Origin of the sequence: Streptomyces sp. NPDC050534 (assembly GCF_044457745.1) — a bacterium.
Lineage (GTDB): Bacteria > Actinomycetota > Actinomycetes > Streptomycetales > Streptomycetaceae > Streptomyces.
On the sequence record NZ_JBITHF010000009.1, the window covers coordinates 110,962 to 486,614 of the forward strand.

Consider the following 375,653-nt stretch of genomic DNA (forward strand, 5'->3'; position numbering starts at 1 on the left):
GTGCTTCCTGCGGGTGCTTTGATGCCGGATCGCTACAGGTGGTGCCATGCATGCCCGGTGCCGGGCGGGGGACTCGGGGGGCAAGCCGGGCCGGCGGCTTGCCCTAGGGGGCCGGCCCGGCCAGGTTCCCCAGGTTCGGACTATGAGCCCGGGGAGCCGCACCCTCATGGGCCAGGGCAGATTGCCGTACTCGCAAAGGTGCCGGGCGACCGCGCGCAGCTTGATGTTCCCTTCCCGCCAAAAACGGCGCGGCACGTCGAGGGCCTGCTCCTCGGTGAGGCGGCGCGTGCCCATGAGGATGCCCACGGCCTTGCCGATCACGTGCCGGGGGCGACGACGTCTTGCATCTGGGCGTGGGGGCCTCGGGGCGCAGCGGGCCGGCGCTGCCGCTCGGCGGTGAGGGTGCCGATGCGGCAGACCCCGTCGCCCTCCTGGGTCCGGGCGGCATCGAAACACGCTCCGCGGCCCAGCCGCTTCCGCAACGGGCCGCTGTCGACAACCAGTTGGCCGGCCGGGGGGCGAGGGTCTGCACCCTGCCGTCGCGGAGCACCAGGATGCCGACCGCGCTGCATCCCCTGGAACGCCTCACCGCCTCACCGCTCGGCGACCCGGCTGGCGCAGGGCGTCAGCGACCGTCTCCCGGGCCGGAAGATCTCGCGCCACCGACGCCGTCTGCCGCGCGAACCGGCACCGCTCCGTGCCCCTCTGCGGCCGGCTGCGCTGCCGCCGTTCAGGTCAGCCGTCGTGCTCCGCGGTGACCGCCGCGGGATGCCCGGCCTCGTGACTCACCAGCACCGACAGCAGCTCCGCGACGGTGGCCGGGGCATCGGCGGGATGGCGCAGGACCCGGTCGGGGGCGATCCGGTAGACGTTCGAGCGGCCCTCCCGGACATGGGTGAGGTACCCGCCCTCCTCCAGGTCCGCGATGATCTTCTGCACGGCCCGCTCGGTGAGCCGGCAGCGGGCGGCGATGTCGCGGACGCGGGTGGTGCGGTCCTCGGCGATGGCCGCCAGCACCCGGGAGTGATTGGTCAGAAAGGTCCAGCCTGCATGCGGTTCCGGCGCTCGATCCATCCCCCCACCATACGGCCCCTGATTCACGCATTCAAAAGGACGTACTGCATTTCATGTGTTTGTTGACGTGAACGGACAGTGGGGTGATCCTGGAGACAGCCAACCAGACCACTGCGCCGGGAGCACCCATGTTTCCTCTTACGGCTGCCTCCCCCGGGGAGGGACCCTGCTCCGACTGCGGCGCCGCGCTGCGGCAGCCGACGGCACCGGCGGCCGTACCGGCACCGGTCACCTTCAGCGTCGGTACAGTCGGCGACCGGCTGGTGGTCGTCGTCTGCGGCGAACTCGACCTGGAGAGCAACTTGATCCTGCAGCAGACGCTGGGCGAGGCACTGGCCCGCACCACCGGCGGCCTGGAACTGGACCTCTCAGGCGTCGGATTCTGCGACTGCTCCGCCCTCAACGTCCTGCTCCACATGCACCACCGCGCCCACACCACGGCCAAGTCCTTCATCGTGCGCGCCACCAGCCCGGCCGTTCACCGCCTGCTCACCCTCACCGGCACCCTCCCCCTGTTCACGCAAGGGCGGACGGAACCGGGCGGACAGCCGGCCACCCCTCCCCCGCCGGCCGCGCACCACGCCACCGGCCAAGGGGCCCGCGCCGGCCTGCCCGCAGCACGCGAGGTGTGCGAGCCCTCCCCGACCGGGCACACAGGTCCGGCCGGCCACCACCTCGCCGTGGAGAATGCGCAGCTGCGCCGGGCACTGCACACACGCGCGCCGGTCGACCTGGCCCGGGGCATGCTCATGGCCTCCTTCCACCTGAACGCCGAGCAGGCCCGGCAGGTCCTCGTGACCGCCTCCCAGCACAGCAACACCAAACTGCGCGAGATAGCGGACACCCTGCTGCAGAGCGCCGACAGCCACACACCCGTGCCCGAGCCCCTCGCCGGCCACCTGGCCGGCGCCGTACGCCTGCACACCGACCCGGCAAGCTGACACCAGCCGCCCGAGGCGCACCAGGCGGGACGAGCGGCAAGCGCCTGGCCGCGCCAGAAGACCGCTCGCGCCCAGCTCGACAGCGGGGAGCGGCATGCCGACCGGAAGGGCAGTTACCGGGGCGGGTGCCCGCCAGAGCCGTCAGGGCCGTCCGGGCCGTCGGTCAGGGCGATGCGGGCGCTGATCCGCTTGCCGACCGGCTCCCGCTGCATCTCGAAGCCCTGGGCGATGGCCATCACGATCTCCAGGCCGTGCTGGCCCACCCGGTCGGCGTTGACGGCCCGGGCCTGCGGCAGCACCGGATCGGTGTCCCACACCACGATCTCCACCGCCCCGTCCGCGATGCGAAGGTCCATCAGCAGCGGACCGGGCGCGTACTTGCAGGCGTTGGTGACCAGCTCGCTGACCACCAGCTGGGTCAGGTCCAGGGCACGCTGCGAGACGGGTACGGCATGCACCGTCCGCGCATGCTGGAGAAAGTCCGCGGCCAGATGGCGGGCCCGGGCGATGCAGGTGCCGTCCCCCTCCAGCGCCACGGAGAACCGCACGGCCCGGCCGCCCGGCACGATGCCGTCTTCCCCCGCCGGACCTCGTTCCATCACAGCCGCCATTCACTCCCCCACGTCGCCTGGCACATACCCCCACTTTCGCTGATCACGCGCTGCCCTGCTGTCGCATCCGCCACACCACAAACCCGCTCATACCCCGCGGAGCAGCCGTGCGGACCGGGGACCGGTTGTGCCAGGATCACCGGCATGGCTCAGGCAGAAACGACAGGCGGCCAACCCGCCGCCCAGGCCGGCACGTTGTCCGTGGCGGTCACCACCACCGACGGCAACCGTGTGGTGACACCCGCCGGAGAGATCGACCACGAGAGCGGCGACTCGCTTCGCCGCGCCCTGGATGCCTCCGACGGCGCCCACCCCCGCATCGTGGTCGACCTCCACCAGGTCACCTTCATGGACTCCACGGGCATCAACATCCTCATCAACGCCCACCACACCCTCAGCGAGGCCGGTGGTCGGCTGCGCCTGGCCGCACCCACCACCGCCGTCCGGCGCACCCTGCAGATCGTCGGCGTCGACGCCGTCATCGACTGCCACACCACCCTCCACGACGCCCTCACCCGCTGACCGAACGGCACCGCGGGCGCCGCTCACGGGCCCCTGCGGCGGCCGCGCGAATCCCCTCACACCCCGTCCCTGTGCGGGCGCGCCCGTCGCCGACGGCCGTCAGAGCCGTCCCACCCGCAGCATCCTGCGCGACCGCCTGCCCGTTGACGCCCCACCGCCACGCACGAAGGACCAGGAAACCGACCACGCCCCGGGCCATGACAACGCGGGTCCGCCGCCTGCAGCAACGCTTCACACCGCACACCGCACGAAACGTCACCGGTCACGGGATGCCGCACAGCCCCTCTCACACCGCCAAGCCCCAGGCGTCGTTGAGGCGCTCGCCGATGCTCTACCGTCCGGGGCCGGCCCGCCACCGGGGACGATCCACACCCCCCGGCACAAGACCGCCGCCGTGCACACCACACGCGAAGGACCCGCCGCCAAGTCCCAGGCCCAGGCCCAGGCCCAGCGCACCAAGCAGGGTGCGCCCGTCCTCAACACCGCCCGGAAATCGCCGCATCCCCCCTGAGACGAGCCGGCCGACCCTGCAACCAAGCGAGTTCGTGCAGCGCCGCCGTCTGCCGCCGGGCCCGCGTCAGGCGAGCCGGGCCAGGGCCGCCTCGGCGGAGCTTCCCGGTGCCGCCTGGTAGACGATGATCACCTGCTGCTCGGCGCCGCCCACGGTCAGTGCCTGGCGCCGCAGGGACAGCTCCCCGACGACCGGATGCATGAAGCGTTTGAGCTCGTCGCGGGAGGGCTGCGCATCGTGCCGCGCCCACAGGCGGCGAAAGTCCGCATCCGCCTCCAACTCGGCGACGAGCAGCGCCGTGCGCGGATCGCGCGGGTCGGCCTCGGCGCGCAGGGCCGCGGCGGTCTGCGCGGCGATCTCGGGCCAGTTCGGGAACAGTTGACGGGCCCCGGGGTCCAGGAACATGTCCCGGGCCAGGTTGTGCCCGGGTTCATACATCGGGGCCAGGGCGCGGGCCCGCTTGTTCGCGGCCAGCACGTCGAACCGCCGGTTGCGCACATACGCCGCGGCGTCCACCCAGGCGTCGAGCAACCGATGCACGTCCGGGCTGACCTCGCTCTCCAAAGGCGCTACGGGATCCGGGGCGGCGAGCGCCGACAGGTGCGCCGCGGCGTCGGCGTCCAACTCCAGCGCCCGCGCGAGCGCCCGCAGCACCTGCGGTGACGGATGCCGGTCCACGCCCTGTTCCAGCCGGGTCAGGTACGGCTCGCTGATCCCGGCCAGTTGGGCCAGCTCCTCCCGGCGCAGCCCCGCAACCCGGCGCCGGCCCGGGCCGGCCAGGCCCGCCGCGGGCGCCACCCGCCCCCGGCGGGCTTTGAGGAACTCCCCCAGCACGTTGTCGGCCGCCATGGCCGCAGGGTAACCCCGGCGGGGTTCTGGCTGCAGGCCGGCGACTCGCGCAGGGTCGAGGCATGAAGAAGACCTGGTTCATCACCGGCGCGTCCCGCGGCTTCGGCAGGATCTGGGCGGAGGCCGCGCTCGCCCGCGGCGACCGCGTCGCCGCCACGGCCCGCCGCCCCGAGTCCCTGCAGCCCCTCCTCGACACCTACGGCGACAGCATCCTCGCGCTCCGCCTCGACGTCACCGACCGGGTGGCGGTCACCGCCGCCGTGCAAAAGGCCGTGGACGCCTTCGGCCACCTCGACGTCGTCGTCAACAACGCCGGCTACGGCCTCTTCGGCATGATCGAGGAGAGCACCGAGGAGCAGGCCCGCGCCCAGCTCGACACCAATCTGCTCGGCCCCCTGTGGGTGGTGCAGGCCGCGCTGCCCTTCCTGCGGGCCCGCGGCAGCGGGCACATCCTGCAGGTGTCCAGCATCGGCGGGCTCGCCGCCTTCCCCACGCTCGGCCTCTACAACGCCTCCAAGTGGGCCCTCGAAGGGATGAGCGAAGCCCTCGCCCAGGAAGTCGGCCCGCTGGGCATCCACGTCACGATCGTCGAACCCGGCCCCTACGGCACCGACTGGTCCGGCACCTCCGCGGTGCACACCGACCCCATCGCGGCGTACGAGCCGATCCGCGCGGCACGCCGGGCCGGCGCCGCCGCCCGCGCACCACACGATCCCCAGGCCACGGCCGACGTCATCCTGGAACTGGCCGACACCGACGAACCACCCATGCGGCTCTTCCTCGGCGACTACCCCTACCCCGTCGTCGAGGCCGCCTACCGACAGCGCCTGGACACCTGGAACGCGTGGCGCCCCCTCGCCACGAAGGCGTGATCGACGGCCGGTGCGGTCAGGCGTCGCCGACGCCGGCCGGTTCCGCCTCACCGAGCATGGCGAGGGTCAGCACGTCGCCGCCGATGCCCCAGCCGCCGTCGGCGACCTCTTCGATCAGAACCATGGTGTTGTCGCGGGCACGCTCGCCGTAGATCTCGACGTACAGCTCGGTGGTGCGGGTGACGATCTCCTCCTTCTGCTTCACGGTGAGGGTCTTCTCGGGGACTTTGAAGTTCGCGAAAGGCATGGCCGGTCGTTCCTTTTCTCAGTAGGACGGGGCAATAGAAGCCACGGAGGAGGGGGTTGCCTGCGGGCGAGCAGGATGCCGGTGCGGCTTCGCTTCCTACGATGCGGCGCCGCCCGCGCGCGTACCAGGGGATGTCATCCCCAGGGTCGGCGGCGCCCCCGCAGACCGATCTCCCGCAGACTGGGAGGCATGGGCTCCCCGAAATACACCGAACTCGGCGCCTTCCTGCGCTCGCGCCGCGAGCGCATCCGCCCCGAGGACGTCGGCCTCGTCGCCGGCCCGCGCCGCCGGGTACCGGGGCTGCGACGCGACGAGGTGGCGCAGCTCGCGGGTGCCTCGGTCGACTACTACAACGAGATCGAGCGGGGCGCGGGATCGCAGCCTTCGCAGCAGATGCTCGCCGCCCTGGCGCGGGCGCTGCGGCTCACGTCGGATGAGCGCGACTACCTCTACCGCCTGGCCGACCGCCCCGTGCCGGCCCACGGCGGCCCCCACTCGCACGTGCACCCCGGGATGACGGACCTGCTCACCCGGCTGACGTCGACCCCGGCGCAGGTCATCACCGACCTGCACGTCACGCTCGTACAAAACCCCCTCGCCGTCGCCCTGCTCGGCGACCAGTCAGCCTTCCGCGGTCACCACGCGAGCCTTGTCTACCGCTGGTTCACCGACCCCGCCGCGCGCCGCCTCTACCCCGAAGCCGATCACGACACGCAATCCCGCACGTTCGTCGCCGACCTGCGGGCCGCCGCGGCACGCCGCGACGCGAAAGACCTCCAGGCCCGCACCCTGATCGCCGACCTGAACACCCGCTCACCCGAATTCGCCGCCCTGTGGGAGCAGCACGAGGTCGCGGTCCGCCGGGGCGACCGCAAACGCATCAACCACCCCACACTCGGGCTGCTGGAGGTCAACTGCCTCACCCTCTTCAGCGAGGACGGCCGCCAGCGCCTGCTCTGGTTCACCCCCGCGCCGGGCACCGACAGCGCCGACAAACTGGAACTGCTCGCCGTCATCGGAACCCAGCTCTCCGACACCCCGCCCTGACCAACACGGCCACCGCAGAATCGAGTGGGAACCCGGAAACCCAGTCCCGCCCGTTACGAGTACACGTGCCATGCCTTCATGGCCGGCAGCCGGACCGCCGCGTTGCAGATTTCGCCGACACCCGTACACCGCACACCCTGCCCCTGATCGCCCCGGCCACAAATCCACTTGCCGGGGAACGTTTTGACGCGGTGCTGCCTCCTGGCATGCCGAAGCGGGTCCGCTGAAGACCCGCCGAAGGCGAGAGGTGTTTTTCATGGCATCGAGGACAACCCCGGTCACGGCCGCCGTCGACAGGCCACTTCCGCACGCCGAAGGGGCGAAGCACAACTGGCTGGAGGTGCGCGGCATCCGGCTGCACATCGCCGAGTACGGGACCGGGGCGCCGGTCCTGCTGCTGCACGGCTTCCCGCAGCACTGGTTCGCCTGGCACCAGGTCGCCACCCTGTCGGCCGCCGGACACCGGCTGATCTGCCCTGATCTTCGGGGCTTCGGTTGGTCGGAGCAGACCCGGCGCGGCTACGACGTCGACGGCTTGTCCGACGACCTGCTCGCGCTGCTGGACGTACTCGGGCTTGAGCGCGTGTACCTGGTCGGGCACGACTGGGGTGCCCACGTCGGCTTCCGGCTGTGTCTGCGGGCACCGGAGCGGTTCGGTGGTTATCTGGCGCTCAACATGGCGCACCCGTGGGCCCGGCAGCGGGCCATCCTGCCGAACCTGTGGCGGCAGTGGTACACCGCCTTCATCGAGTATCCGGTGATCGGCCGGGCCGTGCTGCGCCGCTGGCCGGCGTTCACGCGTTTCCTGCTGCGTCACCAGGTCGCCGACCCATCGGTCTGGCAGGCCGACGAGCTCGCGGAGTTCAGCGCCGCGGCCCAGACCGGCGCGCATGCCGGGCAGGCCATGTTCTGGCAGTACGTGGTCCGGGAGATCCCGGCGCTGCTGCGCGGCAAGTGGCGCGGGCAGCAACTGACCGTCCCGACCGTGCTGCTGGGAGGTGAGCGGGACAACGTGTTCCCGCCGTCCATGCTGGCAGGAGGCGAGAGCCACGCGGACGATCTCACCGTACGGATCGTGCCGGGCGTCGGACACTTTCTGCTCCAGGAGAGTCCCCAGGCGGTCGCCGGGGCGATGAGAGAACTGTTCGCCACGGGTCGTTGAACGACTACGGGAACGACCACAGGAACGTCTACGGGCGCACAGCAGCCCGCAGTTCGACTTTCCGGATGAAAGCCCGGCTGCGGTGGGCCCCGAGCGCGTACACCCACTGAACCGGCCGCAGGGCGGCGGGACGCGCCGCGCCGAGCATGGCGAAGCGCGTCCCGTCGCCCTCCGGTACGGCGGCCATCCCCCCCACCACGAGTCGCGACTGCATCAGGCACCAGCCGGGAGCCAGCCGCACCTCGAAGGCGCTGCGGCTGCCCAGCGGGCCCACCGCCACCGCGCGCTTGCGATCGGCGTCGCCGGGCGGCACGCGGAACTCACGCAACAGAGGCACAAGATGTGGCAGCTCGCCTGCCAGATCCGAGGCGACCGCCCATACCTTGTCGTACGGCAGCTCCAGGCACTCCTCCGCGTACAACGTGGTGTGCAGGCCCGCGGCCAGCAGCCGCAGCCGGGTCACGGCGTCAACGCTCATTGCTGCCATGCCTTCCGGAACGCCGAACGGGCGCGGTGCAGCCGGGACTTGACCGTGCCCGGCGCAATACCGAGTATTTCGGCCGCAGTTCGTTCATCAAGGTCCTCCAGCTCACGCAGGACGAGCACGGCGCGATGATGTACGGGCATCCGAGCAAGCACGTCCCGTACCTGTGCCGACAGTTCGCCGTCACCGAGGCCGACGAGACCCCGCAAGCGGGCGACTTCGTCGGGATCGACGGCCCGCTCGGCAGCGGTTCGCCGCGCCACCCGCACCGCCTCGCGCACGGTGACGGTGCGTACCCAGCCGTAGAACGCCTGCGGATCGCGCAGTCGCCGCATCCCGACGAAGACCGCGGTGAGCGCCTCCTGGACCGCATCCTCACTGTCCGACAGCGCGATCGGCCGGCACAGCCGGTTCACATACGGCGTCACCGCCGTCAGCACCTCGTCCATCGCCAGCGCGTCGCCTGCCCGCGCCGCCCGCACCAGCGCGGCCACGGCCTCCCACGGCGGCTGAGGTACTCCTGCTGAGCCGTCCATCACCGCGGACACTACAGCTTCGAGGATGAACGCAGGACACGTGGACGTCCGCGCCGGCAGGACTTCCGAAGGCGGCGACGGCGATGAGCCAGGCCGCTCACACGCCTTCGCATCCACCCACCATCCAGCCTCACTTGGCGCGTTGTCCGACACGGAGGACGCTCAGGTAACGGCGTGATGCTCGGTCGCCCATTCGCGTGCGGATGCGCTCGGCGATGGCGTCGAGCAGGGGCTCACGGACGTCGCGGTCGAGCCTCCGGTACAGCGACAGCGAACGAAGGTGATCGGCAAAGCCGTTCCCGTCGAACCACTGAACGGTGGGATACCAGCGCACGGTCGTCGGGCCGAACTGTCCTCCGGGATCGTCGACCAGGCCCCAGCCCTCGTCGGTGGCGCGCACATCGTCCTCCAGCGGAGGATGCCCCCAGGCGGGGTTCCCAGGGCAGAACTGCTCGTGGAGATCGGCGGTCTCGGCGTAGACCTCCGGCTCTCCCGGTCGGCGGACAACGACGTTGCCGAGCAGCGCCGCCCAGCCTGCGGGACGGAGCACGTCGTGCGCTCGCTGCCAGCCAATCGACGGGTCGACCCAGTGCCAGGACGACGCCGCCACGAGTACGTCGAAGTGCCGACCGCGGTCGTCCCACTCCTCAAACGTCGACGCCTCGACTTCGACGTTGCGGAAGGCGGCGAGCCGCCGGCGAGCGAGTGCGGCCATGTCTGCGCCCGGCTCGATGGCGGTCACCGCGCATCCGAGCGCTGCCAGCGAGCGCGTCGCCTGACCGGTACCGCAGCCCACCTCCACCACCGACGACCCTTCGTCCGTGCCCGTGATGGCGCCAAGGTCCGCGAACAGCTCGTCGGGGTATCCCGGGCGGACACGGTCGTAGAGCTCCGGCACCTCGTTGAACACTCGGCCGAGGTCGTGTCGATTCAGGGGCATCTTCGGATCGTCGGTCACGAACGCACAAGCTATGGGGCTCGACCACGAAGACGCCACTGGGTTCTCCGGCGGCAGCTGACGCGCCGACGACGGCAGTTCTGACGCCGGCGGTTCTGACACCGATAGCTCGGAGAAACTTGCGTCAGATGCTCGCTCCTTCGACTTGACCCGGCCCAACTCCGCCGGCTCGATCAGGGTCACGTGCGGCATGCGGCCGTGGACCTTCGCATTCCCACGGCGCGCGGTGATCGATGAACCTCAACCAGGATCGAGAACAAGTTCAACGAAGCGCGCATCAAACGCCCTTCAGAACACGATCGAGTGCCGCCCGGCCCGCAGGTCCCCAGTTCGGCTTGCCGCCGGGAAGGCCCCGATCTCCGTTCTGCCCCATGAGCATCAGGAAGAGGCTCTTCATCGCGGCCAGCCCGCGGGCGCGCCGGATCGCTGCCTCGTCGGCATGCGCGTACCTGTCGAAGAACCGTGAGGCCGTGCCCGCGGGTAGCAGCACCCATGCGGCGGCGAGGTCCCACGCCGGGTCGCCGGCGAACATGTCGCCGAAGTCGACGATGCCCGAGAGCGTTCCGTCCGAGACGACGACGTTCGCGGGATGGAGGTCGCCATGAACCCATACCGGCGGGCCCTCCCACGCGTCGGCTGCAGCGGCGTCGTCCCAGACGGCCCGGACCTCGGCAGCGATGTCGTCGGGGGCAACGGCCCGGAAGAAGTTCTCGAAGCCGTCCGTGCAGTTCCTGGGATGCGCACCGCGGTCCCTGGCGATCGGCGCCTCGGCGGGCGCCTCCACGTGGAGCGCCCGGAGGAAGCCCGCCAACGTGTCGGACGCGTGAGCGCCGCGGCTGATCGAGCTGTGGTCCAGCGGCTCGCCGGGAACCCACGTCATCACGGTCCAGTGCTTGGGGAAGCGCTCGGACGGTTCACCGAACCGCACGGGGAGCGGCACCGGGAGCGGCAGGCGCGGAGCCAGCACGGGGAGCCACCGCCGCTCCTTGAGCTGGAGCTCCGGGGTCGGGTCCATGCGCTGCATACGCACGGCCAACTCGTCCCCGAGACGCCACATTTGGTTGCCCCAGCCTCCCGCCACCTCGCGGATGGCCAGCCCTGCAAGGTCTGGATGTTGCTCCAGCAGCAGGTCGCGCACCAGGTCTGCGGTGATCTCGATCTCGGTGTCGGTCATGCGAAGTCACAGTACCGAGCGGCAGAGGGGGGGCGGCTCTCGCCCTCCGGAACAAATGGCTGCGATGCCTCTGGCATCACCGATCCGGCCTGGATCACTTCTTCACGGAGTACGAATGCGCGCCAGCTCCGGCCAGGGCGCCACCGTCCACGATCAGGTATTCGTCGCGGATCGGCCGACCGGCCAGCCATGACTCCAGGATCTCCCGCGTGCCCGCCGCATAGCGGGCCTGAGCGGACAGCGACGACCCGGAGATGTGCGGGGTCATGCCGTGGTGCGGCATGGACCGCCAGGGGTGATCGGCGGGGGCGGGTGGCGGAACGCCGCCAGGCCCGCGGCCACACCGGCCCCAACTGGCTCTTCTTCGGCCAGCAATGCCCTATCAGGCATCCGGCCACCTCGACCTCGCCTTCGCAGACGGGGGCCGTGCGTGCGCATGCGGTCCTGGACGTAGATCTCGTTGTGCTGGTCGCGGGAGAGCGATGGCTCCAGGACGGCGCCCACTGCTACGGGCGCATGGCCAAAGACGTCGACCAAGACGTAAGGAGATCATCGCCACCCACGGCAACATGGACGCCGGGGTATTGTCCGGACCTTCTGTTACGTCTCCGCAGGCGAGAAGGGCCTTCCTCAGCGTGGCGGCACCTGACGTTCTCGGGGGACGCCTGGGGGAAGGAGCGTCTCCGGATGACCGCCTGCCCGAGTCGCGTCAGCCAGGCGCTCGGGGCGCGGTTGAAGTCTCAGGGTTTGTCGGGGCTGATCGCCTTGGCTACCTCGCTCAGGTCGTTGTTCAACTGGTGATCGCGCCCGGGCAGCCGGTGCACCTGCGCCTGCGCAATCACGCCGGCGTAGAGGTCGGCATGCGCCGGCAGGGCGGTCTCGTCCTCGAGCCCGTGGAACACATGCACCCGCACGCCGGGCGGCAGCCTCGCGCCGAGGTCGCCGGACAGCTCGAACTCCTCGCCCGGCCAGCCGCCTTGGCCGACGAAGGGGGCGGCGATCAGCACGATCGCCGCAAGCCTGCACGCCGGCGGCTGCTCGGCGAGTGTCTGGATGAGGATCGTCCCGCCCACCGAATGGCCGGCCAGGACCGCGCCGTCGTCCAGATCCGCCATCTCGCGCCGGATTGCCGGGCTCCACCGGGTGTAACTCGGGTCGCCCTCGTCGGGCATACGCGGGTAACGGACCTCATACTTCTCCCCGAGCTCCCGGCTCAGGCTGTCGACCAGCTTGTCGTCCCATTCGTCGTGCGCGCCCGCGCCGCCGCCCTGGATGAACAAGATCTGCTGAATCCCCGTCATGGCGATCGTCCTTCGCACCCGCGTAACGACCCTGTCTGCTACCCGCTGCCGGCCGGCGTCACCCCCGGCGAACAGGGATACGGCCGGTCGAGCTTCACGACAGCCTCGCCACGTCCAGCCCAGGAACCCAGTCAACACCTACGCGGATATCCAAGGGACCGGATTCGGGGGCGAGTCTGGTGTGGGTCATCGGGAATCTCACACCGAACGCGAAGTCGTCAGCGCCCGCGAGCCCATGAAATCGGGTCCGTACATAGCCCACGAGGCTGCGTACAGGAGTGAGTGTCCTGTCTCGGTGAAGGCTGGGACAGTCTCCGGCTTCTCTGGCCCCGGGCCAGCAGGGATTGCTGGTCATAAGGTGCTCACGCTGCACGGTAGGAGGGATTGGAGCCGGCCGACGCCACTGGCGCTGATGGTGCCGTACGACCGCGCCCTCGACATCGTTGTCGAAGACGCGGCCTGCAGAGGTCGCGGCCTACGGAATGCGGCAAGCCCCGAGGGAACAGCGCGCGCCCAAGTGTGCGGTCGCCTTACGGCGTGTAGACGGCGTCACTGCCGTACAACTCCCGGGTGAACGCGGAGACATCGGAGCTGCGATCGGCGCCGTCGAGGTTGTACGTCAGGTAGACGCCGTACCCTTCGCTGACGGTGCGGCGGGCGAGGTCGGCTGCCGTGCTCTGCGAGGTCCGGCCGATCTCGACGGCCGCCGGCGACAGCTTCGCCTTGGGCAGTGCGATGCCGGGGACCTGCCAGGTGCCGTAGTACGGGTTCCAGGCGTAGTCGAACTTGGACGAGACGTCGACGCCGCCGTAGGAGAGGCGGGAGGCGGCCGGGCCGATGTTGTACAGGCTGATGATCTTGTCCGGCATGTTCGCGCGCAGCGCCGTCACCAGCTGCACGAACGAACTGTCGTTGGGCTGGCCGGTGCCGTTGTTGCCGTACTCGGCGTACTCGTCGTCGAAGTCGACACCATCGAGTCCGTATGTGGCCACGGTGTCCGACAGTTGGGTGGCGAACGCAGAAGCCGCCTGCTGGGACGGGAAGTTGGCGAAGCCGGCGCCCTGATGGTTGCCGAGCACGGACAGGACGACCTTGATGCCCTTCTGCTGCAACGGCCGTATCTCCGTGGCGGCGTTGTCGAGGACGCGCTGCACGTTCTCGTTGAAGTACAGGTACGCCGCCTTCGTACCCGTGTCGTAGTTGATGTTCGCTGCGAAGATCACGGCGACGTCGAAGACGTTGCCGCCGCCGTTGGCGAGGGTGTACTTGCCGACGTTCTGCATGCTGTTGTTGTTCACCTCGATGTACGCCACCGAGGTCGGCCCCTGTTTCGCAGGAGCGGGTGCCGCTGCCGCGCCGGTCGTCGCGGTCGTACCGAAAGCGAGGGCCGCGACGGCCGAGAGCGCGCACGCGGCCGTCCGCACTCTGCTCCGTACCAGAGTTAACATCGTTGATCGGTCTCCCATCGCATGGGTCGGCGCCCGACCTGTTTCGAAAGCGCCGAGTGAGCCCTCCGAGTTTTCCGCTCCCGTGACCGAATCCCGAGAACCGTGCGCGAACTCTTCACGACTCCCACCAACGGCGCGCCGCGAGCCGGTCCTTGGGCAGACGGGCGCGCTCGCCGGCCCCTGCGGTGCGTCTCAACATCTAAGCGGCAACATGCTCGCCGGGCAGCACGGTGTGCCGAGTATGGGCCCCACGGCCGCCGTAGCCACCCATCCTCGACCACGCACCAGGCCAGACGCAGTCTGCTGGTCGGCGTCAGCGGGCGTTACGGTGGCAGATGAGGGCCTCCTGGGCTCGGCGGAGGACGTCGCAATCCCCACCGAAACCAGAAGGCCCTCGCCCATGCAAGGTCTCCGCGCCGTCACCAACGTGCCCGAACAGCACAGCAGGCGCCTACTCACGCCAGTTGCTGCGGCCATGCCCGTCGAACGCCGTCCAGCCGGACGCGATGGTCCTCGATCCAACCCTCGGCCGGCTCAAGCAGGACCTGCGCAGTCGTCATGGCCCCCTGACGGTCTGCGACAGAGACGCGGACCTGTCCTGGGTGCAAGTCCGGCGAAGCAACTTCAACGTGCAACTCGGTCGCTCGTTTGTCCTTCCTCCAAGAGGCGTTCTCGCCTCGGGTGAGCGCGTCCAGGACCGCCTCCCACACCGTGAGGTCCTGCGGGAAGATCCAGGTCCGCTGGGTCCCTTTGAGGGACTTGGTGTCCACGACGAACTCACCCACCAGCACCTGCGCGTCTCCTACGGCATCGCGGACCGTCGACCGGCCAGTCACGGGCCCTCTTCCATGTCTGCTCCAGCCCCCTAGACGTGCGCCGGCACTTTAGCCCACCGCCCCGGGACTGCCTCAGCACAGTTTGACGGGTTGTCAGACAGTCCCGTAGCCGGCCGGGGTGAACACATCGCTGCAGTCGTATCCCGATGACATCGGGTTGCCCTTGAAGACGTTGCCGCACTACCGGTGGATGAGGCCCAGCACGTGGGCCGCGCGCTCCGCGTCGAGGCGGCCGTCCCGCAGCAGCGCGGCCACCAACCGCTGATCCGTGTGGCTCAGTACGGAATCCGCCGATACACGTGCCATGAAGGCAAGTTTCGCCCATTCACTCGCCGCGCTGAGCCCATCTCGCGGCCCTCGCCCCCAGCATGGATGGCATCCACTTCGCCCCTTCCCTGACGCGCGCCAGCGTCGGCGGACTCGCGCTACGGGAGGAGCACCCGATGATCCTCGACCCGCATCTGGTTCCCCGGCCTGATCGACTGACCGTCGGTACCTCCAGAGCCGCCAACGGCGGCCCTGGAGGGGCCTGTCGGATTCGCACTCACACAGGAGTCAGGATGAAGATCTCTCGGCTGGCCCCAGCAACCACTGCAACCATTGTCGTTGCCACCATTGCTGCTACGCCGGCAGTCGCCGCGGTGAACCAGTACCAGGACCGCATCGCGGCGGTCACCCCCGCCAACTGGCACACCGACGACGTACTGGCCGCCACTCCGGCGAACTTCCACAACGACGGCACTACGGCCGTCTCACCGTCCAACTGTTTCCCGAACACCCCCGACAACTGGATATGCAACGTCTGAAACCGGCACTGAAGGCGTTGCGTACAGCCTTCCTGGTCACCGGCTTGCTTCGCCTCGGGAGCGCGGTGTCAGTCCGGATTCAGAGGCGTCGTCGTTGGTTACAACCATCCCCCGCGTTCACCCCGGTCGACGACGTCGCGCGCCAGCCCGGGCCGCTCCTCACATCACACTAGGCCGCCGGATACGGCAGGCATCAGGGAGAAGCCATGATCCGACGCACCATGTCCCTTACGGCCGCGGCGGGAGCCGCTGCGGCCGTCATCGCGATGGCCGGACCGGCCTCAGCAGCACCCGCCGCAGGAACGCCGGGCCGCATCGGGTATGCCGTAGTCCCGGCACCAGGCTGCCAGATCCTCCAAGAGATCGAAGTGCAGGCAGACGGGCACGAATACATGAGATGGGAGACCAACCCCAGCTCCGCAGGCTGCTCCGTCTCCTTGAGGGACAACGGTGCCGGAAAAGCGAGTTGGACCATACCGGACAGCCGCCACTACGTAAGCACCTGGTACTACGACGGGCCGGGCCACTCTGAGCAAATCTGCGCAGTCTCGACGCGCCGCACCAGACCAGTTACGGGCTGCGGCTCGCTCAACTGAAACATACGCCCGTCAGAGATCCGGTACTGATTCGCGTCTCATGCCCCCTCAGAACGGGGCCGCCGCGCGGCAAGTGAAGTCCTGGGCCAGCAGACCGTGACCTGTTGCCCCGCAACCTTTTGTGAACGCGGGGCAACAGGCCGTCTGGGTACGGCGCCTCGTCAGTGCGGAAGATCCGTCACCCCATAACCCGCTTTCCGTCGCTGTCCCGTTATTAGTTCGAGATGCCGACAACGCCCGGCCAGCGTCTTGGACACCGGCGGGTCCGGTATCGCCGACGTGCCCACGGGTTGAGGGCCCCTGCGAAGACGTCGCGCGCAGAGGGCATCAGATCTCTCGCTCCGGCGGGGAGTACGGACTGGAGCGAAACTCGGCAACCGTTGCGTCGGCGCCCTCGTTCACCCTGACCGGATCTTGGCAATGCCGAAGTCAGCGAGCTTCGGAACTCCGTCCCGTGTGAGCAGCACATTGCTGGGTTTGAGATCCTGCGGCTGGCACAACGCCAGGACCTCTTCCATCGACAACGCCCTCACGGGGCCGTCGCCGCACGCTTCTGCGGGGTAGCTCCGTTCCTCCTTCTCCACACATGCCCTTGACCTACGCCCACGGGAGTACGCGTCATGACGACTCTCGGTGGATGATCTCGGTTCCGGACAGGGGGATGCTGTGGGCAGGGGCGATGAGCGCTGTGTCTTGCTCGCCGCCTCCGCCTCCGCCTCCGCCTCATCCGTGACCGTGCCGGCCGTCTGGGTTGCCGGCCAGTAACAGAACGGGACCTCGCGTGGATGCCGACCCCCAGGCCGGGCCGACCGAACCGGCATCGGCGGATTCCGACGCCGGACCGCGCACACCCCCACTGCGCCGCCCGCGGCCCAGGCGGTGGTTGCGACGCGTGGCGCTGATCTGCTCCGTCCTGCTGATGGTCGTCACCACGGCATCCTTGACCTACAACGCGTTCACCGCAGGTCGTGCCCAGCCCCCCAAAGGGCTGCGCTACGTGCAGGCGGCCGATATCCGCACCCGATACCGGACGTGGGGCACGAGCGGCTCGCCCGTCGTCCTCGTCCATGGTGCCTTCGAGCAGGTCGACACCTGGTCACGCCTCGCACCGCTGCTCGCCCGCGATCACCGGGTCTACGCGCTGGACCTGACGGGAGACGGCTACAGCGAACGCCGCGGCCCCTACACCGTCGATCACTTCACCCGGCAGCTCTTGGGCTTCCTCCAGGCCATGCACCTCGGCGGGCCGGGCGAGCGCCCCCTGCTGGTGGGTCACTCCAGCGGAGCCGCGGTCGTCGCGGACGCGGCCCTGCGCGCTCCGGAACGGATCGGGAGCGTGATGCTGCTCGACGGAGACGCCCTGAACACCGGCGCTGGTCCACCCCCGGTCCTCAAGTACGTGCTGATCGATCCGTACCGCACCAGCCTGCTGCGCCTTGGTCTCGGCGTCGACGGGCTGATCCGCTCCGTGTACGACGCCCAGTGCGGGCCGGCCTGCCCGCCCCTGAACGCCGCGGGTGTGGATCAGTGGCGTCGACCACTGCAGGTTCCCGGCGCCGAGGCCGCACTGTGGAGCATGCTCGGCGAGGGCGTACCCGGCCTCCCCGCCAACCAGGTGGCCCAGCTCGCCGCCCTGCACATCCCCAAGTCAGTCGTGTTCGGCGCCCAGGACGACGTGTTCAGCAAACAGACCCCGCAGCAAACCGCCCGACGCATCGGCGCACCACCCCCCACCCTCATCCCCGGCGCCCGCCACCTGACCATGATCTCCAGCCCTCGACAGGTCGCGGCAGCCGTGGAAGCCGTAGCACGCGTCTCCTGATCGACCGCCTACAGCCGTCCCACACGCCGTTCGGCGCTCAGACTCGATGCGGGTCGCGTCCCCTGTTTCAGCGGCGCCCCACGTACTCGTCGTCGGAGGGATCTGCCCCGTGGAGTTCATGAACCTGCCGGAGCACTGCGCGGGCCATTCTGACGGCGATGGCTCCCTCGCGGGCGGTGTTCTACCGGCGGACCGCCGAGATCAGTCCGCCGGGCCGTTCCTCGCGCTGCGGCGGGGTGCTGATCGGGCGGCCATAGGCGGCAGCGCGCTCGCGCAGGGTGTGGCTGTCGGCCTGCCAGCCGTGCCCGGCCAGCCAGCCCACCGGGTCGTCGGGCATCTCCGAGACCCACATGGACGCCGCCGATCCCGGCGCGGCGTCCGCGGCGAAGCGCTCGATCACGCCGCGCGAGCCCAACGTCAGCCCCATCCGACTGCCGGCCGCCGACTGCGCGCTGATCCGGGCCAGCAGCAGCTCCACCGCGTCCTCGGGCAGATAGATCAGCAGTCCTTCGGCGATCCACGCCGTCGGCTCGGCCGGGTCGTGCCCTGCGGCGGCAAGCGCGCCCGGCCAGTCCTCACGCAGATCCACCGGGACGGTGATCCGCTCGCAGCGTGCGACGGCCCGCTCCTGGCGCAGCACCGAAGCCTTGAAGTCCAGTGGCGCGGCGGTGTCGACCTCGAACAGCCGGGTGCCTTCGGGCCAGTTGATCCGGAAAGCCCGGCTGTCCATGCCGGCGCCGAGCAGCACGACCTGCCGGACCCCGGACGCGGAGGCCTCCTGCAACAGGTCGTCGAGGAACTTCGTCCTGATGACGATGGAGAACGCAACGGCCAGTCGGCGGCGTCGCGCGGCCTCGTCCCCGGGCAGCGGCGGCGAGGAGGGCCACAGGCCGCCGGCGGCGGCGAAGGCCTGTGCCAGTGGGTCGCGGAACAGCGCGCTCTCCCGCTCGGTCTCCAGCGCCCGCACCCTGGCCACCCCCACCGCAGTGGCCCACACTCCCGACGGCTGCACCCGCTCCTGCTCATCAGTCACCGCGCCAGCCTAGATGATCGATTCCAAGGGGCGGGGGCTCTGACGAGTGGAGTGCGGTTCATGCGCGGCCGGCCGGTCATGCGAGACAAGTGAATAGCTGAGGCAGCAGACCCTCGCTGACCTGAGATGCCTCAACTTGGCTGCGGCGAAGTTCCCCTGGGGCGTTCACTCTCGGGTCAGCGTGCTGCCGTCCGCAGGCGAAGAATGCCAGAGCCGCACCCGGCAGGAGGCTTGCTGCATTGCCGAGCCAGAGGAACGACCCACCCTCAGGCCCCCTTCGCCTCATCCATGGCTCGGGGCCGTCCGGGCGACGGTCGCCCGGACGGCCCCGTGAGCGCAGGGCACTCAGCCGTTGGCACCGGCGGGGGCCGTGGTGGTGGTGAACCCCTCCTTCTTGTTGGCGTTGCGGGCGAACTCGTTGGTGAACGTCTTGCCGAGGTCCACCGACGAGGTCACGCTCCCGACCAACTGCTCTGTGGCCAGCGCGGTCTTGGGGCCGCCGGCCGGCATGATGCCGTCCGGCAGGAACTGGCCCTTGTCCTCGGTCAGCGCCTTGACGTAGTCGGCCTTGGTGACCAGTTGGTTCTGCACGAAGGACGCGGGCAGCTTGTCGGCGATGTCGGCCGCGCTGTGCGTGTTGATCCAGTGCATGGTGGCCACGAGCGCGTCGACGACCTTCTGCACCGCCTCCTTGTGCGAGTTCACCCAGTCGGTGCGGGCAAGGACGCTCGCGCCCGGGAACGCGCCGCCCAGCGCGGACTTGGTGCCGTCGGTGGTGGCGAGGTCGATCGCGGAGGTGCCGACGCCCTTCTTCTCCATCGCGGCGACCGTCGGCTGCGTCGTCATGACGCAGTCGGCCTTTCCGTTCTGCAGCGCGGCGACGGCCGTGGAGCCCGCCCCGACCGCGAGCCGGTGGTACTGCCCGGCCTTGACGCCCTTCTTCGCTGCCATGAACTGGGTGAGGGTGTCGGTGCCCGAACCCAGGTCGGTCACGCCGAGGGTCTTGCCCTTGAAGTCGGCGGCCGTTTTCACGCCGCTCTTCGAGGTGCACATCTCCCGCTCACCCGGCGCGCCGGACAACTGGACGATGTCCTCGACCGACTTGCCTTTCGCCTGGAACTCGATCGTGTGGTTGTACCAGGCGCCCGCCATGTCCACCTGGCCGGAGGCCATGGCCTCCTCGGCGCCGACCCCGCCGTTCTGCTCGGTGCTCAGCTCGACCTTGACGCCGTACTTCTTGTAGAAGCCGAGGTTCTGGGCGAGTTGGTAGGGCAGGTAGATCTGCTTGTCGATGCCGCCGACCATGAGCTTGACCGTCGGTGTGCCGCCGGAGCCGCCGGAACCCGATGACACGGAACTTCCGGAGTTGCCGGAACACGCGGTGGCGGCGCCGAGAGCGAGGACGGTGATGATCGATGCGGTGAGGGTTCTCTTGAGCATGGCGGGGCCTGCACCTTTCGGGAGTTCGGGAAGTTGGTGGTGAGGGGGAGGCGGGAGTCAGAGGGTGTTCGCCTCGGAGGGGGCCGGCGGTCGCCAGGCGAGCAGCCGGTGTTCGAGCTTGCCGATCAGCCACTCCGCGCCGAGCACGATCACCGCGATGACGAGCATCGTGGCGAACACGCCGTTGGGGTCGAAGTTGTTCTGCGCGGTCTTGATGACCAGGCCCAGTCCGCTCTGTGCCCCGAGCACCTCGCCGACGAGCGCACCGACGATGGCGAACCCGAAGGCGCTGTGCAGGCTGGCGATGATCCAGGTCAGCGCGGAGGGCACGATGACGTGCCGGGTGATCTGCATCCGGGAGGCGCCGAGCACCCGGACGTTGGCGAGGACGTTGCGGTCGACCTCGCGCACACCCTGGAAGGCGTTGAAGAAGACGATGAAGAACACCAGCACCGCGGCGAGCAGGATCTTCGGGGTCACGCCGATGCCGAAGGCCACGATGAAGATCGAGCCGAGGACGATGCGCGGGATCGCGTTGACCATCTTGATGTAGGGGCCGAGCACGTCGGACAGATAGCGGCTCTGTCCGAGCGCGACGCCGAAGACGATGCCGGCGAGGGAGCCCACGACGAAGCCGACCAGCGCCTCCTGGATGGTGGTCCAGATGTTGGAGTAGAAGGAGCCGAACTGGGTGCCGTGCTGGAAGAGATCGATCAGCCGCTGCCAGATGCCCGAGGGCTGCCCGAAGAAGAACGGGTCGACGATGCCCCAGGTGGTGAACGCCTGCCAGCCGCCGATCACGAAGACCGCAAGGCCGACACGGCCCGCCCACAGGCGCACCAGGCGGCGCCGGACGGCACGCCGCGCGGCGCTGGTGGCGGGGCTTTTGCCGCTGTCGGAGACGGGGACGACGGAAACGGTGGGCGTCGTACTCATTCCTTGCCTCCTGCGGTGAGTGCGTAGGCGCGCTCCACCTCTTCGCGCAGCGTGTCCCAGATCTGGTGCTGGATCTCGATGAAGCGGGGCTGGAAGCGGATCTCCTGGACCGAGCCGCGCGGGCGGGGCAGGTCGATGTCGAAGACCGCCTTGACGGAGCCGGGGCCGGAGGTCATGACGACCACCCGGTCGGCGAGCGCCACCGCTTCGTCCAGGTCGTGGGTGATGAAGACGACGGAGGGGCGGATCTGCTCCCACAGGGTCAGCAGTTCGGTCGACATGATCGCCTTGGTCTGCACGTCCAGGGCGCCGAACGGCTCGTCCATGATCAGGATCTTGGGTTCGTTGATCAGGGCCGCGGCCATCGCCACGCGCTTGCGCATGCCGCCGGACAGCTGGTGCGGGTAGCGGTCCTCGAATCCGGCGAGGCCGACCCGGCGCAGCCAGTCTCGCGCCGATGCCTGGGCCTGCTGCTTGGGCACCCTGCGGAAGACGGGGCCCATCAGCACGTTGCCGAGGACGGTCTTCCAGGGCAGCAGGGCGTCGCTCTGGAACATGAAGCTGACGCCGTCGGTGATGCCGTCCACCTCACGGCCGCCGACCTTGACGGAGCCCTCGGTGGGCCGGTCGAGGCCGGACACCATGCTCAGGGTCGTCGACTTGCCGCAGCCGGTGGGACCCACCACGGCGCAGAACTGGCCCGGCTCCACGGTGAACGACACGCCTTGCAGCGCCGTGAACACCTCACCGGCCGGGGTCAGGAATCGCTTGGTGAGCCCGGAGATCTCGATGCGCGCGCTGTCGCTGCCGGTCCGGCCGGCGTTCGGGCTCGTCGCGACATCGTTTCGCGAAGCCATAGGGGCTGTCTCCTTCCGTCCTCGGAGGTCGAGGAAGGCAGACGCTAGAGGCAGCCGGGTGTGACGTCGCTGTTTCCGAGCTATCTCGCGATAGTTGCGTAAAGCGCGCTTCTGCTCGTTTTGCTCACTGGACGGAGGGTGGGCAGCGGCCCGGCTCTGAGGCACAATCGCGCCACCCAGGCACCCCGACCCAGGCCGTGCCGGCACGTCGCACCACCGGAACGAAGAGGAACCCGTGACACCCATCCGTTTGCGGACAGGCCGCGGCGGAAAGCGGAGGCTTTCCACGCGGATCCTCGCCAACCAGCTGCTCATCCTCGCGCTCACCGGCCTGATCGGCTTCATCCTGTTCGCCTTCGCGCAGCGCGCCGAACTCGACCGCTCCTACGAGCAGCGGGCCCTGGCGATCTCCCGAACCACGGCCGCCGACCCGCAGATCAAGCAGGCCATGGAGCACGAGGGCCGCGGCGATGTGGTGCAGAACGTCGCCGAACGGATCCGCCGGGCGTCCAGGGCGTCGTACGTGGTCGTGATCGACCTGCACGGCGTCCGGCACTCGCATCCCATCCCGGCCCTGATCGGCGAACCGGTGGCCGAGCCGATCGTGGTCAAGGACGGCCGCGCGCACGTCGGCACCGACCAGGGCGCGACCGGCCGGTCCGCCAACGCCAAGGCCCCTCTGTACGGGCCCTCCGGCGCTCTGGCCGGCGAGGTGTCGGTGGGCATGCCGGAACGCGACGTGCTCGGCGAGCTGTGGCGCGAACTGCCCACCTTCGCGCTGTACGCCACGATCGCCACCGCGATCGGCGCGGCGGCGGCCTCGCTACTGGCACGGCGGCTGAAGCGGACCACGTTCGGCCTGGAACTCGAGGAGATCGCCGGTCTGCTGCAGGACCGCGAGGCGATGCTGCACGGCATCCGCGAAGGCGTGGTCGCCTTCGCCCCCGACGGCAGGATCACCCTCGTCAACGACGAGGCCCGGCAACTGCTCGGCTTCGGCAACGCGCTGGGCCGCCGGCTGGAGGAGGTGATGCCCGACGGCCGGCTGCGCCACGCGCTGGACGGCACCCTGACCGGCACCGACGTCAGCGTACTGACCGACGACCACTGTCTCGTCGTCAACCGCATGCCGGTCACCCTGCACGGCCGTGAGCTGGGCGCCGTGGTCACCGTACGCGACCGCACCGAGCTGATCGGCCTGCTGCGCGAACTGGACTCCGTGCGCGGACTGACCGACGCGCTGCGGGCCCAGCAGCACGAGTTCACCAACCGGATGCACACACTGGCCGGCCTGCTGGACATCGGCGAGCACGCGTCGGCGTACGAGTACGCCATCGAGACCGCCCGTTCCGGGCAGGCCCTGACCGAGGCCGTGCGCCGGCACATCGGAAACCCGCTGCTGGTCGGGCTCATCGTGGCCAAGACCACCGTCGCCGCCGAACGCGGGGTGCGCATCGTCCTCACCGACGACTCCGCGCTCGGCGACGACCCACCGCACCTGCGCCGGCTCCTGACCATCGTCGGCAACCTGCTCGACAACGCCATCGACGCGACCGCCGAGGCACCGCCCTGCGACGACGCCCGCCAGATCCGGCTGACACTCGTGGAGAGCGACGAGTTGATCTTCGTACGTGTCGCGGACAGCGGCCCGGGCATCGCCCCGGGCTCCTCCCAGTCGATCTTCGAGGACGGCTGGTCCACCCGCCCCGAGCGGGACACCGCGCGCCGCGGCCTGGGGCTGGCCCTGGTGCACCGGTTGGTGCAGCGGGACGGCGGCACCATCACGGTCAGCGAAGGCCCGGGAGCGGTGTTCACGGTCGTACTGCCACATCCCGATACGGCGCCGGCACCACAGGATGCGCTGATCACGACGGCTTTGCCGATGGTGGGTGACCGCTGATGATCCGGATCCTCGTGGTGGACGACGACTTCCGGGTCGGGCAGATCCACAGCGACTACGCGCGCCGGGTCCCGGGTTTCGAGGTGGTCGGCGAAGCGGCGAGCGTGGCCCAGGCGCTGACCGCCGTCCGCACGCTGCAGCCGGACCTGCTGCTGCTGGACATCTTCCTGCCCGACGGCAGCGGACTCGACGTCCTGCGCAGGCTCAGCCAGGACCAGGGCGACAGCCGCCCCGACGCCCTCGTGATCACCGCGGATCACGACATCTCTTCCGTCCGCGCCGCGATGAAACTCGGCGCGGTCGGCTACCTGGTGAAGCCTTTCGGCTCCGCCGACCTCGCCGAACGGCTCGACGCCTACCGCCACCTCCGCGAGCGCGTGGACGCGCTCAGCCGGACCGCCACGGCCGACCAGGCGGACGTGGACGCCCTGTTCAGCGCGGCCCGCCCACCCGCCGTCCCCCGCATCCCGGCCAAGGGCCACTCCGCGCCCACGCTCAGCGCGATCCATCAGGCCCTGCGCTCCGCGCGCAGCGCCCTGTCTGCCGCCGAGGCCGCCGAGGCGACCGGCGTCTCCCGCGCCACGGCCCAGCGGTACCTGTCCTACCTGGTCAAGGAAGGCATGGTCCGCCTGGAACTGCGCTACGGCACCAACGGTCGCCCCGAGCACCGCTACCGCGTCGGTCGCTGAATCCGGCCGGGACCACTTCCCAGCGCCGACGCGGAGCCTCATTCATAGCCGGCCCAGCCGGCCCAGCCCGGACGCTGATTCCACGCTTCACGACTCGTCAGCGTGCGTCGATCAGTTGACCTAGTCGTTCACCGACGGCGACGGCGACACAGTCGTCATCGAGGGGGTGGGGGCGCCGGAACTCGGTTCGGCCGAGCCGCCGTTCGCGACGGGTGGCGGCGAGGAACTCGTTGCCGCCGTACTCGGCGCGGCCGAGGGGGCGTCCGTGACGGGTGATGAGGCGCTCGGGGTCACGGACGGGGATGCGCCGTTCGTGGGGCCGCTGGACGGGGGTGGCGTCCGGCCGAGCCGTGTGAGCACCGCGTCGACGACCAGGCCGTTGCCGTCGGTCGTGAGGATGACCGGGTCACCGACGTGCAGGAGCCGATCGCAGCCGAGGTTGGTGAACGTCTGGTTCGCACGTGCGGCCAGGAAGCCGAAGAGGTTGGGTGCCGTCCCCGGGTCCGGCGAGGGCGCGGTCTTGAGAAGGGCCTTGTCCCTGAAGACCCGCTGGACTCCGGCGCCGTCGCCGAAGAGGGTCCTGCAGAACGCCGCTCCGTTCCCGTCGCTGCCCGCACCGACCCGGGGCATGTCGACGCCCGCGCGATAAGCGTTCGTCTTGCGGACGCTGGTGCGGCCGTCGACGAGCGTCATCGGGTCGTTCTGCGGGACCAGCGCGATCGGGGCCCGCTGGCGCGCCGCGGCGGACAACTCGTCCAGCGGCAGGGCCGAGGAAGACAGGTTGTCGCTGGACTGGTTGGGCACGGTGAACGGCTTGCAGCCCAGGGCCGGGTCGATGAAGTGGGTCAGCAGCAGGTTGTCGCTGCCGTTGGTGAGAACCTTGGGCTGCGCGCCGGCCGACGGCCCGGCCTTGCCGCCGTGCCGGTGATGACCGTAGCGGGGGGTGTCCACGCGCACGCCGTTGCGCAGGGACGCCCTGCTCGCGGCGTTGTCCTGGGCGATACGGCCGTTGGCGTCGGCGAGGTACCGGGTGACCACGTTGTCGCTTCCGTCCTGGTCCACGACGGAGAAGTCCCGCGTGGTCGGACAGGGCGAGCCGTCCTTGGCGGTGCCCAGTGCCGGGATTTTGAGGTGCTTCTTGGCCGTCCCGGTCTTGGCGGCGCGGAAGAGGGCAGGTGCGTTGCAGTACGCGAACTGGCCGAAGACCGATCCCGGCACACCGTTGACACACTTGCCCTGCGCCAGGCTGTCGTAGTGCCCGCTCGACTTCAGCCTGAGCTCGGCGCTGTTGAAGCCGAACCATATGCCGACCGTCGAGCCCGTCGGCACCTTGGGGCGGACGGTAGGGGCGGCAGGTCTCGTCCCCTTGTCGATCACCAGCGGGTCGTACACGCTGAGGCGGCCGTCCTTGGTCAGAATCGCCGCTTCGACGAACGCCGCCTGGTCGGGATTGGCCTCATGGCAAGGCCCCTTCGCGGGGTCGGTCGCGACGAGTTTGTAGGGCGTGGCCAGTCCCCGGGCGGAGAGAGGGTGTTCGGGAACCACCAGGGTGCAGTTCGGATCGGGCGTGGCGGCCTGTGCGGCTCCGCCGCCGTTTCCCTGTCCGCGATCATGGTGTCGGGCGCCCGCCGCGAACACCGATCCGGCGACGACGGCCAGGATCACCGGCCCGCCGATCACTGCGAACGACCACTTCGACCGCCTACGGCGGGCATGATCTCCCCGTCCACCGTGCGGTGCCTGCGTCGAGTTCTTCCGAGGCACTGGTTTTGCTCCTCACTGTGCTTCCCTCCCGGTGGGGCGGCCCACGTTGGGCCGGACGCGCGTTGGTCATCGCGCTGCTCAGCCCGCTCACCGGAGGGGTACATCTCCGCTCCATCCGACACGGTGGGCTCACGCGGCCCACGTACCGGATTCGGCGTCCAGCGACGTTAACAGCGCCCGCCTGGACACCACACAGCGCTTTGCCAACGAAACGAATGCTCCGCAAGGCGGCAAAGGAGTCCCCCGCCGGCACAGAGGAACCGCTGAGCACCAGGGCTCAGTTGTTCGGACGGGAAGCCGTAGCCGGCGAGCACGGCGGAAGACCGTGAGAAAAATTGCGATAGCGACACTGAATGGTCACGGAAAGGTCAAGCTGCCTGGGTGCACCCGGGGAAACCGGTCCCTGGAACATTGCACGCAGCGCTGGCACATTGCACGCTGAGCGAGCCGACGTGGCGTCAACTGGCCCTGTTCGCAGGGGCGGCGGCAGGACAGGATGGGCGTGAAGCCCCGCCGCCGGACGGTGCACCGGTATCCCGGACGCCGACGCCCCGGTAACTCCGGCGACGAGAACGAAAGCAGGCGGATGACTCACGCGGACACCACGCATACCGCGCCCACCGCGACCACCCCGATCGATCTCGCCGCCCTGGGCGAGGACTTCACCCGCGATCCGTACCCCGTCTACGCGCGGTTGCGGTCCCGCGGCCCGGTGCACCGGATCCGGATGCCCGGAGGGGCGGAGGCGTGGCTGGTCGTCGGCTACGAGGCCGCGCGGGCGGCCCTGGCCGACCCACGGCTGTCGAAGGACTGGGACCTGGCATCGCCCGCGCTGGGCATGACCACGGTCGCCGCAGGCCGGCACATGCTCTCCTCCGACCCGCCCCACCACACCCGGCTGCGCAGGCTGGTCGCCAAGGAGTTCACCCCCCGCCGGGTGCAGGACCTGGAGCCATGGGTGCGCCGGATCACCCACCGGCTGCTGGACGCCATGCTGGCCTCCCCGGACGGGAGGGCCGACCTCGTGCGCACCCTGTCGGTTCCGCTGCCGATGTCGGTGATCTGCGAACTCCTCGGAGTGCCGGCGCTGGACCGCGACGACTTCGCGGCGGCGTCGAACACCGCCCTGGCCTCCCCCGACCCCGCCGAGCAGCGCGAAGCGGCGAGGACCACGTCCCGCTTCATCGGCCAACTGCTGGCGGACAAGAAGCAGCGCCCGGGCGATGACCTGCTCAGCGCGCTGATCCGTACCTCGGACGAGGAGGGGGACCGCCTCACCGCCGACGAACTGACCGGCACCGTCTGGCTGCTGATGGTGGCCGGATTCGAGACCACCGCGAACCTGATTTCGAACGGCGTGCTCGCGCTGCTGAGCCATCCCGACCAGCTGGCCTTGCTCCGAGCCGACCCCTCGCTGATGGAGAACGCGGTCGAGGAGATGCTCCGCTACGACGGCCCGGTCGAGACGCCGACGTACCGGTTCACCACCGAAGCCGTCGACATCGCCGGCACCACCATTCCCGGTGGCGGACAGCTCGTCCTGGCCGCCATCGCCGACGCCGACCGCGATCCGGCGCGCTTCCCCGACCCGGACCGATTCGACATCCGCAGGACCGCCCACGGGCACGTCGCCTTCGGCCATGGCATCCACTACTGCCTGGGGGCTCCGCTTGCCCGCCTGGAGGCACGCGTCGCGATCGGCGCCCTGCTCGAACGCTGCCCTGATCTCGCCCTCGATGCCCACCCGGCGGCTCTGACGTGGCGGGGCGGCGTGCTCATCCGGGGGCCACTCCACCTGCCCGTGCGATATCGCTGACGCCCGGTTCCTCACCCGCGGTTCCGGTCCGCCACCGCCGGAGAACGGATCAACTGCTTCCGGGCCGGCGAGAGTACGACCTCGGCCACGTACAGGGCCCACGCGAAGAGCGCCAGAAGCAGATCCGGCCGATTGAAGCCGTCGGCGGGCTTGCGGAGGCTGAGGACCCTCGTGACAAATCAGGTTGAGGTAGGCCAAGGCGCCCGCGTGCCGTGCGTGAGGTCACCATGGCAGCATCCGGGGTGCGCGAGTCCGCGCGTCGCCGCAGCGGTACGGTGTGCGGCAGTCGATCGCGCGTTCTGCGGTCGCTGACCGATCAGGGGGTTCCATGAAGCACCGCCGCCCGCGCCCACGCAGCAGAGCGATCGCCAGAGCGGTCGGTTCGGCGGGTGCGCTGGCCGTCACGCTGGGTGTGGGGATGACCCCGGCGATGGCCGCCGGGAAGACGTCGGACAGGCCTACGGCCACCGGGTTCTCTCCCGACGATCCCGAACCGAACACGAACTGGGCGCCCGAGAACGACGAGGGGCCGCTGGCCCAGAAGTCAGTGCACCCTGAGGCGTTCGCGGCTGGCCGCACGGCCGCGTCCCCTCTGCAGCTCAACATGCCCGCGCCGACCGGGCCGTACAGCGTGGGCATGGTCGGCCTGCACCTCGTCGACTCGTCCCGTACGGATCCGTATGTGGGCGGCAAGCGCGAGGTGATGGTGTCGCTCTGGTATCCGGCCACCTCCACGTCGGGGCACTATCAGGCGCCGTGGCAGCCGTCGATCTCCGGGGCCCATTTCCTCGCCTCGCGCGGGCTCTCCCCGCAGCAGGTGACCCTGCCGAGGACCGCGGGCCATGTCCTCGCCCCGGTGAAGACCTCGCTCGGCAAGCTGCCCGTCCTGCTGTACTCGACCGGGCTGCACTCGGACCGCTCCATGGGCACCGCGCTCGCCCAGGATCTCGCCAGCCGCGGCTACCTCGTCGTCACCGTGGACCACACCCACGACGCCAACGAGGTGCAGTTCCCCGGCAGCCGGCTCGAGGTCAACAGGATGCCGTCGGGCACGCACTCCTCCGACACGCTCAAGGTGCGCGCGGCCGACATCAAGTTCGTCATCAACGCCCTCGGCAAGATCAGCAGTGGCGGCAATCCGGACGCCGGCCACGCGACGCTCCCCGCCGGGCTGGCGCAGTCGGTGGACACGTCCCGTATCGGGATGTTCGGCTGGTCCCTGGGCGGCGCGGCGGTCGACACCGCCATGCAGCTCGACAAGCGCATCGATGCCGGTGCCAACCTGGACGGCCAGTTCTTCGGGACGGCGCCGAGCAAGGACCTGGACCGTCCCTTCATGCTCTTCAGCTCGGGCAGCCACAACCGCAACAACGACGGTTCGTGGCGCACGCTGTGGTCGCATCTGAAGGGGTACCGGGTCGACGTCCAGCTCCATGGCGCGGCGCATCTGTCGTTCAGCGACCAGGAGTGGATGGTGCCGCAGGAGGCGGGCCTGCTCGGGCTCTCCAAGGCTCAGCTCCAGCAGCAGTACGGCACGATCGACCCGAACCGGGCGGTCCAGGTCCAGCGTGTCTACCTCGCCGCCTTCTTCGACCAGGAGCTGCGTCACAAGCACAGCACCCTGCTCGACGGGCCCGCCGACAAGTACCCGGAGATCTCGTTCGTCCGTTGACCGGACAAACAGACCGGAGAAACCGGCCGGACAGCTGCTCGGACGCCGGAAGGGACGGGCCCGTACGCGGGCCCGGTCCTCGGCGTGTCGACGGTCCGGGCCGGTCACGCATGCCCCGGCGCCCAGGGGGTCCCGTTAACTTGTACGACACGTGGGGCGAACACGTGATGGTTATGTGACAGTCGGGGGCTAGGATGTTCGTTCCATCGAACATTCGGGCGCTCGGCGCCAGTTGAGGAAGGATCCCCTCCCCTGCCCTCCGCACCCCGGGCGCCGCGCCGACACCGCAACCGTCGCCGCGCCGATATGCCGATGCTTGGCGGGGTGCGCCCGCCTATAGCCTCACTTGTCGTACTCCTCCTCGTGGTCGCCGCCCTGACCGTGATCGGCATCGACGGCGTCCGCGCCGGAGCCATCCCGCAGGCCGTGCTGAACGGGGAGCAGCAGATCGCCGCGGACACCGCGCAGTCGCTGCGCACCGCGATCGACGCCGAGGCGAGCACCGTACGCCGCACGGCGAGCGCGTACTCGGCGACGAGTACATCGACCCCCGCGACCACGCTCAAGGCGCTGACCTCTGCCAGGAAGGCGGTCCTCGGCGGTGCGCTGCTCGACCGGCGCACCGGCAAACTGCTGGCGGCCGGCGGCCGGACGGTGCCGCTGGCCGGGGTCAACGCCAGAACGGCAGCCGGGCACGGGGCCGTCCCGCCCCGGCTGGTGACCTCCGGCGGCCCACCGCAACTGCTCTACTTCGCCAGGGTCACCCTGCCCGCGCAGCAGGAGGACCCCGACCAGGACCAGTACCAGGCCCCGAACCGGCCCGAGCGGCAGTGGCTGCTGGTGGTCACCGAGACGCTCCCCACCCTCACGGCGTACGGCGACGGACGCACCGCCGAGGTCCTGGACCAGACCGGCACGGCGCTCGCCACCGCGGTCCATGGCAAGGCGTCGCCGGCTGCCTCCGGCGGCGGTCTGCCCGCGAAGGCGGCCCGCGCGGCGCACGGATCCGGGAGTGACACCGACGCCTCCGGAAGCCTGCTGGGCGCCAGCAATGGCAGCCGGCGCACCGTGGCCGGCTGGGCCCAGGTCGCCTCGGCGACCGGTCCGGGCGACACCGACGGCCTCGGCCTGGTGGTGCTCACCTCCCATGCGACACCGGCCACGACCACCGCCGCCGACTACTCGCGCTTCGCGCTCGAGGCCGCCGGAGCACTGGCCGCACTCGCGCTGCTGCTCGGGCTGGCGCTGTACTTCTCCGTGCAGCAGCCACTGCTGCGGCTGTTCCTGTCCGCCGGCCGTCTGGCCCGGGGTGCGGCCCAGGACTGGCCGACCGCCTCGGCGGAGCTGTCCCGGCCGGTTCCGGTGCACGGCTTCGGGGAACTGGCCCGGATCGGGCGGGCGCTGGACTCACTGCGCCGGCAACTGCTCGGCGAGAGCGGCCCGCAGGATTTCCCGGCCCGGCGTGGGCCGGGCTACCGGGCACTGGCCGTGATCGGCGTGCTGGTGGTCGGCTGCTGGGCGGCGCCGATGGTCTTCCTGCTGAACCGGGCGGACACCGTGAGCGCGGTTCCGTCCCCGGTCCTGGCCGACCAGCAGGCGCGCGCCGAGATCGCGTCGGGCCGCATCCGCCAGTCCCTCGACCACTCGTACACCGACCTGAGCGCCGCGGCCTCGAGCCTGCCGGGCAAGAGCCGGGCCGCCCAGACCGCGGTGCTGCGGCAGTCCCTCGCCGACCACAAGCAGTACCGCTCGCTGTATCTCCTGGACCGCTCTGGCGGCATCACGCTGAGGGTGGGCGGCACCCCGCTGCGTACCCTCGTCCACGTGCCCGAGGGCGGCGGGATCACCACCGTCAACACCTCGGGCCGGATCCCGGCGATCGCCGCCTACGCCCAGGTCCAGGCCGTCAAGGGCAAGACCAAGGCGGCCGGGGTGGTGCTGTTCGGCGAGATCGACGTGAAGGCGCTCAATTCCATCCTGCCCAGGCCGAAGCTGGGCAGCGTGTGGGTGACGGACGGCCATGAGAAGGTGCTGGCGGCAAGCGTGGGCTACCGCGCCTTCCAGTCACTGCCCGATTCCGGCCTGACCCGTCTGGCCCGGTCCACCCAGAGCGCCCCGGGGACCGCGGGCACCGCGACCTCCGCGGTGCACCTCACGTCGTCCGGCCCCTCGGTCGACGCCGCCGCGCCGCTGGCGCAGAGCGGCCCGACGGCACGCCTGGGCTGGCACGTGGTGACCGCGGAGCCCGCGGCAGCGCTCCAGATCCCCGCGGTGCAGGCCGAACAGCGCACCATGCTCGCCGGCATCCTTGGCCTCGCCGTCGGTGCGGCCTGCCTGGGCTGGCTGCACGTCGTGGTGATCCGGCCGCTGCGCGCGGTCGCCGTACTCGTCGAGCGGCTCGCCGGCGGAGACCGCCGTACCGTGCTGCATCCGGTCAACCACGACGAGATCGGCTCGGTCACGCGCAGCCTGGAGCTGATCCGCCAGGCCCTGGCGGAACGCGACCGGGCGGCCAGATCCAGTCACGCCGTCGGGCCCTCCCGGTCCCTGCGTGAGAACACCCTCCAGCGGTAGAAGGACGGAATCGGCGTGCTTTTTCTCTATGTCATCGTCCTGATGTGCTGCACCGGGTTGTGGATCGCCGGAATCGTGGAGCAGCGACGGCACTTCGCCTCGCTGGAGCAGATACCGACGCGGGTGCTGGTCAACGGCATCCGCGGCAAGAGTTCGATCACCCGGCTGTGCGCGGGCGCGCTGCGCGGCGGCGGCCTGGTCACGGTGGCCAAGACCACCGGCACCGCGGCCCGGTTCATCCATCCGGATGCCACCGAGGAACCGGTGTACCGCAAGTTCGGTATCTCCAACATCGTCGAGCAGATCGGCATCGTGCGGCGGGCGGCGACCTACCGGCCGGACGCGCTGGTGATCGAGTGCATGGCGGTGATGCCCGCGCTGCAGGAGACCAATCAGGAGAAGCTGATCCGTTCCACGATCGGCGTGCTGTGCAATGTCCGCGAGGACCATCTGGAGGAGATGGGGCCGACGTTGGACGACGTCGCCCGCTCGCTCTCCCGCTCGATGCCGGTGGGAGGGGTGTGCGTGACGGCGGAGAAGGATCGGCTGCACATCCTCCAGGAGGAGGCCGACAAGCGGAACTGCCGGCTGATCGCTGTCGATCCCGAGTCGGTGAGCGACGCCGAACTGCGCGGCTTCAGCTGGTTCACCTTCAAGGAGAACGTGGCGATCGCGCTCGCCGTCGCCGAACTGCTCGGCGTGGAGCGGCAGACCGCGATGCAGGGCATGTGGGACGCGCCGCCCGACCCGGGCGTGCTCTCGGTGGAGCGCTACGTCACCCCCGAGGGCAAGAAGCTGCGGTTCGCCAACGTCTTCGCGGCCAACGATCCCGAGTCGACGCTGATGAACGTGAAGCAGCTGGAGGATCTGGGCGCGATCAGACGGCCGATCAACGTGGTCATCAACTGCCGCCCGGACCGGGTGGAGCGCAACGGCCAGATGGGCGCCATCATCCCCGACCTCGCCGCCGAGACGGTGTTCCTGATCGGCCATCCGACCAAAAGCGCCCGCGATGCGATCCCTGCCGGCTTCACCGGGCGCGTCGTGGACCTCGGGGGCGATCGCCGGGACCCCGAGGAGCTGACCGCGGCGATGCTCGCGGAACTCGGCCCGGCCTCCTCGCTGGTGGCGATCGGCAACATCCACGGTCAGGGCGAGCTGTTCCTCGAATGCCTCGCCGAGCTGCCCCTGGACGAGTCCGAGGACCTGCTCGACGCCGTTCTCGACGGCGACGGCCTGGACCAGGAGACCATGCAGATCGCCATACCCCGGCCGCGGGTCTCGGTGGCCCGGCCGCCCGAGCCGGAGCCCTACAGCTGGGTGGCACCGCTGGAGACACCGACGTACGCCTTCCGCATCCCCGAACAGCGCGACCTCGCCCGCCGGTTCGCCGCCCGCCATGGCCGGTCCGACGAGCAGAGCTCCGCAGACGACCCGCACCACTCCCCCGACCGGCACCACTCCTACGATCCGCCCCAGTCCACGAGGAACCAGTGATCCCCGCCAACCTCACCGCACAGACCGCCGCACTCGGGATCGCCCTCGGGCTGGTCTTCTCGCTCGTCTGCTACCTGACCACCAACCTCTCCCCCGGGGGGATGATCACCCCTGGCTGGATCGCCCTCACCCTCGTCACCGACGTGCGGATGGCCGGGCTGATGGTCGGGGTGGCCGCGCTCTCGTACTTCACGACCAAGCTGATGCAGCGCACGGTGATTCTCTACGGCAAGCGGCTGTTCGCCGCCGTGGTGCTGTGCGCGGTACTGATGCAGACCACCGTGATGCTCGCCCTCAGTCACGAGTTCCCACTGCTGTACACGTCACAGACCCTTGGCTTCATCGTCCCCGGCCTGGTCTCCTACCAGATGGTCCGGCAGCCGCTGGCGGCCACGGTCATCTCGACCACGGCGGTGACGCTGGCCACCTACGTGGTGCTGGTCTCCGGTCTGTTGATGGGCGCCCTGCCCACCGCCTGACCAGTCCACCGCCCCTTCACCTCACACACTTGCAGGAGGATCGCCATGCACTCCCAACCCGCCGGCAGAGGCAGCCGCCCGACGCGCCGCGCCGTGCTCGGGACGATCGCGGGCGTCGCGGCCGCCGGGGTGGTGGGCGGTTACGCCTGGGACCACCGCGGGCACGGCAGCGACAACGGCGAAGCTACGGCCGCCGACGGAGCGGGCAGCGGCTCGAGCGCCCAGGACACCGGGGGCCACACCTTCGAGCGTCTGTCCGCCCCCGCCCGCACCGTGGTCCGCGCCGCCGACGGCGGCACGCTCGCCACGTTCACCGACGGTGCCCGTACGGCCGTCCTCACCGGGCCCACCCGCCACTTCAGCGAGCCGCGGACCACCGAGGCCAAGGTGACCACGGACGCCTGGGTGCGGGTGCTGCCGCACGAATGGCAGCGCGGCATGGAGAAGTCCGCCTCGTTCAAGACCTGGTTCCGCAAGGCACTCGGCGACACCAGCCCGGACGTCTTCGCGGTGGCGTTCCAATACAGCAGCGCGGGGGCGCCCGACAAGCACAACGCCGCCGGCGTGCGCTACGCGGGCACCGCGCACTTCGGCCCGCGCAACGCCGCGGTCAACAACCCGCTGGACTTCGCCTACCACGACGAACAGTCCGACTTCTACGACTATCTGGGCACGCCCTGGACCTTCCCGGACGGCACACGCGTGCAGCCGGACCAGGCCCGGTACGGCGACGCCGACTGCTCCGGCTTCCAACGGCTGGTGTGGGGCTACCGGATGGGCATTCCCCTGCACAGCACCAACACCAAGGGCCCCGGCCTGCCGCGCCGCGCGTACGCCATCGCCGCCGACGGTCCCGGCCGCCTCGTGATCCCCCACACCGGCAAGCAGCAGGCCACCGACCTGAGCGTCCTGCAACCCGGCGATCTGGTCTTCTTCGCCATCATCAAGGACCGGCCGGACTTCATCGACCACTGCGGCATGTACATGGGCCTCGACGACCAGGGCCGGCACCGCTTCTACTCCAGCCGCTCCGCAGCCAACGGCCCGACCATGGGCGACATGTCGGGCCACGCGCTGCTCGACGGCACCGACTTCTACGCCCGCGGCTTCCGGGCGGCCCGCCGCCTGTGATCCCGCCGCCTGTGCACCGCCGCCTGACCTGACCTGCTGATCCGAGGACCCCCGCCATGACCGCCATCCCCGCCGCCCGGCCCACCGGAGCGCACCGAGGCCGCCGGACGGCCGGCCGCCGCTCCGACCTGCCGGAAGACGCCCCGCGCTGGGAGCGCCCGGCGCTCGCCGCGGTGCTGGTCGTCGCCACCGTGCTGTACTCCTGGGGCATCGGGCACGCCGCTGTCCACCCCTTCTACGGTGCGGCGATACGGTCGATGGCCTGCAGCTGGCGCGCCTTCTTCTTCGGCGGGCTCGACGCGGGCGGGTCGATCAGCATCGACAAGCTGCCCGGCGCGTTCTGGCCCGACGCCGTCTCCGTCTGGCTCTTCGGTCCGCACACCTGGGCAGCCGCGCTTCCGCAGGTCGTCGAGGGCGTGATCACCGTATGGCTGTTGCACCGGATCGTACGGGCCTGGGCCGGTCCCTTCGCCGCGCTGATCGCCGCGCTGACGCTCACCCTCACCCCGGTGACCGTGGCGCTCAACCGCGCCACCATCCCGGACACCGCGCTCACCCTGCTCCTCGTGGCGGCTGCCGGGGCGCTGCAGAAAGCGGTGCGCACCGAGCGGCTGCTGCCGCTGATCACCTGCGGTGTCTGGGTCGGCCTCGCCTTCCAGGCGAAGATGCTGCAGGCGTGGCTGGTGCTGCCGGTCTTCGCCGCGGTCTACCAACTCGCGGCACCCGGAACCCGGCTGAACAGGGCCCTGCGTGTCCTGCTGGCCGGAGCGGTCTCCCTGGCGGTCTCCTGCTCCTGGGCGCTGATCGCCTGGGCGACACCGGCCGGGAGCCGCCCGTACCTCGACGGCACGTCCAACAACGATCCGTTCACCCTGGTCTTCGGCTACAACGGCCTGAGCCGCTTCAGCAGCGACTCGACCGCGTTCGGCGCCGTCGCGGGCACCGCCGCCAGCCGCACCACCGGCAACACCGGCTGGGACATGCTGATCAACGACACGGTCGGCCCGCAGGTCGCCTGGTTCCTGCCGCTCGCCGTGCTCGCCACGGTCCTGGGCGTTCTCTGGCGCGCCGGGCAACCGCGAACCGACCTGCCGCGCGCGGGATTTGTGCTGTGGGGTGGCTGGCTCGCCGTGCACACCCTGGTGTTCAGCGCCTCCAACGGCAACCACGCCTACTACACGGCCGTCATCGCCCCGGCCCTCGCCGCACTGGCCGGCGGCGGGCTCGCGCTCTTCCGGTCGGAGTACGAGGCGAAGTACGAGCCGAAGCTGGAGGCGGCGTACGAACCGGAGGCGGAGCATGAGGCGGCCGCCCGGCGGCACCTGGCGCTACCGGCGGCGATCGTACTGACGGCGGCGTGGGCGCTGGTGCTCGACTGGCCGACCCGATTCGTCTCCTGGCTGCTGCCGGTCGCGGTGATGCTCGCGCTGTGCGGCGTGGTCGGCCTGTGGAGCCGCGGGCCGCGGACCTCCCCGCGGATGGCCCACGCCGCCCTCGCCGCCGGGATCGCGGCGACCCTGGTCGTACCGGCCGGTTGGGCCGTCTCCGGCCTCAACCCGCTCTACGCGGGTGCCGCCACCTCGCCGATGGCCGGTCCGGTGGGCAAGTCGTACTACGAGCATCCCCGCCACGCTCCGCGCAGGAGAGGGCTCGACCATCCCAACGCCCGCGACACCGCCCTGCTCGACTACCTCACCACGCACCGCCACGGCGAGAAGTATCTGCTCGCCACCCAGGCCGCCTACACCGCCGAGCCCCTGCTGCGCGCGAAGTCCGAGCCCATCCTCGTCATGGGCGGCTTCACCGGCAGCACCCCCTTCCCCACCACCCAGCAGCTGAGCAGCTTCATCGCCACCGACCAGCTGCGCTATGCGCTGCTCACCGCCCAGCGCCCCACCACTCCCGCCACCGCATGGGTGAAGTCCAAGTGCACCCGCATCCGGCCCACCGCCTACGGCCGCCGCACCGACGGCAGCTTCACGCTCTACGACTGCAACCCGCAGCGGTGAGGCGACTCCCCCGAAGCCAGGGACAGTGGTCGACGGCCGAGTGCCGACTGCCCAACACAGCTACCGCGCCGCCCGCAAGGCTCCACCGAGACCGGCTCCCTGATCGACGACATCGTTCGCGAGGGCGCGAGCGCCGGGGGCGCTACGCTGCTGTGCCGTGCAGGAGACGCGTCTCGACACTGCTCGGATCCGGGCGGCTCGCCGGGTGATCGACCCGGTCTTTCTCGACACTCCGCTGTACCGCTGCGATGCGCTGGAGTCCGACCTCGGGTGCACGGTGAGCATCAAGCTCGAGACGGCGAACCCGGTCCGCAGCTTCAAGGCCCGCGGCACCGAGGTGGTCGCGAGCCTGCTCGCCGACCATGGCCCGCGAGCCGTGGTGTGCGCCAGCGCGGGCAACCTTGGCCAGGCCCTTGCTTGGTCCGGTCGCGGCCGGGGGCTCGACGTCACCGTCGTGGCATCCCGCTTTGCGACTGTGGCCAAGCTTGATCGCATCCGTGCGTTGGAGGCCAGGCTGGAACTGGTGGACGGCGACCACGAGTTGGCTCGCGAGCGGGCGGCGGCCATCGCGCGGCACGACGGCATCCGGCTGCTCGAAGACAGCCTGGACATCGAGACCTGCGAGGGCGCGGCGACCATCGGCCTGGAACTGGTGGACAGCGCGCCGTCGTTCGACACCGTCCTCATTGCCCTCGGCGGCGGGGCGCTGGCCACCGGCGTGGGTCACGTGGTGAAAACCTTGGCACCCGAAGTCGAGGTGATCTGCGTCCAGCCGCTGGGCGCACCGGCGATGACACGATCGTGGCGCCAACGACGTGTCGTCACCACCGACTCGACCAACACCATCGCTGACGGCGTCGCCGGCCGGCGTCCCATCCCGGCCGTCCTGGACGACCTGCTCCTGGTCGCTGACGACGCCGTCCTGGTTCGGGAGGCGTCGATCATCGCAGGCATGCGTATGCTCCTCGACCGCGCCGGCCTCGTCGTCGAACCATCGGCCGCGCTCGGCATCGCGGCAGTCCTCGAAGACCGTGACCGCTTCGTCGGCCGACACGTGGCCACCATCGTGTGCGGCAGCAACGTCGACGTAGACGCCTATCACCGCTGGGTCGGTGCGGCTTCCGTCCACAGTTGGCGATAATGCGTGCTACCTGCCAGTGCCCATCACTTGGGGGGTCTTGTGAGTCTGAGTCCGCGCGAGGTATTTCTACGCCTTGTTCATGGGGTCGCCGACGGGAACTCAAACGAGTTGCCGGACCTGTATGGCGAAGTCACCGATGTTCGCCATCCGATGGCGACGCCGGAATCCAAGCCGTTGACCAGTCGGCGTGCCCTCCAGGGGCACTTCACGGTGCCGCCGGAAGTCCGGGAGTCCTTGCCGAAGAGACGGGTCGCCGATGTCGTCGTTCACGAGACCACCGATCCTGAAGTGATCGTCGCCGAGTTCGCCTACGAGTTCACGTTGCCGGACGACTCCATGGCCAAGGTGCCCTGTGTCTTCGTCATGCGCGTCCGGGACGGTCAGATCATTGAGTCACGCGACTACATCGACCCGATCCGTACGTACTCGGCACGCGGGGAGCTGGACCAACTCATCACGTTGTTGCGCGCGAATCGTTCCTGACGGCTCGTCACACGACCTTGGTTGCACGGCGGTCCAGGCGGTCCATCCATTGTTGGGGAGTCAACGCGGAGGGCTCGGACGTCGTCCGTAGTAGGGCCTCACCGTGCTGGCAAGTTTGCGCTGAATTGACCGCAGCGTCCTGATCGTGGCCTCGTCGGTGAACCTGCTTGACCAGTGCCGCGTGCTGGATCTTGCCCTCGGTGAAGATGCGCCACTCAAGGCAGTGGATTGGGCACGAACTCTCCTGGCAACAGAGATCGTCTTTGTCAGCGATCTTGCTGGCATCCTGAGCGTCCGCAAACCCCATGCCGACGGCGAGGGGGTCACTGCACCGAGCTGGCCCGCCCCATTCGAGGAGGGAACGCCGAAGCAGTTCGACCTCGTGCTCCGCCAAGAGTTCGCTCGCCCGCACCAAGTCTTGTGGCAACAGCTCGCCCCTCCCGTATGAGCCGAAGAATGATCACGCTACCTCTTCTTCAGGCCTCTCCAGCGGATAAGGCCGCAGGCGTGCGCCGAGATGAGAGAGGAGGCCTGCTCACGTCATGCGCCACAGGTGGTCGTCGGTGCCGTTGTCGTCGAACTGGACCACCTGCGCGCTGTTCTGAGTCGACATCCCGTCCACGCCCAGGACCTTGCCGCTATGCCGGTTGCGGACCAGGAACCAGCCGTCGCCCTTGTCGATCAGAGTCCACAGGTGGTCGTCGGTCCCGTTGTCCTCGTACTGGACGACGTGCGCGCTGTTCTGGGTCGACATCCCATCGACGCCCAGGACCTTGCCGCTCTGGCCGTTGCGCACCAAGTACCAGCCGTCTCCCCTGTCGATCAGTTGCCACGCATGGTCCCCTGTTCCGGTGTTGTCGAACTGCACGACGCTCGCGCTGTTCGCCGTGGACATCCCGTCGACGGCCAGCACCTTTCCGCTGTGCTTGTTGAGGATGCGCCGGTAGGGCGCCTCCGGCAGCCACGTCCTGCCGTTCGGGGATGCTGTCGGGAACGAGGTGATCCTTAGCCGGGCCGCGCCCATCGGGACGAGCGTGACGTGCTCCACGGCGCCCGTGGCCCGCGCCGGGTTCTGCTGGAGCGGGGCGATCACGTGCTCGTCGTCGGCGATCCACTCCGGGACGCGCCGCGCCTGGGCGGTGAGCGTGAGCGGGGTGGCATCGTGGGTGAAGGGATTTGCGGCGACGGGACCTTCGGCCCGGGTCAATGCAAAGGTCGTGTCCGGTACCAGGCCGTAGTTCCACGGTGTCGTGGCGTGCACCTCGTACTCGGGGAAGGTGTCGTCGCCGGCGTAGCGGACGTACTGCTCGCCGATGCGCAGTGCGTAGGTCAGCGGCCCGTGGGTCACGCTGACGGCGTCGTGGTTGGCGGGCCAGGTTCGGACGGCGGTGCGTTGGGGGAGGGTGAGGGTGACACGGTCGCCGTCCTTCCAGGTCCGCTCCACGCGGACGAACGCGGGTCCGCCCTGTGCCGGGACCGGCTGCCCGTTGACGCGCAGCTGAGGGCCTGTGCACCAGCCCGGCACACGCAGGAGCAGCGGGAACGAGACCGGTCGCGGCGTGGACAGGGTCAGCGTGACGGTCTCGTCGAACGGGTAGTCCGTGTCCTCGGTGATGGTGATCGTGGTACCGGAGGCGACGGTGGCGCGGACGCTGCTCGGCGCGTACATCGCGGCCGCGAGTCCGCCGTCCGGGGTGGCCAGCCACAACTCCTCACTGAAGTACGGCCATCCCATTCCGTAGTTGTGGGGGCAACAGCGGTACTGGTCGACACCGGGCTGGTAGGACTGCATGGCGAAGCCGTTCTGGAACTGCCCCTGGGTCTTGCGGACGTCGTCCAGGTCCACGCTGTTGGCGCTGGTGACGTAGTGCACGCTCTTTCCGTCGGGATCCAGAGCGGCGGGCAGCATGTTGAACGCCAGGTCCTCGCAGCGGTCCGCCCATACGGGGTCGCCGGTGATCCGGGTCAGCAGCTCGTGGCTGGCCATGAACTCGACGATGCCGCAGGTCTCGAATCCCTGCCGAGGGTCTCCGAAGCCGGGTCTGATGTTCTCGTCTCCGGCGATCCCGCCCCCGGGGAACTGGCCGTACCCGCCCAGGACTTGGTCATAGGTCTGGTAGGTGGCCCGGGTCAGGTCCGCGGAGCCGGTGCGCTGGGCGTACTGCGCCGGTTCGCGGAAGCCTTGTGCGATGTTGACGTTGTGCGCCGTGGGCAGGGGGCCGGTCCAGTCGGCGCCCCAAGCGTGCATCTTGTCGACGAGGTCGAGCAGAAACGCCTCCTCCGTGCGGCGGTACAGCCACACGGCGACATCCATGCCGTCGCCCCAGCGCAGCGAGACCCAGCTCGTATCGAAGGCGCCCCTCACCTGGGCGTTCATGAAGCGAAGGAACCGGACGAGGAAGGGCACGATCCGCGGATCACCCGTGTGTTCCTCATAGGTACGCAGCGCCTGGAGCAGCGGCAGGAAGGGCCAGAAGTCGGGGCCGCCGTTCAGAGAGCTGCGCAGGGCCCGAGGTCCGAAGAAGCCGTCGCCCTGCTGCGTGGCGAGGACCGCGTCGATCCAGCGGCGGGCCTGGTCAAGGGCGGCGGTGTCGCCGGTGGCGATGGCGAGAGGGACGTACCCCCGCAGCCAGTACGGGAGTTCCTCCCAGCCGTCATGGTCGGGGCGCGCCCAGCCGCTGGTCGTGACGTCGAGGAAATGGGAGCGCGCGGCGTAGCGGCCGCACAAGCCCTCAAGCTGCAGACGCAGTTGGCCGGCGAGCCAGCCGCGGGCGGTGACGCTCCCGGACGGCAGCCGGATCAGGGCATCGGCAGCGAGGCCGCTCGCCGCGGCAGCAGGCGCCGCCGGGAGTGCGGCGCCGACGGCGAGGCATCCGGTTTGCAGGAAGTGGCGTCGGGCGAGGGGCATACGGCTTCTCCTGTGGGGGGTCTCCTAGGGGGGCATGATCTGGCTGCCGGGCGCTGGCGTGGAGGGGTTGCCCGTCAGCGGGGCGGCGGTCGGCCCTGCCGTCGGCCGGCAATCGACGCTCCTGGGGAGGGGCCCACCGAGGCCATCGTGGGTTCACGCGCAGTGGGCCGGCTTCGCGCCGCTGCCCGTACCGGAGCCGACAACGTTGTCGTACACCCAGGGAGGCGTCGCCCGAGATGCCTGATGCGCACGAATCCTCCTTGGCCGAGGAAGGGTGGTGGCTCACCGTGTTCGCTCTGTACAACGTTGTAAGGAACGGCAGTTGGCATGACAGCACGACTTCCGGGCCCTGTCCAGGGACATGACAAACCGGGTGAGCGGGACACCCGTCGAGGCATGCGCGGGCAGTCGGTGGCGAGTGTCGACCTGCGAACATCATGGACAGCTGTCCATGTATTGTGGACAGCTGTCCATGAAGCTCGATGACGGAGATGCCTCGATGGAGACGACTGCCAATGTGCTGGTCGGACTGGTGGCCGCGCTGCACGCGTACTTCCTGGTCCTGGAGATGTTTCTGTGGGAGAGGCCGCCGGGCCGCAAGCTCTCCGGCTTTGATGCGGCCCTGGCTCGTGACACCGCCCGTCTCGCCGCGAATCAGGGCCTCTACAACGGATTCCTGGCCGCCGGGTTGATCTGGGCTCTGGCCGCCGGGGATCCGACCGGGTTCCAGGCCCGGGTCTTCTTCCTCGTCTGCGTGCTCGTCGCCGGTCTTTATGGCGGGCTCACCACAAACCGGCGGATCCTCGCAGCCCAGGCCCTGCCCGGGGCCCTGGCGCTCACCGCCGTTCTGCTTGCCAGGTGACCGCCGTGCAAGCAGATCCCCGCACGGCGCGGACGCGGGCCAAGCTGGGCCGAGCACTGCTGGAGGAGTGCGCTCACCGCCCGCTGGCGGAGGTCAGCGTCGCTGCTCTGGTGCGTCGGGCGGGAGTCGGCCGCGCCACGTTCTACCTCCACTACGCCGACCTGGAGGCGCTCGCCGTCGACGTCTGCGCCGATATCGTCCGTGAAGCCGTGGACGCCCTGCACGCGTGGCGCGGCACACCCGATCCCGAGACCCCTCCACCCGCCCTGCTTGAGTTCTTCGACCGTCTCGCTTCACATGCCGAGCTCTACCGGGAGCTGTTGAGCCCCGGCGGCAGCGGTCCTCTCGGCCAAGTACTCCACCAGGATCTGCGCGCCCGCAGCCGCACCGAGCGCGCCCTGGCCGGTGCGCCCGAACCCGACCTGGTCGCCTCGGCCGTGGCCGCGACCTTCGCCGGGGTTCTCGCCGACTGGCTGCACGGCCTCATCGAGGCCACTCCCGCCGAGATTGCGGACCGGGTCTGGCGCCTGCTCGTCAATCTGCACCGCGCCCGCCTGCCCTGACGAACCATCCCCGCCAGGTCACAGCTCCATTAACGTTCCTTCACATCACCTCCACACAACGGATGATGCTCCCCCAGCACCCGAACATCCCTGGGGGGAGACCATGTTCAAACGAGACCCGGAACAGGCCGCACAGCGCCAGACGCAGCATGACGAGCAGCGTCGCGAACGCGAGGAGTGGGCGGCCAGACAGAAGGCCGAGACAGAGGCCCTGACCGCCTGGCGCACCACCCACCCGGCCGAGAAGACCCTCAACGCCGCCTGCATGCTGCGCCCCTGGCCGGGCTCCAAGTTCGGTGAAACCCCACGGGGACCCATCCTCGGCGGTCACGCCGAGCTCGTTGACGCCGGCGCCCACAAGGCCTGGACGGCGGCCCGTCTCGTCGGAGGCGTCGCCACCGAAGGCGCCCCCCTCGCCGCCGGCCGGAAGGACAAGGGCGCTGCCGTCATCAACGTCACGTTCGGCAACGGGTCCGCGCACACCTACGACGTCACCCCGGAGAACACCACGCTGCGCATGGCCGACCAGTACGTCACCGCCTTCAACGCGCTCGCCACCCAACTCGCCAACGAGGCCGCACAGCAATAGACGTGGCGGCAGCACCACGAGCCGGGCCACCCCTGCCGGCGTGCAAGGTGGCCGTCCGCTGCTCGCGCTTGGGAGGGTGCGCTCAGCACCAGCCTCCGCCGAGGTTGGCGAATGCCTTCCAGGCGGCCCGGGTCTTGGTTCCGGCGACGCCGTCGATGCCGCCGGTGTCGTAGCCGATCGCGACGAGGAAGCGCTGGAGGCCGCGGATGGTGTTGGGGCCGACGTCGCCGTCCACGGTTCCGGCGTTGTATCCGCGGTCGTTGAGGAAACGCTGCCAGGCCTTCCAGCTGTTGGTGCCGAGTTGGCCGTCGATCGTGCCGGGGTTGTACTTCCCGACGGGTACGGCGTCGCGGACGTAGCACTGAACGCTCTTGCCCTCGGCGGTGTTCAGTCCGAGGTTGTTGACTGCCTGGATGGTGACGGTCCGGGTGGCAGCCTGCTGGGCGGGAGCGGCGGTGGCTGCCGTCGCTCCGGCGAGGGTGCCGATGCCAAGTGCGGCCGCGGTGAGGGTTCCTAGCAGGGTTTTCGTGAGCCTGGTCAGGGCCATGTGTGAGTTCCCCGGTGGGTGAGTGGAAGTGAAGGGGGCAGGTGGAGCACTACCGGATTCGCGCATCCGCTCGGTGAGCGTCTTGCGTTTGAATCTGGTGGTGGAGGGAGCGACTCAGAAGGCGCTTTCACGTCAAACAGAACACTCAACTGCCCATGCGCACAGTGGAGTTGTCGTGCATCCATCCGGCCATGTGATCCACCCGCGGGGGGCACTTGGGCAGAGCGACTGGTAACTCCGGGAGCACGGCAGAGCGGCCCGCGTCAGACGCCGCTGCTGTCGAGCAATCCGCGGGCCAGGGCGGTGGCCAAGTGCAGTACGTACTTGCCGTCGCGGCGGCTGATGATCAGGCCTCCGTCGCGTAGTACGCCGATCTGGTAGCTGGCGCTGGGTGGGGCGATGCCGAGGGACTGGGCGACCTCTGTGGTGGTGCGGCCGCTGTGCCGGGCCACGTCCATGAGGACGGCGCTTCGCGTGCGTCCCAGGAGCCGTTCGAGCCGCTCGTCGCTCGCGCGGACGAGGCCGAGCGGGGGTTTCGCCACCGGGTAGACCAGCACGGGGTCGAGGCTCGAGTCCGCGAGCGAGGTCGGCCTGCGCCAGCAGAAGTAGGACGGCACGAGCAGCAGCCCGCGCCCTTCCAGATGGAGATCGCGTTCGCAGGGGTAGTCCACCTCGAGCACGGGAGCGCGCCAGCGGGCCCAGGGGCGTAGTCCGTCGAGGAGCGCGCCCGTGCCGCCTTCGAGGAGATCGTGCGAGCGCAGTGCGACATCGTTTCCCACCGCCGATTGCACATGCGCCCAGTGGGGCGCGAGCAGAGCACGGAAGGACGATTCGAGAGCCGTGACGAGGGAGTTGGTGAATGCTCCGGCCGACACGCCGGGGCGGGTGACCCAGCCGGGCACCGAACGGACCTCGGCGAACAGGCGTAGATCGTTCAGCAGTCGTTCGCGTGGCGTGGCGTGAACCTGGTCCAGGGCCGCGGACAGACCCTGGCCCATCACAGGGGGCGTGAGAAAGTCCGGAATGTAGCCGGTGGTGGGGATGAGGGCCTGCGTGAACCGCACGGCGAAGCCGGTCCGTTCATCGCTGAGGAGCCGTTCGGAGATCGATCTTCGCCAGCGGCCGAAGACGAGTGGTCCTTGACCGGTGCTCAGTCGGCAGACGGCGCAGACGAGTTCCCATAAGGGGTCCGGTTGCTGGGCTATGCGGATGCGTTCCATGTCGTGCGCGGTGAAGTGGATACGAAGCATCGAGTCGGTCACTCACAATGCGGTGGGGGGGTTGGCACGCCCGCTGCCGGGCCGTTGAGGTAGACGAGCGACTACTGCACAAGGTTGCCGACACGGAAATGCCGCGGCGCAAATGCGCCGCGGCGGTGGCTCCTGGTGTCCCGTTGCGTCAGTCGAGTCCTAGAACGGTGCGCACAGGCCCGGATTGGCGTCGCAGGAGCGGAGGTTGGGGTCCCAGCTGGTGTTGGAGCTGGAGAAGTACACCTCCGGCACCCAGCCCCAGTTGCCGTTGTCCGCCTCGGTGAAGGCCCAGGCGTTGTTGCAGTAGCTGCCGGAACAGAACTGCGAGCTCAGCGTGTCGCCGCGGAACCAGTTGATGTTGGCGCTGTTGACGGTGCCCACGAGGGTGCTGGACCCGGGCGACGAACGCACCCCGATGCTGCCGCCCCACAGACGGCAGTAGTTCACGTCGCCGGCGCCGTGGTGGGCCCCGGCCGAGATGTAGGAGTAGGTGACGTTGCAGGCCGTGTCGTACTGCGCGCCGGACGGGGCGGCGGAGGCCGGGGCGGCGGTGACGCCCAGGGCCGTGGCGACGGCCGCCGCCATGACGGCGAACGCCGCGGCCGACGACTTCACTGTGTTCCTCACTGGTGTCTCCTCGTGTTCATGGTCGGTCCCGCGGCCGGTGGCGCGCCGCGGGTGGTACGGGTGGACGTCTCAGCCGCGCAGGGCGAGCGTTCCCGGGCCCTGCCCGAGCGTCAGGTTGCGGCGTCCTATCCGCTCGGCGAGCCGTGCGAGGCGGTCGTCGGAGGGAGGGACGTCGATCTGGAAGTGCGCCTCGTAAGGGGTGTTGAAGGTGCCGCCCCAACGCACCACGCCCGCACAGTCGGCAACGATGTCGGCGATGGCCGCGCGCTGCGCGGGAAAGAGCGAGCCCGTCACGCCCGGCGGATGGGCGCCCGGACGGATGGCGACGGCGGTACCGGAGGCGTAGTTGGTCCAGAAGCCGGTCAGGCCCCGGGGCGCCTTGAAGCCCTGGACGTCGTCCGGTTCGAGTGCTGCGATCTCGTAGTGGTAGCGGCTGATCACATGGACGAGCACGGCGGAGGCGGCACCGAGCCGCGTCGCGACGGTGGCGCCGGTGCCCGGTATGGCTCTGGTCCATACGGCGCCTCCGATGTCGGCGCCCTTCTCCATGGGCCAGCCGTTCGCGCTGTTGCTGCCGGTGCGCGGATGGCCCCGGGAGGGCCGGCTGTCCGCGAGAGCCGGCCTCGACGGGCCGGGCGAGTTCGCCGCCGCGGCGGCGGTGGCGAGTGCGGGCACTGCCGCTGCGGCGCAGGCGACTCCGGTGGCCGTGCGCAGCAGCACGCGCCGGGTCGGGGCAGGGCTGGGTAGGGACATGGCGTGGCTCCGGGAGAGTGGGAAATACGTGAGGGGGCGCGGTCAGTCGCGGAAGAGGCTGTTGTACTTCTCGAAGACGGCGTAGAGACCGATCATCGCGGTCCCGTAGCGCACGGCACCCGCGCCGGTTCCGTTGTACCGGCCCATGATCCCTCGGCTGTCGTCGTCGCTGCTCGTGACGGAGGGACGCGCGACGCCGATGAGGGCGGCTCCCTGGACGAGGACGGCCGGAATGGTGCTGACGTTGTAGACGTCGTCGTCGTGGAGGTTGTGCCACATGGTGGAGAGGTCGTCGGGGTTGTCGGCGTTCATGATGCGGCCGGTGATGATGCCCGCGTCCACGCAGTAGTTGCGGGCGGCGATGCCGGTGTGCGCCCGGATCTGGCCGAGGCCGGTGCTGCTCTCGTCACTGAGGCCGGCCTCCACCGCGTCGTCCGCGGCCTTGTCGGCGATGTTGTAGGCCCTGATCTCCCACAGCAGCGGGCACTGGATGAGGGCCTTGCGCATGCCGTAGGTGCGCGAGAGGGAGGTGATCAGCCAGTCGAGGTCCATCACCGCCTGGAACGACTGGGTGGTGGTGCGGGTGCTGTAGGCCATGGTGCCCTCACCACCCTGCTCGGGCACTCCCATGGCGTTGACGAAGTAGTTCTGCACGTCGGCCAGCAGCGCGTCCCGGAAGAACGTGTCGAAGCGGCCGTCCAGATGGCTGTCGTCGTCCTCCTCCAGGAAGCTGCTCTGGCCCTCGTCACGGCCGGAGGCGATGTCGTTGTCGATGGAGATCGCGCCGTCACCGCTGCCCGCGGAGATCGTGGCGATCTGGTCGAACGACCAGTCGGCGGGATGGGGGTAGCCGAGGTTTCCCGAGAAGCCCGTCGACATGTCGCACAGGAAGCTTGCCGACGTCAGTCCCTCCGCCGCGACCCTGCTGCACACGTTGCGCGGGGCGTAGATGCCGATGCGGTACTCGGGCCCGTACTCGTCGACCGTGGCCTTGATGCCGCGGAAGTGGGGCAGGACGCTGTCGGTCACCTCGTAGTCGAGGGCGTCGAAGTCGACGGCGAAATAGATGCGGGTGCCGGCTTTGAAGCCGTAGTGGCGGGCACGCTCGATCGCGGCATGGGCGTCGGCGATGCCCTGTTCACGACGGAAATACGCCGCCTCGCCGCCGTAGGTCTGGTAGATCGGGAAGACGTTGAGGCCGTGCGCGGCGATGACCTTCAACTCGCCGGGCTGGAGCTGCTTGTTGAGGGTGCTGCCCGGAACGTTGGAGAGGTAGCGGCCGACGTAACGGTATCCGGCCGTGTACAGAGCCGCGGCGCGGGCAGGGGTGAGTTCGGTGACGGTGTCGCAGGCGGTGCCGACCCGGGTGTTGTCACCCGTGGACACCAACAGGGAGGCCCAGGTGGGGAAGTCGCCCTGACCGTTCACGGCGAGCCGTACGAAGCTCTGGAAGTCCCGCACCCTGGAGGCGAGGTCGGCGTCGAAGGCGGTGGTGAAGGAGACTCCCGGTCTCCGGTTGAAGAGCATCGCCGCGCTGAACAGGCCGACCCAGGTGCCGGTGGAGCCCTGGGCCACGGTGTGCTCGCGCAGTCCCTGTTTCGTGGCGGGGCCGAGCGCGCCGGTGGCTACGTCGTCGCTCATGCCGATCTCGTACTGGATGGCGTAGATGAGCGCCTTCTGCACGTCCCTGGAGAAGTTGCCGTCGCAGGGGATCACGAAGAAGTCCCGGCGGGCGATGTAGCGGCTGTTGAGCCATTGCTCGACGCTGCGTATGGCGTCCGTGCCGCCCTCGACCAGCACGTACGCGTCCATGGTCAGCAGGGCCTTGAAGACCTTGGGGGTCAGGCTGTCCCCCGGGTAGGCGCCGTCGACGCCCATGTTCCGCTTGAGGGTGGTGACGGACGCCGAGACGCGCTCCGTGTAGTCGCCGTTGATCTGGTCGCCGTCGTATCCCTTGCAGTACAGGGCGGACTGCACGATCCGGTAGATGTTGCCGTTGCGGGTGTTGGCGTCGATGACCGGGAAACGGGACTGCAGGGCTGCCAGAGTCGCCGGTCCGAAACTGTCGGCCAGGGTGGTCATGCCCAGCTCGTGCTGGAGCGCCCGGGTGAGGGCGAACATGACCGTCCAGCTGGTCTTGCCGTTGACCTCCACCTTCGGAATGCCGTCGACGTTGTAGCTGTTGATGAATCTCTGGGCCTGCTCCACCATCTCGTCGGCCACGGCCGGCTCTCCCCCTGCACCGGGCTCGGTCGGTTGACCGGTGCGCCGACAGCCTCCGCGACGAGCGGCGCGCCCGCAATCAATTCGAACAGGGCCTAAGCGTCGGCCAGTTCGTCTGGCATGCGGGTGCGCAGCGGGCCGCTTGCGCGGGACATCGACGTGGAAGGACTGCGACGAAACGATCTCGAGCTCGGTCGCCGGTCATCGAGTGCCAGGTCGCCGAGCCGGGTTCACCGATTGGCGGCCAGCACTGCCGCGAGACCTTCTTGCAGATCTTTGACGAAATACTCGGGGACCTCCAGCGACGGGAAATGTCCCCCGCTTTCGGGCGACCTCCATCGGGCGATCTGCCGGTACCGCTCCTGTGCCCAGGGGCGCGGACATTTCTCGATGTCGCGGGGATACATACTGATTGCTGACGGGACGTCGACCCGGAGTTCGGGATCGAGCGAGTTGTGGCTTTCGTAGTAAATGCGGGCCGCCGATGCGCCGGTCCGCGTCAGCCAATACAGAGTGACGTCGTCAAGAATGCGGTCTCTGGAAATCGTCTCGAACGGGCTGTCTTCGGTGTCCGACCACTCGGCGAACTTGTCGAGGATCCAGGCCAGAAGCCCGACCGGTGAGTCGACGAGGGAGTAGCCGATGGTCTGCGGTCGGGTCGCCTGCTGCTTCGCGTACGCCGCTCGTTGGCGCCAGAAATCGCGGGTCTCCTCGGCCCACTTGCGCTCGGTCGCCGTCAGCCCGTCCTTTGTCAGGCCGGGCGGGCCCTCCGCGAACGTGGTGTGGATGCCGAGAACGTGTGCCGGAAACCTGCCGCCGAGAACCGTGGTGATATTGCCTCCCCAGTCGCCGCCGTGGGCTGCGAACTTGGCGTAGCCGAGCCTTCCCATCAGTTCCACCCATGCGGCCGCGATCTTTTCGGTTCCCCACCCGGTGGTGGCCGGCTTGTCGCTGTAACCGAATCCGGGAAGCGACGGGGCCACGACGTGGAACGCCGGCGCGTCGGCATCCTTGGGATCTGCCAGCTCGCCCACTACATCGACGAACTCGGCGATGCTGCCCGGCCAACCGTGCGTCATGATCAGAGGAGTGGCGTCCGCCCGCGCGGATCGGCGGTGCAGGAAGTGGATTCCCAGACCATCAATGGTCGTGCGGAACTGGCCGATCCGGTTGAGGCGCGCTTCGAACGACCGCCAGTTGTACCCGGTGCGCCAGTAGTTCACGACCTCGACGAGGTCGGCGAGAGGTACGCCCTGCCCCCATCGGCGAGGGCCGGGCGCGGCGCGATGGACCGTCTCGGCCTCCGGTAGTCGCGCCGCGGCCAGGCGCGCGCGCAGATCGTCGAGGTCAGCGTCAGTTGCGTGGGCTTCAAATGCTTGCACGTCGCTGGTCGGACGGGGCATGAGACCTCCTGGCCGTCGCGGAACCGGCCCCCACCCGTCGCGAACCGGCTAAGACGGTTCTAGCAGGCCTCCGACTCACGCCGCAACCGGCTAAGGTGGTTCCATGCGTGCTGGATTCCCTGACTTCCGCCTCGGTACCGTGCTGGCGACGAGCTTCACGGGGACGCTGTCGGAACGTCATGGCGACGCTGTGGAGCGCATTCCCACGCCGCAGCGACTCGTCGACTGGCTGGCAGTGAGCGGCCTCGCCGTGGACTCCTGCACTGCTGCCCAGCTCGACCTCGCCCGGGTACTGAGGGAGTCGATTCACGCCGCCGCGACGGCGGCCGCGATCCAGGACGCTCTCCCTGCATCTGCTGTCCAGGTCATCAACGACTGCAGCGCTCAGGGTCGGGCCGCAGCGATCCTGACGGCCGAGGGCAAGCGGCAATGGCGGCTCAGCTCGGCTACCTGCGTGGAAGATGCCCTCAGCGTGATCGCCGCCGACGCGATCAGCATCATCGCAGGCGAACGAGACGGAAAATTGGCCTTGTGCGCATCACCAACCTGCCGAGCCGCCTTCTTCGACACCAGCCAAAGTCGCACCCGCAAGTGGTGCGACATGAACACGTGCGGGAATCGTCAGAAGAAGGCGCGCTTCAATGCCAACCAGCGCAAGAACTCCACAACATCGGAGTGATCGTCGCCTCGGTACATCGAAGTAAGGCCCACGCCTCCGACACATCTGTGGCATTGGGTGCGTTCAGCATCCGACCAGGACGGCCGCCTGCCCGTCGTCGCTGCGAGCGTCGGTAAGGGAGGTCAGTTCGCGCGCCCCCTGTCCTCCAGATACCGGGTGTGCGACTCCTGCCGCCGCGCTTCCGTCTCCCGCAGCGCCACAGCCAACCGCTCCCCCTCCTCCTGGAGCAGGGTCAGTTGTCGTTCCAGGTGTCGTTCCGGTGGTTCGGAGCCCGGGGTCATCCGGGTCCACCAACGGGTGCGTACGAAGCTGTCGACGGCCTCGGGGATGTCCTGCCGTACGGCCCGCGAGAGCGTGTGTACGCCCTCCGGGTCCTGGGCCAGGACCTCGGAGACCCAACCGGGGGCCAGCAACGCGGCCAGCAGGTCCGTCAGTTCGGTAAGGCGGCCCGCGGAGGCCGGCGGCAGGTCGACCTCCGCCAGGTATTCGCCCAGCTTCGCGAAGTCGCCGCGCAGTTCGTCCAGTTGGGCCGAGGGGTCTGGGAAGTCCGGCAGCGGGGGCCGCTCCGGCGGGGCGATCAACGCGCCCGCGCCGTACAGTCCGGCCACCACGACGGGCCAGTACGGTCCGGCCACCCCCGTGAAGGTGAGCCCGAGCCCGAGGAGCCCGCATGCGCTGCCCGCGATGTTCTTGCGGGACTCCAGGTATCTACTGATAGCCACGGATCTCCTCGAAGGCGCCGTCCAGCGAACCCTGTTGGGCGTCGAAAAGGCGGCCGCCGGACAGTTCGGCGATGTGTGCCAGCTCCCGCCGGTCGGAGTCGCCGAAGAGGATCGGGAAGACGGGGATCTCCTTCTGATCACTGCCGAGCGAGCGGTGGAAGGCGTCGAACTCACCGGCCTTCGCACCGGTGGTGTTCTCGCCGTCGGTCATCAGCACGATCGACGTGAACGTGTCGCGGTCGGCGCGGAGTTGCTCGTACGCCGTCTCCAGCGAGGTGTAGATCGCGGTGTCGCCGTCGGCGGAGAGCCCCTTGGTGTCGGCGCGGATGGCGTCGAGCCCGGCCTTCGGGTCCGCCGGTTCGACCACGTGCGTCCGTACGCTCTTCACGTGCGACGCGAACGGCATCAGCGTCACCTCCTCGCGGTCGCGGAAGTCCCCGGTGAGGCCGGTGAGTGCCTTCTTGAGCCGGTCGAGGCGGTCGCCCCGCATCGAGCCCGAGGTGTCGAGGACGTAGACCGTCCGGGAGGGGCGGCGCAGCTTGTTCTCGTACGAGTCGAGCAGGCCGTCGGCGACGGAAAGGCTGCCGGGAAAGGGGAGTTCGCGGCGCCGCGTGGTGTCGAGGCCGGCTGCCGGCGGCACCGACGGGATCACCGGGCGGCGGTGCGTGCGAGCGGTTATCTCCTTCTGGATCTTCGGTGTGCGCAGGGCCTCGGTCAGGCGGCGGACGTCCTCGCGGGTCGCGGCGGGTGTGCCGGCGAGGGAGGAGAGCGGGTAGTCGGCGGTGACCACGCCGTCCTTGGGGCGGATCACGGTCAGGCCCGGGATGCCCTTGAGGACGGACTCGTAGTTGAGGAGCGCGTCGACGTTCCCGCGCCGTTTGTACGCCGTCGCCAGCCAGCCCGACGAACCCGACGTCAGCTGTTGCCCCTTGAAGAACTCCTTCAGCCGGGGCGTGGCCTTCGCGACGTCCGCGTCGGTGAGCGCGGACTGGGCGCCGGAGAGCGCGGAGGCAACCGAAACGAGCGTGGCGAAACCGGAGTTGGAGCGGGCGGGGTCGGTCATGCCGTACGTCAGTTTCCCGTCCTGTACGGCCTTCTCGACCTGGGACCAGGTGACGTCGTCCGGCTTCCAGCCGAGGGCGTGCGCGGTGGCCGTCCTGATCCCCACGGCGACCGGGCTCGACATGATCGGTGTCTCGGAGAGGATCGTCTTCGCGGCTGTGGGGCGCAGTCGGAGGTAGTCGTCCGAGGAGAGCCACACGGCGTCGAAGGTCCCGGCCGCTTTCCCTGATGCCAGCAGATTCACGGCGTCGAGAGTGCCCATGTAGGTGGGTCGGACCGTGATGCCGGTGTCCTTGCGGACCTGGTGGAGCACCGGTGCCATGTCGGCGAGTTCGCTGGAGGCGAGGACGCGGAGGGTGCCGGGTTCGGGGGTGGTGGCGGGGTCGGCCTTCTTGGCCGTACTGCAGGCGGTCAGCAGGGCGGCTGCAGAGGCGACGACAGCCAGGGTGCGTCTCACGCGGGCCCCCCTTCCAGCGCGCCCCGCGACCGGCTGCGGTCCAAGTACGCGCTGGCGCTTTGCAGTTCGGCCGTCAGGTTCTCCACGGTCGTCGCCATCGCCTCGGTCGCCTGGACCTTGTAGGTGTCGATCGCGTCGAGGGTGCGATAGATCTGCCGGAACGCGGACCGCAGGGTCTCGGCGCCCACGGCCGGGTCGGCGGCGATCCGCTGGATCTCACCGCTTTGGGTGACGAGCATCTCGGCGTTGCCCCTGATGAGGTCCTCGGTCGTGCCGCGCAGGGCGTTGACCTGCTCCACGACCTTCTTCTGGTTGTCGAGCGCGGAGGCCAGCATCACGGAGATCCGCAGCGCGGACACGGTCGTGGTCGCCGCCCGGTCGACGCCCTTGATCAGTTCGTCGTTGTTGCGGCGCACGACGTCCATGGCGAGGTAGCCCTGGGCGCACACGGCGAGTTGGGTGAGCAGGTCCTGGTGCTTCTGCCGGACGGGGAAGAGCACGTCGGCGCGGAGCGAGTCGGCCGCCTGGGGGTCCGCGGTGCCGGCGATGTGCTGCTCGACGGCCGTGTCCAGGGCCTCGGTCAGCACAACGTACTCCTGCAGCTTGCCCATGGTCTCCCACAGGCGCACCCGTTCGGTCCGCAATGCGGCGTTGTCGCGCCGCAGTTCGTCCTGACCGCCGCGCAGCGAGCCGACGATCTTGTTCAACGTGCCCTGTGCGGAGGCGTACTTGGCGACGTGGTCGCGCAGCTTGTTCCCGCCGGGCAGCCGGGAGAGGAACTTGCGTCCCTTGCCGACGGGCAGCTCTCGCGGATCCAGGTCCTCGACGACCCGCCGCAGTTCGACGAGCGAGCCCGCGACCTGCGACTGGGCGTCCCCGCCCTTGCTCGGCAGACTGCGCACGGTCCGTTCCAGCATCCGATTGGACTGCGCGGCCGCGGTGCGCATCTCACCGGCGCCGAGTGCGGTGACCTCGCCGACCTTGCCGGCGAACTCGGGCGAGCGGGCGTCGAGGGCGGCGAGACCGGCGACGTACGCGGAGGCCTTCTCCGCCATGTCCGTACGGACGCTGTCGTCGACGGGAACGAGCCCGCCCGCCTTCTCCCGTGGGACGGCCGCGACGGCCTCGGGCGGGGTGAGCGTGAAGACGTCGTCTCCGCTCAGGGTGTTCTGATGACTGTTCTGACTGGTGTTGAAGCTGGTCATGCCGTTCCCCCGTTCATCCGCGCGCCCGGCGCGCCAACTCGTGCAGCACCGCAGAGGTGGGCACGGGCGCTTGCCGGACGCCGGTCAGTTCCTGCTTGAGATAGGTGGTGTCCGAGGCGAACTCGCCGGCCTCGCCCTGCGGCCGAAAACCGTGCCGGACGGCGAGCCGCCGCAACTCCCCGTCCGTGGACAGGAGTTCGGCGAGCGCCTGCCCCCTGTCCGTCAGAGGTACGACGGTGTGGTCGCTGTTGACCGTGGTGTCCGGGTAGAGCACGACCAGGTCGTCAGGCTGCTGCCCGCCCGCGAGAAGCGAGGCGACCTGCGACTCGTAGACCCAGACCAGCGGATTGCCGGCGCCGCTGACGAAATCCCGGAACACCGCGTCCGAACTGGACTGCTGGGCACCCTGCACGGTGACGAGCTTCTTCAGCAGCGGATCGGTGCGGTCGAGACCCCCCTTGTCGGCCACCACCCGTCCGCCGTTCGCCACGTAGGAGGCGGCGGCCAGATAGAGGGCACCGGAGTTGGAGGACTCCGGATCGGTGCTGGAGATGAAGAGAGTCCCGCTCAACTCGCCGTACTTGTCCGCCCCCTTGAGCTGCTGCCAGGTGCGGTCATGCCGGGCGGCGTCGAGGTAGGCGGCCATCTTCAGGGTGCCGCGGTGCCCTTTGTCGATGGTCGCCAGGCCGTTCGCCGTGAGCACCTGGGCGGCGCTGCGGTGGGCCACGACGACGAGGGGCGAGTAGAAAGGCCTGGGAAGCGTCCCGTGCACCTTGTACCGCTTCGCCAGCTCTACGGCGGGCGCCTGGCTGGACGGGAACGTGAGGTCGTACCCCTTGAGGTCGAGCCCCTCCATGGCCCAGGACCCGGAGGTCTCGGCCTTCACGGTGTAGCCCTTGGTGGCGAGGGCCTTCACCACATCCGGATCGGCGAAGTACTCGGCCTTCTCCGATCCGATCACCATCCGCACGGTCTTCGTTGCCGTGCCCTTGTCCCCGTCATACCGGCCTGCGACGACAGCGGCCACCACGCCACCGATCAGCAGCACCGCAAGGACGATCCCTGCAATTCGTTTCACGCCACGGAGAGTGCTCGCGGAACTCAACATTCCCCGCTGCGGGGCATGAACGGCAGGTGTCACCCCGGTCCCGGTACGACACGGGATCCGCGAGGCCGTTCACGGGGCGCGGGGCTTCGGCGTCGCCGCGCGCATGTGCATCTCCTCTGATCTGCGGTGTGGATCGCCGCCGCAGGGCCTGCTGGCCGGCGTAATCAGGTCACACCTCGTCGGTGGCGAACAGTTCGAGATGCCCGCACTTGGGGCAGCGGTAAGCCTCTATCCGCCGGCGGGGCCCATCCGTTTGGCACCGCCGAAGATGTCCCGCTCCAACGCGCCGTCGATCCAGCGCGCGTACCCGCGCGCGTGCTCACCGGCATCCTCGATGAAGCCCTCCGCCAGACCGGCGGTACCGCAGTGCGTGCACGTCAGGTTGGTCGCCGTTCCCGGCGTCACTCCCGTTCTGTGGCCCCAGCATGGCGCACAAGCGATGCCATTCTGAGCCATCTTCCATCAAGCCGTTTCGAAAGGAGACCCACCGCCCGGCGAATCCGAGCGGAAAGGCAGGTCAACAGGTCCCCCTCCGGGGACGGCCTGGTTGCGCGTCACGGTGGAGCCGGATCAGGAACCGCGGCAGCGTGCATGGTTGTTGGCGGTTCGGCCTGCCCATTTGCGCCCCCCGCCCCCACCACGGAGCCACAAGCGACATCCGCGGCGCCGATAAGGGCTACGCATGGCACCTTATGTGTGCCATAGTGGTGCCATCGAGAGGGAGCGATCACAAAGGGGCGGGTCATGGAGACAGCACAGAGCCAGCAGGCGGCACCCGGTGCCGTCATGGCCTTCGTCCGCTTCGTGCTCTTCGGCGGCGGCGTGGGGCTCGCCTCAAGCTTCGCCGTGGCGGCCGCCGCCGCCTGGATGCCCTGGGTCCTGGCCAACGCCGTGATCACCGTGGTGTCCACCGTCCTCGCCACCGAGCTGCACGCCCGCTTCACGTTCGGAGCGGGCGGGCACGCGACCTGGCGCCAGCATGCGCAGTCGGCCGGCTCTGCGGCGGCCGCGTATGCGGTGACCTGCATAGCGATGTTCGCCCTGCAGCTGCTGGTGGCCGCGCCCGGTGCGGTCCTTGCACAGGTCGTCTACCTCAGTGCCTCCGCTCTCGCCGGTGTCGCCCGGTTCGCGGTGCTGCGCGTCGTGGTCTTCGCCCGCAGCCGCACGCAGGCCTCGGCCCCCGCCCCCGTCTCCGCCGCTGCCACTGCCGGTGGCCGGACCGTGTCCGTGGCCCACGCCGCGGCGCCGGCCCGCCCCACCGCGCTCTGCCCCGCAGCCTGACGTTCGAAAGCCGTCAAGGAACCTCGTGCCGCCGCTGGTCACATGGTCTCGGCCGGAGTTCTGCTCATGCCGGCGTGCCCCGCGTGCCTTTTGACCGGCCGCGGGGCGTCAGCCGTCCTCATCCAGCGTGAGCTGGCGGTGGTGGAAGTCGAAGTGCCGGGTGGGGTAGCGGTAGATGTCCGCCAGCGTCATGAAGTCCTGGAAGAAGGGATCCCAGCGCTCGGGGTAGTGCATGCCACGGGCGAGAGCGGACTCGGGCTCGGCTGCGAGCTTGCGGCGCAGGGAGTCGATGACACGGTCGAACTTGGCGCCCATCCGCTGCGGTCCGTAGATCTTCGCGGCGCCGACCGGGCCGAGGTAGTTGACGACGTCGAACGGGGCCGTCGCGGCGTTCAGCAGCCGGGCGAATTGCCTGCCGACACGGTCGGGAAGGCGTCCGAAGACGCGCACCAGGACGAGCAGCCTCAGGACGATCATGTAGCCGAAGAGCATGTGCCACAGCAACTGCCTGTTGGTCCAGCGGGTGCCGTCGGCGCCCCGGGCGAGGTCGGTTTCGGTGGCCCCGTCGAGGAGTTGGTGGAAGGTGTTCCGAGCACGGTCGTAGTCGTCGTAGACCGACTGCCGGTCCATCGGATGCGCGTTCGCCATGGTCTTCTGCTCTCGCCGCGGGCCGGGATTGGTCCCGGGCCATCGATGATGCCCGCCTCATGGGGCAGCACCAAGTGGTACGACAGGCAGGCAGAGGATCAGCGGCACGGGTGCCGGGCAGACAGTGGGAGCTGTTGCGGCCCGTCATCCGCGCCGACCTGCGCAGCAGCGAGACTTGGTGTACGCCGCCGCTCACCGCGCCGGTGCCGCTGTCGGTGTCGGTGTCGGTGTTCGGCGGCATGCGCGACCACGACACTTCACACGGCCCGAACACGTCGCCTCATTCCCCAGGGCGGCCCGGGACAGAGGCGTCGACCTTGAGGTCTTCCGCTACCCGGGCACAGGCCCCTTCCACACCGACCGCGACCTTCCCGACCAAGACCCGGCTGAGGCCGAACTGACCTGGCGCCGGGTGCTGGACTTCCTCGGCGGAGACACCTCACGTTGCTGGGCCGTCAAGTGGAGATGCACCTGCCGGAGTTGCGTGAGCGCGCGGGCTCGTCGTCCCCGCGTGAGCACGACACGAACGGCCGTGGCCCCTGCCGCGGCCGTCTCGGAGTGGGAGGGGTCGCGGCAGGGGCCGGGCCGGCGGGCAGGCGCCCGCACGGTTCATCGCGCCTACTTGGGGCCGGTGTTGAACTTCGCGGCCGACCAGAAGTAGCCGAGGACGGCGAGGCCGGCGCACCAGGCGAGGGCGAGCCAGCCGTTGTGGCCGATCGCGGTGCCCAGAAGGAGGCCTCGCAGGGTCTCGATGGCGGGCGTGAAGGGCTGGTACTCGGCGATCGGCTGGAACCAGCCCGGCATGGAGTGCAGCGGGACGAAGGTGCTGGAGATCAGCGGCAGGAAGATCAGCGGCATCGCGTTGTTGCTGGCGGCCTCCGCGCTCGGGCTCACCAGGCCCATCCCGACCGCGATCCAGGTCAGGGCCAGCGCGAACAGCGTGATCAGCCCGAAGGCCGCCAGCCATTCCAGGACGGTGGCGTCGGTGGAGCGGAAGCCGATCGCCACGGCGACCGCGCCGACCAGGACCACGCTCAGCACGCACTGCAGCACGCTGCCGACGACATGCCCGATGATCACCGAGCCGCGGTGGATCGCCATGGTGCGGAAGCGGGCGATGATGCCCTCGGTCATGTCGTTGGAGACGGAGACCGCGGTACCGATCGTGGTGGAGCCGACGGTCATCAGCAGCAGGCCCGGCACCAGGTAGGCGACGTAGTCGGAGCGGCTGGCGCCGCCGCCCAGGCCCGCGCTCATCGCGTTGCCGAAGATGTACACGAAGAGCAGCAGCAACATGACGGGCGTCAGCAGCAGGTTCAGCGTCAGGGACGGGTAGCGGCGGGCGTGCAGCAGGTTGCGGCGCAGCATCGTGGACGAGTCGCGCACGGCGAGGGGCAGGGAGCTCATCGCAGGGCCTCCTTGGCCTGGTGGGGCTGACCGGCGTTTTCCGCCTGGCCTTGTGCGGTGGTGGTGCTGTCGGTCAGGGCGAAGAACACGTCGTCGAGGTCGGGGGTGTGCACGGTCAGTTCGTCCGCCTCGATGCCGGCCGCCTCCAGCCAGTCGAGGATGGAACGCAGTTCGCGCTGGCTGCCGTCGCTGGGCAGTTGCAGGGCGAGCGCCTCGTCGTCGCGGGCGGCCTCGCCCAGCGCGGTGGCGGCGGAGCGGTAGGCGGCCGGGTCGGTGAAGCGCAGCCGTACGTGCCCGCCCGGGATCATCCGCTTCAGCTCCTCGGCGCTGCCCTCGGCGGCGATCCTGCCGTCGTGCAGGACCGCGATACGGTCGGCGAGTTGGTCGGCCTCGTCCAGGTACTGCGTGGTGAGGAAGACGGTGACGCCACCCGTGACCAGCTCGCGGATGATGCCCCACATGGTGTGCCGGGACCGGGGGTCCAGGCCGGTGGTCGGCTCGTCGAGGAAGATGATCCGCGGGTCTCCGACCAGGGTCATGGCGATGTCGAGGCGGCGCTTCATGCCGCCGGAGTAGGTGGCGGCGGGCTTCTTCGCGGCCTCGGTGAGGTCGAAGCGCTCCAGCAGCTCGGCCGCCACCCGCCGCCCCTCGCGGCGGGAGAGATGGTGCAGGTCCGCCATGAGGAGCATGTTCTCCTCGCCGGTGATCAGGCCGTCGACGGCGGAGAACTGCCCGGTGACGCCGATCGCGGCGCGTACGGCCTGCGGGTCGGCGGCGAGGTCGTGGCCGCCGACGCGGACCGGGCCGGAGTCGTCGTCGGCGCAGATGAGGGTGGACAGGATCTGCACGGTGGTGGTCTTGCCGGCACCGTTCGGGCCGAGCAGCGCGAACACGGAGCCGGCCGGGATGTGCAGGTCGATGCCGTCGAGGACCCTCTTGTCGCCGTAGGACTTGCGCAGGTCGGTGACGGAGATGGCGGCGGGCGGCTGCGGGCGGCCGCCCTCCTGGTTGGACGTGAGCATGACAGAGAAGGGCATGGTGGTTTCCCTTTCGAAGGGTGGGGCGATCTGGGTGAACGCTCGAGACGAGGGGAAAGTGGGGCGCTGGCTGCTGCGCGTGCGGAGGGCAAGGTGAAGGGTCAGGGGCTGGGCGGCGAGGGGCCGAGGGCTTGAGCCTGGGCCTGGGCCCGAGCCGGGGGGCAAGGTCGAATGTCGGGGCCTGGCACGACGGCCACCGGCCGGGGGCCCGGTCGGGTGGCTCTGAAGCCGGGCGGCCGGCACTGGAGTTGAGCCGGAGACCCAGGAGCCGGGCGGCCGGCACGGAAGTCGGAGCCAGGAATCCGGAAGCCGGTCCGAGAGACACCCGGGGAGCGTCGGGACAACCTGCCCCGAAGCCGCGGCAGATGACAGATGGCAGAGCGCCAGGAAGCGAACTGGCCGAAGCCGACGGGCGCGAGGCTCAAGGGGCCGCGCGACCGGCCCTGGAGTTAGGACGAGTGGCCAGGCCCCAGGACGCGAACTGGCGGGCCAGGGCCAACGGACGAGTGACTGTGGCCGGGGATGACATGGCCGCCAAGACCGACGGGCGCGTGGCCGTCGGCCGAGGCCGGGGCTCAGGCCTTGGCGCGGCGGACGTCGATGTTGCCGTACCGGGTGCGGGCGCGGATGTTGACGGTCTCCTCACTTGCGTCCGGGCTCTGCGACGCGGTGAGCGTGTTGCGCACCTGGCCGGAGCCCGCGCTGACGTCGAGCCAGGCGGCGGTGCCCTCGCGGACTCCGACCTCGATGGCGCCGTAGGAGGTCTCCAACTGCACGGTGCCACGGGCGACTTCGGCGACGCGCAAGGTGCCGTGGGCGGTTGTGGCGGTGACCGAGCTCTCGGCGCGCGCGATGTCGATGTCGCCGTTGGCGCCGCTCACCCGCAGCTCGCCGATCGCGGCGGCGACGGTCGTGGTGCCGTGCGAGTTCTTCAGCACGGCCGGCCCGTCGACGAGGCCGACGCGCATGCTGCCGGAGCTGGTGGTGATCTCGGCCATGCCCTCGACGCGGTCGACGGTGATCGAGCCGTGCGAGGCGGTCAGCTGCAGCGGGCCGGTGACATCGAGGCGGACGTCGCCGGAGGAGGTCTTCACGCGGACCTCGCCGAGCCGGCCCTCGCCGAGCACCTGGGCCCAGGCGCCGGTCATGTCGATGCGCGAGCCGACGGGCAGCTCGACACTCACGTCGACGGTGCCGGTGCGCCCCAACAGGTAGCGCTGCTTGGGGGTGCGCAAGGTCAACGCCCCGCCTGCGTACGTGACTTCGGTCTGCTCGGCGGTGCGGACGTCCTGGTCCTTCTTCGGATCGCGGGGCCGCACCTCGACGACGGTGTCGGCGCGGTCGCTCGCGGTGAACTGGATGGAACCGGCCTCCACGCGGGCGGTGACCGAGATGGGTTCGGGAGTGTCGAAAACAGGCATGGCTGTACCGTCCTCATGGGTCCTTGGGGCGTCCCCGCAGGTGGGACGTGGTGTGGATGACGTGGTCGTGCGGGCGGGGCGCGGCTAGCGCACCCAGCCCGTGAAGCTCTGCCCGACGGTCTGGGTCTTCTCCGTCGTACGCGGCCTACTGCCTCCGTCGACCGCGGCCGACACGGCGCGCACCAGCCAGGCGTTGAGCGACAGGCCCTCACGGCCCGCCGCCTCCTCGGCGCGCGCCTTGAGGTTGGCCGGCAGGCGCAGGTTGACGCGTGCTGTGCCGCTGTCGTCCCCGTCGGCGGGCAGCGGGGCGCTCAGCATTTCAGCGGGCTCCGGCTGCTGTGCGGCGCTGCCACTGTCGGCGGGCGGCGGCGTCACCACGAAGTCGGGGTCGAGGCCGCGCAGCCGCACGTCCACCGAACCGGGGGCGAGGTCTCGGGTGATCTCGTCCATCGCGGCGGAGAGCACGTTGAGCAGGGTCAGACGGGTCGCCGACTCCAGCGGGGCGGTGAGCCGCTCGGCCAGCTCGCGGGCGTCCTCCCCGCCGGCCTCGGCGGCCACCGCGAGTTCGCGGCGGAGGGTGTCGACATACGGCGTGAGATCCATGACGCCATCATTGCACCACGATGGCACCATGCGCAAGCACCTATGGTGCCATAGCGCAGCCAATCCCCCCGATGGCCGCTCCACCTGCAAAAACACGAGCCCCGTGAACCGAAGCACCCTGTCGCCATGCCTTCCGGGGCCGTGACGAGGGCGGGGAATGGCACCACGTGGCGCCGTGCGACGCCATCGACGACGAAGGAGAAGTCGGGGTAGCGCCATCTGGGGCGATCCGACGTCGGCACGGCCGGCTCCGCATGGTGCGCCAGCAGGGCGAGCACCTCACGCGGCTTGGGTGCGATGCACGCGAAGGGCTTCCCCTGACTCGCGACTGACTCGCGAGCGTGCCGAGCACATCGATCTCCATGCCCTCTCCCCCACCTAAGGGCTGCCGCCCGCGTGCATCGCTGCCACCCGAGTAAAAAACAGCACGCGCGGTATGTCAATGCCGTACTGGCCACCCTGTTTACACCCACCACGAAGCCGGAACAGGCGCGAGATGAGGCAGGAAATCCCACCATTCCCGAACAAAGAACGCCCATGCGTCGGACCGGAGTTCAACGACAGGCGTTCACTTGCCCAATGCACGAGAAGACCTCATGGACGGTTTCGCTCGCCCGAGAAGACTTCCGTGCCGCCACCCGGTGACTCCCGGACGAGGATCGGACTTCTCGTGATCGGCGCCGTGCGGCAGCATCGGGAAGGTCGCACATGTCCCCGGCCTGCCAGGCATTTCCCGGGCCGCCGCCCGATTCCCTTCCGCACGTTCCCATGTAATATACGAACTGGACGGTTTTTTCTGACCCTTCAGAAACAGACCGGCCAGAATGAGGCTGGCACACGAGACCGGTACGACGCGACCGGCCGTACGCCGGCGGCGCACCGGACGGAGTGACCCCATGCCCATGCAGGACCGTGCGATCCGCACCCGCCGCAAGATCCTCTCAGCGGCCGCCGAAGTCTTCGAAACCCGCGGTTACCAGTCCGCCACCATCAGCGAGGTCCTCAAGGCCGCCGGTGTCACCAAAGGCGCCCTCTACTTCCACTTCCAGTCCAAGGAAGAGCTCGCCCAGGGTGTGCTCCACGCTCAGGAGCAAGGCATCACCCTCCCCCCACGCGCCAGCAAGATCCAAGAACTCGTCGACGTCGTCATGCTCCACGCCCATCGCCTGCAGACCGACCCCATGGTCCGTGCCGGCGTCCGCCTCTCCATGGACCAGACCTCACACGGCCTCGACCGCAAAGGCCCCTTCCGTATCTGGGCCGCCCTCGCCCGGGACCTCCTCGACGACGCCCGCACCCAGGGCGAACTCCTCCCCCACGTCAACACCGAGGACACCGCCGACGTCCTCACCGGCTCCTTCGCGGGCATCCAGTCCATGTCCCATGCCCTTACCGACTACAACGACCTCATGCAACGCGCCAGCATCCTCCTCCGTCACATCCTCCCCAGCGTCGTCAATCCCTCCCTCATCGCCCACCTCGACCTGACCCCCACCCGCGGCACCGCCGTCCATGCCGAAGTCCACGCCCAACTCGCCACCGACGCCGGCCACGACAACGACACCTGACGGTGAGTCAACCGGCAACCCCGGCTCGTCCACCGTCCCGCCAAGAACGCGGCGCTCAACGGCCGACATGAATGTGCCCCGCCCACAGGGATGGGCTGGCCGGGTAGCGGTCGCGCAGCGACCGTAGGGCCTGGTGCAGGGCGTGCGCCGACAGGTCCGTGCGTGGGGCGGTGTTGCCGCCCTGGGTCAGCTTCTCGTACGTCGTCCGTGCGATGTCCGCCGAGGTGGCGTCGTTGACCGGCCAGAGGGTGCCCACGACGCTGCGGTAGCCGGCGAGCTGGAACGCCCCCGTGATGTGCACCGCCTCATCAACCGTGTTGAGGTGGGTGAACGACGTGCTGCACGCCGAGAGGTAGGCGAGCTCCGCCCAGGGCAGTTCCATGGCCGAGATCTCTTCCACGGTCAGCGGCCGGGTGAGGTGGTCGTGCAGCACCAGCGTGCCGGCGGCGGGGCTCTCCCAGTAAGTGACGCCGTGGCAGGACAGGTGCGCGATGGCATGGGAGGGCAGCGCCCGGACGACGTTCTCGTACGTGGCCTGCGCGCCGGACAGGACCACCGCGTTCGGCAGGAGTTCGGCCAGAGCCGCCGCCTCCGCCGACGCACCCGGCAGCGAAGGAGCTCCCTCGGCGTGCGGCACCGCGACGACCAGCGCACCCGGCGTTCCGCCCGGGGCCGGCCTGGTCCGGTGTGCCAGGGCGCGCACGGTGGTGGTGTAGGAGGAGACGGCCCGGTCCATCACCGTCACCCCGCCGCCGTCGTGGTGTCCGGCGGCATGCAGCGGGAAGTAGGCCATCACCCCCACGGGGCACCACCAGATGCGGGGCGGGAGTCGCGTACCGTACGGGCCGGTGATACCCAGCGCGTCCAGCACGGGCGACGTGACCTTGTCCCACAGCCAGCGCAGCACGCCGTCCAGGTCGCGCTGGGCCTGCCGCCGCGCACGCAGAGACCTGGCGTCGGTGGCCGCGCGCAGGCCCCCGGCCAGCAGCCCGAGCGGGCCGCTCACGTCGGCCCGGGTCAGTCCGTTCAGCGGGACGACCTGCACCGGCCGTTCGCCGTCCGCCCGCAGGATGAGCGCGTCGCCGCGCTGCTCCCCCGCGTTCACTATCACCACGGGACCCTGCCCGGCGTACTGCCGCAGAGAGTCGACGGACGGCGGCAGCAGAAAGCCCTCCAGGCCGGCGAGGCCGCGGATCCGGCCCAGCAGCTCCTCCCAGGTTCCGTCGTGGGCACCGGCGTTGAGGTCGGCGCGCAGCCGCGTGAACTCGGCGTGCAGCTGCGGAGACCGGTGCCGCAGCTCTCGTAGATCACGGTCCTCGAGGGTGCGCCCCTGCAGGAGGCCGCGCGACAACTCGAGCAGTTCCACGGCTCGTTCCGGCCTGCCCAGCCCAACTGCCGCGGCAGCGGCGGCGGCCGGCAGTCCCTCGACGTTCCTGACCTCGGAGAGCCTGCCGGCGTAGGTCAACCAGTCCGGGGTGAGTCGCGGCAGGAGGGCGACGGCGCTCTCGTACGCGGACAGGGCGGCCCCGGCGTCGCCCAGGGCCGTCTCCATGGCACCCAGGTTGTGCAGGCTCCTGACGCGTATGTGCACCGGTCCGGCACTGGACGCGGCCTCGGCGAAGACGTCGCGGGCCAGGCGCCGCTGCCCGGTGCCGTCACCCCGGTCCGCCAGGTCACCCCGGTCCGCCAGGTTGCGCAGGGCGATGCCCAGGTGCCACAGGCGGTCACCGCGTTCCTGATGATCGCGTGGCGTAGCGGCGGCTACTTCCTGGAGCAATCGGAGCGCCTCCTGCAACGCCGTGGCGTCCGCGCCGTCCGCGTTCACGCCGCTGCCGTCCGCGTTCACGCCGCCGCCGTCCGGGCTGCTGCCGTACAACAGCACCTGCGCCAAGTTGAACTGGGCCTCTGTGCGCCCGTTGCCGGAGGCGGCGGCCACGGCGAGCCGGGCCGTCTCTTCCGCGTCCCGCAGCACGTGCTGCTCCCCGGTCATGATGTGCAGGGAGGTCAACGCCTGGACGATGTCGATGAGAGTCCCGCCGCCGTCCTCATCGGCCCGCCTCTGTGCTTCGAAGGTCGTCCGCATCAATTCGACGGCCTGGCGCATCAGGTCGGGGTCCCGCCGGTCCTCGGCGAGCATCCTGATGACGGATGCGGACAGGGCCCCGCGCAGGGTGAGTTCGGGATGGCGTCGGGACGTGGCCCGCACGCACTGATCGCACATCTCGACCGCCTCGTCCAGGAGTCGAGTGTCTCTGGTGCCGGCGTGCAGGGCCTTGAGCGCGCGGGCGAGATCGAACTGCGCCTGGGCACGATCGGCACCCCTCGCCTCCGAAACGGCGTCGCGTGCGATGCCGACGGCCTCGTGCAGCGGTTCGACATGTGCCGTGGCATCGGCCAGCAACCGCAGCGAGGTGACCAGAAGCGTCCGGAATCGGCCGCGCTCCTCACTGCGAGGCGGGGCGGCGGCGTAGCCCTCGTGTGCCACCTGCACGGCCTCGACCACCGCGTCGAGGTCCCCGCTCCGCTCGAAGTACGTGCCGAGCTGGAGGGCCAGGAAGAACCGGTACGGCCAGGGGATACTGCTGCCGTGCGGGGTCGCGGCCACGGCTTCGCGGAACGCGTGCACGGACTCGGCGGCCGCGTCGGGGGACGACGTGTCCGCCGTGGCCCAGAACAACGCCTCACCCAGACCGTAGAAGACTGCGCCGCGCATGCCGTGGCCCGGGGGCGCCAGCGCTACGCACCGCTGGAACAGCTCGGCCGCTGCCGCTCGATCCGCTTCCCGGTCGCTGCCGGACCGGAGCTGGGCACGTGTGGTGAACATTTTCGCCGCGCCGAGCAGCACCCGTAGGTCCTGCGGATCGGCGGCCGTCAGCTCCAGCAGCCCCTCCAGAACCCGGGACGGGTCGGTGTCCCCGTCGTCGAGGCGGGCGGCCGCGCGCAGCAGCCTGGTCCGCTTCCACTGCCCCAAAACACCCTCCCGCCACCGCGTCCGGCACACGCGCCCCTACCGTAGTGAGGTGCGCGGGGTCCCGTCGCCCCGTAGAGTCCCCAAGTCCCTTGCCGGGCAGGGGACAAGGCACTGGCCGGCGATACGGGGATCAGGAAGGCAGGGGCCACTCGGTGGACGAACTCGCAGAACGGCTCGGCCGGGTGTGCACCTTCATGGAGGAGGGCGAGCTGGAGGAGGCGGCCCGCGAGGCGGGCGCGCAGGATCTCGTCGCGGCGATCCTGGCGGCGCTGCGCGCGGGAGAGCCGGCGTCGCACCTCGCGCTGGAACGCTGGCTCGACAGCCTGGACGACCGGATGGCCGCGGCCGGGTTCGGCGTCGTGACCAGGGACACGAAAAGCTATCAACCCCTGCCCGGGGCCGGCGGCGGCCACCACGTGGCCCAACGGTGGAACTGCCCGGCCGCCCACCCCTGCGAGCGGGTGGCGAGCAGGGAACGGCGACCCGAAGCCCCGATGTGCGCGATGACGGATCGGCCCTTCGTCTACGGCCCGGCCCGGCTGTGAGCACCTTCCTCTTCGCCCTCGCCGGGAAGGCGGCCGAGAAGTGGCTCGTCCTGCTCGTTCTGCCGGGGGCGGGCTATCTCGCCTGCGTGGCGGCCGCCGTGGTCCTGGGGCACAGCTACGCACTGGACGTGGCCGCACTCCAGCGTTCCGTCGACCGGTTGGCCGCCCACCCGGGTGCCTCGAGCGCCGGCGTGATCCTGCTGGTGGCCGCCGGTGTGCTGGCGGCGGCAGCGCTGGCCGGCCTGTGCGCCAGGACGGCGGCCGTCGTCGTAGAACGTGCGTGGACCGCGCGCGGAGACCGGTGGCCCGCCCGCGTGCTCGTCCGGCGCAGGGTGCGGCGCTGGCGGCAGGCCGACGCGGCGTGCGAGGCGGCGGAGACCCGCTCCGACCTCGCCCGGGCCCTCGAGCGGCGCGACGCCATCGCGCTGCTGCGACCGCGACGACCCACCTGGATCGGCGACCGCTTCCACGCGGTCGACCAACGGGTCTACGACGCCTACGACGTGGACCTCGGCTCCGCGTGGCCCCGGCTCTGGCTGGTGGTGCCCGATGCCGTGCGCGCCGAACTCGTCACCGCCCGCGAGGCATACGGCGCCGCCTTCGGGCTCGCCGGGTGGGCCGCGCTCTACCTGGTCCTGGGCGCCTGGTGGTGGCCCGCGCTGCCGGCCGCCGCCGTCCTCGCGGCCACGGCTTGGGTGCGGGGCCGCGCGGCGACAGCGGTGCTGGCCGATCTCGTGGAGGCCACCGTCGACCTCCACGCCACCACCCTGGCCCAGGAACTCGGCCTGACCGGCGAACGGCCACCCCTCACCAGAGACATCGGCGCCGCGGTCACCGCCACCCTGCGCAAGGATCCGCCTCCGGTGCCGCCCAGCCCCGGCCCCTGACGGGCGTCGTCGGCCGTCGGCAAGGAGCACAAGTGACCGTGCAGCCCGACGACACCCAACGTCCCGGCCGTGACACAGTCCTCGACCAGGGCCGTTGGCCCTGATTTCGTTCGGCTACCTGCACCTCGGGCACGGGCCACGACCAACGGCACGCGCGCGTACGTGAGTTATCCGGAGATGGTGCTGAGGTCGACGCCGGTCAGATCGCAGCTGGCATCCCACAACTGCTCCGCGACGCCGGGGTCGGCGAGGTGCTTCCACACCGGTTCACGTCGGGGCTCGCCGCGCAGGCCGAAGACGCGCGGTCCCCACAGCTGGCCTCCGCTCACGGCCGGATCGAGCACCGCCCGGACCGCGGGCCATGCACCCGCGTGCTTGCCCTGGACGAGAAGGGCCGCAGGTGCCGCGCCCAGCCGCGCGCCGGTACTCCGCACATGAACCGGCGGCCGTGACGGGGTGAGGGAGTCCAGCGCGCCGCCGGGATGGACCACCACGCTCGCCACCGTGCTGCCGGCAGCCCGCAGGCGGCGGTCGAGTTCGACGCCGAAGTACATCTGCGCCAACTTGGAGCGACCGTAGGTGCGCTTGGGCTGGTAGTCCCTCCGGGACTGCAGGTCCTCCAGGTCGAGCCGCTCGGACTTTGCCGCGAAGCTGCCCATGGTCACAACGCGGGCCGCCGGCGCAGCCGACAGCAGCGGCATCAGCCGATGGGTCAAGGCGAAGTGCCCGAGGTGGTTCGTGCCGAACATGAGCTCGTGACCGTCCCCGGTCTCCTGGCGCGGTGGATCGTCCAGCGCCACGCCGGCGTTGTGAACCACGGCGTCAAGGCGCTCCACCTCCCGTTCCAGCGATTCCACCGCTTTCCTCAGCGACGAGAGGTCGGCCAGGTCCAGCCGTACGGCCCGCACCCGCGCACCGGACACACGCGCACGGATCGAGGCCGTGGCGACCTCGGCCCTGGCGGGATTCCGGCTGCCGAGCACGACGGTGGCTCCCGTTGCCGACAACTGCTCCGCGACGAAGTACCCGATGCCGGCGTTGCCGCCGGTGACCAAGAAGACGCGGCCGTCGGCGCCGGGGGGCCGTTGGACATTCCAGCGCGGGGTGGCGGGTGTGGACGACATGGCGAGGGGGCTCCCTTGCTGTTGAAGGCGGCTGCGGCCGCTCCCTTGGCAACGCGACAGCCACGCTTCCAGCGGCCACCGACACATCGCCTACGGATCACCGACAGCCCCACCGGACGGCCGACAACCCGCCGACACAGTGCCGGCACATCGCCGCACCACATCGCTGAGCATCACGTTTCCAACCGGAGGGCGCCGCACGCTCTTGCCAAGACAAATTCCATCGAGTCGCCCTGCTCACCGTCCGGCTGCGGACCAAGGTCAACGGCGGGCGCCGGCTCCGCTCCGCCGCCCTGGCCATGGTCTTCAAGCTCGTCGAGTCCGCCCAGCAGCGGTGGCGGGCCGTGACCTCAACGGTTCCTGAGTCTGTGCCGACGATTAGTGTTCGCCAGCATGCACGCGTCAGGAGGGGCAGTCATGGCTGAGGATCCGATCGACCTGATCCGGCTGGAGGGGGATGGCAACAGCGTCATCCTCCGGATCACCGGGAAGGAGCAGCGAAAGCGGCCCAACGAGGCCGATGTCTTGATCGGAGAGTTCGTGGTCGACACGCCGTTCGTCTGCGGCACCCTCAAGACCTGGCTCGTTCCCGAGGACCTGCGGCAGTGGCAGGTGGCCCTGGACTCGCTCGACGCGGGACAGGACATCGCGTGGCGCGAGGGAAAACGCGCCCCGTGTCTGTTCATCGAACTCGGCGAGAGCGACGACCGATGCCAGGTCACGATCAAGGACCGCTCAATGTCCCTGACGACGGTGACAGTCACCGTCCCACTGGCCGACGCCTGGTTCGATGCCGCGTACCAACGCCTGGACTCGGTCTGGGAGACCTGGCCCCTGACCGAAGACTGAACCACGGCCAACGAACGAGATCGCCGATCTCGTCGGGCCGGGGACTCGCCACGGGGTTGATCCACTGGCCTTGACCATTGCTGGCGGCGGCCTGGTGGAGACGTCTCCAGCGCAACCGGCAGAGCCCGCGTTCACGGCCGGCTCGTCAGGGTCGGGAGCTGGGGAGTCAGGGCTCGCGGTACATTCCGCTGCGGCAGCGGCCCACACGTCGCCGTGCCGTAGTCAACGCCACGGCGACGTGGGTGGAGCTGGCTCGATCCCGGGATTCCCCCCGGGGTCAGGCCGTGGGTCAGGCAGGCGTGATGTTCTCCGCCTGAGGACCCTTCTGCCCCTGGGTGATGTCGAACGTGACGGCCTGGCCCTCGGTCAGCTCACGAAAGCCGGAAGCGTTGATGTTGGAGTAGTGGGCGAAGACGTCCGGTCCGCCGCCGTCCTGAGCGATGAAGCCAAAACCCTTTTCGGCGTTGAACCACTTGACGGTTCCGCTGGCCATGCTGATGCCTCTCAATCGATGTCAGGAACCACTCTGCGCGGTCCCGGAGGTGATCGTCCTGGTTCCACACTGCACAGCAAAACGCCCGCGCCATAGCGCGGGCAGATACTGCGAACCACGACATCTGAGAGCGACGCTACACGGCAAATGTTGCCCTCGCCAGAGAACAACTACTGTGAGTCGCACGGGATGTCGCCGAGGACGTAGGCGGACGTGCGACCAGGTGGACCAGCGCGGCCCGGACATCGGCACCATCCGGGACATCACGGCACGCCGGCCGAAGACGCAGGCACCACCACCGCGACGGACGGCGCTCAGAACAACGGAATGTGGATCAATGCCCCAACCCGGCCCACAACACCGAACAGCACCCACGCGGTGCCGACTGGTCCCGGCGCGCTCACCTGTACCGCCCTCGTTCCGCGCGTTGCGCCGCGAACCGGGGAACCAGACGTGTCGCGGCGGCGACCAGGATCAGCAGGACGCTGACGGCCAGGGCTGTGACCACCGTGATCACATCCCTACGGCGTGCTGCTGGTCCCGGCCGCGTGACGCGAAGACGCCACCGCTCCCGTCCTTTCCGGTCTCCCGGCTTGCACAGCGGGCTGCCGTCATGAGCGCGGTCGCGGTCATCGGCGGGGCGGCGTCCGCGCTCGCGGCGGCCATCAGCCGGGCGGCCGAGGCGGCGCCGGTCTCGGGGGGAATCACCAGGAGGTTCCAGGGTCCCGTGGTGAAGGACAGCAGAAAGATTGCGTGCGGATCCAGCGCCGCCGTGAACCAACCGACCCTCACCACATGGCCGTTGACGAAGATCGTCGGCGGGAGGTTCGGCCAGGGGTGGGGGTTGACAGCCATTCGGGTGATCCGCCCCCACAGCGGATCCAGCACGTCTGCCAGCGCGCAGAGCTCGCTCGGCAGATCATGTGAACGAGGCCACCAGGCGCCGTCCAGTTCGGCGGACCCTCGGGAAGCACCCTCGGACTTCAGTGCGAGGCGCGCGGTCGGGGCGCTGAAGGGAACGGCCCGCAGCGGAGGAGGAGAGATGGTCGCGGACATCACGCGGAACCCGTCTCGGACCCCTGCGCCGGCACAGCCGTCCGGTGTCGTCGCTCACCAGGAACGGCACCGGCTTCGAAGCCGGTGTGCGAAGTGCTCCCGATGACCCCACGCTACTCCCCCGACGGGCCGAGCGGACCGTCCCGGACCCCGGCTGACTTCCTGGGCGGGCGGTCTCCACGGACCGGCTGGTCTCCAGCCGCCACCATGCCGGTTCTGCCGCGCGGGCGGCGTCCACGGTGAGGTCGAGGCGCGTCTCCCGTCGGCACCCGGGAGTTCGATGTCCCGGTGGAAGACGGGCCGGTTGTCTCACGCCAACCCGGTGCGTCACACGGCCCTCGGGGATGACCGCGTGCTGCCCGTCCATGGCCGACCGGGGAGTAGCGTGAAGCCAGGAAGTCACACCGTCCCCCCATTCCTGGCAGGCAGGCGAGTACGATGCCCGACTCCCACTCCCCGCATGTGACCAGGCTCCTGCCGGACGCCGTCCACAAGGCCGTGAAACCCGGGACGGCCGTCGTACGGCTGGAGACGACACCCGACCGCCAGGGAGTGCTCGACGGAGCATGGTGGCCACGCTCCCGTGACATCGCCGCCGAACTTCCCGCACTCGTCACCGCACTCACCGAGTACCTCGGGCCCATCACGCGCGTCGGCCTGGACACCGAAGCCTGGGAGGACCTGCCGACGCGGATGACCGTCGACGGCCGTGTCGTCCGCATCGACTCGTCTCCGGTCGGCGACGACACGGTCCTCATCACCCGGGGCTCGCAGGATCTCTTCTCCCTCCTCGTGGTCCCGCCACACGCGTCACCCGACGCGGCGCGCGCAGCCATGGCCGAAGCGATCCGCGCCGACAACGTCACGCAGGCCGCACAGATCCTCATCGACACCGGAAGCAGGGCCTGAGAAAGGGTCGGCCACGGAAACTCTCAGGCCGCTCCGGCGCCCGTGACGGCAGCCCTCAGGCCCGTCCGGCGCCGGTGCGCGGACGTCCGCAGTTCCGCGGTGTCGAAGCCACCCGCGATGATCAGCCGGAGCCGTCTACGGCGCAGCACGGCCCCCGCCGTACGAGCCGGCAGCCGACCCCCGGTTCGGCCGTACGCGGGATCCGGTCATGTACCGCAGGGCGTGGGGTTCGGGTCGCGGCCCAGACCGCGCAGCCCGGGGCCGGTGTCCGGCTCCGGCCGCACCACGGGTATCGAGTGAGGGGAGGTGGGACGGCAGGGCCGGTTGGCGGGAACAGGCCGGGGTGTGTCCCCACGGATGCACCCGGCGTGGTTCTCTGACGGACACGGGCTCCCCTCCCGCGAACCGTGAACTGCGAACCGTGACCGTGAACTGTGGGAAGGGGGTCGTGGACGTGCCGTGTCCGCAGTGGTCGCCCGTGGCCACCCGACCTGCTCGTCTCGGTACCGGTACGGGTATCCGCGTCGTGCGAAGAGGTCTCCGCCCATGCCCGCTCCCCTGCTGTCCTCGCTCACCGGCATGCTCATCGGTCCGGCCGACAGCCCCGCCGCCCGTCCGGTGCTGGCCACCTTGGGCCGGCTGACCACTCCGCTCGCGCCCGACGACTACCTCGGCCTGATCGACCCGCTGCTGTCCGCGCGCCACCCCGCCGGCCGTGTGACGGCCGTGCGGTCCGAGGGACCGCGGGCGGTCACCCTGGTGATCCGGCCAGGGAGGGGGTGGTCGGGTCACCGGGCCGGCCAGTACCTACCTGTCGGAGTCGAACTGGACGGCGTTCGGCACTGGCGGCCGTACTCACTGACCTGCCCACCGGGCGGCGGGCAGGACGGAGCCCTCACCATCACGGTCCAGGAGGAACCACGGGGCACGGTCTCCCCGCACCTGGTGCGTCACACGCCGCCGGGTGCGGTGCTGCGACTCGGGCCCGCGCAGGGGGAGTTCGTGCTGCCGCAGCCCCCACCCGCCCGCATGCTGATGGTGACGGCGGGCAGCGGCATCACGCCGGTGATGGGGATGCTGCGCACGCTCGCCCTCCGCTCACCGGCGCCCGGCGACGTCCTCCTGCTGCACAGCGCGCCCGGTCCCGAGGATTGTCTCTTCCGCGCCGAACTGGAGGACCTGGCAGCCCGGTTGCCGTGGCTGTGTCTCCAGGTGCGCCACACGCGCGAGGCCGGCCGGATCACCGCCCGACACATCATCGCGGCCTGCCCGGACTGGCGATCGCGTGAGACCTGGGCCTGCGGCCCGGCCGGGCTCCTCGACACGTTGGAGGAGCAGTGGGCCGCGGCCGGGGTGGCGGAGCGGTTGCACGTGGAGCGGTTCCGACTCGCTTCTTTGGACGCGCCGGACGCCGGCGCGCCCGGCGGGAGGGTGCGGTTCCGGCGCAGCGCCGTGGAGGCGCATGCGGCCGTGTCCACTCCCCTGCTGCACGTCGGTGAAGCGCTGGGGGTCGTGATGCCGTACGGCTGCCGCATGGGAATCTGCCACAGCTGCCTGGTCCCGCTCCTCGACGGCCGGATCCGCGATCTGCGCACCGGTGAACTGCACGGCGAACCGGGCGAGTTGATCCAGACCTGCGTCAACGGAGCCGCGGGTCCGCTCGTCCTCGACATCTAGGACTTCCCGAGGAGACCGCGCCATGACCGCAGCAACTACGTTGCCGAACCAGCAAGTTGACCTGAGCGACGAACTGGGCCGCGAACTCGACCGCATCCGGTCCGAGACCATCGCGGCGCGAGGTGCGACCGACGCCCGCTACATCCGCACCGTCCTCGCCGTGCAGCGCTCCCTGGAAGCGGGCGGCCGTCTCGCGCTCGCCGTCTCGCTCCTGCCACCGGCCTGGTGCGCGGGCACGGCCATGCTCACCGTGTCCAAGACGCTGGAGAACATGGAGCTGGGCCACAACATCCTGCACGGCCAGTGGGACTGGATGGGCGACCCGACGATCCACTCGACGACGTGGGAGTGGGACTTCCTCACCCCGGCCGACGCCTGGCAGCGGACCCACAACCACCTGCACCACACCTACACCAACGTCGTCGGACGCGACCGCGACCTCGGCTACACCATCCTGCGCATGAGCCCCGACCAGCCCTGGCATCCGGTCCACCTGCTCCAGCCGCTGTACGCGGCCCTGCTCGCGCCGGTCTTCGAGTGGGGCATCGCCCTCTACGACCTGGAGGCGGAAGCGGTCACGGACGGCCGCAAGAGTGTGCGTGCCTTGCTCGGCAGCATCACGGGCCTGGCCCGCAAGGCGTCGGCGCAGTCCGCAAAGGACTACCTCCTCTTCCCGCTCCTGGCCGGCCCCTCCGCCGTGCCCTGCCTCCTCGGCAATCTCACGGCGAACACCCTGCGCAACATCTGGGCCCACACTGTCATCTTCTGCGGTCACTTCCCGGACGACGTACAGACCTTCACCGAGGACCAGATCGAGGGCGAGACCCGAGGTCAGTGGTATCTCCGCCAGATCCAGGGCTCGGCGAACATCGAGGGCGGCCTCCTCTTCCACATCCTGAGCGGCAACCTCGGCCACCAGATCGAGCACCACCTCTTCCCCGACCTGCCCAGCAACCGCTACGCGGAGATCGCGCCCCGGGTACGGCAGATCTGCGCCCGATACGGTCTGCCCTACGTCACGGGGCCACTGCACAGGCAGTACGCGTCGATGTGGGGGCGCGTACTGCGCCACGCCCTGCCCTGGGGCTTCCGACGGTGAAAAGACCACGCCCCCAAGGGCGGACGACGGCGAGCACGGCGCATCCGCCGAGTGTATGTTCTTGCTGATATGTGCCGATTCACCATTCGGTGTTCAAGCTGACGCGACCACACGGCGCGGCGCCGAACTCGGGAGGATCCATCGCCGGAACCACGTCGGAGAGCGGCTCGGGGCCGGCGGCGCGCAGTCAGCCTCCGGAAGCCGATCTGCTGAGGACGATGCTGGGCAGGCCGGAGTACCGCAGGGCCCTGGTGTTCTGCGGGCTCATCGGCATTCCTGTGGCACTCATCGCCTTCTGGTTCCTCGTGGCGATCCACCAGCTGGAACAGCTGCTCTGGACGGACTGGCCCAAGGACCTGGGCTGGCAGCACGCACCCTGGTGGTGGGCGCTTCCCCTGTTCGCGGTGGCCGGGCTGGTCGTCGGCCTGGTGGTCACGCACCTACCGGGCCGGGGCGGTCACGTTCCAGCCGGCGGTCTGCACTCGGGCGGGATCACCAGGCAGGCTCTGCCGGGCGTCCTCATCGCCGCTCTGGTGGGCCTGCCCCTCGGTGTCGTGCTGGGTCCCGAGGCGCCGCTGATCGCGATGGGCGGCGGACTGGCGCTGCTCTTCGCGAACCTGGCCAGGGCGCCGGAGACCGATGCGAGCAAGGCCCTGCTCGGTGCGGCCGGGGCCGCCGCCGCCGTCTCCGCGCTCTTCGGAAACCCCGTCGTGGGTGCGGTTTTGCTGATGGAAGTGGCCGGGGTGGGCGGGCCGCAGCTGTTCGCGGTGATGCTGCCGGTCCTGCTGGCCAGCGGGGTGGGAGACCTGATCTTCACCGGGTTCGTCCACTGGACCGGCTACGAGACCGGGAGCCTGAACATCGGTCTGCCCAAACCGCCTCCCCTCGACGGGGCCGACGTGCTGTGGGCGCTCCTGCTGGCACCGGTCGTCGGCTTCGTCGTCCACTGGCTCTTCGTGGGCGGGCGCTATACCGCCCGCTTCGTGACGACCCGGACGGTGCGGAACACCACCCTGTGCGCGCTGGGGGCGGCCGCCTTCGTCACCCTCTACGCGGTGTCCACCGGGCGTTCGCCCGCCGACGCCGCCCTGTCCGGGGAGTCCGCCCTGGCCGACCTGGCGCAGAACCCGCACGCGTGGCCGGTGGGCGCCCTCGTGGCGGTGCTGGTCTTCAAGAGCCTCGCGTACACCCTGTGCCTGGGCAGCCTGCGCGGCGGCCCCGTCTTCCCTGCCCTGTTCCTGGGCGGGGCGGCCGGTGTGCTGCTGGCGCCGCTGCCCGGTCTCGGGCTGGTGCCGGCGATGGCGGTCGGAATGGCAGCCTCGGTGACGGCAGCCCTGCGGCTGCCCGTGAGCAGCGTGATCCTGGTCGTGCTCCTGTTGGGCAATGTGGACACCGTGGCCTTGGTGGTGCTGGCCGCCGTGACGTCCTTCGTCCTCGCCCAGGTGTTGCCGCAGGGCCCGGAGATCCCCGCGTTCGGCGAGCAGCCAAGCCGGTCGGGCACGGCGCCCGGGCCCACCACGGCTCGGCGGAACCCCCGCTCGGCGCCGCGGGACGACGGCTAGACCGGCGTCGCGCCGGCGGGCGGCGGCTCGTCTTCCGGCACGTCGACGGACGGCGTACCGAGGTGGCGGGCCGCCCACGGCTCCTTGGCGACGACCGCGCCGGTGGTGATGCACAGCGCCGCGACCACGCAGAGCGCGATCAACCAGGACAGCAGGGTGAAGACCGCGCCCAGCGAACCGTACTTCTCCAGGCTGTGGTTGAGGGCGCGGGGGACGTACAGCGGCACTGAGGCGGTGAGCACGCTCAGAGCCACGCCTGTCAGCAGCGCACCCGGCAGCAGCGGCAGCCACGGCACCCGGGCGGCCGGCAACAGGTGCTGCGACCACCACCACAGGCCGATCTCCGCGATCAGCAGCAGCGGGACGCCCAGCCACAGCCCGAGGCCGGTGCGCAGGCTCCCCTGCAGACCGATCATGACCAGCCACGCAGCGAGCCAGGCGATCCAGCGCCAGGCGGCCACCCGTGCGCTCGATCGGCAGGCCCCAGGCCCGTTCGCAGAGCCGTTGCATGGCGCGGCTGCAGAGCCATGGACAGTTGGGCGTTCGCGTCTCCGGACAGTCCGAAGGCGTCGTGCACCGATCTGGCGAACTGGTCGCGCAACTCGTGCGGGGCGATGGCGGCCACCACGAACAACAGAGGGACGGCCGTGAGGAGGTGCGTGATCAGCGGACACCAGGTCTCGCTCCGGGCCCGCAGTTGGCGCAGCCGGGAACTCGTCGAGAGCCTCCGCCTCCACCAGGGTGCCCGGCGTGACGGGCGGTCCGGGCGGTCGTCTCCGGCGCCTGTCCCTGGCTGCATGCTGTCAGCGTGCCGCCGCTGCCACCGCGCGGCTCGCGGTTGCCCCACGGTGTGAGGCAACCGGGTGAATACGTGCGAGCACTTCCGTCAGGACTCCCGCGGCACGACGCACAGCGCCCAGATGACGAAGCCGTACAGCGCGATCAGCGTGAGCGACCAGACGGGGTAGTACGGCACCGACAGGAAGTTGGCGATGACCAGCAGTCCGGCGATGCCGACTCCGGCGACCCGGGCCCACATGGCGCGCGAGAACAGGCCGGCGCCGACGCCCATGGCGATCACTCCGAGGACCAGCTGGATCCAGCCCCAGCTGGTGAGGTCGAACTGGAAGACGTAGTTCGGGGTGGACAAGTAGACATTGTCGTTGGCGATCGCCATGATGCCCCGAAAAAGGTCCAGGATTCCGGCGATGAACAACATGACTGCGGCGAACATCACCAGTCCGCCGGCCGCCGCCTCGGACGTTTCCGAGCGGTGGTGGCGCGTGATCGTTGTCATGGCCGACTCCTCACATCGTTGGTGGACGCAGCACCCATCACTGCAATTCCGAGCATGTGGGGTGATGCAGGGGGCGTGATCACCCGTGGCGGGTGAGGCTCGTGATTCCGATCGTTGGTGCGCTGAAAGCCCAGACGGGAGGGCTCGCACATGAGCAGCGAAGCCTGGACCGGCCTGGCGGTGGCGGGCGTCCTCTGCGCCTACGCGCTGGGATCACGGCGCCTGGCGTCGACACCGGTGTCGTCGGCGATGGTGTTCGTAGGCTGCGGAGTGCTCCTGGGGCCGGCCGCGCTCGACATCCTCGACCTCAAACGCGACACCGGGCCGATCCTCACGCTGCTCGAGGCGGCCCTGACCCTGGTGCTGTTCACCGATGCCATGGCCGTGGGCCCCAGGGACCTGCGGACGGGAGGTTTTCTGCCGGGCCGGCTGCTCGGCATCGGGCTGCCGTTGAGCATCGGAGCGGGCTGGCTCCTGGCGTGGCCGCTGCTGCCCGGGCTGACGGGCTGGGAACTCGCACTGGTCGGCGCGATCCTCGCTCCCACTGACGCGGCCCTCGGCAAGACGGCCATGACCAGTCCGCGAGTCCCCACCCTCGTCCGGCACGGACTCAACGTGGAGAGCGGCCTGAACGACGGCATGGCGCTGCCGTTCTTCGTGCTCTTCCTGGCCGGTATTCCGGGCACGTCCGCCGCCGCGGAGGGGACGGCCGGCGTCTTCTGGCGCGCGCTCGTGCTGAGCGCGACGCTGGGCCTCCTGGTCGGCACGGGCGGCGGCTGGCTGCTGCGGCGGGCGCAGGCGCGCGGATGGGTCTCGCGCGAGTGGGCGCAACTCTTCGTCCCGGCGGCCGCCGCGGCATCGTACGCACTCGGTGTCCTGGTGGACGGCAGCGGATTCATCGCCGCGTGGGTCGCCGGTTTCGCCTTCGGTCTCGCCCTGCGCCGGTTCGGGACCACCGACGCGGCCACCGGACCGCAGGAGGGACCCGACGGTGTCGCCGAGTTCACCGAGACCCTGGGCGGGCTCCTGGCCTCCGTCAGCCTGTTCGTCTTCGGCGCGGTACTGCTGGGGCCGGCGCTGGAGCACCTGAGCTGGCGGACCGTCGGTTACGCGGTCCTCAGTCTCACCGTCGTCCGGATGCTGCCGGTGGCGGTCGCGCTCGCCCGCAGCGGGCTTCGCCCGCCCACGGTGGCGTACATCGGATGGTTCGGGCCACGGGGGCTCGCGTCCGTGGTGCTCGGGCTGCTCGTCCTGGAGGAGCACGTACCCGGTACGGAGCTGCTGGAGCGGGCGGTCGCGGTCACCGTCGGCCTGAGCGTCCTCCTGCACGGTGTCTCGGCCGTTGCCCTCGCGGACAGGTACGGCCGCTGGCACGAGGAGACCACGGCCACGGGCAGGGAGCTGTGCGAGGGGACCCCCGTCTCCGTGCCCACCACCCGGCGCGGGACCGCCGTGCGATGACGCCGTACGCCGCTGCGGGGCGGGGGCGTACGGGGCCGGTGCTCCGTCACCCACCAAGGGTGAGGCAGGAGGGCCGTACGTTTCCCATGGTGAAAGTACAACCGGTCGGATTCGGGGCACCGAGGAGACGCGTCACGGCCGAGCCCTTCCAGGGCAGGATCGGATCGCGACATGGGCGTCCGCCACGCGAACTTCCGCACAACGGCACTGTGCTCACCGACCAGGAGGGAGCCGGAAGATGGCCGAGAAAACGATCGGGGCAGAGGGCGTCGGCGCCCCCGCCGAGGCGGATACCCCCGTGTTCGACACCCTTGTCCAGATGACGCTCAACGCGTTCGAGCGATCCGGTCTGGACCCCGAGACCTACCTGCTGACCCGCATCGCGGCGCTCGTCGCCATGGACGCCTCCCCCGCCTCGTATCTGCTCAACATCGGCACCGCAGAGGAGATCGGCGTGACCCCCGAGAGGATCAGGGGCACCCTCGTGGCCATCGCCCCCGTGGTCGGCAGCGCCCGCGTCGTGTCCGCCGCTCGCGGCATCGGAGAGGCCTTCGGGCTCCCGCTGCTGCCCGGCGGAGTGGAGGAGCAAGAAGGAGCGGTGACATGAATCTGGCCTACGACTACCCGGTCCTCGGAGCGTTCTGGACGGCCATGTGGATCTTCCTGTGGGTCCTGTGGATCGTGCTGCTCTTCCGGATCATCGGCGACATCTTCCGGGACGACACGCTCGGCGGAGGAGGCAAGACGGGGTGGCTCATCTTCGTGATCCTGCTCCCCTTCCTCGGCGTGTTCGTCTACGTCCTGGCACGCGGCAAGGGCATGGGCGATCGCGAGGCGCGGCATGCCCGAGCCCGGCAGCGGGCTTTCGACGACTACGTCCGCGAGACCGCCGGCACCGGTGCGGGGTCCGCAAGCGAGGCGGATCAACTCGCCAAGCTCTCCGAGGTCCGCTCCAGGGGTGACATCTCCGACGCCGAGTTCCAGCGGGCCAAGGAGAAGATCCTCCACTGAACGCGGGGTGAAGCCGCCGTGCCGGCCGCTCACAGCGGCTGGCACGGCTGTCTGTCGCGCCTCCTCAGCCGGACTCGGCCGGCAGTCTGCCGGCGCCGACGGCGTCGACGAGGGCCTGGTGGTCCTGCTCGTTCTGGTCGGCGTAGCGCTCGGCGAACGTCTCGAGGGCCCGGTCGAAGACGTCCCCGCCCCCCAGATACGCCGCGATGGCGATACGGTCGCCGGACCTGGCGTGGGCGCGGGCAAGCGTCGCACCGCACAGGGCGCCGAACGTACGCATGCCCCGCGGCACCATGTCCTCGGCCACGGGGACCCCTTTCCAGTCCCGCAACTGCCGTACGTAGAAGTCCCGCTGCCGGCCGTCGATCCCCTCGACGCGCTCCCAGCCCAGGAGGATGTCGCTGGTGGCCTGCATCAGCCGCTGCCCGGAGACGACCCGCTCGCCCTGTGTGGGATACGCGGTGCCTCCGACGTGGGCCGCCAGCACCGATTCGTCGGCTTCTTTGGCCTGCAGGAACAGGGGATCCTCGTCGTCCCGCCCCAGCAGGAGGACGATCCAGCAGCGGGTGCCCACGCTGCCGACGCCGACGACCTTGCGGGCCATGTCGGCCAGCCGGTACTGCTCCAGCAGGAAGCGCCGGTCCGACTGCAGCGTTTTGCCGTAGCGCTCGATCAGCCGCCTGATCTGCTGCTCCAGTTCGTCTCGCCGGTCGTCCGGCAGCAGGTCCTGCAGGGGCGTGACGAGCGGCGGATCAGGGGTGATGCGACGCTCGCCGTCGATGACACTGGTGAGCTTGGCGAAGGCCTGGAGGGTGTCGCGCGAACGCGCCTTGGCCACGGCCTGCCCCCAGCGATCCCGCTGCCGGGTGGACAGTTCCCCTCCGAACCGGGCCCGTACCCACTCCTCATCGAACTGGGCATACCAGACGGCCATGTTGCCAAGGCCCGCGAAAGCGCGCATGTTCTCGCGATAGGACCGAACGGTGGCCCGTACGATCGCGGCCCGCTCTGTGGTGCTGAAGCCGTTCAACCGGCCCGCGATGACGAGACTGGCGGCCAGCCGCTTGACGTCCCACTCCCAGGGCCCCGGCAGCGTCTCGTCGAAGTCGTTGATGTCGAACATGAGACGGCGCTCGGGCGACGCGAGCATCCGGAAGTTCAACATATGGGCATCGCCGCACAGTTGGGTCCGAAACCCCGTCCTCGGTGTGTCCGCGAGGTCCGATGCCATGATGGCGGCGGCTCCCCGGTAGAACCGGAACGGCGATTCGGACATCCTTCCGTAGCGGATCGGGACGAGGTCGGGCAGGCGCGACGCCGACTGCTTTTCGATGATCTCCAACGGGTCCGGCCGCTTCGGTCCTGGCGCGAACTCGGCATGACTGGAGCGGGGCACGGCTGCTCGTGCCGCCCTGCCGAGCGCGAGCCGCTCCTGCGGTGTGCGGTGCCGCAACTCGCGGCCGTCCAGATGGTTGTCGGTCATGACAGCGGCTCCAGAGGATGGTCGCCTCCGCGAACGACGGCGGCGACAGGCCGTCGGTGGTCGATCGACCGCTCCGTATCGCCTGCCGGCCCTCGACCGTGCTGCCGCGATCGCCGCGGTCCGGGCACCGCACTCAGTGCGTGCTCCGCCCTGACCTGGTGAACGCTCGCGCCGTCGCAGCGACAGCCCCCAGGCTTCCTCACTCAACGTATCCCCGAAGGGAGCACGCAGCGAGCCGAGTCAGTGAGCGGCCGCGGCACCGGTCCGGGAGCCGTCGGCCGGGGTGGAGCCGTCGTAGTCCAGGAATTCGCGGATGGCGAAGGCCACCAAGGTGATCACCACGGTCCACACCACGACGGCCGTGGTCGGGTAGGTCCAGGTGAACAGCACGATCGCCGCGACCACCAGGATGACCACCCCGATCCAGCGCTTGAAGCGGTGGACGAACCGCCCGACCGCGCCGAGACGAAGGCCCGCCGACGTCGTCACGTCGCGCAGCGCGCCGATACTCCTCCGGCAGCCGGTGCGCGTGGCGACGGCGATCCGGGACGGGCCGGCGAGGAAGGCTCCGGCGGCGGTGAACAGGGCGACCGCGGCGAGGGCACGTACACCGGCCCGCAGGAACTTGACGAGGGCGTCGTACACGGATCCCGCGGCTGCCTGGGAGGCGCCGGGCGGCAGATGATTGAGGTAGACGTCCCGGCCCACGGTGAGGCCGATGCCCAGGACCAGCATGGCTACGAACACCGCCAGCGCGGCCCCGATCAGTGCGTGCCGGCGATTGAACGCCACGTACACCCCCGCGGCCGCGATCAGGAGCGCGATGACGGGCAGCCAGCCGCCGAGGAGTTGCAGCACTCTCATATAGGTTCTGATCTTGCCGATGTCCTTGGACGCGAACACCACGAAGTTCGTGTGGACGGCCGGGATCTTCGCGGCGGGTGCGAAGCCGGCGTCGACGAGCCGGGTCTTGACGTCGGCGACGATCGGCCCGAGGTCGATGACAACCTGGTTGTTCTCCAGTTTGACCGCGCCGTTTGCCTGGCCCGTCAGGGCCTTGTCCAGCGCCGCGTGCGCCCTGCGGTTGGCGTTCACCCAGACCGTCTTGAAGGCGCTGCTGGTGACCACCCGCTCCACCGAGCTGCTGACGACCTGCTTGAGCCCGTTCTCGATCGGGCCCTGCAGGTTGCCCAGAAGCTTGGCCGTCTGCGGCGGAACCCCCTTCTGCGCGGCCGCGTCCGTCAGCTGCTTGACCAGCGCCTGCACGTCGACCTGCGCCAGTACGGCGTTGGTGACCCGTTTGGTGACCGCCTGCTGCACGTCGGGATCGCTCGCCAGCGGTCCGACGGTCGCGACGTAACGGTCCGTGTCCCGCACGATGCTGTTCGCCCACACCGCTACGACGGACAACAACGACAGCAGCGCGGCGAAAAGGATCAGCAGGACCGAGCCGAGCGAGCGGAACGGGTGATGCCGTGCCTGCCGGGGCGGCCCGGCGCTCTCCAGGGCATTGACCCGCTGCCGCAGCTGGGCCAGTTCGCCCCGCTCCTCGGCCGAGAGCTGTTCGTCGCCGCTGTCGCTCATGGTCACCAGCACACCGGTACCGGGCGGCGCGCGCGATCCAGGTGAACCAGGCGGGTGAACGGCCCACCCGGCGGCCGCTACTCCTGGCTGCGACTCGGGGCGCTGAGCGCCTCCCCTTCTTCTGCTCCCGGTTCTCCCGCCAATGGCCGATGGCCGATGAGGCATCACCCCGAGGCCGATACGTCTCGCCCCGCTGCTTCCGCAGCAACGTCTACCGATCCCGTCCCGGCGGCCCTGGGCGGCTGCCACGCGCCGTCCGGTGCGGCCATCTCCCGGCCGGTGGGCAGCGCCGCAGGTAGCCGCGCGTCCCAGGGCGCGACGAACGTCGTGGGAAGGGCCGGCGGGCGTTCCCGGCCGGCGTTGGCGATCACCACCGCGACGTACGGGAGCAACAGGCCCAGCACCAGCGCGGCCATGGCGATGTAACGCTCCACGTCCCACAGCACTATCGCGAGGACCACCGAGAGGGTACGGACGGACATCGCGATCACATAGCGCCGCTGCCGTGCCCGTACATCCTCGGCAAGTCCGGTCCGGGCGCCGGTGATCCGGAACACCTGACCCCTGCCACCGTGCTGTTCGTACATCGCATCCACCATCCGTCCGCATCGGACACCTGGTCCCGACCCTCCACGGAGGCCGGTGCGGTCACACCGACCTGAGGTCGGCTACCGAGACCTCACCAAAGAGACACGACAGGGGGCCTCGTTGTGACACTGCAGGCCGTATTCACCTCGCGGTTACAGGCCGCCGGCGCACGTGGATGGGCGAGTACTCCCTGGCGGTTCCGTCACGAACTCAACCGGACGGCCGGAGCGGGGACCGCATGCCGAGCCACTGCTCGGCGCCCCATGCCTCGAACCGCTCCACCTCGGTGAACCCCAACTTCGCCGCGAGGCGCATCGAGCCGACGTTGGCGGACTGGGTGGTGAGCACCACCGGCTCACCGGGAAGCGCGCCGGCGAGCCAGCCGAGCGCCGCCGTACACGCCTCTGCGGCATACCCGAATCCCCACGCCCGCGGCAGGAACAGGTAGCCGAGATCGGCCTTCCCCGCGGCAGCCGGACGACGGTGCCCCGTAGCTCTCCTGAGCAGGATCTGGCCGATCATCGACCCGTCGAGATCAACGACGAAACTCCCGGGCCACCGCTCGGGCACCTCAGGCGTCTCGCGCTCAAGCTCGTCACGCGGGCGGGGCCCGCCGAGGTAGGTATGCACCTCTGGCGAGGCGAGCAGCTCGATGAACGCCGCACGGTCCCGCGCCTCGGGCTCACGGAGCACGAGCCGCTCGGTTCTGATCGGCTCCGGCGGCCAGGCCACGGGTCCAAGATCTTCCATCCGCGCACGCTAACAGGTGGTCGGAGCAACCGAACCGGATGCGTTCAACTTCAAGGCCGGCGGACAGCCAGCGCTGCCGCGGTGGGGCGGCCCCCCGGGCAGGTGCAGCGGCGTGATCGGCCGCATACCTTGCACGTTCTTGACAGAACCGCGGGACTGGCTCGCCGGTCCGGGGCAAGGAGCGAGGGGTGAAACGCTTCGCGATCGTCGCCCTCATTCTGGCCACCGGCATGGTGGCGGCCGCAGCCGCGGTCGTCCTCTCGCCCTGGTGGTGCTCGGCCGCCGTACCGCTCGTCCTGCTGGGCCTGTTGGGTATGGCGGACCTGCTGCAGCGCAGGCATTCGGTACTGCGCAACTATCCCGTTCTGGGGCATGCCCGCTTCCTCATGGAACGCATCCGTCCTGAGCTGCAGCAGTACTTCATCGAGCGGAACTTCGATGGCCGTCCCTTCGACCGGGACGTGCGCAGCATCGTCTACGAGCGTGCGAAGGGCACCGACGCGGAGCAGCCGTACGGCACCGAACGGGACGTCTACCAGCCGGGTTACGAGTTCCTGGTTCCTTCGATGGCGCCCTGCCCGGTGCCCGAATCACCGCCGCGGGTGCGGATCGGCGGACCCGAGTGCCGCCTTCCCTACGACATGGCACTGCTCAACGTGTCGGCCATGAGCTTCGGTTCGCTGTCGGCCAACGCGATCCTCGCTCTCAACGGCGGTGCGGCAGCCGGGGGTTTCGCTCACGACACGGGTGAAGGCGGCCTGTCGGAGTACCACCTCAGGCCGGGCGGGGATCTGGTCTGGGAAATAGGCACCGGGTACTTCGGCTGCCGGACCGGGGACGGCGACTTCGACCCCGCCGAGTTCGCCGACAAGGCCGCGCACGACCACGTCAAGTGCGTGTCCCTGAAGCTTTCGCAGGGCGCCAAACCGGGCATCGGCGGGGTGCTGCCGGGCGCGAAGGTCAATGCCGAGATCGCGAAGGTACGGGATGTGCCCGAGGGGCAGACGGTGATCTCGCCGCCGTACCACAAGGTGTTCTCCACCCCGCGTGAACTCGTCCGCTTCATCGCCCGGATGCGGGAGCTGTCCGGTGGCAAGCCGACCGGATTCAAACTGTGCGTAGGTTCGCGCCGGCAGTTTCTCGCCGTGTGCAAGGCCATGCTGGCGGAGGGCACGGCCCCCGACTTCATCGTCGTCGACGGAGGCGAAGGCGGCACCGGGGCCGCGCCCCTGGAGTTCGCCGACCACGTGGGAACTCCACTGACCGAGGGACTGCACATCGTGCACAACTCCCTCGTCGGCGCGGGCCTGCGCGACCGGGTCAGAATCGGGGCGAGCGGCAAGATCGCCACGGGCACCGATCTGGTCAAACGCCTGGCGCAGGGCGCCGATTACGGCAACGCGGCGCGGGCGATGATGTTCGCCGTCGGCTGCATTCAGGCCCAGCGGTGCCACACGAACACCTGCCCCACCGGTGTGACGACGCAGGACCCCCGGCGCGCCCGCGCCCTGGACGTCCGCGACAAGACACCGCGTGTCCAACGTTTCCAGGAAGCGACCGTGGCCAGCGCCGTGCAGATCATGGCATCGATGGGCGTCACCGACCCCGCCGAGCTGCGCCCGCACATGCTCCGCCGACGCATCGATCCCTGCACCGAGCGCTCCTACGAAGAGCTGTACGAGTGGCTCGAGCCGGGGCAGTTGACCGCCGAGCCTCCCTCTTCCTGGGCGGCGGACTGGAAGGCCGCCGATCCCGACCGATTTACTGTTTGACCTGGAGGGATCACGTGGCGCACAGCGCTACACCCCCTCGGACGTAACCTCCTTGGATGGCGGGAGTGTCTGATCAACGGCCCTGGCTCACATTCGGTGGTAGCGAAGCGTGAGGTCATGCGAGGAGGACGCGGTGGGGTAGGGAGGCTGTCTTCGGCGTCCGCGCGGCCCCGGTTGATGTACCCGTGCAGGAGGTTGAGGCAGCCGGTGAGAGCGCGGGCCTCGATCTCTTCGACGAGGTGCCGGACGGGGACGGCGGGGCTTCGAGCCGGCGTTTGCGCAGGTGCTGGCAATAGGGATCGACCAGGCTGGCGCGGTATTTGGCAACGTGGGGTGCCGGCGTTCCAATGAGGTTTGTGCGCGGGGCCCGTCGTAAAGAAGCGCGTCCACCACGGTGGCCCAGCTCTGCTGTGCGGCTTCACCTCGCCCGGGGCGCCTTCGCACAGGTTGCGCCACAAATGCCAGCGATCAGCAACCTGCACCGCCTTACTGGCTCTAACACAAGCAGGTGATCATGTGACTGTCGGCTTGATCGCTCGTTGATGAGGGCATGGGGAAGCGTCAGTCGCGGCCGTGGATCGTGTCGGACGAACTGTGGTCGCTGATCGAGCCGTTGCTGCCCGAACCACCTCCCAAGCAGGTCGAGGGACGGCCGCGAGTACCCGACCGGCAGGCCCTGTGCGGGATCTTGTTCGTGCTGCACACCCGCATCCAGTGGGAGTACCTTCCGCAGGAGCTCGGCTTTGGTTCGGGTATGACGTGCTGGCGCCGCCTGGCGGCTTGGAACGAAGCTGGTGTCCGGGATCAGCTGCATCAGCTGCTGCTGAACAAGCTGCGCTCGAAGAACCAGCTGGACTGGTCTCGGGCGGTGATCGATTCCTCTCACGTCCGGGCCGCACGCAAGGGCCCAAAAGCGGACCCAGCCCGGCCGATCGCGCACACCCGGGCAGCAAACACCACGTCATCACCGACGGCCAGGGCATCCCGCTCGCAGTGTCGCTGACCGCCGGCAACCGCAACGACGTCACCCAACTCCTGCCCTTGCTGGACAAGATCCCGGCCGTGGCCGGCGTCGTCGGCCGGCCGCGCAGACGGCCCGACATGCTCTTCGCCGACCGCGGCTACGACCACGACAAGTACCGCCGGCTCCTGCGGCAGCGCGGCATCCGGCCGGCGATCGCCGAACGGGGCCAGCCGCACGGCACCGGCCTGGGCAGCTTCCGCTGGGTCATCGAGCGGACGATCTCCTGGCTGCACGGCTTCCGCCGCCTGCGCATCCGCTGGGAACGACGCGACGACATCCACGAAGCGTTCCTCGGACTCGCGGTCTGCCTGATCACCCACCGCCACGTCCGGAGGCTTTGTTAGGCCCACTAAGGCACGGCTCGGCGAATGGCCTCGGCATACGTTGCGGGGCCGTCACGGAACACGACCTCGACGCCCGGATGCTGAGGTCATCATCAGGCCGCCGAAGATCATCAGGACGCGGCGATGACCCACCAGCCACTCGCGATACCGGTCCTCTCCGAACTCCGTACCGCCGCACCCGAGGCGGCTCCGCTCACGTGACTCCCCATCGCCGGCTCCTTCGTGTCGTGCTGCCCCGCACAACGCGCGATCGCGTTCAGCCGGTCGGCCTGCTTCCAAAGTCGGACCACCGAGGGCACTCCGCACCTCAGGATGTCCGACCAGCCCTTGTGAGCGGTTCACAGTCCATTCGCACTGCACAGGACAGCGCAACGCCATCACGGCGCTTTCGACGGGAAGCAGCGCGCCATCTCCATCCGCCGGTTATGCGATCGGAAGGGCATCTCCGGTCGCGCTTTCGGCCAGACATCGATGGAGAGACGGGTCAGAAGCGCGAGCAAAGGCATCCGATGCGGTGGCGTCCGCGGCCTCGTTCCGAGTCGACGAGCGCGTCCGCGGGCTTATGAGGCAGCCCCCTGATCTCTCTCACGCCATGAGGAGGCTAGCTCAAGTAACTCCGCCAACCGGTCGACCTCCGGGGCGGGTCGGGGTCCGCGCTCCGGGGCGGCTGGAACGATACACGCATGGCACCCGGGACAAACACTGCCGAGAGTTCGGCAAAGGCTCGAACCGTGCTGCTGACGCTCGCGGCAGGTCAGTTCCTGATGGCGCTGGACAGCTCGGTCATGAACGTCTCGATCGCGACGGTGGCCGAAGACGTGGGCACCACGGTGACGGGTATCCAGGGCGCCATCACGGCCTACACCCTCGTGATGGCGATGTTCATGATCCCCGGCGGCAAGGTGGGGGCGCTGATCGGCCGCAAACGCGCGTTCCTGATCGGCTGCGTCATCTACGGCTGCGGCTCCCTCACCACGGCCCTGGCACCGAACCTGACCGTGCTGCTGATCGGCTGGTCGTTCCTCGAGGGAATCGGGGCGGCACTCATCCTGCCCGCGATCGTCGCGCTCGTGGCCGGCAACTTCGCCACTGAACGCCGCCCCGCCGCCTACGGTCTCGTCGCGGCCGCGGGGGCCGTGGCAATCGCGGTCGGGCCGCTCATCGGGGGTGTCGCGACAACATACTTCTCCTGGCGTTGGGTCTTCGCCGGAGAGGTCCTGGTGGTGCTCGGCATCCTCGTGCTCGGCCGCCGCATCGCAGACGCGCCGGTCGGTGAAGGCGCTCGCATCGATCTCGTCGGCGCCGTCCTGTCCGCGCTCGGGCTCGGGATCTTCGTCTACGGCGTGCTGCGCTCCGACGAATGGGGCTGGTTCCAGCCGAAGCCCGACGCGCCCTCGTGGCTCGGGATCTCGCTAGTCGTGTGGCTGATGCTGGCCGGTCTGCTGCTGGTCTGGCTCTTCCTCCGCTGGGAGGCCCGCATGGTGGAGCGGCACAGGGAGCCACTCGTCGACCCAGCCTTGCTGCAGAACAAGCAGCTCACCGGCGGCCTGACGATGTTCTTCTTCCAGTACCTCGTTCAGATGGGTGTCTTCTTCGTCGTACCGCTCTATCTGTCGGTCGCTCTGGGCCTGTCCGCACTCAAGACCGGTGCTCGCCTCCTACCGCTCTCCGTGACACTGCTGGCGGCCGCCATCCTGATCCCCCGCTACCTCCCGCACGTCTCGCCCCGGCGGGTGGTGCGGCTCGGGGTTCTCGCGTTGCTCGCGGGCGCGGTGGTCCTGATGGCCGCGCTCGACACTGATGCCAGTGCGGAGATCGTCACCATCCCCCTGCTGTTGATCGGGCTGGGCATGGGCGCTCTGGCGTCCCAGCTCGGATCGGTCACCGTGTCCGCGGTGCCAGAAGCACAGAGCGCGGAAGTCGGCGGCGTCCAGAACTCCGTCACCAACCTGGGTGCCTCGATCGGTACGGCCCTCGCCGGGTCGATCCTGATCGCCGCGATGACGACCTCCTTCCTCACCAGCGTTGAGGACAATCCGGCGATCCCGGCCGAGGTCAAGAGCCAGGCAACGGTCGAACTCCAAAGCGGCGTACCGTTCCTGTCGGACGCCGAGCTCAAGTCCGCGCTCGACGAAGCGGGCACGAGCGAGAAGGTGACTCAGGCGGCACTCGACGCGAACACCGAGGCCAGGATCGACGGTCTGCGCGCCGCAGTCGCCATCCTCGCCTTCGCCGCGCTCCTCGCCATGTTCTTCACCTCACGCATCCCTAAGACCCAGCCCGGTTCGACGAAGTCGTAGCTGCAGAGCGGCTGGATCCAGCCTGGGTAGCCCGGCGATGCGACCGGAGGCGGCGCGAGGAGGGCGAGCAGAATGACGACCAGCAGCAGGATGGTCAAGGCCTTGGAGTGGTTCCACAGGGCAAAGACCAGGGCCACGATCAGCAGGGCGGCCAGGGCGATCCACCGGTGGTACGCCTCGGCCCAGGTGCCCACCCGGCCGGTGCGGACCTGGTGGCCGTACGCCCACTGCGCCGCGGAGTCCGCGGTGCCCTCGGATGTGCCCGGATGGCGCGCGGCAGACGTACGAGGATGATCAGGCAAGCGCCGAGCACGAACGCCGTGCGCAGGCTGACCTACAGGAAGTGCAGGAGGGTGTCGAACACGGCCGCCGCGGCGGCTCCGACTGAACTCGGGGCGGCAGGTGGTCCAGGTAGTAGCAGCAGGCGATGACCGGGACGATGGCCGTAGGTTCTGTGCGCTGTCTATTCGCTTCGAAGGCCGCGGCGGCTCCGCCCGGACGCATGGCTCCGTGAGGCCGTCGCGCCGCTGCGGTAGCGGAAGGCTCGGAGCGTCAGCCGCGGGTTGAGTCACATGTTCTCGGGGTCCCGTCGGCGCCGGCCGGCCTCGACGGCCCTGACCACCACCCGGGCCGCGATCCCGACGAGCAGGATCCCGCCGACAATCTGGATGTGGAGCCGGCGTCTGCGGAAACACCGGTGTTCTGACGCGATTCGGGCATGGCGGTACTCCGGTCCGAGATGGGGTGAGGAAGTCAATGGGGCGCGATCCGTGCTGTGCGGCGCCCGCATCTCGAAGGTAGGACGAACATTAACTTCAAGTACATGTAAAGCACGGCTAGAGTTACTGCCATGCAATTGGACTTGAATCTACTCGCCGCGCTCGACGCTCTTCTGGAGGAAGGCAGCGTGGCCGGAGCGGCCGAGCGCCTGCACGTCACCGCGCCCGCGATGAGTCGAAGCCTCGGCCGGATCCGGCGCACGACGGGAGATCAGATCCTGGTCCGCACAGGGCGCACGATGACGCCGACGCCGTACGCGATCGCCGTCCGGGAACAGGTGCATGACCTGCTGCAGCAGGTCCAGGGCGTGCTGGCACCGAGCCGTGAACTCGACCTCGCGACGCTCGAGCGCACCTTCACCCTCCGCTGGCACGACGCACTCGTCGCCCTCAGCGGCCCCGCGCTGCTCGCGGCCGTGCGCCGCCAGGCGCCGGGCGTGCGTCTGCGCTTCATCGCGGAATCGAGCGTGGACACCCCCGAGCTGCGTCGCGGCGAGGTCGACCTGGCCGCGAACGCCGACCGCCCCACCGCACCCGAGATCCACGCCGACCGCGTCACCGAGACCCATCACGTCATCGTCGTGCGCCGGGGCCACCCCCTGACCCGCGTCAAGACCGTCACCGCCGCGCGGTACGCCGCCGCCGAACACATCACCGTCTCGCGGCGCGGAAGGCTCGGCAACGCCCTCGATGACGCGCTCTCACGACTCGGCCACACCCGACGCGTGGTGGCGACCGCGCCCACCGAAGGCGCCGCGTTCGAGTTCGTGCGTAATTCCGACCTCCTCGTCACAGTCCCCGAGTCCACGACGCGCTCGGCGGCCGCGCATCTCGGCCTGGTTCTGCTCCCCCTGCCCTTCGACCTGCCGCCGGCCTCCGTGTACCTGTCATGGCATCAGCGCTACGACACCGACCCCGCACACCTGTGGCTACGCGATCTGGCACGGTCCGCGCTGGCCGACCCGACGAATGGACGGGCTCTGGCCTCGCGTTGACCGCTTCCGGACTCGCACCTTCGCCTGGCTCCACCGTGCTCACCGCACGTCGGACCTACGGGTTTCGGAGTCACGCGCGGAAGGATCGAGCACGTAGTCGAGCCAGACCCGATCCCGGAGTTCCACGCCGTCGATGAGGAAGCCGGGCCGGTAACCGGTACGGGCGGTGAAGGCGTCCCGCTCGATGCTCCGCATACGGAATCCCTGCCGCTGGTAGAAGCCCAGGTTGCCGATGTCGGCTGCGGCGGTCGCGACCAGCAGACGTCGGCCGGATGCGCCGGCGACCAGTTCGACGGCCCGGGAGACCAGACGGCCGCCCACCCCGGTGCGCCTAAGGTCTTCCCGCACGGCCATGTTCTTGATCTCGAACGCGTCGGCCCGGTCCGTCGCCACCAGTTGCAGATGACCGACCACGTCCGCTCCCCGCACCGCGACGAGCACCCGTCCGTCCTCGATGTAGGAGGCGAGTTGAACCGGCGAGTCCTCGGCCAGTTCGAAGAGCGGCCTGATCCTTTCCCGTACGCCGTCGTACTCCACGACGCGCACATCGGACGCCGCCCTCCCGCCCGTCGGGACGTCCTTCACGAATACGGAACGTGTGTACAGAAGGTCGAATCCCCGGCGCTGTACGTTCTGCTGAGACCTGGAGCCCGGTTGTGTGGTCACGACGGCGATGTCGCAGCCGGCGGCGGCAGCGTCGGCGAGCCGGGCCGAGAGCAGGGCCGTCTGAACGCCGCGTCTGCGGTGCGCCGGGGCCGTCGCCGCGCCCGTCAGCTGGGCGATACCGCCCGCGATGTGCAGGCTGCCGCCTCCGGCCACGACGCCGTCGCGCAGCGCGACATAGTGCACCACACCGGCCGCGGCGAAGTCCCGCTCGGCATTGGCCAGCACCTCACGCGGAAAAGCCTCGTGCGAGGGCACGCCTTGGCCGTCGAGGTGGGCGAAACCGTCCGCGACGACGTCCAGCCACACATCGAACTCCTCGACGCGGCTGACTCGGACTTCGATGGCAGCCGGCGCCACCCCCTCGTGACCGTTTCGCAGGTCAAGTCCGAGCACGTTCTCGAACGACACCGGCCGGTATCCGCGATCCGTCAGCAGAGCACCGACCGCCGGGTCGGCCAGATTCGCCACTTCGGCCTGCACGGGAGCATGGCGATCGGCGAAGGCCCGTTCGATGTTGTCGAGCGTGGCCGTGTCGGGCAACGGGCCGAATCCAAGCCCCGCGATCTTGTTGAAGGGCGAGTCGTCCTCTGCGAACGTGGCCACTCCGCCGGCCACCTGTCTCACGAAAGCGGAGCCGTCGCCCCGCCGCTGCCGGCCGGCCTCGACGGCCGCGGCCATGAGCCGGCCCTCGGCCTGCTCGATGCGCTGCGCCAAGGCGACATCACAGAAGAGCGGCACATGATTCATCGACGATCGCACCCCGTCTCGCTGCTCATGGTCCGAGGCTAACCACAGCTCGGTGAGCTGGGGCGCGCACAATGCTTACGGTCTCGGGACCGGCCGGACCGCCCTCGCCTCCGGTGACGGGAGGGAAGGGACGGGGGGACGGGCAACTCGTACGCCAGTTGTCGCACGCGGTACGCAGTTTCAGCATGATCTAGCGCGGAGCCCCGGGCGTTCGCGCCCGGGAGGAAGCGCTTCTCGAGATGGGGGTGACCCGTACGGGTGCACGGGCCGTCCTGTTGGCGTCAGCCGGGATGCTTCTGGTTCCCGATGTACTCCTTGATGATCGCCAGCGGTGCGCCGCCGCAGGATGCGGCGAAGTAGGACGGGGACCAGAAGTGGTCGCCCCACAGGTACGTGCGGATGTGGCCGGGGAACTCCTGGCGGAGCCTGCGGGCGGAGACGCCCTTGAGGCTGCCGACGAGTCTGGAGATGGCGATCTTGGGCGGGTAGTGCACGAGCAGGTGGACGTGATCGCGTTCGCCGTTGAACTGCACCAGCTCGGTTTCGAAGTCGGCGCATACGGCCCGCATGATCTCTTCGCAGCGCGCAAGGATCTCGTCGGTGAACGGGCCGCGCCGGTACTTGGGGGTGAAGACCAAGTGGGCATGGAGGGTGTAGACGACCGTACGGCGCGGATGTTGGGGTTTGGCTCCCAGCGTGGTGACATAGATCAACTGTCGTACGATGCCCGGTATGAAGATCGTGACGCAGGTGAAGCTGATGCCGGAGGCCGACCAGGCCGCCGCGCTGTCGGCGACCCTGCGCACGGTCAACGATCTGGCATGCTGGGTATCCGACGTGGCGTTCGCCCACGGGGTGCCGCGTGAGTACGAGCTGCGCAAGCACACCTACCCGCGCCTGAAGGCCGAAGGGCTCGGGGCGCAGGCCGCCCAGCACACCATCAAGAAGGTGCGCGACGCCTACACCACCTTGAAGGCGAACATCCGGGCCGGGAATCTCGGCAAGGAGGGCTCCAAGCGCCGCTGCAAGGCGCAGTCCAAGCCGATCACGTTCCGGCCCGAGGCCGCGCAGCCGTATGACGACCGGTGTTTGAGCTGGCAGTACGACCAGCAGACCGTGTCGATCTGGACCACGTCCGGACGGCTCAAGCATGTCCGCTTCGTCTGCTCCGCCGGCGCGCTCAAGGTGCTCCAGCAGTACCGCAAGGGCGAGTCCGACCTGATCGAGCGTGACGGCGTCTTCTACCTGATCGCCACGTGCGAGGTTCCCGAGGCCGAGCCCTACGAGCCGGACCGCTTCCTCGGCGTGGACCTGGGCATCGTCAACATCGCCACCACATCCACCGGCTACCAGGCCGCCGGACGGCAGCTCAACCGGTACCGCAAGCGGCAGCGTGCCCTGCGGGCCAAGCTCCAGACCAAGCGCACCAAGTCCGCCAAGCGCCGGTTGAAGGAGCGCTCCCGTCGCGAGCAGCGGCACGTCAGGAACACCAACCACATCATCGCCAAGACGATCGTGACCGAGGCTGAACGCACCTCGGCCGGGATCTCCCTGGAAGAGCTCAAGGGAATCCGGCAAAGGGTACGGCTTCGCAAGCCCCAACGGGTCGCACTCCACTCCTGGGCCTTCGCCCAGCTCGGAGAATTCATCGTCTACAAGGCCAAGCGGGCGGGCGTGCCCCTGGTCTTCGTTGATCCCGCGTACACGTCGCAGACGTGCGCCGAGTGCGGTCACGTCGACAAGCGCAACCGTGTCGACCAGGGGCTTTTCATCTGCCGGGGGTGCGGGGTCGTTGCCCACGCCGACCGGAACGCTTCCCACGTCCTCGCCCGCAGGGGCGAGCACGCGTGGACTGCGGGGCGTGAGTCACGCGTCCCTGCCACCCCATAGGGGTGTCTAGACGGAGGAGCCCACCCAGCAGCCAGTTGGGCGCTACCTCCAAACCCGGTCCCTCAACGCCGGGCCATGTTGACTACTGCTGCTCGTACTGAAGGTTCTCCCAGCGCCCGGCGGCGATGTCATCGCGGGTGCCCACGATCAGGTTCAGGGTGAACAAGCTGTGATCGACGCCGTTTCCGGCTATCTGGGCCAGGAGAACAAGGCCGTCCTGGTCGGGCGGCACCTGCCACTGGTTGGAGAATCCGCCGATCTGCGCAACGGCGTTGGGCAGGGGCCCGTCCTGGACGCTGTTCACGACGGCTTCCACGAAGCGGTCCAGCACCTCATGGTGGTCCGTGCTGCCGTCGGCGAACTGCGCGGTCGCGGGCGCGCTGTACCAGTCGTGGTCGATGCTCAAACCGGGCAGGGGGTACAGCGTGCGCGGCTCGTAGGGCTCAGCCTCGTGGTCGTCCAGGTCCTTCGACGGCGGGTCGTCCGTGGTCGGGACACCAGGGGGGACATGGAGAACAGCCGAGTTCTCCGGCTCGTACTTGAAAGTGGTGAAGAACAACAGCTGCCCGTCCAGGGGCAGTTCGATGTCGATGGAGTCGCGCGGCAGGGCCGCGCAGTCGACGGTCAGCACGAAGGGCGCGCCGTTGGGCCATTCGACGCCCTCCGGGAGCGCGGGCAGTCCACCGGTCCGCCCGGCCGGGCGGACATCCGCCCGGCGTGTCTCAGGCAGGCCGTCGTACGTCACCAGGAAGACACACGGCCGCAGCAGCCCCGCCAGTTCCGCTGCCACGTCGGCGGGAACGCCATGCTCGCCGGCCAGTTTCGCGATGGCGTGCTCATCACTGAATGCCACACCTGTGATCGTGCCACGGGCCACTGACAACGAACGTCTCCTCGTCGGGGCGTTGCAGAGGCGGCAGCCGAACTCGGCGCCCCATTCCCGCCCGCGCGCCCGCCCACAACCCGTTGCGCGGCCAACTACGCTGGGCGCAACAGCAGTTGATCAACACGCTCGGTTAAAGCGGGCAACAACGCGGAACCGCTCAAGAACGACCGGGGTCGCGTCGTCCACCGTGAAACCAGGATCGCCGAGCGCTTGGCGCATCTCCTCGCTGTGCCAGAACTCCTCGTGGCCGGCCCGCCATTCGGCCACGGTCGTGTGACCCTCGCCTTCGTCCCGCGCATGGGTGATGTCGACATCCCCCAGCGGCACGACGCGCACGCCGGTCACCTCGATGACTGCCACCGCACGGTCGTCCGAGCCGACCACCACCGAACGCCGGCCGACGGACGGCAACGGCTCCCCCTCGCGCTCGTACTCCGTCAGCAGTCCGGTGGTCGCGGTCTTGGACACGTCGAGGATCGCAGCAACCAGCCGGTCGCGCAGCGGACCCGGGAAGGCGAATTCAGCCTTCGGCAGCAACGTGGGATCCATGCCCGGACCAGGTGCGACGCTCATACGACGACCCTAACGCCGGCGCATGCCACGACCGACCTGGTGGACCGCACAACAGTCCAGGGGCACCGCCTACGGTTCGACGATGTGGCGTAGATAGGCGTACGGGTCGGCAAGATAGCGGCGCCAGTGATCAACGATGCCGAGTTCCCGCCAGGCAACCCTCCGCATGCCGTGCTCCCCCACCTCGACGATGTCCGCGCCCGGCAGGGCGGTCAGCAAAGGAGAGTGCGTGGCACAGATGACCTGGCCGCCTTCCTTGGCCAGCCGGTCGAGGTGCCCGATCAGCTCGAGGCAGGACGAGAAGGAGAGCGCCGCCTCCGGCTCGTCGAGAACGTAGAGCCCGGTGTGCAGGAACTTCCCGCGAAACGCCGCGAGGAAGCCCTCACCATGGCTGACCGAATCCGGCGAGAAACCCTCCCTGCCCAGGGCGTCCAGCGCGGTCTCGGCGCGCAGGAAGAACCCCTTGCGGGCCGACCAGCTGGTGAGCATCCGGCGCCCGCGTGAGGTCGCGTCGAACCTCATCCGCTCGCCGAGCGCGGACTTGCCGCGCGAGGAGGCGTAGCGCCAGTCGTGGGAGCCGCCGTAGGAATCCAGGCCGAACCCCTCGGCCAGAGCCTCGACCAGGGTCGACTTCCCCGAGCCGTTCTCACCGACGAGGAAGGTTACCGGCGCGGTGAAGCGCAGCCCTTCGCCGAGCAGTTGACGCACGCAGGGCACCGACCACGGCCAGGTGTCCTCGTCGTATGAGGAGAGATGGACATACGCCCGTTCGACGATCACTCGACCAGTGTCACCCGGGACGCGCTCTGGACTCGCTGCGCGCGCTGACGGCGCGGGAAGCAAGGGCCGCATGCGCCGAACCTCTCGCCGACGCAGGCGGATTTCGCGCCCCAAGTGCTTCGGATGTCAGGCCAGGCCCGCGGCGAGGGCGCGGCGGACGGCGTCAGCGCGGTCTCGGATGTCGGCTTTGGCGAACAGGTTGTTGATGTGTGTCTTGACTGTGGCCTCGCTGATGAAGAGCTGCTGGGCGATGGCCCGGTTCGGCAGACCTTGGCCGATGAGGGTGAGCACTTCACGTTCGCGGGGGGTGAGGTCTGCGGGCAACGCCTGTCCGGGCGCCGGCGGGCGGGTGCGCACGGTGGCCAGCAGACGGTCCTGGACCTCACGGTCGAGGACGGACTGTCCCGCGGCGGCGGCCCGGATCGCGCGGAGGATGTCCTGGCGTCCCGCGTTCTTCGTCAGATAGCCGCGGGCGCCGGCGCTCAGGGCGGCCAGGATCGAGTCGTCGTCGGCGAAGGTGGTGAGTACCACCACGGCGGTGTCCGGATGCTCCTCGCTCAGCCGGCGCGTCGTCTCGATGCCGTCCATCACGGGCATGCGCAGGTCCATCAGGACGACGTCCACCGCTGCGGCGGCGACGGCGGCCAGGACCTCGCTCCCGTCCGCCGCGGCGGCGACGACCTCGATGTCCTCGGACATGCCGAGCACGGCGGCCAAGGGCTCGCGGACGGCAGCCTGGTCGTCGGCGACGATCACCTTCAACTGCTGCGGTTTCTCTGTCGGTTCACTCATCCCGGGATCACTGCCTCCACCTGCCAGCCGCCGCGGTCCGGTCCCTCGGTGACAGGGCCGGCGGTGAGTGTGCCGCCCAGCAGGGCGACCCGTTCGCGCATTCCTATCAGGCCCATTCCGCTGCCGACGCCCGCGGTCACCTCGCGGATCGCGGGAGTGTTACGCACCCTCAGCGTCGTTGACGCGTCATCGAAGGCCAGCTCCACCCTGACGCCGCCGCCCGGAGCATGGCGGGCGGCGTTGGTCAGCGCTTCCTGCGCGATCCGCAGCAGGTTCTGGGTGACCCGCGTGGGCAGTTCGCGCACGGTTCCGGTGACCGTGAGGGCGTCACGGTGACCCGAGGATTCGGCCATAGCCGTCAGGCTCTCGAGAAGCGGGAGGGCGTCCTCGCGCAGCGCGTGCACGGTCCACTGGGCCTGCTTCAGGCTCTCTTTGACCATGCTGTGCGCCTTGCTGTTCGCCTCGCGGACCTTCTCCAGATCTCCGGTGTCGATCAAGGCGTCCGCCAGTTCCAGCTGCATGTTGATCCCGGCCAGCGAGTGCGCCAGCACGTCGTGGACGTCTCTGGCGATACGGCTGCGCTCGGTGAGCACGGCGGCCTGGGCCTCCGCGCGGGCGGCCCGCTCGGACGACTCGGCGGACTGGATCATCGCCTCCACTGCGCGCTGCCTGCTGCGGCTGAGGATTCCCGCCACGACCGGGATGCCGGTGGTCAGGCCCAGTGTCCAGGTGAGCTGATCGTGGCCGGGACCGAGACGGAAGTACAGGACCGCACCGCACAACAGGCTGCACAGGGCCGCGAGGGAAAGGGCCTGCTTGAGCGGGAGCCGGTAGCCGACGTGGCCGACCAGGAAGTACGCGAACAGGTAGACAGGGCCGCTGCGGCCGACACCGATCAGGGCTGCGGCCGCCGCGACGCCGCCGGTCAGCCAGACAAGGGCGGCGCGGGGCGGGAGCCTGACCTCGGACAGATGCCGGGCCATCAGGGCGACGGAGTTGACCGCGAGCAGGACGACCACTGCCAGGCCGCGGCCCTCCACTCCCAGCGGCCGGACGGTCGCGAAGGTGATGGCGATGATGCCCAGGGTGATGGCGCCGTGCAGACGGGGGTCCTGGCGGGGCACGCCCCTCGGGCCGGACCCCGTTTCCGGGGGCGGGCCGAGGGCGGTGACACTCTCGGATGCGGACACGGCGCGACCATAGCCCACGGTCAGGCGGTGCGGTCGAATGCCGTCACGGGGCGCGGGCCCGCGGGGAGTTGGTCCTCGCGGACGACCATGCGGCTCCGGATGAAGATCGTGGCCAGGCGGGTGATCACCTCGGTGAGCGCCATGAGCACGAACGCGGCCACCCAGGCGTCGCCGGTGGTGATGTGGTGGGTCAGGCTGAAGCGGGCCACGTCGTCGGCGCCGCCGTGGTCGACCCACACCTGGAAGACCATGCGCGCGCCCATGCCGAGCACCCACAGGAGGGCGGAGACGGCGCCCGCCTTGATCAGGAGGTGTCCGCCTGCCGCTCGGATCCTGGTGAAGATGCCGCCGGCGATGCCGAGCGCCGCCCCGGCGGCGACCAGGGCGCCGATCAGCACCGGGTCGTTGCCTGCGGTGGGCACGCTGTGCAGGTAGTGCGAGGCCACGAAGGCCACGATCCCCAGCGGAATCAGGTAGGACTTGAGGTCCAGTCGGGCTTCCCGCAGTTGCCGGAAGACGATGAGGACGAGGGCGATGTCGGTGATCCAGTCGGTCGTGGTCATGTCTCCATCGTGCTGACACGAGGTCTCGCACACCTGGACCCATGGGTGGAGGTACAGGTGGAGATCAGCGAGCGCCCGTCTACGACCGCCGACAGCCCGCCGCTCAACCGTGCGTCCCCCGCGAGCCCACCACTCGCATGGCCCACCCGAGGCTGTGCAGGAAGCTCTCCTCGACCTGATCATCGGGGATGCCATGCCCTACGTGGTCCGCGCCGGGCACCTCCATCACTTCGACCGGCGCTCCTGCCGTCTCCAGGTTCGCGGCCCGCCCGTGTCGTCGAGCCACCTGCAGCTCTTTGCCGTCCTCGACGTGGACGGCACACAACTGCGGTCCGTACCCCGCTCGGCCGCCCAACTGCCCGTCTTCTACAACGGAAAGGACCACCGCTACCGCGGTTACGTCGACCAGAGCGCCCTGCCACGCCACGCCTTCGGCCACGGGCTGTCGTACACGAGTGTCGAGTAGGGACCTCCACGCCTGTCGAGCCGCCAAGTCGGCGCCGACGCACCGGATCTGACGTGCCGGGTCACCGTCCGCAACACGGGGTCGCGGCCGGCGCATGAAACGGTCCAGCTCTACGTCCGCCGTCTGTCGGGCGGCACGTCCTGGCCGCGCGTCCGTGAACTGCGCGGCTTCGCCCGCCTCGACATCGCTCCCGGCGGTGAGGTGGAGGCGGTGTTCGCGATTGACCACGACACGCTGGCCTCCGTCGACCGGGACCTCTGCCGCACGGTGGAACCCGGGGAGATCGAAGTGGAGGCAGGCCCGGCATCCGACCGAACTCAGGGGGCACGACTGGAGATCACGGCTCCCGTTGGGCAGAGGGGTTGACGGCTCTGCGGTGGCCGCCTACTGGTAGCAGGGGTTTCCGCACAGAATGGTGACCGTGCCGCTGCCGCCGGCCGGTGTGGCAGCGCTGTCGTGGGTGGTGACCGTGGGCGTCCTGCTGGTCTCCCACGGCATCGGGGCCGCCATCGCCGGTGCGCCGAGGGCGCCGAACGCGGCCGCTGCCACGAATGCCACGGCGATCGCGCGCTTGCGCAGACTCATCTCTTCTCCTCCTTGGTCATGGCCGTTTCCTGCTCCATCGTGCGGGCGTGCCGGCTGGGCGAACAGCTCACGAACCGTTCATCCATGGCCGGTTCGGCCAAAGCGGGCTGGTTCCGGGCATGATGCCCGGAACCAGCCCGCGGGTGGCTAGGGCCGTGCCTCAGTGGCCGTAGCCGTAGGCGAACAGGTGGCCCGTACCCGTGGAGCCTGTCACCGGAAGGGTGATCGACGCGATCTGCTTGGAGGCGTCGAGGGCGACCTTCGTGGCGAAGACGTAGGTCTTGACGCCGTCCCGGCTTCCGCTCGCGGTGTTGCGGTAGGCCGTGGTGACAGCGGTCGTGTCATCCGGAAGCGGCTTGCTCCCTCCTCCGTTGAGTGTCCAGTCCGAGAAGCCCACCGTGGCCTTGGTGGTGGTGCCGTCGGTGTAGGTGACGGTGAGCGTGCCCGAGACCCCGCTGCCGTCGGTCGGTGCGTTGGCCGCCGCGCCCAGCAGGCCCAGCGACGCACCGGAGGTGCCGGCCGGCATGGGGATGGTCTGGCCGGCCATCTCCAGGTTGTCGGGCTGACCGGAGGTCACTGTCGGCCAGGTGTAGGAGATGCCGTCGGCCGTGATGGTGGAGCCGCTCGTGACGCCTGCCGTCGACAGCGCGTTCTGCGAGTACGCCCAGCCGCCGCCGTCGAACCCGGACGAGAAGCCGGCGCCGTCAGGGAAGATGCCCTCGTTGGTGTCGTACGGCCACAGCGCACCGGCCTTGGCCACGGCCACGCGGAGGGTCGCACTGCCCAGTGCCGCGCCGGTCGAGTGGTCGGTCAGGGCGAAGGTGGCCGGGAAGGTTCCTTCGTTCGAGCCCGCCGTCACATGGACCTTCGTCTCGGCGCTGCCCGAGGCGGCCACGGTCAGTGAGCCGGACGCCGTGTCGAGCGTGACGCCGTCGGGTGCGGTCGCCTTCCAGTCGGCCGTGACGGACTTGCTGCCGAGGTTGGTCAGCTTCAGCGTGGCGTCACCGGACGCGCCCGGCTCGAGGACCAGGCCGTCGCTGGTGGGACCGGTCGCGGCCAGTACCCGGTCACCGCCCGTGGTGTCCGACGGCGGCGCCGCGGACGGGCCGGACGCCCAGGAGGTGTTGGGCTGGGTGCCGAGCGTGAAGTCGAGCGTGCCCGCGCCCGCGAACTGCTGGTACGTCAGCCAGGAGGTCTTCCACGCCTTGCCCTTGACGTCGAGCGACTGCACGTACGGCGCGTCGGGCGCGGCCTGCGGCGCCTTGATCTGCACCGCCTTGCCGCTGCCGAGGGTCACCTTGGCCACCGGGAACGCCGGGCTGCCGAGCACCAGGGTGTCCGCGCCGGGGGTCTCGGGATACATGCCGAGCTCGGACCAGACGTACCAGGAACTCATCGCGCCGAGGTCGTCGTTGCCGAAGGAGCCGACCGGGGCGTTGAAGTACAGCTTCTGCTGGGCGTCACGTACGGCCGCCTGGGTCTTCCACGGCTCGCCCGTGTAGGCGTACTCCCAAGGGATCTCGACGCTGGGCTCGTTGCTCAGGTCCGCATCGGTGCCGCCGGGGTGGGCAACGTTGTCCAGCAGGCTGTCCAGGTAGGACGAGTACGCCTTCGTGCCGCCCCGTGCCTGGATCAGCTGCCGCAGGTTGAAGGGGACCATCGGCGTGTACTGGGCCGACGTGCCCTCCACGAAACCGTTGGAGGTGCCCGGGGTGAAACCGCCCGCGAACTGGCCGTTCTTGTTCTTGCCCTGCATGTAGCCGGTCTGCGGGTTGAAGACGTTCATCCAGTCCTGAGCGCGGGTGGCGAACTTCGTGTAGACGGACGTCTTGCCCAGCGACTTGGCGAACGCGGCGATGGCGTAGTCCGCGGAGTCGTACTCCAACTGCGTGGAGACCGGGCCGTAGAAGTTGCAGCAGCCGTAGTCGTTCTCGTCCAGCGGGAGGTAGCCCTTGGCGTCCCGCACCGACTCGCCGGGGCGGTCGTTGTTCGGGACGGTGGCCTCGTGCTGCAGGGCGGCGAGCGCCTTGCTCGTGTCGAAGCCGCGGGCACCGAAGGCGTACGCGTCGGCGATGATGCCGGCGGCCGGGTCACCGACCATCACGTAGCTCTCGCCGTTGTTCGAGGCCCACTTGGGCAGCAGACCCGTCTGGTCGTACCCGTTGAGCATCGAGGTGACGACGTCGCTGGTGACCTTGGGCTCGACCATCGCCATCAGCTGGGTCTGGGAGCGGTAGGTGTCCCAGCCCGAGTAGTTGGCGTACTGGGCCTGTTGCCCCTTGGCCAGCTTGTGGACCTGGTTGTCCATGCCCATGTACTTGCCGTCGGCGTCCGAGAAGACGTTGGGGTGCAGCAGCGCGTGGTAGAGGGCGGTGTAGAACTGCACCTGCTGGTCCGTGGAGCCGCCGCCGACCTGGACCTTCTTCAGTACCGCGTTCCAGGCGTCGTGGTTGGCCTGGGCGACGGCGTCGAGGTTCCAGTTCTTGATCTCGCGGGAGAGGTTGAGCGCGGCGCCCGTGTCGGTCGTGTACGAGACGCCGACCTTCGCGCGCACCGTCGTGTTGGAGGAGGTGTCGAAGGTCAGGTACATCCCGTTGGCGCCGGTCGTGGGCGGTTCGGCCGCACTGCTCGCCGCGTTGTTGCCGGCGGACGTCCGGGGTGTGCTGCCGGCGCTCGGTGCCGGGGACGGGCTGCCGGTGTGCGTGCCACCGCTGGTGCCGTGCACGGTCGGGGACGGCGCCGCGGGAACGGTGAAGTGCTTCTCCTTCAGCGGTGCCGACGGGTGCGTCTGCAGGTTCTGCCGTACCTTGCCCGCCTTCAGCGAGGTCGCGCTCGGGTTGATCGTGCCGCCGACCCAGGTGCCGCTCGTGGTGAACGGCTGGTCGAACTTGATGTCGAAGTGCAGCGTGTACCTGTTGCTCGCGCCGCAGAAGTGACCGCTGTCGACCGAGCCGCTGATCTCCTTCTTGTTCACCACCTGGACACGGGTGCCGTCCACTTGCGTGGCGCCACCGCTGAGCTTGAACAGCAGGTTCGCCTGCTGCCCCGCGGGGAAGGTGAAGGCGCCCAGGCCGGCGCGGGTGGTGTCGGTCAGCCGGGTCGTGACGCCGTTGGCGTCGGTCACCTTGTAGGAGCCGATGCCCGCCTTCTCGTCGTCGTGGCTGAAGCCGACGGACGTGCTGCCGAGGCTGCCGGACAGCGCGCCCGTGACCGGCAGGATGGGCAGGTCTCCCGCGACGCCGCAGCCGGGGCCCGAGACGTGGGTGAGGCTGAAGCCGGAGAGTTTCTTGTCGTCGTACTCGTAACCGCCGCCCGAGGGGCGGTCGGGCGTCGTGTCGGGACCCCACTGCACCATGCCGGCCGGCATGTCGGGGCCGGGGAAGGTGTCCACCGCGCCGGACGTCCCGATGAGAGGGTTGACCAGGGACGCGGGGTCCCCGACAAGCGCCGGCGCCGCGGCGCTCGCGGCATGCGCGCCTCCGATCGCGGGGAGCGGAAGCACGACGATGCCCAGGACGGACACCACGGCCAGGCGCCGGCGGAATCTTTTGCGGTTACGTGGCTCAGCTGAACGTCGGGGTCTGACCATCTGTTGCCTCCGCAGCGTTTCCCACTTCGCACATGAGGAGCCGGCGTGCCGAAAAGGGCGCACGCCGACGACAGGCAACAGTGCCGGTCACCCGAACCACCTGACAACGTTGCCATGCACGAGAGTTGAGTGAAACGCCTGAGCTTGCGGCATGTCAACGAGGCCAACAGAACTTTCTGAGAACGGAGTTCACAGGCGCGCGGTCTGAACGCTGCCGTTCACCTGGATGCGCGAGCCCGGAGGCGCAGGCGGGAGTTGGGACTCAAGTGTGGTTCCGCTCATAGGATGTGACGCATAGTCGCCCGGGACGTCATCGGGCATGAGCTCGCCCGCCGCAAACCGCAACGTGGTCGGTTCCACGTCTCCCGGGCGCCCGAATGGATGGCCAACTCCCGCAATAGCGTGGACACATCTACGACGATGGTGTGCCCGCCCCCGCGCCGAGGCGGGCCGTGTGATGCGTCGGCCCGCCTCGTGTGTGGCCGTGCTGGACGACCTTGTCGGCGTCGGAACCACTCCGCTCCGCACGCCGCCAAGCCGTTCAGGCCGCCTGCCGGGTCACGCTCGCACGGTCGGCGACGTCCTTGCGCGTGATCGACAGGTACACCACCAGGCCGAGGATGACCGCAAGGAACAGCACGCTGGTGACGACGGTGCCGAAGCCGAGGCCGCCGTCGCCGGTCGGCTGGGAGAGGTAGTCGCCGATCGAGGCGCCGAGGGGGCGGGTGAGGATGTAGGCGATCCAGAAGCTCCACACCGCGTCCAGGCCGAGGGCGAAGTGGGCGACCCCCACGGCCGCGATGGCCAGGGCGAAGAGGATGGCCGACAGCCAGTAGCCGAGGTCCATCCGCTCGGAGACCAGGTCACCGGCCGCGGTGCCCAGGGCGAAGGTGAACAGGACCGCGAGCCAGTAGAAGGACTCCCTGCTCCGGGTGTCGATGCTGTGGATGGACAGGGTTCGCTCCCGCCGGTACCAGACGACGAACACGACGGCGAGGACGACCGCGAACACCGTTGTGCTGGTCTCCAGCGGCACCCCCATGTTGTCGGTCAGGTTGTCGCTGATCAGGGTGCCGACGACGCTGATCAGGGCGACGGCCAGCCAGTACACGCCCGCCCGGTAGGTCGCGGTGCGGAACTGGACCACCAGCACGACCGCCAGCAGGGCGCTCATCAGCACCGAGACGCCGGTCAGGCCGAGACCGGCCTTCTCGTTGAGCAGGTCGGCCGCAGTCTCGCCGACCGTCGTGCACAGGACCTTGATGATCCAGAAGTAGACGGTGACTTCGGGCACCTTGTTCCAGCCCAGGCGGCGTGCGTGGCGCACGGGGCCATTCGCGTCCAGTGAGGCTTCCGGTGTGTCGGACAGTTCGTAGGTCATGAGGCACGACCGTGCCAGCGGTTACCTGAACGCTTCCTGACTACGCACGGGTGATCACCTTCCCCACAGGTCCCGTCCCGCTCACCCGCACGGCGGCCCCGGCCTGTTACTCACTTTCGGGTGAACACCCTCATCGAGGTGGGGTGGCGGAAGCCGGCGCACAGACGCGGCGCACCAGTATTGCCAAGGAATATGCGCCTGACACTTCGTCAACACAGAACATTCAGCCATTAAATGGGCAATACATCCGAGAGTCACAGAAACCTGTGAGATCTGCAATACCCTTCGCAATTCCCCCATACACCCGGTGCACAAGTTGCACGATGCGGTTGTGCGGCCGACCGGCCTCACGCTCAGCACAACGCACCCCACCCGCCTGCGTTTTCGATGCCGCTCCGGGCTGGGGTGTGCGCTCCTCATGAAGGAGGACCTAGTGTCCGCTGCTTCTTCCGTCCGTCGTATGACCGCGGCCGCCGCCATCGCCGCCGGCATCGTGGGCGCGGTCGCGCTGCCGGCCACAGCCGCCGACCACGACCACGACCACGGCCGCCGGCACGCCGAGGTCGTCATCAGCGACGTGCAGCACGTCTCCCCCGACCGGGAAACCCGCTCCAACCGCTCCCTGAACAGGGAGTGGGTGGAGATCACCAACAACTCCCGCCGGACGGTGAACCTCGACGGCTGGACCCTCGCGGACAGGGAGGGCCACACCTACACCTTCCACCACTACCGCCTGGACGGCCGCTCCACCGTCCGCGTGCACACCGGCATGGGCCGCGACACCAGGACCGACCTCTACCAGGACCGGCGCATGTACGTGTGGGACCGCTTCGCCGACACCGCGACCCTGCGCAACGACCATGGGCGCTTCGTCGACGACGCCTCCTGGGGCCGCCACCACCGCGACGAAGACCGCGGCGAACACCGGGGCGACCACCGCGACGGAGACCGCGGCGAACACCGGGGCGACCACCGCGACGGAGACCGTGACGGACACCGCGACGGAGACCGCGACGGAGACCGCCACTGACGATCCGGTAGACGGCGCCGCTCACTGAACCGACGCCGCCAGGTGGGCCACCTCCCGGGGTGGCCCACCTCTTCGCATGCGTGCGCACCCGACTCCGCCCGCGGCGGTTCAGGGCTGTGCCGGAAGCCGCAGATTGCGGTCGCGGACGCAGTCATCGCCTCCCACGCTCGGCGCCCTCAACAGCCCTCCGTCCGGCTCCCGTTCGCACGTGCCGACGGGGCCGCGTATTCATACCGACGCGAGAGGAGCCGGGCGGTCGGATGCGGAGTACCGTCGAGGGACGTCACTTCTGAACGTCGGCTGCCGAGTGACCCTCGGGAGCAGGAAAGGCCATGGGCCGGCCGCCCCAGCAGGTGCGGTGGCCGCCGCCGACGCGAGGAACGAGGCTCCCCTCCCCTCTTCCTCGCGCACGGTCCTCCGCGCCTGCGAGACGCGGGAGTATCCACCGTCAACGCGCCCGGAGGACCGGGGTTGGAGCCGCCGTGTCGGCGCGGCGGCTCCAACCAAGCCCGTAGAACGGCACGGGCACAGGCCCCCGTGCCGCCTTACGTCACCTGCGCCTGGTGGCAGGCTTCGACGGCTCGGCGCCCGAGGCGCGCACCGTGGTGTGGCCCGGCTTGTGGAGGTGCCGCGGCACGACGTCCTGGGGGAAGGTCAGCTGCTGGTTCATCCACTTCAGGGTGGCCGGCATCTCCCGTACCCAGGTCGGGAAGTTGTGGCTGCCCTGGTTGGGCAGGATCGAGACGACACGCATGGGTGCTTTGACGGCCTTGATGAAGGCCAGGGTCTGGGTGTATCCCCGCTCACCGTGCTTGCTGTCGGCGACCAGGACGGAGACCTGGGGCACGGGAAGGTGCTTGAGCCGCCACATGAGGTCGTGCCCGTTGACCCGGTTCACGCGGCCCAGCCCGCTGCCGAAGAGATTGCCGGTCGTCGGGTCGTCCTTGACCTTGTAGTCGGGCGAAAGGGCACCGGCCGTCGTGTACACGTGGGGATTGCGCATCGTCAGCTGCAGGGCACAGCTGCCGCCGGAGGAGTAGCCCATGACACCCCAGGAACTGGCGTCGTGCCCCACCCTGTAGACGGACTTCAGGGCTTGCGGGAGGTCCTTCGCCAGGAAGGTCTCGGTCTGCGGTCCGCCCGGGACGTTCACACACTCGGTGTCACGCGGCGGAGCGATCGTCGGCCGGATCATCACCATGATGGTCGGCTGCATCTGGCCGCTCTTCTGCAGCTCTCCGGCGGTCTGTGACACCCGCAGGTACTGCGCAAGGTTGAAGATGCTGCCCGGGTAGCCGCTGAGCGCGACGATCACCGGGAAGCGCTGCCTGTGGTACGCCTTCTGGAAGTACTGCGGCGGCAGGTAGACGTAGGCCGGGTCGACGACACCCGTGCGGCGGCCGATGACCTTCACCGACTCGACCCGCCCGTTCACCGCTGCGGGGCCGGTGGGCAGCCCGCTGACCTTGCTCAACCGCCCGTCGCCGGAGGGCTGCACCAATGCCCCCTTCACGGAGACGCCGGTCAGTGACCCGTCGCCGTTGTTCCCGGCCGCCTGTGTGACACCGACGGGAGCGGTGTCGACGTTGCCGAAGAGCTCGCCCCACGAGCCGAAGAACTGGTACGACGAGTTCAGCCAGCAGGCGAAGGCGGCGATGATCGCCACCTGGGTCACTCCGACGGCCGCCAGCCGTCCGAGCACCTGCCACAGACCCTGCTTGGCAAGCCGTGGCCAGAGCCAGACCAACAGCGCCACACAAATGACGGACACCGCCGCCATCACGTACACGGTCGTCTCGCTGGTCAAGCCCATGCCACTCAATCCCCGGTTTCCTTGCCCGTGGTCTTTCCGACACCCAGGAGGAGGGCTACGGGCCCTTCCACGTTCCCCAAGAAACGCTAATGGGACAAAGACCTCGGCCCTTCCGTGTGTCATCGGAAGGGCCCGTCCTGCACCTGAGCAGCTGTCAGTCGACGCGGAGGGTCCTGCGGTATGTGACGCAGTCCTCATACAAGGGGAGCAGTCCCTGTGCCTCCGCGTCGGCCAGCGTCGGGGCCTGTTCGTCCTTCGGGGACAACAGGGGGTCGATGCCGGCCGGCCACTCGATGGCGAGGTCCGGGTCCAGCGGGTTAATACCGTGCTCACGCTCGGGGGCGTAACCCTCGGTACAGAGGTAGACGACCGTCGCGTCGTCCGTCAGGGCGAAGAAGGCGTGGCCGAGGCCCTCGGACAGGTAGACGGCGTGGTGGGTCTGGTCGTCGAGGCGGACGGCCTCCCACCGCTTGTACGTCGGTGAACCGACGCGGATGTCGACGATGACGTCGATGACCGCGCCGAGCACGCACGTGACGTACTTGGCCTGGCTCGGCGGAACATCGGCGAAATGGATGCCGCGCAGGGTGCCACGCTTGGAGATGGAGCAGTTGGCCTGGGCCAGATTGAGGTTCTGGCCGGTCACCTCACGGAACTCGGCGCCGCGGAACCATTCGTGGAAGCTGCCGCGGTCGTCGGGGAAGACCTTGGGTTCCAGTACCCAAGCGCCCTCGATGCCCAGTGGTCGCACGTATTGATCCTTGCTCGCGTGGTGTCGGTTACTTCTTCAGAGCCCGGCGGAGTTTGCCGGCCGCGCGGCGCAGGAACGTCAGCCCCGCACGGCGCGAGGCGGGCCTGCGACGCCCGGGATCCTTGGCTGCCAGGTCGGCGGCCGCGGCAGCGAGATGCCTGACCGCTGCCCCACCACTCGCCGGGACGTCGAGGGCCAGCGGGAGTGCCACCGGCTCGCCGGCTCCGCTCGACGGCATGATCAGCTCCAGCCGCCACTGACCGTCGCCCAGCTCACCGAGCGGTAGACCGGCACGCAGCTCGGCGCCTCCGGTCAGGCGGGCGCTCACGGTGGCGGAGAGGTCGGCCGAACGGCCGGTGGCGACGTTCGTCAGCTTCAGGGTCGCCTCGCTCTCGCCCTGGATGTGGAGCGGAAGGGCGACGGTGAGACGGTCGGGGCCGGTGGCCACGGTGACGTCGGCAGGGGTGAGGCCGGCGAACTCGTACGAGATCCTGTCGGTCCTCTGGTCGACGTCGAGCGAGAGGTTGCCGTGCGGGTCGGTCCAGTACGGCAGGACCAGGCGGGCCGGCGAGCCGACGACGGCGGCGCGGCGTCCGCGGCCGGCCTCCTCGCTGCGCACGGAACCGAGGCGGGTGTCCTTGGTCCAGCCGCAGGCGGTGATGCGGACGAAGACGTCCCAGATACCCGCGTCCAGTGCGACGCCGTTGGCCGCCGTCAGCGGGTCGAGCCGTGCGGTGGCGCGCAAGATGTGCCGGAAGTATCCCTGCCGCCCCTTCACGGCGGCCTTCTCCCGGGTGAACTCGACAGGCTGGAAGAACTCCGCGGCCGACACGCGCTCACGCACGACGACGTCCACCTTGGACTTGGCCAGCGGGGCGGAGGTGTCCGCGCCGAGCTGGGCGATGGCGTCCAGGCTGGCCCGTGGCAAGGGCGGAACGAGCAGGTCCTTGTCGCCGTCGGCACGGAAGGTGATGGGCTCACCGCCCGACTTGTACTCGGCGGTGAGGCCGATCGTCAGCTTGCCGCCCTCCCAGCCGAGGCTTTCGAGGACGCCGGAGGCCTTGATCCCCGACTCCCACCGGGCGAACTCCTCGAGGTCGGCGAGCCGGTCGGCCACGATCAGGTCGGCGACGATCCGCTGCGTGGTCTGCAGACCGGCCGCGACTCCAGGTCCGAAGCGTTCGACGACCACCTTGTGGATCTCGTCGAACAGCTCCCGGCGGTAGTCGGCGGGCAGCTTGAGCAGCCGCTGCCCGCGCATCCTCTCGACCATCTCGTTGCGCAGCCAGCGGCGGAAGAGCCGGTCGCGCAAAGGGCCGGGCTCGGTGAGCTCCTCCACGACGTCGAGGGCTTCACGGAGGTTCTTGAAATAGCCGACCGGATCGAATCGCTGGAAGCCCGCGTTCGAGGCGTCGTCGCGCTTGACGTGGTAGTAGCACAGGTAGTCACTGAGAACGGCGACGTTCTCCGCCCGCAGGTATGCCTCGGTGACGAAGACGTGGTCCTCCAGACGGCGGCGCCCCTCCATGTAGCGGAGGTTGTGCTTGTCCAGGAACGCCTTGCGGAACATCTTGTGCGGGGTGAGGCTGTCGATCAGCGGGGCGTTCTCGACGTTCGCGTACGGGCGGTTCTTTCGGAACAGCTCCCGCGGCACCGGGCGGCCCTTGCCGACCATCTTGCCCACGATCACGTCGGCGTTGTGCTCCACGCCGTAGTTGTACATACGTTCAAGAGCTTCGTCGCCCAGCCAGTCGTCGTTGTCCACGAACTGGATGAACTCACCCTTGGCAGCCTCGATGCCGACGTTGCGGGGCTTGCCCGACCAACCCGAGGGCTCTTGGTGAACGACGTGCATGTGGGGGTGCTCGGCGGCGAGCCGGTCCAGCCGCTCGGGCGTCTCGTCGGTGGAGCCGTCGTCGACGAAGATCGCTTCGTACTCGTCGCCCGGCAGGCTCTGGCGCAGTAGAGAGGCGATGCAGTCCTCGATGTATGGGCCCGGGTTGTAGACCGGGATCACGACGCTCACCTTGATCGGCACGTGTCTTTTCCGTCTCCGTTGCTGAGTGACTTCGTGAGGGCCGTCTCGGCCCGCACGGGCTCGCGGGCATGGCCGCGGCCGACCGGGCGCCCTGCCGGCACGCCCGTGTCGTACAGGCGGGACAGGACCATGGACGGCCGCCACCGGATCTACTACGTCCTGTGCGGCTTAACCTACTACATGTCGTAGAGTGCGGCCATCGACGCACACCACCAAGGGCAGCAGCTCAAAGGCCCAGCTCCCCACCGAGGCGGACGGCGTCCCGAGCCGTGAAAGGCTCTCGAGATGGACCGTCGGCGCAGCGTTGTCAGTGCCGGCTGAGACCATCCGATCATGAGTAGAGGACCTTTTGACTGGCACACATTCTTAAGACGCTGGCAGGAGGAATGGGTTCCACGCGCGGGCGACCAATTGGACGGAGGGCGGACCGCCGCCACTCCGAGCAGGCCCGGGGCGGACGAGGCGGCGATCGCCGCGGCCGAGGAGCGGCTGGGGCGCCGGCTGCCGCCCTCCTACCGGGAGTTCCTGGCCGTGAGCGACGGGTGGCACGTCGACCAGATGGCCGGTGTCTATCAGCTCGGCGGTGCCGCGGACATCGACTGGTTCCGGGATCCATACGACCTGACCTCGCAGTACGAGGAGGATCTCGGCGACGACCCGTCCTACGAGGACGTCCTGCTGGCCGGGATGTGGCGGCGCGCGCTGCGACTGGAGACGGACTCCGACGCGTCGTACGCCCTGCTCGACCCGGGCGACAGCGACCAGGACGGCGAGTGGGCGCTCTACGTCTACAAGGCCTGGGGCGGTGAACTGCCCGACCGGTACCCGTCGTTCCGCGCGTACATGGAGGCCATGTACCGCGGCTTCCACGCCGACCGGGCGGCTCGAGCCGACTTCGTGAACGCGACCACGCGCGCCCAGGACGCCCATGTCGACGAGGCCCGCCTGCTGGCCCTGCGCGGACGGCACGAGGAGGCTCTGGCCCTGCTCGTGGAGGCAGCGTCCTACGGGCGGCCGGGCAGCGCCGCCCTGCTGAACCAGCTCCGGCAGCTGCCGGAGCCGCGTACCTCCCCGGGCTACGGCAATCTGGTGGCCGACTCGCGCTACCTGCCCGAGATTCTGCCCCTGGAGGCGTTGACGCCGGCTCGTGGCGGCTCAGGGAGGCCGGGCGAGGACGACCACTGGCTGGGGATGATGGCCGCTCGCGGCGTCGATCGGAAGACCGCTGAGGCGGTGCTGGGCGCGATGCGCGGCGGCACCCATCGATACGCGCCCGAGGGTCCATGGGGCCAGGCCGTGGCCGAGGCACGGGAGTTGGCCCGTTGGGGAGGAAATGACGCCGCGTGGCGGGTCCTGCGGGACGCGCTTCCGCACTGGGAGGCTCCCGGGCCCTTGCTGATCGCGCCCATCGGCCTGCTCGCCGATCCGGTCCTGGGTCCGCTGATCACCCCCGAGCGTGGGCGGGAGATCCTCGCCACACCACGGGCCGGACATAAGGGAGTTGCTCCCGAACCGGTGCCCGATCTCGACCCGCCGGGGCTGGCCTGGCTCACGGAGCATGAGGCGAACCGGTGGGGGATCGACGGGTACCGCTGTGTCTGGGCCGAGGGGCTCGACCCCGCCTGCCTGCCCACCCTGATCGGCGAGGAAGGCGCGGAACTGAGCGCGCCCACCGATCCGCGCATGGCCTCCCGGCGGGCCCCCCAACCCCACGAGCGGGAGGGCGTGGAACTCTGGGAGGACCGCGCCGTGGTCGCCGCCGGGCGCACGGCCGAGAGGTGGGCCTTCGCCTTCGACGGCTACTCCCACCACCACCTGAACAACAGGCTGTTGTCCCCCGCACCCGCCGCCTCCTCCTCCGGACGCGCGGTGGTGGTCTGGCGCGAGCCGAGGTCCTCGTCCCCGCAGGGCCCCCCGGCCGCGTTCCACCTGTCGGTGGCCGAACAGGGCGTGGAGCTCTACGCGTTCACCGTGCAGGGCCGGGAGATCGACCGATCCGGCGCGATACCCGAAGCCCTCGACCCCGCACGGCTGTTCCGCCCAGGAGACACCGAACTGGACTGCGAAGTACGAGTGTTGCAGGCCCTGCACACCGAACTCGGCCTCTCACTCCCCCGCTTCGCCCTCACCAGAGGCAGACTCCCCACCTTCACCACCCGGTCCTGGACCCGGGCACCACGCGACGGCGAGGCGTTCGCCTACCTCGCCGTCGTACGGCGCAGGCCCTGAGCTCGGCAGGGCCCGCCCTCGCGCAGGGCCGTCTCAGTTGGGCAGTTCGACGTTCCACGTGCGGTTGCCCGCCGGGTCCGCGGTGATCGGCGCCGGCGCGTCCGGGTTCTGGGGGTCGAACACCGACTCCACACGGTGGACCATTTCGTCGCTGGTCCAGAACGGCTCGTTCTTGGTGAACCGGCCACCCAGCTTGCGACGGACCTTCCAGCGGAACCTGACCTCGTAGGAGGAGAGCCAGTAGCCGTTCGTCATCCTCATGTTGCCCGAGAACCCGGGGCTGTCGTGGAAGGAGATGCGATCGGCCGCGTTGACGATGGTTCCGTCCTCGGAGTTGTAGGGCGGGCGGAAGGGGCCGTCCACGACCCACGGGCGCTTGGACTTCTTGGGACGGTAGTTCACGGCGTCCGGAGCGATCTGACGGTTCTCGTCTGTGACCTCCTGCCAGAAGTCGTACGCGTCCTCCGCCGGCGTCGTCATCCCGTCCGCCCGCCGCAGCGTCGCCTCCTGCTCGAAGCCGATCTCCTGGTTGCCGGCCAGCGACTGCGTCCGGGGGCCGACGTAACGGGAGGTGAACTGAAGCGTGGGATTGCCGATCTCCTCCGGCTCCTCCGCCTTCTCCTTGCCCTTCACCGACGTCCCGGCCCTGCCGCTGCGCGTGGTCCTGGTCGCCTGCTGCTCCTTGTCGACCCGCTGCTGCTGATGCGGCGGGCTCTCGCCCCGCTCGATGCCGACGTCGTCCTGGGTCCGCTTCGAGCTCGTGGTTCGCGCAGCCCAGGGGATCTTCGCCGCCCCGCTGCCCTCCCCGACCACCCGGCTCACCGCCGTGTTGCCCGCGGTGCGCTGGAGGGCGATCGCCTGGGCAGGCGTCATCGAGCCGTGGCCCGGGGCGAAATGACGCTCGTGTGCGCCGTCCTCGGACGGCCGTATCCGGTACCCGGCGGCCTCGGTCTCCTCCCGCCCTTCACGCATACGCACAGCGGACACTCCCCTCGGTTCGGCGGCATACCTCCGCCCGGCGGCCCAGCAGCGCACCGGAACACAATCCACGCAACGCTAAACGGCCGAGGAACGGCACTTCAAGAACGCCCGTACATTCGGCGGGGCAACGGAAATTGCCGCCGAGGGCAACCGCGCCCCGCTCCTTCAGGCGGCGAGGACCGGAACGCGGGTGCCGCAGCCCCGGCCCTCGTCACACCTCAGCGGCAGACCCGCCCCCGTGGCTCGTGCGCAAGCGCTCCTCGGCGCGCTCGGTCAGGACAGGATCTCGACGTACCCGTCGGTTCCGTGCACGCGGATGCGCTGCCCGTCCCGGATCAGCCGGGTGGCCCGCTCCACGCCGACGACAGCAGGCAGACCGTACTCCCGGGCGATCACCGCGCCATGGGTCATCAGACCGCCAACCTCCGTCACCAGACCCGAGATTCCGACGAACAAGGGCGACCAGCTGGGATCGGTGAAGGACGTGACCAGAATGTCGCCCGCCTCCAGATCGGCCTCCGCCATGTCGAGGATGACGCGGGCCCTGCCCTCGACGGTCCCGGCCGAGACCGGCAGCCCGACCAGGGCACCGGCCGGTACGCCATCACGACGGTAGGCCCCGGTGACGGCCTCGCCGTCCGACGTGAGAACGCGCGGTGGTGTGAGCGCCTGGCACGAGCGGAACGCGTCTTTGCGCTGCTGGATGAGCTGTTCATCCACCTGGTTCGAGCGTACGGAGTCGTGGAACTCCTGGAACGTGAGGTAGAAGACGTCCTCCTTCTCGCGCAGCAGGTTGGCCTGCACGAGGCGTTCGGCCTCCTCCAACAGGGCCTGCTTGTAGACGAAGTAGCGGCTGACGATGCCGTACTTCGGGTATTCCCGGTACCCGATGAAGGTCCGGACCCGGTCGATCATCCGCTTGGCCTCATCGGCCTTCCGCTCCCCGTCCGGCAGGGCCCGCAGGCGTGACAACACGTCCTGTTCCTTCTGCTGCGCGGCCTGGCGCCCTTGCTCGAAGCGCCGCTGGGCCGCGCCCGGTTCGAAGTTCCTCACGTTGTCGAGGATCACCGGCACGAGCGAGCTGGGACGCTCGCGCCAACGCGGCCTGGTGATGTCGATCTCGCCGACGCAGCGCACACCGTACCGGTCGAGATATGCCTCGATGGCGTCGCGCGCTTCGGCCCCGCCCGCCACCTTCGCCAACTCGTCGAGGAAGCCCTCGTCCTCGACGCCCTGCAGGAAACCGACCACCTCCGGATGCGGGCGGATCACATCCGCGACGTCGAGCAGCGCCAGCCCCATCTCCGAGGTGACGTTGCCAGGGGCGGACAGGGTGAGCGTGTCAGCCGCGCTCTTCTCGCCGAGCCACTCCTGCAGGTTGTCGTTGAGCCACCACGTGGCCTCCATCCCCGCCATGATCGCCTGAATGTTCAGCGGATCGCCGAGCGCTCTCTTGTGCTCCTCGAATGCCTCCAGGAGGAAGTCGAACAGCGCCGGTCCGGTCTTCGTCCGGATGTCTCGCTGCAGCGTGGCGATGGCCGCCTGACTGCGCTCGATCAGCTCGGTGACGATGGCCGGATCGGTCTCGATCGGGGCGGGCGCACCACGGGCCTGCGGCCCGCCGGGACCCTCGTCCGGGAGCGACGGGACGAAGTCCTCGCGGTCGAGGACGGTCTCCAACGCGTCCCTGATCAGCGGGTCGCCTCTCCCGATGACGTCCAGCAGGGCGGCCCGGCTCGCGGGAGACGCCAGGCGCCGGGTGACGTCGACGAACAGCCTCCCGCCCGCCTCGTGCATCGGCACCATCGCCGTCAGCTGCCACATGGAGAGCCCGAGGGGCTTCATGGGGTCGGTCATCATCTGCTGATGGCCGACGGAGACGTAGACGTGATTCTCCTGGTCGCTGTCGGGGATGGGGAACAGCGTCGTGATCGGTCGGCTCTGAACGATGTGGAAGCCGCCGTCGACCAGGCACCATTCGATGTCCTGAGGCCGGCCGAAGTGCGCTTCGATCCGCCGCCCGAGCTGCACGAGCTGCACGACCTGCGCGTCTGTCAGTGCCGGGTGCTCCTGCCGCCGGGCGTCGACCGCCGTTTCCCGCGTGCCGCCGGCCGGTAGCGCCTCAACGGCAAGCTGTTTGGCGGCGATCGTCTTTTCGACGACCTCACCGTGTCGCACCGTGAAGACGTCCGGGGTCACCAGGCCGGAGACGAGGGCCTCGCCGAGCCCGAAGCCGGCGTCCACGGTGGCGACCGTCCGATTGCCCGTGACGGGGTCGGCCGTGAACAGGATGCCGGACGCCTGCGGGAAGACCATCTGCTGCACGACCACGGCCATATGGACCGCACGGTGGTCGATGCCGTTCCGCCGGCGGTAGATCACGGCCCGCTCGGTGAACAGCGAGGCCCAGCATCGGCTGACGTGCTGAAGGATCGCCGTCGGCCCCACGATGTTCAGGTACGTGTCCTGCTGGCCGGCGAAGGAGGCCGTCGGCAGGTCCTCCGCCGTGGCGCTGGATCGAACGGCGCAGGCGGTGTGTTCGTCGAGCCGAGAGAGCGCGCGAGTGATCGCGGCAGCGACATCGGCCGGAATGGCGACATCTTCGACGGCCGAGCGAATCTGCGCGCTGAGCCTGCGGACCGCCTCCCCGTCGTCCGGGTTCACGTTCGACAGCTCATCGATCCGGTCCTGGATGGACGGCGCTTCGGCCAAGATCCGACGGAAGGCGTCGGTGGTCACGCAAAATCCACCCGGCACCCGGATGCCGTCGATCCGGGACAGCGCGCCCAGCTGTGCGCCCTTGCCGCCGACGACCTCGACCTGCGTCTCGTCGACCTCTTCGAGATCCAGCACGTACCGCCCGTTCATCGCGACACCTCCGAGGCAGCCGTGTTCCGTTGTCCCGCATTGGCCGATCGAATTTCCGGCACCTTCAGCTCTGTCGCACTTCCTACCGCGCACGTTTTCATTTCCTGAGTGCGTCTCCCCGCGGCGTCGGGCGGCGCGCCGTTTCGCGCCTTCGTCCGGCATCCACGCAACCGCACTGCCCGTCCCACCGCAGGTTCGTCGTCACCGAGTCCCCCGTACGTCTCACGCACGTCGTGCCCTCATTCCCGCAGGTTGTGGCGTCGGTCGACGATTCTGCGCCGAGACCCGGGCCTTGCCGCAAGCCCCCCGGTGCGCTATACGTTGAAAAGGGCAAGGAGAGATCTCCTTGCCCTTTGTCGTTGCGATCCGCAGAAACCCGTGTTGACGGCCCGTCATCGGCCGCAGACGACCGGCCGTCGCTCCGCTCCGGCATATGGCCGCGACGCCGAAATCCGCGGCCCCTGAGCACTCATCCCTTTGCGGCCCCGCGAGGCCCGCCGTCCTTCGCCAGGACCGCGGTGGCCCGGCTCCGATGCGCCCGGAAACGGCGCAGGTACGAACGCGCCATGGGCCCCGGCGGGACGCCTCGGGCGAACGCCCGCATGTTGCGTTCGCCCGCGTTATAGCCCATGGCCAGCAACTCGTCGCGGGTGTAGCGGCGATGGTGCCGCTCGGGGAGGCTCCGGTCGAGGTCCTTCAAATACAAGGCCGCGGCTTGGATGGCGAAGGCGGGATCGTCGCGCAGGTCGTGCCACCGCTTGGGCAGGTCGTACGTGCGCCGGACCTGCTCGAACGTCGCACGATGCATGTTGGCCACGCCGAACGACGCCCCGGGCTTCCACCACTGCCACAGCCGTTCCAGCAGTGGGTGGTGCGGCTTGTACGCCTCGTTGTGCAGCACCGTCATCACGAGCAGGGGCGACACGCCGGCCGCCTCGGCGCTGCGCACCACGCACTCGGCGTATTCGGCCGGATCGTAGCGACCGGGCCGCAACGGCGGCGTCCGGACGTCATCACCACCCGGCCCGTCGGGCCCCGGCCGCGATACCGCCGTTGACGGATCAGCCATCTCCACCCACCGCTCCCCTGCCGACCGCCCTCGCCCGGACGGCGAACTCACCACGATGTAGTACTGCACGTGCCCAGGCGGCCCGACCTCATACCCGGCGTTCATCGCCTGCCGCCTGGACGGCGCAACAGCGTGGTCCCGCATCCCGGATGCCTGTCGCGGACGGGCTGCGGACTGGGCAAGATGGGTAGCAACGTCTTGTCGGACCGGTCGTGCCGGTGCTGGACGCCGTGGTGGAGGGGGCATGAGAACGAGCATGTGGCCGTGGTTCTGCGCATGGTTCCTCGTGGGCGCCCTGGCCTCGTTGGCACTGCTGACCGTGCTCACGGTCGGCGTCTTCCTGCTGCCCATCGCCCTCGTGGCGGCCGTCTTCCTCGCCACCCGGCGCGGCCGCAGGGCGGGGCTTGCGGGTCTGGTCTCCGGGTTCGGTGTGCCGCTGCTGTACGTGGCCTTCCTCAACCGCGGGGGCCCGGGGAACGTCTGCACCACGACGGCGACCGGTCAGTCGTGCGTGGACGAGTACAGTCCCTGGGGGTGGCTGGCCGCCGGGGTGGTGTTCCTCATCGCCGGGATCGTGCTCGGTATGGTTCTGCAGCGCAGGACGCCTCTCCGCTGACGCCACGCCGCCAGACAGGCGCAGAGACACACCCTCAACCACGCCACGTCAGAGCTGGTTGGCCGCGGGTGCGCTGCTGTCAGAGGTGCGAGGTGGCGGCCGGTCCTCGACCGGCGCCCACCCCATACCCCTGCGGCTGCCCAGGTCGCTGTCAGCCGCCCACGTACCAGCCGAATCCGCCGTTGTTGGCAGCGACGAGCAGGAGCACCAGCCACAGGACGACGTCGACGATGCCGAGGATGATGCCGGCCTTCGCCATTCCGGCGCCGTTCTTCACCGATGCCTGACGGCGGGCGACGGCACCGAAGATGACGGCCAAGGGGCCAAGGACTATGTTCAGGAAGAACAACCCGACGATGCCGCAGCACAGGCTGGCAATCGCCAGGCCGTTGGTACGCGATCCGGACGACGTGGCAGAGGAACCACCGTAACTCGCCATGGAATACTCCCAGTTGTCGGGGCACGGACCCAAGAGGCCGCGCGCTGCTCTCCTTTGACTTGTGTGTCCGAATGCCCCTTCATGGCGGTCCCATGTCCATGGGTCCACAGAACCTCGACCTTGCCCGTCCGTGTGTGCAGGATCTGCGCGCCCCGGCACGCGAGGTCAGCTGCGGTCGGGACGTTGAACACAGGTTCCCGGCACATATGTAGGGTCGCCTCGCCGCAGCGCCACGCTTCCCAAACGTAGAAATATCCATCATGGTGAATATGCCAAGGGCGCGCACTTCCCAGGCAAGGCCGGTCTTCCGGGAGCATAAGGACGACCACGCGCGCGAGGAAGCGCGAAGCAGGCCACGGAATGGCTGTCCGCTGCCGCAAATCCACCCTCAACTCACAAGCGGCAGAGGGACGTGGCGTTCACGCAGCCTCGTGCCCGCGACCGCGCGGGATCCGTTACGGCTCGCCCCCGACGCTCGACCTTCAGATCAACGTGCCGTCATACGGAGCAGGAGTGAGGTTTTCGGGTGCACCCCTACGGTCACGAGAACCAAGAGCTGGACGCCCTTGTCGCCGGCCGGATGAGCCTTGGTGAAGGCGGCTTGCACATGTGCGATGTTCAGATGCGATACAGCGCCCGTGATCCTCTGGTGGTCCGTCTGTCGGCGTCTCGCACGGACCCCTTCAACTCCGGCCTGTACTGCGGCTTGTGCGTGGTCTCGCGTGATCTGCTGCGCGCCGGGCTGAACGGCCCCGCCGGGATCTGCAAGGTGCACGTCGTGCCGGTGGCCTTGCCCGACCGGCGCCTGCAAGTCGCCATCCTGATCCGCGGCCAGGGGCAGGACCTGAAGGTGGTGCTCGACCATCAAGCGGTTCTGCTGTATTTGAAACGCACGTACGCGATTGTGCCGTTGGGGATGGAAACCGCAGGAATCGACATCGACCGGGAGATCGACCAACTCCTCGAGGACGACACCTGATTCAATAACACCTGGTTCCCCGACGCGACGCGTGCCGGCTCCACTCGCCCACGTCCGGTGGCACGGCGGATGTCACGACGCCACGTCCCGGGTCCGGTGGGTCGACACCGCCGCTTCATGACGTCCGTAGTCACGGCTTATGACCTTCAAATACCCTTCCGTGAGCCGAGGTTGACGCCGGTTCGCCCGGAGGAGGATCATCCACATTCGACGTGGCGAGGGCTTGTTCTCGCCGGGCCCGCAGCCGTGCGTGCACCGGCCGGCCCATCCCACTCATTTGATTCTCTTCAGCTTCGGGGACTATTTCATGACCACTAGACATGCCGGACACGCGGACGCGTCACGGCGCCGCCGCCGGGCTCTGCTGGCCGCGGGTGCCACACTGGTCGTCGCGGGGGCGATGGCCGTTCCGGTGACAGCACTGGCGACCGATGACACCGGTTCGGCGGCGACCGGACTGGAACAGGACTTCGCAACCGCCGCCACCCAGTACCACGTCCCGCGCCAGATACTGATGGCGGTGGCGTACCAGGAGTCCGCCTGGGACACCCATGCCGGGCAGCACAGCACGGACGGCGGCTACGGGCCGATGCACCTCACGGACGTCACCCCCGCCATGCTGGCCGGCGGCGACGCGGGCGCGGCGGGCCGCGGTGATCTGGCCACGATGGCCGCGGACCCGGCCCTGCACACCCTCCAGGCCGCCGCGAAACTCACCGGTCTGTCCGCCGAGGAGCTGCGTAGCGACCCGTCCGCCAACGTCCGCGGCGGCGCGGCGCTGATCGCCTCGTACCAGAAGAAGGCCACCGGCAGCACCTCCACCGAACCCGGCAACTGGTATGCGGCTGTGGCCCGATACAGCCAGTCCACTCAGCGCCAGGGTGCCGCGGCCTTCGCCGACCGGGTCTTCGCCACCCTGAAGAAGGGCGTCGACCGCACCACGCCGGACGGCACGCACCTGACACTGAAGGCCGACAGCGAAGTCCGCCCGGCCACCGGCCAGTTGGCCGCCCTGCGCCTGAAGTCCGCGGCGGCCACGGACGTCGAATGCCCCGCCACCGTCGACTGCTCCTTCGTCCCGGCGTCACCGTCCAACGGCCAGGTCTCCAACCGCCCCGCCGACGGCATCCGCATCGACACCATCGTCATCCACGACACGGAGAGCTCCTACGACGCCGCCATCTCCACCTTCCAGACGGCGGGCGGCAGCTCCGCGCACTACGTCATGCGCTCGTCCGACGGCGCGGTGACGCAGATGGTGCCCACGAAGGACCTCGCCTTCCACGCGGGCAACTACTCCACCAACATGCACTCGATCGGCATCGAGCACGAAGGCTACGCGGCGCACGGTGCCACCTGGTACACCGAGGCGCAGTACGAGGCCACGGCCGACCTGGTGAAGTACCTCGCCGACCGCTACGACATCCCGCTGGACCGCCAGCACATCATCGGCCACGACAACGTTGCCGGGCCCAAATCCTCACTCGTCGCGGGCATGCACTGGGACCCGGGCCCGTACTGGGACTGGAACCACTTCATGAACCTGCTCGGGGTGCACACCGGACCGCATGGAGTCGGTCCCGTCGGCTCCGCCGTCACCATCGCGCCCCGCTTCGACGACAACCAGCAGACGGTCCAGATCTGCCCCTCCGACGACCCCACCGGCGCCATCACCGCGTGCACCGAGACCACTCAGGCGTCCGACTTCGTCTACCTGCGCACCGCTCCCAGCGACACCGCCCCGCTCTTCGGGGACCAGGCGATCCACCCGGGCGCGGCCGGCACGGACCGGATCAACGACTGGGGCAGCACCGCCCAGGCGGGCCAGCAGTTCGTCGTGGCCGACCAGGACGGCGACTGGACCGCCATCTGGTACAGCGGCGCGAAGGTGTGGTTCCACAACCCGCACGGCTGCAACACGGCCCCGGCCCACGGCGTGCAGGTGATCAAGGCCGCCGGCATCTCCCCGGTGGCGGTCTACGGATCCAGCTACCCCGACGCCTCCGAATACCCGTCGGGCCTGTCCCCCTCGGCCCAGTCCCCGCTGAGCATGTACGACGTCCCGGCCGGCCAGGCCTACGTCGCCACCCGGCCCCCGGCCCTCACGGACGACTTCTTCCCCTCCAGCGGCACGGTCGTGACCGGCGCCAAGCCGATGTACACCATCCAGTACAACCACCGGGTCGTCCTGGTGTACGCCTCGGCGGTCACGGCCGAGGACATGTGACGGTCCACTGACCGCACACCGGCAACGGAGACCGGGGATCACGGAACGCGCCGGGCACATCAGTGCCCGGCGCGGATCTTCTTCGGACGGCGGTCACGGTGCGTGCTGCGCGACCTTCGGGGGCTCGGCGGTCAGCAGGGGGCGGAGCGCGCCGTGGTTCAGGGACGCGACCAGCGGCGTGCCCCAGCGGCGCAGCGCGAGGCTGGTGAGGTAGGCGATGGGCAGGGCGAGGATCACGGAGGCCAGGACGTCATGCGGGTAGTGGTCGCCGACGTAGACCCGGGAGAAGCCCTCTATCAGGCCGAACACCGCGGCGATGGCGCTCAGCCGGCGGTCCAGCAGGAACAGGGCGGCCACGGTGGCGGCGGCCACGGTGGCGTGCCCACTGGGCAGCGAGTAGTCGGAAGGCGCCGGACAGGCGTCGACCAGGTACGCGTGGGGCATCGACCGGCACGGCCGTGCCTCGGTCACGAGCTTCTTGACCACCTCGGCAGCGGCGAAGGCCACCACGACCGCGACCGGCGCGGCCAGAGCGACGGTCATCGCCTCGGTGCCGCGGCGACGGGCCTTCCACCACCCCATCACCATGAGCACTGCGAACACACCCAGGCCGAGGTTGGTCCACACCTCCATGGGGGTGTTCAGCCACTTGGTGTCGCGGGCGAAGTCGGTGATGGAGGTGAACAACGAGCCGTCCATACCGGACCCGTCGAAGGCCAGTTGCGCGGTGGCGGCCGCGGTCATGGGCATGTCCTTCCGTGTCGGCGAGGCGCCGCTGAACGACGCGGCGCCGCCGGCCGATCCCCACACCCGCGATGACATGCTGATGACTTCGTGGCAAACCGGAGGTGGCCGTCAGCCCAATCTACTACATGTAGTAGAAATGAGCTGACGGCCCCCCGCGCCTCCCGCAGGGGTTCACAGAACGCCGCTGCGGTGAATGGAGGTCCCGGAGCCGGTCAGTGGAACGCCGCTGCCGCCTCGCCGGGTTGCCACGACCTCCGCCGCGATCGACAACGCCGTCTCCTCCGGGGTACGGCCCCCGAGGTCGAGGCCGATCGGCGATCGCAGGCTGGCCAATGCGGCCTCCGTCACACCCGCTTCGCGCAGGCGCCTTAGACGGTCGACGTGGGTGCGCTGCGAGCCCATCGCGCCCACGAACGCCACCGGCAGCCGCAGCGCGACCTCCAGCAGGGGAATGTCGAACTTGGCGTCATGGGTGAGCACGCACAGCACGGTACGTGCGTCGGTCGTGGTACCCCGCAGGTAGCGGTGCGGCCAGTCGACGACGACGTCGTCGGCCTCCGGAAAGCGCGCCCGGGTGGTGAAGACGGGCCGCGCGTCGCACACGGTGACGTGGAAGCCGAGGAACTTGCCGGCCCGCACCAGCGCCGCGGCGAAGTCGACCGCGCCGAAGATGATCATCCGGGGTGGCGGCACGCTCGATTCGACCAGCACGGTGAGTCCACCGGGGCAGTTCGAACCGTCCTCCGACACCTCGAACGTACCGGTGCGGCCCGCATCGAGGGCGGCCTGTGCCTCGGCGGCGGCCGTGCGGTCGAGATCCGTGTGACCGCCGAGTGTGCCGTCGAACGAGCCGTCGGCATGCACGAGCAGGCCGGCGCCCAGGTAGGGTGCCGGGCCGCGCACGACGCGGGCGAGGGCGACCGCCTCGCCCTTGGCCGCGTGGTCCATGGCCATGCGCAGCAAGGTCCTGAGGGGTGCGCCCACGGGCAGCGGCGTGACGACGACGTCGAGGACCCCGCCGCAGGTCAGCCCGACGGCAAAGGCGTCCTCATCGCTGTAGCCGAATCGCTCGAGCACGCTCTGGCCGCTCTGGAGTGCCTGCTCACACAGGTCGTAGACCGCCCCCTCGACACAGCCGCCGGACACCGACCCGATGACCTCGCCCTCGTCGTCGACGGCGAGTGAGGCGCCGGGGCCGCGTGGAGCGCTGCCGCCGACGGCAACGACGGTGGCGACGGCCAGGTCGCGCTCCTGCCCGAGCCAGCGGTTCAGATCCGGTACGAGATCAAGCACCGTGACCGGCCGTCAGGACGCGATCCGGGCGGATGGGCAGACTGCGGTGCCGTACACCGGTCGCGTGCCAGACGGCGTTGGCGACGGCGGCCGCGGCACCGACGATCCCGATCTCGCCGATGCCCTTGATGCCGACGGGGTCCTCGGGATCGGGATCGTCCACCCAGCCGGCCTCGATGTGCGGGACGTCGGCGTGCGTGGCCACGTGATAACCCGCCAGGTCGGCACCGACCGGACCGCCGAAGTACCCGTCACGGGAGGCCTCTTCGTGCAGGGCCATGGAGATGCCCCAGATCATGCCGCCGGTGAACTGCCCACGCGCGGTGAGGGGGTTGACGATGCGGCCCGCGGCGAAGATGCCGAGCATGCGCCGCACCCGTACCTCGCCCGTTGCCGGGTCGACGGCGACCTCGGCGAACTGGGCGCCGAAGGAGTGGCGTTCCTTTCGGGCGAGGGCGGCGATGGCCTCGGTGGTGTCGGAGCGCACGGTGATGCCCTGCGCGGGGATCTCCATGCCGGGCACCAGCCGGTCGCGCAGTTCGCTCGCGGCCGCGGTGACCGCCCAGGACCAGGAGCGGGTGCCCATGGAACCGCCGGCGATCATCGCCGGTCCGAACGCGCTGTCGCCGATCCGCACCCGGATCCGTTCGGTCGGGACGTCAAGGGCGTCGGCGGCGACGAGAGTGAGCGCGGTGCGGGCGCCGGTGCCGATGTCCGCGGCGGCGATGCGGACGGTGAAGCTGCCATCGGCCTCGGCGGTGATCGTCGCGGTCGACGGAGCGGCGCCGGCCCCGAAGGACGCGCCTGCGGTACCCGTGCCCAGCAGCCAGCGCCCGTCGCGGCGCACGCCGGGCCGCGGATCGCGCTGGGCCCAGCCGAAGCGGCGGGCGCCTTCTTCGAAGCAGGCCCGCAGATTGCGGCTGGCGAACGGCAGGCCGGAGACCGGGCCCTTGTCCGGTTCGTTGCGCAGGCGCAGCTCGATGGGGTCGACGCCGCATTTCTCGGCGAGTTCGTCGAGCGCGGCCTCCAGGGCGAAGGACCCCGGTGCCTCGCCCGGGGCGCGCATCCAGGTGGGGCTCGGCACGTCGAGCCGTACGACCCTGTTCTCGGTGTGATGGGCATCCGCGTCGTACATCACCCGGGCGACGCCTGCGCTCGGTTCGACGAACTCGTACACGGTGGAGGTGCGGCTGAGGGAGCGGTGGTCCAGGGCGCGCAGGCGTCCGTCGGCGTCGGCGCCGAGGCGGACTCTTTGGATGGTGGGACTGCGGTGACCGGCCAGCGTGAACATCTGACGGCGCGTCAGGACTACGCGTACCGGGCGCTGCAGGACGGTGGCGGCCATGACGGCTGCCACCTGGTGGGCGCGGACCCCCTTGCTGCCGAAGCCACCGCCGACGTGTTCCGAACGCACCCGCACGGACGCCGGGTCGATGGCGAAGAGGTTCGCGAGCTCGCCGACGACCCAGGTGGCGCCCTGGTTGGAGTCGATCAGCTCCAGACGGCCGTCGTCCCAACGGGCCATGGCCGCATGCGGTTCCATCGGATGGTGGTGCTCTTCCGGAGTGGTGTACTCGGCGTCCAGCACGACCTCGGAGGCGGCGAGTTCAGCCTCCAGGTCCCCCTTGTCCGTGACGGCGGGCATGTGGCCGTCCACGGCGTACGCCCTCGTGTCCTCGCCGGTGAACTCGACGTCGTGCGGCTGCTGTTCATAGTGGACGACGAGGGCTTCCGCCGCCTCCCGCGCCTGTTCGGATGTCTCGGCGACGACCAGCGCCACCGGCCAACCCGCGTGCGGTACCCGGTCGTTCTGGAAGAGGGCGCACGTCGGATCGGGTCGTGTTCCCAGCAGGCCGACGAAGTCGGTCTCCAGCCGCGGGGCGTTGCCGTGGTGAAGGACGGCGAGCACGCCGGGCATCTCCAGGACGGGGCCGGTGACGATCTCCTGGACGCGGCCGCGGGCGACGGTGGACAGCACCAGCCAGCCGTGGGCGAGGTGGGCGAAGGGGACCTCCCCCGCGTAGCGGGCCGCCCCGGTGACCTTGTCCCGGCCTTCGACACGGACGTGCTCCCTGCCGACGGCGCGGATCGCCGCGGCGGTCACGGTGGTGGTCATCGGTTGGCCTCCTCGGCGAGTTCGCTCAGAACGGCCACCGTCAGGTTCCGCATCAAGGTCACCTTGTACTCGTTGTGTGCCAGCGGCCGGGCTGCGGCCAGTTCGGCGTCGGCGGCGGCCGCGAAGGCCTCCGCGTCGGCGCTCGCTCCGGTGAGGACTCGTTCGGCCGCGCGTGCCCGCCAGGGACGGGAGGCGACCGCTCCGTACGCGAGGCGGACGTCGTGCACCACACCGTCGCGGACGTCCAGCGCTGCCGCGACCGAGCCGATGGCGAAGGCGTAGGAGGCACGCTCGCGCACCTTGCGGTAGCGGGAGAGCGCGGCGACCGGGACCGGCGGCAGGCTGACGTGCGTGATCAACGCCCCTGGCGGCAGGGCTGTTTCGCGGTGCGGGGTCTCGCCTACGGGCAGATAGAACCATCCGATCGGCAACGCGTCCGGCCCGTCGGCGGTCTCGAAGTGCACCACACCGTCGAGGGCCGCCAGGGCGACGCCCATGTCCGAAGGGTGTACGGCCACGCAGTGTTCGGAGGCGCCCAGGACGGCGTGGTTTCGGTGCTCACCCCTGATGGCGGCGCAACCGCTGCCGGGGGCACGCTTGTTGCACGGTTTGGACAGGTCGGTGAAGTAGGCGCACCGCGTGCGCTGCAGGAGATTGCCGCCGACGGTGGCCATGTTGCGCAGCTGGCCGGAGGCTCCGGCCAGCACCGCCTGCGCGAGCATCGGGTATCGCCGTCGCACCTCGGGGTGGGCGGCGAGGTCGCTGTTGGTGACGGTCGCGCCGATGCGCAGTCCGCCGTCCGGTGCCGTCTCGATGCGGTCCAAGGGCAGTTCGCGTACGTCCACGAGCCGGGTGGGCCGCTCGACGCCGCTCTTCATCAAGTCGACCAGGTTGGTGCCACCGGCCAGGAAACGGGCTTCGGGATCGGCCTCGAGGAGCGCAATGGCGCCCGGCACGTCGGTGGCCTTCTGGTAGGCGAACTCCCTCATGCCGCCTGCTCCTTCGCGTTCGGCTCGGCGCCGGCCGGCGGCGCGGCGGGTGCTTCGGCGGCTTGGGCGACGGCTTCCACGATCGAGGCGTAGGCGGCGCACCGGCACAGGTTGCCGCTCATCCGCTCACGGATCTCGTCGACGGTGAGCGGCGGCGGTCCGGCCTCCGGTCGCACGTCGTCCGTCGCGGCGCTCGGCCACCCGGCGGCATGTTCCGCGAGCACTCCGATCGCCGAGCAGATCTGTCCCGGCGTGCAGTAGCCGCACTGGTAGCCGTCCCGCTCGAGGAAGGCCTGCTGGACGGGGTGCAGCCGCTCGCCGTCCGCCACGCCTTCGATGGTGGTGATGTCACGCCCCTCGGCCGCGACCGCGAACTGCAGACAGGCCACGGTGCGCCGGCCGTCGACCAGCACGGTGCAGGCACCGCACTGGCCCTGGTCGCAGCCCTTCTTGGTACCGGTCAGGTCGAGCCGCTCGCGCAGGGCGTCGAGGAGGGTGGTGCGGTGGTCGACGGGCAGTGTGAACTTCTCACCGTTGATGTGCAGGGTGATGACGCTGGACGTCGATAGGACCATGAGCCACTTCTTTCGCAGTTCTCTCGCAGCGGAGCAGAGCAAGGGCCGGGAGGGCCCGCTCGGGGTCACGCGTGCGCGGTCGAGTGACGGCACACGCGGGCTGCCGTACGGTCGCGGGCAGGACTATGGTGGAACACAATCGGACAACTGTCCGTTACACAGCAACGTAGCGGACGACTGTCCGCTTAGCAAGGACGGGTTTCGGTCGCCGGGCCCGCAAGGAGTGACGAGTGCGGCACAACAACAACCCACCCCTGCGCTCGGACGCGCAGCGCAACCGTGAGCGCATTCTCGACGTCGCCCTGGCCGAGCTGACGCGATGCCCGGACGTTCCCCTGAGCGCGATCGCCAAGAAGGCGGGCGTCGGGCAGGGCACGTTCTACCGCAACTTCCCCAACCGCGAGGCACTCGTCCTGGAGATCTACCGCCACGAGATGCAGCAGGTGGCCGACAACGCGGCCCAGCTCCTCGCACAGCTGCCACCGCAACAGGCCCTGCGCACCTGGATGGACCGGCTGGCCGAGTTCGCCATGACCAAGGCCGGCCTCGCCGACGCGATCCGCCTGGCCACCAGCGCTCCGGGCAGCCCTGCCAAACCCACCCACACACCCGTCACCGATGCGGCCGAACTCCTCCTTCGGGCCAACGAGGACGCGGGCACCATCCGCCCGGGGCTGACCCCCGAAGACTTCATGCTCGCCATCGCCGGCCTGTGGCAGATGACCCCGGCCGACGACTGGCGGCCACGCGCCACGCGCCTCCTCGACCTCGTGATGGACGGCATGACGGCCGGCGCCACACGCCCCTGAACACATCACCGACGACACGGGGTGGGTGCTCCGCAAGGCGGAGGGCGGGCCGTTCCAGCGGCGGAGCAGGGTGCGCCCGCAGGCTGACGTGGAGGGGGTGCGGACGCCGGAGCATGGGGACTCCGGCGGAGGGAGACGTGGTGGAGCGATGGGACCGGATCGGGCGTACGGCGGCGTACGGGGCGGCGGCGGCCCTCGTGCCGTATCTGGTGATCAAGGTGTCGTGGGTCGTCGGTTCGCTGCTGGGCCTGCTGCCCGTCGGGCGGGGGTTCAGCCTGGGCGGGTGGCTGGTGCTCAACACCGTCACGATCGGTATGGCCGCGGCCGGGATCACGCTGGCGCTGGCGCTGGTGCGGCCGTGGGGGATGCGGATTCCCGGCCGGCTGGTGGGATTCGTCGCCTGGGTCGGGTCCGGATTCCTGGTGTCGATCCTGCCGTTCGTGGTCTTCAGCGCGCTGTTCGACTCCGGGACGGGGACTTCGGGAGGCTCGGGGAGTCCGGGAGGCTCGGGAAGTGCGGCAGGTGACGCGGCGATGCCGGGCTGGGAAGCGGTGCTGCTGCAGTGCAGCTTCGTGGGAACCGGGATCGGGCTGGCCATCGCGCTGCCCGCCTACCTGTGGCGGCGCCGGCCGCACACGCTGTTCCGGCCGGAGCACCCCCGCGCCTCCTCGGGGTCCCTGTGGCCCGTCGTGACCGGCGCCGTGACCGGCCTGGTCTGGCTTTACTGGGCGGCCGGCGGCTCCCTGGGTATCGCGCACCGCGACGAACGGCCGGCCGACTGGCACGTCCTGGTCGGGGTCGGCGCGTGCTGGGCGCTCGCCGCGTCCGCCGCCGTACCGGCACTCCTCCGGTGCCGGTCGACCCGGCTGCCGTATCCGCTCCTGCTCGCCGTGGCGTGGCTGGGCTCGGGCTCGATGTTCGCGTGGAGCGGCTGGAGGCTGCCGGCCACGGTGTACGTGGCCCTGGCGCACCCGAGCGACGTCAGGTACCCGGAGAACGTCGCGGTCGCCGTGACACTGCACGTCACGGCCGTGTTGACGGGGGCGGGAATCATGCGGACCCTGGTGCGCGGCGGCCGCGAGCGGGCGGGCGTCCCCGGCAGCGCTCACCGGTCCGCCGAGCGGGTGGGCCGCCGCGCGTGAACCTGGCGGCCGAGGAGTGCTCGACGCCGCCTTACGTGTCGGGTGCCGATCGGGTGTCGCGCACGGCGTCGGGGGTACTCACCACCCAGGAACCATTGCACAGGGCAACACTGCAGAATAAGGCCGCCGGGACTCTCGAAGGGGTGTCGGCCGATGGCGACAATGGGACGCTCGACCGCGCGGCTGTGGAGATGGCGGAGCAATCCGCTGCGACGACGTGTCGACGTCGTGGAGGCGTGGATCATTCTCGCGGCATGGCTGTGCGCCATCGCGGGCGGTCTTGTCGCGGCCTGGGTGACGGGGAGCAGAGCCGACGAGGGCTACGACCGGATGCGCGCCGAACACCGGCCGGTCCCCGCGGTCGTCGTGAAACGAGCCAACTCCCAGCCCACCACGGGTCCGACGAGCAATCGGCGGGTACAGGCGACGGTGCGCTGGACCGGCGCCGACGGACACACGCACACCGGCACCACCCAGGTGAAGGCGGTCCTCTCCCCGGGCGACCGGATCAGGGTGTGGACCGACTCGCAGAACCACCTCACGGCCGAACCCCTGTCCCCCACGAATGCGATGTTCCAGTCCGCCATGGTGGGACTCACGGCCGCGGGTGGAGCGGGCGTGGTGGTGCTGATCGGCCTCCAGGGCGTGCAGGCGGGTCTGAGCCGACGCCGCATGCACCTGTGGGCCGACGACTGGGAGCGAGCCGACAGGCGGTGGGGCGGGACCATTGTGTGAGCCGTCCGCAAGATCCTTGGGGCGCGAGGGCCCGGGCAGGTCACTGCACGAACCTGTGCCGCCGGGCCGGCCCTGGACTAGGCTGTTGCAGACTGCAATAGCCGACGTGGATGCCGCGGCCGTACCGCCAAGCCCAGTCTCACGCCCGGCTGCGAACGAGCTGCGCCGAGGTCGGCCGCGGCACCGGCTGGAAGCCCGTTCAACTTGTCGCAACCCTCCAGCAGCGTTATGACGGGAGTAACCGCGCTTCGGCGTGGCGCACAACCGCACATCGGGAGGATCACATGGCCGTAGAGATCCAGCCCCTGCTCAAGCCCTCCCGGCTCAGGCGCCGGGGTGGGTTGTGGGGTGAGTGCCTGGCGGAGTTCCTCGGAACCTTCGTCCTGATCGCCTTTGGTTGCGGTGTGGTGGCGATGGCAGTCGCCGCCCTGCCAGGGTCGGGCCGCACATCCGGGCCGACGACGTTCTTCATCAGCGCCGGGGACTGGCTGCTGATCACCTGGGGCTGGGCGATGGCTGTCGTCTTCGGCGTGTACGTGGCCGGCGGCGTCAGCGGCGCACACATCAACCCCGCGGTGACGCTGGCGTTCGCCGTACGCCGCAAGTTCCCCTGGGTCAAGGTCGTGCCCTACTGGATCTCCCAACTGATCGGGGCATTCACCGGGGCCGCGCTCGTCTTCGGCGTCTACCACAACGCGATCAGCACCTTCGACCACGCCATGAAGGGCCCCAAGACCAACGGACACACCCTCGCCTCGTTCTCCATCTTCGGCACCTTCCCAGCGCCCTACTTCCACGGCGGCATCTGGGGACCGCTGATCGACCAAGTCGTCGGCACCGCCTTCCTGGTAATGCTCGTGGTCGCGCTCATCGACCTGCGCAACACCGCGGTGAAGGCGAACCTGGGCCCGTTGCTGATCGGCTTCGCCGTGGCGGCGATCGGCATGTCCTTCGGCGCGAACGCCGGATACGCCATCAACCCCGCGCGCGACTTCGGCCCACGTCTGTTCACCTGGGCCGCCGGCTGGCAGGACCTGGCCATGCCGGGCACCTTGTCCGGCGCCTTCAGCAACTACTTCTGGATACCCATCGTCGGACCACTGGTCGGCGGGGTGATCGGAGTGCTGGTGTACGACCTGTTCATCGGCGACGTCCTCCATATCCGCGCCCAGGAGGGCGAACTACCGGAACCCGGCCGCACTAGGCCGACAACAACGGCGGACGAGGAGTAACCACGCGGCCGACCGCCGAAAGGCGGCCCCGGCGAGTCTCCGACCGACCGCTCACTGCAGTGCCTGTCAGGGCCGGCCATGCCGCCGGCCCTGGCAGAGGCACGTGGTCAAGGACCCGCGTGGGCCGCAGGAGAAACGGCAGGCCGGCCGGAGTTGTTCTTCGACCTCCTCGCGGGCGCCGGCGTGGCACAGATCGCGCACCCGCCGCACGGACTGGGTCGCGTCCGGCGCCGCACCTGCCTGCCGGATGCGATCAGGTCGTGGCCGCCCAGCCCGGAATGGTCGGAAGGATCTTGTCCGCGATGCACAGGAGCACCGCGTCGTCCGGCACTCCGCCGTCGTCGCGCCACAACGTCACCTCGAAGGAGCCACCATGGTCCTCGGCGTCCTGAGCGATGACGAGAGCGCGAGCAGGGACACCCGGCCCGCTTTCGGAGTCTTTGCCGTCGAGGCGGAAGCGGATGCTGATGGTGCGGTCGGAGTAGAGCACGGCTTGACGGCCGAGGACCTGTCGCTGTTGTGCGCCGCCGCCGAGAAGGGCGGCCGTGTCCGTCGTAAGTGGCCGACAGCGACACGGTGTAGGTCGCGAACTCGACCTGGGCCGAGGGCGTGGCGACCTCCTTGCCGCCCGCGACCTTGAACGAACCGCCGCTGCCGCTCGCCGACTTGGCGCTCTCCTGCGGCGTACCCAGCAGCTCGGCGAGATCGCGGCGGTTGAGCGCCTCGCACAGTTGCGCCCCGGAGACGCGCGACGGCGCCTTGCTGCTCGCGGGGCTCGTGTCGGGCTCTCCGCCTGCGCACTTGGCAGGCCCGGAGCCCGTGGAGGAGGCCGAGTTCTGGCTCACAGCCCACAGGCCCAGGCTCACCGCCCCCACCAGCGCGAAGGCGGCAATGGCCTGCCCCCACGCGCCAACTCCCTTGCCGGGCGCACCGCCAGGGCCTTTGCCGGGCCCTTCGCCGACGCCCGTGTCATGCGCTTCGTCGACGCCCTTGACCGGCGCCGCATCGACGCCCTTGTCAGGCGCGTCGTTGTCGTCTGTCATGCCCCCACCCGACATGTTCCCCCCACACGTGCGGGGTGACCTTAGCCTCTGATCACCGAGGGGGACAAGGCAATTGGCCACCCGGCACACCGCGCGGCACGTGACCCCGGAATCAACGCTCGAATGTGGCGTGGCCTGGGCATAGGCTTCGCTCGGCACGGACACGTCGGGGGCGGAGTGTATGAAGTCTGAGGAAGCGCAGCGATGGGCGTCGTCGCTGGACGCTGTTGTGGTGTACGCGCAGGGTGCGCTCTGCACGAGGGTGGCCCGGGGCACCTTGCCGGCAAGCGGACGGGTGCGGGTGACGGGACTGCCCCGTTCGATGGACCCGGACTCCCTGCGCGCCAAAGTCGTCGGCGGCACAGGCGTCCGCGTCATCGAGGTGCGCGTGGAGGTGGACGCCGAGCCGTCCGGCACCGACGCGGCCGGCTCCTTGCGGCAGGAGATGGAACGGCTGCGTGACGTGTACGACGCGGCACAGGCGCGCCGTGACCGGCAACTGAGCAGGATCGCCGGAGTGGCGGAGCTGCGCCCGGTACCGCCGACCCGGAAGCGCGAGGACCCGCCCCGCCGCACGCCCGCCGACGCGTGGCTGCAACTCGCCGACTTCGTCGACGAGCGGCTACGTGGTCTGCACGGCCAACTCGTCGAGCTGGAGGAGGAGTTGAGCCGCGTCGAGCACGAGCTGTCGATGGCCACGGACCGCTGGGCCCGCGCCTCCACCGACGTACAGCCGGGGCAGGTGGCGACGACGGTCGGCGCGATGCTGACTCTCGACGGGTCCGGAGCCGTGGAACTGGAGCTGGAGTACGGGGTGCCGGGCGCCGTCTGGGTTCCGGCATACCGCCTCACACATCGTCAGGGCGACGACAGCGGGACCCTGGTGCTGCGTGCCTCGGTCGCCCAGCGCACCGGTGAGGACTGGGCCGGGGTGCGCATCGCCCTCGCCACCGCGGATCTGCGGCGCCGGACCGAACTGCCGAAGCTGCGCTCGATACGGGTCGGGCGCCGGCAGCCCGCCCTCGCGCCTTCCGGCTGGCGGGAGCCGCCAGCGGGGCTTGCCGACCTGTTCTCGGCGTACGACGCGGCGGGCCCCCGGCCTGCCGCGGGCGCAGGACCTGCTGCTGGCGCAGGACCTGGTGCGGGCGCAGGACCTGCTGCTGGCGCAGGACCTGCTGCTGGCGCAGGACCTGCTGCTGGCGCAGGGCCTGGTGCGGGCGCAGGACCCATGGCCGTAGCCGGGTCTGCGGGTGGTGCGGCCCTGCCGCCGCCGGCACCTGGCGGGTACGGCATGGCGCCCGCCGAGCCGTCCGGTTTCGCCACACCGGCGGCGGAGTTCGACGGCGCGATGCCGCACATGCCGCCGCCGACGCGTTCGGGACGGCCGGCGGGGGGCGGGTCCCCGGCCGCTGCCAAGCGCGCCGCTGCTCCCGCGGCCATGGCCCCCATGGTGCCTGCGGCTCCGGGCCAGGCGGCCCCGCCCCCCGCGCCGCCGGTCGAGGCGGGCCCGCCGCAGCCGAGCGGCACAGAGCTGGACTACGCCTCGCTCGTGCTGTCCGGCGCGGACGAGCCCGAGGGCCGTAGGGGCAGGCTGTTTCCGCACACGCCCTACGACCCGGTGGCAATCGAGTACCGTCGCCGCGCCGACGCGGTGTCCGCGCTGCCGCTGCCCGGTCACGCCGTACGGCCCCGGGAGTCGGCGGGGTCCTTCGACCACCGCTTCGACGCCGTCGCCCGCGCCGACATCCCGTCCGACGGCACTTGGCACACCGTCACCGTCACGGAGATCCCGGTCGGACTGCGCACCGAGTACCTGTGTGTGCCGTCCGAGGAGCAGACGGTCTACGCCACGCTCGTGCTCTCCAACGCCACCGGCCAGGCCCTCCTCGCCGGGCCGGTGGAGGTCACCGTGGACGACGACTTCCTGCTGACGGCCGCGCTGCCGACGCTCGCCCCCGGTGGTGTGCGCCGGATGGGGCTGGGACCGGCGGAGGGCATCAAGGTCACCCGCCGGACCAACCTGCGCGAGTCGACGGCCGGACTGCGCAACAACACCACCGTGCTGGCCCACCAGGTCCATGTGGAACTGGCCAACCGGCTCGCCAAGGCCGTCACCGTCGAGGTCCACGAACAGGTTCCGGTCACCTCCGAACCGGACGTCCGGATCGAGGAACGGGCCGACTGGACCACACCCGAGCAGGACAGCGGACCTGACCGCCACGCCCCGGGCACCCGCCTCTGGCGGGTGAACCTGCCCGCCGGCAGCACCGCCGCCCTCGACGGCGGCTACGAGATCCGCGTCCCGGCCGCCAAGGCCCTGGTCGGCGGCAACCGCAGGAGCTGACACCATGGCCACGGAAAACCAGCCGATCCCCCTGCCCGTGACAGCTGTCACCTGCCTGGAAGACCGCGCCCACATCGAGCGGAGCGCCGAGATCGACCTGACCGCCGGTGTTCAGCGGTTGCGCCTCGGGCCGATCAGCGCGCTCGCGGTCGACCGCACCCTCCATGCGGAACTGACGGGCGAGCAGCAGGCGACCGTCCTCGACTGCCGCATCGTCCGCACCTGGACACCGCGGGGCCCCCTGCCCTCCGCCGACGACTCCGCCCTTCGTCTGGAGATACGCGCCCTCGAGGAGGAACGCCTCTCCCTCAGCCACCGGCGCGACCGGCTGATCGCCCGCCTCGACCTGCTCGGCCGGCTCGCCACCGATCTGCTGCGCGACATCGCCGAAGGGACCGGCAACGGAGAGACGGACGAGCCCCGTTGGACCCGCGAACTGGACCGGATCGACTCCGAGCGTGACGCGTACGGCGAGCAACTACGCGCGGCCGAAGCGCGGTTGACGGCCCTCTCCGGTGAACTCATGGAGGCCCGGCAGGCGATCGAGCTCTCCGAGGAGCAGCCCGCCGAACTGATCGGCCATGTCGAGCTGACCGTGCAGGCCGCGGACGCCGGGCCGGTCCGGCTTCGCCTGACGCACCTCACCTCGTGCGCACTGTGGCGCCCCGCCTACCGGGCCGTACTCGACGAGGACGCGCTGACACTGGAAACCGACGCGATGGTCTGGCAGCGCACCGGCGAGGACTGGTCGGACGTACGCCTCACCTTGTCGACGGCCCGCTCGGCGCTGAGCACGGACCCGCCACGGCTGGCGGAGGACCGTCTCACCCTCAGGGACCGCTCCACCGCCGAGCGCCGCACCGTCGACGTGGAGCTGCGGGAGGAGGAGATCGCGAGCCTCGGCCCGGCCCCCGTGCTCGGCCTGCCCGGAGTGGACGACGGTGGCGAGGCGCGTGTGCTGCACTCCGCCGTGCCCGTCTCCGTCCCCACGGACGGCCGCGCCCACCGGGTGCCGCTCACCGCCGTCACCACCGTCGCGAGCAGCGAGTACGCCTCCTCCCCCGAACTGTCGCCGCTGGTCACCCAGGTGGTGCGGTTCGACAACACGTCCGGTCACGCGCTGCTCGCCGGGCCCGTGGACCTCGTCCGGGGCAGCGGGTTCACCGGCCGCGGCACGCTGGACTTCACCGCTCCGGGCGCCCCTGTCGAGCTCGCCTTCGGCAGCCACGACGACTACCGGGTGACCCGGCACGCCGAAGAGTCCCGGGACACCACGACACTGACCCAGCGAACCCTGATCACCCGCACGGTCCGCCTTCACCTCTCGCGCTTCTCGGCCCCCGGAGAACAGGGCGAGCAGCTCGTCGCCGTTCGGGAACGCATCCCGGTCTCCGAGGTCTCGGCGGTGGAGGTACGCCTGCGCAAGGAAGCCTGCGCACCGGAGCCCGACACGGTCGACGCCGACGGCATCGCCCGCTGGGCCCTGCGCCTGCCACCCGGCGGACAGCGCACGGTCACTCTGGTCTACGAGATCTCGGCGAGCGGCAAGGTCGCCGGCCTCTGAGCGTCCCCACCACCCCGAGCCGGGCGAGGGCCTCCGCACCGGTCTCGGGGGGTCACGGAGCGGAGGCCCTCGCTGGTACTTCCAGGGGGACCGGCCCTGCGGATGCACTCACTACGGCGACGTGGCCCTGCCAAGCAGGCCCGGAGCTGGTGTGATTTAAGGCCCGTTCAGGCGGTCGTGGAGGCTTGGCAGGCCGTTTTGCAGGTGCCGGCAGGAGGCGTTGGTGTGCAGTAGTCCCACATGAAGGTGACCGCGTCGCAAGGGCACGCATGCGGAGAAACTGTGGGACGAAGGGATGCCAGGTGGGAACGGTGGCGGATGTGCGGGTACGGCGCGGTACGCGCCTGCCGGCAGTGCTTGCACTGATGCTGGTTTCACTGTCGGGTTGCGGGATGCTGCCCAAGCCCTACCGGCCTCCAGGCGGCCTGTACGGCTCCGCGGGCGGCCGTACCTTCTACGTCAGCCCGCAGGGGGACGACAGCGCCGACGGTCTGCGTCCTGGCTCAGCGTGGCGCACCTTGCACCAGGCGGATCAGGTCCGCTACCGCCCCGGCGACAGACTGCTGTTGCAGGGCGGGGAGACGTTCAAGGGCTCGTTGCGACTGGGCAAGGGGGAGGCCGGCCGGCCCCGGCAGCCGGTGATCGTGAGCTCCTACGGGCGCGGCCGGGCCGTCGTCGTGCCGCGCAAGGGTCCGGCCATCGAGGTGGTGGACACCGCGGGTGTGGAGGTGCGCGACCTGATCGTGCGGGGTGGATCGGCCAAGGCCCGCAAGGAAGGGGGCATCGGCTTCTACAGCGACCTGCACAGCCCCGGGCGGCTGGCGCACATCGTGGTGTCGGACGTGGACGTTTCCGGCTTCCGGCACGGTGTCCAGGTGGGCGGCATGCGCTGGGGGTTTCGTGACGTGCGCGTGGCGCACAGCGACCTGCACGACAACACGGATGCCGGACTGATCACCTACCGGCTGGCGCCGGAGGCGACCGGGGCCCAAGAGGGTTTCGCGCACGCGGACGTCGTCGTCGACGCGGTGGAGGCGCATGGCAACGCGGGCAATCCGGCCAGCGACGACCGCAACACGGGCAGCGGCATCGTCCTGGGATCGGTGGACGGGGGCAGCATCCGCAACTCCTCGACGCACGACAACGGGGCTCGTTCCTCGGCTGTCGCCAAGGAGGGGCCGGAGGGCATGTGGGCCCACGACAGCCGGAAGCTCGTCATCGAGCACAACGAGTCGTACCGCAACCACTCCAACAGCGAGGCCGACGGCGACGGCTTCGGGCTCGACCTCGGCACCAGCGATTCGGTGCTCCAGTACAACCTGTCCTACGACAACGACGGTGCGGGTTACCTGCTCTACTCCGCCGACACCGCGCGACCGTCCCATGGGAACGTGGTCCGGTTCAACGTGAGCACCCGCGATGCCCGCAGGCTCGAGCCGTACGGCGGGTTCTACATCGGCGGCTATGTGCACGACGCGCGGTTCGTGCACAACACTGTGGTGGCGGCCCTGAACGGACCCCTGCACACTCCCGCCGTCATGATCACTCCGGGGCCGCGGTCGGTGGCGTTGTGGAACAACCAGTTCGTCACGGACGGGGCGCCGCTCGTGGTGGCCGTCGGCCCGCTCAAAGGGGTGGAGTTCCGGGGCAATCACTATTACGCGCCGGGCGCCGAACGCGCCGTGGAGTGGCAGGGGTCCTTCTACTCCTCACCGGGTGATTGGTGGGCGGCCACGGGCCAGGAGACCATCGGGGACGAGCTTGTCGGGGTCGACGCCAACCCCTGCTTCACGGCCGGCCTGCCGGTCCGCTCCCTGGCGGCGGCCAAGGGGCTGGCTCCGGGGTGCGACGCGGCACGGGGACCCGCCGTGGATCTGCGGGCCCGGTTCGGTGTCGATCCCGGACCCGTCGACCTGCTGGGCCACCGGCTCGGCCGGCGGCCCGTCGCGGGTGCCGTTCAGCCCGAGGCGGACACCGGAGCATCGGACGAAGGGTGACTCAGGGCGCCGAGCCTGCCCAGGGCCGCATACTGCCAGCCGGCCCGCGTCCAGACGTCGGGGTTGAGGCTGTTGCGGGCGTCGAGCAGACGCGGCCGGCACACCAGCGGGGTCAGGGCGTCCGGGTCCAGGGCACGGTATTCGGCCCAGTCCGTCAGGTGCAGGACCACGTCTGCGCCCTCGCACGCCTTGTCGACACGTGAGGCGTAGTCCAGCTGCGGCCACGCGGCACGCGCGTTTTCCAGGGCCTGTGGATCGTGGACGCGGACCAGCGCTCCTTCGCGGTGCAGTTGGGCGGCCACTGCGAGGGCCGGGGAGTCCCGGATGTCGTCGCTGTCGGGCTTGAAGGCCGCGCCGAGCACGGCGATGCGCCGACCCGTCACGCTGCCGCCCGCCAGCCGCGAGGTGAGGTCCACCGTGCGGCGGCGCTGGCGGAGGTTGATCTCGTCGATCTCGGAGAGGAAGGCGACGGCGGAACCGACTTCGAGTTCGGTGGCCCGGGCGCGGAAGGCCCGGATGTCCTTGGGCAGACAGCCCCCGCCGAAGCCCAGACCGGCGTTCAGGAAGGGACGGCCGATGCGGTTGTCGTATCCGATGGCGTGGGCGAGGACCGTGACGTCGGCGCCTGCCGCGTCGCACACCTCGGCCATCGCGTTGATGAAGGAGATCTTCGTGGCGAGGAAGGAGTTGGCCGCCATCTTCACCAGTTCCGCGGTCGCGGTGTCGGTGGCCACGCAGGGGATGCCGGAGCGGATCAGCGGGGCGTAGACCTCGCTCAGGACTTTCTCGGCGTCGGCGGAGGCCGTGCCGAAGACCAGCCGGTCGGGTTGCAGCGTGTCGGCGACGGCGTGGCCCTCGCGGAGGAACTCCGGGTTCCAGGCCAGGTGGGCCGTTGGTGCTCCGGCTGCTCGCAGCCGGGCGGTGAGCCGCTCGGCGGTGCCTACGGGCACGGTCGACTTGCCGACGATGAGTGCGCCGGGGAGCAGGTGCGGCGCCAGGCCGTCGACGACCGCGTCCACTTGCCGCAGGTCGGCACCGGGCCCGTCGGGACACTGCGGTGTGCCGACGCACAGGAAGTGCAGGCCGGCGAATCGGGCTGCCTGCTCAAGGGAGGTGGTGAAGCGCAGTCTGCCCGAGTCGATGCCGCGGGTGATGAGTTCTTGCAGGCCGGGTTCGAAGAACGGGGTCCGGCCGGAGGCGAGCGCGGCGGTCTTCGCCTCGTCGTTGTCGACGCCCAGGACCTCGTGTCCGATCTCGGCCATGCAGGCGGCGTGAACAGCACCGAGGTAGCCGGTGCCGATGACGGTCATTTTCATGCGTTGCTCCGGAAGGCGGCGCGGTGGTGTTGTGGCGGGGCGGTGGCGTCGGGTTCACGGACGGCACGGTCGGAGAGGCTCTGCGGTCGGTAACCGCGGGGGTTGTGCAGTTGGAAGCGCCAGGAGTCCTGGCACATCCGGGCGAGGTCCCGCGTGGGCCGCCAGTTCCAGACGGCCTCGGCGGCGGAGCCGTCGGCGACCAGTTCCGGGACGTCGCCGGGGCGCCGGGGGCCGATGCGGTACGGGACGGGGCGGCCGGAGGCCCGGTGGTAGGCCTCGATCAGCTGCAGGACCGAGGTGCCTTGCCCGCTGCCGAGGTTGAGCAGGTGCATACCGGTCGGCGCGGGACGCTCCAGTGCGATCCGATGTCCTTCGGCCACGTCCATGACGTGGATGTAGTCGCGCACACCCGTGCGGTCGGGGGTGGGCCAGTCGTCGCCGAAGACCGTGACGTGTTCCCGCAGACCCGCGGCGACCTGGGCGATGTACGGCATGACGTTGTCCGGCACGCCGCAGGGGTCCTCGCCGAGGTTCCCGGAGGGGTGGGCACCGACGGGGTTGAAGTAGCGCAGCGCGTGCACGGTGAACTCGGGCCGGTGGGCGCAGACATCGGCGAGGATCTGTTCACACGTCCACTTCGAGCGGGCGTAGGGATTGACGGGGGCCGCCGGGTCGTTTTCGTTCAGGGGCATGCGCTCGGCCACGCCGTAGACGGAACAGGAGGAGGAGAAGACCAGGCGGTGCACGCCGTGTCGGCTCATCACCTCCAGCAGCGCCGTGGTGCCGCCGACGTTGGTGTCGTAGTACTCCACGGGCATCCGTACCGACTCCCCCACCGCTTTGCGGCCGGCGAAGTGGACCACGGCGTCCACGGGGTGGGTGGCGAAGACACCGGACAGGGCGTCGCGGTCGCGTACGTCGAGGACGTAGGAGGCGGTCAGGGAGCGGCCGGCCACCTTCTCGACGCGGTGGAGCGCCTCGGGGACGCTGTTCTGGTGGTTGTCTACGACGACCACGTCGTGACCGTGCGAGAGCAACTCCACGCAGGTATGGCTGCCGATGAATCCGGCACCGCCGGTCACCAGGATCGTGCGCGGCTGGGACATGGAGGGGTACCTCCGTTGGGCATCGGGGAGCGGTGATTGGTCAGGCGAGCATCCCCGCGATGTACGCGGGGAAGATCAGCACAGCGAGGACCAGTGGTGACGCGGTCAGAGCGGTCAGCGCGAGCGGAGCGCGGACCGTGGCCAGGGCCCGCCGGCGACCGCTGTGTGTGGCGCCGGCGCTCTCGACGACGTGCAGCAGGCAGATCCAGCAGGCCACCACGGTGTAGGTGGCGGCGCCCATCAGGCACAAGAAGACGTAGCCGAAAGCGGGACCGTTGAGTTCGCCGAAGAGGCCGGCTCCGCCGAGGGCGGCGGCAATGGCGACATAGGGCGCAACGAGCCGCAGGGGCAGGGGGGCGAGGGGTTGTTGCGCCTTGGGGGTGACTTTGAAAGTGAGGCTGCGCGGTCGGAGCGTGACCCACACGGCCGCCAGGGTTCCCCAGGCGACGAACGGCCAGCGGGCCAGGGCGAACAGCCAGTTCTCCCAGCTGACCAGGGGCACCTTGCGCGGGCGGAGCAGTCCACGGCGGCGCAGGAACCAGGTCAGCGCCATCAGCCACATGGACATCGACCAGTAGTGGAGCAGGAAGGAGAGGTAGTTCACCCGGACCCACGGCACCCCGGTCATGGCGGCGATGGGGGCCAGGACAAGGGCCGCTGCCGTCGACAGACCGAGCAGCGGGTAGTAGCTGAACGCGAAGGCGAAGCGCAGCCGCAGTTTCCAGGGCAGCCGGCCCACGTGGCGGGGGAAGAGGTTCAGCATCAGCACCACCAGGCTGCGCGACCACTGGAACTCCTGGGTGATCATCGCGGTGAAGGTGGCGGGACCGTCGCCGTGCGCATGCGCGTCGATGGCGAAGGCGCCGTGCCAGCCGGCGGAGTTGAGGAGGAAGGTGGTGGAGAAGTCCTCGGCCAGTTCGGGGCCGAGCCCGCCGACCTCGCGCAGGGCGGCCGTGCGGACCGCGTAGTGGGAGCCGATGCAGGACGGGGCCAGGCCGTCGTTGTGGCCCAGCTGGAAGGGGCCGTGGAAGACCCCTTCGCGGTGCAGCCTGCCGCGCGCCGCCCACGACGCCTCCGCGTTGGCATCGCAGACGCTGGGGGCGGCCACGTATCCGATGGCCGGGTCGGCGAACGGCCGCACCACTTCCGCCAGATAGGTCGGCTCGGGCACATGGTCGCAGTCGAGCTGGACGACCACCTCGTAGTCGTCGTAGCCGTGGCGGTCGTAGAACCAGGCCAGGTTGCCTTCCTTGCAGCGGGTGCGTCGCGGCCAGCTCGCGCGGTGGTAGCCCGTGACGCCGCGCCGGCTGGAGATGCGTACGCCATGTGCCCGGCACCAGTCCTCGACCTGCGGGGTCGGGTCCTCGTCGCAGAGCCAGACGTCGTAGGAGTGGGGGAAGCGCTGGGCGAGCATGGCGGCCAGCGTTCTGCGGGCCACCGGCCACGGCTCCGACGGTGCCTTGGTCACCACGAACGCCACGGTCAGCGCGGGCACGGGCAGGTCGGGGTTGACGCGCCGCAGTCGCAGGACCGCGATGACGAAGGCGAGGGGCAGCAGCGTCAGATAGCACAGGAGGCCGCTGTTCACGGTCAGCGCGGTGAGCGAAGTGCGGTGGTTGGGCTGGAGCCACCACTGCCAGAAGGCGAGCGCGCACAGGGCCCAGCCCGTTACGAGGACAACGACCAGGCGTTGATCCGAGGGCTTCAGCGCGGGCCGGAAGGTGTCGGGTCCGATGCGGCGTACGGAGCGGCGGCCGGAGAACCAAGGGCCGTTCGGAGTGACCCGGTTCAGCGTGCCGCCGGACAGCGTTTGCAGCTCGCGGGTGAGTTGTTGACGCTCCGAGGCCTCACACACGGCGAGGCCGGCGCGGGTGAGGGGTCGAGGCGAGGATGCGCGACGTTTCATACCGGCTCTCCACGGCGCTGCGGCCGTGTCACCGCGCCTCGGCGGCAGGAACCGGCTCCACGGCGCAGGACCGGAACCAGGACACCGTGGTCCGCAGACCTTCTTCGAGATCGGTCTGCGGCTTCCACCCCAGCTGCTGAAGGGCCCGGGTGACGACCGGGCAACGGCGCACGGGATCGTCCGCGGGAAGCGGAAGACGCTCCACGGGCGAGCCGGATCCGGTCATGCTCAGCACGAGTTCGGCGAGCTCCATGACGGTGCGTTCATCGGGATTGCCGAGGTTGACCGGTCCTGGCTCGCGGCAGTCGAGCATCGCCACGATGCCGGCGACCAGGTCGTCGACGAAGCAGAAGCTACGGGTCTGCGTCCCGTCGCCGTAGATCGTCAAAGGCTCTCCGGCCAGTGCCTGCCGGATGAAGCTGGAGACGACCCGGCCGTCGTGAGGGCGCAGACGGGGCCCGTAGGTGTTGAAGATGCGGACGATCCCGGTGTTCACGCCGTAGTGCCTCGCGTAGGCGACGGTGACGGCTTCCGCATAGCGCTTGGCCTCGTCGTACACGCTGCGCGGGCCGATCGGGTTGACGTGTCCCCAGTAGTCCTCGTGCTGCGGGTGGACCAGCGGGTCGCCGTAGACCTCGCTGGTCGAGGCGAGAACGAAACGAGCCTCGTGCCGGCGGGCGAGGTCCAGTGCGTGCTCGCTGCCGCGGCTGCCCACGGCGAGGGTCTGCAGCGGAAGGCGGAGGTAGTCCGCCGGGGAAGCCGGGCTCGCGAGGTGGGCCACGGCATCCACGGGGCCCTGCACGTCCACACCGCGGCTCACGTCGGCCTGCACGAATGTGAAGCCCGGCCGGCCGCGCAGAGCGGCGATGTTCGCGATGGTGCCGGTGGACAGGTTGTCCACGCAGACCACTTCGTCCCCCCTGCGCATCAGGGTCTCGCACAGATGAGACCCGACGAATCCCGCGCCCCCGGTCACCACGACACGCATGTTGCTCCCATCAATGCCCCAACAGGTCGTCAAGATCAGACACAGACAGCAACAAAAGATAGGAAACCAGTCGATATGATGATCGACGCTGAGCGCGCGGATACCGCCGTCCGGCCCAATCAGCGCGGTTGTGCGGTGGCCCAGCACCTGCTTGGCCAAACGCCCGCACCACTCTCCTGGCACTTGAAAGAGTGAACGACGCACCGGTGCCCGGCATCGGCGCGTCGAAGGGCCCGAGGAAGCGCTGCACCTCCGGGCGGACCGGGCCCTGCGGATGCACTGTCGCGTTCCGGTCACGCGGACGGATCATCCCTGCCAGGCTGTGGGGATGGTGGTGGAGAGCCTGGTGTTTCATGTTCTGACGGATGCTGGGGACGTTCGGGGCAGCAGTTTCACGTTGCCTGACACCTGGCTCGCCAAGGGCGGCAGCGGGCACGTCGACGTGCACGTGACCACGCTGATGCCCGGGGCTGTGCGCGGCAACCACTTCCATGTGCGGCGGCGGGAGTTGCTCCTCGTCCTGCACGAGGAGGCCTGGTCCGGCCATTGGGACGAGGCGGGCGACGGCACGCCGCTGCACAGCCGGACGTTCGGCGGGCGGGGCGCCGTGCTCATCGAGGTTCCGCGACTCGTCTCGCACGCCGTGCGTAACGACGGTTCCGTCCCGCTCCACATCACAGGGTTCAGCGACGGCGAATACGACCCCGCGTCACCCGACGCGTTTCCCAGGAGCGTGGTGGCCGGATGAGTGCACCGCCGGTGCGATTCGCGACGTTCTGCCACATCAGCGAACTCGGCGTGCCCGGGTACCGGGAGCTGCACCGGATGGTCGCGGCCAGCAGACCGCTCACCCTGTGGGCGCCCTCCAGCGCGCTGCTGAACGACCCCGAGTGCCGCATCGGGCCCGAGCAGTTCGTGAAGCACGTCGAGGACGGGCACATCCGGATCGTCGCCCGCCGAAAATGGCTGATCGACCGCGAGGCACGGGACACGCACCCTTGGGCGGGGGCGCGATGGGACCCGGCGGTCGACGGCGCGATCCGCGACATCATGGAAGAGGACCTCGGGATCGCGGACCGCAGCCTGCGCCGTGTGGTGGCGGCCGAGGACGAGCAGGGCTGGCAGTTCGCCGAAGAGGCCGTCGAGCAGGATCCGGAGGGTACGCGCGCCTGGGAGGCACTCCTTGCCTCCGACGAGGCCGAACGGGTCATCCCGCCCGGCACGCTGGAGACCGCCCGCCGCCACGGTGGCGACGACCCTCGCCGGCAGGTCGTGGCGATCCTCCGGGACGCGTTCAACCACGGCAACGCGGTGCGGGAGTCGGACGCCGAGATCCCGTTCCTGATGCGCAGGACGGACCGGGCCTTCGTCCACCGGATCGCGGCGATGCCCGATCCGGCCCTCACCGCCCGGGTGCCGCGGCCCACGCCGTCCACGGAAGACACGGCGGCCCCCGTCGATCTCGCCGAGGTCACCGGGCAATTACTGGACGTACTGCGCAGCATCGAGACGCGGCGGACCGATGTCGGCAAGTTCGTCGGCACCCCCGGCCATGCGGCGCTCGTGGCCTGGGTGGCCGCGGTCTGCGAGCGCATCAGGTCCGACGGTGTCGGCGCCGCGAACGTGGACGTCGCCCGGGAGCTGGCCGCACAGCTCGCGCAGGGCGGCTTCCCCGGGCTCAGGCTGTCCGAGCTGGGACGCCGCTGGACGGCGGGTGAGTCACTGGCAGCGGCGGTCGGGACCCTGGACCTCTGGGTCACCGTCGGCCCCTTCGCCACCGGGAGTCCGGGCGTCAACGACGTCCTCGGTCTGCTCACCGCGGCGTTCCCCGCAGGACGTGGGCTGTGCCGACGCGTGGGCCTGATCCCCGGGCACTTCGACGGCGAGCAGTGGCCCTTCCTGTATGCCGGCAGACCCGCAACCAGACGCTCGGTGCCGGCACTGCTGGAGCAGTTGGAGCAGCGCTCCGAGTGAGCGACGCTTCCGTACGACCGCACGGGGCCGCCCCCGCGGAGGGCGGCCCCGTGCCCTTCCGTGTCGCTTTCTGGGCTACTCGATGTTGATCTTGAAGGTGCTGGTCGTGTTGCGGACGTCCTGGGCGTTGCCGCTCATTCGCAGGTTGCGGAAGGTGGCTTCGCCGACGGCGGGGCCCTGACCGGGTTCCGGCAGCTCGTTGGCCCAGATGCCGAAGCCGGACTTGGCGTCGAACGCGTCCCCGCTCTTCTTGGAGTTGGTGATGGAGATGTCGGTGAAGATGGTGTCCTTCACCGGGAACTGGGGCTGGCCTCCTACGTAGTTGGTCTGGAACATCACGCCTCCGTAGGTGGAGTCGTCGATGTCCACGTAGTTGACGCGGATCCCCTGGAACACCTTCGAGGCGGAGAACGCCCAGATCGCCGGGAAGACCTGGGAGCCCCAGAAGTGGCCGCCCGTCCTGTCCAGTGAGACGTTCTCGATCGTCGTGGGTTCGGTGCCGAAGCCGTTCATCGGGTAGCCGAAGTCCAGCGAGGAGATCGTGATGCCGGAGTAGACCAGGGTGTCGGCGACGCGGATGTTGCGGAAGGTGTTGTTGTAGCCGCCGTAGACGGCGATGCCGGCCGCGCGCCAGGTGAGTGTCGACGTCAGGTTCTCGTAGAGGTTGTTCTTCTCGTCGGCGCCGCCGGCGTCGATCGCGGAGAACAGGGCGAAGCTGTCGTCGCCCGTGGCGCGGGCGTCGTTGTTGACGACATGGTTGTCCGTGGAGCCGTTCGTCATGTTGATGCCGTCGGCGAACATGTCACGGATGCGCGAGTTCTTGATGGTCATGTTGTCGGTGTTGGCGCCCCAGTAGAGGCACACCATGTGCTCGACCCAGATGTCGTCGATGGTGATGTTGGAGACGCCTGAGAAGTCGAACACCTTGCCCGGGCCGTCGATCCGGGACGTGTAGTTGCCGGAGTAGGAGAAGCCGGCGAACGTCGAGCCGTTGGCGGTGGCGTCGGCCCGGAAGCCGACGTCGGTGTTCTCCTGCGAGGAGGGGGCGTGGAAGCGGGTGAACCACGGCCCGGCTCCGACGACCTTGACGGCCTTGCCGTAGACCTGGAACTTGCTGGAGGTCTCGTAGTCACCGGCGGGCAGGTAGACGCCGACGAGCTTGCCGGTGGTGTCCATGCGGACCTGGTCGAGCGCGTTCTGCACGTCCTGGTGCGAGAAGCCGGCCGGGACCGCGTAGGCGGCGGGGTCCGGGTTCGGATCGGCCGTCGCCTGCTCGGTGTTGACGAAGTCGATGGCGTACGTGGAGGTGTTGGCCGCGTCCTTCTGCAGCCTGATCCTGGAACCGGCCGGGACGGTCTTGCCGAGCAGCAGGTTCGCCTCGTCGTAGATGTGGCGCGGGGCGCCGGAGCCGGGGGCGTTGCCGGGTGACGTCTCGTTGCCGTAGAGCCAGGCGTACTTGGAGGTGAGGTCGATGGCCTTGAGGAACTGGCCGTCGACGTAGACGTCGAGCGTGGTGTCGGTGCCGTCGGGGATCGAGAAGCGGGTGACGAGGGTGTTGGTCGCCGCGCGGGTGGTCCACTCGACGTACTGGCTGGTCCCGGTGAGGGTCACCGCCTTGCGGCCGCTCGCTTCGCCCGCGACGTCGCCGATGGTCCGGTTCGGGCCGACGACCTTGGCGCCGCCGCCGAGCGTGCCGTCCTCGGCCTCGTACATGTCGTAGGGCATGTCCGCGCCGCGGCCGATGAACAGGGGTTGTGTGGTGGTGTTGTTGGCGCGCTTGACCGGCAGTTCGTTGGTGTCGTCGGCGATGACGGTCTTCACGGTGTACTTGCCGTTGGCGGCCGTCCACGAGCCGAGGCCGACCGGTGCGGTCGTCTGGCCCGCGGCGATGGCGCCGTTGTAAGTGCCTGTGAGCGTCTTGACGGTGGCGCCCTTGGAGTCCTGGACGGTCAGCGTGACGTCGTGGGCTCCGGAGGCGGAGGCCACCGTCCCCTGGTTCTTGATCGCTACGGTGAACTTGACGTCGTCACCGGCCGAGGCGCTGGACGGGCTCCAGGAGACCGGCGCGGCGAGCAGGTCGGAGCTGGAAACCGGTTTGACGACGAGGGCGTCGGAGCGGGTGAAGGTGTTGTTCGCCTCGTTCTGCTCGATGACCTTGTTCGACGGGTCCACCTCGGCGCCGACCGGGTAACTGCCCGCGTCCTGGGCGCCGATGCTCGCCGTGACCGTCGTCGACTGACCGGCGTCGAGGGCCGGTACGTCCGCCGTCGCGGCCTTCGTGCCGCCGAGCGTGAAGTTCAGGTCGGTGGCCTTGGACGCCTTGCTCCCGCTGTTGGTGACGGTTGCCGTGAGGCTGATGGCGTCCGATTCGACCGGAGCCGCGGGCGAGTTGGTGATGCCGGTGACCTTGAGGTCAGGGTTGGCGGCCGGGGTGCCGATCACCTGGATCTCGGCGACCTGTGCGCCCGGGGCGCCGGTGTTGGAGGCGAACTTGAGCTGGATGTCGGCGGCGGAGGCGGAGACCGGGATGGTCACGGTGTTGCCGCTCGACGGGTTGAACGTGTAGTCCTTCGCCGCGACGAGGCTGGTGAAGGACGTCGCGTCCTGGTCGCGGCCGAGCACCTGGATGTTCTGCGTGCGCGTGGACCAGGCTGCGTCCGGATTGAGCCTGACGACGACCTGGCTGAGGTCCGCATCGGCGCCGAGCTTCGTGGTGAGCGTGGCCGGGTAGGCGCCGCCCGCGCTTTCCCAATAGGTGCTGGTGAGACCGTCGTTGGCGTTGGTGGCGACGTAGGTGAAGGTGTACGAGGAAGCCTCGATGGGCTTGCCCTGCGCGAGGTCGGAACCGCTACCGGCCGAGCCCGGCCGGGTGACGCTGTTGCTCGCCGCCGACACGTTCCCGGCGGCGTCCTTCGCCTTCACGTAGTAGGTGACCGCGGCGGACGCCGAGGGGGTGTCGGTGTACGTCGTGACGTCACCCGCAACGGACTTGACCAGCTTGTCGTTCGCGTAGACGTCGTAGCCGGTGACCTTGGTGTCGTCGCTCGACGCCTGCCAGAACAGTTTCACGTCGCCGCCGGACTGCGTGTAGGCGAGATTGCCGGGTGCCGTGGGGGCCTGGGTGTCGCCGCCCGATCCCTTACGCGTGACGCTGTTGCTGTTGGCGGAGACGTTGCCCGCGGCGTCCTTGGCCCGTACGAAGTAGGTGATGTCGCTGCCGGCCGGCTGGGTGTCGGTGTAGGTCAGGACGCTCCCGGCGACACTCGCCCGCAACTGGCCATTGGCGTAGATGTCGTAGCCGGTCACGGCGGTGTCGTCGGTGGCCGCGCTCCAGGTCAGCTTGATCTGCCCGGTAGCCGGCTCGGTGTAGTCGAGGTTCGACGGCGCAGTGGGGGCCTGGGTGTCGCCGGTCGCGGGTCCGTAGACCTCCAGCTCGGACAACTGCCCTGCGGGCCAGCCGGTGTTGGCGGTGAACAGCACGCGCACGTAGCGCGTCGTGGTCGTGTCGAGGCTGATGGTCGTCGACTGGTCGTCGGAGCTGTCGAAGGTGTACGCCTTCGAGGCCGTCAGATCCGTGAAGTTCTGGTTGTCGGTGGAGCCCTGGACCTTCAGGGTCTGGCTGCGGCCGGGCCAGCCGCCGGGCAGCCGCAGCGTCACCTGGTTCACCTTGACCGATGAGCCGAGGTCGACCTGGAGCCACTGCGGGAAGGCGTTGTTCTTGCTCTCCCAGTAGGTGTCGCGGTTGCCGTCACCGGCGTTGGCCGCGCCGTAGACGTCGGCGTGCCCGCTCTCGGTGAAGGTCTTGCCCTGGGCGAGGTTGGGGGTCGAGGCGGCGGTCGTGAGGACCTGCATCTCGGCGAGCTGGGCGGTGGAGGCGACCGAGTTCCTGGTGAAGTCGGCCCGTACGTACCGGGCCAGGGTCGCCGGGAAGGAGACTTTCACCGTGTTGCCGTTGCCGGGGCTGAAGACGTACTGCGCCGACGACTTGAGGGTGGCGAAGCTCTTTCCGTCGGCGCTGCCCTGAAGCGCGAGCGTCTGCTTGCGGGTCTGCCACTGCTGGGGCAGCCGCAGCACGACCTGACGGACGCGCCTGGTCCGCCCGAGGTCGGTCTGCACCCACTGGGCCGACTTCTTCCCGGCCTGCCAGTAGGTGTCGGCGTCGCCGTCGGTGACGTTGGCCGCCGAGTGTGCGCGAAGGGCGCTGCCGGCCTTGGTGGCGGCGTCCGCGGCGGCGTTGGGGCCGCCCGCCGCGTGTGCGCCGACGGCGGGCATGCCTAGAGCCAGGACGGCGGAGGCGAGCGCGGCGGTTGCCGCGCGCCGTCTCCAGGATCTGGGCTTGGGTCGAATCATGCGGAGTCACTCCCTGCGGAGGTACGCGCGCCCAGAGGGCGGCGAGGGGGGCTCGTTCCTGGGCCGGGCGGTGGCGCGGGTGCGACAGGACGGCGGATGCCGTTCATGCGCGGGCGCACGGTCTCCAAGGGGAGAATATGCGCGTGTTCTTGCAGTGATTCATCGCAATATTGCAGAGGCGTGCGAGTTCGTCTACACCTCGGGCGACGCAATTTTCACCGACGCCAATTGCGCTTCAGCGGGCGCCGGTTGAGGCGCGTCGCCTCCAAGTCAGGGAACTACGCGATGACCGTTTGCATGGAGTCGACTTCGACACTTGCACCGCACTTCGCAAGCGAACGCAAGTGACGCAAGAATTTGCGTACTTCTGCGTCATCACACGACTGGGAATTGCGCAGGACCCTGACAGCTGATTCCCGAGCACCGCAGGGGAAAATGTGGAGCTTGCGCAGTCGGCAGTTCGGCCACCCGAGAGGACCTTCCGTGAACCACCAGCCTGAACGCGTCACCCTCGTCACGCTTCCCACCCCGGTCGAGCCCGCTCCGCGCCTTGCGGAAGCCATCGGCTTGCGACCGGAGGACCTCTGGATCAAGCGCGACGATCTGGTAGGCGTCGGAGGCGGCGGCAACAAGGTCCGCAAGCTCGAGTACACCGCGGGTCTCGCACAACGCGACGGCGCCGACACCCTGGTCACGACCGGCGCCGCACAGAGCAACCACGCCCGGCTCACCGCAGCCGTCGCGGCCAAGCTCGGGATGAAGGCCGTGCTCGTCTTCCCCGGCGCTCCCGGTGCGTCGGCGTCGGGCAACCTGGTCCTCGACGGCCTGCTCGGTGCCCGCATCGTCTGGAGCGGCGACGTCGAGACCCACGCTCTGGCCGAGGCCGCCGAGAATGTCGTCGCCGAACTACGCGCCGACGGGGCCCGTCCGGCACTCATCCCCTTCGGAGGGTCCAGCGCCGTCGGCGCCCAGGGGTACGTCGACTGTGCGGAGGAGTTGCTCGGGCAGGTGCCTGATCTGGAGCATGTCGTTGTCGCACTCGGATCGGGCGGGACGATGGCAGGACTCGTCGCCCGTCTGGGCGTGGAACGCGTCCTCGGGGTCGACGTCGGGGCGCGCGCGAATCCCGCCGAGGCCGTCGCCGCCTTCGCCCGCCCGCTGTCACGGACACCGATCACGGCCAAGGAACTGCGGGTCCGCGACCAGATCGGCGCCGGCTACGGAACCTATACGACTGAGGTTGCCGAAGCGATGGTCACGACGGCACGCAGCGAGGGCGTCATCCTCGATCCCACCTACACGGGCCGGGCCATGGCAGGGCTGATCGCGGCGGTCGAGGACGGTGACATTCGCCGCGGGCAGATCACGGTCTTCGTCCACACGGGCGGGCTGCCCGGACTGTTCGGGCACGCCGCGGCCGTCGCCCACGCCGAAAGTCTTCTCTGAACCGAGCTCCAGGACAGGTGAGTTGTCGCCGCCGCCCGGCCAACTCTCGTACGCGGCAACCCATTGACGCTCCCCTTCCCCTTCACTACCTTCTGAGAGCGCTCTCTCCCATCATCCGCAGCTTTCGTCGACTGGGAGACCCCATGACTCCCGTACGAAGACACCGAAGAGCCGACCCCCTCACTCCGAGTCCCCTCACCGCGAGACCCCCCACCACGAGACCCCTCGCCCTCGCGCAGTCGGCCGCGGCGTTCGCCCTCGCCCTTCTCGCGGGCCTCGCCCCGCAGCCGGCGTCCGCGGCCGACGCTTCCACCTCCGCCGTTACGGCGACCATCTGCAACAAGTACTGCGATGCGCGCGACCCGGCCCTCTCCTCCGGCGACCGGCAACCGGTCACCGCGACCCTCTACGGGCGGTCGATGGCCCTCCATTTCGACGACGCCGACGCGATGGGCTGGGCGTCCGTAGACAACGGCAGCCCGGGCGACGAGGTGTGGCTCGACCGCTCCTTCGACGGCGGCCGCACCTGGAGTTCAGGAAGCAAGCTCGGCGACACCACCGTCCCCTCGGGGCAACGGGGTTGGCGCACCCTCATGTACAACGTCGACGACTGGAACAACCAGGGTGTCGGCGCCCTGCGCGCCTGCGGCAAGGCCGGCGACCGCGCCGAGATCGCCTGCACCCCCTGGGCCCGCACCACCTGGAACGCCGGCGACCGGCGCACCGCGGCGGCGACCGGGCTGATGACCTTCTACAACAACTCGACCGGCCTGTTCGACACCACCGGCTGGTGGAACTCCGCCAACGCCCTCACCGCCGTCATCGACAACATCCGCGTGACGGGTATGGGCAGTTACTCGTACGCGATCTCCCGCACGTACGACCTGAACGTCAACGCACAGGGCGGCCAGTTCCGCAACGACTACATCGACGACACCGGCTGGTGGGGGCTCGCCTGGGTCGCCGCCTACGACCTGACGGGCGACAGCCGCTACCTCGACACCGCCCGCGCCGACGCCGATCACATGGCCGCCTACTGGGACAACACCTGCGGCGGCGGAGTGTGGTGGAGCACGGCGAAGACGTACAAGAACGCCATCGCCAACTCCCTCTACATCCAGCTCAACGCGGCCCTGCACAACCGGATTCCGGGCGAGACGGCCTATCTGCAGCGGGCCCGCGCCGGCTGGTCCTGGTTCCAGACCACCGGCATGATCAACGGCTCGAACCTGGTAAACGACGGCATCGACCTGTCCACCTGCCGCAACAACGGCCAGGCGGTCTGGTCCTACAACCAGGGCGTCCTGCTGGGTGCCCTCACCGAACTGAACCGGGCCACAGGTGACGGCGCGCTGCTCACCCGTGCACGGCAGATCGCCGACGCCGCGACCACGACGTCCTCCCTCCACACCGCGGACGGCATCCTCCGCGACCCGTGCGAGACCGGCGACTGCGGCGGCGACGGGCCGTCCTTCAAGGGTGCGGACGTGCGCGGTCTGGGCAAGCTCAACGCGGCACTGCCGGACCATCCCTACACCGCCTATCTGCAACGCCAGGCGGACCGGGCCCACGCAGGCGACCGCAACGCCCTGGACCAGTACGGACTGCGCTGGTCCGGCCCGCTCGACAAGGTGGACGCGGCGCGGCAGCAGAGCGCCCTCGATCTGCTCAACGCAACGCCCTGAAGCAGAAGTTGTGGGCCAACTGGCCCACGCCCCGTTCGACAACGTTGTCCGCGTGGGCTCCCTGATCACGGCCGCTGAACAACAACCGCTCCCCCGGCGGCCGCCCTCCTCCCCGGGCGGCCGCCAACTCCCCTTCCACGTACGGCCCTCACAGACAGGCGGTACGTCATGCCTGCTCGGACCCACCCCGTCGCCGGCGGCCTGCTGGCCCTCCTCCTGGCCCTGACCGGCCTCGTCGCCCTCCCCACGCCCTCCCGTGCCGCGACGTCGGTCTGCGCCCTGGCCTGCGACACGCTGGACCCCTCGAAGGCGCAACAGGAGACATTCCCGGTGCCCGGCAAGAACATCAACGGCCGTACCCTGCGGCTGCACGTCTCCGACCCGGACGACATGGCCTGGGCGAGCATCGACGACGGCGTGGGGGGCGACTCGGTCTGGCTGGACCGCTCCTGGGACCGGGGTGCGAGCTGGGAACCGCTGCTCGGAAAAGCGAGCATCCCCAGCACGTGGACCGGCACCCGCACCCTCATGTACAACATCACCGACCCGGTCGGGCACCGGCGCGGCTGGGTGCGCGCCTGCGGTGACGCCGGCGGCGTCGCCTGCACCGACTGGGTGTACCCGAAGGTGTGCGACGGCACGTCCTGCGACGGCGCCGACCCCACCACCGCGGCGGGCGACGCCACCCCCGTCCCGTCGACAACCCTCTACGGACGCACCATCAGCCTGCACGTCGACCAGCGGAACGGCATGGCCTGGGGCGTCATCGCGGGCGGCGGCCCGGGCGACGAGATCTGGCTCGACCGCTCCTGGGACGGCGGCGCGAGCTGGCCCGAGGGGTCGTCACTCGGCCGTACGAGCGTGCCGTCGGAGGCCGCCTCGACCCGGACCGTCATGTTCGCCACCCGGGACCCGCGCGGCCTGCTGTACGGCGGAGCGGTCCGCGCCTGTGGCCGCGAAGCCTCCCACCAGGAGGGCAGTTGCACGGCCTGGGTCCGGCCCGCGCCGACCCGGGCACGTGCGGCGGCGGACGCACTGATGGCGTCGTACCAGACCAACGAAGGCTGGTGGCAGAGCAGTTGGTGGAACTCCGCCGCCGCTCTCACGGCGCTGATCGACTTCGCGAAGCGCAGCGGACGGCACGACTACGACTGGGCGATCGCCCGCACCTTCGAGCAGAACCGCGGCATCTTCCCTGCGGGCGGCCGCAGTTCGGACCCGATCGAGGGCCACTTCATCAGCCGCGCGATCGACGACGCGGCGTGGTGGGCGGTGGCGTGGGTCTCGGCCTACGACTACACGGGCGAACGGCGCTATCTGGACGAGGCGGTCACGATCACCGACTACGTCCACCAGTTCTGGGACACCGGCACCTGCGGCGGCGGTGTCTGGTGGAACCGCGAGCGCACCTACAAGAACGCCGTCACCAACGGCCTCTACCTGTGGCTCGCCACCGCCCTCCACCAGCGGATCGCGGGCGACACCGAGTGGGGCGGCCGGGCGACCACGGCGGCCGACTGGTATCTGGCCTCCGGGCTGATCAACTCCTCGGGCCTGGTCAACGACGGACTGACCGCGGGCTGCGCCAACAACGGCCAGACGGTGTGGAGTTACAACCAGGGCCTGGCCATCGGCGCGTTCACGCAGCTGTGGCGGTCGACCGGCACCGGGCGGTACCTGGACACGGCGAAGCGCCTGGCCGACGCGGCGATGTCGTCGACCGCACTGACCCGCAGCGGCGTACTGACCGAGTCCTGCGACATCGATGCAAGCACCTGCGACGACAACCAGAAGCAGTTCAAGGGGATCTTCATCCGCCACTTCGCCGACCTCGCGAACGCCACCGGGTCCGCGACCTACCAGGCATACGTCAGCAAGCAAGGCGACTCGATCTGGGCCGCCGACCGGGACTCCCTCAACCGCCTGGGCGAACGCTGGTCGGGCACGAGCCCCAACGTGTCGGACTGGCGTACCCAGGCGAGCGCGCTGGAGGCGTTGACGGCTGCGGAGTGACTCTAGGACCTACCTCGGACCTGGACCTGGGAACTGGGACCTGGGGCAAGCCCAGGACCGTTGTGCGGCCGCGTCACGAGACGCGCGGCAGCGCGAGCCAGTCCTGCCACGTGATGTCGCGGCCCACATAACGAGGTTGCTGGAAGGGCCAGTCGGCAGCGATCCACTTCGGTACCAGCGCGTCGAGGGCGCGCTCCACCTCGCCGTCCACGAGGTCGTCCACCACCCACCAGGAGATGTCCGCGTCGGCGCCGGTGCGCTCGGGCGGATCGATGTAGACGCAACCGAGGATCGCCGTCTCCCCCTCGTCCAGCAGCGCGTAGTTGAACGACTGGTGGGCGGCGATCTCCTGCTCGTGCCGCAGCAGGTCGACGCGGTCCTGCTCGTAGGTCATCGTCTCCGGGGGCCAGCCCCAGGCCGGGCCGTAGATCTTCCACAGTCGCTCACGGGAGCCCATGACGGCGGGGTGGTCGATCGGGGTGTCCGCCTCCCGGATCGGCCGCAGGTGAACCGCGGTGCCGGGCACGGGCACGTGGACGGGGTGGACGAAGTCGTCGGGCAGCCAGCTCATGGGGCCTGACGTTACCTGCGGGCGGCGCGCGACGAACTGGCATTTCCTTGCGCGCTGGGCCGGACGACACCAAGAAGCTGGCTGTCGGCAACTGCCTCACGAACAAGGGAACCCACAGCAAGCCGGAGATCGATCAGTTGGACTGCAGCGACTCTGCGCAACGTCGTACCGTCAAGGGCGCCTCCGGAGATCCGGCGACCGGGCTCACCCGATACGCCGGGAGTGAGTCCGTGACCTCCGGGCATCCGCTCTCTTGGCTCATCCGGCGGCCCTCAACGCCCGGTCCTCATGGTTCAACGGGAGATTCGCGTGATCGTCGACGGCATACCGGCACCCGCCGCTCGTGGCGCCCTACCTGACGCGGAGCTGCGCAAGCAACGTCTGCGCCGCCGTCTCGAGCGGCTGATCGGCGTGGCCGCCACCGAGGGAAACGAGCTGGTGCCGCTCCGCAACGGGCACAAGATCTTCCCGGCGATGCTCGAAGCGATCCACTCCGCGCAGCACACGATCGACATGATGACGTTCGTCTACTGGCGCGGTCAGATCGCCCGCGACTTCGCCGCCGCTCTCGCCGACCGGGCCCGCGCGGGGGTGCGGGTGCGGCTGCTGCTCGACGGTTTCGGTGCCAAGGAGATCGAAGGGGACCTGCTGGACCTCATGGACTCCGCCGGTGTGCAGGTGGCCTGGTTCCGCAAGCCGGTCTGGCTGTCGCCGTTCAAACAGAATCACCGGTGCCACCGCAAGGCCCTCATCGTCGACGAGCACACGGCGTTCACCGGCGGCGTCGGCATCGCGGAGGAATGGTGCGGCGATGCCCGCAACCCCGGCGAGTGGCGTGACACGCATGTCCAGGTGCGCGGTCCGGCCGTCGACGGCATAGCCGCCGCGTTCGCGCAGAACTGGGCCGAGTGCCACGACGAACTCTTCGACGAGCGCGACCGGTTCACCGAGCACAGCCAGCCCGGTTCGTCGGTCGTCCAGGTGGTGCGCGGCTCCGCCAGCATCGGCTGGCAGGACATGCAGACCCTCATCCGGGTCATGCTCACCTCCGCCGAGGAACGCTTCCGCCTCACCACCGCCTACTTCGCGCCCGACCGGTACTTCATCGACCTGCTGTGCCGGACCGCGCGCCGCGGGGTGCGTGTGGAGATCCTGCTCCCCGGACCCCACACCGACCAGCGCGCCTGCCAGCTCGCCGGCCAGCACCACTACACCCGCCTGCTGGCGGCGGGGGTGCACATCCGGCAGTACCAGCCGACGATGATGCACGCAAAGATCATGACGGTCGACTCGGTCGCCTCGCTCATCGGCTCCACCAACTTCAACCGCCGCTCGATGAACCACGACGAAGAGGTCATGCTCGCCGTCCTGGACGAGAGGCTCACCGCCTCGCTCGACCGTGACTTCGAGGAGGACATGAAGCACAGCGTCGACATCGACCTCGCCCGGTGGAAACGACGGGCGGCTCTCCAACTGGCCAAGGAGGCCGCCGTCACGCCGATCCGGCGCTTCCTGTAGACGGGCGGCCGGGCGGGGCGGCGGCCGGCGGGCCGCGCGGCCTCAGCGGCGGGACATGTACAGGTCCAGCGCCTTGTGCAGGACCTTGTTGAGCGGGTAGTCCCACTCACCCAGGTACTCGACCGCGTGGCCGCCGCTGCCGGACTTGAAGCGGAGCAGGCCCAGCAGGTGGTTGCCCTCGTCCAGGGTGTCGGTGATTCCGCGGAAGTCGTAGACGGCGGCGCCGAGTTCGTGGGCGTCGCACATCATGCGCCACTGGATGGCGTTGTTCGGCTGGACCTCGCGCTTACGGCTGGTGGAGGCGCCGTAGGAGTACCAGACGTGCTCGCCCACGGTCAGCATGGTGGCGGCCGCGAGCACGTCTCCCTCGTGGTGGGCGAGGTAGAGCCGCATGCGGTCGGCGTCCTCGGCCCGCAGCGCGGTCCACATCCGCTGGAAGTAGGCAAGCGGGCGCGGGATGAACTTGTCGCGTTGGGCGGTCTCCACGTAGAGGTCGTAGAAGGCGGGCAGATCCTCGTAACCGCCCTGGACGACTTTGACGCCGGCCTTCTCCGCCTTCTTGATGTTGCGGCGCCACTGCTGGTTGAGGCTGCGGTGGATGTCCTCCAACGACCGTCCGGCGAAGGGGACTTGGAAGACGTAGCGCGGCTGTCCGGGGGCGAATCCGTCCTCGCTGCCGGGCTCGGTCCGCTGCCAGCCCATCCGGCGCAGCCGGTCGGCGAGGTCGACGGCCTGCGGTTCCTGCTCGGTGGCCTCGGCGTCACCCAGCCGCCGGGCCTGCGGATCGGCGATCGCCGCCTTGACCGCCTCGGCACTCCAGCGGCGGACGACGACGGGCGGCCCCATCTTCACCGTGAAGGCGCCCCGTTGCTTCAGATACGCGAGCATCGGCCGAAGCCACTGCTCCAGATCCGCCGCCGCCCAGTCGATCACCGGGCCCTCCGGCAGATAGGCGAGGTACCGCTTCAGCTTCGGCAACGGCCGCAGCAGCACCAGCCCCACGCCCACCAGGCGTCCGTTCCCGTCGATCCAGCCCAGACTCTCCGCCCGCCAGTCCGGCTTCACGTCTCCCCACGAGGGAACCTGCATATGACTCACCGAGGAACGGGCCGTCACGAACGCCAGATGCTCCTCGCGGGTGATCGCCTTCAGGCAGTAGCTCATGCGCACTGCTCCTTTGTGATCACGGTTCATGCCGATCACATCTTTACCGCTCATGGGCCGCTACGGCGACGTCCTCCATCGTGGCGCCGTTCGTGCCCACTCGGTGTTCCACGCGGCGAGGTTGCGGCGCTGGATGATGTGGTGGGCGGTGCCGTAGGCGGCGGCCGCGACCGCGTGCACGGCGAGGGCTGCGACGAGGGCCGAGCCCGTGGCCCGGTTGCGGACCTGGTCGGGGCTCAGGGGCGGCTCGGTGATCCTTCCCTCGGTGTCGGCCCAGACGCGGATGGTGCTGCCCTTGGGCATGGCGGGTGCTACGTCGGTGGTGGCGGTGTGGGCGCGGCCGTGTGGGTCGGGGAAGCGGACCTTGGTCGGGTAGCGGGTCTCTCTCGCCTCGGCGGAGCCCGGTTCGGGGTGGCGCCGGGCGTTCTCCATGAGGGTGGCGGTGGTGTGGTGGCGCGTTGCGGCCTGCTGCTGGGCGATGCGGCTGTAGTGGCCGTGGGCGGTGTCACCGACGTGGAACATGACCGGCGTCGTGGCCGCCGGGGCGGCCAGCAGCAGGCCGACGCCGATCCACGCCTGGGTCAGGTCGCTGCGCCTGCGTAGAGGGTTGCGCCGCAGCCGCCAGAACATCAGTCGTGGCAGCTCCGTGGGAGGTGACGGCGGGGGCAGGCGGGCGGGCATGGTCTCCTCCTTCCGGTGACACGGACCGCGACCGACACGGACCGCGCGGGCACTCACTCGGCTTGCGGCCGCGGCTGGTTGAGGTGAGCCGGCGGTGGCTGGGGCCCGCAGGCGGAGGGGTGGGCGTGGGCCGCATGCAGCAGCTTCGCGGCGCCGCGGACCGCCGCGGTGTGCGGGGCGGGGACGACCCGCAGCGGCGCATGCAGTCGGCCGGTCAGGTGGGAAGTGATCTCGGGTCGCAGAGCGCCGCCACCGGCCACGAGGATGCCGCGGTGCAGCGCGTCGACGGTGACGGAGCTGCGGTCCTGGCGGAGCATCGCGCTGAGCATCCGGGCCACCGCCTCGGTCAGGTGCTCCGGCGTACCGTCCTCGTCCAGGTCGCCGGTGCCCAGCGCGGTGGTGCGCGCGTCCGTGACCGCGCCGTCGCAGAGCAGCACCACCTCCGTCAGGTGTGCACCGATGTCCAGCACCAGCAGCGGAAGTGACGTGTCGGCCCCTGCGGCCAGGGCGATGCCCCGGGCGCCGGGCACGGTCAGGACGCTGCGCGGCCGCAGCACGCCGACCGCGGTGCGGGCCTCCGCCCGGTAGGCGAGGCCGTCCAGAACCGGTGCGGCAACGATCACCATCGGGCGCACGCGCTGGGGCAGACGGTCGGTGAGCAGGCGCTGCAGCATCCGGGCGCAGCCCTCGGTGTCGACGATCGTGCCGCGCTGGATGGGGCGGACCGCTCCACTGCCCGGGGAGGTCACCGTCGGCACGTCGACCACCACGCCCCGGCCGCCGATCCACGCGCGCGTGCGGGCGCCTCCCATGTCCAGGGCGATGCCGCAGCAGCGCCGGCACGGGGGCCAGGGCCGGTGCCGGGCGACGGGGGCGTGCGGGTGGGGGGCGCCGGTCACCGGAGGGCCTCCTTGACCTGCTGGCAGCGGGCGCAGTAGCGGGCCTGCGGCACGATCGTCAGCCGGTCGAGGGCGATGACGTGCCGGCACAGGTGGCAGGTGCCGTACGTGCCCTGGTCCATGCGGCGCAGCGCCTCCTCGACGTCGGCGAGGACCATGCGCGCGGAGGCGGCCAGCTGGACGCGGACCTCGATCTGCGCGGCGGCCTGCTGCGCGCGCCGCTCCTCGGCGCGCGAGCCGGCCGGCCCGGCGAGCCGGCACAGCTGCTCCCGGCGGAACAGTCGCTGTTCGTGCAGGTTCTCCCGCAGCGCGGCAAGATCCTCGGCGGACAGGTGCGTCCTACGGCGTCCGATGGTCCGGTGGTTCACCACGTCACCCCCTTTCGTGGGGCAGGGCCTTTCCTGGGGCAGGGCGGAGACGGCTGGTACGGGCGGTGGTGGTCAGGTGGCGTGGCGCCGGCACGGGACGCAGTGGCGGGTGTAGGGGAGGATCTCCAGCCGTTCCGCGGGGACGGGTTTGGCGCAGCCCAGGCAGATGCCGTAGGTGCCGTCCTCGATACGGGCGAAGGCCTCGTCGATCTCTTTGAGGACCCGTCGCATCGCCGTCCTCTGCTCGGACAGCAGGTGATCGTCCGCGCTCTGCGCGGTCTCGCCGAGGGCCTGCAGCTGCGCCAGCCGTGAGGTGCGTGCGTGCTCTAGGCGCTGTCGCGCTTCATGCAGGTGGAGCTCGGCCCGGGTGACATCGAGCGACATGGTCGTTTCCTTCGTCTCGGCGGCGTACGGCAGGCGGTGTCTTCCACCCTGGCCGCGCCGGCGGCGGATCCCTATCGGGCGCAGGCCCCATTTCCGCCGGGGCGGGGGTTCCATGCGGCCGTGCCGCGGGCGCGGGATTCGTGCGGCGCCGCCATGGGTGCACGCGGCCGGCGCAAATGGGGGTCAGTGCCCATGGACGACCCGCTCGGGCCGAGGGCAGGCTGGCCGCAGGCTCACCCGAGCACCCGGGCACCGTCGACACGCTCGACGTCGAGCGGTGCCCGACAGGCGGGGTGGCCCTTGGTGAGTCGAACCGGAGGCGCGAGACCGGTGTCGTTGTTCTGGCGGATCTTCGCCCTCAACGCCGTGGTGCTGGGCATGGCCACGGCACTGCTGTTGTGGGCTCCGGTGACGGTCTCCGTGCCGGTGGTGCTCACCGAGGCGATCATCCTGGTCGGCGGCCTGGCCGTCATGCTGGTCGCCAATGCCGCGCTGCTGCGGCTGGGCCTGGCCCCGCTGGACAGGCTCGCCAAGCTGATGGCGGGCGTGGACCTGCTGCGCCCCGGCCAGCGTCTGCCCGCGCGAGGGGGCGGCGAGGTCGCCAAAGTGATCCACACGTGCAACGCCATGCTGGAGCGGCTGGAGCAGGAACGGGCCGCGAGCAGTGCCCGGGTGCTGCTGGCCCAGGAGGCCGAACGCCGCCGTATCGCACAGGAGTTGCACGACGAGGTCGGGCAGAGCATGACCGCGATCCTGCTGGGCCTCAAGCGAGCCGCCGACGACGCACCGCAGCCGCTGCTCAAGGAGCTGCACGAGGTGCAGGAGATCACCCGGGAGAGTCTGGATGAGATCCGCCGTCTGGTACGTCGGCTGCGGCCGGGCGTGCTGGAGGACCTCGGGCTGGTCAGCGCACTGACCTCGCTCACGGAGGACTTCGCCGCCCACACCGGACTGCGGGTCACCCGCCGCTTCGACGCCGAACTGCCCGTGCTGGGGCCGGAGATGGAACTCGTCCTCTACCGCGTCGCTCAGGAATCGCTGACCAACGCCGCCCGCCACGCGGACGCCGAGCGCGTCGTCGTGGCCCTGCGGCGCACCGAGGACGGCGTGGTGCTGGCCGTCACCGACGACGGCTGCGGCATCGGCGCCCCACGCGAAGGCGCCGGCATGCGCGGCATGCGCGAACGGGCCCTGCTCATCGAGGCCGAACTCGACATCACTCCGGCCCTCACGAGCGCCGACACCGGCACGGACACGGGCACAAGCACCGGCACCGGCACCGGCACCGGCACCGGCACCCAGGTCAAGCTCACCGCACCCGTCCCGAGGATGCAGCCGTGACGATGCGCGAAACGCCTCCCACCGCCGCCGCCAGGACGATCCGCATCCTCCTCGCCGACGACCACGCCCTGGTCCGCCGCGGTGTCCGCCTCATCCTCGACCGGGAAGCGGACCTCGACGTGGTCGCCGAAGCGGGCGACGGCGCCGAGGCCATCGAACTGGCCCGCACCCACGACGTCGACCTGGCCGTCCTCGACATCGCCATGCCCCGTCTGACCGGCCTTCAGGCCGCCCGCGAACTGGCCGCCCTCCGGCCGGGTCTGCGGATCCTGATGCTCACCATGCACGACAACGAGCAGTACTTCTTCCAGGCCCTCAAGGCCGGTGCCAGCGGCTACGTACTGAAGTCCGTCGCCGACCAGGACCTGGTCGCCGCCTGCCGGTCCGCCATGCGCAACGAGCCCTTCCTGTACCCCGGCGCGGTCACCGCCCTGATCCGCAACTACCTCAATCGGGTCCGCCACGGCGAGGAGGCCCCCGACCAGATCCTCACCCCGCGCGAGGAAGAGGTCCTCAAGCTGGTCGCCGAGGGCCACTCCTCCAAGGAGATCGCCGACCTGCTGTTCATCAGTGTCAAGACCGTTCAGCGCCACCGCGCCAACCTCCTCCAGAAGCTGGGCCTGCGCGACCGCCTGGAGCTCACCCGCTACGCCATCCGCGCGGGCCTGATCGAACCCTGACCTGCCGCCATCGGCGTACCGGACGCCTGAGGGGCCCTGCCCCGCACATCACGACGGAGAGAAGGGGATCGTGCATGCACCACCCGCGCCGCACCTTCCCCGCCACCAGCCGCACCCTCCCCGCCCTCAGCCGCACCTCCCCCGTGACCGCCCGTGCCCGGTCCCGCATCGCCACGGTGGTGACAGCCGCCGTACTGGCGCTGCTGGCCGCCCTCTGCGTCGCCGGGCCGGCCGGTACGGCGAACGGTCAGGTCACCGACGCGACGGCGACGACCGGCGGCCTCCGGGACGCCGGACCGCGCGCCGACGACGGGTGCGGTGCCACGTGCACCCTCTCGGCGGCCACCCGCCACACACCCCACGGCGAGCACCCCGCCCCGCGCAACCACCTCGCCCCCGGCCCCGACGACAGCACGGCCATCACGCCGCCCCGGCCGGCAGCCCACCCGGCGACGACCCGGCGCGTCCCCTCCCCGGAGCCGTCCCCGACGCCTGACCGCGACCGGGCACCCCCTCCCTCCTCCGGCATCTGACACCCCCTTCTCCTCTCTCCTCCGCACCGCCCGGCCGCACCCACACGCCGCGGTCTGGCGGTGCCACTCTGCCGGAGGCTTCCCTTGACCCGTTCCGCCCGCGTGAGGGCGCTGCTCGCCCTCACCGTGATCGCCGTGTCGCTGTACATCGCCGTCGCCGTGCCGGTCCGCCTCGGACTCGACCTGCGCGGCGGCACCCAGATCGTGCTGGAGACCCGCCCCACGTCCACCACCGACGCAGGCCGCGAGGCCACCGACCGTGCCCTGGAGGTGCTGCGCGGCCGTATCGACGCACTCGGTGTCGCCGAACCCACCCTCGTCCGGTCCGGCGACGACCGGATCATCGTCGAACTCCCCGGCGTGCAGGACCCCAAGAAGGCCGCCGACGTCCTGGGCCGCACCGCGCAGCTCACCTTCCACCCTGTGCTCGGCACCGACGGCGGCGCCCTGAACAGCTCACACCCGCTGCCGAAACGGCCTCACGACCGGGTTCTGCCGGACGAGTCGGGCACGCCGATGCGCCTCGGCGCCCCCGCCCTGACAGGCGAACACGTCAAACATGCCGCTGCCCGGTTCGACCAGCAGGGCGGCGCCGGCTGGCACGTCACCGTCGACTTCGCGGGCGCCGGCCGCGACGGCTGGGCCCGGCTCACCGGCGACGCCGCCTGCCACCCGGCAGGCGACCCGGCCCGGCGAATCGCCATCGTCCTCGACGACAAGGTCATCTCCTCCCCGCAGGTCGTCCCCTCCATCGGGTGCGAGGCGGGCATCCGCGACGGCGCCACGCAGATCACCGGCTCCTTCGGCCCGGAGGAGGCACGCGAGTTGGCCCTGCTCATCAACGGCGGCGCGCTGCCCGTACCCGTCGAGACGGTGGAACAGCGCACCGTCGGACCGACCCTGGGCGCCGAGGCCATCACCGCCGGCGTCTGGGCCGCGGTCATCGGCACCCTCCTGACCTCGCTGTTCATCATCGTCGTGTACCGGCTGATGGGCGCGCTCGCCACCATCGCCCTGGCCTGCTACGGCCTCCTCTCCTACGCCGCCCTGGCCGCCCTCGGCGCCACGCTGACCCTGCCGGGACTGGCCGGATTCGTCCTGGCGATCGGCATGGCCGTGGACGCCAACGTGCTCGTCTTCGAACGGGCCCGCGAGGAGTACACGACCCGTCGCCGCCCCAGCACCCGCTCGGCGCTCGCCGCCGGATTCCGCAACGCCCTCAGCGCGATCGCCGACTCCAACATCACCACACTGATAGCGGCCGGCCTGCTGTTCTTCCTCGCCTCCGGGCCCGTGCGCGGCTTCGCCGTCACCCTCGGACTGGGCGTGCTCGCCTCCATGTTCAGCGCCCTGGTGATCACACGCGTGCTGGCGGAATCCGCCGCGAGCCGCCCCTTCTTGCGCCGTCGCCCCCGCCTCACCGGCATCGCGGCCCCGGGCGCCGTCCGCGACCGTCTCACCCGCCGCAATCCCCACCTGATGCGCCACCCGCGCCGCTGGCTGGCGACCGCGGCCGCCGCGCTGATCCTGGCCGGCTCCGGAATCGCGGTCCGAGGCATCGACCTCGGCGTGGAGTTCACGGGTGGCCGCCTCATCGAGTACGCCACCGCCACTCCCGTCGACCCCGACGGGGCCCGTGCCGCGCTCACCGACGCAGGATTCCCCCGAGCCGTGGTGCAGTCCTCGGGCGGTACAGGGCTGACGGTACGCACCGAAGCGCTGACCAACGCACAGGAGGCCGAGGTCACCGCGGCGGTGCGCGGCCTCGCTGACGGTGCGGACAAGGTCCGCGACGAACTGATCGGCCCCAGCCTCGGTGAGGAGCTGCGCCGCGGCGCCCTCATCGCGCTCGCCGTGGCCCTCGGCGCCCAGCTCGTCTACCTCGCGGCGCGCTTCCGCTGGCTGTTCGGCACCGCCGCCGTCACAGCCCTCGCCCACGACGTGCTCATCCTGATCGGCGTGTTCGCCTGGCTCGGCAAGCCCGTCGACGCGGTCTTCGTGGCCGCCCTGCTCACCGTCATCGGCTACTCGGTCAACGACTCCGTGGTCCTCTTCGACCGCATCCGAGAACTGACCCGCAAGGTGCCCAGGACGCCGCTGCCCGACCTCGCGAACCAGGCGATCCTGCAGACCCTGCCCCGTACCGTGAACACCGGCATGGGCGCCGCCTTCATCCTCACCGCCCTCGCCGTACTCGGCGGATCCACGCTCACCGACTTCGCCCTGGCCCTGCTCGTCGGCCTCGCCGTCGGCACGTACTCCTCCGTCTTCACGGCCGTCCCCCTCGCCCTTCAGCTCCGGGCCCGGCGGCGCGAACCCCGGCGCTGAGCAGGCGAGTTGCCATCACTCAGACTAGCTGCTGCCATCTCCCGGTCTAGCTGAGAATGTCACCGATCGCCATCAGCGTGCGCTCCTCCAGCTGGTGACGGTCGGCCTCGGGCACCTCACGCAACGGCCCCTGCCCGGACAGGACCGCCATGCCGTGCACGGTGGACCAGATGGGGTATTCGAGCCCGGGGCGGCGCTGTGGGTCGAGCACGCCGGCGTCGACCAATTCATCCAGCGCGGACCGGAGTTGGCCCAAGGGCGAGCGATCCGTCCCCGACGCGTCGCCCTGCGCCGGGTATGCGTGCTGCTGCGGCAGCGCGAACGCCGTGGCGAACCAACCCGGTTCCTCGCGCGCGAACGCGAAGTAGGCCATGCCGACGGCCCGCAACCGCTCGCCCGCCGCAGCGGGATCGCCGCGCCGGCCGGGCACGCTCGCCACGCCGTCGGCCATCCGGTCGGCGAGCTCGCCGATCGCCGCCGCGCACACCGCGGCGAGGAGTTCGTCCCGGTCGGCGAAGTGACGGTAGGCGGCATTGGGCACCACGCCCACGATCCGCGTCGCCTCGCGCAGCACCACGGCGTCCGGGCCACCGCTGCGGGCGAGTTCGAGCCCGGCGGCGACGAGCCCGTCCCGTACCGCGCCGCGTGGCCGCCGCTTCCGTGCTTGTGCCGCAGATGCTTCCTCTGCCGCTCGATCAGGTGTCACGAGCGCCAGAATAGCAATAGTGGACGGTGTCCACTTACTTCGCTAAAGTGGACAGCGTCCACTAACGCGCCGCGGGTTCTCGCCACCCGGCGGTCCGACCGTCAGCAGGACGGAGAAGCACTATGACCAGGCTGGCTCCCCTCCTCCACCACAACGAGCAGTTCGCCCGTGATCACACCCCGGTCCCGCTCGGCCTGCCCACCGCGCGGCTCGTTCTCGTCACCTGCGTCGACCACCGCATCGATCCCGCCGCCGTCCTCGGACTCCGGCCCGGCGACGCACCCGTCATCCGCAACGCGGGCGGACGCGTCACCCCGTCGGTGATCAACGACATCGCCTATCTGGCCTTCCTGGCCGAGTCGTTGCTCGGCGCGACCGGTCCGCTCTTCGAGGTCGCGGTCCTGCATCACACCCAGTGCGGCACCGGATTCCTGGCCGACCCCGAGTTCCTGCGTCAGGCCGCGCGGACGACCGGCGTCGCGGAGGCGGTGCTGAGCGCGACCGAGGTGGCCGATCCGGACAGGACGGTCCGGGAGGACGTCGAGCGCCTGCTCATCTCGCCGCTCACGCCTGCCGCGGTGTCCGTCTCAGGCCACGTCTACGACCTCGAGACCGGACGCGTGACGACCGCGACCGATGCCCGGTATCCCGAGCCGGCCGGCACAACAGGCGTCCGTACGGAGTGAGTTCAGTTCACCGGCACCGGCTCGCCGACCGGCCGGGGCGGGCGTTGACCGGCGGCGGCCCTGCGCGCGACCGGACCCATGGCGTACGCCGCCACCACCATCAGCAGGCCCAGCACCAACCAGCCTGACGCTCCCCAGCCCAGCAGCAGCGTCGTCACCACCAGAGGGCCCGCCGTGCGGGCGACGGTCACGCCGGTACCGAAGAAGCCCTGGTACTCCCCCATCCGGTCGGCAGGCGCCAGGCCGAAGGAGAGCTGCCACGATCCCGCCGACTGCTGCATCTCCGCGACGACTTGGAGCACCGCACCCACGACCATGATCACTGCCGCGGGCCAGGCCGAGCGCCCCGTCGACAGCGCGAACACCGCGCAGGACGCCAGCATCACCAGCCCGGACCGGCGAATCACCTTCAGTGCGCTGCCGAGCCCGGTCACGGCCCTGGCCGTGCGCACCTGGAACAGCGTCACCGCAAGGGTGTTGAGCACGAACAGCCCCGAGGCCAGCCAGGCCGGTGCCCCGGTCCGCTCGGTGATCCACAACGGAAGGGCCAGGCTGAGCAGCGGCAGCCGCAGCAAGAGCACGGCGTTGAGAAGGGCGAGCAGGGCGTACGGCCGGTCGGTGAGGACCGCGAACCGCCTGCCGCCGCCGGCCGCCGCGACAGCGGTCGTGACGTTCACGGCGGGAAGGCGCAGCAGAAGCAGCGCGCAGACCAGGAAGCACAGGGCATCCAGGGCGAGCACGCCCCGGTACGCCGCCGCCGTCCCGGCGCTCAGCGCGCCACCGCCCAGCGCCGCACCCACCGCCAGACCGCCGTTGAGCGTCGACTGCAGGCGGGCCAGCACACCCGTGCGCTCCCCGGCCGGTACCAGTGCCGCCAGCAGGGCCTGGCGAGCCGCCGCGAGCCCCGACTGGGCGGCGGCGTACAGACTGGCCGTGACGACGAAGGCCACGAATCCGGAGACCAGCAGGAACGTCGCGATCGACGCCGCGGTGGCCAGCGCCAGCAGCACCGACGTGCCGCGTGGCCCGCGCCGGTCCGCGAGACGCCCGAGCGGCACTCCGACCAGCGAACCGACCCCCCAGGCGAGGGTCAGCCCGAGCCCGACGCGTGCGGGAGCGAGATGGGCGACCTGCGTGAAGTACAGCGCCGAGGTCACGTAATAGGCGCCGTCGCCAACGGAGTTGGCGAGCTGAGCGAGGGCCAGCAGGCGTCCTGGTCGATTGGTCATGACGATGACGGTATTGCTTCAGTGGATCAACTATCAGGCCCAATCATGAGCTGAATTCCTGACCCAATTCCGACTTCCGTACCCTTGCGGCATGCGCATGCGCCCCACCCTGAGCTGGACCCCCACCGAGGACCTGCCTGCGGGCACCACGGATCTGGGGCCGGTCGCCGATGTGCTGGGCACCGGCGGTGTGCTGGTCCTCAGCGGGGCCGGCATCTCCACGGAGTCGGGCATCCCCGACTACCGGGGCGAGGGCGGGAGCCTGAGCCGGCACACCCCGATGACGTACCAGGACTTCACGGCGGGCGATCACGCGCGGCGCCGGTACTGGGCACGCAGCCACCTCGGCCGGCGCACGTTCGGCCGTGCCCGTCCCAATGCCGGGCACCAGGCCGTGGCCGCGTTCGGCCGGCACGGACTGCTCTCGGGTGTGATCACCCAGAACGTCGACGGGCTGCACCAGGCCGCCGGCAGCGAGGGCGTCGTGGAACTCCACGGAAGCCTGGACCGGGTGCGCTGCCTGTCGTGCGGTGTCTTCAGCCCACGGAGCGAACTCGCCCTCCGGCTGGAGGAGGCCAACCCGGGCTTCGATCCGGTGGCCTCCGCCATCAACCCGGACGGCGACGCCGACCTCACCGACGACCAGGTCGGCGACTTCCGGGTCCTGCCCTGCACGTCGTGCGGCGGCATCCTCAAACCGGACGTGGTGTTCTTCGGCGAGAACGTTCCGCCGCAGCGGGTGGAGCACTGTCGCGCGCTGGTCCGCGAGGCGGCGGCGCTGCTGGTGCTGGGCTCCTCGCTGACGGTGATGTCCGGGCTCCGGTTCGTCCGGCAGGCCGCCCAGGCCGGGACGCCGGTACTGATCGTCAACCGGGATCCCACCCGAGGCGACAAGCACGCCCGCAGCCGGGTCGCGCTCCCGCTGGGAGAGGCCCTCACCGCCGTGGCCGACCGGCTGGGCATCGCCGTCGACGGCCAGGCGGTGGCCTGACCCGCCGAACGGGGCGCCCAGCCGGGCCGGGGTGCTCAGTCCGTGGTCAGCAGGCCCTCGCGCAGGCGGCCCAGGAGACGGTTGAGCAGGCGTGAGACGTGCATCTGCGAGATGCCCAGGCGTTCGCCGATCTCGGCCTGCGTGCGCTCCTCCACGAAGCGCAGGTGCAGGATCAGGCGGTCGCGTTCGCCGAGGTCCTGGATCAGCGGTGCCAACGCGTGGTAGTCCTCCACGAGTTCCAGCGCCGCGTCCTCGTTGCCGAGGAAGTCCGCGAGGACGCTCTCACCGTCCTCGCTGCCGGAGATGGCGGCGTCGAGGGAGGAGGAGTTGTAGCCGTTGGAGGCCACGCGCGCCTCGATGACCTCTTCCTGGGACAGGCTCATCAGCTGCGACAGCTCCGCGACCGTCGGCGTCCGGCCCAGGCGGCTGCTCAGCTCCTCCGTGGCCTGGGCCAGCTGGACCCTGGCCTCCTGGAGCCGGCGCGGCACGTGGACGGCCCATGAGGTGTCACGGAAGAACCGCTTGATCTCGCCGACGATGTAGGGGATCGAGAAGGAGGTGAACTCGACCTCGCGCGCCACCTCGAACCGGTCGATCGCCTTGATCAGCCCGATCACACCGACCTGGACGATGTCCTCCATCTCCTGCGGTCCGCGGCTGCGGAACCGGGACGCGGCGTAACGCACCAGCGAGATGTTCATCTCGATCAGCGTGTTGCGGGCGTACTGGTGCTCCTCCGTGCCCTCTTCCAGCACGGCCAGTCGCGCCAGGAAGTGGCGGGTCAGCTCGCGGGCGTCCTTCGGAGCGACGTGAGTGGCATCGGCGACCTCCGACAGCTGTTCCGCCCGGGCTTCAGTCGTCAACACCGGAGTCATCATGGATGCCTTTCCCTATGTATGCGAAGCGGCTGGTCAGCCACTCGCTGCCGATTACCCCTGATTCTCGTTTTCATAGGTCCTTCACGCACTTCAGCGAACACCTGGCCGAATCCGATCGCCGGCCAGAGCTCGCAGCAGGCGGTTCCGCCCCCGGTCGGGCACGGTCCACAGCGGGTGGCCCCGTACGCCCCACGCCGTCAGGAGGGCGTTGGCGGCGAGGAATCCGCTGGTGGCCGCCCGCTCCATCAGGGCCACGGGGAGGTCCGTGCGCACGAGGTCGCCCGCGAGTACGAGGCCGGAATGCGGCGTGTGGACGGCGGGTCGGTCGCCGTAACCGCCGACCGGGAACAGCGGGCAGTCCTGGCGCCACTCGTGCCGCACGTCGAGGATCTTCGCCTCGCGTGTCTCCGGGTAGACGCGCCGCAGTTGGCGGATCAGACGGTCTGTCTCCGCTTCGCGGTCGGCGTCCTCGGGCAGCGCGTACCCGTGCAGTTCGACGACGGATCCTCCGGTCCGGGACGCCCAGCGGGCGGCCTCTCCCTCCCAGCGTTCCAGGACACTGACGTTGTCCAGGGAGCCGTATCCGGCCGTCCCCAGGAAGCCGGGCCGTCCGGCCGCGACCGGGCGGTCCAGCCAGAGGCGGGAGACGAGAAAGGGCGGGGCGCTGCGCAGGCGACCGATGCATTCACGCCAAGCGGCGTCGCCGAGTTGGGGCGACCGGGCGACCAGGGTGCGCAGACCGGGGGTGTCGAGGGCCAGGACCACCGTGTCGTGCCGCTTCTCCCGGCGGTCGGTGACGACCGTGAAGGCGCCGTCCGCGGTCGGCGCCACGCGCTCGACGGGCGTCGCGGTGCGCACGGTGGCTCCGTGCCGGCCCAGGTGGGTGCGCAGGGGTTCCCACAGGGCCGTCGGGAAGGGGTCGCGGGGCACGTCGAAGAGCAGGCCCTCGGCGGAACCGAGGAAGTAGATGTGGAACATCAGGACCATCTCGGCGGCCGACAGCTGCCGGGGGTCGGCGAAGAAGCTGCGTGAGAAGACCTCGAAGGCCAGGTGGCGTGCGGCCTGCGGGAAGCGCAGTGAGGCGAGGAGGTCGTGGGCGCTGACGCCGTCCAGCTGCTGGTAGACCTGCGGGACGCGGACGTCGAGCAGAGGCAGTGCGGCGGCGGGGTTCATACGGATCAGGTCCCGCGGACGGAAGGACGGGCTGAGCGCCGCGAAGCCCAGTGCGCTCAGCGGCGGTGTGCGCGGGACCCTGCGGAAGCTGTCGTGCAGGCCGCCGCTGTGCCGCAGGGGGTAGTCCGGCAGGCCGGTCAGCCGTCCCAGGTGGGTATCGGTGCGGCTCAGCAGGCTGCGCAGGTTGTAGTACTGGCGGAAGAAGGCGTGAAAGCCGCGGCTCATGGTCGCGGTGGTGCCGTCGTACAACTCGACCGGCCAGCCGCCCACCCGGCCGCCCAGATACGCCTCGCGTTCGTACAGCACGACGTCGACGCCGCGTTCGGCCAGTGCCGTCGCGGCGGCCAGGCCCGCGATGCCCCCGCCGACGACGGCGGTGCTGCGCGGCGCTCCGCTCACCCGGGGCGAGCCGGGCGGCGGGGGCAGGAAGACGGCGCGCCGGTCCCGGCCGGGGCGGGCGGACCCGGTCACCACGGCATCCGACGGGCCGAGCCGGCGCGCCGGCCGACCACGGTGTGGGTGATACCCGTCTGCCAGCCCGGCAGCGGCAGGGCACGCACCCGCTCGAAACCGCGGGCACGGACGCGGGCGCTGAACGCGTCGACGGTGTCGAAGTCGACGACGCTGCGCCACAGATGCCGGTACAGGTCGCCGTCCCCCAGTGCGGCGCCGACAGGCAGCACCAGACCTCGGCACACGGCCGTCCACACCGCGCGATGCACCGGGCGCCCGCTGAGGGTGTACTCGTGCACGGCGAGCCTGCCGTGGGGGGCGAGCAGTTCGTGGACGGTGGCGAGCACGGCGTCGGGATCCGCAACGTTCCGGAAGAGATACGCGGCGAACACCGCGTCGAAGGGCCCCTCGACGCCCGCCTGCTCCAGGGCTTCCGCCGGGGCGCACAGGAACCTGACCGTCCCGGGCCAGCGCTTGGCCCGGGCCCGCTCCAGCATCCCGGGAGACGCGTCCACAGCCGTGATGTCGGCGCCCGGCAGTACCGCGCAGAGCGCGGCGGTGGACGCGCCGGTACCGCAGCCGAGGTCGAGCACGCGCAGCCCGGCGCCGGGGGAAGGCAGGCCGAGTCTGCGGGCCGAGCGGCGCAGATGGGCGTGGTAGCCGGGGTTGGCGGCCACCAGCCTGTCGTAGGAGTGCGCCGCATGATCGAAGGCGGCGGCCAGATCCGCGTCACGCAGCACGGTCATACCGTCTCCTTCGGAAGGGGGCAGGGTGCATCGAGCGTCATAGGTCGGGAAAGGGTCGCCGGGGCAGCCGTGGGACCTGCGCCGCCGCGCGGAGCATGGGCAGGACGGGGGTGCGCAGGCCGATGAAGAGGTCTTCGTGCGGGCGGGTCCTGCCGTCCAGGAAGCGCAGCAGCCGGGTCATGGGCACGCGCGCGAACAGGGTCGAAAAGAACGCGGGACCGTCCACCAGGCCGCTGTCGAGCGCGTGCAGCAGTACGGCGTCCATGGCGCGCGAGCGGGCCGAGTGGGGCGGCGGAGGCAGCGGCCGCCGTCCTTGCCGCAGGGCGGCCGCCACGGCCGCGGTCTGCCGCTGCACGCCGGCGAAGGTGTAGCCGGTCGAGGGCCGGGTGGCCCCTCCCGCGGCGCCGATACGGAAGACGGACGGCGCCGTCTGCCGCGCGAACGGGGCGTCGGTCATCGGGATGACCCCGGTCTCGGTCCTGACGACCTCGATGTCCTTCAGGCCGAGCACGGCGCCGGTGTAGTGGTCCAGTGCCGCGTCGTAGGCCTCCTCGGACAGTACGGCCGGGGAGAACTCCGTGTACTCCACCAGGGCCTGCCGGGAACCGGTCGGCAGCACGTAGCCGAAGGACAGGCCATTGGCGGGCTGGGGCGTGCGGAAATCCATGAGGTCGGCCCGCGACGGATCGAAGACCGGCCGGGTGGTCTGCACGAACCAGCCGCGGAAGTGCTGGAGCAAGGTCGTCCGGGCGGCGGGCAGGCTGCCCGCCGGACGGGAGTCGAACACCCAGCGGGCCCGCACCGAACGGGCTCGTCCGTCTGCCGCACGGGCGTAAATCACCGCGCCTTCCTGGAGCGCTTCCACACTGTCGACCGTCGCCTCCATCCGCCGCACCCCCGCGCTTTGTGCGAGGTCGCGCGCGATGAGGAACTCGTAGTCCTCGGAACGGATCATCTTGTAGCGCAGCGGCGAGATGTCGTCCTCGATCGGCCGTCCCGCGGGTGGGTGCACGCGCAGGCGGCGCCAGGACGCGGTGACGGCGGCGTCGTAGCGGCCGCGGCCCGCCTCCCAGAAGCACCAGGTCCGCCGGGGAGGGCGCAGCGGGCCGGGCGGGGCGTCCACCAGGACCGCCGACAGCGGGCGGGTGCCGGGCACGGGGCGGGACAGCCGGTGGGCCAGGGACAGCCCGGCCGCTCCGGCCCCGATGATGGCGACGTCCGCCTCCAGCACGATCACCTCACCCCTTCCGGGCCTTGCCCGCATAGATGCCCGCCTGCCGACACCATTCCCGGTGCGGTACCCCTTCGGATGCGTTCGTCACCCGCTCGTGGCCGCGAACCCGCCAAGGGCCACGGTCGTTTGGGTGCGACCCGCGTGGGCACCCCGTCTCGCCGGGTGCCCGTTCGAAGCGACGGCGGCTCCCCGGCCGTGCGCACCGGCCGCCGTGCGGACGCCTCGGATCGTCCGCACGCGAAAACGGCTCCGGCGCCGGCGAAAGCGTGCGCGCCGCTCACGCCTCCGCCGCTTTTCGTACCGCACCGCATCCGTCACCACGGCCCGTACCGAAGCAGCAACGACAGATTCAGCTCTGATGGCGAGGAACTCGATGACGGGATCCGGCACGAGCCCCACCGCGGCCAAGGATCACTGCCCGGCACCCTGTCCGGGCGGAGAACCGACCTCCGAGCAGGGCTTTCCCCCTCTCCCGCAGGGCCCTGCCGAGCAGTGGGACCCCGCCCGGACCGACCACTCGCACGACACCGCGCACGGCGCGCACCGGCACGGTCCCGACGATCCCCGTGCCGTGGACGCGAACGTCGCCGGCGCCGTGCGCGGTGTGCTCGCCGAGTCGCTCGACCGGCGGATGAGCGCGGCCGAATCCATCGACCCGCTCTTCGCCAAGGACTTGGCCGCACGGGTCGCGGACTTCACGCAGGACGGCGGCAAACTCACCCGCTCCCGCTTCGTGTGGTGGTCGATGCGTGCCTGCGGCGGCGGCTCGTCCGTCTCCCGGGCGACCCTTCGGATCGCCTCCGCCCTGGAGCTGATCCAGACCTGCGCCCTCGTGCACGACGACGTGATGGACGCCGCGCCGGTGCGCCGCGGACGGCCCTCGCTCCATGCCGGCGTCGCGGTCCAGTACGGCGACGCGGTCCCCGCATCGCGCAGCGCACGCCTCGGGCAGGCGGCCGCGATCCTGGCCGGCGATCTGGCCCTGGTGTGGGCCGACGACATGGTGGCCGACACCGAACTGCCCTCCGCCACCGCGGCGCGGGTCAAGGACCTGTGGAGCTCCATGCGCATGGAGATGGTGGCCGGGCAGTACCTGGACGTCCAGGGCGAGGCCACCTCGGCGCGGTCCCTCGCCCGCGCCGTCCGCGCCGCCTGCCTCAAGAGTGCCCTGTACTCCGTGGAGCGCCCGCTCTCGCTGGGGGCCGCGCTGGCCGGCGCCCCTCTCGGCACGACCCGGGCCCTGTCCTCGGTCGGCCGTAACATCGGCCTCGCCTTCCAGCTGCGCGACGACCTCCTCGACGCCTTCGGCGACCCGCGCGGCACCGGCAAGCCCTCGGGCGGCGACATCCGCAGCGGCAAGCCCACCTACCTCGCCGCCGTCGCACAGGCGCGAGCCGAGAGCGCGGGCGACCGGCGTGCCCTCGCCGTTCTGCAGGACACGCTCGGCCGGGCCGACGCCTCCGACGCGGAACTGGCCACGGTGCGCGACGTGTTCGAGGCCACCGGCGCACGCGCCACCGTCGAGACCAAGATCGAACGGCTGGTGGTCCAGGGTCTGCAGCGCCTCGACGGCGTCCCGCTCGCACCGCATGCCGGGAGCCGGCTGCGCGAGCTGCTGCGCGCCGCGGCCGGCGCGCCGGCGGACGCCGAGCGCCCAGCGCCCGACGACCCCGTCGCCGTATCCATGCTGCCGACCGCAGCGGAGGAAGGGGGACGCCGATGACCCGCACCGTTCCCGGGCGCACCGACCACGTCGTGGTCGTCGGCGCCGGCCTGTCCGGGCTGGCCGCAGCCCTGCACCTGCTCGGCGCGGGACGCCGGGTCACCGTCGTCGAGCGCGACGACGCACCCGGAGGGCGCGCCGGACGCCTGACGCGCCGCGGCTACCACATCGACACCGGCCCCACCGTGCTGACCATGCCTCACCTGGCCGACGAGGCCTTCGCCGCCGTCGGCGAGAGCCTGCGCGAACGGGTCGACCTCGTGCCGCTGCACCCGGCGTACCGGGCGCAGTTCGCCGACGGAAGTCTCCTGGACGTCCACACCGACGCGGAGACGATGGAGGCGGAGATCGAGATCTTCGCCGGGGCGCGGGAGGCCGCCGGCTACCGCAGACTGCGCGTCTGGCTCGAGAAGCTCTACCGGGCGCAGATGCGGCACTTCATCGACGTCAACTTCGACTCCCCCGTGCAACTGCTGGCCCCCGACCTCGCGCGGCTGGCCGCGCTCGGCGGATTCGGCCGGCTGGACGCGCGCATCGGCCGCTTCCTGCACGACGAACGGCTGCGGCGGATCTTCTCCTTCCAGTCCCTGTACGCGGGCGTGGCGCCGGCCCGCGCGCTGGCCGCGTACGCCGTCATCGCCTACATGGACACCGTCGCGGGCGTGTTCTTCCCGCGCGGCGGCATGCACGCCCTGCCCCGGGCCATGGCGGACGCCGCGGCGGGCGCAGGCGCCGACCTGCGCTTCTCGGAGCCGGTCACCCGGCTGGAGCGCTCCGGCGACCGGATCACGGCCGTCGTCACCGCGCACGACCAGATCCCCTGCGACGCCGTGGTCCTCACGCCCGACCTGCCCGTCGCCTACCGCCTGCTCGGCCACGTCCCCAGGCGCCCGGTGCCGCTGCGCTTCTCCCCCTCGGCCGTGATCCTGCACGCCGGCACCGACCGCACCTGGCCCTGGCTCGCCCACCACACCCTCTCCTTCGGCGCGGAGTGGCAGCGCACCTTCCGTGAACTCACCGAAACCGGCCGCCTGATGAGCGACCCGTCACTGCTCGTCACCCGCCCGACCACGACCGACCCCACGCTCGCCCCGCCCGGCCGCCACCTGCACTACGTCCTCGCGCCCTGCCCCAACACCGGTCTCGGCCCCAGCGCGGCGGAGTGGGGCGACCTGGCCCCCCGCTACCGGCACACTCTCCTCGCCGAACTCGACCGGCGCGGCCTCGACGGCATCGCGTCCGCCATCGAGGAACAGTGCCTGGTCACCCCGGCCGACTGGCAGGCACAGGGACACGCGGCCGGCTCCCCCTTCTCCGCCGCCCACACCTTCGCGCAGACGGGGCCGTTCAGGCCGCGCAACCTGCCGCGCGGGACGGCCAACGCGGTCCTCGCCGGCTGCGGCACCACGCCCGGCGTCGGCGTACCGACCGTCCTGCTGTCCGGCAAGCTGGCGGCGGCCCGGATCACGGGCGGCGCGCGCCCCCGCCGGGCCGGAGCACGTTCGCGATCGCGCTCCTCCGGGGAAAGGAGGCCGGCGTGACCGACCGCGAGCTCGACGCCGCCGGCATCACCGACCCCGGCCTGCGCCGGGCGTACGCCCGTTGCCGGCAGCTCAACGCCCGGCACGGCAGGACGTACTTCCTCGCCACCCGCCTGCTGCCGGTGGAGCGCAGGCCCGCCGTGCACGCCCTGTACGGATTCGCCCGCTGGGCCGACGACATCGTCGACACGCTCGACCCGACGACGAGCGCCCTGGAGCGCTCCGCCCGGCTGGCCCGGCTCCAACGGGACCTGCGGACCGGCCTGCGCGACGGCGACAGCGCCGAGCCGGTCGTCCGGGCCCTGGCCGACACCGCCCACCGCTACGGCATCGACCACCGGTACTTCACCGACTTCATGACCGCGATGCGCGCCGACCTCGACATCACCGACTACGCCACCTACTCGGATCTGCGCCGCTACACCTACGGCTCGGCGGAGGTGATCGGCCTGCAGATGCTGCCCGTGCTCGGCACGGTCGTTCCGCGCGCGGAGGCGGCACCGCACGCCGCGGCACTGGGCGTGGCCTTTCAACTCACCAACTTCCTGCGGGACGTCGGCGAGGACCTCGGCCGCGGCCGCGTGTATCTGCCCGCGGACCTGCTGGCCGCGCACGGCGTGGACCGGCAACTGCTGTGCTGGAGCCGGGAGTCCGCACGCCCCGACCGCCGCATCACCTCCGCGCTCCGGGACTTCGAGGGGCTGACCCGCGCGCTCTACCGCGAGGCGGCTCCGGGCCTCGCCATGCTCGAAGCGGCGTCACGCCCCTGCATCCGCACGGCCTTCGTCCTCTACGGCGGAATCCTGGACGCCGTCGCCGAGGACGGCTACCGCTCGCTGCAGCACCGCGCCGTGGTCCCGCGCCGTCGCCGCGCGGCGGTGGCTCTCGACGGCCTGACGCGCGTCGTAGCGGCCCGGCTCCGCAGCCAAACACCCGTGCGGCAGCGGGAGTTGACGGCTAGCGCGCCGAAGGAACCTCCCCACACGTCCACCCCCGAGTCGATGCACCGGAGGCTCGCATGACACCTCGCCGGCGGTCCGGCCGCCACGCACTCTCGCTGCGCCGGCACCCGGTGCGCTGGGAGAAGCAGCAACCCACCTGGCGTCAGGCCCGGCCGGGCACCATCGCCGAGGCGCTGAAGCGGGCCCAGTCACGTCCGTCCGGCAACTGGTACGTCGTCGGCGCGACCCGTGACGTACGCGACGACCGGCCCCTGTCGGCCACGGTGGCGGGCCAGGAGATCGTGGTGTGGCGCACCGTCGAAGGGCGGCTCGCGGCAGGTCCCGGCGTCTGCCCGCACCTGGGGGCGCCACTCGCTGACAGCCCGGTCCGCTGCGGCACCCTCGTGTGTCACTGGCACGGACTGGCCCTGGACGGCGCGCCGTTCGCCGACTGGGACCCGGTGCCCGTACACGACGACGGCGTCCTCGTCTGGGTGCGCCTGGACGAGGTGGGCGGTGAACCGCCCTTCAAGGCACCGGTCGTCCCGCTCCGCCCGCGGCTGCCGCGCTCGGTCGCCGCCGTCTACCAGGGCGTTGGGACCTGCGAACCCGAGGACGTCCTGGCCAACCGGCTGGACCCCTGGCACGGCGCCTGGTTCCATCCGTACTCCTTCGTGGACCTGACCGTCGTCGGCACGCCGGACGCGGACGGGCCGGACGGGCCACACGGGCCGGACGCCGACGGGTTCACCGTCGATGTCTCCTTCAAGGTCGCCGGGCGGCTCGTGGTGCCGGTCCGGGCGGTGTTCACCAGCCCCGAACCGCGCACCGTCGTCATGCATATCACCGAGGGCGAGGGCCGCGGTTCCGTCGTCGAGACGCACGCCACTCCCCTCGGGACGGACGAGCGGGGCCGGCCCCGCACCGCCGTCGTGGAAGCGGTCGTGGCCTCTTCGGAGCGTCCCGGCTTCGCCGCGGCCCGCACGGCGGCACCGCTGCTGCGCCGGCTCATGGCCTCGACGGCCGGCCGTCTGTGGCGCGACGACCTGGCCTACGCGGAACGCCGCTGGCAGCTGCGGTCCACAGGCCGCTTCCCCGGCTGACCGTCCCGGTCCCGGGCGCAGACCGTTGAAGCGGCCGTTCGGGGGCAGTCGGAACAGGCACACGCCGGGGAGGCGACCCGGTCCGCTGAAGGGAGCCTGTCCGCGATGGGAACGGCCGTGCACGTCCCGCAGACCAGGGACATGATCGGGGAGGAACTCTCCGGAGACGAGGCACTGACCGCACTGCGGCGCTACGGCGGCCTACCCCTGCTGGTCGACTCCTTCACCCGGTTCCGCTACGCCGACGGCTTCTCCCACGCGCGGGCCCTCGGATTCCAGATCGTGGTCGGCCTGGTGCCGCTGACCCTCGCCCTCGTCGGCCTCGCCACCTCCGTGCACACCGACGCGGTGGGCCGGATCGTCGAACGGTCCCTCGGCGACATCGTGCCCGGTACCGGTGCCGAGGTGGTCAGGGAGGCGTTCGCCCGCTCGCGCCAGAGCGCACACGGCGACGTCTGGAGCACCCTCGCCCTGTGGCTCGGCCTCGCCTTCGCCCTGCTCAACCTCGCCTCGGCGATGGGCCAGATCGAGCGCGGCGCCAACCGCATCTACGGTATCGAGCGAGACCGCCCCTTCACTCACAAGTACGGCCGCGCGCTGCTGCTGGCGATGGCGGCCGGCCTGCCGATGGTGCTCGGTTTCGTGGTCCTCGTGGCCGGCGAGCCGGTCGGCGACGCCATCGCCACGACACTGGGCTCGCCCGAAGACGCGGACCACTGGTGGGCGGCGCTCGAGATCCCGGTCGGACTGACCCTCGCGTGGATCGCCTCCGCCGTGATCTTCCGGTGGTCACCGCGCCGCAGGCAGCCGGGCTACACCTGGCTCGCCTTCGGCAGCGCGGTCCACCTCGTCCTGTGGGTCGCGGCCACGTGGCTGCTGGCGCTGTACGTCGGCAAGAGCAGCTCGTTCGGAGCCGTCTACGGGCCGCTCACCGCCTTCGTCGCGCTGATGCTGTGGGCCAACGTCACCGGTGTCGCCCTCTTCCTGGGCATCGCCTTCGCCGCCCAGCTGGAAGCGGCGCGCGCCGGCATCACGTCGGCCGTGCGGCCGGATCCGGGGCCGGGCCGCTGAGGGTCGCAGGGCTCACGGTCGGCGAACCTTCCCGACGGCGCCTCCCCCGTTCCCGCATCGGCGCCCGGCGTCGACCTGCGCCCGCACTACGCGAGGTTCGCCTTCCTGGCGCGTTCCCAGGCTTCGGGCAGCTGACGTGCGCGTGCCTCCCCCGTGGCCTTCTCCTCGCCGTACAGGACACCCCAGGTGAAACCGGGCTCGCCTGCGGCGTGGGCCGCGATGGCCAGGTGGCGCAGAAGGTCGCGGGCCACGACGCCGTCGTGGTGGTCGCCGCTGATCTGCTGCACGTTCTTCATGCGCTTGCCGAGGCGCTTCGCGGGCTTGCCGAGGGCCGGACGGGCCGCCTCGGTCGCGTAGCGGACCCGCTTGGCCGTCTTGCGGGCGTGGTGGATGGCGGCGTCGCGTTCGGAGCCCGCGGCCAGCGCCAGCGCGCGATCCATGCGCCTGCGCAGCCGCACGTGTTCCTTGCCGATCGCCTTGGCCAGGACCTTCTCGGGCCTGCCCGACGCCTTGGCACGCAGGGGCGGATCCTCGAGCAGCCGGGTCAGCGACTCCAGCAGCTCCAGATAGCGGGGCGAGGCCAGCGCCGCGAGCGTGCGACGGCGGGCTTCCGCCTGCTCCGCCGCGTCCCATGCCTGCAACCGCGCACTCACCGGACCGAGGACGATCTCGCCGGGCAGTTCCTTCACACCTGCCGTCAGCCGGTCCCGCAGCACCTCGTGGTCGCGTTCGAGAGCCAGCTCTCCGGCCAGCCACTTCAGCTCCGCGCGGACCGGATCGGTGACCTCGCGGTCGAGGACGGAACGGTAGGACCGCAGACAGCTGCGCAGCCGGCGGATCGTGGTGCGCATCTTGTGCACCGCGTCCGGCCGGTCGCGCCGTACCGCCGGATCGAGGTCGGACAGGGCTCGCACCAGCCGTTCGACGTAGGCCTGCACGTACGCGCCGGCCGAACCGGGCTCGATGCCGGCGCCCGTTTCCCCGTCGGGGGCCGGTGTCGTCTCCTGCAGTGCCCGGGCGACCTTGGACGGGCTGGACGCCCGCTCGATGCCGTTCTTCGTCAGCACCTTCTCGATGCGCTTCAGGAGCTTGGGGTCCCCGCCCTCGGCGAGTTCGACCTCCATCTCCGTCCACATGGCATGCAGCCCCGGCACGAGCCGGGAGTCCGCCCGGACCGAGTCGAGACTGAGCTCGGCCACGGCGACGCCCTGCGCGTCCAGCAGGTCGCGTACGGAACGGGTGGAGCGGATCCGCACCACCGGTCGCAGCGGTGCGCCACGGGTGCGGGACAGCGTCAGTTCCCCGAGTTCCTCCGGAACGTCCTCGGACAGCGGGAGGCGGACCTCCTCCCGGCTGTCGCCGGACAGCGGGAGTTTGAGGTGCCATCCCTCGTCCGTACCGCCGGTCCTGCGCCGCAGGCTCGCACCACCGCTGGTCAGGCGCAGGTCCTCGGTGTCGTAATAGACGGCGTCCAGCTCATGAATTCCCCGGTCGGCCAGCGACACGACCGGTCCCACGCCGGCCAGCTCGGTCAGCCAGGAGATGTCATCGGCTGCAGGCGCCGCGTACTTGCGTTCTGTTTCCTGTATCGACTGGGCCATACTCTCCGGCTGTACCGGATCGCGGGGATCAAACCGGCTGAAGGGCGAAATACCCACGCATCGGCGCAACTGAGGTCCGGCCGCGCCACGCCTGGTCTTCCGGCCGCGTGTCACATTCGGCGCGCGGCGATCGTCGTAGACATGTGAGCTCACAGCCCGACGGCAAGGGAGGCGGAGGCCACCGTGGCGGACGACGACAAGCGGGCGGCGCACCAGGCGCTGGTGCATCGCGTGCTGAGCGGTGACGGCAAGACGTCCGCGGAGCAGCGGGCGCTGGCCTTCGGCAACGACGGCGGGCTCGGGCCGGCGCTCGACGCGCTGATCGACAAGGTCGTGACCACACCTGCGCAGGTCAGCGAGGCGGACCTGGCTGCGGCGAAGGCGTCCGGCTGCACCGAGGACGAGCTGTTCGAGCTGGTGGTCTGCGCCGCGGTCGGCACGTCCGCCCGGCTGTATGACGCGGGGCTGGCGGCGCTCGCCGAAGCGACCGCCGAGGAGGCCTGATCATGAGACTTGACGTCCTCGATCACGGCTACGCCCCCGGAACCAAGCTGCTGTTCGCGATCATCCGGCTGTTCTCCCGGCAGCCGGTGCCTGACGCCGCCAAGCTCGTCTTCTACCGGCCCGACTTCTACGGCACGCGCGCCAAAGCGTTCACGCACGAAGCGATGCGCGGACCGTCCGACTGGTCGGTGGGCGACCGGGAGCTGATGGCGGCCTATGTGTCCAAGGTGAACGGGTCCGCCTTCTGCGTCGGCGCGCACACCGCGACCGCCGGGCGGGCCTACGGGGACCCCGAACGGGTCGCGGCGGTGCTGGACGACCTGGAGACGGCGCCCGTCGCGGAGCCTCTGCGGGCCACGCTGCGCATGCTCGGCAAGCTGACCCGGGAGGGGAGGGCCGGCGCCGAGGACATGCGGGACGTGCTCGCCGCCGGTGTCTCACCCCAGCAGGTCAAGGACGCGCTCGCGGTCTGCGCCGCCTTCAGCGTCACCGACCGGCTCGCCGACGCCTTCGGGTTCGAACTGCTCAGCCCTGAAGGCTTCGAGGCAGGCGCCAAGTACCTGCTCAAGCGGGGCTATCAGTAGGTGGCGCCATGAACCCCGCCGACATGGGAACCCGGCGGCCATGCGAACGGGAGAGTGGGGTGAACGGAGCGTGCCCGAAAGGCACGAGCACTCGCAGACCGCTCGGGACGTCGCCGCGGAGCTGGTGACGACTGCGCGCGAGCTGGTGCTGCGGCAGCGTCAGCTCATGGAGGACAACCTGCGGCTCGTCGAAGAGCGCCGGCGCATCAGTGAGAGGCGGACTCGGCTTCGCGGATCGCGCAGCGCAGGACGAGCTGAGTGATCCGCGGAGGCCGGGGCCGGTGGTGCCTCGCGTGTGGTCACCATGAGTGTCAGTCGTGGTCGATGCGCTCTCCCAGGTCGAGCGCTTCCGGCAGGCCGACCGTCGTGAAGAAGTCGTCGAGGCCGGGCAGGTGCCGTACGGCGTCGACGGGCGTGCCCGCCGCCGCGACCTCGGCGAGGACGTCCCGCACGGCTGTCGTCGCCGCGAGGAGCGTCGAGGGAAGATGACGAGGCGTTGACTAGCTCCTCGGGCTGAAGCCCGAGGATTCTGGCCTTCTCGATCGTTGCTGTGCCGCTACACGGCACGGGGTTCGGTCGGGAATCCGTGGCTTCCTGTTTCTACGCACTGTGCCAGGATTACTCCTGGTCTTACCGATGCTCCGCAGGCCGATACCGCCAGTCCGGCGGCCTCTTTGATGTTGAGTGCGGCATTGTGGTCCCGGTCGTGGACGGTGCCGCAGGCGTTGCAGGTCCATTCCCGCACATTCAGGGGTTTGGGTCCGTCCACGGCGCCGCAGGTGGAGCAGGTCTGGGAGGTCGGTTCGAAGCGGCCGATCTTGATTAGGGTGCGGCCGTACCGTTCTGCTTTGTACTCCAGCATGCTGATGAACGATGACCAGCCCGCGTCATGCACGGACTTGGCCAGTTTCGTGCGGGCCAGTCCCGCCACCGACAGGTCCTCCACGGCGATCCCTTGGTTCTCGGAGATCAGCTTCGTAGAGAGCTGATGGTGGAACTCGCGCCGTGCGTCAGCGACCTTGGCGTGGGCGTGGGCGACCTTCAGGCGGGCATTGGCCCGGTTCTTCGATCCCTTCTGCTTGCGGGACAGCTCCTTTTGGGCCTTCTTCAGCTTCTTCTCCGCGCGCCGCAAAAAGCGGGGAGTCGATCTTCGTGCCGTCGGACAGGACGGCGAAGTGGGTGAGACCGAGGTCGATGCCGATGGTGCGGTCGGTGTCGGGCATGCGGGCCTGGTCGGCGGTGGGGTCGGTGTCGATGACGAAGGAGGCGAAGAATCTGCCCGCCGCGTCCTTGATGACGGTGACGGAGGTGGGGGTGGCGGGCAGGGTGCGGGACCACTTCACCTTGACCGCGCCGATCTTCGGCAGGTTCAGACGGCCATGGCCGGTGATGGTCCAGCGGGCGTTGGCGGTGAATCGGATCGACTGCCGCTTGTCCTTGCGGGACTTGAAGCGGGTGGCCCCCAGTTTCGGACCCTTCCGGGTGCCCTTGAGGGAGGCGAAGAAGTTGCGGTACGCGGTTTCGGCGTCCCGCAGGGACTGTTGGAGCACCACCGCGGAGACCTCGCCCAGCCAGGACCGCTCCTTCGTCTGCTTCGCCTCAGTGATCAGCTTCCGGGACAGCTGTCCGGCCGTCGGGAACGGCTGCTTGGCCTTCCGGGCGTCTTCACGGGCGCGGACCGCGTCGTTGAACACGACGCGGGCGCACCCGAACGCCTTCGCCAACGCGGTCTGCTGGGCGGAGTCCGGGTACAGGCGGAAGCTGTACCTGAGCTGCATGACCGTCACCCTACTTACTTGGGTTATGGGTGAGATGCAGGAGATCAGAACTGGTCGGCACTGTGCTTTCGTGATGCATGTGCACTTGGTCTTCGTGACCAAGTTCCGGCACCAGGGAAACCCGCCTGTTCGCTCATCGAGTCGTACGCTCCCGGCGCGAGAACAGGGTCGGGCCGGCGCAGCAGCTCTCGTAGCCGCCGCGGCCCGCTCGTACGCGATTCCAGCAGTCCGGCCATGGTCGCTCCTCGTGATGTGCGGGTCGCGCGGGCAGCGGGTCGACGGACGGCGTACCCAGGGGGCGGCGGTCCTGCACATGGGCCGATCTCCGGGTCGCCGAGCCCGGCGATACCCTGCCCCCGTATGGTGTGATGGCCGGCGTCAAGTGAGACCGAGCGAGAAGGACGGGTACGGCTTTGGACAGCGCACGCACAGACAGGCGGGGCACGTCCCGGCTGCTGGCCGTGTGCGCGGTGCTGTTCGGCCTGTTCCTCATGCACGGCACCCCGGCCACGGCGGCGGAAGGCTGCCACGGCGCCATGCCCACTGCCGCGCATCCGCCGATGACTGCGATCGCAGGCTCGCCGATGACCGCGGTAGCGGACTCGGCGATGACCGTGGCTGCGGACGCGCGCATGACCGTGGCTGCGGACGTGCCCATGACCGGCGGTCGCCACGCCGCCATGACGTCCTCGGCCTGGGCCCCGCCGGTCGTACACGCTTCCGGCTTTCTGGTGCGAAGTGCCGACGCGTCCGGGATGCCCGGGACGCTGTGCGTGTCGACGCCGGCTCACGACCGGACCCCTCTGCCCGCCCCCGGCCTGCTCGCCCTTGCGGGCGTTGCGGCCCTGGTCCTGTGGGGGCTCGCCCGACTGCGGGCGGCAGCCGGCGGGGCAGGGTGGCGCGGGCCACCCGCCGGCGGACGAGATCTCTTGCTTCAGGTGTGCGTCGCGCGGACGTGACGGGCGCTCCGGATCCGGCGCACAGCCAGGTCCGGGACCGCGTCCTGCTCGTCTCCGCGCGCCACCGGTGTGGTGCGCCCACCCGGAAAGACCCACGTCAATGCTTTCTTCCCGGCCCACCGACCGGCCCTCGTCCCGCTCCACCACGCGCCGCCGCAGCCTCGCCGCGGCCGGCGCGGCCACCGCTCTCGCACTGACCCTGGCCGCCTGCGGCTCCTCCAGCGACTCCTCGTCGTCCATGCCCGGCATGGACCATGGGGCCAAGTCCTCCGCGCCCTCCTCCCCCAGCACCTCCAACGCGATGGGTGACATGCCGGGCATGGGGCACACGGCCACCGGCAACGGCCTGGCCGCCGCCAAGGACGGATACCGTCTCGCCTCCAGGAACACGACCCTGCCGTCGGGCGAGCGGGCCGTCTACCGCTTCACGGTGACGGGCCCCGACGGCAAGCCGGTCACCGGCTTCGCCCTCGACCAGACCAAGCGGATGCATTTCTACGCCGTCCGATCCGACCTGACCGGCTTCCAGCACCTGCACCCCACCATGGCCGCCGACGGCACCTGGACGGCCGATCTGGCCTCGCTCGCGTCGGGCTCCTGGCGCGTGTTCGCCTCCTTCACGCCCGCCGCCGGGTCCGGCAAGGGCCAGGACTTCGTGCTCTCCCGGACGGTCTCCGTGCCCGGCAACGCCACGAAGACCCCGCTGCCCGCCCCCGCCGGAAGCACGCGGGTCGACGGGTACACCGTCACCGTCAAGGGCCAGCCCATGGCGGGGATGGCCCACCCGCTGACCGTCAGCATCGCCAAGGACGGCAAGCCCGTCACCGATCTCCAGCCCTACCTGGACACCTACGCCCACCTCACCGCCTTCCACGAGGGCGACGCCGCGTTCGCCCATCTCCACCCGACCACCAAGGTGACCGGCGACCACGGCGGCCCGGACCTGTCCTTCCACGCCGAGCTGCCCACCCCCGGCAACTGGCGGCTGTTCCTGCAGTTCCGGACCGGCGGCACGCTGCACACCGCCGCGCTGACCCTGCGCGTCGGCTGATCCTGTGGGGGCCGCCGGCGACGGCGGCCCCCACCCCGGCGGGCGGACGAGCCGCGGGCACGAGTGTGGTATCACCAGCCGTACGTACGCCCCACGTTGAAGGGAACGCTTCACAGATGGACGCCGTACTGCACGCACTGTCGATCACCGGATCGATGACCTGGGAGATCACCTGGGCCCTCATCCTGGGCTTCACGCTGTCGGCCGTCGTGCAGGCCGTGGTCCGCAAGTCCACCGTCGTCTCACTGCTCGGCGACGACCGGCCCCGCACCCTCGCCGTCTCCGCGGGCCTGGGCGCCGCCTCCTCGTCCTGCTCCTACGCCGCGGTCGCGCTGGCCCGTTCGCTGTTCCGCAAGGGCGCCGACTTCACCGCGGCGATGGCCTTCGAGATCGCCTCCACCAACCTGGTCGTGGAGCTCGGCGTCATCCTGGCGCTGCTGATGGGCTGGCAGTTCGCCCTCGCCGAGTACGTGGGCGGACCCATCATGATCATGCTGCTGGCGGTCATGTTCCGGCTCTTCCTCCGCGAGCGGCTGCTGCGCCAGGCCCGCGAACAGGCCGAACGCGGCGTTGCCGGGTCCATGGAGGGCCATGCCGCGATGGACATGTCCGTCCGGCGAGAGGGCTCGTTCGCGCGGCGGCTGCTCTCGCGCGAGGGCTTCACGTCCACCAGCCACGTGTTCGTCATGGAATGGGCGGCGATCCTGCGTGATCTGGTCGTCGGCCTGCTGATCGCCGGCGCCATCGCCGCATGGGTACCGGACTCGTTCTGGCAGGCGCTCTTCTTCGACGGCCACCCCCTCGCCGCGAAGCTGTGGGGCCCCCTCATCGGCCCGCTGGTGGCGATCGCCTCGTTCGTCTGCTCCATCGGCAACGTGCCGCTCGCGGTGGTCCTCTGGAAAGGCGGAATCAGCTTCGGCGGAGTGGTGGCCTTCATCTTCGCCGACCTGCTGATCCTGCCCATCCTCAACATCTACCGGAAGTACTACGGCGCCCGGATGGCCGTCTTCCTCCTGGGCACCTTCTACGTCGCGATGGTCGTCGCCGGGTACGTCGTGGAGTTCGTCTTCGGCGGGCTCGGCCTGATCCCCGACCAGGCCGACGCCAAGCTCCCCATGGAGGGCGTCAGTTGGAACTACACCACCTGGCTCAACATCGCCTTCCTGATCCTCGGCGCGGTGCTCGTCGTGCGGTTCCTGCGGACCGGCGGGCTGCCCATGCTCCGCATGATGGGCGGATCACCGGAAAGCGATCACCACTGAGAGGGACGCCCCGCCCGCGGGGAGAGAGCGCCGGAGCTACTTCACGAACCGCGCGGGCCGCGTCGTGACGTGGAGCAGGTACTCGAAGGGGCCCCGGCGGAAGTGGCGGGTCCATACGAGCGCCAGCAGCACGGCGGCCGCGATGAAGCCCAGCAGCACCGGCAGCGCAGACATCGTGTCGGCGTCGACGACCGCCAGGTGCCAGACGTCGACCAGGAGCCAGAGCGCGAGGATGTGCAGGACGTAGGCGGTCAGCCCCATCGTGCCGACCGCGGAGACCGGGGTGGCCAGGCGGGTGAGGCGCGGCAGCCGGGCAGCGACGGTCAGGCAGGCGGCCACCACGGCGAGGGCCACGCCCGTGTTGCCGAGGATGGAGAAGGTGGTCTGGCTGTGTGGTGCGGCGACCAGCAGCCAGTCGAGGGGTGTGCCGTTCTGCGGTTCGCCCACGATGTCGGACCACCAGGCCGACGACGCCGAACCGCCGTCCGTGGCCGCCGAGATGGTGGTGAGCGCGTGCGGGACGAGGCGCAGGGCCAGCCAGGAGCCGCCGTAGCCGAGGACCGCGAGCGCTCCGCCGGTCAGGGCGAGGCGGGAGCGGATGCCGGGCCGGGTGAGGTCGAGCCGGGCCACCGCCATGCCCGCGATGAGGAACGGAGCCCAGGTCAGGACCGGGTACGCGCCGGTGAACAGCAGCTCCACGACGCCGTCCGTGCCGGTGATCCGGGCCAGCGGATCACGGGCGATGAAGGTGTCCGCCCACGATCCGTCCTCGATCGAGATCCGTACGGCGTAGAGGACCTGGGGAAGGATCAGTGCGCCGGCGGCGGCGATGAGGGCGAGCGTCGCGGCGCGCAGGCGGTACAGCGGGAGGCCGGCCAGGAAGAGGACGCCGTAGAAGCTGAGGATCACCTCGACCTCGGTGTCCAGGGCCGTGAGGGCGTAGCCGAGGACGATGAGGACCGTCGCCCTGAGCACGATCCTCGCCACCGCCTGCCGCCCGGCGCGTCCGGTCCGGGGCCGCGGCCGGCCCGTGATGATGATCAGCGAGAAGCCCGCCAGCAGCGCGAACAGGGCGGAGGAGCGGCCGCGCGCCGTCTCCAGCAGGAAGCCGACGGGACCGCCGACCGTGACATCGGGGCCGACGTGCGCGGAGTACATGCCGAGGACCGCGAGTCCGCGGGCCAGGTCGATGCCGATCAGCCGGCCGGTGGTCGGGGCGTGCGGTGGCCGCTCGGACTTCACGGCTGGGGGCGCAACCGGGGACGCGTCGTTGGTCATGGCTCCAGGGTTCGCCGCTCGTACGGCACAGCCCACCCGGCAGGCTTCCGAACCCCACCCGCCGACCGGACGGAACCGAACCGGCCGACCGGCCGGTCCCTCTCGACGACCGTCCGGAGCCGGACCGCACCCGGCAGACGGGCACGCCTGTGCGTGATACCCATCGAAGGGCGGGCAACCGACGAGCGGAGCGCGCGTGATCCGTGTACTGGTGGTCGACGACGAGGCCCTCGTCCGCACGGGCTTCACCCACATCCTGAACGCCTCGGACGACATCCGAGCCGTGGCGGCGGTACCCGGCGGCCAAGCCGTCCATGCCGTACGGGAGTTGTGTCCCGATGTCGTCCTGCTCGACATCCGGATGCCCGACGTGGACGGGCTGACCGTCCTGGCCGAGCTCCGCCGATTGCCGGATCCACCGGTGGTGGCCATGCTGACGACGTTCGACACCGACGAGTACGTCGAGGCGGCGCTGCGTTCGGGCGCCGCCGGCTTCCTGCTCAAGGACACCGATCCCGAACAACTTCCGTTCCTGCTCCGCACATTGGCGGAGGGCGGCACCGTACTGTCGTCGCAGGTCACCCGCACGGTGGTGGACGGCTTCCTCAGCCATGGCGTACGCGAGACCTACGCCGTCCGTCTCGTGGCGCGACTGAGCGCGCGTGAGTGTGCCGTCCTCGCGCTGATGGCCGAGGGGCTGTCCAACACCGACATCGGTGACCGGATGCACCTGAGTACGGGCACGGTGAAGGGCCATGTCAGCGCCGTCTTCGAGAAGTTGCACGTCGACAACCGCGTCCAGGCCGCGCTGGTCGCCGAGCGCGCCGGACTGCTCAGGCCGCCGTCCGAGGGCGGAGGCGCGCGGTGAACCCCCGACGGCCGCCCGCCCTGCTGATGGACGCGGTGCTGGTCATCGCCTCCCTGATGGACCTGTGGGTCAACGCCGAGGGCGAGGACCGTCTGGCCATCGCCTTGGGCCTTCTCGCCGCCCTGGCCCTCGTCCTGCGCCGCCACCTGCCGCTGACGACCTTCGTCCTTACGCTCCCCACCGCCCTGGTCGGCGACGCGGCTCTCGCCACGCTGATCGCGCTGTACACGCTCTCCTCGTTCAACCGCCGCCGAGGCGTACTGGCCGGCTGCGCCGTGACCTTCGCCGTCTGCGACTTCCTGCCCTGGCCGTGGAGCGAACTGAAGGTCGGCGAACTCTCCGACACCTACAGCCTCGTCCACCTCACCTACACCTTCGCCACCGCCGCCGCGCCCGTCTTCCTCGGCCAGCTCGTCCAGGCCCGGCGTGAACTGTCCCTCCGGCTCGCAGAGATCTCCGAGGCACGCGAGCAGGGAGAACTCCTCACCGCGCAGGCCGCCTTGGCCAAGGAACGTGCGCAACTCGCCCGGGAGATGCACGACGTCGTCTCCCACAAGGTCAGCCTCATCGCCGTGCAGGCAGGAGCGCTCCAGGTGGGCAGCCCCGACGCGGAAGCGAGATCGACCGGGGCCACGATCCGCCGGCTCAGCGTGCAGACACTGGAGGAACTGCGGCACATGGTCGGGGTGTTGCGCGACTCGGGAAGCCGCCCCACCGAGCTCACGCCCCAGCCCTCGCTCGCCGACCTGGACCAACTCGTCGCGTCCAGCGGCATCGAGACCCAGCTGGAGACGGTCCTGCCGGACAACCTTCCGCCCACCTTGCAGCGCGCGGTCTACCGCACGGTCCAGGAGGCGCTGACCAACGTCCGCAAACACGCGCCCGGCGCCACCGCCACCGTCCGCATCCACCACCGCGACGGCACCCTCAGGACCACCGTCACCAACACCGCACCCACCCGCCCCGCGCTCCGACTGCCCGGCGCGCAGCACGGCCTCGTCGGCCTGCGGCAGCGCGCCGAACTGCACGGCGGCACGGTGACCTCCGGTCCGACCACCGACGGCGGCTACGAGCTCCGCCTGGACCTGCCCGCCGGCACCCCGCCGTGAGCGGAGCCGCGTTCGAAGCAGCGCCGGTCCGGTTCGACACGGACACCCTGGCACGAGGACAGCACACGAGAACCGATGGCCTCACAATGGGTCTCGTGGCCCAGGTACCGATCGCCCGTCATCTGCTCCGCGCCAAGGATCTCGCGGACGCCCGCTACGGCGACGCACTCACCGTGGCCGACATGGCCGCGGCCGCAGCGCTGTCCCCGGCCCATTTCAGCCGGAGCTTCAAGGCCGCGTTCGGCGAGTCCCCGCACCAGTACCTGCTGACCCGCCGCCTGGAGCGGGCCGCGTCCCTGCTGCTGGCGACCGACTGGACGGTGGCCGCGATCGGGGTCGCCGTCGGTGCACGGAGCATCGGCTCGTTCACCACGAGTTTCCGGCGGATGTACGGGATGACCCCGCAGGCCTACCGGGCGGCCCATCCGCCCGCCGCACGCCATGTGCGCGTCCCCCGCTGTGTGGCGATGGCCTACGCGCGGCCGCAGAACCGCACGTTTCGAGAAGACACGACCTCGCCGGCTGCCTAGCGTCGTTCCCAGGCAACCGAGCAAGGAGCGGCCATGACCACCATCAAGATCGCCAACGCACAGTTCTGGGTGCACGACCAGGACGAGGCACTCGCCTTCTACACCACCAAGCTCGGCTGGGAGGTCAGGGCGGACGTGACGATGGAGGCATGGAGCTTCCGCTGGCTGTGCGTCGCCCCGCCCGGGGACGGCCCGGCACTGGTCCTGATGCCCGTGCCGGGCCGGCCGATGCTGGATGAGGCGGGCAGCGCCCAGCTCTCGGACCTCGTGGCCAAGGGTGCGGGCGGCACCCTTTTCCTGGAGACCGACGACTGCAAGGCCGCCTACGACGAGTTGTCCGCCCGCGGCGTCGAGTTCAACGACCCGCCCACGACGCAGCCGTACGGCATCGACACGTCCTTCCGGGACCCGTCGGGCAACAACATCCGGCTCACGCAGGTGCTGGAGTTCGATCCGGAGCGGCACTGACCGGAGGGCCGCCGTCGATGTGCGGTCGTGGGCGTCGAAGCGGATGTCGCGGAGCAGGGAGTCGGTACCGAACAGGTTCGACCGACCGAGGAGATGCCCACCAACTTGCGCTGACTGGCTGCCTGTTGGATACCTGGACGGCCGCACACCTTCGAATCCCACTGTCTTGAGCCACTTTTGACGGCGAATGTGCTTACGGCCCGATCCCTGGGAAGGCTTAACAGCGGCCGCCGCCTGATGTCGGCGATGGCGGCGGCCGCTGTGCGCGAGGGCTCGCGCCGTCCCCTGGCGCGAGGACCCCGCGCGGGAACGTCCTTACGGCTCCGGGGCCTGCGGGAGTAGGCCCCAGCTCGAAAGCAGCCGCGGGGACGAAGGCCGGGGCCCGCTGAAGGCTCAAGCGCGGGACGAGGTGGGCTCCGGCCACCCGAAGATGCGGGTCACTGCTGGCTGCCCGAGGACTGGGGGCAAGGAAGGCGTGGTCCCTCCCTTCCGGCAGCCTAGAACGATGCGGCTGTCCGGCGACACCCCGCGATTCGGCCCTCGGCGGCCGAGACGGCCCTGGCGGGCGCGTCGGACGGGGCTCGGGCGCAGGCCAGACGGGATTCTCCGCACCCGGCGTCGAGTTCTGCCGTGGACAAGAACAGTGCGGCGAAGCAGATGATGTGGTCACGCTCCCTCTGCCGCGCGGGCGCGCTGCCGCCGGGAGACCCGGGGACGCGGAGCTCCTGGCCCAGGTGAGCGGCGCCGCGCGGGCGGGGCAGGTCTGGGCGCGGTGCCGGCCGCCATCACACCACGGCACCCTCGACCGGTGGCCGGTCCTGCTCAGCCGGTCAGGGGCCAGGACCGCATCAGGGCGGCGATCCTCGCGGCGGTGCACGAGGCATCCCGCAGCAGGTCGCGGAGGGTGACGGCGTCGTCGCGGGTGGGCTTGACCGGGATTCCGGACGCTTCCAGGTACATCACGCCGGTCGCGGCGGCCACGGCCATGTTGGATCGCTCGAGCCAGCGGCAGCGCCCGAGGATGTGCACCAGCGCGGCCGCCCGCGCGTAGGCGCCGTCGTAGACGGGGGTTTCGAGCAGTTCGGCACGGTGGCAGGCGATCGCGGCCACCGGCACGCCGTAGTCGTCGGGCGCCGGATCCCCCGCCCCTGCCGCCTCCGCGACCTGAAGGATCCACGGAACGTCGATGTACAGATCCATTACGCGGCGTGCGCCCCCGAGGAGCGGCGGTCGGCCTCCTCGGCCTCGTCGAAGACGTCCTGGTGCTCGTCCAGGAACCGCCGTGCCGCATCCAGGCCGCGCTTCCGCAGTCCGTCGACGTCCTCGCGCACGAGAGCGGCGATGTAGTCGCTGACGCTCATGCCACGGTCCTTGGCCCGGGCCGTCGCCAGCTCGGCGATCTCGTCGTCGACGCGCCAGCCCCTCTGAGTCTTCGCCATGCCTGGATGGTACCAGCTGGTACCAACGGCGCCCCGGCCTCGTTCACCGAGCCGGCTCCCGGTCAGGGCTCACGTTCGCGGCCAAGAGGTGCAGCATGCTCCTGACCTGGAACGGAGCGAGACCCGGGTAGCGGGAGAGGATCAGTGCGCACAGGCCCGTCAGGTGCGCCGCCGCGAAACTGTTGCCGCTGCAGAGGCGGGTGCCGCCACCCGGCCAGGGGGCGGGCACGTCCGTGCCGCGGGCGTAGAACTCGACCGGAGGCCGGGGGTTGTAGAGCAGGTGTCGCGGGTCGGACAGGGCGTGGCTGCCGGCCGACATGACCGAGGCGAACCGCCAGGGAAAGCTCTCGATACGGCGGTTGTTGGCCGCGGCGACCAGCAGGGTGCCGCCGAAGCAGGCCCGGTCCGCGAGATCGTGCAGTTCGTCCCGCAGCTCCCGTTTGGTCGTGGACAAGCTGATGTTGACGATGTCGAAGCCCTGGTCCACCGCCCAGCGCAGCCCGGTGAGCAGGGTCTGTCCGGTGCAGGAGAAGCCGGCGCCGAGCACCCGCAGGCTCACCAGGGAGCATTCGGGCGCCAGCGACCGGATGACACCGGCGCACGCGGTGCCGTGGCCGTAGGCGTCGCCCGACTCGTCGGTGACGACGCGGAGTCGGCCGTCCGGACCGGGAGTCACGGCATGCGCGGCGGAGAGCGGGCCCACCAGCGGATGGTCCGGCTCGACCCCGCTGTCCATGACGCAGACGCGCACGCCCGCCCCCGTACCCCCCTCTTCCCAGGGCGGCCGGATCGTGTGGGGCCATGTGCTCGGCAGGGACTGCTCCGCCTCGGTGAGATCGGTGGCTCGCCAGGACAGGCCGGGCCGCGCCGCCGTGTGGGCGGCGCGGCTTACGGCGGATGCGTTCGCCTCCACTACCAGACGATCACACCGGTGGCGACGCCCTCCACGTGGGCGGTGACCTCGCCCTCGATGCGGTCCTTGACGGAGTTGAGGACGGCCACCTCGGCCTCGGACAGCGTCGCGATCACGCTCAGCTGCGCCTCGGTGGCGTGGTCGAGGTCGTGTCCCTTGGCGGTGAGTGCCTGAACGGCGTTGAACGACATGATGGTTTCCTCCTGGATGCGTGGTGCATGCGGACTGGATGAGTTGTGCCTACGGAGCCGCACCGGGCGGCGCGGCCCAGGTCGCGCGGGGAGGGCGCCTTCTACCAGACGATGACTCCGGTGGGCTCCTCCACATGGGCGGTGACCTCGCCCTCGATGCGCTCCTTGACGGAGTTGAGGACGGCCACCTCGGCCTCGGACAGCGTCGCGATCACGCTCAGCTGCGCCTCGGTGGCGTGTCCGAGGTCGTGCCCCTTCTCCGTCAGTGCCTGAACAGCGTTGAACGACATGGTGGTTCGCCTTTCTCGACGGGACTGTTCTGCTCCGGAGCCGTGCCGGCCGGCACGGCCCAGGTCATGAGGGGGAGCCCTCGGACGCGGGCTCCGCGGGGGCGGGCACTCGGCCCTGGGGACGGGGTTCCTCGCTCGGCTCGTCCTCGGGGTGGCGCCACAGGCAGGCCGCGCCGAGCAGGGCGAGCCCGGCACCGGCGCCGGTCAGGACCCAGCCGATGCCGACCCGTGCGGCCACTGCGGCACCGGCGAGCGGGGCGGCGAGCTGGAGGGCCGTGGGAACGACGAGGGCCACGGTGCCGACCCGGCCGATGAGTTCCTGAGGTGTGGCGCGCTGGACGAGGTAGCCGAAGACCACGAGGATCCCGGCCGAGCACAGCCCGATTCCCACGGTGACCGGGAGCCAGGACAGTGCCGGGGCCCTTACGCCGCTGGTGGCCGCCGCCCCGACGGCGGCCACCAGCGTCCCGGTCGCCGCCTGTGAGGCGCCCAGGATCACGAAGGGGTTGTGGTCGCGCCCGAGCCGGGCGACGAGCACGCTTCCCACCGCCGCGCCCACGGCGACCGAGGCGACGACAACGCCGTAGAACGAGCGCGGAATGCCCAGGTCGAGCAGGAGCAGCGGGGAGAGCGTGTCGAACATCAGGACAAGGAAGACGGTGGCGGACAGGCCGGCGACGGCGATCCGCAGGGTGCGGCTGGCGCGTACGAAGGCGAGACCTTCGCGGAGTTCCCGGAGCAACCGCCCGTACCAGGTGCCCGCCGGCTGTGAACTCGCTTGTGCCGTACGGGCCTTCAACCTCAGCCGGGACAGGATGAGCGCGGAGAGGACGAAGGTCGCCGCGTCGGCGGCGAAGGCGCCGTGCGGACCGGACAGCGCCAGGACGACGCCGCCCAGGGCAGGTCCGGCGATCTTGGTGGTCTGGGTCGCGAACGTGTTCAGGGAGATGGCGGCCAGCAATGACTCTTCGGGCACCGTGCTCTTGAGCGCCGACTGCTGGGCCGGGGTGAACAGGGTGCCGACGGCGGTCTTCGCGGCGAGCAGGGCGAGCAGCACCGGCAGGTTGGGTGCGACGAGGTAGCAGGCCACCAGGCCGGCCCGGACCAGGTCGCATCCGATCATCGTGGCCTTCTGCGGCAGCCGGTCCGCCCAGACCCCGGCGATCGGGGCGACCACCAGCCACGGCACGGCGGCGGCGACCGCGACCGCGGCGAGTCCGCCGGCGCCGTCCCGCCACTGGTAGGCGACGAGCGAGACCAGGGCCACGTAGTCGATCCAGTCCCCGAATCCGGACAGTGTCTGTCCGCCGAAGAGCAGCCGGAACTGACGGTGCGTCAGCACGGCGAGGGCTCCGGTGCTCCGCATGACCACCTCCGGGCCGCTCGGCGGTTCAGGCCGGCTGGGACGCAGGGACGGGGGCGAGGATGTCCTCGAACAGCTCGGCTGTCGCGCGCAGCGTGTGCAGGGCGCTCACGCCGAGGGCCGAACGGTGCTCGGCGGTCAGCGGCAACCGGTCGATGGTGCACATCAGTTCGTCCCGATGCCGTACGTCGAGCGCGGCGTGCCGGTGCAGGGTGCGGAAACCGTCCGCGGGGAACCCGGTGCGCTCCGCCAGCATGTCGGTGAGGCCGGGCGAGGGCGGATAGCCCTCCAGTACGGCGATGTGGCCGAGCAGGCAGACCGGGTGGTGATGGCGGATCCAGTAGTACTGGGCGCCGACCAGGTTGGCCACCGCGGTGCCCGGCATGCTGCGCAGCGGTGCGTCCGGGTCGCTGCCGATCGCGGCAAGGTCCTGACGCAGCCATTCGTCGTGCCCGCGTTCCTCACGGATGTGCCGGATGAGGTACTCGGCGGTGCCGGCCGCCACCGGGTCGCTCTCGGCGAGCAGTTGGGAGCGTTCCAGGGCGAGTTCCATGAGCGGGACGGTCGCGCGGATCGCGGTGTGCAGGGCGCACAGATAGCGCGGATAGAGCTCACGGAGGTCCGGGGAGTTCCACAGCCGGGCGGAGAGGGAGTACAGGTTCGGCATCAACAGCTCGATCTTCGCTCGCAGTTGTGCGCTGTTGCCGGACGCGTTCTGGCTCATGCGGGTGTCCCCTTCGCGAGCAGCGGGATCGTACGCAGCAGCGGGTCCGCCTCGTCCGGGCGGACCCGGCGCGCCATGGCCCAGCACAGGCCGCAGATGTCGGAGAAGCCGCGGTCCGCGAGGTCTCGGAACTTCGGGTGCAAGGTGAGCGGGCCGCCTCCCGCCTCCGCCAGGGCCCGGTAGAACGGGTGCTGCCGGAAGTCCTCCACGGCTGTCGCGACCTCGTCGCCGGAGCCGCAGTCGCGGCGCAGCAGCGCGGGACCCGCACCCATGACGACGGACTCGTTGCAGCAGACGGTGACGCGTCCGTCATAGCGGACGACCGGCGAGATGACGGAGTCGCAGGTGCCCAGGGTGCGGCCGGGCCGGCGGGTGCCGGGGTGGAAGATCCCGCCGCCGCGGCCGTGTGCGAGGCCCTGGGTGGGCACCACCTCGGCATGCCGGCGCCAGGTGTCGCCGAAGGCGAGCGTGAGCAGTTCCCGGGCGCGGTCGGCGCCGCCGTCCTCGTCCACGACCTGGACGACGACGGGGAGTTGGTGGGCGCCGGCGGTGCGTGCGGCGTTGACGAACCGTTCGGGGCCGGTGCCTGCCTCGTGGTAGGCGTCGGTGCTGAGGTACACGCATCGGCAGCGGTCCAGCACGTCGTGGATCCAGCGGGGCGGGTCGGGCGCGGCGGCCCAGATGCCGCTGGTGTAGACGACGACGTCCTTGCCGGCCTCGGCGAGGCGACGGGTGGCGAGGGTCAGGCCCCGGCGTTCGACGAAGGGTTCACCCCCGGAGATGCCGACCATGGTGCGGTCCGGGTCCCGGCAGAGCTGGTCGACGATCGACTCGAACAGGGCGAAGTCGGTGATGCGGGGGCTGTCGGGACGCGAGTCCACCGAGCAGTGGGCGCAGCCCACCGGGCACCGGTCGGTGATGAACAGCAGGGCGCTGGCGCCCGGGGTGGTGCGGATGCGGCTGATCTCGTCGTGGCTCAACCGGTGCATGCGAGCCCCTCCTGACCGGTCCGGTGGCCGAGGGCGACCAGGTCGGCGTAGCCCTCGACGGTGAAGTGGCGGGCGAAGGACATCGCCCCGGCGTCGGCCACCGACCGGGTGACCAGTTCTTCCACGACCGCGGTCGACGGCCGCCGGACGAGTTCACGCACGCCGGGCCGGATGTCGGGACTCTTGGAGAGCGTGTAGCAGGTCTCGCAGTAACCGGCGTCGCCGCAGCCCGCGCCCACCCGGTCGGCCAGATAGCGCGGGCCGAAGGTCCGCAGGGACCGCACCATCGGCGATTCGAGGGTGCGCCGCCTGATGGTGGCCCAGTCGTCGCGGGCGATGTGACCGAGGTAGAGGTGGGCGGGCAGCGGCACCTTGCCGTCCATGACGTCCTGGTTGCCGCAGGCGGTCACCTGCCCGTTGAAGCCGACGACTGGCCAGCCCGCCAGGGTGCACGGCTCGGCCGTGACCGGCAGGGGCATCCCGGGGTGGCTCGCGAACCACTCGCGGGCGCGCCCCACCGAGGCGAGCGGTACGACGAGCATCGGCACGTGGTCCTCGAACTCACGCCGCACGGCGCCCGTGATGTCGGCCAGGTAGGGGTCGTCCGGCCCGAGCCCGACGAGTTGCAGGCTCACGTCCTTGCCCGCGTCCAGGAGTTCGTGCAGCACCCGGAACACGGCCGCCCGGGAGACCTCCTCCTCGTGGAAGACGTCCAGGCTGGCGGAGAAGTGGTCCACCGTGTCGATGGCCCTCCTCACCGCTGCGGGGATGCGCGACCCGCGTGCGAAGAACAGTCCCGACAGCAGGTGGGTACGCGCGCCGACGGCGCGTGCCCGATCGGCGACGGCCCGCACGAGAGTGGGGCGCAGCAGCGCCTCGCCGCCCGAAAGGAGCACGAAGTCGGGGTGACTCTCCGGGGTGAACGTGTCGGCGAACCGTGTGAACATCTCCGCCGGATACTCCTCGCTGTCCATCAGCGACTCGGTGGAGCAGTGCCGGCAGTGCAGGGGGCAGCGCCGGGTGAGCCCGATCGACACCGCGGCCGCCGGCACGGACCTGTACTCGAGGATCTCCATCAGATGCACGTGGTCGCCCCTTCCGAAGGACATCGGGCGGCGGCCGTGTCCCGGCCGTGCCCGCACCGTCAGGAAGGAGCCTGGTGTCGCCGACGGGGGCGTGTCGCGTGCCGTTCCGCTCAGCGGACCGGAGCCGGTAGCGGCGCCCTCCGATCAGGCCACGGTGTCGCCGTGCCGCCGGCGCACCATCTCGGTGATCCAGACGGGTGCGAACGGCGACGTGCAGCCCGGGGACGCCGGGTAGTCCTTGAGCACCTCCAGGCGCTCACCGATGCCGATCGCGCGGTCCCGGTGGGCGGCGTGCTCGATACCGATCTGCGCCAGGCAGTGGTTCATCGCCCACTGCAGGCGGTCCGGGGCATCCTTCATCTCCGTCTCGATGACGTCGAGCAGCGCCGGGAGGTCGAGTCCCTCGGGCTTCTTCGCCACGCGTTCCGTGGTGAGCGCCCAGCCGGCGCTCCCGACCACCGGATCCGCATCCGCCGACCAGGCGAGCCGCAGTTCTTCGGCGTACGGGCTCTTCTTCACCACGTAGTTGACGAGCCAGTCGTGCACCTTGGGCGAGCGCGCCTCGCGCAGCATGGCGTCCAGCTCGTCCCGCCCGAACGCCTTAGGGCGGCAGATCAGGAGTGCCAGCAGCTGCGCCGCGGTGTCGTCCGCCGTCCAGAGCCCGAGCGCGAGGTCCTGCTGCGTCTTCAGCCGCTTCGCGAGCGCTCGCAGCCTGGTGAGGTTCACGCCGTGATCGTCACCGTGCTTCTCGTTCACGGCGCGTGCCTTCGGGTCCTCGAGCGCGGCCAGCTCGGCCAGCACCTCGGCAACTGTCGTCCCGGCCGGCGTCGTCGTCTCGGCCACCTCGGCCTCCCGTCCGTCACGTGCGGGACTCACCCTACGACGGGCCGCCGGACGCCGGACGTCCACGCCGGGGCGGCCTCTCCCTGACATCAGTAACGTGATCAGGGGGTACCCCTCTTGTGGAGGTTACTGATGTTCGAGGCTGGCGACATCCGTGAGTGGCGTGGTCACGCCGTGGTCGACGACCGCGGTCACAAGATCGGCGTGCTGGAGGCGATCTACGTCGACACCGCGACCGACCAGCCCTTCTTCGCGACGGTGACCGTGGGTCTTCCCACCCGCCGGCGTCTGGTCTTCGCGCCGCTCACCGGGGCGACCGTCGGACCGGGTTATCTCAAGATCACCCAGCCCAAGGACCTGGTCAAGAAGGCGCCCTCGATCGACGTCGACGGCGAGTTGCCCGCCACGGACGAGCCGGGAATCTTCGCGCACTACGAACTCGACTACGCGCCGGGAGCCGGTGGTGAACGCCGTCTCGGCCGACGCTGAACCGCCGCACCCGCCGAAACCGCCGACGCGGCGAAGCCGCTGGGAGAGCCGATGAGCCTGTTCCTGTTCCTGGTCCTCGTGGCCGTCATCCTGGGCATCATCGGGGTCGCCGCGCACGGCCTGTTCTACCTGCTGATCATCGGCGCCCTCGTGCTGCTCATCGCCCTCGCCTACGCCGCCATGCGTTTCCGCCGCGGCGGACGCAAACACCGCGTGGTGCGCTGACCCCTGCGGCCCCCGGACGAAGGTAGAGAGGGCGCCGGCCGTGGCCGGCGCCCTCTCTACGTTCGTGCGGGCTCAGACCTCGTCGTCCAGCCGCCGGACGTCCTCCTCATCCCACTTCCGGGTGTCCCTGGGCTGGGTGTAGGGCTCGGCCTCGGGCGGCAGCCCGCCCGCGATGGCCCGCTGCCGCACGGTCTCCGCGTCGAACTCCAGGCCCAGCAGGATCGCCAGGTTGCTGATCCACAGCCAGACGAGGAAGACGATGACGCCGGCCATGGTGCCGTAGGTCTTGTTGTACGAGGCGAAGTTGGCGACGTAGAGCGCGAACCCGGCGGACGCGGCGAGCCAGATCAGCAGGGCCAGCAGGCTGCCCGGGGTGATCCACCTGAAGCCCTTGACCTTGGCGTTCGGGGTGGCCCAGTACAGGATCGCGATCATCACCGTGACCAGCAGCACCAGAACCGGCCACTTGGCGATGGCCCACACGGTCAGCGCGGTGTCCCCGATCCCGAGCGTCTGCCCGGCCTGACGGGCCAGCCCACCGGTGAAGACGACGATCAGCGAGCTGACGATCGCCATCACCATGAGCACCACCGTCACGCCGACGCGCACCGGCAGGATCTTCCACACCGGCCGGCCCTCCGGCATGTCGTAGACGGCGTTCGCGGCGCGGATGAAGGCGGCCACATATCCGGATGCCGACCACACCGCCAGCACGATGCCCACGATGGCCATGATGGAGCCGGTCCCGGAGTTGTTCTGCAGTTGTTCGACGGCGCGCGTGATGATGTCACGGGCCGATCCGGGGGCCAGTTTCTGGACGTTCTCCATCACCTTGTCGGTGGCCGACTTGCCGGTGATGCCCAGCAGGGAGACCAGCACCAGCAGGGCCGGGAACAGGGACAGCACCGAGTAGTAGGTCAGCGCCGCGGCCCGGTCCGTCAGCTCGTCGTCCTGGAACTCCTTCAGACTGCCTTTGAATACGGCGACCCAGGCGCCCTTCGGCAGTTTCGTCGGGGTGTCCGGAGCGGCCTCTTCGACCTGCTGGTCCGGCCCCGCCTCATCCGGTGACGGCGCCCGGTAGGCCGGGTCCTCGTCACGGTCGTCCTGAACTTTCCGCCCTGGAAGATGCAGCTTCGCCATACCTGCCGGGTAACCCCGCGGCGCTCACTCAAGCCACCGTCCGCCCGAGCACTCTGCTGACCAGCGGGTCGCGCAAGAGCAGCAGGCGGGGCTGACCCGAGCGGCTACGGCCGACGGTACGGGCGGTGCTGTGGCGCCGTCTTGCACAGCTGTCCGCAGCCCGCCCATAGGCGAAGGTGACCGGTTACGCCCGATCCCCCGGCGTCGCCGAGGATGGTGCGGATTCGGCGACCTGGCCCGTGACCTGGTCCGACGTGGCGTGCGCCGCGCCCTCCGCGGCGGACGAAGTGATCACCTCGGAGCGCCGGCCGCCCCGGTCCATGAGGCCCCCCGTGAACGCGAGGCCGAGGCCGGCCACGGCGAGGGCGGCGCCGACGAGGTTGGGCGAAGCCCAGCCCCAGCCCGCGGAGATGGCCAGTCCGCCCAGCCAGGCACCGCCCGCGTTGGCCAGGTTGAAGGCCGAGTGGTTGGAGGCCGCGGCCATGGTCGGGGCGTTCTTGGCCTTGGCCATCAGCAGCATCTGCACGGGCGTGGTGATGAGGGCGCCCATCGCGCCGATGAAGGTGATCGTCAGCAGGGCCGGGACGGTGCTGTGGACCGCGAAGTAGAACGTGACCAGTCCCGCCGCGAGCAGGGCGAGGCCCGCGTACATCGTGGGGCGCAGGGCGCGGTCCGTGAGGGGGCCCGCGATCAGCGTGCCGAGCGTCATGCCGACGCCGTAGAGCGCGAGGACCAGGGTGGTCGAGGAGTCGGAGATGCCCGTCAGGTGCGTCAGCATCGGCACCAGGTAGCTGTAGACGGCGAAGAAGCCGCCGAAGCCCACCACCGCCGTGGCGAGGCCGATCGCGACCTGCTTGTTGCCCATGGCGCGCAGCTCGTGCCGGATGCCCGACTGACTGCCCCGCGGCTGGTGAGGGACGAAAAGGGCGAGCGCGGCGAGAGCCACGACGCCGATGACGGCGACGGCGCCGTAGGCGGACCGCCAGCCCAGTTGCTGACCGAGGGCGGTACCGGCGGGGACGCCGATGATGTTCGCGACGGTCAGTCCGAGGAACATCCTCGAAACGGCGCGCGCCGCCCGCTCGGGCGCGACCAGCCGGGAGGCGACGACGGCGCCGACGCCGAACAGCGCGCCGTGCGGCAGCCCCGCCAGGAAGCGTGCGGCGAACAGCAGGCCGAAGGTCGGCGCGAACGCGGACGCGATGTTGCCGACCACGAACAGACCGGACAGGAGCAGCAGCAGCTTCTTGTGCGGTACGCGCGCACCGATTCCGGTCAGGACGGGCGCACCGACCACCACACCGAGCGCATACGCCGACACGAGGTTGCCGGCATGGGGCACCGACACACCGACCCCGTCGGCGATCTGGGGCAGCAGCCCCATCGTGGCGAATTCGGTCGTGCCGATGCCGAAGGCGACGACAGCCAGGGCCAACAGAGCCAGAGGCATGGTGCGGGGGAACCTTTCAACGCAAGCGGTCCAAGGACAACGGAGCAACAAGGGAGCAGAGGCCGAAGTCGTCCAGTTCCCACTCGACACCACGGCCGGCCGCGACGAGCACCATTGCCCAGCGCACCCCCGAACAGGGCAAGCCCACCAACGGTGCAGCAGCGCCGGGAGACCACACATTCCAAGATCGCGCCCCGCTTCGGCGTGACCTGTGTCACGAGCCGCTCGGCGCAGGCCCGTTGAACCGCCCCTGCCGCCTCACACCATCCTGCGGCGCGCCAGAACCGCCAGTACCACGAGCCCGGGTACCAGCGGCAGCCAGGTCGTCAGCAGCCGGTAGCCGAGGACGACCGAGACGGCCATGGAACCGGGGGCTCCCACGCCGACCAGGGCGAAGGCGAGTGCGGCGTCGAGGGAGCCGAGGCCGCCCGGTGTGGGCAGCAGTACGGCGGCGCTGCTCGCCGCGAGGTAGGCCAGCGCGATCTTGGCCGCGGGGAGCGGCAGTTCCAGGGCGTGCGCGACGGCGTAGACGGTCAGCGCGTGCGCGGCCGCGAACGCGATCGAGCCGCCCCACAGGGCCCATGCCCGCCCGGGGAGGGCGTGCACCGCGCGCACTTCCGCGACCGCCCCGCGCACCAGCGTGCCGACGCGCCTGCGCAGTGGCGGCAGCAGGAGTACACCGGGCAGCAGCGCGAGGAGGGCGGTGGCCGCCGGGAGGTGCGGGAGGTGGATCAGGCCGGGGCCGGCCAGTACGAGAGCGCCGATCAGCGCGACCCTGGTGACGGTGCTCGCGGTCGCCTTGAGCGCGAGGGCGGTCGCCGTGGCGGTCGGGGTGAGGCCGCAGCGGGTCAGGAAGCGCCAGTTGACCGTGCCGGCTCCAAGGCCGGCGGGCATGAGGTGGTTGGCGGCGGAGGCCGAGAACTGCGCCGCCAGCAGCCGGGCCCTGGGCAGCGCCACGGCCACCGCACCCTGCTGGGTCAGCGCCGCGCACACCCACGTCGCGCACGCGGCTGTGACGGCCAGCAACAACCAGCCGCGGTCCGCGACGACCAGATGGTCCGTCCCGTTGTCGAGGACCTGCCGGTGGCGCACGGCCAGCACCGCGCCGACGAGCAGGACCAGCAGAGAGACGCCGGTGTGCAGGTAGGTGCGGCCCGTCCGCCGGGGCGCCAGCGAGGGCGCGCTCATGCGCCTCGCCCGTTCCGCGGGCCGGGGGCGATGTAGGCGTCCACCCGTCCGGCCAGGTGGACCGGGTGCCAACTCCGGGCGTAGGACGGCGGTTTGCCGCCTGCGGTGGTCAGGACGGCGACCGGCTCCACGCGGGCGGTGCGCACGAGGGCGGCGGCGGTGGTGTTCTGGTTGTGGCCACCGGTGTTGGCGGACGCGCAGCCCGCGTAGAAGGCGATCGGGACCGGAGGCGCGGTCGCGTCGTCTCCGGTGATCAGGCATGGCGCCCGTACGCCGTTGCGGTGCAGGCCGTCGGCGATGCGCGCCCAGCGCTCGTGGCTCGCGGCCGTGCGGTCGACCACGTGTCCCAGCACGACTGCCTGGATCGCCAGGTGACCGAGGAGGCCGACGGCGACCGCCGCGACGACGAGAGGGCGCAGGCGTCCGCGCGGCACGGTCACCAGGTGTACCAGCGCGACGGCGACCGGCAGCGACAGCAGCGCGTAGACGGGAAGCAGGAAGCGGGGCGCCGCGTAGCCGATCATGAACAGGTACGGGACGGCTGCCGACACGGCACAGGCGCCGGGCAGTGCGACCGGCGCGGCGTGGCGCGCCCGGACGGCGACCACCAGGCCGAACACGGCCAGGACGGGCAGTACGAACCACCACAGGGTCACGGCCGGGTGGGGCATCGCCCCCGTGCACGGGCGGCACAGGGTGCGGCCGCCCAGGCTGCGCAGCTGATCACCGACGGCGTAGTTCCAGCCGAGGCCGCCCTGGATGCTCGAGCCCTCGGACAGCCTCTGGCCAAGGCCGCCGAAGCTGACGTACGCCTCCACCACCCATTCGGTCGCGCCCGCCGCCAGCCCTCCGGCCAGGGCGAGCAGCAGCCGTCCATGCCGCCACCGCCGTACGGCGACGAGGGCCACCAGCAGCGGAAGGCTCACCCACAGCGCGTCCGTCGGCCGCATCAGCGCCATCAGGGCCGCGCTTGCCGCGAGCCCCCACACCGGGGCGGACCGGGTGCGGTCGGCCTGCGCGCGCAGGAAGCAGGCCACCGCCGCGAGCGCGGCGAGTGCGACCCAGAGGTTGGGCATCGCCTGCGGGCCGTAGAACAGCGTCACCCACAGCGAGGCGAACAGCGCCCCGGCCAACGCCAGTACGCGGACCGGGAGAAGCCCGCGCCAGGCGCGCAGTGCCAGATACATGCCCAGGCCGGACAGCAGGGCGAGATACACCCGAAGCACGGTCGTGGACGACGACCACGAGGTGATCGGAGCCACCAGCAGGGAGACGCCGCGCGCTCGCGGGGCGCTGAAGAACGCGGCCGGGGCGTGCCCGCTGACCTGGCTGATGTAGACCGTCTCGTCCCAGCCGAGCCCCAACGTCGGCCTCACCAGGACCAGTTGGGCAACCGTGAAGGCGACGGCCACGGCCGCCAGCCAAGGCTCGTCTCCCCACTTCCACCGCGCGGCGGCGCCCGACGGCCGGACGGAGCGCGGTGGCGCCACGTACCGGGTTCCGGTCATCGACCCAACCTCACCTACTACAAGACGTAGAGACGTTGCCACTCTACATGCCGTAGGAGATGGGCCGCGGCTGGAGCAGGGCCATTGGTGTCGAAGGGTCAGCGAGCCGGCCGGCCGGTCAGTTGAGCGAGCGGGCGGCGTCGGTCCGGTGAAGGTCCATCGACAGCGTGCCCGCCGTGGCGGTGTGCGTCGCGAAGTGCGCCGACTGGGCCCGGTCCAGCATCTGGTCGCTGTCGGAGGCGGCGTTGACCAGGCTCGCGCAGCACACCGCCAGCAGCACGGCACCCGCCACGAACGGCAGGCTGCGGCGGGCCGGCGGCGGACCCAGCAGGGCTCGTACCCGCTGCGGTACCGATCCGCCGTTGACAGCCAGTACCGGACGGCGGGAGGCAGCGGAGGCGAGAGCGGCACGCCCGACGGCGTGAGCGACGGCCTTGCGGTCGCCGACGCGCTGCGCGGCCTCCTCGTCGGCCCAGCGCTCCAGCACGAAGCCGCCCGCGGTGGCCAGCGGCCGGAGCAGCGGGTTCAGCGCCGCCGTGAGCCGCCACAGCGCCTGGAAGAGGTGGTGGCGGCCGCGCAGATGCGCCCGCTCGTGCGCGAACAGGGCGTCGCGTTCGACGTCGCCGAGACAGCGCAGCATGCCCCGCGAGACGACGACGCGTCCCGGCGCCCCGGGAAGCGCGAAGGCCATCGGGTCGCCGTGGTCGACCACGGCCAACTCGAGGTCACCCGGCAGCCGAGCACACTCCCGCCGCGCCCAGAGCAGGTGCCGGACCTGCCGTACGGCGGCCACGACCAGGGAGACGACACCTGTGGCCAGCACCAGGGCGCTGCCGGCCGCGACGACGAGGTAGACCGGGTCCTCGGCCTGCAGCACGGCCACGGACCAGCGGCCCTCCTGAGCGATCTCCGGAATCTGGGCCACCCCGGTGAACGCCAGCAGAGCGAGCGCGCCCGCCCAGCCGACCGCTGTCACGACAGCGACGCAGGCCAGGGCCCAGGCAGCCGCGCGGGGCGGCAGCCGGCGCGCCACGGCGGGCACGACGACCGCGACGACAGCCGTGACGATGAAGGGGATGTAGACGCTGATCAGCACTGGTTCACCGCTTCCTGCGGTCGCGCTCACTCTCGTCCGGTGCACCGTGCCCGGTCAGCAACTGCTGGAGCACGTGCTCATCCCGCTCGGACAGTTCGGAGACGAACCGGGCCAGCACCGCCTCGCGGTCGGAGCCGCCCTGCAACAGGGAGTGCATGCGCTGGGCGGTGTGGGAAGCCTCGTCCCTTATCGGTTCGTAGGCGTATCCGCGGCCCTCGCGGCGCCTGACGAGCAGGCCCTTGTCGTGCAGCCGGGACAGGATGGTCAGGACGGTCGTGTAGGCGAGATCACCAGGCAGCCGGTCCCGGACGTCACGTGCGGTCAGCGGCCCGCCGACCGCCCAGAGCGCGGCGAGCACATCGCCCTCGAGTTCGCCGCGCGCTCTTCTGCCGGACGCCCCGCGGACTTCCTCGTCCTCTCGGTATTCCACCGTCCGCCTTCCTTTTCAGCCTCTCCGCACAGGTTACCTCGCACTTTCTACTGGTTGTAGGAGGTATGTTTCGGGCTTCGGGCAACGAACCACCGCATCTCGCGGAGTTCCGCCGCTCCCCCTCGGGAACATCCCTCACTTCTCGATCGTCTACAGTTCTGTAGACCGTCTGCTCCGCTGCAGATCTCGAGGAAGGGGCCTGGGCCGCATGAACCGGCGTGACACCGCACACCTGGCCGCCGGCGTGGCCCTGGGCGCCTGGGTGGCCTTCGCGGTGCTCGCCGCGGTGGTGGTGGGCAAGCAGGGCGTTCCGCTGTGGCCGGACCGCGGCCTCCTGGACTGGTCGGTCGGCCACCGCCCGGTGGTGGCCCAGGCCGTGGCCCGCGGGGTGACCGACACCGGGACCGGAGTCGTCCCCTACGTGCTGGTCCTGCTGTGCGCTCTGGCGGTGGGACGCACCGCCAGACACCGCCTCACCCTCGCCCTTCTCGGCCTGGGCTGTCTGGCGATGGGGCAGGCGCTGCGCTACGGGGTGATGACCCTCGTCCACCGGCACCGTCCCGCGGGCGCCGACTGGGCCGCGCACGCGAGCGGCTGGGCGTTCCCCTCGGGGCACGCCACCACCTCCGCCATGACCGCCGGACTGCTGATCGCCGCGGTCTCGCTGCGCGCCCCGCGCGGCACCCCCTTGCTGCGGATCACCATCGGATGCTGGGCCCTCGCGGTCGGTCTCTCCCGCGTCTACCTCGGCGTGCACTGGCTCACCGACGTCCTCGGGGGCTGGCTGCTGGCCACCGGCTGGCTGGCCGTATGCCTGTGGGCGGCGACCCGGTGGCTGCCCGCCACGATGCTCTCGGGCACGGCCCCCACGACCCTCGATCCGGCGGAGGACCATGCGTCACAAGATCCTGGTCGTTGAGGACGATCACGCTCTGCGTGACGTGCTGCGCCGCAGCCTGTCGGACGAGGGGTTCGAGCCCGTGCTCGCCGTGGACGGCGCCACCGCTCTGCGGCTGGGCACCGGCGGCATCGCCGCGGTCGTCCTGGACATCGGGCTGCCCGACGCGGACGGTCGCGACGTCTGCCAGGCGCTGCGCGCCAACGGTTTCGCCGCGCCGGTCATCTTCCTGACCGCCCGCCACCACCTCACCGACCGGCTGTCCGGGTTCTCCGCGGGCGGCGACGACTATCTGCCCAAGCCGTTCCACCTCGCCGAACTCATCGCCCGGCTGCGGGCCACACTCAAACGCACCGCGCCCTCGGCCGTCGCGAGGAGCGGAGATTTGGTCCTGGACGCGACCCGCCACCGGGCCAGTGTCGGCGAGGCCCACGTCGACCTCTCCCCCACCGAGTTCCGGCTGCTGGCCACGCTGGTGGCGGCGAACGGCGGCCTGGTGCGCCGCCGCGACCTGGTCCGGGCCGCCTGGCCGGACGGCGCACAGGTCAGCGACAACACGCTGGACCAGTACCTGAGCAGGCTGCGCCGCAAGCTGCGCGAGGCGCACAGCGAGCTGCGCCTGTACACGACGCGCGGGATCGGACACCGGCTCTCGTGAACCGTCTGCTGCGCGGCCTCGCGCCCCGCACGCTGCGGGGCAGGCTCTCGCTCGTGGCGCTGACCACCGCCGCGCTGGTGATGGCCGCCCTGACCCTCATATTCAACATCGTGATGAACCGTCATCTGCAGCATCAGGCGGACGACGAGCTGCACAACCGCGCGGCCGCGGTCGCCACCACCGTCGACACGAGGGGCCCCCGGGTACGGGTCGTGGAGTCCGACAACGACCGTCTTCTGGACGCGAACGTGTGGATCTACGCCGGAACACGCCTCCTGGAGAGGCCGCCCGCGACGGCCGACGACAGCCGGTTGACCCGGGCCGCCGGCCGGCTCGCGGCGCAGAGCCACGGGGCGTGCACGACCATCGAGACCCGGAGCCCCGATTTCGTACGGCTCTGCTCCCAGCCGGTGCCCGGTCACACCGGAGGCGGGGCCACGGTCGTCACGGCCCTGGATCTCGCCCCCTACCGCAATTCCGCTGAAAGCCTGCTGCTGGGCTCGCTGATCCTCGACGCCGTCATGCTGGCGTGCACGTACGCGCTGACCCGCCTGGCCGTCGGGCGGGCGCTGCGGCCCGTGCGCACCATGACCGACCAGGCGACCCAGTGGAGCGCCGTCGGCTCGGACGAGCGTTTCGGCGCCGCCGAGCATCCGGCCGAACTCGCCCGTCTGGGCGGCTCGCTGGACGCCCTCCTGGACCGTATCCGCGCGGTGCTGCGCCACGAACAGCAGCTGACGGGCGAGTTGTCCCACGAGCTGCGCACCCCGCTCACCCGGATCATCATCGAGCTCGACTGGTGGCGTTCCCGCCCCCGCTCCGCCGCCGAGACCCGCGCCACCCACGACGCGATCACCGAGGCCGCCCAGTCCATGCGCACCATCTGCGACACGTTGCTCGACGACGCCCGTGAATCGGCGCAGAACGCCGGCGCGGCCCCCGGCGCCGCCGCCGTGGCGCCCGTCCTGTGCCGACTTGTCGACAGCATCGGGCCACAGGGACAGGTGAGGACGGTCGTCGACGTGCCGGATCCGGACCTGGAGGCGGGCGTCGCACCCGCGCTGCTCGAACGGATCGTCAGCCCGCTGCTGACCAATGCCGTCCGCTACGCCCGCTCCAGGGTGACCGTGGCCGCGCGGCACGTTCCCGGCGGCGTACGCATCGACGTCACGGACGACGGTCCCGGTGTGCCTCAGGCGTTCGTCGCCGACCTCTTCCAGCCCGGGCGCCGCGCCGACCTCGACGACGGGCACGACGGCGCGGGCCTCGGGCTGCCGCTTGCGCGACGCCTGGCCCGCGCCGTCGGGGGTGAGGTGTCCCATGATCCCGGCCACACCTCGGGAGCGCACTTCATCGCCGATCTGCCTGCCGGGTGAGCGCAGGCGCAGGCCCGCTCTCAGTCGGCCCGTCGGGTGACCGGCTCACGCTCCGTCATGTACTCGGCGGCGGCCTTGCGTTCCCGGACCTGCGCGTGGGCCATCAGGCCGAGGAGGACGGCGAGCAGGACGGCCGAAGAGCCCGCCGTGCCGAGGTTCATGCCGCCCTTGTCGACCGGCTTGGTCAGGAAGTCGCCGGCCGTGGCGCCCAGCGGGCGGGTCAGGACGAAGCCGATCCAGAACAGCAGTACGTTCGGCACCGCGGGCGCCTTCATCAGCGCGACCAGTACGGCGAGCGCCGCCGTCACGAGCAGCGCGCCGCCCGCGTACCCGAGGCCGGAACTGTCGGACAGGAAGTCACCCATGGAGGTGCCGAGCGTGTTGGAGACGAGGATGGCCGACCAGAACAGCGCCTCGCCGCGGAAGGTGACGATGTCGCGGATCTGGAAGGTCATCCCGCTCAGCTTCCACAAGGTGAAGATGATCAGCAGGATCGAGATCAGGATCGCCGCGCCGACCGGATAGCCGAGGCCCAGTCCCTGCGGTCCCCAGCCGAGCGAAGTGGCGCTGCCCGAAAGGTACTTGGAGCTGGCGTCGCGGTTCATGAAGTCGGACGTCGTGGTGCCGGCCATGCTGGTCGACAGGATCACGGTCCAGTAGAAGAACGGGTTGTAGTGACGGGAGCGGAGTTGGACGACCAGTGTCACCACGAAGATCAGGAACAGGGCGATCGTGGTGAGGAAGTAGCCCAGTTGGAGGGTCTGGGAGAAGAGGTCTCCGGCGGTCTCGCCCAGCGTCGTCGCGGCGATCTTCATGATCCAGAAGACCAGTGTGACTTCGGGCAGTTTCTTCATCACCGACGTCCGCGTGCTCGCGGCGTCGAGGTCGGTGAGGACTTCCGGCTGTCGCAAGGTGTGGGGCTCCTTGTGAGGTCGTACAGCAGGGCGCCCGGCCCCCGCGGCGGGGGTGAGCGCCCCGAGCTGGGCGACCGCGGACCGGCGATCGCCGCACAAGACCTTGGCAGCAGTTGCCTGAACGCATCCTGAACGCCCGGGCCTTCCACTCGACCGGCCCTCACTCGCTCGTGGTGTCCCCCAGGGTCTCCAGCACCTGCCGGAGTCCGTGCGCCGTCCGCTCGACCAGATCGCGGTCGACGCCGGCGAGCAGCCGGGCGTAGTCGGCGAGGTGGTCGGCGAAGGCGGCCCGGGCGACCTCGTGCCCGTGCTCGGTGAGACGGATCTTGACGGTGCGCCGGTCGTCGCCCTCACGCACCCGCTCGACCAGGCCCTTGGCCTCCATCCTGTCGATGCGGTTGGTGATGGCGCCGGAGGTGACCATGGACGCCTTGAGGAAGGTGCCCGCAGTGAGGGCGTAGGGAGGCCCGGAGCGCTGGAGCGTGGTGAGCACGTCGAACTCGCCGTGCTCCACTCCGTGCGCGGCCGCCGAGGCCCGGGCAGATCTGTCGACGACCCGGGCCAGCCGCTGGATCCGGGCCAGGAGCTCCACCGGCCAGAGGTCCGCCGCCAGGTCGGGGCGCTCCTCGGTCCACTGGCCGACGATCGCGTCGACGACATCGCTCATCTCCACCACTTCCCTCGAACAGGCATCATCTCAACGTTAAGACACTTGACGTTGAGAGACCCGGGCTGCTTTTATCTCAATGTTGAGATTATCAAGGCTGAGGGAAATCGAGGGGTACCCAGCATGTCCGCATCCAACCTGCCGCCCGCCGCCGTTCTGACCCGCAAGGCCGAGGCCGAGACCTGTGCCGATCCGAGCAGCGTCATGACCTTGCTCGCCGACTCGGACGGCACCGCGGGCGGCTTCACGACCTACCGGTCCACTTTCGCGAAGGGGGCCGTGGGGGCTCCGGCCCACTTCCACACCCGGGCGTCGGAACTGTTCTTCGTGATCGGCGGGGCACTCAAGGTCCTGGTGGGCGAAGAGGTCACCGTCCTCGAGGAAGGCGACTTCCTCGCGGTTCCGCCCCACACCCCGCACGCCTTCGCGGCAGCGCCGGACCGCGAGGCGGACGTCCTGTTCGTCTTCACCCCCGGCATGGGCAGGTTCGACTACCTGCGTCTGCTCGGCCGGGTGATGCGGGGCGAGGCGGACCCGAAGGAGATCGCCGAGTCCTCCGAGCGCTTCGACAACCACTATGTCGACAGCCCGGTGTGGCGCGCGGCCCTGGAGGGATCCGCCTGATCGACCCCGCGGCCGCTAGACGCCCGCCGCGCGGCGCCCGAGGACCGGCTCGGCGACGGTCCTCGCCGTCGGGCAGAGCGTCTGTCCGTGCCGGGCGAAGAGTGCGTCGCGCGAGTCGAAGTGGCCCAGGTCGGCCAGGACGTACGCCGAGAGGTCGCACGCCGCGCCGGAGGCCGGGCAGAGGGTCGACCCGTCCCAGTCGATCGCCGTCCTGGACAACGCCTCGAACAGCGTCTCCGCGCCGGAGTTGGTGAAGCCACCGCCGGCGCCCTCGCTCAACTCACCCAGATCGCCGAAGAGTTCCGACACGGGCAGCCAGGGCGCCGTGGAGTGGTCCGCCGCCGACAGGCCCTCGAGGCGGAATTCCGGCCAGGCGAGCACCACTTGGTGCGGGACGAGCCGCCGCAACCGGGGGAACCGCGGATACCAGAACGTCCCGTCCACCAGCAGCCCGCGCACCCGCGTGGGCACCCCCGAAGCCCGCGCCACGGATTCCAGCACGGCCAGCCGCTGGCTGCACGACCCGCGGCCGCGGCGCAGCACCTGGGACACGGGCCGCGCGTCATCCACCGAGTACACCGGACGTACGGTCGCGGCGATACACCGGTGGGCCTGGCGCAGAGCGGCCATCCGGTGGGCCGGATCCGCGGCGCCTCCCGGGCCGGCCGTCATGTCGATCATGTCGATGCGCCGCAGCAGCGAAGCGACCTGCGGATGCCGCCAGTCGAGGATCCGTGTCGGGGCCGTGCCCCCCGCGACCGTCTCACCCTCGGCCGAGGCCGCGCGGACGCGGCCTCGCGTCATGAGCAGTGAACTCGTCATGGCGTGGCCCCCTCGACCGGCGATCCCAGCGACACGACGCATCATGACAGAGGTTTTGAACACGTTCAACTACTGCCCGGGCGGGCAGCCGCACCTCAGGAGTCGTAGTCGACGGTCAGGGTGTCCGAGCAGGGGAAGGTCTGGCAGGTCAGCACATAGCCGGCGTCAACCTCGGCGGGCTCCAGCGCGTAGTTGCGCCGCATGTCCGCCTCGCCCTCGGTCACCCGGGCGCGGCAGGTGCCGCAGACTCCGCCCTTGCAGGCGAACGGCAGGTCGGAGCGTACGCGGGAGGCCGAGTCCAGGATGGAGGACTCCCGGGAGAGCGCGGAGGTGGTGCTACGGCCGTCCAGGACGATGGTGACCTCGCTGACCGGGCCGTCGGCCTTGGTCTCCTCGTGCCGCACCGGAGAGAACGGCTCCTCGCCCGCGAAGAAGAGCTCCTGGTGGATCCGGCTCTCGGGCACCCCCAGTTCCGTGAGGACCTTCTGGGCTTCGAGGACCATGCCGTGGGGGCCGCACAACCACCAGTGGTCCGCCTCGGAGACGTCGACCAGGCCGTCGACGAGCGCGGCGAGACGGTCCGCGTCGAGGCGGCCGGTCAGCAGGTCGGCCTCGCGCGGCTCCCGGGACAGCACGTGCGCGAGCTGGAAGCGGGCGGGGTAGAGGTCCTTGAGGTCGGCCAGTTCGTCGGCGAACATCACCGAGTCCGTACGGCGGTTGCCGTAGAACAGGGTGACGCGTGAGCCGTCGTCGGCGGCGAGGACGGACTCGGCGATGGAGACCATGGGCGTGATGCCCGAGCCGGCCGCGATGAGCACGTGGTGTCCGGGCGTGGTCAGGTCGGGGGTGAACACACCCACCGGACCCATCACCTCGACGGTGTCGCCGGGCTTGATCTCGCTCACCAGCCAGGAGGAGAACAGACCGCCGGGTACCACGCGGACACCGATGCGGGGCCGGGAACCCGCCGGGGAGCAGATGGAGTACGAGCGCCGCTCGTCCCGTCCCTCGACCTCACGGCGCAGGGTGAGCGACTGGCCCGGCTCGAAGGCGAACTCCTGCGCCAGTTCCTCGGGCACGTCGAAGCTCACCGCGACGGCGTCCTCGCACAGGTGCTGCACGTCCGCGACCCGCAGCGGGTGGAAGGCCGGACGCCGGCGGGCCCGTCGCACCGGCGAGGGGGCGGCGGCGTCGGTGGCCAACAGGTCCTCCATCAGATCTCCTTGACGTACTCGAACGGTTCCTGGCAGGCGCGGCAGCGCCACAACGCCTTGCAGGAGGTGGCGCCGAAGCGGGAGGTCTCCTCCGTGTCCGTCGCGCCGCAGCGCGGGCAGGGCACCACACGCCGGGTCGGGGACAGCAGGAGCGGCACCGGGCCCGCCGAGGGGCGCGGCGCCGGTCCGGGCGGCGCGATCCCGTGCTCGGCGAGCTTGCGGCGGCCCTCGGCGGTGATCCAGTCACTGGACCACGGCGGGTCCAGGACCGTGCGGACCTCCACCTGCTCGTAGCCGGCACCCTTGAGGCTCGCCGCGACACCGGCACGCATCTCGGCCATGGCCGGGCACCCCGAGTACGTCGGCGTGAGGGAGGCGACGACCGTGCCGTCCGCATCGACCGTCACGTCCCGCAGCACGCCGAGGTCGGCGAGGGTGAGCATGGGCAGCTCGGGGTCGGGCACCTGCTCGGCGATGTGCCGGGCGCGCCGGTCGGCGGTGAGCGTGGTCACCATGTCGCCTCCGGGTGGGCGCGGGCCACAGCCTGCAGTTCCGCCAGCAGCGGGGCGAGGTGCTCGGTGTGGGCGCCCTCGCGTCCGCCGGCGGCGGCCGGCTGCGGCATGTCGGGCAGGTTCAGGCCCGCGGCCCCGGTGACCTGCTCCAGCACCGCGAGCACCGCGGTCCGGGCATCGTGGGCGGCGAACAACTCGCCCAGGTGCGCGGACACTTGGTCGAGGCCGTCCTGCATGCGCCGGTGGGACTCGTCCGTTCCGTCGCCCAGCCGGACGACCCATTCGGCCGCGTACTGCCGGTGGTAGGTCAGTTCCTTCACGCCCTTGGCGGCGATGGCGGCGAGCACCGGGTCGGCGGAGCCGGCGAGCCGCTCGAAGTGGGCCAGGCGCCAGCTGGAGAGGACCAGCAGCCGGGCGACGGAGAACGCGAAGTCCCCGTTGGGCAGTTCGGCCAGGCGTACGTTGCGGAACTCGTCCGCGTCACGGAAGTAGGCGTACGCGTCCTCGCCGCGCTCCGTGCCGTCGACCTGGCCGCAGCGGGCGTAGAGCAGCCGGGCCTGGCCGAGGAAGTCGAGGCCGAGGTTGGCGAGGGCGACCTCCTCCTCCAACTCCGGTGCGCGCGTGGTCCATTCGGCCAGCCGCTGGGCGGTGACGAGGGCGTCGTCGCCCAGCGCCAGGCAGATCGCGGCCAGTTCGTCCCGGTCGACGTTCTCGGGAACGGCCGTGCTGACGCCGTGCAGCGGGTCCTCGAAACCCGTGCCGAAGGCCCAGCGGGCGTCGCCGTCGTCGTGTCCCTCGGCGAGGGTCATGTAGACGTGGTCGTCACTCATGCCCTGCTCCTAGATGTGGGGGACGTCGTCGGGAATGTCGTAGAAGGTGGGGTGGCGGTACACCTTGTCCGCGCTGGGGGCGAAGAACGGGTCCTTCTCGTCGCGGGTGGAGGCGGCGATGTGCTCGGAGCGCACCACCCAGATGCTCACGCCCTCGTTGCGGCGGGTATAGAGGTCCCGCGCGTGCGTCAGCGCCATCGCGTCGTCGGCGGCGTGCAGCGAGCCGACATGGACGTGGTTGAGGCCGCGCTTGCCGCGCACAAACACCTCGTACAGGGGCCAACCGTGCTTGCCGGAGGTCATGCCACCGCTCCCTTCGCAGCGCGGGCCGCCTGCTTGGCAGCGTGCGCACTGGCCGCTTCGCGCACCCAGGCGCCGTCTTCGTGAGCGGCTCGTCGCCGCTCGATCCGTTCGGTGTTGCAGGGGCCGTCTCCCTTGATGACCCGCATGAGCTCGTCCCAGTCCGGCGTGCCGAAGTCGTGGCGGCCGCGCTCCTCGTTCCAGCGCAGCTCCGGGTCGGGCAGGGTGACGCCGAGCTTCTCGGCCTGCGGGACGGTCATGTCGACGAAGCGCTGACGGAGTTCGTCGTTGCTGTGCCGCTTGATCTTCCAGGCCATGGACTGCGCCGAGTTGGGCGAGGCTTCGTCGGGCGGGCCGAACATCATCAGGGACGGCCACCACCAGCGGTTCACCGCGTCCCGCACCATCTCCCGCTGGGCCTCGGTGCCGCGCATCATCGTCATCAGCAGTTCGTAGCCCTGCCGCTGGTGGAAGGACTCCTCCTTGCAGATCCGCACCATGGCGCGTGCGTACGGGCCGTAGGACGAACGGCACAGCGGCACCTGGTTGCAGATGGCGGCGCCGTCCACGAACCAGCCGATCACGCCGACGTCCGCGAAGCTCAGCGTCGGGTAGTTGAAGATCGACGAGTACTTCTGGCGCCCCTCGATCAGCCGCTCGGTGAGCTCGGCACGGTCGGCGCCGAGGGTCTCGGCCGCCGAGTACAGGTAGAGGCCGTGTCCCGCCTCGTCCTGGACCTTGGCGAACAGGATCGCCTTGCGGCGCAGTGACGGCGCGCGCGTGATCCACTCACCCTCCGGCTGCATGCCGATGATCTCCGAGTGCGCGTGCTGCGCGACCTGCCGGATCAGCGTCCTGCGGTATCCCTCGGGCATCCAGTCGCGCGGCTCGATGCGCTGATCGCGCTCGATCGTCGCCTCGAAGTGCTCCTGCAGCGCGGGCGGAGCGCCGTCGGGGGCCGACGCGTCGGCCTGCTGTGCCGTCATCCGTATCACCAATCCCAACCGACCGTTCGTTCGGTCCATGATATGCCGAGAATCCTGGGTTTCTGCAAGTGCCGCAGCGTGATCAGTTCCCGGTGAAGTCCGGCTGCCGTCCGTCGAGGAAGGCGCGCACGGCGCCACGGTGGTCCTCCGTCCGCCCGAGCCGCTCCTGCGCCACGGCCTCCGCCTCCAGCAGTCCGGGCAGGTCGGCGTCCGCCGCGGTGCGCAGCAGTGCCTTCACCTCGCCGTACGCGGCCCCGGGGCCGCCGGCCAGACGCCGGGCCAGGCCCAGCCCCTCCTCGGCCGCCGTGCCGTCCGCCACGACGCGGTGGACGAGACCCCACCGCTCGGCCTCCCCGCCGTCGAAGCGATCGCCGAGGAGCATGAGCGCGGCCGCCCGCGAGGGGCCGACCGCCTGCGCCAGTGAGCCGCTGAGCCCGCTGTCGGCCGCCAGGCCGATGCCCGTGAACGCGGTGGCGAAGCGCGCCCCCTGGGCGGCCACCCGGACGTCGGCGCACAGCACGAGGCCGAGCCCGGCGCCGACGCAGGCGCCCTCGACGGCCGCGACGACCGGCTGCGGCAGGGCGCGCAACTCCGTCACCAGCGGGTTGTACTCCTCCCGCACGACGTCGAAGGCCGACTCCGGGCGGGTCTCGAGGGCGTGCGCGTGCTCCTTGAGGTCCTGGCCGACGCAGAAGTGCCGGCCCCGCGCGGCCAGGAGGACCGAGCGCACCCGGTCGCCGTCCGCGCGGACCTGCCGCACGGCGGCCAGCAGCCCGCGGCGCAGGGCCGCGTCGAGGGCGTTGCCCGCCGACGGACGGCGCAGCTCGACGACCGCCACGCCGTCGCCCAGGGTGTAGCCGACGGTGCCCTCGCCGGCCTGGGTCACCGCCATGCGTAGAACCCCTGTCCGCTCTTGCGGCCGAGTTCGCCGCGGGCGACCTTGTCGCGCAGCAGCTGCGGTGGGGCGAAGCGCTCGCCGAGGGTGGCGTGGAGGTGTTCCGCGATGGCCAGGCGCACGTCCAGGCCGACCAGGTCGGTCAGGCGGAGCGGGCCCATGGGGTGCTTGTAGCCGAGGCGCATCGCGTCGTCGATGGCCTCGGGTTCCGCCACGCCCTCCTCGACCATGCGGATGGCCTCCAGCCCCAGGGCGAGGCCGAGGCGGCTGCTGGCGAAGCCGGGCGAGTCCTTGACGACGACGTCCTTCTTGCCGAGGCAGTGCGTCCAGGCCAGGGCGGCGTCCACGGTCGCGGACTCGGTGCCGGGCGCCGGCACGATCTCGACCAGTTCCGAGGCGGGCACCGGGTTGAAGAAGTGCATGCCCAGGAACCGGCCGGGCCGGGTGAGAGCGGCGGACAGTTCGGTGACGGACAGCGAGCTGGTGTTGCTGGCCAGCACGGTCGTCCCGCTCACCGCCGCTTCGGCCGCGGCGAGGACCCGGGCCTTGAGCGCGGGGTCCTCGGGCACGGCCTCGACGACCAGGTCGGCGTCCGCGGGCAGGGCGTCCACCGACTCCACGGTGCCGACCCTGGCGAGGATCCGGTCGGCGGGCTCGGGCAGCCGGTCGCGTTCGGCGGCCCGCTTCAGTCCCGTCGCCACCCGGTCCAGTGCGGCGGCGGCCGCCTCGGCGCCGCTCTCGACGATCGTGACGGCCGAGCCGGCGGTCGCGTAGGACTGGGCTATGCCCGCGCCCATCCGGCCGCCGCCGATCACCGCGACGACTGCGGGTGCGCTGCTCATGCTCGGCTCCTCTTCTCCAGGAAGCGGGTCATCCGCTCCCTCTTGTCCTCGCCCTCGAACAGCACGGCCTGCGCCAGGTCGTCGGCGACCGGATGCGCGCCGGGCGAGTCGACGACCAGCTTGGTCAGGCGCAGTGCGGTGGCCGAGGAACGGCCCATCCGGTCGAGCAACGCGTGGGCCGCGTCGAGCAGTTCGTCCGCCGGTACGACGTCGATGACCAGGCCGGCCGCGAGCGCCGCGCGTGCGTCGAGGTTCCGGCCCGCGAGCAGCACCTGCTTGGCGACGGACTCCCCCACCAGCTCGGGCAGGCGCCAGCAGGCGCCCGCGGCGGCGAGGATGCCCAGGCCCGGCTCCGGGTTGCCGAAGACGGCGTCGGGTCCGGCGATGCGGATGTCGCACGCGTACGACAGCTCCGCGCCGCCGCCCAGGGCCCAGCCGTCGACGGCGGCGACGGTGGGCAGGGGCAGCCGCCGTACCCGCTCGAACAGGCGGCTGTTGATGCCCCGAAGCGCTTCGTCCCGGCCGCGCCGGAGCAGCTCGGCGATGTCGGCGCCGCCCGCGAACACCCGGCCGTGGCCCGTGAGGAGCAGCAGACGCGGTTCGCGCTCCAACAGGGCGCAGACGTCGTGCAGTTCGTCGATCATGCGGCCGCTGATGGCGTTGCGGGCCTCGGGGCGGTGGAGGGTGACGATCACCCGGTCGTCGCGCTCCTCGACCAGCAGCGTGTCGTAGTCCGTGTCGCTCATACCCGCTCCACCAGCATCGCCATGCCCTGCCCGACGCCGACGCACAGGGTGGCGAGGCCCCGCGCCGCGTCCTCGCGCTCCAGACGTCCGAGCAGGGTCAGCAGGATGCGGGCGCCGGAGCAGCCCAGCGGGTGGCCGAGCGCGATGGCGCCGCCGTCGGCGTTGACCTTGTCCTCGTCGAGCTTCAGTCGGCGCATCACAGCCAGGGCCTGCGCGGCGAAGGCTTCGTTGAGTTCGACTGCGTCCAGGTCGGCCGTCTGCCAGCCGGCCCGGGCGAGGGCCTTCTCGGTGGCGGGCACCGGTCCGAGGCCCATCACGTTGGGCTGGACGCCGGCCGAGGCGGAGGTGACGATCCGGGCCCGCGGGGTGAGCCCGTACCGCTCGACGGCCGACGCGCTCGCCACGATCAGGGCCGCGGCGCCGTCGGAGAGGGGCGAGGACGAGCCGGCGGTGACGATGCCGTCCTTGCGGAAGATGGTCCGCAGGCCGCCGAGCTTCTCCAGGGTGGTGGCAGGGCGCGGCCCTTCGTCCCGGGTGACTTCGCCGTCCCGTACGGGAACCGCCACGATCTCGCGGTCGAAGCGGCCGGCTTCCTGGGCGGCGACCGCCCGCTGGTGGCTGCGCAGCGCGAAGGCGTCGGAGTCGGCGCGGGTGATGCCGTCCAGCGCCGCGACCTCCTCGGCCGTCTCCCCCATCGACAGCGTGACCTTGACCGTCTCGGGCCCGGCGCCCGCGGGCACGGCACGGTCGGCGGCCGCGAAGCGCGGGTTGGTGAAGCGCCAGCCGAGCGAGGTGTCGTGCACCTCTCCGGGCTTGGCCCAGGGGGTTCCGGGCTTCGCCATCACCCAGGGGGCGCGGGTCATCGACTCCACGCCGCCCGCCACGACCAGGTCGGCCTCGCCGGAGCGGATCGTGTGGGCGGCGGAGGCGACGGCGGTCAGCCCGGAGGCGCACAGCCGGTTGACCGTGTAGCCGGGGACGGTGTGCGGCAGCCCGGACAGGAGCACCGCCATGCGGGCCACGTCGCGGTTGTCCTCGCCGGCCTGGTTCGCGGCGCCCAGGATCACCTCGTCCACGGCTTCGGCGGGGATGCCCGAGCGGCGTACGGCCTCACCGACGACGAGGGCCGCCAGGTCGTCGGGGCGCACCGAGGCCAGGACGCCGCCGTAGCGGCCCTGCGGGGTGCGGGCTCCGTCGATCAGATAGACGTCTTCGGGCATCAGGCGGACTCCTCGATGGGGGCGGTCACGGGGCGACGGGACTGCAGAACGGCGAAGCGGCCGGTGACGAAGGCGGCGTCGGACAGGGTGGCGCTGGCCGCGGGGTTGGCCGCGCTGCCGTGGAAGTCGCTGAAGGCGGCGGACTGGTTGACGAAGACCTGCCCGGTGAGGTTCTCGGACAGGTGCACGCCCGCGTCCAGGGCGGCTTCTTCGGCGGCGGCCAGCACCTCGTCGTCGGTGGAGTGGACGGCGGCGGTCAGGGCTCCGTGCGTGCGCACGGTGTCGCGGAACAGGTCCAGGCTGTGCCCGGTGGAGTCGGTGCCGATCACGAAGGACACCGGGCCGAACCACTCCCTGGTGAAGACCTCGCGATCGGTGTCCGCGTCCAGTCGGGCGACCAGCGGCGTGCGGACGTCCGCCTCGGCGTACTCGGGGTGCTCGACGGTCGCCGAGGCACGCACCGTACGGCCGACGCCGGCCGCCTCCTTCAGCCGGTCGCGCACACCGTCGTTGACGATGGCGCCCAGCGTCCCGGCGGCGCGCGCGGGGTCGGCGTGCAGCCGGTCCAGGGCGGCGGCGAGGTCGTCGGCGAACTCGTCGGCCGTCCGCGGGCCCTGGTCGGTGGTGATGCCGTCGCGCGGGATCAGCAGGTTCTGCGGGGTGGTGCACATCTGCCCGCTGTAGAGCGACAGGGAGAAGGCGAGGTTGCCGAGCAGACCGCGGTAGTCGTCGGTCGAGTCCAGGACGACGGTGTTGAGGCCGGCCTTCTCCGTATACACGGCGGCCTGGCGGGCGTTGGTCTCCAGCCAGTCGCCGAACGCGGTGGAACCGGTGAAGTCGACGATCCGTACGTCCGGGTCGAGGGCGAGCGTGGCCGCGGCCCTGCCTCCCGGGGCCTCGGTCACCAGGAGCACGAGGTCGGGGTCGAAGCCGGCCTCGCTCAGCACCTCGCGGGCGATGCGCACGGTGACGGCCAGGGGGAGCACGGCTCCCGGGTGCGGCTTGACGAGGACCGGGTTGCCGGTGACCAGGGACGCGAACAGTCCCGGGTAGCCGTTCCAGGTCGGAAAGGTGTTGCACGCGATGAGCAGCGACACACCGCGGCCGACCGGGGTGAACTTCTTGTCCAGGACGTGGGCGTCGCCCTTGCGCTGCGGCTTGCTCCAGCGAGCGGTGGCCGGGTGCTTCTTCTGCTCCGCCCAGGCGTAGGCGACGGCTTCCAGACCGCGGTCCTGCGCGTGCGGGCCACCTGCCTGGAAGGCCATGACGAACGCCTGGCCGGTGGTGTGCTGGACGGCGTGGGCGATCTCGAAGCTCGCCGCGTTCAGGCGGGCGAGTATCTCCGCCGCGACCCCGGCCCTGGTGTCCGGTCCGGCCGCGCGCCAGGCCGACGTGGCTCCCTTCGCCGCGGCCACCGCCGCGTCCGGCGTCACACGGGGATAGCTGATCCCGAGGGGGAAGCCGTAAGGGGAGTACTCCTCGGGCGCCACGCGCCCCTCCCCCGGGTGTCCGGGCAGGTCGAAGGGCCTGCCTAGCTGCTCGCGGAACGTGGCCTCACCGAGCTTGGCGGCGTCCTCGCCGTACACCGTCCTGCTGGGTGATTCGGGATAGGGCGTCCAGTGCTCCCGGGACTCGGTCGCGGTCACGGCCTGTTCCAGCATGTCACGGTGGCGGGTGAAGAAGTCGGGCACCTCGGGGACTCCGTTCGGCATCTGGATCGCCTCTTGACAGGCGACAGGGCGGCTTGATTACTTGGCCATGCCGCACGCTAACCGAATGTTCGGTCGGGAGACAAGGTGGTGCAGAACATGACGGAAGCCGCGCAATCGGCTCCGGCACCCGCAGAGCGCATGTTCGCCGCGGACGAGGCCTCGCAACGGCTCGGGATCGAACTGCTCGAGCAGGGCGAAGGCACCGCCGTGCTGCGCATGACGGTGACGAAGGCAATGGTGAACGGCCACGGGATCGCCCACGGCGGGTATGTGTTCCTGCTCGCCGACTCCGCCTTCGCCTGCGCCTGCAACAGCCACGGCCCCGTCACCGTCGCGTCCGGGGCGGACGTCACCTTCGTCGCCCCGGCGTACGAGGGCGACGTCCTGACGGCCACCGCCGAGGAGGTCACCCGCTTCGGTCGCAGCGGCATCTACGACGTGAGCGTGAGGCGCGGGGACGCGGTGGTCGCGGTCTTCCGCGGCCGCAGCCGCACCATCCGCGACACGCAACCTGAGGAGCCGCAATGATCAGCGACACGAAGACGCCGGCGAGCGCCCCGGCCCGCCGCGGTGAGCCCCTTCCGTCCGGCTTGCTGGACGAAGCCGAGCGCATGACCCGGCAGGAGGTGAGAGACCTCCAGCTGAAGCGCCTGCGGCAGACGCTCCACCACGCCTACGACAACGTGGAGCTGTACCGCAGGAAATTCGACCAGGCCGGCGTGCGGCCCGAGGACTGCCGGACGCTGGAGGACCTGGCGCGGTTCCCCTTCACCACCAAGGCGGACCTGCGCGAGACCTACCCCTTCGGGATGTTCGCCGTCCCCATGTCCGAGGTGCGGCGCATCCACGCCTCCAGCGGCACGACCGGACGCCCGACGGTGGTCGGTTACACCGAGAACGACCTGTCGAACTGGGCGGACCTCATCGCCCGCTCCATCCGCGCGGCCGGCGGGCGCCCGGGCCACAAGGTCCACATCAGCTACGGCTACGGCCTGTTCACCGGTGGCCTCGGCGCGCACTACGGCGCCGAGCGGGCCGGCTGCACGGTGATTCCCGCCTCGGGCGGCATGACGGCCCGGCAGGTGCAGATCATCCAGGACTTCGAGCCCGACATCATCATGGTGACGCCGTCCTACATGCTCACGCTGCTCGACGAGTTCGAGCGCCAGGGCGTCGATCCGCGCTCGACCTCCCTGAAGGTGGGCATCTTCGGCGCCGAACCGTGGACGGAGGAGATGCGCCGCGAGATCGAGGAGCGCTTGGACATCCACGCGGTGGACATCTACGGCCTGTCCGAGGTGATGGGTCCCGGTGTCGCGCAGGAGTGCGTGGAGACCAAGGACGGACTGCACGTGTGGGAGGACCACTTCGTGCCCGAGATCGTCGACCCCATCACGGACGACGTCCTCGCCGACGGCGAGAGCGGCGAGCTCGTCTTCACCTCGCTCACCAAGGAAGCACTGCCCGTCATCCGGTACCGCACAAGGGACTTGACCCGGCTGCTGCCCGGCACGGCACGGGCCGGACTCCGCCGTATCGAGAAGATCACCGGCCGCTGCGACGACATGATCATTCTGCGTGGGGTCAACGTCTTCCCCACCCAGATCGAGGAAGTCGTGCTGCGCACGCCCGGCGTCGCCCCGCACTTCCAGATCCAGCTCAGCACGCGCGGCCGGATGGACCACATGACCGTCCGCGTCGAAGCACGGCCGGACGCCGGTCCGGAACAGCGCGCGACGGCCGCCAAGGCCATCACCAAGGGCGTCAAGGACGGCGTCGGCGTGAGCGTGGAGGTCGTCGTCGTGGAGCCCGAGACCCTGGAGCGCTCCCTCGGCAAACTCCGCAGGATCAAGGACGAACGCCGGTCGTGACACGATCTCGTGCCGCAATGGCGCAGTAAGCACCACGCCCCCCTGGGGGCATCCTTCACGACGCCGGCAACGACCCGCTGGGGCCTCGTCCTTCGCCGGCGGTGGCATGCTGCCGGGCGAGGTGCAGGAATGCCTCGGTGGCCGGGTGGGTCGGGACCGCGGGCCAGGCCAGGTGGACGGTGACGAAGTCCGCGTCGGTGAGCGGGAGGTAGCGGACGCCGGGGTGGGGATGGTGGTGGACCGTGCCTTCGGCCGTGACGCCGACGGCTTCCCCGGTCGCGATGACCGTGAGCCACTCGTCCACCCCCGGAACCTCGATGGTGCGGGGGGCTCGGCCCTCGGGCCAGAGCTCCACGCCGGAGGTGGCCGCCGTGGAGCACAACGCGACCAGTTCCCCGGTCATCTCGCCCAGGCGGACGCTGTCGCGCCCGGCGAGGGGGTGCCCCTCGGGCACGGCCACCATCCGCCGCTCGTGCGCCAGCACCGTGTGCGCCAGGCCGGATTCACCGGCGGGCCGGGTGCGCAGGACGGCCAGGTCCGCCACCCCCCGGCGGACGGCGGCCTCGGGGTCGTCCAGACGGCGTACCTGAACCGGGGTGTCGGGGTGCCGTTCGCGCCAGGTACGCAGCAGCGGTACGGTGTGCCGCCCCAGCGCGGCCCAGGCGAAGGCGAGATGCAGCGGCCGGGACTCCGCCCGGGCGGCCGCTTCGGCCAGGGCGTCGTCGAGTTGGGCGAGGATGCGCCGGGCCTGCTCCCACAGACGCTGCCCGGACTCGGTCAGTGCGAGCCGGCGCGTGGTCCGCTCCACCAGACGTACGCCCAGACGGCGCTCCAACTGCTCCAGGGTGCGGGAGAGCGCGGGCTGGCTGATGCGCAGGGCGAGCGCGGCGTCCGTGATGGTCCCCTCCTCGCCGATCGCGACGAGGGCCCGCAAGTGCCGCACCTCCACATTCATAACCGTGAAGCATAAGTGCTCCACCAACGGCATTACCCTCGCCCGCCGGGCCCGCCGTAGCGTCACAGGCATGAAGATTCTGCTGATCGGGGCCACCGGCAAGCTCGGGACCGCCGTCAACAAGGAACTGGCCGTCCGCGGCCATGACGTGATCACCGTCGGGCGCACCGCGGGCGACGTGCGCTGCGACATCACGGACCCGTCCCGGACCGCCGAGCTCTACCGGCAGGTCGGCCGCGTGGACGCGGTGGTCAGCGCCGCAGGCGACGTGCCCTACAGGCCGATCGCCGCCATGACGGCCGACGACTACCAGGCCGCCTTCACCGGCAAGGTGTCCGCCCAGATCGAACTCGTCCGCCAGGGACTCCCCCACGTCGCCGAGCGCGGCTCGTTCACCCTCATCACCGGCGTCCTCGCCCGCGAGCCCATCCCCACCGGCACCGCCGCCTCGATGGCCAACGGCGCCCTGGAGGCCTTCGTCCGCGCCGCCGCCATCGAGATCGCCCCGCAACGCATCAACGCCGTCAGCCCCAACGTCTTCACGGAAAGCCTCGCCGACTACGCCGCCTACTTCCCGGGTATGGGCTCGGTCGACCTCGCCCAGGTCGCCCAGGCCTACGTCCGCTCCGTGGAGGGCGGCCAGACGGGGCAGATCTACGCCCTTTGACCCGTCCGCCTGCCCCATCCGGCTCCGTGCCTCAGGCGCGGGTGGCGACGTCGCTGTCGGGGTGCAGGGGGAAGAGCTGGTCGAGGCCGACCATGCGCAGGACGCGCAGTGTGTTGGCGGGGACGGCGGCGAGCGCGATGTCCGCCCCGGCGGCGTGGGCGTGGTTGCGGGCGGCGATGAAGGCGGTGATGCCGCTGGAGTCGCAGAAGGTCAGTCCGGCCAGGTCCAGCACGAGACGCCGGCCCGGCTTCAGGTCGGTCCCGGCGATCAGTTCACGCAGCTCGCCTGCGCTGGTGTAGTCGAGCTCGCCGACGATCTCGAGCACTGGGCCGGTCGCGGCGTCTCGGGTGGTGATCTGCAGAGGGCTCATCGTCCGTTTTCCGTGGGAGAGTCGGGGGCCGGTAGGCCGAGGGCGAGCAGGGCGGTGTCGTCGTCGAGGCCGTCCCCGAAGCTGTCCAGCAGGCCGGTCAGGGCGTCGATCAAGGTCTGCGGGGGCTTGCCGGCGTGCTCGGTGGCGAAGGCGAGCAGGGACTCCTCGCCGTACATGGTGCGGTCCTCGTCGATACGGGCTTCGGTGAGGCCGTCGGTGTAGAGCAGGAGGGTGTCTCCGGGTGCCAGGACGGTCGTGGCGGTGCTGAAGCGCGCGTCGGGCAGCACGCCGACGAGGAGGCCACCGGGGGTGGGCAGGTAGTCGGCGGAGCCGTCGGCGCGCAGGATCAGCACCGGTGGGTGGCCGCCCGAGGCGAGGTGGACGGCGAACTGCCCGGTCGCGCAGTCCGGTTCGAGCGTGCCGAAGACGGCGGTGCAGTGGCGGGGGTCGCCGCTGCCGGTGTAGCGCTCGTGGAGCACCGTGTTCAGGGTGGTGAGGGCGGACACCGGGTCGGGGTCGTGCAGGGCGGCCGCGCGCAGGGTGTAGCGGGTCAGGGAGGTGACCGCGGCTGCCTGGGGCCCCTTGCCGCACACGTCACCGAGGAAGAAGGCGAAGCGCTTGCCGTCGATCGGGAAGAGGTCGTAGAAGTCGCCGCCGAGCCGGTCCGGGGAGGCGGTGTGGTAGTGGGCCGCCGTCTCCAGCCCGGGTACGGACGGCAGAATGTCCGGAAGCAGCGAGCGCTGGAGCACGGCGAGGGCGTCCTGCAGCCGCGCCCGGTCGGCCTCCGCCTGCCGGCGCGCTTCCTCGGCCGCCTTCCGGCCGCGCAGGAGTTCCTCCTCGTACGCGCGCCGCTCCCGGGCGTCGAAGACGGTGGTGCGGATCAGCAGGGGCTCGCCGGAGCTCCCCTGCTTGACCGCTGACGAGACCAGCACGGGCATCCGCCGGCCGTCGCTCTGCTTGAGCTCCAGGGCGATGCCGCTGATGTGGCCCTGCATCCGCAGCAGTGGCGCGAAGTGCGTCTCGTGGTACAGCTTTCCGCCCACGGTCAGCATGTCGGTGAACCGCATCCGGCCCACCACCGCCTCGGGCTCCAGACCGAGCCAGTCCAGCAGCGTGGCGTTGATCTTCGCGACGGTGCCGTCCATCAACGTCGAGAGATATCCGCACGGGGCACACTCGTACAGCTCGTCGGCGCTGTCCTCGAGGAGCGCCGCGAACGCCGCGTCCGCGGTCCTGTTGTCGTCGGCCTCCGGCGGGTCGGGCTGGTCGGAGCGGCACATCATCGCAGGCCCGCCAGGAAGGTCCGGAGGGCCTCGTTGGTGGCCTCGGGCGCGGACAGGTGCGGGCAGTGCCCCGTCGCGTCGAGAGTGACCAGCGTCGAGCCGGGTATCGCCTCGTGGACGAAGGCGCCGACCTCCCGGGGAGCGATGACATCGTGCGTGCAGTCCAGCACCAGCGTCGGGACCCGCACGTTTTTCAGGTCGTCCCGTGAATCCGACAGGAAGGTGGTCCGCGCGAAGACGCGCGCCATGTCGGGGTCGGTGGCACAGAAGCTGTTCGTCAGCTCGTCGCCGAGTTCGGGCCGCTCCGCGTTGCGCATGATCACCGGCGCCATCGCCGCCGACCAGCCCAGGTAGTTGGATTCCAGCGACCCGAGCAGTTCGTCGATGTCCTCGGCGCTGAAGCCGCCGCGGTAGCCGTCGTCGTCGATGTACCGGGGAGAGGGGGCGATCATCACCAGGGCCCCGATCCGGTCCGGCGCCATGTCCGCGGCCAGCAAGCCGATCATCGCGCTGACCGAGTGGCCCACGAACACCGCCTCGCGCAGATCGAGCGCCTCGCAGACCTCCACGACGTCCCGGGCGTACCCGTCGAGCGAGGAGTACCGCTCCGGCGAGAACGCGGACGCGTCCGAGCGGCCCGAGCCCACGTGGTCGAACAGCACGACCCGGTGGTCCTCGGCCAGAGCGGGCACCGTCAGCCGCCACATGTTCTGGTCACATCCGAACCCGTGGGCCAGAACCACGGTCGGTCCCTGCGGGTCGCCCGTGACGGTGACGCTGTTCCTGCGAACGATGTCCATGCCATCCAGTCTCTCAACGCCCACAAGCAACTCCGCACGCGCCCTCCATCAGCCAATATCTTGGCGGTCAGGGAAGCTGCACCTCCATACGAAAGGGCACCCCGTTGCACTCACATTCATCCCATGCCGAGAGCGGCCGCATCACGACCCGGCCCCGCACCACCCGCCCTCCGACGCCGCAGTCGGCGGTGGGGGTCGGCGTGATCGTGGTCCGGGAGGAGGGTCTGCTGCTGGGGCGGCATCGGCTCGGGACGCTGGAGTTGCCGGGTGGGACCGTGGAGCCGTACGACAGGTCGTTCGAGGAGACCGTCGTGCGTGAACTGGCCGAGGAGACCGGCCTGGTGGCCCGGACCGAGGACGTCGCGCTGCTGGGGACGCTTGTCGACCACGTGGGCGACGTCGTGCGGATCACCGTCGGCGCGGTCGTCAGGTCATGTCAGGGGCAGCCCTCGACGCAACCGGACGAGAGCGTGGGCGGATGGGAGTGGTGGCCGCTGGACCGGCTTCCCCGGCAGGATCTCTTCGAGTGCAGCGCTCAGATCCTCGCGCACTGGCGTCCCGACCTGCCCATCGACCATCCGCCCGCGCACTTCACGCCCTACGCGATGGGCTGAGGCCGTGCGCCGGCCCTCCGCTCACCCGCCGTTGCCGGCACCGGGGCCGTAGACCGCGGCGATGTCCTTCGACGACGCCCAGCGGCTGTATGTGGGCGACTGGGGCCAGCCCTCGGGTGAGTCCTGCCATTCCTCCTGGCGGCCGTACGGCAGCAGGTCGATGAGGGCGAAGGAGTGGCCGAGCTGCTCGGTGCCCCGGCCGGTGGTGTGCCAGGTGCGGTAGACGGTGTCGCCGTCGCGCAGGAACACGTTGACCGCGAATCCGCCGTCGGGCGGTGCGCCGACGTCGGACCCGAAGGAGCTGCCGGCGGTCGAGTACCAGGTCATCTTGTTGCCGGCGCGCCGCTTGTAGGCGAGCGCCTCCTGGATCGGGCCCTGGGTGACGATGACGAACCGCGCGTCGTAGCTGTCCAGGAACTCCAGCCGGGTGTACTGCGAGGTGAACCCGGTGCAGCCCGGGCACTGCCATTCCTTGCCGGCGAACCACATGTGGTTGTAGACGATCAACTGCGACTTGCCTTCGAAGACGTCCGCCAGCCGGACGGGGCCGTCCTCTCCCTCGAGGACGTAGTCGGGCACCTCCACCATGGGCAGTCGGCGACGTTCCGCGGCGATGGCGTCGAGTTCCCGCGTGGCGGCCTTCTCGCGCGCTCGTAGCGCTTCGAGGCTGCGCTCCCAGGTTGCGGCGTCGACGACGGGGGGCAGGGCGTGGGTGGTCATGGTCCCTCACAGAGCTCGTACGCAGTTCGGGTTGTCCAGAGGTGGACCCCGGCCGTCACCCAAACTCATCGGTCGCGCTCGGATCCGTTGCGGTAGCGGCCGGGTGTGGTGCCGATGATCTGGGTGAAGGCCGCGATGAAGCTGCTGGGGTTCGCCCAGCCGCAGGCATGGGCGACGCGGGTCGTGTCGTGGCCGTCGGCGAGGAGGACGAGCGCGTGGTAGATGCGCAGTTGCGTGCGCCATTCGTAGAAGGTCATGCCGAGTTCGTCGTGGAACAGCCGGCTGAGGGTGCGGCCGCCGGCCCCGATCGTCCGGCCGAGTTCGGCGAGTGAGGTGTTGTCGGAGGGCTCTGCGCGCAGGATCCGCGCGACGGCCCGCAGGCGGTCGTCCCGTGGTTCCGGCAGGTGCAGGGACTGCTCGCGCGCTTCGTGGAGTTCGTCGACGAGGACGCGGCGGAGGCGTGCGTGCGCCGCGCGGTCGTAGCCGCTCTCGGCGCCGTCGCGGAAGCGCGCGCCGGTGAGGGTGAGCAGCAGTTCGCGGACGAGGCCGGAAGCCGTGAAGACCGCGGGACGGCCGGGTACGAGCCGGGTCAGGGACGCGGGCAGGAAGAGGATCCGCATGTCGGTGCTGCTGTGCGCGCGGTGGTGGTGGGAGAAGCCGGCCGGGATCCATGCGACCCGGTTGGCGGGAACGATCGACGTTCCGCGTTCGGTGTGGACGGACAGGACGCCCCGGGCCGCGTACACCAGGTGCCCACGAGGATGGGAGTGCACCGAGCTCGTCCCGCCCGACGGCCACAGGTGCGCCCCGCCGGACGGCCATATCTGTGACGTCCAACCGGATTCGGGAAGTTGGCGGCCTACGGGCATGACATGGCATCGTACCGGTGGCAGGCCACGCCGTCGGCCGGTGACAGTGGACGCATGACGACGACGATGCGCGTGGCGGTCTGTGTCGGGGCGGGCGGCCCCGAGGTGCTGGAGATCCAGGAGCGGCCCGTGCCCGCGGTGCGGGAGGGCTGGAGCCTGGTGCGGGTGAAGGCCGCGGGCCTGAACCGGTCCGAACTGCGGACCCGCCAGGGGCACTCCCCCGGCGTGCGGTTCCCGCGTGTGCTCGGGATCGAATGCGTGGGAGTCGTGGCGGCCTCGACCGATCCGCTGCTGCCGGAGGGGACGACCGTGGCGGCGGTGATGGGCGAGATGGGCCGGGAGTTCGACGGCGGCTACGCCGAGTACGCGTTGCTGCCGAACTCGCTGCTGATGCCGATCACCACCACCTTGCCGTGGGACGTCCTGGCCGCGCTCCCCGAGACCTACCTGACCGCGCAGGGCTCGCTGGACGCGTCGGGGATCGGGCCCGGTGGCAAGGGGCGGCTGCTCATCCGTGGCGGGACGTCGTCGGTGGGGATGGCGGCCGCGTCGATCGCGCGGGGCTACGGTCTCGAGACCGCGGCCACGACCCGGCAGCCGGGCAAGGTCGCCGCGCTGACCGCGGCAGGTGTCGACCACGTGCTCCTCGACGACGGTGGGTCGCTGGTGACTCCCGTGCGCGCGATCTGGCCCGAGGGTCCCGATCATGTGCTGGATCTCGTGGGGGCGAACACGGCGGTGGACTCGCTGCGCCTGGTCCGTCGTGGCGGGACGGTGTGCGTGTCGGGCTCGCTCAGCGGGTGGGTGATCCCGGACTTCGAGCCGATCGCGATGATCCCGTCCGGCACCGGGCTCACGGCGTTCCACAGCGACGACCTCAAGGGCGGTGCGGGCGCGGCCGTGCTGCAGCGGATCGTGCGGGAGGTCGAGGCGGGCCTTCACCGGCCGAACGTGGACCGGGTGTTCGGCCTGGACGAGATCGTCGCGGCCCACCGGTACATGGAGAACGACGAAGCCACCGGGAAGCTGGTCCTGATCACCGAATAACACGTCAAGACGACCGACTGGCACGGCAAGTACCGACTAGCACGGCAAGTAAAGAGCCGGCTATGAGCGACGTTAACTTTCGGAGATATCTCGTACAACCTTTCGTCACATGCGCGGGTCTCGTTAACGCAAGTGTGTGTTGAGGTTGGTGAAGAGGAGCTCAGAAGGTGACCGTGCGCTCTTTTGCCCGGCGGATGCGGCCCCGAGTCGAGCGGAAGGCCGCCGAGCGGGTATGGCAGTTGCGCACCATGCGAAGACGCCGGCAGGCCGCGGTCACGGACCCGGTCCTGCGCCCGGTGGCGGTGCGCGGCCAGCAGCTCTACGGCCGGGTCGTGTCCGCCTTCACCGCGGCCGGGGCCGCCGCCTCCAACCTCGGTCTGGTCGTGGCCGCGCTGGAGCAGGAAGGTATCCCCTACTTCCTGCTGCCGGCCGCGCGTACGCGTTACACGGTCGGCGTGAACGCCGTCGACCGGGAGCGGTTCCTCGCCGCCCTCGAGACGCAGAACGCGGGCAAGGCCGTCTTCATCGGCAGGCCGCTGCCCGGCGGCAAGCTCCGCCACCCTGCCCTGTTCATGGACGGCGTGCTGCCGACCCCGCTGCGCACCGCGCCCGCGCTGCGGATCGGCGAGAACCACCTGGGGCCCAAGGGCCAGTTGCTCTCCGGGCCGGAACTCGCCTGCGACGTCGAGTTCTGGGAGGACGGGGCGCAGCTCCTCGCCTCCGCCGACGGCCCCCGGCGCCTCGCCAAGGTCCAGCCGCAGGCGTCCGAGGACGTCTTCGCCGAGTCCCTGATCGCGCCCCGCAGCAACGGCATCGCCGACGTACTGCCGGTGTCCGAGCAGAAGCCGGCCACCGTGCAGGTCGGCGACCGCGAGCTGCCGAGCTTCGTCCCGTTCACCCGGCCGACCGTGAACGACGTGACCTTCCCCGTCGACGTCGTCTACACCTGGGTCGACGGCGAGGAGCCGGAGATGCGGGCGAAGCGGGCCCGCTTCCAGGGCCGGGGCACCGCCGAGATCCTGGACAAGGAGACCAACGCCTCCCGCTACACCAGCCATGACGAACTGAAGTACTCGCTGCGCTCGCTCGCGATGTACGCGGACTTCGTGCGCCACATCTACATCGTCACCGACGGCCAGAAGCCGCACTGGCTCGACGACCGGGCCGAGGGCATCACCGTCGTCGACCACCGCGACATCTTCCCGCCGGACGTCCTGCCGGTGTTCAACTCCCACGCCATCGAGACCCGGTTGCACCACATCGAGGGCCTGTCGGACCACTACCTGTACTTCAACGACGACGTGTTCGTCGGCCGCCGGGTCACCGCGGAGCACTTCTTCCACGGCAGCGGGCTCATGAAGGTCCCGGTCTCCCCGCTCAAGATCGGCATCGGCAAACCGCACGCCGAGGAGACGGCCACCAACTCCGCCAGCAAGAACGTCCGGCGGCTGCTGATGGAGAAGTTCGGGCGGATGACGACGAACAACTTCATGCACACCCCGCTGCCGCAGCAGCGCGAGACCCTGCAGACGCTCGAGGAGCTCTTCGCCGAGGACATCCGCCGCACCACCGCGACCCGTTTCCGCTCCCCGCAGGACATCGCCATGACGGCGCCGCTGCTCTACCAGTACGCGCTGATGACCGGCCGCGGTGTACCGGGCACCTTCAGCTTCCGGTACGTCAACATCAGCCGCCCGGACGCCGAGGCGCGCCTCGACGATCTGCGCCGCAACCGCCGCTTCGACTTCTTCTGCCTCAACGACGTCGACGTGCCGCCGGAGGAGCGCGAGCAGGTCGGCGTCCGCATGGGCGAGTTCCTCGACCATTACTTCCCCTTCCCCAGCCCCTTCGAGAAGCGGAACTGACGGGGTCGCGGCATGGAAATCCGCCACCACTTCGCCGGGCCCGCGGGCCTGCGAGCCGTCTGGGAGCTGCTGGTCCTGCTCCGGCTCCAGCTCTCGGCCCGGCTGTGGACACTGCGCAGGGCACGGGCCCGACGGCGCCTGCGGGCCACCCTCCCCGGACTGCGCCGGACCACCCTCGGACCGGTGCGGCTGTACGGGCCCACGGTCGCCGCCTATACGGCCGCGGACGCCGCCGAAGCCGACCTCGAGCGGGTGTGCACCCTGCTGGACTCGATCGGGGTCCCGTACTTCCTCGTCCCCTCCGACCCCGACGGCAGGGCGCCTCGGCCGGTGATCGGCGTCGAGGAGACGTACCGCGACGCGGTCCTCGCCCGCGCGGCGCAGCGCTTCGCGCACACCGCGGAGTACGTCGGCGCCTTAGGGCGGGACGGAACGGTGACGCATGCGGTCCTCTGGGCCGACGGCAAGCTGCCCCGGGCCATGAGGCGGGCGGCCGTGCTCCGCACCGGCGTGCTGCGCCTCGGCCCCGAGGGGCAGGTGCTCAGCGGTCTTGAGGCGGGCTGTGACATCGAGTTCTGGCGCCGCGGCCGGGACCTGGCCACGGCACCGGGCTCCGACCCCTCCTGGCTCACCGTGCCCGGCCGCCAGCTGGCCGACGTCTACGGCCCGGCGCTCGTCGCGCCGCGCCGCAACGCCGTCTCGGAGGTCCTGCCCGTGGCGGCGCAGCAGCCGGCCACCGTGACGGGCCCACGCCGCAGCGTGCCGACGTTCGCGGCCTTCGCCGAGACGGGCATCGACGAGGTCCGCTTCCCCGTGGACGTCGTCTACACCTGGGTCGACGGGGACGACCCCACGATGGCCGCGAAGCGCCGCGCGTACCAGGAGCTCTCCGGCAATGTCATCGCCCCGCGCGAGACCGGTGCGTCCCGCTACACCAGTCATGACGAACTGCGGTACGCGCTGCGGTCGTTGGACATGTACGCCGGGTTCGTCCGGCACGTCTACCTCGTGACCGACGCGCAGATCCCCGACTGGCTGGACCCCGACGCGCAGGGCCTGACGGTCGTCGACCACCGGGACATCCTCCCGGCCGAGGCGCTCCCCGTGTTCAACTCCCATGCGATAGAGAGCAGGCTGCACCACATTCCGGGCCTGTCGGACCACTACCTCTACTTCAACGACGACGTCTTCATCAACCGTCCGGTGCGGGCGGAGCACTTCTTCCACGGCAACGGGATCGCCCGCATCCCCCTGTCCCCGCTGAAACTCGGACTGGGTTCCCCGCACCCGCTCGAACCGGCGCCCAACTCCGCCGGCAAGAACGCGCGCGAGGTGATCAGTCGGTTCCACGGCAGATACGTCACCCACAAGTCGCTGCACACCCCGCACCCCCAACTGCTGTCCGTCATGCGGGAGATGGAGGATCTCGGCATCGAGGAGCTCGAGCACACCGCGTTCTCGCGCTTTCGCTCGACCTCCGACGTCGCCCCGGCGTCCACACTCCACCATCACTGGGCGATCGCGACGGGACGGGCCGTCCCGGCCCAGTACCGCTTCCGCTACGTCCAGTTGGGCACCCCGGACATGCGGCGCCGCTTGGCCCGTCTCGCGGCCGGCGAGGACATCGACTTCTTCTGCCTCAACGACGTGGACACGCCTCCGGCAGCCCGGGCGGCGGCCCGGTCCGCCATCCACAGTTTCCTGGAGCGCAAGTTCCCCTTCCCGAGCCGCTTCGAGGGGGCCTCCCGACCCCTCGCCCATGCGATGGCACCACGCATGACGAAGCTTCCGCGCCAGGTGAGTCCTGAGGAGGCGCGGCGTCATGACGGGGGTTTCCAGCGCGAAGGTCAGAACCAGTAGCGTGGTGGCCTGGGCCGATTACGGGGGACGATGGTGTACATGGCAATCGCAGGTGCGGCCCTGGTGGCCGTGCTGACTCTGGCGATCACGGTACTGGTACGGCGCGACCGCCGTCGGATGCCGCTCGATCCCGACGGACATCGGATCGAGGCCGCAGCCTCCCGGGGCCTTCGGGACGCACGCCGGCAGGCTCATGCGTATCACCATTTCGCCGATACCAACGGGGTCAGCGCACTCAGGGACCGGGACTCGCGGTCGCAGTGATCGGCGATTCGCCGGAAGCCGTCAAAAACACCGTTCCCGGGAGGAACAGGCCGGGTCAGGCGTCCGTAAAATTTCTACGCCGCACTCGTTCGGCGTGAGGGGGTGCGGTCCACGGCGCCGGCTGCGTCGGCCGTGGCGTCGAGAAAGGTCAACTCCATGTCCCAGCCCCCCGCCTCCAGTGAACTGACCTCACAGTATGCCGCCCAGGTGATCGGCGACCTCGAACGCAATGTCAAGGAGCAAGATCGCGTCGGCGCCGAAATCGCCGAACTGCAAGGGCAGTTGGCCGCGCTGCAACACGACCACACCGTACTCCTGAACATGCAGCAGGCCCTCGGTATCACTCCCGGACCCGCCGAGCCGGCCGCCGTGCCCGCCGCCCCGGGCACCAAGACCCGGGCCAAGAAGGCAGGCACCTCGCCCCGCCGCGCCACATCCCGCAAGTCAGCCGCCAAGAAGACCCGCCCCGCGACCGAGACATCCGCTCGGCCCACGCTGGTCGACCTGGTCCGCGGTCACCTCGCCGAGGAGGGCGAGCCGCGTTCCACCGCCGAGATCACCGCCGCCCTCAACGAGACCCAACCCGGCCGGACCATCAAGAAGACCGTCGTACGCACCACGGTCGAAGGTCTCGTGGCCAAGGGGCTTGTGCAGCGGTCCAAGCAGGGCAGCTCCGTGTACTACACCACCCCTGAAGCGGACCGGTCCGCCGGTACCCAGCCTGAGCACGACACCGAATAGCCACCGAAGAACCACCTGACAGGCACCGAGCGGCGGCACCCCTGCTCCGCTCCGCCCAGCGCGGTCAGCCGGACAGCCCCGCCCTCATCGCCTGCGCTGTCGCCGTCGCGTCGTAGTCCTCCCCCACGCCCGGCACCAGGATGATGTCCCCGGCGATGTGCCGTGAACGAAGCGGCGCGATCTCCTGGTAGGCGGCCGAGTCCCACCAGGCCCGCGCCTCCCCCATCGACGGAAAGCCGATCACCACCACGTGCCCGGGCCACGACCCCTCCTTCACGTCGTGCTGCGCCCCGTGCACCAGGAAGCGGCCGCCGTACGGGGCGAAGGTGGCCGTGATGCGCTCGATGTACTCGGCGATCTCCGGATGCGGCGCGGCTTCCCGCAGGTGAGCTATCGCGTAGGCAGACATGACGTCCCTTCCGGCGGTTCCGACTGGTTACACCGAGGATCGTCACACCCCGCGTGCTCAGGGTCGATGACCCCAGAGGTAATGAGCCCCGCGTGCGTCGCAGGTGTTCTCAACAGGCCGGGACACCCGCGAGGATCGGGACAGTGGCAGCACCGGAGTATCACCTGGGGTAGGAGGAGTCGATCCATGCCCGCTCGCCCGCACGGCCCGCGGATCGCCATCGTCGGGGGCGGCATCGGCGGTCTGGCCGCCGCCGCCTTCCTGCGCCGCGCGGGGATGACCGCCACCGTCCACGAGCAGGCACCCGAGCTCACCGAGGTCGGCGCCGGGCTCGTCGTGGCTCCCAATGCCGTACGGCTGCTGCGGCGCCTCGACGTGATGGACGCGTTCCTCCGCCGGGCCGTGGCACTGGAGTGGGGGTGGGAATTCCGTCGCTGGGCGGACGGCGGCGTGCTGTCGGTGGAGAAGCTGACCGATGTGTGCGAGCAGCTCTACGGCGAACGCACCTACGTCATCCACCGGTCCGACCTGCTGGACACCGTCAGATCCGCGGTGCCCAGCGCTTGGATTCGGCTGGGCGAGCGGTGCACCTCGGTCGAGGCGGCCCCGGACGACGTGCTGCTGAACTTCGCGGACGGCAGCCACGCCCAGGCCGACGTGGTCATCGGCGCCGACGGCGTGCACTCCGTCGTCCGCGGCGCACTGGCCCGCCGTACGCGCCCGCAGTACTCCGGCGTCTGCGCCTTCCGCACCCTCGTGCCCGCTCATGCCGCACCGGCCTTCGCCCTGCGGCCGGCGCAGACGATCTGGCTCGGGCCCGGCCGGCACTTCGTGCACTACCCGATCGGCGGCGGCAGCGCCGTCAACGTGGTCGCCTTCGCGCCCGCAGGGGACTACACCGACGAGTCCTGGAGTGCGACGGCCACCACCGAGGAGTTCCACGCCGAGTTCGCCGACTGGGACCCCCGGGTGACCGACCTGATCGCGGCGGGCGCAGTGCCGGGACGCTGGGCGCTGCTGGACCGTTCGCCCCTGCGGCAATGGAGCCGGGGGCGGGTCACGCTGCTCGGTGACGCGGCGCACCCCATGTTCCCCTTCTTCGCGCAGGGCGCGGCCCAGTCCATCGAGGACGCCGCCGTACTGGCACGCTGCCTCGCCGCGTCCCCGGACGACCCCGAACAGGCCCTGAGACGCTACGAGTCGGCGCGTATCCCGCGCACCACGCGCCTGCAGGAGATCAGTCACGCCCGACGGGACGTGAACCATCTGCCGGACGGACCCGAGCAGGAGACGCGCGACACGGCGCTCGCCGCATCCGACCCCCTCGTCACGGCCGGCTGGATCTACGGCCACGACGCCGAGGCCGCGCTCACCACGTGAGCGGCGCTCACGCGACCGGTTGGACGCGCAGGGGCAGTGAAGTCCACGACCGCAGGGTGTTGTTGGGGTGGCGGCGTGGAGTGCCGGTGAGTTCGAATCGGTCGACGCGCCTCACCAGTGCGGTCAGCAGCGCCTCCGCCTCCAGGCGGGCCACATGCTGGCCGACGCACTGATGGATGCCCATGCCGAAGCCGACGTGCCCCGACGGGTCACGGGTGAGGTCGAAGCGGTCGGGGTCGGTCCAGCGGGCCGGATCGCGGTTGGCCGCACCCAGGAACATGAGGATCTTCGCGTCCTTGGGGACGATGGTCCCGGCGACGGCGACGTCGGTGGCGGCGGTACGGAAGAAGGTCTGCACCGGCGACTGCCAGCGGACCGCCTCATCGAACGCAACGCGCGCCAACTCCGGTCGCTCGCACAGCCGTTGCCACTCCTCGGGGTGTGTGGCGAAGGCGTACAGACACGCCGCCAGGCCGTGCACCGTCGTGTCGACGCCGGCGGTGAGGAGCGATCGCACCACCAACGGCGCCTGCTCGTGCGTGAGATCGCCGCGGTCGGCGGCCTCCCAGATCCGTGCGCCGAAGCCGTCCTCGCTCAACGCGTCACGGTCGCACCGAGCGTTCACCCACGCCGACAGCTCGGCCACCCGGTGGGCGTCGGCGGCGACAAGCTCGTTGCGCGGGCCGAAGGCGTTGAAGGCCATGGTGCCGTAGGGCAGGAGCTTCTCCCGGCCCTGTGGACCGAGGCCCACCGCGTCCGGGAAGGCCCGCAGCGGGAAGGCTTCCGCGAGCATCGTGAAGCCGTCGAACTCGGCCGACTCCGCGAGGACTTGGTCGACCAGCTCCTCGGCCACGAGGTGCCACCTCTCGCGCAGACGGCGCAGTGCGGGCGGGGCGAGGATCTCGCGCAGCACCCGGCGTGGGGCGTCGTGCCGGGGCGGGTCGGCCTCCAGGAGCACGCTCGGTGGCCGCCAGGGCTTTTCGCGGCGGAAGTCGGAGAGGCCCACGCCCGCACCCGACTCGAAGCGCTGCCAGTCCACCAGCGCCGCGTGCACCTGCTCGTAGCGGGCCAGCGCGTACACGTCGTAGCGCGAGAGGTACACGACCGGACCCGTCTCGCGCAGGGCTCGGTGCAGCGGTTCGGGGTCCAGCAGGGTCTCGGGGGCGAACGGGTCGGCGTCGCTGACGGGCGGCACGACGGCACGCTCCAAAGCCTCGGTCATCGCGGCTCCTTGAAGGTCTCGAAGGAAGGGACGTGGTCTCAGAGATCGAGCACGAGGCGGTCGCCCCGGGAACGCGACACGCACGGGAGCATGCAGTCGTTCGCCGAGCGTTCGTGGTCGGCGAGCACCGAGTCCCGGTGCTCGGGCTCTCCCTCCAGTACGGGCGTGAGACAGGTGCCGCAGGTGCCCTGTTCGCAGGAGGACAGCACGTCCGCGCCGGCGCGGCGCACCGCCTCCAGCACCGAGACATCCGGGGTGACGGTGGTGGTGCGTCCGGTGCGCCGCAGTTCGACCTCGAAGGGAACGCTGCGTACGGGAGCGCTCTGCGCGTCGGCGGTGAAGCGCTCGACCCGCAGGGTGTACGGCGGCCAGGCGGCGCAGGCCGCTTCGACGGCGGCGAGCAGCGGTGCGGGGCCGCAGCAGTACACCTTGGTGCCGGTGCGCGGCGTGCCCAGCCGGGCCGCCAGGTCCAGCAGGCCGAACTCGTCCTGGGGGACGAGCCGCACCCGCTCGCCGTGGGTGGCCGTCAGCTCCTCGCGGAACGCCATCGAGGACCGTGTGCGGCCGCCGTACAGCAACTGCCAGCCGGTGCCCAGCAGTTCGGCCTGGTGCACCATGGGCAGCAGCGGGGTGATGCCGATGCCGCCCGCGATGAAGAGGTACGTCCGCGACGGCACGAGGGGGAAGTGGTTGCGCGGGCCGCCCACGCCCACGCGGTCGCCCGGACTCAACTGGTCGTGCACGTAGGCGGATCCGCCCCGGCCCGCCGGCTCTCGCAGTACGGCGATCCGGTAGGTGTGCGCGTCCCAGCGGTCACCGCACAGGGAGTACTGCCGGGTCGTGCCGTCCGGCAGGCTCAGGTCGATGTGCGAGCCCGGCGTCCAGTCCGGCAGCCGGGAGCCGTCCGGGTGCGCGAGGGTGAGGGACACCACGCCGTCGGCGACCGGTTCCTTGGCGGTGACGGTGAGGGTGGCCGCGTTCGCGACGCCCCTCGGCACCGGCAGCTCGACACTGTTCGCGACCACGTCGTCGCCTCCCGTCTCTGGCTTGCCAGGCAGGATGCGCGGCGGGGACACACCGTCGCGACGGCCTTCTCATTCAATGAGAGACGAATCATTCCGCGAAGGCCGCATCATCGAGTGAGGGACGACCTTCCGCCTGAACCCAGCGCACGGGAGACACCGCGGGCCGCGGTACGCACCACCGGTACGACGGAGGCGGCGCCGGCCTCGTTCGGGACGATCACGGCCAGCGCGGCCACCACCTCACCGCGGGCGTCGCGCACCGGCGCCGCGATGCCCAGGGCCTCCTCATGCACATAGCCCGGGCAGTAGGCGTATCCCTGGCGGCGGACCTCCGCGAGCACGGCCCGCAGTTGCGCGCCGGTGGCGGGGGTGTTCGGGGTGTAGCGCGGCAAGGGCCCGTCGAGCACCCGTTCCCGCAGGTCGGCGGGGCCGTGAGCGAGCAGGACCAGGCCGCTTGAGGAGGCGTGCAGCGGCAGGCGTCCGGCGATGCGGGTGTAGTTGATGACCGCGCCCGGTGCCGACAGCCGCTCCAGGAACAGCACTTCGTGGCCGTCGAGCACGCCGAGCTGGACGTGGTGGCCCACGACGTCGTGCACGCCCTCCATGAACGGCATCGCCGTGTCACGCAGCGACAGGGCGGGCGAGGCCCGGGTGGCCAGCTCCCACATGCGCACGCCGATGCGGACCCGGCGATCGGCGTCACGCGCCAGGAATCCGTACGAGACCAGCTCGGCCACCAGGCGCGACGCGGTCGCCACGTGCAGCCCCGTACGCCGGGAGATCTCCGAGACGGTCAGGGCGGACTCCTCCGCCGTGAACGCCTCGAAGATCCGCACGACCCTCGCCAGCACCGACTCGCCGTTCCGTGTCCTCACCCGGCCATCATCGCGGTGTTCCGTTCACCCCTAAGCGCTCGGGCGGCCCCGGCAGGTGAGCGCTCATTCCCGGCGTGCGGCCACGTCTCCGTTGACCGTGGTGAGCGTCATCGCGGGTCCGCGGGAGGCGTCCCGCGTGGGCACGGTCACCGTGGTGCGGCCGTTGACGGTCGACGCGGTGACCGCGTAGGCGGGGGCGTCGTCCGCGACGGTCACGTCGACCGAGCCGTTGGTGGTCGTCGCGGTGACGTGCGGCGGCGCGTCGTCACACGCGGCGACCACGTCCCCGTTCGTGGTGGTCGCGACCAGACGGCCCGCCTCGAGAGCCGTCGTGCGCACCGAGCCGTTGCGGGTGGACAGGCGTACCGCGCCGTCCCCGCGTCCCGAATCGGTCGCCGCCACATCGCCGTTGACGGTCGTGATGTCCAGTGCGGCCGCGATCCCGGCCACGTCGACGCCCGCGTTGCGGGCCCGGGCCGTCACATCCATGCCGTCCGGCACCCTGACGGAGGGCATGCGCGGGCATCCGCCGTCCTTCCCGGCCCCGTCCGCGCACGTGAGGTCGAGGACCCAGGTGTGGCCGCGATGGGACCAGTTCGCCTTGACCCCGTCGTCCACGGTCACGCGGTGGCCGTCGGTGGGGCGCAGCCGCAGCCCGTTGTCGGTCGTGACGACCAGCCGGCTTCCCGAGGACGCGACGGCCGGGCCGCCCGCCGACGCCGGCGCGTCCGCTCCCTGCCCGTGGTGATGCGCGCACGCCACACCTGCGGGGAGGACCGCCAGCACAACGGTCAACGTGAGCATGTGCCTTGCCGGCATCGCCTTCATGCCCGTACGGGTGCCCGGCCCGACCACCGTCATGACTCCCGGCGTCACGGCTCCTTCGTCTCGCCTTCCAGCGACGCCCGGGTCGCCGCGCCGTAGACGCCCGCCGGGTCGTTGAGGATGACGCGGGCGAGCTGGTAGGTGCGGACCGCGTTCTCGACCTGGCGGTCGAAGTCACCGTCGGCGTCCCCGTCGTAGAAGCCGATCTGCTTCAGCCGGAGCTGGAGTTCGACGACCTCGGGGCCCTTGTCGCCGTAGCGGAGGACGGGGTCCTCGCCGCCCGGCCCGGTCGGTGCGGGCGCGCCCGTCGCCGTGGCGGTGGTGGCGGCCGTGGGCACGCTCGCGCTCGGGTCGCCGGGGGCGGCCGGGATGCCCCGGCCCGCGGACGAGGTGGCGCTCGGTGAGGGGGTCGTCGAGGTCACGGACGCGGACGCCGAAGGCGCCGTCCGGGAGGGGTCCGCCGACGAAGAAGCATCCCCGGAGGAGCGCTGGGCGGGCAGGCCCGCCCGGACACCGCTCGACGCGGAGTCGTCCCGCGCCGGGCTGTCGTACCAGAAGACGCCCCCTATGACTCCCCCGGTCACCAGGACGGCAACGGCGGCTCCGCCACCGGCGACCAGCAGCGACCGCGGGCGTCGTCTGCGGCTCGGGACACCGTCGGAAGGGGGCTGCGCGGGGAGTTCGTCGAGGGCATCGGGAGCGCCCGGTATGTGCGTGCCGTCCAACAGCCCTGTGCTGCCGACCTGTTGTGTCTCCTCGGCGGCTGTCTCGGCGGGCCCGGAGTCGACGTCGATGGCCACGAACGGCCGTATGCGCACGAGGTCGAAGTCCTCCGCCGCCGCCACCTCGGCCGAACGTGTCTCGCGGCGGGCTTCGGCGGCGCGGTGGGTGCACGAGCAGGTGGGGGTCCCGTCCGCTGCCCGGAGTTGGCCGCATTCCGGACAGTTCGGGCCTGCTAAATCGCTCACACGTTTCCCCTCTCCGTACGAGCTCCAGATCTTAGACAGGTTTCCCCCACGAAACCTTCATGATCCGGCGGAGAGTGGAATCCACGCGTCCTGGCAGCACAGCGGGCTGACGGGCCGCTACGGACAGCGAAAGAACGGAGCCTTCAGGCCGTCCCGGCCGGCAGCGGCGAGGACCGTCGCCGCCGCGGCGGTTCCGAGTACGGCACCGGCGATGACGTCGCCCGGATAGTGCACGCCCGTGTGGATGCGCGAGTAGCCGACGGCGCAGGCCAGCAGGCCCAGCGGCACCGTGGCGACCGGGAACGCGGGGCCGACGGCGGCGGCGAAGGCGACGGCCGAGGCCGTGTGCCCCGAGGGGAACGAGGCGGACGCGGGCATCGGCACATGGCGTCCCGGGAACGGCGAATCCTCCGCGCGGTGCGGCCGGGACCGGCGGACGAGGCGTTTGCCGAGCAGATTGGCGGTGGCCGACGCGACGCCGATCGCCGCGACGCCGAGGGCGGCGGCGCGGCGTGAGCTGCCGGGACGCACCGCAAGCGCCCCGGCGATCAGGAAGGAGATCTTGGAGTGGTCCGCGGCGGCGGACAGCTTGCGCAACGCGGCGTCCAGTGTGGGGGTGCTGGTGACCGTCACGGCCTCGTAGAGCGCCTGGTCGAGGGCGGCGAGGTCGCGCATCAGGCCTTGCGGTACCTGCTGTTCGGGCGGGCGGCGGTCAGCCATCGCTCTGCTCCTGGTTCTTCTCGTGCGGACGGGGTGCTCGGCCGAAGGCGAGACGGACGATGCGGCGCCAGTCGACCGAAGGGGCGACGTACGGGGCTCCGGGACGGTGCCTGGGCACCCGGACCCGGAGCACGCCGGGCCGCACGGTGCACACGACCGGCGTGGGCAGGGTGAGTGCCTCGCCGTCCAGGGCCACCGGGATGACCTCCTCGTCGGCCTCGACCACCACGCGGCGGGGCTTCAGGGTCGTGATGCCGCTCGCCCTTTCCCCGAGCAGCGCCAGTTCGGCGGCCTGGGCCGCGCCCCCGACCCGGACCGAGATCACACCGAGCCTGCCCGTGTCGAGCCTCGGTCTGCGTCCGCCGGTCAGGGGATCGGCGCGCGCGTAGGGGTTGTTGCTGACCAGTACGGCCTGCGGGGAGTCCAGCACCTCGTCGTCGGCGCGGGCCGTCAGGGTGGCGCCGGCCTCGCCCGTCAGCAGTTCGGGCAGTTGGTCGAGCGCCGTGATCGCCTTGGCGTCGCGGTAGTCGGGGCTCTGCACGATGTGCGCGTACGTGCCGAAGGAAGCCGTGTTGACGAAGGGCCGGCCGGCCACGTCTCCCAGGTCGACGCGGAGTTCCACGCCGTCCGACAGGGCGTCCAGGCTCTTCGACGGGTCGTCGCGGTCCAGGCCGAGGTCCATGGCGAAGTGGTTGCGGGTGCCGGCGGCCACGACCATGAAGGGCAGACGGTGCTCGGCGGCCACGGCCGCCACCAGGGCCTGGGTGCCGTCGCCGCCGGCCACACCGAGCAGGTCGGCGCCCTCGGCGACGGCCTGCCGGGCCAGCGCCACCGGGTCCGGGTCCTTGTCGAGGTCGAGCAGGATCACCCGGGCGCCCAGGGCCTCGGCCCGTTCCACCAGCCCGAAGCGGCCGACCTTTCCGCCGCCCGACCTGGGGTTCATGATCACCACGGCGCGGCGGGGTGCGCGGACGCTGCGGTGGTGCATGCCGCGCGGCTTACGCAGATGGCGCAGCGCGCTCCTCGCGCAGGCCAGCGCGACGGCCCAGCATGCGAGGGCCGCTGCCGCCACCACCCACAGACCCGAGATCGCGTACAGCACCAGGACGCCCACGGGGGCGGCGATCGCCAGCAGTGCGCCGAACAGACGGGCGATGCCACGGTGTGCCAGGGCCCACCAGAGACCGGCGCCGGCCAGGGCGAGTCCGGCGAGGCCGAGCAGCAGGATCAGCCACTGGCCGGCTCCGGCCACCACGGAGGCCACGGCTCCGGCGACGCACAGGAGCGCGAGCCGGGCCAGGGCGCGCGCCGACCGCACTGCTGCGCCGGTGGCGTCGGGCTGCGCCTCACTCGTCGTACGGGTTGCGTTCAATGTCGTAGGTCCCCGGTCGCGGCTGGATCGGACGGTGGTCGCGTGCTCCGCCTGTCCGGAGCGCCTGCCGTGCTGCTCCCGCGCCAAGGGCAGGATCTCGTAACCGGCGGAACTCTCACGCCGCGAATCCGATGTTGGTGACGTACTCGTACTCGCCCCACTGGCTGCCGAGGTCCACGGTGACGTCGTTGACCCAGGCGTCGTCGAGCGCCGCGTCGTCGTCCTCGGCCCAGGCCCGCACGATGCGGTCCCAGTGACGGACGTTGAGGGTGCGGTACTCGACCACACGCTGGCGGGGCCGGGGCACCTGGCTCTGGTTGAGCGGATGGAACTCGACACGGGTGCCGCGGCCTTCGCGGTTGAGGCGGGCGAGCAGGTACCGGGAGACGTTGTGGCGGCGCACGGTGCGGTACGCGGTCTCCACGCTCTGCAGGTTCTTCCGCGACGGGCTGCGGCGGCCGTCCAGCCATGCCTTGAGGGTGCGGTCGGTGACGGTGAGGCCCGCCTCCCGGGCCGCCTCACGCGCATGCTTGGTCCGTGTGAGGTAGTGCAGCCGCGCGATCAGGCCGCGATGCGTCGTCACCGGGGTGGCGACGAACCCGGCGAGCGCGTCGAGCCGCCGGCCCACGGCCTCATGCCCCTTGATGCCGCGAGCCCCGTACTGCCCGAACTCGAGATTCCTCTCCGGCACCTTCGTCTCCTCGCCCGACGGTGATGGACGGACCTGCACAAGTGTCCAATCCGACGCAGGCAGATGCTACAGGTGACGGCCGCGCATCGTGGCCCGGGCGACGCCGTGCCGGTGCACTTGCCTGCCCCATGCGGCTTCCCCGAGTCAGAACGCCCGGAACTCCCCGAAGGGCGGCTCGACGGCAGGGTCCGGCAGGCGGAGCGCCTTGCAGCGCGGGGTTTCGGCATGCACCGTCCACCCCAGGTTCCGTTCGTAGTAGCGCGCGGCGGCCCGTACCGGCGGGGCCAAGGCGTCGTCGAGGACGAGCAGGCCGCCGGGACGGACGATCTTGCGGAGGAAGTAGAGGTCGACGAAGACCTCGTGGAAGCGGTGACTGCCGTCCACGAAGGCCGCGTCGGCCACGAGTCCTTCGGTGAGGAGCTGCGGGAGCGCGATCGACGACGGGGTCCGGAGGAGCGAGACGATCGGCTTCAGGCCGGCCGAGTACAGCAGGTCGCGGCCGACGTTCGACCATTCGCTCTCCTGGAACGGATCGATGATGACGTGCCGGGGGTGCGGTGGATCGACCGTCGTCAGCGCCTCCCCGATCGCGAGCGCCGAGCTGCCGTACGCGAGGCCGATCTCGACGACCGTCTGCGCGCGCTCGGCGATCAGCAGGTCGCGCAGCCCGTCGCACTCGAGCCGCGGCAGCGTCACCGTCTCGAAGTCCGTCTCACGATGTCGTGTCCACGGAGGGCCCTCGTCCGCGAGGCGACGGCGCACCTCGCGGACCCGGGTCCTGCGTTCATGCATCGCCGCCATCTGCCCACAATCCCCCACCTGCGGATCAAATCACCCTGGAACAAGGAGAGTCGGGGCGGTCAAGCATGCGGTTCCGCGGTCGTGCTCTGCGGCGTCTGGGCCGGTGTGCGGCCCGCTTCCCGTGGGAGCCGTGCCGCGGCCGCGAGGCCGATGAGACCCGTCACGGCGATCGTGATCATCGCCGCGGCGTAGGCGCCCTTGGTCAGGCCGGACACCAGGATGGTGCCGGCGATGGCCGTGCCGAAGGAGGAGCCGAGGTTCGACACGCTGCGGGACAGTCCCGAGATCTCCCCCTGCTGTTCCTCCGGGAAGCTCGACTGCACGACGTTGACCGACGGGGTCAGCATGACGCCCAGGCCGAGCCCGATGAGCAGCAGCCCGGGGACGAAGGCCCAGGCGGTCGAGTAGGCACCGGCCAGGACGATCAGGACGACGATCCCGACGATGCTGACGGCGAATCCGCTCGTGATGAGCAGGCGCTGGGAGCGCCGTTTGGCCATGCGCTCTGCGCCCAGCGACGTGAGCAGCAGTCCCAGGGTGGCCGCGGTGAAGATGACCCCGGTCTGGATGGCGTCGTAATGCCGGACGACCTGGAGGTAGGCCGCGACCGTGAACGAGGTGCCCATGAGCATCAGCCACTGGACGTTCTGGGTGACGAGCCCGAGGTTGGAGACGCGGTCGCGGAACAGGGCGAGCGGCAGCAGCGGTTCCTCGCCGGCCGCCTCCTTGGCGCGGACGGACCGGAAGAACCACCAGAGCACGAGGGCGCCGAGAGCCACCAGGCCGATCATGAGCCAGATGTTGTTGTCGGTGGCCAGGATGCCCAGGACGACGAGGACGAGTCCGACGGCGACGAGCACCGCGCCCAACACGTCGAAGGAGGCGTCCGGATCGGGCGGCAGCGGATCGCTCATGCGCAGACTGAGCAGGACGATCACGGCGATGACCAGCGCCTGGAACACGAACGCCGCGCGCCAGCTGATGGCCGAGGTGATCAGGCCGCCGATCAGCGGCCCCGCCGCGGCGCCGATGCCGCCGAGCGCCATGATGACGCCGAAGGCGCGGGCACGGGAGGTCACTTCGGGGTACAGCAGCGTCGCGAGGATGTACACGGGCGGGATGAGCAGGGCGGTGCCGACGCCTTCGAAGAGGGAGTTGCCGAGGATCAGCACCCCGAGCCCCGGAGCGGCCGCGCTGAGCAGGGCGCCCACGGCGTAGATGACGAGGCCGGTCAGGAAGCAGCGCTTGCGCCCGTAACGTTCGGTCAGCTTGCCACCGGGGATCATCAACGCCGCCATCACCAGCAGGAATACGGTGATCGCCACCTGCACGCCCTGGACGGTGGTGTCCAGGTCCTTGCTGATGTCGTTGATCATCACGTTCATGTTGGAGCCGGCGAAGCTGCAGATGAACTGCGCGAGGGCCAGGGCGGCCAGCACACGCCGCTTGGCCGCCGTCCGCGTCGGCGCGATTGCCTCAGCCACTGCTGCCGCCCCCCTGGAGTCCTCCAACTCGACCACGTCCGGCAGGGATCGGTCATCGCCTGCCCAACCAAGAATTCAGCAGCCACCCCTGACACTGCCTCACCCACCGGGGGTGAAGCCGTCACCCTGCGGCGTTGCGAGGTTGGGCACACGTGAGCGGCGCGGTGCCGTGGCGCGAAGGTGCCCGGATCGCGCAGCGGGAGGGAGAGTGGCTCATGCGACGCTATGCCCCGATCGAGAATCACGGGCTGGTGGGAGACCTGCAGACGGCGGCGCTGGTCTCGTCCGAGGGAACGGTCGACTGGATGTGTGCGCCCAGGTTCGACTCGCCCAGCGTGTTCGCCTCGATCCTCGATCACGAGCACGGCGGGTACTTCAGCGTCACCGCCGACAGCCGGCGGCCTCCGGTCCAGCTGTACCTCCAGGACACAGCCGTGCTGGTGACCCGCTTCCTGGCCGAGGACGGGGTCGGCGAGGTGATCGACTTCATGCCGGTGGAACACCCCGAACGCCCTTCGGACACGCACCGCCTGGTCAGGATCTTCCGGGTGGCACGCGGACGGGTGCGCTTCTCACTCGAGTGCCGCCCCCGCTTCGACTACGGCCGCTCCGCGCACCGCCTGGAGACGGGTGAGGACGCCGTCAGGTTCCGGGGCAACGGGGTCCAGGCCGCGCTGCAGAGCGTCGGACCGGTGCGGTGGACCAGGGACGGCGACGACATTCTCGGTGAACTCACCATCGGACAGGGGGAGTTGGCCGCCGTCGTGCTGACAGTGGGGGGCACGCAGGACGTGCGGCTCGCTCCCGTCGGGCAGCCGGAGATCAGGGCGCTGTTCGCGCGGACCCGGGACTTCTGGCACGGCTGGATGCGCCGCAGCACCTACCACGGGCGCTGGCAGGACATGGTGAACCGGTCCGCCATCACCCTGAAGCTGCTCACCTACGCGCCCACCGGGGCGCCCGTCGCGGCGGCCACCATGGGGCTGCCCGAGCAGATCGGCGGCGGGCGCAACTGGGACTACCGCTACACCTGGGTCCGCGACGGCTCGCTGTCGGTCAGCGCCCTGCTGGGCCTCGGCTACGTCGAGGAGGCCGTGGCGTTCCGCCGCTGGCTGGGCGACCGGCTGCGGGCGGGCCGCACGGTCAGCGGTGAACCCCTCCAGATCATGTACCGGGTCGACGGCGATCCGGAACTGACGGAGGAGGTTCTCGACCACTTCGAGGGCTATCGCCAGTCGGCGCCGGTACGGGTCGGCAACGGCGCGGCCGGACAGCTCCAGCTCGACATCTACGGAGAGGCGGCGCTCGCCCTGGCCCAGTCCGTGGAGGACGTCGACGACGTGCCGCCGTACGACGGCTGGCAGGCCCTGGCGGGCGTGCTGGACTGGCTGGTGAAGGAGTGGGACCGGCCCGACGAGGGGATCTGGGAGACCCGGGGCGGCCAGAAGGACTTCACCTACAGCCGGCTGATGTGCTGGACCGCCTTCGACCGGGGGGTCCGGATGGCCCAGCACTACGCGCGGCCCGGCGACATCGCGCAGTGGACCACGGCCAGGGACGACATCCTGCGCCAGGTGATGGAGCGGGGCTGGAGCAGCCGGCGCCAGGCCTTCGTCCAGCAGTACGAGGACTCCACCCTGGACGCCTCCCTCCTGCTCATGCCCCGGGTCGGATTCATCTCGCCGACGGACCCGCGCTGGCTGTCCACCCTGGAGGCGATGGAGCGCGAGCTCGTCTCGGACAGCCTCGTGTACCGCTACGACCCGGCGGCCTCTCCGGACGGCCTGCGCGGCAGCGAGGGCACGTTCTCCCTGTGCAGCTTCCTCTACGTCGACGCGCTCGCGCGGTCGGGGAAGCTCGGCCCGGCCCGGTACGCCTTCGACAAAATGTTGACGTACGCCAACCATGCCGGTCTCTTCGCCGAGGAGGTCGGGCCGACGGGAGAGCAGCTCGGCAACTTCCCGCAGGCGTTCACCCACCTCGCGCTGATCACCGCCGCCCTCTCCCTCGACCACCACATGGACCGGGCCGGCCGGGTCGGCGCGTAGGGCCCGTGGTCCACGCCCTGTCCCTCGAGGAGGGCCGTTCGGCCAGGTGAAGGGACCTTCGGACCACGCTTGCCAGGCGTGTTCGCGAGAAGAATGCAACTCTGAGCGAAGGGGAGCGCCGCCCATGACCTGACCCACAGTGGTGGTGATTGCCGTGACTGATCGCGAGGGGCATCCGGCACCGGTCGAGCACCGTGCCGATCCGCTCGGGGACCCGTTTCTGCGGACGCGCTTCGCCCTGCCGACAAGACCCGCGACTTTCCTGTCGCGGCCACGGCTGACGAAGCACCTGGACCAGGCTCTGCGGACCCCTCTGACGATGGTCAACGGCTCGGCCGGAGCCGGGAAGACCCTGCTGGTCGCCGAATGGGCCGCCGATCTGGCGCGGCCGCTCGCCTGGCTCACCGTCGAGCCGGAGGAGGAGCGGCCCGGGATGTTCTGGGCGTACTTCCTCCATGCCCTGAGCGCGTCCGGCAACCCGCTGTCCGACCAGGTCGGCTGGCCGGCCGACGCGAACCATGTGAACCGCAGGGTGCTCTCGGCGATCGCGGAGGAGCTGGACGGGCGCAGCCCGGCGGTGACCGTCGTGCTCGACGAGTACGACCGCGTGACCGAGCCGGAGGTCGCGGAGCAGCTGGACTTCGTTCTGCAGCACGCCGGGCGGGGGCTGCACCTGGTGGTGGTCACCCGTACCGAGCCGATGCTGTCGCTGCACCGGTATCGGGCCGCCGGTGTCCTCACGGAGATCCGTGGCGCCGAGCTGGCCTTCACGCCCGAGGAGGCCGCGGCGCTGCTGGAGCGGCACGGGCTGCGGCTGCCCGTGGACACCGCGCGCTCCCTCGTGAACCGCACCCGTGGCTGGGCCGCCGGTCTGCGGCTGTGTGCCCTGGCCGCGCGGGAGAGCCCGGACCCGGAGACCTACCTGAAGGAGTTCGAGGCGGGCCGGAGCACCGTCGCGGACTTCCTGCTGGCCGAGGTGCTCAAGCGGCAGGCCCCGCAGACCCAGGACCTGCTGCTGCGCGTCAGCGTGCTGGAGCGTTTCTGCCCCGAGCTGGTGAACGCGCTGACCGGCCGGACCGACGCCGCACGCATCCTGGGCGAGCTGTGCCGGGAGAACGCGTTCGTCGAGCAGCTCGGGCACTCCTGGTACCGGCTGCACCCGCTGTTCGGCGAGATACTCCGGGCCCATCTGCGGGTGCGCTGCCCCAGTCTGGAGCCCGAGCTGCACCGGCGGGCCGCGCGGTGGCTGCAGCAGGCCGGATCGCTCCCGGAGACGCTCAGCCATGGCGCCGCCGCGGGTGACTGGGACTTCACCGCCGGTGCCCTCGTCGACGACCTGGCGATCGGGCAGTTCTTCACGGGCCTGCGCTCGGACGACCTGACCGAGCTGTTCTCCCGGATGGGGCCCGAGGCCACCGGCGCCGCGACCGATCTCGTACGGGCGGCGTGCGACCTCTCCCAGAGCGACCTCGATCGTGGGATGGCCCATCTGCAGCAGGCCGAGGAGCGGCTGGCCACGGACGCGGTCGATCCGGCGGCCGCGCAGCTGAGCTGTGCGCTGCTGGAGGCGCTGGCCGCCCGCCTGACCGGTTCCCCCGCGCGGGCCGAACGGGCCGCCGAGACTGCCGACGAGGTGCAGCCGGTGGTGCCCGCGCGTCTCCTGGCCAAGCATCCGGAACTCCCCGCCCTGCTGCTGACCCACCTGGGCTCCACGCGGGTGTGGGCGGGGCGGTTCGAGGACGCGCGCGCTCCCCTGTCCAAGGTGACCGGCAGTCCCGGCCGAGCCGCGACCGTACTCGCCCGTGAGGAGTCCATGGGCCACCTCGCGCTGATCGACTACCTCAACGGCTGGACGGGGCAGGCGGAGCACAAGGCCCAGGAGTCGGTGTCCGAGACGGAGCGGTTCAGCCTCTCCGGGCCGTCGGGCTCCGGGCTCGGGCGGGTCGTGCTGGCCGCCGTGGCGGTGGACCGCGATGAACTGGCCCGGGCGCAGGCTCTCCTCGACGAGGCGGCCGAGCTCCCGGCCTTGCTTCAGGACCCGGTGGTGGCCGCCCTGCGGGCCATCGTGACGGCCCGGCTCGAGCTGGCCCGGGGCAATCCGCGAGCCGCGGCCGAGGCGGCCGACCCGGACATCGCCGCCGCGGTGGCCTCTCCGTGGGCGGACAGCCACGAGACGCTGGTGACGTCGGCCGCCCACCTGGCCGAGGGCCGGTCCGAGACCGCCGTCGAGGGGCTGGCCATGCTGAGCGGCGACCAGCCCGCATGTGCCGTGGAGGCCGCCCGGATACAGCTCGCCGCCGGCCACGCGGATGTGGCGATCGAGCTCCTCGACAGCGTGACCGCCGCGGATTCCGCCGGTCCGGCGGTGACCGTCCGGGCGACGCTGGTGCGGGCCCAGGCCGCGTTCGCCGCCGCGGACACCCCGACCGCCCGCAGGCTGGTCGCGCAGGCCCTCCTCGACGCGCGGCACGACCTGCTGCGGCGCCCCTTCCTGGACGCCGGACGGTGGATCCGGCCCCTGCTGATCGCGCAGCCGCTGAGCCAGCTGGCGTCGGGATGGCTCGCGCCCCCTTCGTCGGCGTTCGGCGCCCTGAGCGGCCTCGGGACACCTCAGTGGCCGATCGTCGTGGAGGAACTGAGCGCCCGCGAGCTCGACGTTCTTCAGCGCCTGGCCCAGATGATGTCGACGCAGGAAATCGCCGCGGATCTGTTCGTGTCGGTGAACACGGTGAAGACGCACCTCAAGAGCCTGTACCGGAAGCTCGGGGTGAACCGTCGCAGCGACGCGGTGCATCGCGCGCGGGACATGCGGCTGCTCTGATCGCGGCGGCCCCGCCCGCGACGGGTGAGCCGCCGGTCTGCCGCCTCCGGTGCGATGGGAGTGGCTGACCGCGAGGAGCCCGATGTCCAGAACCGACCGGACCACCGTCCGTACCCGTGCGGCCGAGCGACGGGCCCACGCGGACTACACCGGGGGCGTGTACGGTTCCATGCTCGCCGCCTCGGTGGTGATCGGCGCCGGCACCCTGGGGTCGTTCCCGCGGCTGCAACTGGTGCTGCTGTTGCTGCTCACCAGCGGGGTGTTCTGGATCGGGCACGTGCACGCCCAGCTCTTCGGGGCGCGGCTGGCGCAGCAGCCCCTGGACCGCCACACGGTGCTCCACGTGTGCCGCGACGAGTGGCCCATCGTCAAGGCCGCCGTGCCGCCGGCCGTCGCGGTGGCGATCAGCCCGCTGCTGGCTCTGGACGAGCAGGGTGCCGTCTGGCTGGCGCTCTCCGTCGCGGTGGCGGGGCAGGTGGGGTGGTCCGTGGCCGCGGCACGGCGTGCCGGTGCCGCCTGGCGCCTCCTGACGGCCACCGCCTTGGTCAACCTGCTCCTGGGTCTGCTGATCCTCTCCTTCAAGATCATCCTGACGCATTGACCCGGGTCACACGTGCGGGGTGAGGCAAAGGTGGGCCGTCCGGGCGGACGATCGCAGAACGGGGCGCAGACCGCTTCCCCCAGCCCCCGTGGGAGTAGAGCTCATGCGCTACGAGATCCGAGTCGACGGACATATGTCGGAGACGCTGGCCAAGGCCTTCCCGGAGCTCGAGCACGTGTTGATGTCCGGTCAGACGGTCCTGTACGGGCCCGTCGTCGACGAGGCCCACCTGTACGGACTGCTGAGCCGCTTCCAGTCCCTGGGCCTGCACGTTCTGGAGATGAGGCAGCTGCCGGAGACGTGACGTCAGCGCGCTCACATGTCGTGGACGCTGACCCGGCCGGAGCTGGAGGCCGCTGCCAGTGCCTCGAAGTCGCGCTCGTTCAGATCGGCGTAGGACTGCGCGAACTCGGTGAGGGCGCGGTCGAAGCGGTCGGTGCCGCCCAGGTAGGCGGCGATGGCGATGGGGTCGCCGGAGCGGGCGTGGGCCCGGGCCAGGGAGGCGCCGCAGAGTTGGGCGAAGAGGCTCAGCAGGTCCGGCCCCATGGTCTCCGGCCGGGCGATGCCCTTCCAGTCGCGCAGCTGCCGTACGTAGAAGTCGCGCTCGTTCCCGTCGATGCCCAGCACATGGGTCCAGCCCAGGAAGATGTCGCTGGTGGTCTGGATCAGGCGCTGCCCGGTGACGACGCGGCGGCCCTGGTTGTCGTAGCGGTCGCCGCCCGTCTGGGCGGACAGCACCGACTCCTGGGCCTCCTTGGCCTGCAGCAGCAGCGGGTCCTCGTCGTCCCGGCCGCGCAGGAGCACGATCCAGCAGCGGGTGCCGACGCTGCCGACGCCCACCACCTTCCGGGCCATGTCGACCACGTGGTAGTGGCGCAGCAGATGCCGGCGTTCGGACGACAGGGTCGGCGCGTACCCCTCCAGGACGGTCTGGAGCGCCTTCTCCTCGTCCGCCGAACCGGACATCAGGTCCCTGAGAGGGGTGATCAGCGGCGGGTCCGGCGTGATCCGCCGGCCCTCGGCCGTGATGCGGGTGAGCTTCTCGAACGCCTGCATGCCGGTGCGGGTGCGGGCCTGTGCCGTGGCGCGAGCGGTACGGCGCTTGGCCTCCTTGTCCATCGACGAGGCCATCAGTTCCCGCAGCCGTTCGACGTCGTCCTGGGCGTACCAGATGTCCAGGGTGCGCATGCCCGCGAACTCGCGCATCCGCTCCCGGTAGGCCCGCACGCAGGCCCGTACGGCGGCGTTCTGCTGCTTGACGGAGAACCCGTTCGCCCGGCCCGCGATGGCGAAGCTGGTCGTCAGCCGCTTGACGTCCCACTCGAACGGCCCGGGCAGGGTTTCGTCGAAGTCGTTGATGTCGAAGACGAGATGCCGTTCCGGAGAGGCCAGCAGCCGGAAGTTCAGCAGGTGGGCGTCCCCGCAAAGCTGCACGCGCAGCCCGGAGTTGGGAGTGGGACCGAGGTCCGCGGCCATGATCGCCGCGGCACCGCGGTAGAAGCGGAACGGCGACTCGAGCATGCGGCTGTAGCGGATGGGCACGAGTTCGGTCACTCGAGTCGCCGACTGACGCTCTATCACCTCGATGGGGTCGAACCGGTCCGGGCCGGCCTCGAACCACCCGTGACACGAACGCGATGCACGGGACCGGGCGTTGCGGCCGATCGTCACGCGATCGGCGGGCGACAGGGCCGCGGTGAAGGAGTTCGGTACGGTCATGGCACAACCTCCTGGTCCGGTGCGGCAGTGGCCTGGAGATCGCTCATTCCGCCTCGCGCCTCGCAACGTCTCCGGTAACAGCCCACCGGTACGGCGTAGCAGGCGGATCACCCGGGACGGGTGACCCCGCCACCGGTACCACGGGGGACGCTGACTCCTGCGGTCCCCGCCCACCGCCCAGCCGGCGGTCCGGATCCGAACCGCTCGTCAAGCGAGGAGGAGCCATGACCATTCCCCGTGGTCCGGCACCGCGTACCGGGCCGGAGCACAGCCCCGACGGGGTGTCCGGCGGCCGGACACCTGGCCAGGCCGACGGTGCCGCGAAGGCGCTGGAACAGCTCGGCCGCTCCTGGACCTGGGTGCTGGCCTCCGCGATCATGACGCTCGTGCCGGGTGTCCTGGTGCTGGTCTGGCCGGACGAGACCCTGCACGTACTGGCCGTCCTGATCGGCCTGTACCTGCTGGTGAACGGGGCGTTCCGGTTCGTCGCGGTCTTCGCCGGCACCGGTCTCGTCGAGCGCATCGTCTCGCTGGCGATGTCCATCCTGTTCGTCCTGGCCGGTGTGCTGTGCCTGCGCAACCCGCTTCAGACCATCGCCGCGGTCTCGCTGATCGTCGGTGTGACCTGGCTCGTGACCGGGATCCTCACCCTCTATACGGCGATCGCCACCGAGGACATGCCGCACCGTGGCTTCGTGCTGGGGGTCGCCGTGATCGGCATCGTCGCCGGGATCGTCGTTCTGGCCATGCCGACCGAGTCGGCCCGCGCGCTGACCCGGCTGCTCGGCCTCTGGCTCGTGCTGCTCGGCATGGCCGAGTTGGTGCTCGCCTTCGCCTGGCGGGCCGCGCTGCGCAGGTCGGGACTCAAGGGCGGCATGGACCCCTCCGCGACCGACGGCGCGACGTCCCTCGGCAGTTGACCGAGACCGCAGGTGCGGAAACGACGACGGAGACCAGATGAATCCCCCTTCGACCTCTGTGACGCCGGATCCCGGTGCGGCCGCCGAGGCCCCACACGTGATGTCCGCCGCGGAACACGAGGAGTACGTGCGACTGCGGCGCGCCGCGACGGTACGCCACCGGCGGGCCCGCCGTGCGGGCGCCGTCGTCCTGCTGGTGCTGACGCTGGTGCTCGCGCCGCTCGCGCTCGTCGCGGCCTGGGTGCACGACGAGGTCGCCGACACCGGCCGGTACGTGCAGACCGTCAGGCCGCTGGCCTCGGATCCGGCCGTGCAGAAGGTCCTGATCAACCGGCTCACCGACCGGGTCGTGGCCAACATCGACGTCCAGGCGGTGACGAACGCCATCACGGACACGCTGCAGAAGAACGGGGCGCCGCCACGCGTGGTGCAGGGTTCCGAGTCCCTCACCGGGCCACTGCGCTCCGCGGTGCGCACCGTCGTGCAGCGCAATGTGAGTCGCGTGATCACCAGCGAGGCGTTCCAGGAAGCCTGGGTGGGTGCCAACCGGCGGGCACACGCCGCGGTGGTGAACATGCTCACCGGATCGCGTTCGGGCGCACTGCAGGCCAACGGCGACGCGATACAGCTCGACGTCGGAAACGTCGTGGACCAGGTGCGCCAGCGCCTCGTCGACGCGGGCTTCCAGAAGGCATCCGCCATCCCCAATGTCGACCGCACCATCACGCTGTTCAAGACCCAGCAGCTGGCCAAGGCGCAGAACGGCATGCGGCTGCTGGACATCGTCGGCACCTGGCTTCCGATACTGACCCTGGTGTTCGCGGCCCTCACCGTGTGGACCGCCCCGAACCACCGGCTGATGGTGATCATCGTCGGCATCGGTGTCGCCGTGATGGCGGTGCTCCTGCTGGTCGCCCTGGCCGTCGCACGACGGGTCTACCTCGACTCCGTCCCCTCGGCCACCCTGCCTCCCGATGCCGCCGCGGTCATCTTCGACACCTTCATCCGCTTCCTGCGCGCGAGCAGCCGCACGCTGCTCGTCGTCTCCCTGCTCGCGGCCCTCACCGCCTACCTCTACGGCCCCGGCCGGGTGGCTCGCGGTGTGCGGGGCGGGGCCGGGCGGGGAGCCACGGCCGCCGGACAGGGGCTGCGCCGCATCGGGATGAACACCGGTCTCACAGGGCGCTGGCTGTCCGCACACGAGGCGTGGACCGTCGGCGTCACCATCGGGGCGGGCGCCCTGGCCCTCGTCCTCTGGAACCGGCCCACCGTCGGCGCCGTGGTCCTCGTACTCGTCCTGGTCCTCGTCGCGCTGGCGATCGCGGCCGTGCTCGCGGCCGCGGGTCCCGCCCCCGACGCCGCCGACGAACCGGGGCACGCGGTCACGTGAGCCATGGCCAGGGACACCGCACCGGCCACCCGCAGGGAGCGCGCGGTCCAGGCGGTGGCGCGCCTCAGGGCCGGGCCGCTGGGCCGGCTGCTGCCCCGGCTGGCCGCGCTCAATCTCGTAGAAGGCGCCATGAGGCTGGCCGCGCAGGCATTCCTGGCGGCGCTCCCCCTGCTGATGACCGTGGGCGCGTTCGCGCCTCCCGGCCTGAAGCACCTGCTGGCCGACTCCCTGAGTTCGGTGCTGGGCGTGCGAGGCGAGACGCTCGACGAGGTGAGACACACCTACACCGCGGGCGGCTCGACGCGGCAGTCCGTCGGTGCCCTGGGCGCGCTCCTGACCCTCGCGTCGGCCACCGCGTTCAGCCGGGCCCTGCAGGCGGTGTGCGAGCGCTGCTGGCACCTGCCCCGGGCGCCGATGCGGGCGGTGGCCTGGCGCTGGCTCATCTGGTTGGTGGTGTGGCTGGCCTTCATGTTCGTCCAGGCCCCTCTGCGGCGGGGCTTCGGGATCGGCCCGGCCACCGGTCTTGCGCTGTCCCTGGTGGGGTCCGTCCTGCTGTGGTGGTGGTCCCAGCATCTGCTGCTGAGCGGCAGGATCAGCTGGTCGAGCCTGCTGCCGGGGGCGGTCCTGGCGGGGGTGGGCACGATCACCCTGAGCTGGGCCGGCCATCTGCTCCTGTCCAACGCCATGCAGCGCAGCCTCGACGAGTTCGGGCCGCTCGGCCCGGTCTTCACGCTTCTGTCCTGGCTGATCAGCGTCTTCCTCGTCGCCATCTCGGGCATGGCCCTCGGCGAGGCCGTCGCCACCAGCGCCTGGTACCGGCACACCGCGGCCTTCCACGCCCGCGCGGAGGCCGAGGGGTGACCCTGTCCGGCGCCGCTCACCCGTGCCGGGTGAGGCCGCCCGGGGCTTGCCGTGGGCACGCTGAGAAGCGCAGAAGCAGGTCGCCGGGCGCATGCCCGGGACGGAGGGAGAGACATGAGCACGCCCACGTACCTCGCGTACGACTATCCGATGCTGAGCATCTTCTGGTCCATGCTGGTGTTCTTCCTGTGGATCATGTGGTTCATCCTGCTCTTCCGGATCATCGTCGACATCTTCCGTGACGACACCATGAGCGGCTGGGGCAAGGCCGGGTGGCTGGTGTTCGTCATCGTGCTGCCCTTCCTGGGTGTCTTCGTCTACGTGATCGCACGCGGCAAGAACATGGGTCGCCGGGAGGTGGCGGAGCACCAGGCTCAGCAGCACGCCTTCGACTCCTACGTCCGCGAGACGGCCAAGGGCGCAGGCTCTCCCAGCAGCGCCGACGAGCTCGCCAAGCTCTCCGAGATCCGCGCCCGCGGCGACATCACCGACGAGGAGTTCGCAAGGGCGAAGGACCTGGTCCTGAGTGGTCACGGCAGCGGGAACCGTCCCGGCGCGGCCACCACGTCCGGGCACTGAGCACGCCGGGCCGAACGAAACGAGGTATTGAGGATGACCGCCACACACCCCACACAGCCCACGCACCGGGATTCAGCGAAGCAGCAGTGGGCCGCCGGCCTGGTGACCTTCGGCGCCGTCATGCTGACGATCGTCGGACTGCTCGGCGTCTTCCGCGGCATCATGGCGATCGCCAAGGACGACGTCTTCGTCAACACGCCCAACTACGTCTTCCAGTTCAACCTGACCAGCTGGGGCTGGATCCACCTCGTCCTCGGCGTGATCGCCGTGGGCGTCAGCTTCGGACTGTTCACGGCGGCCACGTGGGCGCGCGTCTCCGGCGTGGCGATCGCAGGACTGATCATCATCGGCAACTTCCTCTCGCTGCCGTACTACCCGGTCTGGTCCATCGTGATGATCGCCTTCTCGGGATTCATCATCTGGGCCCTGTGCGTGGTCAAGCGCGACGAGTACTAGTCCCTCCGGTGAACGGTGCGCGCACCGCATGAGACGGGGGACGGGGCCCGTCGGGTCCCGTGGGGGCGAGGGGATGGGAGGACGCCGCGGCGGGGGTTCGCGCGGGACGCGGGCGGCGGCCGGGGTGCAGGGCCCGCACGACGTGAGCGTCGTGCGGGCCCGGCTTGCGCCGCTCCCCGCCGCCGGTCCGCGCGGCGCGTCGTGGGCGTCAGCCGGCATGGCCGGTCCCCCGACCGTCCTCGGCCTCTGCGACGCCTTCGGCATGCCGGGGCCTGCCGTCAATCGCCACGGCACAGCACCGTCGTCAGCGCCTCCCTGAGCAGGCGGGTGGCCTCGGACACGTCCGCGGCGCCGCCGGGCCGGCGCCAGGCCACGTAGCCGTCGGGGCGGACCAGCAGGACCCCTTCCTCGTCGATCTCCGCGCGCCGGCTCCACTCGCCGTACGCGTCGTGGGCGTCGCGGTCGACGACGACTCCGCGCAGGCCGAGACCGAGTTCGGTGGCCAACGCTTCGGCGGCGTCGGCCCATCGGGTTCCGGCGAGGCCGGTGACGACCGAGAAGGCGCCCTTGCCGACAAGGTCCAGCGTCGAGATCCGCCTGCCGTGCCGGTCGACGAGCCAGGCGTGCGGGAGCTTCGCGCCGGGGCGGGAGGACGGGCGGCCGAAGAGTTCGTGGTCGCGGGTGATCGTCTCGACGGTGCCGTCGGGAATGACGGCGGCCGACTCGTAACGCTGGTTGTGCTCGACGCCGTGGGCGTTGAACTCGTAGTGCTTCAGCTCGATCGCCTCGCGGACGGCCCGCCGCCTCTTCGCCCCCTCCGCGTCCGGCTGCCGCACCGCGTACAGGGCTTTGGCGATGCCCTCCTCGTCCCCGCCCACGACACCGACGGCCTCGAAGAGCGGCAGGAACTGGTCGCGGGAGAGGTTCGCCCGCTCGACGATCTGCCGTGCGACAGGGGCCCGTTCGTCGGTGTAGGTGTCCAGCAGCCCAGGTCCGGCCTGTCCGTTGACGACGGCCGCCAGCTTCCACGCCAGGTTGAACGCGTCCTGTACGGAGGTGTTGGAGCCGAGTCCGTTGGACGGCGGATGGCGGTGGACGGCGTCCCCGGCGCAGAAGACGCGGCCCGCGTGCAGCCGCGTCGCGTAGGCGTGGTTGACCGTCCACAGGGAGGCGCTGTCGATCTCGACGTCGAGTTCGCCGTCCCCGACGAGGTCGCGGACGATCGCCGTCGCCGCCTCGTCGGTGACCTGCGGTGCGGGGCCGTCGATGTCGTAGCCCCACACGATCAGCCACTCGTTCCAGGGCCGGACCATGCGCAGCAGGCCCATGCCGATGCCGCCCACGTCGGCGCCCGGGCGCATGATCCAGTACAGGACGCTGGGCCGGTGCTCCACGTACCGCGCGAGGTCGGCCCTGAAGACGATGTTCATGCTGCCGGCCTTGCCCATCCGCCCTTCCATGGGCAGCCCGAGCTTGTCCGCGACAAGACTGCGGCCGCCGTCGGCGCCGATCAAGTACCGTGCGCGCACGGTGTGTTCGCGTCCGCTGGGCCGGTCGCGCAGGCGCGCCGTCACGCCGTCCGCGTCCTGCTCGAAGTCGACGAGCTCGGTGTTCAGCCGCACCACGGCGCCCCGCTCGGCGGCCTTGGACAGCAGGATCGGCTCAAGATAGGTCTGCGGAAGGTCGATCATTGCGCACGGGCTCTGTGCCGCGTACTCGGTCAGGCTCTCGTCGCCGGTGCCCCAGGTGCGGATGCGGCCGATCTCCTCCCCCAGCAGCGCGGTGGCGAAGACGGTGTCGCCCATCAGCCGGCTCGGTGTGCCCTTCTGCAGGGCCTGCTCCTCGATGCCGAGGTCCCGGAAGACCTCCATGGCGCGCTGGTTGGTGATGTGGGCGCGCGGGGTGTCCGCGAGCCAGCCGTACTTGGTGACCAGTTGGGTCCGCACACCGTAGGTGGCCAGCAGCAGCGCCGCGGTGCCGCCGGCGGGCCCGCTGCCCACGACCAGGACGTCGGTGTCGTAGCTCTGGGGGGTGCTCATGCTGTCTCCGTGGAACTCGTCGGGGCGCGTTCGCCGTCCGAGGGGGCGATGCGGAAGGTGAAGTCGAGCAGGCGCCACTCGCCTTGGACCGGCCGGCCGTCGGGCGTCGGGCCGGTGTGCGGGGTGAAGTGGGTGACCAGGTCGTCCTTGACGCCGAAGACCGCGTCGCGCTGACCCGGGGCGCCGTCCAGGTAGGCCCCGCCCCGTACGAAGAGCTGGGTGATCAGGGGCTGGTGACCGGGGGCGTTGATCAGGAAGTGCACGTGCGGGGCGCGGTAGGGGTGACGGCCCACGGCGGAAAGCATCCTGCCGACCGGGCCGTCGTCCGGGATCGGGTACTCGGACGGCAGGATCGACCAGAACGTGAACCGTCCGTCCTCTCCGGTGGTGAACCGGGCGCGCAGCACCGGCCCGTCCAGGTCCGGGAGCTGGACGTCGTAGAAGCCGTCCTCGTTGGACTGCCACACGTCCACTACGGCCCCGCCGACCGGTGTGCCCTCCGGGTCGGTGACCTTGATGTCCGCCCACATAGGCGTCCCTTCGAGGCCGCCCGCGATGTCGGCGCCGTGCTCGGCGGCGGGCGGCCCGGCCACGTAGAAGGGACCGAGGATCGCGGAGGAAGTGGTCTCAGGTGTACGGGAGTTGGTGAGGGCGTCGACGACGCTGGAGATGCCGAGCGTGTCGGAGAGGAGGATGAACTCCTGCCGGGTCCCGGTGGTGATGTGGCCGGCCTGGGTGAGGAAGTCGATGGCGCGCTGCCACTCCTGAGGGGTCAGGTCGTTGCGGACGGCGTAGCCGTGCAGGGTGCGCGCGAGGTCGCTGAGCAGCTGCCGCAGGCGCGGGTTCGCGCAGCCGTCGAAGCTCGCCACCACCTCGTCAGTCAGCGGGCGCAGGTCGGGGGCCGAGCCGGCCGCGGGCTGCGGGCGCCTCCCCTGCCATGCCTCGCTCAGCAGGTCCGCGATGCCGGTGCGGGTCACCTCGCGCGGGTTCGGGTACGGCTGTGCGGTGGCGAGTTCGGCCGCGCGGTCCAAGTCTGCCTCGGTGAGGCCGAGTTCGCGCAGGGACGTAGGGCCGCCGGCCTGGCGGACGAGGTCGAAGACGCCCGTGGCGGCGTCGGGCACCCCCAGCGCGTGTGCGACACGTGCCATCGCGTCCGGAGCGGCGGAAGCGTTGTAGGCCATGGCGTGCGGGAGGACCACGGTGTGGGTCTCGGCGTGCGGGAGGCCGAAGGCGCCGCCCAGCGTGTGGCAGAGCTTGTGGTGCAGCCCCATGCGGACGCTGCCCAGGCAGCTGCCCGCGAGCCATGCGGACTGGAGCAGGTTCGCCCGCGCCTCCATGTCGGACGGGTCCTCGTACAGGGCGGGGAGGGCCCGGCCGATCGCGGCGACCGCCTCCAGGGCCAGGGCGTCGGTGACGGGAGTGGCGTCCGGTGCGTAGAGGGCCTCCACGGCGTGCGCCAGCGCGTTGACACCGCTGGTGACGGACATGGGAACCGGCAGGCCGAGGGTGAGCTCCACGTCGTAGACGACGGTCTCCGGCAAGATCTCGGGCGCGGACCGGGTGGTCTTCCGGCCCTCCACGGTCTCGCCCAGCACAGGGGTGACCTCGGAGCCGGCGTACGTGGTCGACACGACGATCTGGGGCAGATCCGTGCGGACCGCGAGCGCCTTGGCGAGGCCGGTCGCCGAGCCGCCGCCGATCGCCACCAGACAGTCCACCCGCCGCTCGCGCACCAGGCTGAGGGCCCGCTCGGTCACCTCGACGGGGGTGTGCATGACCGCCCCGTCGAACTCGGCCGCCACCAGGTCGCCCAGACCCTCACGGAGCCGTTCGACGTCCTTGCGCAGGGCGGGTGATCCACCGGACAGCAGCATCACCCGCGCCCCGCCGAGCCGCTCCACCTCCTCACGCACCCGCTCGATGGTGCCCGCGCCGAAGATCACCCTGCTCGGGCCGGTCGTGTGTACGAAACTCCGCATGAAGCCGCTCTCCAGGCTGTGCCGTGTGGGGGTCGGGGCGTTTGCCGCAGTATCGGGGCCCCGGCGCGGATTCCTCCTGCACGATCACCGCGTCCTTCTGCACGAAAAGAGCGACCGTCCGCGTCCCTCCGCACGCGAAGGGCGTACGGCACTCCCGCTTGCCCACCGGTCGGCCCGGCGGGGAGACTGGCCGTGGCGCGAAGGAGGGCCGCATGAGCGAGATGGGGCTCGGTGACACGCACGGCATCCTGGCCCTGCCGGGCGTGCGCCCCCTTCGCAGCAGTGCCGGACTGGGCTGGGACCGGCTGTACGTGTCGACCCAGCGGGAACTGCCCTATCGGGAGGCGTTCCAGGGGGCCGGCAGCCACCTGCTGATCCTGCACCTGGACGGCCCCGTCACCGTTCGCCGGGGGCGCCGGGGACTGACGTCGGCCCGGCAGGTACCTCCCGGCGGCCTGTTCCTGCACCCGGCGGCCACGGAGCTGGACGTGGAACTCGGCGGGCACCTCAACACGGTGCACGTCTACCTGGCGGACGCCGCGCTCCAGGCGCCGGCGGACGAGGGACGGCCCGTGCGGCTGAGGGAGGAGTTCGGCAGCACGGACCCGCTGCTGGAACAGCTCGTCCTGGCCCTCGACGGTGTCGTACGGCGCTGGGAACCCAGCGGCACCGCCTACACCGACCAGCTCGCCCTGATGATCGCGGCGCAGCTGGCCCGGCGGCACAGCGTCCGGCGACGCGACACCGAACCTGCGGGGCGGCAAGCAGGGCTCGGCGACCGGCAGTTCGCGGCCGTACGGGAACTTCTCGCCGCCCGGATCTCCGAGCCGCTGTCGCTGGAGGACCTGGCCTCGGCCACCGGTTTGAGCGTCAGCCAGTTCGCCCGGCAGTTCAAGGCCCGCACCGGGTCTCCCCCGCACCGGTACCTCGTGCGACTGCGCGTGGAGCAGGCGGCCCGGCTGCTGCGGGCGGGAGCCATGCCCATCGCCCAGGTGGCGGCCGCCTGCGGGTTCTCGCACCAGGAGCATCTGACCCGGGTGCTGCGCTCCCATCTCGGCACGACGCCTGCGGCGCTGCGCCGCGAGGGCTGACCCGGTCGCGGTGCGAAAGCCGGGTGCGGCGGTCCGCCGATTCCTTTCGCGGCCACGGCGGTCCGCCGATTCCTCTTGCGGCCACCACGGTCCGCCGATTCCTTTCATGGCCGCGGCGGTCTGTATTGCCGAAGGCTTCGCGGCCGAGCACGGACGAGGACCGCCGTGCACGCACGGATGGCGCGGAGCGAGGCGATGCACGATGTCGAGGAGACCGTCATGACCAGCGACAACACGTGGAGCGACGCCGACCGCGCGGTACGCGCGGTGCTGGACTCGATCTACGCGGCCTGGGCCGACAACGACGCGGACGCCTTCGTGGCGCCTTACGCCGAGAACGCGACCGCCGTGCTGCCCGGCACCTACCTGCCCGGCAGGAAGGCGATCAAGGACACGATGGCGACCCTCTTCGCCGGCGAGCTGAAGGGCTCTTCCGCCCGGCACGAGGTGCAGGACGTACGGTTCGTCGGCGCCGACGCGGCCGTGGTGATCAGCAAGGGGGCGGTGCTCCTGGCCGATCAGAGCACACCCGACCGCGCGAACCGCGCTCTGGAGACATGGGTGCTGGCCCGGCAGGACGGCGACTGGCGGGTGCAGGCGTTCCACAACTGCCCCGAGCAGGCCGCCATGGCGGACGAGGAGGCGTGATCATGCCGAGCAAGCAGGCCGAGGCGGTCCGCAGGCACTGGACGGCGGCGCGCCGCGCCATGGTGGATGCGGACGCCGAGCCGCTGGACGACGAGTCCTGGGGTGATCTGACGGCCGAACCGCGGGAGGTCGACTACATCGAGACCGAGGCGGGCGGTGTGCCCGCGATGTGGGTCACGCCGAAGCGCAGCGCGGCCGACCGGGTACTGCTGTGCATGCACGGCGGCGGATACCTCAGCGGTTCGATCTACACCCACCGCAAGATGTTCGGCCATCTGGCCAAGGCGACCGGGGCTCGGGCACTCGTCTTCGGCTACCGGCTCGCCCCCGCGCACCCCCATCCCGCCCAGGTGGACGACGCGACCGCCGTGTACCGGTGGCTGCTGGACCAGGGGATACGCGCGAACCGGATCGCGTTCACGGGCGACTCCGCCGGCGGCGGCCTGTCACTCACGACCCAACTACGGGCACGGCAGCGGGGTTTGCCCCTGCCTGCCGCGTCACTCCTGATCTCCCCCTGGGTGGACATGGAGGCGAACGGCGAGTCGTACGCCACCAACCGGGACAGGGACCCCTTCTTCCTCCGTGAGTCGGTGCGCCGGTTCGCGGGCGTCTTCCTGGGCCCGGACGGCGACCCGCACGACCCGCTGGCCGGTCCGCTCCACGCGGACCTGTCTGGACTCGGGCCGATCTACATCCAGGTGGGCGGGGACGAGACGCTGCTCGACGACGCGCGGCGTCTGGACGAGTACGCCCGCAAGGCCGGCGTCGACGTACAACTGGACGTCTTTCCCGGCATGTTGCACACCTTCCAGATGGCCGCGGGGCGGGCGCCGGAAGCGGACGAGGCCGTCCGGAGGATGGCCTCGTGGGTACGTCCCAGGCTGGGGCTCCAGCCATTGACCGGTCCCGTTACCGACTGAAAGGAGCGACCATGACGGGCAGGACGGGCGTGGTGGCCGACGCGGACGAGTTCGCCCGCCGCACCGAGCCGTTGCGGCGGGAGTTGCTGGCGCACTGTTACCGCATGCTGGGTTCGGCCGATGAGGCCGAGGACCTCGTGCAGGAGACCTATCTGCGGGCGTGGCGGAGCTACGGCGGCTTCGAAGGCCGGTCGTCGCTGCGGGTCTGGCTGTATCGCATCGCCACCAACGCCTGCCTGACCGCGCTCGATCACCGCGGCCGTCGTGCCCTGCCGTCCGGCCTGGGCGCTCCCTCCGCCGACGCCGGGACCCGGCCCGAAGCTGCGGGCCCCGACGCCGACTGGGTGCAGCCCATGCCGGACGCGCTGGTTGCTCCCCAGCCGGCGGACCCCGCCACGATCGTCACGAGCCGCGAGAGCCTGCGGCTCGCGCTCATCGCGGGACTGCAGTATCTGCCCCCGCGGCAGCGGGCCGTGCTCCTGCTGCGTGAGGTGCTGGCCTTCCCCGCCTCGGAGGTCGCCGCCATGCTCGGCACCACCACCCCGGCGGTCAAGAGCACGCTGCAGCGGGCCCGTGCCCGCCTCCACGAGGTGGCACCGCAGCCCGAGCACCTCGTCGAGCCCACCGACCCCCGGGCCCTGCGCCTGCTCGAGAAGTACGTCGCCGGCTTCCAGAACGCCGACACCGAAGCCCTGGAACAGGCGCTTCGCACCGACGCGGCGATCGAAATGGTCGGCACCCGCACGTGGTTCTCCGGCAGGAAGACCTGCCTGGACTATCTCGCGCGTGTCATCGGCCCTCCCGGGAACTGGCGGATGATTCCCACCTCCGCCAACGGGCAACCCGCCGCGGCCGCCTACTACCGTGCTGCTGACGGGAGTTACCGCGCGTTCGGACTCGGGGTGCTCACCGCGACCGGCACCGGCATCAGCCACATCCACGTCTTCGGGGGCGGACCCGATCTGCTGGCCGCGTTCGGTCTGCCGGGCCATCTTGGTTCACATACAGGAACATGACTCACGTGGGTGTACGTAGTGCGCTGCGATGTGCGACGCTCGTCCAACTCCGCTTTTCCCGCGTCCAGTTGGAGGCACAGGCATGACCATTTCCCGGCGTACGGTGCTGTCCACGGCGGCCGGTGCGGCGGCCGCCTGTGTGACCGCGGCACCGGCCGCAGGTGCGGCCGAGGGCGGGACGTCCGCGGCGACGCTGCGCACGCTCGGCGCGGCGGTCGACTACGCCGTCGAGAAGGTCCGTTCCGTGGCGCCGGGGGTGACCGGTTTCCCCGTCGGGACGAAGTTCGAGAAGTGGGCGTACTCCCAGAACGGCGACTGGGTCGGCGGGTTCTGGCCGGGGACACTGTGGATGGCGTACCTGCGCAGCAAGGACGAGTCCTTCCGCACCTGGGCCCTGGCCTCGGCCCAGAAGCTGGCGCCCCGTCAGAGCGACACCAGCACACACGACTTGGGCTTCCTGTTCTATCCGTCGTGGGTCACGGCGTGGAGGCTGACGGGCGACGAGGCATGGCGTGCGGGTGCGGTGCGCGCCGCCGACTCCCTCATCCAGCGCTACAACCCGCGCGGGCACTTCATCCGGGCGTGGGGCGCGCTGACCGATCAGGCGAACGCGGGCCGGGTCATCATGGACACCATCATGAACCTCGATCTGCTGGCGTTCGCGAGCCGGCAGACCGGTGACAGCAGGTATCTGGACATCGCGGTCGAGCACGCGAAGACCGCGCAGAAGGTCTTTCCGCGCGCCGACGGGTCCACCCCTCACGTCTACGACTTCGATCCGGACAGCGGCGCCCCCATCGGCCCCGGCACCGTGCAGGGTTACAGCCCCACCTCCTGCTGGTCCCGCGGACAGGCCTGGGGCATCTACGGCTTCACCACCATGTACCGCAGGACGGGGAACAACGAGTTCCTGGTCACCGCCTGCAGACTCGCGGACTTCGCGGTGGGTGCGCTGAGCCCGGACCACGTTCCCGTGTGGGACTACCGCGCGCCACAGCACCCGTACGACGTCAAGGACGCGTCCGCCGGTGCCGTCATGGCGTGCGGGCTGCTCGATCTGGCCAGTGCCACCGGCCGGCAGTCCTATCGTGACGTGGCACTGCGCATGCTCACGGCGCTGTCGACGACCTGTCTGACGAAGAACTCGGCGCGCGCGGAAGCGGTGGTGGCCCGCTGCACCCGCAACCGGCCGGCCGAGGACGGTGTCGAGATCTCCCTCCCGTACGCCGACTACTACCTGATGGAAGGCATCCTGCGGGTGCTCCAGCCGCAGGACGTCGACCGGGCGGTCGATCTGTCGGCCCGGTGACCGCCGGCGCCATGCCAAGACCCCCGGCCGGCGGTGTCGCCGGCCAGGGGCTTGTTGACGCCACTCGGGGCTGCGTCAGCCGTCGTTCTCCGGCGACGGGAGGTAGGCGCCCGGTACGTCGTCGGGCGCGTACACCTTGCTGTCACCGGGGTACGGCTTGGTCCAGTTGTGCGTCTCGTACCAGGTGAGGCGGTTCATCTGGGCGGGGTTGGCGTAGTCGGGCACGGCGTGGGGGCCGGTCAGCCGCTGGTGCGACTCCCACGTCTTCCACTGCGCCGCGAGCTTCTGCTTGTCCGCCGGCACCTTCGCCGCCGTCGGCGCCGGCGACGCCTTGGCGTCCTGCGGTGCCGGGGTGTCCGCGCCGCAGGGGGGCAGGGTGGACAGACCGTCGGTCAGCGAGGTCCGGTTGGCCTGCGCCGTGAACGGCGTGCTGTCCGGCTTGCGGCTGAACGCCCCGTACATCGGGGTCGCCGCGCTGTCCTTCTGGTTCATCGGGTGGATACCGAGGATCTGCTCGACGGTGCGGATCATCGTGATCTGCGAGTAGAAGTGGTTGTCGACCTTGCCGTGCTGGGACCAGGGACTGATGATCTGGACCGGCGCACGGTGGCCGTCGACGTGGTCGAGGCCGGCCTGCGAGTCGTCCTCGACGACGAAGATCGCCGAGTCCTTCCAGTACTTGCTGTGCGAGATCTCGTCGACCATCCTGCCGACCGCGAGGTCGTTGTCCGCGACCTCGGCGGCGGGGCTCGGCGGGCCACCGGTGTGGTCGTTGGAGAACCAGAACATGTTCAGGTTCGCCGGACCGTTCTTCTCGAAGTCCTGCTTCCAGATCTGGTACTTGTAGACGTCCGGCACGTCGAGGTCGAAGAGCGGGAAGCCGGGCACCGACACCTTGTTGAGCGACGGGATCGCCGAACCGGTCTGGATCGGGTACGCGGTCTGCGCCCCGGTCGCGTCCATGTTCTTGGCGTCGCAGTACAGGTTCTGCCACGTCGCCCCGGCCGGCTTGCTCTCGACCGACTGGAACTCGCCGTAGTCCTTCACGGACTTGCCGGCCGCCTGCGCGCCCGACCAGATGAAGCCGCTCTTCTGGTGGCCGAGGACGTCGTTCTCGGTGTCGTAGCTGCGTGCGTACTCGCCGGCCGAGGACTCGGTGTACTCCGGATTGTCGGACTGCATGAGCCAGTTGTGGCCCTCGGCGGAGTTCGTGCCGATGTCGTAGAAGTTGTCGTAGAGCCCGAACTGCTCCGCCATCGCGTGCTGGTTGGGCGTGACGTTCTCGCCGAACTGGGTGAACGCCGGGTTGCCGTCGCCCTGTGCCATGTCGCCGAAGACCTGGTCGTAGGTCCGGTTCTCCTTGACGAGCAGGAAGACGTGCTTGATCGTCGAGGGGTCGCCGAGCCGCACCGGGACCGGCACGGGCCTGGCGTGGCCCTTGCCCTTGGACGTCGTGACCGAGCCGGGGGTCCAGCCGTTCTGCTTGAAGACCTTGGCCGTCTGGGACCGGACGGTCCGGTCGTCCGGCAGCGTGAACTGCGTCAGGCTCGACGTGGTGTCGTGGGTGCCGTGGCCGCCGGTGGTGGAGGGCCGAAGGGCGTCGATGCCACGGGTGTTGGAGACGACCACGTTCCTGCCCACGGTGGTGATCTCCGAGGGGAAGTAGTCCGTGGGCAGCAGGCCGACGTAACTGGCGGGCGCCTGCGGGGACTTGTAGCGGTAGACGGCGACCGCGTTCGCGCGGCCGAGCGTCACCAGCAGACGGCCGTCGTCGGTGAGGGTCACGGCGTTGGGCTCGTAGCCGACGGACGCCTCGGGCCACGGCTGGGTCGAGATGGTCTGGACGACCTTGTCCTTGCGGCTGTCGATGACCGACACGTTGTTGTCGGCGGTGTTGGTGACGAACACCGCGCCGTTCTTCGCGTACACCGCGGTCGGGTGCAGACCGACGTCGATGCTCCCGACGGCGGCGGACGGGTCCGCCGTGTCGATGACGCTGACCGTGCCGGTGGTGCCGGCGCCGGTGTCCGGGTTCGCCACGACCTGGGTGCCGTAGGAGTTGATCGTGGTGTCACCGGCCTTCGCCGGGCGCCCGCCCTCGTTGCTGACGTACAACTTGCCGCCGACCAGGGCGAGTCCACGGGGCGCGTTGCCGACGGCCCAGCTCTGCTTGATGGTTCCGGTCGCCGCGTCGATGGCGACCACCTTGTTCTGGCCGTTGACCGCGGAGTACACGGTGGAGCCGTCGGCGGAGAAGACAGCGGCGCCCACGAGCGCGTGCTTGGAGCCGTCGGCCGGGATCGAGACGGTGGTCGGGCTCGCGAGGGTGCCGTCCGCGTTGACGGTGAACTTGGTGTAGCCGTCGCTCTGGCCCAGCCACAGCTGCGTGCCGTCGGGCGAGTACGACGGGCCCTCCTGGCCGACGGAGCCGCTCTTGATGCGCAGGTCGTCCGCCGCGTTGGTGCCGACCTTCTGCTTCACCTGCCCGGTCTTCAGATCCATGACGACGAGCGACGCGTCGCCGTCGGCCACCGCGGCCGCGAGGTGGGTGCCGTCCGGGCTGACCGAGGACGACATGATCTTGCCGTCGTTGATGACGGTACGGTCGCCGTACGGCGCGATGTACTGGTCGGCGGAGACGACCTGGCCGTCGGCGGTGACCTGGCCGACCTGCTGGGTACCGAACTGGTGCGTCGAGGCCACCGCGGTGCCCGTGATGGCGAGGGCGACGGCGATGCCCGACGTCACCAGCAAGGTCCGGCGACCGACACGTCTACCAAAGAGGCTGACGTGCTCCCTTTCGTTCACCCGGCGCTGCCGTGTTACCTGCATGGAGTTATCCCTTCAGGGTGGTGTCGAGCAGCTCGACGTTGCCGTCGAACTGCCAGAGCGGGTTCGGCGCGTCACCGGTGGGGGTTCGCACGAGGAAGTAGCCGTTCACTTCCTTCGGTCCGTCGCCGTCGGCGACGTACCTTCCGTCCGCGGTGAAGTCGAGTTGGTAGATGGCCGATCCGGTGGCCTTGACGCCCGGCAGGTGCCAAGTGACCACGCAGCGCCAGTCGTTGCCCGGTCCCTCGGCGGCGAGCTGGCCGGCGCCCTTGTTGCACGCCGCCGACGCCCGCAGCTGCGCCTCGGTGACGGCGGGGCGGTTGAGCTGTTCGGTCTGCAGGCGGTAGAGGCGGGCGAAGGCCGTGGCGACGGACCGCTGCACCTTGGACTGCCGGATTCCCGAACCCGTGGACGGGGTCGCCACGGCGACGGCCGCGACCGTGAGGGCGAGCAGTCCGGCCAGCGGCAGGAGCCCGGCGGTGACCGCGCGGCGCCCGGAGCCGTCGTAGGTCGGATTGGTGAAGTCGCGCCGCAGGAACAGCACATGGGCCAGCGCGGTCGCGAGTACGGCCCACAGCAGGCTGACGGCGATGCCGATCAGGAGCGGGCCCAGCTGCATGGGGCTGGTGAACAGGCCGTTCCAGGCGATGAAGGCGTAGCCCGGCAGGGCGAGGCGCACCGCTACGGGCAGCGGCAGCATCTGGGCGAGCTGCATCACGAGCGCCACGAGCGCGGGCAGGAGCAGCCCCATCGGCGAGCGTCCCAGCGCGATCGACCCGAGCAGTCCGATCGCGGCGAGGGCCAGCGTCGGCGCGAGCACGCAGGCCCAGGCGAGGAAGACCTTTGCGGCCGCGTCGGACGGCGCCAGCAGATGGCCGTCGAGTCCGACCAGCGGCTGGTTGCCGACCGCCAGGAGCCCGCCCACCACGCTCGAACAGGCCAGCCCGGCGACGAGCAGGAGGATGACGGTGAGGCTCGCGAGCGACTTCGCCACGAAGATGCGGCGCGGTGAGCGCACCGCCACGAGCAGGTGGCGCCAGGTGCCGAGCCGGTCCTCGGAGGCGAACACGTCGCCGGCGACCACCGAGGTCAGCAGCGGGAGCGCCCAGGTGCCCGCGAATCCGAGCATCACCAGTGGCGCGGCCCAGCCCGTGGCGAGCATCCAGCGGCCGAAGAGGGTGTCGGTGGGAAGCGTGCTCTGCTGGCCCACCCCGACGACGAAGACCGCCGGCACGATCCAGCAGGCGAGGACCAGCAGCCGGATCCGCCACTGCGAGACGAGCTTGACCAGCTCGAAGCGGTAGCCGCGCGACACCGTGACGGGGCCGGCGGCCGGGGCCGGGGCGCTGACGGTGGTCGCGGTCATCTGGAGGCCTCCTGCTGCTCGGTGAGGGCGAGGAACGCGGCCTCGAGGGGGGACACGACGGGGGTGAGTTCGCGCAACGCGACGCCCGCGTGGACGAGTTGGACCACCAGTTCGTCGAGGGCGGGCACCAGCGCGCGCACCACGAGCACGTCGGCGTCCCGGCGGGCCTGGGTGTCGTCGACGACGCGGACCCCGCTCGTGCCGTCGGCCACCTGGCGGGCGGCCTGCGGGTCGGAGGTGACCAGCCGGTAGTCGAGATCGCGGTTTTCGGCCGCCAGCTTGCCGGGCGGGCCGGAGAACACGACCCGTCCGGTGGCGAGGATGGTGACCTCCGAGCAGAGCGCCTCGAGGTCGTCCATACGGTGGCTCGAAAGCACCACGCCGGTGCCGTTCGCGGCGAGCCGGTTCAGCACACCGTGCACGTGCTTCTTGCCGGCCGGGTCGAGTCCGTTGGAGGGCTCGTCGAGGACGAGCAGCCGGGGCTTGGTCAGCAACGCGGCGGCGAGCCCGAGCCGTTGGCGCATCCCGAGGGAGAAGCCACGCGCCTTGTCGTCGGCGACATCGGTGAGCCCGACCTGGTCGAGTGCCTCGTCGACACCCGCCGTCCGCGCGTCGTGGCCGCGCAGGGCCGCCAATGCGGAGAGGTTCTGCCTGGCGGTGAGGGAGGGGTAGAGCCCGGGCCCGTCCACGAAGCCGGCGACACCGTCGGGAGCGGCGAGCGACGGTCCGACCGGGGTGCCCAGGATCTCGAGCCGACCGCCGTCGGCGACGGCGAGACCCAGCAACAGGCCGAGCAGTGTCGTCTTGCCGGCGCCGTTCGGCCCGACCAGGCCATGTATCTGACCAGGCGTCACATCCAGATCGATGCCGTCGAGTGCGACGACCTCACCGAAGCTCTTGGTGATCCCCCGAGCCCTCACCGCGTGGAGTGTGTCCATAGCCCCTTCTTTCGAAATCCGCAGGGACCATAAGGACGGCACACAACCCGGACACAGACGAGTGGCTTAACGGTCAAGGAACGGATCGTCAAAGAGTGGGCAAGTCGCGTGCGAAACGTCCGCACGGCAGGTGTGTCCGCCTCACCACAACTGACTTACGGGACAACACCATTGAGGCGCGACAATTGGCGCCCTACGGGGCTTCCCACCCCGGAACATGACGAAGCCCGGGCGCGCGGCCCGGCCCGATACCGATGCAGCACGGACGGCGGGCCGCTGCGCCGGAGCAGCCCGCCCCGGCACTGCGCCGCGCAGCCGGCCGGACCTGGCGGCAGCGGGTGAGCTGCCGCCCTGGCCGGGGGACGACGCGTTGGCACGGCTGTTCACTGCGCTGCGGCCCGGAAGCCGCGCAGCCGCGCGCTGTTGCCGACCACGAAGACCGAGGAGAACGCCATGGCCGCCCCCGCGATCATCGGGTTGAGCAGGCCGGACGCGGCGAGTGGCAGTGCGGCGATGTTGTAGGCGAAGGCCCAGAACAGGTTGGACCGGATCGTGCCCAGGGTCCTGCGGGCGAGGCGGATCGCGTCGGCGGCGACACGGAGGTCTCCGCGTACGAGCGTCAGGTCGCTCGCCTCGATCGCGGCATCCGTGCCGGTGCCCATCGCCAGGCCCAGGTCGGCCTGGGCAAGCGCCGCGGCGTCGTTGACGCCGTCGCCGACCATGGCGACCGAACGTCCCTCGCCCTGCAGGCGCTTGATGACGTCGACCTTGTCCTGCGGCAGGACCTCGGCGATCACGTGCTCGGGACCGATGCCCACCTCGGCGGCCACGGCCTGGGCGGCGGCCTTGTTGTCACCGGTGAGCAGCACGGGAGTCAGGCCCAGATCTCGCAGCCGGCGGATGGCCTCGGGGCTGGTCTCCTTCACCGTGTCGGCGACCTCGAGCACCGCGCGGCTCTCGCCGTCCCAGGCGACCGCGATCGCCGTACGGCCGGCGGATTCCGCCGCGGCCTTGGCGCGCTGGAGGGCGGGCGGCAGCAACAGGGCCCACTCCGCGAGCAGTTGCTCGCGGCCGACGAGGACGGCGTGTCCGTCGACGACGCCCTGGACGCCGAGGCCGGGCACGTTCGCGAAGTCCTCCACTGTGGGCAGGGGGCCGGTCCGGGCGGCGGCTCCGGCTGCGACGGCCTGGGCGATGGGGTGTTCGGACGCGTGCTCCAGCGCACCGGCCAGTTGCAGCACCTCCGTCTCGTCCGTGCCCTCGGCCGTGTGCACGGCCAGCAGGCTCATCCGGCCGGTCGTGACGGTGCCGGTCTTGTCCAGGACGACGGTGTCGACCTTGCGCGTGCTCTCCAGCACCTCGGGACCCTTGATGAGGATGCCGAGCTGGGCGCCGCGTCCGGTGCCGACCATCAGCGCGGTGGGGGTGGCCAGGCCCAGGGCGCACGGGCAGGCGATGATCAGGACGGCGACCGCGGCGGTGAAGGCCGCGGTCAGGCCGGCACCGTTGCCGAGCCAGAAGCCGAGGGTGGCGAGTGCCAGGGCGATGACGACGGGGACGAAGACGCCGGAGATCCTGTCGGCCAGCCGCTGGGCGGCGGCCTTGCCGTTCTGGGCGTCCTCCACCAGCTTGGCCATACGGGCGAGTTGGGTGTCGGCGCCGACCCGGCCGGCCTCGACGACGAGACGTCCGCCGGCATTCAGGGTGGCACCGGTGACGGCATCCCCGACCGCGACCTCGACCGGGACGGACTCGCCGGTGAGCATGGAGGCGTCCACGGCGGACGACCCCTCGACGACCGTGCCGTCGGTGGCGATCTTCTCACCGGGGCGAACCAGGAAGCGGTCGCCGACCTTCAACTCCCCCACGGCTATGCGCTCTTCGCGGTGACCGCGCAGGACGGTGACGTCCTTGGCGCCCAGCTCCAGCAGCGACCTGAGCGCCGCGCCCGCCTTCCGCTTGGACCGCGCTTCGAAGTACCGGCCCGCCAGGATGAACGCGGTCACTCCGGCGGCGGCCTCCAGGTAGATGTTCCCGGCGCCGTCGCTGCGCGCGATGGTCACCTCGAAGGGGTGCTTCATGCCGGGCATGCCGGCCGTTCCGAGGAACAGGGCCCAAACGGACCACAGGAACGCGGCCGACGTACCGACCGAGATCAGCGTGTCCATGGTGGCGGCACCGTGCCGGGCGTTGGTCCAGGCGGCCCGGTGGAAGGGCCAGGCGGCGTACGTCACCACGGGCGCCGCGAGCGTCAAAGACAGCCACTGCCAGTACTCGAACTGCAGCGCCGGCGCCATCGCCATGGCGATCACCGGCACCGCGAGCACCACCGCCGTGGTCAGCCGCTGCCGTAGCGAACGGAGTTCCTCCGGCTCGGAGGCTTCCCCGGGATCGTTCCCGGGCGGCGCGGCGGGTATGGGCTCCTGCGCCGTGTAGCCGGTGGCCTCGACGGTGGCGATCAGGTCCGCGACGGCGATGTCCTCGCGGAAGGTGACCTTGGCCTTCTCCGTGGCGTAGTTGACGGTGGCCTCGACGCCGTCCATGCGGTTGAGCTTCTTCTCGACACGGGCGGCGCAGGAGGCGCAGGTCATGCCGCCGATGGCGAGTTCCACCTCGGCGGCACCGGGTGTGGTGGTGGTCATGTCTGCTCCTCGTACCTCAGGAGTGTCGGGTGACTCGAACGGGGCGGGGGCCGGGTGGCCCCCGCCATGAGCCGGGTGATCAGGTGTCGGCGCGACCCGCGTAGCCGTAACCGGCCTCGTCGACGGCCTCGGCGATCAGCGCGTCGAAGGCGTCGTCGGGCGCGCCGGCGGTGGTGACCGTCACGAGTCCCGTGCCGATCTCAACCTCCACGGCGACGACGTCGTCCAGGGCGCCCACCGCGTCGGTGACAACGCCCTGGCAGTGGGCACTGCCCACGCCGCCGACCTTGTAGCGGGTCCTGGCCCGGGTGTCGGTATGGCAGCTTCCCTCAGGCGTGCAGCAGCCGGACATCGGTTCCTCCTAGGATCTTCCCAGTACCCCCTGGGGGTACCTGACAGCGAGTCCATGTATACCCCCTACCCGTATACGGGGCAAGGAGAATCACCCCTTGACTTAATACCCCCTGGGGGTACCTTGAAGTGCATCGAGTCGCCCACAGGCCGCCAGAGACGAGGAACGACCAATGAACACCGGATTGCGGATCACCGTCTTCGCCGCCGCGCTCGCCGCCACATTCGGCACCGCCTACGGCGTGGGCAGCGGCGTCGGCGAGATCTCTCCCGAGCCCAAGCCGGCCGCCGCCCACGGGGAGCACGAGCCCGCGGCACACGGCGGACACGAGGGGAGCCACGCGTCAGCGGCGCCGCCCGGCGGACTGCAGATATCCGACGGGGGTTACACCCTCGATCTCAGGACGCCGGCGCTCGAGACGGGCCGGAGCACGACCCTGCGGTTCGCGGTCGTCCAGGACGCGACCGGGCGTGCGCTCACCGCCTACCAGCAGGAGCACACCAAGGAACTGCACCTGATCATCGCGTCGCGCGACCTGACCACCTACCGCCACCTGCACCCGATCCGCGCCGCGGACGGCACCTGGTCCACACCCGTCAGCTTGCCCGAGGCCGGCGCCTACCGCGTGTTCGCGGACTTCACGCCGCGCGGCGGCGACGGCCTCACCCTGGGAGCCGACCTCACCGCGTCCCGCACGTACCGGCCCGCCCCGCTCCCCGCACCAGGCAGCACGGCCACGGTCGACGGGTACAAGGTGAGCCTGAAGGGCCGCCCGGCGCCCGCGAAGAGCAGCCGGCTGACGTTCACCGTCACCAGGAACGGCAAGCCCGTGCACGACCTCCAGCCCTACCTCGGCGCGTACGGGCACCTGGTGGCCCTGCGCTCCGGAGACCTGGCGTACCTGCACGTGCACCCTAACGGCGAACCCGGCGACGGCACGACCCGCCCGGGACCGGACATCTCCTTCACCGCTGCCGCGCCCAGCCCCGGCACCTACCGGCTGTTCCTGGACTTCAAGCACGCGGGCGAGGTGCACACCGCGGCGTTCACGGTCCGTACGGACGGCGCGGTGAAGCAGCCGGAGGCCACCACGACGGCCTCCGCGGACCGCGAGGACTCCGCACACACGCACTGATCGCGCATCGCGGACACACACCGCCGGTGCCGCTCGTGGATCCGGCGTGCGGCCCGGTTACACCTCGATCTGCGAGCCCATGATGACGGTGCGCTCGCGGGGCAGGCCGAAGTGTTCGGCGGCGTCGGCCGTGATGTAGGAGGTGGCGATGAACAGCCGTTTGCGCCAAGGGGCCATGGTCGGCTCGTCGCCACGCTGGAGCTCGATCTTCGACAGGAAGTAGGACGCCTGGTCGAGCTCCAACTGCCCTTCCGTCACGGCGGGATCGAGCATCGCGAGCGTGCCGGGCACGTCCGGCGTCTCCATGTAGCCGATCCGGGCGGTGACGTGGATGATGCCGTCGTCGGCGTAGCCGAGGCTGTCGACGACAACCCTGTCGGCTGCCGCGACGCGGGGCACGGGTTCGGTCTCGATGGACATGATCACGATGTGTTCGTGCCGTACGTGGTTGTGTTCCACGTTGGCCCGCATGGCCAGCGGCGCGGTCTGCTTGCCCCGGTTGAGGAACACGGCCGTGCCGGGGACGCGGAGCTCCGACAGCTCCCCGGTGCGGAGCTGGTCGACGAACTCGCGCAGCGATCCTTCGTTGCGGACGCGGGACGCGGTGACGATCTCGCGGCCGCGCTGCCAGGTCACCATGATGGTGAACATGGTGAGGCCGATCAGCAGCGGCAGCCACGCGCCGTGGACGAACTTGGTCAGGTTGGCGGCCACGAACAGCAGGTCCGCGAAGAGCAGCACCGCCGCTCCGCCCGCGACCAGCCAGAGAGGCGTGCCCCATTTCGCGCGGGCGACGTAGAAGAACAACAGGGTGGTGATGGTGATGGTGCCGGTGACCGCCATACCGAAGGCGAACGCGAGCGCCGTGGAGCTGCGGAAGGCGAAGACCAGGGTGAGGACCGAGACCATCAACAGCCAGTTGATCCAAGGGACGTAGATCTGCCCGATGGTGGTCTCGGAGGTGTGCGCGATGCGCAGCCGCGGCAGGTAGCCGAGCTGGGCGGCCTGGGAGGTGACGGAGTACGCACCGGTGATCACCGCCTGGGCGGCGATCACCGTGGCCGCCGTGGCCAGCAGGATCATCGGCCAGCGCCCCCAGTGCGGCACGAGCAGGAAGAACGGGCTGCTGATGTTGCGTGGATCGTTGAGGATCAGCGCGCCCTGGCCGAGGTAGCTCAGGATGCAGGCGGGAAAGACGAGGAACAGCCAAGCTCGGGTGATGGCGGGCCGACCGAAGTGGCCCATGTCCGCGTAGAGCGCCTCGGCGCCGGTGACCGCGAGCACGACCGCGGCCAGGGCGAAGAAGCCCGTGCTGAAATGTCCGAAGAGAAAGCCCACGGCATAACTCGGCGACAACGCCTTGAGGATGTCCGGGTGGTCGGTGATACCGCCGATGCCGCACGCGCCGATGGCCGTGAACCAGGCGATCATGACCGGTCCGAACACCCGGCCCACCGCGGCGGTTCCATGGCGCTGCACCAGGAAGAGGATCACGATGATCACGGCGGTGACGGGCACGACCGCGCCGCCGAGCGACGGCTCGACGACCTTGACGCCCTCGACGGCCGACAGCACCGAGATGGCCGGGGTGATCATGCTGTCGCCGAAGAACAGCGACGCGCCGAAGATACCCAGCCCGGCCAGCACGACGGCGGTTCGCCGGCTCCGCCGTGAACTCAGCTGCCGCACCAGCGTGATGAGGGCCATGATGCCGCCCTCACCCTCGTTGTCGGCGCGCATCGCCAGCAGCACATAGGTGACGGTGACGATGATCATCACCGACCAGAAGACGAGTGAGACCACGCCGTACACGTTCTCCGTACTGACCGGGACGGGGTGCGGGTCGCCCGGGTCGAACACCGTCTGGAGGGTGTAGATCGGGCTGGTCCCGATGTCGCCGAAGACCACGCCCAGGGCGCCGATCACCACCGCGAGCCGCGCCGTCTGCCGCACACCCGAAGGACGCGTCTTCGGCTCCTGCGTCTCCGGCTCCTGTCCGGACGAGGTCTCGTGTGGACGCCCAGCCATCGCGCTCCTCCTCCTTGCGAACCGCTCCGCCGCAGGCCCGCCGAATCGGAGCGGACACTACCGGGGCGCAGGTGAGATGGACGGCAGGGGGCACCCTTCCGCCCCGGATGGCGCCCGGATCCATAATTGAACGTGTTCAATTCTGGCGTTAGGATGGGCCGCCTGAAACTGAGGGGGCCCGATGAAGGTAGTGCTGCCCGGTGGGACCGGACAGGTGGGCGCGGTTCTGGACCGCGCGCTGACGGCGGCCGGTCATGAGGTGGTGGTGCTGACCAGGTCCCCGAAGCGGGAGCGTGAGGTCGGCTGGGACGGGGTGACGCTCGGCCCGTGGGCCGAGGCTGTCGACGGCTGCGACGCGGTGATCAACCTCGCCGGACGCAGCGTCTCCTGCCGCTACACCCCCGAGAACCTGCGGGCCATGATGGATTCCCGGGTGGACTCGGCGAGGATCGTCGGCGAGGCGATCGCCGCCGCCGCGCGGCCACCGCGGGTCTGGCTGCAGATGAGCACCGCCACGATCTACGCCCATCGCTACGACGCCGCACACGACGAGGCGACCGGCGTCATCGGCGGTTCGGAGGCGGGAGTGCCGGACTACTGGGCGTACAGCGTGGAGATCGCGAGGAACTGGGAGCAGGCCCAGGCCGACTCGCGCACTCCGGCCACCCGCAAGGTGGCCCTTCGCTCGGCGATGGTCATGAGCCCGGACCGAGGCGGCGTCTTCGACGTACTGCTGCGACTCACGCGGCTGGGACTCGGCGGACCGGTCGCCGGTGGAGCACAGTACGTCTCCTGGATCCACGACGAGGACTTCGTACGCGCCGTGGAGTTCCTGATCGCCCGGGACGACGTCGAAGGGCCGGTGAACCTCGCCTCACCCCACCCTCTCCCCCAGCGGCAGTTCATGCGGACCCTTCGTGCGGCCTGGGGCGTCCCGGTCGGGCTGCCGGCGACACGGTGGATGGCGGAGCTCGGAGCGTTCGCGATGCGCTCGGACACGGAACTGCTGCTCAAGAGCCGACGGGTGGCGCCGGGCCGGCTGAGCGCGGCCGGATTCACCTTCGCCCATTCCGAGTGGGAGCAGGCCGCCGCCGACCTCGTCCGCCGGTTCAGGCAGGCCGCGGGCGTACGGCGCCCGTTCCAACTCCCTTCTCGCTCAGCCGACATCACCACCCGAGTACGATGATCGCGTACTTGGCCTGTCCCTGATTCAGTCCCTGATTCACCGGCGCGATGGAGTTGCGATGACGACCGGCCCGGAGCCGTCCCTTCGGATCGACACCAGCAAGGCGCATCCCGCGCGGGTCTACGACTACCTGCTCGGCGGCAAGGACAACTACCCGATCGACGAGGCCGTGGGCGAGCAGTTGCCGCCCGAGGCACGGGATGCCGCGCGGCAGAACCGGGAGTTCATGAACCGTGCCGTGGCCTGGCTCGCCGCCCAGGGCGTCGACCAGTTCCTGGACATCGGCACGGGCATTCCCACGGAACCCAATCTCCACCAGATCGTCCAGGGTGTCGTGCCGACCGCCAAGGTCGTCTACGCCGACAACGACCCGATCGTGCTGCGCCACGCCGAGGCGCTGCTGGTCAGCAGCCCCGAGGGAGCCACCGACTACATCGAGGCCGATGTACGCCGGCCGGACGGCATCGTCGAGCACGCACGGCACATCCTGGACTTCGAGCGTCCGATCGCCCTGTCGCTGATCGCGCTGATGCACTTCATCCCCGATGCGCAGGACGCCCACGGCATAGTCCGCGGCCTGGTCGCCACGCTGCCCAAGGGCAGCTACCTGGTGCTGTCGCACGCCTCGTCCGACCTGTTCCCGGAGCTCTCCGCCCAGGTGACCGCCGAGTACGCGAAGGGCGGCATCGAGCTGGGCTTCCGCGCCCGCCCGGAAGTCGAGCGCTTCTTCGACGGCCTGGAACTCGTCCCGCCCGGCCTGGTGACGGCGACGGAGTGGGGCGTACCCGGCGGGCTGCCCGAGCGCGAGGACAGCGGCATCTACGCGGGAGTGGCCCGCGTCGTCTGAACCCGTGGCCCGCGCACTCAGTCGGTGAGGGTGGAGGCGAGGGTCTCGGTGGCGTGGACGAGTTCGGTGTCCTGCTCGGCCAGCAGCCGCGCGAGGGCACCGCGCTGGGCGCGCACCGCATGGCGGGCGGCTGATTCCCACTCGACGTAAGCCCCGTGGCGCCGGCGGATCTTCGGGTACGCGGCGGCCGTGATCTCCCACTGCCGGGCGTCGGCGATGTCCCGCAGCAGGTGGAGGATCTGCACCCGGCAGGTGGTCTTGGGGCGTTGGGCGAGGTCCCACAGGAAGGGGACCGTGACGGCCGTCGCCTGGCCGACGACGAAGCCGTACTGGCAGATGCGGTTCCGCAGCCGGTCCAGGGCGTTCCGAGCGGCGGCCGTGTCTCCCGAGGCGATGGCGGCGAGCAGGAACGGGATGGCCGCGGCGGATCCCGAGGAGTCCTCGATGTCGTGCCAGGCGACCAGTCCGACATCCTGGAGCGCGGTGGCCGGCTTCTTGTCCGTCACCGGACGCTCCCCGCTGAGGACTTCGGGCTTGGGTCGTGACGTCATCGTCAGGTGCGCGCCTCGGCGAGCAGCATGGCCCAGACGGTCTTGCCGACCGGATTGCAGCGGGTCCAGCCCCAGTGCTGGGACAGCGCCTCGACGATGATCAGGCCGCGGCCGCCCTCCTCGAGCGAGGCGCCCAAGTGCCCCGGGCTGGGGAGTGTCTCGCCCCGGTCGGTGACGGCACACATCAGGTGAGCCGGACGGCGCTTGAGCCTCAGCAGCACCTCGGACTCGACTCCCCCGCCTGCGTCGCCCCCCGGACCGTGCAGGACCGCGTTGGCGACCAGCTCGGACACGACGGTCAGGGCGTCGTCACGTAGCTGATCCAATTCCCAGTCGCCGAGGACACGTTCGGTGAACTCCCGTGCCACGCCGCAGGCCGTACGGCCGCTGGTCAGACGCAGGCCGGCGGCCCTGGCGCGAGCGCGCAGGGAGTCCCCGGCCGAAGTGGTGGGGCCTGGGAGCGGACTCGGGCCGGACCAGGGTGCTGGTTGCACGGGCAGCGACACGGCATCTCCTGCGGTGGCGTCAGGACGAAGCGCTGACACGGACGTTGGTGCCTTGGCTATTATCCACGTCGACAGCCAGTCCGTGCAATTTCACGAGAAATTGCGCGTGCAGTTCGAGCCAGTCATGCGCAAGGAGAGTGCAGTGCCATCAGTTTCGAACGGGGTCCGAGCGAGTTCACTGGGCGTCCGCTGGATCAAGAGCCGGCACAGCAACGCCGAAGGCAACTGCGTGGAGGTCGCCGCCCTGGCCGAGGGAGGAGTGGCGATGCGCAACTCCCGCGACCCGCACGGCCCCGCGCTGATCTACACGTCCGCCGAGGTCGCCGCCTTCCTGGCCGCCGCCAAGGAGGGTGCGTTCGACCACCTGTTGTGACGCTCCGCCGGAACCCCGCCGCGCCGCCTGACCGCACACCCGCCGGACGACCGCACTCCGCTTCGGTCCACGCATGCACCGGGGCGCCAATAGGTGGAATAATGCGGCCTGTTGCCCTCTGCCCACCGGGAGTCAGGATGCCCTCCGAGTCGCCGCGCGTCTCCCGCCTGGAACCGTATCTGCATCGCACCGAGCCCGCGCCGACTTTGCTGAAGATGCTGGTCGGGGTGCAGCTGGCGGGTATCCGCGAGGACGCGGGCCTCGCCCAGGAACAGGCCGCGCGCGCCGTCGGGTTCAGCCCGGCGAAGCTCTCCCGCATCGAGGCGGGAAAGGGCCGTCGGCCGCCCACCGAGAGCGACGTCCGGTCCCTCCTGGAGTTCTACAAGACGGAGGACTACGAGACGTCCGTCCTGCTGCAACTGCTGCGGCGGGCCGGGGAACCCGGATGGTGGCAGCGCTTCGACAAGCGGCTGATCCCGGAGTGGTTCGATCGGCTGGTCGGGCTCCAGGAAGCGGCCAACTCCATCCGTACGTTCGAGATCCAGTACGTTCCCGGGCTGCTGCAGACTCCGGCCTACACCCGCGCCGTGGTGGAACGCGGCCTGCCCTCGGCGCCGGAACGAGAGGTCGGCCGCCGCGTCGAGCTGCGCTCCAAGCGCGGGCAGTTGCTGCAGCGCGCGGACGCGCCGCAGCTCTGGGCGATCGTCGACGAGTCGGTGCTGCTGCGCGTGCTGGGCAGCCGCGAGATCATGCGTGAGCAACTGGAGCACCTGATCGCGATGGCCCAACTGCCGCATGTGACCGTGCAGGTCGTCCCGCTGGACGTGACCGACGCCTCGGCGCCGGCCATTCCCGTCACGTACCTGCGCTTCGGCGGCCTGGACCTGCCCGATGTCGTCTACCTGGAGCACATGAGGAGCGCCACGTTCCTGGAGGATCGCGACGAGACGGAGCAGTACCGGGTGGCCCTGGACCAGCTGGCCGACGACGCCCTCAGTCCGCGCGACTCCCTGAACCTCCTCCGCGAGACGGCCCGGCAGCGGTACGCGGCCGAGTGACCGCACTTCCCGCTACGGAAGCCGGCCGACTCCGCCGAACTCGATCCACTCCTGGGTGAGCTGACGCGGCGCCACGTCGTTGTCGGGCCGCCAGGTGGAGACCTCCACCAGGCCCGGATCGAGGATCTCCAGCCCGTCGAAGAGCTGCGCCACGTCCTTCTCCTGGCGCACCCGACCCCAGTGCCCCTGTGTCGCCTTGTCCATGAAGTCGGTCACGAAGGCCCGCACCTCCGGGTCCTCGCTGACCAGCTGGCACATCAGCAGGCAACTGCCGGGCGCGAGCCGCTCGACCACGCGCTCCACGACGGCGGGCGGACCGTCGCTCTCGCTGTCCGGAATGCAGTGGAACACGGAGTTGAACAGCACGGCCACCGGCTGCGAGAAGTCGATCAGCCGCTGGGTGTCGGGGTGGGAGAAGATCGTGTCGGTGTCGCGCAGGTCGGCCTGGATGACCGCGGTGCGGTCGTTCTGGTCCAGCAGGGCCCGGCCGTGCACCAGGACCATCGGGTCGTTGTCGACGTACACCACACGCGAGTCCGGATCGATCCGCTGCGCCACCTGATGCACGTTGTCCTGCGTGGGCAGCCCTGATCCGTGGTCGAGGAACTGCCGCACGCCGAACTCCTGGGCGAGCGTGGCGACCACCCGCTGGAGGAAGCGCCGGTTGTTCAGCGCCAGCGCCCGGGTGCTGGGCACGACCTTGTCCAGCTCCTCGCAGGCGGCCCGGTCGACGGCGTAGTTGTCCTTGCCGCCGAGGTAGTGGTCGTACATGCGCGCGGCCGTGGGGACCGTGGCATCGATCTTGGTGGACAGCCGCTTCCCGGACTCCATCGTCTCCCCCAGCTCCAAGCCGCGCCGGGCCAACCGGACCGGCAGACAACACATCCTAGGGAAAAGCCACTTGGACCTGCCACTCCTTCCACCCGAACGGTTCGGACAGGGCCCGGGAGAGTTTCCCCCTCCACCTCTTGACGGCGCTGGTGCAGACCTTTAGGTTCTGCCACACCCTTCGGGTTCACGGACAAGCACTATGTTCACCCACATGAACGTCTGCGAACTCCGAGCCAGGAAACGAGCTCCGGCACGTGCTCACCCCCCACTCCAGAAAGCAGGGCACGCCATGATTCGTTCGAAAGTCCTGACCGGCGTCAGTGTCACGGCCGTCGTCGGCGCCCTCGCGGTGATGAGCACCGGCAACGCCACCGCCGCCGACCCGGGCAAGGCGCCCGGCGGCAACTTCGACCTGTCCGTATGGCAGCTCCAGGAGCCCGTCGGCTCGCCCGGCTCCCCGACCACCATTCCGTCCTCACGCCTCCAGGGCGCGAACGGGTACCAGGACTCGCACTTCTACACGGACCAGCGCGACGGGGCGATGACCTTCTGGGCGCCGGAGAAGGGTGTCACGACGCCCAACTCCAACTACGCCCGCTCCGAGTTGCGGGAGATGAACCGCAGCGGCAGCGCCGCCGACTGGTCGCTGGGCGGGAGCCACAAGCTGAACGCCACGCTGCGGGTCGTGTCGGTGACGAAGAACGTGTGCGTCGGGCAGATCCACCTCGGCAGCGGCGGCTCCTCCACCAAGCCCCTGCTGGAGCTCTACTACCACTCGAACGGCGACATCGTCCTCGGCACCGAGAACTCCCCCTCCGGCGGCCAGACTTCGCACACGGTCGGTCATGTCTCCATCGGCAAGACCTGGACGTACACGATCGCCGTATCCGGCGGCGACACCATCGACCTGACGGTCAACGGCAGCACCACCCACTACCCGATCCCGTCGTCCTTCTTCTCCTACAAGCAGTACTTCAAGGCCGGTTCGTACAACCAGTCGTCCTCCGACAGCACCACCAACGGCGCACGGGTCGCGTTCTACGGACTGACCGTCTCCCACAGCGGCTGAGCGAGGGGCGGTCGGCCCGGTGTTCTGCTGTCGGCCGAGAATGTCGCGGCATCACCGGCACGGGCGGCAGGATCGTCGCATGGAGCCGATCTTCGTTCTGGTGCACAGTCCGTCCGTGGGCCCCTCGACCTGGCGTCCCGTGGCCGATGACCTGGCAGCCGCGGGACACCGGGTCCGGGTGCCGTCCCTGCTGCACGTCGGCGCCGGCGCCCCGCCCTTCTGGCCCCGCGTCGTCGAGGCCGTACGGGACGATCTGCGGCAGGTGCCGGCCGACAGCCCCGTCGTGCTGGTGGCGCACAGCAACGCGGGGTTGTTCATACCTGTGATCCGCTCCGGCCTCGTCCACCCTGTCACCGGCTCGGTCTTCGTGGACGCCGCACTGCCGGCCCGGTCCGGATCCACGCCCGTCGCCGCACCCGAACTCCTGGAATTTCTACGGCCGATGACCGTGAACGGCAGGCTGCCGCGCTGGACCGACTGGTGGGACGAGGCGGACGTCGCCCCCATGTTCCCGGATCCGGCGGTGCGCCGCTCCGTCGCGGAGGAGCAGCCCACCCTGCCGCTGTCCTACTACGAGCAGCACATCCCGGTCCCCGGCGGATGGGACGACCACCCTTGCTCCTACGTGCTGTTCGGGCCTCCGTACGACGACCTCGCCGCCGAGGCGGGCGAGCGCGGCTGGCGTGTGGCACATCTGCCCGGCGAGCACCTCCACCAGATCGTGGACCCGGCGGGCACCGCCCGGCTGCTCGTCGAGCTCGCCGGCCGGGACCCCGAAACGCCCTGAGCGGCGCCTACTTGGCAGGGCGAACACGCGCCGCAGAGGAGCGTGGCGCCCACCGCTGCCCCGTTGGTCACAGTGGTCCCCTCGGTGATGTTGACGGCTGTCACCGCGCTCGCGGTCGCACTCGCCGTGCCCGCCGACGCCCTTGCGGCCAAGGCATCGTCCAGCACTGCAGCCGCGCCCGGCTCGCCCTGCCGGGCTCGATCCTGACCATGGCCGGGCTGCCCATGCCGAACCTCGACCCCGGCCCGGCGCTGCTCCTCGAACTGCGACGGGCCGGGGCCGGAGAGCCGTGTTCGCGGCTACGCCGATTCACGCAGCCGCAGTTCGGCCCTGACCGCCGCCTCGTCGCGGCTGAGCGGGCCGCTTCTGGTGAGCAGCCGGGCGGCCTGCTCCACGGTGAGCGCGCCGAGTTCCCGCGTGTCCAGGGCCACGGTGGTCAGCGGCGGTTCCACGAGGGTGCCGAGCTGCAGGCCGTCGAAGCCGATCACGGCGAGGTCTTCGGGGATGCGCCGTCCGAGCTTGCGTGCGGCACGCAGGGCTCCGATGGCGATGATGTCGTTGAAGGTGAACACGGCGGTGACGTCCGGGTGTTCGGCGAGGAGTGCACGCAGTGCGCCCTCCCCGCCCTCGATGCTCTGGTCGGCACGGCTCACCGTGCCGGAGTCCAGTCCGCAGGCGGACATGGCGGCGTCGAACCAGCGGTGGCGGATGCTCGGCTCGGACCGGGTCGCATGGTCGATCATGCCGATGCGCCGGTGCCCGGAGTCCACCAGGTGCCTGATCGCGTCGCGGACGCCCGCCTCGCCGTCGATCCGGATCGCGCTGAACCGCTCGGCGCGGTGCTCCCGGTCGATGAGCACCACGGGCAGTCCCCGGGTCAGCTTGTCGATCTCCTCCTCCGGCAGGGTCAGATACCCCACGACGGCGTCCACCTGCGAGGCGATGACCTCCAGCGTGCCGCGCTCCTCCTCGAAGCGGTCCCCGGTGTCGTAGACGACGACGTGCCAGCCCCGCGAGCGCGCCGCCTCCAGCGCGGCGGCGGCGACCTCGGTGAAGAAGGGGTTGAGCAGATCGGGGATCACCAGGCCGACGCTTATCGTGTCCTGCCGCACGAGTCCCCGGGCGAACCGGCTCGGCCGGTATCCCAGTTCCTGGGCGGCGTCGAGGACGCGCTGCTTGGTGGCGGCGTCGATCTCGCCCTTGTCGTTGAGCGCGCGCGACACGGTCTGCCGGGACACCCCGACGGCCCGTGCCACATCGTCGATCGTCACCCGGCGCGGGCCTGTCCCCGACGACGCCATCGTCCACCTCCGTCTGTGGGGTGCGCCCCCGGTCGGCATGATTCCAGAGCCTTGACACTTGTCCGCACGTCGGCGCAGACTCCGAATCGCTTGCTCCCGTGAGCGCTCACGTTACCGCTCACGGCCCTTGGTTCCAACCCACCCAGCTACCGCCTCCAGTCGTTCTCTGGGAACGGAAAACATGAGTTACACAGTCACCCGCACCCGCCTCGCCGCCATCGTCGCGGCCACCGGTATCGCCGTGCTCTCCGGCTGCTCCTCGTCCGGTCCGTCGGACAAGGCGGCCGCAGCTTCCTGCGACCCCGCGAAGGGCAAGGTCACGCTCCAGTACTGGAACACCGTTCCGGGCATGGACAAGGTCGTGGCCCTCTGGAACAAGAAGAACCCGGACATCCAGGTGGAGACGAAGAACATCTCCAACGACCAGTACGGCGTCCTCGGCAACGCCCTCAAGGCGGGCAAGGCGCCGGACCTCGCCCAGGTCGGCTACGACGAGCTGCCCAACCTGCGCACCCAGAACGCCTTCGTGGACGCCTCGGCCTGCTCGGCGGCCACCGCCGCCAAGTCGAAGTTCGTGCCGTGGACCTGGTCGCAGACCAGCTTCGCGAACACCGGCGTGTTCGCGCTCCCGCAGGACACCGGCCCGATGGCCCTCTTCGTGCGCAGCGACCTCTTCAAGAAGTACGGCATCGCCGTGCCGAAGACCTGGGACGAGTACGCGGCCGCCGCGCAGAAGCTGCACAAGGCGGACTCCAAGCTCACGATCACGTTCTTCGACCCGAACAACGCCGAGTGGTTCAACGGACTCCTCTGGCAGAACAGCGCCAAGATGTACGGCTACTCCGGCGACAAGTGGCAGGTCACCGTCGAGTCCGCGCAGAGCAGGCAGGTCGCCGACTACTGGCAGAAGCTGATCTCCGGCAAGCTCGTGCGCACCGACCTCGCCAACGGCTCGACGCAGATGTACGTCGCGTACCAGAAGGACCAGATCGCCAGCTACGTCGGCGCCGCCTGGGGCTACAGCATGTTCCGCGACAACCTGCCCAAGCAGGCCGGCAAGTGGAGCGTCGTGCCGATGCCGACCTGGGGCACGAACGGCTCCTCCGGTGACTGGGGCGGGTCGACGGTGGCGTTCATGAAGGGCAGCAAGCACCTGTACGAGTCGGCCAAGTTCAACACCTGGCTGAACACCGACCCCGAGGCCCTGGCGATGGAGAACAAGCTGGGCGGTCTCTACCCGGCCGCCGACGCCGGGCTCCGACTGCCCGCCCTGTCCAAGGGTGTTCCGTACTACAACAACGAGAAGGTCTTCGACGTCTTCGCCGACTCCTCCAGGAAGATCGACACCAGCTTCGCCTGGGGCCCCACCCAGAAGACGGTGAACCTGGCGCTTCAGGACGCGATGGCCAAGGCGGCCGCCGGCGACGGCACGCTCGGCGACGCCCTCGCCAAGGCCCAGGCCACCGCGCTGAAGTCCATGAAGGACCAGGCGATCCCGGCCGCGGCGGGCAAGTGACCCCAGCATGACCGACATCGCGACCCGCACGCCCCACGCGATCCGCGTGGCGGAGCCGCCCACGGGCCGTCGCCGTCAGAGCGGCGGCGGCCCCCGGGCGGGCACGATCCTCGCCTTCGTGACCCCGTTCTTCCTGCCGTTCGTGCTGTTCTACCTGGTGCCCGTCGGCTACGCCCTCTGGCAGAGCTTCCGCGTCGTACGGCGCACCGGGGGTCAGTACGGCAGCTCGTACACCGCCTTCGGCGGCTTCCACCAGTACGCGCAGGTGTTCCAGAACGACGAGTTCTGGTCCAGCATCGGGCGCATCGGCCTGTTCGGCGTCGTGCAGGTGCCGGTCATGCTGTTCGTCGCCCTGATCATGGCGCTGCTGCTCGACACACCGCTGCTGCGGCTCAAGCCGTTCTTCCGCATCACCGCGTTCATGCCGTACGCCGTGCCCGGTGTCATCGCCGCGATCATGTGGTCGTACCTGTACTCGCCCCAACTCAGCCCGGTCGTCGACCTGTTGAACGGCATCGGCCTGAAGCCCGACTTCCTCGGCCCGGGCGCCGTGCTGTGGTCGGCCGCGAACGTCTCGACCTGGCTGTGGACCGGCTACAACATGCTGATCATGTACTCGGCCCTCCAGTCGATCCCGCAGGACCTGTACGAGGCGGCGCGGATCGACGGCGCGGGCAACTGGACCATCGCATGGCGGATCAAGGTGCCGATCATCGCCCCCTCGATCGTCCTGACCACGGTCTTCTCGATCATCGGGACGCTGCAGCTCTACGCCGAGCCGGCCGTGCTGCGGCAGATCTCCTCGAACATCTCCAGCACGTTCACGCCCAACATGCTCGCGTACGCGGTGGCTTCGGGGAACAACTACCAGCAGGCGGCGGCGATCTCCGTGGTCATCGCCGTCATCACCTTCGTCCTGAGCTTCGGGTTCATGCGACTGACGTCGAGGAGGGCCGGACTGTGAGCCGTCCACCCGCCGTCCGCGAAAGCGGCTTCAGCCGTACGGCCGTCATGGCGCTGATGCTCCTCCTGGCCGTCTACTTCATGCTGCCGGTCTACTTCCTGATCGTGGCGGCGACTAAGCCGCAGGGCGACCTCGCCTCCACCAACGGCCTCGCGTTCTCACACTTCAACCTGTTCGAGAACCTGCGCATCCTGTTCACCCGCAGCGACGGCATCTTCGGGCGGTGGGCGGTCAACACCGTGATCTACGCGGTGCTGGGCGCGGCCGTGGGCACGCTGATCTCAGCGCTGTGCGGCTACGCCCTCGCCAAGTTCCCGTTCCGCGGGCGGGAGTTCCTGTTCTCCGTCATCCTCGGCGGAGTGCTGGTGCCGACCACCGCGCTCGCACTGCCGCTGTTCCTGCTGTTCTCGGCGACCGGGATCGTCAACACCTACTTCGCGGTCTTCCTGCCCAGCATCGTCAGCCCGTTCGGCGTCTATCTCGCGCGCATCTTCGCGGGCGCCGCCGTACCGCAGGAGCTGATCGAGTCGGCGCGGCTCGACGGCGCGGGCGAGTTCCGCACGTTCTTCTCGGTGGCGTTCAAGCTGATGACACCGGCGCTGGTGACCATCTTCCTGTTCCAGTTCGTGGCCATCTGGAACAACTTCTTCCTGCCGATGGTGATGCTCCAGAAGGAGTCGCTGTTCCCCATCACGCTCGGGCTCTTCGAATGGAACGGCCAGACGGCCCGAGCCCCGCTGCTCCAGGAGTCCGTGATCACCGGCTCGCTGGTGTCGATCGTGCCCGTGATCGTCGTGTTCATGCTGCTCCAGCGATTCTGGCGCACGGGGCTCGCCGCGGGGTCCCTCAAGTGACGCCCGCACGCACTCAGAAGGTGTCTCACGCCATGCCCAACTCCGCCGTGTTCGTGCCCCACTTCCACTGGGACCGCGAGTGGTACGAGCCGTTCCAGGTCTTCCGGCACCGGCTCGTCAGCGCCCTCGACACCGTGCTGGAGACGGCCGAGGCGGACCCGGACTTCCGCTTCACCGTCGACGGGCAGATGGCCGCGGTCGAGGACTACCTGGAGATGCGGCCCGAGAACCGCGACCGCGTCGCCGCCCTGGTCCGCGAGGGCCGGCTCGCCGTCGGGCCCTGGCTGATCCTGCTCGACGAGTTCCTCTGCTCCGGCGAGACCATCGTGCGCAATCTGCGGATGGGCTGGGCGGCCGCGGAGCGCCTCGGCGGCGCGATGCCGATCGGCTATCTGCCGGACATGTTCGGCCACATCGCGCAGATGCCGCAGATCCTGGCCCGCGCGGGAATCGACCACGCGGCCCTGTGGCGCGGCGTGCCGGGCTCCGTGGACGGTCACGCCTTCCGCTGGCGCGCTCCCGACGGCTCCGAGGTGCGCACCGAGTTCCTCTTCGACGGCTACGACAACGGCCTCGACGTCCTGCTGGTACCCGACCGGATCGGCAGTGCGCTCGGCGAGTACGACCGGATGACCGCCGAACGGTGGGGCGGCGACCCGGTATTGGCGATGGCCGGCACCGACCACAACGCGCCGGACCCGCAGTTGGCGGCCTGGCTGCGGCGCGCGTCCGGCGAGGAGCGCCCGATCACCATCGCGACACTCGACGAGTACGTGCGCGGACATGTACGGGACGAGGTGCACTCCGTCGTCACCGGCGAGCTGCGCAGCCATGTGCGCGGCAACATCCTGCCGGGTGTGCTGTCCGTACGGCTCGGGCTCAAGCAGCGCATGGCCGTGGCCGAGCGCACCGTCGACCACGCGGAGCGCATGAACGCGCTGTGGTCGCGGCGCGACGACTCGGCGTTCCTCTCCCTCGCCTGGCACAAGATCATCGAGTCGACCGCGCACGATTCGGTGGTCGGCTCCGGCACCGACGAGACCTGCGACCAGGTCGCGGCACGCCTCGAAGAGGCCGCGCAGACGGCCCGGGCCGTACGGGACGCGGCGCTCGCCGAGCCGGCCGCCCTGGTGCCGGGCGACGGCCATCTGGTCGCCAACCCGCTGCCGTGGGCACGTACGGCGCTGGTCGAGGTGGATGTCGCAGCACCGGCCGCCGGATCCGCGCTGATCGCGAACACCGCCGACGGATCGTCCCATCCGGTGCAGCTGGTCTCCGAGGCCCCGACCGTGCTCAGCGACGAGCGCCTGGACGCCTCACAGCTGGAGCGCGTGCTGCGCCGTATCCACCGCCGCGAACTGTTCGGCCGGCAGATCGACCGCTACGAACTCACCCCGAACTTGCTGGTGTTCCATCTAGCCGAGGTGCCGGCCGGCGGGCCGTTCGATCTGATGGTCCTGCGCGGCGAGGTGGCCGCCGCGGCGGCCGCGCATCCGGGCAGGTGGCGGGTACGGACGCTGACGGAGGCCCGGGCCACCGCGTTGGTGGCCGTACCCGTCCCGGCCTCCGGGCTGGCCGGCCTGCGGGTTCGAACGAGCCACGGGACCGCCGCCCCGGCGACGCGGTCCGCACCCGCCACGGCCACCTCCGGCGCGCTCTCCAACGGCCTGGTCGAGGTGGCGGTCGCCGCCGACGGCACCCTGGACGTGACCGGCGTCGACGGCACGGTCCTGACCGGAGTCGGCCGCCTCGTCGACGGAGGCGACCGCGGCGACAGCTACAACTACGCGCCTCCGGCGCTGGACGCGCCCGTCCCGGAGCCGACGAGCATCACCGTCGACGTCCTCGAAACCGGTCCGCTGCGCTCCAGGGTGCGGGTCACGCGCGTCTACGAGTGGCCCGCCGCGCTCTCCTCCGACCGTGACGTGCGCGGCTACCGCACGGTGCCGACACCGGTCGAGATGCTGGTGGAACTGCGCGCCGGTGAACCGTTCGTCCGTATCTCCACGTCGTTCCTGAACCAGTGCGCCGACCACCGGCTGCGCTTCCACGTGCCGCTGCCCGAACCGGTGGCCACATCGGCCTCCGCCGGTCAATTCGCCGTCACCGAACGGGGTTTGACCGCCGAAGGCGGCTGGGGCGAGTACCCGCTCCCGACCTTCCCCGCGAGTTCCTTCGTCTCGGCGGGACCGGCCACCGTCCTGCTCGACCACTCCACCGAGTACGAGGTCGTCGACGACGGCTCGGCACTCGCCCTCACCCTGCTGCGTGCCGTCGGCTCGATCAGCGTCAACATCCATCCCCTGCGTGACGAGCCCGCCGCGAGCGAGATCCCGGCTCCGGGAGCGCAGGAACTCGGCATGCGGATCGAGCACCGCCTCGCCGTCGTGCCGTCCGCGGCCGGCTGGCGGGGTGCCGACGCTGTCGCTCTGGCCGAGGAGTTCCGCAACGACGTACTCGTGGTTCGCGGGACGGCGCCCGGCGGAGGCCGGCTTCCCGAGGACACCACCGGCGTGCGGGTCGAGGGGCGGGACGTCCAGGTCTCGAGCATCCGGCGCGTCGTCGACGACGCTCACGGGGCCGGGACCGAGGTTCGGCTGACCGCGATGAGCGACACCGGCTCGACCGTCCGCGTGACCGGCTCTTTCCGCGAGGCCACGACCGTGGACCTCCTCGGCCGGCCGATCGCCCCGGTGCCGGTACGGGACGGGCTCGAACTCACCCTCGCTCCATGGGAGATCCGGACCGTCGTGCTCAGATAGCCGCCAACTCCCCCACGCTCTGCGCCTGCTGCTTCCAAGAAAGTTGTGACCCTTGCCTTCTGATCTCTCCGCCCTTGTCTCGGACACCACCCCGGGGCGTGGCGCACTGCGCCCGGCCCGCTCGTGGCTGCACTCCGACGCCCCCTCCCTCTCGCTCAACGGACCCTGGCGTTTCCGTCTGTCGCCCACCGCGTCGGTGGTGGAGGACTTCGCGGCCGAAGGCTTCGACGATCACGGCTGGGACAGCATCCCCGTGCCCTCTCACTGGGTCCTCCAGGGCGACGGAGCCTACGGCCGGCCGATCTACACGAACGTCCAGTTCCCGTTCCCGATCGACCCGCCGCACGTCCCCGACGAGAACCCCACCGGCGACTACCGCCGCCACTTCGACCTCCCCGCCGACTGGTCGGACGACGACCGCGTCGTGCTGCGGTTCGACGGCGTCGAGTCGCTCTTCCGGGTGTGGGTGAACGGCGTCGAGGTCGGCAGCGCGAGCGGCAGCCGGCTGGCCCACGAGTTCGACGTGACGTCCGAGGTGCGCCCGGGCGGCAACGTCGTCGCCGTGCGCGTGCACCAGTGGTCGGCGGCCAGCTACCTCGAGGACCAGGACCAGTGGTGGCTGCCGGGAATCTTCCGCGACGTCACCCTCCTCGCCCGGCCGGCCGCAGGTGTCGAGGACGTCTGGCTGCGCACCGCCTACGACAACGGACGCGGACGCGTCGACCCGGAGGTCCGCGCCGATCCGGCGGCCTTCCCCGTCACCCTGCGCATCCCCGAGCTCGGCGTCGAGCAGGTCTGGGCCTCGGCGGCGGACGTGGCCCCGATCGACGTGGCGGGCGTCGAGCCCTGGTCGGCCGAGCGGCCCCGTCTGTACGACGCGACCGTGTCCTCGGCCGCGGAGAGCATCACCCTGCGCGTGGGCTTCCGTACGGTCGAGATCCGCGGCGACCGGTTCCTGGTCAACGGCCGCCGTGTCGTCTTCCACGGTGTGAACCGCCACGAGACCCACCCCGAGCGCGGCCGGGTCTTCGACGAGGCGCACGCCCGCGAGGACCTGGCCCGCATGAAGCGGTTCAACGTCAACGCCATCCGCACCAGCCACTACCCGCCACACCCCCGGCTGCTCGACCTGGCGGACGAACTCGGCTTCTGGGTCATCCTCGAATGCGACCTGGAGACCCACGGCTTCGGCAAGGTCGGTTGGGCCGGGAACCCGAGCGACGACCCCACATGGCGCGCGGCCTACCTCGACCGCGTCCAGCGCACCGTCGAACGGGACAAGAACCACCCCAGCATCGTGATCTGGTCGCTGGGCAACGAGGCGGGGACCGGCAGCAACCTGGCCGCCATGTCGGCCTGGGTCCACGCCCGCGACGCCGACCGCCCCGTGCACTACGAGGGCGACTACACCGGCGACTACACCGACGTATACTCGCGTATGTACCCGTCGGTCCTGGAGACCGAGCAGATCGGCACCGACGGCTCCCGCGCACCACTGCTCGGCTGCACTCCCGCGCAGGGTGCCCGGCAGCGCACCAAGCCCTTCCTGCTGTGCGAGTACGCCCACGCGATGGGCAACGGTCCGGGCGCGCTCGACCAGTACGAGGCACTGGTGCATCAACACCCGCGGCTGCACGGCGGGTTCGTGTGGGAGTGGCGCGATCACGGTATCCTCGCCACCGCTCCGGACGGAACGCCGTACTACGCCTACGGCGGCGACTTCGGGGAGGTCGTGCACGACGGCAACTTCGTGATGGACGGCATGGTGCTGAGCGACGACGTGCCGACGCCGAGCCTGTACGAGTTCAAGGCGGTCGTCCAGCCGGTCCGTTTCACCTTCGACGGCGACAAGCTCGCCCTCACCAACCTGCGCCACTCGGCCGACACGTCGGACTTGCGCTTCCGCTGGCGCGTCGAGCACGACGGAACGCTCGTGGAATCGGGAGACCTGGACACTCCCGTCGTCCCGGCGGGCGGGTCCGAGCGGGTGCCCCTGCCGTCGGTCGCGGTGTCCCCGGACGCCGAGACATGGCTGACGATCGACGCGGTGCTGGCGACGGAGACCGCGTGGGCGCCCGAGGGACACGTGGTGGCAACTGCCCAGCTGGACCGCTCGGTTCGGCACCCCGTACCCGCTGTCCGGCCCCGCGCCGAATGGCGGCCGGCCGCGGGGGCCCTGACCCTCGGCATCGCCGGGTTCGTCGACGGAACGCTCGTCCGCCTCGCCGGCCGTGCCGTGACCGGACCCCGGCTGGAGCTGTTCCGCGCGCCGACGGACAACGACGAAGGCACGTCCGACCGGCTCGACGGGAGCGACGACAGCCTCGCCGCGGTGTCCAGCGCCGACCTGTGGCGACGGGACGGTCTCCACCGGCTGACCTCGCGACGCGTCTGCGTGGAGCACGCACCGGACGCCCTCCGCACCGTCGACAAGGTCTCCGCGGCGGACTCCGCGCTGTCGGTGATGGTGGAGTCCGTCTGGTCGCTCGACGACGGCGAACTGGAACTGCGCGTGGAGATCCAGCCCTCCCACGGCTGGCAGACGGTGTGGCCGCGGATCGGGGTCCGCTTCGATCTGCCCGACGGCACGGCCCCCGTCGACGCCGTCGAGTGGTTCGGCCTGGGCCCCTTCGAGTCGTACCCCGACAGTCTCCACGCGGCACGCACCGGCCGCTTCTCCGCCGCCGTCCACGATCTGCCGGTCGACTACGCCCGCCCGCAGGAGACAGGACACCGCTCTGCACTGCGCCACCTGACGCTGAAGAGCGGCGACTCGGAGGTGTTGTCCCTGTCGGCTCTGCCCGACACCCGCGGGCGTCGCCCCGGCTTCACCCTCAGCCGCCACACTCCGCAGCAGATCGCGGCGGCCGAGCACCCCTTCGAGCTCCCCGACTCCACGACGAGTCACCTGTTCATCGACGCGGCCCAGCACGGCCTCGGCTCACGGGCCTGCGGACCCGACGTGTGGCCGGAGTTCGCGCTGCGCCCCGAAGCCCGCACGATCAGGCTCCGCATCACGTCTCCTGAGTAGGCACGACCACGGCTGCACGACAGGTGTCCGCACGCGTGCGTCTCCGAACGCGTGCGGACACGGTCTCCCAGAACGACACCGCACCTCACCGAGGAACTCACCGCCCTCGCGGACGCGCCCGGGCGCCCGGTGCCGCAGATCCAGGCAAATATCTGACATCTCGGCCGGCTGATCACCGTGGCTCTCAGGCCGCGGACCGCTCCGCGGCCTCCGCGCGGAAGCGACCCGGAGTGGCGCCGAACTCCCTCTTGAAAGCGTGTGAGAGGGCATAAGGCGTGCCGTAGCCGATCCGGTGGGCAATGCTCGCCAGCGAGTGTTCGGTGTCGCGGAGCAAGGTGGCGGCGAGGGTAAGGCGCCACCACGTGAGGTACGCCATCGGTGGGCGGCCCACCAGGCTGGTGAAGCGGCGGGCAAGGGTGGGGCGGGAGACGCCCGCCTCGGCGGCCAGGAGGTCGTTGGTCCACGCGGCGGCCGGGTCCGAGTGCAGGGCCCGCAGGGCGACGGCCGTCACCGGATCGGACAGCACGGCCGGCCACACACCGGCGGCGCCCTCCGTCACCCAGGAACGGAGCATGTAGACGAGGAGGAGATCGAGCAGGCTCGGCACCGCCATGCACGACCCAGGCCCCCGCGCATCCACCTCACGGCCCAACAGGTCGATCGCGGCGCGGAGTTCGGGATGGCTGCCCACACGGTTCGGCAGATGGACGGTCTCGGGCAGCTCCGCCATGAGCGGGTGGGCGCGGCTGCGGTCGAGCCGGTACTTGCCGCACAGCATCTCCACCTCGCCGTACGACCGCGGTTCGGGCGGCCGGCCCACCTCCGGCCAGCTCTCGAACGGCACCGCCCGTTCCACCGCCGCCTCGTCGACCGGCGAGTCCGCGAGCACATGTCCCGTGCCGTGCGGCAGCAACACCGCGTCTCCGGTCCGCAGCGACACCGGCGCACCACCGTCGGGAAGAAGCCAGCAGTCTCCCTTCAGTACGACATGGAAGCCCGCGCCCTCGTACGGAACGAGGCGTGCGCACCAACTGCCGCTCACCCGAATCCGATTGGAGGACGGCTGCCCGATCCGCACCGCCGCGATCGCGTCACTCACCACATCCATCGCTCCAGAGTATCCGGGCAGGCAGCGAGATGAGACGTATGCGTATCACCATGAGCCCGGCGAGCATTGAGACGCTCTGCGGTCGCTCCGTACGGTCGAGGACATGAGCAGCGAGAACATGAGCGGCGAGACATCGCGGGGCAACGGCCCCGGCCGGCACGTCATGCTGGGGAATGTCGAGGTCATCCGCATCGTCGAGTGGCAGGCACCGTACGCACCTGCCCGCACCCTCGTCCCGGAGTCGACCGCCGAGGTCTGGACGGACAACGAGGACTGGCTGGCGCCCGATCACTGGGACAGGGGCAGCGACCGGGTGGTGGTCGCCCTGCAGACCTGGGTGTTGCGAAGCGGCGGGCGGACGATCCTGATCGACACCTCGGTCGGCAACGGGCGCGAGCGGCCCGGGTCGCCGCAATTCCACCACTGGCAGGGCGACTTCCTCGGTCTGCTCGCACGCGCCGGCGTCAGTCCGCAGCAGGTCGACGTCGTGGTCAACACCCATGTCCACGGTGACCACGTCGGCTGGAACACCTTCGGTGTCGACGGGGGCTGGGCACCGACCTTCCCCAACGCCCAGTACCTCATCCCGGCCGCCGACGACTTCCACTACGGACCGGATCACGCCTACGGAAACGGCGTGCGGGAGGACGACCGGCTGATCTACGAGGACAGCATCGCGCCGATCCACGCGTCCGGCCAGGCCGTGCTGTGGGACGGCACCTACCGCATCGACGAACACCTCACCCTGGAGTCGGCCCCCGGCCACACGCCCGGATCCTCCGTGCTTCGCCTCGAATCGGCCGGCGACCGGGCGGTCTTCGTCGGCGACCTGCTGCACAGTCCGGTGCAGATCCTCCAGCCGTCCTGGAACAGCTGCTTCTGCCTCGACCCGGTGCGGGCCGCGGCCAGTCGCCGCCGCATCCTCGAACGGGCCGCCGCCACCCGCGAACTGGTCGTCCCCGCACACTTCGGCGGACCGGGCGCCGTGGAAGTCCGCAAGGAGGGCCGGGAGTTCGCGCTCGGGCCATGGAGTGCCTTCGGCACGAGCGGTGCCATGTCCCGCTGAGGCACCGGCCGACACCCCACCAAGACACTCGGCCTAACCGCCAGAGCCGAAGCGCGCCCGCCACAGGTCCCGTAGCAGCGCGATCTCGGCCATGTGGTGGATGAGTTCGAGGTTGATCCCCCACAGGACGGCGATGTACGGCTCATCGGGGTTGGAGCCGTACGGGTACTGCGAGAAGCCGACCGTGTCGAGCTGCTCGTCGCTCACGGTCGCCACGCTCTCGCGCCAGCGATCCACCGTCGCCCAGAACCGTTGGACCGCCAAGGCGGCACTGGGGGTGAAGTCGACCAACTCGTGTGGATCCCGGCTCCGTTCGCCGAAGGTCCACTCCCAGTCGCCCGCGAAGTTGGAGTGCAGATGCCCCAGCCGCCACGCGATGGTGGTGACGGGCGACGCGTCGGGCTCGACCGGGCCGGTGTGGGCGAGGACCTGCTCGACCCGCTCGACGCCCACGCTCCAGTCCTCGGCGACCTTCTCGATCGCCATGCCGCCGGCCACCTGCCGGGCCACCTCGGCGTATTCGCTCGCCGGGATGTCCGCGGCGCCCTTGTCGAGCACCCACTCCCCCGGCCCGAACGCCCTGGGCGTCGTCGCCTCGCCCCTGCGGCGGATGGACCAGGAGCCGGGTGCCGGCTCCCACAGGTACTCCTCGTCGCCAAGGCCCGTGAGCCGCACCTGGGCCATCTCCCTGGCACAGTCGAACTGGTCGAGCAGAAGGCCGAAACGGTCGGTCCGGACGCCCGATGTCCCCATGCCCACTCCCGTCGCCGGTCATCCGCCTCGCTCTGCCACAGGTGGAGGCTAACGGCCCGCACTCGCGGGGCGCGACGCATTTCCCCGCCCACGGCACGAGTCGGAGCAACCTGACGGGACTTCACCAACTCCCTTCCCTCAACTCTTACTTCATACCTTGACGTAAGTGGTCCGTACCAATAGTTTCACCGGGCGACCCCCACCCCCCACGAAAGGCCGTCCCCCCATGGCCAGACCGAGACCACTCCCCGCATCCGCCGTTCTGGCGGTCACCGCTCTCACCCTCTCCACCGGTCTGCTCTCCGCCTCCCCCGCGCAGGCCGCCACCGGCACGATCACCGGCCTGGCCGGCAAGTGCATCGACGTCGCCGGCGCCAACTCCGCGGACGGCACCGCGGTCCAGCTCTACGACTGCAACGGCACCGCCGCCCAGCAGTGGACCGTCGGCGGCGACGGCACCATCCGGGCCCTCGGCAAGTGCCTGGACGTCACCGGCAATTCGACCGCCGACGGTGCCCAGCTCCAGCTGTGGACCTGCTCGGGCGGCGCGAACCAGAAGTGGACGGTCACCGCCGCGCACGACATCGTCAATCCGCAGGCCGACAAGTGCATGGACGCCACCGGCAACTCCTCGGCCAACGGCACCCGTGCCCAGATCTGGACCTGCACCGGCACGGCCAACCAGAAGTGGACCGCGCCCTCCTCCGGCGGCTCCACCCCGTCCGCCCCGATCGCCGTGGCGCCGTACCTCTACAACGGCTGGGGCGACCCGCCGAGTCCGACCACCATCACCAACGCCACCGGCGTGAAGTGGTTCACCTTGGCGTTCGTCCTCAGCAACGGCTACTGCAACCCGCAGTGGGACGGCAGCCGGCCGCTCACCGGCGGCGTCGACCAGCAGACCGTCAACACCGTCCGCGGCAACGGCGGCGACATCATCCCCTCCTTCGGCGGCTACAGCGGCAACAAACTGGAGAGCTCCTGCTCCAGCGCGGGCGAACTCGCCGGCGCCTACCAGAGGGTCATCGACGCCTATGGGCTCAAGGCCATCGACATCGACATCGAGGCCGACGCCTACAGCAACCCCACCGTCCAGCAGCGCACCGTCGACGCGCTCAAGACCGTCAAGGCCAACAACGCCGGCCTGAAGGTCTACATCACCATCGGCACCGGTCAGAGCGGACCCGACACCAGCCTCATCAACCGGGCTGCGTCATCCGGCCTTTCGGTCGACGCGTGGGCGATCATGCCGTTCGACTTCGGCGGCGCGGGCCAGAACATGGGCAACCTCACCAAGCAGGCCGCCGAGGGCCTCAAGTCCGCCCTCAAGAGCGCCTACGGCTACAGCGACGACCAGGCCTACCGGGACATGGGCATCTCGTCGATGAACGGCATCACCGACAACAACGAGACCGTCACCGTCAACGACTTCCAGACCATCCTCGCCTACGCCCAGCAGCACCACCTGGCCCGCCTGACGTTCTGGTCCGCGAACCGCGACCGCCCGTGCACCGGCGGCAGTGCCGACAGCTGCTCCGGCGTCGGCCAGTCCAACTGGGACTACACCCGAGTCTTCTCGCAGTACACCGGCTGAACTCCCGCTGATTCTCCCCCAGTTGCCACCCCCGCCTCCGGCAAGGAGAAACCCATGCCTTCCCTTCCACGCAGCGGCAGAACCCTCGCGGCCGCCGTGGTGGCCGTGACCGCCGCGTCACTGCTCGGCGGCAGCCCCGCACAGGCCGCGGCCTCCGCGCTGCCCACCGGCTTCGCCACCGTCATGAACGCCGCGAGCGGCCGCTGCCTCGACGCCAAGGCGGCCGCCACCGCCAACGGCACCGCCGTGCAGCAGTACTCCTGCAACGGCACCACCGCACAGCGATGGAGCTTCACCGCCACCAGCGACGGATACGTCCGGATCAACAACGCAGGCGACACCAACCAGGTCGTGGACGTCGCCGACGTCTCCACCGCAGACAGCGCACAGGTCCACCTGTGGACCTACGGCGGCGGGGCCAACCAGCAGTGGCTGCCGGTCGACGACGGCGGCGGGGCCTACCACTTCGTCAACCGCAACAGCGGCAAGTGCCTGGACGACCCCGGTGCCTCGACGGCCGACAGTGTGCAGTTCGTTCAGTACACGTGCAACGGCACCGCCGCCCAGCGCTTCCAGGTGGTCCCCGTGACGCAGTCGGGCACCAACCCCGATCTCGGTCCCAACGTCGCCGTCTTCGACCCCTCGATGTCGTCCTCGACGATCCAGAGCAAGCTCGACTCGATCTTCCAGCAGCAGGAGACCAACCAGTTCGGCTCGCAGCGCTACGCCGTGCTGTTCAAGCCGGGCGCCTACAGCGCGGACGTCAACGTCGGCTTCTACACACAGGTGCTGGGCCTCGGGCTGTCGCCGGACGCGGTGACGGTGAACGGCGCGGTGCACGCCGAGGCCGACTGGTTCCAGGGCAACGCCACCCAGAACTTCTGGCGCGGCGCGGAGAACCTGTCGGTCAACCCGTCGAGCGGCAGCGACCGTTGGGCGGTCTCGCAGGCGGCGCCGTACCGCCGCATGCACCTGCGCGGCAACCTCGCGCTGGACGACGGCGGTTGGTCCAGCGGCGGTCTCCTCGCCGACAGCAAGATCGACGGACAGGTCAACTCCGGCAGCCAGCAGCAGTGGCTGACACGCAACTCCCAGCTGGGCAGCTGGACCGGCTCCAACTGGAACATGGTGTTCGCCGGCAGCACGGGCGTGCCCGGCACCAGCTTCCCCAAGCCGCCGTACACCACGGTCGCCCAGAGCCCGGTCACCCGCGAGAAGCCGTTCCTGTACGTCGACGGATCCGGCACCTACCAGGTGTTCGTGCCGTCCGTGCGCACCAACTCCTCCGGCACCAGCTGGTCGAGCGGCAGCTCGGGCACCTCGCTCTCGCTGGACAGCTTCTACGTCGTGAAGCCGGGCGCCACCGCGTCGCAGATCAACTCCGCACTCGCCGCGGGCAAGAACCTCCTGGTCACCCCGGGTGTCTACCACCTCGACCAGACCCTTCAGGTCAACCGCGCCGACACGGTCGTCCTCGGCCTGGGCCTGGCCACGTTCGTCCCCGACAACGGCGTCACCGCGATGAAGGTCGCCGACGTCGACGGCGTGAAGGTCGCGGGCCTGCTGTTCGACGCGGGCACGACCAACTCGCCCACCCTGCTGGAGGTCGGGCCGAACGGCTCCTCCGCCTCCCACGCGGCCGACCCGACCTCCCTCCACGACGTCTACTTCCGCGTCGGCGGCGCGGGCGTCGGCAAGGCGACCACCAGCCTCGTCGTCAACAGCGACAACGTCATCGGCGACCACATGTGGATCTGGCGCGCCGACCACGGCAGCGGCGTCGGCTGGACCAGCAACACGGCGGACACCGGAATGATCGTCAACGGTGACGACGTCACCATGTACGGCCTGTTCGTGGAGCACTTCCAGAAGTACCAGACGGTCTGGAACGGCAACGGCGGCCGCACGTACTTCTTCCAGAACGAGATGCCGTACGACCCGCCGAACCAGGCCGCCTGGATGAACGGCTCGACGCAGGGCTACGCCGCCTACAAGGTGGCCGACTCGGTCACCAGCCATCAGGCCTACGGCCTGGGCAGCTACTGCTACTTCAACGTCAACCCCGGTGTGGTCGCCGCGCACGCGATCGAGGCACCGAACACCTCGGGCGTCCGCTTCACCGACATGGTGACCGTCTCCCTGGGCGGGACCGGCACGATCAGCCACGTCGTCAACAACACGGGAGGCCCGTCCAACTCCAGCACCAACGTGGCCAACCTGACCAGCTACCCGTAGGAGTCGACGTGCGTAACCCCCAGTCCTCCGCGAGGAGGACCCGCAGGTCGGCGATCGCCGCCGTCCTCGGCGCGATGGCCCTCGTGGTGGCACTCCCGGCCCAGGCCGACGCCAGTGTGCTGACACTGCTGCCGCAGAACGCGGACGGCCTGGAGCAGTCCTTCTCCCCCGCCTACGACTACGACGGCGACGGCTGCTACGCCACCGCGGCCATCGGCGCCGACGGCACCATCAACCCCGGCCTGAAGCTGGGCGGCGACGTCAACGGCCACTGCCACGACTACGCCCAGCTCGCCAACGCCAACACGTACTCACGCGAGAAGTGCAACAACGGCTGGTGCGCCGTGATGTACGCCAGCTACTTCGAGAAGGACCAGGCCACGCTGGGTCCCGCGGCCATCGGCCACACGCACGACTGGGAGCACGTGGTCGTGTGGATCAGCGACAACCAGGTCCGGTACGTGTCGGTGTCGCAGCACAGCGGCTATCAGGTGGCGGCCGCCTCGGCCGTCCGCTTCGACGGCACGCACCCGAAGATCGTCTATCACAAGGACGGTGTCTCGACCCACGACTTCCGCTTCGCCAACTCCAATGACGACCCTCCGGAGAACGTCACCGGCGGCTGGTTCTACCCGCGGCTGGTGGGCTGGAACGGCTACCCCGCCGGCTACCGCGACAAGCTCATGAGTGCCGACTTCGGCGCGGCCACCATCAAGATCAAGGACGGGGACTTCGCGTACGGCCTCGCCCACTCCATGCCGTCGGGCATTCCGTTCGACCCGAATGCGTGATGCGGGACGGCAACTACCCGATGTGGCACAGTAGTTCGGCCACAGCGGGCGGCAGGTCCCCTCTGGGGTGAACGACCCGCATCCGCCAGGTCGGTGCGTGCGCTGCGAAGCGGCGCACCGACAGGTCGGGGAAGCGGGCGGCCAGGGAGGCGGGCAGGACGCAGACGCCGAGACCGTGGCGCACCAGGTCGGTGGCACCGAGGACGTCGTTCACCTCGAAGGTGGTGGCGCGCTCGACGCCGGCCGAACGCAGGGCCCGGTCGACCGAGGTGCGGATCGCCCAGCCCGGCGGGAAGTCCACCAGCGGCAGCGCGACCGCCTCGGCCAGGGTCACCGGCCGCTCCGGCAGACGGGCGTCCGCCGGAGCGGCCACCAGGACCATCTCCTCCTGAGCCAGTGACCTGGTGGCGAGCCCACGCAGGCGGGCGGAGTCGAGGGCGACGACGGCCACGTCGACGGTGCCGTCCCGCAGCTCCCGTGGGATGTCGTCGGCGGGCGCCTGCCGCAGTCTCACCGCCACACCCGGGTGTTCTCGGTGAAAGGCGGCCAGCCCCGGGGCAAGACCGGCGTAGAGCCCCTGCATCACGCCGACGGTGATCTCTCCGCGCAGTTCCTCCTGGGCCAGGGCGACGGCGGCGCGTGCCTCCTCGGCGGCCTGGAGGGCCGTACGGGCGGAGGCCAGGAAGGCACGCCCGGCAGGAGTCAGCGTCACCCGGTGCGTGGTGCGCAGGAACAGGCGGGCGCCCAGTTCGTGCTCCAGCGCGCGCACCGTCCCGGACACCGCGGACTGCACCACGTGCAGCCGCCGTGCCGCGGCGGTGAAGCCGCCTTCTTCGGCGACCGCGACGACGACCGCCATCTGCCGCAGTTCCATGCGCCGTTCCTTCCCCCACTCATCTCTGAACGAGATTACCGTCATCTTCGATCATCTCTCCCGGAGGGGAAGCAAGCGCGGCGGTCACCGGTTGGGACGAGCAGGCGGCGGTGGTGCCGCCGCAGTAGTCGTCAGGGATCGGAGTGCTCAGATGTCGATGTCCTCGGCCACGCGCCAAGCACGCGGTGACGCCGGCCCCGGGCCGGACACGCGCCGCCACAGCGGCCGCGCCTACGGGGCGGGGTTCTGGACGATCGCGGCGGTGTTCGTCACGGCCATGGCTTTCTCCACGGTGCCGACGCCCTTGTACCCGCTCTACCAGGCGCACGACGGCTTCTCCACGTTCACCGTGACGGTCGTGTTCGCGGTCTACGCCGTCGGGGTCCTCGCCAGTCTGCTGCTCGCCGGGCACGTCTCGGACTGGGTCGGCCGCAAGAAGGTGCTGATCGCGGCGCTGGTGCTGGAGCTGATCGCCGCCGTGCTGTTCCTGGCCGTACCGTCGCTGCCGGTCCTGCTCGTCGCACGACTGGTCACCGGGCTCGGTGTCGGCATGCTCACCGCGACCGCCACCGCCCATCTGCACGACCTGCACAGCGCGCACCGGCCGGACGGCTCGCCACAGCGCTTCGAGATCGTGTCGACGGCGGCGAACATCGGCGGTCTGGGCCTCGGCCCGCTGGTGGCCGGTCTGCTGGCCCAGTACCTCGGCGCACCGCTGCGCCTGCCCTACGCCGTCGTCGGCGCCGCGCTGCTCATCGGCGTGGCCGCGGTCGCGCTGACCCCGGAGACGGTGCGGAAGCCCGACATCAGGCCCGCCTACCGGCCGCAGCGGGTGAGCGCCGACCACGGCGACCGGGCCGGGTACATCGCCGCGGCCGCCGCGGGCTTCGCCTCACTGGCGGTCTTCGGGCTCTTCACCTCGCTCGTCCCGGGCTTCGTCGGCGGCACCCTGCACCATCCCTCCCGGGCACTGGCCGGGCTGATCGTGTTCGTGGTGTTCGGTGCGGCCGCCGCGGCGCAGGTGCTGACCGGACGCCTCTCCCCGCGGGCCCGCCGCAACGCCGGACTGCTCGCCCAGGCCGCCGGTGTGGCCGTGCTCGCGGTCGGCGTGCACACCGCGAGCCTCACCGTGTTCGTGCTCTCCGGCGTCGTCGCCGGCGCCGGAGCCGGGATGCTCTTCAAGTCCGCCGTCGGCACCGTCGCGGCCATGGCGGCCCCGGCCCGCCGCGGCGAGGCGCTCGCCGGCCTGTTCCTGGTGTCCTACCTCGGCCTCGCCCTGCTCCCCGTCGGCCTCGGGGTCGCCAGCCGGTACACCACGACGGCCGGGGCGATGACCTGGTTCACGGCGGTGGTTCTCCTACTGCTGGCGGGCGTGGCACTGCTGGGACGACGGGTCCGCACGAGCTGATCCGGACCACGACGGAGCTGTACGACACACGTGCGGGACCCACCGAACCGGGATCGGCGGGCCCCGCAGGTTCCGGCTCAGGAGTCGAGCGCGTCCGCCATCGTCTGCTGCCACCAGGTGACGGTCAGCGAACTGTCGTAGTACACGCCCTTGGCCGGCAGCGAAGGCACGGCGGACGCACCGCCGTCGCTGTTCGGAGTCAGGCCCTGGAAGGCGACCACCAGCCGGTGCCCCGTGTCCCCGCCCTCACCGCTGCCGTCGGCCGCCGACAGCAGCACGCCCGCATAGCCCGACTCGCCCGGCTGAAGGGTCACCACCGCCTGAGGCTGGGTGTCCTTCGACGCGCTCGGCGCCCACTGCATCTCGTCGAAGCGGAGGATCGGGTAGTAGGTGAGGTCGCAGGTCTTGGAGCCGATGTTCTTCACCGTGATCAGCATGTGGTTGAGCGGGCGGGTGACCGGCTGGGCGGTGACATGGGTATTGGAGCCGTTGCACAGGACGCGCCTGCCCGAAGTCGACGTTCCCGACGTCTTCTTGGCGCCTCCGGATCCCGCCTTTCCGTCGGCGGTCTTTCCGCCTGCGGTCTTTTCGCCACCGGTCGTGTGCGGGGAGTCCTGTCCCGCCGCCTCCGACGCTCCCCCTCCGGGCGTTGCGTCGTGTGCCTTCCCGGTACCGGCCGCCGAGGGCGTGGACGTGACGGCACCGGAGGCCGTAGCGGCGCCCTCGTCCTTCGTGCCCGTGCCGCTCTGGCACGCCGTCAGGGCGAGCGCGGCGAGGGCGATCGCGGCTGCACTCGCGAACGTTCGGGGCGCGCGGGCGCGGCCGGTGCTGTGGGTCGTGCGGAACGCGGGCATGGCTTGATACCTCTTCTGATGACGGGACCGGGACGGCCGCTCGACCGGTTTCCGGGAGCGGCGTGCTTGGATGGCCCCAGCCTGCTCGGTGATCCCTTCCACGCACCACAGTCCACGGGGGATCAGGGACACTGGAACGCCGAAATGGGCTCTGAACTGCTGAAACAACCCGTTCCTGGAACGCCGGAACGGGACACGGGGTGGGAGGATCGGTGTCGGAGGACACTGCCGAGGCCGGTTTCGCCGGACTGCTGCGGGAGTTGAAGGACCGCTCGGGGCTCAGCTACGGGACGCTCTCCAAACGGCTTCACATGAGTACGTCGACGCTGCACCGGTACTGCAACGGCGATGCGGTGCCAACGGATTACGCACCCGTCGAACGGCTGGCCCGCCTCTGCAAGGCGTCGCCCGAGGAACTCGTCGAACTCCACCGGCGCTGGGTGCTCGCGGATGCGAACCGGGGGCGCAGGTCGGGGGCCGCCGATACGCCTCCGGCCGACCTCGCGGTGCCTTCCGGTGAGCCCGCGCCCAGGAGGTTCCGCCGCCCCGGCCGGAGGGCACTGTTATCCGGGGTCGCCGTCGTCGCCGTCGTCGGCGCGGTCGCACTCACCGCGAACCTGTACTCAGGTGGTGCCGATGACGGCCGGGACGGCCCCGTCGGAGCCGCCTCGGCGAGTGGCGACGGAAAACACCACTCGGCCGGCAGCCCGGCGGCCCCGTCGCACGCTCCGTCCTCGGCGTCCGCCTCACCCACGGGCCGTGACAAGGGCGGCTCCTCCGAGCCGGACCCGGCCTCCGCGTCCGTGTCCCCGTCCGCGGCCGGCGGTGCAGCGCCGGCCGGCGTCCCGCTGACGGTCACCACCCAGCCGTACAGCTGGGAGGACCCGTGCAGCCAGCACTACCTGATCGACAAGCCTCCGGCCAAGGTCGCCCCGCCACCCGTCGCCGAGGACGCGACGGCCTGGGTGGCCGCGGCCGGGGCGGTCTCGGCGGGCGAGCAGTACGTCACGCTCACCGTGCAGGGATCGGGGAAGGAAACCGTCGTCCTCAACAGCCTCGCCGTCCGTACGACCGGCAGGAGCGCGCCCCTCGCCTGGAACGACTACACCATGGGCGTGGGCTGCGGCGGCGGCGTGCAGACCCGGTCGTTCGCCGTCGACCTCGACGCGGCGCGTCCCGCCGCCGTGCCCAGGGCGGGGCAGCGGGACTTCCCGTTCAAGGTGAGCGAGTCCGACCCGGAGGTCTTCTACGTCAAGGCCGACGCCTCGGTGTACGACGCGAGTTGGTACCTGGAGCTGAACTGGTCCAGCGGGACCCGCCACGGAACCGTGCGGATCGACGACCACGGGCGGTCCTTCCGGACCAGCGGAAGCGCCGGGCGGCCCGGCTACGAGTTCATCATCGGCGGCAACTCGTGGACCAGAGCGACGTCTTGAACCGGGCGGCACCTTCCGCTGGTTCAGGCCGGCTCCACGGTCTCCTCCTGCGTCCGTCCCTGCGCGCTGCCGGGCAGCATCCGCAGCAGCTGGTTGGCCGGAAGGGCCAGCAGCCACCAGTACTTGGCCAGAGTCGGCGAGAAGAACGCCACCGGGACCGACGTGGCGAAGACCAGCGCCATCACGACGCTGCGGCGGAACCCCTCCGTCAGCTGAGGCCGCTCGGCGTGCGGGACCGTCAGCGCGGGCTTCGTCATCAGGCGGACGTACATCGCGCCGTAGAGGGAGACGGCCAGGGTGATGGAAGCCGCGTAGAAGACGGTTGCCGCGCTCGTGTCGCCGTACTCGCTGATCAGCTTGGTGGGGAAGGGCAGTGCGGCCACGACCGCGAGGAGGGCGAAGTAGGAGTAGAGCAGCCAGCGGTCGACGGCCGCGAGCAGCCGGAACAGTGAGTGCTGGGCCAGCCAGAGCGCGCCGATGACGGCGAAGCTGAGCAGGTAGGCGCCGATCGCGGGCACCGCCTCCCGGACGGCGTGGGCGACTTCCGAGTGGGGCAGGTCCTCCGGGACGCTGATGTCGAGGGCCAGCAGTGTGATCGCGATGGCGAACACGGCGTCGCCGAAGAAGGCCAGTCGTTCCGGTCCTACGACGACGTCGTGGCGGAAGAGACCGGGGAGGCGGTTGGACATGCGAGTGGCACCTGGGATTCATCGAGGGGGTGGAGGCGCCCTGTGTATCACGCGGCGCCGCACCAGGAGTGAACGCGCGGTGGGAGAACGGCACTTGGGCTGTGGCGGGGGCTTCGGGACCGGCTAGCCGGCCCGGCTCGTCAGCTCCTGCAGGACGGCCTGTCCCGCGGCACGGTGATCGGCGGCCCGGTCCGGGTCCCTCTCCTCCAGCACGATCGCGATGCCCTCGTGGGCCAGCGCCTCCTCGTAGCGGTTGCCCAGTTTCGGGGCCATTTCCAGTGCCTGACGGTGCAGCCGCAGCGCCTCTTCGGGGAGGCCCGCCAGGCGGCAGGTCTCGGCGTAACCGTTGAGGAAATGGATCTTCCAGTGGTCCTCGAACAACTCGTCGAGCAGTGCGAACGCCTCGCGATGGGCGGCCAGCGCCTCCTCGTACCGGCCCATGTGCCGCAGTGCGACGCCCAGGCAGTTGAGGCACCACGCCTGGTTGTTGAGGTGCCCGTCCTCGCGGGCGACGGCCAGCGCACGGTGGAGGTGGTCCGCCGCCTCGTCGGGTTCCTCGCGGGCGATGGCCACGCCGAGGGTGATGCGGGCGGTCAGCGCGGGCGGCCACGCGGGGTCGGCGTGCGGGACGGCCAGCACCTCACGGGCCCGCCGCGCCGCCTCCTCGCGGTGCCCGAGCTGGAGCATGGCCCATGCCTCGGACGCCGCCGCGCCGGCCGCGCCCGTCGGGCAGCCGGCCTGTTCGTACAGCTTTCCCGCCAGCCGGAAGAGTTCCAGCGGCTCCTCCACGTCTCCCGCGTCCCAGGCCAGATAGCCTCGGCGCATGGTCAACTCGGCCTCCATGCGCGCGTCCCCGGTCCGGGACACCCTTAGTGCGGCTGCCTCGTACGCGGCGGCGGCCTCCGCCATCCGGCCGGCGTTGTAGCGCGCGAAGCCCAGGTCGCTGTACGCCTCGGCCAGTTGGAGCGGATCGCCCAGGCGCTCGGAGGCGGCGAGGGACCGCTCGAAGAGGGCGTTGAGATGTGTGGTGCCGCAGCGGCGCGCGAAGTAGGCGCGCAGGAACCGCGGCAGCTCGCACACGTGCGCGTCGGCGCCGACGGCGGCCGCCGTCTCGAAGGCGGCGACGAGATTGCCGTACTCGGTGACCAGCCAGCCGAAGGCCTCGTTCTTGCCGGAGAAATGGGGCAGTTGGGCCGGTGGCGGGACCGCGGCGGCCGCGCGGGAGGGTGAGACGAACGGCATCGAGGCGTCGGCCGCGGCCGCGGCGTGCACGTAGTAGTCGAGCACTCGGCGCAGCGCCTGCTCCCGCTCGGTGGCCGGGTCCTGCTCCGCCGCGGTCCGGCGCGCGTGCTGGTGCACCAGGTCGTGCAGCCGGTAGCGGTCGGGCGTGGGCTGCTCGACGAGATGGGCGTCGAGCAGGTCCTCCAGCATCTCCCGGGCGCTGTGCAGCGGTACGTCCGCGAGCGCCGCCACCAGGTACGCGTCGAAGGACTCCCCCGGCACCAGGCCCAGCAGCCGGAACAGACGGGCCTGGGAACGGTTCAGCTGCCGGACGGACATGGCCAGGGCCGCGCCGAACGCGGCGTCGAACTCGCCCGCGCCCTGGGTCATCCGCTCGGCGAGGATGCCCACGGTCCAGCCCGGCCGGTGCCGCAGCCGCGCCGCGGCCAGCCGCAGGGCCAGGGGCAGACGGCCGCACAGTCGCAGCACTTCGGCGGTGGCCTGCGGGTCGCGGCCGAGCCTGCCGTCGGGGCCGCCGGGGTCGCCGCTGGCCCGGGCCAGCAGTTGCGCGCTCTCCCGCGGGTCGAGTACGTCGAGCGAGACCGGGGGCACCTCGTCCAGGCCGAGGAGCCGGTTGCGGCTGGTGATCAGCGCGACGGAGTCCCCGGCGCCCGGCAGCAGCGGGCGTACCTGCTCGGCGTCGGCGGCGTTGTCGAGGACCACGACGACCCGTCGGTGGGCCAGCTCCGACCGCCAGCAGGCGGCCAGTTGCTCGATTCCCTCCTGCGGGACCTTCTCGGACGGGACGTCGAGTGCGCCGAGCAGCATCCGCAGCGCGGAGTCGGGGTCGAGCGGGGGGCGGCCCTCGGTGAAGCCGTGCAGGTCCACGTAGAGCCGGCCGTCCGGGTATTCCGCGGCGAGCCGGTGTGCGGCGTGCACTGCCAGGCAGGTCTTGCCGACGCCCGCCATGCCGTCGACGGAGACCGCCCCGTGGCTGTCGATCGCGGCGTGCACGGCGGCGAGTTGGGCTTCGCGGCCGGTGAAGTCCGGGGCGTCGCGCGGCAGGTCGTTGCGGGGCGCCGGCCGGGGCCGCCGGCTGCTTTGCGGAGGTGCGGGCAGGGGGTTCGAGATCCGTTCCCACAGGGGCCGCAGGGGCCGCGGGTCGCGCTTGACGAGGCGGCAGAGGGCGACGACCGCGGGCCAGGGCGGCACGGTCTGCCCGTTGAGGTAGCGCGAAAGGGACGAGGAACTCAGGCCGGCGTCGCGTGCGAGGGCCCGTACGCCCTGCCCGGACAGTTCCTGGAGCAGCCGCAACCGGGCCGCCAGCTCGTCCTGAGGGTCTGCGTTCGCCGTGCGTCCTTGCCCGTCCATCGTTCCCCCGTCGTCGCCGTCCCGTTCGGGAAGAAGTCTTCCGAGCCGAAACGCTCCTGGTCAAGGCTGTGTCCCCTGTCCCACGGTGTCCCATCGCCATGGTTCGCACGCGCCGGTCCGGCTGTCATGGAGTCACGCCCCGGGGGAACGGGGCACGGAGCGAGAAGGAGCACCCCGAGATGCAGTCCCGTATGCAGAACCCCGCCGTTGTCCTGTCCGACGCGATGCAGCCCATCCAGCAGGTCTTCAAGGCCGTGCACAGCGGTGGCGTGGACGAGCAGACGCTGGAGCTGGTGCACCTGCGGGTCAGCCAGATCAACGGCTGCAGCGCCTGTGTCGACGCCGGCGCCAAGACGGCCCGCAAGGCCGGTGTGAGCGACGAGCGCCTGGCCACCGTCGCCGCCTGGAGGGAGGCGCCGTACTTCACCGAGGAGGAGCGGGCCGCCCTGGCACTGGCCGAGGCGGCGACGCGGCTCGCCGACCGTCCCGACGCGGTGAACGACGAGATCTGGGACACGGCCGCCACCTACTTCGACGAGAAGCAGCTGGCCGCGATCGTCCTGATGATCGGCGTCACCAACCTCTTCAACCGCCTCAACGCCACGACCCGCCAGATCGCCGGCGCCTGGGGCTGACGCCCCCGGGCGCGCGGCGCCCCTTCCACGAAGACGCGACCCCGCAACCACATCACTGGAGGAAACGGTCATGGCGAACACCCGGAAGCCCGCAGCGAGCAGCACCGCCACCGCCAAGAAGCCGGAGGGCTTCACGGCGGAGGAGCGGGCCGCGATGAAGGAGCGCGCCCAGGAGGTGAGGGCCTCCTTGCGCCGCGCGTCGAAGGCCGGCAAGGCGGCCGAGGACGAGGCCGCCGTGCTCGCGAAGATCGCCGAGATGCAGGACTCCGACCGGTCCATGGCCGAACGGATCCACGCCGTCGTCAAGGAGAGCGCACCGCATCTCGCGCCCAAGCTCTGGTACGGGATGCCCGCGTACGCCAGGAACGGCAAGGTCGTCTGCTTCTTCCAGAGCGCGCAGAAGTTCAACGCGCGGTACGCGACGTTCGGCTTCAACGACACGGCGAACCTCGACGACGGCACGATGTGGCCGACCGCCTTCGCCCTCACGGAGCTGACCGCCGCCGGCGAGACGAGGATCGCCGCCCTCGTGCGGAAGGCGGCGAACTGACACCCGAAGCGACGGCTGTCCACAGACGGCCTCGACCGGCGGCACCGAGACAGGTGCCGCCGGTCGCCGCATTTACTAACAATGGATTGAGCAGTTCCAACTGATAAACCTAGGCTTAGTACCCATGAAGGTGAACACCGGCGCGGGACGCGCCGAGACCGCCGATCCGGGCGACTCCGTTCAGCTCGCGTCCGGCCTGCGGCTCGCGATGGGCCGCGTGACCCGGCGGCTCCGCCAGGCCCACGCCGTGGGGGACGTGTCCCTTTCCGGCATGTCGGTGCTGGCCCGCCTCCACCACGACGGCTCCGACACGCCGACCTCCCTCGCCGAGATGGAACGGGTCCGCCCGCAGGCGATGGCGAGCACCCTCACGCTGCTGGAACGGCGCGGCCTCGTCGGCCGTAGCCCCGACCCCTCGGACGGGCGGCGCAGCATCGTGGCCATCACCGGCGAGGGACGCGCCATGCTGGCCGAGCGCCGCTCCGAGTCCGTGCACCGGCTCGCGGCCGTCATCGAGGAGTTCACCGCGGACGAACGCGCCGCACTCACGGCGGCCCTTCCGCTGCTGGACCGGCTGGCGGAGCAGCTGTGAGCGGGCCGTCCGCGTTCGGCGCCCTGCGCTCGGCACGCGGGAAGGACACTCCCGTCGGACCCGGTTACAAGTGGGTCGCGCTGTCGAACACCACGCTCGGCGTGCTCATAGCCACGATGGACGCCTCCATCGTGATCATCTCGCTGCCCGCGATCTTCCGCGGCATCGGCCTCGACCCGCTCGCCCCGGGCAACATCGGCTATCTGCTCTGGATGATCCTGGGCTATCTGCTGGTCTCGGCCGTACTGGTCGTCGTCCTCGGCCGGCTGGGCGACATGTTCGGCCGGGTGCGGATCTACAACCTGGGCTTCCTGATCTTCGCGTGCGCCTCCGTCGCCCTGTCCCTGGACCCGTTCCGTGCGGGCGCGGGCGCCCTGTGGCTGATCATCTGGCGCATCGTGCAGGCCTTCGGCGGCTCCATGCTCACCGCCAACTCGGCCGCCATCCTCGCCGACGCCTTTCCCGCCCGGCAGCGCGGCATGGCGCTCGGCATCAACCAGATCACCGCGCTCGCCGGCCAGTTCCTCGGCCTCCTCGCGGGCGGTCTGCTCGCCGCCGTCGACTGGCGCGCCGTGTTCTGGGTCAGCGTCCCGATCAGCATCACCGGCACGATCTGGTCCTACCTCAGCCTCCGCGAGACCTCGGCGGGCCGTCCCGGCCGCGTCGACCGGCTGGGCAACCTCACCTTCGCCGTCGGCGCGGGCATCCTGCTGGCCGGCATCACCTACGGCATCCAGCCCTACGGAGACAGCGCCACCGGCTGGGGCAACCCCTGGGTCCTCACCGGCCTGTTCGGCGGCGCCGGGCTGCTGCTCCTCTTCTGCTACGTCGAGACACGCGTCGCCGAGCCCATGTTCGACCTGGCGCTGTTCAAGGTGCGCGCCTTCGCCGCGGGCAACCTGGCCGCCCTGCTGACCGCGATCGCCCGCGGCGGCCTGCAGTTCATGCTCATCATCTGGCTCCAGGGCATCTGGCTGCCCCTGCACGGCTACGCCTACGAGGACACTCCGCTGTGGGCCGGCGTGTTCATGCTCCCGCTCACGGTCGGCTTCCTCATAGCGGGCCCCATCTCCGGCTTCCTCTCGGACCGGTTCGGCGCGCGCCTGTTCTCCACGGCCGGACTGGTGGTCGTGGCGGCCTCGTTCCTCGGCCTGCTCGCCCTGCCCGTGAACTTCGACTACGGCCTGTTCGCCGCGCTGCTGCTGCTCAACGGGCTGGGGCAGGGCATGTTCTCCGCGCCCAACACGTCCTCGATCATGGGCAGTGTGCGGCCCGAGTACCGGGGTGTCGCGTCGGGGATGCGCTCCACGTTCCAGAACTCCGGCACCGCCCTGTCCATCGGCGTGTTCTTCTCGCTGATGGTCTCCGGGCTCGCCTCGTCGCTGCCCGGGACGCTGAGCAGCGGGCTCCAGGCCCACGGCGTGCCGGCCGGTGCTGCCGAGCATGCCGCCTCACTGCCGCCGGTGAGCACGCTGTTCGCCACATTCCTCGGCAACAACCCCATCGAGCACCTGCTGGCGTCCAACGGCGCCCTCGACCACGTCACCGCGGCCCAGCGGGCGGCGCTGACCGGCCACACCTTCTTCCCGCGGCTGGTCTCCGGGCCGTTCCACCACGGCCTGACCATCGTGTTCAGCGTCGCCGCGGGCATGGCCCTGGTCTCCGCGGTCGCCTCGGCCCTGCGCGGCAGCCACCAGGCAGCCCACGAGGGTCCGCGCGAAGACCGGCCGAACCCGGCCGGTGACGTCCGCGAGAAGGAGCAGCCCCGGGACAACGCGGCGTCGTAGAAGCGCACGCGGAGTTCAGGCCAACTGCAGTCGCATGAGGGTCAGGTCGAGCCAGCGGCCGAACTTGGTGCCGACCTCGGGCACCGTGCCGACGTGCTCGAAACCGAAGCGTTCGTGCAGGCGGATCGAGGCCGCGTTCTCTGCCTCGATGCCGGCGATCACGACGTGGTGGCCCGCCTCGCACGCCGAGTCGACGAGCGCCGTCAGCAGCGCGGATCCGATGCCGAGCCCGTGCCGGCCGTCGCGGACGTAGACCGAGTCCTCCACCGTGTGGCGGTAGCCGTCCAGCGCCCGCCACGGGCCGTAGACCGCGAACCCCGCGACCTCGCCGCCGGCCTCGGCCACGAACGCCGAGCCGCGCTCCAGATGGGCGGCGAGCCAGCCGACCGCCTCGTCGGCGGACTGCAGGGTCTGCGTCCACAGCGCGGTCGAATGCTCGATGGCGTGGTTGCGGATGGCCCGGACCACCTCCACGTCACCGGCCTGTGCCGGACGTACCGTCACGGTCCGGCTTCTCTCGTATATTGGATTCATGTCCAACATAGTAGATCCCCTGGTCGGGCAGATCGCCGCGCGGGTCCGCACCGAGCGGGAGCGGCGCCGCTGGACCCTGGCCCAGCTCGCCGACGCCTCCGGTGTCTCCCAGGCCATGATCAGCCGGATCGAGCGGGGCGAGAGCAGCCCCACGGCCGTCGTGCTCGGCAAGCTGTCGGCCGCCTTCCAGCTGAGCGTCGCCTCCCTGCTCGCCCTCGCCGAAGGCACACCGGACGAGGCGGGCGACGGGGCGGGGGTACGCCGCCGGTCCGAGGCGGCCGAGTGGCGCGACCCCGCCACCGGATACCGGCGCCGCCAGATCACCGGCCCCCGGTTTCCCGCCGAGATCGCCGAGATCCTGCTCCCCGCCGGCGCCCGCGTGCCGTATCCGGCCGCCGCCTTCGCCTTCGTACGGCAGGTCGTGTGGGTCCTCGACGGCCGTCTGACCTTCCACGACGGCGACACCGTCCACGAGCTGGAGGCGGGGGACACCATCGAACTCGGCGATCCGGCCGACCGGATCTTCGTCAACGACGCCGAGGAGGAATGCCGTTACGCCGTGATCCTCGCCCGCGGCACACGGCCGTGACCCGGGCCCTCCCGCGGGGCGGCACCCTTCTTCTCGCCGCCATGGCGGGCACGGCGATCGCGAACAACTACGCCGTGCAGCCCGCCCTCGGCGTCGTCGCCGCCGATCTGCACATCGCCCCCGCCGTGATCGGGCTCGTGCCGACCGCCGCCCTCGTCGGCTGCACGATCGGCTTCGCGCTCCTGCTCCCGCTCACCGACCACCTCGCCCCCAGCCGCCTGGTCGGCACACAGCTCACCGTCCTGTCCGCCGCGCTCACCGGCGCGGCCGTCGCGCCGGGCGCGGTCGTACTCCTGGCCGCCTACGTGCTCATCGGCGCGGCCGCCAGCGTCGCGGCCCAGGCCGGCAACATCGCGGGCCGGCACGCCCCGCCCGGGCGGCGCGGAGCCGGTGTCGCCGTCGTGGCCGCCGGCATGTCGGCCGGCATCCTGCTCAGCCGCCTGGTGGGAGGCGCTCTCACCGACCTGCTCGGGTGGCGGCGGATGCTCCTCGTCTTCGCCGGCCTCGCCCTGCTCGGCGCGTTCGCCGCCGCCCTGGTGCTGCCCCGTCGGCGGCCGCACGCCGGCCGCCACTACCGCGCCACGCTCGCATCACTGCCCCCGCTCCTGCGGGATGTCGCGCCGCTGCGGCAGGCGGTGGCGGCCGGCGGCCTGTGGTACTTCGCCTTCACCCTGATCTGGGTCGCTCTCGCGCTGGCCCTCGCCCGGCCGCCCCATTCGCTCACCCCGACCGCCATCGGCCTGTACAGCCTGGCCGGGCTTCTCGGCTTCACGGTCCTCCCGCTCACCGGGCGCCTCACCGACCGTTACGCCCCGCACGCGGTGATCACGGTCTCCGTTCTGGCCGCCGCGGCCGGAGTCGCGCTGCTCGCGACCGGCCTCGGCGCGCCGCCCGTCACGGCCGCCGGCCTCGCCCTCTTCGACGCCGGCTGCTTCGCGGCCCAGGCCGCCAACCAGAGCCGCGTCATCGCCCTCGACCCCGAACGCTCCGGCAGCCTCAGCAGCGTCTACCTCGTGCTGTACTTCACGGTCGGCGCCGTCGGCACCGCCCTCGCCGCACCCCTGCTCGACGCCGTTGGCTGGCGCGGCACCGCCTGCGTCGCAATTGCCGCACTGCTCCTCGCAGTTGGCTTCACCGGCCGGCCCGGACACAGAGAGCCACCACCGCGTCACCCATACGACAGGTGACGAGACCGCTGCGAGACTTACCGTGCAAGGTACGTCCACCATCTCATCACCACCTTGACAGGTGACGCTCGGAAGTGTGATTCTGACGGTCCCCAAGACCACTCGATCCGGCACGGATCAAGCGGAGGTTGACCATGGAGAACCACGGCACCGTGGACAGCGCTGCGTCAGTACGTCACGCACGCTTCGGCAAGCTTCCCGAGCGCATTCGTTTCGAGGAGATGGTCGAGGAGAAGCAGGCGTCGGCGCACGACCCGGCGAGGGACGCCTACAACCCCGAGGCGTCATGGACGTCCTTCTCCTGTCTGGCCGCCGATCTGGGTCTCTGACCTGGCCTACGCATCGGCCTTCGACTCGGCCTCCGACGTGGGCCGATCGGGCGATCGGCGGGACGGGGGCGTCTCACCCGGTCGGCTCGCCCGGCGCGAAATCGACTGCCGGGGCAGGCACGGTGACTGCATGAACACTGCAGAGCTCGACCCCAGCCGCCCCCGTCACTCCGAGAAGACCGGCTCCCGCATTCCGCGAATACTCGCGGTGGGTGCCGCCCTGGGCCTCGCCTGCGCCGCACTCGCGGGAACCGCCGCACCCGCGATGGCCGCACCGCCCACCCCCCACCACGCCACGGCCCCGTCCCAGGCCCACGACCGCGCCGCTCACCACGGACACGGCGGCTGGGACGACGACGGTGACGACTGCGACGGCCTCATCGTCCTGATCTGCCACGGCTGACCGTCGGTAGTTCGGGCCGAGCCTCAACTCCCCCGCCCCGACGACCACTTCGCCGTCTCGCCGCTGGTGCGAGCGGCACCCCGAGCTCCGTGACCCGCACCTCGCCGATGCCGAGGTGCGAGCCGCGGAGCTCGCCGGCGTCACGGGCCCGGCGGGTCGCCCGGCCGGTGTCCACCGGCCCGGGCCAGGGCCTGCTCCGCCTGCTCCGCGAGCGCGCCGACGAGATCGGCCGCGGACGGCAGGTCGTCGATGAGGTCGACGCCCTCACCCGCCCACACCGGAAGTGGCGGGAGATCTCCGCGCGCCACGCCGTCGCGATAGTCCTGCCGGGCCTGGGGGTCAGCGGCGAGTTCGGCCTCCCGGTTCCGCCAGCGGTCCAGGAAGGGGTGGCCGAGCGTGCGTGCCGTGTAACGCGCCGGCCAGCGCGAACCGCGGGCGATGTCCAGCACACGGCTGCGTTCCGTGTCCTGCCCGCGGCCCTCCACGATCGCCTGGGCGGCCGCGGGGTCGACCAGCGCCTCGCGCGTCGCCTGGAAGCGGGTGCCGAGCAGCGCTCCGGCGGCGCCGAGCGCCAGAGCGGCGGCCACACCGCGTCCGTCGGCGATCCCGCCGGCCGCCAGCACGGGTACCGGTGCCGCCAGATCCACCACGACAGGCACGAACGGCAGCGTGGAGCGCCCTTTCCGGGCGCCGTGTCCCCCGCTCTCCGTCCCCTGGGCCACGATCACGTCGGCTCCCACGTCCACGGCCCGCCGGGCCTCGTCCACATCGGTGACCTGAACGATCAGCGCCGCGCCGGCCGCACGGATGCGTGCGGCGAACGGGCCCGGGTCGCCGAAGGACAGCATCACCGCCTTCGGGCCGTGCTCCAGCGCGCGATCGACGGTCTCGGTGTCGACCGCCCAGGTCTGGAACCCGACGCCCCACGCCAGGCCGCCGCTCCCGGTCACGAGCGGGAGCTCTCCGGCGAGCCAGTCCGGGTCCCCGCCGCCCGCGCCCAGGATCCCGAGGCCGCCGCCCCGCGAGACGGCCGCGGTCAGCGCACCGCCGGCCGACCCGCCCATCGGCGCCAGTGCGATCGGGTGCCGTACGCCGAAAAGCTCGGTGAATGCCGTCGTCAAGGCCATGGCGGTCATCATCGCCCCTGACAATTCACGACGTCGCGGAGACAACGGGAATGCTCTGGGCGATCAACTTGTCAGTAATGGGAACAGGGGAATCCAGGGCATGACCCGCCCCCGCACGTGAGAGAACGGAGCGGCGACGTGAGTGACACCCAGGTCGACGAGTTCAGAGGTGCCGCACCTGCGCCGTCGGCGGAGCTGCTCGACCGAATACGCAGGCACCGCAAGCACACCCTGGAAGTGCTGACCGTCTCCGCCGTCGCTCTCGTCCCGTGGACCGTCCTGCTGGCCCTGTCGCTGCCCTCCGGCTACAAGGTCCACCACTGGCGCGTCGCCTGGGTGGGCTTCGACGTCATGCTCCTGATGGCCATGGCCGCCACCGCGATCTTCGGCCGGCTGCGGCACCGAGCCGTGATCGTGTCGGGACTCGCGACGGCTGTGCTGCTGATCGGCGATGCCTGGTTCGATGTGTCGCTCGCCTTCGGCACCCCGGAGGTCTGGCTGTCGGCGGCGCTCGCCCTGTTCGTCGAACTGCCGCTGGCCGGCTATCTCATCCACCGCGTGATGCGGATGATCTCCTTGGCACACTGGCCGTCCGACGGGACCAAGGCCGACGGCGAGCGGACGACCGGGGGCAGCGCCTGCTGACGCACTGGTCCACTGCCGCCGACCGGTTCACGAAGCGCTCGCGTCGAGGTACTGCTCCGCCAGCCGCTTCGGGGCCCGAAGAAGCCACGCCTCCACGATCAGCTCCTTGAGCTCGGCGACGTCGATCCGGTCGAGGCGGACCAGCACCGCCGGATAGCCCTCGAAGTGCGGAATCGTGAAGTAGACGTCCGGATCGGACGTGACCAGCGCCTCCTTCACCCCGACGTCCGCCACCCGTAGACCGAGGACCGGCCCCTCCGGGGCGGAGTCACCGAGCGCCTCCAGGTCGGGGCGCCTCAGCGGCCGCTCCCAGACGAACAACTTGTCCTTGACCCGCCACTGCACAAGCTCCCGTGAGAGCCGTTCGCTGCTCTCGGGAAGAGCGAGCGCGAGGTGCCGTACGTCGTCCCAGGTCGCCATCTGACGACGGTAGGCTCACGAGATCCCCGGCGCCATGGTTGGCTGTTTCTCGCACCGCCGCCCATTGCACAGGAGGACGCCGCAGTCATGTACGAGTACAAGGTGGTCACGTTCAGGGAATCGCTGATCGGCGACGCTCTGGACAGCGACAAGCTGGAGAAGGTCCTCAACAAGCACGCCGAGGACGGCTGGGGTCTCAAGGCGATCACCTCGGCCGACGTGAAGGGCCGCATAGGCCCCGGTTCGGTGGAGGGTCTGCTGCTCACCTTCGAGCGGCCCCGTTCCTGACGTCGCCGTGCCTCAGCCGGTGAAGGGTCCGCGCGGTGCGCGGACCCTTTGCCGTGTCAGCGGTGCAGCGTGGTCGTCCGCACCGCCGGGTCGCCCTTGATCTCCGCTTCGGTGAAGCGTTCGGTGACCCAGCGCTTGCGGGAGAACAGACGGGTCTGGTCGCTGTAATGGGGTGAGGCCGGGTTGGCCGACTGGCCGTAGGTGAGGACGGTGCGGGTGCGGGGGCCGTCCGGGGTCAGTTCGACCGCCATCACGAAGCTGGTGCCGAAGGCGCCGGCGGTCGGCGTACCGGTGCCGGAGCCTGGGCCGGCCTCGACGACGTCGAAGCAGCCCTCCTCCCCGGTGCAGCCGGGCAGCGGGACGCCGGCCCATTTCTGCACGGCGCCCAGCTCGACGTCGACCGGCAGGCCCCGTGCGGCGAAGTCCTGCACCGCGTCGGCCAGCGCGCGCCGGACGCGGGCGTCGTCGCCGTTGATGCCGCGCGGTGTGGTGAGGGGCTGGGCGGGGTCGTAGGGGACGCGGACCCAGGTGTCCGGGGGCCCGGCCCCGAGCAGGTGGTCGAAGAAGGCGCCCCAGAGCGCGGCACCCCTGCTGCCGGTGTCGGCGCGGGTGTCCCAGCCGGCCAGGGTGGCGCAGGCCCGCCGTACGTCGGTCTCCTTGCCGTCGGTGGCCGTCAGGCGCGGGTGGGTACGGCACATGCCGACCACGTCGTCGCGGCCGGTCTCCGCGGACAGGACGCGGTTGCCGGTCATCGACTTGCCGAGGGTGCTCAGGGTGAAGCCGGGCGCGCCCAGTCCGTCCGTTCCGCTCGCGCGCTCCGCGATCATGCGGAGTCCGAGCTGGGGGCGCCGGCCGAGCCGGGGATCGGTGTCGTACGTGCCCGGGAAGCCGGTGAGCGGGGCCGCGGGGTTCGCGTACCGCGGCCCGTTGTTGGAGTTGGCGACGTAGTCGGTACGGCTCAGCCTCGGCTGGTGGGACGGGCCGTAGATGCCCGGTACGAGCGCGTCGGCGTCGCTGCCCCAGGCGCAGGCCGACGTGGAGCCGTCCAGCGCGGCGGGTGCCTCGCCGCCGCCCGGGAGAGTGCAGCGCTGGAGCTGGGCGTCGGTGAGGTGCGGCACGACCGAGGAGTCGGTGAAGTAGGTGCGGCCGCCGGTGTCGGCTGCGAGGGTGTAGGTCCAGGGGACACCCTGGAACGTGTCCTGGGCCGTGCGGAGTTGGGTGAGGTTCCGGGCCTTGCCCATGGCCAGCCACGCGTTCATGGAGCGCAGGTTGTCGGCGTTGGCGTCCCGGATCGCGTAGGCGGTCCTGGTGGTCCAGCCCGAGGACAGCACGGGGCCGAAGCGTGAGGTGTACAGGGTGCGTCGGACGGTCGACAGCCGTCCGTCCCTGTCTCGTACGGTGACCGGCACCGTGCGGCGCTTCATCCGCTCGGTCCTGCCGTCGACCACGTAGCCGGGGGTGAGCTTCAGCGCGTAGAGGGAGGCGTGCTGGGCGTCGCTCGCGGTGTGTGTCCAGGCGAGGTCGCGGTTGTGGCCGATCTCGACCAGAGGGGTGCCGTAGAGGCCGGCGCCGGACACGTCCAGGCTGCCGGGGATGGTCAACTGCACTTGGTAGAAGCGGAAGTTGCCGTCGGCCCAGGGTAGGTGCGGGTTGGCGAGGACCATCGCGTGGCCGGTGCGGGTGACGTCCCGGCCGAGCGCCCAGCCGTTGCTGCCGAAGTCGGCCGCGGGCCCCTGCCGGGCCGCGCCGGACAACGCCGAGGCGCCGCGAGCGCCCGCCGCCGGTGTCGTACCGTCCGCGGGCGGGGGCTTCGCGTCACCGATGTCGGGCGCCAACGGCACGGCGCCGGACACCCGGTTGACGTCGTAGACGATGCTCCACAGGTCGAGCGGGGTCACCGGGCGCACCCAGGGCTTGCCCTTGCAGCGTGGGTCGGGCAGGTGGTCGGCGCCCGTGTCCCGCAGGTAGCGGTTGTACCCGGCGGCGTATCCCTCGACCATCCGGCGCAGTTCGGCCGTGGGGCCCAGCGGCGCCTTCCGGTCGAGCAGATGCCGGACGGTGCCGGCGCGCCGTTGTCCTTCGTAGTACGTGTCGCTCGCGAGGTTGGCGCCCTCGCCGGGGTCGCCGTCGGGGCCGAAGAACCGGGACCGTTCGCCTCGCAACGTCGTCACCTGGTCGGCGAGTTCGCAGACGTTGTCCTGGGCGAACGCGTAGCCGTAGCCGTATCCGAGCCCGCCGAAGTCCTTCGCCAGGATGTGCGGGATGCCGTATTCGGTGCGGCGGATCTGGGCCGTGTACCCGTCCCCGGCCGGTGTCCGGGCGTCCGGGCCCGCCGTCGCGGAGGCGGGGAGCATGGCCAGGGTGGCCGAGGTGAGGCAGAGGGTGGCCGCGATGGTGACCAACCGGCCTGTCAGTGGCTGTCTCTGACGCTTTGTCAGTTCTCTGGGTCCACTCATGGCTGCCACCCTTCAGGGCGGGCGCTCGGGACGCATCCGGCCCCCGGCGGAGTTTCCGAGGGGCGCGTCAGCCCGGGGATGTACACCTGCGGGCGCCCCGGGTCATGAGGACGGCACGGAGAGGGTTGCCCCGTCGGAGTCGAGGGCGGCGGTGCGCAGAGCCGCGGCCACGCGGGTCACCGGCTCCGCCGGTGGGTGCGGCAGACGGGCCAGGAGGAGGCGCCGCTGTTCCTGGGGGCCGCCGCGCACCGGTAGCACCCGGACGCCGGGCGGCACCGCGGGGGCGAGCGAAGGGGGCACGGTCGTCAGGCCGCACCCTGCGGCGACGAGCTGGAGCTTGGCCAGCCAGTCCCGGGCGGTGTGGGCGATCTCGGGCCGCTCGTCCAGGCCGGGCCAGACTCCCATCAGCCGGTCCTCGCCGGAGCTGGAGCTCGCGATCCAGCGCTGTCCGCGCAGGTCGGCGACGTCGACGTAGTCACCACGGGCGAGCGGGTGGCCGGCGGGCACGGCGAGGCACAGGGCGCGTTCGGTGAGGGTCCGCAGCGCCAGCGGCGGTGACTCGGCGTCCGGTGAGCGGAACGGTGGCACCGAGGCGAGGAGGGCCAGGTCCAGGCTGCCGGCCCGCAGGGCGCGCACCAGTGCCGGGGTGGTGCCCTCCCGGGTGACCACGTCGATGCCGGGGTCGGTGCGGCGCAGGGCGGAGAGGGCCGCGGGCACGAGGACCGCGCCGGCGCTGGGGAACCAGCCCAGCCGGACCGTGCCGGACTGGCCGGGCAGCCCGGACAGTTCGCGTGCGGTCGCGTCGATCTCGTCGAGCACGACCGCCGCGCGCCGCATCACGACCCGGCCCGCCGCGGTCAGCCGCACCCCGTCGCGCCGCCGCTCCAGCAGCTGCGCGCCCGCCGCCCGCTCGATGGCGGCGATCTGCCGGGAGACCGCGGACTGGGTGTAGCCCAGGGAGGCGGCGGCCGCGGTGAAGGTTCCCTGCTCCGCCACCGCGCGCAGGACGCGCAGCGCGGTCAGCGAGACGTCTGTGAAGTCCATGACGTTTACGCATACTACCTGTGCCCAACTTTCGTTGGACGCATGACGGCGGCGTTCCTAGCGTGGCAGGCATGAATACTTCGCGAATCGCTCTCGTGACGGGTGCCAACCAGGGGCTGGGCCGGGCTCTGGCCGAGGGGCTGGCGGCCCGGATGCGCCCGGCCGACCTCGTCCTGCTCACCGGCCGCGACCAGCAGCGTGTCGCCGACGCGGCGCGGGAGGTGTCGCGGCTGCCCGGCACCCGTGCCCGCGTCGAAGGCCGCGTCCTGGACGTCACCGACACCGACGCCGTCGCGCGTCTCGCCACCGAACTGGGGGCGCGGCACGGCGGGATCGACGTGGTGATCTCCAACGCCGTGGCCCGTGTGCTGCCCGAGGACTCCCAGTCCGCCCGGGCCGACGAGTTCATCGACGTCTCCAACACCGCGACCCACGCGATCCTGCGCTCGTTCGGACCCGTCCTGCGCCCGGGCGGCCGCCTGCTCGTCGTGGCGAGCAGTCTGGGCACGCTCGGCCACCTCGATCCCCGGCTGCACCATCTCTTCGACGGGGCGAGCCTCGACCAGGTCGAGTACGCGGTCGAGTCCTGGCGCAGCCGTATCCACAACAGGACGGCGGAGGAGGCGGGTTGGCCGCGCTGGCTGAATGTGCCCTCGAAGGTCGCCCAGGTCGCCGCCGTCCGGGCGGTCGCCACCGAACGCCGTGAACGTGATCTCGCCGACGGCACACTGATCGCCTCCGTGTGCCCCGGCATGGTGGACACCGCCACCTCGCGGCCCTGGTTCAGCGACTACAGCCAGGCCCAGTCACCGGCCGAGGCCGCCCGCGCCGTACTGGACCTGGTCTTCGCCGAAGGCGTCGATCCCGCTCTCTACGGCGAGTTGGTCCGCTTCGGCAGGGCCCTGCCCTGGCACGACGGCATTCCCCCGGTGGAACAGGACCGGTTGCTGACCCCCTGACGGGACGGTCCCCGACCGGAAGCTAGAACGCGACCGTCACACCGCCCCCGTGCTCCTGCCACGCCTGCTCCCGCAACCGCGCGGAGAGGACCAGCTCGACCGCCGTACAGGCCAGGGCTTCCGCCGCCGCGAGCATCACATGGCGGGCGCGGCCGGAGGAGGCGGCGGTGGCGAACTCCGGTGTGTGGTCGGAGCCGTCCGGGTCCGTGATCGCGACGAAGGGGTGGATGGCGGGGACGCGTCCGCTGACGTTGCCGATGTCGGAGGAGCCCAGGTAGACACCCGGTGCCGGGGGTGTGAGGCGGATGCCGGTGCGTGCCAGATGGCCGGCGAACCGGCTGGACAGGACGTCGCTGTCGCGGAAGTGCTCGTAGCGCGGGGTGGCGCGGCCGAAGGTGACGGTCGTGCCCGTGGCCCGGGCCACGCCGTGTGCGCAGGTCAGCAGCTCCCCCGCCAGCTCTTCCAGGGCGTCGGTCGTCAGCGCGCGCAGGCCGAAGAGCCCTTCCGCGTACTCGGGGACGACGTTCGTCGCCCGCCCTCCCTCGGTGACGATGCCCTGTATGTGCGAGGCCTCCGGGAGGCGACGGCCCACCACGGCAAGGGTGTTGAACAACTGGATGAGCGCCGCGAGGGCGTCGATGCCGTCGGTGGGGTTGCCGGTGGGGTGCGCGGCGCGGCCGTGGAAGCCGACGCAGTACTGGGTCTGCGCGGTCAGGGGTGCCCAGCGCCAGTTGTGGACCCCGGGATGGAACATCAGCGCGGCGTCGACGTCGTCGAACACGCCCGCCTCGGTCTCTGCGACCTTGCCCCCGCCGCCCTCCTCCGCGGGCGTTCCCACGGCCCACACGGACCCCGCGCCCTCCCCCAGCACGGCGCGTGCCGCGAGTGCGGCGCCGAGGCCGGCCGCGGCGATCAGGTTGTGGCCGCAGGCGTGGCCGAGGCCGGGCAGGGCGTCGTACTCCAGCAGAAGGGCCACCGCAGGCCGGGGCACGGCTCCCGCGCGTGCGGCGAAGGCCGTGGGCATGCCCGCGAGGTCCCGTTCCACGGTGAACCCCTCGCGCTCGAGCTCCCCGGTCAGCAGCCGGACCGCCCGGTGCTCCTCGAAGGCGTACTCGGGATCTCCGTGCAGGGCCTGGGCCACCTCCCACAGCCCCTCCGCCCGGAGAGCCACCTCCGCGCCCACTCGCGTGACCGCCTCATCCACCGCGTCGGCCACACCGGCCTCCCGATCCGCCACAACCGGCCTCCCGAGCCGTGCCTCGTCCTGCAGCCCTGCGGGACTGCGTCTGCCCCGTAGGACCGTGTCGTTTGCCCCGTAGGACCGTGTCGTTCTTGCGAGTTCCAACAAGACGCCGTCCCACACCCGCGGCGCACGGCCGTGGCGCGGTCCGAAGAGGCGTTAGCCCGTGGGCGGGACGGGCACTCGGTCGCCCGTGGCGGATCCGGACCGGGAACCGCCACTTCCTGGCTGGAGGTGAAGAGGCAATGGGACATGGTGGAAACGTCATCGACGAGCTGATGACCGACCATCGGGAGGTCGAGGAGCTCTTCGGTCGCATCGAGGCGCTGCCGCCGGGCCACAAGGACCGCAAGGTGTACGCCGATCAGGCCACCATCGAGCTGGTACGGCACTCGGTGGCCGAGGAGGAGTACCTGTACCCGGCGGTCCGGGAGCACCTGGCCGACGGTGACGCCATCGCGGACCGGGAGCTGGAGGACCACTCCAAGGCCGAGCAGATCATGAAGGACCTGGAGAGCTGCGAGGCGGGCGACGCCGAGTTCGACCGGCTCATGGGTCAGCTGATGGCCGAGATCCGCTCGCACCTGGCCGACGAGGAGGGCAACCTCTTCCCCAAGCTGCGGGCAGCGTGCACCCCGGACGCGCTCGACCGCCTGGGCGACAAGATCCGCCAGGCCAAGAAGCTGGCGCCGACCCGGCCGCACCCCTCCGCTCCGGACAAGCCGCCGGCCAACAAGCTGCTGGCGCCGGGGGCCGGAATGGTCGACCGGATGCGGGACGCGCTCAGCGGACGCGGCAAGCACGACTGACGACGAGAAGACACGGCCGCGGCGGCCCTCCGCCGGGTCAGGCGGTGAGCGCCGGCCCCGTCCTGAGCAGCAGCAGGAGCTGGTCCTGGTGCAGTGCGGTCACGGGGGCGAGCAGGTCGGGGTGGCGCAGCAGCGCCGCCGCCCGCCGGTCGGTCTCGTCGGGCGCGACGAGGCGCCGGAACGCGACGGGGGCGTCGGCCGCATGGCCGCCCTCGGCGACGGCCGCCACCGCGAGGGCCGCCAGTTCCGGATCGGTCAGCAGACACGCCGCCCAGCTCGCCACCACCTCGTCGACCCAGGTGCGCCACGCGTAGGCGTCCGCGTCCCGGCCGGCGGGGTCGCCGGAGCCCGCGATCCGGTCGAGCCGGGCCGATCCGCCGGAGCCGGCGATCCCGACGAGCGCGGCGTCCACCCGCGTCGGGTAGCGCAGCCAGGCCGCGACGGTGACGGCCTGGCGGGCCTGCACCTCGCACAGGGTCGAGGCGAGCGCGCCACCGGCGGAGGGGTAGGCGCAGGTCAGCCACTGGGTGGTGGCGGCGATGAGCGGAGAGAGGTCTGCGAGCACTGCGAGGTCGTCCGTACTGCGTGAGGGAGGACAGCGAACTACGCGAAAACGGTAGCCCGCCCTTCCGGTGAGGAACATGCCCTCACCTCGCCGGACGACGTGGCATCGACCACAGAGCGCGGGGAACCCGGTGAGTCCCTGCACACACCCACACCCGAGGAGAGACTCATGAGTCTCCTGCGACTGGTCGGCCGGCCCATGCTGGCCTCCATGTTCGTCGCCGGCGGCATGAACTCGCTGCGCGCTCCCGAACAGGTCGCCCCTGCGGCCGAGCCGGTCGTCCAGCCGGTCACCGAACGGGTCGGCGCCCTGCCGGACCGCACCGAGCAGGTCGTACGGCTCAACGGAGCGGTACAGGTGGTGGCGGGTCTGCTGCTGGGCAGCGGGCGCCTGCCGCGGCCGGCCGCGCTGGCCATCGCCGCCACGCTCGTGCCGACCACTTTGGCGGGTCACCGTTTCTGGGAGGCGAAGGATCCGGACGAGCGGGCGCAGCAGAAGATCCACTTCCTGAAGAACCTGTCGATGCTCGGCGGCCTGCTGATCGCGGCCGACGACACCGCCGGTGCTCCGTCGCTGGCGTGGCGCGGCCGGCATGCCGCACACGACCTGCGGCGCGAGGCGCATCTGGTGAGCCGGTCGATGCGGGCCACGGCACGCCCCGCCGCGGCGGTCGGCGGTGTGAAGGCCAAGCTGAGCCGCTGATCGAGCGGCTCCCCGGACACCTCACCCGTCGGCGGCAGTGACGAACCGGTCGAGAGCGGTGGTCAGTTCCGCCGGCTTCTCGACCGGCAGTTCGTGTCCGGCGTCGATGATGCGGACCACCGCGTCCGGGTAGGCCTTCGCCATGCGCAGCATCTGCCGTACCGGCAGCTGGATGTCGTGGTAGCCGTGGATCAGGAGGGTGGGGACGCGGATCTCGCCGACCCGGTCCAGGACGTCGAAGGCGCGCATGGCGCCGTAGAGCGTCATGACGACCTCGCGTGGAGTGTCCTCGGAGGACTTGATGTACGCCCGGACCTCCTCGCGGGGGAAGCCGGGTGCGAAGGCGCGCCGGATGTTGGCGGCGACGAACATCTTGAAGGGGACGAGTGTCGAGGCCCCCATCAGCAGGCCGCGTCCTCGGCTGTAGGTCATGCGGCTGATGGAGTCGACCAGCACGAGGCGTTCGACCCGCTCGGGGTGGTCGAGGGTGATGGTCTGCGCGATCATGCCGCCCATCGAGTGGCCGACGAGCACCGCCCGCCGGACCTCGAGGTGGTCGAGCAGTGCCACGACGTCCTTGGCCAGTTCGGCGACGGTGCGTACCCCGGCACCGGTGCTGTCGCCGTGACCGCGCAGATCGAGGCGGATCACACGGCGCTTCTCGGCGAAGTACGTCATCTGGTGGTCCCAGCGGTGCCGGTTCGCCGTCCAGCCGTGGATGAACACCAGGGGAAGGGCATCGCTGTCGCGAGGACCTTCGTCGTCGTACGTCAGCTCTGCGCCGTCGACTTCGAGCTGCGGCATCGTGCCTCCTGGATGCATCCGGTTACTGGCCGGTAGCGTAGCGGTCGCCGGGACGCCCGTCACCGTCGTCCGGCGGTGAGTTCGAGGCAGGCGGGCACGATGCGGGCCCCGTGCGTGGCGCACGGGGCCCGGGCTTCGGGGCGATCCGGTGTCAGCCGCCGTTCAGGCGTGCGCGCAGGAGCTTCTTGCCCAGTTCCGCGCCCTTGCGGCTGTCCGCCTGGGCCTTGCGGAACAGGTCGGCCACCTCGCTGTCCTTCTCGCGCTCGGCGTCCTGGATGTAGGTCTCCAGGCGCAGGGCGTTGCTCAGGCACGCCTCCACGTACCAGATGAGGTTGTAGTCCTTGTCCTGCGTACCCGTCGCGCCCCCGGTCTCCGAACTGCTGGTCATCCGTGCCTCCTTCAGCGGTAGTGGTTCCAGGACCGTCCGGGTACCCGTCCCACGCCGCGCATTCGGCCGATGTCCCGCGGTCGGCCGGTTGTCCGGAACCGGCGGCCGCTTCGCGGCGAGATTTCGCTCAGCCGTGCGAGAAGGTGCGGCGGCGGTGTGTACTGTGCTCCGAGTGGCGGCCCGAGGGCCGTGGACCCCGTCCTGCCCGGTCCCACCTCTGGGAGATCCGTCGTGACCGTCACCGACCACCTCGACCGGTTCGCCATCGACCCGTTCGGCGCCGACATCCGCGCGGAGAGCGCCGAGTTACGGGCCCTGGGCCCGATCGTGCCCGTCGAACTGCCGGGCGGGATCCCGGCCTGGGCGCCGACCCGTCACGACACCCTCAAGGACCTGATCCTCGATCCGCGGGTCAGCAAGGACCCGCGCCTGCACTGGCGGTTGTGGCCCGAGATCGGTCAACACCCCTCGTGGAGCTGGATCATGGGCTGGGTGGGCGTGGTCAACATGCTCTCCACCTACGGCGGCGACCACGCGCGGCTGCGCAAGCTGGTGGCGCCGAGCTTCACCCGCCGGCGCACCGAGTCGATGCGCGCGCGGGTGGAGGCGATCACCGCGGAGCTGCTCGACGCGCTGGAGGCGGCGGGCGCCGACGGGCGGGTGGTCGACGTCAAGGCCGGGCTCGCGCATCCCCTGCCCCTGCGGATGATCTGCGAACTGTTCGGCGTGCCGGACGAGTTGGTGGACGGCACCCGCCGCCTGATCGCCGTCATCATGGACACCTCCGACCCCGGCCCGGAGCACGGCGCGTTCGTGCAGCAGCAGATCGGGACCGTGCTGGGCGCTCTGATCACCCATCGCAGGGCGCATCCGGGCGACGACCTCACCACCGAGCTGATCCGGGTGCGCGACGAGGACGGCGACCGGCTCAGCGACGAGGAACTGCTCTACACGCTGCTGCTGATGATCGGCGCCGGTTTCGAGACGACCGTGAACCTCATCGGCAACGCGGTCGTCGCCCTGCTCCGGCACCCCGGGCAGCTCGCCGCCGTACAGGCCGGGAAGACCGGCTGGGACGCGGTCATCGACGAGACGCTGCGGGTGCACCCGTCGATCGCCGCGCTGCCGCTGCGCTTCGCCGTCACCGACATCCCCGTCGGCGACGTCACCGTCCCGGCGGGCGACGCCATCATCACGACGTACGCCGCCGCGGGGCTGGACCCCGCGCGCTACGGCCCGGACGCGGACGCCTTCGACGCCGCGCGCGGGGCCGAGGACCATCTGTCGTTCGGCATCGGCGTGCACCGGTGCGTCGGGGCGCCGCTCGCGCGGATGGAGGCGATGACCGCACTGCCGGCTCTCTTCGAGCGCTTTCCCGGGATGCGCCTGGCCGTCGGCGAGGACGAGTTGCGGCAGGTGCCGTCGTTCATCGCGTACGGCTGGCAGGAGGTGCCCGTGCGGCTACGGGCGTAGAACCGCAAGGGGGCGCGACCGGTCCCCCGTTCCGGTCGTGCCCCCGCGGCCCGTCGAACTTACGTGCCGAGTGGACACGTTGTGAACCGCGTCCATGCCCGCTGCGACGATCGCGTGGCTCACCTGTGCACAAGTGAGTCCGGAAGATCCTAGTTCGTCCGGTCGAACGCGGGCCGCTCGAGTTCACCGAGGGCCAGATGAGCGAGGACGACCTCGTACAGATCGCTGCCCGAGGCGAGCAACTGGCGTTCCAGGACGGGTTCCGCACTGCGCACGTGTTCACGCACCGTCTGCGCGTGCACGCCCAGGAGTTGCGCGGCGCGTTCGGCGTTGCCCCCGGCGGCGATCCAGGTCCGCAGGGAGCGGCGCAGATCGCGGCCGTCGGACTCCAGGCGCCCGAGCAGCCCGTGCGCCCAGGTGCGCAGGGCGAGGCCGGCCAGCAGGTCGGTGAGCCCGGGGTGGGCCGTCCCGGCGGGGCGGGCCTCGTGCGTCTCCTCCGACAGACCGACACGGGTGTTGAGCGCCAGATGGACGACGGCGCGGGCGGTGAGGTCGGAGAAGTCCGCGTGCAGCAGGCTCTCCACCCGGTCCATGCGGGCGCGGACGGTGTTGCGGCTGACGCCGAGGACCTTGGCCGCGTTCACCGCCGTGAACTCCAGGCCCAGCCGGGTGGTGGCGAGGAGTTCGGCGCGCGTGTGGTGCGCCAGGGTGTCGAGCGGGCGCAGCACATGGGCCGTCCAGCCGGACAGCACGGCCGGCTCCATCAGGCGCTCGGGATGGGTGCGTTCGGCGTAGACGGCCTGCTGGTCGGGGCGGAAGCGGGCGACGGCGAGCGCGCTGACGGCCTGTCCGTAGGCGGTGGCGGTGCGGACCAGACTCTGCGGGGCGCTGCCACCGAGGAAGGTGTCCGGCCGGCGGCCGACCACCAGCCTGAGCTCGGCGGACGCCGCGTCACGCGGAGCGACGACGATGACGTGGGCGTCGACCGCGGGACAGCGCACGACGAGCGCCTGCTCCGCCGTCGCGGTCAGGCACTCCTCGGCGATGCGGTCGCGCTCGTCCGCGCTGCCCTCCAGGACGTAGACGCAGGCCGTGTCGGTGTCGAGCAGGCCGGGCCACAGGCCCGCGGCGACCCGGCGGGCGGAGACGGTGTCCTCGACCATCAGCAGTTGCAGGATGGCCAGGCGGAGGTCGGACGTCGCGCGCCGCAGCCGCCGTCCGGCCGCCGTCGACTCACGTGCCCGCAGCAGGAGTTCGACCACCTGGGCGGTGTGGGTCACGATGTCGGAGGCCCGCCGGTCGAAGGGGGCCGTACGGGAGACGGACAGCACTCCGGCCGAGGCGGGCTGCGGCTGCCGCACTCCGACCAGCCGCAGATGGAGCCCGGCGTCGTCCCAGGCCGCGGACGCGATGCGGCCGGAGACGATGTCGGCGACCAGGTCCTCGTCCAGCGGCGTCGGCGTGCCGGCGAGGACATGGCCGGTGTCGTCCTGCAGGCAGGCCGTCCCGTCCACCGCGTTCGCGAGCCAGGTGACGACCCGGCGGATGTCCCGCCCGGTCGGCCGCAGCTGGTCGAGCAGTTCCTGCGCCCACCTCGAATCCTCGGCGTCCGTCACCTGCGCAGGGCGGCCCCCGTCCTTTCGGCCAGCCATCTCGGCCTTCTCCTCGTCCATCGCATCGACCTCGGCATGTCGGTCGGGGACGTTACCTCACGCATGCCCGGTGGTGACACGAGTACGGCATTCGTACGGCGAGGAGAGGGACGCGTCGAACGTCTCAGCTGCCCGGGTCGGCGAAAACACCTCCCGCGGTGAAGACCCGTCCGGCGAACCGCTCGCCCATGCGCAGGTGCGTGGCCGCGTCCGGGTGGAGCCGGTCGGGCAGCGGCAGTTCGGCGGCGTCGGGTTCGCCGTACAGGTCGCGGCCGTCGAGGTAGTGCAGGTTCGGATCGCCGGCCGACCGCTGGGCCACGATGCGTTCCAGCTCGTCCCGGATGACGCCCAGGGTCAGCTTTCCGTCGGCGCGCTCGGCCGGGTCGCCCATGGCGTGGAACTGGAGCCGCCCGTCGCTCAGGGTGCGGAAGTCCAGGACGGTCGGGCCGGGCGTGTCCTCGTGCATGGGGCACAGGATGGGCGAGACGACCAGCAGCGGTGCGTCGGGGTGGCCTTCGCGGACGGTGTCGAGGAAGCCGTGGACTGCGGGCGTGAAGGCGCGCAGCCGCATCAGGTCGGTGTTGACGAGGTTGATGCCGATCTTGACGCTGATCAGGTCGGCGGGCGTGTCGCGCAGGGTGCGGGCGGTGAACGGGTCGAGCAGAGCGCTGCCGCCCAGCCCCAGGTTGATCAGTTCCACGCCGCCGAGGGAGGCGGCGAGTGCGGGCCAGGTTGCGGTCGGGCCCGCCGCGTCGGAGCCGTGACTGATCGAACTGCCGTGGTGCAGCCACACCTTGCGGCCGCTCGGCGGGGCGGGCTCGACGGGGGCGTCGGTGCGCAGGGCGACCAGTTCGGTGGTCTCGTCGTGCGGAAGCCAGATCTCCACGTCCTTGTCCCCGCCGGGCAGGCCGGTGAAGCGCAGGGTGCCCGCAGGGCCGGGGCGCAGGTCGGCGGTGCCGGCCGTCATGTCGACGGTCACGACGTCGCCGCCCGTGACGCTGCCGCGGTCCGCCCGACGGCCGTCGACGAGGAGCTCGTACACGCCGTCGGGACGGGGCGGGGCGCCGACGTAGTGGCGCTTGGTGGGCACCGCGTCCAGCTCGATGGCGGTCGCACGGGTGCGGAAGGCCAGCCGTACGCCCGAGGGTTGCGACTCGGCCATCGCCAGCTGCGGATCGGTGCACTGGGCTCGGGCCCAGGGCGGCAGCCGGTGCGGCAGCAATCCGCGTTCGGTGTGCTCCACGTCGAGGGCGCCGCGCAGCAGCGCCGCGGTGATGGGCGTAGTGATCCAGTCGTATGTGGTACGCATGTCCTCCTGCCTCGTGTTCAAGGGGCGGTGTTCCCGGGCCAGTTGTGCAGCAGGGCGTCGAGAGCGTCCAGGATGCGTCTCCAGCTCTCCTCGGAATCGGGGGCGCTGTGGCTGAAGCCGCCGCTCGCCTCGAGGCTGACGTAGCCGTGGAAGACGCTGCCCAGCAGCCGTACCGCGTGTGTCTGGTCCGGTTCGGCCAGGTCGTAGCCGCGCAGGATCGCGCGGGTCATCTGGGCGTGCCTGACGCCCGCACTGGCTGCCGCGGTCTCGGGATCGAGCCTCATCCTGGCCGCGACCGCACGCCCGGGATGTTCCCGGGCGTAGTCGCGGTAGGCGTCGGCGTAGGCGGTCAGGGCGTCCTTGCCGGCCCGGCCCGCGAGGGCGTCCGCGGCGCGCCCGGCGAGCTCCTCCAGGGCGAACAGGGCGATCCGGGTCTTGAGGTCCTGGGAACTCTTCACATGCGAGTACAGGCTCGCCACCTTGACGTCGAAACGCCGGGCGACCTCCGAGACGGTCACCTGCTCGAAGCCGACCTCGTCCGCCAGCTCGGCACCCGCCCGCACGACCCGTTCCGTGGTCAGCCCTGCGCGCACCACAACCTCCTTCTCCGATTCCATACTCCATTAAGACTTTGCCTAAACCATTTAGGCAATTTAGCATGGGCCTATGGAACCACTGACCGAACGCGAGATCCGCGCAGCCTTCATCAACTGCACCAAGGGCGAGGCCAAGCGCCTGTCCGTCCCGCGCGACCTCGCCGACCAGCCCTGGGACGACCTGGACTACCTCGGCTGGCGCGACCCGCAGGCGCCGGACCGCGCCTACCTCGTGACCGCCGGCGGCGACGGCCGCCCGAAGGCCATCGCGCTGCGCGGCTCGGCCTCCACCGTCGGGCAGCAGCGGCGCAGCATGTGCTCGATGTGCCTGACCACCCACTCCGGCGGCGTCTCCCTGATGGTCGCGCCGAAAGCGGGCAAGGCCGGCCAGCAGGGCAACTCGGTGGGCGTCTACATCTGCAGCGATCTCGCCTGCTCGCTGTACGTGCGGGGCAAGCGGGACGCGGGCGTCGGGGCGCGTCTGCACGAGACGATCAGCCTGGAGGACAAGATCCGGCGCACGATGACGAACATCGACGCGTTCGTCGCCAAGGTCGGGACGGCATAAGCTCGGCGGATGGCGAAGTACTTCGACGTTCACCCCGACAACCCCCAGCCTCGTGCCATCTCCCAGATCGCGCAGAGCATCCGCGCGGACGCCCTCATCGCGTACCCCACGGACTCCTGTTACGCACTGGGCTGCCGGCTCGGGAGCCGGGACGGCATCGATCGCATCCGGTCCATCCGCCAGCTCGACAACCGGCACCACTTCACCCTCGTGTGCCAGGACTTCGCGCAGCTCGGGCAGTTCGTGCGGGTCGACAACGACGTGTTCCGCGCGATCAAGGCCTCGACGCCCGGCAGTTACACCTTCATCCTGCCGGCGACGAAGGAGGTGCCGCGCATGCTGCAGCACCCCAAGAAGAAGACGGTCGGCGTCCGCATCCCCGACCACGTGGTCACCCAGGCCCTGCTCGCCGAGCTCGGCGAGCCGCTGCTGTCCAGCACGCTGCTCCTGCCCGACGAGGAGGAGCCGATGACCCAGGGCTGGGAGATCAAGGATCGCCTCGACCACGTGCTGGACGCGGTGGTGGACTCCGGGGACTGCGGCACCGAGCCGACGACGGTCATCGACTTCTCCGACGGAGAGGCCAAGATCGTACGGCGCGGGGCCGGGGACGTCACGCGCTTCGAATGAGCGGTTCCGGTCGGGGCAGGGGTCTCGGCGTACCGATGTGTGGCACGTGCAACGATGACCGTGTCCGGACCGTCGGGCCCGCAGAAGTCGCTTCGCCGCGCAGTGCGCAGAGAGGTGGTCCCCCATGACCTCCGTCCAGGGAACAGCCGTTGACATCACCACCGCGGACGGCGTCGCCGACGCCTATCTCGCACATCCCGCCGACGGCCTCCCCCACCCCGCCGTACTGCTCTACCAGGACGCCTTCGGACTGCGTCCGCACCTGAAGTCCATGGCCGACCGGCTGGCCGGGGCCGGTTACACGGTCCTGGTGCCGAACGTCTTCTACCGGAACGGCCGCACGCCCGTCTTCGACCTGCCGGAGTTCATCGACCCCTCGGAGCGGCCGCAGATCTGGGAGCAGGTCGCCCCGGTGATGCAGTCACTCACCCCCGACCTCGCCATGCGGGACGCCGGCACGTATCTCCAGTGGCTGGCGGACTCACCGCTCACCGCCGACGGGCCGGTCGCCCTGGCCGGCTACTGCATGGGTGCGCGGCTGGCCCTGTTCACCGCCGGCACCTACCCGGACCGGGTCGCCGCCGCGGCCGGCTTCCACGGCGGCCGGCTCGCGACGGACGCGCCGGACAGCCCTCACCTGGTGGCGAAGGACGTCACCGCCGAGTTGTACTTCGGACACGCCGACCAGGACGGCTCCATGCCGCCCGAGCAGCAGCAGCTCCTGGAGGAGACCCTCACGGCGGCGGGCGTGCGGCACCGCTGCGAGGTCTACCCCGGCGCGCACCACGGGTACACGCAGGCGGACACGGCCGCGTACGACAAGGAGGCCGACGAGCGGCACTGGGCGGCTCTGCTCGACCTCCTGAGCAGGACCTTCCCGGCCTCCTGACCAGGGTTCGTGACAAGTCGGCTTCGGCGCCCGCGGGTTGAACCCCGCGGGCGTCCTCGTTTCCCACAGGTCCCACTTGTTGACATGCACGCACCCCGGTGCCAGGTTGAGAGCGCTCTCAAAACGAGGTACGGACCAATTCCCCTCGAGTGACCCCACACACGGAGGTGGAGCGTGCACCACAAGTCAACTCGCCGTCTGCTGGCCCCCACAGCCGCAGCCGCACTGATCGCCGCGGTGATCGCGATCCAGTCGCCGTCGTCCGCCAAGGCGGCGGTGCCCGACACGATCCCCCTGAAGGTGACCAACAACTCCGGCCGCAGCGACGCGGTTTACGTCTACACCATCGGCACACTGCTCTCGACGGGGCAGCAGGGCTGGGCGGACGCGAACGGCACCTTCCACGCGTGGCCGGCCGGCGGGAACCCGCCCACGGACGCACCGGACGCCTCCATCGCGGGGCCCGGCGCTGGGCAGTCGAAGACGATCCAGATCCCCAAGTTCTCCGGTCGCATCTACTTCTCGTACGGGCAGAAGCTCGTGTTCAAACTGACCACCGGCGGTCTGGTGCAGCCCGCCGTGCAGAACCCGAGCGACCCGAACCACGACATCCTCTTCAACTGGTCCGAGTACACGCTCAACGACTCCGGCCTGTGGCTCAACAGCACGCAGGTCGACATGTTCTCCGCGCCCTACGCGGTGGGCGTGCAGGGATCGGGCGGGAGCACGGCCACCACCGGGCACCTCAAGTCGGGCGGCTACAACGGCGTCCTGAACGACCTGCGCGGCAAGTCCGGCTGGTCCAAGCTGATCGAGACCCGGTCGGACGGGACGGTGCTTCGGGCGCTCGCGCCGGGACACGGGCTGGAGTCCGGCGCGCTGCCGGCGTCCGTGATGGACGACTACATCAACCGCGTCTGGCAGAAGTACGCGTCGTCGACCCTGACGGTGACGCCGTTCGGCGACCAGCCGGACACCAAGTACTACGGCAAGGTCTCCGGTGACGTCATGAACTTCACCGACGGCTCCGGCAAGGTGGTCACCACCTTCCAGAAGCCGGACGCGGACAGCGTCTTCGGCTGCCACAAGCAGCTCGACGCGCCCAACGACCAGGTACGCGGCCCGATTTCGCGCACCCTGTGCGCCGGCTTCAACCGCACCACGCTGCTCACCAACCCGAACCAGCCGGACTCGTCCGCCACGGACTTCTACAAGGACTCGGTGACCAACGAGTACGCCCGGGCGATCCACGACCGGATGGCCGACGGAAAGGCCTACGCGTTCGCCTTCGACGACGTCGGCAACCACGAGTCCCTCGTCCACGACGGCAACCCGCAGGAGGCGGACCTGACCCTCGACCCGTTCAACTGACGCCGACGGCCTCACCCCGCGCACTGCGGGGTGAGGCCGTTCTGCGCGCGGGTGCGGTCAGCTGGTCGTCAGTGCCGTGTCGTCGACGACGAAGCTGGTCTGCAGGGAGGAGTCCTCGGCACCGCTGAACTTCACGGTGACGGTGGACCCTGCGAGCGAGGACAGGTCGAAGGACTTCTGGGCGTACCCGGAGGCGGCGTTGACGTTGGAGTACGTCGCCAGGGTCTTCGATCCGGCGGTGACCGTCAGCTTGTCGTAGGCGGTGCTGCCGGTCTCCGACGTGTCGATGTGCAGGTAGAAGGTGAGCGTCGCCTTGCAGCCGGTGGGTACGGTCACCGACTGGGACAGGGTGTCGGTGTGGGTGCTGCCGTAGCCGTCCATCCAGGCCTTGTAGGAACCGCCGTGCGCGGCCTCACCGGTGTCGTTGGTGATGACCCCGCTGGACGCGGTCCAGGTGGTGTTGCCCGACTCGAAGCCGGGGTTGCCGAGCAGCTGGGCCGAGGTGCAGGTGCCGCCGCCCGAGGAACTGACCGTCCAGGTGAAGGAGGCGGTGCCGGTGGCGCCGGTGCTGTCGGTCACCGTGACGGTGGTGCTGTAGGTGCCGGCCGTCGTCGGCGTACCGGAGATGACGCCGGTGGAGCTGTTGATCGACAGGCCGGTGGGCAGTCCGCTCGCGGCGTACGTCAGTGAGCCGCTGTTGGTGCTGCTGGCCGAGATCTGCAGGCTCGCCGCCGTGCCGACGGTGGAGGACTGGCTGCCCGGGTTGGTGACCGTGACGCCCGACGACGGCGGGGTGATGTGGCTGCCGACGTTGATGCCGGCGAAGGCGTTGCCGACCCCGGCGTACTGCGTGGAGTTGGTCCCGTACAGCGCGGCGGCGGCGTTCAGGGCGGCGGTGCGGGCTCCGGCGTAGTTGGTGCTGGACGTCATGTACGTCGTCAGCGCCTTGTACCAGATCTGCAGGGCCGCGGCCCGCCCGATGCCGGTGACGGCCACGCCGTCGGAGGTCGGGCTGTTGTAGGTCACGCCGTTGATGGTCTTCGTGCCGCTGCCCTCGGAGAGCAGGTAGAACATGTGGTTCGCCGGGCCCGAGGAGTAGTGCACGTCGAGGTTGCCGACGCCGGAGTACCAACTGTCCGCGGAGCCGCCGTCCTTGCTCGGCTTGTCCATGTAACGCAGCGGTGAGCCGTCGCCGTTGATGTCGATCTTCTCGCCGATGAGGTAGTCACCGACGTCACTGCTGTTGTTGGCGTAGAACTCCACGCCGGTGCCGAAGATGTCGGAGGTCGCCTCGTTCAACCCACCTGACTCACCGGTGTAGTCGAGCCCCGCCGTGTTCGAGGTGACGCCGTGGCTCATCTCGTGCCCGGCCACGTCCAGCGAGGTCAGCGCGTGGGTGTTCGCGGAGCCGTCGCCGTAGGTCATGCAGAAGCAGCTGTCGTCCCAGAAGGCGTTGACGTAGCCGCTGCTGTAGTGGACGCGGGAGTAGGCCGCGGCGCCGTCGTTCTTGATGCCGCTGCGCCCGAAGGTGTTCTTGTAGAAGTCCCAGGTCTCCTGCGCGCCGTAGGCGGCATCCGCGCCCGCGGTCTGCGTGTTGGAGCCCGAGCCGGTGCCCCAGACGTCGTCGGAGTCCGTCATCAGGGTGCCGGTGCCCGAGGTGCCGCCGTTGAGGCTGTATGTCTTGTGGCCGCCGCGCGTGGTGTCGTAGAGCTGGTACGTCGACCCGGACAGCGTGGTGTTCAGCGTGACGGTGCCGCTGTACTGGGTGTTGCCCGTGCCCGTCTTGATGTCCTGGAACCGGCCGAGTTCCTTGCCGGTGACGGCGTCGGTGACGACGTGCAGCCGGCTGGGTGTGCCGTCGTCCTGCAGGCCGCCGACCACCGTCTCCCAGGCGAGCTTCGGGGTGCCGGTGCCCGCCCAGATCACCTTGCGGGCGCTGTCGGCGGTGGGCCGCTCGGCGTGGAGTGCCTTGGCGGTCTTGAGGGCCTTGCCCTGGGCGGCCGACTCGCTGAAGGTCGCGGTGGTGGAGGCGACCTTGATGGTGCGCTTGCTGTTGAAGGTCGTGCTCACCGTGCCCTTGGCCAGGGAGGCGGGCGGCGTGTGCACCACGAGGTCGCCGCCGAGGACGGGGAGACCGGCGTAGGTGCGCTCGTAACGGGTGTGCACGGTGCCGTCGTTGTCCTTGACGACGTCCTTGACGACCAGCTTCTCCTTGGCACCGAGACCTATCGTGCGGGCGGTCGCCGAGGTCTTGTCCTGCGCACTCTTGATCAGCGCGCTGTGCTGCGCCGGACTCAGCTTGGTCTCCAGGCCACCGGTACGCAGGGGGCTGGGGTGGGGAGCGGCAGACTGAGCGCTCGCCGGAACCGACTGGATGCCGACGGCGAGAAGAGCCGCGGTGGAGGCCAGGGCTCCGAGCGCGGTGCGCTTGCGGGGGATGCGTCTCACTCGTTCTCCTACTGCTGCGGCCGCGTGGGGCGGCCATGACAGACCGGGCAGACGGGTGTACTGACCGGGACGAGACGGGCTGTGCGGGACGGACCGTCACTGCGTGAAGAGAAGAACGTGGGGGGTGGTACGGCAGTTGAAGGGAGAATGACAGCGTTGACCAGGGCATGTCAGCAGCGTGTAAGCAATCTAGGGTCGCGCCGAGGGCACTCTAGGGTTATCCCTCTGTGCGGTGTGCGGCCGTAGCGCCTCAAGTGGGCCTGTATGCAGAGGAATTGACGGCCCACCTGGACATTCCCTGCCGGGGCGGCCCGGGAGCAGGGGACAGCTCGTGCGCTTCCGCTCGCCTACGAACGCGGCGAACGCGGCCGGTGGTGCTGATGCAGATATTCCAGCGCGTCGAGGACCACGGTGCGCAGGTACCAGGAGCGCCAGGCCGCGATCTCGGTCGTCAGGGTGTCGAGCGAGTGCCGCTGTTCGCTCGTGAGCCGGACTCCCGGCTTTCCCCAGTGCAGGGTCAGGGTGCCGGCGCAGTGCCCGTCGGTGGTGATGAGCGGGGTGCTGTGGACGGCTTGAGTTCCTGCGGTGAGGAGGGCGTGGCCCGCCGGATGGGCCGCCAGGCCGGGGTCCGCGGCGACGTCGGGGACGGTGACGGACTCGCACTGCCGCTGCGCCCGGGCGCACACCACGGGCGGCTCGGTGACCAGGGTGACCTGGTCCCGGTAGGCGGCGCCGAGTCCGTGGTGGTGATCGAGGAAGAGCGCGTCGTCCTGTGCCGCGTCGGTGAAGTGCACCTCGGCCCCGTCCGCGTCGGACAGGGCGATCGCCTCGTGCACTGCGGCGGCGAGCACCTCCCTCCGGTCGAGGACATCACCGCCGTACGCACGCAGAAACGCGCCGGCGGGCGGCGGGACATGCGTGGCGCGTCCCGGGAACCACTCCTCGGCCGTCCCGGGCGGCGGGGCCGTGACAACGGCGGAGGCGAGCTCGCGCACGGGCACGTCGAGTTGCCGGGACGCCGTCCGGAGCAGGGTCAGAGCCGCGGCGGGACCTGGCAGGTCGTAGCGGGCCATGAGCATGCCCTGCGCGATGCCGATCAGGCCGTTGGTCCGGGCCGCGGCCCGCAGGCAGGACAACTCTTCCCGCATGTTGTCGGCCTGGTCGGGCGCGTGCCCCGGCGGCGGGGTTCCCGGCGAGGTCTCCGGTGCGGGCGGCAGGGGCAGGGAGGCCAGCGCGTCGGCGAGGGTCTCGTGCAGGCGGATGCCGGCGAGGTGCGCCTGTTCCAGCACCCCGCGGACCGAGGGCCTGGCGGCAACCACCAGTACCGGCTCGTGGACGAGATGATCCGTGGCCCGCTGGATGGTGCGGCGGGCCGCCGCGCTGACCAGTTCCACGCCGGCCAGGTCCAGCACGAGCCGCTGCCCCTGCCGGGCGACCCGGCCCATGTGCTGCTCCAGCTCCAGCGCGAGATCGGCGCAGGTGTCGGCGCCCAGCGGGCCCGACAGGCAGACCACCGCCACCTGGTCGGTGGTCGGCTGCACCGTCAGGGGGATACGGCTCGTCATCGTGCCACGCTCCACGGTCCGGTCGAACGCATGCGTCGTGCGAGGCGCCGGTCCCGGAAACGTCTTCGGACACGTCGACCGGCGTGGCCGCCGCCTGACCGTGCGCACACCCTCGCTCCGAAATCGTGGTGGAAGCAACCGGGCATCCGGCGTGATCGACGCGATACAGCAGAAACGATCCACCCGTCCGGCTGCCTGCGAGCGGCGCGAGGTCAGCTCTGGCAGGCGCATCCGGAGGCACGCTTGGCCTCGCCGGTGGTCAGGGACGGATCGGTCGCCTGCTCGGCCGGGGTGCAGCACCCGGTGACGCCGCAGCAGGAGTCGTCCGCCGCGGTCGTCACGGTGGCCTTCGGGTCGGCACCGGCGGTGGGCTCCGTGGCAGCGGTGGGCTTCACCGCACGGACGACGGCGGAGTGCATCCCGTCGGCGACGGCGTGGGTCGGCGTGATCTCGATGTCCGTGAAGCCGGCGGCCGCCAGGTGGGCGCGGTACTCGGCGAAGGACAGCGCGCCGGCGATGCAGCCGACGTAGTCGCCGCGCTCGGCCCGCTGTTCGGCGGTGAGGACGTCGTCGGCGACCACGTCGGATACGCCCATCCGGCCGCCGGGCCTGAGCACGCGGAAGGTCTCGGCGAACACGGCCGGCTTGTCCGTGGACAGGTTGATCACGCAGTTGGAGATGACGACGTCGATCGTGTTCGCGGGCAGCGGGACGGCTTCGATGGCGCCCTTGAGGAACTCCACGTTCGTCGCACCGGCCTTCGCCGCGTTGGCCAGGGCCAGGGCGAGCATCTCGTCGGTCATGTCCAGTCCGTACGCCTTGCCCGTCGGGCCCACGCGGCGGGCGGACAGCAGCACGTCGATCCCACCGCCCGAGCCGAGGTCCAGCACCCGCTCGCCCTCGCGCAACTCGGCGACGGCGGTGGGGTTGCCGCAGCCGAGCGAGGCGGCGACGGCCGCCGCGGGCAGCGCCTCGCGCTCGTCCGCGGTGTACAGGTTCGAGCCGAGGTTGCCGTCGACCTCGACCGGCTCGGGCCCGCAGCATGCGGTGGCGCCCTCGGTGACCTTCACGGCGGCCGCCGCGTACCGCAGTCGGACGGCTTCACGCAGGTCGGTGGACTGATCGCTCATGACGCACTCCCGGATGAAGGGACCCAGCGGGCTCCGGAACGGGGCCAGGGGCCCCGGAACGGCCTGTATCGATGTTCTTTGATACAACCTTGCGCCTTGAATCGACTGATGTCAACATAGAAGAATGTCGAATCAAGAGCCTGAGGTGATCGTCCAGATCGGCCAGGACGCCACCTGCTGCCCGGGCCTGTCCGCCTCACCGCTGGACGAGGACCGGGCGGCCGGCCTGGCCAAGGTGTTCAAGGTGCTGGGCGACCCGGTCCGGTTGCGCCTGCTGTCGATGATCGCCTCACGCGGGGAGGGCGGCGAGGTCTGCGTCTGCGAGCTGACGCCGGCCTTCGACGTGTCCCAGCCGACCATCTCCCACCACCTCAAGCTGCTGCGGCAGGCCGGTCTCATCGACTGCGAGCGGCGCGGGACCTGGGTCTACTACTGGGTGCTGCCCGGCGCCCTCGATGGGCTCGCCGGGTTCCTGACCACCCCGCGCACCGCGGGAACGCACGCGTGAGCCTCCCCTCCCTCGGCCGCCGCGCTCCGGACACCCTGCCTCTTCGGACCCACCGTGGGCGTCGGCGATGTCGCTCGGGCGCGATGGTTCAACCTTCGCGGCGTGAGCGCCGGGTCATGTCGTCAGGTGGGCGAGCAAAGCGGTGCGCAGGGCGTAAGGGTCCTCGACCGCCAGGTGACCGGCGGTGACGGTACGCAGGACGGCGTCGGGGATCCCGGCCGCGAGTTCCCGAGAGTGGACCAATGGCGTCGCGGTGTCCCGGGTGCCGCCGACCACGAGCGTGGGAGCGGTGATACGGCTGAGGTCGCGGCGTAGGTCGTACGTGGCCAGTGCGTCGCAGCAGGCCGCGTAGCCGGACGGGTCGGCGGCCGCGAGGTCTTTGAGCAGCGCCGTTCCGAGAGGTTCCGCTGCCGTGTGTGGGTCGGCGAACCAGCGGTCCGGCATGGCGGTGAGCAACGCGACGGTCCCCTCCCGCCTTACGAGAGCGGCGCGTTGGAGCCAGGGCTCCGCCGTGCCGAAGTACGGCGACGCGCAGACGAGCGCGAGGGAGGTGAGCCGTCTCGGGTGGTGCACCGCAAGATGCGCCCCGATGGCACCGCCGAGCGAGATACCCGCGTAGTGGAAGCGGTCCGTGCCGTGGTGGTCGACGAGGTCGAGGACCAGTTGCGCCAGGTCGTCCACGGTCGTACGGGCAGGCTCGGTGGTCGGCAGCACCGCGCTCGGCGAATCGCCGTGCCCCGGAAGGTCGAAGCACAGCACGCGGAACTCCGCGGCGAGTACGGCTACATGCGGTTCCCATACCTTGGTCGACGTGCCCAGCGATGGGCCCAGCACGAGCAGAGGCGCATCGGCCGGGCCCAGTAGGCGGTGGTGGAGCAGGCGTTGGCCGGACGGCATGACGGCTCCTCCGTCAGCGTTCGAGGACGAGGGCGAGGCCCTGTCCGACGCCGATGCACAAGGTGGCGACGCCGGTGCCGGAGCCGCGGCGGGCGAGTTGGTGGGCGACGGTGCCGGCGAGCCGGGCGCCCGACGCGCCCAGCGGATGCCCCAGCGCGATCGCCCCGCCCTGCGGGTTCAGGATCGCCGGGTCGAACTCCGGCCACTCCGCCACACAGCCCAGCACCTGCGCGGCGAACGCCTCGTTGAGTTCGAGGACGTCCAGCTCGGCGAAGGACCGGCCGGCCTTGGCCAGCGCCCGGTTGACCGCCTCGACCGGCGCCAGACCGAAGTAGTCGGGGTCCAGGGCGTTCACGCCACTCGCACCGATCCGGGCCAGCGGCTCCCGGCCACAGGCCTTCAGACCGTCCTCGTCGGCCAGCAGCAGGGCTGCCGCGCCGTCGTTGAGCGGCGAGGCATTCCCGGCCGTCACCGTGCCGTCGTCCGTGCGGAAGGACGGCTTGAGCCGGGCCATGGCCGGCAGCGAGGCATCCGCGCGCACACACTCATCGGCGGCGAACACCACCGGCTCACCCCTGCGCTGCGGCACCGGGACGGGCGCCAACTCGGGCTCGAACAGACCCCGTTCCTGGGCGGCGGCGGCCTTGCGGTGACTGTGCAGGGCGAACTCGTCCTGCTGCTCCCGGCTGATCTTGTGCCGGTCCGCGATCAACTCCGCGCTCTCGCCGAGCGGGATGGTCCACCGCGGGTCCATCTGCGGGTTGACCATCCGCCAGCCCAGCGTGGTCGAGTACAACTCCGCATGCCCGGCCGGGAACGCCCGCTCGTTCTTGGGCAGCACATAGGGGGCCCGGGTCATCGACTCCACCCCGCCCGCCACCGCGATCGAGGCATCCCCGGCAGCGATCGCCCGGGCAGCCTGAATGACCGCCTCCAGACCCGACGCGCACAGCCGGTTGACCGTCACCCCCGGCACGCTGGTGGGCAGCCCCGCCAGCAGCGCGGCCATGCGCGCCACGTTACGGTTCTCCTCCCCCGCCCCGTTGGCGTTGCCGACATACACGTCCTCAATGAGGGACGGATCCAACTGCGGGCTACGGGACAGGAGTTCACGGATCGCGTGCGCGGCCAGATCATCCGGGCGCACCGTGGCGAGGCCGCCGTTGTAGCGGCCGAACGGGGTCCGCACCGCATCGACGACGTACACATCCCTCATGCGGTTGCTCATGACCCGATCTCCTCCGCGATCCGCACCTTGGCCGCCGTCTTGGCGATCACTTCCTCCACGCTCACTCCGGGCGCGGTCTCCACCAGCACCAGCCCGTCCTCGCTCACGTCCAGCACGGCGAGGTCGGTGATGACCCGGTCCACGCACGCCCTCCCGGTCAGCGGCAGCGCGCACTCCTCCAGGATCTTCGGCGAGCCGTCCTTCGCGGTGTGGGTCATCACCACGATCACCGTGCGCGCCCCGTGCACCAGGTCCATCGCCCCGCCGATCCCGGTGACCAGCTTCCCCGGAATCGCCCAGTTCGCCAGGTCACCCCCCGCCGACACCTGCATCGCCCCCAGCACCGCCACATCGATGTGCCCGCCGCGGATCATCGAGAACGACAACGCCGAATCGAAGAAGGACGCCCCCGGCAACACCGTCACCGTCTCCTTCCCGGCATTGATCAGATCCGGATCCACCGCATCGTCCGCCGGATACGGGCCGGTGCCCAGGATGCCGTTCTCCGACTCCAGGATGACCTCGACGCCCTGGGGGAGATAGTTGGGGATCAGCGTCGGCAGCCCGATACCCAGATTCACGTACTGGCCGTCCGCCAGCTCCCGCGCCGCCCGAGCCGCCATCTCCTGCCGCGTCCAGGCCATCAGCCGCTCACCGTCCGCTGCTCGATCTTCTTGTCCCCGGCCTGCTCGGCCGTCAACGCCACCACCCGCTGCACGAAGATCCCCGGCAGATGCACCGCATCCGGATCGATCTCCCCCGGCTCGACCAGCTCCTCCACCTCCGCGATCGTCACCCGCCCGGCCATCGCCGCCAGCGGGTTGAAGTTCCGCGTCGACTTGTTGAACACCAGATTCCCGTGCCGGTCCCCCCGCGCGGCCCGCACCAGCGCGAAATCCGTGCGGATGCCCCGCTCCAGCACATACTCGGTGCCGTCGAACTCGCGGACCTCCTTCGGCGGCGACGCCAACGCCACCCCGCCCTCCCCGTCATAGCGCCACGGCAGCCCGCCCTCCGCCACCAGCGTGCCCACCCCCGCCGGCGTGAAGAAGGCCGGAATCCCCGCCCCACCCGCCCGCAGCCGCTCCGCCAGCGTGCCCTGCGGAATCAGCTCCACCTCCAGCTCCCCGGCCAGATACTGCCGCGCGAACTCCTTGTTCGCCCCGATGTAGGAGCCCGTCACCCGCGCGATCCGCCCGGCCGCCAGCAGCACCGCCAGCCCCGACTCCATCGCCCCACAGTTGTTCGACACCACCGACAGACCCGCCACACCCCGCTCGAACAGGGCCTGGATCAGCACATTCGGCACCCCGCTCAACCCGAACCCGCCCACCGCCAGCGACGCACCCTCCGGCACATCCACCACCGCCTCAGCGGCCGAACTCATCACCTTGTCCATCAGACGGCCGCCAGATCGGAGGGGTGCTGAGCCAGGGGCGTGACGTCGAGCGTCATGTATGGGAAGAGAGGGAGGTTCCACAGGATCCGGTGCAGTGCCTCGTTGTCGGCGACGTCGAAGACGCTGACATTGGCGTACTGCCCGACGCACCTCCAGATGTGCGCCCACTCCCCCGACTTCTGCAGGTCCTGGCAGTAGGCCCTCTCACGGGCCACCAGGTCCGCGCGGACGCCGGGGTCGAGGTCGCGCGGAATCGCCACGTCCATCCTTACCGCGAAGAGCACGGCCGATCACACCCTGTCGAGGACGAAGTCGTACGTGACCTCGCGGCCGCTGCCGCCGGACACCGGCGAGGGGGCGAGGATCAGTTCGGGCTTGACGGCCGAGGCGATGTCGTCGGTGACGTGGTTGCCACCCTTGAAGTAGAGCTGGGTGGTGATGAGTTGGTGGCCGGGAGCCGAGACCTTCAGGTGCAGGTGGGCAGGGCGCCAGGCGTGCCAGCCGGCCGCCGCGATGAGCTTGCCGCAGGAGCCGTCGGTCGGGATCTGGTACGGGGCCGGTTCGATGGTGTGGATCCGGAAGTGGCCGGTGTCGTCGGCCGTGACCGTGCCGCGCAGGTTCCACTCGGGCAGGTTGGGCGCGAACTGGGAGTAGAAGCCGTCGTTGTCGGCGTGCCAGATCTCCACGGTGGCGCCGGTGAGCGGGGTGCCGTCGACCGAGCGCACCTGGCCCTGGAAGAGGAGCGGGGTGCCCTCCTCGTGCGGGCGCATGGGGAGGGTGCCTTCGGCGGGCAGGCTCGGCGACTCGGGAATGTAGTAGGGACCCTCGATGGTGCCCTTGCTGCCCTGGCGGTTCTCGTTGGCGACCTCCTCGACGACGTGCTCCAGCCACACGTCGAGGAAGAGCGGCCACTCACCGTCCTCGCCGACCTGGATGAGCCACGACTTCAGGGCGTCGTACTCGTCGTACGTGACCTTGTGCCGGCGGATGATGTCGTGGGCGGCGGTGAGGAGTTCGGTGACCAGGGTGTCCACGCGCTTGGTCTCCACGTCGGCCGCTCCGGCCCGCTGCTTGGCGCGGAACTGCTCGGTGGCGGCGGCTCCGGAGGCGGCCGCGGTGGCCTGGTCGGTGATGATGTCCGTCATTGTCTTCCCGTCCCTTGGAAACATCTCGGATGACGTGTCAGGTGTCCTGGCGGTAGCGCGCCAGCTTTTCGGGGTCGATGCCGATGCCGAGTCCTGCGCCTTCGCGCAGGCGCAGGGTGCCGTGCTCGATGGTCAGCGGCTCGGTGAGGAGGTCGTCGGTCATGTCGAGGAAGTTGGACAGTTCGCCCGCGTGCCGGGAGGTGCTGCGGTGGGCGGCGCCGAAGGTGACCGTGCACAACGTGCCGATCTGGCCGTCGATCTGATTGCCCATCACCACCTCCACACCGAGTCCCTCGCACTCGTGCAGCACGCGCTGGGAGGCGGTGAAGCCGGTGCGGGCGGTCTTGATGCTGATGGCGGTGGCGGAGCCGCCGAGGAGTTCGCGTGTCACCTCGGCGGCCCGGGTGGCGCTCTCGTCGGCGATGAAGGGGATGGGGCTCCGCGCGACGAGCCAGCGGCGGCCCAGCACGTCGTCGGCGGGGCAGAGTTCCTCGGCGAAGGTCAGGCCGAGATCCGCCATCTCGTGCAGGGCGCGTGCCGATTCGGAGGCTGTCCAGCCGCGGTTGCCGTCGATGTAGAGGCCGACGTCCGGGCCGAGTGCCTCGCGCAGGGCCCGGCAGGCGGCGACGTCCTCGCCGTAGGGCTGCCGTCCGACCTTCACCTTGAAGGTGGTGATGCCGTACGTCTCCCGGATGCGCTCGGCGTCGGCGACCATCTCGGCGGCCGGCGCGAAGCCGACCATGTGGCTGACGCGCATGCGGTCGGCGTAACCGCCGAGCAGCCCGGAGACCGGCAGGCCCGCCGCCTGGCCGAGGATGTCCCAAAGGGCCATGTCGACGGCCGATTTGGCGGCGGGATTGCCGACGGTCCGGTCCAGCCGCTCGTGGACGGCTTCGCGTTCCAGCGCGGTCAGGCCCATCAGCTGCGGGGCGAAGATCTTGTCGATGACGGCGACGATCGACTCCTGGGTCTCGCCGTACGTGTACGGACGGGGCGGTGCCTCGGCCGTGCCGACCAGGCCCTCGTCGGTGTGCACCCGGACCAGGACGTGATCGGCGGTGTGCACTTCGCCGCTGGCGAACCTGAGGGGTTTCGCGTACGGGATGGCGAAGGGGACGGCCTCCACCTTGACGATCTTCATGCCGCTCCTTCAAGGAACATGTCGTTCTGCTCCAGCACCTCGAGGACGTTGCGCAGCAACGGGGACTCGTCGTCCGCACGCCAGGCCAGCACGAGCGGCACCGTCAGCGCGTCCTCGATGTCCTTGCACACCACGCCCTCCCGGGGCGCGGAGCGGATCGACTCCGGCAGGACCGCGACGCCCAGGCCCGCCGCCACCAGGGCGAGGGCGGCGGAGGTCTCGGTGATCTCGTAGGCGAGGTGCGGGTAGAAGCCGGCGGCCAGGCAGCTGCGGACGACGGCGTCGTTGAGCACGGAGCCCAGGGTGGCGCCGTACATGATGAAGTCCTCGTGCCTCAGCTGTTCGATCCGGACGACGTCGTCCTCGGCGAGCCGGTGTTCGGCGGGTACGGCGGCGACGAGCCGCTCGTCGGCCAGCGGGCGGAGGGTGATGCCCTCCTGGCGGACGGGCGGGCGCAGGACTCCGACGTCGAGGCGGCGCTCGATCAGCCCGAGCTCCTGGGCAGGCGTGAGCATCTCGGTGTGCACCTCCATCATCACGTGCGGCAGCTCCCTCTTCAGCAGGCGTGCCAGGGCGGGCAGTTGGCGGTACGAGGCGGCACCCGTCAGGCCGACCCGAAGCACCCCCTCCACGCCCTCCGCGAAGCGGCCCACGCGCGTCACCGCCTCGTCGACGGCTTTGAGGATGTGCTCCACATCGGTGCGGAACACCTCGCCGGCGCCGGTCAGCGTGACCTGCCGGGTGGTGCGGGCGAAGAGCTCCACACCCAGTTCCGACTCCAGGCGGCGGATCGCCTGGGAGAGCGGGGGCTGGGCCATGTGCAGGCGTTCCGCCGCCTTTCCGAAATGACGTGTCTCGGCGACGGCCGCGAAATACCGAAGGTGCCTGAGCTCCATCGGGCTGCCCCTTTCCTTTTCGGGGCCCTCGAATGCGTTCAGCGTAGAGAGGGGATCCCATACGACACAAATACCTGATTGCAGCTTATTAAGACGCTGCCGATATCAATACCCCCCTGAGTCAACCCTGGGGGAATGTCCGGGGCCGACTCCGCACTGCGCTGACATGGTGCTGAAAAGCAACCCATGGTGCTGAAAAGCAACGGCAGCGGGCGCCGCACAGCCGGGCGCCCGGCGTGGAAGGGAAGGGACGGGATGATGGCCGAGGACTTCAGGCGGGCACGGACCATCCTCGACGACGCCCTCGTGGAAGACCCCGACAACGGTGTGTACCGGGTCCGGCGCAATGTCTTCACGGACGAGGAACTCTTCGAGCTGGAGATGCGGCACATCTTCGAGGGGAACTGGGTCTATCTCGCTCATGAGAGCCAGATCCCGGATATCGGTGACTACTTCACGACGTACATCGGCCGCCAGCCCGTGGTCATCTCCCGTGGCAAGCAGGGCGAGTTGCACTGCCTGATCAATGCGTGCAGCCATCGGGGCGCGATGCTGTGCCGCCGCAAGACCGACAACCGCACGACGTTCACCTGTCCTTTCCACGGCTGGACGTTCAGCAACACCGGCCGGCTGCTGAAGGTGAAGGACCCGCGTGAGGCGGGTTACCCGGAGCAGTTCGACAAGGACGGTTCGCACGATCTGAGGAGGGTCGCCCGCTTCGAGAGCTACCGGGGTTTCCTCTTCGGCAGTCTCAGCGACGACGTCAAACCGCTGCGCGACCATCTGGGTGACGCGGCCGTCGTGATCGACATGATCGTCGACCAGTCCCCCGAGGGCCTGGAGGTGCTGCGCGGCTCGTCCACGTACCACTACGACGGCAACTGGAAGCTCCAGGCGGAGAACGGCGCCGACGGCTACCACGTCTCCGCCACCCACTGGAACTACGCGGCCACCCAGGCCCGCCGCACCTCCGGCGAGTCCAAGAACGACACCAGGACCATGGACGCCGGCGGCTGGTCCAGGCAGCAGGGCGGCTTCTACTCCTTCGACCACGGCCACCTGCTGCTGTGGACAAGGTGGCTCGACCCCGCCAACCGGCCGCTCCACAGCCGGCGCGACGAGCTCGCCGAGCAGTTCGGAGCCGACAAGGCGGACTGGATGATCGGCGTCTCCCGCAATCTCTGCCTGTATCCGAACGTCTACCTGATGGACCAGTTCAGCTCGCAGATACGGCACTTCCGGCCCATCTCCGTCGACAGGACCGAGGTGACGATCTACTGCATCGCGCCGAAGGGCGAGCCGGCCGAGGACCGGGCCCGCCGTATCCGCCAGTACGAGGACTTCTTCAACGCCACCGGCATGGCCACACCGGACGACCTGGAGGAGTTCCGCTCCTGCCAGAAGACGTATCTGGCCTCGGCCGCCCCGTGGAACGACCTCAGCCGCGGTGCCGTGCACCAGATCGACGGTCCGGACGAGGACGCCAGGAAGATCGGCATCAACCCGGTCGCCAGTGGGGTGCGCACCGAGGACGAGGGGCTCTACCCCGTCCAGCACGGCTACTGGCGCGACACCCTGCGCAAGGCCCTGGGGGTGACCAAGTGAGCACGGTCACCGATGAGTTGACCATCGAAGGTGTTCGCCGGTTCCTCTATCGCGAGGCCCGTCACCTCGACGACCGCGAGTTCGAGCAGTGGCTGGAGTGCTACCACCCCGACGCCGAGTACTGGATGCCGGCCTGGGCCGACGACGACGGGCTCACGGCCGACCCGCAGCGCGAGATCTCCCTGATCCACTACCCGAACCGGGCAGGCCTGGAGGACCGCGTCTTCCGCATCCGCACCGACCGCTCCAGCGCCACCAGCCTCCCCGAACCGCGCACCGGCCACAACATCACCAACGTGGAGATCACCGGCCGTGAAGGCGACTCGATGGACGTGCGGTTCAACTGGTTCACGCTCTACTACCGCTACCAGACCGTCGACACCTACTTCGGCACGTCGTACTACACGCTCGACGTCTCCGGGTCCGATCCGCTGATCACGCGCAAGAAGGTCGTCCTGAAGAACGACTACGTGCACCACGTCGTCGACATCTACCACGTCTGAGCCGCACGAAATGAGCAGCCGCATGTCCTTCCAGATCGCCCTGAACTTCGAGGACGGCATCACCCGGTTCGTCGAGTGCCGTCCGGACGAGACCGTCGCCGAGGCCTCGTACAAGGCACGTATCAACATTCCGCTCGACTGCCGCGACGGCGCCTGCGGCACCTGCAAGTCGAGGTGCGAGTCCGGCAGTTACGACGGCGGCGACTACATCGACGAGGCGCTCACCGACGACGAGGCCGAGCAGGGCTACTGCCTGCCCTGCCAGATGACCCCGCACAGCGATCTCGTCCTGCGCATCCCCTCCTCATCGGCCGCCGCCAGGACGTCCGCGGCCACCTTCGGTGCAACGCTCGCCGGAATCCGCCACCACTCCCCCAGCACCGTCGAGTTCACGGTCGACGCGGACGAGCGGGACGGTCTCGACTTCCTGCCCGGCCAGTACGTCAACATCGCCGTGCCCGGCACCGGCCAGTCCCGCTCGTACTCCATGAGCTCCGGCCCGACCCAACGCCAACTGTCCTTCCTGGTACGGACGGTGCCGGGCGGGGCCATGTCCGGCTACCTCACCGAGCGCGCCCGGCCCGGCGACCGGCTGGAGTTCACCGGCCCGATGGGCAGCTTCTATCTGCGCCAACTCGCCCGTCCCACGCTCCTGTTGGCGGGCGGCACCGGACTCGCACCCCTGCTGTCGATGCTGGAGCGCATGGCGCAGCAGCCGGTGGGCCACCCGGTCCGTCTGCTCTACGGCGTGACCGGCGACCAGGACCTGGTCCACCTGGACACGCTGGCCGACTACGCCGAGGTCATCCCGTCCTTCACCTTCGAGCACTGCGTGGCCGACGCAGCGAGCAGCGCCCGCAACAAGGGCTTCGTCACGGGCCTGATCGACTCCTCGACCCTCCACGACGGCGACGTGGACATCTACCTGTGCGGCCCGCCGGCCATGGTCGACGCGGTCCGCGGACACATCACGTCCCTCGGTGTGATTCCGGCGAGCTTCCACTACGAGCGGTTCACCCCGGCTGCCGTACGCGAGACGGCGGAGGCGGCGTGAGCGTGCATCCGGGGCGGTTCGCGGGCAAAGCGGTGGTGGTCACCGGTGCGGCCCAGGGCATCGGGCTCGCGGTCGCCGGCCGGCTCGCCGCCGAGTCCGCCCTCCTGACCCTCGTGGACCGCTCCGAGCTGGTCCACGAGGCGGCGGCCGGCCTGGACGCGCACGCGGTGACCGCCGACCTGGAGACCTACGCGGGCGCCGAGAAGGCCGTGGCGGCCGCGCTGGAGCGGCACGGCCGGGTCGACGTCCTGGTGAACAACGTGGGTGGCGCGATCAACTTCAAGCCGTTCACCGAGTTCTCCGCGCCCGAGATCGAGGCGGAGATCACCCGCTCGCTGCTCACCGCGCTGTGGTCCTGCCGCGCCGTGCTGCCGGCCATGGCGGAACAGGGGCGCGGCGTGATCGTGAACGTGTCCTCGGCGGCGACCCGCGGCATCCACCGCATCCCGTACTCGGCGGCCAAGGGCGGCATCAACGCGCTCACCGCCTCCCTCGCCTTCGAGTACGCCGACGCCGGCATCCGGGTCGTCGCCACCGCGCCGGGCGGTACCGAGGCGCCGCCGCGCCGGGTCTCCCGCGGCACTCCCCCGCAGCGGACGGCGCAGGAGAAGGACTGGTTCCAGGCGCACATCGACCAGACCCTCGCCTCCTCGCTCCTCGGGCGGTACGGCACCCTCGGCGAGCAGGCGGCGGCGGTCTGCTTCCTCGCCTCCGACGAGGCGTCGTACATCACCGGGACGGTGCTGCCCGTCGCCGGCGGCGACCTCGGCTGACGGTTCCCGGTGTTAGCGTGCGACCCATGGAAGACCCCGCTGAGCAGCGACGACGCCTCGTCGGCCGGGCGCGGGAGGCCGCCGCGCTGACGGACGCCGTGCGGGCCTCCGGCGCGGGGCACGCAGGCGTCGTCCTGGTGGAGGGGCCGGCGGGCATCGGCAAGACGGCACTGGTCGAGCATGTCCTCGCACAGCACGCCGGTCAGGCGGCGGTACTGCGCGTGTCCGGGGTCTCCTGGGAGTCGGACGTGCCGCTCGGACTCGCCGGTCAGCTGCTGCGGGGCGACCCCGCAGGCGGCACCCTGCCCGATGCGAACGCTCCCGGGGCGGTGCTCGACACGGGCCGGCTCCTGCACCGCCAGTGGGTGGCCGTGCAGGAGCACGAGCCGCTGGTCGTGGTGATCGACGACGCCCATTGGGCCGACGTGGAGAGCCTGCGCGCAGTCGGTTCCGCAGTGCGTCAGATGTCCGCCGAACGGGTCCTCGTGGTCCTGATCGCCCGGGACGAGGTGCACGATCTGTACGAGGTCCGGGGGCACCGCACCGAACTGCCGCCGTCGGTGCTGGCGGCCCTGGAGTTCCTGGACGCCTACCGCGACGGCGCCGTACGGCCCGGCCCGCTCGGGCCCGAGGAGGTGCGCGAGCTCGCGGCACGCACCACGGGTCCCGTCCTCGACCTGCCCGCGGCCCGGCACCTTTGCCGCCACACGGGCGGCAATCCCCGGTATCTCACCGGGCTGCTGCTCGAGCTCCCGCCGGAGACGTGGCGGCAGTGGCGTCCCGAACTCCCGGCCCCCGCACGGTCCTCGGCCCGGATCGGCCACCGGCTCGCCGGGTGCGGTGCCGACGCACGTGCCTTGGTGGAAGCGAGCGCCGTACTCGGGGCGGACGCCTCGCTCGCCGAGGCCGCCGCGCTGTCGCAGGTCGCCGAGCCCGTGCCGGCGGCGGACGAGGCGGTGTCGTCCGGGTTGCTGGCGGCCGGCGTCGAGCCGGGGCACGCGAAGCTGGTCTTCGCGCATCCCCTGGTGCGCGCCGCCGTCCTCGGCGGGATCGGGCTCGGCCGTCGCGTCGCGCTGCACCGACGGGCGGCCGAGGTCGTCGCCGACGAGGGCCGCCGACTGGCGCACCTGGTCGCCGCCGCCACCGCCACGGACGACACGCTCGCCGACGCGCTCGACCGCTACGCCGGGGAGCGTGCCGCGGCCGGGGAATGGGCCGCCGTCGCCGAGGCCCTCGTACGGGCAGGGCGTCTGACCACCGGGCGGGGTGCACGCGAGGACCGGATGCTGCGCGCGGTGGACGCCATGGTCGGGGCGGGCGACGTGCCTCAAGCCATGGCGTTCGCCGACGAGTTGGAGAGCTATCCCGCGGGGACGTTGCGCGACGCCGTCCTCGGCTACCTGGCCATCATGCGGGGCCGGCCGGCCGAGGCGGAGGCCCTGCTCACCGAGGCATGGCGGCGCTGCGACCCGGAGCGCGAGCCCGGCCTCACGGCAACGGTCTGCCAGCGTCTCGTCCTGCACGCCCTGGGCCGCTGGGACGGGAAGGACATGGTCGGCTGGGCCCGCCGGGCCATCGAGCTGGCGACACCGGGCGACCCGTCGGCCATCGAGTCCGAGGCGGTACTCGGGCTCGGGCTGGCCGCCATGGGCCGTGCCGAGGACGCCCTGGCCACGTACGAGGCGGCGGCGGCCGAACTGCCCGGCGGAGCCCAGCCCCAGCGTTTCGGGCTCGGGCGCGGCTGGGTCGATCTCGCGCTCGACGCGCCCGAAGCCGCCCGTCCCCTGCTCGAAGCGGCCGTGCCGACCGGCTACCGGCTGGGCTCGACCAGGATCTCGCTGTGGGCGCAGGGCTGGCTCGCCCGCACCCAATTCGCCCTGGGCGCCTGGTCGGAGGCGCTGGAAACGGTGCAGCGGGCCGCCGCCCATCTCGCCGAGGCGCGCATCGAACTGGCCCGCCCGCTCGTGCACTGGACCGGCGCCCAGATCCACGCCCTGCGCGGCGAGTGGGACCTGGCCGACCGGCATGTGCGGGCAGCGGCCGTCGGCCTTCACCACTACGAGGTCATGCTGGTCCCGGCGTGTCTGGCCCGCGCGCAGGTCGCCGAGGCACGGGGTGACTACCGCCGGGTCGTCGAGGCCCTGTCACCCGTGGCCCAGCTCGGAGCGCGGGAGTCGATCGACGAGCCGAGCTTCTGGCCCTGGCCCGACGTGTACGCCAACGCCCTCGTGATGACCGGCCGCCTCGACGAGGCCGACGCCTTCCTCGCCCCGCACGAGGAACTGGCCGCCCGCCGGCGCCGGCGCTCCGCACAGGCCCGCCTCGGACTGGCCCGCGCCCGGCTCACCGCGGGCCGGGGCGACATCGGTACCTCACGCAAGGAGTTCGAGCAGGCCCTGGCCCACCTCGAACACCTTCCGCTCCAGTACGACCGCGCCCGGGTCAACTTCGCCTTCGGGCAGACCCTGCGCAGGGCGGGCAAGCGCCGCGACGCCGACGCCGTGCTGATGAACGCTCGCGACGCCTACGCCACCCTCGGCGCCCGCACCTACGTGGCGCGCTGCGACCGGGAGCTCCAGGCGGGCGGCCTGCACGGCACACGTCCGAGTGCGGGCATGGCCCAACTCACCCCGCAGGAACGGGCGGTGGCGCGCCTCGTCGCGGGCGGCGCCACCAACCGGCAGACGGCTCTGGAACTGTTCATCTCCGTGAAGACGGTCCAGTACCACCTGACGCACGTGTACTCCAAGCTCGGCATCCGCTCGCGCAGCGAACTCGCCGCTAGCTTCCGGGAGGACGAACCCTCGGACTAGCCGCCGGCTTGGGGCAGCGGCACGCCCGACGCCGCGGCCCGCTCTGCGCCTGCCGAGCGAATATGACGCACGAAAAGACCCGCTGGCCGGAATTCACCCTGGTGTGACCACTGTTGACCGGTGAGAGTTGAGAATCATTCAGTTACCAGTGGTAATGCCTTGCTTTTACGTCACACTTACCCGTAGACCTTGCTCGACAATCTGCCGTGGCTCTGGGGGGAGTTATCGCATGCAAGGCACGATTGACGGGTTCCGCTATGGCGCGGTGACCCCGGTGGCGGCCTATCTGACGGCCTGTCTGGGTGGGGCTCTGGGACTGCGCTGCATCGTCCGGTCCCTCGTCAACGAACAGTCGTGGAAGGCCGGTTGGCTGGCACTCGGCGCCGCGACGATCGGCTGCGGCATCTGGACGATGCACTTCATCGCCATGCTCGGCTTCCAGGTCGCGGAGACCGGTATCCGTTACGACCTGGGACTCACTCTGCTGAGTCTGGCCGTGGCGATCGTCGTGGTCGGCATCGGCGTGTTCATCGTCGGCTACCGGGGCTCCGGCAAGGTGACATTGGCCGTCGCCGGCGTGATCACCGGTATCGGCGTCGCCGTGATGCATTACATCGGCATGGCCGCGATGCGAATGAACGGAGACATCCAGTACAGCAGCGTCACCGTCGCCCTGTCCGTCGTCATCGCGATCGTCGCGGCAACCGCCGCACTCTGGGCGGCCGTCACCGTACGGGGCTTCATGACGAGCCTCGGAGCCAGTCTGGTCATGGGGGTGGCGGTGTCCGGCATGCACTACACGGCCATGGCCGCCGTCAGCGTCCATGTGCACGGAAACGGCAGTGCGGCCTGGTCGGGCGATTCGCCCTCCTCTCTGCTGTTCCCCATGCTCCTGGGTCCCGCCGTCTTCCTTCTGCTGGCCGGTGTGGTGGTCATGTTCGACCCGCTGCTGGTGCTGGGTGACGGCGAGTGGAGCGACTCGGGTTCACGCTCGCGCTTCAAGCCGGCGTCCCGCCGGACCTCCGCGGCCGGAGCACCACCGGAGCCCGCTCCGGAACACGGCACCGCTCTCTTCGGCGGCCCCGTCATCTCCGCCCGCCCCCGGCAGGAGGACTACGGACCGGCCGCGCCCGCCACGCCGCAGTGGGCGCCACCTCCCACCAGCGACGAGTGGTGAACCACAGCCACCGACCCGCAGATCCGGTGCGGCGGAGGCGGGCAACTCGACGGACCCGGCAGCCCCTTGCCCACCCCCGCCGCACCGACTGTGCGCACCCCTTCCGCTTTCCCACTTGATCGTTGTTACGGTTCACCGGTGTCTGACTCTTCACGCGATACCGCCGAAGGCGCCGGCTGGGGCGCAGCCGAGCGCGGCGAGTACAAGCAACTGATGCCCGCCAAGGTCGAGAAGCTCTCCTGGCTCGACCCCAGGACGTTGTGGGCCGCCCGCAACGGCGTACTGGCGTCCTGGTTCGGCGATCCCACGGGCCACACACGCGGCAGATGGGTGGCCCAGCGCGAGGCCGCCGGCGCGCCCGCCGACAAGGTGATCCGGCGCACGGACGCGGACCGGTTCTCCTTCATGGTCATCGGGGACACCGGAGAGGGCGACGATCCCCAATACGCCGTCGTACCGGGCTTCCTGAAGGTCAGTCAGGGCACGGACTTCGCCGTGGTCGCCAGCGACGTCATCTACCCCGTCGGCACCGCGGACGACTACGGCACGAAGTTCTTCCGCCCCTACCAGGACTACCAGGCGCCCATCTACGCGATACCGGGCAACCACGACTGGTACGAGGGCCTGGGCGGGTTCATGCGCGTCTTCTGCGACGACGCCCCGCCCCTCGCCCCGGAGCCGGCGCCGCGCCCCCTGACCCGGGCCTGGATACGCAACCTCCTCTGGCACCGTCCGCGCCCGCAGGACGGCCAACACCTGGACCAGGAACGCCAGTTGCGGTCCGCTCCCGCCCAACAGGCCGTCCAGCCGGGCCCGTACTGGGCCGTCGACGCCGGACCGCTGCGGATCATAGGCATCGACACCGGCCTGCTCGGCACCATCGACGCCGAACAGGGCGCCTGGCTGCGCGAGGTGTCCAAGGGCCCCCGCCCGAAAATCCTCGTCACCGGATCGCCCCTCTACGTCGACGCAGAGCACCACCCCTGCACCATCGAGGGCGGCCACGGCACCGTCGACGACATCGTCCGCGACCCCGACCACCACTACGTCGCGGCTATAGGCGGCGACATCCACAACTACCAGCGCTACCCGGTCACGGTGGACGGCCGCACCATCCAGTACGTCGTCTCCGGCGGCGGCGGTGCGTTCATGCACGCCACCCACACCATCCCCCGCGTCGACATCGCGAACGTCACCGAGAAGGACTTCCGCTGCTATCCGCTGCGCGGTGATTCCCTCGCCTTCTACAGCAGGCTCTACGGACGACGGCTGCGTCTGCGGCGCCTGTTCGGCCTCTCCGAGGACGAGGCCATGGCCGTGATCGCCGAGCGGCTCGGCATCCCGCCGACCCGCACCCCGGGCGGACCGGTGCGCGTCACCCGCCGTGCCCGCATCGTGGCCGGCCTGCTCGGCGCCGGCGGCCGCCCCGACCGCACCTCGCGCTTCCGCCTGCCGGTGCGCAAGATCTACACGCAGCTGTTCTCACCGAGTTCGGCGACGTACAGCCCGCCCTTCTTCAAGTGCTTCCTGCGCCTGGACGTCACTCCGGAAGCCGTCCACCTGCGCTGCTTCGCCGCCACCGGCAACCGCGCCCAGGAGATCGATCCGCCGGTCGAGGACGAGGTGACCATCCCCCTGACCTGAGCCGCCGACCTGAGGCGCGGCGCGGGAACACCGCAGGCCACAGGGCGGTTGGCACTGCCGTACGCGATGGAACGATCAACGACGGAGGGGCCCATGCCGCCGACCTCACGCCCCCTGCGCAAGCTGGGCTTCCTCACGATCGGGCTGTTCGACGAGGCGGACCCGCGCCGGGGGCACGAGTCGACGCTGGAGATCATCGAGCTGGGCGAGCGGCTCGGATTCGACAGCGCGTGGCTGCGCCACCGCCACCTCCAGTACGGCATCTCCTCCCCCGTCGCGGTCATGGCGGCGGCCTCGCAGCGCACCAGCCGCATCGAACTGGGCACGGCGGTCATCCCGCTCAGCTGGGAGAACCCGTTGAGGCTGGCCGAGGACCTCGCGACGTCCGACGTCCTGTCCGGCGGCCGCGTCAACCCGGGCGTGAGCGTCGGCCCGCCGATGCACTACGACCAGGTCAAGGAGGCGCTCTACCCCGACACGGGCGACGCGGAGGACTTCTCCTACGAGCGCGTACGGCGTCTGCTCGACTTCGTGCGGGGCAAGAGCGCCACGGACTTCAGCGGCGTCGACGGCTTCGAAGTGTTCGCGGACCGGGTGCAGCCGCACTCCCCGGGTCTGGGCCGCCGGATGTGGTACGGCGGCGGCAGCCTGGGGTCGGCGCGATGGGCGGGCGAGCAGGGCATGAACTTCCTGACCAGCAGCGTCGTGAAGGTGGAGGAGGCGGACGGGCCCGAGTTCGACTTCGCGGAGATCCAGCTCACGCACATCCGCGCCTTCCGCGCCCACCATCCCGACGGGGACGCGGCGCGTGTCTCGCAGGGGCTGGTCGTCATCCCCACCGACTCCGCGTCGCCGCAGCAGCGGGCCAAGTACGAGGAGTACGCGGCCAGTCGGACGCCCCGGACGACCTCACCCCAGGGCCCGGCACGGCTGCTGTTCGCGCCGGACATCGTCGGAACGTCGCAGGAGATCGCCGAACACCTCCACGCCCACGCCGCGTTCCGCGAGGTGGACGAGGTGGCGTTCGCGCTGCCGTTCACCTTCGAGCACGAGGACTACGTGCAGATCCTCACCGACATGGCCACGAAGCTCGGCCCGGCGCTTGGCCATCGGCCGTCCGACTAGCCTCACCAGCGCCCGGGTTCGGTCCCGACGATCGCCTCCGACGACCTGCCGTCCACCCCGGCCGGCACTTCCCCGGTCAGCATCACGCGGTGCATGATCCGGGGATGGCCGAGGTGGGCGCTGTCGCTGGGGGCGAGGTGGATCGTGGCCCGGTTGTCCCAGAAGGCCACGCTGCCCGGCTCCCAGCGGAACCGCACCGTGTACTCGGGCCGCACCGCCTGCTCCAGCAGCATGTCCAGGATCGCCCGGCTCTCCGGTCGGGAGACGCCGGTGATCTGCTCGAGGTAGTAGCCGTTGACGAACAGCACCCGCTCGCCCGTCTCCGGATGTACGCGCACCAGCGGATGGACCGAGGCGACCTGGTGGTCCAGCAGATGGCGCAGATACGAGTCGTCGCCGGGCCGTGGCTGGTAGCCCACGCCGAGCCGGTGCTCGGCCCTCAGCCCGTCGGCGAACTCCCGCACGGGAGCGGACAGTCCGGCGTACGCGGCCGCGAGGTTCGACCAGGTGGTGTCGCCTCCGTACGGCGGCACCGTCTCGGCGCGCAGGATCGTCGCGGCCGGCGGGTCGATGCGGGCGCCGTGGTCGCAGTGCCAGCCGCGCAGCAGCGTATGCCGGCGGCGCTGCAGCCACTCCTCGTGCTCCATGCCGAACTTCCCGCCCAGCTCCAGCCGGTCGGCGGTCGTCTCGACCTCGGGAAAGTCCGGCGGCGAGGCGCTGCCCCGCTTGCCCAGCACGACAGGCTCCCCGAACCGGCGCGCGAACGCCACATGTCCCGCGTGGACCAGCCGCTGCCCACGGAAGAACACCACCTTCCAGCGCAGCACCGCCGCCCGGATCGCGGCGACCACGGCGTCGTCCAGGTCGCCGGCCAGATCGACGCCCGAGATCTCGGCACCGATGTGCCCGGCGACCGGACACACCTCGATCCCCGCGGCCCGCGCCGCGTCCGTCACCCTGTCCGCCGTCATACACGCTCCGATGCTCGTCGGTCCGGTATCCGATCTTCGCAGGGAGACGGCGATACGACGACCGGGACGGCCCTCTACACCGAGAACTCCCGTATCACCGTGTTCCGGAACACCGCCGTCCCGTCGATCGTGAACAGGGCCAGTCCTGTGTCGACCAGATACGGGAACACCTCGCTGGAGTGCACGTACCGGCCGTCGTCCACGTACATCTCGACGGACGTGCGGTCGACGAGGATGCGGAGCCTGACCGTGCCCGCGGAACGGTCGAACGGGGAGTGGCTCTCCTGCCACTTGCCGGAGGAGTCCGGGTTGACGGTGTTGCGGCGGTTGAGGAAGGCGAAGTCGCCGTAGACACCGGCGTCGATGTGCCGGCCGCCGTCGGGTGAGCGCCGCAACTGCACTCCCGCGCCGGTGAGTTGGTCCCAGGTGACCTCGGTGGTGAGCTCGTAGGAGACGCCCTTGTAGTCGAGCACCCTGGTCCCGTTCACGGTCACGTCGCCGAGGTTCACCGTGCGGGAGACATGGGCGTCGAGTGCCGAGACCGGCCGGGAGGCGAGGTAGTAGCTGCCGGAGGCGCCGGGCTTCAGCGTCACCTCGCGGACGACGGAGTCGGTGCCGTTGAAGCCGTCGCAGTCGATGGTGGGTGTGGTGCCCGGGTAGTCCCAGTTGTTCAGCCAGCCGATGGCGTACCGGGTACTCGGGTCGAGCGTGCCCTTCGCGTCCCGCTTCTCGAAGGTGACCGCGCCGTACCAGTCCCAGCCGTGGTCGAGCCACTGCGGCTCCGCGGCGTCGGCGGTGAACGCGCTGCCGTCGAAGGAACCGGTCCAGTACGCATAGGTGTTGGGCAGCCCAGTGCCCTTGCCGTTCGCACTCACCCCGAGCACCCACTTCGCCGCGCCGTCCCCGGCGGTGATGCGGAACAGGTCGGGGCACTCCAGGGTGCCGATCCCGTCCTTGACGTAACTGCCCGCGTACAACCACGACTTGAGGTCGTCCGAGTGGTAGAAGCCCACCTTGTTGCCCTCGGCGAGCGCCATCACCCAGCGGTCGCGGTCCTCGTCGCGGATCACCTTGGGGTCGCGGAAGTCGGCACCGGCCCCCGGGCTGGGCAGGACGGGATCGGTGCCGTGGTGGGTGAAGGTGCGCCCGCCGTCGGTGGAGTAGTACAGGAACTGCGCCTGATGGTCGGTGCCGCCGCCGGGTGACATGGTGGCGATGACGATCACCGCACCGGCGCCGAAGCCCGCCGTATCGCCCGTGTCCAACACCGCCGAGCCGGACCAGACGTCGCCGTTGACGGTCGTGTCCTTGGGGACGGCGACGCCGCGGTCCGTGAAGGAGACCAGGTCGGAGGTGGTGGCCAGGCGCCAGGCCGTGCCCACGGCGCCGGTCAGGTAGTCGGCGTTGTAGAGGTAGTAGTAGTGGTACTCGCCGTCGATCCAGACCGGGCGCTGCGGGTCGTTCTTCCAGGCGTCGGGGACCGTGAAGTGGTAGGCGGCGCGATAGCTCGCACAACCCGCCCTGGCCACCCTGGGTTTGGCGGCGGCCGGTGGCGCGGACAGCAGCACGGCGGCTCCCCCGGCGGTCGTTCCGGCCAGCATGGCTCTCCTGGACAACCCACGCATCACTCGTCGTTCCTCTCGTACGGAGGCGGCTCATGTGATGCAGGACTCTGCGACCTAACTCGTTAAAGGTCAAGTCGTCCCGACCCTTGACACGACCGTGCCGCACTTTCCATCATCTGGGGCGTCAACCCTGATCTAACACGAGTTAGGCCCTCAGATGACCGACTCGCACACCACCCGCCGCGCGCTGCTGCGGTACGGCGCCTACGGGGCGGGAGCCGCCGCCCTGGCCGGCACCGCCGCGAGCTGGGACCGGCTCACCGGAGCCGACATCCCCGGGCGCGACGACGGCTCACTCGTCGTCGCCACCCTCGGCCCCGCCTACGGCCCGGAGGCCATCCGCACGCTCACCGAGGGCTTCCGGAAGACGCACCCGGACATCAAACTCCGGATCAACGCGGTGCAGGCCGTCGACTGGCCTGACTTCTTCGCGAAGATCCTCACCCAGATCGCCGCGGGCACCGCACCCGACCTGGTCTACGTCGCCACCGAGGGCGTGCAGCTCTTCGCGCAGCGCCTCGGGGTCGCCCTCGACCCCTGGATCAAGCGGGACGCGGCCGAGCTGAAGGAGTACTTCGCCGACGTCCACCCCTCGCTGGTCGAATCGATGATGTACGAGGGGCACCTGTACCAGCTGCCGGTCGAGTTCAACGCCGCCGACATGTACCTCAACAAGCAGGTGCTGAGGCGGGCGGGTGCGGACTTCCCCGCACCGGACTGGACCCGCGACGACTTCACCGCGCTGCTGCGGGACATGAAGAAGTCGAGCGGCTCCCAGTTCACGCCGTACTTCTGGACCAACCGGCTGTGGGGCGGTGTGGTTCCCTGGCTGTTCGCCAACGGCACCAACCTGCTCAAGGAGTCCAAGGCACCCGGCGGCTCCTGGCTGTGGGACTCCTTCTACCCGGCCGCCCAGCGCACGGGCCGCGGCGGCGGCTTCCGCTGGACGACCCCGCAGGCCACGGACGAGCGCGTCGAGGAGGCGTACGACTACCTCGCCTCCCTCATCCAGGAGAATCTCTGCACCCGCCCCGAGGGCGGCAACGGCCAGAACCTCGTCGGCGTGTTCTCCACCGGCCGCGTCGGCGTCACGCCCGCGGGCGGCTTCTGGGCGGGCGGCCTGCATCTCGCCGGGATGAAGTCCGACGCCTTCGACGTGCAGTACTTCCCGCGCCGGCACACCCAGCGCCACCAGTTCGGCGCGGCGGGCTATGCCCTGCTGCGCACCTCCAAGAAGCAGGACGAGGCCTGGGAGTTCATCAAGTACGCGGCCCGCAGGGACACCCTGATGCGGCTGTTCGACACCAACCAGACCACCCCGGCGCGCCGCTCGATGCTGACCGCCGCCCGCTACCAGGAGTCCGGCCCCAAGCACTGGCAGGTCTTCTACGACACCCTCGAAAAGTTTCCCGACACCGGGCCCATCCCCGCCCCGCCGCAGGTCGCCGAGGTGACCGAGGTGCTGCTGAAGCACACCGGCACCGCCCTCGCCTCGCGGCGCTCGGTGCGCCCCGCGCTGCGCCGGATGCAGGGCGACCTGGAGCAGGCCATGGAGCGTGACGTATGACGAACACCCAGGTTCCCGCCGTACGGCCGCGGGCCGCCACGCCCACCGTGGACACACCCCGGCCCTCGCCCCTGCACACGCGCGGCACCCGGCTGCTGGCCGCGCTGTTCCTCGCACCCACCGTCGTCGGCATCGTCGTGTTCACGGTCGTGCCGATCGCCGGCTCGCTCGTGCTGAGCCTGTTCCACTGGAACGTGATCGACTCGCCGAGCTGGGCCGGGCTCGCCAACTACCGCACGGTGTTCACCGATTCGACGGTGCGCGTGTCGTTCCTCAACACCCTCGTCTTCATGGTGTTCGCGGTCGCCGCCCAGCTCCTGGTCGCCCTGTCGCTCGCCCTCACCCTGAACGGGCGGATGCCGACGTGGCTGCGCTCGGTGTTCCGCTCGGCGTTCTTCTTCCCGCTGGTGCTGTCCGCCGCGTCCATCTCGGTCGTCATGAAGTACCTGTTCAACCAGGACTTCGGAGTGGTGAACTGGCTGCTCGGGCTGGTCGGGATAGCACCGGTGCCCTGGCTGACGTCGGAGCACGCGGCGCTGGCCACCGTGGTCGTCGTCTACGTGTGGCAGCAGTTCGGCTTCTCGTTCCTGCTGTTCATCGGCGGCCTGAACAACATCCCCAAGGAGGTCCACGAGGCCGCCGCCCTGGACGGCGCGACCGGCCTGCGCAAGCACCTGCACGTGACGCTTCCGCTGCTGTCGCCCACGCTGCTGGTCGCGACCGTGGTCGGTGTCATCAACGCCCTCCAGGTCTTCGAGCAGCCGTACGTCCTCACCAACGGCGGGCCCGGGGACTCCACCCGCACCGTCGTGATGGTCATCTACGAGACCGCGTTCGAGCAGCTGCGCTTCGGCGAGGCGTCCGCGGTGGGCGTGCTGCTGTTCGTGCTGATCATGGCGGTGACCGCCCTCCAGTTCCGGCTCAGCCGGCGTTTCGTCCACTACCAGTGAGCCGGTGACTTCCATGAGCCAAGCAACCCTGTCCGTCGGCCGCGCCCGGTACTCGCTCGGGCCCTGGGCGCGCGTCGCCGGGCTGACCGTGTGCGCGCTGCTGACCCTCGGTCCGGTCATCTACACGATCGCCACCTCGCTGCGCACCCCGGCAGAGTCCTTCGACCTGCCGCCGCAGATCATCCCCAGCCATCCGACCACGGCCGCCTACCGCGGGGTCTTCGACCAGATCGACGTGTGGCTGCTCGCCCTGAACTCCACGCTGGTGACCGCGCTGATCGCCGTCGGCCAGATGGTCACTGCGGGACTGGCGGGGTACGCCTTCGCGCGCCTCGAATTCCGCTTCAAGAAGCCTCTGTTCGGGCTGGTCCTCGCGACCATGATGGTGCCCTTGCAGGTCACGATCGTGCCGGTGTTCCTGGTGCTGAAGTCGATGGGCCTGACCGACACCCTGCTCGGCCTGATCATCCCGGCCTTCCCGACGGCCTTCGGCACCTTCCTGATGCGCCAGTACTTCCTGGGCATGCCCAAGGACCTGGGCGAGGCGGCCATGCTGGACGGCGCCGGGCCCTGGCGGATCTTCCGGTCCGTGTACGCGCCGCTGGCCGCACCCGGCCTCGCCATCGTCGGGGTCCTGGCCTTCAACTACCACTGGAACGAGTTCTTCCGTCCGCTGATCCTCGAGACCTCCGGCCAGAACTACACGCTGCCGCTGGGCCTGGTATCGCTCCAGGGCAACCTCGGCACCGGCTCCATCTCCGTCGTCCTCGCCGGAGTCGTCCTCTCCATGATCCCCGCCGTCGCCGTGTTCGTCATCGGCCAGCGTCCTCTGCGCGAGGGCATCACGTCCGCAGGAGTCAACCGTTGAACCTCGACCCCAACGCCCCGCGCCTCAGGGTCCGTCCGCCCGCCGGCTGGGTCAACGACCCGAACGGGCCTTTCCGTTGGCGGGACCGCTACCACCTCTTCTACCAGTACAACCCTGACGCGCCCGTGCACGCGAACGTCCACTGGGGCCATGTCTCCAGCCCCGACCTCGCGCACTGGGAGCACCACCCGATCGCGCTCGCCCCGACACCCGGCGGCCCCGACGAGGCGGGCTGCTGGTCCGGCTGCGTGGTCGACGACAACGGCGTGCCGACCGCCGTCTACACCGGCGTGGACCGCCGCCACACAGGCGCCGGCTCCATCTGCCTGGCCCGGGCCGTGGTCCCCGACGACGAGACGCTCACCGACTGGAAACCCCTGGCCGTCCCCGCCGTCCCGGGCCCGCCCGCCGACCTCGACGTGGTCATGTTCCGCGACCCGTTCGTGTTCACCTGCGGCGGACGGCGCTGGGCACTGGTCGGCGCGGGCCACGAGGACGGCACACCGTCCGTCCTCCTCTACGACTGCGCCGACCTCACCGACTGGCGGTTCGCCGGCGTCCTCGTCGACGGCAACGACCCGGTGGCGGCCGACGTGTTCGGCGACAAGGCGGTCGGCTGGGAGTGCCCGCAGATGTTCGAGACGGCCGGCGGCGAGTGGGTGCTCGTGCTGTCGCTGTGGGACGGAGACCCGTGCGCCACGGGGTACCTGACGGGCCGTCTCCAGCCGTGTGGAGAAGCTGAGTTGCGCTTCGGGGCACGAGCCGGTGGCCGACTGGACCACGGCCGGGACTTCTACGCCCCCGCCGTGCTCCAGGAGCCGGGCCGGGCCCTGATGTGGGGCTGGTCCTGGGAGGCCCGCGACCAGGGCGAGGTCGACCGTGCCGGGTGGGCGGGGGTCCTCTCGGCGCCACGGGCCGTGGACCTCCACCCGGACGGCACGCTGCGCGTCGTACCCGCACCGGAGCTCCAGCTCCTGCGTGCGGACACCCCGTTCGTCACCGCACCCGGCAGGGCGGTTCCGCTCCCGCAGTCGTACGACCTCACCGTCACCGCGCAGGTGCCGACCACCGTGAGCCTGCTGCGCTCCGCCTCCGGCGCCGGACTGACCGTCCTGCTGGACCCGGACGAGGGCACCGTGACGCTGGACCGCGGCGACTGGCCGCGGACGAGGCCCGACGGGTCGGCGCCGATCGTCGTACGGGCAACCGGCAGGCAGGTGCGGATCCTTGTCGACGGTTCGCTGCTGGAAGTGTTCGTGGACGAATGCGCGACGATCACCGAACGCGTCTACCGGCGGCCGGGGGACGTGGCCGAGCTCTTCGTGACGGGCGCGGCGGCCGCGGTCGACGGGTGGGAGCTGATCCCGGGAATCCACGGCTGACACCAGGCAGGCCGCCCCCCGAGCGCGGCGGACCGGCACCCGTCCCGCGGGTAGGGATGAACGCCGGCGACCGGGCGCAGCCGTAGCGCAACTCCTGCTCAGCCGGCGGCCGCAGCCGTCACCGGGTGGGAGCTGGTCCCACGGACGCCCGGATGATCACCGGGCACGCGATCCGCCGCGTGGTGGCGGGTGGTGTGCGGCCGGTGTCGATGGAGTCGAGGAGGAGGCGGGCCGCCGCCTCGCCCATCGCGTGGTGGGGCAGAGCGACCGTGGTGAGGGGCGGGGTGAGGAACTCGGCCATGTGTTCCTGGTCGTCGTAGCCCACCACCGACAGGTCCCGGGGAACCTCGACGCCCAGCCCGGTCGCGGCGTGCAGGACGCCCGCCGCGACCCGGTCGTTGTAGCAGAAGACGCCGGTCGGGCGGCGGTCGGCGGGTGAGCCCTCCAGGATGCGTGTCGCCCCCTCGTAGCCGCCGGAGATCTCGCCGCCGGTGCGTAGGACCCAGTCCTTGGGGACCGTGATGCCCTCGGCCCGCAGTGCGTCGCGGAAGCCGCGCAGGCGCTCGACCGAGGCGATGTCGTCCTGTCCGCCGATCACGGCGACCCTCCGGTGCCCCTCCTCCAGGAGGAGCCGGGCCGCCGTACGGCCTCCGGCGCGCTCGGCCGGGATCACGGCGGGCAGGGAGTCGTCCTCGGGCAGGCAGTTGGCGAGGACGGAGTGGGTGCGGTGCAGTCCCTCGGGGACGCGGACCCGGCGCAGGGACATGGCGGCGTAGATGATGCCGTCCACGCGGCGGTCGAGGAGCTCGGCGACGGCCGCGTCCTCCTTGGCCGGGTCGCCGCCCGAGTCGACGGTGAGCACCAAATGGTCGTTGTCCCAGGCGGTCTCCATGGCGCCGCGCAGCAGCCGGCCCGCGAAGGGCGTGGAGGCGATCTCGTCGGTGACCAGGCCGATCACGGCCGTACGGCGGCGACGCAGACCGCGGGCGACGGGGTCCGGGCGGTAGCCGAGCTGGGCGGCGGCCTGGCGGATGCGCTCCTGGGTGGCGGGTGAGAGGTTGCCCTCGGCGCGGCCGTTGAACACGAAGGAGACGGCGGTGTGCGACACGCCCGCGAGCCGCGCGACGTCCCGTGACGTGGGACGCCCCGTACCCGTCGGCCGCCTCTCCTCGGTGCTGCCCATGCCGTCCGCCGCCCTCATCCCCCACCCGTCCGGTTGATCACAGCTCACCCTATCCGTGAGGCTGGAGGTACGGCACAGTCGAGGGAAGGGCTCCACGGTGATCAGCATCCCGACGCACCAGCTCAACGACGGCACGAGGCTTCCCGCGCTCGGCCTGGGCACCTGGCCGATGAGCGACGAGGAGGCGGAACGCGCGGTGTCGCAGGCCCTGCAGACGGGCTACCGCCTGGTCGACACGGCCACCAACTACCGCAACGAGTCCGGCGTCGGCCGCGGTGTCGTCCGCAGCGGCGTCCCCCGCGAGGAGATCGTGGTGACGACGAAGCTCCCGGGCCGGCACCACGGCTACGAGGAGACTCTCGCCTCCTTCGAGGAGTCCCGCGCCCACCTTGGCGTGGAGTACGTCGACCTGTATCTGATCCATTGGCCGCTGCCCCGCGTCGGCAAGTACGTCGACTCCTGGCGGGCCATGATCAAACTGCGCGAGGACGGCCTGATCCGCTCCATCGGCGTCTCCAACTTCACCGCCGAGCACATCGAGCGGCTGGAGAAGGAGACCGGGGTGCTTCCGTCGGTCAACCAGATCGAGCTGCATCCCTTCTTCCCCCAGGAGGAGCTGCGCGCCTTCCACGCGGCCAAGGGTGTCCTGACCGAGAGCTGGAGCCCCCTCGGCCGCGGCACCAGCCTGCTCAAGGATCCCGTCGTCACCGGCATCGCCGAGGCCCTGGGCGTGACGCCCGGGCAGGTCGTCCTGCGCTGGCACACCCAGCTGGGCGCGGTGCCCATCCCCAAGTCGTCGGACCCCGGGCGGCAGCGTGAGAACCTCGACGTCTTCGGTTTCGAACTGGGCCCCTCCCAGCTCGAAGCGGTCGCCGACCGGGCCCACCGGCGCATCGGCGGCGACCCCGAGGTGCACGAGGAGTTCTGAGGCGCAGGCCGGGGTACCCGGCCACGCGCGGAACGGCATCGTACGGAAGGAGCCTGAGGTGGCCGAGCGGGAGAGGCTGCGGGACTACCACCGCAAGCGCGATTTCGGGCGGACCGAGGAACCGCGGGGGCAGGCGGCCGGCGCGGGCGAGGAGCCCCGGTTCGTCGTGCAGATCCACGACGCGAGCACCATGCACTTCGACTTCCGGCTCCAGGTCGGCGACGTACTGAAGTCGTGGTCCGTCCCCAAGGGCCCCTCCGACGACCCGCACGACAAACGGCTCGCCGTGCCCACGGAGGACCATCCGCTGGAGTACGAGGAGTTCGAGGGCGTGATCCCCAAGGGCGAGTACGGCGGCGGCACCGTGATCGTGTGGGACCACGGCGTCTACGAGCCGCTGAGCCACGACCGGAAGGGGCGGCCCGTCGACTTCGAGGAGTCCCTCGAACACGGGCACGCCCGCTTCCGCCTCAAGGGCTCGAAGCTGCACGGCGAGTACGCGCTCACCCGGTTCCGCGACGGGAAGGAAGACGGCGAGGAGGCATGGCTGCTGGTCAAGGCGGGCGGTAAGTCCCAGGGGCACGGGACGCCCGATCCGCGCCGGGCACGCTCGGTGAACAGCGGCCGTACGCTCGCTCAGGTCGCCGCCGACAGCGGGGAGCGGTGAGCCGCGGTGACCGGCCTCCTCGACAGTGACCGACGGGCCGGCGGACGTCGTACGAGAGCGGGCGGTCAGCTGAACGCCGCGGAACTCGACGACAGTTGAACGCGGATTGCCCGATTCCGGCCCCAACTCCCTTGCGCGGCACCTAAGTTCACGGCGGTACTCGATCTTCGCATCCCGTCCTGAGAGGCCTTCCGCATGCGCAACGCGCTCCGTACCGCCCTCGTCGCCACGATCGTCACCGGCACGTTCCTGACGTGCGGCACCGCCGGTGCCACACCGCCCGGCCCAGGAGTGACCGGCAAGCTGATCAGCCAGACCACCGTCGGAGACACGGACTACGTCCTCCGCGAGATCACCGTCCCGCCCGGCCAGAGCACGGGCTGGCACTATCACGACGGCATCGTCTACGGCTTCGTACGCCAGGGCACTCTCACCCACTACCACGCGGACTGCGCCCAGGACGGCCTGTACAGGACCGGCACCACGGTCCGCGAGCCGGGCGGTCCGAACGACGTCCACCTCGGCCGGAACGAGGGCGACTCCCCGCTGATCCTCGACGTGCTGTACGTCCTGCCGCACGGCTCGCCGTACTCGGAGGACGTGCCGAACCCGGGCTGTTCGTTCCAGTGATGAGCAACCGCTGATCGGAGGGCGGTCGGGGGGCCTGCCGGGCCCTCCGACCGCGGGTGTCAACTCTGGTGCGCGCGCAGTGCGGCGAGCGCACCGTCCGCGTGCGTGTTGATGCGCCGTTCGCTGTGGCCCGC

The 375,653-nt window shown here is 70.6% G+C and carries 340 protein-coding genes and 6 pseudogenes (1 of these 346 running past the window's edge); 161 read left to right on the forward strand and 185 right to left on the reverse strand.

Features of this window, described 5'->3' with window-relative positions:
• Window positions 1-456, reverse strand: partial view of an ANTAR domain-containing protein gene (locus ACIBN2_RS28375; RefSeq protein ID WP_399138433.1) — the 5' portion only. It extends 168 nt beyond the left edge of the window; 456 of the gene's 624 nt are visible here — the first part of the coding sequence; the start codon lies at window positions 454-456; the stop codon falls past the left edge of the window.
• 279 nt (window positions 457-735) lie between these two features.
• Window positions 736-1,074 (reverse strand): helix-turn-helix transcriptional regulator, encoded by a 339-nt coding sequence (locus ACIBN2_RS28380; protein ID WP_399138434.1) that lies wholly within the window; start codon window positions 1,072-1,074, stop codon window positions 736-738.
• 128 nt (window positions 1,075-1,202) lie between these two features.
• On the opposite strand from ACIBN2_RS28380, the gene ACIBN2_RS28385 reads away from it, so the two are divergent.
• Window positions 1,203-2,015: an ANTAR domain-containing protein gene (locus tag ACIBN2_RS28385; protein WP_399138435.1), complete on the forward strand. Its 813-nt coding sequence runs from the start codon at window positions 1,203-1,205 to the stop codon at window positions 2,013-2,015.
• 113 nt (window positions 2,016-2,128) lie between these two features.
• Here ACIBN2_RS28385 and ACIBN2_RS28390 read toward each other — a convergent pair whose 3' ends face one another.
• Entirely contained in the window at window positions 2,129-2,614 is a 486-nt protein-coding gene (locus ACIBN2_RS28390) for an ATP-binding protein (RefSeq protein WP_399138437.1), read from the reverse strand.
• Window positions 2,615-2,770: 156 nt separating this feature from the next.
• On the opposite strand from ACIBN2_RS28390, the gene ACIBN2_RS28395 reads away from it, so the two are divergent.
• The gene (locus ACIBN2_RS28395) at window positions 2,771-3,148 is read left to right on the forward strand and encodes an STAS domain-containing protein (RefSeq protein ID WP_399138439.1); all 378 of its coding nucleotides are present in this window, start codon (window positions 2,771-2,773) and stop codon (window positions 3,146-3,148) included.
• A gap of 577 nt (window positions 3,149-3,725) precedes the next feature.
• Here ACIBN2_RS28395 and ACIBN2_RS28400 read toward each other — a convergent pair.
• Window positions 3,726-4,508, reverse strand: coding sequence for a helix-turn-helix domain-containing protein (locus ACIBN2_RS28400; protein WP_399138441.1), 783 nt, complete (start codon window positions 4,506-4,508; stop codon window positions 3,726-3,728).
• A gap of 62 nt (window positions 4,509-4,570) precedes the next feature.
• Here ACIBN2_RS28400 and ACIBN2_RS28405 point away from each other — a divergent pair, with 62 nt between their 5' ends.
• A complete protein-coding gene (locus ACIBN2_RS28405) occupies window positions 4,571-5,380 on the forward strand; it encodes an SDR family oxidoreductase (protein ID WP_399138443.1) in 810 nt (269 codons plus the stop codon).
• Between the two features lie 16 nt (window positions 5,381-5,396).
• Here ACIBN2_RS28405 and ACIBN2_RS28410 read toward each other — a convergent pair whose 3' ends face one another.
• Window positions 5,397-5,627, reverse strand: coding sequence for a tautomerase family protein (locus tag ACIBN2_RS28410; RefSeq protein WP_399138445.1), 231 nt, complete (start codon window positions 5,625-5,627; stop codon window positions 5,397-5,399).
• 189 nt (window positions 5,628-5,816) lie between these two features.
• Here ACIBN2_RS28410 and ACIBN2_RS28415 point away from each other — a divergent pair, with 189 nt between their 5' ends.
• On the forward strand, window positions 5,817-6,674 hold the full coding sequence (locus ACIBN2_RS28415) for a helix-turn-helix transcriptional regulator (protein ID WP_399138446.1): 858 nt from the start codon (window positions 5,817-5,819) through the stop codon (window positions 6,672-6,674).
• Window positions 6,675-6,930: 256 nt separating this feature from the next.
• A complete protein-coding gene (locus ACIBN2_RS28420) occupies window positions 6,931-7,836 on the forward strand; it encodes an alpha/beta fold hydrolase (RefSeq protein ID WP_399138448.1) in 906 nt (301 codons plus the stop codon).
• Window positions 7,837-7,864: 28 nt separating this feature from the next.
• Here ACIBN2_RS28420 and ACIBN2_RS28425 read toward each other — a convergent pair whose 3' ends face one another.
• From ACIBN2_RS28425 to ACIBN2_RS28465, 9 genes and pseudogenes are all read right to left on the reverse strand, one after another.
• The gene (locus tag ACIBN2_RS28425) at window positions 7,865-8,314 is read right to left on the reverse strand and encodes a hypothetical protein (RefSeq protein ID WP_399138450.1); all 450 of its coding nucleotides are present in this window, start codon (window positions 8,312-8,314) and stop codon (window positions 7,865-7,867) included.
• Window positions 8,311-8,814 (reverse strand): RNA polymerase sigma factor, encoded by a 504-nt coding sequence (locus ACIBN2_RS28430; protein WP_399138451.1) that lies wholly within the window; start codon window positions 8,812-8,814, stop codon window positions 8,311-8,313. Before ACIBN2_RS28430 ends, ACIBN2_RS28425 begins: the two co-directional genes overlap by 4 nt.
• A 172-nt stretch (window positions 8,815-8,986) precedes the next feature.
• Entirely contained in the window at window positions 8,987-9,814 is an 828-nt protein-coding gene (locus ACIBN2_RS28435) for a class I SAM-dependent methyltransferase (RefSeq protein WP_399138453.1), read from the reverse strand.
• A 277-nt stretch (window positions 9,815-10,091) separates the two neighbouring features.
• The gene (locus ACIBN2_RS28440) at window positions 10,092-10,988 is read right to left on the reverse strand and encodes a phosphotransferase (protein WP_399138455.1); all 897 of its coding nucleotides are present in this window, start codon (window positions 10,986-10,988) and stop codon (window positions 10,092-10,094) included.
• A gap of 94 nt (window positions 10,989-11,082) precedes the next feature.
• Window positions 11,083-11,307, reverse strand: a pseudogene (locus ACIBN2_RS28445) (NAD-dependent formate dehydrogenase); the annotation flags it as partial.
• A 421-nt stretch (window positions 11,308-11,728) separates the two neighbouring features.
• Window positions 11,729-12,289 (reverse strand): alpha/beta fold hydrolase, encoded by a 561-nt coding sequence (locus ACIBN2_RS28450; protein WP_399138456.1) that lies wholly within the window; start codon window positions 12,287-12,289, stop codon window positions 11,729-11,731.
• Window positions 12,290-12,819: 530 nt separating this feature from the next.
• Window positions 12,820-13,737 carry an endo-beta-N-acetylglucosaminidase H gene (locus ACIBN2_RS28455; protein ID WP_399138457.1) on the reverse strand — a complete coding sequence of 306 codons (918 nt, stop codon included), beginning with the start codon at window positions 13,735-13,737 and terminating at the stop codon, window positions 12,820-12,822.
• 455 nt (window positions 13,738-14,192) lie between these two features.
• Window positions 14,193-14,573, reverse strand: a complete 381-nt coding sequence (locus tag ACIBN2_RS28460; RefSeq protein ID WP_399138458.1) for a DUF5959 family protein — start codon at window positions 14,571-14,573, stop codon at window positions 14,193-14,195.
• Window positions 14,574-14,753: 180 nt separating this feature from the next.
• Window positions 14,754-14,879, reverse strand: coding sequence for a hypothetical protein (locus ACIBN2_RS28465; protein WP_399138459.1), 126 nt, complete (start codon window positions 14,877-14,879; stop codon window positions 14,754-14,756).
• A gap of 335 nt (window positions 14,880-15,214) precedes the next feature.
• Here ACIBN2_RS28465 and ACIBN2_RS28470 point away from each other — a divergent pair, with 335 nt between their 5' ends.
• Together ACIBN2_RS28470 and ACIBN2_RS28475 are read left to right on the forward strand one after the other, a co-directional pair.
• Window positions 15,215-15,379 carry a hypothetical protein gene (locus tag ACIBN2_RS28470; protein WP_399138461.1) on the forward strand — a complete coding sequence of 55 codons (165 nt, stop codon included), beginning with the start codon at window positions 15,215-15,217 and terminating at the stop codon, window positions 15,377-15,379.
• A 1,488-nt stretch (window positions 15,380-16,867) separates the two neighbouring features.
• Window positions 16,868-17,797 carry an alpha/beta fold hydrolase gene (locus tag ACIBN2_RS28475; RefSeq protein ID WP_399138462.1) on the forward strand — a complete coding sequence of 310 codons (930 nt, stop codon included), beginning with the start codon at window positions 16,868-16,870 and terminating at the stop codon, window positions 17,795-17,797.
• A gap of 181 nt (window positions 17,798-17,978) precedes the next feature.
• On the opposite strand, the gene ACIBN2_RS28480 is transcribed toward ACIBN2_RS28475, so the two are convergent.
• The 4 genes from ACIBN2_RS28480 to ACIBN2_RS28495 all read right to left on the reverse strand — a co-directional run bounded on the left by ACIBN2_RS28480 (window position 17,979) and on the right by ACIBN2_RS28495 (window position 22,063).
• Complete coding sequence (locus tag ACIBN2_RS28480; protein WP_399138464.1) at window positions 17,979-18,830, reverse strand: class I SAM-dependent methyltransferase; 852 nt, start codon at window positions 18,828-18,830, stop codon at window positions 17,979-17,981.
• Window positions 18,831-19,175: 345 nt separating this feature from the next.
• Window positions 19,176-20,270 carry an ABC transporter substrate-binding protein gene (locus ACIBN2_RS28485; RefSeq protein WP_399138466.1) on the reverse strand — a complete coding sequence of 365 codons (1,095 nt, stop codon included), beginning with the start codon at window positions 20,268-20,270 and terminating at the stop codon, window positions 19,176-19,178.
• A 57-nt stretch (window positions 20,271-20,327) separates the two neighbouring features.
• Window positions 20,328-21,206, reverse strand: coding sequence for an ABC transporter permease (locus tag ACIBN2_RS28490; RefSeq protein WP_399138468.1), 879 nt, complete (start codon window positions 21,204-21,206; stop codon window positions 20,328-20,330).
• A complete protein-coding gene (locus tag ACIBN2_RS28495; protein ID WP_399138470.1) occupies window positions 21,203-22,063 on the reverse strand; it encodes an ABC transporter ATP-binding protein in 861 nt (286 codons plus the stop codon). The genes ACIBN2_RS28490 and ACIBN2_RS28495 overlap by 4 nt, the downstream gene beginning before the upstream one ends.
• A gap of 235 nt (window positions 22,064-22,298) precedes the next feature.
• Here ACIBN2_RS28495 and ACIBN2_RS28500 point away from each other — a divergent pair, with 235 nt between their 5' ends.
• Together ACIBN2_RS28500 and ACIBN2_RS28505 are read left to right on the forward strand one after the other, a co-directional pair.
• Window positions 22,299-23,963 (forward strand): ATP-binding protein, encoded by a 1,665-nt coding sequence (locus ACIBN2_RS28500; RefSeq protein ID WP_399138472.1) that lies wholly within the window; start codon window positions 22,299-22,301, stop codon window positions 23,961-23,963.
• Window positions 23,963-24,652: a response regulator gene (locus ACIBN2_RS28505; protein ID WP_399138473.1), complete on the forward strand. Its 690-nt coding sequence runs from the start codon at window positions 23,963-23,965 to the stop codon at window positions 24,650-24,652. Before ACIBN2_RS28500 ends, ACIBN2_RS28505 begins: the two co-directional genes overlap by 1 nt.
• A 120-nt stretch (window positions 24,653-24,772) precedes the next feature.
• Here the strand turns inward: ACIBN2_RS28505 and ACIBN2_RS28510 are convergent, their stop codons facing one another.
• Window positions 24,773-26,332, reverse strand: coding sequence for a hypothetical protein (locus ACIBN2_RS28510; RefSeq protein WP_399138475.1), 1,560 nt, complete (start codon window positions 26,330-26,332; stop codon window positions 24,773-24,775).
• Window positions 26,333-27,002: 670 nt separating this feature from the next.
• Here ACIBN2_RS28510 and ACIBN2_RS28515 point away from each other — a divergent pair.
• The 10 genes from ACIBN2_RS28515 (at window position 27,003) to ACIBN2_RS28560 (ending at window position 39,666) form a co-directional block, all read left to right on the forward strand.
• Window positions 27,003-28,232 carry a cytochrome P450 gene (locus ACIBN2_RS28515; protein WP_399138477.1) on the forward strand — a complete coding sequence of 410 codons (1,230 nt, stop codon included), beginning with the start codon at window positions 27,003-27,005 and terminating at the stop codon, window positions 28,230-28,232.
• 328 nt (window positions 28,233-28,560) lie between these two features.
• The gene (locus ACIBN2_RS28520; RefSeq protein WP_399138478.1) at window positions 28,561-29,904 is read left to right on the forward strand and encodes an alpha/beta hydrolase family protein; all 1,344 of its coding nucleotides are present in this window, start codon (window positions 28,561-28,563) and stop codon (window positions 29,902-29,904) included.
• Between the two features lie 324 nt (window positions 29,905-30,228).
• Complete coding sequence (locus ACIBN2_RS28525) at window positions 30,229-32,478, forward strand: HAMP domain-containing protein (protein ID WP_399138480.1); 2,250 nt, start codon at window positions 30,229-30,231, stop codon at window positions 32,476-32,478.
• 15 nt (window positions 32,479-32,493) lie between these two features.
• A complete protein-coding gene (pgsB, locus tag ACIBN2_RS28530; protein WP_399138482.1) occupies window positions 32,494-33,975 on the forward strand; it encodes a poly-gamma-glutamate synthase PgsB in 1,482 nt (493 codons plus the stop codon).
• The gene (locus ACIBN2_RS28535; protein ID WP_399138484.1) at window positions 33,972-34,454 is read left to right on the forward strand and encodes a poly-gamma-glutamate biosynthesis protein PgsC/CapC; all 483 of its coding nucleotides are present in this window, start codon (window positions 33,972-33,974) and stop codon (window positions 34,452-34,454) included. The genes pgsB and ACIBN2_RS28535 overlap by 4 nt, the downstream gene beginning before the upstream one ends.
• Window positions 34,455-34,499: 45 nt before the next feature.
• Window positions 34,500-35,585, forward strand: a complete 1,086-nt coding sequence (locus ACIBN2_RS28540; RefSeq protein ID WP_399138486.1) for an NlpC/P60 family protein — start codon at window positions 34,500-34,502, stop codon at window positions 35,583-35,585.
• Window positions 35,586-35,641: 56 nt separating this feature from the next.
• On the forward strand, window positions 35,642-37,594 hold the full coding sequence (locus ACIBN2_RS28545) for an ArnT family glycosyltransferase (protein WP_399138487.1): 1,953 nt from the start codon (window positions 35,642-35,644) through the stop codon (window positions 37,592-37,594).
• Between the two features lie 157 nt (window positions 37,595-37,751).
• On the forward strand, window positions 37,752-38,735 hold the full coding sequence (locus ACIBN2_RS28550) for a threonine/serine dehydratase (RefSeq protein ID WP_399138489.1): 984 nt from the start codon (window positions 37,752-37,754) through the stop codon (window positions 38,733-38,735).
• Between the two features lie 108 nt (window positions 38,736-38,843).
• The gene (locus tag ACIBN2_RS28555; RefSeq protein ID WP_399138490.1) at window positions 38,844-39,218 is read left to right on the forward strand and encodes a nuclear transport factor 2 family protein; all 375 of its coding nucleotides are present in this window, start codon (window positions 38,844-38,846) and stop codon (window positions 39,216-39,218) included.
• Window positions 39,219-39,363: 145 nt separating this feature from the next.
• The gene (locus ACIBN2_RS28560; RefSeq protein ID WP_399138492.1) at window positions 39,364-39,666 is read left to right on the forward strand and encodes a hypothetical protein; all 303 of its coding nucleotides are present in this window, start codon (window positions 39,364-39,366) and stop codon (window positions 39,664-39,666) included.
• 87 nt (window positions 39,667-39,753) lie between these two features.
• On the opposite strand, the gene ACIBN2_RS28565 is transcribed toward ACIBN2_RS28560, so the two are convergent.
• Window positions 39,754-42,126, reverse strand: coding sequence for an RICIN domain-containing protein (locus ACIBN2_RS28565; RefSeq protein WP_399138493.1), 2,373 nt, complete (start codon window positions 42,124-42,126; stop codon window positions 39,754-39,756).
• A 499-nt stretch (window positions 42,127-42,625) separates the two neighbouring features.
• Here ACIBN2_RS28565 and ACIBN2_RS28570 point away from each other — a divergent pair, with 499 nt between their 5' ends.
• The 3 genes from ACIBN2_RS28570 to ACIBN2_RS28580 all read left to right on the forward strand — a co-directional run bounded on the left by ACIBN2_RS28570 (window position 42,626) and on the right by ACIBN2_RS28580 (window position 44,140).
• On the forward strand, window positions 42,626-42,988 hold the full coding sequence (locus ACIBN2_RS28570) for a DUF1304 domain-containing protein (RefSeq protein ID WP_399138970.1): 363 nt from the start codon (window positions 42,626-42,628) through the stop codon (window positions 42,986-42,988).
• A gap of 5 nt (window positions 42,989-42,993) precedes the next feature.
• The gene (locus ACIBN2_RS28575) at window positions 42,994-43,551 is read left to right on the forward strand and encodes a TetR/AcrR family transcriptional regulator (protein WP_399138494.1); all 558 of its coding nucleotides are present in this window, start codon (window positions 42,994-42,996) and stop codon (window positions 43,549-43,551) included.
• Between the two features lie 103 nt (window positions 43,552-43,654).
• A complete protein-coding gene (locus ACIBN2_RS28580; protein WP_399138496.1) occupies window positions 43,655-44,140 on the forward strand; it encodes a hypothetical protein in 486 nt (161 codons plus the stop codon).
• Between the two features lie 82 nt (window positions 44,141-44,222).
• Here the strand turns inward: ACIBN2_RS28580 and ACIBN2_RS28585 are convergent, their stop codons facing one another.
• The 6 genes from ACIBN2_RS28585 to ACIBN2_RS28610 all read right to left on the reverse strand — a co-directional run bounded on the left by ACIBN2_RS28585 (window position 44,223) and on the right by ACIBN2_RS28610 (window position 50,943).
• Window positions 44,223-44,687: a peptidoglycan-binding protein gene (locus ACIBN2_RS28585; protein WP_399138498.1), complete on the reverse strand. Its 465-nt coding sequence runs from the start codon at window positions 44,685-44,687 to the stop codon at window positions 44,223-44,225.
• Between the two features lie 263 nt (window positions 44,688-44,950).
• Window positions 44,951-45,949, reverse strand: a complete 999-nt coding sequence (locus ACIBN2_RS28590; RefSeq protein ID WP_399138500.1) for an ArsR/SmtB family transcription factor — start codon at window positions 45,947-45,949, stop codon at window positions 44,951-44,953.
• 147 nt (window positions 45,950-46,096) lie between these two features.
• Window positions 46,097-46,564, reverse strand: a complete 468-nt coding sequence (locus ACIBN2_RS28595; protein ID WP_399138502.1) for a hypothetical protein — start codon at window positions 46,562-46,564, stop codon at window positions 46,097-46,099.
• Window positions 46,565-46,633: 69 nt separating this feature from the next.
• The gene (locus tag ACIBN2_RS28600; protein WP_399138504.1) at window positions 46,634-47,317 is read right to left on the reverse strand and encodes a hypothetical protein; all 684 of its coding nucleotides are present in this window, start codon (window positions 47,315-47,317) and stop codon (window positions 46,634-46,636) included.
• Window positions 47,318-47,359: 42 nt separating this feature from the next.
• A complete protein-coding gene (locus tag ACIBN2_RS28605) occupies window positions 47,360-49,540 on the reverse strand; it encodes a glycoside hydrolase domain-containing protein (RefSeq protein ID WP_399138505.1) in 2,181 nt (726 codons plus the stop codon).
• A 230-nt stretch (window positions 49,541-49,770) separates the two neighbouring features.
• Complete coding sequence (locus ACIBN2_RS28610; RefSeq protein ID WP_399138507.1) at window positions 49,771-50,943, reverse strand: epoxide hydrolase; 1,173 nt, start codon at window positions 50,941-50,943, stop codon at window positions 49,771-49,773.
• A 103-nt stretch (window positions 50,944-51,046) separates the two neighbouring features.
• Between ACIBN2_RS28610 and ACIBN2_RS28615 the strand changes: the two genes are divergently transcribed.
• Window positions 51,047-51,622: a CGNR zinc finger domain-containing protein gene (locus tag ACIBN2_RS28615; protein WP_399138508.1), complete on the forward strand. Its 576-nt coding sequence runs from the start codon at window positions 51,047-51,049 to the stop codon at window positions 51,620-51,622.
• Window positions 51,623-51,744: 122 nt separating this feature from the next.
• On the opposite strand, the gene ACIBN2_RS28620 is transcribed toward ACIBN2_RS28615, so the two are convergent.
• The 5 genes and pseudogenes from ACIBN2_RS28620 to ACIBN2_RS28640 all read right to left on the reverse strand — a co-directional run bounded on the left by ACIBN2_RS28620 (window position 51,745) and on the right by ACIBN2_RS28640 (window position 56,557).
• A complete protein-coding gene (locus ACIBN2_RS28620; RefSeq protein ID WP_399138509.1) occupies window positions 51,745-52,344 on the reverse strand; it encodes a hypothetical protein in 600 nt (199 codons plus the stop codon).
• A complete protein-coding gene (locus ACIBN2_RS28625; RefSeq protein ID WP_399138511.1) occupies window positions 52,331-53,863 on the reverse strand; it encodes a substrate-binding domain-containing protein in 1,533 nt (510 codons plus the stop codon). The genes ACIBN2_RS28620 and ACIBN2_RS28625 overlap by 14 nt, the downstream gene beginning before the upstream one ends.
• Window positions 53,860-55,068 carry a toxic anion resistance protein gene (locus tag ACIBN2_RS28630; protein ID WP_399138513.1) on the reverse strand — a complete coding sequence of 403 codons (1,209 nt, stop codon included), beginning with the start codon at window positions 55,066-55,068 and terminating at the stop codon, window positions 53,860-53,862. Before ACIBN2_RS28630 ends, ACIBN2_RS28625 begins: the two co-directional genes overlap by 4 nt.
• 13 nt (window positions 55,069-55,081) lie before the next feature.
• Window positions 55,082-56,176: a hypothetical protein gene (locus ACIBN2_RS28635; protein WP_399138515.1), complete on the reverse strand. Its 1,095-nt coding sequence runs from the start codon at window positions 56,174-56,176 to the stop codon at window positions 55,082-55,084.
• Between the two features lie 169 nt (window positions 56,177-56,345).
• Window positions 56,346-56,557: pseudogene (locus ACIBN2_RS28640) on the reverse strand (hypothetical protein).
• A 363-nt stretch (window positions 56,558-56,920) separates the two neighbouring features.
• On the opposite strand from ACIBN2_RS28640, the gene ACIBN2_RS28645 reads away from it, so the two are divergent.
• Window positions 56,921-57,457: a hypothetical protein gene (locus tag ACIBN2_RS28645; RefSeq protein ID WP_399138517.1), complete on the forward strand. Its 537-nt coding sequence runs from the start codon at window positions 56,921-56,923 to the stop codon at window positions 57,455-57,457.
• A 108-nt stretch (window positions 57,458-57,565) separates the two neighbouring features.
• Here the strand turns inward: ACIBN2_RS28645 and ACIBN2_RS28650 are convergent, their stop codons facing one another.
• The 5 genes from ACIBN2_RS28650 to ACIBN2_RS28670 form a co-directional block, all read right to left on the reverse strand.
• The gene (locus ACIBN2_RS28650) at window positions 57,566-58,105 is read right to left on the reverse strand and encodes a DinB family protein (RefSeq protein ID WP_399138518.1); all 540 of its coding nucleotides are present in this window, start codon (window positions 58,103-58,105) and stop codon (window positions 57,566-57,568) included.
• Between the two features lie 618 nt (window positions 58,106-58,723).
• Complete coding sequence (locus tag ACIBN2_RS28655) at window positions 58,724-59,512, reverse strand: ABC transporter permease (protein ID WP_399138520.1); 789 nt, start codon at window positions 59,510-59,512, stop codon at window positions 58,724-58,726.
• The gene (locus ACIBN2_RS28660; RefSeq protein WP_399138522.1) at window positions 59,509-60,549 is read right to left on the reverse strand and encodes an ATP-binding cassette domain-containing protein; all 1,041 of its coding nucleotides are present in this window, start codon (window positions 60,547-60,549) and stop codon (window positions 59,509-59,511) included. The genes ACIBN2_RS28655 and ACIBN2_RS28660 overlap by 4 nt, the downstream gene beginning before the upstream one ends.
• A gap of 575 nt (window positions 60,550-61,124) precedes the next feature.
• Entirely contained in the window at window positions 61,125-61,970 is an 846-nt protein-coding gene (locus ACIBN2_RS28665; RefSeq protein ID WP_399138524.1) for a DUF4097 family beta strand repeat-containing protein, read from the reverse strand.
• A gap of 84 nt (window positions 61,971-62,054) precedes the next feature.
• Window positions 62,055-62,573, reverse strand: coding sequence for a toxin-antitoxin system HicB family antitoxin (locus ACIBN2_RS28670; RefSeq protein ID WP_399138525.1), 519 nt, complete (start codon window positions 62,571-62,573; stop codon window positions 62,055-62,057).
• An 896-nt stretch (window positions 62,574-63,469) separates the two neighbouring features.
• Between ACIBN2_RS28670 and ACIBN2_RS28675 the strand changes: the two genes are divergently transcribed.
• Window positions 63,470-64,141, forward strand: a complete 672-nt coding sequence (locus ACIBN2_RS28675) for a ScbR family autoregulator-binding transcription factor (RefSeq protein WP_399138527.1) — start codon at window positions 63,470-63,472, stop codon at window positions 64,139-64,141.
• 55 nt (window positions 64,142-64,196) lie between these two features.
• On the opposite strand, the gene ACIBN2_RS28680 is transcribed toward ACIBN2_RS28675, so the two are convergent.
• Window positions 64,197-67,112 (reverse strand): CHAT domain-containing protein, encoded by a 2,916-nt coding sequence (locus ACIBN2_RS28680; protein WP_399138529.1) that lies wholly within the window; start codon window positions 67,110-67,112, stop codon window positions 64,197-64,199.
• Between the two features lie 152 nt (window positions 67,113-67,264).
• On the opposite strand from ACIBN2_RS28680, the gene ACIBN2_RS28685 reads away from it, so the two are divergent.
• Window positions 67,265-67,657 (forward strand): hypothetical protein, encoded by a 393-nt coding sequence (locus ACIBN2_RS28685; RefSeq protein ID WP_399138531.1) that lies wholly within the window; start codon window positions 67,265-67,267, stop codon window positions 67,655-67,657.
• Window positions 67,654-68,544, forward strand: a complete 891-nt coding sequence (locus ACIBN2_RS28690; RefSeq protein ID WP_399138533.1) for a hypothetical protein — start codon at window positions 67,654-67,656, stop codon at window positions 68,542-68,544. The genes ACIBN2_RS28685 and ACIBN2_RS28690 overlap by 4 nt, the downstream gene beginning before the upstream one ends.
• A gap of 167 nt (window positions 68,545-68,711) precedes the next feature.
• Here the strand turns inward: ACIBN2_RS28690 and ACIBN2_RS28695 are convergent, their stop codons facing one another.
• The gene (locus ACIBN2_RS28695; RefSeq protein ID WP_399138535.1) at window positions 68,712-69,668 is read right to left on the reverse strand and encodes an SDR family NAD(P)-dependent oxidoreductase; all 957 of its coding nucleotides are present in this window, start codon (window positions 69,666-69,668) and stop codon (window positions 68,712-68,714) included.
• 417 nt (window positions 69,669-70,085) lie between these two features.
• Here ACIBN2_RS28695 and ACIBN2_RS28700 point away from each other — a divergent pair, with 417 nt between their 5' ends.
• Window positions 70,086-70,517, forward strand: coding sequence for a DUF5959 family protein (locus tag ACIBN2_RS28700; RefSeq protein ID WP_399138536.1), 432 nt, complete (start codon window positions 70,086-70,088; stop codon window positions 70,515-70,517).
• A gap of 289 nt (window positions 70,518-70,806) precedes the next feature.
• Here ACIBN2_RS28700 and ACIBN2_RS28705 read toward each other — a convergent pair whose 3' ends face one another.
• Both ACIBN2_RS28705 and ACIBN2_RS28710 read right to left on the reverse strand, forming a co-directional pair.
• Window positions 70,807-71,010: a cold-shock protein gene (locus ACIBN2_RS28705; protein WP_030037994.1), complete on the reverse strand. Its 204-nt coding sequence runs from the start codon at window positions 71,008-71,010 to the stop codon at window positions 70,807-70,809.
• 513 nt (window positions 71,011-71,523) lie between these two features.
• Window positions 71,524-72,066: a DUF5994 family protein gene (locus ACIBN2_RS28710; protein ID WP_399138537.1), complete on the reverse strand. Its 543-nt coding sequence runs from the start codon at window positions 72,064-72,066 to the stop codon at window positions 71,524-71,526.
• 438 nt (window positions 72,067-72,504) lie between these two features.
• Between ACIBN2_RS28710 and ACIBN2_RS28715 the strand changes: the two genes are divergently transcribed.
• Complete coding sequence (locus ACIBN2_RS28715) at window positions 72,505-72,975, forward strand: DUF5994 family protein (RefSeq protein WP_399138539.1); 471 nt, start codon at window positions 72,505-72,507, stop codon at window positions 72,973-72,975.
• 23 nt (window positions 72,976-72,998) lie between these two features.
• Here the strand turns inward: ACIBN2_RS28715 and ACIBN2_RS28720 are convergent, their stop codons facing one another.
• Entirely contained in the window at window positions 72,999-73,124 is a 126-nt protein-coding gene (locus tag ACIBN2_RS28720) for a hypothetical protein (protein ID WP_399138540.1), read from the reverse strand.
• Between the two features lie 430 nt (window positions 73,125-73,554).
• Here ACIBN2_RS28720 and ACIBN2_RS28725 point away from each other — a divergent pair, with 430 nt between their 5' ends.
• From ACIBN2_RS28725 to ACIBN2_RS28735, 3 genes are all read left to right on the forward strand, one after another.
• Window positions 73,555-74,652 carry a ferredoxin reductase gene (locus ACIBN2_RS28725; RefSeq protein WP_399138972.1) on the forward strand — a complete coding sequence of 366 codons (1,098 nt, stop codon included), beginning with the start codon at window positions 73,555-73,557 and terminating at the stop codon, window positions 74,650-74,652.
• Between the two features lie 22 nt (window positions 74,653-74,674).
• Window positions 74,675-75,751: a fatty acid desaturase family protein gene (locus tag ACIBN2_RS28730; RefSeq protein WP_399138542.1), complete on the forward strand. Its 1,077-nt coding sequence runs from the start codon at window positions 74,675-74,677 to the stop codon at window positions 75,749-75,751.
• Window positions 75,752-75,969: 218 nt separating this feature from the next.
• Complete coding sequence (locus ACIBN2_RS28735; protein ID WP_399138544.1) at window positions 75,970-77,313, forward strand: chloride channel protein; 1,344 nt, start codon at window positions 75,970-75,972, stop codon at window positions 77,311-77,313.
• On the opposite strand, the gene ACIBN2_RS28740 is transcribed toward ACIBN2_RS28735, so the two are convergent.
• Window positions 77,310-77,774, reverse strand: coding sequence for a hypothetical protein (locus ACIBN2_RS28740; protein WP_399138546.1), 465 nt, complete (start codon window positions 77,772-77,774; stop codon window positions 77,310-77,312). The genes ACIBN2_RS28735 and ACIBN2_RS28740 overlap by 4 nt on opposite strands.
• 425 nt (window positions 77,775-78,199) lie before the next feature.
• The gene (locus ACIBN2_RS28745) at window positions 78,200-78,610 is read right to left on the reverse strand and encodes a hypothetical protein (RefSeq protein ID WP_399138548.1); all 411 of its coding nucleotides are present in this window, start codon (window positions 78,608-78,610) and stop codon (window positions 78,200-78,202) included.
• A gap of 150 nt (window positions 78,611-78,760) precedes the next feature.
• Here ACIBN2_RS28745 and ACIBN2_RS28750 point away from each other — a divergent pair, with 150 nt between their 5' ends.
• The 3 genes from ACIBN2_RS28750 (at window position 78,761) to ACIBN2_RS28760 (ending at window position 81,082) form a co-directional block, all read left to right on the forward strand.
• Complete coding sequence (locus ACIBN2_RS28750) at window positions 78,761-80,071, forward strand: cation:proton antiporter (RefSeq protein WP_399138550.1); 1,311 nt, start codon at window positions 78,761-78,763, stop codon at window positions 80,069-80,071.
• A 238-nt stretch (window positions 80,072-80,309) separates the two neighbouring features.
• Window positions 80,310-80,678, forward strand: coding sequence for a carboxymuconolactone decarboxylase family protein (locus ACIBN2_RS28755; protein WP_399138551.1), 369 nt, complete (start codon window positions 80,310-80,312; stop codon window positions 80,676-80,678).
• A complete protein-coding gene (locus tag ACIBN2_RS28760) occupies window positions 80,675-81,082 on the forward strand; it encodes an SHOCT domain-containing protein (protein WP_399138552.1) in 408 nt (135 codons plus the stop codon). Before ACIBN2_RS28755 ends, ACIBN2_RS28760 begins: the two co-directional genes overlap by 4 nt.
• A 64-nt stretch (window positions 81,083-81,146) precedes the next feature.
• On the opposite strand, the gene ACIBN2_RS28765 is transcribed toward ACIBN2_RS28760, so the two are convergent.
• The 4 genes from ACIBN2_RS28765 to ACIBN2_RS28780 form a co-directional block, all read right to left on the reverse strand.
• Window positions 81,147-82,565 (reverse strand): DUF2252 domain-containing protein, encoded by a 1,419-nt coding sequence (locus ACIBN2_RS28765; RefSeq protein ID WP_399138553.1) that lies wholly within the window; start codon window positions 82,563-82,565, stop codon window positions 81,147-81,149.
• Window positions 82,566-82,805: 240 nt separating this feature from the next.
• Window positions 82,806-84,149 (reverse strand): hypothetical protein, encoded by a 1,344-nt coding sequence (locus tag ACIBN2_RS28770; protein WP_399138555.1) that lies wholly within the window; start codon window positions 84,147-84,149, stop codon window positions 82,806-82,808.
• Window positions 84,150-84,313: 164 nt separating this feature from the next.
• Window positions 84,314-84,736 (reverse strand): DUF3099 domain-containing protein, encoded by a 423-nt coding sequence (locus ACIBN2_RS28775; RefSeq protein WP_399138556.1) that lies wholly within the window; start codon window positions 84,734-84,736, stop codon window positions 84,314-84,316.
• A 211-nt stretch (window positions 84,737-84,947) separates the two neighbouring features.
• Window positions 84,948-85,487, reverse strand: coding sequence for a GNAT family N-acetyltransferase (locus tag ACIBN2_RS28780; RefSeq protein WP_399138558.1), 540 nt, complete (start codon window positions 85,485-85,487; stop codon window positions 84,948-84,950).
• 188 nt (window positions 85,488-85,675) lie between these two features.
• On the opposite strand from ACIBN2_RS28780, the gene ACIBN2_RS28785 reads away from it, so the two are divergent.
• A complete protein-coding gene (locus tag ACIBN2_RS28785) occupies window positions 85,676-87,259 on the forward strand; it encodes an FMN-binding glutamate synthase family protein (protein ID WP_399138560.1) in 1,584 nt (527 codons plus the stop codon).
• A gap of 116 nt (window positions 87,260-87,375) precedes the next feature.
• On the opposite strand, the pseudogene ACIBN2_RS28790 reads toward ACIBN2_RS28785, so the two are convergent.
• Window positions 87,376-87,744: pseudogene (locus ACIBN2_RS28790) on the reverse strand (ISL3 family transposase); the annotation flags it as partial.
• 65 nt (window positions 87,745-87,809) lie between these two features.
• On the opposite strand from ACIBN2_RS28790, the gene ACIBN2_RS28795 reads away from it, so the two are divergent.
• The 4 genes from ACIBN2_RS28795 to ACIBN2_RS28810 all read left to right on the forward strand — a co-directional run bounded on the left by ACIBN2_RS28795 (window position 87,810) and on the right by ACIBN2_RS28810 (window position 92,701).
• Window positions 87,810-88,627 (forward strand): IS5 family transposase gene (locus tag ACIBN2_RS28795; RefSeq protein ID WP_399138562.1). Its coding sequence is split into 2 segments (ribosomal slippage): window positions 87,810-88,161 and window positions 88,161-88,627, totalling 819 coding nucleotides; the frame shifts between segments, so codons are not numbered across the junction.
• Window positions 88,628-89,310: 683 nt separating this feature from the next.
• Complete coding sequence (locus ACIBN2_RS28800) at window positions 89,311-90,927, forward strand: MFS transporter (protein WP_399138564.1); 1,617 nt, start codon at window positions 89,311-89,313, stop codon at window positions 90,925-90,927.
• Between the two features lie 72 nt (window positions 90,928-90,999).
• Window positions 91,000-91,221, forward strand: coding sequence for a hypothetical protein (locus ACIBN2_RS28805; protein ID WP_399138565.1), 222 nt, complete (start codon window positions 91,000-91,002; stop codon window positions 91,219-91,221).
• 556 nt (window positions 91,222-91,777) lie between these two features.
• Entirely contained in the window at window positions 91,778-92,701 is a 924-nt protein-coding gene (locus tag ACIBN2_RS28810; protein ID WP_399138567.1) for a LysR family transcriptional regulator, read from the forward strand.
• 39 nt (window positions 92,702-92,740) lie between these two features.
• On the opposite strand, the gene ACIBN2_RS28815 is transcribed toward ACIBN2_RS28810, so the two are convergent.
• Window positions 92,741-94,081, reverse strand: a complete 1,341-nt coding sequence (locus tag ACIBN2_RS28815) for a GNAT family N-acetyltransferase (RefSeq protein WP_399138569.1) — start codon at window positions 94,079-94,081, stop codon at window positions 92,741-92,743.
• A 314-nt stretch (window positions 94,082-94,395) separates the two neighbouring features.
• Window positions 94,396-94,809: an IS200/IS605 family transposase gene (gene tnpA, locus ACIBN2_RS28820; protein WP_399138974.1), complete on the reverse strand. Its 414-nt coding sequence runs from the start codon at window positions 94,807-94,809 to the stop codon at window positions 94,396-94,398.
• A gap of 37 nt (window positions 94,810-94,846) precedes the next feature.
• Between tnpA and ACIBN2_RS28825 the strand changes: the two genes are divergently transcribed.
• A complete protein-coding gene (locus tag ACIBN2_RS28825; protein WP_399138570.1) occupies window positions 94,847-96,004 on the forward strand; it encodes an RNA-guided endonuclease InsQ/TnpB family protein in 1,158 nt (385 codons plus the stop codon).
• Window positions 96,005-96,086: 82 nt separating this feature from the next.
• On the opposite strand, the gene ACIBN2_RS28830 is transcribed toward ACIBN2_RS28825, so the two are convergent.
• The 6 genes from ACIBN2_RS28830 to ACIBN2_RS28855 form a co-directional block, all read right to left on the reverse strand.
• The gene (locus tag ACIBN2_RS28830) at window positions 96,087-96,857 is read right to left on the reverse strand and encodes a DUF1963 domain-containing protein (protein ID WP_399138572.1); all 771 of its coding nucleotides are present in this window, start codon (window positions 96,855-96,857) and stop codon (window positions 96,087-96,089) included.
• A 150-nt stretch (window positions 96,858-97,007) separates the two neighbouring features.
• Window positions 97,008-97,463: an ASCH domain-containing protein gene (locus ACIBN2_RS28835; RefSeq protein WP_399138573.1), complete on the reverse strand. Its 456-nt coding sequence runs from the start codon at window positions 97,461-97,463 to the stop codon at window positions 97,008-97,010.
• 69 nt (window positions 97,464-97,532) lie between these two features.
• Window positions 97,533-98,243, reverse strand: a complete 711-nt coding sequence (locus ACIBN2_RS28840) for an AAA family ATPase (RefSeq protein ID WP_399138575.1) — start codon at window positions 98,241-98,243, stop codon at window positions 97,533-97,535.
• 126 nt (window positions 98,244-98,369) lie between these two features.
• Window positions 98,370-99,035: a response regulator gene (locus tag ACIBN2_RS28845; RefSeq protein WP_399138577.1), complete on the reverse strand. Its 666-nt coding sequence runs from the start codon at window positions 99,033-99,035 to the stop codon at window positions 98,370-98,372.
• A complete protein-coding gene (locus ACIBN2_RS28850; RefSeq protein ID WP_399138578.1) occupies window positions 99,032-100,243 on the reverse strand; it encodes a sensor histidine kinase in 1,212 nt (403 codons plus the stop codon). Before ACIBN2_RS28850 ends, ACIBN2_RS28845 begins: the two co-directional genes overlap by 4 nt.
• A 2-nt stretch (window positions 100,244-100,245) precedes the next feature.
• Window positions 100,246-100,788, reverse strand: coding sequence for a hypothetical protein (locus tag ACIBN2_RS28855; RefSeq protein ID WP_399138579.1), 543 nt, complete (start codon window positions 100,786-100,788; stop codon window positions 100,246-100,248).
• Window positions 100,789-101,113: 325 nt separating this feature from the next.
• Here ACIBN2_RS28855 and ACIBN2_RS28860 point away from each other — a divergent pair.
• Window positions 101,114-101,620 (forward strand): annotated as a pseudogene (locus tag ACIBN2_RS28860) (fibronectin type III-like domain-contianing protein); the annotation flags it as partial.
• A gap of 18 nt (window positions 101,621-101,638) precedes the next feature.
• On the opposite strand, the gene ACIBN2_RS28865 reads toward ACIBN2_RS28860, so the two are convergent.
• From ACIBN2_RS28865 to ACIBN2_RS28875, 3 genes are all read right to left on the reverse strand, one after another.
• Complete coding sequence (locus ACIBN2_RS28865; RefSeq protein ID WP_399138580.1) at window positions 101,639-101,839, reverse strand: hypothetical protein; 201 nt, start codon at window positions 101,837-101,839, stop codon at window positions 101,639-101,641.
• 160 nt (window positions 101,840-101,999) lie between these two features.
• The gene (locus ACIBN2_RS28870) at window positions 102,000-105,362 is read right to left on the reverse strand and encodes a GH92 family glycosyl hydrolase (protein ID WP_399138582.1); all 3,363 of its coding nucleotides are present in this window, start codon (window positions 105,360-105,362) and stop codon (window positions 102,000-102,002) included.
• A gap of 607 nt (window positions 105,363-105,969) precedes the next feature.
• Complete coding sequence (locus ACIBN2_RS28875) at window positions 105,970-106,809, reverse strand: hypothetical protein (RefSeq protein WP_399138584.1); 840 nt, start codon at window positions 106,807-106,809, stop codon at window positions 105,970-105,972.
• Window positions 106,810-107,269: 460 nt separating this feature from the next.
• Between ACIBN2_RS28875 and ACIBN2_RS28880 the strand changes: the two genes are divergently transcribed.
• Window positions 107,270-107,839, forward strand: a complete 570-nt coding sequence (locus ACIBN2_RS28880) for a lamin tail domain-containing protein (RefSeq protein WP_399138975.1) — start codon at window positions 107,270-107,272, stop codon at window positions 107,837-107,839.
• A gap of 550 nt (window positions 107,840-108,389) precedes the next feature.
• Here ACIBN2_RS28880 and ACIBN2_RS28885 read toward each other — a convergent pair.
• From ACIBN2_RS28885 to ACIBN2_RS28895, 3 genes are all read right to left on the reverse strand, one after another.
• Entirely contained in the window at window positions 108,390-109,652 is a 1,263-nt protein-coding gene (locus tag ACIBN2_RS28885) for an alpha/beta hydrolase (protein WP_399138586.1), read from the reverse strand.
• Between the two features lie 154 nt (window positions 109,653-109,806).
• The gene (gene rfbC / locus ACIBN2_RS28890; RefSeq protein WP_399138588.1) at window positions 109,807-110,403 is read right to left on the reverse strand and encodes a dTDP-4-dehydrorhamnose 3,5-epimerase; all 597 of its coding nucleotides are present in this window, start codon (window positions 110,401-110,403) and stop codon (window positions 109,807-109,809) included.
• A 28-nt stretch (window positions 110,404-110,431) separates the two neighbouring features.
• A complete protein-coding gene (locus ACIBN2_RS28895) occupies window positions 110,432-112,441 on the reverse strand; it encodes a glycosyltransferase family 2 protein (RefSeq protein ID WP_399138590.1) in 2,010 nt (669 codons plus the stop codon).
• A gap of 333 nt (window positions 112,442-112,774) precedes the next feature.
• Here ACIBN2_RS28895 and ACIBN2_RS28900 point away from each other — a divergent pair, with 333 nt between their 5' ends.
• Complete coding sequence (locus ACIBN2_RS28900) at window positions 112,775-114,670, forward strand: SMI1/KNR4 family protein (RefSeq protein ID WP_399138591.1); 1,896 nt, start codon at window positions 112,775-112,777, stop codon at window positions 114,668-114,670.
• Window positions 114,671-114,703: 33 nt separating this feature from the next.
• On the opposite strand, the gene ACIBN2_RS28905 is transcribed toward ACIBN2_RS28900, so the two are convergent.
• The 3 genes from ACIBN2_RS28905 to ACIBN2_RS28915 form a co-directional block, all read right to left on the reverse strand.
• A complete protein-coding gene (locus ACIBN2_RS28905) occupies window positions 114,704-115,642 on the reverse strand; it encodes a hypothetical protein (RefSeq protein WP_399138592.1) in 939 nt (312 codons plus the stop codon).
• Between the two features lie 282 nt (window positions 115,643-115,924).
• Entirely contained in the window at window positions 115,925-118,519 is a 2,595-nt protein-coding gene (rph, locus tag ACIBN2_RS28910; protein ID WP_399138593.1) for a rifamycin-inactivating phosphotransferase, read from the reverse strand.
• A gap of 469 nt (window positions 118,520-118,988) precedes the next feature.
• Window positions 118,989-119,657, reverse strand: coding sequence for a transglycosylase SLT domain-containing protein (locus tag ACIBN2_RS28915; protein ID WP_399138594.1), 669 nt, complete (start codon window positions 119,655-119,657; stop codon window positions 118,989-118,991).
• 175 nt (window positions 119,658-119,832) lie between these two features.
• Here ACIBN2_RS28915 and ACIBN2_RS28920 point away from each other — a divergent pair, with 175 nt between their 5' ends.
• Window positions 119,833-120,204 (forward strand): hypothetical protein, encoded by a 372-nt coding sequence (locus tag ACIBN2_RS28920; protein ID WP_399138595.1) that lies wholly within the window; start codon window positions 119,833-119,835, stop codon window positions 120,202-120,204.
• A 151-nt stretch (window positions 120,205-120,355) separates the two neighbouring features.
• Here the strand turns inward: ACIBN2_RS28920 and ACIBN2_RS28925 are convergent, their stop codons facing one another.
• Window positions 120,356-120,643 (reverse strand): DUF4190 domain-containing protein, encoded by a 288-nt coding sequence (locus ACIBN2_RS28925; RefSeq protein ID WP_399138596.1) that lies wholly within the window; start codon window positions 120,641-120,643, stop codon window positions 120,356-120,358.
• 526 nt (window positions 120,644-121,169) lie between these two features.
• On the opposite strand from ACIBN2_RS28925, the gene ACIBN2_RS28930 reads away from it, so the two are divergent.
• The gene (locus ACIBN2_RS28930; protein WP_399138598.1) at window positions 121,170-121,622 is read left to right on the forward strand and encodes an SsgA family sporulation/cell division regulator; all 453 of its coding nucleotides are present in this window, start codon (window positions 121,170-121,172) and stop codon (window positions 121,620-121,622) included.
• A gap of 307 nt (window positions 121,623-121,929) precedes the next feature.
• Window positions 121,930-123,849, forward strand: coding sequence for an N-acetylmuramoyl-L-alanine amidase (locus ACIBN2_RS28935; RefSeq protein ID WP_399138599.1), 1,920 nt, complete (start codon window positions 121,930-121,932; stop codon window positions 123,847-123,849).
• A gap of 93 nt (window positions 123,850-123,942) precedes the next feature.
• Here ACIBN2_RS28935 and ACIBN2_RS28940 read toward each other — a convergent pair whose 3' ends face one another.
• The 5 genes from ACIBN2_RS28940 to ACIBN2_RS28960 form a co-directional block, all read right to left on the reverse strand.
• Window positions 123,943-124,593: a phosphatase PAP2 family protein gene (locus ACIBN2_RS28940; protein WP_399138601.1), complete on the reverse strand. Its 651-nt coding sequence runs from the start codon at window positions 124,591-124,593 to the stop codon at window positions 123,943-123,945.
• A gap of 174 nt (window positions 124,594-124,767) precedes the next feature.
• Complete coding sequence (locus ACIBN2_RS28945) at window positions 124,768-125,889, reverse strand: XdhC family protein (RefSeq protein WP_399138603.1); 1,122 nt, start codon at window positions 125,887-125,889, stop codon at window positions 124,768-124,770.
• A complete protein-coding gene (locus tag ACIBN2_RS28950) occupies window positions 125,882-128,005 on the reverse strand; it encodes a xanthine dehydrogenase family protein molybdopterin-binding subunit (RefSeq protein WP_399138605.1) in 2,124 nt (707 codons plus the stop codon). The genes ACIBN2_RS28945 and ACIBN2_RS28950 overlap by 8 nt, the downstream gene beginning before the upstream one ends.
• Entirely contained in the window at window positions 128,002-128,994 is a 993-nt protein-coding gene (locus tag ACIBN2_RS28955) for an FAD binding domain-containing protein (RefSeq protein ID WP_399138607.1), read from the reverse strand. Before ACIBN2_RS28955 ends, ACIBN2_RS28950 begins: the two co-directional genes overlap by 4 nt.
• Complete coding sequence (locus ACIBN2_RS28960; protein ID WP_399138609.1) at window positions 128,991-129,569, reverse strand: 2Fe-2S iron-sulfur cluster-binding protein; 579 nt, start codon at window positions 129,567-129,569, stop codon at window positions 128,991-128,993. The genes ACIBN2_RS28955 and ACIBN2_RS28960 overlap by 4 nt, the downstream gene beginning before the upstream one ends.
• Window positions 129,570-129,799: 230 nt before the next feature.
• On the opposite strand from ACIBN2_RS28960, the gene ACIBN2_RS28965 reads away from it, so the two are divergent.
• The 4 genes from ACIBN2_RS28965 (at window position 129,800) to ACIBN2_RS28980 (ending at window position 133,487) form a co-directional block, all read left to right on the forward strand.
• The gene (locus ACIBN2_RS28965) at window positions 129,800-130,378 is read left to right on the forward strand and encodes a TetR/AcrR family transcriptional regulator (RefSeq protein ID WP_399138611.1); all 579 of its coding nucleotides are present in this window, start codon (window positions 129,800-129,802) and stop codon (window positions 130,376-130,378) included.
• A gap of 137 nt (window positions 130,379-130,515) precedes the next feature.
• Entirely contained in the window at window positions 130,516-131,520 is a 1,005-nt protein-coding gene (locus ACIBN2_RS28970; protein WP_399138612.1) for a hypothetical protein, read from the forward strand.
• Between the two features lie 153 nt (window positions 131,521-131,673).
• Entirely contained in the window at window positions 131,674-132,255 is a 582-nt protein-coding gene (locus ACIBN2_RS28975) for a hypothetical protein (protein ID WP_399138614.1), read from the forward strand.
• Window positions 132,256-132,539: 284 nt separating this feature from the next.
• Window positions 132,540-133,487 carry an MIP/aquaporin family protein gene (locus ACIBN2_RS28980; RefSeq protein WP_399138615.1) on the forward strand — a complete coding sequence of 316 codons (948 nt, stop codon included), beginning with the start codon at window positions 132,540-132,542 and terminating at the stop codon, window positions 133,485-133,487.
• A gap of 253 nt (window positions 133,488-133,740) precedes the next feature.
• Here ACIBN2_RS28980 and ACIBN2_RS28985 read toward each other — a convergent pair whose 3' ends face one another.
• Complete coding sequence (locus ACIBN2_RS28985) at window positions 133,741-133,977, reverse strand: hypothetical protein (protein ID WP_399139000.1); 237 nt, start codon at window positions 133,975-133,977, stop codon at window positions 133,741-133,743.
• 118 nt (window positions 133,978-134,095) lie between these two features.
• A pseudogene (locus ACIBN2_RS28990) lies at window positions 134,096-134,545 on the reverse strand (DUF6215 domain-containing protein); the annotation flags it as partial.
• Window positions 134,546-134,711: 166 nt separating this feature from the next.
• Here ACIBN2_RS28990 and ACIBN2_RS28995 point away from each other — a divergent pair.
• The 3 genes from ACIBN2_RS28995 to ACIBN2_RS29005 all read left to right on the forward strand — a co-directional run bounded on the left by ACIBN2_RS28995 (window position 134,712) and on the right by ACIBN2_RS29005 (window position 140,435).
• Window positions 134,712-136,874 carry a DUF4139 domain-containing protein gene (locus ACIBN2_RS28995; protein WP_399138616.1) on the forward strand — a complete coding sequence of 721 codons (2,163 nt, stop codon included), beginning with the start codon at window positions 134,712-134,714 and terminating at the stop codon, window positions 136,872-136,874.
• 4 nt (window positions 136,875-136,878) lie between these two features.
• Entirely contained in the window at window positions 136,879-138,438 is a 1,560-nt protein-coding gene (locus tag ACIBN2_RS29000) for a mucoidy inhibitor MuiA family protein (protein WP_399138618.1), read from the forward strand.
• Between the two features lie 392 nt (window positions 138,439-138,830).
• Window positions 138,831-140,435, forward strand: a complete 1,605-nt coding sequence (locus tag ACIBN2_RS29005; protein WP_399138619.1) for a right-handed parallel beta-helix repeat-containing protein — start codon at window positions 138,831-138,833, stop codon at window positions 140,433-140,435.
• On the opposite strand, the gene ACIBN2_RS29010 is transcribed toward ACIBN2_RS29005, so the two are convergent.
• From ACIBN2_RS29010 to ACIBN2_RS29025, 4 genes are read right to left on the reverse strand one after another with little or no spacing between them, the layout of a single operon-like run.
• Window positions 140,396-141,751 (reverse strand): UDP-glucose dehydrogenase family protein, encoded by a 1,356-nt coding sequence (locus ACIBN2_RS29010; RefSeq protein ID WP_399138621.1) that lies wholly within the window; start codon window positions 141,749-141,751, stop codon window positions 140,396-140,398. The genes ACIBN2_RS29005 and ACIBN2_RS29010 overlap by 40 nt on opposite strands.
• The gene (gene galE, locus ACIBN2_RS29015; RefSeq protein WP_399138623.1) at window positions 141,748-142,857 is read right to left on the reverse strand and encodes a UDP-glucose 4-epimerase GalE; all 1,110 of its coding nucleotides are present in this window, start codon (window positions 142,855-142,857) and stop codon (window positions 141,748-141,750) included. Before galE ends, ACIBN2_RS29010 begins: the two co-directional genes overlap by 4 nt.
• A 40-nt stretch (window positions 142,858-142,897) precedes the next feature.
• Window positions 142,898-144,763, reverse strand: coding sequence for a glycosyltransferase family 2 protein (locus ACIBN2_RS29020; protein WP_399138625.1), 1,866 nt, complete (start codon window positions 144,761-144,763; stop codon window positions 142,898-142,900).
• 28 nt (window positions 144,764-144,791) lie between these two features.
• A complete protein-coding gene (locus ACIBN2_RS29025; RefSeq protein ID WP_399138627.1) occupies window positions 144,792-145,751 on the reverse strand; it encodes a UDP-glucuronic acid decarboxylase family protein in 960 nt (319 codons plus the stop codon).
• A gap of 397 nt (window positions 145,752-146,148) precedes the next feature.
• On the opposite strand from ACIBN2_RS29025, the gene ACIBN2_RS29030 reads away from it, so the two are divergent.
• A complete protein-coding gene (locus tag ACIBN2_RS29030; RefSeq protein ID WP_399138629.1) occupies window positions 146,149-146,499 on the forward strand; it encodes a hypothetical protein in 351 nt (116 codons plus the stop codon).
• Window positions 146,496-147,725, forward strand: a complete 1,230-nt coding sequence (locus ACIBN2_RS29035) for a hypothetical protein (RefSeq protein ID WP_399138631.1) — start codon at window positions 146,496-146,498, stop codon at window positions 147,723-147,725. Before ACIBN2_RS29030 ends, ACIBN2_RS29035 begins: the two co-directional genes overlap by 4 nt.
• A 75-nt stretch (window positions 147,726-147,800) precedes the next feature.
• Here ACIBN2_RS29035 and ACIBN2_RS29040 read toward each other — a convergent pair whose 3' ends face one another.
• Entirely contained in the window at window positions 147,801-152,075 is a 4,275-nt protein-coding gene (locus ACIBN2_RS29040) for a discoidin domain-containing protein (protein ID WP_399138632.1), read from the reverse strand.
• Between the two features lie 483 nt (window positions 152,076-152,558).
• Here ACIBN2_RS29040 and ACIBN2_RS29045 point away from each other — a divergent pair, with 483 nt between their 5' ends.
• The 3 genes from ACIBN2_RS29045 to ACIBN2_RS29055 all read left to right on the forward strand — a co-directional run bounded on the left by ACIBN2_RS29045 (window position 152,559) and on the right by ACIBN2_RS29055 (window position 157,219).
• Window positions 152,559-153,521: a D-cysteine desulfhydrase family protein gene (locus tag ACIBN2_RS29045; protein WP_399138634.1), complete on the forward strand. Its 963-nt coding sequence runs from the start codon at window positions 152,559-152,561 to the stop codon at window positions 153,519-153,521.
• Window positions 153,522-153,664: 143 nt separating this feature from the next.
• Window positions 153,665-155,206, forward strand: a complete 1,542-nt coding sequence (locus ACIBN2_RS29050; RefSeq protein ID WP_399138636.1) for a glycoside hydrolase family 76 protein — start codon at window positions 153,665-153,667, stop codon at window positions 155,204-155,206.
• A 168-nt stretch (window positions 155,207-155,374) separates the two neighbouring features.
• A complete protein-coding gene (locus tag ACIBN2_RS29055; protein WP_399138638.1) occupies window positions 155,375-157,219 on the forward strand; it encodes a glycoside hydrolase family 76 protein in 1,845 nt (614 codons plus the stop codon).
• Window positions 157,220-157,292: 73 nt separating this feature from the next.
• Here the strand turns inward: ACIBN2_RS29055 and ACIBN2_RS29060 are convergent, their stop codons facing one another.
• A complete protein-coding gene (locus tag ACIBN2_RS29060) occupies window positions 157,293-157,790 on the reverse strand; it encodes an N-acetyltransferase (RefSeq protein WP_399138639.1) in 498 nt (165 codons plus the stop codon).
• A gap of 309 nt (window positions 157,791-158,099) precedes the next feature.
• Between ACIBN2_RS29060 and ACIBN2_RS29065 the strand changes: the two genes are divergently transcribed.
• A complete protein-coding gene (locus tag ACIBN2_RS29065) occupies window positions 158,100-159,308 on the forward strand; it encodes a phosphatidylserine/phosphatidylglycerophosphate/cardiolipin synthase family protein (protein WP_399138641.1) in 1,209 nt (402 codons plus the stop codon).
• Window positions 159,309-159,350: 42 nt separating this feature from the next.
• Here the strand turns inward: ACIBN2_RS29065 and ACIBN2_RS29070 are convergent, their stop codons facing one another.
• The 5 genes from ACIBN2_RS29070 to ACIBN2_RS29090 all read right to left on the reverse strand — a co-directional run bounded on the left by ACIBN2_RS29070 (window position 159,351) and on the right by ACIBN2_RS29090 (window position 162,804).
• Complete coding sequence (locus ACIBN2_RS29070; RefSeq protein ID WP_399138643.1) at window positions 159,351-160,472, reverse strand: lipid II:glycine glycyltransferase FemX; 1,122 nt, start codon at window positions 160,470-160,472, stop codon at window positions 159,351-159,353.
• Window positions 160,473-160,532: 60 nt separating this feature from the next.
• Entirely contained in the window at window positions 160,533-161,153 is a 621-nt protein-coding gene (locus tag ACIBN2_RS29075; RefSeq protein ID WP_399138644.1) for a hypothetical protein, read from the reverse strand.
• A gap of 53 nt (window positions 161,154-161,206) precedes the next feature.
• A complete protein-coding gene (locus ACIBN2_RS29080; protein ID WP_399138646.1) occupies window positions 161,207-162,052 on the reverse strand; it encodes a rod shape-determining protein in 846 nt (281 codons plus the stop codon).
• Window positions 162,049-162,423: a TraR/DksA family transcriptional regulator gene (locus ACIBN2_RS29085; protein ID WP_399138647.1), complete on the reverse strand. Its 375-nt coding sequence runs from the start codon at window positions 162,421-162,423 to the stop codon at window positions 162,049-162,051. The genes ACIBN2_RS29080 and ACIBN2_RS29085 overlap by 4 nt, the downstream gene beginning before the upstream one ends.
• Before the next feature lie 69 nt (window positions 162,424-162,492).
• Window positions 162,493-162,804, reverse strand: coding sequence for a TraR/DksA family transcriptional regulator (locus tag ACIBN2_RS29090; RefSeq protein ID WP_399138649.1), 312 nt, complete (start codon window positions 162,802-162,804; stop codon window positions 162,493-162,495).
• A 330-nt stretch (window positions 162,805-163,134) separates the two neighbouring features.
• On the opposite strand from ACIBN2_RS29090, the gene ACIBN2_RS29095 reads away from it, so the two are divergent.
• The 4 genes from ACIBN2_RS29095 (at window position 163,135) to secD (ending at window position 167,686) form a co-directional block, all read left to right on the forward strand.
• A complete protein-coding gene (locus tag ACIBN2_RS29095; protein WP_399138650.1) occupies window positions 163,135-164,145 on the forward strand; it encodes a HAMP domain-containing sensor histidine kinase in 1,011 nt (336 codons plus the stop codon).
• Window positions 164,146-164,147: 2 nt separating this feature from the next.
• On the forward strand, window positions 164,148-164,825 hold the full coding sequence (locus ACIBN2_RS29100) for a response regulator (RefSeq protein WP_399138977.1): 678 nt from the start codon (window positions 164,148-164,150) through the stop codon (window positions 164,823-164,825).
• Window positions 164,826-164,899: 74 nt separating this feature from the next.
• Window positions 164,900-165,358, forward strand: coding sequence for a hypothetical protein (locus ACIBN2_RS29105; protein WP_399138652.1), 459 nt, complete (start codon window positions 164,900-164,902; stop codon window positions 165,356-165,358).
• An 84-nt stretch (window positions 165,359-165,442) separates the two neighbouring features.
• Complete coding sequence (gene secD, locus ACIBN2_RS29110; protein ID WP_399138653.1) at window positions 165,443-167,686, forward strand: protein translocase subunit SecD; 2,244 nt, start codon at window positions 165,443-165,445, stop codon at window positions 167,684-167,686.
• 46 nt (window positions 167,687-167,732) lie between these two features.
• On the opposite strand, the gene ACIBN2_RS29115 is transcribed toward secD, so the two are convergent.
• Window positions 167,733-168,392: a TetR/AcrR family transcriptional regulator gene (locus ACIBN2_RS29115; RefSeq protein WP_399138654.1), complete on the reverse strand. Its 660-nt coding sequence runs from the start codon at window positions 168,390-168,392 to the stop codon at window positions 167,733-167,735.
• Window positions 168,393-168,514: 122 nt separating this feature from the next.
• On the opposite strand from ACIBN2_RS29115, the gene ACIBN2_RS29120 reads away from it, so the two are divergent.
• Entirely contained in the window at window positions 168,515-169,078 is a 564-nt protein-coding gene (locus ACIBN2_RS29120; RefSeq protein ID WP_399138656.1) for a beta-class carbonic anhydrase, read from the forward strand.
• A 2-nt stretch (window positions 169,079-169,080) separates the two neighbouring features.
• Here the strand turns inward: ACIBN2_RS29120 and ACIBN2_RS29125 are convergent, their stop codons facing one another.
• Window positions 169,081-170,307, reverse strand: a complete 1,227-nt coding sequence (locus tag ACIBN2_RS29125) for an MFS transporter (RefSeq protein WP_399138658.1) — start codon at window positions 170,305-170,307, stop codon at window positions 169,081-169,083.
• Between the two features lie 91 nt (window positions 170,308-170,398).
• Between ACIBN2_RS29125 and ACIBN2_RS29130 the strand changes: the two genes are divergently transcribed.
• A complete protein-coding gene (locus tag ACIBN2_RS29130) occupies window positions 170,399-171,298 on the forward strand; it encodes an NAD-dependent protein deacetylase (RefSeq protein ID WP_399138660.1) in 900 nt (299 codons plus the stop codon).
• A 35-nt stretch (window positions 171,299-171,333) separates the two neighbouring features.
• Here the strand turns inward: ACIBN2_RS29130 and ACIBN2_RS29135 are convergent, their stop codons facing one another.
• The 4 genes from ACIBN2_RS29135 to ACIBN2_RS29150 all read right to left on the reverse strand — a co-directional run bounded on the left by ACIBN2_RS29135 (window position 171,334) and on the right by ACIBN2_RS29150 (window position 175,779).
• Window positions 171,334-172,173, reverse strand: coding sequence for a SigB/SigF/SigG family RNA polymerase sigma factor (locus ACIBN2_RS29135; RefSeq protein WP_399138979.1), 840 nt, complete (start codon window positions 172,171-172,173; stop codon window positions 171,334-171,336).
• A gap of 93 nt (window positions 172,174-172,266) precedes the next feature.
• Complete coding sequence (locus ACIBN2_RS29140) at window positions 172,267-173,820, reverse strand: FAD-dependent oxidoreductase (RefSeq protein ID WP_399138662.1); 1,554 nt, start codon at window positions 173,818-173,820, stop codon at window positions 172,267-172,269.
• Window positions 173,817-174,548 (reverse strand): methyltransferase domain-containing protein, encoded by a 732-nt coding sequence (locus ACIBN2_RS29145; RefSeq protein WP_399138664.1) that lies wholly within the window; start codon window positions 174,546-174,548, stop codon window positions 173,817-173,819. The genes ACIBN2_RS29140 and ACIBN2_RS29145 overlap by 4 nt, the downstream gene beginning before the upstream one ends.
• A gap of 37 nt (window positions 174,549-174,585) precedes the next feature.
• Entirely contained in the window at window positions 174,586-175,779 is a 1,194-nt protein-coding gene (locus ACIBN2_RS29150) for a lycopene cyclase family protein (protein WP_399138981.1), read from the reverse strand.
• Window positions 175,780-176,155: 376 nt separating this feature from the next.
• On the opposite strand from ACIBN2_RS29150, the gene ACIBN2_RS29155 reads away from it, so the two are divergent.
• The 5 genes from ACIBN2_RS29155 (at window position 176,156) to ACIBN2_RS29175 (ending at window position 182,161) form a co-directional block, all read left to right on the forward strand.
• Entirely contained in the window at window positions 176,156-177,505 is a 1,350-nt protein-coding gene (locus ACIBN2_RS29155) for a polyprenyl synthetase family protein (protein ID WP_399138665.1), read from the forward strand.
• A complete protein-coding gene (gene crtI, locus ACIBN2_RS29160) occupies window positions 177,502-179,046 on the forward strand; it encodes a phytoene desaturase family protein (RefSeq protein ID WP_399138666.1) in 1,545 nt (514 codons plus the stop codon). Before ACIBN2_RS29155 ends, crtI begins: the two co-directional genes overlap by 4 nt.
• Window positions 179,043-180,068, forward strand: a complete 1,026-nt coding sequence (locus tag ACIBN2_RS29165) for a phytoene/squalene synthase family protein (RefSeq protein ID WP_399138668.1) — start codon at window positions 179,043-179,045, stop codon at window positions 180,066-180,068. Before crtI ends, ACIBN2_RS29165 begins: the two co-directional genes overlap by 4 nt.
• Complete coding sequence (locus tag ACIBN2_RS29170; RefSeq protein WP_399138670.1) at window positions 180,065-181,090, forward strand: DUF5914 domain-containing protein; 1,026 nt, start codon at window positions 180,065-180,067, stop codon at window positions 181,088-181,090. The genes ACIBN2_RS29165 and ACIBN2_RS29170 overlap by 4 nt, the downstream gene beginning before the upstream one ends.
• Window positions 181,091-181,195: 105 nt before the next feature.
• Window positions 181,196-182,161 carry a YihY/virulence factor BrkB family protein gene (locus tag ACIBN2_RS29175; protein ID WP_399138671.1) on the forward strand — a complete coding sequence of 322 codons (966 nt, stop codon included), beginning with the start codon at window positions 181,196-181,198 and terminating at the stop codon, window positions 182,159-182,161.
• An 86-nt stretch (window positions 182,162-182,247) separates the two neighbouring features.
• Here ACIBN2_RS29175 and ACIBN2_RS29180 read toward each other — a convergent pair whose 3' ends face one another.
• Window positions 182,248-183,762: a CHAD domain-containing protein gene (locus ACIBN2_RS29180; protein ID WP_399138672.1), complete on the reverse strand. Its 1,515-nt coding sequence runs from the start codon at window positions 183,760-183,762 to the stop codon at window positions 182,248-182,250.
• 183 nt (window positions 183,763-183,945) lie between these two features.
• On the opposite strand from ACIBN2_RS29180, the gene ACIBN2_RS29185 reads away from it, so the two are divergent.
• Window positions 183,946-184,266, forward strand: coding sequence for a hypothetical protein (locus ACIBN2_RS29185; protein WP_399138674.1), 321 nt, complete (start codon window positions 183,946-183,948; stop codon window positions 184,264-184,266).
• Window positions 184,267-184,268: 2 nt separating this feature from the next.
• On the forward strand, window positions 184,269-184,850 hold the full coding sequence (locus ACIBN2_RS29190; RefSeq protein WP_399138675.1) for a carboxymuconolactone decarboxylase family protein: 582 nt from the start codon (window positions 184,269-184,271) through the stop codon (window positions 184,848-184,850).
• Window positions 184,851-185,161: 311 nt separating this feature from the next.
• On the opposite strand, the gene ACIBN2_RS29195 is transcribed toward ACIBN2_RS29190, so the two are convergent.
• Window positions 185,162-185,302, reverse strand: coding sequence for a hypothetical protein (locus ACIBN2_RS29195; protein WP_399138677.1), 141 nt, complete (start codon window positions 185,300-185,302; stop codon window positions 185,162-185,164).
• A gap of 104 nt (window positions 185,303-185,406) precedes the next feature.
• A pseudogene (locus ACIBN2_RS29200) lies at window positions 185,407-186,943 on the reverse strand (RNA-guided endonuclease InsQ/TnpB family protein).
• Window positions 186,944-187,041: 98 nt separating this feature from the next.
• Here ACIBN2_RS29200 and ACIBN2_RS29205 point away from each other — a divergent pair.
• The 3 genes from ACIBN2_RS29205 to ACIBN2_RS29215 all read left to right on the forward strand — a co-directional run bounded on the left by ACIBN2_RS29205 (window position 187,042) and on the right by ACIBN2_RS29215 (window position 189,900).
• Window positions 187,042-187,587 (forward strand): hypothetical protein, encoded by a 546-nt coding sequence (locus ACIBN2_RS29205; RefSeq protein WP_399138679.1) that lies wholly within the window; start codon window positions 187,042-187,044, stop codon window positions 187,585-187,587.
• Between the two features lie 100 nt (window positions 187,588-187,687).
• Window positions 187,688-188,638, forward strand: coding sequence for a hypothetical protein (locus ACIBN2_RS29210; RefSeq protein WP_399138681.1), 951 nt, complete (start codon window positions 187,688-187,690; stop codon window positions 188,636-188,638).
• 116 nt (window positions 188,639-188,754) lie between these two features.
• Window positions 188,755-189,900, forward strand: a complete 1,146-nt coding sequence (locus ACIBN2_RS29215) for a permease (RefSeq protein ID WP_399138683.1) — start codon at window positions 188,755-188,757, stop codon at window positions 189,898-189,900.
• A 36-nt stretch (window positions 189,901-189,936) separates the two neighbouring features.
• On the opposite strand, the gene ACIBN2_RS29220 is transcribed toward ACIBN2_RS29215, so the two are convergent.
• Entirely contained in the window at window positions 189,937-191,178 is a 1,242-nt protein-coding gene (locus ACIBN2_RS29220) for a DUF418 domain-containing protein (RefSeq protein ID WP_399138685.1), read from the reverse strand.
• 196 nt (window positions 191,179-191,374) lie between these two features.
• Between ACIBN2_RS29220 and ACIBN2_RS29225 the strand changes: the two genes are divergently transcribed.
• The 4 genes from ACIBN2_RS29225 to ACIBN2_RS29240 all read left to right on the forward strand — a co-directional run bounded on the left by ACIBN2_RS29225 (window position 191,375) and on the right by ACIBN2_RS29240 (window position 194,153).
• Window positions 191,375-192,046, forward strand: a complete 672-nt coding sequence (locus tag ACIBN2_RS29225; protein ID WP_399138687.1) for a response regulator — start codon at window positions 191,375-191,377, stop codon at window positions 192,044-192,046.
• Between the two features lie 26 nt (window positions 192,047-192,072).
• Complete coding sequence (locus ACIBN2_RS29230; RefSeq protein ID WP_399138983.1) at window positions 192,073-193,155, forward strand: sensor histidine kinase; 1,083 nt, start codon at window positions 192,073-192,075, stop codon at window positions 193,153-193,155.
• Between the two features lie 86 nt (window positions 193,156-193,241).
• Window positions 193,242-193,685, forward strand: a complete 444-nt coding sequence (locus ACIBN2_RS29235; protein WP_399138689.1) for a helix-turn-helix transcriptional regulator — start codon at window positions 193,242-193,244, stop codon at window positions 193,683-193,685.
• Between the two features lie 33 nt (window positions 193,686-193,718).
• Window positions 193,719-194,153 carry a VOC family protein gene (locus tag ACIBN2_RS29240; protein WP_399138691.1) on the forward strand — a complete coding sequence of 145 codons (435 nt, stop codon included), beginning with the start codon at window positions 193,719-193,721 and terminating at the stop codon, window positions 194,151-194,153.
• Between the two features lie 822 nt (window positions 194,154-194,975).
• On the opposite strand, the gene ACIBN2_RS29245 is transcribed toward ACIBN2_RS29240, so the two are convergent.
• The 10 genes from ACIBN2_RS29245 to ACIBN2_RS29290 all read right to left on the reverse strand — a co-directional run bounded on the left by ACIBN2_RS29245 (window position 194,976) and on the right by ACIBN2_RS29290 (window position 202,023).
• Window positions 194,976-195,353 carry a fic family toxin-antitoxin system, toxin component gene (locus tag ACIBN2_RS29245; protein WP_399138693.1) on the reverse strand — a complete coding sequence of 126 codons (378 nt, stop codon included), beginning with the start codon at window positions 195,351-195,353 and terminating at the stop codon, window positions 194,976-194,978.
• Window positions 195,353-195,592 (reverse strand): hypothetical protein, encoded by a 240-nt coding sequence (locus ACIBN2_RS29250; RefSeq protein ID WP_399138695.1) that lies wholly within the window; start codon window positions 195,590-195,592, stop codon window positions 195,353-195,355. The genes ACIBN2_RS29245 and ACIBN2_RS29250 overlap by 1 nt, the downstream gene beginning before the upstream one ends.
• Window positions 195,593-195,635: 43 nt before the next feature.
• Complete coding sequence (locus tag ACIBN2_RS29255) at window positions 195,636-196,406, reverse strand: S8 family peptidase (protein WP_399138985.1); 771 nt, start codon at window positions 196,404-196,406, stop codon at window positions 195,636-195,638.
• Between the two features lie 98 nt (window positions 196,407-196,504).
• Window positions 196,505-196,696, reverse strand: a complete 192-nt coding sequence (locus ACIBN2_RS29260; RefSeq protein ID WP_399138697.1) for an aroma-sacti cluster domain-containing protein — start codon at window positions 196,694-196,696, stop codon at window positions 196,505-196,507.
• A gap of 101 nt (window positions 196,697-196,797) precedes the next feature.
• Window positions 196,798-196,986: an aroma-sacti cluster domain-containing protein gene (locus ACIBN2_RS29265; protein ID WP_384254494.1), complete on the reverse strand. Its 189-nt coding sequence runs from the start codon at window positions 196,984-196,986 to the stop codon at window positions 196,798-196,800.
• Between the two features lie 64 nt (window positions 196,987-197,050).
• Entirely contained in the window at window positions 197,051-198,352 is a 1,302-nt protein-coding gene (locus tag ACIBN2_RS29270; protein WP_399138699.1) for an MFS transporter, read from the reverse strand.
• Window positions 198,353-198,377: 25 nt separating this feature from the next.
• A complete protein-coding gene (locus ACIBN2_RS29275; RefSeq protein WP_399138701.1) occupies window positions 198,378-199,073 on the reverse strand; it encodes an iron-containing redox enzyme family protein in 696 nt (231 codons plus the stop codon).
• Window positions 199,070-200,062 (reverse strand): radical SAM protein, encoded by a 993-nt coding sequence (locus ACIBN2_RS29280; RefSeq protein WP_399138703.1) that lies wholly within the window; start codon window positions 200,060-200,062, stop codon window positions 199,070-199,072. Before ACIBN2_RS29280 ends, ACIBN2_RS29275 begins: the two co-directional genes overlap by 4 nt.
• The gene (locus tag ACIBN2_RS29285; RefSeq protein ID WP_399138987.1) at window positions 200,050-201,138 is read right to left on the reverse strand and encodes a radical SAM protein; all 1,089 of its coding nucleotides are present in this window, start codon (window positions 201,136-201,138) and stop codon (window positions 200,050-200,052) included. The genes ACIBN2_RS29280 and ACIBN2_RS29285 overlap by 13 nt, the downstream gene beginning before the upstream one ends.
• 153 nt (window positions 201,139-201,291) lie before the next feature.
• Window positions 201,292-202,023, reverse strand: coding sequence for a DNA alkylation repair protein (locus ACIBN2_RS29290; protein ID WP_399138705.1), 732 nt, complete (start codon window positions 202,021-202,023; stop codon window positions 201,292-201,294).
• Between the two features lie 99 nt (window positions 202,024-202,122).
• Between ACIBN2_RS29290 and ACIBN2_RS29295 the strand changes: the two genes are divergently transcribed.
• Together ACIBN2_RS29295 and ACIBN2_RS29300 are read left to right on the forward strand one after the other, a co-directional pair.
• Window positions 202,123-202,479, forward strand: coding sequence for a PRC-barrel domain-containing protein (locus ACIBN2_RS29295; protein WP_399138707.1), 357 nt, complete (start codon window positions 202,123-202,125; stop codon window positions 202,477-202,479).
• Between the two features lie 51 nt (window positions 202,480-202,530).
• Complete coding sequence (locus ACIBN2_RS29300; RefSeq protein WP_399138708.1) at window positions 202,531-202,704, forward strand: hypothetical protein; 174 nt, start codon at window positions 202,531-202,533, stop codon at window positions 202,702-202,704.
• Window positions 202,705-202,776: 72 nt separating this feature from the next.
• On the opposite strand, the gene ACIBN2_RS29305 is transcribed toward ACIBN2_RS29300, so the two are convergent.
• The 6 genes from ACIBN2_RS29305 to ACIBN2_RS29330 all read right to left on the reverse strand — a co-directional run bounded on the left by ACIBN2_RS29305 (window position 202,777) and on the right by ACIBN2_RS29330 (window position 209,516).
• The gene (locus ACIBN2_RS29305) at window positions 202,777-203,844 is read right to left on the reverse strand and encodes a YihY/virulence factor BrkB family protein (RefSeq protein WP_399138710.1); all 1,068 of its coding nucleotides are present in this window, start codon (window positions 203,842-203,844) and stop codon (window positions 202,777-202,779) included.
• 184 nt (window positions 203,845-204,028) lie between these two features.
• Entirely contained in the window at window positions 204,029-205,294 is a 1,266-nt protein-coding gene (locus ACIBN2_RS29310) for an MFS transporter (protein ID WP_399138712.1), read from the reverse strand.
• 258 nt (window positions 205,295-205,552) lie between these two features.
• Window positions 205,553-206,482, reverse strand: coding sequence for a YbhN family protein (locus ACIBN2_RS29315; protein ID WP_399138714.1), 930 nt, complete (start codon window positions 206,480-206,482; stop codon window positions 205,553-205,555).
• On the reverse strand, window positions 206,479-207,990 hold the full coding sequence (locus ACIBN2_RS29320) for a hypothetical protein (protein ID WP_399138715.1): 1,512 nt from the start codon (window positions 207,988-207,990) through the stop codon (window positions 206,479-206,481). Before ACIBN2_RS29320 ends, ACIBN2_RS29315 begins: the two co-directional genes overlap by 4 nt.
• Window positions 207,991-208,108: 118 nt before the next feature.
• Window positions 208,109-209,086, reverse strand: coding sequence for a M56 family metallopeptidase (locus tag ACIBN2_RS29325; protein ID WP_399138716.1), 978 nt, complete (start codon window positions 209,084-209,086; stop codon window positions 208,109-208,111).
• Between the two features lie 4 nt (window positions 209,087-209,090).
• On the reverse strand, window positions 209,091-209,516 hold the full coding sequence (locus tag ACIBN2_RS29330) for a BlaI/MecI/CopY family transcriptional regulator (RefSeq protein WP_399138717.1): 426 nt from the start codon (window positions 209,514-209,516) through the stop codon (window positions 209,091-209,093).
• 208 nt (window positions 209,517-209,724) lie between these two features.
• Between ACIBN2_RS29330 and ACIBN2_RS29335 the strand changes: the two genes are divergently transcribed.
• From ACIBN2_RS29335 to ACIBN2_RS29345, 3 genes are read left to right on the forward strand one after another with little or no spacing between them, the layout of a single operon-like run.
• The gene (locus ACIBN2_RS29335; RefSeq protein WP_399138719.1) at window positions 209,725-210,435 is read left to right on the forward strand and encodes a phosphatase PAP2 family protein; all 711 of its coding nucleotides are present in this window, start codon (window positions 209,725-209,727) and stop codon (window positions 210,433-210,435) included.
• A complete protein-coding gene (locus ACIBN2_RS29340; protein ID WP_399138721.1) occupies window positions 210,410-211,072 on the forward strand; it encodes a response regulator transcription factor in 663 nt (220 codons plus the stop codon). The genes ACIBN2_RS29335 and ACIBN2_RS29340 overlap by 26 nt, the downstream gene beginning before the upstream one ends.
• Window positions 211,069-212,448: a sensor histidine kinase gene (locus ACIBN2_RS29345; protein ID WP_399138723.1), complete on the forward strand. Its 1,380-nt coding sequence runs from the start codon at window positions 211,069-211,071 to the stop codon at window positions 212,446-212,448. The genes ACIBN2_RS29340 and ACIBN2_RS29345 overlap by 4 nt, the downstream gene beginning before the upstream one ends.
• A 20-nt stretch (window positions 212,449-212,468) precedes the next feature.
• Here the strand turns inward: ACIBN2_RS29345 and ACIBN2_RS29350 are convergent, their stop codons facing one another.
• Window positions 212,469-213,359, reverse strand: coding sequence for a hypothetical protein (locus ACIBN2_RS29350; protein WP_399138724.1), 891 nt, complete (start codon window positions 213,357-213,359; stop codon window positions 212,469-212,471).
• A 163-nt stretch (window positions 213,360-213,522) separates the two neighbouring features.
• Entirely contained in the window at window positions 213,523-214,029 is a 507-nt protein-coding gene (locus ACIBN2_RS29355; protein WP_399138726.1) for a MarR family winged helix-turn-helix transcriptional regulator, read from the reverse strand.
• Between the two features lie 123 nt (window positions 214,030-214,152).
• Here ACIBN2_RS29355 and ACIBN2_RS29360 point away from each other — a divergent pair, with 123 nt between their 5' ends.
• Window positions 214,153-214,653: a cupin domain-containing protein gene (locus ACIBN2_RS29360; RefSeq protein WP_399138728.1), complete on the forward strand. Its 501-nt coding sequence runs from the start codon at window positions 214,153-214,155 to the stop codon at window positions 214,651-214,653.
• 15 nt (window positions 214,654-214,668) lie between these two features.
• Here ACIBN2_RS29360 and ACIBN2_RS29365 read toward each other — a convergent pair whose 3' ends face one another.
• From ACIBN2_RS29365 to paaN, 11 genes are all read right to left on the reverse strand, one after another.
• Window positions 214,669-215,475: a transglutaminase domain-containing protein gene (locus ACIBN2_RS29365; RefSeq protein WP_399138730.1), complete on the reverse strand. Its 807-nt coding sequence runs from the start codon at window positions 215,473-215,475 to the stop codon at window positions 214,669-214,671.
• Window positions 215,476-215,570: 95 nt separating this feature from the next.
• On the reverse strand, window positions 215,571-216,689 hold the full coding sequence (gene paaE / locus ACIBN2_RS29370) for a 1,2-phenylacetyl-CoA epoxidase subunit PaaE (RefSeq protein WP_399138731.1): 1,119 nt from the start codon (window positions 216,687-216,689) through the stop codon (window positions 215,571-215,573).
• Window positions 216,689-217,204, reverse strand: a complete 516-nt coding sequence (gene paaD / locus ACIBN2_RS29375) for a 1,2-phenylacetyl-CoA epoxidase subunit PaaD (protein ID WP_399138733.1) — start codon at window positions 217,202-217,204, stop codon at window positions 216,689-216,691. The genes paaE and paaD overlap by 1 nt, the downstream gene beginning before the upstream one ends.
• Window positions 217,198-218,031 (reverse strand): 1,2-phenylacetyl-CoA epoxidase subunit PaaC, encoded by an 834-nt coding sequence (paaC, locus tag ACIBN2_RS29380; RefSeq protein WP_399138735.1) that lies wholly within the window; start codon window positions 218,029-218,031, stop codon window positions 217,198-217,200. The genes paaD and paaC overlap by 7 nt, the downstream gene beginning before the upstream one ends.
• 9 nt (window positions 218,032-218,040) lie before the next feature.
• Window positions 218,041-218,334 (reverse strand): 1,2-phenylacetyl-CoA epoxidase subunit PaaB, encoded by a 294-nt coding sequence (gene paaB / locus ACIBN2_RS29385; RefSeq protein ID WP_399138737.1) that lies wholly within the window; start codon window positions 218,332-218,334, stop codon window positions 218,041-218,043.
• Window positions 218,331-219,317, reverse strand: coding sequence for a 1,2-phenylacetyl-CoA epoxidase subunit PaaA (gene paaA, locus ACIBN2_RS29390; protein WP_399138738.1), 987 nt, complete (start codon window positions 219,315-219,317; stop codon window positions 218,331-218,333). Before paaA ends, paaB begins: the two co-directional genes overlap by 4 nt.
• An 82-nt stretch (window positions 219,318-219,399) precedes the next feature.
• Window positions 219,400-220,209 (reverse strand): enoyl-CoA hydratase/isomerase family protein, encoded by an 810-nt coding sequence (locus ACIBN2_RS29395; RefSeq protein WP_399138740.1) that lies wholly within the window; start codon window positions 220,207-220,209, stop codon window positions 219,400-219,402.
• Complete coding sequence (locus tag ACIBN2_RS29400) at window positions 220,200-221,054, reverse strand: 3-hydroxyacyl-CoA dehydrogenase family protein (protein ID WP_399138742.1); 855 nt, start codon at window positions 221,052-221,054, stop codon at window positions 220,200-220,202. Before ACIBN2_RS29400 ends, ACIBN2_RS29395 begins: the two co-directional genes overlap by 10 nt.
• Window positions 221,051-221,800, reverse strand: coding sequence for an enoyl-CoA hydratase/isomerase family protein (locus ACIBN2_RS29405; RefSeq protein WP_399138743.1), 750 nt, complete (start codon window positions 221,798-221,800; stop codon window positions 221,051-221,053). The genes ACIBN2_RS29400 and ACIBN2_RS29405 overlap by 4 nt, the downstream gene beginning before the upstream one ends.
• Window positions 221,797-223,020 carry a thiolase family protein gene (locus tag ACIBN2_RS29410; protein WP_399138745.1) on the reverse strand — a complete coding sequence of 408 codons (1,224 nt, stop codon included), beginning with the start codon at window positions 223,018-223,020 and terminating at the stop codon, window positions 221,797-221,799. The genes ACIBN2_RS29405 and ACIBN2_RS29410 overlap by 4 nt, the downstream gene beginning before the upstream one ends.
• Entirely contained in the window at window positions 223,020-224,732 is a 1,713-nt protein-coding gene (paaN, locus tag ACIBN2_RS29415) for a phenylacetic acid degradation protein PaaN (protein ID WP_399138747.1), read from the reverse strand. Before paaN ends, ACIBN2_RS29410 begins: the two co-directional genes overlap by 1 nt.
• A 96-nt stretch (window positions 224,733-224,828) precedes the next feature.
• On the opposite strand from paaN, the gene paaI reads away from it, so the two are divergent.
• Window positions 224,829-225,260 carry a hydroxyphenylacetyl-CoA thioesterase PaaI gene (gene paaI, locus ACIBN2_RS29420; protein ID WP_393869206.1) on the forward strand — a complete coding sequence of 144 codons (432 nt, stop codon included), beginning with the start codon at window positions 224,829-224,831 and terminating at the stop codon, window positions 225,258-225,260.
• Window positions 225,257-226,603: a phenylacetate--CoA ligase PaaK gene (gene paaK, locus ACIBN2_RS29425; protein WP_399138750.1), complete on the forward strand. Its 1,347-nt coding sequence runs from the start codon at window positions 225,257-225,259 to the stop codon at window positions 226,601-226,603. Before paaI ends, paaK begins: the two co-directional genes overlap by 4 nt.
• A 55-nt stretch (window positions 226,604-226,658) precedes the next feature.
• Here paaK and ACIBN2_RS29430 read toward each other — a convergent pair whose 3' ends face one another.
• Window positions 226,659-227,558, reverse strand: a complete 900-nt coding sequence (locus ACIBN2_RS29430) for a LysR family transcriptional regulator (protein WP_399138752.1) — start codon at window positions 227,556-227,558, stop codon at window positions 226,659-226,661.
• A gap of 70 nt (window positions 227,559-227,628) precedes the next feature.
• Here ACIBN2_RS29430 and ACIBN2_RS29435 point away from each other — a divergent pair, with 70 nt between their 5' ends.
• Window positions 227,629-228,225, forward strand: coding sequence for a short chain dehydrogenase (locus tag ACIBN2_RS29435; protein ID WP_399138753.1), 597 nt, complete (start codon window positions 227,629-227,631; stop codon window positions 228,223-228,225).
• Window positions 228,226-228,256: 31 nt separating this feature from the next.
• Here the strand turns inward: ACIBN2_RS29435 and ACIBN2_RS29440 are convergent, their stop codons facing one another.
• The 3 genes from ACIBN2_RS29440 to ACIBN2_RS29450 are packed head-to-tail and all read right to left on the reverse strand — an operon-like array spanning window position 228,257 to window position 230,678.
• The gene (locus ACIBN2_RS29440) at window positions 228,257-228,595 is read right to left on the reverse strand and encodes an STAS domain-containing protein (protein ID WP_399138755.1); all 339 of its coding nucleotides are present in this window, start codon (window positions 228,593-228,595) and stop codon (window positions 228,257-228,259) included.
• Entirely contained in the window at window positions 228,592-229,875 is a 1,284-nt protein-coding gene (locus ACIBN2_RS29445; RefSeq protein WP_399138988.1) for a PP2C family protein-serine/threonine phosphatase, read from the reverse strand. The genes ACIBN2_RS29440 and ACIBN2_RS29445 overlap by 4 nt, the downstream gene beginning before the upstream one ends.
• Complete coding sequence (locus tag ACIBN2_RS29450) at window positions 229,875-230,678, reverse strand: alpha/beta fold hydrolase (RefSeq protein WP_399138757.1); 804 nt, start codon at window positions 230,676-230,678, stop codon at window positions 229,875-229,877. Before ACIBN2_RS29450 ends, ACIBN2_RS29445 begins: the two co-directional genes overlap by 1 nt.
• A 200-nt stretch (window positions 230,679-230,878) precedes the next feature.
• Between ACIBN2_RS29450 and ACIBN2_RS29455 the strand changes: the two genes are divergently transcribed.
• Window positions 230,879-231,292 (forward strand): NUDIX domain-containing protein, encoded by a 414-nt coding sequence (locus ACIBN2_RS29455; protein WP_399138759.1) that lies wholly within the window; start codon window positions 230,879-230,881, stop codon window positions 231,290-231,292.
• 21 nt (window positions 231,293-231,313) lie between these two features.
• Here the strand turns inward: ACIBN2_RS29455 and ACIBN2_RS29460 are convergent, their stop codons facing one another.
• Together ACIBN2_RS29460 and ACIBN2_RS29465 are read right to left on the reverse strand one after the other, a co-directional pair.
• Window positions 231,314-232,012 carry a DUF899 domain-containing protein gene (locus ACIBN2_RS29460; RefSeq protein WP_399138761.1) on the reverse strand — a complete coding sequence of 233 codons (699 nt, stop codon included), beginning with the start codon at window positions 232,010-232,012 and terminating at the stop codon, window positions 231,314-231,316.
• 65 nt (window positions 232,013-232,077) lie between these two features.
• A complete protein-coding gene (locus tag ACIBN2_RS29465) occupies window positions 232,078-232,785 on the reverse strand; it encodes an AraC family transcriptional regulator (protein WP_399138763.1) in 708 nt (235 codons plus the stop codon).
• Window positions 232,786-232,935: 150 nt separating this feature from the next.
• Between ACIBN2_RS29465 and ACIBN2_RS29470 the strand changes: the two genes are divergently transcribed.
• The 4 genes from ACIBN2_RS29470 (at window position 232,936) to ACIBN2_RS29485 (ending at window position 238,658) form a co-directional block, all read left to right on the forward strand.
• Window positions 232,936-233,928 carry a zinc-binding dehydrogenase gene (locus ACIBN2_RS29470; protein ID WP_399138764.1) on the forward strand — a complete coding sequence of 331 codons (993 nt, stop codon included), beginning with the start codon at window positions 232,936-232,938 and terminating at the stop codon, window positions 233,926-233,928.
• A 167-nt stretch (window positions 233,929-234,095) separates the two neighbouring features.
• Window positions 234,096-235,793 carry a stealth family protein gene (locus tag ACIBN2_RS29475; RefSeq protein WP_399138766.1) on the forward strand — a complete coding sequence of 566 codons (1,698 nt, stop codon included), beginning with the start codon at window positions 234,096-234,098 and terminating at the stop codon, window positions 235,791-235,793.
• 12 nt (window positions 235,794-235,805) lie between these two features.
• A complete protein-coding gene (locus tag ACIBN2_RS29480) occupies window positions 235,806-237,653 on the forward strand; it encodes a stealth family protein (protein ID WP_399138767.1) in 1,848 nt (615 codons plus the stop codon).
• 420 nt (window positions 237,654-238,073) lie between these two features.
• Complete coding sequence (locus ACIBN2_RS29485; RefSeq protein WP_399138769.1) at window positions 238,074-238,658, forward strand: BlaI/MecI/CopY family transcriptional regulator; 585 nt, start codon at window positions 238,074-238,076, stop codon at window positions 238,656-238,658.
• Between the two features lie 64 nt (window positions 238,659-238,722).
• Here ACIBN2_RS29485 and ACIBN2_RS29490 read toward each other — a convergent pair whose 3' ends face one another.
• The gene (locus tag ACIBN2_RS29490) at window positions 238,723-239,067 is read right to left on the reverse strand and encodes a DUF1330 domain-containing protein (protein WP_399138770.1); all 345 of its coding nucleotides are present in this window, start codon (window positions 239,065-239,067) and stop codon (window positions 238,723-238,725) included.
• Between the two features lie 186 nt (window positions 239,068-239,253).
• Here ACIBN2_RS29490 and ACIBN2_RS29495 point away from each other — a divergent pair, with 186 nt between their 5' ends.
• Window positions 239,254-240,447 carry an FAD-dependent monooxygenase gene (locus ACIBN2_RS29495; RefSeq protein WP_399138772.1) on the forward strand — a complete coding sequence of 398 codons (1,194 nt, stop codon included), beginning with the start codon at window positions 239,254-239,256 and terminating at the stop codon, window positions 240,445-240,447.
• Window positions 240,448-240,454: 7 nt separating this feature from the next.
• On the opposite strand, the gene ACIBN2_RS29500 is transcribed toward ACIBN2_RS29495, so the two are convergent.
• The 10 genes from ACIBN2_RS29500 to ACIBN2_RS29545 form a co-directional block, all read right to left on the reverse strand.
• Window positions 240,455-241,669: a cytochrome P450 gene (locus tag ACIBN2_RS29500; RefSeq protein ID WP_399138773.1), complete on the reverse strand. Its 1,215-nt coding sequence runs from the start codon at window positions 241,667-241,669 to the stop codon at window positions 240,455-240,457.
• Between the two features lie 38 nt (window positions 241,670-241,707).
• Window positions 241,708-242,694, reverse strand: coding sequence for a PDR/VanB family oxidoreductase (locus tag ACIBN2_RS29505; protein ID WP_399138775.1), 987 nt, complete (start codon window positions 242,692-242,694; stop codon window positions 241,708-241,710).
• Window positions 242,695-242,801: 107 nt separating this feature from the next.
• The gene (locus ACIBN2_RS29510; RefSeq protein WP_399138776.1) at window positions 242,802-243,569 is read right to left on the reverse strand and encodes an IclR family transcriptional regulator; all 768 of its coding nucleotides are present in this window, start codon (window positions 243,567-243,569) and stop codon (window positions 242,802-242,804) included.
• A 63-nt stretch (window positions 243,570-243,632) separates the two neighbouring features.
• On the reverse strand, window positions 243,633-244,445 hold the full coding sequence (locus tag ACIBN2_RS29515) for a DUF4097 family beta strand repeat-containing protein (protein ID WP_399138778.1): 813 nt from the start codon (window positions 244,443-244,445) through the stop codon (window positions 243,633-243,635).
• Window positions 244,442-245,362, reverse strand: a complete 921-nt coding sequence (locus ACIBN2_RS29520; RefSeq protein ID WP_399138780.1) for a peptidoglycan-binding protein — start codon at window positions 245,360-245,362, stop codon at window positions 244,442-244,444. Before ACIBN2_RS29520 ends, ACIBN2_RS29515 begins: the two co-directional genes overlap by 4 nt.
• Window positions 245,363-245,479: 117 nt before the next feature.
• On the reverse strand, window positions 245,480-246,082 hold the full coding sequence (locus tag ACIBN2_RS29525) for a phosphatase PAP2 family protein (protein WP_399138782.1): 603 nt from the start codon (window positions 246,080-246,082) through the stop codon (window positions 245,480-245,482).
• Entirely contained in the window at window positions 246,075-247,454 is a 1,380-nt protein-coding gene (locus ACIBN2_RS29530; RefSeq protein WP_399138784.1) for a diacylglycerol/lipid kinase family protein, read from the reverse strand. The genes ACIBN2_RS29525 and ACIBN2_RS29530 overlap by 8 nt, the downstream gene beginning before the upstream one ends.
• Before the next feature lie 115 nt (window positions 247,455-247,569).
• A complete protein-coding gene (locus tag ACIBN2_RS29535) occupies window positions 247,570-248,145 on the reverse strand; it encodes a transcriptional regulator (RefSeq protein ID WP_399138786.1) in 576 nt (191 codons plus the stop codon).
• Window positions 248,146-248,289: 144 nt separating this feature from the next.
• Window positions 248,290-248,946 carry a class I SAM-dependent methyltransferase gene (locus ACIBN2_RS29540; RefSeq protein WP_399138788.1) on the reverse strand — a complete coding sequence of 219 codons (657 nt, stop codon included), beginning with the start codon at window positions 248,944-248,946 and terminating at the stop codon, window positions 248,290-248,292.
• Window positions 248,947-249,005: 59 nt separating this feature from the next.
• Complete coding sequence (locus ACIBN2_RS29545; RefSeq protein WP_399138789.1) at window positions 249,006-250,430, reverse strand: MFS transporter; 1,425 nt, start codon at window positions 250,428-250,430, stop codon at window positions 249,006-249,008.
• A gap of 215 nt (window positions 250,431-250,645) precedes the next feature.
• Between ACIBN2_RS29545 and ACIBN2_RS29550 the strand changes: the two genes are divergently transcribed.
• The 4 genes from ACIBN2_RS29550 to ACIBN2_RS29565 all read left to right on the forward strand — a co-directional run bounded on the left by ACIBN2_RS29550 (window position 250,646) and on the right by ACIBN2_RS29565 (window position 256,204).
• Window positions 250,646-252,478 carry a glycoside hydrolase family 15 protein gene (locus tag ACIBN2_RS29550; protein ID WP_399138791.1) on the forward strand — a complete coding sequence of 611 codons (1,833 nt, stop codon included), beginning with the start codon at window positions 250,646-250,648 and terminating at the stop codon, window positions 252,476-252,478.
• A 154-nt stretch (window positions 252,479-252,632) separates the two neighbouring features.
• Window positions 252,633-255,299 carry a LuxR C-terminal-related transcriptional regulator gene (locus ACIBN2_RS29555; RefSeq protein ID WP_399138792.1) on the forward strand — a complete coding sequence of 889 codons (2,667 nt, stop codon included), beginning with the start codon at window positions 252,633-252,635 and terminating at the stop codon, window positions 255,297-255,299.
• Between the two features lie 82 nt (window positions 255,300-255,381).
• Complete coding sequence (locus ACIBN2_RS29560; protein ID WP_399138794.1) at window positions 255,382-255,900, forward strand: hypothetical protein; 519 nt, start codon at window positions 255,382-255,384, stop codon at window positions 255,898-255,900.
• A gap of 103 nt (window positions 255,901-256,003) precedes the next feature.
• The gene (locus tag ACIBN2_RS29565; protein WP_399138795.1) at window positions 256,004-256,204 is read left to right on the forward strand and encodes a hypothetical protein; all 201 of its coding nucleotides are present in this window, start codon (window positions 256,004-256,006) and stop codon (window positions 256,202-256,204) included.
• Between the two features lie 11 nt (window positions 256,205-256,215).
• Here ACIBN2_RS29565 and ACIBN2_RS29570 read toward each other — a convergent pair whose 3' ends face one another.
• Complete coding sequence (locus tag ACIBN2_RS29570; RefSeq protein ID WP_399138797.1) at window positions 256,216-257,619, reverse strand: DUF2252 domain-containing protein; 1,404 nt, start codon at window positions 257,617-257,619, stop codon at window positions 256,216-256,218.
• 224 nt (window positions 257,620-257,843) lie between these two features.
• On the opposite strand from ACIBN2_RS29570, the gene ACIBN2_RS29575 reads away from it, so the two are divergent.
• From ACIBN2_RS29575 to ACIBN2_RS29595, 5 genes are all read left to right on the forward strand, one after another.
• Window positions 257,844-258,539 carry an HdeD family acid-resistance protein gene (locus ACIBN2_RS29575; protein WP_399138798.1) on the forward strand — a complete coding sequence of 232 codons (696 nt, stop codon included), beginning with the start codon at window positions 257,844-257,846 and terminating at the stop codon, window positions 258,537-258,539.
• Window positions 258,540-258,576: 37 nt separating this feature from the next.
• Entirely contained in the window at window positions 258,577-259,929 is a 1,353-nt protein-coding gene (locus ACIBN2_RS29580) for a hypothetical protein (protein WP_399138800.1), read from the forward strand.
• Between the two features lie 3 nt (window positions 259,930-259,932).
• Window positions 259,933-260,790: a YhjD/YihY/BrkB family envelope integrity protein gene (locus ACIBN2_RS29585; protein ID WP_399138802.1), complete on the forward strand. Its 858-nt coding sequence runs from the start codon at window positions 259,933-259,935 to the stop codon at window positions 260,788-260,790.
• Between the two features lie 114 nt (window positions 260,791-260,904).
• Complete coding sequence (locus tag ACIBN2_RS29590; protein ID WP_399138803.1) at window positions 260,905-261,369, forward strand: SHOCT domain-containing protein; 465 nt, start codon at window positions 260,905-260,907, stop codon at window positions 261,367-261,369.
• A gap of 33 nt (window positions 261,370-261,402) precedes the next feature.
• A complete protein-coding gene (locus tag ACIBN2_RS29595) occupies window positions 261,403-261,825 on the forward strand; it encodes a hypothetical protein (RefSeq protein ID WP_399138804.1) in 423 nt (140 codons plus the stop codon).
• Window positions 261,826-262,103: 278 nt separating this feature from the next.
• Here ACIBN2_RS29595 and ACIBN2_RS29600 read toward each other — a convergent pair whose 3' ends face one another.
• Both ACIBN2_RS29600 and ACIBN2_RS29605 read right to left on the reverse strand, forming a co-directional pair.
• Entirely contained in the window at window positions 262,104-263,864 is a 1,761-nt protein-coding gene (locus tag ACIBN2_RS29600) for an FAD-dependent oxidoreductase (RefSeq protein WP_399138805.1), read from the reverse strand.
• On the reverse strand, window positions 263,861-265,843 hold the full coding sequence (locus ACIBN2_RS29605; RefSeq protein WP_399138807.1) for a maleylacetate reductase and hydroxyquinol 1,2-dioxygenase domain-containing protein: 1,983 nt from the start codon (window positions 265,841-265,843) through the stop codon (window positions 263,861-263,863). Before ACIBN2_RS29605 ends, ACIBN2_RS29600 begins: the two co-directional genes overlap by 4 nt.
• Window positions 265,844-266,055: 212 nt before the next feature.
• On the opposite strand from ACIBN2_RS29605, the gene ACIBN2_RS29610 reads away from it, so the two are divergent.
• From ACIBN2_RS29610 to ACIBN2_RS29630, 5 genes are all read left to right on the forward strand, one after another.
• Window positions 266,056-266,934 carry a helix-turn-helix domain-containing protein gene (locus ACIBN2_RS29610; protein ID WP_399138808.1) on the forward strand — a complete coding sequence of 293 codons (879 nt, stop codon included), beginning with the start codon at window positions 266,056-266,058 and terminating at the stop codon, window positions 266,932-266,934.
• A gap of 219 nt (window positions 266,935-267,153) precedes the next feature.
• Complete coding sequence (locus tag ACIBN2_RS29615; RefSeq protein ID WP_399138810.1) at window positions 267,154-267,582, forward strand: SgcJ/EcaC family oxidoreductase; 429 nt, start codon at window positions 267,154-267,156, stop codon at window positions 267,580-267,582.
• A gap of 2 nt (window positions 267,583-267,584) precedes the next feature.
• Window positions 267,585-268,505: an alpha/beta hydrolase gene (locus ACIBN2_RS29620; protein WP_399138812.1), complete on the forward strand. Its 921-nt coding sequence runs from the start codon at window positions 267,585-267,587 to the stop codon at window positions 268,503-268,505.
• A gap of 11 nt (window positions 268,506-268,516) precedes the next feature.
• Entirely contained in the window at window positions 268,517-269,521 is a 1,005-nt protein-coding gene (locus ACIBN2_RS29625; RefSeq protein WP_399138814.1) for a sigma-70 family RNA polymerase sigma factor, read from the forward strand.
• A gap of 82 nt (window positions 269,522-269,603) precedes the next feature.
• Window positions 269,604-270,830 (forward strand): glycoside hydrolase family 88 protein, encoded by a 1,227-nt coding sequence (locus ACIBN2_RS29630; RefSeq protein ID WP_399138815.1) that lies wholly within the window; start codon window positions 269,604-269,606, stop codon window positions 270,828-270,830.
• 75 nt (window positions 270,831-270,905) lie between these two features.
• Here ACIBN2_RS29630 and ACIBN2_RS29635 read toward each other — a convergent pair whose 3' ends face one another.
• The 5 genes from ACIBN2_RS29635 to ACIBN2_RS29655 all read right to left on the reverse strand — a co-directional run bounded on the left by ACIBN2_RS29635 (window position 270,906) and on the right by ACIBN2_RS29655 (window position 278,957).
• A complete protein-coding gene (locus ACIBN2_RS29635; RefSeq protein WP_399138817.1) occupies window positions 270,906-273,662 on the reverse strand; it encodes a phosphoesterase in 2,757 nt (918 codons plus the stop codon).
• A 4-nt stretch (window positions 273,663-273,666) separates the two neighbouring features.
• Window positions 273,667-275,025: an ABC transporter permease gene (locus ACIBN2_RS29640; RefSeq protein WP_399138819.1), complete on the reverse strand. Its 1,359-nt coding sequence runs from the start codon at window positions 275,023-275,025 to the stop codon at window positions 273,667-273,669.
• Complete coding sequence (locus ACIBN2_RS29645) at window positions 275,022-275,963, reverse strand: ABC transporter ATP-binding protein (protein ID WP_399138821.1); 942 nt, start codon at window positions 275,961-275,963, stop codon at window positions 275,022-275,024. Before ACIBN2_RS29645 ends, ACIBN2_RS29640 begins: the two co-directional genes overlap by 4 nt.
• A 383-nt stretch (window positions 275,964-276,346) precedes the next feature.
• On the reverse strand, window positions 276,347-278,605 hold the full coding sequence (locus ACIBN2_RS29650) for a heavy metal translocating P-type ATPase (protein ID WP_399138823.1): 2,259 nt from the start codon (window positions 278,603-278,605) through the stop codon (window positions 276,347-276,349).
• 79 nt (window positions 278,606-278,684) lie between these two features.
• On the reverse strand, window positions 278,685-278,957 hold the full coding sequence (locus ACIBN2_RS29655) for a heavy-metal-associated domain-containing protein (RefSeq protein WP_399138825.1): 273 nt from the start codon (window positions 278,955-278,957) through the stop codon (window positions 278,685-278,687).
• A 172-nt stretch (window positions 278,958-279,129) separates the two neighbouring features.
• Between ACIBN2_RS29655 and ACIBN2_RS29660 the strand changes: the two genes are divergently transcribed.
• Window positions 279,130-280,092, forward strand: a complete 963-nt coding sequence (locus tag ACIBN2_RS29660; RefSeq protein WP_399138827.1) for a hypothetical protein — start codon at window positions 279,130-279,132, stop codon at window positions 280,090-280,092.
• 57 nt (window positions 280,093-280,149) lie between these two features.
• On the opposite strand, the gene ACIBN2_RS29665 is transcribed toward ACIBN2_RS29660, so the two are convergent.
• On the reverse strand, window positions 280,150-282,120 hold the full coding sequence (locus ACIBN2_RS29665) for a potassium transporter Kup (RefSeq protein WP_399138828.1): 1,971 nt from the start codon (window positions 282,118-282,120) through the stop codon (window positions 280,150-280,152).
• A 181-nt stretch (window positions 282,121-282,301) separates the two neighbouring features.
• Here ACIBN2_RS29665 and ACIBN2_RS29670 point away from each other — a divergent pair, with 181 nt between their 5' ends.
• Window positions 282,302-283,306: a TIGR01777 family oxidoreductase gene (locus ACIBN2_RS29670; RefSeq protein WP_399138830.1), complete on the forward strand. Its 1,005-nt coding sequence runs from the start codon at window positions 282,302-282,304 to the stop codon at window positions 283,304-283,306.
• A 58-nt stretch (window positions 283,307-283,364) separates the two neighbouring features.
• The gene (locus ACIBN2_RS29675) at window positions 283,365-284,153 is read left to right on the forward strand and encodes an SAM-dependent methyltransferase (RefSeq protein ID WP_399138832.1); all 789 of its coding nucleotides are present in this window, start codon (window positions 283,365-283,367) and stop codon (window positions 284,151-284,153) included.
• A 17-nt stretch (window positions 284,154-284,170) separates the two neighbouring features.
• On the opposite strand, the gene ACIBN2_RS29680 is transcribed toward ACIBN2_RS29675, so the two are convergent.
• The gene (locus ACIBN2_RS29680) at window positions 284,171-284,704 is read right to left on the reverse strand and encodes a hypothetical protein (protein WP_399138834.1); all 534 of its coding nucleotides are present in this window, start codon (window positions 284,702-284,704) and stop codon (window positions 284,171-284,173) included.
• Window positions 284,705-284,706: 2 nt separating this feature from the next.
• A complete protein-coding gene (locus ACIBN2_RS29685) occupies window positions 284,707-285,210 on the reverse strand; it encodes an ATP-binding protein (protein ID WP_399138836.1) in 504 nt (167 codons plus the stop codon).
• A 142-nt stretch (window positions 285,211-285,352) separates the two neighbouring features.
• Between ACIBN2_RS29685 and ACIBN2_RS29690 the strand changes: the two genes are divergently transcribed.
• Together ACIBN2_RS29690 and ACIBN2_RS29695 are read left to right on the forward strand one after the other, a co-directional pair.
• Window positions 285,353-285,583 carry a DUF397 domain-containing protein gene (locus ACIBN2_RS29690; RefSeq protein ID WP_399138838.1) on the forward strand — a complete coding sequence of 77 codons (231 nt, stop codon included), beginning with the start codon at window positions 285,353-285,355 and terminating at the stop codon, window positions 285,581-285,583.
• Window positions 285,584-285,720: 137 nt separating this feature from the next.
• On the forward strand, window positions 285,721-286,641 hold the full coding sequence (locus ACIBN2_RS29695; protein ID WP_399138840.1) for a helix-turn-helix domain-containing protein: 921 nt from the start codon (window positions 285,721-285,723) through the stop codon (window positions 286,639-286,641).
• A 12-nt stretch (window positions 286,642-286,653) separates the two neighbouring features.
• Here the strand turns inward: ACIBN2_RS29695 and ACIBN2_RS29700 are convergent, their stop codons facing one another.
• Window positions 286,654-287,472, reverse strand: a complete 819-nt coding sequence (locus tag ACIBN2_RS29700) for an SAM-dependent methyltransferase (protein ID WP_399138842.1) — start codon at window positions 287,470-287,472, stop codon at window positions 286,654-286,656.
• A 289-nt stretch (window positions 287,473-287,761) separates the two neighbouring features.
• Here ACIBN2_RS29700 and ACIBN2_RS29705 point away from each other — a divergent pair, with 289 nt between their 5' ends.
• The gene (locus ACIBN2_RS29705) at window positions 287,762-288,541 is read left to right on the forward strand and encodes a polysaccharide lyase family 7 protein (RefSeq protein WP_399138844.1); all 780 of its coding nucleotides are present in this window, start codon (window positions 287,762-287,764) and stop codon (window positions 288,539-288,541) included.
• A 79-nt stretch (window positions 288,542-288,620) separates the two neighbouring features.
• Window positions 288,621-289,328, forward strand: coding sequence for an alpha/beta hydrolase (locus ACIBN2_RS29710; protein ID WP_399138846.1), 708 nt, complete (start codon window positions 288,621-288,623; stop codon window positions 289,326-289,328).
• A gap of 299 nt (window positions 289,329-289,627) precedes the next feature.
• Here the strand turns inward: ACIBN2_RS29710 and ACIBN2_RS29715 are convergent, their stop codons facing one another.
• Window positions 289,628-290,629, reverse strand: coding sequence for a LacI family DNA-binding transcriptional regulator (locus ACIBN2_RS29715; protein WP_399138848.1), 1,002 nt, complete (start codon window positions 290,627-290,629; stop codon window positions 289,628-289,630).
• A gap of 181 nt (window positions 290,630-290,810) precedes the next feature.
• Here ACIBN2_RS29715 and ACIBN2_RS29720 point away from each other — a divergent pair, with 181 nt between their 5' ends.
• Genes ACIBN2_RS29720 through ACIBN2_RS29740 form a run of 5 tightly spaced genes read left to right on the forward strand, consistent with a single transcriptional unit; the run spans window position 290,811 to window position 299,756 of the window.
• Entirely contained in the window at window positions 290,811-292,145 is a 1,335-nt protein-coding gene (locus ACIBN2_RS29720; RefSeq protein WP_399138850.1) for an ABC transporter substrate-binding protein, read from the forward strand.
• A gap of 7 nt (window positions 292,146-292,152) precedes the next feature.
• Entirely contained in the window at window positions 292,153-293,109 is a 957-nt protein-coding gene (locus tag ACIBN2_RS29725; RefSeq protein ID WP_399138852.1) for a carbohydrate ABC transporter permease, read from the forward strand.
• 47 nt (window positions 293,110-293,156) lie between these two features.
• Window positions 293,157-293,963: a carbohydrate ABC transporter permease gene (locus tag ACIBN2_RS29730; RefSeq protein WP_399138990.1), complete on the forward strand. Its 807-nt coding sequence runs from the start codon at window positions 293,157-293,159 to the stop codon at window positions 293,961-293,963.
• A gap of 32 nt (window positions 293,964-293,995) precedes the next feature.
• Window positions 293,996-296,725 carry a glycosyl hydrolase-related protein gene (locus tag ACIBN2_RS29735; RefSeq protein ID WP_399138853.1) on the forward strand — a complete coding sequence of 910 codons (2,730 nt, stop codon included), beginning with the start codon at window positions 293,996-293,998 and terminating at the stop codon, window positions 296,723-296,725.
• A 52-nt stretch (window positions 296,726-296,777) separates the two neighbouring features.
• Complete coding sequence (locus ACIBN2_RS29740) at window positions 296,778-299,756, forward strand: glycoside hydrolase family 2 TIM barrel-domain containing protein (RefSeq protein WP_399138855.1); 2,979 nt, start codon at window positions 296,778-296,780, stop codon at window positions 299,754-299,756.
• 184 nt (window positions 299,757-299,940) lie between these two features.
• On the opposite strand, the gene ACIBN2_RS29745 is transcribed toward ACIBN2_RS29740, so the two are convergent.
• The gene (locus tag ACIBN2_RS29745) at window positions 299,941-300,864 is read right to left on the reverse strand and encodes an AraC family transcriptional regulator (RefSeq protein ID WP_399138856.1); all 924 of its coding nucleotides are present in this window, start codon (window positions 300,862-300,864) and stop codon (window positions 299,941-299,943) included.
• 103 nt (window positions 300,865-300,967) lie between these two features.
• Here ACIBN2_RS29745 and ACIBN2_RS29750 point away from each other — a divergent pair, with 103 nt between their 5' ends.
• Window positions 300,968-301,930 (forward strand): MBL fold metallo-hydrolase, encoded by a 963-nt coding sequence (locus ACIBN2_RS29750; RefSeq protein ID WP_399138858.1) that lies wholly within the window; start codon window positions 300,968-300,970, stop codon window positions 301,928-301,930.
• A gap of 33 nt (window positions 301,931-301,963) precedes the next feature.
• On the opposite strand, the gene ACIBN2_RS29755 is transcribed toward ACIBN2_RS29750, so the two are convergent.
• A complete protein-coding gene (locus ACIBN2_RS29755; protein WP_399138859.1) occupies window positions 301,964-302,683 on the reverse strand; it encodes a DinB family protein in 720 nt (239 codons plus the stop codon).
• A gap of 226 nt (window positions 302,684-302,909) precedes the next feature.
• On the opposite strand from ACIBN2_RS29755, the gene ACIBN2_RS29760 reads away from it, so the two are divergent.
• From ACIBN2_RS29760 to ACIBN2_RS29770, 3 genes are all read left to right on the forward strand, one after another.
• Complete coding sequence (locus ACIBN2_RS29760; RefSeq protein ID WP_399138860.1) at window positions 302,910-304,277, forward strand: ricin-type beta-trefoil lectin domain protein; 1,368 nt, start codon at window positions 302,910-302,912, stop codon at window positions 304,275-304,277.
• A gap of 54 nt (window positions 304,278-304,331) precedes the next feature.
• A complete protein-coding gene (locus ACIBN2_RS29765) occupies window positions 304,332-306,512 on the forward strand; it encodes an RICIN domain-containing protein (RefSeq protein ID WP_399138862.1) in 2,181 nt (726 codons plus the stop codon).
• 74 nt (window positions 306,513-306,586) lie between these two features.
• Complete coding sequence (locus ACIBN2_RS29770) at window positions 306,587-307,303, forward strand: NPP1 family protein (protein WP_399138992.1); 717 nt, start codon at window positions 306,587-306,589, stop codon at window positions 307,301-307,303.
• 13 nt (window positions 307,304-307,316) lie between these two features.
• On the opposite strand, the gene ACIBN2_RS29775 is transcribed toward ACIBN2_RS29770, so the two are convergent.
• The gene (locus tag ACIBN2_RS29775) at window positions 307,317-308,177 is read right to left on the reverse strand and encodes a LysR family transcriptional regulator (protein ID WP_399138864.1); all 861 of its coding nucleotides are present in this window, start codon (window positions 308,175-308,177) and stop codon (window positions 307,317-307,319) included.
• Between the two features lie 151 nt (window positions 308,178-308,328).
• On the opposite strand from ACIBN2_RS29775, the gene ACIBN2_RS29780 reads away from it, so the two are divergent.
• Entirely contained in the window at window positions 308,329-309,585 is a 1,257-nt protein-coding gene (locus ACIBN2_RS29780) for an MFS transporter (protein ID WP_399138865.1), read from the forward strand.
• A 77-nt stretch (window positions 309,586-309,662) separates the two neighbouring features.
• Here the strand turns inward: ACIBN2_RS29780 and ACIBN2_RS29785 are convergent, their stop codons facing one another.
• Window positions 309,663-310,439 (reverse strand): DUF4232 domain-containing protein, encoded by a 777-nt coding sequence (locus tag ACIBN2_RS29785; RefSeq protein ID WP_399138867.1) that lies wholly within the window; start codon window positions 310,437-310,439, stop codon window positions 309,663-309,665.
• Window positions 310,440-310,651: 212 nt separating this feature from the next.
• On the opposite strand from ACIBN2_RS29785, the gene ACIBN2_RS29790 reads away from it, so the two are divergent.
• Entirely contained in the window at window positions 310,652-311,875 is a 1,224-nt protein-coding gene (locus ACIBN2_RS29790) for a helix-turn-helix domain-containing protein (RefSeq protein WP_399138869.1), read from the forward strand.
• A gap of 23 nt (window positions 311,876-311,898) precedes the next feature.
• Here ACIBN2_RS29790 and ACIBN2_RS29795 read toward each other — a convergent pair whose 3' ends face one another.
• On the reverse strand, window positions 311,899-312,564 hold the full coding sequence (locus ACIBN2_RS29795; RefSeq protein WP_399138870.1) for a TMEM175 family protein: 666 nt from the start codon (window positions 312,562-312,564) through the stop codon (window positions 311,899-311,901).
• Between the two features lie 123 nt (window positions 312,565-312,687).
• Window positions 312,688-315,156 carry a tetratricopeptide repeat protein gene (locus tag ACIBN2_RS29800; RefSeq protein WP_399138871.1) on the reverse strand — a complete coding sequence of 823 codons (2,469 nt, stop codon included), beginning with the start codon at window positions 315,154-315,156 and terminating at the stop codon, window positions 312,688-312,690.
• A 179-nt stretch (window positions 315,157-315,335) separates the two neighbouring features.
• Here ACIBN2_RS29800 and ACIBN2_RS29805 point away from each other — a divergent pair, with 179 nt between their 5' ends.
• The 4 genes from ACIBN2_RS29805 to ACIBN2_RS29820 all read left to right on the forward strand — a co-directional run bounded on the left by ACIBN2_RS29805 (window position 315,336) and on the right by ACIBN2_RS29820 (window position 318,720).
• Window positions 315,336-315,791, forward strand: a complete 456-nt coding sequence (locus ACIBN2_RS29805) for a carboxymuconolactone decarboxylase family protein (protein ID WP_399138872.1) — start codon at window positions 315,336-315,338, stop codon at window positions 315,789-315,791.
• A gap of 70 nt (window positions 315,792-315,861) precedes the next feature.
• The gene (locus ACIBN2_RS29810; RefSeq protein ID WP_399138874.1) at window positions 315,862-316,341 is read left to right on the forward strand and encodes an iron chaperone; all 480 of its coding nucleotides are present in this window, start codon (window positions 315,862-315,864) and stop codon (window positions 316,339-316,341) included.
• Between the two features lie 124 nt (window positions 316,342-316,465).
• Window positions 316,466-316,933, forward strand: coding sequence for a MarR family winged helix-turn-helix transcriptional regulator (locus ACIBN2_RS29815; protein ID WP_399138876.1), 468 nt, complete (start codon window positions 316,466-316,468; stop codon window positions 316,931-316,933).
• Between the two features lie 116 nt (window positions 316,934-317,049).
• Window positions 317,050-318,720 carry an MFS transporter gene (locus tag ACIBN2_RS29820; protein WP_399138994.1) on the forward strand — a complete coding sequence of 557 codons (1,671 nt, stop codon included), beginning with the start codon at window positions 317,050-317,052 and terminating at the stop codon, window positions 318,718-318,720.
• A gap of 15 nt (window positions 318,721-318,735) precedes the next feature.
• Here ACIBN2_RS29820 and ACIBN2_RS29825 read toward each other — a convergent pair whose 3' ends face one another.
• Entirely contained in the window at window positions 318,736-319,254 is a 519-nt protein-coding gene (locus ACIBN2_RS29825) for a GNAT family N-acetyltransferase (protein WP_399138877.1), read from the reverse strand.
• On the opposite strand from ACIBN2_RS29825, the gene ACIBN2_RS29830 reads away from it, so the two are divergent.
• From ACIBN2_RS29830 to ACIBN2_RS29845, 4 genes are all read left to right on the forward strand, one after another.
• Window positions 319,253-319,843, forward strand: a complete 591-nt coding sequence (locus tag ACIBN2_RS29830; protein WP_399138879.1) for a helix-turn-helix domain-containing protein — start codon at window positions 319,253-319,255, stop codon at window positions 319,841-319,843. The two genes, ACIBN2_RS29825 and ACIBN2_RS29830, sit on opposite strands and share 2 nt — an antisense overlap.
• A 41-nt stretch (window positions 319,844-319,884) precedes the next feature.
• Window positions 319,885-321,030 (forward strand): MFS transporter, encoded by a 1,146-nt coding sequence (locus tag ACIBN2_RS29835; RefSeq protein WP_399138880.1) that lies wholly within the window; start codon window positions 319,885-319,887, stop codon window positions 321,028-321,030.
• A gap of 134 nt (window positions 321,031-321,164) precedes the next feature.
• Entirely contained in the window at window positions 321,165-321,359 is a 195-nt protein-coding gene (locus ACIBN2_RS29840; RefSeq protein ID WP_399138882.1) for a hypothetical protein, read from the forward strand.
• Between the two features lie 130 nt (window positions 321,360-321,489).
• Window positions 321,490-321,762, forward strand: a complete 273-nt coding sequence (locus ACIBN2_RS29845) for a hypothetical protein (RefSeq protein ID WP_399138884.1) — start codon at window positions 321,490-321,492, stop codon at window positions 321,760-321,762.
• Window positions 321,763-321,902: 140 nt separating this feature from the next.
• Here the strand turns inward: ACIBN2_RS29845 and ACIBN2_RS29850 are convergent, their stop codons facing one another.
• Entirely contained in the window at window positions 321,903-322,889 is a 987-nt protein-coding gene (locus tag ACIBN2_RS29850; RefSeq protein ID WP_399138885.1) for an NAD(P)H-dependent flavin oxidoreductase, read from the reverse strand.
• Between the two features lie 138 nt (window positions 322,890-323,027).
• On the opposite strand from ACIBN2_RS29850, the gene ACIBN2_RS29855 reads away from it, so the two are divergent.
• Window positions 323,028-323,534, forward strand: a complete 507-nt coding sequence (locus ACIBN2_RS29855) for a hypothetical protein (RefSeq protein ID WP_399138886.1) — start codon at window positions 323,028-323,030, stop codon at window positions 323,532-323,534.
• 27 nt (window positions 323,535-323,561) lie between these two features.
• Here the strand turns inward: ACIBN2_RS29855 and ACIBN2_RS29860 are convergent, their stop codons facing one another.
• Entirely contained in the window at window positions 323,562-323,954 is a 393-nt protein-coding gene (locus ACIBN2_RS29860) for an MmcQ/YjbR family DNA-binding protein (protein ID WP_399138888.1), read from the reverse strand.
• Between the two features lie 87 nt (window positions 323,955-324,041).
• Between ACIBN2_RS29860 and ACIBN2_RS29865 the strand changes: the two genes are divergently transcribed.
• Window positions 324,042-324,242 (forward strand): DUF4177 domain-containing protein, encoded by a 201-nt coding sequence (locus ACIBN2_RS29865; RefSeq protein ID WP_384267334.1) that lies wholly within the window; start codon window positions 324,042-324,044, stop codon window positions 324,240-324,242.
• A 56-nt stretch (window positions 324,243-324,298) separates the two neighbouring features.
• On the opposite strand, the gene ACIBN2_RS29870 is transcribed toward ACIBN2_RS29865, so the two are convergent.
• Complete coding sequence (locus tag ACIBN2_RS29870) at window positions 324,299-326,698, reverse strand: penicillin acylase family protein (protein WP_399138890.1); 2,400 nt, start codon at window positions 326,696-326,698, stop codon at window positions 324,299-324,301.
• Between the two features lie 102 nt (window positions 326,699-326,800).
• Entirely contained in the window at window positions 326,801-327,742 is a 942-nt protein-coding gene (locus ACIBN2_RS29875; RefSeq protein ID WP_399138892.1) for a LysR family transcriptional regulator, read from the reverse strand.
• Between the two features lie 71 nt (window positions 327,743-327,813).
• On the opposite strand from ACIBN2_RS29875, the gene ACIBN2_RS29880 reads away from it, so the two are divergent.
• A complete protein-coding gene (locus ACIBN2_RS29880; RefSeq protein WP_399138894.1) occupies window positions 327,814-328,701 on the forward strand; it encodes an SDR family NAD(P)-dependent oxidoreductase in 888 nt (295 codons plus the stop codon).
• Between the two features lie 22 nt (window positions 328,702-328,723).
• Here the strand turns inward: ACIBN2_RS29880 and ACIBN2_RS29885 are convergent, their stop codons facing one another.
• Window positions 328,724-329,917: an amidohydrolase gene (locus tag ACIBN2_RS29885; protein WP_399138996.1), complete on the reverse strand. Its 1,194-nt coding sequence runs from the start codon at window positions 329,915-329,917 to the stop codon at window positions 328,724-328,726.
• A gap of 269 nt (window positions 329,918-330,186) precedes the next feature.
• Here ACIBN2_RS29885 and ACIBN2_RS29890 point away from each other — a divergent pair, with 269 nt between their 5' ends.
• On the forward strand, window positions 330,187-330,750 hold the full coding sequence (locus ACIBN2_RS29890; protein WP_399138896.1) for a hemerythrin domain-containing protein: 564 nt from the start codon (window positions 330,187-330,189) through the stop codon (window positions 330,748-330,750).
• Window positions 330,751-330,787: 37 nt separating this feature from the next.
• Here ACIBN2_RS29890 and ACIBN2_RS29895 read toward each other — a convergent pair whose 3' ends face one another.
• Window positions 330,788-331,315 (reverse strand): hypothetical protein, encoded by a 528-nt coding sequence (locus tag ACIBN2_RS29895; protein WP_399138897.1) that lies wholly within the window; start codon window positions 331,313-331,315, stop codon window positions 330,788-330,790.
• A 168-nt stretch (window positions 331,316-331,483) separates the two neighbouring features.
• Between ACIBN2_RS29895 and ACIBN2_RS29900 the strand changes: the two genes are divergently transcribed.
• A complete protein-coding gene (locus ACIBN2_RS29900) occupies window positions 331,484-332,017 on the forward strand; it encodes a DoxX family protein (protein ID WP_399138898.1) in 534 nt (177 codons plus the stop codon).
• 21 nt (window positions 332,018-332,038) lie between these two features.
• Here ACIBN2_RS29900 and ACIBN2_RS29905 read toward each other — a convergent pair whose 3' ends face one another.
• Window positions 332,039-332,821 (reverse strand): alpha/beta fold hydrolase, encoded by a 783-nt coding sequence (locus tag ACIBN2_RS29905; RefSeq protein ID WP_399138899.1) that lies wholly within the window; start codon window positions 332,819-332,821, stop codon window positions 332,039-332,041.
• A 151-nt stretch (window positions 332,822-332,972) separates the two neighbouring features.
• Window positions 332,973-333,209 (reverse strand): hypothetical protein, encoded by a 237-nt coding sequence (locus tag ACIBN2_RS29910; protein WP_399138901.1) that lies wholly within the window; start codon window positions 333,207-333,209, stop codon window positions 332,973-332,975.
• A gap of 231 nt (window positions 333,210-333,440) precedes the next feature.
• Between ACIBN2_RS29910 and ACIBN2_RS29915 the strand changes: the two genes are divergently transcribed.
• On the forward strand, window positions 333,441-334,682 hold the full coding sequence (locus tag ACIBN2_RS29915) for a cytochrome P450 (RefSeq protein ID WP_399138903.1): 1,242 nt from the start codon (window positions 333,441-333,443) through the stop codon (window positions 334,680-334,682).
• Between the two features lie 149 nt (window positions 334,683-334,831).
• Here the strand turns inward: ACIBN2_RS29915 and ACIBN2_RS29920 are convergent, their stop codons facing one another.
• The 3 genes from ACIBN2_RS29920 to ACIBN2_RS29930 all read right to left on the reverse strand — a co-directional run bounded on the left by ACIBN2_RS29920 (window position 334,832) and on the right by ACIBN2_RS29930 (window position 338,239).
• Window positions 334,832-336,334, reverse strand: a complete 1,503-nt coding sequence (locus ACIBN2_RS29920) for a helix-turn-helix domain-containing protein (RefSeq protein WP_399138904.1) — start codon at window positions 336,332-336,334, stop codon at window positions 334,832-334,834.
• Window positions 336,335-336,458: 124 nt separating this feature from the next.
• Complete coding sequence (locus ACIBN2_RS29925; protein ID WP_399138906.1) at window positions 336,459-337,643, reverse strand: GDSL-type esterase/lipase family protein; 1,185 nt, start codon at window positions 337,641-337,643, stop codon at window positions 336,459-336,461.
• Between the two features lie 17 nt (window positions 337,644-337,660).
• Entirely contained in the window at window positions 337,661-338,239 is a 579-nt protein-coding gene (locus ACIBN2_RS29930) for a TetR/AcrR family transcriptional regulator (protein WP_399138997.1), read from the reverse strand.
• Window positions 338,240-338,309: 70 nt separating this feature from the next.
• Between ACIBN2_RS29930 and ACIBN2_RS29935 the strand changes: the two genes are divergently transcribed.
• The 4 genes from ACIBN2_RS29935 to ACIBN2_RS29950 all read left to right on the forward strand — a co-directional run bounded on the left by ACIBN2_RS29935 (window position 338,310) and on the right by ACIBN2_RS29950 (window position 341,697).
• Window positions 338,310-338,807, forward strand: a complete 498-nt coding sequence (locus tag ACIBN2_RS29935; RefSeq protein ID WP_399138908.1) for an FBP domain-containing protein — start codon at window positions 338,310-338,312, stop codon at window positions 338,805-338,807.
• A 9-nt stretch (window positions 338,808-338,816) separates the two neighbouring features.
• Window positions 338,817-339,437, forward strand: a complete 621-nt coding sequence (locus ACIBN2_RS29940) for an L-threonylcarbamoyladenylate synthase (RefSeq protein WP_399138910.1) — start codon at window positions 338,817-338,819, stop codon at window positions 339,435-339,437.
• Window positions 339,438-339,561: 124 nt separating this feature from the next.
• The gene (locus ACIBN2_RS29945) at window positions 339,562-340,326 is read left to right on the forward strand and encodes a dienelactone hydrolase family protein (RefSeq protein ID WP_399138911.1); all 765 of its coding nucleotides are present in this window, start codon (window positions 339,562-339,564) and stop codon (window positions 340,324-340,326) included.
• A 174-nt stretch (window positions 340,327-340,500) separates the two neighbouring features.
• The gene (locus tag ACIBN2_RS29950) at window positions 340,501-341,697 is read left to right on the forward strand and encodes a glycoside hydrolase family 64 protein (protein ID WP_399138913.1); all 1,197 of its coding nucleotides are present in this window, start codon (window positions 340,501-340,503) and stop codon (window positions 341,695-341,697) included.
• Between the two features lie 57 nt (window positions 341,698-341,754).
• On the opposite strand, the gene ACIBN2_RS29955 is transcribed toward ACIBN2_RS29950, so the two are convergent.
• The 3 genes from ACIBN2_RS29955 to arsM form a co-directional block, all read right to left on the reverse strand.
• The gene (locus ACIBN2_RS29955) at window positions 341,755-344,145 is read right to left on the reverse strand and encodes a M4 family metallopeptidase (protein ID WP_399138914.1); all 2,391 of its coding nucleotides are present in this window, start codon (window positions 344,143-344,145) and stop codon (window positions 341,755-341,757) included.
• A 347-nt stretch (window positions 344,146-344,492) separates the two neighbouring features.
• Window positions 344,493-345,710 carry a GAF domain-containing protein gene (locus ACIBN2_RS29960; RefSeq protein WP_399138916.1) on the reverse strand — a complete coding sequence of 406 codons (1,218 nt, stop codon included), beginning with the start codon at window positions 345,708-345,710 and terminating at the stop codon, window positions 344,493-344,495.
• Between the two features lie 212 nt (window positions 345,711-345,922).
• Window positions 345,923-346,840 carry an arsenite methyltransferase gene (gene arsM, locus ACIBN2_RS29965; RefSeq protein ID WP_399138918.1) on the reverse strand — a complete coding sequence of 306 codons (918 nt, stop codon included), beginning with the start codon at window positions 346,838-346,840 and terminating at the stop codon, window positions 345,923-345,925.
• A gap of 124 nt (window positions 346,841-346,964) precedes the next feature.
• On the opposite strand from arsM, the gene ACIBN2_RS29970 reads away from it, so the two are divergent.
• Window positions 346,965-347,348: an ArsR/SmtB family transcription factor gene (locus ACIBN2_RS29970; protein ID WP_399138919.1), complete on the forward strand. Its 384-nt coding sequence runs from the start codon at window positions 346,965-346,967 to the stop codon at window positions 347,346-347,348.
• Between the two features lie 114 nt (window positions 347,349-347,462).
• Here the strand turns inward: ACIBN2_RS29970 and ACIBN2_RS29975 are convergent, their stop codons facing one another.
• The 8 genes from ACIBN2_RS29975 to ACIBN2_RS30010 are packed head-to-tail and all read right to left on the reverse strand — an operon-like array spanning window position 347,463 to window position 354,054.
• Window positions 347,463-348,245, reverse strand: coding sequence for an alpha/beta fold hydrolase (locus ACIBN2_RS29975; protein WP_399138921.1), 783 nt, complete (start codon window positions 348,243-348,245; stop codon window positions 347,463-347,465).
• Between the two features lie 13 nt (window positions 348,246-348,258).
• The gene (locus ACIBN2_RS29980) at window positions 348,259-349,461 is read right to left on the reverse strand and encodes a thiolase family protein (RefSeq protein WP_399138999.1); all 1,203 of its coding nucleotides are present in this window, start codon (window positions 349,459-349,461) and stop codon (window positions 348,259-348,261) included.
• Between the two features lie 8 nt (window positions 349,462-349,469).
• Window positions 349,470-350,117, reverse strand: a complete 648-nt coding sequence (locus tag ACIBN2_RS29985; protein ID WP_399138923.1) for a CoA transferase subunit B — start codon at window positions 350,115-350,117, stop codon at window positions 349,470-349,472.
• A complete protein-coding gene (locus tag ACIBN2_RS29990; RefSeq protein WP_399138924.1) occupies window positions 350,117-350,872 on the reverse strand; it encodes a CoA transferase subunit A in 756 nt (251 codons plus the stop codon). The genes ACIBN2_RS29985 and ACIBN2_RS29990 overlap by 1 nt, the downstream gene beginning before the upstream one ends.
• Window positions 350,872-351,156: a muconolactone Delta-isomerase gene (catC, locus tag ACIBN2_RS29995; RefSeq protein ID WP_399138925.1), complete on the reverse strand. Its 285-nt coding sequence runs from the start codon at window positions 351,154-351,156 to the stop codon at window positions 350,872-350,874. The genes ACIBN2_RS29990 and catC overlap by 1 nt, the downstream gene beginning before the upstream one ends.
• Window positions 351,157-351,162: 6 nt before the next feature.
• Window positions 351,163-352,017 carry a catechol 1,2-dioxygenase gene (catA, locus tag ACIBN2_RS30000; protein ID WP_399138927.1) on the reverse strand — a complete coding sequence of 285 codons (855 nt, stop codon included), beginning with the start codon at window positions 352,015-352,017 and terminating at the stop codon, window positions 351,163-351,165.
• 37 nt (window positions 352,018-352,054) lie between these two features.
• Window positions 352,055-353,158: a mandelate racemase/muconate lactonizing enzyme family protein gene (locus ACIBN2_RS30005; protein ID WP_399138929.1), complete on the reverse strand. Its 1,104-nt coding sequence runs from the start codon at window positions 353,156-353,158 to the stop codon at window positions 352,055-352,057.
• Window positions 353,155-354,054 carry a LysR substrate-binding domain-containing protein gene (locus tag ACIBN2_RS30010; protein ID WP_399138931.1) on the reverse strand — a complete coding sequence of 300 codons (900 nt, stop codon included), beginning with the start codon at window positions 354,052-354,054 and terminating at the stop codon, window positions 353,155-353,157. The genes ACIBN2_RS30005 and ACIBN2_RS30010 overlap by 4 nt, the downstream gene beginning before the upstream one ends.
• Before the next feature lie 255 nt (window positions 354,055-354,309).
• On the opposite strand from ACIBN2_RS30010, the gene benA reads away from it, so the two are divergent.
• The 8 genes from benA (at window position 354,310) to ACIBN2_RS30050 (ending at window position 364,748) form a co-directional block, all read left to right on the forward strand.
• Window positions 354,310-355,659 (forward strand): benzoate 1,2-dioxygenase large subunit, encoded by a 1,350-nt coding sequence (gene benA, locus ACIBN2_RS30015; RefSeq protein ID WP_399138933.1) that lies wholly within the window; start codon window positions 354,310-354,312, stop codon window positions 355,657-355,659.
• Window positions 355,656-356,162, forward strand: a complete 507-nt coding sequence (gene benB / locus ACIBN2_RS30020) for a benzoate 1,2-dioxygenase small subunit (protein ID WP_399138934.1) — start codon at window positions 355,656-355,658, stop codon at window positions 356,160-356,162. The genes benA and benB overlap by 4 nt, the downstream gene beginning before the upstream one ends.
• Window positions 356,163-356,184: 22 nt before the next feature.
• On the forward strand, window positions 356,185-357,216 hold the full coding sequence (gene benC / locus ACIBN2_RS30025; RefSeq protein WP_399138935.1) for a benzoate 1,2-dioxygenase electron transfer component BenC: 1,032 nt from the start codon (window positions 356,185-356,187) through the stop codon (window positions 357,214-357,216).
• A complete protein-coding gene (benD, locus tag ACIBN2_RS30030; protein ID WP_399138937.1) occupies window positions 357,213-357,989 on the forward strand; it encodes a benzoate diol dehydrogenase BenD in 777 nt (258 codons plus the stop codon). Before benC ends, benD begins: the two co-directional genes overlap by 4 nt.
• Before the next feature lie 26 nt (window positions 357,990-358,015).
• The gene (locus tag ACIBN2_RS30035) at window positions 358,016-360,802 is read left to right on the forward strand and encodes an AAA family ATPase (protein WP_399138938.1); all 2,787 of its coding nucleotides are present in this window, start codon (window positions 358,016-358,018) and stop codon (window positions 360,800-360,802) included.
• A gap of 229 nt (window positions 360,803-361,031) precedes the next feature.
• Window positions 361,032-361,979, forward strand: a complete 948-nt coding sequence (locus tag ACIBN2_RS30040; protein WP_399138940.1) for an MHYT domain-containing protein — start codon at window positions 361,032-361,034, stop codon at window positions 361,977-361,979.
• Between the two features lie 138 nt (window positions 361,980-362,117).
• Window positions 362,118-363,623: a metallophosphoesterase family protein gene (locus tag ACIBN2_RS30045; RefSeq protein WP_399138942.1), complete on the forward strand. Its 1,506-nt coding sequence runs from the start codon at window positions 362,118-362,120 to the stop codon at window positions 363,621-363,623.
• Between the two features lie 93 nt (window positions 363,624-363,716).
• A complete protein-coding gene (locus ACIBN2_RS30050; RefSeq protein ID WP_399138943.1) occupies window positions 363,717-364,748 on the forward strand; it encodes an LLM class flavin-dependent oxidoreductase in 1,032 nt (343 codons plus the stop codon).
• A 2-nt stretch (window positions 364,749-364,750) separates the two neighbouring features.
• Here the strand turns inward: ACIBN2_RS30050 and ACIBN2_RS30055 are convergent, their stop codons facing one another.
• The gene (locus ACIBN2_RS30055; RefSeq protein ID WP_399138945.1) at window positions 364,751-365,719 is read right to left on the reverse strand and encodes a TauD/TfdA dioxygenase family protein; all 969 of its coding nucleotides are present in this window, start codon (window positions 365,717-365,719) and stop codon (window positions 364,751-364,753) included.
• A 74-nt stretch (window positions 365,720-365,793) separates the two neighbouring features.
• Window positions 365,794-367,320: a glycoside hydrolase family 32 protein gene (locus tag ACIBN2_RS30060; RefSeq protein ID WP_399138947.1), complete on the reverse strand. Its 1,527-nt coding sequence runs from the start codon at window positions 367,318-367,320 to the stop codon at window positions 365,794-365,796.
• A gap of 181 nt (window positions 367,321-367,501) precedes the next feature.
• Here ACIBN2_RS30060 and ACIBN2_RS30065 point away from each other — a divergent pair, with 181 nt between their 5' ends.
• The 4 genes from ACIBN2_RS30065 to ACIBN2_RS30080 are packed head-to-tail and all read left to right on the forward strand — an operon-like array spanning window position 367,502 to window position 372,111.
• Window positions 367,502-368,911 (forward strand): extracellular solute-binding protein, encoded by a 1,410-nt coding sequence (locus ACIBN2_RS30065; RefSeq protein ID WP_399138949.1) that lies wholly within the window; start codon window positions 367,502-367,504, stop codon window positions 368,909-368,911.
• On the forward strand, window positions 368,908-369,861 hold the full coding sequence (locus ACIBN2_RS30070; RefSeq protein ID WP_399138951.1) for a carbohydrate ABC transporter permease: 954 nt from the start codon (window positions 368,908-368,910) through the stop codon (window positions 369,859-369,861). Before ACIBN2_RS30065 ends, ACIBN2_RS30070 begins: the two co-directional genes overlap by 4 nt.
• A gap of 13 nt (window positions 369,862-369,874) precedes the next feature.
• Window positions 369,875-370,729: a carbohydrate ABC transporter permease gene (locus tag ACIBN2_RS30075; protein ID WP_399138953.1), complete on the forward strand. Its 855-nt coding sequence runs from the start codon at window positions 369,875-369,877 to the stop codon at window positions 370,727-370,729.
• Window positions 370,726-372,111, forward strand: coding sequence for a glycoside hydrolase family 32 protein (locus ACIBN2_RS30080; protein ID WP_399138955.1), 1,386 nt, complete (start codon window positions 370,726-370,728; stop codon window positions 372,109-372,111). The genes ACIBN2_RS30075 and ACIBN2_RS30080 overlap by 4 nt, the downstream gene beginning before the upstream one ends.
• Before the next feature lie 118 nt (window positions 372,112-372,229).
• Here ACIBN2_RS30080 and ACIBN2_RS30085 read toward each other — a convergent pair whose 3' ends face one another.
• The gene (locus ACIBN2_RS30085) at window positions 372,230-373,294 is read right to left on the reverse strand and encodes a LacI family DNA-binding transcriptional regulator (protein WP_399138957.1); all 1,065 of its coding nucleotides are present in this window, start codon (window positions 373,292-373,294) and stop codon (window positions 372,230-372,232) included.
• A gap of 97 nt (window positions 373,295-373,391) precedes the next feature.
• On the opposite strand from ACIBN2_RS30085, the gene ACIBN2_RS30090 reads away from it, so the two are divergent.
• From ACIBN2_RS30090 to ACIBN2_RS30100, 3 genes are all read left to right on the forward strand, one after another.
• Window positions 373,392-374,222 (forward strand): aldo/keto reductase, encoded by an 831-nt coding sequence (locus tag ACIBN2_RS30090; protein WP_399138959.1) that lies wholly within the window; start codon window positions 373,392-373,394, stop codon window positions 374,220-374,222.
• 58 nt (window positions 374,223-374,280) lie between these two features.
• Window positions 374,281-374,889: a DNA polymerase ligase N-terminal domain-containing protein gene (locus tag ACIBN2_RS30095; protein ID WP_399138961.1), complete on the forward strand. Its 609-nt coding sequence runs from the start codon at window positions 374,281-374,283 to the stop codon at window positions 374,887-374,889.
• Window positions 374,890-375,084: 195 nt separating this feature from the next.
• The gene (locus ACIBN2_RS30100) at window positions 375,085-375,519 is read left to right on the forward strand and encodes a cupin domain-containing protein (protein WP_399138962.1); all 435 of its coding nucleotides are present in this window, start codon (window positions 375,085-375,087) and stop codon (window positions 375,517-375,519) included.
• The last annotated feature ends 134 nt before the right edge of the window (window positions 375,520-375,653 follow it).

Coding starts and splice junctions, on each gene's coding strand:
- ACIBN2_RS29495 (WP_399138772.1), top strand. CDS start 239,254: ATGCCCGCTCGCCCGCACGGCCCGCGGATCGCCATCGTCGGGGGCGGC.
- ACIBN2_RS29675 (WP_399138832.1), top strand. CDS start 283,365: ATGACGACCGGCCCGGAGCCGTCCCTTCGGATCGACACCAGCAAGGCG.
- ACIBN2_RS28520 (WP_399138478.1), top strand. CDS start 28,561: ATGAAGCACCGCCGCCCGCGCCCACGCAGCAGAGCGATCGCCAGAGCG.
- ACIBN2_RS29260 (WP_399138697.1), bottom strand. CDS start 196,696: ATGTCGTTCAACGCCGTTCAGGCACTCACCGCCAAGGGACACGACCTC.
- ACIBN2_RS28745 (WP_399138548.1), bottom strand. CDS start 78,610: ATGACAACGATCACGCGCCACCACCGCTCGGAAACGTCCGAGGCGGCG.
- ACIBN2_RS28905 (WP_399138592.1), bottom strand. CDS start 115,642: ATGCGTGAAGGGCGGGAGGAGACCGAGGCCGCCGGGTACCGGATACGG.
- ACIBN2_RS29125 (WP_399138658.1), bottom strand. CDS start 170,307: ATGACCAATCGACCAGGACGCCTGCTGGCCCTCGCTCAGCTCGCCAAC.
- ACIBN2_RS29075 (WP_399138644.1), bottom strand. CDS start 161,153: ATGCCCGCCCGCCTGCCCCCGCCGTCACCTCCCACGGAGCTGCCACGA.
- ACIBN2_RS29090 (WP_399138649.1), bottom strand. CDS start 162,804: ATGTCGCTCGATGTCACCCGGGCCGAGCTCCACCTGCATGAAGCGCGA.
- ACIBN2_RS28765 (WP_399138553.1), bottom strand. CDS start 82,565: ATGACCGACAACCATCTGGACGGCCGCGAGTTGCGGCACCGCACACCG.
- ACIBN2_RS29580 (WP_399138800.1), top strand. CDS start 258,577: ATGAATCCCCCTTCGACCTCTGTGACGCCGGATCCCGGTGCGGCCGCC.
- ACIBN2_RS29635 (WP_399138817.1), bottom strand. CDS start 273,662: ATGCAGGTAACACGGCAGCGCCGGGTGAACGAAAGGGAGCACGTCAGC.
- ACIBN2_RS29605 (WP_399138807.1), bottom strand. CDS start 265,843: ATGCGGAGTTTCGTACACACGACCGGCCCGAGCAGGGTGATCTTCGGC.
- ACIBN2_RS28730 (WP_399138542.1), top strand. CDS start 74,675: ATGACCGCAGCAACTACGTTGCCGAACCAGCAAGTTGACCTGAGCGAC.
- ACIBN2_RS29625 (WP_399138814.1), top strand. CDS start 268,517: ATGACGGGCAGGACGGGCGTGGTGGCCGACGCGGACGAGTTCGCCCGC.
- ACIBN2_RS29770 (WP_399138992.1), top strand. CDS start 306,587: ATGGCCCTCGTGGTGGCACTCCCGGCCCAGGCCGACGCCAGTGTGCTG.
- ACIBN2_RS29120 (WP_399138656.1), top strand. CDS start 168,515: ATGACCAGGCTGGCTCCCCTCCTCCACCACAACGAGCAGTTCGCCCGT.
- ACIBN2_RS28665 (WP_399138524.1), bottom strand. CDS start 61,970: ATGCCTGTTTTCGACACTCCCGAACCCATCTCGGTCACCGCCCGCGTG.
- ACIBN2_RS29705 (WP_399138844.1), top strand. CDS start 287,762: ATGATTCGTTCGAAAGTCCTGACCGGCGTCAGTGTCACGGCCGTCGTC.
- ACIBN2_RS28585 (WP_399138498.1), bottom strand. CDS start 44,687: ATGGCCCTGACCAGGCTCACGAAAACCCTGCTAGGAACCCTCACCGCG.
- ACIBN2_RS29880 (WP_399138894.1), top strand. CDS start 327,814: ATGAATACTTCGCGAATCGCTCTCGTGACGGGTGCCAACCAGGGGCTG.
- ACIBN2_RS29980 (WP_399138999.1), bottom strand. CDS start 349,461: ATGAGGGATGTGTACGTCGTCGATGCGGTGCGGACCCCGTTCGGCCGC.
- ACIBN2_RS29135 (WP_399138979.1), bottom strand. CDS start 172,173: ATGACTCCGGTGTTGACGACTGAAGCCCGGGCGGAACAGCTGTCGGAG.
- ACIBN2_RS29145 (WP_399138664.1), bottom strand. CDS start 174,548: ATGACCGTGCTGCGTGACGCGGATCTGGCCGCCGCCTTCGATCATGCG.
- ACIBN2_RS29500 (WP_399138773.1), bottom strand. CDS start 241,669: ATGACCGAGGCTTTGGAGCGTGCCGTCGTGCCGCCCGTCAGCGACGCC.
- ACIBN2_RS28940 (WP_399138601.1), bottom strand. CDS start 124,593: ATGACCGCGGCCGCCACCGCGCAACTGGCCTTCGACGGGTCCGGTATG.
- ACIBN2_RS29490 (WP_399138770.1), bottom strand. CDS start 239,067: ATGTCTGCCTACGCGATAGCTCACCTGCGGGAAGCCGCGCCGCATCCG.
- ACIBN2_RS29960 (WP_399138916.1), bottom strand. CDS start 345,710: ATGACGAGCCGTATCCCCCTGACGGTGCAGCCGACCACCGACCAGGTG.
- ACIBN2_RS29280 (WP_399138703.1), bottom strand. CDS start 200,062: ATGCACCGGTTGAGCCACGACGAGATCAGCCGCATCCGCACCACCCCG.
- ACIBN2_RS28755 (WP_399138551.1), top strand. CDS start 80,310: ATGGCCGAGAAAACGATCGGGGCAGAGGGCGTCGGCGCCCCCGCCGAG.
- ACIBN2_RS28615 (WP_399138508.1), top strand. CDS start 51,047: ATGCGTGCTGGATTCCCTGACTTCCGCCTCGGTACCGTGCTGGCGACG.
- ACIBN2_RS29025 (WP_399138627.1), bottom strand. CDS start 145,751: ATGCGTGTCGTGGTGACCGGGGGCGCGGGATTCGTCGGGTCTCATCTG.
- catA (WP_399138927.1), bottom strand. CDS start 352,017: ATGACGGACATCATCACCGACCAGGCCACCGCGGCCGCCTCCGGAGCC.
- ACIBN2_RS29910 (WP_399138901.1), bottom strand. CDS start 333,209: ATGACCAGCAGTTCGGAGACCGGGGGCGCGACGGGTACGCAGGACAAG.
- crtI (WP_399138666.1), top strand. CDS start 177,502: ATGACCCGCACCGTTCCCGGGCGCACCGACCACGTCGTGGTCGTCGGC.
- ACIBN2_RS29865 (WP_384267334.1), top strand. CDS start 324,042: ATGTACGAGTACAAGGTGGTCACGTTCAGGGAATCGCTGATCGGCGAC.
- ACIBN2_RS29780 (WP_399138865.1), top strand. CDS start 308,329: ATGTCGATGTCCTCGGCCACGCGCCAAGCACGCGGTGACGCCGGCCCC.
- ACIBN2_RS28495 (WP_399138470.1), bottom strand. CDS start 22,063: ATGGCTTCGCGAAACGATGTCGCGACGAGCCCGAACGCCGGCCGGACC.
- ACIBN2_RS29215 (WP_399138683.1), top strand. CDS start 188,755: ATGGACGCCGTACTGCACGCACTGTCGATCACCGGATCGATGACCTGG.
- ACIBN2_RS29450 (WP_399138757.1), bottom strand. CDS start 230,678: ATGGACATCGTTCGCAGGAACAGCGTCACCGTCACGGGCGACCCGCAG.
- ACIBN2_RS29925 (WP_399138906.1), bottom strand. CDS start 337,643: ATGCGTACCACATACGACTGGATCACTACGCCCATCACCGCGGCGCTG.
- rph (WP_399138593.1), bottom strand. CDS start 118,519: ATGAACGGGCGGTACGTGCTGGATCTCGAAGAGGTCGACGAGACGCAG.
- ACIBN2_RS28925 (WP_399138596.1), bottom strand. CDS start 120,643: ATGGCGAGTTACGGTGGTTCCTCTGCCACGTCGTCCGGATCGCGTACC.
- ACIBN2_RS28885 (WP_399138586.1), bottom strand. CDS start 109,652: ATGGGCTTGACCAGCGAGACGACCGTGTACGTGATGGCGGCGGTGTCC.
- ACIBN2_RS29785 (WP_399138867.1), bottom strand. CDS start 310,439: ATGCCCGCGTTCCGCACGACCCACAGCACCGGCCGCGCCCGCGCGCCC.
- ACIBN2_RS28715 (WP_399138539.1), top strand. CDS start 72,505: ATGCCCGACTCCCACTCCCCGCATGTGACCAGGCTCCTGCCGGACGCC.
- ACIBN2_RS28865 (WP_399138580.1), bottom strand. CDS start 101,839: ATGAGTCTGCGCAAGCGCGCGATCGCCGTGGCATTCGTGGCAGCGGCC.
- ACIBN2_RS29550 (WP_399138791.1), top strand. CDS start 250,646: ATGCGACGCTATGCCCCGATCGAGAATCACGGGCTGGTGGGAGACCTG.
- ACIBN2_RS29630 (WP_399138815.1), top strand. CDS start 269,604: ATGACCATTTCCCGGCGTACGGTGCTGTCCACGGCGGCCGGTGCGGCG.
- ACIBN2_RS28580 (WP_399138496.1), top strand. CDS start 43,655: ATGTTCAAACGAGACCCGGAACAGGCCGCACAGCGCCAGACGCAGCAT.
- ACIBN2_RS28380 (WP_399138434.1), bottom strand. CDS start 1,074: ATGGATCGAGCGCCGGAACCGCATGCAGGCTGGACCTTTCTGACCAAT.
- ACIBN2_RS29060 (WP_399138639.1), bottom strand. CDS start 157,790: ATGAGCTGGCTGCCCGACGACTTCGTCCACCCCGTCCACGTGCCCGTG.
- galE (WP_399138623.1), bottom strand. CDS start 142,857: ATGTCCCAGCCGCGCACGATCCTGGTGACCGGCGGTGCCGGATTCATC.
- ACIBN2_RS29850 (WP_399138885.1), bottom strand. CDS start 322,889: ATGGCCTTGACGACGGCATTCACCGAGCTTTTCGGCGTACGGCACCCG.
- ACIBN2_RS29750 (WP_399138858.1), top strand. CDS start 300,968: ATGAGCAGCGAGAACATGAGCGGCGAGACATCGCGGGGCAACGGCCCC.
- ACIBN2_RS29645 (WP_399138821.1), bottom strand. CDS start 275,963: ATGGACACACTCCACGCGGTGAGGGCTCGGGGGATCACCAAGAGCTTC.
- ACIBN2_RS28780 (WP_399138558.1), bottom strand. CDS start 85,487: ATGGAAGATCTTGGACCCGTGGCCTGGCCGCCGGAGCCGATCAGAACC.
- ACIBN2_RS29735 (WP_399138853.1), top strand. CDS start 293,996: ATGCCCAACTCCGCCGTGTTCGTGCCCCACTTCCACTGGGACCGCGAG.
- ACIBN2_RS29210 (WP_399138681.1), top strand. CDS start 187,688: ATGCTTTCTTCCCGGCCCACCGACCGGCCCTCGTCCCGCTCCACCACG.
- ACIBN2_RS29875 (WP_399138892.1), bottom strand. CDS start 327,742: ATGGACTTCACAGACGTCTCGCTGACCGCGCTGCGCGTCCTGCGCGCG.
- ACIBN2_RS29805 (WP_399138872.1), top strand. CDS start 315,336: ATGCAGTCCCGTATGCAGAACCCCGCCGTTGTCCTGTCCGACGCGATG.
- ACIBN2_RS28675 (WP_399138527.1), top strand. CDS start 63,470: ATGCCCATGCAGGACCGTGCGATCCGCACCCGCCGCAAGATCCTCTCA.
- ACIBN2_RS29670 (WP_399138830.1), top strand. CDS start 282,302: ATGAAGGTAGTGCTGCCCGGTGGGACCGGACAGGTGGGCGCGGTTCTG.
- ACIBN2_RS28735 (WP_399138544.1), top strand. CDS start 75,970: ATGCTGGGCAGGCCGGAGTACCGCAGGGCCCTGGTGTTCTGCGGGCTC.
- ACIBN2_RS28540 (WP_399138486.1), top strand. CDS start 34,500: ATGCACTCCCAACCCGCCGGCAGAGGCAGCCGCCCGACGCGCCGCGCC.
- ACIBN2_RS29560 (WP_399138794.1), top strand. CDS start 255,382: ATGTCCAGAACCGACCGGACCACCGTCCGTACCCGTGCGGCCGAGCGA.
- ACIBN2_RS29335 (WP_399138719.1), top strand. CDS start 209,725: ATGAACCGGCGTGACACCGCACACCTGGCCGCCGGCGTGGCCCTGGGC.
- ACIBN2_RS28390 (WP_399138437.1), bottom strand. CDS start 2,614: ATGGAACGAGGTCCGGCGGGGGAAGACGGCATCGTGCCGGGCGGCCGG.
- ACIBN2_RS29480 (WP_399138767.1), top strand. CDS start 235,806: ATGGAAATCCGCCACCACTTCGCCGGGCCCGCGGGCCTGCGAGCCGTC.
- ACIBN2_RS29935 (WP_399138908.1), top strand. CDS start 338,310: ATGGAACCACTGACCGAACGCGAGATCCGCGCAGCCTTCATCAACTGC.
- ACIBN2_RS28950 (WP_399138605.1), bottom strand. CDS start 128,005: ATGACCACCACCGTGACCGCCGCGGCGATCCGCGCCGTCGGCAGGGAG.
- ACIBN2_RS29920 (WP_399138904.1), bottom strand. CDS start 336,334: ATGGCTGGCCGAAAGGACGGGGGCCGCCCTGCGCAGGTGACGGACGCC.
- ACIBN2_RS28800 (WP_399138564.1), top strand. CDS start 89,311: ATGGCACCCGGGACAAACACTGCCGAGAGTTCGGCAAAGGCTCGAACC.
- ACIBN2_RS28400 (WP_399138441.1), bottom strand. CDS start 4,508: ATGGCGGCCGACAACGTGCTGGGGGAGTTCCTCAAAGCCCGCCGGGGG.
- ACIBN2_RS30005 (WP_399138929.1), bottom strand. CDS start 353,158: ATGAAGATCGTCAAGGTGGAGGCCGTCCCCTTCGCCATCCCGTACGCG.
- ACIBN2_RS29665 (WP_399138828.1), bottom strand. CDS start 282,120: ATGGCTGGGCGTCCACACGAGACCTCGTCCGGACAGGAGCCGGAGACG.
- ACIBN2_RS28980 (WP_399138615.1), top strand. CDS start 132,540: ATGGCCGTAGAGATCCAGCCCCTGCTCAAGCCCTCCCGGCTCAGGCGC.
- ACIBN2_RS29035 (WP_399138631.1), top strand. CDS start 146,496: ATGAGTGCACCGCCGGTGCGATTCGCGACGTTCTGCCACATCAGCGAA.
- ACIBN2_RS29305 (WP_399138710.1), bottom strand. CDS start 203,844: ATGGCGAAGCTGCATCTTCCAGGGCGGAAAGTTCAGGACGACCGTGAC.
- ACIBN2_RS29575 (WP_399138798.1), top strand. CDS start 257,844: ATGACCATTCCCCGTGGTCCGGCACCGCGTACCGGGCCGGAGCACAGC.
- ACIBN2_RS28995 (WP_399138616.1), top strand. CDS start 134,712: ATGAAGTCTGAGGAAGCGCAGCGATGGGCGTCGTCGCTGGACGCTGTT.
- ACIBN2_RS28705 (WP_030037994.1), bottom strand. CDS start 71,010: ATGGCCAGCGGAACCGTCAAGTGGTTCAACGCCGAAAAGGGTTTTGGC.
- ACIBN2_RS29395 (WP_399138740.1), bottom strand. CDS start 220,209: ATGGCGGTGACCCAGGCCGGCGAGGGCACCGTCGGCTACACCCTGGGC.
- ACIBN2_RS28725 (WP_399138972.1), top strand. CDS start 73,555: ATGCTCATCGGTCCGGCCGACAGCCCCGCCGCCCGTCCGGTGCTGGCC.
- ACIBN2_RS29295 (WP_399138707.1), top strand. CDS start 202,123: ATGTTCGAGGCTGGCGACATCCGTGAGTGGCGTGGTCACGCCGTGGTC.
- ACIBN2_RS29430 (WP_399138752.1), bottom strand. CDS start 227,558: ATGAATGTGGAGGTGCGGCACTTGCGGGCCCTCGTCGCGATCGGCGAG.
- ACIBN2_RS29240 (WP_399138691.1), top strand. CDS start 193,719: ATGACCACCATCAAGATCGCCAACGCACAGTTCTGGGTGCACGACCAG.
- ACIBN2_RS29360 (WP_399138728.1), top strand. CDS start 214,153: ATGTCCGCATCCAACCTGCCGCCCGCCGCCGTTCTGACCCGCAAGGCC.
- ACIBN2_RS29410 (WP_399138745.1), bottom strand. CDS start 223,020: ATGCCCGAAGACGTCTATCTGATCGACGGAGCCCGCACCCCGCAGGGC.
- ACIBN2_RS28975 (WP_399138614.1), top strand. CDS start 131,674: ATGGCGACAATGGGACGCTCGACCGCGCGGCTGTGGAGATGGCGGAGC.
- ACIBN2_RS29710 (WP_399138846.1), top strand. CDS start 288,621: ATGGAGCCGATCTTCGTTCTGGTGCACAGTCCGTCCGTGGGCCCCTCG.
- ACIBN2_RS29435 (WP_399138753.1), top strand. CDS start 227,629: ATGAAGATTCTGCTGATCGGGGCCACCGGCAAGCTCGGGACCGCCGTC.
- ACIBN2_RS28880 (WP_399138975.1), top strand. CDS start 107,270: ATGACCGCGGCCGCCGCCATCGCCGCCGGCATCGTGGGCGCGGTCGCG.
- ACIBN2_RS29250 (WP_399138695.1), bottom strand. CDS start 195,592: ATGGCGAAGACTCAGAGGGGCTGGCGCGTCGACGACGAGATCGCCGAG.
- ACIBN2_RS29595 (WP_399138804.1), top strand. CDS start 261,403: ATGACCGCCACACACCCCACACAGCCCACGCACCGGGATTCAGCGAAG.
- ACIBN2_RS29755 (WP_399138859.1), bottom strand. CDS start 302,683: ATGGGGACATCGGGCGTCCGGACCGACCGTTTCGGCCTTCTGCTCGAC.
- benA (WP_399138933.1), top strand. CDS start 354,310: ATGATGGCCGAGGACTTCAGGCGGGCACGGACCATCCTCGACGACGCC.
- ACIBN2_RS29310 (WP_399138712.1), bottom strand. CDS start 205,294: ATGCCTCTGGCTCTGTTGGCCCTGGCTGTCGTCGCCTTCGGCATCGGC.
- benC (WP_399138935.1), top strand. CDS start 356,185: ATGTCCTTCCAGATCGCCCTGAACTTCGAGGACGGCATCACCCGGTTC.
- ACIBN2_RS29010 (WP_399138621.1), bottom strand. CDS start 141,751: ATGAAAATGACCGTCATCGGCACCGGCTACCTCGGTGCTGTTCACGCC.
- ACIBN2_RS29400 (WP_399138742.1), bottom strand. CDS start 221,054: ATGAGCAGCGCACCCGCAGTCGTCGCGGTGATCGGCGGCGGCCGGATG.
- ACIBN2_RS28385 (WP_399138435.1), top strand. CDS start 1,203: ATGTTTCCTCTTACGGCTGCCTCCCCCGGGGAGGGACCCTGCTCCGAC.
- ACIBN2_RS29720 (WP_399138850.1), top strand. CDS start 290,811: ATGAGTTACACAGTCACCCGCACCCGCCTCGCCGCCATCGTCGCGGCC.
- ACIBN2_RS28645 (WP_399138517.1), top strand. CDS start 56,921: ATGGAGACAGCACAGAGCCAGCAGGCGGCACCCGGTGCCGTCATGGCC.
- ACIBN2_RS29040 (WP_399138632.1), bottom strand. CDS start 152,075: ATGATTCGACCCAAGCCCAGATCCTGGAGACGGCGCGCGGCAACCGCC.
- ACIBN2_RS29590 (WP_399138803.1), top strand. CDS start 260,905: ATGAGCACGCCCACGTACCTCGCGTACGACTATCCGATGCTGAGCATC.
- ACIBN2_RS29445 (WP_399138988.1), bottom strand. CDS start 229,875: ATGTGCCGCTCCGACCAGCCCGACCCGCCGGAGGCCGACGACAACAGG.
- ACIBN2_RS29265 (WP_384254494.1), bottom strand. CDS start 196,986: ATGTCGTTCAACGCTGTTCAGGCACTGACGGAGAAGGGGCACGACCTC.
- ACIBN2_RS29860 (WP_399138888.1), bottom strand. CDS start 323,954: ATGGCGACCTGGGACGACGTACGGCACCTCGCGCTCGCTCTTCCCGAG.
- ACIBN2_RS28960 (WP_399138609.1), bottom strand. CDS start 129,569: ATGGTCCTATCGACGTCCAGCGTCATCACCCTGCACATCAACGGTGAG.
- ACIBN2_RS29585 (WP_399138802.1), top strand. CDS start 259,933: ATGGCCAGGGACACCGCACCGGCCACCCGCAGGGAGCGCGCGGTCCAG.
- ACIBN2_RS29900 (WP_399138898.1), top strand. CDS start 331,484: ATGAGTCTCCTGCGACTGGTCGGCCGGCCCATGCTGGCCTCCATGTTC.
- ACIBN2_RS29245 (WP_399138693.1), bottom strand. CDS start 195,353: ATGGATCTGTACATCGACGTTCCGTGGATCCTTCAGGTCGCGGAGGCG.
- ACIBN2_RS29715 (WP_399138848.1), bottom strand. CDS start 290,629: ATGGCGTCGTCGGGGACAGGCCCGCGCCGGGTGACGATCGACGATGTG.
- ACIBN2_RS29725 (WP_399138852.1), top strand. CDS start 292,153: ATGACCGACATCGCGACCCGCACGCCCCACGCGATCCGCGTGGCGGAG.
- ACIBN2_RS28395 (WP_399138439.1), top strand. CDS start 2,771: ATGGCTCAGGCAGAAACGACAGGCGGCCAACCCGCCGCCCAGGCCGGC.
- ACIBN2_RS29810 (WP_399138874.1), top strand. CDS start 315,862: ATGGCGAACACCCGGAAGCCCGCAGCGAGCAGCACCGCCACCGCCAAG.
- ACIBN2_RS28410 (WP_399138445.1), bottom strand. CDS start 5,627: ATGCCTTTCGCGAACTTCAAAGTCCCCGAGAAGACCCTCACCGTGAAG.
- ACIBN2_RS29170 (WP_399138670.1), top strand. CDS start 180,065: ATGACACCTCGCCGGCGGTCCGGCCGCCACGCACTCTCGCTGCGCCGG.
- ACIBN2_RS29700 (WP_399138842.1), bottom strand. CDS start 287,472: ATGGAGTCCGGGAAGCGGCTGTCCACCAAGATCGATGCCACGGTCCCC.
- ACIBN2_RS29945 (WP_399138911.1), top strand. CDS start 339,562: ATGACCTCCGTCCAGGGAACAGCCGTTGACATCACCACCGCGGACGGC.
- ACIBN2_RS28695 (WP_399138535.1), bottom strand. CDS start 69,668: ATGTCGTCCACACCCGCCACCCCGCGCTGGAATGTCCAACGGCCCCCC.
- ACIBN2_RS28855 (WP_399138579.1), bottom strand. CDS start 100,788: ATGACCACGACCGACTGGATCACCGACATCGCCCTCGTCCTCATCGTC.
- ACIBN2_RS28545 (WP_399138487.1), top strand. CDS start 35,642: ATGACCGCCATCCCCGCCGCCCGGCCCACCGGAGCGCACCGAGGCCGC.
- ACIBN2_RS28570 (WP_399138970.1), top strand. CDS start 42,626: ATGGAGACGACTGCCAATGTGCTGGTCGGACTGGTGGCCGCGCTGCAC.
- ACIBN2_RS29830 (WP_399138879.1), top strand. CDS start 319,253: ATGTCCAACATAGTAGATCCCCTGGTCGGGCAGATCGCCGCGCGGGTC.
- ACIBN2_RS29870 (WP_399138890.1), bottom strand. CDS start 326,698: ATGAGTGGACCCAGAGAACTGACAAAGCGTCAGAGACAGCCACTGACA.
- ACIBN2_RS28505 (WP_399138473.1), top strand. CDS start 23,963: ATGATCCGGATCCTCGTGGTGGACGACGACTTCCGGGTCGGGCAGATC.
- ACIBN2_RS28440 (WP_399138455.1), bottom strand. CDS start 10,988: ATGACCGACACCGAGATCGAGATCACCGCAGACCTGGTGCGCGACCTG.
- ACIBN2_RS29650 (WP_399138823.1), bottom strand. CDS start 278,605: ATGACCACCACCACACCCGGTGCCGCCGAGGTGGAACTCGCCATCGGC.
- ACIBN2_RS29760 (WP_399138860.1), top strand. CDS start 302,910: ATGGCCAGACCGAGACCACTCCCCGCATCCGCCGTTCTGGCGGTCACC.
- ACIBN2_RS29470 (WP_399138764.1), top strand. CDS start 232,936: ATGACGACGACGATGCGCGTGGCGGTCTGTGTCGGGGCGGGCGGCCCC.
- ACIBN2_RS29565 (WP_399138795.1), top strand. CDS start 256,004: ATGCGCTACGAGATCCGAGTCGACGGACATATGTCGGAGACGCTGGCC.
- ACIBN2_RS29180 (WP_399138672.1), bottom strand. CDS start 183,762: ATGGCCCAGTCGATACAGGAAACAGAACGCAAGTACGCGGCGCCTGCA.
- ACIBN2_RS28655 (WP_399138520.1), bottom strand. CDS start 59,512: ATGAGCTCCCTGCCCCTCGCCGTGCGCGACTCGTCCACGATGCTGCGC.
- ACIBN2_RS30050 (WP_399138943.1), top strand. CDS start 363,717: ATGCCGCCGACCTCACGCCCCCTGCGCAAGCTGGGCTTCCTCACGATC.
- ACIBN2_RS28760 (WP_399138552.1), top strand. CDS start 80,675: ATGAATCTGGCCTACGACTACCCGGTCCTCGGAGCGTTCTGGACGGCC.
- ACIBN2_RS29765 (WP_399138862.1), top strand. CDS start 304,332: ATGCCTTCCCTTCCACGCAGCGGCAGAACCCTCGCGGCCGCCGTGGTG.
- ACIBN2_RS28485 (WP_399138466.1), bottom strand. CDS start 20,270: ATGCTCAAGAGAACCCTCACCGCATCGATCATCACCGTCCTCGCTCTC.
- ACIBN2_RS28750 (WP_399138550.1), top strand. CDS start 78,761: ATGAGCAGCGAAGCCTGGACCGGCCTGGCGGTGGCGGGCGTCCTCTGC.
- ACIBN2_RS28900 (WP_399138591.1), top strand. CDS start 112,775: ATGAGTAGAGGACCTTTTGACTGGCACACATTCTTAAGACGCTGGCAG.
- ACIBN2_RS29050 (WP_399138636.1), top strand. CDS start 153,665: ATGACTCCCGTACGAAGACACCGAAGAGCCGACCCCCTCACTCCGAGT.
- ACIBN2_RS30055 (WP_399138945.1), bottom strand. CDS start 365,719: ATGACGGCGGACAGGGTGACGGACGCGGCGCGGGCCGCGGGGATCGAG.
- ACIBN2_RS28565 (WP_399138493.1), bottom strand. CDS start 42,126: ATGCCCCTCGCCCGACGCCACTTCCTGCAAACCGGATGCCTCGCCGTC.
- ACIBN2_RS28825 (WP_399138570.1), top strand. CDS start 94,847: ATGAAGATCGTGACGCAGGTGAAGCTGATGCCGGAGGCCGACCAGGCC.
- ACIBN2_RS29695 (WP_399138840.1), top strand. CDS start 285,721: ATGCCCTCCGAGTCGCCGCGCGTCTCCCGCCTGGAACCGTATCTGCAT.
- ACIBN2_RS29460 (WP_399138761.1), bottom strand. CDS start 232,012: ATGACCACCCACGCCCTGCCCCCCGTCGTCGACGCCGCAACCTGGGAG.
- ACIBN2_RS29005 (WP_399138619.1), top strand. CDS start 138,831: ATGCTGCCCAAGCCCTACCGGCCTCCAGGCGGCCTGTACGGCTCCGCG.
- ACIBN2_RS29285 (WP_399138987.1), bottom strand. CDS start 201,138: ATGGAGATCCTCGAGTACAGGTCCGTGCCGGCGGCCGCGGTGTCGATC.
- ACIBN2_RS28935 (WP_399138599.1), top strand. CDS start 121,930: ATGACCACTAGACATGCCGGACACGCGGACGCGTCACGGCGCCGCCGC.
- paaB (WP_399138737.1), bottom strand. CDS start 218,334: ATGACCTCCGGCAAGCACGGTTGGCCCCTGTACGAGGTGTTTGTGCGC.
- ACIBN2_RS29610 (WP_399138808.1), top strand. CDS start 266,056: ATGAGCGAGATGGGGCTCGGTGACACGCACGGCATCCTGGCCCTGCCG.
- ACIBN2_RS29130 (WP_399138660.1), top strand. CDS start 170,399: ATGCGCATGCGCCCCACCCTGAGCTGGACCCCCACCGAGGACCTGCCT.
- ACIBN2_RS29600 (WP_399138805.1), bottom strand. CDS start 263,864: ATGAGCACCCCCCAGAGCTACGACACCGACGTCCTGGTCGTGGGCAGC.
- paaK (WP_399138750.1), top strand. CDS start 225,257: ATGATCAGCGACACGAAGACGCCGGCGAGCGCCCCGGCCCGCCGCGGT.
- ACIBN2_RS28450 (WP_399138456.1), bottom strand. CDS start 12,289: ATGACGGGGATTCAGCAGATCTTGTTCATCCAGGGCGGCGGCGCGGGC.
- ACIBN2_RS28805 (WP_399138565.1), top strand. CDS start 91,000: ATGACGACCAGCAGCAGGATGGTCAAGGCCTTGGAGTGGTTCCACAGG.
- ACIBN2_RS29230 (WP_399138983.1), top strand. CDS start 192,073: ATGGACGCGGTGCTGGTCATCGCCTCCCTGATGGACCTGTGGGTCAAC.
- ACIBN2_RS28700 (WP_399138536.1), top strand. CDS start 70,086: ATGGCTGAGGATCCGATCGACCTGATCCGGCTGGAGGGGGATGGCAAC.
- ACIBN2_RS29000 (WP_399138618.1), top strand. CDS start 136,879: ATGGCCACGGAAAACCAGCCGATCCCCCTGCCCGTGACAGCTGTCACC.
- ACIBN2_RS29055 (WP_399138638.1), top strand. CDS start 155,375: ATGCCTGCTCGGACCCACCCCGTCGCCGGCGGCCTGCTGGCCCTCCTC.
- ACIBN2_RS29175 (WP_399138671.1), top strand. CDS start 181,196: ATGGGAACGGCCGTGCACGTCCCGCAGACCAGGGACATGATCGGGGAG.
- ACIBN2_RS29440 (WP_399138755.1), bottom strand. CDS start 228,595: ATGAGCCCTCTGCAGATCACCACCCGAGACGCCGCGACCGGCCCAGTG.
- ACIBN2_RS29985 (WP_399138923.1), bottom strand. CDS start 350,117: ATGGCCTGGACGCGGCAGGAGATGGCGGCTCGGGCGGCGCGGGAGCTG.
- ACIBN2_RS29100 (WP_399138977.1), top strand. CDS start 164,148: ATGCGCGAAACGCCTCCCACCGCCGCCGCCAGGACGATCCGCATCCTC.
- ACIBN2_RS30075 (WP_399138953.1), top strand. CDS start 369,875: ATGAGCCAAGCAACCCTGTCCGTCGGCCGCGCCCGGTACTCGCTCGGG.
- paaE (WP_399138731.1), bottom strand. CDS start 216,689: ATGGAGGACCTGTTGGCCACCGACGCCGCCGCCCCCTCGCCGGTGCGA.
- ACIBN2_RS29190 (WP_399138675.1), top strand. CDS start 184,269: ATGAGACTTGACGTCCTCGATCACGGCTACGCCCCCGGAACCAAGCTG.
- ACIBN2_RS30060 (WP_399138947.1), bottom strand. CDS start 367,320: ATGCTGGCCGGAACGACCGCCGGGGGAGCCGCCGTGCTGCTGTCCGCG.
- ACIBN2_RS29660 (WP_399138827.1), top strand. CDS start 279,130: ATGAACACCGGATTGCGGATCACCGTCTTCGCCGCCGCGCTCGCCGCC.
- paaA (WP_399138738.1), bottom strand. CDS start 219,317: ATGACGGCACAGCAGGCCGACGCGTCGGCCCCCGACGGCGCTCCGCCC.
- paaI (WP_393869206.1), top strand. CDS start 224,829: ATGACGGAAGCCGCGCAATCGGCTCCGGCACCCGCAGAGCGCATGTTC.
- ACIBN2_RS29835 (WP_399138880.1), top strand. CDS start 319,885: ATGGCGGGCACGGCGATCGCGAACAACTACGCCGTGCAGCCCGCCCTC.
- ACIBN2_RS28465 (WP_399138459.1), bottom strand. CDS start 14,879: ATGGCACGTGTATCGGCGGATTCCGTACTGAGCCACACGGATCAGCGG.
- ACIBN2_RS28835 (WP_399138573.1), bottom strand. CDS start 97,463: ATGAGCGTCGCACCTGGTCCGGGCATGGATCCCACGTTGCTGCCGAAG.
- ACIBN2_RS30040 (WP_399138940.1), top strand. CDS start 361,032: ATGCAAGGCACGATTGACGGGTTCCGCTATGGCGCGGTGACCCCGGTG.
- ACIBN2_RS29795 (WP_399138870.1), bottom strand. CDS start 312,564: ATGTCCAACCGCCTCCCCGGTCTCTTCCGCCACGACGTCGTCGTAGGA.
- ACIBN2_RS29745 (WP_399138856.1), bottom strand. CDS start 300,864: ATGGATGTGGTGAGTGACGCGATCGCGGCGGTGCGGATCGGGCAGCCG.
- ACIBN2_RS29020 (WP_399138625.1), bottom strand. CDS start 144,763: ATGAAACGTCGCGCATCCTCGCCTCGACCCCTCACCCGCGCCGGCCTC.
- ACIBN2_RS29235 (WP_399138689.1), top strand. CDS start 193,242: ATGGGTCTCGTGGCCCAGGTACCGATCGCCCGTCATCTGCTCCGCGCC.
- ACIBN2_RS29840 (WP_399138882.1), top strand. CDS start 321,165: ATGGAGAACCACGGCACCGTGGACAGCGCTGCGTCAGTACGTCACGCA.
- ACIBN2_RS29485 (WP_399138769.1), top strand. CDS start 238,074: ATGTCCCAGCCCCCCGCCTCCAGTGAACTGACCTCACAGTATGCCGCC.
- ACIBN2_RS29655 (WP_399138825.1), bottom strand. CDS start 278,957: ATGTCCGGCTGCTGCACGCCTGAGGGAAGCTGCCATACCGACACCCGG.
- ACIBN2_RS29525 (WP_399138782.1), bottom strand. CDS start 246,082: ATGGCTGACCGCCGCCCGCCCGAACAGCAGGTACCGCAAGGCCTGATG.
- paaD (WP_399138733.1), bottom strand. CDS start 217,204: ATGGTGACCACGCTCACCGCCGACCGGCGCGCCCGGCACATCGCCGAG.
- ACIBN2_RS28810 (WP_399138567.1), top strand. CDS start 91,778: ATGCAATTGGACTTGAATCTACTCGCCGCGCTCGACGCTCTTCTGGAG.
- ACIBN2_RS29905 (WP_399138899.1), bottom strand. CDS start 332,821: ATGCCGCAGCTCGAAGTCGACGGCGCAGAGCTGACGTACGACGACGAA.
- ACIBN2_RS29990 (WP_399138924.1), bottom strand. CDS start 350,872: ATGGACAAGGTGATGAGTTCGGCCGCTGAGGCGGTGGTGGATGTGCCG.
- ACIBN2_RS29105 (WP_399138652.1), top strand. CDS start 164,900: ATGCACCACCCGCGCCGCACCTTCCCCGCCACCAGCCGCACCCTCCCC.
- ACIBN2_RS29820 (WP_399138994.1), top strand. CDS start 317,050: ATGGACGCCTCCATCGTGATCATCTCGCTGCCCGCGATCTTCCGCGGC.
- ACIBN2_RS28425 (WP_399138450.1), bottom strand. CDS start 8,314: ATGAGCGTTGACGCCGTGACCCGGCTGCGGCTGCTGGCCGCGGGCCTG.
- ACIBN2_RS29315 (WP_399138714.1), bottom strand. CDS start 206,482: ATGAGCGCGCCCTCGCTGGCGCCCCGGCGGACGGGCCGCACCTACCTG.
- ACIBN2_RS29975 (WP_399138921.1), bottom strand. CDS start 348,245: ATGCCGTCCGGCCAACGCCTGCTCCACCACCGCCTACTGGGCCCGGCC.
- ACIBN2_RS30085 (WP_399138957.1), bottom strand. CDS start 373,294: ATGGGCAGCACCGAGGAGAGGCGGCCGACGGGTACGGGGCGTCCCACG.
- ACIBN2_RS29405 (WP_399138743.1), bottom strand. CDS start 221,800: ATGAGCGACACGGACTACGACACGCTGCTGGTCGAGGAGCGCGACGAC.
- ACIBN2_RS28770 (WP_399138555.1), bottom strand. CDS start 84,149: ATGAGCGACAGCGGCGACGAACAGCTCTCGGCCGAGGAGCGGGGCGAA.
- ACIBN2_RS29775 (WP_399138864.1), bottom strand. CDS start 308,177: ATGGAACTGCGGCAGATGGCGGTCGTCGTCGCGGTCGCCGAAGAAGGC.
- ACIBN2_RS29730 (WP_399138990.1), top strand. CDS start 293,157: ATGGCGCTGATGCTCCTCCTGGCCGTCTACTTCATGCTGCCGGTCTAC.
- ACIBN2_RS29640 (WP_399138819.1), bottom strand. CDS start 275,025: ATGACCGCGACCACCGTCAGCGCCCCGGCCCCGGCCGCCGGCCCCGTC.
- ACIBN2_RS29275 (WP_399138701.1), bottom strand. CDS start 199,073: ATGAGCCAGAACGCGTCCGGCAACAGCGCACAACTGCGAGCGAAGATC.
- ACIBN2_RS30070 (WP_399138951.1), top strand. CDS start 368,908: ATGACGAACACCCAGGTTCCCGCCGTACGGCCGCGGGCCGCCACGCCC.
- ACIBN2_RS30035 (WP_399138938.1), top strand. CDS start 358,016: ATGGAAGACCCCGCTGAGCAGCGACGACGCCTCGTCGGCCGGGCGCGG.
- ACIBN2_RS29940 (WP_399138910.1), top strand. CDS start 338,817: ATGGCGAAGTACTTCGACGTTCACCCCGACAACCCCCAGCCTCGTGCC.
- ACIBN2_RS30100 (WP_399138962.1), top strand. CDS start 375,085: ATGCGCAACGCGCTCCGTACCGCCCTCGTCGCCACGATCGTCACCGGC.
- ACIBN2_RS28635 (WP_399138515.1), bottom strand. CDS start 56,176: ATGTTGAGTTCCGCGAGCACTCTCCGTGGCGTGAAACGAATTGCAGGG.
- ACIBN2_RS28660 (WP_399138522.1), bottom strand. CDS start 60,549: ATGCCCTTCTCTGTCATGCTCACGTCCAACCAGGAGGGCGGCCGCCCG.
- paaN (WP_399138747.1), bottom strand. CDS start 224,732: ATGCCGAACGGAGTCCCCGAGGTGCCCGACTTCTTCACCCGCCACCGT.
- ACIBN2_RS29070 (WP_399138643.1), bottom strand. CDS start 160,472: ATGAGCTACTGCCTGAAGGCGATCACCCGCGAGGAGCATCTGGCGTTC.
- ACIBN2_RS29155 (WP_399138665.1), top strand. CDS start 176,156: ATGACGGGATCCGGCACGAGCCCCACCGCGGCCAAGGATCACTGCCCG.
- ACIBN2_RS28955 (WP_399138607.1), bottom strand. CDS start 128,994: ATGAGGGAGTTCGCCTACCAGAAGGCCACCGACGTGCCGGGCGCCATT.
- ACIBN2_RS29845 (WP_399138884.1), top strand. CDS start 321,490: ATGAACACTGCAGAGCTCGACCCCAGCCGCCCCCGTCACTCCGAGAAG.
- ACIBN2_RS28455 (WP_399138457.1), bottom strand. CDS start 13,737: ATGTTAACTCTGGTACGGAGCAGAGTGCGGACGGCCGCGTGCGCGCTC.
- ACIBN2_RS29570 (WP_399138797.1), bottom strand. CDS start 257,619: ATGACCGTACCGAACTCCTTCACCGCGGCCCTGTCGCCCGCCGATCGC.
- ACIBN2_RS28920 (WP_399138595.1), top strand. CDS start 119,833: ATGAGAACGAGCATGTGGCCGTGGTTCTGCGCATGGTTCCTCGTGGGC.
- ACIBN2_RS29890 (WP_399138896.1), top strand. CDS start 330,187: ATGGGACATGGTGGAAACGTCATCGACGAGCTGATGACCGACCATCGG.
- ACIBN2_RS28670 (WP_399138525.1), bottom strand. CDS start 62,573: ATGGATCTCACGCCGTATGTCGACACCCTCCGCCGCGAACTCGCGGTG.
- ACIBN2_RS28610 (WP_399138507.1), bottom strand. CDS start 50,943: ATGCCCCGTCCGACCAGCGACGTGCAAGCATTTGAAGCCCACGCAACT.
- ACIBN2_RS29270 (WP_399138699.1), bottom strand. CDS start 198,352: ATGCGGAGCACCGGAGCCCTCGCCGTGCTGACGCACCGTCAGTTCCGG.
- ACIBN2_RS30010 (WP_399138931.1), bottom strand. CDS start 354,054: ATGGAGCTCAGGCACCTTCGGTATTTCGCGGCCGTCGCCGAGACACGT.
- ACIBN2_RS28415 (WP_399138446.1), top strand. CDS start 5,817: ATGGGCTCCCCGAAATACACCGAACTCGGCGCCTTCCTGCGCTCGCGC.
- ACIBN2_RS28600 (WP_399138504.1), bottom strand. CDS start 47,317: ATGTCCCTACCCAGCCCTGCCCCGACCCGGCGCGTGCTGCTGCGCACG.
- ACIBN2_RS28650 (WP_399138518.1), bottom strand. CDS start 58,105: ATGGCGAACGCGCATCCGATGGACCGGCAGTCGGTCTACGACGACTAC.
- ACIBN2_RS29320 (WP_399138715.1), bottom strand. CDS start 207,990: ATGACCGGAACCCGGTACGTGGCGCCACCGCGCTCCGTCCGGCCGTCG.
- ACIBN2_RS28710 (WP_399138537.1), bottom strand. CDS start 72,066: ATGTCCGCGACCATCTCTCCTCCTCCGCTGCGGGCCGTTCCCTTCAGC.
- ACIBN2_RS29620 (WP_399138812.1), top strand. CDS start 267,585: ATGCCGAGCAAGCAGGCCGAGGCGGTCCGCAGGCACTGGACGGCGGCG.
- ACIBN2_RS29540 (WP_399138788.1), bottom strand. CDS start 248,946: ATGGCGGCGATGCATGAACGCAGGACCCGGGTCCGCGAGGTGCGCCGT.
- ACIBN2_RS29220 (WP_399138685.1), bottom strand. CDS start 191,178: ATGACCAACGACGCGTCCCCGGTTGCGCCCCCAGCCGTGAAGTCCGAG.
- ACIBN2_RS28420 (WP_399138448.1), top strand. CDS start 6,931: ATGGCATCGAGGACAACCCCGGTCACGGCCGCCGTCGACAGGCCACTT.
- ACIBN2_RS29800 (WP_399138871.1), bottom strand. CDS start 315,156: ATGGACGGGCAAGGACGCACGGCGAACGCAGACCCTCAGGACGAGCTG.
- ACIBN2_RS28875 (WP_399138584.1), bottom strand. CDS start 106,809: ATGACCTACGAACTGTCCGACACACCGGAAGCCTCACTGGACGCGAAT.
- ACIBN2_RS29340 (WP_399138721.1), top strand. CDS start 210,410: ATGCGTCACAAGATCCTGGTCGTTGAGGACGATCACGCTCTGCGTGAC.
- ACIBN2_RS28775 (WP_399138556.1), bottom strand. CDS start 84,736: ATGTACGAACAGCACGGTGGCAGGGGTCAGGTGTTCCGGATCACCGGC.
- ACIBN2_RS28630 (WP_399138513.1), bottom strand. CDS start 55,068: ATGACCAGCTTCAACACCAGTCAGAACAGTCATCAGAACACCCTGAGC.
- ACIBN2_RS29970 (WP_399138919.1), top strand. CDS start 346,965: ATGTCGAATCAAGAGCCTGAGGTGATCGTCCAGATCGGCCAGGACGCC.
- paaC (WP_399138735.1), bottom strand. CDS start 218,031: ATGAGTGACGACCACGTCTACATGACCCTCGCCGAGGGACACGACGAC.
- ACIBN2_RS28405 (WP_399138443.1), top strand. CDS start 4,571: ATGAAGAAGACCTGGTTCATCACCGGCGCGTCCCGCGGCTTCGGCAGG.
- ACIBN2_RS29355 (WP_399138726.1), bottom strand. CDS start 214,029: ATGAGCGATGTCGTCGACGCGATCGTCGGCCAGTGGACCGAGGAGCGC.
- ACIBN2_RS29365 (WP_399138730.1), bottom strand. CDS start 215,475: ATGACGAGTTCACTGCTCATGACGCGAGGCCGCGTCCGCGCGGCCTCG.
- ACIBN2_RS29815 (WP_399138876.1), top strand. CDS start 316,466: ATGAAGGTGAACACCGGCGCGGGACGCGCCGAGACCGCCGATCCGGGC.
- ACIBN2_RS29615 (WP_399138810.1), top strand. CDS start 267,154: ATGACCAGCGACAACACGTGGAGCGACGCCGACCGCGCGGTACGCGCG.
- arsM (WP_399138918.1), bottom strand. CDS start 346,840: ATGAGCGATCAGTCCACCGACCTGCGTGAAGCCGTCCGACTGCGGTAC.
- ACIBN2_RS28490 (WP_399138468.1), bottom strand. CDS start 21,206: ATGAGTACGACGCCCACCGTTTCCGTCGTCCCCGTCTCCGACAGCGGC.
- ACIBN2_RS29825 (WP_399138877.1), bottom strand. CDS start 319,254: ATGAATCCAATATACGAGAGAAGCCGGACCGTGACGGTACGTCCGGCA.
- ACIBN2_RS28845 (WP_399138577.1), bottom strand. CDS start 99,035: ATGAGTGAACCGACAGAGAAACCGCAGCAGTTGAAGGTGATCGTCGCC.
- ACIBN2_RS30065 (WP_399138949.1), top strand. CDS start 367,502: ATGACCGACTCGCACACCACCCGCCGCGCGCTGCTGCGGTACGGCGCC.
- ACIBN2_RS29300 (WP_399138708.1), top strand. CDS start 202,531: ATGAGCCTGTTCCTGTTCCTGGTCCTCGTGGCCGTCATCCTGGGCATC.
- ACIBN2_RS29680 (WP_399138834.1), bottom strand. CDS start 284,704: ATGACGTCACGACCCAAGCCCGAAGTCCTCAGCGGGGAGCGTCCGGTG.
- ACIBN2_RS28515 (WP_399138477.1), top strand. CDS start 27,003: ATGACTCACGCGGACACCACGCATACCGCGCCCACCGCGACCACCCCG.